We start from the raw sequence: 456,549 nt of genomic DNA on the forward strand, positions 1-456,549 counted from the left end.
ATCAAAAAAGCTACTAGCAATAAGCCAACCCCGAGTAGTGGCACAAACAGCGAGCGATCACCCAGGTCAAATAACTCCAGAGTGTAAGAACCGAAAGTTCTCGCTAAAAAGCTCTGCGCGATTACCATGGAAAAATACATCAAGAGAGCGTGAAAGGCAGTAGGAAGCGTTGAGCCATACGCTTTTTGCAAATACATGCCGATACCCCCGGCAGATGGATAGGTATTGGACATTTTGACGTAAGAGTAAGCGCTGAAAGAGACAATAACCGCGGCAGCCAAAAAGGCTAGGGGAAATAGAGGGCCGGTCATTTCCGCCATCTGTCCGGTTAACGCAAAGATACCTGCGCCAATCATTACCCCAGTGCCAAGTGCCACGGCACCGATTAGTGAGAGACTTCCTTCTTCGTACTGTGGCGTTCTATCCTGATCAGCCATGCAAACACTCCTGAGGATTAATCCCAAGACGTGCATGTACACCGCCTTGAGCCAATGTGGAATAAGTTCAAGACCAAGCGTGGTTGAGTTAGCTGAACGCAACCTGAATATGGGCCAGTCAGTTAACTGATCCATATCATGGTTTGGCGTAAGAGTGTGGGTCTTACCCCAACAACATCCGCAACGGCATCCACAGCCCCATAGCGATCATTACCAGGTTTTCGGTTAGCGACACAAACCCCAGGGGCACATTGCTGTTGCCGCCGACGCAGGCGCACTTAAGCTCACGCTTGTCGATATACACGGCTTTAAACACGGAGACCGCCCCCACCGTTCCGACAAATAGCGCCAGTGGTGCTGCCAGCCAAATTAGTGCTCCGGCCAGCATTAAAATGCCTGCAAGTGTCTCTGCGTAGGGGTAAAAATAGCTGTAGGGCACGTAGCGCTGGGCCAAAAGGTCGTAATTCAAAAACATACTGCTGAAACTTTCGACATCCTGCAGCTTTTGCAAGCCGAGCAGCACCATCGCCGTGGCAACGGCATACTCCGGCATGCGTGCAGTGAAAAGTGTGCCCTGGGTAGCCCAGCTAATCGCTAAGCCAATCAGCAGTGCAGTAGCAAAAATGGCAATTACCGGCCGGTAAGTGGTTTTTTTTGCGTTGGGCACGCTCATTCCCAGATGCTCACGCAGCTCTTCATAGCCACCGATGCGTTGGTCACCGATATACACCTGGGGCGTTGTGTCGACGTTTTCCTGTTGCTTAAACGCGTCGATCTCATCGCGGGACGTTAAGGTGTGGTCATCGACCTTAAAGCCTTTGCGCTTGAGTAGATCAACTGTCTTCAAACCAAACGGGCACATATGCTCGGCGGTTTTCATCCGGTAAACCCGTGCAGAGGTAGTGGGTGTTGACCTTGGCATTGAGTCTCCTTTGCTAAGAATATGGTATTTATTAAAAGAATAGAACCTTTGTGCTACACATAGGCAAGAGTAGCCTACTCATTTATTTTAAAACTAAAATAAAAATTAAAGATATATACTGTCAAAGGTGGAGTTAAAAAAGCCAGCCTAAAGGCTGGCCCTATATCTTAAATTAGCAACTAAATATTAATAGTCAACATGTAGCTCATAACTGTTATTATCATTTTCCTTAGTACCTCCCATTGAGCTACCTGTCACCTCAAGCTGGTATTTCCCAGGTTGTAGCTGACTAACAAGTTCGAAGTGCCCCCGTGGGCTAGAAGCTCCTGCTACTTGCTGTCCTGCCTCGTTATAGAGGACCGCTGAAATACGGTTGCCAGTGCTGGTAAAGCCTGGAAAGTGATCACTCGCTACTTTCAGCGTAGTCGCTTGTTCAATGTTAATATTGAAACGCTTGGATTGCCCCTGGGCAAGCAGCTGTGTAGAAGACACGCCTCTTTCGAGTAAGGGAAGATCCTGGATTGTATTCCCTAAGTTAGCTAATACAGGTGTTGAAAGAATGCTTGCTACTAATGTTCCAAAAATAATAGATTTAACTTTCATGTCAATTACTCCAGTGGTTGATCACATTGTTATAATAATCTTTGTTTCTGAAAAGGAACTGAATTTTATGATAAAAAATAATAAAAAACGCCACCATTGGGTGACGTTAAAAGTTACACACTTTTAGATAGTTAAAACATTATTTTAACACCAGCGACGACTCCAGTATCTTCTGTGTTGTCACCACTAGCCCGTGAAAGGTCGGCTGTATCGCCGTACTCTTTCTTCCAATAGGCACCGATGTAGGGGGCGAAACGGCGGGACATCTCGTAACCTAAACGCATGCCGACGCGCACCGAGTTAAGCCCTTCACCGACGCCAAATTCTTCCACTTCACTGGCGGCCACGGCGATTTCTGTGCGCGGCTGAAGGTAGAGCCGCTGTGTCAGGCGCAGATCGTATTCGCCTTCAAAACTGGCGGCCACGTCGCCATCTTCACTCACTTGCATGGCAACGTCGGTTTCAATGCCGTAGGGCATCACACCTTGCAGGCCGACAACCCCATAGATGCGTTCGGCGTGATCACCGGAGAACACACCACCTTGATAACCGATACCCCCCTGTAACTCCCAAAAATCTGCCACTAGGCGGCTATAGAGGAGTTCCAGAGATTCAAACTCAGCATCTTCGCCGTCGCCCTGGACATTTTCGCCTTCTGACTTGAGGTAGACGCGGTTAATATCACCGCCGTACCAGCCTTGAAAGTCCCATACCAAGGCGTCTTGGCCTTTATCGGGAACGGTGTATTCAAGCCGGTCGAACAGCCCCATGCCCATGTTGTGCTCTTCAGTGGGCGCTGGCCAGTTGTCTGGGGCCGCATAGCCATCATCGGCCTGAGCAGTAGCGGCGGCGGCCATACCGAGGGCGGCGCTGGCGAGGGTTACGTAGTACTTAGTTTTCATACTGCCTCCTTAAGAAACCTGAACAACGCGGAACATGCCGGCATCCATGTGATAGAGAAGGTGGCAGTGGAACGCCCAGCTGCCCTCGGCGTCCGCGGTGATCAGTGCAGACACACGCTCGCCAGGCTTCACGTTCAGGGTATGTTTGCGCGGTATCAATTCCCCCTGGCCGTTTTCTAGCTCCATCCACATGCCGTGGAGGTGAATGGGGTGCTCCATCATGGTGTCGTTAATGAGGATGAGGCGCAGCCGCTCATCTTTCACAAAATGAATGGGCCCGGTCACTTCGCTAAACTTCTTGCCGTCGAACGACCACATGTAGCGTTCCATGTTGCCGGTCAGGTGCAGCTCAAGCTCACGGCCTGGTTCACGGCGGTCAGGCCATGGCGTGAAGGCTTTTAAATCGCGGTAGACTAAAACGCGCCGTTCGTCAGGGTCGATACCGATGCCCGCTTGGTCGTAGCGGGAGCCGGGCTGTGCCTCACCGGCCACCAGCATGCCATTTGCGCCGATTTTCGCCTGCTCGCCCGCCATGCCGCCCATATTAGAGTGATCCATCCCCGCCATGTTCGAATGATCCATGCCTTGCATATTCGACATGCCTGAGTGGTCCATTCCCTCCATACCTGCATCGTCACCGCTCATTCCCGGCATGTTGGAGTGATCCATGCCTTCCATATTTGACATGCCAGAATGATCCATCCCGCCCATGCCGTGGGCGCCCATGGCTTCCATGCCGCGGTCAGCAATTTGGCGTCGTTCAGGGATGTCGGCCTGCATACCCTCACGCGGTGCCAAGGTAGCGCGGGCATAGCCGCTGCGATCCATAGATTCGGCGAAGATGGTGTATGCCCGGTTATCTTCGGGTGAAACCAGCACATCGTAGGTTTCAGCCACGCCAATACGGAACTCATCAACAGGAACGGGTTGCACCGGCTGGCCATCGGCGGCTACCACGGTCATTTTTAGGCCAGGAATGCGTACATCAAAGTACGACATCGCCGAGCCATTAATCACACGAAGTCGGATGCGCTCCCCGGCCTTGAACAGGGCATTCCAGTTTTCTTGAGGGGAGTGGCCGTTGAGCAGGTAGGTATAAGTGCTGCCGGTGACATCGGCGATGTCCCGCGAACTCATGCGCATTTGAGCCCACATGCCGCGCATTTCGGCGGTTTGTGCGAAACCCTTTTCGCGCACATCGGCGAAGAAGTCAGCAATCGTGCGCTCTTGGAAGTTGTAATAGCCTTCCATGGTCTTCAGATTACGAAACACCGACATGGGGTCTTCAAAGGTCCAGTCGGTGAGCAGTAACACATGCTCACGGTCGTAACGGATAGGCTCGCGCTCGGCGGCGTCGATAATCAGCGGCCCCGCATGGCCAAGCTGTTCCTGCATACCGGAGTGGCTGTGGTACCAGTAGGTACCGTTCTGACGAACAGGGAAGCGGTAGGTAAAGGTTTCACCAGGGGCGATACCTGCAAAGCTGACGCCTGGCACGCCATCCATTTCCGGCGGTAGGATGAGGCCATGCCAGTGAATTGAAGTAGACTCATCGAGCAGGTTTGTCACACGAAGTACCGCGTCTTGACCTTCTTTCAGACGAATCATCGGGCCTGGGCTAGTGCCATTGATGGTGATGGGCATCGCATTCTTACCATCAATCGGGTGTGATTCGCGGCGAATGGCCAGCGATACCTCGGGGCCTTCTTCAACGCCCTGCGCATAGACATTGGTGCGTCCCCAGGGGTTTGCCCAGGCAGGGGTCAATCCCATTGCCGCCGCGGAACCTAACCCTAAGGCAGCGCCGCCTTTTATGACCTGTCGGCGAGAAAGCGGGTGAGAAATGATGCTTGAGCGTGCCATGTGTAACTCCCATCAATGATGAATAGCACCATCTTGATGGAAGAAGCTGAATCAAAGCTGAATAGTGATTAATTAGTCACTTCAACCGCTAGAGGCAATGTAATCGTAACGCGCAAACCACCCAGTGGACTGCGTGCAAAATGCGAGTGCCCCGAGTAACGGGCGATTAACTGCGCAAGAATCGACAGGCCTAAGCCGTAGCCAGGACGGCGTTCATCCAGCCGTGTGCCACGCTCACCCAAACGCGAAAGATCCTCTTCTGCAACGCCGAGGCCGTCATCATCAATGTTGAGCGTGAGGGTGGTAGCGGAGACGGCAATATCGCAATTAACGCGCCTACTCGCCCATTTACCAGCGTTATCGAGCACGATACCTAATATTTCAGAAAAGTCGTGAGCCTCAATAGGCACTTGGTCTTTCTCGTGTACCGATAGGGTGAGGTTGAAGATACGCTCAGGGTAAAGGCTGCGGAACATCTCGGTGAGTCGTGAGCTATCACGCGTGACGTTGGCCATTCGCCCTGCGTTAGGGCCTGCAATCCGTGAACGACGCAGTTCCGCATCCAGCTGGGCATTAATATCCTCTACTCGGGCTAGTAGCTTTAGTCGCCTGCGTTCATCAATAGGCCGGTTGCCACGCAGTACTTGGGTAACCGCTGCCAACGGGGTTTTTAAAGCATGGGAAAGGTTGGCGAATGACTCCCGAGAGCGCTGTAGACGCAGGTCGATGTCGTCCATAAAGCGGTTAAGCTGAGCGACCAGAGAGTCCAACTCGGCTGGCGCGGTTAGCGAAAGGCGCTCTCTCTCGCCTGCCTGTAGTGCGGCCAACTGTCCACGAAGCTGCCATAGCGGGATCAGGCTGCGGTTGACAGCTAGCATGTTGAGCGTAATTAACATCACTAAAAGTCCTGCGGCAATCCCGCCTACCCACCAGTGTAGCGTCGCTAAGCCCGCTTCAACTTTGGAAAAATCCTCCCCCACCAGTAATACGCCGCTAGAACCCTGCCACTCAAAATGGCGGCGGTAGACCAGCAAATGCTGATCGTCATGTTTGACATCCAAAAGAGCATCGCCGTTTTCTTCCAGCAGAGGAGCCAGCTGTTGCTGCCATTGCGGGTTGGAGGCGCTCACCGAGCCGTTAAGGCGCATCACGTATAAATGATGAAAGACTTGATAGCTTTGGCTAACTGAGTCAAGCGCGGCAGGTACGGCGGCTTCCCCTTGCTCAAGCTGGGTGACGGCATGGTCGGCTTCGCGCTGAAGGCGCTCACCCAAAAAATCCCGAGCAAGATTCTGTAACCATATGCCGTGCAGTAGCCAAGTCGTCACCACCACTAAGAGCGCCACGCCTCCTAACCAGACGAGTAGTCGAAAACGTAAACTACGCCGATCAATGTGAAGCAAAGAAATACCCCTGGCCGCGGCGCGTTTGGATAATGGATTTACCCAGATAACGGCGAAGACGAGCGACATAAACTTCGACCAAGTTGGGCGCGGCGGCATCCTGCTCCAAAGCATAAAGCTGCTCTAGTAGCTGCTCTTTAGAGTGAATGCGATCCGGATGAAGCATTAAATAACGTAGTAGTCGAAACTCCGTCGCCGTGAGCGAACGCCACGCTTCGTCCTCTAGGCACACCCGTTGACCTGCGCCATCTAGCGACACGCCGTTAAGCGTGATCACCTGCGATAACTGACCGGATTGCCTGCGCAGTAGGGCCTTCAAGCGGGCCATGAGCTCAGCTTCATGGAAGGGTTTAGTCAGGTAGTCATCGGCCCCTGTTTCCAGGCCGACGACTTTATCTTCCCAGGTATCGCGGGCCGTCAGGATCAAAATAGGGGTATCGCGTTTTTGCCTGCGCCACTGGGCGAGCAGATCCAGCCCCGAGCCGTCGGGCAAGCCGACATCCAAGATAGCCAGTTCATAGTGCTCGGTTGCCATAAGCGACTTGGCCGCTTTCAATGAAGCGGCCAAATCAACTAGGTAACCGTTGTCCTTGAGACTCTCTGCCAAGCTTTCCGCAAGCAAGTCATCATCTTCGAGTAGCAACAGTTTCATCGGTATACGTCAGGTTAGAGTGTAAAATTGCCGTACATGCCGGATTCATAGTGGCCGGGGATGTTACAAGCATACTCTAGCTCGTTGGCATTATCAGGAACACTCCATAGTAGAGTCCCTGTCTCACCAGGCGCAATGGTGACGCCGGCCATGCTCATGTTGGCCATGTCGTGACCGCCGCCGTGTGCCATATTCGACATGTCATGGCCTCCACCATTGGCCATATCTAGCATCATTTGACGATGCTCTTCCTGGGCTTCTTTACTTCCAATTACAAATTCATGTTCTAAATGGCCGGTGTTGGTGATTTCAAATTTAACCACCTCTCCAGCCGCCATCTGTAGCTCTTCAGGGTCGAACCACATATCACCAGCCTCAAGGCTGATCGTACGGTCGACGTCAGCCTCGGTTAGACCACTGTCACCACCGCCGTGGCCGGGTGCAGCCAGCGCCACGCCCGTGATCAGGCTTAGTGAAAGGGCAAACAAAGACGTTGTTAGAGTGGTTTTTAGCATGGTCATTTACCTCAGAGGTTATTGTCACCCGTTCTTTATACGGTGTTAACCTGAAACGAGCCTGAACCCAAGGGGGAAAACATGATCTATAGCAACCTTCCGTTGTCCGCAAGGTCCCAAGGCTTGACCTTAGGGTAACCCCAGGGTTGTAAGCTTACAGCGATATTGCTTACTGCCTTGGTAGGAGACTTACCATGATGAACGCAGATTGTTTTGCTTTTATGAGCTCGATGGGCTGGTTTGCTTGGTTAATGCCGCTAACTTTTTTACTGTTGGTAGGGTTGGGGATCGCCTCGTTGGCCAAATATTTGTTTAGTCACACACCTCAAGGAGATTGCTCATGAAACGTTTTACCGCTACGGTACTATCTAGTGTTTTGCTCCTAGGAGCCGCCTCGGTTCAGGCTCAGGCCGCGTTGCCGGATGAAGCCACGCTTTACAAAAACCCCCAGTGTGGCTGCTGTGATGAGTATGCGCGCTATTTGGAGCAACTTGGCGTTAACGTCACTATTGTTGACGACGTCGAACTGGGTGATATCAAGCAGCAGGCGGGCGTTCCCTACGGTCTGGGATCGTGCCATACCATCGAAATAGGTGAATATTGGATCGAGGGCCATGTGCCGATGGAAGCCGTACAGGCGCTGTTTGAGCAACAGCCTGATGTAGATGGCATTGGCCTGGCAGGTATGCCCATCGGTACACCGGGTATGCCAGGACCTCAGGAAGCGCCCTATGACGTGTATTCCTTCACGGATCAGGAAGATAAGGCGTTTATGACGCTCTGAAATAAGCCGGGCCGATACAATGAATTCAAAACACCACTGGGAGTCGGTGTATCAACGCAAGTCTGCTGACCAAGTAAGCTGGTTTCGGCCTCATTTAGAGGCCTCCCTTGATTATATCCAATCAGCGGCTCCAGACCCACACACGGCGATTATTGATGTGGGTTGCGGTGAAGCAACGCTAGTAGATGATTTGCTAGCGCTTGGGTACGACGATATTACCGTTTTGGATATTTCGGAAAGCGCCATTGAAGCTGCACAGCGCCGTTTAGCTGACGTTTCCAGCCGCGTTAAATGGCGTGTTGGGGACATTACGCAAGCAAGGTTGCCTGGGCATTACTATGCCGTCTGGCATGACCGTGCGGTTTTTCACTTTTTGGTGGATCCAGTCTCTCGCGCGGCTTATTTACTGCAACTTCGCCATAGCCTTGTACCCGGTGGGCACGTGGTGATGGCAACCTTTGGGCCAGAGGGGCCAACACGCTGTAGTGGCTTGGACGTGGTGAGATACTCGGCCTCGCAGCTTAGCGAACAACTTGGCCCTTCGTTTGAATTATTGAGTGATCATCTTGAGGTACATGAGACGCCAACGGGCAGCCCTCAACAGTTCCTGTATACCCATTTCCGGCATAAAGATGGCAAGGGGGGAGAGGTTACTGAGTGTTCATCGTCAAGGCGTTGATATATCTTAAATGTAAGGCGGTAACGAGTGGCACCATACATAGCGACGAGACGTAAGGGCGGTACTCGTGCTTCTTTGCTTCTAATGTGTTGCGCTTATTTTGTTGTAAACGCTAAGCCCGAGACATTTCACCATTGCCAGCATTGGAGCGTTTACTAAAGTAAATTTTGAGTGGCTAATTTCCAAAAAATTATAGACCTATATCACTCCTATGAATCCACCCCACGAATCGCTTCGTGATGCATAGGAGCATTGCTAATGCCCCCACCTTGTCAGCGCTGTGCCGCTACCCGCCTGATCAATCTCGATACCGCTCAACGCATTGGTGTTGTCAGCGGGTGCGTAGTGGGTGGTGCGATAGGCGCCTTACGTGCGACGGCGGTGACCCAACCGCTTTTTCTGGCAACGGCGCGTTTTCCACTCGCTAAACTCCCAGCCGCCATGATCGGCGCGGTTACCGGTGGCCAGTCAGGTATCCGGGTAACGACGTCTCTATTCGCTCAGTGGCTGCCACCCGGTACCGGTACCCCTTGGCTATGCCTTGCCTGTGGGCACACCTTTCGACAGTCCTATCCCCCTTTGGCTGCGGCTCACTGAGTCGCGCCTGTTTGGTTTTTCCTTTTTCTCACCTAATAGCGCTGGCCTTTGTCAGCGCTTTTTTTATGTCTGGAGACTCACTCATGGCTCATCTCGTTGAACAAATGGCTTACGTTGGCACTACCCCTTGGCACGGCCTGGGGCAACAGCTATCCCGTCAACAACCGTTAGAGGTCTGGCAGCAACAGGCCGGTATGAACTGGCACATTGAAGAAGCGCCGGTGCGCTTTATCGCTGAAGGTGCCAGCCACCTGGGCAGCATTCACTCGTTCCCCGAGCAGAAAGTGCTCTACCGCTCGGATACCAAAGCACCGCTCTCGGTGGTATCGCAGCGTTATAAGGTGGTGCAGCCCGAAGAGATACTGGAGTTCTACCGCGATCTCACCGAGTACGCCGGTTATGAGCTGGAAACCGCTGGGGTGCTGAAAGGTGGGCGTAAGTTCTGGGCGTTGGCACGCAGTGGCTTAAGCACGTCGCTGAAAGGCCAGGATGAAGTTAACGACTACCTGCTGTTGGCTACATCATGCGATGGCACCTTGGCCACCATGGCGACGCCGACCACGGTGCGGGTGGTGTGTAACAACACGCTGCAGATTGCCGTGGATGGCACATCGCAAGCGGTGAAGGTTCCCCACCGGTCAGAGTTCGATCCCCGTGCGGTAAAAAGCCAGCTGGGTATTTCTGTTTCCCAATGGAACGACTTCATGTATCGCATGAAGGCCTTGGCGGAACGTAAGATTGATCACCGCGAGGCACAGCAGTATTTTCAGTCGGTACTCTGCGGTATCGATAAGCCGATAGACGACCCTTCCAAGCTGCCTAATTACCGGGCGCTCAACAAGGTACAGAAGCTTTACCACGGTGAAGGCCGCGGCTCCCACCTCGACACGGCCAAAGACACCGCCTGGGGACTTCTCAATGCCGTGACCGAGTACGTGGATCACGACAAGCGTGCGCGTAGTAACGATACCCGCCTGGATTCCGCGTGGTTTGGTCAAGGGGCGCAGCTGAAGCAAGATGCGCTACAAACGGCTCTTGCGCTGGTGAGCTGACATGCTGCTTCTAATCATTTTAGCGCTGATTTTCTTCGTTTTGGTTCTACCCCTCATTGGATAGCGCGATAAGCCCAGTCCCTAACAGGCTGGGCTTTTTGCTTTATACCTGGAGCACACACCATGGCCTCTCTTAGCCACGATTTAGATATTGCCTTAACCCAACTGACCGAACGACTGCTCACCCAGGAGCAAACCTATGCCGAAACCTACGTGATGGCTAAAGGACAGCTGTATCGCACCGAGCTGCACCTACGCCCTGTCCCTCCCAGTGAACTCCCTGCCGATTTTTAATAACTATTGAAGGAGCCTTCTCATGGCAACCAACACTAATGTGGTAAATCACGAGTCTGCATCATCTTCACTACAAGCGGTTCCTGCAGTACCTCCTAACCTTACGGAAAGCACTGCCATCATCCAGGTGATTGAGCGTGCCGCGCTCAACCCGGACGTCGATATCGATAAGATGGAGCGCTTACTACAGATGCAGGAGCGGGTGATGGACCGCCAGGCCATGATGGCCTACAGCGCGGCCATGGCAGCGATGCAGACCGAGCTTCCCAGCATTGAAGAGCGTGGGCAAACCAACAATGGCTGCTATGCCACCTTGGAGGATATCGTCGATACCTTGCGCCCCATCATGCAAAAACATGGCTTTGCAGTGAGCTTTCGTATTCAAACCCAGGAGCGCGGTATTCAAATCACCGGTGTACTGATGCATAAGGATGGCCACCGCGAAGAAACCAGCATGCTGCTCCCCGCCGATATCAGTGGTAACAAAAATGCCGTACAGGCGTTTGGCTCATCTACCAGCTATGGGAAGCGCTACGTACTCTGCGCACTACTCAATATCACTACACGGGGACAAGACGATAACGGCAAGAACAGTACCAAAGCTACTATCAAACTAGTGACACCCTTTCAGGCGGGACAGATCCAGCGGCTGATCAGTCAATGCCCTGCCACCACGCAGGAGTGGTTCAGCGGCAAATACGGGGCAGCCGTGCAAGTGCCCAAGGGTGACTTCGACAAGCTACGCGCCTCACTCTCCAAGCGGGCGGTTAAGTAACCGATTTTCTACCCCCTCTTGCAGGAGGCTTCTATGCAAGTACTTAACATGGAGCAAGGCACGCCCGAATGGCTGGCGGCGCGATTAGGGCGCGTCACCATGTCGGAACTCAAGACCTTATTGGTTAACGGCAAAGGCCCCGGTGGTCTGGGTACCGGAGCCATTACCTACATGCACCAGTTGATCGGCGAACGCATTACCGGTGAGCTCGCCGAGCCGTTCCAAGGGAATATGCACACCCGCCGTGGTCAAACGCTGGAAGGCGTTGCGCGTGCGCTCTATTGCAAGGCCACTGGCGAACCGCAACCACGTGAAGTAGGCATTATTCTCAACCACAACGTGGGGTACTCCCCCGATAGCTTAGTAGGCGCTAACGGCCTGCTGGAAATCAAAACCAAGCTACCTAAGTTCCAAATCGAGGTACTGCTGAATGGAGAAATACCTGATGAGCACGTGCCCCAGTGCCAGGGCGGGCTATGGGTCAGCGAGCGGGAATGGATCGACTTTGTGAGCTATTGGCCGGGTATGCCGTTGTTCATCAAGCGCACGTATCGCGACAACATCATGATCCGCACCATTGCTGAACGGGTCGAAGCTTTCCATGAAGAGATGGAGCGACGCATGAGCCAAGTGATGGCTGCGTGACGGAACCCTTACCTCAATATTAAACACGCTATCTAATGACGTAGATGCTGGGGCCACCACCCCGGCGTTTTTTATTTTTTGGAGGTCATCATGCCCCATAGCAAACTCAAAGCCGGTGAAGTGGCAGGCACTTATCACGTCACCTCCCCGGTCACCGAAACCGACATCATCACCATGGCCAAAGGCTTTGCAAGACGAAAGCTCGCCAGAGGCTGCAAGATCACCCAGCCCTCACAGGCTTTCGAGCACCTGCGGCTACTGCTCCAGGACTATGAGCACGAGGTATTCAGCGTCCTGTTTCTCGACACACAGCACCGCGTAATACGCTTTGAGGAAATGTTTCGGGGTACTATCGACACTGCCAGCGTCTACCCGCGTGAGGTGCTGAAGGCGGCGCTAGTCTACAACGCAGCTGCGGTGATACTGGTACACAACCACCCTAGCGGGGATCCTGAGCCCAGCGACTCAGATAGGCGAATCACTGAGCGCCTGAAGGAAGTCCTGGGGCTGATGGATATCAAGGTGATTGATCACGTAGTGGTGGGAAGCGATGGCTGTCAGTCATTTGCTGAGATGGGGTATCTGTAACTGATTAACTCTAAATATATAAATATAGCGCCGCTCTTAGGGAGCGGAACCCTTCCGTTGAGCTGTTTTTTTTTGGTTAATATTCATAGCCGACAAGAAGTCTTTTGCCTGCTTTGGGACACTCATCTTGAGCGCCGTATTTATCGCCATTGGTTTAATCGTTGATGGCATTCGCTTTCCGGTAGCCTGGCACCTGCTTTTAGCATCGATTCCAAAGCGTTGGCCAGTTGGCTTGGCGGAAGAAGGGCATGAGTTTCTAGTTCATCTAATATCCAAAGTACACCACGAACCTCTAGTTTGCTTTGTTGTCCTGATTTCCTGAGCGCGCCGTCATTGGTCAGCAGCGTCCAGCCTCTTTCTTTTGCAAGGAAGTAGCACGACACATCCGCGAGCGAGGAGTTACCTAATGTTTGGCGTAGCGTAAAAAGCGTTGCAACTTCTTCACCATTGAATGTCTCCACCACAAGGCCTAATCCCGTTAACTCTTGACCAGGGGGCTGTTTTAGCTCCCGCCACACAAAGTCGGTGGTTACGAACTGGTGAGGTAGGGCAAACACGGTTTCAAGCAGGCCACTGCGGTGTAGATCGATCCAGATATTAGTATCAGAGACAAGAATTTTCGCTGACATGCTCACTGTCACCTGCCTGTCCGTTTGCCATAATTTCCTCAATCTCGCCGAGGCTTACACTGAGTAACTCCGCTGCTCTTGAAGGAGTAACCAGTCCTTCAGCCAGCGCCCTGTAAACCAATTGCTTCAGGCGATAGGATTTTTCAGGCTCTTGTCGACCAGGTTCACTTTTTCGAAAACCCTTCATCGACCACAGGCGAAAAGTGTTCTGATATAAGCTCGAACTAACGATATCCAGGTCATATAACCGGCGCAAAGTGGCTTGAATAGAAATACCCCACTCCTCCTTGGCCAAAAGAAACTCTTGGAACAGCACCCGTTTGCGGTGCTCACCAAAGGTGACGCGCACTTGATTTGCAGGGAAGAGAAACGCCCCAGCAAAGCGGTGGCACCAGTTTTCTTCATCCCGAGTGCCATGAAGCGCCTCAGGCAATGACATAACCAAATGTCCCAGCTCATGGGCGAGATTAAAACGCTGACGTTCACCAGGACGCTCAGTATTACTGACAATAACGGCATCCGCGCCATCGTTGACGAGGGCGCAAAGCCCATCAAATTTCTCATGGGCCTGAAGGCTGACGACTTTAATGCCATTTTCTTCCAGGGTTTCAGTCAGATTGGCAATGGGGTTTAGCCCAAGCTGCCATTCTTCGCGCAGTTTATTAGCTGCCTGTTCAACCCCATCGATATTGGATACGGAAAAACGCTGATGCCATTTGGAAAATTCACTAGGTGATTGGTCGGTTTGGAACAGGCTCTCTGCCGCTAAATAGCGCTCAAGGTGCTCACGCACTTGTTCTTTGACGGCTTCTTGCTGGCGTTTTCCGAAGGCAGAGTGCTTACGGAAGTCTACTTTTCCCAGCTCCACGGCGTCGGAACGGAAAAAATACTCAGGGTTAACCCCAAGCGCGTCCGCCAGTTGGATCAAGCGAGTCGAATTGGGCGCGTCCTTGCCCTGTTCATATTTCGACAGAGCTTGCTTGGTTATGCCCCCCAGCAGATCAGCTACCTGCTGCAAGGTCATATTCTTGAGGACACGCGCACGATGTATACGATCATGCAGCATGACTTTCTACCTTGTTTTAAGGTGAGTTAAGTTGACAATATGGTGACTGGGTTGGCACCTGTCAACCGGATATGTAGATTTAGACATAGGAATACTACATGTAGTGGTTCTCTTCTTGGAACACTACTACAAGGGAGTCAGGGAAGATGACATGAAGGAAGGATTCCCAGCCAAGGTTGCCGCCTTGGATAGGAGGACGCAAAAGAGCAGGACTTAGCATGGCGGTCCTGTTCTCTTAGCGAGTTGCCATATTCGATAGCATGGCGAAGGTTAATCTTTGCCTGGCTAAAGGTCAACGCCGCGAAGTTTTTAAGGCCGTGATGGTAGATGGAGGTGATCTATGGGCGTTATTCACGACGACTACGAGATCATTTATCGGCCTTACATCCGTAAGAACGGGAAGATTATTCGGCCTAAAAACGGCAAGGTGTTCCCGATCAAGGTTCGTAAGAAGAAGTAAGCGATATGGAGGGGGCAATCCCCTCCATTTTCCGTTTACAAGATTCTTGGTTTTTCTGCACCGCAGAGGCCCCTTACTGGAGCGGGTTTTGCGCTAAGGGGTTGGCTATTTCCCTACTACTTCATCAATCGCCACGCGCACTTCCTTCGGATCACCCTTCTCAATAGTGGCCATCACAAAGACAGCCTTACCATCGGAAGCCTTTGCCCATTGTTGGCCGATAAGATTCTTCTCGCGTGAATCGCGGTTTTCCTCGGGTGTGCGATCTTTGCCCTTGTATTCCACGACAAGCAGACGGCCATCGTCGACCAGGGCGACAAAGTCTGGATAGAATTTATCGGTGGAGGTCGGCAGCGAGAACGAATTTGGGTGCTTGCTGACGTTACGCGTCCAGTATTTTACCCTCGGGTGCGAATCGATCATAAAAGCACACTGCTCTTCCTCGCCATTGACCTTTTTGGAATCAAAGACGGGCACGTCGTCAGGCCCCATGAAGTGTTTTTTGAACCGGTAAGCACCGCGATATTTCTGAATTCCCGCATACATCTCATCGAAGAAGGTAAAGCCTTGGTTAAAGGAAACCTCAATATGGGCATCAGGCCCGAACAGGTTGGCTTGGTAGACCTTCTCGCGTTCCGACTGGCGGAAGCCATGAATTTTTTCAGACAGCTTGCGAGCGAGAATAAATTTACAGCGCATCAGTTGCGACAAGCTTAGCTCGCGGTCACGTGTTAGGTAGGTCACGACGTCACTTAGCCAGGCCAGTAATTCAGCTTGGCTCAGCCACGGTGTCCGTATTTTGCGATCCAACCATTGCACGAGGCTGGTTGGCGTCCAGTCGTCAACTTCGACGTTCATGGTGAGCTGCTCAGCGGCATCGCCAGAGCCAATGGTGACGCGGTTGCCGTCCAAATCAATTTCAAACGTATTCGTGGTATCCACGATACTGAATTCGGACGCTTCCAGGCGAGCAGGGTGGTCAGCAAGCGACCACTCATGTTGCTCCATGAGAATGTCCGGGTCTCCAAATACCAGCTCTCCCTGCACGTAGGCCATTAAGCGGGGCAGCGTGAAGGTTTCTCCCTTCTGTGATGGCGGTATCTCGTGCTGGTATTTAGCGTGGTGCTCGTTGATGCTTTGTTGAAGCTGAGGCTTAAACGATTCAGGGGCATAGCTGATCAATGTGTCGGCTTCTTCGGGCTTGAGAAAGCCCTTTACTTCCACGTGGCTCTTGCCGCTCTCATCAAAAGTCACTTGTACTTTCGACGGCACCGCCGTGTTCATCTTGCTGGCTTCTTCCTGGCTGGCCTGAATGGCGACTTTCATCGTCGGAATGGGCCGAGGCTGTCGTCCAAACAACCCATCATTAAGGCCGAGCTGTTCGGCTTCGATATTGTCCTCTGCCTCGCTCTCCTCAAAGCCCATATCAATGAGCTTATCGCGAAGGCTGTGGGCCGCCTCAGAAAAATGCTTAGAGACCAGCTTAGCGTAGGATTTATTAAGCGCTTTCTCTTTACGTTTCTGAGCGTAAGGCATGCGAAGCACACGGCCCAGGAGCTGTTCGGCGTCGGTGGAGCTGCGAATATTAGCCACCGAGCAGAAAACATACGCGAAAGAGCAGTCCCAGCCTTCCTTGAGTGCTTCGATTGTGATGACGTACTCGATAGGGCAATCAGGCTTGAATAGGTTGATGCCGTCTAATTCGCGTTGCGCGCCAGTAGCCACGGCGATTTTACTTGGATCAATATTCTCATTGTCGATCAGGTGCTGCTTCAGCACCTCCACGGTGACTTCTTCGCCTTTTTTTTGTGCCTGAAAGAGCACGATAGGGCGAATATAAGCTTCTCGGTCGCGTTCAGCATGCTCTTGTAGCTCGGCGCGCTTCAAAATGGCCGAGTTAACCGCCCCTTGCCAGGTCTCAGCTTCATCCAGCACCACGGGCATTTTGATCATCTCTTCATCTTTCAGCTCCTGGGCAGTCACGGAGTGAAGTAGATTATTAAACCCCTTGGGCGTGGCGGTGAATTCGATGAGCGCGGTCGGGTTGATACGCTCATAAACTTCTTGGCTGAGCTTGGAGCCGGCCTTATGAGCTTCATCCATAATGACCAGCGGCTGGTGAAGATGCATCAGGTTAGCGAAGCTGAATTTGATATTGCCCTTCTCAGTGCGCTCTAGCTCTGGCGTTTGAGGCGGAACCGCTGAGAAGTGTGGCTCCATCTCCTCGTTATGCGCATAGACTTTGCGCCCATCGGTATTGCTTACGCGCAGCGTTTGTACCGTGCCGACGACCACACAGAGATTGGAGCGTAGGTCATGCGGTTTGATTTGAGTAAAATCGCCAATATCAAAGATTCGCACGCGCCCACCAAACGCCTCGTCCAGCGCTTTTCGGTAGGGGTGGCGGGGGTTCTTAAGAGCCTCAGCCGTTTGCGTACGAATGGTGTTTGTGGGCACAAGCCACAGCACCAAGGGGAAGTCCTTCTCTACCCAAGCATCTTTGGCTATGCCAATTGAGTGAGCGGCGAGAATCGTCTTACCGCCTCCGGTGGGTAAGCGTAGGCATAAATAGGGCGTATCAGGTAGCGTTTTTATCGGCGTGTATTTCGCAGGATAACCCCGAAGCCGTGCCGCTATTTCAGGCTTTTCGGTAATTTTTTTGTACGCCTCTTGCGGGCCAATCACCCGCGCCTCTTCCAGGTAGGTTTTCAGCGTATCAAGCGAGGCGTGTTGGTAATCCTTTAACTTCATGTGCGCGCCTTAACATCGTAAGGGGTTTGCTTGAACTCGATCTGCTCGGCGTCAAGCGTTGCTTCTGACAGCATGGTGCGCTCGCCATAAATGGTCATGGGGCCTTCAAAATCCCCCTGCGCAGCGCGAATCACGGCTAACGTCTTCCGAGTTAGTACGTTTCCATTGGCAGCAGCTTTGTCTCCAAGAATGCCGTTGTATAGGAGGGCATAACCATGGCCATTATGGCTGCCAAGAAACGGCGTTTGATCATTCTGCTTCGACCACGAGGTACTCGTCTCTGTAAACCAGATATGGGCTGCCAAGACTGGGAATTTGATGTCGGGCTGAATTTGGCCACCTTCCGTAAAAACGGGTGGGCCAAGCTTATAAAAACGGAAGCCACCGCCGCCTTGCCAATTCTGCGCTTCAGAAATGCCGCCTTGCTCACCATCAATGACTTGTTTGAGCCTGGGAACACAGTGTGTGACGGCGTGCTCGCCCATTTCGATGCCGATATATCCACGGCCCATTTTGTGCGCCACGGCAGCTGTTGTGGCTGATCCCAGAAAACTGTCAAGCACTAGATCCCCAGGATTGGTGGCGATCTGTAAAACGCGCTGAATTAGTCGCTCAGGCTTTGGTGTATCGAAAGCATTTGTATGTCCGAAAAGCACATTAATTTCTTTTTTGGCTTCTTGGTTGTTGCCGACCTCTTTATTGGTCCACCAACTCCAGGATTTAACTCCTTTGGCTTCTGAAAGGTAGTTTTTTATTCGTGGCCTAGCCTTGCCATTTTTTCCAAACCACATACGGCCTTCAGCAAGGAAGCGTTTAAAATTTTCTTCGATATTTCCCCAGCATCTGCCTTGCGGAGGAGTGTATTTCTCTCCTGCTGGGGTAGTGATTTCGTACATTTGGTTCGGTCGATACCCTTGCGCCGTAAAATCAGTTGATACCCATGGCCCATGGGGGTCATTGTCTGGGTTTTTATATGCTTTGGCTTGTTCGTCTGTGAGTTTGATTTCATTAAAATTATTGCGGGCGCGCTGGGAGCCATAGACTAAAATATGGTCATGCGCATCTCCCATGTGGATACGGCTGTCAGGCGACGTTCTCTTCTGCCACAGTGCATTCACAATAAAGTTTTTTCTGCCAAAAACCTCGTCTAGCATCACTTTCATGTAGTGAGCTTCATCATCATCAATGCTAACCCAAATCGACCCATCCTCAGCTAGCAGCTCACGCAATAGCTCCAAGCGAGGCCACATCATCGCTAGCCATTTGGAATGCTCCAGGTTGTCGTCGTAGTGCTCGAAAGCGGAGCCAGTATTGTAGGGTGGGTCGATATAGATGCACTTAACCTGCCCGGCGTAATAGGGCAGTAGTGCCTTGAGGGCGTCGAGGTTATCGCCCTGGATGAGCATGTTTCCTGAATTCTGGTCACCATAGCCAAGCTCGGGCGCTTCCTCCATCAAGCGATAGGGCACCTTTTCAGCGGCGCGCACGTCTTCGTCTCGGGTCAACCATCGCAGTATGGGCATGTACTCGTGTGTTCCTTAGCAGCGTGTGACTTGGGCTGGGCTTTTGGCCACATAATACCCTTTGTAGAGGGCAACTTCTAAAGCGGTCGGTTTGCCCTGGTTAGCAAGCAAGAATAAATGGCTGCGTGGATAACAGGAAAAAATGGGTCTATAATCTGCTTTACCGAATCGGCGCCTTGGAGGCAATCGTGAGCCAAAAAGAAACGAACAGAGAAGAACTATGCCGCTTTATCTGCCAGCAGCTATCTCGTCCTGATTTAAATCAGTTGCTTGAAAGCATCGAAGCAGCTTTTAAGAAGAGCGATACCTTTCTCAAAGAGACCTTCAAGCATGTACCACTGCCTGGCCCTGGGCCGCAGTTACATCATTACACGGTGCAAGAGGCGCTTCTAGGTTTGCAGGCTGGCGAAAGCTTTGAGGTGAGCAACTATCCTACTCAACCAGCAGGCGGTCACTTTGCGCTAATTCGTGCTGGTTCGTTACAAATTACTACGAGTGTCATGACGCAAGACAAGGCACAGCCCACTTCGGCTAAATACCGGCGCGAGTTCAGCGCTATTAACGAAAGGCTGGAAAATCAGCATCCTGACCTATTTCAGTCGTTGACCCCGCCCCTTGGTCCGAATGACGACTCGTTGCATGCTTTATTGCTGCCCTATACAGCTAAATGGACAGAAAGCGATCACAGCTCCACTTTGGGTGTAGTGTTGGCCGTTCCATTTAGTGATCCAAGCGCAGGGTTCCATTTGCGAATTAGCACTGATGAGCTTTTACAGTATTACGACGAAATAGATGGTATCGGCGATGTTGCTTATCCGAAGCTGCGTGCTAGCATGCGTCGCGATGAAGGTCGAGACCAAAACGAAGGCGGAAGCGAGTGACATGAGAACAGGGGTTGATGGATTTCAAGGCCAGCGGCTGAGCCAGTTGCGTATGGCCCAAAATTTGACCCTCGCGGAGCTGGGAGAGCAAATTGAACGCTCTTCCAGCACGATTTCGGCATGGGAAAAAGGTGCCCAGCTACCTGAGGCTGAGTCCTTTGATCGCCTTTGCCACGTGTTCAATGTTTCACGAATGTGGTTTCTCAAGCCAATACCGCTAGCTTTCCAGGGGGAACAGCGCCCTCATTTTTTCCGCTCTCAAGCATCTGCTCATAAACAGGCCCGTGAGCGGTCGCAGTTGTATTTAGCATGGCTTCAAGAGATTTCAGACTTCTTTCAGGATGCAATGGAGTGGCCTGAGATCAATGTGCCTATGCTTGATGCCGATGACTGCCGCCTGATCAGTGATGAAGAAATAGAAGATATCGCGCGCGAATGCCGCGAGGTTTGGAATCTCGGCACTGCCCCTATTCCGAATGTTATCCAAGTAATGGAAAATGCTGGGATCATTTGTACTCGTGCGACCCTGGGGCATGTCAAAATGGATGGCGTTTCCCATGTCTCCATTTTGGATGGTCGACCCTATGTGCTGATCGCTGAAGACAAAGCGAATGCGATTCGCAACCGCTTCGACGCAGCGCATGAACTTGGGCACCTAGTACTACACTCGAAAATTCCGGCTTCGCAATATGCGAAAAATGAGCTCTATAACCTTTTAGAAGGGCAGGCACACCGTTTTGCCAGCGCCTTCCTGATGCCTCCCGAGAGCTTTGCGCAGGAGGTTGTATGGCCAACGCTTGATAACTTGCTCTCGCTTAAATCTCGCTGGAAAGTTTCTGTGGCCTCAATGATCGTACGCTGTCGCGATCTATTACTGCTGACGGACCAGCTTGAATTAAGACTTTGGAAAGGACGCTCTGCACGTAAATGGACGAAGGGTGAGCCGGGCGATGATACCTTCGCTTTCGAGCAGCCCAAGCTCATGATGCGCGGCGCTCATTTGTTGGTAGATAACGGCATCTTCGAACGCACTGAGTTGGCGTATCAGATTGGGTTGCCGCCAGAAACCATTGAGATGCTTTGTAGCTTACGCCCTGGCTACCTGAGTGTTCAGCCAAATGCTGGCGAAAACGTGGTGCCTCTCAAGCTCAAGCACAGTGCCATAAGGTCTGGTCGAGCCACACGAGCAGATGTTCTTCCGTTTCAGAAATAGCATTATGCAAGTAAGCTTCCCTTTCTAAGTGTTGGGTCTCGCACCATGCTCGATGTCAAAGTCATCGATTTCATGAATGCAATGACGCTGGTTCACTTCTCATCCTTATCCCCTTGATGACAACCGGAATGGCGATGCATCAGGAAATGCATTCCAAGACAGAGTGCCAGGGGAAGCATCAGCCAGGCTCCAGTGCTTAGTGACTGACCGCGCCACATCAGAAAGATCATGGCCACTCCCATCATTACTAAGCAAGCAGTCATCATCCAGTGGTGAATGCGGTTCATTTTGAGCCTCCTTGAGGGTTGTTTGTGGCGAAGCGTCGCTTGAGTAGCAGCGAGTTGCCAATGACGGAGAGAGAGCTTGCCGTCATAGCGATGACACCGATCATGGGGTGCAGCAGGCCAATAGCGGCGATGGGAATGGCTGCGATGTTGTAGGCGCTGGCCCAGATAAGGTTCTGTACGATCTTGCCGTAGGTGGCGCGGGATAGGAGCATGGCATCGACCACGGCGGTCAGCTCGCCGCGCACCAGGGTCACGTCCGCTGCCTCAATGGCAACGTCTGCCCCGGCCCCGATGGCGATGCCCACGTTGGCTTGAGTAAGAGCAGGGGCGTCGTTAATACCGTCACCGACCATGGCCACGTGGTTACCGTGCTTCTCCTGTAGCGCGCGGATGGCCTCGACCTTGCCCTCTGGCAGTACGCCAGCCTGAACCTCATCGATGCCAACCTCGTCGGCTACGGCGCGGGCGGCCCGCTCGTTGTCACCAGTGATCATTACCACGTGTATGCCGAGCTGGTGCATGCCGCGAATAGCTTCGATCGACTCCTTTTTGAGGGTATCGGCGACCGCCACGATGCCTATGGCTTGGCCGTCGGCGGCAACGATGACAGCGGTACGTCCTTTACCTTCGAGTCCCTGCATGGCCTCATCAAGCGCTTCCAGACCTAGTATGCCCTCTTCCTCCAGGAGTAGGCGATTACCGATCAGTACGTGCGTCTCATCGACCTTGCCGGAGACGCCACGGGCACCGGTGGAACGAAACTCGCTGACATCACTGGGCTTGACGCCGCGCTCGCCGGCACCCTCCACGATGGCGCGAGCTATGGGATGTTCCGAGGCGTTTTCGACACTGGCTGCAAGCGTCAACAGCTTGGTTTCATCGACACCTTCGGCGGTAACCACTTCGGTCAGCTTCGGCTCGCCGCGGGTAATGGTTCCGGTCTTGTCGAGCACGATGACTTTGACGTCTTTGAAAGTCTGTATTGCCTCCCCGGAGCGGATCAGGATGCCGCGCTCGGCGCCGATCCCTGAACCCACCATCAGCGCCGTAGGGGTGGCCAGGCCCAAGGCGCAGGGGCAGGCGATGACCAGCACAGCCACAGCGGCGAGTATGGCCAGCACAGGGGTTGCGGCCTCGGGGTTCACCCAGGGTAGGAAGTTCGCGCCCCAGTCGAGGATCGGGCGCATGACGTCTGGAACCAGCAGCCACACAACCAGGCTGGCGAGGGCGATGAACAGCACTGCCGGTACGAAGCGGCCGGTCATGCGGTCGGCGAACTCCTGTATGGGTACCCGTGAGCCCTGGGCCTGGTCGATCAGACGTACCACCTGGGCGAGGAAGGTGTCACCGCCGACGCGAGTCGCCTTGACCCGCAGCCTCCCCTCCTTGTTGATAGTCGCGCCGATCACGCTGTCGCCGGAACTCTTGTAGACGGGTATAGACTCGCCGGTAGCGATGGACTCGTCGAGGTGGCTCTCGCCCTCGACGATTTCGCCGTCGGTGGGTATCTTGTCGCCGGGACGCACAATCATGATGTCGCCGAGAGCCAACTCCTTCACCGTTACCTCGACCTCCTCACCGTCGCGCTCTACCCGTGCCGTCTTGGCGCCCAGGGTCATCAGGCGGCGGATGGCCTGGGATGCACGCCCCTTGGCCAGTGCCTCCAAGTAGCGGCCCAACAGATGGAACGTCATGATGGTGGCGGCCATTTCGATGAACGATGTCATTGGAGTAATGAAGCCGACTAGACCGATCAGGTAGGGGGGCAGGCTACCCATTGAGATCAGCACGTCCATGTTGAAAGTGCCATTCTTTAACGACCGCCAGGTCGACTTATGGGTGGCAATACCGCCAAAAAGGAACACCACCGGAAACGCGAGTAGAGCGACAATGGCCAGATAGCCTGGGATCGGTTGCCAGAACATGTGCGGCATCATCAGCAGCATGATCAGGGTGGTGGGAACAGCAGCGATGATCAGGCGCTTGCGGGCCTGAGAGAGATAGGCTTCTTCAATTTCAGCATCTCCGTTGGTATCCTCCGCCTGGTCGGTCTGGACGGCCGCCACGTCGTATCCGGCGCCTTCCACGGCACTTTTGAGAGCATCGCCATCAGGGCCGTCGGCGGTGACGCTCACTGACACTCGATGGTTTGCAATATTGGTGTCAATCGACTCGATGCCTTCCAGGCGCTCGAGCGTCTTACGGACAATACCGGCGCAGTGATCCGAGCCCATGCCCGGTACGGTCAGGCGGATCTGCTGCTTGCCGGTACCGCCGCTGACGGCAGCCACATCGTAGCCAGCTCCCTCGACGGCTTTCTTTAGGGAGGTGCCATCGGGCCCACCCTCATCGAGAGTCACGCTGACATGATGGTTGGCGATATTGGTCTGGATCTCGTCTACGCCATCAAGGCGCTCAAGCGTCTTGCGTACGATCCCTGCACAGTGGTCGCTGCCCATGCCAGGGACCGTCAGAGTGACCGTGGTTGTTGGGTTTTTCTCTCTCTTGTCGTCTCTTTCTTGAGCATCTGCCATAGACTTTCTCCTTCATGCGCAGTCCCACCCACACGCTTATTAACTGCCGGAAGTCGCATGTCCCACGTTACTTGCCCGAAGTGAATAGGTATTTGATCAGTGCAGCGATGGCGAGTATTACCAGCACCAGGATGGCGATGTGCATGAGCCAGCCGACAGCTCCCATATGACTCATCATGAAGTTCATGTGCTCTGACATCATTATTAAGCGCCTCCAGAAAGCAAAAGTTAGTCGTCAGGTGGGCATTTTGTCAGGCGTTTCAGTGATGGGCGTCATGATCCTCGGGATCGACATCATTATCAGATGGTGTCTGCTCAAGTTGCTGGCGCTGCTCGTCGCTCATCAGGTCATGCATGGCATTTCGCATGCGCACCATCTCGGCCATCATTTCGCCGTGCAATTCGGCCATGCTCGCATGGCGTTCCTGCACGGCGGCTGGGTCGGGGCGATCCTGTTGCATCTCGGCCATCAGGTCATCGCGCAGGTTCATCATCCGACCCATGCGCTCGAACTGGGCGGGGCGGTGCTCCTGCATCAGCTCACGCATCTCGCTGCGTTGCTCATCGTCGAGCATTGACATCATGCCCATACCCTCGGCCATCATCGGGCAGGGCATCATGCCGCCACCCATCATTTCCCCCATCATGCCAGGCCCCATACCGCCTTGGCCGTCACCTATCGTTCCTCCCATCATGGAGCGTCCTTGGCCCGCTTGGTCACCCATCATCCCCTGGGCGAAAGCAACGCCTGTACCACTGGCTGAGAGGGCCAGGGTGAGTCCGAAGGCGAGAGTGAGTTTGCGAATATCCATGGTCGTTCTCCTTAGCGACAGGCCCATATTAGGCCCAGATGTCGAAGGCCTATATCAAAGGCCGATGCCTGAAGTATTGAGGATATGTGTAGCACCTAGGTCAATTCTCAATATGGCATTCAGGCATGCCTAAGGCATATCTGAACGTTAAATAAGGCAATTTATTGACCTGTATCAATTTTGGAGATTCGGCAACTTGCCAGCTGCACTTGGGTTGCGTGTATCTATGGAGCCATGAAATACTCTTATTATTCTCCACTCGACAGTGATTATTTCTTTCTCATGACTCGCCACTCATTTAAATGGTTGCTTTGTTTGCTGCTGGGCCTTGCCTTGGCGCAGCCAATGACGGTAGTGGCTATTGATCATCATGAAAATGAGCACTGTTTGTTCACTGAAACTGTTCCAATTAGTGAAGCGATCGAGAATACTGGATCGGATAGCAGCCACCATCACGATGACTCTCATACGTCCGAGTGCTGTATGCCTTGTGGCCAGTGTACGGCGAATCTAGCGCTACTTATCGAAGACGTAGCCTTCCCCGCTTCGACCTTGCCTCGTTACCTAGTCAACTGGTTACCAGCTCCACGCGTGCCTTTTGACCGGCCTCCTCGCGTTTAAAAATTCATCGATGAACATTCCGCTCGTTTGTGGCGGACCAAGATGATTTTTTTAATTTCGAGGAATATCCATGAAACGTCGCGAATTTCTTCGCTATACCACTCTGGGTGGTATAGCCCTCTCTGGGTCTGGCCTATTGGTCCACGCTTTGGCCGGACGACATACCGAGACGTTACCAACAGCTCTGTTAGATAACACTAGCATCCCTGCAGGACGACCCCTTCAACCACTGCCCCGGATTGCAAACTTGAGTGATCAGGTTGGACGCTTTCAAAGTGTGTTAACCCCAGCTGCCCATGCGGTGCCAGTGAGCGATGGGCTTGAGGCAAAGTTGTGGCTCTACAACGGCAAAGTGTTGCCATTGATTGAGGTGCGCGAGGGGGATGAGTTAGACATTACGCTGATAAACGAGCTTGAGCACGAAACTACGCTGCACTGGCATGGGGTGCCCGTGCCACAGACGGAAGATGGGGCTCCCTGGGAAGCCGTATTGCCAGGCAAGCCAAGACATTATCGTTATGTTCTTCATAAGGGGAGTGCAGGATTACACTGGTTCCATCCCCACCCACATGAGGGTACTGCGCGACAGGTAGCTCATGGTTTAGCAGGTGCATTATTGGTCAGACCTCGGCTTGACGACTTACCCATGGAGGTGAAGGAACACCTGCTAGTGGTCAGCGACCTGCGCCTGAATTTGGATGGCGAAGTGGCACCCCATACCAGCGAAGATTGGATGAATGGACGCGAGGGGGAGCTTCTGTTGGTCAACGGCCAACGCGAGCCACGCCTCGATGTTGCACCCGGCAGCACCTTACGGCTGCGACTGGTCAATGCCTGTGCTGGCCGGTACTTGCGTTTACGCCTGGACGAACATGAGCTTTCCCTGATTGGCACCGATGGTGGTTTGCTTGAGCGGCCACAGCCGCTCAGCGAACTGCTGCTCACTCCAGGTGAGCGGGCCGATCTGCTAGTACGCATCAGCGAGAAAGCAGAAAAGAGTTTTGAACTGGCGAGTCATCCCTATACACGTGGTTGGATGGGAGCTAAGCCCACACATCTGGACGAGATTGCTCCGCTATTATCGATTCATACCCTAAATACTGGCGTATACCCCGCCGTCGCGTTACCTGACCCCTTGTCCCATATCGAACCCCTGGGCGAACCAGTGGTGAGACGTCAAGTGGAACTGACCGAGGTGATGCCAGACCATGACAATCACGGTGCGGTGAATGGCGATCCGCATGCCGGCCACGGCGGCAGTGACAGCCATCACGGAACCCATGGGCCGGGGCATGGGGCGAGTCACGCTAGCGACGATGATAGAGCGGTTCGACCCAAGGTGGATTTTCTGATCAACGGCCGTGCCTTTGCCATGAACGACGTCCTGTTTGAGGGGCAGGTTGGCGAGGTAGAGGAGTGGGAAGTCTTCAATAACTCCCATATGGATCACCCCTTCCATGTGCATGGCACCCACTTTCAGGTGATCGCTACCCGCGATGCTGACAGGGAATGGCGAGACGCGCCCTGGCTGGCCTGGAAGGACACCGTCAACCTGGCTCCTTATCAGCGTCTCAGGCTGCGCATGGTGTTCCTCAAGCCCGGCGATTGGCTGTTCCACTGCCACATCATCGAACACGAAGAGCTAGGCATGATGGCAACGATCCGTGTGAGTTGAGCTTGCCTTGCCTTGCCTTGCCTTGCCTTGCCTTGCCTTGCCTTGTTTTGCTTTGGCGTTGCGCGTTGGCTTTGCGTGGTGCTTGTCCACCTGACGACTGATAAGGACGTGATGTCATGACCTATTATCGCTGGCCACTCGCCGTGGCCTTCCTGCTTACCTTGCTTTCAGGTTGCTCCCGAGAACCGAGTAGTATCAGTCTTGAGCAACTACGAGAGCAGACCCATATTCACGGCCTGGCCGTCGATCGAGCGGATAGCGAACGACTGTGGTTGGCCACCCACCATGGCTTTTATGCCGTTGGAAGTGATGGAATGGCCCGCCGGATCTCTGAGGAAACCCATGACTTCATGGGTTTTGCTCCTCACCCAGAAGAAGGCGAGACCTTTTTTGCCAGCGGCCACCCGGCCAGGGGGGGGGACCTCGGCGTGGTTAAGTCAAGGGATTCAGGCCGCAACTGGTCGCCATTAGCCACCGGCGTTGACGGCCCGGTAGATTTTCATCAGATGACAATCAGTGAGGCTACTCCCAACGTACTCTATGGAGCTAATGCTGGCCAGCTTCAAATCAGCCAGGATGGTGGTGCCAATTGGCAGATTCGCGCCAAGGCGCCGGCCGGGCTGATTGCCCTGGCCGCCTCGAGCCGTGATCCAGAGCAACTCTATGCCGCCACCCAGACCGGGCTATTGATGAGTCCTGACGGAGGCGAACGATGGCGACAAGTATACCCTGAGCGCCGCCCTACGAGCCTGGTGGTGGCCAGCCAAGGAGAGCTTTACGCCTTCATGATAGGTGTAGGCTTGCTGAGAGTTGAGGAGGGCAGCCGGGATTGGGAGGTAGTCAAGCGCGGCTGGGAAGAGCGCTATCTGATGCACCTGGCGCTGGATCCGCACGACCCACAGCGTTTGGCGGCGGTCGATGACCTCAACCAACTGCTGATCAGTACTAACGGTGGACGCGACTGGTCGCACCTCAAATAAATCGGGAGGTACCCCATGTTGCAATATCCCCAGATTGATCCAGTGGCCATCAGCCTCGGCCCGTTCGCGATTCACTGGTATGGCCTGATGTATGTGGTGGGCTTCGTCGCCGCCTGGTGGCTTGGGCGCCTTAGAGCTAATCGACTCAAGCTAACCCACGATGACATTAGCGACCTGATCTTTTACTCCGCTGTAGGCGTAGTGGTTGGTGGCCGGTTGGGCTATGTCCTGTTCTATGGAATAGAGCAGTTCCTGGCCAACCCCTTATGGCTGTTCAAAGTTTGGGAAGGCGGTATGAGCTTTCATGGTGGGCTGCTCGGGGTGCTGGCGGCGACGCTATGGTTTGCGCGAAAGCATCGGCTCGGCTTCTTTGCCCTAACCGACTTCATCGCACCACTGGTGCCGATCGGGCTTGGTGCAGGGCGAATCGGGAATTTCATCAATCACGAGCTGCCGGGGCGCGTCAGCAACCTGCCCTGGGCGATGCCGTTTCCCCACATGGGCCCAGAGCCACGCCACCCCTCTGCGCTTTATGAATTCGCCCTGGAAGGGGTGGTGCTGTTCGTGCTGCTGTGGTGGTTTTCCGCTGAGCCGCGGCGGCGAGGGCTAATCTCTGGTCTTTTTTTGCTGCTGTACGGCGTGTTTCGCTTCACGGTTGAATTCGTGAGGTTGCCGGATGAACACATCGGCTTCCTCGCGTTTGGCTGGGTCACCATGGGCATGCTGCTGACTGCCCCGATGATACTGGTTGGCATGGCGCTGATCACCTGGTCGCGCCAACAGCCGGTGGATAATCATAGCCAACCCGGTTCATACCTGTGCCGCCGAGAGAAGAAGACACAATGATACTAACGCTTAGGTACTCCAACACCATCACTGCCATGACTATTAAAACGGGGCTAGGGGCGTTGCTTATTGCTACGCAGCTGAGCACTTTACCTGTGCTTGCTGAAGAAACGGGGGAGTGGCCGCTGGGCCACTACAGGTTGCCTGAACACGGTGACCTGATTGGTGAGGCCTATACGGTAGTGGTAGGCAACGAGGCGGATACACTCCTCGATATCGCCCGCACCCATAACCTGGGCTACGAGGAAATCCGTCGAGCTAATCCGGATGTCAGCATTTGGGTGCCGGGCGTAGGAACAGAAGTGCTCGTGCCAGCCCAGCACATCCTGCCCGATGCTGATAGGACTGGTATTGTCATTAACATCGCCGAGTTGCGTCTCTATTATTATCCGGAGGTAGGCGAAGGTGAGGTGCCCCGAGTCGAGACTTATCCGATCGGCATTGGTCGAGACGGCTATGACACCCCACTGGGAATTACCACCACTACCATGCGGCTTGAGGATCCTGCCTGGTATCCGCCACGTTCCATGCGTGAAGAAGCGGCGGCGCGTGGCGAATCAGCACCCGCCGTGGTGCCGCCAGGTCCCGATAACCCACTCGGCAAGCATGCCATCCTACTCGATATACCTGGTTATCTAATTCACGGTACCAATGATCCAGACGGCATTGGCATGCGCGCTAGCCGTGGCTGCATACGCATGTTTCCGGAAGATATTAAAGCAATATTCGGTGCTGTGCCTTTAGGCACTCAGGTTAATATCGTCGATCAGCCCATCAAGGTCGGCTGGGACGATGGCACTGCGTTTGTGCAGGTATATCAGTTTCTTGAAGATCAGAATCACGGAATTCAATCACTGCTTGAGACGCAGCCGATGCTCAATCAGTACGTCGTGGATCAATCGGTAAGTTATTCACAACTCCAAGAACTGCTGGAGAGCGCCGACGGACAAGTAGTGCCCATCGAACCGCCAACTCAGGATGAGACTTTAGAAAAACAACCCTTGAGACTGCTTCATGAGGTGGGGCTTTGACGCGCTCATACGGAGGGTACGCTGAGAAAATCCAGCCAAGCTACCCAGATACCCGAATAAAGTCGATATTAATCAAACGTGAAATAGGGCTAGCCTTTCGATGGACTGGTGTATTGGTGTGAGAAAGAAATGAACCATCACGCTATAGCTAAAAATCCAGTGAAGTGAACTGACCCCAAAAAGTTGGACAGTAAAAAACTAAGCGGCCAAGGCCTGATGTCGGTAATGTACCGGACTCAGGCCTTTTAGTTTGGTCTTGATTCGCTCGTGGTTGTAGTAATGGATATGGTGGCAGATACCCGCCTGTAACAGCTCAATGTTGTCGAAGCGGTTCAAATAGAAATATTCAAACTTCAGCGTTCCAAAGAAGAGAGCTTGTTCTTGATATTTAAGTCGATAGACACCAGCACGCCTTCCGGCGTGGCGTTGTGCTTTTCACTCGCTTCGGTGGCCTTGTTCAACTCCGCGCCAATATTGTGCTTAAGGTTTTTGATAGCCCCCCAGCGAGCAACCGGCGGAATATAGAAGGTTTTGTCGTACTCGTCTTCATCATCAGCCAGCTCACGCGCCTGGGCTTCGCTTTTGCCCCTGCTGAGGTAATATTCAACCACCGACTCCTGAGCTTCTTCGAAAGCATCAGAAAGTCGCTTCAAGAACATCATGCCGAAGATGTAATCCTTGTACTTTGACGCATCCATATTGCCGCGCAGAATATCGGCGGCTTCCCATAAGCAGGATTCCAGCTGTTGCAGCGTAACGGTGTGGCTAATTGTTGGTTCCATGTATGGCGATAACCTTGGGCATGGCTGATACATAGCCCCCACAAAATAGTGAGTCGAGTTTAGCGGTGTGGAGGCATGTGGGCAAAGCGATGCTTAGCAACCTTGCTCAATGATCATGATGAGGTCTTCAGTTTCGGCTAGTTCCAAACATTCGTACTCCTAACCCATACTGTTTCGTTTCTGCTTTACAAAAATAAGAGGCACGGTAGAACGCTTTCTCAAAACTGTCCGCATCATTTCGATCAATCCAATAGTGCGGTTTCTTAGGCACATGAACCCACGGTTCCTGAGGGTTCCAAACAGCCCCTAGCGCGCTGTACCAAGCACGCGACACCCGGTTGACTAGATTCTCATTGGGAGAGCATGCCTTACCTAGCAAGTGATAAACATCTCGGTTGAGTAGGAAAAAGAAGTGGTAGTGCGGCTTGCCGTTGCAGCCTATCTCTCGGCACCAAACATAGCGCACCTTGGTAGCAGGCACCCAGCCACTCATACGCTTTTGTTGTCGGTCGTGTTTGATGATGGCTTTAAAGGAAGCAATAAACCGTTTAATCAATCGCTTGTGGTCTTCTAGCGTCATTCTGTCGCTTATTTCCGTAGGGATGCTCGGTTCAATTCGAAAGGCCATAACTCGTGGGTAGTCATTCAGTGCTTTGTGCATCGTATCGTAAAGGGCCTGAAGGTATTCACTGGCCATAGGAAGATATTTTTTTTGAATTCTTAGCCCGTTGAATATGGGGTTATAGAGTAAGTGCAGGTTAGCGTTTGATGAGTGTACTGGTAGCATTTTAGGCTCCTTGATAAGAATGATGGCCCATGGCTGCTGTGACATGAGCGGTTATGACAGGCACGACTAATCCTCCAGTGGTTGCTGGATTCAATACAGTGGTGGTATATCGGTTATTAGCCTTTCGGCGGCTACTTAGGTACGGGGCTTGAGGCCCCTCCCCTTACCCTTTGATTATGTTAATTTATATTAATAATAATTAAACAAGGGTCAGAAAGGTTGATGATAGATCGACGGATGCGGGTGGGCGCTGGGGTCAGCAGGGGATAGAGTGTAGACAAACAGCTCTTCAATTAAATTAGAAAAAGTTTATGTAGCTGGGGGTTAAACTTCTTCATTATCTCTGCGCTTGATGCAGTCATTAATCCACTCAGCAATCTCACTTTCAACCCAGGCAACAGCCCGACTGGTCTGCTTGACGGGTTTCGGGAACTTCCCAAGGCTGATGTACTTATAGATCGTCGATCTGGCCAGTCCCGTGCGTTCCATGACGTCTTTGATGCGGATCAGTTTCATGCTCATGACGAACTCCTGTTATTCGTTCATGACATGAGGAAGCTGAGTATTTTGTAATTGGAGAGTGGCTTTGGCGCCTGTTGGTTATGAGTCGGTAGGCTCTTGAGTGCCTGACGCTATTGCATCATCTGGCTCATCATTGATGGCTGAAAGGCAATCCTGATGATGCGTTTGCCAATAAGTTTTTAGATCCTCGCTGACATAGCTTCGGAATATAGTCGTTGTTGGCTCTTTATCAGCATCTTCGGAGCGCAGGCCATAGCTACGTAGCTGAAATGCGGGTAACGTCGTGCCGTTAGGTGAACTGGGGAAAACAGGAACGAGCATGTAGGTCATTGTTTCAAAATCTACTTGTTCATTAGGGTTGAAGGCACTTTGAAGCTGTTTGGCTAGGTGGTGTGACAGTGCATAAAACAGTAGCGTCAAGGGGTGATAAGAGATTTGCTCTGTGACTGGATCGTCTTCGGAAGGCCTATGATGCTTTGCATCGTCCAACGCCTTTGTATAGTCTTCTGTTTTTTCAGAATCGGGTTCTGATTCCTGCTCAGGTTCAGCTTCGATCACATACTTAGGGGTTATGCCTAGACGGCGAGCAGTCGCCACTATGACGTCATGGCATGGCTGTTCAGGCCCGAGAAAACCTTTTTTTAATTTATTCCAGGAGTAAGTTAGCAGACGACAAGTGTCGATATGAACGCTGGTAAGTAACCAGTTTGCATCCTCCTCATCGTAGTGTTTAAGAAGCTCTTCAATACCGCCCTCTAGATAACGCGTGTTTGGCAGCAGTGATAGCGCTTGTTCAAGAACCCTTTTTAGTTTGTAATATTTTTTTTGGTAGTTTTTGGCTTCGCGATAGGGGTCATTGTCTTGTTTTGATTCCTCCTTAGTATCGTCTGACACGATGCTCTCAGAATCCTTGATGGCATCGTACTCCTTCAACAATGCTTCGATTTGCAAGGTACATACCCCTGCAGTCATCACCGCATCCACTATCCCACCTAACAACTCTGTTCTTTTTATTTCACCTTTTCTTGATTCCGTTACCTCGGGTTTGGTGCTTGAGGGTGGAGACACAATTGTGTTGGGCGTTCTTGTGTGTTTTCCAAATGAATGGTGCGCTAAATCAAGAAAATAAATAGAGGTTTTGCGTTTTTTAGCTTGGTGTGAGTATCGCCCCGGCTCATGGTGCGCAATGACCCCTACATCGACCAGCTTCTTCAGTTGCCTATCTATGCGAGAGCGTGACATCCCCGTAAGAACGCGCATTTTTGATATTCCAAGGCTGGTTATGACACCTGGCGTATCAGCATGAGCTAGCAATACCATGAGTAGCCATCGGTTAGGTAAGGTCAACCTTGAGCGGCGTCGACGCCCATCTCTTACCAAATCCTTCGTTCTATTTTCAGCAGACAGTAGGGTCGTTTTTGTGAGTGTGGCTATTTCTTCTGCATGGTGCGTAGAAGACGATGGGCTCTTCTGTAGTGCCTTCACAAGCTTTGCTGACAAACGATAACGCGAAGCTGGCCTCCCTGGCCCTTTGATAGGTAGGCGCTCAATTTCAATGAACTGTTCTTGCCTGTCACCGTACTTATCAATGAGTACCTCCCAAGCTCGGCGACCTTGCGCATACGTTAGGCCTAGGCGAGTAAAGAGGGTTTGCAAAGGGCAGTCGATACTCTTTTCAAGACCAATAACTGATGCCCACTGCATCAGTAGCCAACGCGCTTCAGGCGTTAATCGAGCATCTCTGTAGGTCAGTATTGTTGCATTCATAGCAAGCAATATACGGCAGTTTATAGAAAATAAAAATCCGGTATTGCGGACTATATAAACAATTATTTATTACATTGTTATACTACGTTGTAACTTTACACTGTAATATGCTTTTGCTTTAGCGATGAAGCATGGTTTTTTACGAATTTTTGCTTCCACTTTTCTTTATAGGTTCTGCTGATGACACGACCGTTTGAATGGGTTGATGTGGGGGATCTTGAGCAATTTAATTGGATTGCAAATTACTTAGTGCGCAAATCAACGGCGGGATTACTACCTAGCGCGTTGACAACAACTCTCAACCAATACGGCGTGCAACAAACGGTTTACATGTTAGGGGACGTTCTAGACACTGCCGTTTTTCGGGAGCTAAGTCGCCGTATGCAAGCTAATTGGAATGTGCGCAAGCATCGCAAAAAGCATGGCAATCCCGTATCAATCCAAATGTCCAAAGAGGCTCAAAGGCAATTGAAAGCCTTGGCTAAAAAAAGCGGTCAATCTCAGGTGGAGACGCTTGGCCAAGTCATCAGCAATGCAGTACATGAGCAAAAGCAAGACACGGAAAAATATAAAAAAGAAAAAGAATCATTTTTGTTGAAGCTGGAAAAGCAAAAGAAGGAGGCTAATCAGATCAAGAGTGTTTTAAGTAAAGCTGTTGAGGACTTGCAAAAAGCCCTGTCTGAAGAAATAGATCACCGCTGCAGATATGAAGCGCTAGTAGGTAAATTGGACAACGCAGTGATTGATAGCGAAGCGATAAAGGCATACTGCGATTCAGTAACAAAGCGCGTTGCGGAAGTAGAGCTGGAGCTTGGTAAATTGCAATTAATGCGTATGAGGGTAGGACCTTCGCTAAATGAACGGATGCACAAATTTATTCTGTTTCATGGGGGGGACGGTTTGGGGAATAGAAGTGGCCATAGTCAGTGATGCAGAACAAAAGAGCGGAGGCTGCAATCGATACTTTCAGTATGGTCTTCGTTTTGGGTCTTCCCTAACGCTAGTTGGGTAGTGTATTGGGTAGTAATTGCATATTTTTTGTGTTTATTTTGTTTTAATATATTGATTTTAAATGGTTTTTTACTTTTATTCTATTTTAAGATTCAAAATATTGAGTGATATAACAATGCACACAAGTGTTTTCGTTGGTAGTTGTTGACGCGTATCACTATCAACTTAGTCAGCACCTAATAAAATATTGCCCCTGCTATCGTCAAACCAAACAAGAGAGAAGGGCAATGGTCAAAGCGAGCCTCGATAATAAAACGACAGCCACGCCATCTGAAGGGCAACCCTCATGGGTAGATGAATTTAGCGTTGTGAAGAAGACCCACGGTGCCCAAGAGGCGCAGGCCGTCGCCATTGCCGATATATTGGGGTTAAAAGGCCCGCTGCCTGAGCCTCATGAAGAAACGCTAAAAGCGGTTGCTGATATTATTGAAGGTGCGTCATTGGATGACGTAGCTGAGCTGAAAAAAGCACTGCTGCATTGGAAACAGTTCGAAAAAGGCCGCACGGTTTCAAAGGATGAAGCGTTAGTCGACGATTGGCGCTCTGCGCCGTACCCCTATAAGAATCGGCTGTCTCGTAAAACGTACGAAAAGCAGAAATACTACCTTCAAGTGGAATTGCTAAAGCTCCAAGCGTGGATTAAAAAAACGCGTCAGCGTGTCGTTATTATCTTTGAAGGTCGTGATGCTGCAGGAAAGGGCGGCACTATTAAGCGCTTTATGGAGCATTTAAACCCGCGTGGCTCCCGGGTCGTAGCGCTTGAAAAGCCGACAGAAACCGAGCAGGGGCAGTGGTACTTCCAGCGCTACATTAAACACTTGCCAACGCACGGTGAACTCGTTCTGTTTGACCGCTCCTGGTACAACCGGGCGGGCGTTGAGCGGGTCATGGGTTTTTGCACCGACCAGCAGCATCAGGACTTTTTACGTCAAGCGCCTGAACTTGAGCGCAACTTGGTGGGCAGCGGAGTGCACATCATCAAGTTCTGGTTTTCGGTCAGTCGTGAAGAGCAGCAGCGTCGTTTTAAAGAGCGTGAACTACATCCACTCAAACGTTGGAAGCTGAGCCCGATTGATTTGGCATCGCTGGAAAAATGGGATGAGTACACGGCAGCTAAAGAGACCATGTTTTTCCATACGGATCACTCCGAGTGTCCTTGGGTGGTCATCAAGTCAAACTGCAAAAAACGTGCGCGTCTCAATGCCATGCGCTACGTGTTAAATGCTTTCGATTATGAAGGTAAAGATATTAATAACATTGGGGCAACTGATCCCTTGGTAGTAGGTCGCGCTGAGTTTTCAAACAGCTAAAGCCCCGTGGGGGCCTCGGTTCATAGGTAGGCAGTGCAAGGCTAGCATCTAGTGCTACTGTTAACTTAGCACCCAACTAGCTTTGCCGCTGGTACTAGCAACACGCTAGACAATGGTGCTTCTACCTTGATCGAGGATGCCCTGCCATGCTGATGTTGCGCTACCTCTCTTTCGTTCTACTGCTCTGTATGCTGAGCATTCTGCCCCTCACCACCTACGCCAACACCGCTACCTGGCAAGCCCTCCAAGAAGGCGGCTTGGTGATTTTAATGCGTCATGCGCTGGCGCCAGGCATTGGCGACCCGCCTGCGTTTAAGCTTGAGGTGTGTGATACCCAGCGCAATTTATCAGCAGAGGGGCGCGCCCAGGCAACGTCGGTTGGGCAAGCGTTTCGTGATAGGCGGATACCTATTGAGGCGGTGTACTCATCGCGCTGGTGCCGTGCGCTGGAAACCGCTGAACGTTTAGCTTTAGGAGCGGTAGAGCCAACGCCATGGCTAGACTCATTTTTCCGTAATGTCAGCGAACGCGAGGCACGCACTCAGGCCATGCGCGCTGCCATTCTGGCGTGGCAAGGGCCGGGCAATCTGATGTTGGTCACCCACCAGGTCAATATCACCGCGCTGATTGGCGGTGTGGTGCCGTCCGGCGATATGGCCGTGGTGCGTCCAGAGGGGCAAGAGGTCGTTGTCGTAGGTACGCTGAGCCTTAGCCGAGAGTAAGGCTGCATCATCGTCTTCAATTTCTTTCATTAAATCGGGGCAAATTATTCGCTCCTCATCGCTATGCTGAGGTTTTACGCTGGGCGTATTGATAAGGAGAGCGTTATGTCATCAACCCATACTCAATCCGTTCGCCGTGTGGTCGCGCAGCATCCTGCCCATCGGGATGATATCGGTGATTTGGTCACCCGTCGGCCGCTGCCGGGACCGGGGTTGGATCAGCTTGATCCGTTTCTGTTTTTGAATCACCACGGCCCGCAGGTTTACCCGGCAAACAATCAGGGGCTTCCCTTTGGGCCGCATCCGCACCGTGGGTTTGAAACGGTGACGTTTATTTTGGACGGTTCGCTGGCCCATGCTGATAGCGCCAAGCACCAAAGCGTAATTCACGCAGGTGGCGTGCAGTGGATGACCGCAGGCAGCGGTATCGTGCATGCAGAGATATCGCCCCCTGAGTTTCTGCGCGAGGGCGGGCCGCTTGAAATCCTGCAGCTGTGGGTCAATCTGCCGTCACGCCTAAAAATGAGCGAGCCGCGCTATGTGGGCTTGCAGCAGGAGGGCATTCCCGCGGTTCCTCTGGCGGGCGGCGGTACGCTCAACCTTATTGCCGGGGAGTGGCAGGGGCAGTCAGGCCCTATCGAGTCGCTGACAGGCATATTTATGTCCACGCTTGCGCTGCCTGCGGGTACGCATGAGCAGCTGCCCGTGGCTCCTGGGCGGCAGGTGTTTCTATACGTGGTGAGTGGCAACGTGACGGTGGGCGGCGAGCCTGCTAAGGCGCACCATTTAATTGAGGTCGACCGTGACGGTGAAAGCCTAAGCATTGAGGCGGCGAGCGATGCGCGCCTGCTGTTTGGTCATGGCGAAGTAATCGATGAAGCGGTTTATTCCCACGGCCCCTTTGTGATGACCACCCGCGATGAGATCGTTCAGGCGGTGGAGGATTACCAGAACGGCAAGTTTGGTGGGCTGACGCTTTAAAGACCCGCTAATGATCTAAAGACTCGCGCTAGACCGGCTCGCCGCGATAGTAGTGCCATAAAAACAGCGACCCCACGCTGCGCCAGGGAGCCCAGTGCTCTACCATCTGGCGCGCCCGCTTCGGCGTGGGTTTGTTCTCCATGCCCTTCAAACGGCCTAGCGCTACCCTTAACGCGAGGTCGTCGGCGGGGAAAATATCGGGGCGCTGGAGCGAGAACATTAGGTAAATCTCCGCGCTCCAGCGGCCAAACCCACGCAGTTCGGTAATCGCGGCAATCGCCTCGTCATCGCTGAGGTGCGCTAAGCCATCGGCGCTAAAGGTGCCCGCAAGCTCCGCTTCTGCCAGCCCTTTGGCATACTCGATCTTGCGCCACGACAAGCCTGCATCCCGCAGCGCCTGGCCTTCCACCTCCATCACCGCCTTGGCGTGCAGTTCCGGCAGCAGTGTATTCACCCGGCCCATAATCGCCCGAGCGGCTTCGGTGGATATCTGCTGGCTGACGATGGTCGAGAAGAAGGTGGCAAAGCCTGGGTCGCGCTGGCGCGGGTCGGGTGCGCCGACTAAAGGGTAAGCACGCGCAATGTCGGTGTCGGCATTGGCCAGTGCCTGCATGGCGTGCTCGATGGTGCTGGAGGTCATAACCGGCTCACTTAATGAAAAGATAATCGTAACATCCTAGCAGTTGCCTCTTGGGTGCTGCCGCGTAAGTGTCCACGGGGATACCACTTTGCACGCTAACTTTTTTAGCGTCTCATATTTCTACTTTCGTCTAATCCTGCCATCATTTGTGGTTATCCAAGACCGTTTTATAAGCAGGCGCTTTATCCAGCGCTTGGGGAGAGAGGTATGCAAGAGTCGTCAACGGGGCTGGCGCGTAACCCGCGATTGGCAGAGTTTGTTCTGGCGCTGGGCGGGTTCGGCATTGGCACCAGCGAGTTCGTCATTATGGGGTTGATGAACCGCGTGGCGGAGGATTTAGCCGTGACGGTGCCCCAAGTAGGCTATGCGATTAGTAGCTACGCACTGGGCGTGGTGGTGGGTGCGCCGCTGATTTCCGCGCTTGCCGCGCGGGCGGTGATTTTCAACCTAGTTGTCCAAATAGCTGCCTCTAAGCAGCCTGTTTATTACGCTCGACTTCCTGAAGCTTGCCAGGGTTGAGCGCTACCGAACCGGGTGCCTCCCAGTTTCGGGTGCTCCCCGACCAACGCTGTGGATGCCGACGTTTAGCTCTTTCATAAACCGCTTTGCGATGTTCAAGGCGTTCTCGATCGACACCTTGATGCCGGTCAGCGGGCGTCACGTAGCGAATACCACTGTGCAGGTGTTGTTCGTTGTAAGCGTGTTCGAACGTCAGCATCCAGTCACGTACCGCGTTTAGCGATGCAAAGCCCTTTGTGGGCCACGCTGGGCAATATTTGACAGTGCGGAACAACGCTTCTGAGTAAGGGTTGTCATTGCTCACCCTCGGTCGGCTGTAAGACATCAACATCCCCAGCTCTGTTAACCTCGCTTTCAGCGTATAAGACGTCATCGGCGCACCGTTATCAGAGTGCAATACCGGAGGATGATGCCAGCAGCCTTCGCGCAATAGGGCACGCTCCAGCAAGTGTTTCGCTAACTCGCCTGATTCCGCCTCGTGGACTTCCCAGGCGATGATTTTGCGACTGTAGATATCCATAATCAGGTAAAGATACCAGTGCTGACCACGCACAACGGAAGAGCAGTAGCTGATGTCCCAGCACCAGACTTGATTGGGCCCAGTGGCCGTAAAGCTCGTCGGCTCTGGTACTGAGCGGCGTGGCTTCATTCGCCCTCGATGGTGCTGCTGTTGGTGCTTTTTCAGCACTCGATAAAATGACGACTCGGAGGCCAAGTAGACCCCTTGATCAGCCAGTGACGGCACGATTTGAGACGGCGGCAAGCTCTGATATTCAGGACGATTACAAGCGTTCAATATGGCTTGTTCCTCCTCGTGAGTCAGTTGATGCGGCTGCATGCCTTGTACTGCTTGCGGGCGCTGATCCTCAATCACAGCGCCACAGTCAGAGCGCCAACGTTTAAGCGTGCGCTCACTCAGGTCGATAATCGCCGCTGCTTGATAACGGGAAGCCCCTCCGGTAACCGCTTCATCAAACAACGCAATGAGCCTTGTACGTTCCTCAAGCGACGTCAGTCGTCCTCGCCGCTGTTCGGGTCTTCGCCGTACAAGGCGTCGAGCTTTTTTGAGAGCACCAGCAATGACGTGGTTTCCGCTAAGGCTCTGTCTTTGCGACGCACTTCCGCTTTGAGCTGCTTGATCGTTTTACGGTCTTCTTTACGCTGTTTTTGTGCCGTTTTTTGATGATGTTCTTGTTGCCCAGCGCCCTGAAGACAAGCGGCTTTCCACTGCTGGATTTGCTCGGGATACAGGCCTTTTTCGCGGCAGTAAGCACCCAGCTCTGTTTCTGACAGGGTGGCAGTTTCGATGACCACAGCGAGCTTGGCGTCAGGCGACCATTCGTTGTCGCTTTGGGTATAACCCGGCACAGGCACTCCTTTTTCTCGACACTGTTTTAACCAACTATACAGCGTCGCGTCAGAGATGCCTTCTTCCGTAGAGACTGACACCACACTGCGATTGTGGGGTGGTAGCAACTTTTTCAGTACAGCGGCTTTACGCTCTTTAGAATAACGTGGCACACGCGCTCCATGCCGCTCCCTCTGGATGTGATTTAGGCGATATCGCCAACCGGACAACTAGGCTGACAGAGGGGGCGGGTACCCAGGCGGGCGCTGCTGATTGCGCTGATGCTGGTGTTTGCCGTGGGCAATATTGCCAGCGCCATGGCACCGGGGTTTTGGTCGTTTGTGGGCCTGCGCTTTTTGGCGGGGCTGCCCCATGGGGCCTACTTTGGCATAGCGGCGTTGGTCGCGGCAGGAGCGGTGCCGATTGACCAGCGAGCGCGGGCTATTTCAAGGGTAATGATGGGGCTTACGGTAGCCATTTTGATTGGCGCGCCGTTGGGTACCTGGGCGGGTAACGCGTTTGGTTGGCAAATCGCTTTTGCCGGGGTGGGGGTCATTGCGCTGTTAACGGCGCTGCTTATTCGGTTATGTGTGCCGGTTCAGCCGTTTGATGTCCACGCCAGCCCGTTGAGAGAGCTGTCTGCACTGGTGAAGCAGCGGGTGCTGGTCACCATCGCAATTGCCTGTATTGGCTGCGGCGGTATGTTCTCGATCTTCAGCTATGTTATGCCTACATTGACCCAGCAGGCGGGCATGAGCGAAGCGTTAGGGCCACTGGTACTGGTGATTTTTGGACTGGGCTCTATCGCCGGTAACTTGGTGGGCGGGCGCATGGCGGATAAAAACCTAATGCGGGCCATTCCTACCATTTTAGTGTGGTGTGCCGTGGTGCAGGGGCTCTTCTACTTTGCCGCCAACGAGGTGTGGTCGGGGCTTTTGTTTGTGGGGTTAGTGGGGACCAGCATGGCGCTGGCGCCCTCGCTGCAAACCCGCCTGATGGATGTGGCCGAAGATGCCCAAACTATGGCGGCGTCTATGAACCATGCGGCCTTTAACGGGGCTAACGCGCTGGGCGCGTGGCTGGCGGGTTCGGCCATTAGCGCCGGGTTTAGCTGGTCAAGCACGGGGCTGGTGGGAACCGGTCTGGCGCTGTGTGGTTTGGTGATTTTTGCCGGGGGGCGCTGGCTTGAAAACCGCACTTACCCCGCAGAGCCTGCCGCTGTTCAGAGCTATAAATAAGCTGTGGCTAAAAAATTCGGTGGGGATTTAAAGTGGCAAAAAGCGCGCATCGTTCCTAGGGTGTAAGGGTGCAAACCATAAGGAGGTGACCCTATGCATACTCAAGTAATGAAGACGTCGCACGTACTAACCCCGCGCCTCATAACATTAAGTGCTATTGCCGCATTAACGCTGGTTTTGGCGGGCTGTGGTTCAACCACTGGCGAGCGCGCCACCAGCGGTGCCGGGGTAGGTGCAGCCGTTGGCGCCGGGGCTGCTGCAGTGACCGGTGGCAGCGTCACTCAAGGTGCCGTAATTGGCGGTGGCGTAGGTGCCGCCACCGGGGCCGCCACAGATGAAGAGGATATCAACCTCGAATAACCTGCTTGCCTAGCGGCAGAGCCTAAAGCCGCGCATGCCTAGATGAAAGTGGTCGGCATGTGCGGCGTTGTAGTCTGGCCCCAGGACGTTGCCGAAGGTATCGCAGGCGCCATCCCGCGCTGCCCGTAAAAAATCGCCCACGTTGCCTTCATCATCCCAATCGTTAATCAGCAAAACTTGCTGGCCGTTCTCGAGCTGAAACCCCACGACATCCAGCGCTTCAGCGGTGGCATGCTCACTGCGCCTACCCGTTTCACGACCATACACATTGCGACAGGCAAAGCTGCCCACATGGTTTACCTGAGCGACTCGGCTGCCCATAATCTTTTGTGCCGCAGGCTGCAGCGAATGGCGCTCATACATCACCCAGGCCAGGGCCAGCGGGCAACTGGCGACAAAGCTTTGGTTAAAACGCACGCTGCTGGAGTGCATACGTACCACGTTGCTGAGCGGGCAATTAGCCGTCGGCGTGTAATCGGCCAGCGGCGTGTAGCGAAGCTCGCGCTCAGATACCGTATCCAACGCCGCCAGGCAGGCCTTACGATTGTCATTTAAGCGTTTGAGTTTGAACTGGGTAACGGGGGTGATCGGGTCGTCGACATGTAACGGCGCCCAGGGTGCCCAGTGGCGGGGGATCTCGATAACCCCTTTATGTAGCGCTGTTCCAAGCGCAATTAAGCATAAAATTATTACCGTACTGCGCATGTTGATCTCCTTATCACTGCGCGCGAAACCCTACAGCCCACGCTATGGGTGTGCGATACTGCACGTTACTTTATGCATGTTTGTATATGGCAAGTGCGGGCAATAGTAGCGCTGCTAATAACGACAGGGGTTGGCGCGGTTAACTGTATAGCCTGTTTGGCCAATCGTTTTAGCCACGTTTTACACGCTTTTTTGCTAACTTTTTTGCTAATTAGGGAAGCGCTTCATGTCCCAGGGTACGCTTTTTATCGTGTCTGCCCCATCGGGTGCTGGCAAAACCAGCTTGGTTCGCGAGCTAATTGAGAGCCTGGATGGTATTCAGGTGTCGGTATCGCACACCACGCGCAGCAGGCGCGAAGGGGAGGTAGACGGCGTTAACTACCACTTTATATCGGTGCCCGAGTTTGAAGCAAAGATCGCAGATAGCGACTTTTTTGAGTATGCCAAGGTCTTTGATAATTACTACGGCACGTCGCGTCAAGCCGTACAAGCGCTGCTGGATGCGGGGCAAGATGTTATTTTGGAGATTGACTGGCAGGGTGCTCAGCAGGTCCGCCAACAGCTCTCTTCTGCAGTGTCAATTTTCATCCTGCCTCCGTCGCGCAGTGAGCTGGAACGGCGTCTTGCCAGCCGAGGCACCGATGAACACGCGATCATTGCCCGGCGTATGCGCGATGCGGTTAGCGAAATGTCGCATTATGATGAGTACGATTACTTAGTCATTAACGACGACTTCACCACCGCCCTGCAAGAATTGCAGTCGCTGGTGATCAGCCGCCGCTTAACACGGGCTGCGATGCAAAAGCGTCACGCACCGTTGCTCGACGCGCTCTTGTCACAGGCGCCTAGCGTCGAGTAATCTATCAGGTCCTATCACCACTCTTTTTTTCGCTGGCCGGCAACGTTATCTAACAACGCCGGCCTGGCGTCGTCATTACAGGAAGGCCCCCATGGCTCGCGTAACCGTTGAAGATTGTCTGGAAAATGTTGAAAACCGCTTCAAACTGGTGATGATCTCTACTCACCGCGCGCGTCAACTGGCGCGTGGCTCTCGCGATACACAGCTGGCGTGGGAAAATGATAAGCCCACCGTGGTGGCGCTGCGTGAGATTGCGGCGGGTCTGGTTGATCACACGATTCTTGACGAGCCAGTTGAAGCCCCCGTGCGCACGCGTCCTGCAATGACGCCTCATATCGACGACTAAGCTTAAAAACAGAGCCACTAGGGCTACGAACCGATTAGAGGCGCGGTAAATGTTCACCATTGATGACCTGGCCGACCGACTTGGCGGCTACTTACCCCCGGACGAGATCCAGCAGGTCAAGCGCGCCTTCTACTACGCCGAGCAGGCCCACGATGGTCAGCGTCGTCGCTCTGGCGAACCTTACGTTACCCATCCGCTCGCCGTCGCCAACATTCTCGCTAATATGCACATGGACCATCAGAGCCTGATGGCGGCCATGCTGCATGATGTCATTGAAGACACCGGCGTCTCAAAAAAAGCCCTGGCGACCCAGTTCGGCAAGCCCGTGGCAGAGCTAGTGGATGGTGTCTCTAAGCTGACCCAAATCACCTTTGAAGATAAAGCCGTCGCTCAGGCGGAGAATTTTCAAAAGATGGTGCTGGCGATGTCGCGGGATATTCGCGTCATTATCGTTAAACTAGCCGACCGGCTGCACAATATGCGCACCTTAGGCGCGCTGCGGCCCGATAAAAAGCGCCGTATTGCCCGCGAAACGCTGGAAATTTACGCGCGCATTGCCGGGCGTCTGGGCATCAATACCATCCGTATTGAGCTGGAAGACCTCTCGTTTCAAGCGATTCACCCTATGCGGGCCGAGCGTATTAAGCGCGCTGTGGCCAGTGCGCGGGGTAATCGTCGTAGTGCCATGCGGGAAATCCAGTCGTCACTACAGCAGAGCCTGGATGACGAGGCACTGCCGGGAACGGTTGTTGGTCGTCAGAAGCATTTACTGTCGATTTATAAAAAAATGCGCGACCAGCGTAAGCCGTTTGCAGAAATTATGGACGTGTTCGGGTTTCGCATCATTACCGAAGACGTGGCCAGCTGTTACCGCATTCTTGGCGTGGTGCATAATCTCTACAAGCCGGTACCAGGGCGCTTCAAAGACTATATCGCCATACCCAAAGCGAACGGCTACCAGAGCCTGCACACCACGCTGTTTGGCCAGCGAGGTATGCCGATTGAGGTGCAGATTCGCACCCGTGAGATGGAAGCCATGGCCAATAACGGGATTGCTGCCCACTGGCTCTATAAAGCGGGGCAAACTGATCACCCGATTGCCGAAGGTAGCCACGCCCGCGCTCGCGCCTGGGTGAAAGGGCTGCTGGAGATGCAGCGCCACGCGGGTGACTCGCTAGAGTTTATTGAACACGTCAAAAATGACCTGTTCCCTGATGATATCTACGTGTTTACCCCCAAAGGCGACATTATGGAGTTGCCTCAGGGTGCTACGGTGATCGACTTCGCTTACAGTGTGCATACTGATATTGGCAATAACTGCATTGCCTGCCGGATTGATCGCCACCTCGCGCCGCTTTCCACCCGGTTAGAAAGCGGCCAAACGCTGGAAATTATCACCGCCCCCGGGGCTAAGCCTAATCTAGCGTGGCTGAATTTTGTAACGACAGCTAAAGCGCGCTCGGCCATTCGTCACGCGCTTAAACACCAGCAGCAGGCTGAGGCCATTATGCTGGGCCGCCGATTGCTGAATAAGGCGCTGACGCCGTTTGAAACCAGTTTAGAAGAGCTGGATGAAGGTGTTTTCAGCCAAGCGTTTAAAGAACTGGATGTCACCTCGCTGGATTCGCTGCTGGAGTCGTTGGGGTTAGGTAACCGAATGGCCCACGTGGTGGCGCGGCGGTTAGCCGATGTCGCCCACGGCGACCGTCGCGACCGACCCCTGACGGAAGGCAACGATAAAGCCGTCGTGATTAGCGGCAGTGAAGGCATGGTGATCAACTTTGCCCGCTGTTGCCACCCGCTGCCCGGTGACCCGGTAGTGGGCCATCTCTCGGTAGGCAAGGGGCTAGTGGTGCATCGCAGCGAGTGTCGTAACCTCGCCGATTTGAAAAATGATCCTGAAAAGCTATTCGCGCTTGAGTGGTCTGAAACGATTGACGATGACTTCCCTGTTGCGCTGCGCATTGAAATTGAAAGCCGTCGTGGGCTGGTGGCCGAACTGGCCGGGCTGGTGACCGATGCGGATGCGAATATTGAGCGCATTGGCATTGAGGAGCGTGATGCACGCCTCTCTACGATTAATTTAACCCTATCGGTGAAAGGGCGCGTTCATCTCGCTCGTATTATCAAGCGTATCCGTAACTTGCCAAACGTAGGCAAAATTACCCGAATGGCGAATTAATAGCCCATACCTGCGTGCTGCCGGCAAAAGGCGGCAGCACGGGTGATGGGTAAAAATAATCATGTTTAAACCATTAAGGAGCACGATCACCCATGAGCAATAAAGCCGTTATCAATACCGAAAAAGCACCCGCTGCCATTGGCCCCTATTCACAGGCGATTAAAGCAGGCAATACGGTGTATATGTCGGGGCAGATCCCCCTCAATCCAGAGACAATGGAGATCGTTTCTGAGGATTTCGAAGCCCAGGCACGTCAGGTGTTCACCAACCTGCAAGCGGTGTGTGAAGAAGCGGCTGGTTCGCTGGGCGATATCGTTAAGCTTAATCTATACCTTGTTGATCTAGATAATTTTGCCATTGTAAACAAGGTGATGGAGGAGTTCTTCTCCCAGCCGTTCCCCGCCCGCGCAGCGGTAGGCGTGAAAGCGCTGCCCAAAGGTAGCCAAGTAGAAGCCGAGGCCGTGATGGTCATTGGTGACTAAACGTCACGGTTCAATGTGACGTTTAATAGGCAGGGATAAAAAAAGAGCGGGCTGTTTCAAACAGCCCGCTCTTTGCATTGTGGTGGCATTAACACGCTAAATAGCGCGTTTAGATGTTACGCCTTTTGCGCTTCTAAAAAGCCGCCCTCTTTAAGCACTTGGGCATAGCCCTCTTTGTAGCTTGGGTAGCGAAACTCATAGCCAGTCTCAAGAAGCCGGCTGTTATCGCAGCGCTTGCTGGTACGGCGGCGCAGCGGTGACTGCATGGTCTCAGACGATTCTACTTTCAACTGTTTGGCTAGCCACGCCATCACGTTGTGCATGGTAACCGGTTCGCAGTCGCTTCCCAGGTAGAGGTCGGAAAGAGGCTGGCCCTTCTCTTGGCAGCGAATTAAATGGGCCAAAATACCGGTGCAGTCGTCCCGGTGAATACGGTTGGAGTAAATCACCGGCGTTACCGGGGAGATACGGCCTTCTGCTACCTGATGAATCAGGCGATCTCGCCCTGGGCCGTAAATGCCCGAAAAGCGCACGACGGTACCGGGGAGCGAATGGTTGAGCAGCGCCTGTTCCGCTTCACACATCAGATTGCCGGAGAAGCTGGTGGATTCAGTGGGGCTGGCCTCGTTGACCACCTCGCCCTCTTGCTGGCCATACACGCTGGTCGACGAGACGAAGAAAATACGCTTTGGCGGCTTTTTGTGCTGTTCCAGCACGCTTAGGACGCGTTTAAGGCCATCGGGGTAAGCGCTTTGATAGGCGCTCTCTTCAAAGCGGTCGGCGCTGACGGTGTAAATCACGTAGTCAGCTTGAGGCAGTGCTTTCGCATCGGCGCCTTCAAGATTATTGAGATCCAGCGCTAGCGGCTCAATGCCACTACCCTGTAAGGCATCAGCGTGGCGGCGTAAACCAATGACGCGATGCCCCTCGCTGAGCAGCTCACGACCTAAGGTAATGCCGATATCGCCACAGCCGATAATCAATACAGTTAGCTTCACCTGGCTCACTCCTCTTGATAAATATTCCCTATCAGATACAAAGTCTCTATGAGATGTGACATCGTCAATAGGACTTGCTTGTCCTTGCCATCCCGCTAACTGTCACGATTATTAGTCACAAGCAGCAACGAGAGGATGCCCACTGGCACCGTTATGACTTTAACAGAACTTCGCTATATCGTAACCCTTGCTCAAGAGCGCCACTTTGGCCGGGCAGCAGAACGCTGCCATGTTTCCCAACCAACGCTCTCCGTGGCCGTGAAAAAGTTGGAAGAGGAGCTTGATAGCCCACTCTTCGAGCGCTCGAAATCTACTGTGCAAGTGACGCCGCTAGGCGAAAAAATTATTGCCCAGGCACAGCGGGTGCTAGAGCAGAGCAGCTTGATTTATGAAATGGCCAGCGCGGGGAAAGACCAGCTAGCGAATCCTCTGCGGATTGGCGCTATTTACACCATTGGGCCTTACCTGTTTCCGCACCTCGTACCTGCACTGGCCCACGCCGCGCCACAAATGCCGCTGTATATTGAAGAGGGGATGACCGGCACGCTGCGGGCCAAGCTGCGCAGTGGCGAGCTGGATGTGATTATCGTTGCGCTGCCGTTTACCGAAACCGACGTAGTCACCAAGCCGATCTATGATGAGCACTTTGAAGTACTGATGCCCGCTAACCACCGTTGGGTGGAGCGTGATGTCATTTACAAAGAGGACTTATTAGAAGAGCGGCTGCTGCTGCTGGGCGAGGGCCACTGCTTCCGCGATCAGATTTTAGAGGCCTGTCCGGCGATCACCCAGAAGCTTAACAGCCCTAATAATACGCTGATTGCAGAGGGCGGTTCACTGGAAACCATTCGGCATATGGTGGCGTCAAAGTTGGGGATCACGGTATTGCCACAGTCAGCACTCGGAACCGACCAATATGAAAACGCCATGCTGGTCAGTCGCCCGTTTGCTGACCCAGCACCCTCACGTACGGTTGCCATCGCTTGGCGGGCAAGCTTTCCAAGGCCGAAGGCCATTGACGCGCTTTCCCAAGCGATTAGCCAGTGCAGGCAGCCGGTGCATAAGGTGAATAGCGCCTCATGAGTGAGCTTTCCGCACCGGTGACGGCGTTGAAAGGCGTCGGCGAAGCGCTGGCGATCAAGCTCGCCCGACTCGGCATTGAGCGCGTCAGCGATCTGCTGTTTCACCTGCCGCTACGCTACCAGGATCGCACACGTCTCACCCCGATTGGCCAGCTGCGGGCGGGGTACGAAGCGGTGGTAGAAGGTGAGGTGACCGCCAATGACGTGGTGAAAGGGCGCCGGCGCAGTTTATTGGTTCGCTTGCGCGACGGTAGCGGCATCTTGAGCCTGCGCTTTTTCCATTTTTCGCCGGCGCAACAGCAGCAGCTTCGCCCTGGCGTGACCGTGCGGGCGTTTGGCGAAGCGCGTGCGGGAGCGACGGGGCTTGAGATCTATCACCCGGAGTACCGCCTCAGCGGCGGCAGTGAGACGCCGGTAGAGGAGTATTACACGCCGATTTACCCCACTACCGAAGGGCTTCACCAAACCCGCTTGCGCGCACTGACCCAGCAAGCGCTGCGTCTGTTAGAACAAGCCCCTGAAGCGTTACCTGAAGTGATTCCCGATACCTTGCGTCAGCGCTTCCAGCTGCCGGGGCTACACGCCAGCCTGCAGCTTTTACACCAGCCCCCACCGGATGTGGATTTAGAGCAGTTAGCTCACGGCCTTCACCCCGCTACGCGGCGGCTCGCCTTGGAAGAGCTGTTGGCCCACCAGCTTAGCCTGCGGGAAGTGCGTCTGCGCATTCAGGCGGATGGCGCGCCGGTTCTGCCGTCGGGACGTGGCCTGCAAACCCGCTTTTTAGCGCAGCTACCGTTTGCACTCACCGGTGCCCAGCAGCGCGTGCTGGAAGAGATTGCCCTCGATTTAGCGCGTCCCGCACCCATGCTGCGGCTGGTGCAAGGCGATGTCGGTTCAGGGAAAACGGTGGTAGCGGCAATGGCGGCGCTCTCAGCGCTGGCGGGCAACTGCCAAGCGGCGATGATGGCGCCCACGGAGATCCTGGCGGAGCAGCACTACCGCTCGTTTAAAGCCTGGTTTGAGCCGCTGGGCATTGAAGTGGCGTGGCTGGCGGGTAAGCTAAAAGGCAAGGCGCGGTTGGATGCTAAAGCCGCCATTGCCGATGGCCGAGCGCGAATGGTGGTGGGGACTCACGCACTGTTTCAAGATGACGTTCATTTCCAGTGCCTGGGGCTGGCGATTATCGACGAACAGCACCGTTTTGGCGTGCACCAGCGCCTCGCCTTGCGAGAAAAGGGCGAAGCCGGTGGGTTAACGCCCCACCAGCTGATCATGACGGCCACGCCGATTCCCCGCACGCTGGCCATGAGCGCCTATGCGGATCTCGATGTCTCGGTGATTGACGAATTGCCGCCGGGGCGCACGCCGGTAAAAACCGTGGTGGTCTCTGACGAGCGTCGTTCGGAAGTGGTGGAACGCATCCGTAATGCCTGTAGCGACGGCCGCCAAGCCTACTGGGTGTGTACGCTGATCGAAGAGTCCGAGGTGTTGCAGTGCCAAGCTGCTGAGGTGACGCGGGATGAGCTCACCCAGGCGCTGCCGGAGCTGGCCATTGGGCTGATTCACGGTCGCATGAAAGCAGCGGAAAAAGCCGACGTGATGGACGCTTTCAAAACCGGCGAGTTAGACCTCTTGGTCGCCACCACGGTGATCGAAGTAGGCGTGGATGTGCCCAATGCCAGCCTGATGATCATCGAAAACCCAGAGCGCTTGGGGCTTTCTCAGCTGCACCAACTGCGCGGTCGGGTCGGGCGGGGCAGCACTGAAAGCTTCTGTGTGCTGCTTTACCATCCGCCGCTCTCCAAAAGCTCTCGTGAGCGACTCGGCGTGATGCGGGAAACCACTGACGGCTTCCGCATTGCCGAAAAAGACCTGGAAATTCGTGGCCCTGGCGAAGTGCTGGGCACTCGCCAAACCGGCCTTGCCCAAATGAAGATCGCGGATTTAGAGCGCGATGCCGACCAGCTAGAGCGAGTCACCGCCCTGGCCCAGGCGCTTCAGGGCAATGCTGACGTCACCGCTGTGCTGATACGCCGTTGGCTGGGCGAGGCCGCAGGGCGCTATGGGCAGGTGTAGCAACGTATTGCTAAGCAGGGCTGTGCGTTGGCTCTACAGTAGGTGCGCTGGCTAAACGGCTAGAGGCATTGCCGAGAGGTGCCAGCTGTTGTGCGATTAAACGTAGTTGGCTCTGAATCGGCCGGTAAAGCGCCACTGCGTTCTCTTCTAGGGTAGCCGGCGGCTCTTCCAGTTGCGCTAATAGCTCTTTGGCGTGCTCATCGAGTGGCTCGATGGGTAAACGTTTGTGCAGCTGTTCTGCCAGCTGTTCTAAAAGGGCACTGATGCGCTTAGCGAGGGGCACCAGTTCGGCATCGTCTTCATCTTCTGCCAGCCGGTGGCGGTGGGCACCTAGCGCCGAGAGATGGCTTAACAGCGTATTAGAAAGCACTAAAAAACGCAGCCCGTTGTCAGCATCCTGCTTTCGATAGTGGCCCGGTTCGTGGAGCATATTGGTCAACAGCGTTGAGAGCGCTGCATCGGCATTGTGGGCATTACGGCGCGCGAGTCGATAGGCTAAGTCGTCCTGTTTGCCCTCTTCATACTGATGAATAATTTCGTCTAAATAGCGGCGGTGATTGTTTAGCACGTTAGCGGCTTCCCGGTAGAGCCTCCGGCCTTGCCAGTCGGGCAGAATAAAAAACACCGCGAGTCCTGCGATTAACGAGCCAATCAACGTATCAAACAGGCGCGGCCATATCAGATCAAATCCATCACCCACCTGATTAAAGCTGCACAGTATCAGCAGGGTGATGGAGGCTGTGGCAATGACGTAGTGTTTCTCACGGTTAGCAAAAAACGAGACGCCTGCGGCCACTGCAATCATGCTTTGCACCAAGGGATGAGGAAATAGGCTAATGGATACCCACCCCGCGACTAACCCTAATACTGTCCCGACAATTCGCTGCGATAGAAAGCGTCGCGTGGTGGCGAAGTTTGGGCGGCAAACAAACAGCGTGGTCAGCAAAATCCAGAACCCCTGTTCCGGGTCAAGCCACTGCAGTAGCCCGTAGCCGACGACTAAGGCCGTGGATAAACGCACCGCGTGCCGAAATGTCGGCGAGCCTAGGGTAAAATTCAGCCGCACCCGGCGCCAGGCTTCCAGTAGGCTGGAGGGCGAGCGGTCGAAGAGCGTGCTATCCCGTCGCGGGTCCACGTTATCGGGATTGTGGGCACTGGCAATCTGCGCCTCCAGCGTTGAGAGGTTATCGGCTAAGGCGTTGAGGGGGTGTATTAAAGGTCGCCACTCGGGCTTGCCGCGCTCGCTTAGGTTATCGATAGAGGCGCGTAGATCTGCCAGCGCTTGCTCGCTCTGCTCATGGCTGAAGGGGCGGTTAAGCAGCAGCGACTTTGCCAGCTGGCGGCAGGCACGGCCCTGTTGGTCTAAAAGACGCTGGCAGCGAAACAGCACGTCGTGGTGAAAAAACGCCTCGGTGAGCGCGCTGTAGGGGTAGTGGGTGGAGCTTGCCCGCTCGTGGATATCCTGGGCGATAAAGTAAATTTGCAGATAGCGGTTCAGCTTACGGCTGCCCCGTTGCCCCTCCAGGCGGCGAAAAATGATCTCTTTTGCCTGGTTTAGCGCATCCACCACTTGGCCGTTTTGTCGCGCCAGCGCCACGCGGCGGGCCTCTATATCCACGCCACGCACGGGTTCGAACAGCGCAGATTTGAGAATCAAAAACGCGCTTAGGGCTTTATATACCCGTGCCATGCTCTGTTTGACCGGCTGGCGGGAGAACAGCGCGCACCATACCACTGAAATCGCCCCGTACCATGCCGCGCCGGCTAACAGCAGCAGCTGACGCGTGGCGACGTCTTCATCCGCGCCGCCATGCTGCTCGATATTGATCATCGAGTAGATCGAGAGAATCAGCGTGCCAGAGGCTATAGTGGCGTAACGCTGACCAATCGCCCCGAGCATAATCAGTGTGAAGGTGGAAACCGCCAAGCCCACCGCAAACAGCCACGGCCACGGAAACAGCCACTGCACCACAAACGACGCTGAAGCAAAACATAACAGGGTGACCGCCAACGCCTGCAAACGGCCTTGCCAGCTGTCGTCGGTTTCGGAAAGCGCGCTTGCGATAATGCCTAAAAAGAGCGGAATGACGAGCGCCACATCCCCCGCTAGCCCGCTAAACAGCAGCGCCCCGCTAAAGGCGATAAACACCCGCAGGCTGTAGGCGAACTTATCCAGTGTCCAAAGACGCCGTAGAGGCGATGAAAGTGGCATAGAGTCTCTTTGCTGCGTCTCGTGTTAGACTTTAGTTTATATTCTGTTGTAGCGAGTGGCTAGGCGTTCCCTATAAAAGTGGCGGCGATGGGCAACCAACAAAAAGCCCCGCAGCGCGACGGGCTACGGGGCATTAGGCATCAGCGACTGGCCGAACAGGGTTACAAATATTTCAGTAGCTTTTGCAGCTTGTTCATATCGGCAGAATCGCCGACGAGGCGAACATCTCCTGCCACCATGCCGTCTAAAAATGCCTGCTGAGTAGGCTTCTTGAGAATGCGTAGTGCGGCATCTTGATCGCGAAAGCGTAGCTCAAGATCGAGATCCACGGGTAGGCCTTTGCCGGTGGTCACCCCGTGGGGCGTCATCCGGTAGTAGCGGGCAATGCTTAAATCTTCCGTGGCAATTCCCCAATCCAGACCGCGCATGCGTTCCAGCTGCTCTTTAAAGCGCGGCTTGCGGCGCAGGGCGCGTTTGAGCATAAAACTCAGCAGCCACAACGTCAGCTTAAGCTTCATTAGGAAACGGCGTCCTTGAGCGCTTTGCCTGGCTTAAAGGCCACATTTTTGCTGGCGGGAATTTGCAGCGGCGCGCCGGTTTGTGGGTTCTTTCCGGTACGAGCAGCGCGTTCACGCACGGTAAAGGTACCAAAACCGATCAGGGCAACATCTTCACCTTTAGCGACGCTGTTGGTGATCTCATCCAGAATGACGTTGAGGACTTGGCCCGCTTTGTCTTTGGAAAGATCGGCACCTTCAGCAATGGCAGCGGCGAGTTCAGGTTTACGCATAGAGGAAACTCCCTTGTAACAAAATCAAGCGTACGCTTGTGATGTGTAAAAACAGTATTGTTTAAAGCATTACCCGGCTGGTCTAGCTTCTTTAGACTAGTCGTGAATGCGGCGAAAATCAGCCTAGCAGCGCAGGGGCTGCTCTGGAAAGCTCCACTTTCCTTCTCACGCAGCCGCCTGTCAACGCAAAACCAATCAAACGTCCGTCTTTATCTTCGGCAAGCGCCGTAAAATCGTCGCCATCGCCCTCGATTCGCCAGCGCTCCGGAGGCTGAGCTGGAGGGTAAGCCACGACCGGCAGTAGCGGTGTTTTGACGATTACCGGCCAAGCGCCAAAGCTCACTGATGTTGGCGAGCCTACCAGCGTTGCAGCCAGGGCTTTCACGCTAGCCTGCAGCGGCTGTACATACATGGCGTTAACGCCGTCGATACAGGCCACATCGCCCAGCGCGAATACGTGTGGGCGGTTCGTGCGTAGCTGCCGGTCAACGTGAATGCCGCTGGAGCTAACGTTCAACCCTGCCGCTTCGGCAAGCTGAGTGCGGGGCGCCAAGCCGGTGGCTAACAGCGCAATATCCACCGTGTGGCGCTCGCCATTGTCCAGTTGCAGCGCCAGCGCGTTGTAGGCATCTGGAGACAGGGTTTCTAAGGTGCGCCCCAGCGCTAAGTGAATGCCCGCTGCTTGAAAAGCATCGGCCAGTGCAACACCTAACGGCTCGGGAAGCAGGCGCGGCAGCGGGGCGCTCTCAGGCGCAATGATAGTGACGTGATGCCCGCCCGCGCGGAGGTCATTGGCGAATTCACAGCCTACGAGGCCAGCGCCAATAATCGCGACGCGGGTAGGTTTTGTGAGCGTCCCGTGGAGGCGGCGATAGTCATCTAAGTCATTGACGGTAAAACAACGCTCAGCCAGCGCGTTAGGTATACGAAACGGCGTACGTGGAGCCGCGCCTGTGGCTAATACCACGTCGTCATAGCCAAGCGCTTGGCCGTTACTCAGCCGTATCGTTTGGTTATCCACATCCAGTTGTGTGACCTGGGTGTGGGTAACTACCTGGGCGTTTAGCTCATCGGCAAGCGCATGCGCGTTGCGCTGGGCGAGTTTATCGGGGCTTAAGCGCTTAGCAAAGCCGGTGGAGAGCAGCGGCTTGCTGTAGTCATCGCCGCTGTCAGCGCTAACTAGCGTGATAGTGCGCGTATCTCCCTGGCGGCGCAGCGCGCGGGCTAAGCCAACGCCCGCCATGCCGGTGCCAATAATCACCAGCGCTGCGTGGGGGGGAGCGGTACCTTGTTGAGACGATGGGGGCATGCAGTCACCAAAAGTCGGTGGAACAAAAGCCTGTGAGAGCACCATGTTACACTACCGCCCACTTTTTTGACTGCCTTGGAGAATCCGGTGAAGGCTCCAGTTTTACGGCAAACCCAGCCGTTTGTGCACTGGCTACCCGTTAATGCGCTGCGCCCTTCGATGAGTGCGCCCTGGCAGCACTGGGTGGCGTCTACTGACTCGTTAACGGCGCGTCTCACGGCGGCGGCAGGCGACAAGCCGTTTCGAGTGCGTTTAGTACGCCAAACCATTGGTTTGCCCCAGCGGGATGAGGCGCTGGCCTTGGGTATTGAACCACGCCGCTATGCATGGCTGAGGGAAGTCGCGCTCTGTGTGGACGATACACCTTGGGTCGTTGCCCGCTCGGTGGCACCGCTCACCCAACTGCAGGGGAAAGGCCTAGAGGGGCTTGGCGAGCGTTCGTTAGGCAGTTGGCTGTTTCGCCAGCCTGATTTAGTGCGCGGCCCTTTGTATGCCACTAAACACTGGCCCCGCTTTGCCCATCACCTCTGTGCGCCTACGGTGGCCGGCGTTTGGGGGCGGCGCTCGGTTTTTCAGCACAGCGGGCTTTCACTACTGGTTCAAGAGTATTTTTTATCCACTATGGCGGATGATCTTGGCCTGCCTTCGCGCTAGGCTAAGACGGCATCTTTTTTCGTGAGGTAAGCATGGATCGTTCTCTGTTGCGGCCAACGGGGTGGGCTCGGGTGGCGGATTTTTTACAGCTGATGCGCCTGGATAGGCCGATTGGCACCTGGCTATTGATGTGGCCAACCCTATGGGCGCTGTGGATTGCGGCAGAGGGGGTGCCTGGGCGCGATGTATTGCTGATCTTTATTGCTGGTGTTTACGTGATGCGCGCGGCGGGCTGCGTGGTAAACGATTACGCGGATCGCCATTTTGATGGCCATGTGAAGCGCACTAAGCACCGGCCGCTTGCCACCGGTCGCATCAGCGAAACCGAAGCGCAGCTGCTGTTCGTTGGGCTAGTAGCGGCTGCGTTTATTCTGGTGCTGCTTACCAACGGGTTTACCGTCTTGCTCTCTATTGGCGGCTTAGCACTGGCGTTTATTTACCCCTTTATGAAGCGCTACACCCACTTTCCCCAAGTGGTGCTAGGGGCGGCTTTCTCCTGGGCGATACCCATGGCGTTTGGCGCCGTGCTGGGGAGCGTGCCCCTTGAGGCGTGGTTGCTGTTTTTCGCCAACGTATTGTGGACCGTGGCCTACGATACCCAGTACGCCATGGTTGACCGCGACGATGACTTAAAAATCGGTATTAAATCAACAGCGGTGCTGTTCGGAGATGCTGATCGATTAATCATTGGCTTGCTACAACTCGCCACGCTGGCGCTGTTAGCCTGGGTCGGGCTACGCGTAGGGTTAGGCGGTTTTTTCTGGCTGGGGCTAGTCGCGATGGCAGCGACGTTTGCCCATCAGCAGCGGCTAATTGCGCACCGTGAGCGTGATGGCTGCTTCCAGGCATTTCTGAATAATTACTGGTCGGGGCTGCTTATTTTTGCCGGTATTGCCCTGAGCTGGTGGCCAATCACTGGCTAAATATGGTGCTTGTCATAAAATTGTCACCAAGTCATGGTGTTATCGTCACAGATATTTCATTGAACTGTTTTCTATGAGCTAGTTCCATTGCACACCGTGAGGCCTAGGAATGACCGCCAAGACCGTTTTGATTGTCGATGATGAGGCGCCGATTCGCGAAATGATCGCAGTGGCGCTGGAAATGGCTGACTATCACGTGCTTGAAGCGGATAACGCCCAAGATGCCCATGCAATGGTGGTCGACCATCAACCCGATCTGCTGCTACTGGATTGGATGATGCCCGGCACCAGCGGTATCGAGCTTGCAAGGCGGCTCAAACGCGAAGAAGCAACCGCTGAAATCCCGATTATTATGCTCACTGCCAAGGGGGAAGAGGATAATAAGATTCAAGGTCTTGAAGCGGGCGCTGACGACTACATCACCAAGCCGTTTTCACCGCGTGAGCTGGTGGCCCGCTTAAAAGCCGTACTGCGACGCACGACCCCCAGGGGTGTTGAAGACCCTATTGAAATTAACGGCCTGCTGCTCGACCCGGTGAGTCACCGAGTCAGTGCGCATGGTGAAGCGCTAGAAATGGGTCCCACCGAGTATCGCCTGTTGCAGTTTTTTATGACCCACCAAGAGCGCGCCTATACCCGCAGCCAGCTGCTTGATCAGGTTTGGGGTGGCAATGTGTACGTTGAAGAGCGCACCGTTGATGTACACATCCGCCGTTTGCGTAAAGCCCTGGGCGAAGCCCACCAAAACCTTATCCAAACAGTGCGAGGTACTGGGTATCGCTTCTCCGCACGGGTGTAACGCGTGCGACTCTGGGGGCGAGAACTGTGGCGAATTGCTTGGCTGGCGACTCTAGGGGTTTTGCTAGGCTGGGCGTTAGGCGCGCCCGGGCTGGGGCTGGCTACAGGGCTGGCGGTGTGTTTGTTTTATCACCTTCGCCAGCTGCGGGCGCTGTTTCAATGGCTAACGTTGCATCCCCAAGATGAGCCACCCTCGGCACGCGGTATGTGGGGCGAGCTATTTGATCGTCTCTACCGCTACCAAAAGAGCCAGCGTATTACGCAGGCACGCCTGCGGGCGACCCTTGCGCGTATTCAAGAATCCTCAGAAGCGATGCGTGACAGCGTTGTCATGCTGGACCGCCACGGTGACTTAGAGTGGTGGAATAGCGCCGCTGCAGAAATGCTGGGTCTACAAACCGCCCATGACCGTGGGCAACATATTACGAACTTGCTACGTGACCCGCGCTTTATCAGCTATTTCAATGCCAATGAGTATGGCGAACCCTTGACACTGACCTCGCCCATTGATGAGCGCCGAATTTTACAGTATCAAATTACCCTTTATGGCGACGATGAGCGGCTCGTCATGGCGCGAGACATTACCCGCCTGCATCGCCTGGAGCAGATGCGTCGCGACTTTGTCGCCAACGTCTCCCATGAGTTACGCACACCGCTAACCGTACTTTCCGGCTATTTGGAAACATACAGTGATTTAAGCGACCAGTTACCACCGCGCTTAGGCCGTGGAATTGGGCAAATGGAGGCGCAAACCAAACGCATGCAGAGCTTGGTCAATGATTTGCTGCTGCTCTCACGGTTAGAAATTGACCAAGGTGGAAAAGATCACCAGCCGTTTGCCGTTGGGCCGTTACTTGAGAGCATTCGTCAGGATGCCGTGGCGCTTTCCAGCCAGCAGCAAGGGGGGCATGCTGCAAGTAGCCTGCTGCATAATATCGACGTGCGCATTGAGGGAGAGGCGCAGCTAGTGGGCAGTGAGCAGGAAATTCGCAGCGCTATTTCTAATCTTGCGTTTAATGCTGTTCGCTACACACCGACAGGGAGTCAAATAACCCTAAGCTGGACCACACAAGAGAATGGATGCGCCTGCATCGCGGTGGAAGATAATGGTGAGGGGATTGACCCTGTCCATATCCCTCGGCTGACCGAACGTTTCTACCGGGTTGATAAAGGGCGCAGCACGGCGACTGGCGGCACTGGCTTGGGTCTAGCCATTGTTAAGCATGTGCTGCTACGCCATGACGCCCAGCTGCACATCGTCTCCCGGCCTGGTGAGGGCGCGAGGTTTCGCTGCGTATTTCCTGCCACTCGGGTCTTGGCCCGCTAATTCGACGGTGCTTGCCACGCTATTTACCCTCATCGTCTATTTGCTTTCACAGTCGCCCCGCCTTGATGAACAATTTTTGTATAAGTGTGTCAGTTTGACTGCTAAGAATGGTCAAACCCTGCGCATGTGTCATTTTTAGTCACTTTTGCGGTTTTAAGCGTGCTTTCCGAGCGGTCAAAAAGACATTATAAAAAATAATAAGTATTTGTATTTTATGATTTTATTATTTTTTTTGGCAAAGTGGCACAGGTGATGCAGTTATCTTGGTAAGGAAGATAACCGCTGGAACTGGTAAGCCTATATGGCACTCTTCCTTAAATTTAGCGGTATCAAACAGCGATCGAGGAGACGGAATATGATGTCCATGGAACTACTCAAGAAAGCTGGTATTTTAGGTGTATCTTTTGGCTTGATGGCTAGCCCGCTAGCATTCGCCGACACTACTGAAAATTCATCAATTGATCAGAACCAAGGCATTACAGCTGATGAGCAGCCATTAGATAATCATTCACAAGACAATGCGAATGCAGGCAACTACGACACTGAAGATCTAACGACCGATCACGGCACTCAAGGTCCAGACGTTGTTGATGAGCCTGATTCTGACGACATGAGCGGTGATGAAGAGTACACGCCAGAAGAGCTTGTTGAAGAAAATAGTGCGTCGTAATTGATAATTTTAATCAATAACATTGTTTTACAAAGTTGTAGATAACTCTTACGCTAAGGAATGAGCATATAAGGGGCAAGGATGTCCTAAGCAAGGATGCTCACTGGTTCAAGGAGTGAATCTAGCGACGATTAATACGTTAGTCAGGGTTAATTCCAAGGTTGGAGTCCCGCAAAAGGATAGGAAGCTAACGTCAGGTATCGCTCGAATTAAGAGTTATCAAGACCCCGCCACGGCGGGGTCTCGTTTTTGTGGGTATCTAAAAAGTGTGGATGGTTCAACTCTTACTTATCCAGCAGTGAGTGAGCCACGGTAGTGGTGGTCCCACATCAAAACGGCGCCTGCGACTGCGCCGGGAATTAAGAATAAGTTTGCCAAGGGAATCCAGGTGACAACGGTTACCCATCCGCCATAGGTCAGGCTTGGCCACCAGCGCTGCGAAAGCCGGTGGCGCATATCTCGAAACGTTATCTTATTGTTGTCCATTGGGTAATCCAAATAGGTGATGGCCATTATCCAGGCGGAAAAAAGTGCCCATAAGAGAGGCGACAGTAGGTTAAGCCCAGGAACCCAGCTCACGACGAACAGCGCTGCTGCGCGGGGCAGGATGTAGCCTAACTTCACCAGCTCGCGTCCCACGGCATCAATCGCCGTTTTTGCCAGCCCGCGGTCATCTAACGGTGCGCGGCCAGTGACTTGCTGCTCTACCTTGGCGGCCAAAAAGCCGTAAAACGGCGCAGCGATCAGGTGAGTGACGAGCGTGAAGGTGAAAAATACGACTAATAGCAGGCTGACGAAAAACAATGGCCAAATTAACCAAGATAACCACTCAAGCCAGCTAGGCACCATGGTCATTGCGCTATTTAGCCAGCCAGAAAAGCGGTTAACCACCCAGCTAAGCATACTGGCATACACCGCCAGATTGACCAGAAGAGGAAGGAAAATATAGCGCCGTAGACCCTTTTGATACACCAAATAGGTGCCTCGACGTAGTGCGGTTAATGCATTCAACCTGTTGACTCCTTAACAATGCGCCCAAACAGAGCATTTGGGCGTATTGCAGGAGGTATTTAGGGGGAGGTCAAGACTTTTTAAGCGCTTCCTGGTCGATGCTATCGAGGTCGGTATGGCGAATATCCAGCCCTTTAACAAGGTAGACGACATACTCGGCGAGGTTGTTGGCGTGGTCGCCTACGCGCTCTAGGGCACGTAGCACCCACATAATGCTAAGCACTGAGCTAATTGAGCGGGAATCTTCCATCATAAAGGTCATTAACGAACGCATGGCGCTACCGTACTCGTCATCAACAAGTTCGTCTTCACGCACGACCTGCATGGCAAGCTCGGTATCAAAGCGAGCAAAGGCTGTTAATGCATCGCGCAGCATCTTACGCACGTGTTCACTGATGTGGCGCACTTCTACCAGGCCGCGAACACTGCCATTGCTTTCACTTAATAGCATCGCGTTACGGGCAATTTTGCTGGCTTCATCGCCGATCCGTTCAAGGTCTGAGGTAGCGCGAATAACCGCCAGCACCAAGCGAAGATCAGAAGCTGCTGGTTGACGGCGTGCCAGTACGCGGGTGCATTCGTCATCTATTTGTAGCTGCAGGTCGTTGACCTGGCGGTCGTTATCACGCACTTTTTCGGCGAGATGACTGTCGCCTTCAAGCAGCGCATAAACCGCATCTTGCACCTGCTTCTCCACCAAACCGCCCATGGCCATCAGGTGGGTTTTTAGCTCTTCAAGTTCTTGGTTGAACTGACGAGAAATATGCTGGCTGTGGGTTTCGCTATTAATGTCCATTGCGCACTCCTGACGGGATGTCGTTGGGGCCTAGGTGATGCGGCCGGTGATGTAATTTTCAGTGCGTTGTAAACGCGGGTTAGTGAACACTTGGTCGGTTAAGCCGAACTCAACCAGTTCGCCGTGCTGCATAAACGCCGTGTAGTCGGAAACCCGCGCGGCCTGCTGCATATTATGAGTAACCAGCACCAAGGTAAGCTGCGATTTAAGATTACGGATCAGCTCTTCTACTTTAAGTGTTGAGATGGGGTCCAGCGCCGAGGCTGGCTCATCCAAGAGTAATACGTCGGGCTGTACGGCCAGCGTGCGGGCAATCACTAAACGCTGCTGCTGCCCGCCGGAGAGCTGCCACGCTGAGCGGTGCAGCTGGTCTTTCACCTCGTCCCATAGCGCGGCAGACGTCAACGCCCACTCAATAATGTCGTCCCGCTTACGCTTAGGTAAACGGCGCTGCAAACGCAGCCCAAAGGCGACATTTTCATAAATCGACATTGGAAACGGGTTAGGCGTTTGAAATACCATGCCCACTCGCCGCCTCAGCTCAGTGACGTTCATTTGAGGAGCATGAATATCCTGCCCTTCAAGCGAGATATGCCCGCTATGAGAAACGGATTCGTTGAGGTCATGGAGTCGATTAATTGCCCTGAGCAGGGTGGATTTGCCACAACCAGAGGGGCCGATAAACGCGGTCACACGATGGCGAGGCACGTCGAGCGTCAACTGTCGCAATGCAGGCTTCCCCGCATAGGCGAGGTTAAACTGGTTAATGCTTAGGCAGCACTGCTCAGGCGCAAACGTAGTCACTGGAGCGTGTGTTGCTTGGGCAGACGTTAAGGACGCTAGCATTCGTTTCCTCGTTGACGCCTTAAATAATGACGCAGAAATATGGCAGTTAGGTTAAGCACCAGCACAATCAGTACTAACAGTAACGCCGTGGCGTAAACCAGCGGGATGGCGGCTTGAACATCTTCCCCGTGAAACGCCGTATCAAATAAATGATAGCCAAGGTGCATAAACTTGCGCTCAAGGTGTAAATAGGGGAAATCACCATCCAGCGGCATTTGCGGCGCTAGTTTGGCAACGCCTACCAGCATTAAGGGGGCTACTTCCCCGGCGGCCCGGGCGATGGCTAATATCACCCCGGTGAGCATCGCCGGGGTAGCCATAGGCAGCACCACTCGGGTTAACATTTCCAGGCGTGTCGCACCGAGCGCCACGGCACCTTCGCGCTGGGCGTCGGGGATGCGCGCTAACCCCTCTTCCGTTGCCACAATCACCACCGGCAGAGTTAATAGCGCGAGGGTCAGAGAAGCCCATAACAGCCCGCCGGTGCCGAAGGTGGGCGAGGGTAATTCGTCACTAAAGAACCACTGATCAATAGAGCCGCCAATGCCGTAAACGAATACCCCAAGACCAAAGACCCCATACACAATAGACGGCACACCGGCCAGGTTGCGCACGCCAATGCGCACGAGGTGAGTAAGCCGATTTTGGTGAGCGATCTCATTGAGATAAATCGCCGCGAGCACGCCAAATGGGGTCACAATCACTGACATTAAAATCACCATCAGCACAGTGCCAAAAATAGCCGGCCACACGCCGCCGCCAGTGTTGGCAGCCCGCGGCCCTTCGCTTAAAAAGCGCCAAACATTTTGCCCCCAGGCAGTGGTTTTTTGCCCCCAGCTCATCGCGTTAGGGGCCTGAATATGACGAACACTGGCAAGCGGCTGGCGCAGCGTTTGGCCACCTGCGGTTATCAGCAGTAACTCGCTGCTGCTTCGCTGGCTCGCGGGTTGTGAAAGCGACGCAAGGATGTAGTCCTCAGCCGCCTGTCCAGTTAAGCGCTGGTCATCACTCTCTACGGCCACTAAACGGCCAATAAAATCGCCCCACGGGGTGCGCTCCAGGCGGATCAGATCGTTTGGCGTCGCTTGTTCGACGATCTCCTCAATATTTATCCAGCGCCAGTTAGCCCCGGTGATATCACTGTTGCCGGTGAAATAGAGCCGCTCCATGCCTGCGTTTAGCGGCAGTGGCGTTTCGCGTACTGGCTGGCCGATAACGGTTTCACCTGAGGAGAGCGTGACCTCCTCCAAGGCGGCGGGCCAGAAGTGGCCCAAGCCGCGTGTAGCAAGCAGGGTCAGCAGCGCCGCTAACATGAGTAGTGAAAGCGCCACGCAGGCGGCACATAACCATGGCCAAAGCCCATCGTTTAACCAGCTCACCGGCCGCTTACTCTGTTCGGAAAGTGGCGTCATTGCTTGCCTCCCAGCCGGTGGTAACGGCGGCGTAGGCGCTGGCGCACTGTTTCTGCCAGGGTATTCACTAAAAATGTAAAGATGAATAGCGCAAGCGCTGCCAAAATCAGCAGATGGTAGGTAAGCCCCCCGGGGGTTGCCTCGGGCAGTTCAATGGCAATGGCGGCGGAGAGCGAGCGCAATCCCTCAAAGGGACTGGCGCTAAACAGCGCCGTATTACCGCTCGCCATGAGTACGATCATGGTTTCACCCACGGCGCGGCCTGCGCCAATCATCACCGCTGAAAAAATGCCGGGACTCGCGGTGGGCAGCGCTACTTTCCAGAGCGCCTGCCATCGGCTTGCGCCCAGTGCTTGCGCGCCCTCCATCAGAGTCGGCGGGATGTCAGCGAGCGCATCTTCGGCTAGCGCATAAATACTTGGTATGACGGCAAACCCCATGGCGATACCGACGATAAGCGCGTTGCGTGTGGCGTAATCCATGCCGTAGCGCTGGTCGAGCAAGCGGCGTAGGTCGCCCCCTAACAGGTGCTGTTCCAGCAGTGGCGCGAGCCATAGCGCTACGGCGACCATGCTCACAAGCCATGGAATTAACCATAACCCTGCCCAGGAGTGCGGCAAACGCTGGCGCAGCCGAGCGGCGGCAACGTGCCACAAAGCGCCCGCTAATAGAGCGCTAAAGGGCAGCCATGCGATGAGCAGCAGAGCGCTCGCTAAGTGGCGCTCTACCCAGGGGGCTAGCACTAACCCCGCAATAAAGCCCACTACGACACCCGGCACGGCCTCCATAAGCTCTAATGCGGGTTTTAGCCGACTGCGCAATCGTACCGACATAAACAGCGCTGAGTAGATCGCGGCGCCCAACGCAATCGGTGTGGCAAACAGCATCGCGGCGAGCGCGGCTTTTAAGGTGCCCCATGCCAGCGGCGACAGTTTACTAAGCGCGAACGTATCGCCTAGCGCTAGCAGCGGCAGCGTTTCCCATAGTAGGAAAACGCCAATGGCGAGAATCGCCAATAGCACCCCAATGCCCCCGGCGGTGATGAGCCCGGTGGCAATACGGTCTTGAAGCTGGCGCAGCGGCAGATAAACACGGGGTAGCCGAGGAGGAGTCATGTCGACATCATAGAGCAGCGGGTGCCATCGCTAAAATAAACATGCATGGTGGAGTTTCCTTACCCTAAAACATTTTTATGACAGTTAAATGACAGTAGCTACCACGGCTGTTGGGCATTCAGATCCTCCGGCGGCAGCGGTACAAACCCCGAGGCGCGGACAATTGCCTGACCCTCTGGCGACATAATCAGCGCGATAAACGCCTGCTCAGCGGCGGGTAATGACTCCCCCGGCGGTAAATTAACGTAGAGATAAAGATCGCGAGAGAAGGGGTAATCGTCGCGCTGAATCGATGATTCAGTCGGTGCCAGCGTGTTGCCATGCTGGTCGGCAAGCGGGAGTGCCTTTACCATCGGGGTGAGGTGGTTGTAGCCCGCATAGCCCATGGCATTAGGTGACTCGCCCACGGCGGCAACCACGGCGGATGAGCCAGGGTGCTCGCTGATATCGACCCGGAACCGTCCGTTACACAGCGCTTGCTGTTGAAACAACCCATGGGTGCCTGAGGCAAGATTGCGCCCATGCAACGCAATGTGACCATAAGGCCATTGCGCGGTCTCAAGTAACGTTTCCCAACGCCTGATCGGGCGTGTGGCCCCACACGCGAGGCTGGTCGAAAAAATAGCATCGACCTGTTGGCGGGTTAACGCGTCAAGCGGGTTATGGCGATGCACCACCACCACCAGTGCATCCCGCGCTACGCGAAGCTCTAGGGGCGGGTAGCCATAGCGGTCGATAAACTGCTGGCGTTCAGTCGCAGACATTGGTCTGGACATGGGGCCAAGGCGCGTAGTGCCTGCGATCAGCGCCGTGGGCGCACTGGCCGAACCGCCCGCTTGAAACTGCAGGTTGATTTCAGGGTGGCGAGCGGTGAGCGCTTCTCCCCAGCGTAACACCAGCCCCGCCATGGTGTCAGACCCCACTGCCCCTAGCGTACCGCTGGTAAGGGTGGGCGCTGTAGGCTGCCCCCAGGCTATCTGGACGGCCATGAGGAGTGTTCCTAGCAATGCTAAGCGCAGGCGATATTTCTTCCCAAGACATAAAGCGTTACCCTTCAAACGTCTTTCCTCTTGTGATTAACTAATACCACTCTGTTGCGATGCAGCAACATCACAACAATAAACTTACAAAGCGACGACCTTATGACACCGTTGGATTCTGATTTGGATGACGTGCCTGCGCCCCAAGGGCAGCTCACGTTAAAGCTACTGGCTTCTCGACAAGATACCAATCTCTACGGCGATATTCCTGGTGGCTGGCTCGTTAATCTGATGGATCAAGCCGCAGAGCTTGCCGCAGGTCGTGAAGCCGGAGGGCGAAACGCAACCGTTGCCATTGAAGCGATGGATTTTTTAAGCCCGGTACGCGTCGGGTCGATGGTGAGTGTGTATACCCAAGTTCAGGACATTGGCCACAGCTCAATCAAAATTGATGTGGAGGTATGGGTGCGTCCGCCCCATGGCCGCCATATTGAAGAGCGTCAGAAAGTCACCGAAGCGCGCTTTGTGATGGTGGCGCTGGATGAAAACGGCCGGATTCGCGCAGTACACAGCTAAGCGTCCGCCGCTGCATATCGAAAAGGGCGCCGTGGCGCCCTTTATGCTTAAGAAGGCAATGCCCGCTTAAGGTGTCCTCGCTTGTTGAAAGCGACTACGTATTGAGCTCTGCGCGGCTTCTCAAGTAAGCGTATTCACCCACATCGCTAAACGGGCGCAGCACTTCCTGGAACGCTGAATACGACTCCCAAACACGGCGCGACTCCTCGTCGCCGTCTACCTGGCGCTGAATCGCTTCTTTGGAGGATTCATAAAGTGCAGCCATGACGTCCTCGGGGAAGGTGCGCAGCTGCACACCATGCTCGTCAACCAGTGTTTCCAGCGCTTGCGCGTTGCGATAGGCGAATTCGCTGATCATGGCAAGGTTAGAAGCGCGTGCCGCTTCGCGGATAACGTCCTGAAGATCTTCGGGTAGGGCGTTCCAGGCGTCCAGGTTAACGGTGCCTTCTAGTACGGCGGTCGGCTCGTTCCACACCGATGTGTAGTAGTAATCCGCCACTTGGTGCAGGCCAAACGCCATATCGTTATAAGGGCCTACCCAGTCGGCAGCGTCCAGTACGCCGGTTTGTAGCGAGGTAAAGATTTCTGAACCGGGCATGTTAACGGTAGTGACCCCAATGCCGTTCATTGCTTCGCCCGCCAGCCCCGGCAAACGCAGGCGTAGGCCCTGCATATCGGCCAGGGAGTTAATTTCTTTTTTAAACCAGCCCGCCATCTGGGTGCCTGTATTACCGACTGCAAAGGGCTTAAGGTTGTGGTTGGCGTAAATCTCATCCCACAGTTCTTGGCCGCCGCCGTGGTATAACCAGGCATTCATTTCAGTGGTATTCATGCCGAACGGCACAGCAGTGAAAAACTGCGAGGCAGCGACTTTTCCGCGCCAGTAATAAGCGGCGGAGTGGCCCATTTCAGCGGTGCCTGCAGCGACAGCATCAAACACTTCCAGCGCTGGCACAAGCTCACCCGCACCATGTACGCGGATACGCATACGGCCATTAGAGAGCTGTTCTACCCGACGGGCGAAGTCGTTCGCGCCGGTACCGAGTGCGGGAAAGTTTTTCGGCCAGGAGGTCACCATATCCCAGGTGTAGGTTTCGTTAGCGCTGGCGGTGGAAACAAACGGGGCGGCAGCGACACCGGCGGCACCAAGGCCGGCGGCTTTAAGAAAGTTGCGGCGTTGCATAATGAGCAAGACTCCGGAAATTATAGGATATTTTTGTCAACGTGCTAAAAGCACCGTGTCCGTTTGCCAGTATGCGCTAACCCCGTTTTAATCGGCAAGCCATTGCCCTCAACGACGGAAGGGGCGCTTGCGCTTAAAGCGGCGTTAGCTTCGCAAACCCCAGCACTAACCACTTAATGCCATTGCCTTCAAAGCTGACCTGCACCCGGGCGCGGGCGCCTTCGCCTTCGGCGTTTAAAATAATCCCTTCGCCGAATACTGGGTGTTCCACCCGTTGGCCGACGTGCAGGCTGGGCAGGTCACCGTCACTCTCAATGCTTTGTTGGGCAAAGGAGGGGCGGGAGGCGGTGACGGGGCGGGAAATATGCCCGCGCAGGCGTACTTCTTCCAGCAAGTGGGGGGGAAGTTCGCGTAAAAAGCGCGACGGGCGCGGAAACACCTCTTTGCCGTGCAGGCGGCGGGTTTCGGCGTGGGTGAGGTAGAGCTTTTGCATGGCACGGGTAACGCCCACGTAGCAGAGACGCCGCTCTTCTTCGAGTCTGCCAGGCTCTTCCAGCGACATCTTATGTGGGAACAGTCCCTCCTCCACGCCCGCGATAAACACCACCGGAAACTCCAGCCCTTTTGCCGAGTGCAGCGTCATGAGCTGAACGCTATCCTCAAACTCCTCCGCTTCGTGGTCGCCTGCGTTGAGTGCTGCTTCAGAAAGAAACGCTTCCAGCGCTGCCATACCTTCGCCCGCTTCCGGGGTTTCAAAGGCGTCGCCGTGGGTAAAGGCGCGAGCGGCGGTGACCAGCTCTTCTAAGTTTTCCACCCGCGCCTGGCCTTTCTCGCCACGCTCGCTTTTATGGTGCTCGATTAAGCCGGTGTGTGCGGTGACATGGTCGATAATTTCGTGCAGGGGCAGCCCGGCGGCATCGTTATCCAACTGCTCGATCAGGTTGGCGAAGGCTTGCACCGCATTGGCGGCACGGCCCTTTAACGTACCGTCGTTGATCGCATCATGGAGTGCCTGCCAAAGCGGCACGCTTTGCTCCCGGGCACGGTGGCGAACAATTTCCACTGTGCGGGTGCCGATGCCCCGGGTAGGTACGTTGATCACCCGCTCTAGGGAGGCATCGTCGTCGCGGTTGAGCAACAGACGTAAATACGCCAGGGCATTTTTGATCTCTAAGCGCTCGTAGAAGCGGTGGCCGCCGTAGATACGGTAGGGCATGCCTTGGCGTATTAGCGTCTCTTCTAGCAGCCGCGACTGGGCGTTAGAGCGATAAAGAATCGCCACGTCTCGGCGATTAAAACCGTCATCGACCTTCTCTTTGATGGTATCGACGATATAGCGAGCTTCTTCCAGGTCGTTAAACCCGGCATAGACGGAAATCGGTTCGCCCTCGACGCCATCGGTCCACAGGTTTTTACCTAGCCGCTCGCTGTTATGGCTAATCAGCGTATTAGCGGCTTCTAGAATTGCGCTGGTAGAGCGATAGTTCTGCTCTAGACGCACGGTGTGGGTGTTAGGGAACTCTTCTTCAAAGCGACGGATATTCTCCACTTTGGCACCGCGCCAGCCGTAGATGGACTGATCGTCATCACCGACGGCAGTCATCGGCGTTTTCATGCCGGTGAGTAGCTTCAGCCACGCATACTGTAGCGTGTTGGTGTCCTGAAACTCGTCCACTAGGACATGGCCAAAGCGTTCCTGGTAGTGCCGTAACAGCGCTGGGTTATCGCGCAGTAACTCCAGGCTTCTCAGCAGCAGTTCACCGAAATCCACCAGCCCGCCGCGCTCGCAGGTGAGCTGGTAGCGTTCGTAAAGTTCAACCATCTGGCCCAGGTACGCATCGCCGTCGACATTGACCTGGAAAGGGCGTAAGCCCTCTTCTTTGCAGCCAGAGATAAACCCCTGCACCTGGCGGGGCGGGAAGCGCTCATCGTCAATCGAGTAATCTTTGAGCAGCCGCTTGATTAGACGGAGCTGGTCGTCGGAATCAATAATTTGAAAGTGCTGAGGCAGGCGGGCGTCTTGCCAGTGGGTGCGCAGCAGCCGGTGCGCAATGGAGTGGAACGTGCCGACCCACACATGGCGCATGGAAATACCCAGCAGCGCCTCAAGGCGCGTGCGCATTTCCCGCGCCGCTTTATTGGTAAACGTGACCGCCAGCAGCGCGTAGGGCGAAAGCCCTTCGGCCTGCATCAGCCAGGCAATGCGATGAACCAGCACGCGGGTTTTACCGGAGCCAGCCCCAGCCAGTACCAGTAGGTTGCCCTGGGGGGCGCTAACCGCCTCCCGCTGGGCGGGGTTGAGCTGATCAAGAATCGCCGTGACGTCATCCATAGTAGCCGCTGCCGGTTCAAAAATGGGCAGCCAGTTTAGCACAGCCATGGAACTGGCTGTGCATACAGGACAAGTGCTTAGCTATCTTCGGGGTAGCGCAGGGTGTTTAGGCTCTTTTTAACCGCCTTCAACTGTTCGGCAAGTTTCGGCCCACGGGTTTTGGCAACGCCAACCGCTAATACGTCGATAAGCACGAGGTGGGCAATACGCGAGCTTAGCGGCGTATAGATCTCGGTGTCTTCATGAACGTCAATGTACAGCGGCAAGCTCACTTCACTGGCCAGCGGGGAGTCGCTGGGGCAGAGGCCAATGACCGTGGCGCCTGCATCGCGGGCTAAGCGCACGCTAGCCACCAGCGCTTTGGTGCGGCCCGTTTGGGAGATGGCCACGACCACGTCACCCTCTTTTAGGGTCACTGCGGACATATTTTGCATGTGCGGATCGGCATAGGCCGAGGTGGAGATCTGCAGGCGGAAGAATTTGTGTTGGGCATCGAAGGCCACCGCGCCAGAAGCTCCAAAGCCGTAGAACTCAACTCGGTTGGCCATGGCCAGAGCGTTAACGGCTTTACCTAGCGCGTCGTTATCAAGCCGGTCACGCACCGATAATAGTGTGCCCACAGTCGAGTCGAAGATGCTGTGTGAGAACTCCGCGACCGAGTCGCTATCATTCATGGAGAACTGGGCGAACTGGCTGCCGCTAGCCAGCATTTGCGCCAGCTGCAGTTTGAAGTCCTGGAAGCCATTGCAGCCCAATGCGCGGCAGAAACGCACCACGGTGGGTTCGCTCACTTTGGCTTCCGTGGCGAGATCCACAATTCGCATATGGATCACTTCGTCAGGATTGCGCAGCACAAACCGCGCGACCTTTTGTTCGGAGCGACGAAAGTGCTCCATGCGGCGTCTCATTTCATCGAACAGGGCGCGGCTCACAGTCAGCTCCTTGGGTGCTCAAAAACAAAGGATTACAGTACGACAAAATATATCTGTTTAAAACGTTCGTTTTTAATAGCGCTTCATCATTTGGCTCAGCGCTGCGGCAGACGATCCAAGATGGCATGCCTATGTCTGAGGCCAAGCCTAACCTAAAGGCGTTTAAATGCCGTTAAGGCATTTGAGCAGAATTCGTCATCATTTTGTCAAGTAGGTTATAGTAAGAAGTGAAGTGCCGCACTGCATCATTTAAAAAATCAGTCGTCACGGATGCAGGTGGACGTAGGCATATTCACCTGGAGGAACGTCGATTATGAGAAACGTCGAACGAATCACCTCGGTTAAAAACGAATTGCTCGACATTTTTATGAGCATGCAAGTCGATGAGCACGCCCAACAACAGCGTAGCTCTGCCCAACGCAGCCTAAGGGCGCGTCGGGGAATAGAATTACATCGGGAGTTCCAGCAGTTATCGCGGGATATCGCCCCCTTGCCAGAGTATGAGCAAGAGAGCGAATTGCACTAGCGTTTAAACGATACCGCCCCGCTATAAAGCAGGGCGGCTGTTTGCTTGGATAACGGATCTTGCCTTAGCGGCTTACATAAGACCCGTTACAAACACAATGATAACGCCAATCGGCGCTACATAGCGTGCGATGATGTTCCATAGGCTGACCCCGGTTGCAGAGAGGCCCAGCTCGGCTTCCACGCTTTCACGCTTCAAGCACCATGCCACAAATACAATCGCGCCTAGGCCCGTTAACGGCAGCAGAATTTTGCTGGTAAAGGTATCCAACAGGTCGAAAATATTCAGGCCAAAGAACAGTACCTCTGACCACACGTTAAACGACAGCAGCGCCGCGACACCCAATAACCATACGCCCGCACCGCTTGCTAAAGTCGCAGTGACACGCGTCATTGCTGTGCGCTCTTCCAGCATTTCTACCGTGGGTTCAAGTAAGGAAATGGCGGAGGTTAAAGCGGCAAAGGTGAGCAGTAGGAAGAACATCAGGCCTAAAATGGTGCCGCCTGCCATGTTACCAAATGCGAGCGGCAGCGTGACGAAGATCAAACCTGGACCTTCACCGGCGCTTAAGCCATTGGCGAACACAATTGGGAAGATGGCTAAACCGGCCAGCAGCGCGATGACGGTATCTAGAATGATCACCGTTCGCGCAGTGCTAATCAAGTTAACATCTTCTCCTAGGTACGAGCCGTAAGCCATCATGATGCCCATGCCCAGCGACAGCGTGAAAAACGCTTGGCCCATAGCGGCAAGTACTACGCCACCGTTTAGGGCGCTCCAATCAGGGCGGAACATAAAGGCCAGTGCTTCGCCAAAATAACCGCTAGCCACGCCGTAACCTACGAGTATCAGCATTAATATGATAAGCGCAGGCATTAACAAACGCGCAGCGCTCTCAAGCCCTTTGGTAACCCCGCGTGCCACGATACCAACCACCAGCACCATAAAGGCGGTATGCCAAAGCAGCAGTGTGACAGGGCTTCCCAGCATGCCGCCAAACAAGCCGCTAATACCGTCGGCATCTTGGCCGTTAAAGGTGCCAATGACCGAGCTGAGCGTATAGTTAAGCGACCAGCCACCAATCACACTGTAAAACGACAAAATCAAAAACGCGGCTAATACGCCGCTAACGCCAATCAGCGCCCAGGCTTTTGATTTTCCGTGGTTAGCCGCCAGCTCAGCCATGGTGTTAATCGGGTTTTTCTGGCCACGACGGCCAATCATCCACTCGGCGACAAGAATCGGCAGGCCCACCAGTGCAACACAGGCGAGGTAGACCAGTACGAACGCGGCGCCGCCGCTATCGCCGACCATGTAAGAGAAGCGCCAGATGTTCCCTAAACCGACTGCCGACCCTGCGGCTGCGAGCACAAAGGCCATCTTCGATGACCACTGCGCATGTGCAAGTTTTGCCATGTTTCACCTTCTATATAGGTTCAATTGTAATTAATAAGGTGCTGCTATCGTAAAATGCTAATTTTCAGAAAACTGAACGATAAGAAAAAGTTATTTTCCAGCGTTATTTTCCGAAAGAAGACGCAATTTATCCGATAGAAAGAGCGCATGCCAGTAAACACAGCTAAAAAGGCTGTTTAAAACAGTTGGCTCTGCTTATCGCCTGCAAACGCTGGCAGGGTGGGCAGCGGTGTTAGCGCCTGTAATTCTCTATAGAGGCTGCGTGCCATCTCAGGCGACTCTCGGTTATCAGCAGTATGCACAAATAAGAAAGGGGTTTTCCCCTGACTTATCCACAGGGCAAGGCGGGATTTCCACGGGCCGAAGTAGCGGCTATTAATGGCTTTGTCAATATGGCCAATGAAGCGAATAACCGGCTGCTGTGCCGTGGAAAGCACGTGTAATGGGACTTTCGGTTTTTCCTGTTGGGCATGGGCAAGCCCAGCATGGCCATTCGCCGGGGTGGAAAATACGGGGCGCACGTCAAGCATTACACGGTTCGCCGCATAAGTTATCAACAATTGATTAAGGGCTTTTTCAGCGACGCCTTTTTGAAAAAATGCTGGATGGCGCACTTCAACCGCACACGGCAAGTGAGCGGGCCACTGGGCGAGTAGCGCTTCAAGTTTACATAGCTCTTGAGGACCAAAATCCCTTGGCAGTTGCACCATAGTGGGGCCAAGGCGGTCATGCAGTGGCTCCAGCGCGGCTAAAAATGCCCAGGCTTCTTCCAAACGCGTTAGCCGTTGATCATGGGTGACGCTAGCCGGCAATTTAAAGCAAAAGCGAAAGTAAGGGGGGGCCTGACGAGCCCAAGCCGCAATTGTCTCAGGCTTGGGCGCACCGCTATAAAAGGTAGTGTTGCCCTCGACACTTGAAAAAACCGCCGCATAGTCACTTAAAAGCCCCGTTTTGGCGTGGCGCGGGTATAGGCTACCCAGCCAATCCTGGTTGGCCCACATGGGTAAGCCTAAATACAGCGGAAACGTCATATTAAAGGGCCTTTAAGGGTGTTCAATCCGTACCCAAGTCACTGAGTGGCAAGCGATAGGTGGTTAACTATGGAATAAATTGATCTGGATCAAGTGACAAATCAGGCTTAGTTACTACGCTTTATTTATAACTATTTTAATACACATCTACAGCGGTGTGTTTTCCCCTGTGGAGTTAGGCATGGCTAAAAAATCTCATTCCATACTCACCGAAGAAACGCCTGGGAAACGTCAGGAGCTGGGGCTGTTTCTATTTATCGTAGTGCTGTTATTTCCCATTTTGGCAGTAGCGGTGGTAGGGGGGTATGGCTTTTCAGTATGGATTTTTCAAATGTTTGCAGGCCCCCCAGGGCCTCCGCTATAGCAGCGTCTAAATGCTTCTATCTGATCACTTTAAAGGTGTTAACCACTGTTAAATAAAGTGGGTAATACTCTTTTAACTCAGGAATGCTCATGACGCGCACGGATAATAACAATCATCGGCGCAATCTTTTTCGTCGCTTGTCAGGGCGGGGCGATGTACGTCGACCGCCGTGGCACAGTGCTGATTTTCTCGACCGCTGTACGGGTTGCAATGCCTGTATCGATGCTTGCCCGGAAGGCATTTTGACCCGCGGTGGTGGCGGTTATCCCGAGCTTAGCGTTGCCCACGAGGGCTGCTCACTGTGCGGTGATTGCGCAACGGTATGCGAGCCACAAGCGATACAGCCCGCAGGGGGCGTTAGCGAAGCCTTTCCTTGGCAAGCCGAGGTTCAGCCGCACTGCTTAGCACTGGCTGGCATCCATTGCCAAAGCTGCCAGGACGCCTGTGAGTGGAATGCGATCCGCTTTCCGCTGCGACCCGGCGGCCGGCCGCCACAACCTGATATCAACGTAGAAAAGTGCACCGGCTGTGGTGCTTGCTATTCCGCCTGCCCTAACCAGGCAATCTCACTGATAACAAAAGATACCGCCTATGTCTGATCAACTGCTGCACATCATTAGCTTTATCGTTCATGCGCGGCCCGAGGCGCTGAAACAGACAGCGGAGTGGATTACCCAGCATAGCGCTGGGGAAGTGATGGGCGAAGACGCGGCTGGAAAGCTCGTGGTGGTCGCCGAGCACACTGACGAACAACAACTATTGGCTTTGATGGATCACGTACGCGAGCAGCCTGGGGTTATTGACGCCGCTTTTGTGTATCACGAAGTGGTTGATGCCCTGACAGCGGACGAGCCGCACGTATAGGAGGGGGAGCAATGAAACTCACACGTCGAGCGTTTGTAAAGGCGAATGCCGCAGCGGTGGCCGCTGCCACGGCAGGGATGACCATACCTGCTGGCGCCAGCAACCTGATCACCCAGGCGGATATGAACCGCTTGCAGTGGGATAAAGCCCCATGCCGCTTTTGCGGAACCGGCTGTAGCGTCATGGTTGGCACCTATGACGGCCAAATCGTGGCGACTCATGGTGATAACCAGTCTGAAGTAAACCGTGGCCTTAACTGTGTTAAGGGCTACTTTCTTTCCAAAATTCTCTACGGCGAGGACCGCTTAACTCAGCCGCTGCTGCGTAAGCGCAACGGCCAGTACGCTAAAGATGGCGATTTCGAGCCGGTCTCCTGGGACGAAGCGCTTGATCTCATGGCGGAAAAGTTTACCAGCGCCATTCGTGAACATGGACCCGAAAGCATCGCGCTGTTTGGCTCTGGCCAGTGGACTATTTGGGAAGGTTACGCGGCGAGTAAGCTATTTAAAGCGGGTCTGCGCTCGAACAATATCGACCCCAACGCTCGCCACTGTATGGCCTCGGCGGTATTTGGCTTTATGCGCAGCTTTGGCTCGGATGAGCCCATGGGTGTGTATGACGATATCGAGCATGCGGATGCCTTTGTGCTGTGGGGCTCTAACATGGCCGAGATGCACCCAGTGCTCTGGACTCGCGTGACTGATCGTCGTCTCTCCTTCCCGGACACCCAGGTGGCGGTGCTTTCTACCTTTGAGCACCGCAGCTTTGAATTGGCCGATATCCCCATGGTTATGTCGCCCAATGCGGATATCGTGATCCTCAACTACATCGCCAACCATATTATTCAAACCGACCGCGTCAATCGCTCATTCGTCGACCAGCATGTCAACTTCGCGCTCGGCACTGACGATATCGGCTATGGCCTGCGCGACGAGCACCCGCTACAGCAAGCCGCAGAAAACGCCAATAACGCTAATAGCTGGACGGATATGAGCTTCGAGGCGTTCGCGGACTATGTTGCGCCCTACACCCTAGAGCGGGCCGCGCGTGAATCGGGCGTTTCTGAAAGCCGCCTTGAAGCGCTAGCAGAGCTTTATGCCGACCCCGATAAAAAGGTGATGACGTTCTGGACCATGGGGGTCAATCAGCACACCCGTGGGGTGTGGATTAATAACCTGATTTACAACCTCCATTTGCTTACTGGCAAAATTTCGGAGCCGGGCAACAGTCCTTTCTCGCTTACTGGCCAGCCCTCTGCCTGTGGTACCGCGCGGGAAGTGGGCACCTTTGCTCACCGTCTACCTGCCGACCGCGTGGTTACCAATCCAGAACATCGCCGCGATGCGGAGAAAATTTGGAAACTGCCCGAAGGCACTATCCCTTCATGGGTAGGCTTTGATGCGGTGGCCCAAAGCCGTCGTCTTAAAGATGGCGACATCAAGGTTTACTGGACCCAGGTGACCAACAACATGCAGGCCGGGCCTAACGTCATGCAGGAGATTCTGCCTGGCTGGCGTAATCCCGAAGCCTTTGTGGTGGTCTCGGATATCTACCCCACCGTGTCAGCGCAGTCGGCGGATCTGATTTTGCCCGCAGCGTCCTGGGTGGAAAAAGAGGGCGCCTTTGGTAACTCCGAACGGCGCACCCAGTTTTTCCATCAGTTGGTCAATGCCCCCGGCGAGGCGCGCTCGGATTTATGGCAGACCGTGGCCCTCTCCCAGCGCATCCGCGTGGCTGATGTCTGGCCCGAGGAGTTGCTAGAAGCCGCCCCAGAGATGCGTGATAAAACCCTGTTTGATTTACTGTTTGCCAATGGTCAGGTCGACCAGTACCCCACCTCCGATATGGAAGAGGGTTACGCCAACGCCGAGGCAGACGATTTCGGCTTCTATATCCAAAAAGGGCTGTTTGAAGAGTACGCGCGCTTTGGCCGTGGCAAAGGCAAAGATTTAGACAGCTTCGACGCGTACCACGCCAGCCGGGGCAAGCGCTGGCCAGTGGTCGATGGCCAAGAGACCCTCTGGCGTTACAGAGAGGGGCTAGACCCGTATGTAGAGCCGGGCAGCGGCTGGCAGTTTTACGGCAAGCCGGATAATCGCGCCGTGATTTTTGCACTACCGGCCGAGCCACCCGCCGAGGCCCCTGACAATGACTTTCCTTATTGGCTCTGTACAGGGCGGGTTTTGGAGCACTGGCACACCGGCTCTATGACCCGTCGCGTGCCCGAGCTGCACCGGGCCGTGCCCGCTGCGCTGTTGTATATGCACCCGGAAGATGCCCGCGCCGAAGGCTTCAGGCGAGGAAGCGAGGTCAAGGTGGCTAGCCGCCGTGGTGATGTGAACTTGCGGGTAGAAACCCGCGGTCGGGTTAAGCCGCCCCGCGGCCTGGTGTACGCGCCCTTTTTTGACGCCTCGTATCTGATCAATAAAGTCACCCTGGACGCCACCGACCCGATTTCCAAGCAAACCGATTTTAAAAAGTGTGCGGTGCGCCTTGAACTCGTCAATCTGGCCTAAACAGGATAAGGAGAACAACAATGAAATGGCTTTTTCCTCTCTGTTTATTCGTTGCTCTGCTAGGCACAACGGTGGGTGCAGATGATACACGCGACGCGACCGCCCCCGATGGTTTGCGGCCTGGGGGAACCGTTAGTCAAACCTTACCCGCAGCACCCATCGCCGGTGAGCCGCGGGATAGCGGCCGAGAAGTGCGTAATTACCCAGAGCAGCCGCCGGTGATTCCCCACTCGATCCGTGATTATCAAGTCGATATGCGGGTTAATCAGTGCCTAAACTGCCATAGCCGGGAGCAGGCCGTCAGCGCGGGCGCGCCAATGGTGAGCATTACCCACTTTATGGATCGGCATAAGCAGGTGCTAGCCGCCGTATCACCTGATCGCTACTTCTGCACTCAGTGCCATGTGCCTAAAACTAACGCCGACCCGCTAGTTCCAAATCGCTTTAAGTCGGTGGAAGAGGTGATTAACGAGGCGCTACGTGAGCGCCAGGAGGGTGAGCAATGAAGCGCTTTTTCACCCGTTACTGGCGTATTTTAAGTCGCCCCAGCGTTCACTTTAGCCTGGGGTTTTTAACCCTGGGTGGGTTTATTGCCGGCATTATCTTTTGGGGCGGTTTTAATACCGCCATGGAAGCAACCAATACCGAGCAGTTTTGTATCTCCTGCCATGAGATGGAGCGCAACCCGATGCAGGAGCTCAAAACCACCATTCACTACTCTAACCGCTCTGGGGTGCGGGCGACGTGCTCAGACTGCCATGTTCCGCACGGCTGGACGCATAAAGTAGCGCGCAAGATGGAAGCCTCTAAAGAAGTTTGGGGCTGGGTATTTGGCTCTATCCGCACTGAAGAGCAGTTTGAGGCAAAGCGCCGCGAGCTTGCCGAACGCGAATGGTCGCGGCTTCAGGCCAATGACTCACTTGAATGCCGCAACTGCCACGAATTCGACTCGATGGATTTCACCTTGCAAGGCCCGCGTGCAGCGCGCGCTCACTCGACTAATCTCGCCACAGGTGAAGCAACCTGCATCGACTGTCACAAAGGCATTGCCCACGAACTACCGGATATGAGTCCTAGAATAGAGGCTGCTGTGGGAACGCCCGATATCGTGTCCTGGGCCGCGCATTTAGAGCTGGAGAGCGGTGCCTATGCCGAGCAGTAGCGTCGGCGTCGATTGAAAAGTCGCTGGCGCAATTGACGCGCTAGATGCTAGAACAAGCATCATCGTCAATTTATGCGCTAGCGCGCAGGGTGGAAGAGAGAATGAGTCAGGGAAAAGTATTGGTACTACATGGTCCCAACCTAAATTTGCTGGGCAGCCGACAGCCAGAGATTTACGGGTATGAGACGCTAGAAGATGTGAATAACCTCTTACGTGAGAAAGCGGTGCTGGCCGACTGGGACATCACCTGCTTTCAAAGTAATCATGAAGGCGCTTTGATTGATGCGATCCACGCTGCCCGGCTTGATGGCACCCAGGCGATTATTATTAACCCGGCGGCCTATACCCACACCTCGGTGGCGATTCTCGATGCGCTCAATGCCTTTGATGGCAAAGTGATTGAAGTGCACCTGTCGAATGTGCATAAACGCGAAGCCTTTCGACACCACTCCTACGTGTCGCTACGCGCCGATGGCGTGATTGCCGGGTTGGGCGTGCAAGGGTACCGGGCCGCGTTAGATGCAGTAATGGCTAGTTAATATGCGCGCGTATGTGCGCGACTTTGCTTTGCAGCACGGGTAGGTAAACATTCACCAGCGTGTCGAGGTCGACCCGAGCCGCGTTGGTGCTAATATTGATTGCCCCCATTAAGTGCTGCTTAGCGTCAAAAACAGGCACAGCGATTGAGCGAAGGCCTGAATCTAGCTCTTGGTCAGAAATCGCATAGCCTTGTTGACGCGCCTTTATTATCCGGTCACGCAGCTCTTTAACATCGGTCACGGTTTTCTCGGTGTAGCGCTCAAGTGAAATGGTCGTCAAAAAGTGATCAAGGTCTTCATCGCTTAGCTGCGCCAATAGGATGCGACCCATAGAGGTGTGTGCTGCTGGAAGCCGCGTGCCTACCGACAGCGTAATCGCCATCAAGCGATGTTTGGCTGCAGAGCGCGCCACGTAAATTACATCGCTCCCGTCTAGTACGCCCAGCGATGAAGACTCTCCCGTCTCGGCGGTTATTTCTTCCAAGTACTGTTGAATAACGCCTTGATAGTTATTGGCGGATAGAAACGCGTAGCCTAACTGCAGAACCCGAGGCGCTAACTCAAAGTAGCGTTGTTCCTTGCGCACATACCCCAGGGCATGCAACGTCAGTAAGAAGCGCCTCGCTTTTGCTCTATTCATGCCTGTGCGCGTCGCCACTTCGCTCAATGTCATGCGTGGGTGCTCAGCATCAAATGCCTGTATAACCTCCAAGCCGCTCGCTAAGGCCGTTACAAAGTCACGACTCTCTGTACTCAGCATCTCTTCTTGCATCTTCGCTATCCATTGTTTTGAAGCCACTCAACAAGAATAACGCAGAAATGTTCGCCATACGAACTTGTGAGATTGCGCTACAAGTTCCTGTGGGCTGTGTATTTACTACAATGCTACTAAAGTTGTGTTTTTTAAAGTGTTAGCAACAACGTAATCTCAAGGCATACACTACGAATACGTGTACGCGATGCGAACAATAATTAACTAACGCACAGGAAGATAACAATGAACAAACTCCTCAGCGCAACATGCCTGGCTGCTTGTAGCAGCGCGCTCGCTCTTGGCCTGACCGTCTCCTCTGCCAGCGCCAATGAGTGGCCGACAGACGATATCCGTTTAGTGGTGCCTTATGCCCCGGGTGGCACGACGGATGTTTTGTCGCGGCGTGTTGCTGACCTCCTCCAGCAAGAGCTTGATACGAATGTGGTGGTAGAGAACCGGCCCGGCGCGGGGTCTACCGTCGGCACCGGGCGCCTTGCGCGCGGTGGACGCGATGCGGACCACACCATTCTTATGGCGTCGCCGGGTCACACCATCGGTGCCGCCATCTACCCTGATCTTAGCTACGACCCGGTTGATGATTTCGTCTTTTTGCAAAACATGATCGACATCCCGAACGTGATGGTCGTGCCCGCCGACAGCCCCTATGAAAACGTTATTGAGTTCGTCGAAGCCGCAAAAGAACAAAATATGACGTTTAGTCACAGCGGCGTCGGCAGCTCTATTCACATGTCTGGCGAGCTATTTAAAACGCTGACAGAGACCAACATGACCGCGGTGCCTTTTGCAGGTAGCGGTGCGGCACTACCTGCGCTGTTAGGTGGTGATGTGGACGTGTCGTTTGAAAATATGCCAACAGTCCTTTCACACATCCGTTCGGGGGATTTACGTGCACTAGCGGTTACCTCGGCGGAACGCTCCGAGTACCTGCCTGATGTCCCGACACTTTCAGAGGTAGGCGAGCATAACCTTGACCAGTTTATTACCACGGCTTGGTTTGGACTGATTGCGCATAGCTCCTTCCCAGAAGAAGCACAAAGCGTCATGCAAGAAGCCTTAGCCAACGTGATGGAACGTGAGGAGTTTTTAGACTTCGCAGAGCAATTAGGGGCTGAGCCGGGCCAAGTGTCGGGTGACGCGTTCAAGCAGTTCATCGTTGAAGAAGTGGAGCGTTGGGACGGCGTCGCCCAGCAAGCTGGCATCAGCCAGTGAGCTAGGCAGTCTCTCACCAAGCACTGAGGCGAGGACATGCGTTCTCGCCTTTATTGTTTTCCCAGGAGAAGGCAGCGATGACACCCTCGGATTTTAAGCGCAGGGTAAAAGACCCAAGTGACGTAGTCGCGGGAGTTATCCTGCTGAGCTTCTCACTGGTACTGGTTTTTTATCTGGTGCCTAACTACATCAATGAACCGCCTATTCTGCAAAACCCTATGATGTCGCCGCGCTGGCTGCCGGGGATTGTTGGCTGGTTGATCCTGCTCTTTTCTATTCTGCTGATCCTGCAAGGCTTCCTGTTGGACAGAAGCAGCGAGGAGGATGAACGAAATATTGAGAAAGGGACGACCCGGCGTTTCATATTGATGGTGGCCGCCCTGGTCATATATGTCTCTCTATTTGAATCCATGGGGGCGGTATTTACCGGTATTTTGGCGACCCTGGTGCTTTTTGTGGCGCATCCTGTTCGCACCTGGTGGGTTTATAGTCTGGCCTTCGTTTTTCCTATCGCGGTGACATTTATCTTTGTAAAAGTGATGAATGTACCGCTTCCGATATCACCAATCGGTTTCTAATTGGCTACTTCATCTTCTGGGTGATCTATGGAACATTTTTCGGAAGTCATCGCGATATTTTTTAGTTTAGATAACTTTATAGCGATCGCGATGGGCGTGGTCATCGGGGTGGTGGTGGGGTCAATTCCGGGGTTGACCGCCACCATGGCGGTGGCACTGGCGCTGCCCTTCACGTTCTCCATGCAGCCGGTGGCCGCTATCCTGCTGTTGGTGGGTATTTATAAAGGTGGCATGTACGGTGGCTCAATCACGGCCATTTTAATCAGAACGCCCGGCTCACCCGCTTCCGCGTGCACCTTGTTGGATGGCTACCCTATGGCCCAGCAGGGGCATGCCAAAAAAGCACTCAAGGCCGCGCTCTACTCGTCGGTCATTGCCGACTTTATCTCCAATATCGCGCTGATCTTTTTTGCCGCCTATTTGGCAAAAATTGCGCTGAATTTCGGCGCGCCGGAGTTTTTTTGGCTGATCTGTTTTTCGCTCACCATCATTATTTCTTTGGCCAGCGGCTCAATGATCAAAGGCTTGATGGCAGCGCTGTTAGGTATTTTGCTTTCCCTAGTGGGGCTGGATGAAGTTTTTGGCTCCCAGCGGTTTACCTTTGGCAGCTATAACTTAATGGACAGCATCTCCTTTATTCCCTTGTTAATTGGCCTCTTTGCGATCCCAGAAATTATCGAGTTCTATCGCAAAAAGGCGCTTCCACATATCAAGGCGAAGGCGAGCGGTGCTGGTCTGGCATTTTCTGAATTGAAGCGCTGCTTGACGACTATTGTGCGGGGCAGTTTGATTGGCGTGATTATTGGGGCCATCCCCGGTACGGGCGCGACTGCCGCCGCGTTTATTTCCTATAGCGATGCGCGCAGGCGCTCCCCCAATAAGGCGAATTTCGGTAAGGGGGAGGTAGAGGGCGTTGCCGCTGCCGAGGCGGGAAATAACGGCGTTGCCGGGGCGACGATGATTCCCCTGCTATCGCTGGGTATTCCGGGGGATGTTATCACGGCGATTATTCTGGGGGCGTTTATGGTGCATGGGCTGACGCCCGGCCCGCTGATGTTCCAAGAAAATCTGCCGCTCATTTATGCCTTGTTCATGGGCATTATGTTTAGCTCCTTGGTATTGCTGCTGGTGGGCAATGTCGCTATTAAGTACTTCTCGTTAATTGCCGACATCCCTAAATCGATCCTTTTTCCCCTTGTGTTGATGTTCTGCGTTTATGGGGCGTATGCAGTTAATAATGACACCTTTGATGTGTGGCTCATGCTGGCCTTTGGCGTCGTTGGCTATATCTTCAACCGCGCCGCGATACCGGCAGCGCCCTTTTTGATCGGCTTTATCCTCGGGCCAATGTTTGAAGATAACCTGCGCCGTTCGCTATTAATCGGCCATAACGATCTGTCAATTTTCGTGCGTGGCCCCATTACCTGGGTCTTTATTGCGTTGACGGTGGGCTCCATTGCGTTAGCCCTTTATCGCTTTATTTCATCACGCCGTGAAGCACGCAACGCCGTCGGTAAATCGCAGTAAGTAAGGCTACCGGAGAATGGTGATGGCAGGACCGCTAACAGGGCTTCGAGTGTTGGATTTAAGCCGCGTCATGGCGGGTCCCTGGTGTACGCAAATACTGGCCGATATGGGCGCTGAGGTGATCAAAATTGAGCACCCAACCCTTGGTGACGATACGCGCCATTGGGGGCCTCCCTGGTTAAAAGATAAACAGGGCAAGGAGTCCCAAGAGTCGGCTTACTACCTTTCTGCTAATCGCGGCAAGCATTCGGTAACGGTGGATATTAGCCAGCCGGAGGGCCAAGGGCTGGTGCGTGAGCTAGCGGCTGAAAGCGATATTCTGGTGGAAAACTTTAAGAGCGGCGGCCTAGCCCGAAAAGGCCTCGATTACGCCACCTTAGAGGCGATTAACCCTGGGTTGATTTACTGCTCAATCACCGGGTTTGGCCAAACCGGGCCAATGGCAGCAATGGCAGGCTATGACTACCTGATCCAAGCCCAATCCGGGTTAATGAGTATTACCGGTGCCGCCGACGGTGAGCCGGGGGCTGGGCCGCAGCGTGTGGGCATGGCGGTCTCTGACCTAACCACGGGGATGAATGCCACCATCGCCATCCTGGGCGCTTTGCATCACCGACATAGCACCGGGGAGGGCCAATATATCGATATGGCGCTGCTGGATGTTCAGGTCAGCTGGTTAGCCAATCAAGCGCTTAATTACTTCTGCAGCGGCACACCGCCAACCCGCACCGGCGAGTACCACCCTAACTTAGTGCCTTACCAGCCGTTTCCTACGGCTGATGGCGAAAAAGTCATCATCGCCATTGGCAACGATGGGCAGTTCAAGCGCTTTTGTGAGGCGGTTGGGCGACCCGAGTTAGCCACCGACCCCCGCTTTAGTACCAATCCTGAGCGGGTGAAGCACCGCCTGGCGCTGATACCACTGATGGTTGAGATCACTCGGTCCCGCACCAGCCACGAATGGATAGCGATGCTGGGGGCGATTAGCGTTCCCTGCGGGCCGATTCAGAATATTGCCCAGGTTTTTGATGACCCACAGGTGCAAGCGCGAAACATGCAAATTGAGCTAGAAAGCGACACCGGTTCTGTGCCCGGTGTGGCTAACCCTATTAAATACTCCAAAACGCCGTTGGCGTATAACAAGCCACCGCCGCGACTGGGGGAAGATACCGACAGCGTGTTGCAGCGCCTATTGCACAAAGGCGCTGAGGAAATAAGCGCCTTGCGTCAAAAGGGCGTAGTAAAATAAGCCCTCTAACCGACCGTCACACCGCCGCAAACAAACAGCGTCTGGCCGGTCATAAAACCGCTACGCTCGTCGCAGAAAAAACTAACCGCCTGGGCCACATCTTCTGGCTGGCCCATACGCTGTAGCGGGATATTATCGATGATGCGGCGGGCACGTTCTGAATCAGGCGGGTTATTTTCCCAAAAGGCGCTGGTAGCGATGGGGCCGGGGGCAACGCAGTTGACCGTAATGCCGTGTTCAGCAAGCTCCAGCGCCCAGGTGCGGGCCATGGACTGCAGCGCGCCTTTCGTTGCGCTGTAAATAGTGCGCGCTTCCTTGCCGAGCACCACGCGGCTGGCATTCATCACAATGCGGCCCATGCCTTGTGCTTTCATGGTGGGTAAGAGGGCTTGTGTGCAGATCAGCGCCGAGCGTACGTTCAGGTGCATTAATGTATCGAAGTCTTCAAGCGTTGCCTCTTCGAGCAGGGCGGGGGCGACGATACCCACATTGTTGATCAGCCGGCTCACCGTATAACGCTCGGCGATTGCCTCCATTACCCGCTTAGTGGAATCCGCATCGGCAAGATCAACCTGATAGGCGTCTGCTTGCAAAGAGTCCGCTTCCGGCTTAACGATATCCACCACAATAACGCGATAGCCGTCCTGCTGAAGGCGTAAAGCAATGGCTTGGCCGATGTTTCTTGCGCCGCCGGTGACCACCGCACAGGCGTGTTGATTACTTTGGTTGTGTTCAGAATGTTGGCTCATTGTTATTGTCCTTCGCTGGCCTAAATCTGCGTTCATTAGAACGCTAATAATCCGAAAAGCGTCATCAGCCAGATCGTCAGGCTGAGTGTAAAGAAGGAGGCGACTGTCGCCACGAGCATGGCAGCGGCACTGACACCGCCTAAACCATAGCGCTGGCCGAACAGTGGGTAAATGCTGATCATCGGCGCGGCGGCAAAGAGCAGCGCCCCTGCCATATAAAGTGGCTCAATGCCGGGGACAAAAAAGAAAGCGATGAAAATGGCTAGCGGGTGTATGAGGAGCTTGCCAATGACGATCTGGCCCACATCCTGGGCCATGCCTTTTACCTGTAAGCCAAAGAGTGCACCGCCTATCACAAATAACGCCGCAGGGCCTGCGGCGTCGGCCAGTAAAGTGATCGCTTTATATACAGGGCCGGGTACGTTTAACCCTGTTATCGCCAGGGAAATCCCGATGAGCAGCCCGATAAGTATCGGGTTTTTGGCTAGGTTGAGTGCCGTTTGCTTTACGGTTTTGCCAAGGCTTGCCCCTTTTTGGTTCCCCATTTCAGCTAGAATCAGCGCGGCGGGAATAATAATCAGCGTTTCAATCACCATGTTGAGCGCTAAAAGCACCGCCGCTGGGGAGCCAATCACCATCGCTGCGACGGGGTAACCCACAAAACCACTGTTAGCGGCGGCCATGCCTAACGCTTGCATCGCGCTGATATTGAGCGGCTGACGCTGTCGCTTCAGGCACAGCAGCAGCCCACCACCGAAGACAGCGATAGAGCCTAAGCCATAAGCGATCAGGTAGTTCAGCTTAAAAATTTCTTCCAGAGGCTGCTGGGTCAATGCCCGAATGACCAGCGCGGGCAGGGCGCAGTACATCACAAAGATCCCCACCCCTTGCATCTGCTCGCGCATGATAATGCCGCTCCATCTTGCTACGTAACCTAAACCGATTAGTAGAAAGATAGGGGTGGTAATACTAAGAATAGCGAGCATCGCAGCCTCTTTAGCGCATGGCGACAAAATTTTTGTTCGTTAGACGAATAAGTGTACGCTATTTTTAGACTATCAGGTCATGCGCGGATTAGCGGGCGAAACGAGCTGTTGAATGTAGTGAGTACGCAGCGGTATCACGTGGGCGTCAATTTGTTCGGTGCCAATATGCCCAGTGGTAAAGAAGCGAAACGCATCCACTCCTTGGAAAACAAACAGGTCGACGCCTGAAAGCGTTTTAGCGCCCGCCTGGTGGGCGGCATTTAACAGCTCGGTATGGGCAGGAATGTAGACAGCATCAAACACCCAGTGCTGGGGGCCAAGTCCTGATGTGTCGATGGGGCAGCCGGGGTGGTTAATGTGGCCGATGGGCGTGCAGTTCACGACGCCCTGCCAGCTAGGCAACTCACGCTGAGCTTGCTCTGGCGTGATGCATTCTGCCGTTATGCCCATGGCGTTAAGGTCATGGCTGAGGCATTCCCCGCGAGCACTATCACGTTCAAGAATATAGACGCAGCTGGCGGCCAATTCGCCTAAGGCGCAGGCCACCGCACGGCCTACGCCGCCAGCACCGATCAACAGCACATCGCCCGCTGGCTGATCGCCAAATGAATGTCGGTAGGCGCTGATAAAGCCGGTGTAGTCGGTGTTTTCTGCGCGCAGGCCGCCCTCATCAAACAGCAGTGTGTTGGCGGTACCCACGCGGCGAACGCCTTCACCGCAAATATCGGCAAGCTTTGCGGCGTTCTCTTTAAAAGGGAAGGTGACGTTGGTGCCTCGGTAGCCCCTTTCGCGCAGCGCCTGTATAGCGCTTGGGAAATCGAAAGCTTCAATTCCCAAGCTATCGACTAAGTCATAGCGCACGGGCAGCCCTAACGACGCCCCCAGGCGTTCATGCAAATCGGGAGATTGCGACTTGGCGATGCCTTCCCCAACCAGTCCGAGTTTGATCATGCTTGGCTCTCTCCCTTACCGTGGTTTGGTGTTTGATCAGCGGTTTTGCCTATGCCTGCTTCTAAGCGCTGCTGCGCCGTGACCCGCACAAACGCATTCGGCGCGCCCAGCCCTTGGTAGCCATCGCGCTGTACCAGCTCAAAAAAGAACGCCTTTTGGCTAGGCTGGGTATACAGCTGGTGGAAGTCACCGCTGCTATCTTGGTCAAAGAGAATATGGTGCGCCTGCATCCACGCTTGGGTTTGGGCGGGTAGATCAAAGCGCGCGGCCAAGTCGCGATAGTAGTTACCGGGAATTGGCAGCACCGGCGTGCCTGCCTGGCTTAGTGCTGAGCTGGTCTCGCGCATAGAGTGAGTGCGCAGCGCAACGTGGTGAACCCCCGAGCCGCCGTACTGACGAACAAAACGATTGCTGGCGGTATCTGGCGAAGCGCTGGCGTTAAGCGCCAGACGGAAACGGCCGTTGTGGTTTTGTAGTACCTGGCTTTGGATTAATCCGCGGGGGTCGGCCACATCGAACGAAGGCGTTGGCGCTAGCTGGAAGATCGCCCGGTACTGCAGCATCAGCGAGAGGTAATCATGGTAGGAGAGCGCGACGCTGATATGGTCGATATCGCCCAGCGCCCCCTGGGGAATCGGCTGCACGTCCACGGGGAACTCCCTATCCCAGGTACGGCTTAGCTGCGAGTCATCAATAATATACGAGAGGCTGCCATCCACATTGCGCAGCGCGCTCATGCGGTGGGAAGCACCGACTTCTTCGGGTTCGACAATATCGTAGCCCAGTTTGTCGGCGCGCTTGAAGGCTTCATAGGCATTAGCGACACGTAGGCCAATGGCGGTAACCGCGGTGGCGTCGCGCCCTGGCGTGCGGCCGGTAAAACTCGCCTCGGTGTTAAGCACCAAGTTAACGTCGCCTGCTGCCCAGCGCTCAGCGCTCAGCGTATGGTGGCGCCCTACGCAGGCCATGCCGAGTGCGTTGAGCAGTTCGCGCAGCGATGCTAAATCGTCTGGCTCGACGGCAATCTCGAGAAAGGCGACCGACTCAATCGGTTGCTGCGCAGGTATACCGCTGTCGGCCTGCATGCTGCGCAGTAAATTATACGAGCGAAGGCCATCCCGAGCGGTTTGGTCGCTGTGGCCCATACGGAAGACATCGTTAAAAATTTCGTGGGAGAGCGGGCCGTCATAGCGGGTCTCTTCCAGCATGGCCATAAATTTATCCATCTGCAGTTCGCCCTGGCCAGGGAAGCAGCGGTAGTGACGGCTCCACGACAGGTGGTCCATGGAGAGACGCGGCGCATCGGCCGTTTGTACCAAAAAGATGCGGTCCCCCGGAATACGGCCAATGGTGCCCAGCTCCGTCTGACGAGAGAAGATATGGAAGGTGTCCAGTACCAGGCCGACATTGGGATGCGCGGCGCGGCGTACCACTTCCCAGCTGTCGCGGTAGTCGTGAATATGACGCCCCCAGGCCAGCGCTTCATAGGCCACGCGCAGATTGCGCCGCGCAGCGCGCTCGCCCAACTCATAAAAGTCATCGGCGGCGCGGCTTAAGCCCGGCAATGAATCGGGGTGGACGGTACTGCACGCCATCAGCAGGTCCGTGCCGAGCTCTTCCATCAGATCAAACTTGTGTTCGGCGCGGTCGAACGCCCGCTCTCGGGCGCGGCCTTGCAGCCCTTCAAAGTCACGAAACGGCTGAAGCGTGACCAGCTTAAGGCCGCGGGAGCGAATTAACTCTCCCGCTTCGCGAGGCGTTCCGCTAAACGCTGTTAAATCGTTTTCAAATAGCTCAAGCCCTTCAAAACCGGCATTGGCAATGGCATCTACCTTCTCTTCCAGCGAGCCGCTTAGGCAAACGGTAGCAATGGATGAATACATGGCATCATGCTCCTTTATAAATGATGAAGATCAGTAGCCAGCTAAGCGCGGCAGGAAGGTGACGAGCGCCGGTACGAAGGTAATCAGCAGTAGAATTAAGAACTGCACGGCCAGCATCGGCAGAATGCGGCGGATAATCGCCCCCATCCCCACACCGGAGACCGAATCCGCGACAAACAAGCACAGCCCCATCGGTGGCGTGATCAGCCCCATCATTAGATTGAAGATTACGAGAATGCCGAAATGCAGCGGGTCGATGCCTAGCGCCATGGCGATGGGGTGAAGAATCGGCACCAGCACCAAAATGGCCGCAATACCTTCTAAAAACAGCCCCACCACCAGCAGTAGCAGAATGACGGCAATCAGGAAGGTCCACTGGGTATCGATGCTCATCAATGCCCATTCGGTCAGCATGTTGGGCACGCGCTCGAACGTGAGCACCCAGTTGGCCGCAGCGACCGCGCCCATGATGACCATGATTACCGCGCTGTCGCGCATGGCGCGGGCGAAGATGCCGGGCAGGTTGACCAGTTTGATATTACGGTAAAGCACTACCCCTAAAATCAGCGCGTAGACTACGGCAAACGCTGCCGCTTCGGTGGGCGTAACGATACCGGCGAGAATCGCGCCGACGACAAATACTGGCATTAACGCGGGCAGCAGGCCGTGGAGGAGGGCATGGCGGCGAGACTGCTTTCTTGTCTGTGCCGCGCCCAAATCACCCGCGAAAAAGTAGACGTAAATGGAAAGCCCCAGTGCCAGCAGTAGTCCCGGCACAATCCCCGCCAAAAATAGCCCCGGCACTGACACGCCCGACACCGTCAGCGCGTAGATAATCACCGGGATACTCGGCGGAATAATCGGGCCAATCACGGAGGAGGCAGCGGTAAGCGCAGCGGCAAAATCGCGCGGGTAGCCCTCTTTTTCCATTGACGGAATAAATACCCGCCCAAGTGCTGAGGTATCGGCAATCGCTGAGCCGGAAAGGCCGGCAAAAATCACCGACGCCCAGATATTCACATGCGCCAGACCTGCTTTCATGCGGCCGACAATCGCAGTGGCCAGGTTAATAATGCGGTGGGTAATGCCCGCTTCATTCATCAGCTCGCCGGCTAAAATAAACAGCGGTATCGCCAGCAGTGGGAAAGATTCCATGCCGCCGAAAAACTGCTGCGACACAATACGGATGTGGTAAGGCAAGTCGCCGGTACTCATCAGCACCGTCAGCGTACCCAGAATGGCAAAGGCAAACGGCACGCCGAGCAATACCAGCGCTATCAGCAGCACAAAAATCATGATGAGGCCTCCTCGCCATGCTGCTCACTCAAACGCAGCGCGCCCATCACCAGGGCAGAGAGGCTGAGCAGGCCGCCACCCACAAGCATAGAGGCTTGAAAGAGCCACATGGGCATGCCGGTGCTTGACGAGGTGCGCCCGCCACGGGCAGAAATGAACTCAAGTGCTGACATCATCAAACCAATGCCTACTGCTAGTACCACCAAATCGATGACAACCGCCTGCCAGCGCAACCAGCGTAGGGGTAGCAGGCGGCGAATAAGGTCAAAGCCGATGTGCTTATCCTGTAAATATGCCCAAGACATGCCAAACATCAGACCGTAAATCATCAGGTAAATAGCGGTGTCTTCTCCCCAGGTAATGGAGCCGCCATAGGTGTAGCGCGCAAAGGCATTGCCTGCGACCAGCAGAAAAATCAGCATCATGGCAAGCCCGGCCAAGCTGCCATTGAACAGGATCAGGCCGCGGTGTAACTGGGCGAGAAGAGCAGACATAAGAGCACCTTCAATCGATAGTCAGGCACGCAAGGTCGCAAGTGGGCCATCGTTGGCCCACTCGCAAGCGTTTTGGTCAGGCAGGGTTATCATGAAAAGTTCTCATGAAGAGCTAGAAGCGTGCGGACGCCTCGTCGACTGCAGAAGAAAGACGGTCGATCCATGCAGCATCATCGCCCAGCTCATCGCGCAGATAGGCTTGCACCGGCGGTTGGGCCGCTTCACGGAAGGCGTCCATCTGTTCAGCATTGGGCTGAGTCACTTCCATGCCTGCTGCTTCTAACTTGGCAATACCCTCAGCCGAGTTGAACTGCTGAATAGCACGGCCAGTGGTACCAGCAACCACAGCGGCGCGCTTCACGGCGGCCTGCTCTTCCTCGGTGAGTGACTGGAATATCTCATCGTTGATCAGCAGGTGGTCAACCCCGTATACGTGGCGATCCAGCGTGAGGTAGTCCTGGAACTCGTAGAAGTTATTGCCGTAGATCACCGAGATAGGATTCTCTTGGCCATCTACTACGCCGGTAGCCAGCGCCGTAGGCACTTCACCCCAAGCGATACCCTGAGGCTCAGCCCCTAGGCCGCGCACCATTTCCAGGTAAAGCGGAATGGTTTGCACGCGGAATTTCAGGCCACGCATATCCTCCGGGGAGTGGATCGGGCGCACAGAGTTGGTGAAGTGGCGGAAACCCGTCTCGCCGTAAGCTAGGGTACGTAAGCCGGTTTGCTGCAAGCAGTGCTCAGCAAGCGAGGTACCAAACTCGCCGTCCATCACTTGCCACGCCACAGGCGCTGAAGGGAACGTGTAAGGGATATCGGTCACCGCAACCGCCGGGCAGAAATTGGCATAGGCACCGGAGACCATTGCAATGCTGATGATGCCATCCTGCGCGCCTTCGATCAGCTCGGTTTCACCACCCAGTGAGCCGGCGGGATATAGCTCTACGGTGAGATTGGTTTCGGCTTCTACTAGATTTTTAAACACCTGTCCGGCCGCACCTTTTTTCGAGGTGGTCCAGTCGTCTGGATCGACGTGCGCAAAGCGTAGTGTTTGGGCAGAGGCGGTCGTGGCTACAGCTAGCGTTGCCGCGGTAACGGCGAGTGTGAGAGTACGCTTAATCGACATTGTTGTTGTCCTCTTATCGGGCACTTTTCATGGGAGTGAGGGGTAAAAAGCCAATGGTGTAATTGGCTGTTTCGTCCTGTCCAAATCAACAATGTACGAAATGGTACGTTCAGTCAAGCTGTGGCATACTAGACAAAAGACGATCACGATAATAAAAGGTCAATCGATGGTAGCCACTTCTAAAACGTCCGCTTCCCCATCATCTGCGCGACGTCGCCGCAAAAACGACCCTGAATCTGTGCAGGCCGATATCCTCGCAGTGGCCACTCGGGAGTTCTCGGAAAAAGGGCTATCAGGCGCTCGGATCGATGAAATTGCCGAGAAAACCCGCGCATCTAAGCGGATGATTTATTATTACTTTAATGATAAAGAAACGCTCTATCTGCATACGCTGGAAGCCGCCTACAAGAAAGTGCGCCTTCAGGAGGCTGAGTTAAATCTTGATCACTTAGCACCGCTAGAGGCGCTAAGTCGGTTAGTGCGGTTTACCTTTTGCCACCACGCCAAAAACCCCGATTTTATCCGTCTTGTGATGATCGAAAATATTCATCATGGGCGCTTTTTGGCGCAGTCAGAGTTGATTCAATCGCTCAATGCCGGGGTGATTGATGTGCTGACCAATGTCTACCTTCGCGGTGTGGAAGAGAGCTGCTTTCGTGGTGGTCTAGATCCAAGAGAGTTGCACTGGCTGATTAGTGCGCTGTCGTTTTTTAATGTCTCCAACCAACACACCTTTTCACGCATTTTTGATTGGCAGCAGGCGGCGCCGGAAAATCAGCAGAAATTAGAAGACCACGTTACCGATATGGTGCTGCGCTACGTGCGCACTGACGAGGCTTTACCTTCTGAGTGAGCCCACGGCGGTAAGCTCTGTAGGGTTAGTGCTGAGCTATTTTTAGCGTATAGTTCGAATGGCGAACAACTGTGCGGTTTTTTGGTTGCCGTTGCCCCCTGCCTTTCTGAGCCCCGTTAAAAGGAGCCTGCTAGCCATGCTTTCTGCCTTTCTAAAGCACCCGTTTATGAGCCAGCCCGCACTAAACGCGTGTAATGAGGGCGCTATGCTCAACGCCATGTTGGCCTTCGAGTTGGCCCTGGCCGAGGTTCAGGAAGCCAGCGGGGCGGTGCCAAACGGTGCCAGCCAGCAAATGCGCGAGCAGCTCGAACATGCTTCTTTTAATGTCGCTGAGATTGCCGAAGGCATCGCCAGCGGCGGCAATGTAGCGATCCCCTTTGTCAAACAGAGCCGCGCGCTGCTGCCTGAAGCGCTTAAGGGCTACTGGCATCAAGGCGCAACGAGCCAAGATGTGGTCGACTCCGCGCTGATGCTGCTGCTTAAACCCCGCTTAGTGGCGATGGATAATTTGCTACGGCGCTGCCGTTCGGCAGCAGCAGCACTTATGGATACTCATGTCGACACGCCCATGGTGGGCCGCACCCTGATGCAACAGGCGCTGCCGATAACCTTTGGGGTGAAGGTGGCTCACTGGGCCATCGGCTTGGAGCAGAGCCGCCGCCGTTTGGGTGAGGTGGAACTGCCCGTTCAGTTTGGTGGCGCGGTGGGCGTGCACTCGGGTTGGGATACGCTCGGGCTTGAGTGGATGGACGCCTTGGCTGCGAGGCTAGGCTTGGTGGCGCCAGTGCTGCCCTGGCATACCGACCGCTACCCCATTCATGCCCTCGGCACGGCGTTAGATGCCGTTGCGGGGGCCGCTGAAAAAATCGCCCTGGATGTAGCGCTGCTGACACAAACCGAAGTCGGTGAAGTGGCGGAGCCCTCGGCACCCGGCATGGGGGAGTCCTCTTCTATGCCCCATAAGCGTAACCCGGTGCGCAGTGCGCTGATTCGCGGGGCAGCCCGGCAGGTGCATGGCCATACAAGCGTTTTGATCAATGCTGCCGCCCAGCCCCTTGAGCGCGGGTTGGGCGAATGGCACGCGGAATGGGCGCCGATGATGGAAAGCGCTCTGCTGGTAGAGGGAGCGCTTGAGCAAGTAGCCGCGCTGCTGGAGGGGCTTGAGGTCTACCCTGATCACATGCAGCGCAATCTTGCAGCTACTGGCGGCGGCATTATGGCCGAGCCGGTGGCACGGTTGCTTACCCCTGTACTGGGGCCAGATAAAGCGAAGGCCGTCAGTGCTGCCGCTGCAGAAACCTCACGCCGTGAAGTGAGACCCTATGCCGACGTTTTGGCTGAGCACCCTGATGTACTTGGCGTGGTAGGCGTCACGGCGTTGCGCGATGCATGCAATCCCGCTTTATACCTTGGTAGCAGCACTGCCCAGGTGGCGCGTGCCAAGAAATGGCTGGAAAGTGAATAAGTAGCTGAAAAAAATATCGTTAAAGCGCGCTACTCAGTTCCGGGGATAGGCCATCGTGGCACTCCATTAGCGGCTAGGCATTTGACCTCATTAGCGATTGGCAGTAACTTGTTCGCATTAAGAATATATGTTCGTTTTACGAACAAATGCTAACGACGTCGGCAACGACCAGCTAAGAGGCACCCATCATGGCCGAGTTTCTCAGCTTGCATGACGCGGTAGCGCGCTACGTCCAAGACGGCGCCACCGTTGCTATGGAAGGCTTTACCCACCTGATTCCCTTCGCCGCGGGTCACGAAGTGATCCGTCAGCAAAAGCGTGATCTGACGCTGATCCGCATGACCCCCGATATCATCTACGATCAGATGATCGGTGCGGGTTGCGCGAAAAAAGTTATCTTCTCCTGGGGCGGTAACCCTGGCGTAGGCTCACTGCACCGCCTGCGCGATGCGGTTGAGAAGGGCTGGCCGCAAAAAGTCGAGATTCTTGAGCATAGCCACGCGGCCATGGCCTGCGCTTTTGAAGCAGGCGCTGCGGGATTGCCCATGGCGGTTTTTCGCGGCTACATCGGCAGTGAGCTGCCCAGCGTTAACGATCAAATCAAATTTATCGAGTGCCCGTTTACCGGCGAGCGCTTAGCCGCTGTGCCCTCGGTGCGCCCGGACGTCTCGATCATCCACGCCCAGCGCGCAGATCGCCAAGGCAACGTGTTGGTAGAAGGTATTGTTGGTGTACAGAAAGAGGCGGTGCTGGCGGCCAAGCACAGTATCGTGACGGTGGAGGAGATCGTCGATGACCTCAACGCCCACCCTAACGCCTGTGTGATTCCCAGCTGGGCGATCAGCGCCATTGCGGTCGCCGAGAAAGGCGCGCTGCCTTCCTACACCCACGGCTACTACGGCCGCAGCAACCGATTCTATAAAGAGTGGGACGCCATCGCTCGCGACCGCGACACCTTCACCCAGTGGCTTGACGATAACGTCTTTAACGCTGTCCAAAATCATGCAGGGGAGAACAGCTAATGAGTTTCGAATATACCTCTTCTGAAATGATGTCGGTGACCGCTGCACGGGCACTGGAAAATGGCATGACCTGCTTTGTGGGTATTGGCCTGCCCTCGGAAGCCGCCAATCTGGCACGTCTGACCCACGCCCCGGATGTGGTGCTGATTTATGAGTCAGGCACGCTGCAAACCAAACCTGCGATTCTGCCGCTTTCCATCGGCGACGGTGAACTGTGTGAGTCGGCGCTGACCACCGTGGCGGTGCCGGAGATGTTCCGCTACTGGCTGCAGGGCGGCAAAATCAACGTCGGCTTTTTAGGCACCGCGCAAATCGACCGTTTTGCTAATTTGAATACCACGCTGATTGGTGATTACAAAGCGCCTAAAGTTCGCCTGCCGGGCGGCGGCGGCGCACCGGAAATCGCCACCAACGCCGGTGAAGTCTTTATCACCCTGAAGCACTCCAAGCGCGCCTTTGTAAAAGATGTCGACTTCGTCACCACGCTAGGCTTTGGCCGCGACGGCAAAGGGCGCGATAACGTGCCCAATATCGGCAAAGGCCCCACCCGGGTGATCACCGACCTGTGCGTGATGAAGCCCGATCCTGAGACCAAAGAACTGGTGGTGGTATCGCTGCACCCGGGCGTAACCCGCGAAGACGTCATTGACGCGACCGGTTGGGAAGTGCGCTTTGCCGAGCAGCTTGAAAGCACGCCTGAACCAAGTGCCAATGAGCTTGAAATTCTGCGTGAGCTAAAAGCGCGCACCGAGCGGGCCCACGCGGGCGCATAAGGATTCTGTTATGAGTGATGTTGTTATGAGAGACGTCTTTCTTTGTCATCCCCGCCGCACGGCGGTGGGTCGTTTCGGCGGCACCCTGGCCAGCGTTCGCCCGGACGATTTCGCCGCGAGCATCTTTAAAGCCGTACTGGCGGAAGCACCGGATCTCGACCCCGCGGCCATTGAAGAAGTGTTTATGGGCTGCGCCAACCAGGCCGGTGAAGATAACCGCAACGTAGCGCGTATGTCGTCGCTGCTGGCGGGCCTTCCCACCTCGGTGCCCGGCACCACCATGAACCGCCTGTGCGGTTCGGGTATGGATGCAGTCGGCACGGCGTTTCGCGCCATTAAAGCCGGTGAGATGGAACTGGCGCTGGCGGGCGGCGTGGAATCCATGTCCCGTGCGCCCTACGTAATGGGCAAGGCCGATAGCGCCTTTGCCCGCACACAAAAAATCGAAGACACCACCATTGGCTGGCGCTTGATCAACCCGCTAATGAAGAAAGCCTTTGGGGTCGACTCCATGCCGGAAACGGCAGAAAACGTCGCCGAGCAGTTCAGCATTTCCCGCGAAGACCAGGACGCCTTTGCGCTGCGCTCCCAGCAGAAAGCAGCGGCTGCCCAAAAGGCCGGGCGTTTTGCCCAAGAGATTACGGCGATTGAGATCCCGCGCCGCAAGCAGGAAGCGCTGATCTTTGATACCGATGAGCACCTGCGGGAAACCACCCTTGAGAAGCTGGCGGGTTTGCCCACGCCTTTCCGCGCAGGCGGTAGCGTAACCGCGGGCAACGCCTCGGGTGTCAACGACGGGGCGGCGGCGATGCTGGTGGCCAGCGAAGCGGCGGTTAAGCAGCATGGTCTTAAACCGATGGCGAAAGTCATCGGCATGGCTACGGCAGGCGTTGAGCCGCGCATTATGGGCTATGGCCCGGTACCGGCCGTGCAGAAGCTGCTTAAGCGTACCGGCATTTCCATGGATGATATCGACGTATTTGAGTTCAACGAAGCGTTTGCCGCCCAGGCGCTGGCCTGTATGCGCGACTTGGGCCTTAAAGACGATGACCCCCGCGTGAACCCCAACGGCGGCGCGATTGCGCTAGGCCACCCGCTAGGCATGTCCGGTGCGCGTCTGTTAATGACCGCCGCTCATGAGCTGCAAAACAGCGGCAAGCGCTACGCGCTATGTACCATGTGCGTGGGTGTGGGCCAAGGTATCGCCACGCTGATTGAGCGGGTTTAACGGAGGCTTTATGGCATTTTATAGCATCAATGGGCGCAGTGTGGCTTACCGCCTGCTCGGCGCAGAAGTGAACCCGCTGGTCGTACTGGCGCACCCGTTGGGGATGAGTCAGGCCGTATGGGATGACGTGATTCCCGCGCTGCTGCCCCGCTACCGGGTGCTGACCTGGGATCTTCCCGGCCACGGTGCCAGCCAGGCGGTTAGTGGGGAGCAAATCACCCCTGCTGATCTAGCGGCGGAGGCATTGGCGCTGGTCGAGCTTGCAGGCGCGCAGCGCTTTCATTTCGCCGGTACATCGATTGGCGGTGTGGTGGGCCAACAGCTTATAGCCGAGCATAGCGATCGCCTGCTCTCCGCTACGTTGACCAATACCGGCGCGGTGATCGGCAACCCGGATCTATGGAATACCCGTGCCGATCGCGTGCGCCATGAAGGCTTGATGGCGATGTCTCAAGAGATCGTGCCGCGCTGGTTTGCCCCAGCAGCCTTTGAGGAAAGCCCCGCGCTGAAAGCGGGCTGGTGTACACAGATGGGCCGAGGTGACGATGAGTCCTACGCTCAGCTGTGTGAAATGCTGGGCCGCGATACCTTCACGGGCAAATTAGCGGCGAAGAACGCCAAGGTACAGCTGTTTGGCGGTAGCGAAGATATGGCAACGCCGCCAGCGACCCTGGAAGCACTGGCTGCTGAACTGGACGGCGCACCGCTGGAGATTGTTGACGGCGTAGGGCACGTGCCTTCCGTGGAAGCCCCGGTGCTGTTCGCGCAAAAGCTTCTTGCGGTGTTGGCAACTGATTTAGGTGATGTGGCGAACCACGGCGTGGCTTACGCCACCGGCCTTGAGACCCGCAAACAGGTATTGGGAGAGGAGCATGTAGCGCGCTCCACCGCCAATGCCAACAGCCTGGATGCGCCTTTCCAGCAGATGATCACCCGCCTGGCCTGGGGCGAGCTGTGGAGCAACGACGACTTAACCCGCCGCGAGCGCAGCATGATCACCACCGGGATTCTCGCCGCCCTCGGCCGTGAAGAGCTAACACTGCACCTAAAAACCGCTCAACGGATTGGGCTGTCAGAAGCTGAGCTGCGCCAAGTGCTGATGCACGTAGCGATTTACGGCGGCGTTCCGGCAGCCAATCATGCCTTTGCCCTCGCCAAAGAGCTGGGCTGGGGCGAGTCGTTTCGCTAACCCTCGCGGCGGGTGTACTGACACGCTATCCTCATAACCTTAAGGTTATGAGGATTTTTTTATGCTGAACGCACGGATTAAGCTGCGTCATCTACAGGCGTTTCTTGAGGTGGCGCGCCTGCGCAGTTTTGCCCGCGCCGCTGAGCGGCTCTCCATCAGCCAACCGGGTATCTCTAAAACTATCCGCGAACTGGAAGATACGCTTGCCGTTTCACTGTTTGAGCGCACGCCGCTTGGCGTTTCCCTCAGCCAAGCAGGGCTTACGCTACTGCGCCATGCGGGTCCGGCAGTACGTGCCCTGGAAGAGGGCGTAGATGCCCTCCAGTCACAGCAAAAAGGTGCCGACTGGCTGCGTATTGGGGCACTTTCTACCGTGGAGAGCCAGTTAGTGCCTGAGGCGCTGCGGCGCTGGCAAGCCAATACCATGACCGAACGGGGCGCGCAGGTAGTGACGGGTACCAGCGCCTTTTTGCTTTCCCGCTTGCGCCGTGGGGAGCTGGATATCGTGGTCGGACGAATGACCGAGGCCCGAGAGATCAACGACCTGAGCTTTGAGCACCTCTACTACGAACGCCTCCAACTGGTCGTCCGCCATGATCATCCCCTCTTGGCGTTGCCAACGCTCACTGCCGAGAGCATCAGCAACTACCCTTGGGTTGTCCCGCCGCCGCAAACCACGCTGCGCCATCAAGTCGATAGTTTCTGTGTTCGCCACGCCATTGCAGTGCCCGCTCAGCGCATTGAGACGCTTTCACTGGCACTTGGCCAACGCTATGCGCTGAGCGGCGATGCTATTTGGATAGCGCCTGAAGAAGCAGTACGCATCGCAATAGACCGCGGTGAGCTGTGCGAACTGGCGCTGCCCTTGGAACTGCATGGCGGCTCCGTTGGGTTATGTAGCAATCGCTCACTGCTTCCCACGCTTGCCGCTGAGGCGTTTTGCGAAGCGTTGCGTGAAGTCGCGGCTGACGTAGTGGTAGGGCATCGGGATAAAAGCCATAACCCATAGGTTATGAAGGTGGGATAAGTTATCAATAGGCAGCTCGGGCGTTAAACAGGACACTCTTTCAATAAGGCACGACGTCGACCTGTTTCACTTAACGAGATATTCGTATGCAAAATGACAATAAACGCTTTGTACCCCGCGACCGCAACGGGCACCCACCTGCCTGCGCGCCGGGTTATAAAACCTCGGTAGCGCGCTCGCCCCAGCAGGCACTGGTGAGCATGCAACAACCCACGGCATCAGAGCTGACCGGCCCAGATTTCAGCCACCTGCGCATGGGCCCCCACGATAACGACCTGCTGCTGAACTTTCGCCAGGACCCAAGCCAGGGCGGGCTACCCCAGGGTGAGCGGATTATCATGTTTGGCCGGGTGGTCGATCAGTTCGGCAAGCCTATTCCACACACTCTGGTGGAAATGTGGCAGGCCAACGCGGGCGGGCGCTATCGCCATAAAAACGATAAGTATCTGGCACCACTAGACCCCAACTTCGGCGGCGTAGGGCGCTGTTTGACCGATGAGCAGGGCTTTTACCGTTTCCGTACTATCAAGCCCGGCCCCTACCCGTGGCCCAACGATATGAATAGCTGGCGGCCTGCGCATATTCACGTCTCGGTCACCGGCCCTTCGATCTCTACTCGTCTGATCACTCAGATGTATTTTGAGTGCGATCCGTTGATTCCCCTGTGCCCCATCGTGCACACGCTCAAAGATCCGCTTGCGGTTGAGACGATGATTGGGCGGCTTGATATGGCCCACAGCAAACCAATGGATTGCCTCGCCTATCGCTTTGACGTGGTGGTGCGCGGCGAGCTGCAGACCTATTTTGAAAACCAATAGCCGAAAACCAATAAGGGCAGGGGATACATCATGAATCAGCCTAACAGCCAGCCGACCAGCGACCTGATGCTGCGTGAAACCGCCTCGCAAACGGCCGGCCCCTATGTGCACATTGGCCTTGCCCTCGCTGCGGCTGGCAACCCGGTGCGGGATGAAGAGATCTGGAACCAGATGGCCAAGCCTGAAGCCGAGGGCGAGCATATTGAAGTCGTAGGGATCGTTATCGACGGCAACGGCGATCTAGTCCGCGATGCTTTCGTGGAAGCGTGGCAAGCCGATGCTAACGGCGACTACCAAGCCGATTACGACCTGAGCAAAGCGTTTAACAGCTTCGGCCGCACTGCCACCACCTTCGATCATGGCAGCGAGTGGTCGTTAACCACCATCAAGCCCGGCGCGGTGAAGCACTCCAGCGGTCAACCAATGGCGCCGCATATCAACCTGACGCTGTTCGCCCGCGGGGTGAATATTCACCTGCAAACGCGGCTCTATTTTGACGATGAAACCGATGCTAACGCCAAGTGCCCGGTGCTTTCCCGCATTGAGTCACCGGCCCGCCGCCAAACCTTGATCGCCAAACGAGAAGAAACTGATGGCAAGGTGCGTTATCGCTTTGATATCCGCCTGCAAGGGCAGGGCGAGACGGTGTTTTTTGATTTTTGACCAGGTTTTATACAATCTTTAACAACTGAAAAGCGCTGCGGAATTAACCCACAGCGCTTTTTTATTGCTTACACGCCATAAAAAGTTGTGAAGTGCTGAATATCTTCACGCTCAGTAATAAAGCCGTTTTCAGGTGCTTCAGTGTCTTCATAGCCCAGTGCTATACCGCAAAGTAGCAGAGCGTTTTTATCCAGTTTCAGCTCCTCTCGAATAATGGTGTGGTACCAAGCAAAGGCAGCCTGTGGGCAGGTATGCAGCCCCTGGCCACGTCCGGCCAACATCACACTTTGGATAAACATGCCGCAGTCCATAAAGCTGCCGGTTTCCAGGCGGCGATCCATGGTGATGAAAAGCCCCACGGGTGCATCGAAAAAGTGAAAATTCCGCCGCGCCTGAGCTTCGCGCTTAGCTTTATCGTCGCGTCCAATGCCCAGCGTTTCATAGAGCCCAAAGCCACAGCGACGGCGGCGTTCCAGATAGGGTTCTAACCAGTTTTGCGGGTAGTAGTGATACTCGGGGGGATCGCTTTGGCCTTGATCAACGGCATCTAAGAGCCGCTGGCATAGCTGGTCTTTAGCGCTACCCGCCACCACATGCACTTGCCAAGGCTGGATATTACTACCGCTGGGCGCTCGGCTCGCAACCTGCAAAATATGCATAATCGTTGCGCGGTCGATGGGGGTGTCGAGAAAGCGGCGCACCGATTTTCGGCTGGTGATGGCGGTATCTACATGCATGCGGGCACTCCCTAAAAGAGTCGCGCGGCGCTTTGACACTTGCATGCCGCGCGAATTGGAATGGCGTTATTGGGCGACCAAGTGACAGCGGCTTTCTTCCAGCGATTGGAAGGCTTCTTCACCCGGAATCGTGCGTAGTATTTCGTAAAGATCCCACTCGCTAGTGGAGGCCTCAGGCGTTTTCACTCTGGCTAGGTACATATCATGCACCATGCGACCATCGTCACGAATGTAGCCGTTCGTGGCGAACATGTCGTTAATGGGGGTGTTTTGCATCATGGCGCGAACGGTGGCTGAGTCGTCCGTGCCACTCGCTTCAACAGCATTTAAATAGTGCATAACACTGGAGTAAACGCCTGCCTGTACCATGGTTGGCATTCGGCCAGTGCGCTCATGATAGCGCTCTGCCCACTCACGTGAAGCCTCATTCAAATCCCAGTACCAACCTGTCGTTAGCTGCATACCTTGAGTGCTTTCTAAGCCCAGCGCGTGAATATCGTTTAAAAACACCATTAACCCTGCGAGTGATTGACCGGACTGCGCCAAGCCAAATTGCCCCGCTGTGCTGATAGCATTAACGGTGTCGGCCCCCGCATTCGCCAGCCCTACGATCTTAGCGCCTGAGCTTTGCGCTTGAAGGACATACGAGGAGAAGTCGCTGGTATTTAGCGGGTGGCGCACGCTACCCAATACTTCGCCTCCATGCGCTTCCACGACGGCGGTAACGTCACTTTCCAGCGAGTGACCGAAGGCGTAGTCAGCGGTAATCATGTACCAGCTATCACCCCCTTCTTCGAGTATCGCTTTAGCGGCACCATTAGACATGGCGTAAGTATCGTAGACCCACTGCACATGGTTGGGGGTGCAGTACTCATTGGTGATGCTCAGTGCAGCGGCACCCGCCACCATGGCAAGCTTATCGTTTTCAGCCAGAAGCTGCGTGGCAGCGATAGTCACCGACGAGGCCACCATGCCTGCGACCATATCGACATTACGTTGGTCAATCCATTCACGTACGGTATTGGCACCCACATCAGCGCTGTTTCGGTCATCACCACTAAACACCACTATCGGTGCGCCGTTAATCTCACCGCCGTAATCTTCGACCGCCATGTTAAGCGCTTCTAAGCCACCAGGGCCGGCCAAATCGCGGTAGGGCCCTGACATATCGGATAAATAGCCGATGCGAATTTCATTATCGCTGATGCTTGCCTGAGCGCTGCTGAACCCACTGGCAAACGCGATGCTTAACGCAATGACTAATGGTTGTTTCTTTAGAGCAAACATAGAACCCCCAACCCCGTGCAAGACGAGGCAAATTGTTGTTATCGGTATGGGTAGTAACGCTGGGTACGCTTTAAAAGCGCCATTTGTTAGGTTGGTTATCGTGTTTCGGTCGTTTCCTCCTTGGCGTTTAGCGCGGTATTTTCTAAATCGTGCTGAAGTTTATTGAGGTAGTGCAATAAGCTGACGGTCTCATCGAAGGAAAAACTGCCAAGCCCATCACGGTAAAACTCATGAATACGGGGCTGTAAACTCTCCCAAAAGGCGCGACCTTGGCTGGTCAGTAAAATAATCCGCGCGCGCTTGTCATCGGGATGAGGAATACGTTCAACATGGGCATCGCGCTCCAAACGCTTGAGCACGCCATCCAGGCTTTGACGGCTAACCACCAAATACTCGGTAAGCGCATTAAACGAAATACCCTCTTCAAAGCCTTTGCGTGACAGGGCCCCCAGCACTGCCCACTGTACGGTGGTCAGGCCCACTTCGCTTATCGTCTGCTTTTGCAGAATGTTGCTGACTTGAAAAAGCCTAAAAAATAGTCGGTTTGCTACGCTTTTGTCGTCTTCACTCGCCATCGGCATATCCTTGACTGGGTCGATAGAATCAGCGCCCAGACGATCAAGTGAGACAAGCAAGAAGCCAGCGTTCACGCAGAGACCGACTGACGCGCAATAATATTTTTCATAATCTGAGCCGTGCCATCACCAATCTGTAGCCCAAGTACATCGCGCATGCGCTGGGAAAACGGCAAATCTTCCCCCCAGCCCGTATGCCCGTGGGCCAGCATGCACTGTTTGATCACGTCAAAGGCTAACTTCGGTCCCCACCACTTGTTCATTGCCGCTTCAGCGGTATGAGGGCGCTGGTTGTCTTTTAGCCACAGCGCGTAATAACACTGCAGCCGCGCCGCCTGTACGTAGGTCTGGTATTCCGCCAGTGGATGGGTCAAGCCTTGGAAGGCGGCTAACGGCTGGCCAAAGGCTTCACGCTGGGTGAGCCACTGCCAGGTTTCATCCAGCGACTGCTGAGCGACGGCCAAACACTGCAAACCAATCAGCGCACGGCTATAGTCAAATCCCTGCATCACCTGCTTAAAGCCCTGTCCCTCGATGCCGAGCATGTGGTCGGTAGGCACGCGCACATTGTCGAAGAAAATAGAGCCGCGGCCAATGGCACGTTGACCTGAATCCTCAAAGCGACTGGTAGATATACCTTGGCTCTCCATTGGCACTAAAAACGCGCTGATGCCGTTGGCGCGCTGCTCTTGTGTGCCGGTACGAGCAAAGACCACCGCTACATCCGCCTGATCGGCCATGGAAATGGAGGTTTTTTCACCATTTAGCAGAAAGCTATCGCCGTCACGGGTCGCTTTGAGCTTAAGGTTGGCAGCATCTGAGCCGCCGTGCGGCTCGGTAAGCGCAATACAGCAGATCTTACGGCCAGCCGTAATGCCTGATAACCACTCTTGGGCCAATTCCGGCTGGGCGTGATGGGCGATGATTTGACCATTAAGAGAAGCGAGCAGGGGTAAATAGCCGACATTAAAGTCACCCCTGGCGATCTCCTCAACAATCACGCCAGTGGTAATGCAGTCCAGACCACTGCCACCGAACTCTTCGGGTAGCTCGCCGCCCAGGCAGCCCATCTGGCCTAACTCGGAGACGATCTCGCGCTCAATGTATGCCGCCTGCTCGCGCTGACGATAGCGAGGGGCTAATCGTTCGCTGGCAAACCGTGCAATGGTGTCGCGAATGGCTTCTTGCTGTTCAGTAAATGCAAAATTCATGACGCTTCACTCGCTCTCTTGAGACTAATTTTTGTAAAGGGGAGCAACGGTTATGACTGATGATTTATGGCTAATGATTGATAACTAATAATATTTGCGAAATTCGGGCTTACGCTTTTCCTTAAACGCGGCAACACCTTCCTGCGACTCCTGGGTGTTGTAGTAGAGGCTTAGGGCCTGCATACCGAGTGCACCAATGCCGGCGATATTTTCGCTGTCTGCATTGAAAGAGCGCTTGGCGATGGAGAGGGCGGTAGGACTTTTCTCAATAATTTCGTCACACCATTTACGCACTTCCTCGTCCAGCCGTTCAGGCGGCACCACCGCATTGAGCAGCCCCCAGTCGAGCGCTTGCTGAGCCGTATATTTTCGGCACAGGTACCAGATTTCACGGGCTCGTTTCTCGCCAATGACGCGGGCGAGATAAGCGGTGCCAAAGCCAGGGTCAACCGATCCCACTTTTGGCCCCACCTGACCGAAAATGGCCGTTTCTGACGCAATGCTTAGATCGCAGATCACGTGTAAAACGTGTCCACCGCCAATGGCAAACCCATTCACTCGTGCAATGACCGGTTTAGGCACTTGGCGGATGAGCGTTTGCAGCTCCTCTACGGGTAGGCCGATGATGCCACGGCCATCGTATTGGCCCTCATGTGCACCCTGGTCGCCCCCGGTACAGAATGCTTTGTCGCCCGCGCCGGTGAGCACAATGACGCCAATCGATTTATCCCAGCCGGCACGATTAAACGCATCCAGCAGTTCCATACAGGTTTGCCCACGGAAGGCGTTATAGCGCTCGGGGCGGTTAATAGTGATCGTCGCGACACCGTCGTCTACCTCATACAAGATGTCTTCGTAGTGAGTGGTATGGCTCATAATGCAACTCCTTGTTTTTGTAAGCGGCTTGGCGATGCAAGCAATTTGTCGCTGTAAGCGGATTGCGTTAACCCGCCATGGTCAGCCCGCCGGAGACGCTGATCACCTGCCCGGTAATGAAATTTGCTTCATCGCTCGCGAGCATCACGATGATCCCAGGATAATCTTCAGGCTGACCTATCCGGCGCATAGGCACGGCGTTGCGGAAGGCTTCCAATAGCTTTTCTGGGTCGCGGGAGGTATCGGCTACGCCTTTTAAAAGGGCGGTGTCGGTAGGGCCAGGGCAAACAACGTTGACCGTAATATTTTTGGTGGCCAGCTCCCGGGCGAGAGTTTTACTTAAACCGAGCAGCCCTGCCTTGCAGGCGGCATAAACGGCTTCACCGGAAGAGCCTACTCGGGCTGCATCCGAGGCAATGTTGACCACCTTGCCCCCGCCAGCCTCAACCATTCTTGGCAGTACGATGTGGTGCATATTGAGCGCGCCGGTCAGATTGACGGCAATCAGCGACTCCCACATCGCGGGGTCGGTTTTAAGAAAAGGCATAAAGCGGTCGAACCCCGCGTTATTAATCAAAACAGTTGGCGTGCCAAGCTCTGCTTCAATGCGAACAACGGTCGCTTCGATAGCGCGGTAATCGGTGATGTCAGCAGCGTAAGCACAAGCGTTACCGCCTGCTTTAATAATGCTTTCGACACTTACTTGGGCGGCTTGCTCATCACGATCAAGCACAGCGACCAGCGCGCCTTCCTGAGCAAAGCGTTGACACACTGCGCGGCCAATGCCGCCACCGCCGCCGGTCACTATTACGGTTTTTCCCGTTAAACCTTGCATATTGTTTTCCCATTACTGGCCATTTGAGGTGCATAACGACACATCAAGCGCGTGAATCGGTATTGATAAGCGCTTGGTCGCGAAGCTTAAATTTCTGAATTTTTCCAGAAGGCGTACGTGGCAACTCATCCAGCACTTCAAGAAACTCTGGATGGTATTGGCGCGTTACATGCCGCTCGGTAAGAAACTGCGTGATCTCTTCTAGGCTCAGGCTGGGGTAGCCCTCTTTAAGCACGACGTAAGCGACCAACCGCTCCCCTAAACGCTCATCTGGCCGCCCAACAAGAGCCAGTGCTTGGATAGCGGGATGCTGATAAAGGGTGTTTTCGATATCCACAATGGGGATATTCTCGCCACCTCGAATGACCACATCTTTAGAGCGGCCCGTGATACGCACATAGCCGTCTTCATTCAGGCGTGCCAAATCCCCCGTCGGGAACCAGCCTTCATCATCCACGCCATAAAGTTCAGGTTGTTTAAAGTACCCAACAAACAGGCTGGCGCCGCGTACCCAAAGACTGCCTTCTTGATTTGATGGCAAGGTGTTGCCCTCAATATCCGTCACCTTAAGTTCCATAAAGGGCAGGGGGACGCCATCGGTTTCGACTGAACACGAAGGCGCGTCATCCAAGCGGGTAGTGGTAACGGCGCCGTTCTCGGTCATACCCCAGGCGGAGATGATTTTAGTGGGCAAATTACGCGCCGCTTTTTCTACCAGCGGGCTAGGTATAGGGGCGCCTGCACAAAGAAAGAGTTTTAGTGATTGCAGGTCGGTTCCATGAGCAATCGCTTGCTCTGCAATATCTGCTAAAAAGGGAGTAGAGCCAAGCATCAAACTGGGTTGTTCAAAGCGTACGATTTTGACTGCTTCACTGGGTAACCAAGTGTCTTGAAGAACAGCCGTAGCCTGCAGGTAAATGGGCATCATTAAGCCGTAAAGAAAGCCTAATTGATGCGCCAGAGGCGAAGGCATTAAGGTGGTATCAGTAGTGTCCAGCGCTAAGCGTTCGGCAAGCGGGCAAATGTGGCTAAGCAGCGTATTTGAAGTGTGCATTACCCCTTTCGGCTTACCCGTAGTACCCGATGTGTAAAGCAACTGCACAACATCATCGCCAGATGGGCGGCGCTCCATAAACAGTGCGGCCGTATCGCGCGTCTTCTCCTCACCGTGGTTAAGAAGTCGTGCTTCAAAGCTGCACTCCCCTTCACCGCCAATTACCAGTACATGCGTTAGTGACGCCAATTCTGTCTTAAGAGTTGTTGCCATAGCAGCATGATCAAAGCCTCGAAATACCTTGGGTACCACTAGCAACTTACTTTCGGCTTGGGCGAGCATAAAGCGCAACTCATGCTCGCGAAAAATCGGCATGAGCGGGTTAAGTACCGCGCCAATTCGAACGCAAGCTAAGTGTAGCGCAGTCATTTGCCACCAATTAGGCAGTTGGCACGACACCACATCACCGACCTGAATGCCAAGCGAGACAAGCCCAACTGCTATTTGAGTGACCCGCTCATTGAGTTCGCGATAGCTAAGCTGTGTGCGCTCCCCTGAGGCCATGGTGTAGGTAACAATAGCTGGTTTGTCAGGTACTTGTGCTACCGCTTTGTCAAGATATTCTGTAATGAGCATGTCATTCCAAGCGACTGATTGCTTCATGCTATTACGGCGGTCTATCGTCATGTTAGTAGTAATAGACATTCCTTAAGCTCCAGAAAATACTATTAATTTTGTTTTTATAGGGACTAGGTAGAAGCTCTATCGTTTTTCTTTGTTCAAATAGAAAGTAGGTTAGCTTTAAAATTGTGTCAATCAGTTGTCATTTATTTTGGATGCTAACGTATCTCTTGTTGGAGTGAATTAGCATCACTCTCGTGGGCCGCTATTTAGCTTTGGGGATTTAAATTTGACGCTTAGAAGGAGGTGAACTATTTTGTTCGTAATACAAATTAATATTCGCAATACGAACAAAAAGGAAGTTTCCATGTCTCAGCCCTGTATTATTTGCGTCGCCATTACCGGCAGCCTGCCCCGCAAAGAGAACAATCCCGCCGTACCGATCACTGTGGAAGAGCAAATCGAAAGCACCCAGGCAGCGTTTGAAGCGGGCGCGACAATCGCCCACTGTCATGTGCGTAACGATGACCAAACGCCTTCCTCTGACCCAGAAAAATTTGGCCGCTTGATGGAAGGGCTCAAGAAGCACTGTCCTGGCATGATTATTCAGCTCTCTACCGGCGGGCGTTCCGGTGCAGGGGAAGCCCGGGGCGGCATGTTGTCGCTGAAGCCTGATATGGCCAGTCTCTCGGTGGGTTCAAATAACTTCCCTAACCGTGTTTATGAGAACCCACCGCAGCTGGTGGAGTGGCTCGCCGATGAGATGCTGACGTATAACGTGAAGCCTGAAATCGAAGCCTTTGATTTGTCGCACATCCATCAAGCGGTTGCGCTTTCTAAGCAGAGTAAATTGAAGGCCCCGCTTTACGTGCAGTTTGTGATGGGCGTGAAGAATTCCATGCCCGCGGATAAGCCCACCTTTGATTTCTATATCGAGACGCTCAAGCGCTTAGCGCCGGATGCCCAGTGGTGTGGCGCGGGCATCGGCGCCAATCAATACGTGCTTAACGAGTGGTCGATTGCCGCCGGTGGGCATACCCGCACTGGGCTTGAAGATAACGTGCGGCTGGACAGCAACACGCTGGCGCCCTCCAACGCGGCGTTGGTAGAGCGCACCGTGGCGCTGTGCGAAAAGTATGAGCGCCCGGTAGCCACTTGGCAGCAGGCGCGTGAAATGCTGGGGCTATAACAAACAGAATTGAAGAGCGGCGGCCCCATTAGCCAAAGCGATAGGCAGAAAGCTGTGTTTTGAGCACTTGCTCTGAGTAGATCTTGCGGCCGGTGTCTTGCCCCGCAGCACCGGCAGCAACCAGTAGAGGTATCAGGTGCTCTTCATCGCCGGGTGGGTGGCACTCATGCGCGTGGGGCGCTTGCGACCATTGGGAAAGGCTGGCATGGCGCGCAGCGGAGTTGGCCTCTACTGCGTCGGTCAGCCAGTGGTCGAAGGCTTGCGAAGGCGCGGTAAAGCGGGCGTCGCCATAGCCACGCATATTGTGAAAGCTCATCCCGCTGCCAATGATCAGCACACCTTCGTCACGTAGGGTAGCTAGCGCCTCGCCTGCGGCAAGGTGCGCGGCAGGGTCAAGGTCATCCCGTAGGGAAAGCTGCACTACCGGGATATCTGCCGCAGGGAACATCAGTTTCAGTGGAATAAATGTGCCGTGATCGAAGCCGCGCGCTGTATCGAGATGGCTGGGTAAGCCTGCCTCGGCAAGTAGTGCTGCGATTCGCTTGGCAAGCGCTGGCGCGCCGGGCGCGGGATAGCTGAGCGCGTAAGTATGATCGGGAAAACCGTGGTAATCATAGATAAGCTCGGGCGTTTCACCTGCGGTAATACTGAAGGAGGGTGTTTGCCAGTGGCCAGAGACCATCACAATGGCGCTAGGCCGGGTGGGCAATGAATCGGCTACGTTTTCCAGAAAGTGTGCCATGCCGTGCCAGGTATCTTGCGGGTTCCACTCCATAAAGAAGCAGGGGCCTGCGCCGTGGGGTACAAACAGCACCGGTTGGGCGGCAGGCGTTGACTCGGTCGTTAAGCACCCGGCAGTTAATGACTCAGCAGTTAATGACATCGCGAGACTCCTTTTTTGCTAAACGCTTATCGTTATGAGCAGTAGATAAATGCTGGCTCGATTGTCCGGCATGCGCGTATTTATCAAAGCCGCATGCTTTGGCTCTTCGATCACAGGGCGAGGCGTTTGCTTCTCGGTAAGGCTAAGCTAAATACGCCAAGGCACCTATAGCCATCGCTTCTATGCCGGTGCGCAGCGTTACGTCGTTGCCGGGGAAGTAATAGGGCGAATGCGGCATCTCCAGATGGCGCATTTTCTGTGCGACGCTCGCTCCTGGGGTTTCTGCCCAGCGCTCAGCGGGGGTCGCGCCGATAAACCAGTAAACGTAGGGGATATCTTCACCGCCAAACCCCCCCGTTTGCGCATTGCCCAAAAACGGGAAATCCTCGCTGCCGTTAAGGCGTGGCATGGCATACAGGTGGGTCTCGCCAAAGTACTCGGCGTGGGCGCTGCGAACATGTTCAACGGCCATGGGATCGTTGTGCAGAGCAATGGTTTCGTTAAGCACCTGGAACGCTGGTGGCTTGGGGGCACGGCCGGCGTCGCACTCAGCGCGAATAATCCGCTCAATCGACGCCACGACTTGGCGATGCAGCGTGTTGTCAAAACTGCGGATATTAATTTCAAGCTCGGCCGTGTGGGGAATGATATTGGCCTGGGTGCCCGCATGGAGTTTACCCACAGTGACCACGACAGTCTCCTCCGGCGGCACCTCGCGGGAGACAATGCTCTGTAGGCGGGTGACCACGTGAGCTGCAATCACCACCGGGTCGACCGTTTGCGCGGGCATGGAGCCGTGTCCCCCGGCCCCGTGAATAGTCACCGCCAAATTGGTGCAGGCGGCCATGGTGCTGTTGGCACGGTGGCCGATGGTGCCCGCTAGTGCCGGCATATTATGCTGGCCAAGAATAATGTCGGGGCGTGGAAAGCGCTCGTAAAGCCCATCCGCCAGCATGGCCTTGGCACCGCCAAAAATCTCTTCGGCGGGCTGGCAAATCAGCATCAAGGTGCCCGACCACTGCGCTGTTAGCCCCGCCATAACCGCTGCCGTACCCACAATGCAGCTACTGTGCAGGTCGTGACCGCAGGCGTGCATCAGCGGTACTTTGTTGCCATCTGCAGCGGTAGCGGTTTCGTTGCTGGCATAATCGAGCCCTGTCGCTTCTTTAATGGGCAGCGCATCCATGTCGCCGCGCAGCATCACCGTTGGCCCCTCGCCGTTTCGCAGCAGCGCGACCACGCCCGTACCGCCCACGTTGCGATTGACCTCATAGCCAAGGGCTTCCAGGGATTTAGCCAGCCGCGCACTGGTTTTGTACTCCTGAAAGGGTAGTTCGGGCATTTGGTGCAGCTGTTGGTAAAGCGCCTTCACCTCTGCAAAGGCGGCGTCAACCTGGGCACTCACGGCGCCCTTTACATTCATACGATCAGTCTGGGTAGTCATGGTGTTCTCCGTAGGCCACTTAGCGGTGGGTAGGCGTTGGCTTAGCAAGGACGGGTTTGACGAGCCACTGGCAGGCAGCCACCACACCGACATTAAGCAGCATTGCCCAGACCCCGGCGTGCCAGTTGAGCGGCGAACTCCAGACAAAGTCCATCATCAGGTAGGCAAGGCTGCCGACCAGCGCCCCGGCCATCACGCTGGCGCGCCTAAGCTGCGGCATAAACAGTGCGCCAATCACCATCGGGAACAGCTGCACAATAAGCCCGTAGGCACCCAGTAACAAAAGCACCAGCGAGGCGGGGTTCGCCAGGGCGCATAGGTAAGCAATCAACGATAGCCCTAACACGCTCCAGCGGGTCGCGCTGACCACGGCTTTCTCGCTGGCATCCTTCATTAGCGTGGGGCCCACCACGTCACGCACTAACACCACGGCGGCGGTGTGGGCCAAGTTGGCACCGGTCGACATGGCCGCGGCTAGCGCCCCAGAAAGCATTAAGCCAATCACCCAGGGCGAGAAGTTAGCCACGTCCATCACCATGCGAAGCAGTACCGTATCTGAGCGCTCTAAGGGCGTGTCAGCAAAGGCGAGAATGCCGGCAAAGCCGATGAACAGCAGTGGCACCAGCAGATAGGCATAAAGCGGATAGAAAACGCTGACTTTGCGCAGCGTTTTGCCACTGTCGGCGGAATAGAACTTCATAAACAGGTGCGGCCACATGGCGCCGCCAAAGGCGCTGACCAATACTGCGGTGCTGAAGTAGCCCCAGTTCATACCGGTAGCGCCGGGCATGGTGAGGTATTCGGGCATGGTTAGCTGGATTTGGCTAAACATCTCGCTGACGCCGCCGTAAAGGCGCTCGGAAATAGACAGCCCCAGGAACCACGCGATGGCGATCATCATGATGCCCTGGACGAGGTTGGTCCAACCGATGCCGTTAAGGCCGCTGCAAAAAACGTACGCAGCTACTACTAAAAAGGCTAGCAGCGCGCCGAGCCAGAAGGGAATCAGGCCGTCGGTGGCCGCCTGAAACAGCAGCCCGGCACCGGCGATTTGAATGGTCAGATAAGGCACTAGCGCCAATACACCGATCACCCCGGCCAGTAACCCCAGCGATTTGCTTTGGTAGTGGTCGGCAATCATATCGCCTTGGGTTAAGTAGCCGCGCTCGCGGCCCAGTTTGGCCACGCGGGGGCCCATGGCCCAAATGGTGATCGGCACCAGCGATAAATAGGCCAGAATATAGAAGCCGGGAGCGCCGTGCTGGTAGGCCCAGCCCGGCGCGCCAAGAAACGCAAAGGCTGAAAAAATCTCTGCCCCTAGAATGAAAAACAGGATGACGACGCCGACGTGTCGGCCACCGGCCACATAGCCTTCCAGGCTAGAGTTTTGCTGGCCTCGTGCGCGCAACCCCACCCACAGTACCAGGGCCAAATACGTCAGGGTGATGCCGACCACAATGACAGAATCAGTCATGGCGATTACCTCCGTGACGAACCACAAAGGCGACCCACATGCCGATAAAGAGAATCAGCATCCAGAGGATGTACCAAAAAAATAGAAAGGGCAGGCCGAGCACGGTGGGCTCAATATGGTTGGCGATTAACGCGCCGGGCCAGATCATCGCCAGGGTGCACAGCGTAAAGTGCAGCCCGGTTAGTAGGTGGTAGGTCTTGGTCATCAGGAGTCCTGCTCGCTTACGAGTCTTTTTATGGGTTGTTCACTCACTATGAAACAAGCGGGCAGATACCAGAAATATAGATTTTAGATGCTTGCCATATCATATTGGTATGGAAAAGCGCCCTCATAAAGCATGCCACGTGAGCCACTTTGAAAAACAACGCAAGCGAGTTAGCCCATGGAGTTTCGCCAGCTGGAGTACTTTATTGCCGTGGTGGAGACCGGCTCAATCTCGGCGGCCAGCCGTCGGGTGCACGTTGCCCAACCCGCGCTGACGCGTCAAATGCGGCTATTGGAAGACGATGTGGGCACGCAGCTGCTGGATCGCCACGCCCGAGGTATTCGCTTAACCGTGGCGGGTCGAGCACTTTACAGTGAAGCTACCCGGCTGTTGGACGAGCGGGCGGAGATCAAAGCGCGGTTATTAGCACTGGGCAGCGGACAAACCGGCAAGCTGAGCTTGGGGGTCACGGTTACCCATTTATGGCTACCGGAGGTTGCTAAGCTAATGGGCGGCTATCGCGGCCGTTATCCCCAGGTAGCCTTAGATGTTTTCCCGCTGCTTTCCGGCCCGCAATTAGAGAGGCTTCAGCAGGGCGGGCTTGATGCCGGTATTCTCTACTTGGATGAGCAGGCCCCCCAGGGTATTGAGGCGCGCTTACTGCAGCGCGACCACCTGCTACTGGCGGTGCCCGATACATCGTCGTGGGCGCACTCGCCGCCCACGTGTCTAGCGGCACTGGCCGATGCTGAGTTTGTGTGGGGGTATCGCAGTATCTCGCCGATTTATTACGACCGCGTGGTAGCGCATTTTGCCCGGCTGAAGTTTGAACCCCGAGTGGTGCAGTATGGCGCGGATAACCTCACCATTTTGAGTATGGTGGCGGCAGGCTTAGGGGTGGCGATTGTGCCTGCGGCAAGCCGCTGCCACCCAATGCCAGGCATCTGCTTTATCGAGCTAGAGGAGTTAACCACCTGCGCTATGCCGCTGTGGCTGGCGTGGCGCGGGGGTGAGGTGTCGCCCGTGCTGGATAATTTTATCCAGTTAGCGGAAGAGCAGTTTGGTTGAGGCGCTGCAGTAAATTTCCCCTAAGTGAGTCCGTATTAGTCTTTTGTCGCAACAGCGATGCTTAGCGTAATGGCGCCAAGAAATTGTGACGCTGCGGTCAATGGCTGACAGCAGCAGCGTCAAAGGCGGTGACGTTTCAAGGCCTCATCAGTCGCGATCATACTTATTTAGTGTTTTGCGGTGCAGCGTGTCGTTGCGCCGTTTTTGTGTCTGTTGCTACAGGAAACTCTGGTCTATTTTTTTAAATATTTGAAAAATAATAATTTATTGATATTTTTTAGAACTCATTAAGTGTTGTGTCAGGTCAATGAGTAACACGAATGCCGAGGCCTTCAATACTTTTAAAGTATGGAGAGGCACTTAAACAATATTGGTTTCAAGCATCGGCGGTCACCAAACTGCAGCCTAGTTACTTAATCGCTAGATGCTGGAGCCGCCATGTCAACCGTCATCCAACACATTGAGACGCTGCTGGTCGATCTGCCGACCATCCGCCCCCATAAGCTCTCAATGACCACTATGGCCTGCCAAACGATGGTGATCGTGCGCATGCGCCACTCCGATGGCATTGAAGGGGTCGGCGAAGGCACCACCATCGGTGGCTTGGCCTATGGCCCGGAAAGCCCCGAGAGCATTAAGCGCAATATTGATACCTACCTGGCCCCGCTGCTGCTGGGGCAGCCCTCTAGCAATATTCACCAGTTACGTTCCCTTCTTAATCGCCATGCCCGCGGCAACATGATTGCTAAATCGGCGTTGGAAACTGCGCTGCTGGATGCCCAAGGCAAACGCTTGGGGCTCAGCGTTGCCGAGCTGCTCGGCGGTGCGCGCCAACAGCACTTGCCGGTTTTATGGACGCTGGCCAGCGGCGATACCGCGAAAGATATCGACGAAGCGCTGCTGCGCTTAGAGCAGCGCCGTCACTGCGATTTCAAATTGAAAATCGGCGCTAACCCAGTCGAGCAGGATGTTCGCCATGTGGCGACCATTAAAGACGCATTGGGGGATCGTGCCAGCGTGCGTGTGGACGTTAACCAGGCGTGGGATGAATCCACTGCGGTACGCGGTATCCAGGCGCTGCAAGACGCTGGGATTGAGCTGATCGAGCAGCCGATACCCGCCCGTGAACACGCTGGCCTGATCCGCCTCGCCAACCGCTTTAACGTGCCGATGCTGGCTGACGAAGCCGTGCAGGATGCCCGCGACGGGCTTGACCTTGTGAGTGGCGGCTTTAGCGGTGCCTTTGCCCTGAAGATTGCGAAATCCGGCGGCGTGTACGGCGTGTTGGAGCTGGCCCACGTGGCTCAAGCGGCGGGCGTTGGCTTATACGGCGGCACCTTGCTGGAAGGCACTATCGGCACTGCGGCATCCCTCCACGCTTGGGCCACGCTGCCGGACATGGCATGGGGCACCGAGATGTTTGGCCCGCTGCTGCTCAAAGACGACATCGTCGTTAAGCCGCTCAACTACCACGCATTTGGCGTCGATCTGCCCACTGGACCAGGGCTGGGTATCACGCTGGATGAAGACAAGCTTGCGCACTATTCGCGTAACGATTAACGCGCCCAAGCGCTGAGTCAAAGAGCTAAGTCACGCAAGTACCGAGGAGGAGAACAGCATGCTGTATCACGTCGAAATGACCGTAAAGCTGCCAACCGATATGCCCGCTGAGCAAGCGGCAGAGATTAAAGCGACTGAAAAAGCCTATTCCCAAGACCTGCAGCGCCAAGGCAAATGGCGCCACCTGTGGCGGGTGGCAGGCAGCTATTCGAACGTCAGCATTTTTGATGTGGAAGACAACGCCGAGCTTCAAGCGTTAGTCAGCAATCTTCCGCTGTTTCCCTACATGGAGATCAGCGTTAAACCGCTGTGCCGCCACCCCTCGTCAGTGTGTGAAGACGATAGCTAAGCACGCACGCCACCTCCCATAAGTGCAACACCCCATAACAACATGAGGATATCACCATGACCGTGAAGATTTTTAACACGCCAGAAGTACAAGAGTTTCTAAACACCATCGCCGGTCTTGACCAAACCGGTGGCAACGACCGCGCCAAGCAGATCGTACACCGTCTAGTGTCTGATCTGTTTAAGCTGATCGACGATTTTGATGTGACCGAAGAGGAGTACTGGGCGGGCGTTAACCTGCTTAACGCGCTGGGTAGCCAGACCCAGTTTGGCCTGCTCTCGCCAGGGCTTGGCTTTGACCACTTTCTCGACATGCGCCAAGACGCTATTGACGCGGAAGCCAAGCGTACCGGTGGCACGCCGCGCACCATTGAAGGCCCGCTGTATGTGGCTGGCGCCCCGGAAGCCGAAGGCTTTGCGCGCATGGACGATGGCCAGGACAACGATGGCGACACCATGTGGCTAACGGGCCAAGTGCGCGACGTGAACGGCACGCCGATTGCCGGCGCCAAGGTGGAGATTTGGCACGCTAACTCCAAAGGCGGCTACTCCTTCTTTGACCAAACCCAGAGCGAGTACAACCTGCGCCGCACGATTTATGCGGACAGCGAAGGCCGCTACACCGCACGCAGCATTATCCCGTCTGGCTACGGCGTGCCGGAAGGTGCCCCCACCGATGTGGTGCTCAAGTCACTTGGCCGTCACGGCGAGCGTCCGGCGCATATTCACTACTTCGTCTCTGCACCGGGCCATCAGCACCTGACTACCCAGATCAATCTCGCCGGTGACCCCTACACCTATGACGATTTTGCATTTGCCACCCGTGAAGAGCTGGTGGTGCCGGCAAACAAAGTCGACGACCAAGACGCCATCGCCAAGCGCGAGCTAGACGGCCCGTTCTCCGAGGTGGTGTTCGACATCGAGCTGGCCAAAACCGAAGCCCCCGAGCTGCAAGTTCGCCATGCCCGTCCGCGTGCCAAAGAAGACGAGCATGACCTCGCCAGCCAACTGGCCGGTACCGCTAAGGTTTAAGCCTCACGCTTTGATGTCAGCGGGCCTGCCCCTAGGCCCGCCTTGCACGACCCACAATAACGAGGAGCGCGATCATGACCACGAAACTTGATCAACTCGAAAACCGCGTCCGCGGCGCTGTACAAGACGACCCTGACCAGGGCATCTTCCGCTGCCATCGCAGCATGTTCACCGACCCTGAATTTTTCGAACTTGAGCTAAAGCACATCTTCGAAGGCAACTGGCTGTTCTTGGCTCATGAAAGCCAAATCGCTGAGCCGGGCGACTACATGACCGTCACCATGGGTCGCCAGCCGGTGATTATCACCCGCGATAAGCAGGGCGAACTGCACGGCCTGATTAACGCCTGTGCCCACCGAGGCGCCACCCTGTGCCGCCGTAAGCGCGGTAACAAGGGCACCTTTACCTGCCCGTTCCACGGCTGGACCTTCAAAAACGACGGCAAGCTGCTGAAGGCCAAAAACGAGAAGAACGGTGCCTACCCAGACGCCTTCAAAGAGGACGGTTCCCACGATCTCAAGCGTCTGCCGCGTTTTGAAAACTACAAAGGCTTCCTGTTTGGCAGCTTAAGCGACGATGTTCAGCCGCTGGAGCAGCACCTAGGCGAAACCACCAAGATCATCGACAACATCGTTGACCAGGCCCCCGAAGGTCTTGAGATCCTGCGCGGTACCTCGTCGTACACCTACAACGGTAACTGGAAGCTGCAGGCCGAAAACGGCGCCGATGGCTACCACGTAAGCTCCGTGCACTGGAACTACGCCTCCACCATGGAGCGCCGCAACTACGACGCTGGCGGCACCAAAGCGGTAGACGCAGACGGCTGGTCGAAGAGCAAAGGCGGCTTCTACTCCTATGAAAACGGCCACATGATGCTGTGGACCCGGCTGCTTAACCCGGAAGTACGCCCGGTTTACCAGCAAAAAGAGTGGATCCAAGAGCAGCTGGGCGACGCCCGCGCCGACTCTATCGTCAACCAAACACGTAACCTCTGCCTCTACCCCAACGTCTACCTGATGGATCAGTTCTCCACGCAAATCCGCGTGCTGCGTCCCATCGACGTGAATAAAACTGAAGTGACGATTTACTGCTTCGCCCCTAAAGGCGAGTCGGCGGAAAACCGAGAAGTGCGTATCCGCCAGTACGAAGACTTCTTTAACGTCTCTGGTATGGGCACGCCTGACGATCTTGAAGAGTTCCGCGCCTGCCAAGAGGGCTACCACGGCGGATTAGCCGAGTGGAACGACCTCTCTCGCGGCGCCAAACAGTGGATCGAAGGTGCGGACGAAAATGCCCAGGCCATCGATATGAAGCCCCTGCTCAGCGGTGCCTCACCGGAAGACGAAGGCCTTTACGTGCTGCACCACAAGCACTGGGTCGACGAAATGCTGCGCGCGATTGACAAAGAGCGCAGCCAGTTCATCGCCACCGCATCCGCCTAAGCGCCGAGTGACCCGGGGAGAAACCACTATGAGCATCACCTATCACGACATTCAAGCCTTTCTGTACCGTGAAGCGCGCCTGCTGGACGACCGCCAGTGGGATGAGTGGCTTGAGTGCTACCGCAAAGACGCTGAGTTCTGGATGCCCGCTTGGGATGACGACGACCAGCTGACCCGTGACCCGCATAGCGAGATCTCGCTGATCTACTACCCCAACCGCGAAGGGTTAGAAGACCGCGTTTACCGCATCAAGACCGAGCGCAGCGGGGCGAGCACGCCAGAGCCGCGTACTACGCATCAAATCAGCAATCTCGAAGTGCTCGCTCAAGAGGGCGATAAGGTTGAGCTGCGCTTCAACTGGCACACGCTGAGCCACCGCTACAAAGTCACCGATCAGTTCTTTGGGGCCGCGTTTTACACCCTAGACGTGTCCGGTGACACACCGCTTATCACAAGAAAAGTCGTGCAACTCAATAACGACTATATCCATCAGGTCATTGACGTTTATCACGTGTGACCTGATAGGAGAGGAGAGTTAATCATGAGCTATACCATTGCCCTCAACTTTGAAGACGGCGTCACCCGTTTTATTGGCTGTAAAGCAGGCGAAACGGTGCTGGACGCCGCTTACCGGCAAAAGGTCAATCTACCCATGGACTGCTCTGACGGCGTATGTGGCACCTGCAAAGGCCACTGCGAGCAGGGCGAATTTGAGATGGGTGACGAATACCTGGAAGACGCGCTTTCTGATGAAGAAGCGGCAGAAGGCCAGATTCTTACCTGCCAAATGGTGCCCTCGTCGGACTGCGTTATCCAAGTGCCGGTCGCCTCTACGCTGTGTAAAACGCAGGTAGGTAAGGTTGAGGGCACGGTTGCTGCGGTCGAGCAGCTCTCCGAGGACAGCATTGAGCTTGCAGTGGCGTTAGATGAAGGCACTGAGATCACCTTCCTGCCCGGCCAGTACGTGCATATCGACGTGCCGGGCACCGAAGTGCATCGCTCCTACTCGTTTAGCTCCCTGCCGGGGGAAAAGCGTGCCACTTTCCTGATCCGCAATATCCCTAACGGGGTGATGAGTGGCTATCTCGGAGGGCGGGCAGCCGTGGGCGATCGCCTGACCCTAACCGGGCCACTGGGCAGCTTCTACCTCCGTGAGGTCACCCGTCCGGTGCTGATGCTGGCAGGCGGGACGGGGTTAGCGCCGTTTCTCTCCATGTTGGCGCAATTGGTCGAGAAGGGCTGCGACGCCCCGATCCACCTGATCTATGGCGTTAATAAAGACGATCATTTGGTCAAAGTGGACGCGCTGGAGGCCTTTGCAGCCAAACTGCCCAATTTCACCTATGCCACCGTAGTGGTGGACGAGGCCAGCGCTCACCCGCGTAAAGGGTATGTCACCCATCACATGGATGCGGGCGTGATGCACGACGGCGATGTGGACGTTTACCTGTGCGGCCCGCCGCCGATGGTGGATGCGGTACTCAAGCATTTTAATGCCGAAGGCATTAAGCCCCAAAGCTTCCACTACGAAAAATTCACCCCGAACCAGGTGGGAGAAAGCGCATGAGCAACTCAGCCGTTAACGGCCCGCATTTTCAAGACCGAGTGATGGTGATTACCGGTGCCGCTCAGGGGATTGGGCGACGCCTTGCCGAGCGTGCCGCTGCTGAAGGTGCCCACTTGGTGCTGGTTGACCGCGCCGACTATCTCCACGAGGTGGTCGCCGGGCTGCAGGCTGAAGGTAACAAAGTGATAGCGGTGCAGGCCGACCTCGAAACCTGGGCCGGTGCCGAGCAGGTGATGCAGGCGGCCAAGGAAGCCTTTGGCCGGGTCGATATTCTGATTAACAACGTGGGCGGGGCGATTAACTTCAAGCCGTTCACCGAGTTTACCGAGGCGCAAATTAGCGCCGAAATCCAGCGCTCGTTAATGCCTACGTTATGGTGCTGCCGCGCCGCGCTGCCCACCATGGTGGCGCAGGGCAGCGGTGTCATCGTCAATGTCTCTTCAGCGGCGACGCGGGGTATTCACCGGATTCCCTATTCGGCGGCCAAAGGCGGTGTAAATGCGCTGACGGCCTCGCTGGCCTTTGAGTTTGCCGAGCACGGTATCCGCGTGGTGGCCACGGCCCCGGGCGGCACCGAAGCGCCACCACGGCGTATCTCCCGGGGTACCCCGGAGCCGCAAAACGCGACCGAGCAGGCGTGGTTTCAAGCACATATCGACCAAACCAAACAGAGCTGCCTGATGAAGCGCTACGGCACGCTGGATGAAATGGTCGCGCCCATTTTGTTCCTGGCTTCTGATGAAGCGAGCTACATCACCGGCAGCGTTGTGCCTGTGGCAGGTGGTGACCTTGGCTAAACCTGCCTAACCACTGGCTGTGCAAACTCAATAACTAAACCGCCGTGTTCAGACCATTAAACGCTAACAATAACGTCAAATATAACGATCCTGGAGCACACCGTGAAACATATCGAGAAAGGCGTCAGCCTAAGGCATGCGCCCCGAGACTTCCTGCGCGACATCAACGTGGATAACGCCAGTACCGGCTTAGTGGCTGGCATCTTGGGCCTCAGCGTGGGCGTTGTGCACATCAGCGCAGGCACCGCCGCAGGCCTAGACTCTTCCTTCATTATGATTTGGGTGATCAGTTACCTAATGATTAACGGGCTGTTTGGGCTATTTATGCCCGCCTATTACCGTTTGCCGCTGCCCATGGCTAACTCGATTCCCGGCGCGCTGATGTTTGCGGCGGTGATTCCGGTGGTGGGCTTAGAAGCTGCCCTAGGTGCCAGCCTGATCGCAGGAGCCATCGCGCTGGTAGCGGGTTTGACGGGGGTGATGGGCATCGTCATGCGCCTGATCCCAATGCCGATTGTGATGGGCATGGTGGCGGGGATGCTGCTGAGCTTTGGCCTCAATATGGTGCGTCCGTTGGAAAGCGCGATTGTGCCCGCCTCTATTATGATCCTGGCGTTTTTCATCTCCGCACGCCTCTTCCGTAAAATTCCACCGCTAGTCGTCGCTATGTTGGCAGGCATCCTTTATCTGATAGCGACCGGTGTTGACCTGTCAGGCATTGAAGCAACGATCCGTTTCCCTGAGTTTATTGTTCCTCAGTTCACGCTCAGTGCCTTTCTAACCTACGGCCTGCCGCTGGCGATTATTCTAGTGGGAATGGAAACCCCCGCAGGCGTTGGCTTGGTCAAAGGCATGGGCTATAAAGAGGTGCCTGCCAATGCGATTACCGCGGTGGGTGGCTTTGGCACTATGGTGTCGGCGTTTTTCAATCTGCACAGCACCTGTATTGCTGCGCCGATGACCGGCATCTGCTCGTCGCCCGAGGCCGGCACCCACGACAAACGCTGGGTTGCTGCCGTAGTAGCGGGGGCGATCTTTATCGTGGCAGCGCCCTTTTACGGCTATGTGGTCAGCCTGTTGGAAGCCACGCCGCGCTACTTTATCGCCATTATCGCCGGGCTTGCGCTGATGCGGGTTATTACCTCGTCAATGTCGATTGCCTTTGCCGGTAAAAAACATGAAATAGGCGCGCTGTTCGCATTTTTGATTGCCGCCTCGGGCCTGCAAATCTTAGGTATCGGTGCCACGTTCTGGGCGCTAGTGCTGGGCGTTGTTGTCTCGGGGATCTTCGAGACCAAAGACTTTGAGTTTGTGTTTGCTCGTAATGCGCTTACGAAGAGCGGTTGAGATTAGTCAGCACTGCCGTTGTTAGACGATTGATGAGAGATTCTCCTTGGCCCGTACCGCTCACGTAGTACGGGTCTTTTTTCAGCGGCTTTAGACGGTGGTGCTCTCTTCTGAAAGAACGACTAAAGGTGCCTTTTTGGCTTATTACGTCTGTGTTGTTCGATACCTATGACTCACCCTTAACCCGCTGGGACGTTGTGTATGCGTATTCATAAGGATTGGTCGGTACCCGCCATTACCGCTGGTTTTGTGGCGGTGCTCGTCTCTTACTCCGGCCCACTGGCTATCTTTTTCCAGGCGGCACAGAGTGCTGACATTTCAAGTGCGATGATGACCTCCTGGGTCTGGGCGATTTCAATCGGTGCGGCTGTGTCGGGCATTGTGCTTAGCCTATGGTTGAAAGTGCCGGTGGTCACCGCGTGGTCAGCACCGGGCACTGCGTTGCTGGTCACCCTGTTCCCTGGGCTATCGCTAAATGAAGCGGTGGGGGCTTACTTGACCGCGGCGCTGATTATTTTTGTCATTGGTGTAACCGGGTCGTTTGACCGCATTATTCGTTTAATTCCGCCGGGCATTGCCAGCGCCATGATGGCGGGCATTCTGTTTCAGTTCGGTGTGGGCGTGTTCGTTGCATTAGAGAGTGTGCCTACGCTGGCGGTTGGTATGATCATCGCCTACCTCGTGTTTAAGCGGCTAACGCCCCGCTATAGCTTGGTGCTGCTACTGGCGACGGGCGTTGCATTGGCGGTGGGTTTGGAAGGTGCAAGCCTTGAGGGCGTTTCCTTACAGCTTGCTGAGCCGCAGTTTATTCGCCCTGAGTGGACATGGAATGCCACGCTAAGCTTAGCGATTCCCCTTGTGCTGGTCAGCCTGACAGGGCAGTTTTTACCGGGCATGGCCATACTGCGTACGGCAGGCTACACCACCCCGGCTAAGCCGATTATCACAGTGGCGAGTTTGACCTCGTTTATTACCGCCTTTTTTGGCGGTATTACCACGGTGATTGCGGCGATAACGGCGGCTATCTGCACCAGTAAAGAGGCCCACGAAGACCCGGAGAAACGCTATGTGGCGGGGGTAGCGAACGGGGTTTTCTACCTGATCGGCGGTGTTTTTGCGGGCACCATTGTGGCGCTGTTTACCTCATTACCGGCGGAGTTTATAGCGGTGCTGGCAGGACTTGCACTGATTGGCGCCATTACCAGTAATGTCAGCGCGTTTGCCGCTGAAAAGAGCCATCTTGAAGCCTCGGTGATGACCTTTATCGCGACGGCGTCAGGGGGCAGCTTTTTAGGGCTGGGCTCCGCCTTTTGGGGCGTGGTCGTGGGGGCGCTGGCCTATAATGTGCTGCACCGGCGCTTTCGTCATACAGGCTAGGGGTAACGCCCCGTGCGGCGGTTCTCGACCAGCACTTCTAAGATCGCATTGGCTTCTTGCATGATCGGCGAGGGTTTTTCACCGCGTCGGCGGCTGCAGATCACCGGGGTGGTCAGTGACTTATCCTCAAGCGAAACGAAGGTAATGCCTTCGCGCTGAACGCGTTTGACCTGCTCGGGTACCAGCGTAATCCCAATGCCGCAAGCCACGAGGCTTAATGCTGTTTGTAGCTCATTCGCTTCTTGCACAACGTCGACTTTTAGCCGCTGACGGCGAAAGATCCCCAGTATCATATCGGCCATGCTGGGGCGCGGCTTTGAGGGGAAAATAATCAGTGGGTAGTGCGCCAGCGCTTCGCAGTTGGGGGTGGTGCCCTCAAGGGGGTGGCCGAGGGGGAGGGCGGCGACCAAGGGCTCGTTAAACAGGATTTCCTGCTCTACTTCGGGGTCGTCGATGCGAAGCCGGCCAAAGCCGATATCGATTCTTCCTGCCTTCAGCGCTTGAATTTGTTGAATTGACGTCAGCTCAGCCAGCGAGAGTTCAAGGTTATCTCTTTGGCGCAAATCGCGCACCAGCGTGGGGAGCTGCCCATAAAACACCGACGGCACAAAGCCGATGCCAAACAGCGTGCGCTGGCTGCGTGCCATGCGTCTTGTCGCGTCAGTAGTGGCCTCTACTTTTTCTAAAATTTGTAGCGCATGCTGCTGAAAAAAGACCCCAGCGGGTGTCAGGCGTAAACCTCGGGAGCTACGCTCAAATAGCTCGGTGCCGACTTCCTGCTCTAGCTGTTTAATCTGGCGGGAAAGCGGCGGCTGCGACATGTGCAGTCGTTCAGCGGCGCAGGTGAGGTTAAGTTCTTCGGCGACAACACAAAAATACCTCAGGTGGCGTAGTTCCATGATACCTCCTAGGTATGAGCAGCTACTTAAACAATATTGGTTTTGTCGTGAGGTTACTTACAAGCTAACAGAGCGCAAAAGTAACCAGAATGTCTAGAGATCAGCGGGTAATTGACACCGTACAAGCGCTCAATCGTGGCTGCCGTCGCGCTATTTGATGCGTAACAGGGCGTTGGGCCAGCTAGGCGAAGGTCGTTAGCATTATATAACGTCCACTAACACTATCAGTATTTAAGCGTTTGAAAATTAGATATTTTCTACGACTTTAGTAATAACAACAGACACCATAGGAGTGATCCAATAATGTATAACCGTATCCTAGTGCCGATTGATGGCTCTGCTCATTCTCAGCACGCCCTACGTATCGCTTGTCAGCTCTTAGAGGGCAACGATTCAACACTTCACCTACTGCATGTGCCCGAAGCGCTGACCTATGCGGCGACATTGGTCTGGGGGCTTGGCGCTGTCAATGCGGAGGCCTCTAATGGTGAGCGCGAAGCGCTCGGTAAGCAGCTGTTAGAACAAGCGGCAAAATCAGCCGCAGAGTATGGCGCTCGGCATGTGGAGAATCAGTTGATACAAGGCGACCCGGTACGGGTGATATTAGCCACCGCTGAGGAGTGCCATGCAGATGCCATCGTCATGGGCAGTCGCGGGCTAAGTGATTTAGGCGGCGTGGTGATTGGCAGTGTGTCACACAAAGTGAGCCACCTCGCTAAGTGCCATGTGATTACCGCGAGCCAGTAGCTTTCGTGAGCAACAAAAAAGGGTGCCGGTTAGGCACCCTTTTCGGTGGTCGCTTTTTAACAGCGTTAAGCGCTTTTCTTAACAGCTTTGTTTGGCTCACTTTGCTTGCTGTCATTGGCATCGCTTGGCTGAGGCAGCGAAGGCAGTGACTTAGCCAGCATATCCACGCTATGACGGTAGTAGAGTTGGCTCTTGTTATGCTCACCCATGCTGGCGTAGAGGCGGGCAAGCTCAGCACATACTTCGCCATTGGGGCGCTGGCGCTGGCTGGCTTCAAAGTATTCTAGCGCTTTTTCCCACTGGCCAATACGCAGCGACAGGCGGCCGCAGGCCAACAGCAGTTCTGGGTCGTTGGGGCGCTCTTGCAGCCATTTCTCTGCTTTCACCAGCTGACGTGCGGCATCGACGTTAAGCAGGCCGTAACGTTTCACCAGGCGCGCATCCCAGTGATGATCCAGCGAGTGATTGAGCAGTCGCTCAGCGATAGGCTCTTCGTTCGACTGGAGCAGTGCTTCGGTATAGAGCACGATCAGCTCGGTATTCCCACGCAGGTAGTCCGGCATATCGGCCCATAGCCCGCGCACGCGCTCGATATTGGTGGGGTTCTTGGCTTCAAATACGATCAGCTCACGGTAAGCTTTGAACTCGAGCTGCTCACGCTCTTGCTGGGTAATCAGCTTTTGCGCGGCGAGACGTGGAATCAGGCGGCGTAGCCCTTCCCAATCGTTAACGCTGAGATGCACCTGTTTAAGCATCTTGAGCACTTGGGGGTGGTTGGACAGTTTCTTATCCAAACGATTAAGGATCGCTAGCGCATCTTCGGGCTGCTGACGGTCGATCATTAGCTGCGCTTGCATTAGGCCTATCGCGGTATCTGCACCTTCGGTTGTGAGCTGTGCTTGGTTCAAATGCTCCTGGGACTTCTCGTGATGGCCCTGATAGTGGGCGGCCAACGCCGCCGATAGGTAGTTCACCAGCGGCGTGCTGGAGTCGTTAGCGGCGTGTACTAGGGTTTTCTCCGCTTTCTTCCAGCGGCCTTCGGTGAGCGCCACCAAACCACGCACGGTGCGTTTCATGGCACGGCGATTACGGGCGCGGCTGTTCCAGGTACGGAAGCGGCCCATCGGACGAATAATCCCCGTCAGCAGGCGCAGCGTAAAGTGCAGCACGATAAACGCACCCAGCAGCAGGACTAAGCCGAACCAGAACGAGGTCTGTACTGAGGTTTCACCGACACGAATTAGCCAGTAGCCGGGCACCGCCATCATCAGGTGCCCAAATAGGGCACCTACGGCAAGGCCTGCGACAATAAGAAGGATGAGTTTTCTCATGCTTCACCTCCGCCTTGGCGGCGCGACTCAAAGCGGTTTTCAATGAAGTTCGCGAGTGCCTGCTGCGACGCGCTGATATCGGGTAGCTCTGGCGTTACCTCGGTTTGCTTTAGCTCTTCTAGGCGAGTCATGACGCTCTGTGTCTCTTCACGCTCGGTATCGTAGTAGCCGTTAAGCAGTTCCAAGGCTTTATCAAGGCTTGCTTCATAAAGTTCCTGCTCTTCTTTGAGTAGGGCGAGCTGCGACTGCTCAAGCACGAGGCGCAGGCTTTGGCGCAGGTAGGTCTCTTGCTCTGGAGTAATCAGCGTTTCCAGCGCTTCGTCGTGGTGACGAATGACAACCAGATCTTTTAGCTCTTCGCCAAAGCGTGCGAGCTGGCGCTGAAAGCTGCCGCTAGGCGGTTGTTCGATGCCCGACGTGACGGCACGCTCTTCCACTTCCTGGGAAAGACGTAGGCCAGCGATGCGTTCTTGCTGGGCGTTTAGCGCTAAATAAATACCGGTACGGTCAACACGGGGTACCGCATCAAGCGCGGCCAGCTCGTTGGCAATCTCACGACGCACCGCGGTCAGTGCGGGGTTATCGGCGTCCACCAGGCGGGCGTCAGCGGTACGCAGCAGCGCCGCTGCACCGTCAACATCGCCTTCCAGCTGTAGGCGCTGATTCGCTAAGCGCAGCAGGTAGGCGGCTTCGGCATGTAGCCAGTCGCGCTCGTCGGTTTCCTGCTCTTGGGAGAGCTGTGCCAGCACGTCATCCAGGGTGCTGTTCATTTCGCTACGATAGCTGTCTAGCTCGCTGCGCAGCTCGCTCAGGGTGCCTTCTAGCGCTTGGCTGCGCTCGGCTTCGCCACTTTCGATCCGCGACTCAAGTTCGCTAACAGCCTGCTGTGACGCGCTGCTTTGGGTCTGTTGGGTAAGTGCATCAATGCGCTGCTGCTGGCTATCCAGACGCTGCCAACCTTGCCAAGCAACGACGGCTAAGGCCACTGCCAGGATAATCACCAGCGCGATGGCGAGAACGCCACCTTTGCCGCTACCGTTGTTAACGTGACTGTTTCCGCCGCCATTGCCGCCGTTTCCGCTACCTGAGGCGCGACTCGCATGGCCTCCTCCGTTCGAGGCGGACTGGGTGGTGGTGCCTTTGGCGCTGCTGTTGGCGCTCGATGGACTGCTCACAGCCGCTTGCTTGGGGGCGGGTTCGTCTTTTTTAGTGCTGCTGGTGTGTGCTTCCGGTGCGGCACTGGTGGTGTCTTTTTTAGTATCGGCGGGTGGGTGGCCGCCTTTATTGCTATTGCGTCGCCGGGAACGGCTGTTCTTAGCGGCGTAAGAAGAGGATGCCGAGCTAGTGCTTGACCCCGTAGGCTCGCTATTGGAAGAGGCGGATACGGCGGTATCGCTCTGCGTCGCGCCCTCTTGGGATGCATCGGCAGGCGACTTGTGTACGCCTTCCTGATCGTTTAGTTGTTTGCTCATCTGTCGCTAGCCCTTATTAAGTTCCTTGATCGACATCGGCACCCTTTGGGTTGCAGGACCGATCCAACGCGGCTGCTAGTGCAGCCGGCGTTGCTCCCGACGCCACCTTGAGGTCACAAAAACCCAGTTTACCGGCCAGTGTAGCTAAACGGTGACTGGAAACGATTAGCGGTTGGTTCAACGCTGCTTGATCACACCATTTTGCCAGATGTTCAAGCAGTTCGCCGCTGGTAACGATTAACGCCCGGTAATCGCCATTTTTAAGATGTTGCTGCATAGCCGCCGAGGGCGGTTGATAAACCCGCCGATACACTTCTATGCGGGTAACGTGCGCGCCGCGTGCAGCCAATGTCTCAGTGAGGAGCGTGCGGCCGCCTTCACCTGCTACTAACAGCACCCGCTGATGGGGCAACGTTTTAAGCGAGGCCAGCGCCAGCAGCGCTTCACTGGTATCTTCACCGCGTGCCGGTGAGGGAATGTGGACGCGCACCCCCAGCAGGTTATGCAGGGTCTCAGCAGTGGCGCTGCCTACACTGTAGTAATCAATCCCTACGGGAAGCTGCGGCCAATAACGATCCAACGCGTCGCTTAAACAGTTGGCGGCGAAGGGGCTGACTACTACTATCTTATGGTACTGATCAATATCCAGCCAGATTCTGCGCTGTGCCGGTGTTTCCGGCAGCGCTTCAAGCTGCATAACATCAAGGGGTTCTACCCAGGCGCCTTGGGCACGCAGCGCGACGGCAAGCGCTTCACCGCGTTCTCCAGGACGACAAATCAGTACCGGCTGGGTCATACGTTGCGGCCGTAAACCTCGGCTAGAATATCGCCAGCGCCTTGGTCAAGCAGATCTTCCGCCACACGAATACCGAGTGCTTCCGGCTCATGAATGGAGCCACTGCCTTCAGCCCGCAGCACTTCGGTGCCTTCAGGGTTGCCGACTAAGCCGCGTAGCCAAATGGTTTCATTGGCTTTGTCGAGAACTGCATGGCCACCGATAGGCACTTGGCAGCCGCCTTCTAAGCGGGTGTTCATGGCCCGTTCGGCGCGCACGCGGGTGGCGGTGTCAGGGTCATCCAGAGGGGCCAGCAAACCGATCAGTTCCGGGTCGTGCAAACGGCACTCAATTCCCAGCGCTCCTTGACCACAGGCAGGTAGACAAATTTCAGGGGGTAAGGCTTGGGCGATACGTGCGTCAAGGCCTAAACGCTGCAGGCCAGAGGTGGCCAGGATAATGGCATCAAATTCGCCATCGTCGAGTTTGCCAAGGCGAGTTTGTACGTTGCCGCGCAGGTTTAGAATCTGCAGATCTGGTCGGGCCTCGCGCATTTGCAGGCCACGGCGCAGACTAGCGGTACCAATACGGGCGCCCTCCGGCAGCTCGTCGATGCTTTTATAGTGATTGGAAACAAAGGCATCGGTGGGGTCAGCGCCATCTAAAATCACCGAAAGGCCAAGACCCTCTGGGAAATGCATGGGCACATCTTTCATGGAGTGCACGGCGATATCTGCGCGGCCATCCAGCATGGCGTCTTCTAACTCTTTGACAAATAGCCCTTTACCGCCAATTTTCGAGAGCGGCGTGTCGAGGATTTTATCCCCTTTAGTAGAGAGCGGAACCAGCTCGACTTCCAAACCGCTGTGTGCTGCCATCAAACGGTCGCGGACATACTCGGCCTGCCACATGGCCAACTGGCTTTTACGCGTGGCAATGCGCAATTTAGTGATGGTTGACACGTTATTCTCCCTTGGCCGCTGACACGGCATGTCGAACTATGATAAGTCTCATGATAAAGCACCCAGCCGCACAGTAAAAATAACGGCTAAATTAAAACGTAGCGCTGAAACGCGTTTTACATTTTTAGGAAACACGATGCCCCTTGAAAAACCGCAAGGCCAGCTCGATCAATTTTTCCTGCTTTCTCAGGATCTGTTCTGCTGCATCGATGCTGCGGGGGTGTTGCTTAATATTAACCCTAGGTTTGAAACGCTGCTGGGCTACTCCACTGAAGAGCTGCTGGGCAGGCCTTGCGGCAAAGTGATCGACCCACGCGACCATCCTGTCATTGAGGCGGTGCTATCGCGCCTGCATCAAGGGGAAAGCATCAAAGCGTTTGATGTTCGCGCGTTAACCGCTTCAAGGCAACTGCTGTGGCTGGAAGTCACGGCGTCGGTGGGCGAACAGGTGATTTATGTCATCGCCCGGGATATCACTCGGCGTAAGTCGATAGAGAAGCAGATGCTGCGCCATCAGCGGCTGCTGGAAATTGCCGGTGAGTCGGCACTCATTGGTGGCTGGTACGTCGACGTGGTGAACAGCGTGCCGTTTTGGTCAGACGAGCTGTGTCAAATCCACGGCATGCCACCGGGGTTTAAACCCTCTGTGGAGGAGGCTTTCGCTTTCTATGCGCCGGGCTCTAGAGAGCAGCTGATGCGTGATTTTCAGGCGTGTAGCGATACCGGCATTAGTTTTGACGGCGAGTATGAGGTGATCACGCGCCAAGGGCGACGTCTGTGGGTGAGAGCCATTGGCCGAGCGGTGAGAGATGAGCATGGAGATATTTTTCAAGTTCAAGGCTCTACCCAAGATATTAGTCACCGCAAAGCCACTGAGCGTAAGCTTCAGCTGTTAGAGCGCAGCGTTGAGTCAAGTACGAATGGCGTGGTGATCGTTGATGCGTTGCGCGACGATCTCCCGATGGTTTACGTCAATGCCGCGTTTGAACACATTACAGGCTACTCTCGCCAGGAAGCCTTGGGTCTTAACTGCCGGTTCCTTCAAGGTGAAGAAACCGCGCCCGAGGCGCTCTCACAGCTGCGCCAAGGCCTAAAAGCCCAGCGTGACGTGCATGTGGTGATTCGCAACTACCGTCGCGATGGCGTGCCTTTCTGGAACGACCTGTATATCTCGCCGGTGCGTGATGACAGCGGTGCCGTCACCCATTTCATTGGCGTGCAGAATGACATTACCACGCATCGTGAGTATCAAGCACAGCTACGCCACAACGCTAGCCATGATGCGCTCACCGGGCTGCCCAATCGTCTATTGCTTAACCAGCGGTTGGCCCAAGGGTGTGTGTTAGCCAAGCGCTATCATCGCTACCTAGCGGTGCTGTTTGTCGACTTGGATGACTTTAAGCCAATTAATGACACGTTGGGCCACGAAGTGGGGGATTTTCTGCTGATTGAGGTGGCTAAACGGCTAGAGGAGGAGCTACGCCCCTGGGATACGGTAGCGCGTTTTGGGGGCGATGAGTTTATCGTGCTGCTACCAGACTTAGCCCACGAACAGGATGTCATGCAGGTCGTTGAGCGCCTGCTTGCGCGCATCTCGGCCCCCTATTGGTACCGAACAAGTCAGCTACGAATTTCTGCCAGCATCGGTATTGCCACGGATGATGGCACCATGAGTGAGCCACGCCAGCTCATTCAGCAGGCAGACCTCGCCATGTACAAAGCGAAGCGCCGAGGGCGCAACACCTTCCAGTGGTATACCGATGAGCTCAATCGTAAGGTCACCGAGCGGGTGAATTTGCGCCACGCGCTGCAACAGGCCATTGAGCAAAATCAATTTGAACTTCACTACCAGCCTCAGCTCGATTGCCTGGGGCGCGTAACCGGGGTGGAAGCGTTAATTCGCTGGAATCATCCTGAACGGGGCAGTATTCCCCCTGTGCAGTTTATTAGCCTTGCGGAAGACACCGGGCAAATTATGCCCATCAGCGAGTGGGTGCTGGCGACTGCATGCCGAGACGCCGTCGCGCTTAACGCGATGGGGCATGGCCCGATGACCATGGCCGTCAACGTGTCGCCGATGCAGTTTCAGCGGCCAGGTTTTTTGGCATCGATAGAAAAAGCGCTGCAAGAGAGCGGACTTGCGCCTGAACGATTGGAGTTAGAGCTCACCGAGGGCGTGCTGATGGATAGCACCGAGCACACCATTCAGGCACTGCATGCCCTGCGCAAAATGGGGGTGCACATAGCGTTGGATGACTTTGGCACGGGCTTCTCCAGCTTGAGCTATTTAAAACGCCTGCCGATTAACAAGCTCAAGGTCGACCGCTCCTTTGTACGTGACATCGTAAGCGATAGCCGCGATGCGGCCATTGTGGATGGCGTGGTGACAATGGCGAATAAGCTAGGCCTAGAGGTATTGATTGAAGGTATCGAAACCGCCGAGCAGCTCAATTACTTTAAAACGCTGCCGTATGCACATTTTCAAGGTTACTATTTCGCCCGACCCATGCCCCTTGTAGCGCTCTATACGTTTTTACGGCCACCGCTTGCCATCGGCAGTAACACAGACTCACCTACTTCTTGAGCGCCCATTACCTAAAACGGCATGCCGCTGAGGGCGGCGACTCTGGTACACTTTTGCGTAACGATTCCCTTAGTTTTGTCAGCAGGATAACTCTCCGATGAGCCAAGCTACGAACCAGTCTTGGGGCGGTCGCTTTAGCGAGCCCACCGATGCTTTTGTTGCACGCTTTACCGCGTCTGTAAATTTCGACCAGCGACTAGCGCGCCAGGATATCCGGGGCTCGATTGCCCACGCCACTATGCTGGCGCGGGTAGGCGTGCTTACCGAAGGCGAGCGCGACGCCATTATTAACGGCCTAACCGAGATTCAGGGCGAAATTGAGCGCGGTGAATTTCAGTGGTCGGTACCGCTGGAAGATGTGCACATGAACATCGAGGCGCGCTTAACCGACAAAATCGGCATTACCGGCAAGAAGCTGCACACCGGGCGCTCGCGCAACGACCAGGTGGCCACCGATATTCGCCTGTTTATGCGCGATGAAATCGACGTCATCGAAGCAGAGCTGACGCGCCTGCGCGAGGGCATGATTGAACTCGCCGACCGCGAAGCCGATACCATCATGCCCGGCTTCACTCACCTACAAACGGCTCAGCCGGTCACCTTTGGCCACCACCTGCTGGCGTGGCAGGAGATGTTGGCCCGTGACCACGAACGGCTGCTGGACTGCCGCAAGCGCGTAAACGTGCTGCCACTGGGCGCTGCCGCGCTGGCAGGCACTACCTACCCGATTGACCGCCACGTGACCGCTGAGCTGCTCGGTTTCGACCGCCCGTCAGAAAACTCGCTAGACGCTGTCTCAGATCGCGACTTCGCCATCGAATTCACCAGCTTCGCCAGCATTTTAATGATGCACCTGTCGCGCATGAGCGAAGAGCTGGTGCTGTGGACCAGCGCCCAGTTTGATTTTATCGACCTGCCTGACCGCTTCTGCACCGGCTCTTCCATCATGCCGCAGAAGAAAAATCCCGATGTGCCCGAGCTGGTGCGCGGTAAAACCGGTCGTGTTTATGGCCACCTGATGGCGCTGCTGACGCTGATGAAGTCCCAGCCACTGGCCTACAACAAGGACAACCAGGAAGACAAAGAGCCGCTGTTCGACGCCGTCGATACCGTGCGCGACTGCTTGAAAGCCTTTGCCGACATGGTGCCCGCCATCGAGCCGAAAAAAGAGAGCATGTACGAAGCGGCGCGGCGTGGCTTCTCCACCGCCACCGACTTGGCGGATTACCTGGTACGCAAAGGCGTGGCCTTCCGCGATGCCCACGAAATCGTTGGTTTGTCAGTGGCCTACGGCTTAAAGACTAAAAAAGACCTCTCAGAAATGACCCTGGAAGAGCTGCAGCAGTTCTCCAATATCATTGAGCAGGATGTGTTTGAAGTGCTGACCCTTGAAGGCTCGGTGGCGGCGCGAAACCACATTGGTGGCACCGCGCCTGACCAAGTGCGCGCTGCGGCAAGCCGTGCCCGCGAAGCGCTGGCAGCGCTCAAGGGTGGCGCATGAAGCGTCACACGTTTGCACTTAGCGCGGTGCTGCTAACGGCGCTGCTACTCGTCGGCTGTGGCCAGAAAGGGCCGCTCTATCTGCCTGACGATACCCACGATTCGGCCGCCGAGCAGGAGGGATAATGGATCACTTTAACTACCGTGACGGCGTGCTTTATGCCGAAGACGTCCCGCTAACGCAGCTAGCCGCTGAGCTGGGAACGCCGTGCTACGTCTATTCCAAAGCGACGCTAGAGCGTCACTTTCGCGCCTATACGGAAGCGCTGGGGGGGCATCCGCACCTGATCTGCTACGCAGTGAAGGCCAACTCCAACCTTGCTGTGCTGGGCTTGCTGGCCCGCCTGGGGGCAGGGTTCGATATCGTCTCGGTGGGCGAGTTGGAGCGTGTGCTGAAAGCGGGCGGCGACCCGGCCAAAGTAGTGTTTTCAGGGGTGGCGAAACAGCCCCACGAAATGGCGCGAGCGCTGGATGTTGGCATCAAGTGCTTTAACGTAGAGTCGCGCCCCGAGCTTGAGCGCCTTAACACGGTAGCGGGCGAGCTTGGCAAGGTGGCGTCCGTGTCGTTGCGGGTTAACCCCGATGTGGACGCAGGCACCCACCCCTATATCTCGACCGGCTTGAAAGACAACAAGTTTGGTATTCCAGTGGATGATGCGCTGGAGGTGTACCAGCTGGCGGCCAGCCTGCCCAACCTTCGCGTAACGGGCCTGGATTGTCACATCGGCTCGCAGCTCACCGAAACCGCGCCGTTCCTAGACGCGCTGGAGCGTCTGCTGGTGCTGATGGAGCGTCTGCGCGAACACGGTATTGAGATTGATCACCTGGATTTGGGTGGCGGTTTAGGCGTGCCTTACCGCGATGAGAAGCCGCCCCAGCCGTTTGATTACGCGAGCCAGCTCTTGGCGCGCCTCTCCCGCTGGGAAGGCGGCGAAAAGCTCACGCTGCTGTTCGAGCCGGGCCGCTCTATTGCGGCCAACGCCGGGCTGATGCTCACCCGGGTAGAGTTCTTGAAGCCCGGCGAGACTAAGAATTTTGCCATTGTCGACGCGGCCATGAACGACCTGATTCGTCCGGCGCTGTATCAGGCGTGGCAGGCGATTGTGCCGGTGGATACTCGCCAGCCTCGCGAGACATCCACCTACGACGTGGTGGGGCCGGTGTGTGAAACCGGCGACTTCCTGGGCAAAGAGCGCGAGCTTGCTATCGCTGAAGGCGATTTGCTGGCGGTGCGTTCTGCCGGGGCTTACGGGTTCGTAATGGCGTCGAACTACAACAGCCGCCCGCGCCCTCCTGAAGTCATGGTGGATGGCGATACTTACCACGTGGTGCGCGCTCGGGAAACCTTGGAAAGCCTGTGGGCCGGTGAGGCGCTGCTGCCGGAAGGGGCACACTGATGCTGCTTCACTTCACCAAAATGCACGGCCTGGGCAACGACTTCATGGTTGTTGACCTGGTTACACAGCGTGCGAGGCTGCTTGATGAGCAGATCCGCCAGCTGGCGGATCGCCGCTTTGGGATTGGCTTTGACCAGTTACTCGTTGTTGAGCCGCCCCGCGACCCAGAAATGGACTTTCGCTACCGGATCTATAACGCTGATGGTAGCGAAGTGGAAAACTGCGGCAATGGCGCGCGCTGTTTTGCCCGCTTTGTGCGTGACCAGCGCTTGACCCATAAGCATGAAATTCATGTGGAAACCGCCGGTGGCCCGCTGGTGCTCAACGTTCAGCACGACGGCATGGTGCGGGTAGACATGGGCAGGCCGCGGTTTAACCCGGCAACGCTGCCCTTTGAAGCGCCGGGTGACCAGCCGCTACATGAAGTTGAGGTCGACGGTGAAACGCTGCAGCTTGGTGTGGTTTCCATGGGCAACCCCCATGCGGTGCTGCAGGTGGCGGATGTCGATCGTGCGCCTGTGGAGCGGTTAGGGCCGCTGTTAGAGTCCCACCCCCGCTTTCCCAAGCGTGTGAACGTCGGGTTTATGCAGGTGCTGTCGCCCAGCGAAGTCCGCCTGCGGGTGTTTGAGCGTGGCAGTGGTGAAACCCTTGCTTGTGGTACTGGCGCCTGCGCCGCCGTGGCCAGTGGCATTCGCCAAGGGCTGTTAAAAAGTCCGGTCAGGGTGCACCTGCCGGGTGGCCAGCTCAGCATTGAGTGGCCTGACCCGGAAGCATCGCTCGTGATGGTCGGCCCTGCCACGCGGGTCTTTGATGGACGTGTAGCACTCATCTAATTCGAGGAGAACGGCGATGTCACAAGCCCCAGAGCCGCGCAAAACGCTCGATCCTGATCAAGTGGCATTTTGGCTGGCCCGTCACCCCGATTTTTTTGTCGGTCGGGAAGGGTTACTGCAGCAGCTCAAGGTGCCGCACCCCCATATAGAGGGCGCCGTATCGCTGCTTGAGCGGCTGGTTATTGACTTACGCAAGCGCGCCGAAGCATCGGAAGACCGCTTAGAACACCTGCTGGAAACTGCACGGCATAACGAGTCTCAATACCGCCGCTTACGAGAAACGCTGCTGGCACTGGTTGAAGCGCAAGACCGCGATGCATTGGCCCAAGCCCTGGCCACCCAGCTAAGCGAGCGTTTCGATACGCCTGCCATGGCGCTCTGGTGCCCATCGACATTAAGCGATAGTGAAGCAGCGCTGCCACAGCCGCCGCGGCATGTGTTGGATCAACACGCTAGCGCGCGTCTGGCAGCGCTGCTGGATGGCCGTACCAGCCGCTGTGCCAAGCTGAGCGTTAGCGACTGGAAGTGCCTGCTGCCTCATACCAAAGCGCCGCGCCGAGCAGGCTCTTGCGCTATTTCAAGGCTTTCAGCCGGGGAGCCCCTGGGGTATTTGCTGCTTGCCAGCCCTGATCCAGACAGCTACCGAGCCAGCATGGATACGCTGTTTACCGAGTATCTGGGTGATATCGTCGCGCGACTGTTGATGCGCCTGGAACCCCATGCCTAACACGCCGATTGCTGAGCAGGTCGACGGCTATTTAGCGGCGCTGGCGGCCCACGCAAGCCCGGCCACGGTAGCGGCTTATCGTCAGGACCTAGCCGCGCTTTGCCGCTTTACGCAGCAGCGTGGTATTACCGAGCCAAGCGCACTGGATGCGACTCTGCTCAGAGCGTTTTTAGGCGCGGAGCGAAGCCGTGGGCTAGCGTCCAGAAGCTTGGCGCGCAGGCGCGCTGCGCTCTCACGCTTTGCGGATTACCTCGTTAAGCAAGGTGAGCTTGCGGATAACCCCGTCAGCCTGCTGCGAACCCCGAAGCAACCAAGCCATCTGCCCAGGCCCGTGGATGTCGATGCGCTGGCGCGTTTTTTGGATACGCCTCACGATGGTTCGCCGCTGGCGATACGCGACCAAGCTATGCTGGAGCTGTTTTACTCCAGCGGGCTGCGTTTGGCGGAGCTGGCGGCGCTGGATCTTCCGCATTTGACCGCTAACCACGTACGGGTCATCGGCAAAGGCAGTAAGCCCCGCCAAGTGCCGGTGGGTCGGCGAGCCCATCAGGCTCTTACGGCGTGGCTTACCTGTCGCCGAGGGCTTGCTGTCGAGAGTGAAGTGGCGCTATTCGTGGGTCAGCGCGGTGCGCGCCTTGGGCACCGCGCTATCCAGAAGCGCTTGGCGCAGCTGTCGATGGTACGTGGCTTGCCTGAACACCTGCATCCGCACCGGCTGCGTCACTCGTTCGCCAGCCATTTACTAGAGTCGAGCCAGGATCTGCGTGCGGTGCAGGAGCTGCTGGGCCATGCCAACCTATCGACTACCCAGGTGTATACGCGGCTGGATTGGCAGCAACTGGCCGAAAGCTACGATGCCGCTCACCCGCGTGCTAAACGCCGCCCCGACGGGAGCTAATAACCATGTTGTCGCTAGACGCGATTACCTTTGATCTTGATGATACGCTTTGGGATAACCACGGCGTGATGCTAAAAACCGAAGAGGGGCACTATCGCTGGCTGTTAGAAGCGCTGGCGACGTGGCGTGACGTGCGCCAGGAGCCGCCGTTAGCGCTGAGTTATGAGCAGGGAGTGACAGACTATTTGCAGCGCCGCCAGCAGTGGGCCAGCCAGGTACCCGAGCGGCGTGGCGACTTTACGTGGCTGAGACTACGGGCACTAGAGGCTCAGTTGGAAGCCAGTGGCTTGCCGCGCAGTGCCGCGTTTATGTGGGCCGCTGCTGCGATGAATGAATTTCACCGCCTGCGGGTGCAGGTGACGCCGCATCCAGAGGCGGCAGGTTTGCTGGCAGCGCTTGCCGAGCGGTATCGGTTAGCGGCGATTACCAACGGCAATATTCACCTCAAGCGCCAGCCGTTAGCGGCTCACTTTCCTGTCGCGATTGCCGCCGGGGAGCTGTTGGCACCCAAGCCTGATCCTAAGCCCTTCCTCACCGCATTAGAGCGTTTGAATACCGTCCCGCAGCGCGCTATGCATGTGGGAGACTCCTGGCAGGAAGATGTGCTTCCCGCCCAGCAGCTAGGGATGCACGCCGCCTGGGTAGCCGAGCGCGGTGACCAAACACTGCCTACACGGGTTCACCGCATTGCGCATGTGAAAGAGCTGCCTGACCTGATTGAGTGGCTCGAAAAACGCGCTTAGGCACGCCTTTACTCATTTGTTTCTTCGGGCGTATACAGCCATTGGTCAAGCTTTTGGGAGAGCGTGTCTACACCGTCGCGCTTTAGCGACGAAAAGAGCTGAACCGACACCAGGTCTTCCCACTCTTTTAAGCGAGAGCGCACCTGTTGTAGGGCAGCGCTGGCCGGGCCTCGTTTCAGCTTATCGGCTTTTGTGAGCAGGATATGCACCGGCATCCCGCGCTGGTCGGCGTAATCAAGCATCATTTGATCGAATTCGGTCAGCGGGTGACGTACGTCCATTAGCAGTACAAGACCGCGCAGACTAAAGCGGCCGCGTAGGTAGTCGGAGAGGTGCCTTTGCCACTCAATTTTGACCGCTTCCGGGACTTTGGCATAGCCATAGCCGGGAAGGTCTACCAAACGGCGCGACTCATCGTTCATGACGGTGAAAAAGTTAATCAGCTGGGTACGCCCTGGCGTGCGTGAGGTGCGCGCTAGTGCATTTTGCTGAGTCAGCGCGTTAATGGCGCTGGATTTTCCGGCATTTGAGCGCCCAGCAAAGGCCACTTCCGCACCGGTATCGTCCGGGCAGAGCGCAAGGGTAGGTGCGCTGATCATAAAACGCGCTGTGGGGTAGTTCAGCCGAGGAACTGGGCTATTATGGGGGGTAGACATGGATTTAATCCTGAAAAACAAACCTATAAGACGGCCCGCTGGCTAACCTCACGGGGAGTAGCGAGCAGTACCGCGACGAATTACCCCAAAAGCAGACCGGGACTTGCATTCCCGCCGCTAGGGTGATTCGTTATAATGCAAGCGGTTTATAACTGCGACCTGGGGCGCTAGTGTACCATCGCGCTCTAGCCAGCAGCGACCAACACGACATGTTGTTCGTTTTGGCGGAGCTGACCCTGGTAAAGTGCTGAACCTGGGCAGCGCCCAGGATGCGTACCAGTCAATAATCAAACGGCATAGTGGACTAGCAATGAGAAAGTTACTGGCAAGCCTGGCAATTACCATGGGTGCCGTTGGCACCGCCCACGCGCAAACTGACTACCAAGCCGACGCTGACGCGGCGGCGGGTCGTGAATTGGCTCAGACCTGTGTGGCCTGTCACGGCCAGCAGGGCATTAGCGCGGTGGGTAGTTTCCCCAATCTGGCAGGGCAACAAATGTCCTACCTGGCTAAGCAGATCATGGACATTCGTGACGGCCACCGCGTTGTTGCGCAAATGGCCGGTCAAGTAGATAACTACTCTGATCAAGACGCTTGGGATGTCGCGGCTCATTTCGCCCGCCAAGATGCGAATCTCGGCCAGGCGAGCGACGAAGACGCAGAGCTTCTAGCGCGCGGTGAAGAGCTGTACCGGGCCGGCGACATGTCGAAAGGGTTGCCCGCGTGCAGCGCTTGTCATACCCCCACGGGCGCTGGCATCGGTAGCGCGGTGTATCCCGCGCTTTCAGGTCAGCACACCGAGTATACGGTGTCTACGCTGCAAGACTTTGCTTCTGGCGAGCGTGCCAACAGCCCGAACAACATCATGGGCGATATCGCTTCTAAAATGAGCGATCGCGATATGGAAGCCGTAGCGAATTATCTACTAGGCCTGAACTAGCCGTTGCCAACAAGGGTTCCTATCTCTCTGGTAATAAAAGAGATAGGGAACCTCTTGTCCTGCTCAACGGTCACAGCTTTCGCTTATCCTTGGAGAATTCTCGCTATGTTTAGAACGTTAATGGTCGCATTGGCCGGTTTGGGTCTTTCTGCTGCTGTCAGTGCCCAAGAGCTAGTCGAAGGCCAGCACTACACGTTACTTGCCAACCCTGTTGCGACAAACGTAGACGACGGGCAAATCGAAGTGACCGAGGCGTTCTGGTATGGGTGTCCGCACTGCTATCGCCTGCAAACGCCGGTAAGCGAGTGGTACGACTCGCTTGAGGATGATGTCAGCATCGTGCATATGCCTGCCACCATGGGAGGCGACTGGAATACCCACGCCACTGCTTTTTATGCCGCTAAGTCGCTGGGAATTGACGACGAGCTCCATGCAGATTTCTTTGATGCCATTCATGAAGATGGCCGTACGCTGACTGATGCTGATGATATTGCAGCATTTTTCGCGGATTACGGTGTCAGCGAAGAAGAAGCAAAGCAAGCGTTAACGGCCTTTAGCGTACGTAGTGACGTGAATAAGGCTAACAGCCGCATGCGCGAAATGCGCCTGATGGGTGTGCCTGCGCTGGTGGTAGATGGTCGCTATGTGGTGACCCCCAGCACGGCCGGAAGCCTGGATAATATGCCGCAAGTTGCCGATGCCTTAATTGAACGCGTACGCAGCGAGCGAACAGAATAACAGTGCTTGAGCAAGGCCATGTCGGCGGCTTATCAAATAGGCTCATCTCCAGTCACGGAAAATCGTTATTGGATCATGGCCATCTGAGGCTGCTGACGTTTAACCTGCAAGTGGGCATTCAGACGTCCGCCTATCACCACTATGTGACCCGTAGTTGGCAACACTTCCTGCCTCACCCCCAGCGTTTAAAGCGTTTAGCCATAATGGGTGAGGTGCTTAGTCAATTCGATGTGGTTGGGCTGCAGGAAGCTGATGGCGGAAGTTTTCGCTCTAACAGTGTTAACCAAGTGGAATTCCTCGCCAGCCAGGCGGGGTTTCCCCACTATTTTCAACAGCTAAACCGTAATTTGGGGCGTATTGCCCAGCATAGTAACGGGCTTCTTTCTCGCTTAGTGCCTAGTCGCATTGAAGAGCACCGTTTGCCAGGCGCAATGCCAGGGCGTGGTGCCATTCATGTGCGCTATGGTAATGGGCCTGACGCGCTGCATATTTTTGTGGCCCACTTAGCATTGAGCCATCGTGGCCGCGTCCGGCAGCTTAACTACTTAAGCGACATTATTGAGCCTCTTCGCCATGTTGTAGTGATGGGGGATTTGAATTGCACGCCTGAGCAGCTGCATGCCCATGAGCGTTTCAGTACGTCGCTACCACTCCATCCGGTCAAACCGCTTTTAAGCTACCCTTCGTGGCAGCCGCGCCGTGCGTTAGATCATATTCTGCTCTCGCAAACCCTCGAAGCTGCCGAAGTGCGCGTGCTGGACCATCTGTTTTCAGACCATCTACCGATCGCTGTGGATCTCCCGCTGCCCGTCGCTTGCCTAAACGCGTTAGCCGATGCAGAGAAAAAGCCGCGGCGCTAGCCAACAGGCGCTCAACCGCCGAATAAGCGCATTAATTGGCGCTTAGCATCGAATAGCGTGCTTATGGGGATGACGTCCGGCCTAGAATCAGCGATGATTCTGGGCCGTTTTATTAATGCAGGACAACCTCAATGCGTGCAAATGCCCAGGAGCCACGCTTATTGCGCTGGCTCGACTGCTTAACCGAAGGGGTGGGCCGGGCCATTGCCTGGCTGGTGATTGTCATGATGGTGATTCAGTTTGCCATTGTGGTCATGCGCTACTTTATCGGTATCAACAGTATCGTGATGCAAGAGTCGGTGATGTACATGCATGCCGCTGTTTTCATGCTGGGTGCGGCCTGGACACTTAAACGCGATGGTCATGTGCGGGTCGATATTTTTTATCGCCGGCTATCGGCGCGGGGGCGTGCCTGGATCGACTTGTTGGGAACACTCTGCCTACTGATCCCTGTGGCGCTATTTATCGCAATCAGCAGCTTTCGCTATGTGCAGAGCAGCTGGGCAGTACTGGAGCGCTCCCCTGATGGTGGTATTCCCGGCGTCTTTTTGTTGAAAACGCTGATTTTAGTCATGGTGGGGCTACTGCTGCTGCAGGCGGTTGCGCAGCTAATGCGCCAGACGCTGATTATTCGCGGCAAACTATCCAACGCCACTCACGAGCATGAGGAGATTCTCTAGTGCTGGCTCCTTTACTAGAATTTATGCCGCTAGTGCTGTTCGCTACCGTGTGCGCGGTGCTGATGCTGGGCTACCCGGTTGCTTTATCGTTGGCGGGGACCGCGCTGGCGTTTGCGGGTTTTGGTTTACTGCTTCAGACCTTGGGCGTCGCGGTGCCGTTTGAACCCCGGATGATGAACGCTATGCCTAACCGGCTTTACGGCATCATGACCAACCAAACGCTGCTGGCGGTGCCGCTGTTTGTGTTGATGGGGGTATTGCTCGAGAAGTCCCGGGTGGCGGAAACGCTGCTTGATGCCATGGCGATGGCCTTTGGTGCGTTGCGCGGCGGCCTGGGTATTGCGGTGGTGATTGTGGGTATGCTGTTGGCAGCCTCCACCGGAATTGTGGGCGCCACCGTGGTGACGATGGGGCTGCTATCGCTGCCCACTATGTTGAAGCGCGGTTATTCCCCCGCATTGGCGACGGGCACAATCTGTGCCACGGGAACGCTTGGTCAGATAATTCCGCCCTCGATTGCCCTCGTGCTGCTGGGTGATGTGCTTTCAACGGCTTATCAACAAGCGCAGCTTTCCATGGGCGTGTGGAGTCCTAAAACACTCTCTATTGGTGATCTGTTTATCGGGGCGCTGGTGCCTGGGCTGCTGCTGGTCATAACGTACATTGTTTATCTGTTGATAACGGCTTGGCTGAAACCTTCCACGGCTCCCGCGGCAGATCGCGCCGCACTCAAAGCTGAGTTAGGCCACACCGGCTCTATCTTGCCACTGTTATTAAAGGGGTTATTGCCTCCGGTACTGCTCATTGTCGCTGTGTTGGGCTCTATTTTAGGTGGGTTTGCGACACCCACAGAAGCGTCGGCTGTGGGTGCGTTTGGTGCACTGTGCTTGGCTGCCGCCAACCGCCGTTTGAATATCTCTATGTTAAAAGAGGTGCTGCACTCGACGGCCCAAGTCACCAGCATGGTGTTTCTCATCTTAATTGGTGCGGCGCTGTTCTCGCTGGTATTTCGCGCCTATGGCGGTGAGGAGCTCGTCACCGAGCTGTTTGAATCCATGCCTGGTGGGGTCGTGGGGGCCACGTTAGTGGTGATGCTCGTCATTTTCTTGTTGGGCTTTATTCTCGACTTTATTGAAATCACCTTTGTCGTGGTGCCTATTGTCGGGCCAGTACTGCTAGCGATGGGCATCGACCCCATTTGGCTAGGCATTATGATTGCGGTTAACTTACAAACCTCGTTTTTAACCCCCCCGTTTGGCTTTGCGCTGTTCTATTTGCGCGGCGTTACGCCGCAAAGCGTGCCTACCTCGGCCATTTATAAAGGGGTCATACCGTTTATCTTGCTGCAGTTAAGTATGCTGTTGGCGCTGGCCTTTTTCCCAGGGCTTGCCACCTGGCTGCCCTCCATTATGTAGAGGCGTCTATGACAACAATAGCCAATGTATTGACCATCGCAGGCTCTGACCCTTCCGGCGGTGCCGGTATCCAGACAGACCTCAAAACCTTTTCCGCACTAGGAACCTACGGCACCAGTGTTATTACGGCGATTACCGTACAAAACACCTGCGGGGTGGCTGCTGTTTACCCTGTTGCGCCCCAGGCTATTCGTGAACAGCTGGAACACTTGCTAGACGATGTTCATGTGGATGCAGTCAAAATTGGTATGGTGGCTAGTCGCGAGGTGGCCGAAGTCATCGCAGACGTGCTTAGCGCACGCCGCCCCCGCTGGATTGTGCTGGACCCGGTGATGGTGGCGAAAAGTGGCGATATCTTGGTGGATGATGCAGGCATTCGCGCGGTACGCGATATTCTCGTGCCGCTAGCCGACGTGATAACCCCTAATATTCCTGAGGCTGCGGTGCTACTGGGGAGTGCGTCGCCCACCACGCTCGATGAAATGGAAGCCATGCTGCCAGGGCTTGCTCAGCTAGGGACGCCCTATGTGGTATTAAAAGGCGGGCATTTACGTGGAGAAACCTGCCCAGATTTACTCGCCTCGCCTCAAGGCCACTCATGGCTACCGGCCTCACGTATTGCGACCAAAAACCTGCATGGTACCGGCTGCGCGCTCTCTTCAGCGATTGCCGCATGCTTGGCAAAGTTACCCCAAGATGCCTCTGCGGATACGCCAATAGAGGCCATCAGTGACGCCAAGCGGTGGCTACACGCCGCGTTAGAAGCGAGCGAGCGGTTAAGCGTCGGCCAAGGTCGTGGCCCGGTGCACCATTTCCATGCCTGGTGGTAATAGAGTGATAAGAGCCGATTGACGTGGCGCCGCAAAGTGAACCGAACCGTCAAGGATACCGATAAGCTAGCTTGCGGTATGCGCATTCCAGCACCATGCTGAAAGGTGCTTGTTTGTCTCACGACTGCGCCGACTGCTCGGCCAAGGAGCTGTGCTATGTCTCAGACTCTGCTGTTTGCCACGGATCTCTCCCAAGATAACCGCGCTGCGTTTGCCCGTGCACTGCGCCTCGCCTTTGCGCAAGGCGCCCAGCTCGACATTTTGCACGTGCTCGACCCCTACCTGCCGCGTCGGGTGCTGCATGAGGTGGAGCGCGCGGTGAGTGAAGACATTAGCGCGACGCTGACGGATCTGCGCGAAGATTATGCATTGGAAGCCCCCGCGCTAATGATTCAAACGTTGGTAGGATCTCCTCACGTGGAAATCGTCCGCGAGGCTCATGAGCGGCATGCCTCATTAATCGTTATGGGGATGCACCGTAAGCGCGGCCAGAAAGATTTACTTTCAGGTACTACCGTAATGCGGGTGCTGCGTAGTGCGCCGTGTCCGGTGGTGGTGGCCTCATACCTACCCACGCAGCCCTGGCAGCATATTTTGGTGCCCATCGATTTTTCGCTGGCGGCTCGTCAAACGCTAAAAGAGGCGTTGATTCGTTTTCCTGAAGCGAAACTAACCTTACTCCACGCCTGGAGCCTACCTGGCGAGCGGGAGCTAGGCTCCCAAGCGTACTATGCTCAGTGGCGCGATCATGAAGTAACGCGGTTACGTGAAGCGCTGGATAACGAGATCGAGAGCCTGATGCGCGAGCTTGAGGGCGTACCTGATATAGAACTCGTGCTGGAGCAGGGCCAACCCTGCAGCGTATTGCACGATTATATGAAGCGCCACACCCCTGACCTGGTGATGATAGGCAGTCGTGGTCAGCCTCACCACACTAGCCAGCTAACTGAGATGCTTCTCAGCGAGCCGCACTGCGATTTAATGCTGTGCCGAGCGTGGTAAGAGTGATACGGAACCTTTATGCGTTGAGTTTGTATGTATAGCTATGATGTTAGGTCAGCATGACACATCCTAGAACGACTCAACTCGGAGGTTTTGACTGTGCCCCTTACCATGCATAAGCGCAGCTTAGTTAGCGTCATACTGGTCGCAGGTATGGCTTTATTCGCATCAGCGGCCGTTGCGGATAGCGTCACCGAACGTGGTGAACGCTTTGAGCGAACTGTTGAGAAGGATGGCCAGCGCTATGCGCTGCTGGGCAGTGGTGTCTTTCGTTATATGATCTGGACGGCTTACGCAGGCGCCTACTATCAGCTTGAAGGTGAAACCGAGCCACAGCCACTTAGTGATGTGCCACGTCGTTTGGAGCTTGCATACTTCCATGCTATTGAGGCCGGCGATTTCGCCGAAGCGACCGAAGAGACCCTAAGAGATTCGTTAACGCTTTATGAATTCAATCAAATCCAGGAGCCCCTGGAGCGTTTAAATCAGCGCTATCGAGACGTTGTGCCTGGCGACCGGTATCTGCTGAGTTGGGACGGTGAGCAGCTGCGTCTGGAACTCAATGGAGAAACGCTTTTTGAAGACGATAGTGCAGAGTTTGCTAGCGCTATGTTCAGCATTTGGCTGGGTGAGCGCCCATTAGGTGAAGGATTTCGTGATGCGCTTCTAGGCCAAAACTAATTCTAGGCCAAAACTAAGTAGACCCGCATTCGTTAGGCCAGTTGTGTACAGCCACAATAGGTGGTTGCACGAGCGGCTGGCGCTTACACTTTGCCAACGATAGACAATAAGGCAAGGGGAACGCGTGAAAGCACTGATTCAACGAGTTAAAAAGGCGAGCGTGACAGTTGATGGCGAGATCGTTGGCAGCATTGATCACGGGTTATTAGCGTTGGTGGGGGTGGAGAAGCGCGATAGCGAAGCGGAGGCGAATAAACTGCTTCATAAATTGCTGCACTACCGCGTGTTCAGTGATGCTGAGGATAAGATGAACCACAACCTGCAGCAGGCGGAAGGTGGGCTGTTGTTGGTCTCCCAATTCACCCTAGTGGCCGATACCCGCAAAGGGCTACGTCCTAGCTTCTCAAGCGCTGCACCGCCTGACGATGGCGAACGGCTTTTTAACTACTTAGTAAACCAAGCCCGTATGGCCTGGCCCAAGGTAGCCACCGGCCAGTTCGGCGCTGACATGCAGGTAGCGCTGGTTAATGATGGGCCGGTTACCTTTCTACTGGAAAGCTAGGGGCTGAGCGCACGCTTATGTAGCTTCGCTAGCCAGTAGTTCTGCTTCCATGGCTTCAAGCGCTTCTTCGGCGGTGAGCCAGGTTTGCTCGGCCTCGTCTAAGCGCGCTTTGATGTCGGCCTGCTGGGCAAGCGCTTGGGTTAACTCAGCTTTGCGGGCGCTGTCGGTGTAGAGCGCTGGGTCGGCAAGCACTGCTTCGACCGCTTCCAGCGCCTGCTGGGCTTTCTCCATGGCCTTTTCAGCATGGTCGCGCTCTTTTTTCAACGGCCGCAGCTTTTCGCGCAGTTCCGCTGCGGCTTTACGGGCAGCTTTTCGATCGCCGCTGGGCTGCTGGCTTTGGCGCTCGCTCTTTTCACTGCGCGCATCGCGGCGGCCCTCTTCCAGACGTGCCTTTAGCCATACCCGGTAGTCGTCCAGATCCCCGTCAAAGGGTTCTACACGATGATCGGCCACCCGCCAGAACTCATCCACTGTGGCGCGTAGCAGGTGCCGGTCGTGGGAGACTAGAATCACCGTACCCTCAAAGCTCGCTAGCGCCTCGGTGAGCGCTTCGCGCATTTCTAAATCCAGGTGGTTAGTTGGTTCATCGAGCAGCAGCAGGTTGGGTTTCTGCCAGGCGACTAGCGCCAGTGCCAAACGCGCCTTTTCACCGCCGGAGTAAGTAGCCACTTCGCCAAAGGCGTCATCGCCTTTAAAGCCAAAGCCGCCTAGGAAATTGCGAATTTCTTGGTCGCTCGCTGTGGGAGAGAGTCGCTGAACATGCACAAAGGGCGTTGTGGTCACGTCCAGGCTTTCCAACTGGTGCTGAGCAAAATAGCCAATCGCCAGATGCTCACCGGGCACGCGTTTACCCTCTAGCAGCGCCAGCTCGCCGGTCAGCGACTTAATCAATGTCGACTTACCCGCTCCGTTGGGGCCTAACAAGCCGATACGGCTGCCGGGCAGCAGCGTGATGTTGACCTTCTCTAGCTGCGCGACATCGCCTGCTTCACTGCGATAGCCCAGGGTAGCTTGGTCAAGCACAAGCAACGGGTGCGAGGTTTTGTCGGCAGCAGGCAGGGTGAAGTGAAAAGGCGAATCCGTGTGGGCTACGGCGATATCTCCCATACGCTCCAGCATTTTCACACGGCTTTGCGCCTGCTTGGCTTTGGTTGCCTGGGCACGAAAGCGCGCTATAAAGCGCTCGATTTCTTCGCGGCGAGCCTGCTGTTTGGCGGCTTCTGCCTGCTGTAGCGCCAGCTTTTCAGCCCGCGTGCGCTCAAAGCGGGAGTAGTTGCCGCGGTAAAGCTCAAGGGTTTGATGATGCATGTGGACGATGTGATCACACACGGCATCCAGAAAGTCGCGGTCGTGAGAAATCAGCAGCAGCGTGCCTGGGTAGCGAGTCAGCCACTGCTCCAGCCAGAGCAGGGCGTCAAGATCCAGGTGGTTGGTCGGCTCATCAAGCAGCAGCAGATCGGAAGGCATAAACAGCGTGCGGGCTAAATTCACCCGCATACGCCAGCCACCGGAAAAATCTGACAGGGGCCGCTTAAGATCCGACTGCACAAAACCAAGCCCCACCAGCAGCTGCGCCGCCCGGGACTCAGCCGTGTAGCCATCCAGGGTTTCGATCAAACCATGTAACTCGGCTTCCCGGTGCGCATCGTCTGCGTTGCGAGCGGCCAAAAGGCTGGCTTCCGCTTGTCGCAACGCGTGATCACCGTCTAGCACGTACTCCACAATGGGGCGATCTAGCGCTTCAACCTCCTGGGCCATGTGGGCTATCCGCTGCCCACCGCTCATCTCCACATCGCCCTGGTCGGGGCCAAGCTCGCCTAGTAGGAGTTTGAATAAGCTCGACTTACCGGCGCCGTTTGCCCCGATAATACCTGCCTTAACGCCGTTATGCAGCGTGAGGTCAGCGTTATCGAGAAGTGCTTGTGTGCCGCGTTGCAGGGCGACTTGGCGCAGTGCGATCATGCATTCTCCCGAAATAAAGTGGGTAAACCAATGCACGATTCTAACCGATTACAGCGCTTACAGCAGGCTCCACTATGGGATTTTGCGTTAGCGCTTTATGCACAACCCGGTATTGAGGAGGCGAGTCTCTTACTGCAGGACACCGCAGGCGCTGATGTATGTGAGCTGCTGTTCCATGGCTGGCTTTATCAGCATGGTTTGCAGGCCAACCCTGCTGCGTTGGTAGCGATACGCAAATCACGCTTAGGCTGGCAGCAGAGCGTCACCGAGAGGTTGCGCCAACTGCGTCGTGATCTTAAGCCACAGGCCGTCAAGAGCGATTCTATCGCTAGCCTGCGTCAAACCATCCAGCAAGCGGAGCTTCAAGCCGAACGTGAAAACCTTCAACGCTGGCAAGAGTGGGCCTGGCAGGCCACACCAGATAATCAGCGGCTAATGAATAACGACATTAGCCCGCGAGAAGTCGCAAGATGGCTACGCGATATACTGTTTTTCTCGACATTAGACAAAAGTGGAGTGATGCCACTATCCGCTAAAAAAAGCGTATTCGCGTCTCTGCAGGTAGTTGCCTGCCAGCTTGACCGCTTGAGTTCATCACGCTAGCCTGAAATTAAGCTATTTTTGAATAATGCGGTACAGCCAAAGTAAAACAGAGTCTCAAGTAACCGTGATAAACGCTTTAAAAGCGCCGAAACCACATCGGTAATATGGGTTTTTTCTAAATTGTCTGTCGGTTATGAACTCTGTCGGTTACAAATAAGGTAACTGCGTTATTCAAAGATCAGATCCTGGCGCATTTGCATAGCGCGCTAACCACCGCAAGGGGAATTGTGCATGAAGGCAAGCAAATCTTTTTCGACTCGTTCAGTAACAACGAAGTTATTGACCACGGCGAGCGTCGGCGCATTGCTATTCGGCCTTAGCGCTGCAGCTCAGGCAGACAACTGGCGTTATGCGCACGAAGAGTATGAAGGCGACGTGCAAGACGTGTTTGCTCACGCGTTTAAGGACTATATTGAAGATAACTCTGACCACACCGTTCAAGTCTATCGCTTTGGTGAGCTTGGCGAGTCTGACGATATTATGGAACAGACTCAAAACGGTATTCTCCAATTCGTCAATCAGTCGCCAGGTTTTACGGGCTCCCTAATTCCAGAAGCGCAGATCTTCTTTATTCCTTACCTGCTGCCGACGGATGAAGAAACGGTTCTTACTTTCTTTGACGAAAGTAAGGCTATTAACGAAATGTTCCCAGAGCTTTATGCCGAGCAAGGCCTTGAGCTGCTGAAGATGTACCCTGAAGGTGAAATGGTCGTAACTACCGATGAGCCGATTAGCTCACCGGAAGATATGAATAATAAAAAGATTCGTACTATGACGAATCCACTGCTTTCAGAAACATATGATGCTTTTGGTGCAACACCAACACCGCTACCTTGGGGTGAGGTGTATGGTGGTCTGCAGACCGGCATTATTGATGGACAAGAAAACCCGATTTTCTGGATCGAGTCTGGCGGTCTATATGAAGTGTCTCCACACCTTACCTTCACGGGCCATGGTTGGTTTACTACCGCGATGATGGCTAACCAAGACTTCTATGAAGGCTTGTCTGATGAAGATAAAGAGCTGGTGCGGAATGCCTCTGATGCTGCTTACGACCACACGATTGAGCACATCAAAGGCTTGGCAGATGAAGCATTAGCAAAAATCCAAGAAGCGTCTGACGAAGTAACGGTTACGCGCCTGAACGAAGAGCAAATTCAGGCTTTCCGTGAGCGTGCTCCGCAGGTAGAAGAAGCCTTCTTAGGCATGACCGGTGAGCGTGGTGCTGAGCTTCTTGAGCAGTTTAAAGCGGATCTCGAAGCCGTAACCAACGAGTGATTAACTGTTTAGCACGCGTGCTTTAACAGAGAGTCACCGCGGGGGCAGCCAACGCTGCCCCTTTTTTATTTTCTTCTATTCAACTGACACTGATAGCCACTTCACAAAAAAAGCGCATTACTTTTCGTATAAGACAGAAAAATTTACGTACATCCAGCGTTGAAGCGAAAAGGGTTGTTAACCGTTACGCTACAAAATGAGTAAGGCCGGACACGCTCCGTTCGGTGGTCAGTTAAGGAAGAACGCTAGTTTGTCTTAAATAGCTAGTCGCCACGCTGCTTAAGAGGAGATCGGCCATGACCGAAGAAGAATCCGAAATGAATTACAGCTCTGGTTTGCCCGGCATACTGGGGGTGATCGACACTGCAATTAGCAAAATCGAGTCAGTGATACTGGCGATGGGGGTTTTGCTAATGGCGCTGAATACGGTCACCAACGTTGTTGCCCGCTTTGTGTTTGGCAACAGTATTATGTTCTCAGGTGAATTGAACCGTATTTTGATCATTATGATTACCTTTGCGGGGATTGGCTATGCCGCCCGCCACGGGCGTCATATTCGCATGTCAGCTATCTACGATGCTTTACCCGTCGGTGGTCGCAAGGTGCTGATGATAGGCATTTCGTTGTTTACCTCCCTCGTTATGTTTTTCCTGCTCTACTACTCCGTGGTTTACATTCTCGACCTACAAAGTAAAGGCCGTGTATTGCCGTCACTCGGCATACCCATCTGGATCATTTACGTTTGGGTACCTATGGGTTTCCTGATCACGGGCATTCAATACCTGTTAACGGCCATTAAAAATCTCACCTCTCGGGATGTATATCTCTCGACAGGGGTGGTCGATGGTTACAAAGATACCGAAACAGAAGTGTAAAGCAGGGCTTGCACCCTAGGGGAACGCTATGACGACGATAATGGTAGTCACCATGATTGCCCTGCTGCTGCTGGGCTTTCCTATGATGATCCCGCTAATTACAGCAGCGGTGATCGGCTTTTATATGATGTTTAACGGCTTCGGCCAAATGGATACGCTAATCCAGCAGATGATGGCGGGTATCCGACCTGCTTCACTGATTGCAGTGCCGATGTTTATTCTAGCGGCCGATATTATGACGCGTGGCCAGTCTGCTAATCGTCTTATCGACATGGTGATGTCGTTTATAGGCCACATAAAAGGCGGCTTGGCGGTCAGCACAGCAACGTCTTGTACGCTGTTTGGTGCGGTTTCTGGCTCTACTCAGGCAACCGTTGTCGCGGTAGGTTCACCGCTACGGCCTAAGATGTTGAAAGCGGGCTATTCTGATCCATTTACACTGGCGCTGATCATCAACGCGAGCGATATCGCCTTTTTGATTCCTCCAAGTATTGGCATGATCATTTACGGGGTTATTTCGGGCACCTCAATTGGTGAGCTGTTTATCGCGGGTATTGGGCCAGGGCTCCTCATCCTGTTTATGTTTTCCGTTTACTGCATTATTTATGCGGTGGTAAAAGATGTACCAACTGAACCCCGTGCCAGCTGGAGAGAGCGCGCTGTTGCCGTACAAAAAGCGCTATGGCCATTAGGTTTTCCCGTCATTATCGTAGGTGGTATTTACGGCGGCATTTTTAGTCCCACGGAAGCGGCAGCAGCCTGTGTGCTATATGCCGTCCTGCTTGAGTTTGTTGTGTTCCGCTCGCTCAAAATGAACGATATTTACGCGATTGCTAAATCCACCGGCTTAATTACCGCGGTAGTTTTCATCTTAGTCGCCGTGGGTAATGGGTTCTCCTGGATTATCTCGTTTGCGCAGATTCCACAAATGATCTTGGAAGCGGTAGGCGTAAACGAAGCTGGGCCTACGGGTGTACTCATTGCCATCTGCATCTCTTTCTTTGTCGCTTGTATGTTCGTTGACCCGATCGTGGTGATTCTAGTGCTGACACCTATTTTCGCGCCTGCGATTGCGGCAACCGGCCTAGATCCTGTTCTAGTGGGTATTTTGATTACGCTACAGGTGGCGATAGGCTCAGCAACACCGCCCTTTGGCTGCGATATCTTTACCGCCATTGCGATCTTTAAGCGTCCCTACTGGGAAGTTATCAAAGGCACTCCGCCGTTTATTTTCATACTGATTTTCGCGGCAGCGCTGCTGATTATGTTTCCGCAAATCGCACTGTTCTTGCGTGATGTTGCCTTCCGCTAAACCACCACAAGGATAACGCGCATGTTTAACCGCATTTTAGTGCCGGTGGATGGCTCAAAAGGGGCAATCAAGGCACTTGAAAAAGCTATCGGACTGCATATGTTGACCGGCGCTGAGCTTTATCTGCTGTGCGTATTTAAACACCACAGTCTGCTGGAAGCGTCGCTTTCCATGGTGCGGCCTAACAAACTGGATTTGCCCGATGATGCGCTTAAGGAGTACGCGACTGAAATCGCCGTACACGCAAAGTCTTACGCGATTGAGCTAGGTGCCGACAGCGCTAGGGTCAGGGCCTTTGTTAAGGGCGGGCGCCCGTCGCGCACGATTGTGCGTTTTGCCCGTAAGCGAGAGTGCGATCTTATTGTCATTGGCGCTCAGGGTACCAATGGCGAGAAGAATCTCTTGCTGGGCAGCGTCTCTCAGCGCGTGGCAGGGGCGGCACACTGTCCTACATTGGTGGTGTAATACGTTAAACCTCTACTCACTTCTGTGGTCTGATCATCACCCGCCGTTTCAGGTAATGCAGCCTGGGGCGGCGGGTGTTAGTCTTTAAGGCACTCAATTTTTGGCGTACCGCGCCTCTGAATAAGGTTTGTTCATGAAAGTATTGCTCTCTTCAACTGCTTTAACGAGTTTACTACTGGTGGCACCTTTCGCCGCGGCGGCTCCTGAAACCGACGAACAGCGCCTTGCTTATAGCTTAGGGGTTACCTTAGGCGAAAGCATGCAGGCCGATATTGAAGACCTTGATCTCGACGCCTTCACGGATGGCATGCGCGATGTGTTTGAGGGCAATGACTTAGCGCTTAATGAAGAAGAGATGATGGAGGCGCTGGTGGCGTTCCAGGCACAGTCGATGCAGGCTCGTGAACAGGAAGCCGCTGAAATCGCCCAGCTGAATCTGGAAGAGGGTGAAGCTTTCCTGGCTGAAAACGCCGAGCGTGATGAGGTGGAAGTAACGGATTCAGGCTTGCAGTACGAAGTGCTTGAGTCGGGTGACGGCACAACGCCGAGCGCTGAAGACACCGTTGAAGTGAATTACGAAGGCATGCTGCTCGATGGCACCGTATTCGATAGCTCTTTTGAGAGTGGCCAATCGGTGAGCTTCCAGGTCAACCAAGTTATCGAAGGCTGGCAGGAAGCGCTCCAACTGATGAGCGTTGGCGATAGCTGGATGCTGTATATCCCTGCCGAGCTTGCTTATGGTGAAGGTGGCCAAGGGCCTATTGGGCCGAATGAGATGCTGACGTTCCGCGTTGAGCTATTAGGCGTTGAGTAAATGATACGTTCCGCCGCTGCTACGTCGTGTTTTTTGGGCGCGCTGCTGCTGGTAAGCAGCGCCGCTGCTTTCGCCGAAGATGATGATGAGCCAGAGAACTTACCTGCACTCAGTGCCGCTAGCGGCCACGCGAGCGTAGTGGGCGTCTCGTCTGGCGGCTACATGGCCACGCAATTGGCAGTGGCTTGGCCAGAGCGCTTTAGTGGCGTCGGCGTATTAGCGGCGGGGCCTTGGGGCTGTGCCCAGGGGGCGCTCAGTTTGGCGCTTAATCAGTGTATGAACACCCGCCGTGGAGTGCCGTCTCTGGATACACTGGATCAGCGGCGCGAGCGTTACGAGTCGCTTGAGCAGGTGGGGGAGCGCGGTGCACTTGCTCAATTGCGTGCCTATATATGGCACGGTGATGAAGATGACACAGTTTCTCCAGAACTGGGGAGCTTGTTAGCCGAACAGTGGCAGCGCTGGCTGGCGTCTTCAGAGCAGGTGCGGTTTGTACGCAGCGAGAACACGGGGCATGGCTGGCCGATCACATTGCCCAAACAGTCAAATGCTAGCCCTCAGTCGCTTGGCGGCTGTCGCCAGGGTGGAGGCAGCCACGTGCTTGCCTGTGATGAAGACGTCGCAGACGAGATGCTGTCATGGCTCTACCCTGAGCGCTCCTCTTCGCCGAGCAGCGGTGCGTTAGTCGCGTTCGATCAGTCAGAGTTCGAGGAAAAAGGGCTGGCGGACACAGGCTACGTCTTTATACCGCAAGCGTGTGAAGCGGGCGGCTGCCCCGTGACAGTCGCGCTGCATGGCTGCCAAATGAGTGTTGATGCCATCGGCGATACTTTTGTTCGTCACAGTGGCCTGAATCGTTGGGCGGAAGAGAACGAGCAGGTGGTGTTATACCCTCAGGCTGAAAGCAGTATGGCGAACCCCCAAGGCTGCTGGGACTGGTGGGGGTTTGCTGAAAGCACCTGGCAGATCAATCCACTGCATGATACCCGCGATGGCACGCAAGTTAAGGCATTAATGGCCATGCTGGACAGGCTAGAAGGTGAGGTGACGGAGGAGAGCGCGCCAGTACAAGAGGAGTGACGCGGTATCAACGCTTATCCGTCCAGTTCGTTTTCCAATGCTGATAATAAGCCGTGGGGCGTGGGCGAGTAGAGCACTCGCTGCAAAATCTCGCCCTCACGGTTTACCAGGAAGAGCGAAGCGCTATGGTCGATGGTGTAACTCATCGCTGAATCAGGCGCTTCAGCTCGACGCCAAATAACCCCGTAGCGTGTCGCTACATCTTCCAGCTGGTCTTGGCTGCCCACCAATCCGATGAACGCATCACCAAAGAACTGCATATACTCTTTCATGCGTGGCAGTGTGTCGCGTTCGGGATCAACCGTTACCATTAGCGGCACCACGCGCTCACGCTGGGCGTCACTTAGTTGGGCCAGCGCTTGGCGCTTAACGGCTTGGTTCATTGGGCAAACGTCCGGGCAGTAGGTATAGCCAAACGAAACAATGGCAATGTCGTCTTCATTCAGTTGTGAGAGCGAGAAGTCACCTTCTTGAGTGGAGGGCATCTCAATGGCTCCGCCGACCGGTTCAGCGCTATCGCTCTCTAAGGTTGTTTGGTAGAGGCCGATCAGGCTAACCACCACCAGCGCGGCTAACAGGCCTAGGCCAAGCCATAAAGGTTTACGTTTTGTTCTAGCTGCCATGCTATTAACTCCGAATCACGTCAAAGTCGAACCAACTGCCCAGTTTGCCTTCTGGGGTATCCAGTATGACACGCGCACGCCAGGGCATAACGGCTTGCGTACAAATACCGACTTGCCCCTGACCATGAAAATGCCCCGGCGCCGCGGCGGTTAATCCAAAGCGGTGCACGCCCATATCCATGTCGCGACCAATGAAATCAACGCTAACATGGTGGGCATCAATCCCCTCTATATGGACCTCTAGCGGCAAAATTTCCAGTGCCTCAATACGCCCGTCGGTCTCCACGGTTAGCGTAATACGGCCTTTGTCGCCTAGCATGGCAGAGCAAGGGTGAGCGTGAAGATCACAGTTCGTGCTGGGTGAGAACCAGGTGACATCGCCATCGTCTCGCAGCCAATTGGCAAATACGTACCATGTGCAGGCGGCGAGCGCTAAGCCGGTCACAAGAATAAGCACTTTAAGCGCGGGAAAACCCGTAAAGTAAACAGGTTTAGACAATTTCTTCATGGCAGAATAATCGCTACGCAGGCCGTGAGGCGGGAGTTTGGCTCATGGTAACAGCAATCGTACGTTTATCGGCTGTGCTGGGATGTCGCACTTACTAAGGAACCACCATGGGGAGTATTACCGGTGCGCTAGGGCCGCTGTTTTTATTGATTCTTTTAGGGGCGGCCATTGGCTATGGGCGCTGGCCGAACAGCGCTTTTTGGCCGCAAATGGAGCGCTTAATCTACTTTATGCTGTTTCCGGCCATGTTGGTCAGCACACTGGCTACCGCAGATGTCAGCCAAGTGCCCGTAGTGCGGTTGGCGCTGGTGCTATTGGGCGCGATGGGGCTATTTGGGCTGGGGCTATGGTATTTTCGCGATTGGTTGAGGTTATCGCCCGCAGCGTTTACATCGGTGTTTCAAGGGGCCGTGCGCTTTAATACCTACGTGGGGGTGGCCGGTGCCGCTGCGCTGCATGGCAGTCTCGGCGCCACAACGGCAGCAGTGGCCGTCGCCATCATGGTGCCGGTGGTCAACGTGATGTGCGTTGCCAGTTTTGTCGCTGCAGGCACCCTGGGAAGCGCAGGTTTGGGTAAAAGCGCCATAGCGCTAGCGAAAAACCCGTTAATACTGGCCTGTTTGGCAGGTATCGCACTGAATCTGACGGGGGTAGGTCTGCCTGGTTGGAGCCAAGACACTATGGAGCTTCTAGGCGGTGCGGCATTGCCGTTAGGGCTCGTGGCGGTTGGCGTCGCACTGCGCCCATCGGCATTGCTAAGGGTTGACCGAGGGGTGGTGGCGACTAACAGCATTAAACTGCTCTTAATGCCGGCATTTGTGTTGTGCCTGGCCTGGGCGTTGGGATTGGATGCTGTCAGCCGCGATGTCGCGCTGCTATTTGCCGCGCTGCCGACGGCAACATCGGCCTATATCCTTGCCCGGCAGCTGGGCGGCGACGCCGAAATGATGGCTGCGATTATTACCGGGCAAACGCTGTTGGCTATGTTGACGTTGCCGCTGTGGCTGAGATTAGTGGTGTAGCTAAAAATAAATAAAAAGTATTCGCATTTAGGTTGACGAGTTAAATGAGAATGATTATATTGTGATGGTCAGCGTTTGATGAGACGTTGGCAGCCACGACAGCTGCTTGGTAAACATTATCACCAGTTTTCTGTCATGGTTTCTCCCTCTCATTGCTAGTCACGGTCTTTTGCCGCTCCCCTTGGAGCGGCTTTCTTTTTTTCGGGTATCCGGATTAACTGGTTGAAGGGGCCCTCAAGCCCTTCCAAACCCTTAATCCTCTCAGAAGGTTGATAGATCGACGCCGAAGTTCTTCTCTGGCTCGGGGAGCCCCATGCTGTAGGTCATAGTGGCCTTGCCTAGGAACGGGGATTCCTTGGTCTGCGGCGACTTCTTCTTATGCTTGGTGGTGTAGAGCATCCGGGCCCGCATCACCTCGAACGAATAACCCCGGCCATCGCGGTTCTTATCCTTGGCCAGCCGGTTGATCGACTCCGTGAAGGCGTTGGTGATCGGGATGTCAGTCTCGAAGTAGGTCAGCATCTCCTCACGCCAGCCGCTGACGGCGCTGACGAGATCCTTCCAGACCTCCTTCTGCCCCTGCGGGATATCGTCAATCCAGCGAGCCAGCGCCTTCTCGGCATCACGACGAGTGGTGCAGTCCCAGATGTGGTAGAACCGTTCCTTGTGTTCGTAGGCCGCAAGGAGCCGAGGGAAGGCCCCTGTCCATGTCTCCATGATGAGCCGCTCGCGATCTGAGACGTCGTGAGCACGCTTCAGCAGGATCTTCCGGTCACCCTTGAGAGTTCGGCGCTGGTTGGCCGTCAGCTCCTTCCTGAGTCCCTTGCGGACCTTATCCAGCGCCTCGTTGGCCATGCGCACGACGTGGAACTTATCGATCACGATACGGGCCTGTGGCAGCACCGCCTTGACGGCAGCCCGGTAGGGCTTCCACATGTCCATGCTGACGATCTCGACCTGGTGGCGGTCGGCCATGTTCATAAGGCGCCTCGTCACCGCATCCTGCTGGCGACCGGGCAACAGGTCCAACAGGGTGCGCTCCTCCAGGTTGGTCAGGATGCAGCGGTAGCGGCGGTTCAGGTACAGCTCGTCGATCCCTAGGCAGCGGGGGGTCTCGAAGTGGTGCCATGCCGCCAGGACCCCGGCCTTCTTCTTGAAAATCTCGCGGACGGTCTTCTCGTCGAGGCCCGTGGTATCGGCCACGTAGGCGTAGGGGTGGTTGAAAGACTCCTTCTCGACATGGCTGTGAAGCCTCCGCGTCATGCGGCGGTCATCCACCATTTCCGGCAGGGCGGGCCGGAACGTCTTCCCGCAAGCCCGGCAAGTATAGCGCCGGCGAACCACCCACAGGGTGACCCGCTTGCCATGGAGGGGAAGGTCTCGGTAAGCAACATCGCGCTTACCGAAACGGACAAACTCCCCCTCTACGCCACATTCCTCACAGGCTACTGGGCCAGGGGCTTCCAATCGGAAGTGGAGGTCGTGCTCTTCATCCTTAATATCAAGGATATGGTACTCAGGAAGGTGAAGGATGTTATCGGGCAGGCTGGTCATGCAAACTTTCCTTGTCGACATGGACAATCGATGATCGTGGTCTCTAACTGAGACACACTGCACCGCTTAGAGTAGGCATTCACTCAAGGTGGTAGAGGCGGCGCTGGACAGTGTCGAGTGCTGCCCCACTGTGCGGTGGAGCTGACTGGAAACCGCACCCAGGGAATTGTTGGTATACGGATTTAATGGTTGATGGGGCACTCTCTCCCACCAACCCGATAACACCCTCAGATGGTTGATCAGCCGCCCCCGAAGTTGAGCTCTTCAGTTAGGTCTGGCACTCTGGAGCCGCTGGTTTTCTTGCAGAACGGAGAGGCTTTCATAGTCGGATCCTTCTTTTTGTGCATAGTATTCGGACAGGTTCTAATCGACGACTTCCGGGTATCGCTGTTTCATTCGGTAGAGGCGATAAATGGTAATTGCATTGGTCAAGAGTACGAGAGCTTCAGCCAGCGTCCCACCCACCGAGCCAACCAGGATATGACTGAATGCCCATGCTAATGCTGCCAGACCCAGGAAGACGCGCATGGGGATACCTCGGAGCAGAAACATGCTCACCGTACCCAGCACCATCGCTACGATAGCGGGCAGGTCTGCCCAGCTTTGCCAGGTAAGAACGGATGCCACGCCACTTACCGCCAATATTATTGCCATTACCGCTTTACTGCCTGGGTAGCGGCGTGCAAGTGCAATGCGAGCAATCACCAGCAATGACAGCGCTGCAGCCGTCCAGCTCCCGAGAACCATGAACTGTAAAGCAAAAGCGACATTCGCGGAGAGCAGTAGCACGAATAGCCGATCATCCTGCTTGCTGGAAAAGGCCAGAACGCAGAGTACCAGCGACACTAGACCAAAAAACTGACCGGCCACCGTGCTATAATCTTCATACATAGAACTTCAGACTCTTTATCAGGTCAGCGGTAACTCAATCAACAACCTGGCGAACTTCTGCCGGTCTGTCTCTTCGAGTGCCTTCAGGGTCAGCGGTAACGTCCCCGCCGGTCCTGCGCCTTAGTTTACTCAGACAGGAATCACACCGAGCGCCACAGCTGCTTCAGGCGTCGTATCATCGCTCGAACCACCTGTCGTTTTGCCTGCCGCCGGTCCCTCTGCACCTGTTCAAGGTCAATGCCTCCCCGCGCATCCCGGTAACGTGGCGGAATGGCATCGTCCAGACGAATTGACCGTCTGCTGCCGCAAAAAGGATGCATATCCCCAGATTTGAACATGTCTTAAACCTCCTTGGTTCCGCCCACTGTCTCGTGGCGTCGGGGTTATCTCATCAGCACAGGGATATGCTAATATCTTACAGGACTGCAAAGCCATTCCATAAAGGTGCATACAAACTTTGCAAAAACGAAAAGAAAGTCAGACCAGCCAATCTCTCACGAGTACTGAGAAGACACGCAGTCACCTCGCATGGAATGACTTTGAAGTCATCCTGGCAATTGCAACCGCCGGCTCGCTGTCTGGCGCGGCACGTGCACTGAGCGTCAGCCATGCCACGGTGTTTCGGCGACTTGGTGATATTGAGCGGCGTCTGGGCGTCACCCTTTTCGAGAGGAGCCGTGCCGGCTACCGACCGACCCTGGCAGGAGAGGAACTCGCCGACACGGCCAGGATCATGGACGAGGCTGCCCTGGCCGCCGAGCGCAAAGTCGCCGGCCGCGACCTGGAGCCCAGCGGAGAAATCTGGGTCACGACAACAGACTCTCTACTGATGGGGCTGCTGGCACCGATGTTTACGCAATTCCGCCAGAGGTATTCGGGTATCGTGCTGGACGTTGCTGTCGCAAATCAGATGCTCAACCTGACTCGCCGGGAAGCCGATGTCGCCATCCGCCCTTCAAACCGCCCCCCTGAGAACCTCATCGGCCGACAGCTGGCCACCATCGGCCAGGCCGTTTACGGCCATCGTAGCCTTGGTCTGACCCCAGGTGCGTCCATTGAGACTCTCGCCAGCCAGCCTTGGATTGGGGCAGGACCACGACTACAGGATTCCGTCCTTGATCAGTGGATGGGGCACAACGAACTGAAGGCTACCAGTGTCTACCGAGTCGACACTTTGGTCAGCATACTCAGTGCCATTCGTTCATGTATGGGGCTGGCCGCCCTACCATGTTATCTGGCAGACGAAGACCCGGACATCATCCAGCTCACCGACCCCATCCCCGAACTGTGCTATGACCTGTGGCTACTGGTGCATCCGGATCTCCGGGGTGTGGTGAGGATTCATGCCTTGATGGATTTCCTAACAGAAGCCATCCGGGGACAGAGGCAGCGTTTGGCTGGGCGATTGTTAGGCCAGCCTCATGAATAAGCCGGATGACAGCCTTTCGCCTTGGATTCCGCCCCATCAACCAGACAATCCGAAGAGGTCATCGGCTAGTTCCACCTGCTGGCAGGAGGATATCAACCAGATATTCCGGATACCCCTTTTTTCTAGCGACTCTTTTTTTCTCGCTACCCTTCTCTTTGTTGATCACCGTTACGCTTATCGAACATCGCGAAAAACCTCGTACTTCTAGTGCGAGGATGGATAGCGAGGGGCGCGAGAGCGCCCCTAGTCCGGCCTCGATTGTTGCTCAATATACTGCTTGACCATGCTCAGGGGGGCGCCTCCGACACTTCCCGCAAAGTAGCTTGGACTCCACAGCGAGTTCTTCCGGTAGGCGGGCTGCACCAGTTCAGGGTGTAGTAACTTCATCCGCCGGCTGGATACCCCCTTCAAACTATTCACCAGCTTGGATACCGCCACTTTGGGTGGAAAGTTGACAAGCAAATGGACATGATCGGTTTCACCGTTGAACTCCTGTAGCTCCGCCTCGAAGTCCCGACACACTCGGTCGAAAAGCAATTCGAGGGAGTTGAGATGCGCGCCGGTGAACACCTTGCCCCGATACTTGGTGACAAAGACCAAATGGGCATGGAGTTTAAAAACGCAGTGTCTTCCTGTTCTAATAGCTTGTTTGGTTTCCATAGACCAAGTATATTCGAAGCCATGAAGCAGACCAAGACCCTCAAGGTTCGAGTGAAGGACAAACACGCCGCCGAGCTTAACCGCATGGCCCGCAGCGTGAATTTTGTTTGGAACTACCTCAACGAACTGTCTTCCCGAGCCATTCGGGAGAAAGGTCTGTTTCTGTCTGCCTACGACATGCACCCCTATACCAAGGGTGCTGGCAAGGACCTCGGCCTGCACAGCCAAACGCTGCAATGCATCGCTGCTGAATACGTTGCCCGCCGCAAGCAGTTCAAAAAGCCCCGCTTGAATTGGCGCAAGTCCGGCGGTGTACGCCGCTCACTTGGCTGGATTCCGGTCAATACCGGCGCGGCCAAGTGGAAGAACGGGCAGGTATTTCACAACGGCACCTACTTCAAGGTGTGGGATAGCTACGGCCTGTCGACATACAAGTTCCGTGCCGGCAGTTTCAACGAAGATAGCCGGGGCCGGTGGTATTTCAATGTTGCGGTCGAGGTGGACGTGCAGCCGACGCTTGGGCAGGGCGCCGTTGGCATCGACCTTGGGCTCAAGGATGTGGCCACCTGTAGCGATGGAGGAAGGCTGGAAAACAGCCGCTTCTACCGCCGCATGGAAGACCAGTTGGCGACAGCCCAACGTGCCCGCAACAAGCGGCGGGTAAAAGCTATTCACGCCAAGATCAAGAACCGTCGCCAGGACGCGCAGCACAAGTTTTCCCGGAAACTCGTCAACCAGTACGGCGAAATCGTCGTGGGCGATGTTTCCTCAACCAGGCTCGCGAAGACCAGGATGGCCAAAAGCGTCTACGACGCTGGCTGGTCACAACTGAAAACGATGCTGGAATATAAATGCGCTCACGCAGGCATCGTCTTCAAGGTCGTTCGCGAAACCAACACCACCCGCGCCTGTTCGTCGTGCGGCTCGCTTAGCGGGCCGCAGGGCGTCAACGGGTTGCGAGTAAGGGTCTGGGAGTGCGTGGAGTGTGGTGTACTCCACGACCGGGACGTGAATGCGGCCCGGAATATCCTCAGCCTCGGGGCAGGACGTTGCCCTCAAGAAGTTGGAATCCCCGTCCTTTAGGGCGGGGAGGACGTCAATTGTCACTGTTGGGCAGATAATGTCTTACGTCACGCTTAGCGTTAATCAGATGCTGAGCGCTAATTAAGAGTCTGGAGAAACCGTCATGCGCATTGCCGTCTTTAGCGCTAAACCCTACGATCAAACGTTTCTAACTCGCGCGAATGCTGGGAACCGACACGAATTAAGCTTTTTCGATGCGCGGCTGACCGACGACACGGCGCCGTTAGCGAAGGGGTTTGATGGAGTGTGCGCCTTTGTTAATGATCACTTGGATAGCGCTGTGCTTGAGCAGCTTCACGCTGGCGGCACGCGGCTAGTGGCGCTTCGCTCAGCGGGCTTTAACCACGTGGATTTAGCCGCCGCCGAGCGGCTTGGCATCACCGTGGCACGCGTGCCTGCTTATTCCCCCCATGCGGTGGCTGAGCACGCGGTAGCGCTGGTGATGAGCCTGAACAGGATGACGTTTCGCGCTTACAATCGGGTGCGCGAGGGCAACTTCGCGCTGGACGGCCTGTTGGGATTTGATCTGTTTGGTAAAACCGTGGGCGTGATTGGTACGGGACACATCGGACTGATTTTTGCCAATATCATGCATGGCTTTGGCTGTCGAGTGGTGGCCAGCGATCCGTTTCCGAATCCGAATGCCGAGTCGTTTATAGAGTATGTGCCGCTGGAATCGCTCTATGCGCAGGCGGATATCATTTCGCTGCACTGCCCGTTAACACCCGATACCGAGCACCTGATTAACGCTGATGCTATCGCCCAAATGAAACAGGGTGTGATGTTAATTAATACCGGCCGTGGGCGGGTGGTGGATACCCAGGCGGTGATCGCTGGCCTGAAGAGCGGCAAAATTGGCCGCTTAGGACTGGATGTGTACGAAGAGGAGGAGCAGCTGTTCTTCGAGGATCTATCCCACAAAGTGATAGATGATGATCAGTTCATGCGCTTAACGACCTTTCACAACGTGCTGATCACCGGGCATCAAGCATTTTTTACCGACGAGGCATTAACGAATATCGCCGAAACGACAGTGGCGAATATAGATGCTTTTGCCAGTGGCAGCGGCACGCTGCATCGCGTCGTTTACGATAAGCGAATGTAAACGACGCTTAGCGGCCTTTACTCGCTTTGGCTAAACATCGCGGCGGTAAATTAAATCCCACACGCCGTGGCCCAGTTTCTCGCCGCGTGCTTCAAACTTAGTGAGCGGGCGAAACGCTGGGCGCGGCACGTAAGGCGCGGTGTCGGCGCTGGCGGTGTTGGCGTAGCCGGGGGCGGCGTCCATCACTTCCGCCATCCACTCGGCGTAGGCTTCCCAGTCGGTGGCCATGTGGAACGTGCCGCCGGGCTTGAGGCGCGTGCGAATCAGCTCTACAAACGCAGGCTGCACAATGCGCCGCTTGTGGTGTTTCTTCTTCGGCCACGGGTCGGGGAAGAACAGTTGGAGAGTGGTCAGCGAGCCTTCGGGTAGGCACTGCTCTAACGCTGCCAGGGCATCTTCGCGGTAAACGCGCAGGTTGGTCAGGCCGCGTTTATCCACTTCGTCCAGCAGTTTGCCAACGCCGGGGGCGTGCACTTCGATGCCGATAAAGTCGGTATCTGGGTGGGTTTCGGCCTGCTCGATTAGCGAGTTACCCATGCCAAAGCCAATTTCCACCACGCGGGGGGCTTGGCGGCCAAACAGGGCGTCTAAATCCTGGCGGCCATCGGCAATGGTCAGCCCAAGGCGCGGCCACACCTCTTCCAAGCCGCGTTGCTGGGCGTGGGTCATGCGCCCCGCGCGAATCACATAGCTTTTGATGCCACGACGGTGCAGCGGCGCGTCGGCACTTTCGGGGCCAGTGGTGTTGCCCTCGGGCGCGGTGTCGTTCGTATCGGTCATGGTGTCTCTGTATCAGCCGTTAATTCGGCCTGCAAAAGGCGAGGAGGGATCGGCGCTTTGGCGGCGCGGCATACGGCCCGCTAAGAAGGCATCGCGGCCAGCTTCTACAGCTAGCTTCATGGCGTTGGCCATACGTAGCGGGTCGCGTGCGTGGGCAATGGCGGTGTTGAGCAGCACGCCGTCGCAGCCCAGCTCCATGGCCATGGCGGCATCTGAAGCGGTTCCGATCCCCGCATCGACCAGCACCGGCACGCTGCTCTGTTCAACAATCAGGCGAACGTTATGCGGGTTCTGGATGCCGTGGCCCGAGCCAATCAGCGAGCCGAGCGGCATGATAGCGCAGCAGCCCATGGCTTCCAGTTCCCGTGCCACAATTGGGTCATCGCTGGTGTACACCATCACATCAAACCCATCGGCCAGCAGCGTTTCGGCCGCTTTTAGGGTTTCGACCACATTGGGGTAGAGCGTGTGGTCGTCGCCGAGCACTTCCAGCTTGACCAGATTATGGCCGTCTAGTAGCTCGCGGGCCAAGCGGCAAGTGCGCACAGCGTCTTTGGCGTTGTAGCAGCCAGCCGTATTAGGCAGCAGGGTGTACTGCTTGGGCGAAATGACATCGAGTAGGTTCGGCGCGTCGGCGTCCTGACCAAGATTAGTACGGCGCACGGCGAAGGTGACAATTTCAGCACCGCTTTGGGCAATGGCAGCACCGGTTTCGGTAAAATCTTTGTACTTGCCGGTGCCCACAAGCAGGCGGGAGCTAAAGTCGCGTCCGGCGATGGTGAGCGGTGTATCGGTCAGTTGCGTCATAGCAAATCCTTGAAAAACACAAGCGTAAGGCAGCGCTAGCCGCCGCCAATGGCGTGAACAACTTCGACGTGGTCGCCATCCGCTAACGGAGTGGCGGCCAGCTGGCTTTTGGGCACAATCTGTTCATTAACTTCGACGGCGATACGGCGTCCGCTGAGGCCTAACTGTTCCACCAAGTCGGCGGCGGTTAGACGGGGAGCAATGGCGTAGGGTTCGCCGTTGAGCGTAAGCTGTATCGACTCATTGAGGGTAGACATAAACGGTGAACGTCCCATTATTGTGAGGCAAAACGTTTTCTATTGTAGCGGTTTAGCACCGTGCAAGGTATGCAGTGGCACGAATATCTGAACGCTTTTATAGGCCATTGTTGTTTATCAATATGACGCTAAGGAGCGAGGCGTGGAGCGAGTTGACAGGTTTTGGTGGTGTTTAGCGGCGCTCTCTGGCGCTGTGACGGTCATACTAGGGGCCTATGCGGCCCACGGGTTAGCAGCGCGAACCAGCGTGGCGATGGTGGATATTGTAGAAACCGGCGTACGTTATCAAGCTTGGCATACGCTAGCGATGTTGGCGGTATTGGCGTGGCGCAGCAGCTGCCCGCTGGCTGGGCAACACGTGGTGCTAACGCTTTGGGCGTTAGGAGGCTTTGCCTTTTCAGGCTCGCTCTACCTGATGGCCTTGGCAGGGTTAAGCCTGGGTGTCGTAACCCCCGCGGGTGGGCTGCTACTGGTGGCGGGTTGGCTGACGCTGGGAGGAGTGGCGTTTTTCAGCCGTTCTTAGCCAGCGTTTGCAATCGACATTTCACGTCAGCAGCATGCGCAGTGGCATCCACAGCCCCATGCCCATCATCACGAGGTTTTCGGTGAGGGATACAAACCCCAGCGGCACGTTGCTGTTACCGCCTACGCAGGCACACTTAAGCTCGCGCTTATCGATGTATACCGCTTTAAATACCGATACGGCCCCGACGGTACCGACGAACAGCGCCAGGGGCGCGGCGAACCAAATCAGCGTGCCTGCCAGCATCAAGAGACCCGCTAGCGTTTCAGCGTAGGGGTAAACGTAGCTGTAGGGTACGTGTCGCTGGGCAAGTAGGTCGTAGTTGAGAAACATGGTGCTGAAGCTTTCAACGTCTTGTAGCTTCTGCAGCCCCAGCAGCACCATCGCAGTGGCAACGAAATACTCCGGCATACGAGCAGTGAATAGCGTGCCTTGGGCCGCCCAGCTAATCGCAAAGCCAATCAGTAGCGCAGTCGCGAAAATTGCCAAGACGGGGCGGTAGGTGGTGGTATCAGCGTCGGGCACGCTCATCCCGAGGTGTTCGCGTAGTTCTTCATACCCGCCGATACGTTCATCGTCCAGGTAAACCTGGGGGGTGGTGTCGACGTTTTCCTGCGCTTTGAACGCATCGATCTCTTCCCGCGAGGTTAAAAGGTTGTCATCCACCTTGAAGCCTTTGCGATGGAGCAGGTCGACGGTTTTAAGGCCGAAAGGACACATGTGTTCCGGCGTTTTCATCCGATAAACGCGTGCAATGGGCTGAGTCGTTGATGCCATGAATAACCTCTTGGTCAGTTACGAACACAATGAACTATTCATCAGCGTAGAACCCGGTGCCGCCTTAAGGTCAAGTCGGTATAAAAAAGCGCAGCCCCCAGTGGTGGTTACCGAAGGGAGCTGCGCTGCGTATCTTGTCAGTTTTAACGGATCGGTTAGCGCGTATGTGATGCGATGAGTATCTGTTTGGCAGGCGCGCTTGGAGAGGCGGGTAGTGTAAAGCCACTGACTGCGCGCATGAGCGTATCGGCGGTGCTGGATAGCTCCTCTGCCATCTGGTGCGAGCTGTCAGCGGCCTCGCGGGATAGCTCTAACGCGTTGTAAATTTCATTAACGCTCTGCTCAAGCTCCTCAACCCCCTGGTGTTGCTGTTGTAACGCGCTGTCCATGTTCGTTAAACGCATGGCGACTTGCTCAAAGCTCTGGGTGAGTGACCGTGTGGTGTCTGCAATGGTTTTGGTTTGAGTGACACCCTGGGAGACCTGCTCGGTGGTTACCCCAATCGTTTGCCGAATCTTGGCGGCCGTGGTTTGAGTGTTTTTCGACAGCGTGCGGACTTCATTGGCAACAACAGCAAAGCCGCGACCGTGTTCCCCTGCGCGTGCTGCCTCGACCGAGGCATTTAGAGCAAGTAGGTTGGTCTGAAACGTAATGTTGTCAATTTCGCTAAGCATTTCATGAACATGCCCCGCATGCTGATGGATGAGGCGCATCATTTCACGCATCTCTTCGACCTGCTCGCCGCTCTGACGAGCGACCTGCTCAGCATGGTGGGCCAGCTCGCGAATGTGCCGAGACTCTTCCGCTGTTTCGCGGGTAGTGGCCGCTAGTTCAGCGGTGCCAGTGGAGATGCGTTCCGTTTGGCTGCTATTACGCGCTGTTTGCGTACGCAACTGCTCCTGGGCCGTAAAAAGGTGTTGGCTGTAATCGGTGACTTGGCTTGCTGCGGTTTGTGTCTTGCGTAAACTTTCAGCAACCTGGTCGCGCATATTGATGACGGCGGCTACCGCGGGTAACTGCTGTTCGGTATCGCTAAAGACCATGTCTAACTTGCCGCCGCCTGCGGCAACGGCAAAGCGGCTGACGTGCAAGCTTTCTTTCACCATTCTCTCCAGCACTTTGGCCAGGTAGCCCAAAATAATGACCTGGGCGACCACGGCCCCGCCATGCATCAGCAAGCAGTACAGTAGGTCTATGGCGCCATGGGTCGTTTCGCCGTGGGCCATACTTTGCATGTCGCCCATGCTGGTATAGAGCTGAACGACACCTTGATATTGAAGCCATGTAAACAGTACATGGTGAAGCGCAATGACCAGCCCACCAACGGCAATCACCCGCCAATCGCTGTAGAGAATCAATACTGATAGCAGGATGAAAATACTAAAGTGCGCTTCAATCATCCCGCCGCTTTGTTCGATGAGCGTTGCCGACCAGACCATCATTACCGCGGCTTTAACGAACCCGTTGGCAATGTGCCCAGTGAGCTTTTGCTGGAGGAGGTAAGTGAGTGGAAGCGTCACAACCCCGACCACGGTAACGAGCAACAGCGTATGAGTGAAAACGCCCACGACCAAACATAAGAGCGCTATAACACCTAACGGCCACCACATCAGCCTATCGGTGCGAGCAATATGGTGTGAAAAAGAAGCGTTGGTCATTCAGAGAGTTCCTTGCTGCCTGGTGAGGCGTAATCAATCGGTACCGCAATTATCGGCTTGGATGTCAATGCCTTTAATGAAAATGCATATAGCTAGAGAGAATATAAAGAAATAACGTTTATTACGATGCCAGGCGCACCAACGTTACGTAGAGGCAGGTAATGCATAGCTGGCAGTGACATGAACGACCGGCTTGGTCTCGTCGCTAGCGGAAAAAATCTGCACTTCACCTACCGCAAGGCGACGACCCAGCTTGATCAGCTTGGCGTGGGCGATGATGTCGTGATTGCCCGACGCCGCCCTCAGGAAATGGCAGTTTAAGTCGCTGGTGACCGCCATGGCTTCCGGGCCAATTTGTGCCAGAATCGCCACGTAAAGGGCCACGTCGGCAAAACCCATCATGGTGGGGCCAGAAACGCGTGGGCCAGGGCGAAGGTGCTCATTGCCAATCGTTAAGCGCATGGTGGCGCACATCTCACCGACGCTTTCTATCTTGCCCATGCGCTGAGGAAATACATCATCAAGGAAGCGTTCGATTTGTTCGGCGGTCATTACGGTCATTGTTATTTTCCTGTCATGGATTTCGTTAACGTCAACGTAAGCATGTTATTAAGCTAAACAAAAGCCCCTCAAGGTGCGAGACCGTGAGGGGCTTTTAGCGACTATTGTCTAGTCAGCGCGAAGCGTTTACTTCGCTTTATGCACCTGACGCCACGCGTGGAGTAGCGGTTCGGTGTAGCCAGAAGGCTGTTCGCGGCCTTTGAAGACGAGGTCTGAAGCCGCTTTAAAGGCGGTAGAACCTTCAAAATCGGCGCTCATGGCGGTGTAGGTGGGGTCGCCCGCGTTCTGCTCATCAACCACTTTCGCCATACGCTTGAGTGTCTCTTCCACCCGCGCTGCATCGACAATGCCGTGGTGTAGCCAGTTGGCAATGTGTTGGCTGGAAATACGCAGCGTGGCACGGTCTTCCATCAAGCCGACGTTATGGATATCCGGTACTTTCGAGCAGCCTACGCCGTGCTCTACCCAGCGAACGACATAACCCAGAATGCCCTGGCAGTTGTTGTCCAACTCCTGCTGAATCTCTTCATCCGACCAGCTGGGGTTTTCCGCTACCGGTACGGTGAGCAGGTCGTCGAGGTAGTCGGGCTCACCTTGGGCTTCTAATTCGCGCTGAACATCAGTGACGTTGACCTGATGGTAGTGCAGGGCGTGTAGTGCCGCAGCGGTAGGCGACGGCACCCATGCGGTGTTGGCACCGGCTTTCGGGTGACCAATTTTCTGCTCCAGCATGTTGTGCATCAGGTCCGGCATGGCCCACATGCCTTTGCCGATTTGGGCACGGCCGCGCAGGCCACAGGCCAAGCCGATCTGTACGTTGTTTTTCTCGTACGCAGAGATCCATGCAGCGCTCTTCATATCGCCCTTGCGAACCATCGGGCCGGCTTCCATGGCGGTGTGCATCTCGTCGCCGGTGCGGTCGAGGAAGCCGGTGTTGATGAACACAACGCGAGAGGTGGCTTCAGCAATACACGCTTTCAGGTTGACCGTGGTGCGGCGCTCTTCGTCCATGATGCCCATTTTCAGGGTGTCACGGCTCATGCCCAGAATGTCTTCCACACGGGAGAACAGCTCATTGGCAAAGGCCACTTCTTTCGGGCCGTGCATTTTCGGCTTAACGATATACACCGAGCCAGTGCGGGAGTTGCGTGCTTGGTCGGCATCTTTTTTCAGGTCGTGCAGGGCAATCAGCGAGGTGACCACGGCGTCCAGGATGCCTTCCGGCAGCTCATTGCCATTCTCGTCCAGCACCGCTGGGGTGGTCATCAGATGGCCAACGTTACGCACAAACAGCAGCGAACGACCGGGCAGCGTGACGCTGCCGCCATCGGTGGTTTTCCACGTGCGGTCATCGTTGAGCTTACGGACAAACGTTTTGCCGCCTTTATCGATGCTCTGCTCTAGATCGCCCTTCATCAGGCCGAGCCAGTTGCGGTAAACACCCACTTTATCTTCAGAATCGACGGCAGCAATGGAGTCTTCGCAGTCCATAATGGCTGTCAACGCCGCTTCTGCCACCACGTCTTTTACGTGGGCGGGGTCGGTTTTACCGATCGGATGGCTGGCGTCGATCTGAATTTCCAGGTGCAAGCCGTTGTTGGCCAGCAGGATCGCTTCTGGGGCAGCAGCGTCGCCGTTAAAGCCGATCAGTTTGCCAGAATCTTTCAAACCGGTTTCGCGACCGCCTTCCAGCGTGACCACTAAATGTTCGTCGCGAATAACGTACTTAATCGCATCCCGGTGCGAGCCGGTTGCTAGTGGCGCTGCGCGATCTAAGATACCGCGCGCGTAGGCGATCACCTTTGCGCCACGCTTGGGGTTAAAGCTGGTGCCTTTCTCAGCGCCGTCTTCTTCTGAAATCGCATCGGTGCCGTACAGCGCATCGTAAAGGCTGCCCCAGCGGGCGTTCGCCGCATTGAGCGCATAACGGGCGTTGCTCACTGGAACGACTAGCTGCGGGCCAGCTTGCACAGCGACTTCACGGTCAACATTGGCGGTGGTGGCCTTTACGCTGTTCGGGGCTTCCACCAAATAGCCGATTTCTTTCAAAAAGCGGCGGTAAGCAGGCATGTCGCTAACCGGGCCGGGGTTTTCACGATGCCAGGTATCGAGCTTCTCTTGCAGCGCATCACGCTTTTCGAGTAGTTGACGGTTTTTGGGGGTCAAATCATGAAACAAGGCATCGACACCGGCCCAAAAAGCGCTTTCGTCGACGCCAGTCCCCGGCAGCGCCTGCTCGTTGATGAAGCGGTCTAAGTCGGCTGCCACCTGTAAACGGTGACGCGTGATACGCTCACTCATGGGGTCTCTCCTGTGAAGGTGCCCGTGGGTTAAGGAAAGTTCCACGGTCAGGGTAAAGGTATATTTATGGAAAATACTTCCATATCTGAACGGACATGTAAACAGCCTACTCTTTAAAGCGGCAAAATGCTCGACCAAATGATGAGAATGGTAGCCTAGTTGCCTGACTCTCGGCCAATGGAAGATGGCATTCATGGAGCGACGTTGATGCATAATTTCCAACATCTGGAAGGCTTGTTTCGCCAAGCAGCAGGTAAGTCATCGCTCTCACGCTTACAGCCAGGCGACGCACTTACGGAAGCGGTCAATGACTATTTTTGTCATTACGGTTTAGAAGCGCTGCTTAATGACACTAGCGAAGTGCACGCCGGATTCATTGATACGGGCCGGTTTGCGCTGTGGTGCCAGGTATGGAGCCCGCCTGTACCCACCGGCACTGCGTTTGTTATTCATGGCTATTTTGATCACTTGGGGCTTTACCGGCATTTACTAAGCTGCCTGTTGGCGAAGGGGTGGCGGGTGGTGCTTTGGGATTTGCCGGGTCACGGGCTTTCTAGTGGCCCGCGGGCGGAAATTGAAGACTTTGACGATTATCAGCACTGCCTGATGCATTTGCAGGCTGCTTTGCAAATGCAGGGCATGGCGCCGAAGCCGTGGCTGGGGGTTGGGCAAAGCACCGGGGCGGCAATACTGGCCACCGATGCGCTTACCCGGCGCGAAGCATCAGGCTGGTCGGGTATTGTGCTCCTGGCACCGTTGGTGCGCCCCTGGCGCTGGAGCCAGTCCAGCTGGCTGCATCTCATTGCCAGCCCTTTTTTAAAAGAGCTGCCACGTAAGTACCGCCCTAACTCGACGGATGAGCAGTTTACGGCGTTTCTACGCGACCAAGACCCGCTGCAGCCGGAACGGTTAAGCGTTGCCTGGATTACCGCCATGCGCCGCTGGATGCCGCGATTGCTGGCGCTGGAACCCAACCCGTTGCCGACGCTTATTTTGCAGGGCGAGCAGGACCTCACCGTTGACTGGGAGTGGAACCTAACGGTACTGGAGGAGAAGTTTCCTAACGCTGAGGTTCATCGCCATCCCGATGCACGCCACCACCTCGTCAATGAGGCGGAGCCTATCCGCGATGTGCTGTTTGAAGCGCTGGATCATTTTGTCGAGCGCGTGCGTTAAGCCCCTTTCAGCATTCGGTCCAGCTGCCGATAGCCGATGGCTTCGATAAAGTGCGGTTGTGAGGGTTTAGGCTCGCCCTGGAGATCCGCTAGGGTAAGCGCGACGCGGAGCACGCGATGGTAGGCGCGGGCGGAGAGCTTGAGCTTTTCCAGCACGCCTGCCAGCCAGGCGCGTTCTTCGTCGTTGAGCGCGCAGGCGGCTTCCAGCGCTTTGCCGCTGAGTTGGCTGTTGAGCGCACCGCGCGCCATTTGCCGTTCGCGGGCGGCCATTACGCGCTCCCGCACGGCGCTTGATGGCTCGCCCTGGGTTTGGGCAGTGAGCTGCTCGGGCGGCAGCGCGGGGACTTCCACCTGTAGATCAATACGGTCGAGTAGCGGGCCAGAAAGCCGTGCTTGGTAGCGCTGAATTTGGCTGGCGCTGCACTGGCAGCGTTGGCGTGGGTCGCCTAAGTGCCCGCAGGGACAGGGGTTCATGGCGGCTACGAGCTGGAACTGAGCGGGGTATCGGCGCTCGTGACTAGCGCGGGCTAGATGTATGGTACCTGTTTCTAGGGGTTGCCTCAGCACTTCTAAGACGTTGCGGGAGAACTCCGGCAGCTCGTCTAAAAACAGCACGCCGTGGTGCGCTAGCGAAATTTCACCGGGTTTAGGTTTTGAGCCGCCGCCGACCAGCGCGGCGGCGCTGGCGCTGTGGTGGGGTTGGCGAAAAGGACGTTGGCCCCAGTCGGCTTCTAACGGCAGCCCGCATACGGAGCGGATCGCGGCAACTTCTAACGCATCCTCTTCTGAAAGCGGCGGCAGAATGCCGGGCAAACGGCTGGCCAGCATGGTTTTGCCGGTGCCTGGCGGCCCTGCCAGTATCAGGTTGTGGCCGCCAGCAGCAGCGACTTCTAGCGCGCGACGCGCTTGATGCTGGCCACGCACATCGGCTAAGTCTGCTACGGGCGCGGTGGACGTCACTGACGCTGAAAGCTGATGGGGCGTAATTTTTTCCTGGCCTAAAAGGTGAGCGACTACCTGCCAGAGCGAATCGGCAGGCAGAACGGGTAAATCGCCGGCCAGCGCCGCTTCATCGGCGCAGGCGCGAGGAATAATCAGCGCCTTGTTGGCACGCCGTGTGGCCAATGCAAAGGGCAGCACGCCGGGCACGGCGCGCAGTTTGCCATCCAGCGCTAATTCGCCAGCGCACTCCATGCCTTCTAACGCATCGACCGGAATTTGGCCCGAGGCAGCAAGAATGCCCAGGGCAATGGGAAGATCAAACCGACCGCCCTCTTTGGGCAGGTCGGCGGGGGCGAGGTTGAGGGTAATGCGCTTGGTGTTGGGGAAATCAAAGCCCGCGTTAATCAGTGCGCTGCGCACCCGCTCGCGGCTCTCTTTAACAGCGGTTTCCGGCAGCCCCACTAGCGTTAGCCCCGGTAACCCATTGGCTAAGTGAACCTCTACATGTACCGCCGGTGCCTCTAAGCCAACGCCTGCACGTGTGGCAACAATGGCTAATGTCATCGCGCTCCCTCGCTAAATTTGCTAACTCTAATTGTCCAGTTAACTTAGCGTATTTAGGTAGCGCTGGGTAGAGCCTTACATGCGTGCGAGCCGCCACATGAAGTAAGCACCGCCAATCAATGAGGCAATCAATCCTGCAGGGATCTCCTGTGGAAATAGCCACTGACGCCCAAGCCAATCGGCACTTGTCATGATGAGCGCCCCGATCAACGCGGCACTTAATAGGTGCGCGCGAGCATGTTGAAATCCCAACATTTTGGCAAGGTGCGGTGCGAGTAGCCCTACAAACGTGAGTGGGCCGACAACCAGCGTGGCGCTAGCGGTGAACAACGCGACAATGGCGAGTAGTGAGAGGCGGGCGCGGCGCAAGGGCAAGCCGATAGCAGTCGCCGCCTCGCCGCCAAGCGGCAGAATCGCCAGCCAGCGGCAAAAGAGTAAGGTTGAAGCGGTACCCAAGGCGGCCATAACGGTGATGCCGAGGGCGCCTGTCGGCGTCGCATAATACGTTGAGCCGGAAAGCCAGGCGAGCACCTGCTGGCCGCGGGGGTCACCACCGGCAAGGATATACGCGCGAACGGCGTCAAACAGCGCGGTGATAGCGACGCCGGTAAGCAGCAGGCGAGAAGGTGTAAACCCACTGCGGTAGTTGAATAGAATCAAAATCCCTAGCGTCACTAGTGCGCCGAATGTGCCAACGCCTAAGAGCATAATGGGGCTGGGTGAGGAGACGGTGTAGATGGCGACGATCAGTGCGATGGCACTGCCACCGCTGACACCCAGAACCTCAGGGCTTGCCATGGGATTGGAAGTCACGCGCTGCAGTAGTGTACCCGCGAGAGCGAGCAACACCCCGCTACTTGCGGCGGCCAGCAGGCGAGGCCAGCGCCATTGAAGTACGTGTAAGCTGTCTGCATCGACCCAAAACCAGCCCTTCGCGCCTTGGCCTAACAGCAGCGCAAGCAGCACGCTGAGTAGCGTTAGCCCGATGAGAATGCCGCTACGTCGGCCTATATGAGAGGCGACGTGTACCGGCAACCCACGCGCTGCGCTTGGGGTGTTCAGCGGTAAACGTGTTATGAGCCACAGCAATAGCGGTGCTCCTAGCGCCGCTGTGGCCGCCCCCGTAGGGATTAACGTCGGCAGCATGTTGGGAATCTGCTGTAAGGCTAAGTCTGTGCTGGCTAAGAGTAAGGCGCCTAACAGCATGGCGTATACAACGCGTTCGCCCAGGCGCCGGGCACCCGCGAGCCGGGCCAAGTTAGGAGCGGCTAAACCGATAAAGCCGATGATACCTACCACGCTCACAACGCAGGCCGTCATAAAAACCGCCACGCCGAGCCCAGCCAAGCGGAGCGCTTTAAGTGAAGCGCCAAGACTGCGCGCTGACGCATCATCCAAGGTGAGTAGCTGCAGCGGGCGCAGCAATAATAGCGCCGCAAAGGCACCGAGCAGCAGACGAGGCCACAGGAAGCTAAGGTCATGCCAACCATTTTGTGCCAGCGACCCAGCTCCCCAGATCAAAAGCCCCTTTAGCGCCTCTTGGTGAAACAGCAGCAGCACCATGCCTAAGGCGCCCACGTAGAGGTTCATTACTAGCCCCGCCAATACCACAACGGGAGGAGAGAGTTCGCTACGCCAAGCGAGAAGAAAAACCCCGCCCATGGCTGCGGCTCCGCCCGCAAGGGCGACCCATTCGCGCCCCCACGCTAACAGCCCAGGAGCGAATAGCGTGGCCACCATCAAGCCTAGGTTGGCGCCGCTGGCCACGCCGAGCGTGGTGGGAGAGGCCAGCGGGTTGCGCAGCACCTGCTGCATCAATACCCCGGCTAAACCCAGGCCAGCGCCTGCCAGCAGGGCCATCGCAAGCCGCGGCCAGAAGCTAAAGTGAATCACCGCCAGCGTTGGCGATAGCGGCGCGTCTAACGTCCAAAGTTGGCGAATCGCCTCGCTAAGCGCAACAGGTGAGAGCGCAGAAACGCTAAGCAGTGCGGTCAGCGCCGCTAACAACAGCGTCAAAACGCTGGGGTGATAGCGCGCTGGCAGGCTAGGCGTTAACGCATTAATTGTCATGCGCTGCCTCCAGTGCGGACACCAGCGTGCGTGCAAAGCGCTGTGCGGAAGGCAGCGCACCAAAACTCCACGTCGGCGGTAAGGTAATCACGCGTCCTTCGCGAACGCTGGGCAAGTGCTGCCACAGGCCGCTGTTGGCCAGCGCAGCTTCAACGCCAATGGGAAGCGGCTCAACGACTACCAGCTGGGCGTCTGGGTAGGCGGCTAACGCCTCGATACCGACCAGGGAAAAGCCCCAGGCGTTGGTGGGCGCTTGCCAGGCATTGGTCATGTCTAGCTGCTCTAAAACAGCGTGATAGAGGCCATTCTTTCCAAATACCCGCACATGACGCTCATCCATAAACTGCACTATTAATAAAGGGGCGGTGGTGGGAGCGCGGGCTTTCAGACGGTCGATCAGCGCTTGTGTTGAGGCAATAAGAGTCTCGGCTTGCCGCTCGCGGTTAACCCGCTTACCCAGCTTTCGTGTTAGCCCCTGCATCTCATGCCATGTATCGCTGTCTGCCTGGTAAAGCGTCAGCGGCTCAACGGGAGCGATGCGCGATAGGCGCGCGGTCAAATTGCTGAACATAGGCGAGATAAAAATGGCCTCAGGTGACAAGTCAGCGAGTAGCTCTAGGTTAGGCTGGGTGCGCAGTCCCAAGTCGGCCACTCTCTCTGAGATACGCGGTTCACCGACCCAGGCGTGGTAGGCGTCGATTTGCGCTACGCCGCTTAACGGCGCGTCCAGTGCGATCAGCGTTTCGGCAAGTGTCCAATCCAGCGTGGCCCACTGTGGCGATGCGCCACTGCTTAAGCCGCTGACGAGCATCAGACCCCAAAACAGCCATAAAGCCTGGAAGTGACGAAGCAGTCGTGTGCGCATCAAGCCACCACGGCAATCGGACGTTCAGACGTGGGGTGAGACACGATACGCATATCGATGCCGTAGATGGCGTGTAATGTGTCGCGCTGCATTAAGCGTGCTGGGGGGCCATCGGCTAAGAGGCGGCCGCTATGCAGTGCGACCAGGCGGTCGCAGTAGCGGGCGGCCATATTAATATCGTGCAGCACGATGATGACGCCTAAATCCAGCTCGTACGATAGCCGTTGAATAAGGGCTAATACCTCGACCTGATGGGCAATATCGAGCGCGGCGAGGGGCTCATCTAGTAGCAAAAACTGGCTTCCCTGGGCAAGTAACATGGCGAGCCAAATGCGCTGGCGTTCGCCACCGGAGAGCGTATCCACCAGACGGTCCACTAGTGCCTCGGTGTGCGTGAGTGCCAGCGCCCGCTCGACGGCCTCGCGGTCTTTCGCGGTGTGTCGGCCTAACAACCCATGCCATGGGTAGCGCCCCATCGCGACCAGTTCACGGCCGGTTAAGTGCTCAGTGGGGGGCAAGTGCTGAGGGAGATAGGCCACTTGGCGGGCGAATTCACGCTGACCCCAATCACTCAGGCGGCGCTTGGCAAAACGAATGTCGCCTTGTGAAGCGAGCTGCTGGCGAGCCAGCAGTTTTAGCAACGTGGATTTACCTGAACCGTTGTGGCCAATCAAGCCGCATACCTGGCCGGGTAAGAAGGTAGTGGTAGTGGCGTGCAGCAGCGCTTTATTGGCAACCTGAAAGCCTGCGGCGTTCACTTCAAACATGGTGCCTCTCCCGCCCATGGACTCAGCGATAGGTAAATACATCAGCAGGAGCGAATTCTAAACAAATATAAATATTTATCAAACTCATTATTGTTTGGGAATTATTATCGTTGAAGCTTTGCATGATAGTGATTACCATTTGCCTCTGTAAAATATCCCATAACGATACCTAAAGAGGCGTACGTCTCATGCTTGATCCTTTGCTCAAAGCTTCCCCATTACCCCCTCAGGCAACACCCCGTAAACCGCTGGTCAGCGCTATTCAGCATGCCCTGTTGATGTCAGCGGCTGGCTGTTTTGCCTTCGGTGCTTCGCCACTGTTCGCCCAGGAGGACACCGCCGCGCTAGACACAGTCACCGTTCAGGCTGAAGCCCTTTCGGTGGTTACTGAGGGCACAGAAAGTTACCGTACTCCCCTTACCAGCACTGCCACACGTCTTGATCTGACGCCCCGTGAAACACCCCAGTCCGTGTCGACAGTGACGCGTGCCCAACTAGATGACTTTCAGCTAGAAACCATCAATGACGCGCTCGAAAGCGTGCCTGGCGTAACGGTTGAGCGCTTGGAAACTGATCGTACTTACTACTCTGCGCGTGGCTTTGAGGTCTCTAACTTTCAAGTCGACGGCCTGCGTGTGCCGATGCCTTATAACAATGTTCATGGTGATATGGACACCGCGATTTACGACCGCATCGAAGTGGTGCGTGGGGCTACTGGGTTGATGTCTGGTTCAGGCAACCCGGCCGCGACGGTTAATTTTGTGCGCAAGCGTCCCACGGAAACGCCCCAAGCCTCTATCGCGGGCACGCTGGGGTCATGGGATCATCGCCGTTTGGACGTGGATGTTTCTGGGCCGATGGATAATGCCGGTCGTATTCGTGGGCGGCTTGTTGCGTCGGGGATGCAGAGTGACTCGTACCTGGATCGGCTCAGTCGAGAGCGAGGGCTGCTCTATGGCGTGGTAGAAGCCGATGTGACGGATAGCACTCAACTGGCCGTGGGGCATACCTGGCAGCAGAACAATTCTGACGGCAATATGTGGGGGTCACTGCCTAGCTACGATTCGGCGGGCAACCCGACTAACTATGCACGTAGTACATCTTCAGCGCCGGAATGGTCCTACTGGGACGTCGAAACTCATCGCAGTTTTGTTGAACTCACTCAGCAGCTCACCGATACGTGGTCGTTGAAAGGGACGGTGACGCACCTGGATATGCGCTCTGACACTCAGCTGTTCTATATTTATGGCGCGCCGGATGCGGCCAGTGGACAAATCGACAGTAGTCAATTGACCTTGAGCCAGTACGAGCGTCATCTAGAGCAGTGGGTAGCGGATCTGCATGCTAAAGGTAATGTGGAGGCGTTTGGACGTACGCATCAGCTTATGACGGGCATCGACTGGAGCCAGAGCCGCAACCAGCAGGAGTCGCGCTATCCCGCCACGTCCGCCTCGACATCGCTCCCTTGGCTTGATGAATGGGATGGTCGTTATCCTGAGCCTTCTAGCTGGGCGGCGACGCCTGCCTCCGTTGGCGATGCCACTATTAAAGAGCGCAGTATTTACGGGGCTGCTCAGCTGGATCTCGCCGACCGCTGGACGGGCGTTGCCGGTACTCGGGTAAGTTGGTTTGATACCACGGGGGAGCAGTACGGGACCTCTCAAGCGACCGAAGCGAATGGGGTGGTCACGCCTTACCTGGGGGTGATTTATGATGTGACCGATAACGCATCGCTCTACGCCAGCTATACCGAGATTTTCTCCCCGCAGACCGAAACGAACCGCAGCGGTGAGTACCTCGATCCTATCGATGGTAAGGCGCACGAAGTCGGTATTAAGGCAGATATGTTCAATGGCGGTGCCGATGCGTCGCTCGCCATGTTCCGTATCGAACAGGATAACGTGGCTCAGCCAGACGGCACGCTGCCTGATGGTACCTCCGTGTATGTGGGGGGTAACGGCATCACCAGTGAAGGCGTTGAGGCGACAATCGCAGGTGAGCTAGCCCCAGGCTGGCAAGCGAGCATCGGCTATACCTACCTTGAAGTGGAGGATGCTGACGGTAATGCCGCCAACACCTATATTCCCCGCAACATGGTGAGGGCTTCTACCAGTTATCGCCCAGCCAATATGGATCAGCTTAAAGTGGGCGCTCGGCTGCGCTGGCAGGATGCGATTGAACGCGAGCAGGACTTAGCTGAAGGTAAAACGCGCCAAGACGCCTATGCGCTGGTCGACTTAATGGCTAGCTACGACTTTAGCGAGCGGTTAACCGGCTCGCTGAACATTAATAACGTCACGGATGAGAAATACCACACCAGCCTCAAGTGGGATCAAAGCTTTTATGGCGCACCGCGGCATGTGATGGCCAATATTACCTGGCGTTATTAAACGCGCTGTTTGCTGCCCTCTTTACGTCCACGCCCGTGCACCGCGCGGGCTTTTTTTGTGTCGGCTTTTTCGTGGCGACGCTTGCAAGCAATCGGGCAGTTATCGCAATAGCCAAGCGCTGGAATACGATAGCGCAAGCAGCACAGGCGCCGCTTGCGTTTACCATCGGCGCCCACACTAACCGGTTGATAGAGCGGGTTTAGTTGGCCATCTGGGCGCTGGCGTTGAGTTAAAATGGCATGGGCTTCAGCCAGACGCTGCGGCTCGACGCTGGGGTGCGCGGCAAACACGTCGGTGAAGTAATCAAAGTAAGTGCCGGCATTATTCCAAAACACCCGAGGGGATACGCCGGAGAGTGAGGCCAGTGTCGCAATAACAGAGGTAAGGTGTGCGTCTATCAATAGGGAGAAAACGGCAAAAGGCTCGCTGGTTTGTGGCGCACTGCCCTCGTGGGCAAAATGCAGGCGTTCGGTACGGCGGCTGTCGGAGAGATGCAGTGCCACTTGATTAAGGGCTAAGGGAAGCTGGCGACTTAGCAGAAGATGCGCGGCCAGCGCTGGTGCAATCACGGCGCTGAAATGCCACCGCGACCACAGCGAGGCGCTGGCTTTTAGGTCGTCGCTGTTTAAATCAGCCGCACCAAAATGCAGCACATGCTGGCGTAGTTGTGCGGCGTCGGACAGCGCTTCGCCTGGTAATAGCGGCGTTGGGGGCCGTGGCCCGAAAGAGGGCGCAGTGAATGCGCTAAGGGCATCTTGATAGAGCCACTGCAGTGACGACATCGGCACTCCTTGAGCAACACAGGCAACGATTTGCCGTGCGCTACAGTAGCAGGAGAGGCACAGTTGTCAATGATTGTGATTATCATTTTCATCACAAGGCGGCGGTAAGCGTCTCAGCGCACTACCGCCGTGGTGAAGCGCTAGCAGTTACTCTTCGGAAGCGTTTGGCTTCTCAGCAGTGCTTGGTTGAACAGGCTTGGTCGTGTCAGTGTGCTCAGGTGTCGGCGGGGCCTCGGCTTCAAGCGGCGTGGTGTTGTTTGCCACAGAGGCTTCCACTGCTGCTTCAAGGCTAGCCACTTGACGCTCCAGGGCTTCAACGCGGGAGCGCGTGCGCTGCAATACATCCATCAAAATATCAAAGTCTTCCCGTGAGACTAGCTCCAGCCTGTCAAAGGCACCACGTACTACCTGCTGCACGCCTTTTTGAATATCTTCCGGGGCTTGAGACGCGTTCTGCAAACGATCCCCAATTTGCTGGGCTAAACGGCTGATGCGATCTTGAGGCGCCATTGCTCTCTCCTTAAATGACCACGCATAAATGGTTACTGCTTACCAATAAGGATACGCAACCCACCGTCGATGCGCATGTTTCGTTTGCAAATTAGCGTCTGGCCACTCTTGATCGACGCGATGCATCGAAATGAAGCGCCTCGCATTTATTAATGTTCATTTATGGTGCAAGTGACCAAGCAGCGGCGGCTGCTAAGTCTTCCTTGCCGCCGGGTGCGCTGCGTTTTTATAAAACAAACTGCTGACTTATAAGAAAAAAAGCGTGGGTGGCACGGTATGCGCATTAACGGGATAAGGCGTTAATTCGGGCGGCGTTGCCGCTACCTCATCCAGCAGGGGAGAACCGGGATGAAACTCATCACCGCTATCATCAAACCATTCAAACTTGACGACGTTCGTGAAGCGCTCGCCGATAACGGCGTTCAGGGCATCACGGTGACGGAAGTAAAAGGCTTCGGTCGTCAAAAGGGGCATACCGAGCTGTATCGTGGCGCGGAGTATGTTGTCGATTTCTTACCCAAAGTAAAAGTAGAAGTTGCTGTCGATGATGCGCGCCTTGAAAGCGTTCTAGATGCGATTTGTAGCGCGGCGAACAGCGGCAAAATCGGCGACGGCAAGGTGTTTGTAACGCCATTAGACGATGTGATCCGTATTCGTACCGGAGAGCGCGGCGCTGACGCTGTGTAAACAAGGCTCTCTGGTCTGTTTTTTACGTATAACTTCTCTTAAAGCAACGGGGAACACCTCATGAATGAGTTAGCTGATTTGAGCTATGCGCTCGATACGTTTTACTTCTTGATTTGCGGCGTGCTGGTCATGTGGATGGCTGCTGGCTTCTCAATGCTTGAAGCTGGTTTGGTGCGTTCGAAAAACACCGCCGAAATTCTGACCAAAAATATCGCGCTGTTTGCCATTGCCTGCACCATGTACCTGCTGGTGGGCTATTACATTATGTATTCCAGCAGCGCGGGGGGCTTCCTGCCCAATCTAGGCTTCTTAATTGGCGCTGAAAACAGCGTGGATGCGGTCACCGCAGGCGGCGACGATGCGCCTTACTACTCCATGCGTTCTGACTTTTTCTTCCAGGTCGTGTTTGTCGCCACTGCGATGTCGATTGTCTCGGGTGCGGTTGCCGAGCGTATGAAACTGTGGGCGTTCCTGGCCTTTGCGGTGGTGATGACCGCCTTTATCTATCCGGTGTCTGGTTACTGGACCTGGGGCGGCGGCTGGTTGTCTGAGGTCGGCTACTCTGATTACGCGGGTTCTGGCATTGTACACATGGCCGGTGCTGCCGCTGCTTTAGCCGGTGTACTGGTGCTTGGCCCACGTAAAGGTAAGTACGGTAAAGATGGTTCTATCCACGCGATTCCAGGCGCCAATATGCCGCTGGCAACGCTGGGTACCTTTATTCTGTGGATGGGCTGGTTTGGCTTCAACGGTGGTTCGGAGCTGAAAATGTCCGACATCAGCTCTGCTAACAACGTTGCCCAGGTATTTGTTAACACCAATGCGGCGGCGGCGGGTGGTGTGCTTGCTGCGCTGATTCTCGCCAAGCTGTGGTTCCGTAAAGCGGATCTCACCATGGCGCTTAACGGTGCCCTGGCCGGTCTGGTTGCGATTACCGCTGATCCGCTGTCGCCTTCTGCGCTTGGTGCGGCGGTTATTGGTGCAGTGGGCGGCTTGATTGTTGTCGTGGCTATCGTCTCGCTGGACAAGCTGAAGCTTGATGATCCGGTCGGTGCGATCTCGGTACACGGCGTGGTAGGCATCTGGGGCGTACTGGCGGTGCCGTTAACCAATGGCGATGCTTCTTTCGGCGCACAGCTGATCGGTATTGTGGGTATCTTTGGTTGGGTATTCATCGCAAGCATGGCGGTATGGCTGGTACTGAAAGCCATCATGGGGATTCGCGTTAGCGAAGAAGAAGAGTACGAAGGTGTCGATATCGCAGAGTGCGGTCTTGAAGCCTACCCCGAGTTTAGCGTGAAGAAATAAGCATCAGCATCCTTACGCTAGCCAGGCCTCCCCATGTGGGAGGCCTGTTTGCTTGAGGGCATTCTTTCCATCCATTGGCGTTGATTTTTTATTCTCTGCCGGTAGCGGTGTATGCTTAATAGCAACGGGTGATGGGCTTTAACACAGTGGCCCGCCAACCTTCGACAATAGGCCACCAAGCTAGAGGATGTCGCAATGAAATTGATCTCAGCCATTATCAAGCCGTTTAAGCTTGATGACGTACGCGAATCGCTCTCTGATATCGGCGTGCAGGGCATTACGGTAACGGAAGTAAAGGGCTTTGGCCGTCAGAAAGGGCACACAGAGCTATATCGCGGTGCAGAGTACGTAGTGGATTTTCTGCCCAAGGTGAAATTAGAAGTGGCGGTTGATGATGATATGGCCGAACAGGTCATTGACGCGATCACCCAGGTCGCCAATACCGGCAAAATTGGCGATGGTAAGATTTTTGTCATGCCGCTGGAGCAGGTGATTCGTATCCGTACCGGTGAAACCGGTAAAGACGCGGTTTAACCGCGACGGGTGCTCAGCCGCCTAAGATTATCAAAACGCCCCGCTAAACAGCTTGTTTAGCGGGGCGTTTCATTTCACGTAACGGCGCCTAGCACGACGATGACGGGGCGTTACTTTTCAACGAATGCACGCTCAATCACGTAATCGCCCGGCTCGCCCATCCGCGGGGAGATGTTCAGGCCCAGCTCGTCGAGCAGTGCGCTGGTGTCGTCGAGCATGGCAGGGCTTCCGCAAATCATTGCGCGGTCTTGGCGCGGATCAATCGGCGGAAGGCCGGTATCTTCAAACAGCTTGCCACTGCGGATATGGTCGGTTAGGCGACCCATGGTGTGGAACTCTTCACGGGTGACCGTGGGGTAGTACACCAGCTTCTCAGCGATCTCTTCGCCCAGATATTCGTGAGCAGGCAGCTCTTTGGTGATGAAGTCGGCGTAGGCCAATTCAGACACTTCACGCACGCCGTGAATCAGTACCACTTTCTCAAACCGCTCATACACTTCAGGGTCTTGGATCAGGCTCATAAATGGTGCAAGACCGGTGCCGGTGGAGAGCATGTAAAGGTTACGACCCGGCAGCAGGTCGTCGCATACCAGCGTGCCGGTGGGCTTGCGGCTGACCATGATCTGATCGCCCACTTTTAAGTGCTGTAGGCGTGAGGTGAGCGGGCCATCGGGCACTTTAATGCTGAAGAATTCCAGGTGGTCTTCGTAGTTGGGGCTGGCAATAGAGTAAGCGCGCATCAGCGGTTTGCCGTTGACTTCCAAACCGATCATCACAAACTGGCCGTTCTTAAAGCGCAGGCTGCGTTCGCGAGTGGTGCGAAAGCTAAACAGCGTATCGTTCCAGTGGTGAACGCTGAGAACTTCTTCCAGGGCAAACTTGCTCATGCTAACTCCTTCAGTGGACAAAGGGCCTAAGCCTTATCTGGCATATTCTAAAAAAGAATAAAATATAGCTAAATATGATGCTGCTAATTCTAAATAAAGGGTGGTATATCTGTTAAGCAAATTATCTTGATAACGCTTATCTTTAAAATAGATATAGCGTTTTTCGCCGATCACTCTACAGATAGGTTCTGGTCATGCACTACACCTTGCGCCAGCTAGAAGTCTTCGTGGCCGTCGCTCAGCACGAAAGTGTTTCCCATGCAGCGCGTGCCCTTGCGATGTCCCAATCGGCGACCAGTACGTCACTCGCGGAGCTGGAGCGCCAATTCGACTGCCAGCTTCTCGACCGTATGGGAAAGCGGTTGAAGCTTAATGCACTAGGCTTTCAACTACTGCCGAAAGCGGTAGCCTTGCTGGATAGAGCGGAAGAGGTAGAAGAGCTGCTGCGCGGCCAGCAGGGCGTGGGGTCGTTAGAGGTGGGCGCAACGCTGACCATTGGCAACTATCTCGCCACGCTGTTGATCAGCGATTTCATGCAGCGCTACCCCGGCAGCCGCGTGCGCCTAGCGGTGCGCAATACGCGTCATATCATCGAAGGCGTGCGCCAGCACTCGCTGGATTTGGGGCTGATTGAAGGGCAGTGCGATGATGAGATGATTATCAGCCAGCCCTGGGTGGAGGATGAACTGTGCGTGTTCTGCTCGCCGCGTCACCCGTTGGCGGGTCGCGAGCATCTGGAGCTTGATCAACTGTTGCGTGAAGACTGGATTATGCGCGAGGAAGGTTCTGGCACCCGCATGACCCTGGAACACGCGGCACGGCATCGGCGTAGTCGGTTTAACACACTGCTGGAGCTTGAACATACCGAAGGTATTAAGCGGGCGGTAGAGTCGGGCCTGGGGATTGGCTGCGTTTCCAGGCTAGCCCTGCGCGATGCTTTCCGGCGCGGCAGCTTAGTACCGCTGCCCACGCCGGAGTTAGACTTAAAGCGTCAGTTCACGTTTATTTGGCACCGCCACAAGTACCTCACCACCGGCGTGCGCGAGTTCCTGCGGCTGTGCCGTGAGATGACCGCCGGTGCCAAACGCAGCGATGATATCCCACTGCCGCCCATTCCTTAGCGAGCGTTCAGCGTGGGCGCAGGCAGAGTGTGCTGGCCTTGCGTATGGCGGCTTTCTTGTGCTTCAAGCGTAAAGCCACCCACCAGCGCATCGAGTCGGTTCGCCTGATCTTTTAGCTGTTCGGCGGCGGTGGTGGACTCTTCCACGAGCGCGGCGTTTTGCTGGGTCATCTGGTCTAGATCGGTGACGGCAATGCTAACCTGGCTAATGCCATCGTTTTGCTCGCGTGCAGCTGTGCTGATATCGCCCAGCATTTGGGTAACGCGCGCCACGCTTTGCGCCAGTTCATGCATCGCCGCCTCGGCATCACGGACCATCTGGGTGCCGCTTTCTACCTTGCCTGCCGAGGCATCGATACGTTGACGAATATCTTTGGCGGCGTCGCTGCTGCGCGAGGCCAGCTTGCGCACTTCATCGGCCACAACGGCAAAACCTCGACCATGTTCTCCAGCACGGGCAGCTTCTACGGAGGCATTCAGCGCCAGCAGGTTGGTCTGGAAAGCGATGCCATCAATAACGCTGACAATGCTCTGAATTTCATCTGAGTTGGTGCGAATCTCCGTCATCGTCGCGACCACTTGCTCAAATGCACTGTCAGTTCGGGAGGCTAACGCCGAGGCCGTTTGGGAAAGCCCGCTGGCTTCCTGCGAGGCGTGGGTGGTGTGACCAACGGTGCTGCTGATCTCTTCCATCGCTGAAGAGGTCTGTTGCAAGCTGGCGGCGGCCTGTTCGGTACGCCGAGAAAGATCGTGCCCTCCTTGGGTAATTTCATTGGCGGCATGGTTAACCGCTTCGCTGCTGCGCCGGACATCCAGCAAGATGGTTTGGATTTTCTCCGCGAAGGCGTTGAACTGCTCTGCCACGGCGGCGCTTTCATCGCGACCATGAACTGGCAAGCGTTGGGTGAGATCACCATGCCCTGTCGCGATCTCTTCCATGCGGTTGGCCAAGCGCTTAAGCGGGCGTGCGATACGTCCTCCAATCCACCATAGCGCGAGGATGCCAATAGCGGCGAGCAGAAGCCCCACGAGTGTCATACCCAGCGTGTTTTGCTGGCGCTGCTCACTGAGCACGTCTTGCAAGGCGTTGAGTTCGGCGAGCACGACGGATTCCGGCAGCTGCAAAACCAGCACCCACGGCTGCTCCGTATTGCCAATGCTGATCGGCTGGTAGCGCTGAAACATACCGTTAGTCATGTTGCTGACGAGACGGCCTTGTGCTGTGGCTTCGGAAATGCCCGCCAAGGCGGTGTCGCTCAGCGAATTGCTGGCGTGAAGGCCGAGCGCCTCTTCACCGTTGGTGTCCGCCACTAGGCCACCGCGACCTGCCACCAGCGCCATACGACCGGCGCCGTTATAAAGCGTCTGGTTAGCCTCGTTTAACAGGGTTTGAATAAAGTTCAGCGCCAGGTCGACCCCGGCAACGCCGCGAAATTCGCCATCCACTAAGATCGGCGCGTTAAACGAGGTCACCAATTGGGTCTCGCCGCCGTAATCGTACGCGGCAGGGTCGATCACACAGGGGGCAAGGGTCTCGCGTGGGCAGAGGTAGTACTCTCCTTCCCGCACGCCGCTAGCTAGACGCGTTTCGCTTTCTACGGTGTCACCTAGCGGTAAGACTTCGAGCGAGCCGTCCCCAGCGCGATACCACCAGGGCATAAAGCGGCCACTGCCGTCGTGGCCGTAGCGTTCGTCGCCTGCGTAGCGAGCGTCATCCCCAAAGGCGTTGGGCTCCCAGCCGATATAGGCATCTAACAGATCAGGGTTATCGGCGACGGTTTGGCGCACAAGGTTGGATAGCTGGCGACGGCTCAGATGGAGCGCACGAAATCCTTCCTCGTCTTCGATGCCCATCAACGCATTAGTGGAGGCGAGCTGTGACGCAAGGGTCATCGCTTTGTCGAGTTCTCGACGAATACGCTCACCCTCTGCTTCCGCAATGGCGTTTAAGCGGGCATCCAGGGCACTCTCCATAAGTTCACTGGTGTGGTCATCCACGGTTTGCTGGGTGTGAGCCGCGGCGACCACGTTATACACCACCATGGCGGCCACAATGGCTAGCAGGCAGGGGCCTGCTAGCGCTACAACGAAAGAGCGTAACGAGCGGAAATGCATAGGGAGGCGTTCCAGTTTCTGCAAGAGGCTAAAGCGCATTGAGTGCCATCTTTTCTTTTAGTCAGTAGCGCAAAGAGGCATGACAAGCGCGTGACATGGCCGCCTCCGCAGGCGAGAAGTCGGAGGCGGCATGAAGTGACGGTTAGAAACTCTCTGACGTGCGCGGTAAGCGATCCTGCGGCGCTTGCAGCGCAGGTGATGCCGCGTTAGAGAGTTTGAAGCTACTGATTGTGCCGGTCAGGTGATTGGCCTGCTCTTTTAGCTGTTCAGCAGCCGTGGTGGACTCCTCCACCATGGCGGCGTTTTCTTGGGTCATTCGGTCAAGTTCAGCCACCGCGATATTCACTTGATTAATGCCATCGCTCTGTTCGCTAGTGGCGGCATTGATCTCTTCCAGTACATCGGTCACACGGGTGATGTGGGCGACAATATCCTGCATCGTCGTTCCTGCATTCTGTACCAGCGACGTGCCGTTATTCACCTTGGTCTGCGAGTCTTCAATCAGCGTTTGTATGTCATGGGCGGCTTCGCTACTGCGCCCGGCTAGTTTGCGAACTTCGTCGGCCACCACGGCAAAGCCGCGGCCATGTTCGCCTGCACGGGCAGCCTCCACCGAAGCGTTAAGGGCCAGCAGGTTGGTTTGGAAGGCAATGCTGTTCATGAGCGTGACAATTTCACCAATCTTATTCGAGGCTTGAGAAATGTCCTCCATGGTAGTGACCACATTGGCCACCACTTGGCCGCCCTCTTTAGCAACGTTTGACGCTGCATGGGAGAGCTGATTGGCTTCTTGGGCAGATGCAGCGGTGTGCTGCACGGTGCTGGTAATCTGCTCAACCGACGCAGACGTTTGCTGCAGGCTAGAGGCGGCGTTATCGGTACGCCGAGATAAGTCCTGGCCGCCCATAGCAATTTCGTTAGCCGCATGATGAACCGCTTCACTGCTCGTGCGCACATCCAATAATACGGCTTCCATTTTGCCCACAAAACGGTTGAAAGCGCTGGCAATTTGCGAGACTTCATCGTTGCCTTCTTCCGGCAGGCGTTGGGTTAAATCACCTTCACCGGAGGCAATGTTATCCATCGCGTTACGCACCCCAAGCAAGCGGCGAAGCAGCAGCGAAAGCAGCATACTAAAGACCACCGCGGTAATAGCGGCGACAATCAATAAGGTGATTATCGATGTCGATGCAATCGCGCGTAGACCTGCAGTGGCTTCGTGTTGATCAAGTGCCACCACGAGCTGCCAATCGGTATTGCCGCCAATTGGGTGACCAAGGAGCAGCTTGCTGTCACTGCCTTCTAACGCTAGCGGTTGTGGTGTGGTGGCCGCTGAAAGTTGTTGCAGATAAGCAGGGGTTAACTCATGGCTTAAGACGCTGGCGGGCTCAAGGGTAAGTTCACTGTTGGGATGGGCGACGAGCGTACCGTCACCGGTTACCAGAAAGCCAAAGCTTGCAGGCGTGGGGGCGATGCCTTCCACAATGGCCACCATGTCGCTGATATTAACGTCTGCGCCTATCACCGCATGAAGCCGATTGTTTTGATAAAAGGGCCGAGCAAAAGTCACCACAAGGTCGCCGGTTTGGGCATCGACGTAGGGAGCGGTGACGATGGTGTCTCTGCGATTAACGGCCTCTTCATACCAGGGGCGCTCGCGGGGGTCGAATTCTGCGGGCGGTTCCCAGCCGTTGAAGAAAATCGTCTCACCGCTCTGGGCATAGCCTATATAAGTCGCCATAAAGTCGCCGGAGGTGGTGAGCTGACGTAGCGCCGCCCGAGGGTCGTCGCTCAACGCCGCCTCTTCCATGCCGGTTAACATGGTGCCTCGTGATGCAATCCACTCATAAAGAGCACTGCTATTGCCGCGAACAACGGCGTCTAGGTTGCGCGAAATCTGTTGAGCATTGTGGTGTTTAACCGTGGTGTAACTGGCAATGCCGTTAATTATCAGCGCAAGGATTATTGCTGTCAGAGCAGCAAGTAAGATTCGTACGCGAAGGGAGGAAAACATGGTCGCTCTCTTGAGGATGGCTGGATACCATCGCTCTATCGGCAAGAGCGACCACTACTTGAATAACGCCGGACAATTAACGTAAATCGCTGACCGCATTTTGAATGTCAGCTAGCGACGCTTTACTTAAATCTTTTGAGAGCGAGTGTATGACCAGCTTTTGGGTAGGGTTATCGAGCTTCTCACGCAGCAGCCCCAAAAATTTCGGGGGAGCGACCATGATGAGCTTTTCCATGCTGTTATCGACGCGTGCGCTATACAAGCGCTGTGCTACCTCTTTCGCAAACAGCTCGTTTTCATGCTGAGAGGCAGCGCCCTCTTCACCGGAGGAGCGTGACGTGGTGGACATCGACTCATGCACATCGGCACCGCGACGGTCAGTAATCAAATCACCTTCATGCAGCCGTCCTTCGGCGTGTACCAAACTCTCCTGTTCAACGAGGTTTAGCGCATCACGGGTGAAAATACGCGCGCGCGCGGCATCGGCTACCACAATATAGGTGGTCATCGTCATACGTCCTCCTTGTCGTTAGTTACCCTCTAACCATGGCAAGCGTTTGCCGTTTGGTCAAACACTTGCGGCGGTTATAACACCTTGCTGCGCAGCAGGCTGGTAATCGCTTCGCCAATCAGTACCAGCACGATAATCGCAATTAAAATGGTGGCAACGGTGGGCCAGGCAAAGGTATCAATAGCACCTTGCAGAATCACGCCAATACCGCCAGCGCCGACTAGCCCCAGCACGGTGGACTCACGAATGTTGATGTCCCAGCGCAGAATCACGATGGCAAAAAAGGCCGGCATTACCTGGGGCACAATAGCGTAGGCGACGACTTTAGCTTTGGAGGCACCGGTGGCTTCCATGGCTTCCACCGGGCGGCGGTCGATCTCTTCGATGGCTTCACCCATTAACTTGCCGATGAAGCCTATCGAACGAAACACAATCGCTAGAATCCCTGCTAATACGCCAGGGCCGAAAATGGCCACGAACAGTAGCGCCCATATAATCGTATTCACCGAGCGGCTGGAGACCAGAATAAAGCGCCCAAGCCACAGGCAAGCACGGTTGGGGGTGGTGTTCTGGGCGGCGATATACGCGACTGGCAGCGCCAGAAAAATAGTCAGGAACGTGGCTAACGTGGCGATATGCACCGTTTCGATCAAGGCATTGATAATATTGCTGAGTCCAGCGGCGCTGGGCGGCCACATGCGTGCACCCAGATTCGACATTTGGTTAGGGGCGTCCCATACCCAGGGCCAGAAAATATCAATGTCGCGGACTGCCCAAAACACCAGCATCAATGTACCCAGCATCACCGCGTAGCGGATGAGGCGTTCTTTGCGGTCGTAGCGATGCCAGACGCGGTCGGCTAATTGCTGTGCGTGATCTACCATATTTTTTTCCTCACCCAGCCGCTGATGCCTTCACTGAGCAAAATAACCGCAATAATGACCAGCAGGATCGCAAAGGCGAAGTCGTAATCGTAGCGGCCGAAGGCATTCATTAGCGTCCCACCGATACCGCCTGCGCCAACAATGCCCACCACCGCCGAGGCACGCAGATTACTATCCAGTTGGTACATCGATAGACCCACCTGGCGAGGCAATATTTGTGGGAAAACGGCGTAATAGAGTGTGGCGATGTAGCCCGCACCTGCTGCGCGCATGGCTTCTACTTGCCCCCAATCAATCTCTTCGATCTCTTCGGCGAGCAGCTTGCCGACAAAACCGATGGAGTAGAGAGTGAGCGTTAAAATGCCTGCCAGCGGGCCAAACCCAACGGCGGCCACGAATAAGATCGCCACAATAACGGGGTGAAAGCTGCGCGAAATAATAATCACCGCGCGACCAACCACGTAAATGGGCAGTGGTGCAATGTTACGAGCGGCCATTACCGCAAACGGGATCGATAGCAAAACGCCTAGCAGCGTGGCGAGAATGGCAATCTGGAAGCTCTCTTTAAAGCCTGTTAGCAGCAGTTCGTAACGCTCAAGGCTGGGTGGAAAGCCCCCGCTAAAGATGCGCGCTGCCCGCGGTAGGCCTTCCGAAATACGCGCCCAGTTAAACGGTAGAGAACCGAACGCCCACACCAGATAAATCGCTGCAATAATGAAAATGCCATAGCGAATAAACGGGTTGGCAATAAACGGCGGTTTTTTCCAGGTGCGCGGGGGCGTTGGGGAGTCAGACGGCGTCATGTCGTGGCTCCTCTTTATCGGCTTTAGGCTGCTCGGTAATCGCATCGTCCGGCGCTTCAATACCGCCATAGATGGCGTCAAGAGCGTCTTTGTTAAAGTCTGCGGGCGACCCATCAAAAATCATTTTACCGTGGCGCAGTCCGACAATACGTTCGGTATAGGTTTTTGCCTGGGCAACGTTGTGGATGTTGATCAATACTGGCAGCGACAGCTCACTGGCAAGGCTCTGCAGCAGGATCATGATCTGCTCGGAGGTGCGCGGGTCGAGCGATGCCGTTGGCTCGTCGGCCAGCAGCAAGTCAGGTTCTTGCATTAATGCTCGCACCACGCCGACACGCTGGCGTTCACCGCCGGAAAGCTCATCGGCACGCTTATTAGCGTAATGAGCAATGCCCACGCGCTCCATGAGGCTAAACGCGCGCTCTATATCGGCTTGAGGGTAGCGACGTGAGATGGCTTGGTAGAGGTTAACGTATCCAAGCCGCCCGGCGAGTACGTTTTCCATAACGGTGAGCCGATCCAGTAAGTTAAAGCCTTGAAACACCATGCCAATTTTGCGCCGGGCACGGCGTAACTCAGAGCCTTTCACATTAACCAGTTCGGCGCCGTTGAGTTTGATAGAGCCTGAAGTAGGTTCTACCAACCGATTGATACAGCGAAGCATGGTGCTTTTACCCGCACCGGATGCGCCGACAATAGAAACAACGCTGTTGTCCTCAACCTTAAGATCGAGGCCTTTCAGCACTGCCTCGCTGTGGCCATACCGCTTGACCAGATTCGTAATTTCCAGCATGTGATTGTTTCCATCGAAAGGCGAATCATTGCGCCGCCGGAGGCGGCGCAATCACTGTTACTCCAGGTTTTCGCGTGTATAGCTCACGTCATTAGCTGCCTGGATAGTGCGAATCACCTGCCAGTTATCTTTGTAATTGATCGGAATAAACTTCTCGACGCCTTCAAACTCTTCGCCAAGCTCGGTGCCAACGAAATCGAAGGTAAAGAAGGCTTCTTCGATTTTCTCTACAAGATCCGGGTGTAAGTTATGAGCATAGTTATAAGACGTCGTGGGGAATCGGTCTGATTCATAAATCAGGCGCACATCTTCCTCATCGTAAAGGCCGCGGGCCGCCATCCGCTCGACCACTTCAGAAGCCACCGGTGCTGCGTCGTAGTCGCGCGCAACGACGCCAAGCATCGATTGATCGTGGCTGCCGGAATACACCACGTCGTAATCCTCTTCAGGCGTGATGCCTAGTTCAGGCAGCAGGGCACGCGGGGCCAAGTTGCCGGAGTTAGACGTTGGTGAGGTGTGGGCGACCCGTTTTCCCTTTAGATCCTCCAAGCTCTCGATATCTGAATCTACGTGGGTAAATAGCTGCAGGGTGTAGCCGAACTGGCCATCATCGGACCCCATCAGGGCGAAGGGCACGGCACCTGCCAAGTTAACCGCAAAGGGGGTTGGGCCAGTTGAGAAGCCTGCAATGTGTAAGCGTCCGCTGCGCATGGCTTCTACCTGGGCCGCGTTAGATTGAACCGCAAAGAAGCGCACATCGCGCTCTGTGACGTCAGATAGATGATCAATAAAGGGCTGCCAAATATCCGAATAAATGGCAGGATCTTCGACAGGCGTGTAGGCAAAAATAAGCGTGTCGGGGTTGGCCCATTCGGACTCATCGCTTGGCCGGTCAGCGACCATGTCGCCATCTTCGTCACAAAAAATAGTGTCAAGATCACCGCGTTCGCACTCTGCGAAAGCATGGGTAGAGAGCAGGGCAAAGGGAAGCAGTGATGCAGCCGCGAGCATAGCAAGCGGGCGCTTGCAGAAACGTGATGTTTCCATGGTTAGCCTCTTATGTGCGTTATTTTTGTGTGGTGCTATCCACTATTGAATTTGATGCTTTCTTTTCTTCGGCGTGTGTTTCGCAAGTGGACATTTGTAGCGCTAGATGTTTATTTTTCGAAAACGATCTTCTTCAATCTAGGATTTGTGACAAAGATATGTCAAACACTTTCATCACCTCCTCCTACCATTGGCGTAACCGCTATCTTTTAATGCGCCATGGCCATAGCCAAGCGAATGAACAGCGGCTCATTATTAGCTCGCCTGAACGGGGGCTTAGCGGCTTTGGTTTGTCACTTACGGGTGAAGAGCAGTTATCGAGTGTCGTTGCGCAGTGGCACTGGCAGGCGCCGACGAAGGTAGTGCACTCGGATTTTCTGCGCACCACACAAACCGCCGAACGCGTCGCTACAGCGTTTGGTTTAACGCTTGAGAAAGAAAAACGGCTACGTGAGCGCTACTTTGGCGAGCTGGATGGTCAGGCTGACAGCCACTATCCAAGTGTATGGGCGCACGATGCCCAGAGCGCGAATCACCAGCAGTGGCAGGTAGAAGCGGTCAGCAGCGTCGCCGCGAGAATGTGCGCCGTGATTGAGTCGCTAGAGCAGCAGTGTGAAGGCGAGACGGTACTGGTCGTGAGTCATGGCGACCCACTACAAATACTGCTCACGGCGCTGGCCAATAAACCGCTGACGCAGCACCGAGAGCAGACTGCCCTGCAGCCGGCCAGCATTACTTTACTCGGGAGTTAATCGCTGGCTTGCGCCGGTGGAATCCAGGCAATCATATCCACTTCTACATCGGCGCCTCCGGCAAGGCCGGTGACGCCGATACAGGTGCGGGTAGGCAGTGGCTTCTCGAAGTAGCTGGCGTAGACACCATTCACCTCGTCAAAGTGGCCCATGTTGGTAATAAACACCCGTGACTGAACCACGTACTCAAAGCTGCTGCCGACTTCTTCCAGCACAATCGCTAAGTTTTGCATCACGCGGTGGGTTTGTTCGGTAAACGTCCCCAGCAGCATTTCGTTGGTTTCGGGTACGGTGGGCATTTGCCCGGTAATAAAGACCAAGTCGCCGACGCGGCAAGCGTGGGAGAAGGGCGCAATCGGCTGTGGGGCACGGTCGATAAATAGCTTTTCCATCTTACATTGTCTCTCTTATGTCGATGCGTTGGCGTTGTTAGCTATGTATGCAATACAAAAATGGGCCTGCAATGAGGCCCATTGTCTTACCCCTCGCTCTACTTAGTGTCCCAATTAGTGTCCCAAAATCTGGCTTAAGAAGAGCTGGGTGCGTTCTGATTGTGGGTTGTTGAAGAACGGCTCAGGGGCGTTCTCTTCAATGATTTGCCCCTGGTCCATAAAAATCACCCGGTCAGCCACGGTTTTGGCAAAGCCCATTTCGTGTGTCACGCAGAGCATCGTCATGCCTTCTTCGGCCAGTTCGACCATAACGTCCAGCACTTCTTTAATCATTTCCGGGTCAAGGGCCGAAGTGGGTTCATCGAACAGCATGACGTCAGGGTGCATGCACAGTGAGCGGGCAATGGCTACCCGTTGCTGCTGGCCGCCGGAAAGCTGGCCTGGGTACTTAAGCGCCTGCTCGGCAATGCGCACCCGCTCTAGGTACTGCATGGCCATCTCTTCTGCCTCGCGGCGCGGCTTTTTTTGCACCCACATGGGGGCGATGCAGCAGTTTTCCAGCACTGTTAAGTGAGGAAAGAGGTTGAAGTGCTGGAACACCATGCCCACGCTACGGCGGATTTGCTCGATACGCTTCACGTCTTGGGTCAGCGGCACGCCGCCCACCACGATATCGCCCTGTTGATGCTCTTCTAAGTGGTTGATGCAGCGAATCAAGGTTGACTTGCCTGAGCCTGACGGCCCGCAAATAACGATACGTTCGCCACGTTTTACTTCTAGGTCGATATCCCGCAGCACGTGGAAATCGCCGTACCATTTGTTAACGCCGCGCATTTCAACCATCAGGTCAGACGTGCGGGTATCAGAGAGGTTGGAAGCTGCTTGAGTCATGTCTTTATCCTGCTAAAAATCGTTAATAAAAGCGGCGTTAGCGCTTATGGCCGGTGTGCAGCTTGCGTTCTAAGTACTGGCTATAACGCGACATGCTGAAACAGAAGATCCAGAACATGAAGGCGGCAAACACATAGCCTTCCAGCGAAAAGCCCAGCCAGCGTGAGTCGGCCAGCGCCGCTTGCACGATCCCCAATAGGTCAAATAGCCCAATGATCATGACCAGGGTGGTGTCTTTAAACAGCGAAATGAAGGTATTCACGATGCCGGGAATCATCATTTTCAGTGCCTGGGGAAGCACTATTAGCCCCATGCGTTTCCAGTAGGTCATGCCCAGCGCCGCCGCTGCCTCTTCCTGGCCTTTCGGGATGGCCTGTAGACCACCACGGATCACCTCGGCCATGTAGGCACTTTGGAACAGCGTCAAACCGATCAGCGCACGTACTAGGCGGTCGACGCTCATGTCGGAAGGCAGGAACAGCGGCAGCATGACCGAGGCCATGAACAGCACGGTGATTAGCGGCACGCCGCGCCAAAATTCAATAAAGACCACGCAGAAGCTTTTCACGATGGGCATATTGGAGCGCCGTCCCAACGCCAGCACGATACCAATGGGTAGCGCGCCCACCATACCGACGGTAGCCAGTAGCAGCGTCAGCATTAAGCCGCCCCAGCGGTGGGTCGGTACGCGTGGCAGGTCGAAGTAACCACCGTGCAGCAGCACATAGGCAGCGATGGGGAAGCCGACTAAGGCAAAGACAGCGACCCAGCGCTTGAAGGGTAGGCGGGGTATTGCCAGCCAGGCGATCAGCGTAAAGAAGCCCGCAAAGACAATGTTGGCACGCCAGATTTCATCGCGGGGGTATAAGCCGTAGATAAACTGGGTAAAGCGGGCATTGATAAAGACCCAACAAGCACCTTCCCGTGAGCAGTCTTCCCGTGTGGTACCGATCCAGTCGGCATTTAGAAACGCCCACTGAACGGTGGGAACCACCAACAAATAGAGTATGTACAGCCCGATCAGCGTAAAGAGGGTATTGATGGGGCCATTGAACAGATTGGCACGGAGCCAGGCAACCGCTCCAACCGAACTGTTGGGGGCTGGCCGCTGCTCTATCATGGTTTGATTATGAATCATGTAAACATCCTCACCGTCGGCCTAGCGTTCAACTAGCGCCACTCGGGCGTTGAACCAGTTCATAAACATGGACACCAGCAGGCTGATGGTTAGGTAAACCGCCATGGTCATCGCAATGACCTCAATGGCTTGGCCGGTCTGGTTCAGCGTGGTACCGGCAAACACTGAGACAAGATCGGGATAGCCGATGGCGGTGGCCAGCGACGAGTTCTTGATCAGGTTCAGGTACTGGCTGGTCAGCGGCGGAATAATCACGCGCAGCGCTTGGGGAATCACCACTAAGCGGAGTACCAGATTACGCGGCAGGCTGAGCGCCTGGGCAGCTTCCGTTTGCCCGTGGGAAATCGCTTGAATGCCCGAGCGGACAATTTCAGCGATAAACGAAGCGGTATAAATCGATAGTGCCAACCAAAGGGCAAGGAACTCAGGGATGACCGTAATGCCGCCACGGAAATTAAAGCCGCGCAGTTCGGGCATTTCCCAGGTCACCGGCACGCCGGTGGCAACGAGGACTAACAGTGGTAAACCAAATATGAGTGCAAACGAGATCCAGTAAGCCGGTAGACGTTTACCGGTGGCTTCATGGCGACGCTTATTCCAGATAACCAGCGCAATGCTGGCAATAATGGCGATGAGGAACGTAACTGGGATTAAGCCAAAGCCAGACTCAAACAGTGGCTGAGGTAAATACAGGCCGCGCACGTTCAGAAAAATCGCTTCACCAAAGGCCATGCTATCCCGGGCGCTTGGCAACGTGCGCAGCACGGCAAAGTACCAGAAGAAAATTTGTAGCAGCAATGGAATATTGCGAAAGGTTTCGATATACGCCGCTGCCAGCTTAGCAAGCAGCCAGTTGGGCGATAGGCGGGCGATACCGACAATAAAGCCAATGATGGTCGCAGCTAATACCCCTAGACCACCCACCAACAGCGTATTGAGTAAGCCAACAAAAAAGGTGCGGCCATAGGTGCTTTGAGAGGAGTAGTCGATCAGACTCTGCACGATCCCAAAGCCAGCGGTGTTGCCTAAGAAACCAAACCCGGTGGTGATACCACGTGCGGATAAGTTGTCTTGGACATTACCGACAATGTAAAGCAGAAAAGCTGCCACAGCGGCAACCAGAATCAGCTGAAAGATAAGCGCACGTTTGGCGCGGTCTCGCCAAAACGGCGGCTTGTGGCCAGCGGGGCGAGTGTTAGGGCTTACAGACATGGAAGGCGTCTCCGCGATACGGACGGTCAATCAAATGGCCCGCCACTCCCCTAGACATTGCGACGTGAGCAGGGTGGCGGGCCGGGGTCAAACGAGACGCTTAGCGAATCGGCGGAGCGTACTGGAACCCACCTTGGTTCCACAGGGCGTTAACACCGCGCTCAATTTCAAGCGGAGAACCCATACCGACGTTGCGATCAAAGCTTTCGCCGTAGTTACCTACTTGGCTCAGGATGTTGTAAGCCCAGTCGGCTTCAAGACCCATGCCTTCACCGTAGTTGCCATCTTGGCCCAGCAGGCGAGCAACATCCGGGTTATCAGAGCTGAGCATCTCTTCAGCGTTTTCGCTGGTCACGCCGTACTCTTCACCGTTGATCATGGCAAACAGTGACCACTTCACGATGTTGAACCACAGGTCATCGCCCTGGCGTACGACCGGGCCTAGCGGCTCTTTAGAGATAACGTCGGGAAGAATCATAGCGCCCGCAGGGTCGTCGAGCTGAATGCGCAGTGCCGCTAGCTGGGAGGTATCGGAAGTGAGAACGTCACAGCGGCCAGCTTGGAAGCCGCCAACGGTTTGTTCAGAGGTATCGAAAACGATGGGGTCAAACTCCATGCCGTTGGCACGGAAGTAGTCCGCCAAGTTCAGCTCAGTCGTGGTGCCAGACTGAATACAAATAGCGGCGCCATCCAACTCAGAGGCACTGGAAATGCCTAAATCGCGGGAGACCATAAAGCCCTGGCCATCGTAGAAGTTAACGCCGGTGAAGTTCAGGCCCAGCGTTGTGTCACGGGTGGTGGTCCAGGTGGTGTTGCGTGACAGAACGTCAACTTCGCCAGACTGCAGGGCCGTGAAGCGCTCTACAGCGTTTAAGGAGATGTAATTCACCGCATTCGCATCGCCGAGAACGGCCGCTGCCACGGCACGGCATACGTCGACATCCAGCCCTTGCCAGTTACCTTCGTCGTCAGGGGCGGAAAAACCTGGCAGACCGTCGCTGACACCGCACTGTACGGCACCCCGCTCAATGGTATCTTCCAACGTATCCGCTTGGGCAGTGGCGACACCAGCCAACGAGATAGCACCTGCGGAGGCCAGCAGTACCAAGTGTTTCTTGTTCATCATGATTGTTCCCCTTCCTCGATTTAATGTCGTTATGCATGCAGATGCATGACACTAAAAGCTAGCAAGGAAGATGCCAAAAAGGATACGAGGCAAAATTCAGCGCTTTTCAACGCAAAAAGGGACTATTTCCTACCAAAGTTGTGATGCAAAAAAGTGCATTAGCAGCTACCGCACGCACTTTTTTGGTGCGCAGCCGCTAATGCATTGGTGATACCCTTGCTGTAACGCGTAAACGGGGCGAGTTAACGAATCGGCGGCGCGTACTGAATACCGCCATCATTCCATAGGGCGTTTAAGCCGCGGGCTATGTTGAAATCTGACGCGGTTCCTACGTTGCGGTCATAAATATCGGCATAGTTGCCCACCTGTTTGACGATTTGGTACGCCCAGTCGGCCTCAATGCCCATGGCATCGCCAAAATCACCGTCGCGTCCTAGCAGGCGCATTATGTCGGGGTTTTCTGAGCCGAGCTGCTCGTCTACGTTCGCTTGGCTAACACCTAGCTCTTCAGCGTTGAGCATGGCAAATAGCGACCATTTGACGATGTTAAACCACTGATCATCGCCTTGGCGTACGGCGGGGCCAAGCGGCTCTTTAGAGATGATTTCAGGCAGTACAACCGCCATGCTGGGGTCGGCAAGCTGCATGCGCTGAGCATAGAGCTGGGAGGCATCGGAGCTTAAGACGTCGCAGCGGCCTGCCTCAAATCCGGCAATAGACTGCTCGGGCGCATCAAATACCACGGCATCATAGGTCATGCCGTTAATGCGGAAGTAGTCAGAAAGGTTGAGTTCGCTGGTGGTGCCAGACTGGGTGCAGACGGCCGCGCCATCGAGCTCTTTAGCGCTCTGTACACCCAAGTCGCTGGCGACCATAAAGGCTTGGCCGTCGTAGTAACTCACGCCGGTGAAGTGCATCCCCTGGGTGGTGTCTCGGCTTGATGTCCAGGTGGTGGTGCGTGACAGCACGTCGACTTCGCCCGACTGCAGCGCGGTAAAGCGCTCCACCGAGTCGAGCGGTACGAAATCTACTTTTGTGGCGTCGCCCAGCACTGCAGCCGCGATAGCACGGCACACATCGGTGTCTAAGCCTCGGTACTGATCGTCGTCATCCAGCGAAGAAAAGCCAGGCTGTGCGGCATTAACCCCACAGCGCACGCTATCGCGTTGTTGAACAGTGTCCAGCGTGCTGGCTATGGCCATCGCAGGCACTAAAACACCGACTCCTACTCCCAACCAACGAACGGTTTTCATTTGTTATTCCTTAACGTGAAAGGGTAAAACAACCTCAGCACTGAATGCGTCAGCATAAAAAAGGCCGAGCAATGCTCGGCCTTGGCTATTCGCAGACGCGACGTTATGCGAAGGCTTTACGCATAAACGGCGGCAGCGATAGCGCACCACGGTGAGCATCACCTGTGTAGTACTGTAGCGGCATTTCATGCTCAGCGGCAGCTTGTTCACGGAAGCGTTCAACGCTGGTTGCTTTACCGGCTAAAGTGACGCTCCACCAGCCTGATGGATACACCGGTTGCGGGAAGGGCAGTGTGGCCACGCTATCAAAACCCGCTTCGCGCATATCGTTACGCAGCTCGCGAATAATAGAGCCGCTGTGGTAAAGCGGTGATTCGCTCTGCTGCACCATGACGCCGCCGCTTTTTAGAATGCGGTGGCAGCGCTTCAGAAAGTCGGTTTTGAACAGCCCTTCGGCGGGGCCGACCGGGTCGGTGGAGTCGATGATCAGCACGTCGATGCTCTCATCGGCAGCGTCGTCGACCCACTTCACGCCATCGGCAAATAGCAGCTCGGCACGCGGGTCGCCGTTGGCTTCCACCAACGAGGGGAAAAAGCGCTCGGAGGCCTTGGTCACTTCTTCATCGATATCGATTTGGGTGACTTTTTCAACGCCGGGGTGGCGCAGCACCTCTTTTAACGTGCCGCAGTCGCCGCCGCCAATAATGACCACGCGTTTGGGGTCTTGATGGGTGAACAGCGCCGGGTGGGCGATCATTTCGTGGTAAAGGAAATTGTCGCGGTCGGTCAGCATCACGCAACCATCGAGCACCATTAGATTGCCGTAGGTCTCCGTGGCATAGACTTCCAGGTGCTGGTAAGGGCTTTGCACATCCAGCAGCTTTTCGGTGACTTTCAGCGAGAAAGCGCTGCCGTGGCTATCAAACACTTCGGTAAACCACTGGTCGTCGCGTAAATCGCTCATTACTTTACTCCTGGGCGCGAATCGTTCGTTTGGGCCGGAATGCCTTTATGGTACTGCGGGCTTAAATCGTGCAACGCCTCCATAAACGCAGTGACGTGATCGGGGTTGGTGAACTGACTGATGCCGTGGCCCAGGTTAAATACGTGGCCAGGGCCGTGTCCGTAGCTCTCCAGCACGCGTGCCACTTCCGCACGGATGGCTGAAGGCCGGGCAAACAGCACGTTGGGGTCCAGGTTGCCCTGCAGGGCCACTTTATGGCCAACCCGTGCGCGTGCGTCGGAAAGCTCGGTTGACCAATCGATACCCAGCGCATCGGCGCCGGCACAAGCGATATGTTCGAGCCACTGGCCGCCGTTCTTAGTAAATAGAATCACCGGCACGTGACGTCCATCGTGCTCACGAATCAATCCAGAGACGATCTGCTCCATGTAGCGCAGCGAAAATTCCAGGTAGGCGGGGGTTGAGAGCGCACCGCCCCAGGTATCAAAAATCTGCACCGCTTGGGCGCCCGCGCGAATCTGCGCGTTCAGGTAGTCAGTGACCGACTGTGCCAGGGTATCCAGCAGCTGGTGCATGGTGTCTGGCGTGTCGTACAGCATGGTTTTTAAGTGGCGGAAATCTTTACTGGAACCGCCTTCCACCATATACGTGGCAAGCGTCCAGGGGCTGCCTGAAAAACCGATTAGCGGCATGCGGCCGTTCAGCTCACGGCGGATGGTCGAGACCGCACGCATGACATAATCAAGATCGCGCTCGGCGTTGGGCACCGTTAATGCCGCCACCTCGTCGGGAGTGCGTACGGTTTTTCTGAATTTGGGGCCTTCGCCGGTTTCGAAATAGAGCCCCAATCCCATCGCGTCTGGAATGGTGAGAATGTCGGAGAACAGAATGGCGGCATCCAGCGGATAACGCTCAAGGGGTTGCAGCGTTACTTCACAGGCGAGGTCATGGTTGCGGCACAGGTCCATAAAGCTGCCTGCATCAGCGCGGCTGGCGCGATACTCGGGCAGGTAACGGCCTGCTTGGCGCATCATCCACACTGGAGTGCGGTCAACGGGCTGGCGAGCCAGCGCGCGAAGAAAACGATCGTTTTGTAAAGGTGTGGTGGTCATAAACACTTGCTCTTAAGAAATTTGCCCGCATTGTAAGGGAGTCTTTGCACCTGAAGATAGGAATTGTACTTGAAGATAGGAGGCATGGCGGCGTCTGTGATGGCATTAATCGTGTCATCTTGGCGGCACGGTGAGGCCGCCGCCGCTTCCTGGTAAACTATGCGCCCACTTTGCCAACACTGGTGTGGTTAACTGGTTTGGTTAATCAGCGAGGTAACCTGTGACCATTCGCTTCATTGCTGCTTCTCGGCTGCCCACTCCTTGGGCGACATTCACCATGCATGGTTTCGAAGACGAGGCCACGGGTAAAGACCATATTGCGCTAACGCTGGGCGACGTGAGCGGCGGCGAACCGGTGCTTGGGCGCGTGCACTCCGAATGTTTAACCGGTGATGCACTGTTTTCCATGCGCTGCGACTGCGGCTACCAGTTGCAAGAGGCGCTTAAGCGGATTGCCGAAGAAGGTCGCGGCGTACTGTTTTACCTGCGCCAGGAAGGGCGTGGTATCGGGCTACTCAACAAAATTCGCGCCTATCATTTGCAAGACCAGGGTGCCGATACGGTAGAAGCCAACGAACAGTTGGGCTTTGGAGCAGACATGCGCCGCTACGATCTCTGCGTGCCGATGCTCAACCACCTGGGGGTCACTGCGTTAAAACTCATGACCAACAACCCGCGTAAAGTAGATGCGCTAACCCGTGACGGCGTAAAAGTGGTTGAGCGCCTGCCTATTACCACCGGCTTGAATCCTCACAACGAACAGTACCTCTCTACAAAAGCAGGGAAGCTCGGACACATGATGGTTTTGGACGACTTTACCCAGGCGAGTGACGTTGATATTGAGCGAAAAGAGTGATGTGGCTAGCACAAACGTCCTATAAACATATTGCTGTACACTTAAGATAAACGATATGTTTGAGGTAAGTTAAAAAATGTTACCTAGGTAAGCTTATGCAACATTTATCGGTGCTGCTCGTCGAAGACGATCCAGGTGATGCCGGTTTGATAAAATACACGCTGAAGTATGATCAAACGGATAACCAACTAGCGTGGGTCGAATCGTTTAGCGCGCTCGAACAGTTCTTTGCAGAGCAGCAAGCAAAGCCCGATGTCATCTTGTTAGACCTTAACCTACCTGACTCTACCGGTATTGAGACTGTTCACGCCTGTAAGCGCTTGAGCCGCAGTACGCCGATTGTTGTACTAACCGGCCATGACGACACTGAATTTGCGCTGCAAGCCTTAGAGGCAGGTGCTCAAGACTACCTGGCAAAAGGCAGTCTAGACGCTGACTCGCTAAGCCGCACGATGCGCTATGCGATTAGTCGTGCCAAGCTCGAAGAGCGCTTAATTCTTTCTGAAGAGCGCATGGCGGCAGCCATTGAAGGCGGCAAGCTAGGCGTTTGGGACTGGTTATTTGACCGCAACGAGTTCGTGTTTAGTGACCGCTGGTTGGCCACCGTAGGGTTTAAGTCTGACAGTCCGGATCTTCCTGGGAGTGCTGATGAGTGGCTTGAGCGCATACACCCTGAAGAGCGCCCCTCCTTTGAGCTAGCCGTTGAGCGGCACTTGTCGGGTGAGCTGCCTAATTACCAGTGCGAATTTCGTCTCCGCCACCGTGATGGCCACTGGGTGTGGCTGTTTGAATCCGGCCATATTATTGAGCGAGACGCTAATGGCAAGCCCATTCGCATGGTCGGCGTGCAGCAGGACATTAGCGAGCGCAAAGCCATGGAGGAGCGGCTCACCCATCTAGCCATGCGCGATGAGTTAACGGGGGCGCTAAACCGCCGTAGCTTCATGAATATTGCTGACCGTGAATATGGGCGGATTAAGCGCCAAAAGGACTACAGCGTTGGCATATTAATGCTGGATCTAGACAAATTTAAACAGGTTAACGATACCTATGGGCACGCTGCGGGAGACGAGGTGCTAAAACGTTTTTCTCACGTTGTGACCGAGCAATTAAGGGAAAACGATGTTTTCGCCCGGTTAGGGGGGGAAGAGTTTGCCGTCTTGCTTCCTCACACTGAACAAGAAGGCGTCAAAAAAGCGGCTGAAAAGCTGAGAGCTGCGGTTGAGGCGCAGAGCATAGACATTGAGGAAGCACAGGTGATTCAGGTGACGACAAGTATCGGCGTTACCATGATGCACCCAGACGATGAGCGGCCCGATGGGGGGCTGGCCAGGGCAGATAAGGCACTTTATGACGCTAAGCACAGCGGTCGTAATCGCTGCTGTGTGAATATATACAATGCTTAGCGTCTAAAGCGACAAGGATCAATGGTATGCGGTTGGCTACGTGTATAACGAAAATAACAACAAAGCATGGCTGGCTGGCTGCCCTCGCGTTAGCGCTACTATTGCTGCCAAGTATCACCCAGGCGTCTTTAACCATCGGTGTGTTTGCCTATCGTGATGCAAACGCGGTAGCGCAAGAGTTTGCGTCGGTGGCAGACGCCGTGAGAAGCGCATTTCCAGAGCGTGAGGTCGAGCTAAAAACGCTAAGCCTAGAGCAGTTAGAAGCGGCTATTGAGGCGGGAAGCCTAGATTTTGTACTCACCAATCCGCTGCACTTTTTAACCATACGCCATCAATACGATGTCAGTGGTGCGCTGGCAACGCTCTCGCGACCTTATGCAGGGCATCGGCTTAATGCATTGGGCGGTGTGATTGTTACCCGTAGCGATCGTGTGGCTACGCAGCAGCTTGAAAACCTTGAAGGCGTGGTCATCGGCATACCCGGTAAGCGTTTTCTAGGAGGCTACCTTACCCAAGCCTATGAGATTTATCAGCGTGGTTTTCGTCCAGAGAATTTTGCGGTTTATCGCGAGTTAGGTAGCCACGACGCCGTTATTCAAGCGCTGTTAGATAAAGAGATCGACGCGGGTTTTGTGAGGACCGGTACCCTCGAATTATGGCAGCAAGAGGGTAAAGCGGGTATTGAACAGATCAAGGTATTGAATGCTCAGCAGCATACTTACTTTCCTCTTGCGCACTCAACCCGCCTGTATCCCGAATGGTCGTTTGCCGCGCTGCCCCGCGTCTCTGAAGAAGATAAACGAACGGTGAGTAGAGCATTACTTAATATGCTTCCCGATGCGCCCCTAGGGTTTGTGGCCCCCATGGATTATTTGCGCCTTGAAGAGACGGCTAGGGCGTTACAGGTACCGCCTTATCACCCTGGCAGTGCCCCGTTGTTACTACGTTTGCAGCGTGAGCTTGGCAGTTGGCTGTGGGTATTCACCGTATTATTAAGTGGTTTAATTGTCTCTTTACTGCTGCTGGGCGTTCTGTATTGGCGGGGGCGTCAACACCTTGTCAAAATTAAGCAGCAGCGCCAGGCGCTGAATCATATTTTATGGGGGACGGCGGCAGGCACCTGGGAGTGGAATGTTCAAACAGGCGAAACGCGCTTTAACGAGCGCTGGGCAGAGATGGTGGGCTACCGCCTAGCTGAACTTCAGCCCACGACCATTGATACGTGGATGACGTTTTGCCACCCTGATGACCTAGCCCGCTCTAATGCTGCCCTTCAAGATCATTTTGAAGGGCGCTTAGATAGCTACAGCATAGAAGCGCGTATGCGTCATCGCGACGGTCACTGGATTTGGGTGCATGATCGTGGCCGCATTGTACAGCGCGATGATGCCGGAGAGCCGTTATGGATGGCAGGCACGCATACCGATATCACGTCTCGCAAAGAGGCGGAGGTAGAAGCCTTTGAGGTGACAGAACAGCTCAAAAAGTTGGCCACCCTGCTGCCGGGCACCATTTACCAGTATCATCTTGCGCCCAGCGGCCACGCCTGCTTCCCCTATGCTAGCTCAGGCATTGAGGCTATTTATGGCGTTACCGCTGAAGAGGCGGCACGTGACGTAACGCGCATCTTTAATGTGATTCACCCGGATGACCGGGAAGCCGTCGCAGAGAGTATTCGACAGTCAGCCGCGACCTTGACTATCTGGCATGCCAGCTACCGCGTTAACCATCCTGACGGCCAGCTGCTGTGGATAGATGGCATTGCCACGCCGGAGCGCCTTAGAGACGGCGGTACTATGTGGCATGGCTACCTGCGCGATATCACCGCGGCGCACTTACTACAGAAAGAGCGCGATGCGTATCGCGAGTCTTTAGAAAAATCCAACCAAGAGCTTGAGCATTTTGCGTATGCAGCGTCGCACGATTTGCGTCAGCCGCTGCGCATGGTGACCAGCTATGCGCAGCTGCTGCAGCGCCATTTGGGCGACACCCTAGATGATGATGGCCGCACCATGCTGCATTACATGAGTGACGGTGCCAAGCGTATGGATGCCATGCTGCTCTCGCTATTAGAGTACTCCCGGGTGGGCCGTAAAGGGCAGCCAATGCAGGCGATGTCGCTCAAGACATCTCTTGAGGAAGCGCTGCACTTTCTAAAGCCTAGTATTGTCGAGTCTCAGGCGCAGGTAACGGTTACTGGCCATTGGCCATACGTCGTCGCTAGCCCGGATGAAATGACCCGGCTTTTTCAGAACCTGATAGGTAATGCATTAAAATACCGTGCAACCGACCATCCAGTGGCGATTGACATTGCCGTCACCGAGCTCTCGGACCCGGCGTGCTGGAAAATCAGTGTCTGTGATAACGGTATTGGCATCGCCCCAGAGCAGATCGAGCGCTTATTCAAGGTGTTTCAACGCCTGCATACCCGTGAAAAATATGAAGGCACGGGCGTAGGACTAGCGGTTTGCCGCAAGATTATCGAGCGCTATGACGGACGCATTTGGATAGAGTCTGAGGGCGAGGGGAAAGGCAGCTGCTGCATTTTTACGCTACCCATAAGAAATGCCGCCCAAGGAGCTGATTAATGCGACGCGCACAGCGGCTTCTCTGCTACCTGCTGGTGTTACAGCTATTTGTGCCTATGTTCGCCTGGGCGATGCCAAGCTTCGATGAGTATTTTGAACGCCACTCAGCGCCCATGTGGATGATTGACACCACGAGCGGAGATATTGTGCGCGCCAACGCCGCTGCTTATGCGTTTTATGGCTACGATGACCTTGAACAGCGCAATATACGTCACATTAATCTGTTAACGCCGGCCCAGATAGAAGAGGAAATTGCGCGCGCGAGCGAAAACTCTTCCAACCATTTGTTCATGCGCCATCGACTTGCCAATGGCAACATCAAAGTCGTCGGTATTAATACCCAGCGGCACAATGTCGATGGCCGCGAGGTATTAATATCGTCCATCTATGATACCAGTGAGTTCGAAAGCTCTGCTGAGCGGCACTACATTAAAAGTGTGGAGCAGCAGGTCGACCTCCAGACAGCTGCATTAATGGCCGCCGAACGTAGAACGAGATGGATAAGTTTAATCGCTATTTCTGCGCAGGCGTTGCTTATCGCATTGCTGCTTTTTATGGTTTTTCGTCTACGCAAAGCAAAGAAAGATAATGAACAGTTAATTGATGCGCTTTCTCATCAGAATAGCGATTTGGAACGGCTAGGGCATGCAATGGCCCACCACTTTCAAGAGCCAAGCCGACGCTTAATTAGTTTTTCTCAGCAATTAAAGCGGGAGGTTGGCGATACCGCATCTCCAAGCACGGCCATGGCCGTTCACTACATAAGTACACAGTCTCAACGTTTAAGTGAACTCGTGTCAGACGTGCAACGCTATTTAAGTCTGGGTACCGTTCCGCCCGTATTCGAGCGGCTGGATACTCAGTCTATTTTGCAAGATGTATATCAGGCGGAACGCCTATTAACCCCCATGTGGTTAGAGAGCGAGTTAGATATTCCCACACCGCTGCCTAATGTTTATTTTGATAAGAAACAGCTAAGCCTTATTTTTAAAATATTACTGCACAATGCTTGGCAGTACCGCTGTAAAGAGAGGCCACTGCGAGTAGCTGTGAGTGGATTGAAGGTGGGTGACCGGGTGCGTTTTCGGGTAGAGGATAATGGCCAAGGTGTTGCACCTGAATATCGTGAGCAAATCTTCGATATGTTTTCACGTCTAGTGCCTAATAGTGAAGAGTACCCAGGCACAGGGATGGGGTTAGCGCTGGTTGCTAAAGCGCTGCGAGAAACCAACAGTCGTATTACCATCGAAGATGGCCCCCAAGGCGGTGCCTGTTTTATATTTGATTTGCCAGCGGCAGGGAGTGAAAAATGACGCGCGCGCACTTTAAAGTATTACTAGTGGAAGATGAGCCCGCCGATGTGCACCTCACTAAAATGGCCTTTAATGAAGGTAAACTACTGGTGGATGTGCATGACGTGGGAGATGGTGTTGAGGCGTTAGCATTTTTAAAGCAAGAAGCCCCTTATCAAAACGCCCCAAAGCCGGATCTTATTCTACTCGATCTTAATATGCCGCGTATGGATGGCAAAACGTTCCTGAAAAAATTCAAAACCTTGGAAAAGCTTCGTCAGATACCGGTGGTTGTATTAACCACATCGGAAGCCGAGTCCGACGTGATTGACTCTTACGATCTTGGCGCTTCGGGCTTTATTGTCAAACCTGTTGATATAGATCAATTTATTAACGCGATTCAGGCACTAGAAGAGTACTGGCTGACATTGGTACGAAGGCCTAGCTAATCGTCCAAAGACGGGCGCAGAATCCAAAATGCACACGCGCCACGATATATGCCATCTTTAAGGCTATTTTTTGTAGAATAGGCGGCATAACGTTTATTTAATTAGCACTATTGGGATTACCATCTTCGTGAGATTATCAAAAAATTAGCCGGCTACTAAATTCGCCTGTTGTGTTTACAGTGAGTGCTTCTTGGCGAGGTCTTCTAATTATTTGTAATGAGTCGTGATTTCTAGGAGTATTAGACGAATACTTACATTAAGATCATTGATGCTATCCAGCGAGTATGAGTGCTACTTGTAAAAGCGGGCTAAAGTATTAATTCTACTGATAAAAAATAAGCGTAGAGGCTACGATGAGCACGACTAAAAATGCCCACGACTCGACCATGCCGTCGGTGTTGGGTAAGCACGACAGTGCTGATGACATGATTCACCGCATCGGTTATGTAACACGTCTACTGCGTGACAGCATGAAAGAGCTGGGGTTGGATCAGCAGATCTCCCAAGCAGCGCAGGCAATTCCAGATGCTAATGATCGCCTTAGTTACGTGGCGGCGATGACGGAACAGGCTGCCGAGCGCGCCTTAAACGCGGTGGAACGCGCCCAGCCACTACAAGATGACCTGGAGAGTGCGGGCGATGCGCTCAACCAGCGTTGGCAGAAAGCCGCTGCTGCCTTGGCCAAAGTGGAAGGTGATGCGACGCTGATTGAAGATACCCAGCACTATCTAAGCCAGACGCTGCCGGATGCCACCGGTGCAACGCAAAAAGAGCTGCTGGAAATCATGATGGCGCAAGACTTCCAAGACCTCACTGGCCAAGTGATTAAAAAGATGATGGAAGTCATTAAGCTAATCGAAGAGCAGCTGGTGCAGGTGTTGGTGGATAATGTCCCTAATGTGGCCGATGGCGTTAAGGCTGAAGACAACCGCGACGAGCATGCCAAATTGAGAAATGGCCCGCAGGTCAATCAAAACAAGACCGATGTCGTCGCGGGGCAAGACCAGGTTGATGACCTTCTGGATGAGCTAGGCTTTTAACCGACACCTAGCCCGGTGGCTAGGCGCGGTTAGTCGCTGTACTAATGTTTACTCTCTTCTTTTGCTGCCTGCTCTTTTTCTATGGCACGAGCCATCGCCGGGCGTGCCGCATGGCGAGCATGGTAAGCCACTAATGGCTCGGGTAACCGGTGTTTCATGCTAGCTGCCCAGCTCAGCGTGTGGGTAAGAAATAGATCCGCTAGGGTAAACGTATCGCCGACAAGGGTTTCTTGGCCATCATAGCGGCGCTCAAGTGCATGCAGCGCGCGCTGGAACTCCCACGCGGCGGTGGGTAAAACGGCCGGTACGCGCCGTTCCTGAGGCAGCGCAAACTTATGCTTGGCCTGGAGCCACAGCGGTTGCTCAATTTCGGTAATGATAAAGCTCAGCCATTGATCGACCTGTGCCCGCTCGGCAGCGCTGTTTGGCAGCAGGTTGCCGTCTCCATACTGTTCTGCGAGGTATCGGCAGATAGACGCCGACTCGAACAGCGTTAGCTCACCATCTTCAATCACGGGCACCTTGCCGTCGGGGTGGCGGGCTAAGTGCTCAGCGGTTTGACCCTCGCCTTTATCCAATGCGACATGCTGGCAACGGTATGCCAGGCCAAGCTCTTCAAGTGTCCAGGTAACCCGCACCGAGCGAGAGTTCGGAAAGCTGTAGTTGGTTATCATGAAACGGCTCCTGTGATGTGCAGTAGAAAACCCACTTTAGGCACTGCCGTGCACGCTTGTTATTACCTACTGGCCTCGGGCGCTACGAATACGCTCGTAGGCATTGCCAATCTCGCTGGTGCGCGCTTGCGCCACTTCTCGCATGCTGTCGGGCAGGCCTTTGCCTGCCAGCTTATCAGGGTGGTTTTGGCTCATTAGGCGGCGGTAAGCTTTTTTGATCTCCGCATCGCTGGCGTCTTCACTGACCCCTAATACTTGATACGCATCTTTTAGCGCCTCTTCACTGGAGCCCTGCGAATTGGCGGCAGCGCCGTGCAGCATCGCTTCAATCTGCTGGACTTCAGCCTCGCTGCAGCCAACGCCGCGGGCGACGCGTAGAATCATTTCGTGCTCTGCGGAGTGGAGCACGCCATCAGCCGCAATGGCGGTAAGCTGCACCTGCAAAAAAACCTGACGCAGAATTGGCTGTCGCTGGGTAAGGCGATTCACCTTGGCAAGCTCGGCATCCAGATTGAAACCGTCGGCGCGACCGCGCTCAAACGCAGCGCGCGCTCTCGTGCGCTGCTCGCCTTGCAGGTGCATCTGGTCAAATAGCTTTTCGGCCACGCCCAGCTCGCCATCGGTGACCTTGCCATCAGCTTGGCATAGGCAACCCATCACCGAAAAAATGGATTCCAAAAAGCCCTCTTGGATTTGCATTCGCGCGATGTTTAACCGGCGTTTGATGCGTCGTCCCAGCCACCAGCCCAAAACACCCCCCACTAGCAGTCCCCAGGAGCCGCCGATGGCGAGGCCAATCAGGCCAAACAGAATAATCAGAAATAGCATGGCATTCTCAATGGTTTAAACGTCAATACGTTACGGCAGGCGGGCACGGATCGCGTTCTCGATGCCCGCAGCATCCAGCCCACAATCGCGTAACAGCTCGGCAGGGGTGCCGTGTTCAACAAAGGCGTCCGGCAGGCCTAAGTTCAGCACCTCCACTTGAACGCCCTCGGCGTGCAGGAGTTCATTGACCGCACTGCCTGCGCCGCCAGTCACCACGTTCTCTTCCAGGGTGACGAGCAGTTCGTGCTCATCGGCCGCATGTAGTACAGCCTCTCGGTCCAGCGGCTTAATCGAGCGCATATTAATGTAAGTCGCGTTGAGCTTATCAGCCACTTCGGCGGCGGCACTGTTGACGCTACCAAACGCCAATAGCGCAATGCGGACACCGTCACTTGTCGAGTGGCGGCGTACTTCGGCTTCGCCGATCGTGAGCGGCTCAAGATGCTCAGGGATGACCGTGCCGGGGCCGGTGCCGCGAGGGTAGCGTACCGCCGCAGGGCCAGGGTGATGGTAGGCAGCGCTAAGCATAGCGCGACACTCGGCTTCATCAGCAGGCGCCAGAATCACCATGCCCGGTACACAGCGTAAAAATGAGAGATCCATACTGCCATGATGGGTGGGGCCGTCTTCGCCTACCAGGCCCGCACGGTCGATGGCGAAGGTGACGTCTAGCTCCTGTACGGCTACATCGTGAATCAACTGGTCGTAGCCACGCTGTAAAAAGGTGGAGTAGATGGCGACGACGGGCTTCATCCCTTCGCAGGCCATGCCGGCCGCTAGGGTGACAGCGTGCTGCTCAGCAATAGCAACATCAAAGTAGCGTTCAGGGTAGGTCTGGGAGAAGCGAATTAAATCAGAGCCCTCGCGCATGGCGGGGGTAATGCCTATCAGCCGAGAATCAGCGGCGGCCATGTCACACAGCCAGTCGCCAAACACGTTGCAATACTTTTTTGGACTGCTTTTTGACGCGGCGGGTTTCTTCACTGGGGCTGTTTTAGCGGCGTCGCTGGGTTTTTCCAGCTTGGTGATGGCGTGGTAACCAATTTGATCGGCTTCGGCGGGTAAAAAGCCTTTGCCTTTCACCGTTTTGATATGCAGGAACTGCGGCCCATCTTCATTGCGTAGGTTGTGCAGCGTGCTGGTCAACGCTTCCAGATCATGGCCGTCGATCGGGCCTACGTAGTTAAAGCCCATCTCTTCAAACAGTGTGGCAGGGCTAACCATGCCTTTCATGTGCTCTTCGGTGCGTCGGGCAAGTTCAAGGGCGCCGGGCAGGTGGGAGAGCACCTTTTTGCTCTCTTCGCGCATTTTCAGATAGGGCTTGCTGGATAGGACGCGCGCTAGGTACGTCGCAATGCCGCCGACGTTTTCAGAGATCGACATCTCGTTATCGTTAAGCACTACCAGCAGGTTGGCATTAACGTGGCCGGCATGGGCCAGAGCTTCAAACGCCATGCCTGCGGTGAGCGCGCCGTCGCCAATAATGGCGCACACCCGGCGCGGGTCGCCTTTCGTTTGGGCCGCCAGCGCCATGCCGAGTGCTGCCGAAATTGATGTACTGGAGTGGCCAACGCCGAAGGTGTCGTATTCAGACTCTGCCCGGCGAGGAAAGGCAGCCAGGCCGCCGTGCTGGCGAATGCTGAGCATTGCGTCGCGGCGGCCAGTGAGAATCTTATGGGGATAAGCCTGGTGGCCTACGTCCCATACTAGGCGGTCTTTAGGGGTATGGAACGCGTGATGTAGCGCTACGCTAAGCTCCACTACGCCAAGGCCTGCGCCAAAATGGCCGCCAGAGACGCCCACGCTATACAGCAGGTAGGCGCGCAGCTCGTCTGCCAGCTGAGCAAGCTGCTGACTATTCATGGCGCGCAGGGCGGCAGGGTGCTCAAAGGAGTCGAGCAGCGGCGTCGTCGGGCGCTCGCGGGGTATCTCGTCGAACAGCTTCATAGGCGGCATGCTTTCATGAGTATGGAGTTAAAAACATCGTTAAGAACATGGTTAAGAGCATCGTTTAGTGGTCGCGCTCGATCATATAGTGCGCTAGGTCGGCCAGCGGTGCGGCACGCTCACCCAGTGGGGCGAGGGCGGAAATCGCCTCATCAATCAGCGCTTGTGCTTTGCGCTGCGCGCCTTCCAGCCCTAGTAGGCTAGGGTAAGTGGGCTTGGCGCGAGCGGCATCAGCGCCCGATATTTTGCCCAGCGTGGCGGTGTCGCCTGTCACGTCCAGTACATCATCGTGAATCTGGAAGGCTAGACCAATGGCGCGGGCGTAGCGAATGAGAGCACTTAAACGGGCATCGTGTTCGTCCACGGCAACTAGCCCGCCGAGGCGCACGGCGGCAACAATCAGCGCGCCGGTTTTATGGCGGTGCATATGCGCTAGCGCGTCGACATCGGGGTGACCGCCAACGGCGGCTAAATCTAGCGCTTGTCCTGCCACCATGCCTTCTCGCCCCGAAGCCACCGCCAGCGTAGTGACCATACTGCCAAGCCGGGGATGGGGTTGGCGAGCAAGCACTTCAAAGGCGAGCGCCTGGAGCGCATCACCGGCTAGAATGGCGGTGGCTTCATCGAAGGCTTTATGGACAGTCGGTTGGCCGCGGCGCAGGTCGTCGTCATCCATGGCGGGTAAATCGTCATGGATCAGCGAGTAAGCGTGAATTAGCTCAATAGCCGCCGCCGGGGCGTCCAGGGCCTCATCATCAGCGCCCAGGGCCTGCCCAGCGAGATACACCAGCAGTGGGCGCAGACGTTTACCACCTACCAGCAGGCCGTGGCGCATGGCGGCTTCTAGGCGTGGCTCAACCGCCGGTTGGGTGTCAAATAAGCCAGAAAGCGTTGCATCTACCCGGGCGTTGCTGGTTTGGCGCAGGGTGGTTAGCCGTGCTGCGTTGGCGGTTACCATGGTGGCGTCTCCTCGCGGTCGTCCCCATCGGTGTGGGCCGTGTCAGCAGGGGTGGCAGCAAAGGGGGCAACCGCTAAACGGCCATCGCGGTCTTCACTTAAAGCGCGCACCGTTAGCTCCGCGCTATCGAGCCGCTGTTGGGCATCACGGGTTAGCCGAACGCCTTGCTCAAACGCTGTTAGCGCATCTTCCAATGAGAGTTCGCCGGACTCCAGGCGTTCCACAAGGCGCTCTAACTGCGTGACCGTTGCGGCAAAATCTTGTGTGGGTGGTGTCTGTTCGCTCATTGGTTCATGCCTACTGTTTTTAACGGCGCCCTGAACGGGTGAAGGGCGGCAAGTGGGGCTGCGGTCGTGCGACTAAAAACAAGCGCACAGTATACACCGAGGCAAGGGGGTGGCGTCTGCCCTCAAGCGGACGGCCATTTTACAACGTGTGCCCGGTTCATCTTGAAAGCGATCACTTTTCATCATCTCAGCGCTCCGGCATGCGGTGCGGCTGTGCTACTATATGGGCCTTCCGTGAACCGATACACGGCGCTTGCCGCCGACCATAGAGGTTGATTCAGCCATGGCCAAAACGTCCCTGGACAAGAGCAAGATCAAGATCCTGCTGCTCGAGGGCGTCCACCAAAGCGCGGTGGACAATTTTCACAACGCAGGCTACGAGAACATCGAGCATCTGCCTACCTCGCTAGATGAAGAGGCGCTGATCGAGAAGATCCGCGACGTTCACTTCATCGGCATTCGCTCTCGTACTCAGTTAACCGAGCGCGTGTTTGAGGCAGCAGAGAAGCTGGTGAGCGTTGGCTGTTTCTGTATCGGTACCAACCAAGTTGACCTGGACGCAGCGCTTAAGCGCGGTATCGCCGTCTTTAATGCGCCTTACTCCAACACCCGTTCGGTGGCCGAGCTGGTGCTGGCAGAGTCGATTATGCTGCTGCGCGGTATTCCTGAGAAAAACGCCCGCGCCCATCAGGGTGGCTGGCTGAAATCCGCCAAAAACTCCCATGAAGCGCGGGGCAAAACCCTGGGTATCGTGGGCTATGGCAGTATCGGTGCTCAGCTGTCCGTGCTTGCGGAGTCACTGGGCTTTAATGTGATTTACTACGATGTCATCACCAAGCTGGGCATGGGTAACGCAAGCCAAGTACCCAGCCTTGAGCAGCTGCTTGAGCGTTCAGACGTGGTCAGTCTGCATGTACCCGACCTGCCCTCGACCCGCTGGATGATGGGCGAAAAAGAGATTGCGGCCATGAAAGATGGCGCGATCTTAATTAATGCGGCCCGTGGCAGCGTGGTGGAAATTGAGCCGCTTGCGGCAGCGATCAAGGCCGGCAAGCTCAACGGCGCCGCCATCGATGTTTTCCCGGTGGAGCCAAAAGGCAACGATGAAGAGTTCCAAAGCCCGCTGCGCGGCTTGGAAAACGTCATTCTGACGCCGCATATTGGTGGTTCCACCCTGGAAGCTCAGGAGAACATCGGTATTGAAGTGGCGGAGAAGCTGATCACGTATTCTGATAACGGCACCACGGTAACGTCGGTCAACTTCCCTGAAGTGGCGCTGCCCGCGCACCCGGACAAGCACCGTTTGCTGCATATTCACGATAACGTGCCGGGCGTACTTTCCCAGATCAACCGTGTGCTGTCTGAAAACGGCATCAACATCTCGGGTCAGTATCTGCAAACCAACGACAAGGTTGGCTACGTGGTGATCGATGTGGACAAGGCGTATGGCCCGAAGGCGCTTGAAGCCTTAAGAGAAGTCGAGCACACGCTGAAAATCCGTGCGCTCTACTCGGCGCACAATAGCTAAGTAGCGCTTCTCACCAAAACGGCCCCTTAAGGGGCCGTTTTGCTTTCTACCGTCCATCACGCAAGGTCAAACAGTAGCACTTCGCCCGCCTCTTTACAGGTCAGTGTTATGTCCTCTTCGGGGGTGAACGCTGCCGCATCGCCGGTGCTCAGCGTTTCGCCGTTAACCTCCACCGCGCCTTTTACCACGTGTAGCCATGCGTAACGGGTAGCGGGTGGCGCCACCTGATCCCCAGGGCTAAGTAAGCTCGCGTAGAGGTTAACGTCCTGATTAATGCTCACCGACCCCTCGCCTCCCGCCTGGGAAACCACTAAGCGCCACTGGCTCTGACGCTCAGCAGCGGGAAAGTGTTTCTGCTCATAGCTGGGCGTAATGCCGCGTTTGGCAGGTTGAATCCAAATCTGCAGAAAGTGCAGCCCATGTTGTTGGGAGTGGTTGAATTCGCTGTGCAGCACGCCGTTGCCGGCGGACATGCGTTGCACGTCGCCTGGGCGCATGACCTCGCCATTGCCCATATTGTCGCGATGCTCCATCTCTCCCTCCAGCACATAGGAGAGAATTTCCATATCGCGATGGGGGTGGGCGCCAAAACCGTTACCAGGCGTTACCCGGTCTTCGTTTATAACCCTCAGCGCACGAAATCCCATGTGGTTGGGGTCCATATAATTGGCGAATGAGAAGGTGTGGAAAGAGCGTAGCCAGCCGTGGTCGGCGTAGCCACGCTCATGAGAACGACGAATCTGCATAGCAGTGCTCCAAAAAGTGACTAACAGTGATGCTCACTATACGTTCGGCGCTGGGGGGCGTGGGGTGAAGGTTTCTATACGGTAACATCGAATAAATCGACGATTAGCGGTTAAGGGGGCGTCGCTTAGCGGTTTTACTGAACTTTTTGCTCACTTTTCGTTAAAATGTGCGCCTCTTTTCACCCGGTCCGCCCTTTGCGGGGGCGACTACCAGGAGTTTTATAATGACGGTCTCATCCTCTGTTTCCACCCCTGTCTCAAGCCCCGTGCCGCCCATCGTGGTGGCGGCGCTGTATAAATTTGTCACCCTGAACGATTTTGAAGCGCTGCGCGAGCCGCTGCGCCAAACCATGCTCGACAACGGCGTAAAAGGCACGTTGCTGCTCGCCAAAGAGGGCATTAACGGCACTGTTGCTGGCTCTCGCGAGGGTGTCGACGCCCTGCTGGCCTGGCTGACCGCCGACCCGCGCTTAAGCGATATTGACCATAAAGAGTCGTTCTGCGACGAGATGCCGTTCTACCGTACTAAAGTAAAGTTAAAAAAAGAGATCGTCACCTTAGGGGTGCCCGATGTTGACCCTAACGACACGGTAGGCACCTACGTTGAACCCGAAAACTGGAACGATGTGATCGCTGACCCAGAGGTGCTGGTCATTGATACGCGTAACGACTACGAAGTGGCGATTGGCAGCTTTGAGGGCGCGGTTGACCCCAAAACGACCACGTTCCGCGAATTTCCTGAGTACGTGCGCGAGCACTACAACCCGGAGCAGCACAAGAAAGTTGCCATGTTCTGCACCGGCGGCATCCGCTGCGAAAAAGCCTCTAGCTTTATGCTGAAAGAGGGCTTTGAAGAGGTGTATCACCTCAAAGGCGGTGTGCTGAACTACCTGGAAAAAGTGCCGGAAGAGCAGTCCTTGTGGCGCGGCGAGTGCTTTGTGTTTGATAACCGAGTGACGGTGCGCCACGACCTTAGCGAAGGCGAACACGAACAGTGCCATGCCTGCCGGATGCCGATCTCCCAGGAAGACATGCAGTCGTCGGCCTATGAGCCGGGCATTAGCTGCCCCCACTGCATCGACTCGCTGCCCGAGAAAACCCGCGCTGCAGCCCGAGAGCGTCAGCGCCAAATCGAATTAGCCAAAGCCCGCGGCGAACCGCACCCGCTGGGGTATAACCATCGTAAGGACGGTCGCAAGCTTGCAGGTAAGAGCGAACGCAGCGACGTGACCGAACACGTATAAACAGTATGGCCTCCTGCCTAGCAGGAGGCCACTTTGGTCGTACCCCGCCACGCCTTGCCTCAGTACGCGCTAGACTAGCAGCAACCCAACGTCTAGGAGCTTCCCATGTCGACCTCTCACACGGTAGCGCAGGCGACTGAAGACCTGCTACATCGCACAGACCACCAGGGTGTGATCACCTTAACGCTGAACCAGCCTGAGCGCTTTAATGCGCTCTCCGAGGCGATGCTAGAAGCGCTGCAAACGGCGCTAGAGGAGATTGCCCAGGATGAGCAGGTACGCTGCGTGGTGTTAGCCGCAAGCGGTAAAGCTTTTTGTGCGGGTCACGATTTAAAGCAGATGCGCGCCAACCCGGATAAAGCCTACTACCAAGTGCTGTTTGCCCGCTGTGGCGCGGTGATGCAAGCCATTGTTAATTTGCCCGTACCGGTGATTGCTAAAGTGCAGGGTATTGCAACGGCGGCGGGCTGTCAGCTGGTGGCCAGCTGTGATTTAGCGGTGGCGGCCAGCAGCGCGCGGTTTGCGGTGTCGGGCATTAACGTGGGGTTGTTTTGCTCCACGCCCGCCGTGGCGCTCTCGCGCAATGTTTCTCAAAAGCGGGCGATGGAAATGCTGCTGACTGGGGAGTTTATTAGCGCTGCCCAAGCAGCGGAGTGGGGGTTAATCAACCGCGTTGCGGAAGACGATGCCTTGGACAGCGCGGTGGATGCACTGACCGCCAGTATCTGTGCTAAAAGCGCGGTGGCGGTGCGCACCGGTAAAGCGATGTTTGCCCGTCAGCTAACGATGCCACTGGATGAAGCCTACGCCTTTGCAGGCGAAACCATGGCCTGCAATATGCTGGCAGACGATGTTAGTGAAGGCATTGATGCCTTTATTGCCAAGCGGCCACCCCAGTGGCGTCATCGGTAATACACCATCAACAGCATTGGTGGAATTTGTTTCCGTAAACGCGACAACGCCTAGTAGGCACGTTATCCTCACCCCCTTTTATGCAAAGACGCCTTTTAGGGGAGAACAAGGTGAGTGAAGTCAAGCGCAGGTCAGTCGGACGCCCGGCGGGAGCCACCAAAGCAAGCGGCGGGCACAGCCAATCGTTGGTACGAGGCCTCACGCTGCTTGAGTATCTATCCGCTAGCCCGCTCGGGTTAGCTCTTTCAGAGCTGGCGGACATGGCCGATCTTGCGCCGTCGACTACTCACCGTTTGCTCCAGGCGCTGCAGAGCCAAGGCTTTGTCACCCAGGAGAGTGACCAAGGGCTATGGCGCATTGATGTGAAAACCTTTCGCATCGGCAACAGCTTCTTGGAAGCGCGGGATGTCGTCGCCAAAAGCCGCCCCTTTTTACGCCGCTTAACCGCAGAAACCGGCGAAACCGCCAACCTGGGCATTCGCGATGGCGCAACGGCGGTGTTTCTTGCCCAGCATGAGTCACCGCAGATGATGCGCATGATTACGCGCTTGGGCTCACGCGCGCCACTGCATGCCTCAGGTGTGGGTAAAGCGCTGCTCGCCTGGATGAGTGAGGAAGAGCGCAGCGAGCTGCTTAAAGGCTACGAGCTTCATCGCGTCACTGAAAACACGCTCTACCAGGCGGATAGCTTACTCACCGAAATGGCCGCCATTCGTGCCCAAGGGTTTGCCTGCGACCGGGAAGAGCACGCCATTGGCCTGCACTGTGTGGCGGCCTGCATTTATGACGAGCATGCTACGCCACTGGCCGCTATTTCGGTGTCAGGCCCCGTGGCACGGATTCCTGAGGAGCGCCTGTTAGCGCTGGGCGCGCTGGTGCGCAAAATTGCCGATGAAATTACCCTTCAGCTCGGCGGCCATGTGCCCCGCAGTTAAGGCATAGCGCGCCATGTTTAGCCTGTTTTGGGTGGCACTTGCCAGCGCTACGCTGCTGCCCGGTGGCTCTGAGGTGTGGCTTGCCCGGTTATGGTGTTTGGGTGAGCCAGCGCTTGCGCTGTGGGTCGTCGCCACTGTGGGCAACACCCTTGGCAGTATGATTAACGTGGCGATGGGGCGCTATGCCCGACAGTTTCAGCATCGTCGCTGGTTCCCCGCGTCTCCCTCCAGCCTAGCGCGCGCCGAGCGCTGGTATCACCGCTTTGGTGAGTACAGCTTATTGATTTCCTGGGCGCCGATTATTGGCGATCCGTTAACGGTACTGGCGGGCGTTTTTAAACTGCCCTGGTGGCGCGCCTTGCTGTGGATCGTGCTCGCCAAAGGCGCGCGCTACGCGTTAGTACTTGCCTTGGCGCATCAGTGGCTCGCGCCGCTGTGCAGTTAAGGCTATGTCTTTAAGATCAAGCCGTTGACGAGTGGCCATTGCGCGTGCACGCGGGCTTGAGAATCCCATGTTACCCTAGGGTATCGTTATACAAGGTTTGCATCTCAGCACGGTGCGCTATGTTGGTAGGTAACAACGTTTGTATGTAGCAACGTTTTCTTAGAGCAAAGCTTTTATATAGCAAGGCTTGTTTGTGACGAAGTTTGTGTATAGCGAATCAACCGCCGCATGTTAAGCAATACTCACCCGAAGGGAGGTTAAGGTGACGCCACTACGTTTATTACCCTGGCTAAGCGTCTGGATGCTAGCGCTGTTTGCCCTATTCGCCACGCCGGCGCTGGCGCAGACGATGCTCACGGCAGAAGAACAAGAGGCCGCACAAACCGAGGAAGGAGCGCCGACCTACGCCGCGCTTGCTGACCTGCTTGAAGATGAGCAGGGGCGCCAAGCGCTTATTGAGCTGCTGCGCAACCAAGCCTCAACGCTGCCCGATGGGTTGGCTAACGAGCTGTCGCCGGAAGCGGCGGCTCAAGGCGGCGAAGTAGCCCCTGAAGAGGTGTCGCTGCCGCGTCAGCTGGCCGAGCTAACCAGCCGGGTGGTCGGTGATGTTGGCGGGCAGATAGAGCAGGCGATAGCGGTTGTGGGGGAGCTATTTGCTGGCCAAGGCGCGGGTACGTTCGACATGGCTATGTTTGTCAGCGCGGCGGTTAACCTAGGCATTGTGATTGTTGCGACCTTCGCAATGTTTATGCTGTTTCGTCGTTTGGCTAAACCCTTATTTACCAAGATAAGTGGATGGTCTCAGCTGGGTAGCGGTTTAACACCGGTGCTTAGGCTGGTGCTGTGTGTGGCCATTGCGGCGGTTGTTGATGTTTTGCTCGTTGCTTTTGCCTACGTGGGCGGCAACTTGGTGGCGACGTTTGCGGTGGGTGAAACTGGCGAACTCTCTACACGTGCCTCGCTCTTCTTAAATGCCTTCCTGGTGATTGAACTACTGAAAGCCGCCGTGCGGATGCTGTTCTCTTCACGCTATGAAGGGCTGCGCCTGCTGCCGATTTCTGCGCAAGAAGCGTCCTACTGGAACCGCTGGTTAGCGCGATTAATCGGCATGGTCGGGTATGGTTTAATGGTGGTTGTTCCGTTGGTGAACTACTACCTCGCGCCTGCCTTGGGGCAAGCAGTGGGCACGCTGATCATGCTGCTGGCCTTTATCTATGCCGTGGCGGTGGTACTGAAAAATCGTGTGCGCCTGCGCGATAACCTAAACGAAATGGGCAGTCGCTCAACCCTGATGGCAAGCCGTGTATCGCTACAGCTGTTTGCTCGCACTTGGCATCTCTTTGCGCTGATCTATTTCCTGATGGTGTTTGTCTTAACCCTGACGCGCCCTGGGGATGCGCTGCCGTTTGTGTTGTTTGCGACGCTGAAAACGTTAGTGGCCGTGGTCATTGGCCTGCTCGCCTCGGCATTTCTCACTCAGACGATTGGCCGTCGTATTCAGCTATCCGACGATCTGCGGCGCAAACTGCCGCTATTGGAAGTGCGTTTAAATAGCTACGTCCCCAACGCCTTGCGCATACTGCGTACGGTGATCGTGGTGGCTGTCATCATGGTGGTGCTGGATGCGTGGGGAGCGTTTGATTTAGCCGGCTGGTACGCGTCTGAGCGCGGTGCGAACCTCGTGGGTAAATTAGTTGGGGTCGCGATCATTTTGGTTGTCGCTTTTGGTGTTTGGCTGGGGCTGGCGAGCCTGATTGAGCATAAGCTCAACCCGGAAACAGGCCATGGTGAGCCCTCGGCGCGTGCTAAAACGCTGCTCAGCCTGTTCCGTAACGCCTTGGCCATTGCCATGGTCACGATTACCGGCATGATCGTGCTGTCCGAAATTGGCATTAATATCGGGCCACTCATTGCCGGTGCCGGTGTGCTAGGTTTGGCCATTGGTTTTGGCGCCCAGAAACTGGTGCAGGACGTGATTACCGGCATCTTTATTCAGGTAGAAAATGCCATGAACACGGGTGACGTTGTCACCGTCGGTGGCGTCACCGGTACGGCTGAGCGGTTAAGTATACGCTCGGTGGGTATTCGTGATTTATCAGGTACTTACCACATCGTGCCGTTTTCGAGCGTGGATACCGTGTCTAACTACATGCGTGAGTACGGCAACCACGTGGGTGAGTACGGGATTGGCTATAACGAGAGCATTGACGAGGCAATCGAGCAGCTGCAGCTGGCGTTTGAAGACCTGCAGGCCAGCGAAGAGCATGGTCATAAGCTGCTGGCTGAGCTGACCGTTGCGGGCGTTACCGCACTGGCAGATAGCTCCGTCAATATCCGTGTGGTGATCAAAACAACGCCGGGCGACCAGTGGGGTGTAGGGCGTGCTTATAACCGGTTGGTGAAGTTGCGTTTTGATGCGGCCGGTATCGAGATTCCGTTCCCGCATACCACGCTCTACTTTGGGGAAACCAAGGGCGGTAAAACGCCCCCTGCCAATGTGCGTGTATTGGACTCCACGGCGGAGCGTAAAAAGGTGGAAACCTCGCCTGTCGGTCAGCAAGGTGAGCCATCTTCAGGCGCGTCGGCTCAGGCCACCAATGAGCCTGATCATCTAAAACCGGATCATGATGATGTGGACGACGTGTAACGCGAAGCGCTGATCGATTAGCGCGTTAATACTGGGGCCGCCTTAGGGCTGCCCCAGTGCGTTGGGAGGGTTTCAAAGAAAACTAACCTGGGTAGTTTTCAGAATGACGCCCTTCTAAATTGATCGACTCTCCACCATCCACAAACAGTATTTGTCCGGCCACAAAGTCGTTGTCCAATAAGTAGTGCAGCGCTTGTACAAGGTGCGCGGGGCTGCCTTGATGATCCACCGGGATGCCGTCTATGCGCCACTGTATATAGTCGCTGGTGCGCTGAGAGGCGGGCAGCACGACGCCCGGGGCAATGCCGTTGATGCGTAGCCGTGGCGCAAACTCCAGCGCTGCCATGCGCGTCATATCGGCAAGGCTCTTCTTCGACAGTAAATAGGCGGCATAAGGGTATTGGTGGTAGGCCACTTTATTGTCAATGATGTTGACGACCTGCCCGCTCTCCACGGCTTCCGCAAAGTGCCGTGTGAGCAGCAACGGTGTGAACATATTGACCCTGAATTGCGTCTCCAGCATCGCTAGGTCGGTGCCTGCAATGGGCGCTGGTTCATACGCAGAGGCGCTATTTAACAGCAGGTTTAAGCCTGGGAAGTGCTGTTTGGCAGCAGCGACAAGGTCTTCCAGCGAATCGCTTAAGAAGTTGCACGGCACTATCTCACACGCTTGGCCTTTGTGGCGTATAGCTTGCGCCACCTCTTCGGCTTCTTCACGCGAGCTGTTGACGTGTAGGGCGATATCATAGCCTTTTTCGGCCAGGGCTTCGGCGAAGTGGCGCCCTAAGCGTGTCGCGCCGCCAGTAACCAGCGCTGCTGATGAACTCATATAAGGCTCCCTCATTGGATTAACGTTTCAGCGTATGACGCGTTCCTCATGACTCTCTGCGTGAGCGCAGCGTTTGTCAATATCTTGTACAGAGCTTGAACAAAATAGCAGGCAGACTACTCTTAGGGGTCGTTAGTCGGTTTGATCGCTACGCACGGGTTATGCCTCTGAGTCTTCGGTTTTGTAAGCAGTTAATAAGTCGCTTATATGCACTAACATTGGGATGCCGCTATGCCTTCGTCTTCATCGTTACCTACGACACCGTTCACTACGACGCCTGATTCAGCGCGACATGAGTGCTTAATCTCGTTAGGCAGCAACATTCAACCTGAGCATCATTACGCCCAAGCGCTGGCTATCTTAGAGCAGGAGTGTGAGCTGGTGGCGAACTCCCAGGCAATTCGCACCGCGCCTGTGGGCTATCAGCAGCAACCAGACTTCCTCAATGCAGCGTTATTGGTGCGCACGGCCTTCGATTACGCCGCGTTTCGTGCTTACTTGAAAGACGTTGAAGCACGCTTGGGACGGGTGCGTGGCCCGATTAAATCCGGCCCTAGAACCATGGATTTGGATATTGTGGCGTGGGATGGTGAGGTCGTTGATAACGGCTATTATCATCACGACTATGTGCGCGGCCCGGTTGATGAAGTGCTGGTCGCTACTGGGCGCACTATTGCTCCTTCGGCGAGCGCGCTATAAAGCGTTTTTTAATCGGCTCACTCTCACCTTTTTTGCGCCTTGGCCGATAATAGAGTGTCTGCCACAGCGTTAATCTACCGCTGATGGGGTAGCCCCTAGAGGAACGAGCGTGATCAGCCTTGCGACCAACCTAACGTCGCTACTGGTGCAAAATAATCTGCGCAGTAGTCAGCAGTCGATGCAAACCGCCATGCAGCGGTTATCGTCGGGGCTGCGCATTAATAGCGCCAAGGATGACCCTGCCGGTCAGGCGATTGCCAATCGCATGACGGCACAAATTAAAGGCATGAACCAGGCGATCCGCAACACCAATGACGGCATCTCTATGGTGCAAACCGCCGAAGGCACGCTTAACCAGATTAACGACAATCTGCAGCGCATTCGAGAGCTAAGCGTTCAGGCGGCCAACGGCACCAATGCACCCTCCGATCTGGCGTCTATCCAGGGGGAAATCGACCAGCGTTTGGAGGAGATTGAGCGCCTGGCAGGGCAAAGCAATTTCAACGGCATCGGGCTGTTGGGAAGCGATAAGACGCTCAATATCCAGGTGGGCGCCAATGCAGGCAATGTGATTGGCGTTCGCTTTGAAGCGATGAGCCTACAGGCATTAGGTTTGGCAGGCTTTAGCGTACTGAACGATAGCAGCGCCACTGACAATCCGCTCACTGCTATGGATGACGCACTTAAACGCGTTGACCGTCAGCGCAGCTACATGGGTGCAGTACAGAACCGTTTTGAGAGCGTTATCGAAGGGCTGAATACCAACATTATCAACACGTCTGCCGCGCGGTCGCGCATCCAGGATGCGGATTACGCACAGGAAGTCTCGAATCTGATCCGCGCACAAATTCTACAGCAGGCAGGTATCGCGATATTGGCTCAGGCCAACCAGCAGCCGCAGATGATTTTGCGACTGCTGGAAGGGCTTTAAGGAGCGCGGTAGGCAGAGGGGGGTGGGCGTTACTGGATGATGCCCTGTTCCCGCGCCATCGCATAGGCGGCTTGAGGGCCGTTCCACAGCGATGGCAGTAGAATCAACGACACGGGAATCGCCGTGATCACAATAAACTGCTGCAGAGCACCAATCTGTCCCGCGCCCATATACAGCAGCACCGCCGCCATTAGCGCCATCGCAATGCCCCAAAAGGCGCGGATGTAAGGGCTGGGGGCGTCATGTCCTGCACCGACAACGGCAATGGCGTAGCTCATCGAATCTCCCGTGGTGGCAACAAAAATGGTCGTTAATAACAAAATCGCTAGTGCCATCCAGGTGCCGCCGGGTAGCGCCTGGGCTACGGTAAGTGTTGCCACATCAAACTGGAAGTTATTCAACGCCTCGGTGAGGTCGATAACGTCGTTAAGCTGGTAATAGATACCCGAGCCGCCCAGCAGCGTAAACCACACGGTCGTTGCAATTGGCGCCAGCACCGCAACGGCTAGAATCATCTGGCGAATACTGCGACCCCGTGAGATCCGTGCTACAAAAATGGCCATTAACGGTGCATAGCCAATGAACCAGGCAAAGAAGAACACCGTCCACCACTGCATCCACCACGCCGGAGCGGTCTCAGCGGTCATGGTCGCCATGGTGAAGAACTCACTCGCGTAAGCACCCATGCTCGCGACGTAGGTGTTGACCAAGAACAGCGTGGGGCCAAAGATGAAAATGGCCGCACCAATCGCCAGCGCCAGCAGCACATTAAAACGGCTCAGCAGCTGGATGCCTTTGTGGACACCGCTCATCGATGAGAGCACGTAAACAGTTCCCAGCACGGCCAAAATAATTAGCTGACCGGTGTAGCCTTCGGGCAGGCCAAATAGCTCATGAAGGCCAAAACTGACTTGCGTCGCCAGAAAGCCAATCGGGCCGACCGTACCGGCGACAACCGCAATCACGCAGCACGCATCAACGACGCCGCCCAGAGGGCCGCGCATAAGGCGTTCACCTAAAACGGGGTAGAGCAGCGTACGCGGCTGAAGCGGTTGGCCTTTCACATAGTGAGCATGGGCCAGTACGACCGCTGTTAGCGAGCCGAGCACCGCCCATGCCATAAAGCCCCAGTGCATAAAAGACTGAGCCAGCGCGCCAGACACCGCTTCTGCGGTACCGGGTTCGGTGTCAAACGCCGGGGGTGTGACCACAAAATGGTAGACCGGCTCGCCAGCGGCGAAAAACACGCCGCCGCCTGCCAGTAGCGTGCACAGAATGATGGATAGCCACTTAAATGTGCTCATTTCTGGTGCATCAAGGTTGCCGATTTTAGCCGTTGATGCAGGGGAAATGGCCACGCCAATGGCAATAAAAAAGGTCAATAGCAGCAGTAGTTGGAAGTAGCTACCCAACACTCGGGCCGTCCAGGCAAAGCCAGTACTGATGGAGTTGGCGACAAGGTCGATATCGTAAAAAGAGAGCGCCAGAAACGCCACAATGAAGCCGATGCTGAGTGTCAGCACAAGGGGGTCGCCAAGGCTAAGCGCTTGGCGACCTTCGGCATTAGGAGGTTGGTTCATGTGAACACCTGTTAAGTTGGGTCAGGAGGTAGCGGTTTTGGCTGATCAATAAGTTGCGTTTTCCGACGTATCGCCGTTATACACATCGATGGTTAGCGCACCGCTTTTTAGGAGCAAAAAAAAGCGCCATTCAATGAATGGCGCGAGGACAGGAAACTGGGCGTAGTCTATCGTAAATATAGACCAAGGTCTAACATGTTTTGATCTGGGGTACGATGAGCGCCGACACTCCTTTGTGCATGGCCGCCGTAACGCGTCGTTGCGCAAATTGCTCTCGGCGTTTTTTCAGGGGCGTTTGACTACCAGCGAAACAGCAGCGAAGCACTGGTGGTGTGGTCAGTCCGTTCGCTGGCATCTTCCGGCGGTAGCGAGTTGTGCTTGATCTCATGGGAGAGCCGTAACGACAGTCGGGAATTCAAGCGGGTTGTCAGGGCAGTGAGTGTCCGTGAGGTGGTGTTTTGGTCGGTATACTCAACGGATATTTCTTGTTTAACATCAGAGTTTGTCGAAAACTCCCAGCGGTAATCAAGCGCGGAATAGGCCACGGCGAGCCGCTCGTTATTGGCGTCGCGTAGCCTGTCGTGGCGGTAACCAGGCCCCGCTTCAAGGGAGAGGTAGTGGCGCTCCCCCTCAATAATTTGGCGTCCGTAACCGCCAATAGCAGAGAGCTGCTGGTCGTAACCTGCAAAGCGGTCTTTTTCCCACCGAGCAAAGCCAAACAAATAGTGGGGGCCATGAAAGTCGTAGCGTTCTCGGCCCGCCACTAAATATTGCTCAGCGCTTGTGTTGCCCTCTTTACTGACGTTGCGCACTTCACCGCGCAGCGAGTGGGTTAGCTCGCCGGTAATCCATGTTAAGCGTGTTTTGCCAATGAGCGTGCGGCTATCGGTATTGCCTGACAGCTGATTAAACCCCAGCTCTGCGTCGCCACTGAACACCGGGGCGTCCTCTTTAGGCGGTGGCGGCGCATAAAACGGATAGGCGGCGGCACCCGTTGCCCAAAGGGCGCTGACGGTAAAAGCCATGGGGCGTAAAAGGTGTCGCACGTGACTCCTCCTTGAGCGTGAGAACAGTAAGTGGCGGCTATATAAGCAAAGTGAGGCGAAAGCGCAACTAACGCCGCTTGGCGCTGCGTGCCATAATGACGCTGTCGCGCATTGTGAGTTCCCTTATGACCGCCCCACGCCCCCGTACGCTGGCTGAATTACAGCGCTGGCGCCGCACCCGCGCTAAGCGCCGCTGGTATAAGCGTAGCTTTCGCCTGCAGGTCATGATGCTGGTGGGGCTTTTGCTAGCGGGCATGCTGCTGGCCCAGGGCACCTACCTCAATCATCGCAAAGCCGAGATTATTACCCACCAAATGGGCGAGCGGGCACTGGCCGTGGCCAAAACCGTGGCCGGGATGCCGCAGATTATAAACGCCTTTGCCACGCCTGACCCGGCTTTCATTATTCAGCCCCTTGCGGAGCGCGTGCGTCAGGAGACCGGCGCCCGCTACGTGGTGGTGGGCAATGCCCAGTCGATTCGCTACTCACACCCGGTGCCTGAGCGCATTGGTCAGCCCATGGTGGGCGGTGATAACGAACAGGCGCTGGTGTATGGGCAGTCATACGTCTCGGAAGCCACCGGAACGTTGGGAACCGCCATGCGGGGTAAAACGCCCATCTGGGATGAAGAAGGCAACATCATCGGGGTGGTGTCGGTAGGCTTTATGCTGGAACGGGTTGATATGGATGTAGCCCGTTATACCAGCTTGGGGTGGGCGCTGGTGGCGCTGATGATTGCCTTAGGGTTTGCAGGTGCGTACTGGCTATCGCAGCACCTGAAAAAAGTCATCCTTGGCTTGGAGCCGTATGAAATAGCCCGCTTGGCCATGGAAAAAGAGGCCATCTTGCAATCCATTCATGAAGGCATTTTGGCGGTTAACCGCGATGGCCAGATCACGTTGGTGAATCAGCAGGCGCGACGTTTTCTAGGGCTACCGGATGAACAGGTCTTACTCGGGAAGCCAATTCGAGAGGTCGTGCCTAATTCGCGCTTAATCGAAGTGTTAAAGCGCGGTGAGCAGGAGTTTGACCAAGAGATGTGGCTAGGTGACCATCCCGTGGTGGCCAACCGCGTGCCCATTGTGCACGAAGGGGAGATTGAAGGTGCCGTTGCCACGTTTCGTAGCCGCCGTGAAATTATTGATCTTTCCCAGGCACTGACCCAGGCAAGCCGCGATGTGGACATGCTGCGTGCCCAGGCCCACGAGTTTTCCAACAAGCTGTACACCATTTCCGGGCTTCTGCAGCTTAATCGCGTTGATGAGGCGCTAGCGCTGATCCACCAGGAAACCGAGCGTGCTCAAGCGCAAATGAGCTTTTTAATGCGTCACGTGGCCGACGCAGTGCTCAGCGGCATCTTGCTAGGTAAGTTGACGCGAGCACGAGAGCTAGGCGTCGCGCTGGAAATTGATGAGCAGAGCTCGCTCTCTTGCCCGCTGACGGTTACCGGGCAAGAGGTCATGATGAGCGTGGTGGGCAACTTATTAGATAACGCCTGCCATGCCGCACTGAATGGCCCCAACAGGGAGGCACCGAAAGTCCGCTTGTTCTTCACGGATTTGGGCGAACAGCTGTTGATTGAGGTAGAGGATAACGGCTCAGGTGTCCCTAGCGAGCATGCGGTATCGATTTTTCAAGATGGGTTTTCGACCAAAACCGGTAAGCATCGTGGCATTGGTTTAGCACTGGTCGCGCGGCTGTGCCATCAGCACGGCGGCGAGATCACCTTAGAAGAGAGCGAGTTAGGCGGTGCATGCTTTATTGCCGTGCTGGATCGCTCGCTGTGCCATCCAGTAGCCACAACGCCTTAAAATATAATAACGACGCCAGTAAGAGGAAACACGATGTCTGCGACGCAATACGGCATTTTGGTCGTCGAAGACGATTTTCGCATTGCCGATATCCATAAGGCTTTTATTGAGCAGAGCGACGGCTTTTACGTGGTGGGGCTGGCACGTAATGGTAACGAAGCCCAAGCGCTGATGGCCCAGCATGCCGATGCTGTTCAACTCATCTTATTAGATGCTTACTTGCCCGATGTGGAGGGCCTGGAGCTTTTATGGGCCATTCGCCGCGACTATGTGCATGTGGATATCGTCATGGTGACCGCCGCCCGTGAAGTAGAAACCATCAGCGAAGCGCTGCGCGGTGGCGTCTTTGATTATCTGATTAAGCCGATTGAAGCGACGCGTATGACACAAATGCTGACGCGCTTTCGACGCGAGCGAGAGGCATTGGCGAATCGCGCCGAGATGAGTCAAGACGAGCTGGATCAAGTGCTCGCTCGCTTACAGCCCGGTGAGACTCAGCGTCAAGCGGCGCGAACGCTACCTAAGGGCATTGACCGCTTGACCCTGCGCCGTGTGGTGGAAGCGTTGGCCGCCGAGCGCGACTCCCAAACGGCGATGCAGGTAGCGCAAGCGATGGGTGCCAGCCGTTCAACGGCGCGGCGCTATTTGGAGTTTTTAGTGGCTGAACAGGCGGTTAACGCCGAAATCGGCTATGGCGATGTTGGCCGCCCTGAGCGACGCTACCGGCTGCTGGCATCTTCCTCAACCTGGCTAGAGTCACTGTAAACGCGCTGTTATCAAGCGGTCGTGAACAAAATGAACAAAACGCACAAAAAGCACAGTTTGTTATTAATGGGCATAAGCTTGTTGGAGGTGGGGGCGGTCTTCTAACGTTCATGGCGTAACCACAATTGACGCGTGTTAATCACCGCGCATAACAACATAACTGACTGTGGAGAACGCCCATGAACTCGCTTTCCCTTAAGCGTGCCGCTGTATTTGCTTTTCCTTTAGCCGCTCTGGCCATGACGACCAGCGTCCAAGCCGGCGAGTGGACACCTAGCCGTTCGATCGAGTTTGTTGCGCCGGCCAACCCAGGCGGTGGCTGGGATACGCTAGTACGCACCATGTCCCGTGTTATTCAGCAAGAAGCGCTGGCTGATGAAAGCTTTGCCGCCATTAACGTGCCGGGCGGCGGCGGTGCGGTGGCTTGGGCCCAGGTAGCCCGTGATAACGGCAACCCGCATAAACTTTTCGCGACCAGTCCTCCGATGATCTTGGTACCGCTGGCAGGTGCTTCGCGTTACGACCACACCGATTTCACTCCGATTGCGCGCATCAATACCGACTATTCGATTATTTTGGTGGCGGCAGACTCCGAGTACCAAACCCTGGATGATCTTTTCACAGCGCTGAAAGAGAATCCCAGTTTGAGCGTAGGCGGCGGCAGTGCGCCGGGTTCCATGGACCACATCTCGGTGGCTGGCCTTGCTTCCGCGGCGGGTATGGATGCCTCCTCGGTTAACTACATCCCCTTCTCGGGCGGTGGCGACGCCATGACCAACCTCATGGGCGGCCACATCGAGGCAGTGATTGGCGGTGCCGGTGAAGCGGTAGGCCAGCTGGGCGAAGGTAGCCAGCTGCGCGCACTGGGCGTTTCGTCTGAAGCGCGCTTGGGTGGCGGCTTGGCGGAGGTGCCCACTTACCAAGAGCAGGGTTACGACTACACCTTCGATATTTGGCGTGGCGTCATGGGCGCCCCGGAAATGCCGGACGAGGCGGTTGAATACTACGAAACGCTCTTCGCCGAGATGCTCGAAACCAACGCTTGGCGCGAAGCAAGCGACCAGCTGGGCTGGATTGATGCCTACCAGGATAGCGATGCCTTCGCTGCTTTCCTGGATGAGCAGCAAGAGCAGTTCAGCAGCGTATTGACCGACCTGGGTCTGATGCGCCAGTAAGACGCGCTCGCCCCAGCCCCCGGTGGCCTCTCGCCACCGGGTCTTCCGTCTGATACCGCAAGGATCTTGCTATTCAGCAACGACACCTTCGGAGAGCTTTCCCATGACTCGATTCAATACCAACCAATGGCTAGCGCTTGTGTTGTCGTTAGTGGCAGCTGCCTATCTGGCTATGGCCTGGCAAATTCCCAACTTTCCGCTGCCCCGCCCAGTGGATTCTGACCTGTTTCCAAAGGTGTTAGGCGTCTCTTTGCTGTTGCTATCGGCGTGCCTGTTTTTTGAGCGCCCTGGCCCTATTGCGGGAGCCGATCAGATTGATCACGCCGAAACCGAAGGGCCGCTGCTGTTGACGCCTTGGGCGCGGGTAATCGTCACCGCGATCGCCATCGCGGCTTACGCGTTCTTACTCGTACCGCTAGGCTTTGTGCTGGCTTCGACGCTGCTATGTGTAGGCCTAACCGCTTACTACGGCTACCGCCGCCATGGGGTCAATCTGGCAACATCGCTTGGGGTGGTGCTGGCGCTGTATCTGACCATGACGCGGGTAATGGATGTTTACCTACCCACTGGCGTGCTGCCGTTTTAACCCAGCCGCGCTTGCCCCCTGTTCGCGGGTTTAAAAGAGAGACACACCCATGGATGCCTTTAACAATCTAATGTACGGCTTTGGCATCGCGCTTGAGCCTATCAATATCGCGTACGTCTTTGCCGGTGTGTTTGCTGGCACCATTATCGGCATGTTGCCCGGCCTTGGGCCAATCAGCGCGCTGGCGCTAATGATCCCGATTACCTTCGCGATGGAGCCCTCGTCAGGACTGATCCTGATGGCTGGGGTGTATTACGGCGCTATTTTCGGCGGCTCCACTTCGTCTATTTTGCTGAATGCCCCTGGCGTGGCGGGAACCGTCGCCACTTCGTTTGACGGCTACCCGATGGCTAAGCAGGGGCTGGCCGGTAAGGCGCTGGCGATTGCCGCTTACTCCTCCTTTGTGGGCGGTACTATCTCCGTTGTTTTTCTGATGTTGATTGCGCCGCTGCTCTCCAAGGTCGCGGTAAGCTTTGGCCCCGCTGAGTACTTTGCGCTGATGGTGCTGGGCTTAACCGCCGTTGTGTCACTCTCCGATAAGTCGCTCGTTAAAGGCTTAATCGCCGCCGTTATCGGAGTAATGATCTCGATCATCGGGATTGATATGCAAACCGGTACCGAACGCTTTACCTTTGGCTCTATTCACCTGCTCGACGGCGTCGATTTCCTAGTCGTCGCGTTGGGCATCTTCGCGTTAGCCGAAGTGTTCTACATGCTGCTGCGCGGAGGCGGTGGTAAAGAAGCGCCGCGTAATGCCATTGGCTCCTTGAGGTTGACCCGCAGTGAAGTGAAGCAGATTGCCGGGCCGGTTAGCCGCAGTTCAGTCTTAGGCTTCTTTACCGGTGTGCTGCCAGGGGCTGGCGCGACCATCGGTTCGTTTCTTGGCTATAGCATGGAAAAACGCATTGCTAAAGATGGCGATACGTTTGGTAAAGGCAACATTAAGGGCGTTGCCGCGCCGGAAGCGGCGAATAATGCGGCGTGTACCGGCTCGTTTGTACCGTTGTTAACCTTGGGTGTGCCGGGTTCGGGGACCACCGCCGTGCTGCTTGGCGCGCTGTTAGTAATGGGAGTAAACCCTGGCCCGATGATGCTTGAGCAGCGCCCGGATGTGTTCTGGGGCGTGGTCGCCAGTATGTATATCGGCAATATTTTCCTGCTGGTGCTTAACCTGCCGTTGATTCCGCTGATCGCCAAGATTCTCGATCTGCCCAAGCCGTTGCTGCTATCACTGATTTTGATCTTCTGCATGATCGGCGTTTACGGCATGAGTTTCAGCGTTTTCGACCTGTTGCTGCTGCTTGGCTTTGGTTTGGTGGGCCTAGGGATGCGCTTGTTCGGATTCCCCGCTGCGCCGCTGATTTTGGCGCTGATTTTAGGCAACATTATGGAAGAGTCCATGCGCCGTGCGCTGCAGATCTCTGGCGGTGATTGGACGACCTTTATCGACAAGCCGATTTCCCTGTCACTACTGGTGATTGCGGTACTGTCACTTGGGTTACCGCTGCTGAAGAAGCGCCGCAAGCGTCTAGCGGTTTAATTGCCGTTCGTTTGGTAGAGGCTCAGCGCCCTAGCCCTGCTAGGGCGCTTTTTTACGGTTTTCGGGTGAGAGTCATCGCGAGTGCTTTTTTGGTGCAGGGTGCTCTCTGGGTGCATTTAAGCCGTGCATGAACGATGTGCCAGCGCGCTACCTTAGTGCGTAAACGGCGGTCGGATAATTTTTAACATTATTCTAAGTGTTTGATATTTAAATTATTAAATTCTTTTGCTCCAGTGTGGCGCACCCCTTGCAGGTGTTGGTCACCACTTTCGTGGGCGTGCTAAAGCGCACTCATGCCGGAAGCAGCAAGGCGTAACGGCAGAGGGGTTAGCACGCAGCCAACATACCGAGCCCCACTCATAAGGGGCGCAAGGAGGTTCACGTGACCACACTGCAGCGCAAGACACACCCTCGCACCCTTGGCCGTTTTACCACTGCCTTAATTGCCGCCGCCGTTATGGGGGCCAGTGCTCAGGCCATCGCCCAAGAAGACGACCCGATCAAGGTTGGTATCCTTCACTCACTTTCCGGCACCATGGCAATCAGTGAGACCGTTCTCAAAGACACCGTCGAGATGCTTATTGAGCAACAAAATGAAGCGGGTGGCTTGCTGGGCCGCCAGCTTGAAGCGGTGGTGGTGGATCCCGCCTCTAACTGGCCGCTATTTGCCGAGCGTGCTCGGGAGCTACTGGCGCAAGAAGAGGTCGACGTGATCTTCGGCAACTGGACCTCTGTTTCCCGTAAGGCGGTACTGCCGGTGGTGGAAGAGCTTAACGGCCTGTTGTTCTACCCAGTGCAGTATGAAGGCGAAGAGTCCTCGGAAAACGTCTTCTACACCGGTGCCGCCCCCAACCAGCAGGCGATTCCTGCGGTTGAGTATCTGATTAATCAAGTCGGAATCGAGCGCTTTGCGCTGGTCGGCACCGATTATGTCTATCCGCGCACCACTAACCGCATCCTCGAAGCCTTCCTCAAAGATGAGCATGGCATCGCTGATGAAGACATCATGGTCAACTACACGCCGTTCGGCCACTCTGATTGGCAGAACATCGTGTCAGAAATCCGCCGCTTTGGTGAAGAGGGTAAACCCACGGCGGTCATCTCAACGATTAACGGCGATGCCAACGTACCGTTTTACACCGAGCTTTCTAACCAAGGCATTGATGCGGCGGATATTCCAGTCATCGCCTTCTCAGTGGGCGAGCAGGAACTCACCGGCATTGATACGGGCCCGCTAGTGGGTCACTTGGCAGCCTGGAACTACTTTATGAGCGTCGATACTGACGCAAACTACGACTTTATCGACGCCTGGATTGAGTACACCGGCGACGAAATGGCAGTCACCAACGATCCTATGGAAGCCCACTACATCGGCTTTAATATGTGGGCGGAAGCGGTGCGTAAAGCGGGCACTACCGACGTGGATGCAGTGAAAGACGCGATTATCGGTGTCACCGTACCGAATCTCTCCGGCGGCTATGCGGCCATGATGCCCAACCACCACATCACCAAGCCGGTGCTGATTGGTGAAGTTCAAGACAACGGCCAGTTCGATATCGTCTGGCAAACTCCTTCTACAGTGGCAGGCGATGCGTGGTCTGACTACCTGCCTGGCTCGCGTGATTTGATCGCCGACTGGCGTGCACCTATGCGCTGCGGCAACTTCAACGTGGTGAACGGCTCATGTGGTGGCAGCACCGCAGCAGAAGAAGCCGAAGCTGCTCTCGCTGAGTAAATGATGATCCCTCGCTGCTTGGCTGAACGCTGAGTGGTGGGGGAGCACGCTACCTCCCTTTTTTAGATTCCTGTTTCTAATATAACCAAAGGAAGAACCCCATGAGGCGTTTCCTTTCCTTAGGAGTACTGTGTCTAGGAGCACTGTGCCTGCTGTTGTTAAGCGTCACAGCCACCGCCCAGGCACAAACAAGCGCCGCCACCGTGGAGGCTGATGACGCAGCGGCACTTGAGCTACTCAAAGCGCTGGACGTGCGCTCCTATCCAGCCAAAGGCGAAGCGATTATCGCTATTTTGCAAAGCGATGATGAGCGCGCGCGTGATTGGCTACAGTCCTTGCTGGATGGGCGTTTGCAGCGCACGGACGACGGCCGCTTTGTGGTGGTGCTCGACAATCAAGGGCGCGACTGGCCAGTGGCGGATGCCTTAACCGGTGAACCGCTGGGAGAAATGTCTCGGCGTGATTTAGATCGTATCGGTATCAACAATGCGCTGCGTAATCAGTTACGTAGCGCTATTGCCGTGGTGGATCTGTATTCGCCCAACGTTGAGCGCCGTCGTACGTCAGCCAGCCGACTGCTGGGTGAGGTTGACGAATCACTGGCCGAATCGCTTGGTGAACTGATCGCTGAGGAAGAAGACGCTGAGGTAACGCGCAGGCTGACCCAGGCGCTGGCGATTTACCAAGTCGAAAGCGGCGAGCTGGAAGGCGTTGAAACGCTACGAGGCAGCTTGCATCCGCGGGTTCGCGTCGCGCTTAGCCGGGCAGCGAATGACGATGACCCCATTGTAGCCGATGCCGCTAATGAAGCGCTGATCAGTATTGAGCAGAATCTTAAAATTAATCGTGGCCTAGAAACGCTCTATTTTGGTTTGAGTCTCGGCTCGGTGTTGGTGTTGGCAGCGATTGGCCTGGCCATTACCTTTGGCGTGATGGGCGTTATCAATATGGCCCACGGCGAGCTGATCATGCTGGGCGCTTATACCACCTGGATGATGCAGCAACTGTTGCCCGGCCAGCCGGGGCTGGCGCTGGTCCTGTCGATCCCCGCGGGCTTTATGGTCGCCGCGCTAGCCGGTGTGGCGATTGAGCGTGGTGTTATCCAGTTCCTGAAGGGCCGCCCGCTGGAAACCCTGCTGGCCACATTCGGTGTTAGCCTGATTTTACAACAGCTGGTGCGAACGGTGATTTCACCGCAGAACCGCTCCGTTGTGACACCGGAGTGGATGAGCGGCTCGCTGGTGATTAACGATGCGCTGTCGTTAACGCTCAACCGCATGTACGTGCTTGGTTTTGCGCTGGTGGTGTTCGCTGCGCTGATGTTAATTATGCGCCGCACCCGCTTAGGGCTTGAAGTGCGTGCCGTCACGCAGAACCGCGCCATGGCGCGTTCTATGGGTATTCGCGCGACCCGGGTGGATATCATGACCTTTGCGCTGGGTTCTGGCGTGGCGGGCTTGGCGGGCGTGGCGCTGTCACAGCTCACTAACGTAGGCCCCAACCTGGGCCAGAACTACATCATCGACTCCTTCATGGTGGTGGTGTTTGGCGGCGTGGGTAACCTGTGGGGCACGCTGGTGGCGGGGCTTTCGCTGGGGATTATCAACCAAGTGTTGGAACCCTGGGCAGGCGCCGTGCTGGCCAAGATTATCGTGCTGGTCTTCATCATCTTGTTTATACAAAAACGCCCGCGTGGACTCTTCCCGCAGAAGGGCCGGGCTGCGGAGGGCTAAGCGATGTCATCGACGATCTCATTAACGACGCACTCATCTTCAAGCCAGTTTTGGCTCACCCGCCCGTTTGGCGAACGGGCCACGCAGATCTTTCTTGGCGTGCTGTTTGCTGCGCTGCTGCTAGTGACCGTGCTGCATCTTGCGGTGCCCCAAGGGCACCCACTGCATGTGAACGCTTACACCGTTAACCTGTTCGGTAAGTACTTAAGCTACGCGCTGCTCGCGGTGGCAGTGGACTTAGTGTGGGGCTACCTGGGTATTTTGAGCCTGGGCCACGGGGCGTTTTTCGCCATTGGCGGCTACGCCATGGGCATGTACCTGATGCGCCAAATCGGTGACCGGGGCACCTACGGCGACCCGGTGCTGCCGGATTTTATGGTGTTTCTCAGCTGGGACAGCCTGCCCTGGTACTGGCTCGGTTTCGATATGGCCTGGTTTGCGTTTGCCATGGTACTGATAGCGCCAGGGCTGCTGGCGCTAGTGTTTGGCTTTCTGGCGTTTCGCTCGCGGGTGACCGGGGTGTATCTGTCGATCATCACCCAAGCGCTCACCTTTGCCCTGATGCTGGCGTTCTTCCGTAATGAAATGGGCTTTGGCGGTAATAACGGCCTCACCGATTTTCGCGAGCTGCTTGGCTACAACCTGCGCAGTAACGACACCCGCTTAGGTCTATTTATTGCTACCGGCGTGGCGCTAGCGCTGGGCTACATTCTTTGCCGCGCGATTGTCACCAGCAAGCTAGGGCGGGTGTGCGTGGCCACCCGGGATGCCGAGGCCCGCACGCGTTTTATTGGCTACCGGGTCGAACGCTTCCAGCTATTTGTCTTCGTGGTTTCCGCCATGTTGGCGGGCTTGGCGGGCGCGCTGTATGTGCCTCAGGTGGGCATTATCAACCCCAGCGAGTTCTCGCCGATTTTCTCGATTGAGATTGTGCTGTGGGTCGCGCTGGGCGGCCGCGCCACGCTATATGGCGCGGTGATTGGGGCGATTTTGGTTAACTACGCCAAAACCGTGTTTACCGGCGTGATGCCTGATGCCTGGCTGTTTGCCCTGGGCGCGCTGTTTGTCTTGGTTACCGTGTTTCTACCTAAAGGCGTGGCGGGGCTGTTGCTCCACCTAAAACGCCGCAAACAATCCGATACCGTGCCGAAGGAGGCTACCGCATGAGCTTGTTGCAATCGCTAACCACGCGGGATCGGGTGTTTGACTTTATGGCGCCTCAGGCGTCACCGGTGGATGTGCGCCACGGCCCGATTCTGTATATGGAAGATGTTACGGTGAGCTTTGATGGCTTCAAGGCGATCAATAACTTAAACCTGACCATTGATGACGGTGAACTGCGCTGCATTATCGGCCCCAACGGGGCGGGTAAAACCACCATGATGGACATCATTACCGGCAAAACGCGCCCCAACCAAGGCAGCGTGTGGTTCGGCAGTCGCCATAATCTACTGCAAATGAATGAACCGGATATCGCCAGCTTGGGGATTGGTCGTAAATTCCAAAAGCCCACGGTATTTGAAGCGCTGAGCGTGTTTGAAAACCTGGAGCTGGCGATGGCCGCCGACAAGCGGATTCTGCCCACGCTGACCGCCCGCATGACCGGGGAGATCAAAGACCGCATTGATGAAGTATTGGAAACCATCGGCCTGACAGCGCTGCGCTACCAACCAGCAGGGATTCTTTCTCATGGTCAAAAGCAGTGGCTGGAAATTGGCATGCTGCTGATGCAGCGCCCGCGCCTGCTATTAGTGGATGAGCCGGTGGCCGGGATGACCGAGCAGGAGATGGAGCGTACCGCCGAGCTATTAACCGGCCTGGCTGGAAAACAGTCGGTGGTGGTGGTGGAGCACGACATGGGCTTTGTACGTTCTATTGCCCGTAAAGTGACCGTACTGCACCAGGGCAGCGTGCTGGCCGAAGGCAGCATGGATCAGGTCTCCAGCGACCCCAAGGTGGTTGAGGTGTATCTGGGCTCGGACGACGAGGAGGCTGCCTAATGCTGGCGATTGAAAAGCTCAACCAGTTCTACGGCGAAAGCCACACCTTGTGGGACTTAGACCTAGACGTGCCCGCCGGGCAGTGCACCTGCGTGATGGGCCGCAACGGCGTGGGTAAAACCACCTTGATGAAGTCCATTATGGGGGAAGTAGCCGTAAAAAGCGGCCAGCTGCGCTACCAGAGTAGTGACGGCGAGATAGAGCTGACCAAAAAAGCCGTGGAAGCACGTTCGCGGTTAGGGATTGGCTTTGTGCCCCAGGGGCGGCAGATCTTCCCGCTGCTCACCGTGGAAGAAAACCTGCGTACCGGCTTGGCAGCGCGTGGTGATGGTCTGAAAAAAATACCTGAGCGCATCTATGAGCTGTTTCCCGTGCTCAAAGAGATGAAGCATCGCCGGGGCGGTGACTTATCCGGCGGGCAACAGCAGCAGCTCGCCATTGGCCGCGCGCTGGTGATTGAACCGAAACTGCTGATTCTGGATGAGCCAGGGGAGGGCATTCAGCCCAATATTGTTGCCCAAATTGGCCAAGTCATTCGCCAACTGATTAAAGAGGATGGCCTCACGGTGCTGCTGGTCGAGCAGAAGCTACCCTTCGCCCGCAAATATGCCGACCGCTTCGTGATCATGGACCGTGGCCGTCCGGTGGCTAAAGGCGAGATCGCAGAGCTTTCCAACGAGCTGATAAAGCAGCATCTGACGGTTTAAGTTATCCACACCCGGGTTACAACCGCGGATCGGGTTGGAACGGCAGTTCTTCTGCGCTGGCAATGGCTTGCTCGAATAAGGGGTGGGCCGGGTTGAGCATGTAATTAAGCTCTCTCGGTACCACCACGCTGGGGAGTGCCAGTGCCAAACTCTGGCCGGAGGCGAGCCAGCCATCGCCTAAGTCGGCGGTTTCCGCAGGCGCTGGCGCTTCCTGCCAGTTTTCTGGTAAATCTTCCGTTCCAACGCTCAAAATACTCTCCGAGGGTAGTATCAGTCGAAGCAGTGCGTATGCGTTGAGCAGCCGATAGCTTTCCAGATGCACCATAATTTCCAGCAGCGCCAACGACTCGGAACTTGCCACATACACACAGGCGCTGCCTGGGCTATTCCAGCGCCCGCCATAAAGCCGTGCGCCCTCGCCATCAAACGCGCTCTCCTGAAACTTGCGCTTCACCAGCCGGTAAGCGGTGACCTCGCTCATACCGACACCCCGTGCTCCAGCCTGCCGATCAGGTTCAGTACCGTTTGGTACTCCGCCGAGGTAGCGCTCATTTCGACGGGGCGACGCCCGCCTAGCCCGGCATTAGGTTTGAGCAGCCAAGCACGGGCACCCTCCACGTCACCCTCGAACAGATCCAGCGCCGCCTTGAACAACTCGGCAAAGCGATACAGCCGGTCGCTTTCTGCCATCTTGAAGCGGCCCGATTTAGCGCGGCGGCTTAGCGTGGCAGAAGGGATATCCACATAGCGCGCCAGCGCCTTCTGCTCGATCCCCGACACCTTGGCAAGCTGAGGGTAGACGCGATACTCCACACCTTGATGCAGCAGTTCATGCAGCTTACGGCCCCGGGCAGGCAGGCCGATCTGCTGCCAGAAACCGGAGGCCACGGTTTTGGGCGGCTGATAATGCGTGAAATGGATATCCATTGCGGCACCCTCATTTGATAAATTAAGAAGGTATCAAATGATATACATCGCGCTTGTTGGTGCGTCAAGCGTAATAAGTGTTAAAACGCATTTATAAAAAAGGACATCGTTATAACCGCACTTAAATTATCAACACCCATTTTGCTCATCCACTTATTTCTAAAGAGAGCCGTGCTTATTATTAAAACCCTGCACTGGGTACGTGTTGGCAACATGGCTTTACGGTAACATGGCTTGCCTTAACAATCAGAGCCGGGTGGAGTATGCGTTACAAAGATAAAAATCAGCTCGCTAACGAGTGGCGAATGCTGCTGGAGAGTACGCCAATGGCGTTACGCCACGCGGTGGAAAGGCTGATCGAACAACACTGCGCCCGCTTTGCTGATCACTTTTACAGCGTCATGCTGGAAGACCCCCACGCCTCGCTATTTCTCTCCAACGACCAAGTGCATCAGCGCTTAAACCCCTCCATGCAGCGTTGGCTGAGCGCCATGTTTGCCGTGGAGCATGTCGACTTTGAAGCGCTGGTCGTGCATCAGGAGAAAGTGGGCCAGGTGCACGCGCGTATCGATATTCCCGTTAACTTGGTACTTAACGGCGCGCGACAGCTTAAGCAGGCAATCTATCAGCAGATTAACGCCTCTTTTGAAAGCCCGCTGTCGTCGGGTGCTGCGTCGGTCTATGTCTCTAACCATATTGATATGGCCATGGAGATTATGAGTCATGCCTACTCCGTTGCCAGCGACCGCAATGCACGCACGGAAGAGGCGTATAAGCTCTTCTCGCTGACCCAGAGCATTGGGGACGAACGCGAACGGCAGCGTTCAGCGCTGCTGGATTGGGAAAATACGCTGATGTTTGCCGTGGCCGCCCAGCAAGGCGTCGCCACCTTTCCTCGGCTGGCCAGCTCCGAATTTGGCCTATGGTACTTTCATAAAGCGTGTCATGCGTTTGAGGGCGCGCCGGAAATCAAGACCATTTCGCGGCATATTTATCACGTAGATGATGAGTGGTTAAGGGCGCTGGGCAGCGACGATATCCATTCACGGCTACAGGCGTTGAGCGATATTCGCAATGCGGCGCGCACTATCCTTATGCTGTTGGATGACGTGTTAGAGCGTGCGTCGGGATTAGAAGCGGGGCGCGATAGCTTAACCCGGCTGCTTAATCGGAAGTTCCTTTCCGTGGTGCTGAATCGGGAAGTTGAAATAGCACGCAATTCAGAAAAGCGCTTTGCACTATTAATGGTAGATATCGACCACTTCAAGTCGATCAATGACACTCATGGTCACGATGCGGGCGACAGCGTACTGCAGCAGGTGGCTAGCATTCTTGACCGCTCCACCCGTGGAGGCGATTACGTTTTTCGCATGGGCGGTGAAGAGTTTCTCATTGTGTTAGTGGATACCGACCTCGAAGGTAGCCGATTGTTTGCTGAGCGCTTGCGGCAAGCGGTGGCTAAAGAGTCGATGCTGGCAACGGCCGATACGCTGCTCAATGTGACCGTCAGTGTTGGGGTGACACTCCACGATGGCCACCCGGACTATTTGCGCTCGCTGCAGCGCGCCGACCAAGCCCTCTACCAAGCCAAGCGCGGCGGGCGAAATCAGGTAGTGACCGGCTAATCAGCTCTTTTAAGGAAAGCACTTAAGGAAAAGCACTATGTTGCGTACTGCACTGTTAACAACGCTGTTATTGACCAGCACAGCGCTGCTTGCCAACCAGCACGGCCAAGATGATGGCGCATCAAGCCATACGCTACCTATTGAGGCCGCCACGCCCTGGACGCGGGCAACGCCGCCAGGGGCCGGGGCGGGAGGAGGCTTTGTCACCCTGACCAACCGTAGTTCGACCGATGACCGCCTAGTGGGGGCCACCTCACCACTTACCGAGCGCGTTGAACTGCATACCATGGAGATGGATGGCGACGTGATGCGTATGTCTCACCTGCCGGATGGCATTGAGCTGCCCGCAGGCGATACGGTTACGCTGGCGCCGGGCGGCTTACACCTGATGTTTATGGAGCTGGGTTCCCCCATCGTTGAGGGAGAGCCTGTGCCTGTCACGCTTGAGTTTCAAAACGCTGAGAGCATTCACGTAGAGCTTGAGGTATTGGCACCGGGAGCATCGCCAGAGGGAGCTGAACACGCTCACTCGCATGCTGAACAGTCTGGGCACATGCACCACTAATCGTTACGTAATATCGTGGTGCAGGCGGCGTTCTGGTGCATTTTTATGGTGCAAAAATGCCGCAGGCATCGTGCTGGTTGCCCCATTAACTGCTTTTACGGTCGCATATTTAGGCCTTTCACCATTTTGGCGCACTCTTTGCATTAAATGGGGAAAGGCTTATCAAAAAGGATGCGACCGCTTCCCATGCTTCTGTGCGAATCCGTAACACCGCGCGCTGGCTCCGGCCACCGGTTCGACCAAGACCGCCACTGGGCGGCATCCCTGGCGCTGCGCTTCGCCCATCGCGACGGCATCACCCGGCTGACCCAAGCGCGTCACCAAGGGCCGCTGCGGGTTCAACGCCCGTTTTACCCTGAAGGCAGCACAGAAGCCTGCCATGTCTACGTGCTGCACCCGCCAGGTGGCTTGGTCAGTGGTGATGCGCTCACGATTCGCGCTGACATCGAGCGCGGTGCCCACGCGCTGCTCACCACGCCTGCGGCGAACAAGCTGTATAAAGCGGACAGCCAGGGCGTCGCCTGGAGCCAACACACTGAACTGAACGTGGAAGATGGTGGCATCCTCGAATGGCTACCCCAGGAAACGATCGCCTTTGATGGCTCCAAGGGCACTCAGCGAACGCACATTGCGTTGCATGGCAGCGCCCGTTGCCTGGGCTGGGAAATCATGGCTCTAGGCCGTCCCGCCAGTGAACTTCCTTATGTAACAGGCCGCATTGAGCAGCACTTTCGCCTAACCCTGGATGGCAAGCCGCTGTGGCTGGAACGCCAGCCGCTAGACCCACTGCATCCGCGTTTTGCGGGGCGCTGGGGGCAGGGCGGCGCCACGGTGCAAGCCACGCTGTGGGCGGTGGGTTTAGAAGATGCCGGTGGGACGATTGATGAACTACGCGAGGCGCTGCCGGATAACCCGCGTTGGGCCGTCACCGTTCGTCATGGCGTACTGCTGCTGCGCTACCTTGGAAACTCTCGTAATGAAGCCTGGGCGCTATGTGAGCAGGCCTGGCATTTACTGCGCCCGCGCTGGATTGCGCGTGAGGCCCATACACCGCGCATTTGGTTAACCTAATTCGATGCACTGCCGGAGATTCGACCCATGGAGCTGACCCCACGAGACAAAGATAAGCTGCTGCTGTTTTCTGCCGCCCAGCTTGCCGAGCGCCGCAAAGCTCGCGGCCTAAAACTCAACTACCCCGAAGCCGTCGCGCTAATCAGCTTCGAAATTATCGAAGGCGCCCGTGACGGTAGAAGCGTCGCCGATCTAATGAGCTACGGCCGCGAGATTCTCACCCGTGACGACGTGATGAACGGCGTGGCGGAAATGGTGGATGAAGTGCAGGTGGAGGCTACGTTCCCTGATGGAACCAAGCTGGTCACCGTACACACCCCCATCACTTAAAACGGGCGGCGCTCAATCCGTGTTAAATCCTGGCGCTGACAAATTGAAAAAGGGGAGAACCATCATGATTCCCGGTGAGTATCAGTTAAAAGACGGTGATATTGAGCTATGCGTGGGCCGCGAGCGGATTAGCGTCGAAGTGGCCAATACCGGCGACCGCCCCATTCAGATTGGCTCCCACTACCACTTTGCCGAAGCCAACCCTGCGCTGGTATTTGATCGCAGTAAAGCGTGTGGTTTTCGTTTAGATGTCGCAGCGGGCACCGCGATTCGCTTTGAGCCTGGCCAGACCCGCGAGGTCACACTGATTCCGTTTGTCGGCAAGCGCGAAATCTACGGCTTCCGTGGCGATGTGATGGGTGCGCTCGATGGAGATAAACAATGAAACCGGTTAACAAAATCAGTCGGCAAGCCTACGCCGACATGTACGGCCCCACGGTGGGCGACCGCGTGCGCCTGGGGGATACCGAGCTATGGATCGAAGTGGAGAAAGACGCCACCCACTACGGCGACGAGGTGAAGTTCGGCGGCGGCAAGGTGATTCGCGACGGCATGGGGCAAAGCCAACGCAATGACGCTACGGTCATGGATACGGTGATTACTAATGCACTGATTTTAGACTGGTGGGGCATCGTTAAAGCCGATGTCGGCCTGCAGGGCGGGCGCATTGCCGCCATTGGCAAGGCAGGCAACCCCGACGTACAGCCCGATGTAGAGATTGTGATTGGCCCTGGCACTGAAGTTATCTCAGGCGAAGGCAAGATTCTCACCGCTGGCGGTATCGACGCGCATATCCACTTTATCTGCCCCCAACAGGTGGAAGAAGCGCTCATGAGCGGCGTCACCACCATGCTGGGCGGCGGCACTGGCCCGGCGACGGGCTCCAACGCCACCACCTGTACCCCCGGCGCTTGGCACATTGGCAAGATGCTCCAGGCGGTAGATGACCTGCCGATGAACATTGGCCTGCTCGGCAAAGGCAACGCCAGCCTGCCTGAAGCATTGGAAGCGCAGCTAGAAGCCGGTGCAATGGGGCTGAAGCTTCACGAAGACTGGGGCACCACGCCTGCGTCTATCGATAATTGCTTAAGCGTTGCCGAACGATACGATGTACAGATCGCCATCCACACCGATACGCTCAACGAATCCGGCTTTGTGGAAGACACCCTGGCGGCGTTCAAAGAGCGCGGTATTCACACCTATCACACCGAAGGGGCTGGGGGCGGTCACGCACCGGATATCCTCACCGCCTGCTCAAAAGAGTACGTGCTGCCATCTTCTACCAACCCGACGCGGCCTTATACGGTGAACACCATCGACGAGCATCTAGATATGTTGATGGTCTGCCACCACCTGGACCCTAATATTCCCGAAGACGTGGCCTTTGCCGATTCGCGTATTCGCCGCGAAACCATCGCCGCCGAGGATATCCTCCACGACCTGGGCGTGATCTCGATGATCGCCTCCGACTCCCAGGCCATGGGCCGCGTGGGCGAAGTAGTCTGCCGCACCTGGCAAACCGCCCACAAAATGAAAGTGCAGCGTGGCCTGCTGCCGGAAGATGAAGCGTTAGGGGCTGATAACCTGCGTGCCAAGCGCTATATCGCCAAATACACCATTAACCCTGCCATTACCCACGGCATTGCCCATGAGGTAGGTTCTATCGAAGTGGGTAAGCTGGCTGATTTAGTGCTCTGGAAACCGGCGTTTTTTGGCGTAAAGCCCTCGCTGATTTTAAAGGGTGGCATGATTGCGGCAGCGCCCATGGGCGACCCCAATGCCTCTATTCCCACGCCGCAGCCAGTGCATTACCGCCACATGTTTGGTGCCTTTGGGCGGGCCACCAGCCAGATCCGGCTCAATTTTGTTAGCCAGGCCGCGATTGATGCGGGAATTAAGGATCGCCTGGGCCTGCATAGCACCTTAGCAGCCTGTAAAAACGTACGGGGCGTGCGCAAAAAAGATATGAAGCTCAACGACGCCTGCCCAGAGCTGACGGTTGACCCACAAACCTACGAAGTGCGCTGCGACGGCGAACTGCTCACCTGTGAGCCCGCCACCGAGCTGCCGCTAGCGCAGCGGTATCACTTGTTTTGATTGAGTTATTGTCCGGGGCGCCGGGGGTAGGCCTACGAGAGGGCGCTGTAAATACGTCCCTGTAAGCTACTTTTGCCATCCATGGTAAAAGACCCTCTCTACGGCCTACCCCCGGCTCAGCCTTCATGGATCGAGAAAGGATAAGAGCATGCTTAAATTAATTGAGCGCTTAGGGCCGATAGACGAAAGCGCCGCCAGCGACACGCTGACACTGCCCTTCGAGCTACGCATTCGAGGCCGTTTGAAAGCCGAAAGTGACAGCGGCCAGCCGCTGGGGCTGTTTCTGGATCGCGGTCCCGTGCTGCGCGATGGCGAAGGCTTAAAAGCTGAAAGTGGCGAGGTAGTGCGCATACGTGCCGCTATTGAGCCTGTGGTGACTGCGCGAGTAAGCACAGGCTTACCCCTGGCGAGGCTTGCTTACCACCTTGGCAACCGCCATGTGCAGCTGGCGCTGGGCGAAGACGAAAAGGGCGGCTGGGTGCGCTTCCCCCCCGACCATGTGCTAGAAGAACTGGCGGAATTGCTGGGAGCTGAGCTTGAGCATCACAACGCCACCTTCGACCCAGAGCCGGGGGCCTATAACCAAGTAGGTGGCGGCGGGCATTCTCACGGACATTCTCATGGACACTCCCACGACCATGAGCACCCACATGATCATTCACACGCTCATGAGCACCACCATGCCCACTGAGCAGCCATCAGACCTCGCCCTGTTAGGGCTGATGCAGCTGGTCAGCCCCGCACTGCCCATCGGTGCCTTTGCGTTTTCCCAAGGGTTGGAAAGTGCCTTTGAGCTGGGCTGGGTCAGCGATGAGCAAAGTCTGGCGGTGTGGCTTTCTGGCGTGCTGGAAGACGGCCTAACCCGCTGTGAGCTGCCGCTGATTGCACGCTTATACTCCGCCTTTGAGCAACAGGACAGTGCCGTCGTTGCGCAATGGGATGAGTGGCTGGCCGCCACCCGAGAAACCGCTGAACTGGCCGCCGAGGATAGCCGCTTGGGCGCTTCGCTCAAGCGCTTGCTGGGCAGCCTGGACTTATTGCCACATGAGACCTTACTGCCGGCTCATGCCGGCTACGTCACCCTATTTAGCTATGCCGCCCACATGCGCGGCGTATCCAAGCGTCAGGCGCTTTTAGGGTTTGGCTGGGCGTGGCTGGAAAACCAGCTGGCGGTGGCCTGCAAAGCACTGCCCCTGGGCCACACCGCCGCCCAACGCGTGATTGAACAGCTGCGCGGGGAGCTGGTGGCCGCCGTCGACCAGGCGTTGTTGCTCGACGATGATGGCCTTGGCCCCGTATTGCCCGGCGTGGCGCTGGCAAGTGCGCTGCATGAAACGCAATATTCACGCTTGTTTAGAAGCTAAACGCTTAGCTATTTTAAAAGCTTATCTATTAGGAGAGAACAATGACGCACTGTTTACGCGTAGGCGTGGGTGGCCCGGTGGGTTCCGGTAAAACCGCACTGCTCAAGCAGCTCTGTTCAGCGCTAAGGGATTACTACGACATCGCCGTCGTGACCAATGATATTTATACCCGCGAAGATGCCGATTTTTTGCTCAAACACGATGCCCTGCCTGCCGACCGCATACTCGGCGTGGAAACCGGCGGCTGCCCGCACACGGCGATTCGTGAAGATGCCTCGATGAACCTAGCAGCGATTGATGAGCTGCACGCCCGCCATCCAAAACTTGAGCTAGTGTTGGTGGAGTCCGGTGGTGACAACCTGTCGGCCACTTTCAGCCCCGAGCTTTCCGATCTCACGCTGTACGTGATCGACGTTTCCGCAGGCGATAAGATCCCCCGTAAAGGCGGGCCAGGCATTACCAAATCAGACCTACTGATTATCAACAAAATTGATATTGCCGAGCAGGTGCACGCGTCTCTTGAGGTGATGGAGCGCGACTCGAAGAAAATGCGTGGCGAGCGTCCCTTTGTGTTTACCAACCTCTACGATGGCGTTGGGCTTGAAGAGATCATCCGCTTTATTCTCGATAAAGGGATGTTAGATGAGAGGCGCCCACAGGCTGAAAAAGCTATCGGCTGAGGTAATAAATCCCGCTCTTACTTTACCCGTGTAATGGGCTGTCGGCTTGGGTCGGCATACCAGGGCAGATCCAGGCGGGTATTTCTTTCCAGCTCAGCAATGACTTGGGCGCCCAGCAGTAAAATGACGGCGCCCACTTCCAGGCTAATCAGCAAAATCACCAGCGTTGCCAGCGAGCCGTAAACGGCGTTGACGAACGACAGGTTGGCGAAATAGTAGACCAGCAGTAGCCGTACGCCTTCCCACAGCAGTGCCGCAACGAATCCACCCACTACCGCACGACGTAAAGCAATGCGCACGACGGGCAGCACTTTATAGATAGCGCTGAATAACAAGAACACCCCAACAAAACTGGCCAGGTTTAGCACGGGGCCTGAAAACCCCGCGAGCGGCAGTTCTCTATCGAAAAACATCAGCACCAATGCATTGAGCGAGCTGGCCAGGGTGACCACTAGTGTCAGCGCCATCAACCCGGCGCCCAACACCACCATGAAAGCGTAGGGCAGCATCACGGAAACCCAGACGCTGCGTTTAACATGGGGCGTCTCCGGCGCATGAAAAATGATCGCAAGAGCATCTTCCAGCATGCGAAAAGCAAAGGAGCTAAACAGCAGCAGAATAGGGAAGCTCAAAATGCCAATGACATCCCGGGAAGCCAGCAAGCTACGCACGGCTTCCAACAGCACTTCGGCGTGAGCAGGGGCCATATGGCGCGCCTGTACCGTTAGCACATTTAGAAGGTGCTGTTCATCAACCACCTGGGTGAGGAGCACCACGAGGAGAGCAAACAGCGGCACAATGGAGAGCAGAATATTATAGCCCACGCCTCCTGCCAGCAGGATGCCGTGGTTTTTAAAGAAGTTGCGTATTACGCGCCAGGCAAAACGGGCCAGCCGAGGGAGCAGTAAAAAGAGCGTACTAATGATGACGCGGGTTCGAACCATGGCGTGCTGTTCTCCTTGTACGTGAGCCCCTACTGCCATGATACGCCGATGGAAGTAGCAAATAACAAGGAGGGTGAGGAATTACAGCACCAGGAGGCACGGCGATTGAATAACAGCGGAAATAAAAACTGCCCTGACCGGGCGGTTGCGGTTAGAGCAGCGGAAGAGTGTGGCTAGCAGCTTGCTAAAACGGGCCGTCCTTGGCCACCACCTGAACACAATGAACCGATAGGATATTGATAACCTTAACCTATGTTATCAACAGCCGGGTTGATGGGATAATTAACTGTTCAATAAGTAAAAAAGTACCGTGAGTGGTTAAAGTTGACACACATTAAGCCGATATTTATAAGCATAATTCTATTAAAATTCTCATTGGACCAATAACATCATGGCTACTGCTCCCCACACAACCGTAAGACGAGCCTCCGGGCTGCAAGCAAAAGTGCTTGCGCTGGTGTTGCTACCCCTGCTTTTAGTGACCGTTGCCCTGGTAGTCTTTGATGCGTATAGCCGCACCCAAGACACCCGTAACACCCTTGCCGAGCAGCGTGAACTGCTCATTAACGAGCGCCGCGATGCGGTGCGTGATGTGGTGCAAATGGCCACCACCGCCGCTGCGCCTATTTACGAGCAGGCCGGTGCTAATGATGAGGAAGCAAAACAGCAGGTAGCAGAGTTGGTGCGCGCCATGCGCTTTGACGACAACAACTACATTTTTATCTACGACTATGAGGGTAACAATATCGTCACGGCCCCCGCCCCAGAGCGGGAAGGTACCAATATGATTGATGTGCAAACCCCTGACGGTAAGTACCTTATTCGCGACATTATTCAGTTTGCACAGGGTGGTGGTGGTTTCTACAGCTACTTATGGGAATACCCCGGTACCCGCGAGATTGAACCGAAGCACTCATATGTCGATAATTTTGAAAAATGGGGTTGGTTAATTGGCGCCGGGGTATATGTCACCGATGTAGACGATACTGTTGCTGGGCTTGAAGCGGCTGCCCGTACTAATTTACGCCAGTCCATTATCTATGCCGCGCTACTAGGGGCTGCTCTGTTCGCGATTGTCGCGCTCCTCTCTTACGGTTTTGTTCGCCGCACGGTTGGGCCGATCAAGCGCACAACCAGCGCTATGCAAGATATTGCACAAGGCCGTGGTGACCTCACCCAGCGCTTAGCGGTAGAGAGCAACGATGAAGTAGGGAGTCTGGCGATTCAGTTCAACGCCTTTGTGGAGCGCATGCAGGAAACCCTGCTGGATGTGCGTCGCAGCACCATGAGCGTGTACCAATCGGCGGGGGAGATCTCCCACAGCTCCGAGGAACTGGCCACCCGCACTGAGCAGGCGGCGGCCAACTTGCAAGAAACCTCGGCGTCTATGGAGGAGATCACCTCGACGGTGAACCACAGCGCGGATAACGCCCAGCAGGCCAATAAGCTGGTGCAATCCACGTCAGAGGTGGCCCACCAGGGTGAAGAGGCGATGGGCCAGGTTGAGCGCACCATGAGCGATATTAACGACTCGGCCACGCGCATCAGCGAAATTATTAGCATGATTGATGCCATTGCCTTCCAGACTAACATTCTGGCGCTTAACGCCTCGGTAGAAGCGGCGCGGGCCGGTGAGCATGGCCGTGGTTTTGCCGTGGTGGCTCAAGAGGTGCGGGTGCTGGCTAGCCGCTCCAGCGATGCTTCTAAAGAGATTCGCGGGCTGATCGACAACTCGGTGCAGCACACTCATGCTGGTGCCGAACTGGTGCGTAATGCAGGCGCGACGATGCGTGAAATCGTTGAAAGCGTCTCTAAAGTCACCGACGTTATTGGTGAGATTAGCGCCGGAGCCAAAGAGCAAAGCAGCGGTATCGGTCAGATCAACACTGCTGTGGCAGAAATGGACACCATGACTCAGCAGAACGCTGCCATGGTGCAGGAGTCCACTACCGCCGCTGCCGACATGCGTCGCCACGCCGAACACCTGAACGAGCTGATCAACTCCTTCGTGTTAGGCGAGGATGAATCCCTGCAGCGCCAAGCACTGCCTGCCAAAGGCACGGCCAGTGCGAATGCGGGATTAAAGCGCCCAGCGCTCTCTTCCAAGTCAGCGCCCGCCCAGCACGCCGATGATAAGTGGGAAGAGTTCTAGGCAGAGGGTAGTTAGCGAACCGTTAGCGAATACAAAAGGGGCTTGCCGATTGGCAAGCCCCTTTTTTCGTACGTGCTTTTTAGCTCAGTGGTTCTGCTTAATTACCCGACCAGCCCAACAAAATCGGCACGTACACCACCAGCAGCAGCACACCAATTAGCCCCAGTAGGTAAGGGATAATTGCCCGCGTGATGCGCTCAAGCGGCAGCTGTGTGACCGACGAGGCGACGTAGAGGTTAATTGCCACCGGTGGGGTAATCATACCAATGGAAAGCCCCACCACGATGATCAGCCCAAAGTGGATCGGGTCGATGCCCAGCTGCAGCACCAGCGGCAGCAGTACCGGGGTGAGAATGATCAAGGCGCTAGCGGTTTCGATAAACACCCCGGTCAGCAGAATCACCGCCACCACCAGCAGCATAATCACGTAGGGGTTAGTGGAGAGCGACAGCACAGATTGGGCGATGGCGCCGGGCACTTGCCAGCTAGACAGTGTCCAGCTCAGCACTGCCGACATGGCAATCACCAGCATAATCACCGCCGTGGTCATCGCCGAGCGAATCAGCAGCTTATATACCTGGGCCAGGGTTAAATCCCGGTACACAAACAGCGATACCAACAGCGCGTAGTTGACTGCCACTACGGCGGCTTCCGAAGGCGTGAAAATGCCCGAAAAGATACCGCCCAGAATAATAACCGGCGTCATCAGACCCCAGCTGGCGGCTTTAAACGTACGCCAGATAGTCAGTAGCGAGAGCGGCGTACCTTTGGGGTATTGGCGCTTATACGCTTGCGTGATTGCAATGGCCATGAGACCCAAACCCATGGCCAGCCCGGGTAAAAAGCCGTTCAAAAACAGCTTGGACACCGACTGCTGGGCAATCACTGCGTAGATAATCATCGGCACCGAAGGGGGAATCACCACGCCGATGGTGCCGCTGGCGGCGATTAAGCTGGCCGCTGACGCCGGGTCGTAGCCTTTGCGCTTAAGCTCCGGCACCAGGCTTGAACCCACTGCAGCAGTCGTCGCCGCGCCGGAGCCAGAAATCGCCGCGAAGAACATGCCCGCCATCACCGAGACCACCGAAAGCCCGCCGCGCATAAAGCCTACCAGCGAATCGGCAAAGCTCACCAGTCGCTCGCTGACCCTGCCCTGGGCCATTAAATCTCCCGCTAGAATAAACATCGGGATCGCGACCAGGGCAAAGGAGTTAATGCCTTGAAACATCTGCTGGGTCACGACCATTAGCGGCACGCCAGACTGATGCAAGGCATACAGTGTGCTGGCGCCAATCGCAAAGGCGATCGGCACGCCCAGCAGCATAAACAGGAAAAACAGCCCAAACAGCACCAGCGTCATAGCGATTTCTCCTCGGCGGCGGCTGTCGGTTCACCGTTGATCAGCACTTCAATCATGTCCACCAAGGCGTACCACGCCATGATAGCGGCTGAAATCGGAATCACTGCATACACGTAGGTCATCGAGAGACGCAAAGAAGCGGATTTCTGAAAGCTTTGCACCTGCATATAGCGGTAGCCAATCATGACCAACATCACCATAAAGGCCAGTACCACCGCGAGCGCTGCCAAGCGCGCTAGCTTGCGTAGCGGCAGTGGGAGTGCGTCCACGGCGAACGTTACTGCGATATGTCGCCCACGCTGAAAGGCCAGCGTACCGGCTAAAAACGTAATCCACACTAGCAGAAAGCGTGCGACCTCTTCGGTCCAGCCCACGGCGTTAAAAAAAACGCGCGAAACAATCTGTAGCGTGATTACGCCAATTAAAGCTGCCATGCCCGCAAACACCACGGGCTGGATGATCACATCCAGCCCGCGTTCAATGCGTCGCAGCAGCGTCAAAAGAGGCTGTGCAAACACCATCACTGATTTAGCGCCTCCTGAATGCGCGGTAGGTAGTCGCCAAACTGCTGGCCGTATTTCTCGTACACCGGCGCCACAGCGGCTTGGAAGGCTTCAATATCTGGCGACGCGTTGATTTCCATGCCTGATTCACCAAGGTCAGCCAGCTGTTCGGCTTCCATAATAGCATTCTGCTCCCTGGCATAGGCGGATGCTTGCTGGGCGGCGTCTAGCACAATGGGCTGGAGCGCTTCCTGCAGGCCGTTCCAGGCGGGTAGGCTCATGATAAACGTTGCTGGCGCATAAATATGCCGCGTCATGGTGAGGTGATCCTGGGTTTCCGCAAGGTTAAACGCATGAATGGCGTTCACCGGGTTCTCCTGGCCATCAATGGTGCCCTGCTGCAGGGCGGTCAGCGCTTCTGTCCAGGCCATGGGCACGGCGTTGGCACCCAGTTCGCGGAACGTATCAACATAAACCTCGTTTTCGATGACGCGCAGCCTCAGGCCTTGAAGGTCTTCCGGCGCGTTAATCGCGTTTTGGCTGTTGGTGATATTACGAAAGCCGCGTTCAGCGTAGGCCAGCCCTTTCAGGTTAACGTCCTGTAACTGTCCCAATATTTCCTGGCCAATCTCGCCATCTAGCACAGAGTAGGCGGCTTCGGCGCTGGGAAAGAGAAACGGCAGCTCAAAAACAGAGAACGTATCAACGAAGTTCGCCACTGGCCCGTTGGTAATCACGCCCATATCCACGGTGCCGATTTGCATGCCTTCTAACAGGGTGCGCTCATCGCCCAGGGAGGCGTTCGGGTAAATCTCAATGGTGACTGCGCCATCGGTCTGTTCACTAATAATCTGCTGAAACCGCTCAGCGGCAATATGATACGTGTCTTCCGTATTCACCACATGGGCTAAGCGCAGCGTGGTGGGGGCTATCTCATCAGCGTGGCCAGCGAAGGGGAAACCGAGCAAGCCAGCACACATAATGGGCAGCGTGAATTGTTTTAGTTGGCGAGTTGCTTTTGTCACAGCGTTAACGTTAAAGCGGGCGAGGTTGTTCACATGATCTCCTGGACGTTGGCAGTTCTTATTATAAATAGAGAGGCGTGGTTGTTTATCTTCTTAGTGTTCATCTATATCACACTCGCCCTAGGCGACAAATTACTTATTTTTATTCCATTATTCGTGATGCTAATCCGAAAAATCTTTATAGATCTTGGGCTTGAGTGATTTTGCGGTTAGCGCTAGCCTGCAAGCGGCGCCTCTTGATTGCGCACTCTTGGATGACGTATTTAACGGTGTTTAAAAAAGCTAAGTGCATCGACCAATGGTGTAGTCAGCTAAAACAGGAATAAGAAATGGATAAGTTGCTGAATGACCTTTTAGCTATTGTTGGCCCGGCGGGAGTATTGGTGGGCGATGATGTCTCACAGCGAAGCGTTGACTGGTTTACCGGCGCACCGTGTCAGGCTAAGGCAATCATCAGGCCGCGCAGCACAGAGCAGCTGAGCCGCGTGATGGCCGCGTGTTATCAGGCCGACCAGCCCGTGGTGACCCACGGCGGTATGACCGGCATTGTGCATGGCGGTGTGGCTAACCCGGATGAGCTTGTCGTTTCGCTGGAGTTAATGAACCATATCGAAGAGATCGACGCAGTTGGCTCCACGATCGATGTTCAGGCGGGGGTAACCTTGCAGCGTGTACAGGAAGCGGCAGAAGAGATCGGCATGCAGTTTCCCCTTGATCTGGGGGCAAGAGGTTCCTGCACCATTGGCGGCAACATCGCCACCAATGCCGGGGGCATACGGGTAATACGCTACGGGATGATGCGCCAGCAGGTGCTCGGGTTAGAGGCGGTGCTAAGCGATGGGACCGTGGTGAGCTCGTTAAATAAAATGCTGAAAAACAATGCGGGTTACGATTTAAAACAGCTGTTTATTGGTAGCGAAGGTACGCTGGGAATCGTTACCCGCGCGGTGCTGCGTTTACAGCCGCACATGCCCAGCGAGCAAACGGCGCTGGTGGCGGTGCCCTCGTTTGATGCGCTAACCCAGCTATTGAAACTGGCTTCCCGCGAGCTAGCCAACAGCCTCAGCGCTTTTGAAGCCCTGTGGAATAATCACTACCGGCTGATGACCACCCAGAGCGGTAAGCATGCGCCCGTGTTAGCGGACGACTCACCGTTCTACGCCATTATTGAAACCCTGGGCCTTGATGAGGCCCAAGATGCCGAGCACTTTTCGCTCGTGTTGCAACAAGCGCTAGAAGCCGGCTTGATCACCGACGCTGTGTTGGCAAGTTCCCATGCCCAGCGCCACGCGATTTGGGCCATCCGAGAAGATATCGAAGTGCTGGTGCACGCGCTTAAGCCGATGTTCTCCTATGATGTCAGCCTGCCGATTCCCAACATGGCAGCCTATGTGGAGGGCTTGGAAAGTCGCCTTAAAGCGCAGTGGCCGGACGCCAGCAAGCTGGTGGTGTTTGGCCACTTAGGGGATGGCAACTTACACATTATGATCACGGTACGCGACGATAGCCCAGAGAGCCGCCGCCAGGTTGAGCAGTTGGTCTATTCGCCGTTAAAAGCGTTTGGGGGGTCTATTTCTGCTGAACACGGCATTGGGCTTGAGAAAAAAGCGTACCTTTCGGTGTCACGCACCCCTGCAGAGATCGCCTTAATGCAGCGCCTTAAGGCCGCACTAGACCCTAAAGGACTGCTAAACCCCGGTAAGGTGATCACGCTGGAATAAGCCGTCACGATATCTGCGATGCCAACGTTTAGGGAGTCGGTGCCATCAGCTCCCTAATCAGCGACTTCAACCAGTGTATGCCCGCATCGTGCTCTTTTCGCTCATCCCAGCAGAGGCACACTTTAAAGGGCGCAACATCCAGCGGCAGGGCGTAAAACCTCAGCGAGTTATCACGACAAATCACGTTGGCAGCGCTCTCGGTGACCACGCAGAGCAGCTGAGTCGCCGTCAATATCTCCTGCAGCGGCGTAATATAGGGCGTCTTGGCGACGACTTTGCGCTCCAGCCCCAGCTTTCGCAGCTTCTCATTAATTAACAGAGGGCTGTCTTCCCGATGGGAAAGCGCAACCTGCGGCGCGTTCAAAAACGCCTCCAGCGTGATGGTATGACCCTCCCCGTAGACACTGGCATCGCCCACGCAGCCGATTACATCGTCAAACAGGTATTCGTGAGACGAGGTGAGCGGCAGCGCCTCAAACTGCACCATGGCAAGATCGATATCATGGGTTTGTATCGCGTGTTGCGCCTCTTTGGCACTGGCAATGCGTGTCGAGAGCATGTTGAAGCACACGTCGGGGGCGTGGGTTAAGCAGTGCTGAATCAGCTTAGGCTGCAGCTGCTGGCTGACATAGTCGACCAAGCTGACGCGAAACTCGCGCTGCGAGGTGGCAGGTGAAAACTCGCTGTTGTTATAAACCGCCTGATCAAAATAGAACAACCCTTTTGCCACGGCGGTATTCATTTGCCGCGCCAGGGGCGTTGGCTGCATGCCATCCACCGTCTTGATAAAGAGCGGGTCATCCATCATAAAGCGAAGCTTCTTCAGCGAATGGCTAACGGCGGGTTGGCTCAGGCAGAGTGTTTCTGCGGTCAGCGTTAAGCTGCGTTTCCAATACAGTGTGTGAAACACCAATAATAAATTAAGATTTATCTTATTCAGTCTCATTGCCAACTTTATAGGGGAAGTTTCGTTCATCACGTTTATCTCATGTTGGCAAAGGGCTGTTTGCGCATCGTGTGCATGTTACGCAAACAGCCGGCGGTTATTTTATTAACATCCCATCAGTTGGTGGTTGGCTGTGTTAGTAAAAAGACCGCTTATTTTAGCGCCTCCTGAATACGCGACAGGTAGTCACCGAACTGCTCGCCGTACTTCTCGTATACCGGGGCGACGGCGGCTTGGAAAGCCTCCATATCCGGCGAGTCGTTAATTTCCATGCCCGCATCGCGCAGGGCTTGCAACTGCTCGGCTTCCATTTCGGCGTTCATCTGGCGCTCATGCTCGGCGGCTTCCTGGGCGGCTGCCAGCAGTACCTCCTGCGCGTGCTCTGGCAGTTGGCTCCATGCGGGCATGCCCATCACAAAAATTGCTGGGGCGTAGGTGTGGCGGGAGAGCGTCATATAGCTCTGCGTTTCATCCAGGTTGAACGAGTGGATCACGTTCACCGGGTTTTCCTGACCATCGATAGTGCCCTGCTGCATGGCGGTGAGCGCTTCGGTCCACGCCATGGGAATCGCGTTGGCGCCCAGCTCACGGAAGGTATCGGTGTACACCGGGTTCTCCATCACGCGAATGCGCAGGCCATCCAGGTCTTCCGGCGAATTTACCGCTCGCTCGCTGTTGGTCAGGTTGCGGAACCCGCGTTCGGCGTAGGCCAAGCCTTTCAGGTTTACCTCAGAAAGCTTATCCAAAAGCTCCTGGCCGATGGGGCCATCCAGCACGCTGTAGGCAGCTTCCGGGGAGGGGAACAGGAACGGCAGCTCAAACACCGCCATCTCTTCGACAAAGTTAGCCACCGGCCCGTTGGTAATCACGCCCATATCCACGGTGCCGATCTGCATGCCTTCCAGTAGCGTGCGCTCATCGCCTAGTGAGGCGTTGGGGTAGATCTCGATATCGACTTTGCCATCGGTGCGCGCTTCCACCAGTTCTTCAAATTTAGTGGCCGCAATATGGAAGCCATCCTGTTCATTAACCACGTGGGCCAAGCGTAGTGTTACCGGGTCCATATCGGCAAACTCGTTCGCGTTCGCGGTGCTCACCAGCGCCAGTGAGATGCCCAGTGCCAGCGTGTTACGTGCAAATGTTTTCATTATAAGAGTTTCCTGGTTTCACTAAGAGGGACGTGCACTTAAAGCATGCACCAGGCAGGCGAAAACGGTCAATCGACACAGCTGAACGCCGCTTCCTCGCTGGACACAGCGTGCCCACACGGGTAAGATGCGCACCCAAAGCGCCCGTAGCTCAGTTGGATAGAGTGTCGGCCTCCGAAGCCGAAGGTCGCAGGTTCGATTCCTGCCGGGCGCGCCAAACATATCAAGGGCTTACGTTAACGCGTAGGCCCTTTTGTTTTGTGGTAATGATGATCGTAGCTACACTAGTAACCACAAAAGGCAATCCCAAACCATTTTTAATCGGCGCTATCCGGTGATGCCGTGTGCCGTTAAGGCTTCGCAGTGGGTCAGGCGTTGTACTTCTCCACAGGTGTTGCGTTTTGTTGCCCCTACCGTTGCGTTGTTGGTCATTTTAGCGTGGCCGTAATGGCGTTATACACTGATTCAGTTAAACAGTTTTCGTGCCCGCTCTCTTGTCAATGCACGTTATAACTAGACTTTTCTTGAGGGAGCGACGTCACCCCATCTTCAGTAGCACCCGGGTTTAGAGTCAGAAGTTACTTTATCGTGTTTTACCGCCAGTTGCTCGGCAGAGGCTGAAGGGTGCAGCCCACCAAGACTCTTCTCCGGGCTTGCCGCTGGCATGGTGCTTGTCGGCATAGCCTGTGGCTTTGATCTGCTCTACTGCTTTGCCATCGTGAAGCCACCAATACGTATAGCATTGTCATTTATTGTTGCCCGATACATTTCCAGCAACCATCATGTATGAAACTGAGGTTTCAGGATAAATAATGCCCCCGACAGCCAAAGAACGTTCTTTTCTAACTCGTGTGCGTAGCGCTCTCCCCACTCTCCATCCTGCCGAACGTCGGCTGGGTGAGTTTGTTTGTGACTTCCCGGGTGAATTAGCCAGCTACGATGCCCAGGAGCTTGCTAAGTTTGCCAACGTCTCTAAAGCGACTGTGTCACGTTTTGTGCGGCGGCTGGGCTACGAAAGCTATGAGGCCGCTCGAAAACATGTACGAGAAGAGCAAAGCACCGGCTCTAGGTTATTTCTTCCTTCATCTGACAGCCGTATTGAAGAGCAATCGCTCACCAGCAATTTGGAGCTGGGTAAAGCCAATCTAGACCGAACATTCGCCACGATCACCCAGGCAGAAATCGACAGCGTCGCTCAAACGATCCTCAGCGCTCGTAAAACGTGGGTCATCGGCTTTCGCGCCAGCCACCCTTTTGCAGACTACCTGCGTTGGCAATTAACCCAAGTGATCGAACACGTCATCAGCTTGCCCGGTGGTGGCGAAACATTGGGCGAGCAATTGGTCAATTTCACCCCAGATGATTGTGTGATTCTATTTGGCCTGCGCCGCCGCGTGGCGCTGACTGAACAACTGCTTGCGCATGCCAAAGAGTGCGGTACTAAGCTGCTTTATATTACCGATGAAGGAGTGGACGCAGAACCTAGTGCCACTTGGCACTTCCGCTGCCATACCCTCGCCACTGGGCCATTATTTAACCACACTGCCGTAATGGCGCTGTGCCATTTGCTTGTGATGCGCACCATTGAATTATCAGGCGATGCCTCCCGGTCTCGACTGCGCCGCATTGAAACTCTGAATGATCGCTTTGAAGAGCTTTAACGTTACGGAAAAGGTGCTCACAAGCACCTAGATAGCGCATAGCACTCCCTTCTTGCACTCTCTGTGTGCACATTCGTAACACCTTCACATACTTTTTTATGCACAGTACATCAGGTAGTTAATTGATTTTAATATGAAACCATAGTTTCTTGAATTTAGTGGCATGAAATATGGATCTACTTTTATAGCATGGCACGACATACAGCCATCCAAATTCATCAGTGCTACACCGCAGCCAAGCCATAAGACCGCCCAATAGGAAACTAATCATGTTAAAACGCACCGCACTCATTGCCGCCATTTCAACCGCCTTATTACTACCTGTCGCCCATGCAGAAACACTTTCGCTGAGAGTGCTAGGACAGCCTGCAGGCTCTGGGTTGATCGCGCAAAATAAAGAGCAGCCTTTCTTTGAAGCGCTTGCCGAACATAGCGGCCTGGATGTGTCTGTTCAGTATATTCCAGTTGATGTTGCCGGCATCCCCGACACGGATGGCCTGCGCGTACTGAACTCAGGGCTATTCGACATTGTTTCGTTGCGCGGGCCACAGGTGAGTCGTGACGAACCATCCATCCTGGGTCTCGATTTGATTGGCCTCAATACCAGCTTTGAAGCCGGACGTAATAACGTAGAAGCATTTTACGATTATGTAGATTCGCGCCTACAGGAGCGCTTTAACGCCAAACTTTTAGGCGTCTGGCCTGCAGGCCCCCAGGTAATTTTCTGCAGTGAAGACATCACCGGTCTAGACGATCTACGCGGCTTACGAGTGCGTGTGGGCGACCAAAGCGCAGCTAACTTTATTGGCGAACTTGGCGCGACCGGCATCTCCATGCCCTTTGGCGATGTGCAACAAGCGCTTTCCCGCGGTGTTGTAGACTGTGCGATTACTGGCCCTGCCTCTGCTAACTCCGGTGGCTGGCCTGAAGCAGCAAGCACGGTGCTGCCCATTGCACTGCAACTCGCCATCAATGGCTATGCCATCAACATGAACACCTGGAATCGCTTATCTGCTGAGCAACAGACCCAGCTTGAAGAGGCTATCGCCAAGCTAAGCGACGATGTTTGGCAATATTCTGAAGAGCTGTATGAAGACGCTATGCGCTGCAACGCGGGCGAATCACCCTGTGAGTTTGGAACCTCATACTCACTTAGCGAAGTACCTGTATCAGACGCTGATTTAGCAACCGTCACGGCGGCTGTCGAAGAAGTCTCGCTACCTCTCTGGGCTCGACAGTGCAACGCAGTAGCTGCTGATTGCGAAGCCGCTTGGCGTGACACCGTTGGCGCTCAGTTAGGCCTATAAGGTAATAGGAGAGGAATATGACCACTTACTCTCGCATTCTTGGGGTCATTTTTGGCAGTATGATGTTATTGCTTGCGCTATTGATCACCCTCGAAACTCTCATCCGTAAGTTCTTCTCGCTGTCACTAGGCGGTGTCGATGAACTGGGTGGCTACGCCATAGCCATTGCTGCACCGCTAGCATTCTGTGTTGCGATGGTTGAGCAATCGCATATTCGCATTAACTTGTTGCACATGCGCCTCCCCACTGCCACTCAGGCGGTTCTCAATGCACTGGCAGCCCTTTCACTAGGGCTGTTGGCAGCATTTTTACTCTATTTCACCGTGCAGACCGTGCTGGATACCCAGCTGTATCGCTCCATTGCGCAAACGCCTTGGGCGACGCCACTGATCTATCCTCAGTCCGTTTGGTTAATCGCCATGACAGCCTTTAGCGTGGCGGCGGCATTGCTCTCAGTTAAAGCGCTATTACTGCTCTTAAAACGTGACTGGAAAACGCTAAACCGCCAATTCGGCCCAAGCTCAGCAACCGATGAGTTAGAGGCAGAACTGGCCGACCTTGAACAGCGTGAAGGAGGTAAGCTATGAGCATCCCCTTGATTATAGGCGCATTTTTAGCCATGCTCGCGCTGATGCTGCTAAGCTTGCCAGTTGCTGTTTCCATTTTGTTTGTGGGGGTGCTGGGCGGCTATTTTATGTATGGCATGCCCCTTGTGGACATGATGGGCGGCGTCGTTTGGAGTAGTTTAAATAGCCCCTCCATGCTTGCGATACCCTTGTTTATGCTGCTTGGAGAGTTGTTACTGCGAGGTGGTATCGCGGACCGCATGTATGCCGCATTGGCCGTTTGGTTTAACAAACTTCCTGGCGGCTTACTGCATACCAACATTGCCACTTGCACACTTTTCTCGGCGACCTCTGGTTCATCCGTGGCGACCGCTGCCACCGTGGGCACCATTGCACTTCCTGCGTTGCATCAATACCGCTACCCAATACGCCCTTCACTCGGCTCTTTAGCCGCTGGCGGCACGCTCGGCATTCTGATTCCCCCTAGCATTAACCTGCTGGTATATGGGCAATTGGCCAATACCTCAGTTAGCCAGCTGTTTGCGGCAGGTCTAGTCCCAGGGGTGACTCTGGCACTGCTGTTCTCCGTATACTTGTTTATTGCCCACGGCAAGGCAGGCAACGCATCACTGGTAGAAGTTGACGTTTCGCTACAAGAGAAACTCTCACTTTCCAAGCACCTTATTCCTCCGGTGGTCATTTTTGGCGTGGTGATGGGAAGTATCTATGGCGGCCTAGCGACCCCTACAGAGTCAGCCGCCATTGGTGTGGTCATCGCGTTAGGGTTTATCATTGGCGGCGGCAAAATGAGTATTGATCTACTCATTCACTGCTCTCTCCAAGCAGCTAAAACCTCGGGCATGGTGATCATCGTGCTGATGTGTGCGCTGCTACTTAATGTCACCATCTCGATGTTGGGCGTTACCCAAGCGCTGACTCAATGGGTTGCATCTTTTGGGCTTAGCGCTGTCGGCCTGTTGCTCGTACTGCTGGTGTTCTACGTGATCCTTGGCACCTTTATGGATGCCATGTCGATGCTGGTGCTCACCGTACCCATTACCGTACCGATGGTGATGGCTGTGGGCATTGACCCTATCTGGTTTGGCATTTTTATCGTCTTAATGTGCGAGATTGCTCTTATTACACCCCCCGTCGGCATGAACCTCTTTGTGGTTCAAGGCGTTCGTAAAGATGGCGGCAGCTTTAATGACGTTATCTGGGGATCAATGCCCTTTGTTGCCATTATGGCGCTGTTTACGCTCGCTATTATGATATGGCCCAGCATCGTCATGTGGCTTCCTGACCTACTGGCGGGGCGCTAATGAACACTCAAACAACCTCGCCAGAAAACACAGCGCGTATATTAATTATTAACCCCAATACGAACGGCAATGTCACCCACAGTATCCGCCAACTAATCTCCAGCATCACCCCCGCGGGCACCATCACGAAAGTGACCAGCCCAGCTCACGGACCCTACGCTATCGAAAGCGAACAGCACAAAAAGGAGGCGACCCAGCACGTGCTGACATTGATTGAACAGCACAATACGGAGAGTTTTGATGGATACATCATGGCCTGCTTTGATGATATTGCTATTTCAGAAGCACGAGCGATCACCCAAGCCCCAGTCATCAGTTTGGCAGAAGCGGGCATGCGTTCCGCAGCGGCCAGCGGGAATCTGTTTACCGTAATCACGACGTTTGAAGAGGCCGTGCCCACCATTAAGAAGCTTAGCACCGCCTATGGGTTGAGCAAACGCTGCCATGTGGTTGCCACAGGCATTGGTGTTTCTGACACTGCCGCGCAAACTAAGCAAGCCGAAGCTCGGCTACACGAGGCGATTCAAGAGGCAATCCGACTAAAATCCACCGCCGTTGTATTGGGCTCAGGCGCATTTGCAGGGCGTGCAACGGCACTGCAAAAACGATACGGCATTAAAATTAGCGATGGTTTCGCTGAAGCGTTAGATTACACGCTTAACAATCTACAACTCCAAAAGCGCGCCTAATATTGGTTGCCCGCGACACTAGCGGGCATTCTTAAGCACTCTATGCCAGGCAACTTCAAGGCAGGGCGTCTAATGTTAATACCCATACTCATTTCCAGCAGATTGAACTTCCTCCCTGTTCCAGCACGCGAGCAGTACCTATTGCATCCTCTAGCAAGAGTGGACAGCGATTTCTATCTGACTTAGCCGCAGAAACTGAGTGCAACACCTGAGCATTCCGCTAAGGTGTTTCCCATGTCATACATTGAACTTAGCCTTGAAGAACGTGCCAGTATACAAGTGAGTCAAGCCCACAGGATGAGACTAAGGCATATCGCTCGACTCCTGGAGCGAGACGGATTTTTTCTTCGGCCTCATCACTTTCATCGGTATTAAGCCATATATAATAAATTAAATTAGGATTTTTTAGTTAATAAGCTTAGGGCAAGCTGTGCCCGATACATACATTCCTTTGTTGGTCTTCAAATACTGGTATGGCGTCAAGGTTATCAAAAGCACCTGTTAAGCAGTTGCCTGTTTTGCTATCAAATACTGCGCCATGGGCACTGCATAGTAAACGGTTTTTGTCTGATGAAATGATACTGTTTGAGCGGTAGTTCAGCGGTAAATGCTGGTGGGGGCAGGCATTAACGTAGCAATAAATATCACCATCTATGCGCGTTACAATGACAGGGAAGGGTTCATCATTACTTATGATTTCTAAGCAGCGTGTAGTGCCTTCTTCTATATGGTTAGAAGGGCAAACAGTAGCCCCCGCTTGGGGGGCATTCGCATAGTTACGCCAAGCGTCGTACACAGTGGCTCCTTTTTGGCATCGCTAATATTGTTATTCAGCGTTACTGCTATTCAGCAGCACCTTGCAATACGCCTCGGTTGATTTGATCCTCTTCGATGGATTCGAAGAGTGCTTTAAAATTGCCTTCTCCAAAACCGTCATCGCCTTTACGCTGAATAAACTCGAAGAAGATCGGGCCAATCACCGTTTTTGAGAAAATTTGTAGCAAAATTCGGGTTTCGCCACCGCCCACCACGCCTTCGCCATCAATCAAAATGCCGCGGTTACGCAGTTTATCAAGAGGCTCCTGGTGGTCTTTGACGCGCTCAAGCGATTTTTCGTAATAAATGCTCGGCGGGCCAGGCATAAATTCAAGTCCCTCCGTCGCAATTAAGTCAGTGCCGGTATAGATATCGTCGGTTGCAATGGCGATATGCTGAATGCCTTCGCCATTATATTCGCGTAAGTACTCTTCAATTTGGCTGTGATCGTCGGCACTCTCGTTAATGGGAATACGGATTTTGCCATCGGGAGAGGTTAAAGCGCGGCTTGTTAGGCCAGTGACTTTACCAGTGATATCGAAGTAGCGTATTTCGCGGAAGTTAAAGGTGTCATGGTAAAACTTATACCATGTGTCCATATTGCCGCGAATAACGTTATGAGTGAGGTGGTCAAGATAGTAAAAGCCAAAGCCTTTAGGCTTAGGATCTTCCTCATCTAGCCACTCAAACTCATTTGAGTAACAGCTGCCTTTCTCACCATACGTATCAATAAAGTAAAGCAGCGAGCCGCCAATGCCAATAACTGCCGGTGCATCAATGGATTTACTGCCGGTGAACTCTTCAGCCCCTAAATCAACGGCACGTTTCAGCGCATGCTGAGCATCAACAACACGCCAAGCCATGGCCGGTGCACAAGGGCCGTGCGCCTCAATAAACGCTGATGCATGGGAATCAGGCTCACTATTAAGCAGATAGTTAATATCACCCTGACGGTAAACGGTAATCGATTTGTCACGGTGTTTAGCGACAGGAACGAAACCCATTTGCCTAAATAGGCTGTCTAGTTTTTCGGGCTCTGGGTGGGCGAACTCAACAAATTCAAAGCCATCCGTACCCGCTGGGTTGGCATCGCTTATGGTGACTTTAGGGGCGTCATGAGGAAAAGGACCCATCGCTGTTTCTCCTATTATTGTCTTGTAGATTAACAAGCTCAGTATAGGGAAGAGACGGTGCAATTAGGTTGCAAACTCACTTAAGATGCCGCCAAATAGCGCACAACTTGTGCGTAGCAGGAGGTTTTTGTGCACGGAATTTCTTTGGATCGTTACGATCTTGCAATTTTATCAGCGTTGCAAAAAAATTCAGCCCTTACCAACGCAGAACTGGGTGAGCGCGTCAGCCTTTCCTCTTCTCAATGTTCCCGACGCAAAGCGCGCTTAGAAGCTGAAGGGGTAATTAAGGGGTATTCGGCTAGGCTTGATGCCAACAGTCTTGGATTTGGCTTACGTGCGATCACTCGGGTTAATCTCAAAGCACATGGTGAAAGCATGGATGATGATTTTGTCGCGTTACTGACAAAGCATGCCATGGTGCGTGAGGCTTACTCTGTGTCGGGAGATGCAGACTATGTATTGCACGTTATTGCCAAAGATCTCACCGAGTTTTCAGACTTTATTCATCACCATTTATTGCCTCATCCTAATGTCACCCAGGTTCGTTCTGAAATCATACTGCGCAGTATGAAAGAGGAGCAGGGGCTGCCGGTGAGTGGTAGCTAGGTGCTTTCCGACATCGTCAATTTTAGGCAAGCCTCTAAGTAACTGATTTTTACGCCGTGAGAGTTCTATGCGTCTTAAATTTTACTGTCAGAATCGCATCGGTATTCTTCGCGATATAGTGGCCCAGTTTGCCGATTACCGAATTAATGTCGCCCGGGGCGAGGTTGGCGGGGAGCAGGGCAATACCATCTATTTACATGTCCCGAAGTTGCTTAATGCGCAGTTGAGTACGCTTAAGCCGGTGCTGGAAGCTATCCCTGGGGTGTTTGGCGTTAAGCGCGCGAGCTTGATGCCCAGCGAGCGCCGCCATTTGGAATTAGATGCGCTACTGTCTTCGCTTTCTGATCCTGTTATGTCGATAGATATGCAGGGGCGGATTGTGGCGGCCAACCGCATCGCTGTGCAGGTATTGGGAGTGCGTGTTCAAGAAGTTCCAGGACTCTCGCTGGATCGTTACCTTGACGAAGTCGATCTTCCCGAGGTGATTCGCCGCAATAACTCACGCATCAATGGGCTACGGATCAAGCTGAAAGGCGACACCTATCTTGCCGATATTGCGCCACTGCACACCGAAGACACCAAGGTAGATTCATTAGCCGGGGCGGTGGTGACGTTGCACCGTGCCGACCGTATTGGTGCACGGATTTATCAGGTACAACGCCAGGAACTGCGTGGCTTTGAAGCTATCTTTCAGTCGAGTTCGCGATTGGAAGAGGTGATCAACGAGGCGCGACGTATGGCACCGCTAGATGCACCGCTGCTGATTGTAGGGGAAACGGGCACTGGTAAAGAGCTGGTGGCTCGTGCCTGTCATTTAGCAAGCCCCCGCGGGCAAGCGCCGTTTGTGGTGCTTAACTGTGCCGGGCTTCCCGAATCAATGGCTGAGACAGAGCTTTTCGGTTATGCACCCGGTGCCTTTGAAGGCGCTCGGCTAGAAGGAAAGCTTGGCCTTCTGGAGCTTAATGAAGGTGGCACCGTCTTTCTGGATGAAGTCGGGGAAATGAGCCCGCGCCTGCAGACAAAATTGTTGCGTTTTCTTCAGGATGGCGGTTTTCGGCGTGTAGGTAGCGACGAAGAAACCTTTCTGGATGTCCGAGTGATCTGTGCCACGCAACAGAACCTGCCACAACTGTGCAACGAAGGGCTGTTTCGGCTGGACCTTTATCATCGGCTCAATGTGCTTTCGCTGCAGATGCCTCCGTTACGCGAGTGCTTGGACGGCATTGAAGAGTTAGCGGCCTATGTGCTTGATCGTGCAGCACGTCAGATAGGCTGCCCTTTGCCTGAGCTTTCGCCTGCGGCGTTGGAAAAAATCACCCGCTACGACTGGCCGGGAAATGTGCGTCAGTTGGAAAATGTACTGTTCCAAGCGGTGTCGCTATGTGAAGAGAAAGCCATTCAGCCGGTGCATTTGCGTCTACCTCAAAGTGACGTATCGCCTGAGCTGGCGGGCATACCCCTAGAGGGAAGCTTGAGCGGCATGTTAGGAGCAGTAGAGAAAAATATCTTAAGTACGCTGTATCAGCAGTACCCCTCCAGCCGTCAGCTAGGCAAGCGGTTGGGGGTTTCCCATACCACCATTGCCAATAAACTCAGGCGTTATGGCATTGGTGCTCAAGACGACACCTGAGGCGGTACTTGAAACAACGCATAAGAAAATTTTTAACAATTCCTTTTGGCAGGAAAATTAGCTGTCACGATTTATTTACAGATCGTCAGGAAAGTACCACCACGGGACCCTATTCTTCGGCATTTTCTTCTAGCTGTAACGTTTGGTTTACAGTTAAGCCCTGCTTACGTGAGTAGCGCCTCACTTAATTTGATTTCACCCCATTCCTGCTCTCTGGCTATGCCCATAGACTCTTTATTGATAGCTCTTTATGACTAATTGACCGCAGTTGGTTGGCTTTTATAGGCCGCTAGTCGCTCTTAAGTAGCTGTTTTAGCTGTCCATAATTAATAGCCTAAAAACAATATAAATTGATAAGGTTTCCCCAATGACAACGACAAATACGCCTCCCAAAACGCTGTGGCTGGGCCGCTGGGGGTTTGTACTCGCAGCCACTGGTTCTGCCGTGGGCCTGGGTAATATCTGGAAGTTTCCTTACATCACCGGCGAGTTTGGCGGTGGCGCTTTTGTGCTGGTCTATCTGGCCTGCATATTGGCGGTAGGTGTGCCTATCATGATGGCTGAAATTAGTTTTGGCCGCCGTGGCAGGGGCAGCCCGATTGATGCTATCCGCCGAGTGGTACACGAGTCGGGACGTGGCAGTTTCTGGTCAATCTTCGGTTGGATGGCCATGCTGTGTGGTTTCATGATTCTGTCGTTCTACGTTGTTGTTGCTGGCTGGTCATTTTCCTATCTATGGAAAATGCTAAGCGGCGGACTGGCGGGCAACAGCGTCGATGACATGGCGGCAATTTTCGCCGCTAATAATGCCAACCCTTTCACGCTAGGCGCTTGGAGTACGCTGGTGACGGTGTTGACCATGCTCATCGTGGGCAAGGGCGTACAAGCAGGCATTGAAAAGAGTGTCAGCTGGATGATGCCGGGCATGGTTATCATGCTGGGCATACTGATTGGCTACGGTGCTTTCTCTGGTGGCTTTGCTGATGCTTGGTCGTTTCTGTTTTCTTTCAATACTGAAGGGCTAAGCAGTGAAGGACTCTTAGCGGCGCTGGGTCATGCCTTCTTTACCTTGTCGCTGGCCTCCGGTGCGATACTGACGTACGGCTCTTACCTGCCAGAAGGTCACTCTATTGCGCGCACGACGTTCAGTGTGGCCATTGCTGATACCGTTGTCGCGCTGATGGCTGGCTTGGCTATCTTCCCGATTATTTTCGCTAACGGAATGAATCCCGGCCAAGGGCCAGGGTTGATCTTTATGAGCTTGCCCTTGGCTTTCCAGGCAATGCCGTTTGGTACGCTGTTTGGTGTGTTGTTCTTTGTAATGCTGTCGATGGCTGCGCTTACGTCGTCAATTTCGATGATCGAAGCGACCGTGGCTTGGCTCGTTGCAAGCAAAGGGATGACGCGTAAACGGGCATCCTGGGGTGTGGGCATTGTGCTCTGGCTGGTGAGCACCTTGGCAATGCTGTCGTTCAATATGGGTGCGGATTGGACGGTGGCAGGCCGTAACTTCTTCGACTGGTTGGATTACCTGACCTCTCGCTGGATGATGCCGCTAGGCGGTTTGGGTATGGCGCTGATGGCAGGCTTCCTGCTGCGCAATGAAATTTTCAGGCAAGAGCTTGGCCTTACCCGCACTCAGCATATGCTGTGGCTGTTTATGGTGCGTTATGTCAGTCCGTTAGGCATCGTGCTAATTTTCATTGATGCGCTGGGCCTCGCGACCCTCCAGGTCGGTACTCAGTGGCCATGGTTGTTGGCACTGCTAGTGCTAATTACTGTGGTGGGAGAACTGGCTAGCCCACGACTGCGTCACCAAGCTTCCTGAAACCATTGCTGAAAAGGCTAAGGTAAAAAAAGCGCTCTCATCAGCCGATGGGAGCGCTTTGCGTTAGCGTGCTGCTAAGGCGTCAAAGGCGTTTGCATTGGGGCATAGGTGACGGCACTCCTCTAGCTCGGCATGGGCTCGCATTGCTTTCCAGCAATCGCCAACGACGGCACAGGCGTTGCAGGTATCACGCAGTGCAACATAGTCAGCATGATTAGCTAGGCCGCTCTCTTCCAGGCTTTTCACCTGAAGACCAAAGCGCTGCATCATTACGGGCATCAAGGTGCTGGCTGGGCTGAAATGCGCAGGCTGGTCGGTTGCCAGCTGCCTTGCTAGTTCTCGCTCGAAGTGAGGTTCTAGCGGTCTTTCTAAATCATTGATAAGCGCATCATAGCTAGCGCCTGCTTGCTGTTTTACGTTGCGGGCGAGCGTTGCGGTTGACGTTGCATAGCAGCGCTCAGTTAGGCGTTCCCACCAAGAGGTGGTCTCTGTTTTTTTAGCAGTAGCCATGATGATTCTCCCTCCGGTGTTGTTGACGATAACGCCAGTATCAACCGCTAAGCGCAGAATTATCTTGACGCGGATCAATTTGGTTTCAAGTGAAACAAATATAGAGGCGGTATTGCTTGTCGTTAAGCGGCGATGACAGGGTTAATAACGCGCTACCCTGAAGCTTTACAAAGCGCGACCAAGCCAGCCTTTGACGCGATACCTAGTTTGGCATAGGCACGCTTGCGGTAGGTTTCTGTGGTTGAAAAAGCGATGTCGAGTTTGGCCGCCGCTGTTTTGAGTGTGTGGCCACGCAGCAAATAGAGACACAGCTGACGCTCGCGATCAGTTAACGGGGCCAGCGCAGCGGCTTCGCGAGCACTAAGCTGTTCGGGTCTGGCGGGGGCGTTGCTGTAATGGCGGCGAAGTAAACTGGTCAACAGCGGCGCTATGCTATTCAAGCAATCCAGGTTAGCTGGGGTGAAGGGGCCTCTCTGTGGGCCGCGATAGAGATTGAGATAATAAGCCCCTTCTTTTGCAGCAATGTTGAGCGATACTTTGTCGATCAGGTCTGGAAACGCAAATAAGTGACTACGATATGCTGGTGACATCGCTTCCACCTGCATGGTGGTCAACGCGTCGCTAGAGCTCGGTTCTTGCTGGACTGCCAATTGGCTTAGTTGCAGGTAATTAGGGTCTTGTCGGAACAGGCCGCTCACGTAGAGGCGGGCTAAACGATCAGCCACTCGCGGAAGCTGATGATTAGAAGCCAGCAAACAGTCGATGTCGCCGTTCGTTGAACAGCCAAAAATCATACATTGCTCAATACCCACGGCTTGATGCAGTAACGCAAGCAGTTGGCTTTCGAAGTGGTCTCTTTCCACTGCCTCGATGCAGGCCGCAACGCTTGGCAGCAGATTTCCCCATTCGGTTAGCTGGGTGTTAGCCGTTTCGTTCACGTGTTTCCCGCCATCTCCTGATGAGTTAAAGCCGATAGGCCGTTATGTCCCGTTTTTTACGGGACAACCCCCTTAAAACCTTCAGTGTAGGCTATCGCTATACGGCCTATATACCTTTTCGTACAACACCCATTTTAAAAATAATAGCCACAGGAGAGTGTCATGCGACCAGCAGGCAGGGGTGAACTTGACTCGCTGTATTTCGATTATCCGCATTTCCCCTTTGTATGTCCCGGTGAATTAAAAGGTGAGAAAAAACAGCACCGGGTTGCCATTGTGGGGGCAGGCCCGGTGGGCGTTGCCGCCGCGTTGGAGCTCGCGCGTCAAGGTGTTGCGTCAGTACTGCTTGATAATAAAGTGACCTTGAATGATGGCTCCAGAGCCATCTGTCTCTCCCGCCATAGCTTGGAAATACTTCAGCAATTAGGTGTTGAGCAGCGCTTTATTAACAAAGCGCTTGGCTGGACATGTGGGCGCTCCTATTTCCATGATCAGGAAGTCTATCGCTTTGAGATGCCGCATTCAGAGCACGAGCGCTTTCTGCCAATGTACAACCTACAGCAGCAGTATATTGAGCAGTTTCTGGCCGACAAAGCGATGGAAAGCCCGTTAATCGAAATGCGCTGGCAGCAGGCCGTTAGCGATGCTACACAAAGTGATACCGGCATAACGCTGCGCGTTTCCACTCCGAAGGGGGAGTATCAGCTGGAGGCTGATTATCTGCTGGCGGCGGATGGTGGGCGCAGTAGCGTGCGCAAGTCGTTTAATCTGCCGCTGCACGGTGAGTCCTATGAAGGGCGCTATGTGATTGCTGATGTACGCATGGCGTCTGACTTTCCGACCGAGCGCAGGGCGTTTTTCAGCCCTTCCGTAATGCCTGAATCTACTCTGCTGGTGCATAAACAGCCTGATGGTATTTGGCGTATCGACTATCAACTGTTGCCAAATGAAGATCCCGAGCAGGCCGTTACCGAGAGCGCTATTCGTGAACGCGTTGGCATGATCATCGAGATGCTAGGCGAAGAGGATGAGTGGCAGCTTGAGTGGTGGAGCCTTTACAAAGCCTACACGCTGGCCCTGGACGATTATCGCCATGGCCGTGTGCTGTTTATTGGCGACAGTGCCCATTTAGTGCCCATTTTTGGGGTGCGTGGGCTGAATAATGGTCTGGCCGATGCGGTTAACGCTGCCTGGAAACTAGCCTGGGTACTGAACGACAAGGCTTCCGAGAAGCTATTAGATAGCTATAGTCCAGAACGACGCGGTGCCACACTAGAAGTCTTCGCGAATGCCGGTAAGAGCACCCGCTTTATGACCCCGCCCAGTCAAGGGTATCGATTGATGCGGGATGCCGCATTATCGTTGGCGCTACGTAACGACTACGCAAGCCTTTTTGCCGACCCTCGGCAAGTCACGCCTTACACCTATGCTGAAAGTCCGGTGACGGCAGAGGATGACACCCGTTTTAGCGCAGGTCCAATACCTGGCGCACCGCTAATCAATCGCCGATTAGGCGACAACAGCTTCTTGCTCGATCACTTGGGAACGGGGTTTAACCTGCTGGTGTTTAGTGAAGATGGTAGCTTCACGCCTGAGCTACAGGCCGCTTTAGCTGACCTTCAGAAACACTACAGTGGTTTGGTTGTGTTGGTAATTGCTCGCCATGCCAGCTCAGCGCCTTTCACCACCTTGATTGATCACCAGGGCGCCTGCTTTGATGGTTATGACGCCAGTTCTGGAAGCGCTTACTTAGTGCGGCCTGACCGTCATATCACCGCCCGCTGGAAAGTCCTGGAAGCGATTTCCCTTAACCGCGCCTTCAAGACAGCACTGGGAGAATAATGCGCATGACCGCGATATCGACACCCACCGTCTCTTCACAAGCCGCTTTACCGTTTGCCGACCTTGAACAGGTCTATGAACAGTTGGCTGTCACGCTGGATTCGGTACCTGAGGCACAGCACACGCTCTTGCTTGCCCAGCTGGCCCTGGCTCTTGCCCACCGAATTCCCGATATCGGTCAGGTAATGGAAGCGATTAATGAGGCGCGCGAGGGCATCCAAATGGATGAGGAGGGCAGTTAAAAGCAGGTGAATAGGGAGAGCGAAGAGGGGAAAGCACTTCCCCTCTGTCGTCTAGAGCGGCTCAGTTAGTGACTAACAACACTCGCTTCAATACTTTCTTCAGCTGCCGCATGGGATAACTGTTCATGAAAGAAGGCAAGTGCTGCTGGCGCGTCAACATTGCGGTTCTTTACTGACTCACTCCAGTCATTCTGCAAGTTGCTAGCAACGCCACGTAGGTAATTAATGTCTTGTTCCGATGCTTGGGTAAAGGTTGCGCCATTTTCTTCACCAAACTCAACGCCGCGCTGGTCGGAAACATCCATCATATAGCCAAACAAGCGTGAAAGCCGCTCGCCCGATACGCTTTCAATCGCCGCGCGGTCTTCGTCCGAGACTTGCTCCCAGAACATCGGGTTCATCACAATCGCAAAGCTGCCGCGGTAGAAACCGCCGTCTACGGTCAGGGTATGCGGGGCTACTTCAACCACGCGGAAGCTGCGTAAGCTTTCAAGCGTTAGCATCGCACCGTCAACAACACCTTGAGAGGCCGCTTCGTAGGTACCTGTGGGCGGAATGGAGACACCGGTTACCGACATTGCCTCGGCTAAGCCACTCATTACACCGCCGCCAACACGCAGTCGTTTGCCAGCAAGCTCATCAATTGAGCTTACTTGATCACGGGTAAATATTTGGCCTGGGCCATGCACGCCCATCGCCACCACATCAACGCCACGATGCTCATTGGCTTGCTGCAAATACTCTTGATGGGTATGCCAATATGCAGCAGAAGCATCTTCTGAAGAGAACTCCTCGAACGTGGGAAATTCAGGCAGTTGCGTTGCTAGAAAACGTCCCGCCATGTGGGCGTGAAAAATCCAGCTGGCATCCGCAATACCATCAGCAACGATCTCCATTTGTGCAGGAGGTGGCCCCATATCGTGCACCACTTCTACTGTCACACGGTCATCAGTGGCTTCTTCAATCCACGCCTTCCAGGTTGGCCAAACAATCGTATTCACACCGTGATTAGGCCCGCCCCAGGTGCTAACGGTGATGGTTGCCTGGGCAAAAGAAGACATGCTGAACGCCATACTTGAAAAAGCAATGGCGCCCATGAGTAAGCGAGTGGGTTGTTTCATGCTGAAACTCCAAAACGACGTTATTAACGTCTATGTTGTTATTGGTAACGCCTGACGCCGAGCATGTGGCGTCTTCTCGGGAGGCGTAAATCACATCGCTTACCTTGCCTTTAGATAGTTTCAGTGGCAACTAATTTTAAACAGTATAGTTTTATACTTAAGTCTTGTTTTTAGACTCTGGGTATTACCTATAAAGCTATCTGTGCTTGGCCGTCATGAATTCGCTCGTTTAGCTTTAGCGAATCGGGATAGCAGTCTCTTCTTTGATATTACGCAGCACGAAATTAGAGCTGACCTGGGAAATACCGTTCAAGGTGAAGAGTTTTTCATTTAGAAAGCGGTCGTAAGCCGCCATGTCTTCGATCACTACGCGCAGCACGAAATCGGCGTTGCCGGTGGTGGCATAGCACTGCAGCACTTCGGGATACTGCAAGATGCGCTGCTCAAACTCAACGGTATTGTCGATGTGGTGGCGAACCAGCGTCACCATGACCAATGCTGATAGTGGCTGGCCCACTAGGCTGGGCTCCACCAACGCAGCAAAACGGCGGATAACGCCACTCTCTTCCAATGCTTTTACCCGTCGCCAGCAGGCGGCGGGGGAAAGACCTATCTGTTCCGCGAGCTCATTATTGGTAATGCGTCCTTGCTGCTGTAGCAGGGTAAGAATGCGCTGATCATGCCTGTCTAAGGTGATTTCTTTGGTCGTTTCTTTCATAGAGCTATTTCATTTATTTGTGGTTTGTTGAATATCATTGCGTCAAAAATAAAAAAATGAAAGTAATGATTAATAATCAGGTTTTTGAAGAGTGAATTAGCAAGCACCTTTAGTGCGCTCTTGGCTAGACTCAAGCGTATTACAACCATAACTCTTCAACCGTACTGGTGAATGACCATGACCACCCCCTCAATGGCTGAGCAGACGGGCTCTATTACCCAACCGCTCGATATTGCACTTGATGACTATCAACTGGCCGACCGCTACAGCCGTGGTGAAGGCCGTATTTTTCTCACCGGCACCCAGGCGTTGGTACGTATCGCCTTACGCCAAGCGGAGCTTGATCGCCGCGATGACCGCCACACGGCAGGGCTTATCAGCGGCTACCGTGGCTCGCCTTTGGGCGGTGTGGACCAAGAGATCTGGCGGGCAACAGCCGCCATGGAAGCGCATCACATCGATTTCGTGCCTGCCATCAACGAAGATTTGGCTGCCACCATGATGCTCGGTTGCCAGCAGGTAGAGACGGATCCTGAGCGACAGGTCGATGGTGTCTTCGGCATGTGGTACGGCAAAGGGCCTGGGGTTGATCGCGCGGGCGACGCATTAAAGCACGGCAATGCTTACGGCAGTTCGCCGACTGGCGGCGTGCTGGTGGTCGCGGGTGATGACCATGGGTGTGTGTCGTCCTCCATGCCACACCAGTCGGATGTCGCCTTTATGGCGTGGTTTATGCCGGTGGTGAGCCCTGCGTCTTTGGCGGAGTATGAACGCTTTGGGCTATGGGGTTATGCACTGTCACGCTTCTCGGGTTGTTGGGTGGGGTTCAAAGCCGTGTCTGAAACCGTAGAGAGTGGTGCTTCAGTCGAGGTGCCTCCCTTGCCTGACTATATAACGCCGGAATTCGATACGCCGGAAGGCGGGCTGCACTATCGCTGGCCTGACCTGCCGGGGCCGCAGCTAGAGACCCGCATTGAGCACAAGCTGGCCGCCGTGCAGGCATTTGCTACGGCCAACCCGATTGATCAGTATTTATTTCGCCAAGAACAGGCGACCTTTGGGCTGGTGACAACGGGCAAGGGACACCTGGACTTGCTTGAGGCGCTGCGTTTGTTGGGGCTGGATGAAGCGAAGCTGCGTGAGTTAGGGGTAGAAATATACAAAGTCGGGATGGTGTGGCCGCTCCATCGTCCCGGCATTCTTGAGTTTATTCATGGCAAGCGTGAGGTGCTGGTCATTGAAGAGAAGCGCGGCATTATTGAAAGCCAGCTGAAAGAGTACATGTCGGAGCCCGATCACCCCGGTGAGGTCATCGTGACCGGCAAGCAGGATGAAACTGGCAAGCCGCTGATTCCTTATGTGGGAGAGCTAAGCCCGCGTCTCTTGGCAGGCTTCGTGGCAGAACGCCTAGCGCGTTTTTTCGAGATTGATTTTAGCGACAAGCTGGCAACGGTGGATGCGTGCCAAGCGGGCGTTAAGGAGCTCGGCGGTGTACGTCGCATGCCCTATTTCTGCTCCGGTTGCCCACACAACAGCTCGACCAAGGTGCCGGAAGGCAGTAAAGCCCTGGCGGGGATTGGTTGCCACTTTATGGCCTCGTGGATGGACCGCAGTACTGAATCGTTAATTCAGATGGGTGGCGAAGGCGTTAACTGGGTGGGCAAGAGCCGCTTTACGGGTAACGGTCATATTTTCCAGAACTTGGGCGAAGGCACCTGGTTTCACTCGGGCTCCATGGCAGTGCGCCAGGCCGTAGCTGCCAACGTTAATATTACCTATAAAATTCTGTTCAACGACGCGGTTGCCATGACGGGCGGCCAACCTGTGGACGGGCAAATCAACGTGCCCATGATTGCCCGACAATCTCTGGATGAAGGTGTTCGCCGGGTGATGGTGGTCAGTGACGAGCCGGAGAAGTACCGGGGGCATGAAAAGGAGTTTCCTAAGCAGGTAACCTTCCACGGGCGCGAAGAGATGGACACGCTACAGCGTGAACTGCGCGAAATTCCTGGCTGCACCGTGTTGATTTATGACCAGGCATGCGCGGCTGAAAAACGCCGTCGGCGCAAGCGTGGATTGATGGAAGACCCTGCCCGCCGCGTGTTTATCAACCACCATGTCTGTGAGGGCTGTGGTGATTGCTCCGTACAGTCCAACTGTTTATCGGTGGTGCCTCGCGAGACCGAACTAGGTCGCAAGCGCAAAATCGATCAGTCGTCCTGCAACAAGGATATGTCCTGCGTCAGCGGTTTTTGCCCCAGTTTTGTCACTGTTGAAGGTGGCGGGCTGCGTAAAGGGCAAGGTGTCACGGCAGATAATGCCTTTTGGAAACGTATATCGCATTTGCCTAACCCCTCCATTGCCCCTTTGGCAGCCCCTTATGACTTGCTGGTGGGTGGCGTTGGCGGCACGGGTGTGGTGACGGTCGGGCAGCTGATCACCATGGCAGCACACCTGGAAGGCAAGGGCAGCAGCGTGCTCGACTTTATGGGCTTTGCGCAAAAAGGCGGGGCGGTACTTAGCTATGTTCGCTTAGCTGCACAGCCCAACGAGCTGAATCAGGTGCGCATCGAAGCCGGTCAGGCCGATGCGATGATCGCTTGTGACATGGTGGTGGCTAGCTCCCAGAAAGCGCTGAACGTGCTGCAGCCGACCACGCGCATTGTGGCGAATTTAGCTGAGCTAGCCACGGCGGATTACGTTCTTTATCGCGATGCGGATATGCAGCCCAGCAAACGCCTTAACATGCTACGTGACGCGGTAGGCGAGGAGCGCTTTGCCTCGCTGGATGCCAATCGCCTGGCGGAACAGCTGCTAGGCGATACGGTGTTTTCCAATATGATGATGCTAGGGTTTGCTTGGCAGCAGGGACTGGTGCCGCTTTCTGAACCTGCGCTGCAGCGCGCCTTGGAGCTAAACGGCGTCGCCGTAGAAAAGAATCGTCAGGCATTTGCCTGGGGCCGCTTGGCAGCGGTAGAACCCGACTACCTCCAGCAGCACCTGGACACGATGCCGCTATCCGCGAATGCCACGCTGGACGAGGTGGTGGCGCGTAATAGTCGCCACCTGGAGCGCTATCAGAACCGTGCCTGGGCTGAGCGTTACGTTACTCAGGTGACCAAAGTGCGTGAAGCAGAAATAGCGCTAAAAGGCGGCCAGGCATTGAGTGAAGCTGTCGCCCATCAGCTCTATCGTTTGATGGCGTATAAAGATGAGTATGAAGTGGCGCGGCTTTATACCCAGAGCGATTTTCTGGATGAGGTCAAAGCGACGTTCTCGGGTGATTACCGGCTAACCTTCCATTTGGCACCGCCGCTACTGGGGGGGCGTAAAGATGCGCAAGGGCGTCCGGTGAAGCGTCGTTTCGGCCCCTGGGTACTGAAGGCAATGGGCGCTCTGGCAAAGATGCGCGGTTTGCGCAACACGGCGCTTGACCCTTTCCGCTTCAGCGCTGATCGTAAGCTCGACCGCGCCTTATTGGCGGACTACGAACAGCTTCTTGATGAGTTAGTGGCGCGTCTTGATGGCACGAATCACGCCACGGTCTTAGCGCTTGCTAAGCTGCCGGAAGAGATTCGTGGTTTCGGACCAGTCCGTGAAACTGCCGCTGAGAAAGCCAACGAGCGCCGCGAGACGTTGTTGAAGGAACTACGTGAAGGTCGCTCGAAGACCATCGCTGTCGAAGCCGCTTGAGGCAACTCAATAGAGGTAAAAAAGGCCACGCAATGCGTGGCCTTTGGCTTGGTAGCGATAAAGTTGATTCAACTAAGTTTCTTTTCGGCGGCGTACCAGTAGCCAGTGGCTTATCAAAGCGAGCAGCCCCATCAGCCCGATCGTCAATGCCATGGTGCGCGAGCTGCCGTCGTGGAATTGCCCGACTAATCCACCTACTATAGCGGCAATCGTCATCTGCAAGAAACCAAATAAAGAAGACGCCGCGCCTGCACACTGAGGGTTGGGTGCCAGCGCACCGGCCATTGTTTGCGGCATGAGAATACCTACCCCCAGCATAAACACCATATGCGGTCCCACTACCGCCCACGGGTGATGAACGCCCATGGCAGCTAAGCCCGCCATAACGACGCCTCCCGTTGCACAAACCACCGTTCCTAAAGTGATAAGGCGGTCACGCCCCAGGCGGTGGCTATACCGGCCGCTGACCAGTGTGCCGACGAAGAAACCCGCGACAATCAGCGTGAACAGCACGCCATACAACGTAGGGGCGACGCCCATGTACTCGATGAGCACAAACGATGAGCCAGAAAGGTACGCGAACAGCCCGGAAAAAGCGGCCGCGTTCACTAAGGTGTAGCCAAGAAAGGCACGTTGGCTCAGCAGCAGGCGAAAGTTTGCCAGTATGGTCGTTGGGTGAATCGACTGCCGCTGCTCTATCGCCAGGGGTTCGGGCAGCATGAAAATGAGCACCGCCAGCATCACTGCCGCGTAGAGCGCCAGCACCACGAAGACTGATTCCCAGCCAAAAAACAGCAGTAACCCAGCGCCCACCACAGGCGCTAAGGCCGGGGCGAGCGCCATGGTGCTGGCCATATACGACAAGATACGCCCGGCTTCGATGGGGCCATGAATATCGCGCACCGCTGCGCGTGCTAGCACGGGGCCAGCTGCCCCACCAAAGGCCTGCAAAAAGCGGCCTACTAATAACCATTCGACATTCGGTGCCCAGGCGCAGAGTAGACTTGCCGCAAGAAACAGTGATAATCCTGCGATCATCACCGGCCGGCGTCCAAAGCGATCAGAGATCGGGCCACACAGCAATTGGGCCAGGGCGAATCCAGCCATATAAAGGCTAAGGGTGAGCTGTATTCGGTCTGGGCCAGTGTTTAGTGCTTCTGCCATGGCGGGCATGGCGGGTAAGTACATATCCGTCGCCAGTGGGCCGAGCGCAGTCACCGCAGCTAGGGCCACGACGGTGGCGGTAGAGGGCAGCTTTAGCACCCTTTCACTCCTTATGGTTAGACACGAGACGGGCGCCTTCCCGATGGAAAGGCGCCCGCTTATAGTTAGCGTGCTCAGTATAACCTAGTTGGCGTCAGGCTGCGCTTCTGGGGCGGCTTTTGCAAAGGCTGGCAGTGACCGACAGTGGGCAGCGATACGCTGGATTGTCGGATACGCTGACATATCGCATTCAAAGCGTTCTGCGTTATACACCTGGGGAATCAAGCAGATATCCGCAAGCGTTGGTGTGTCGCCATGGCAAAAGTCACCGCTATTCATGTCAGTTGAGAGCGTTGTCTCCAATGCTGTGAAGCCCTCGGTAATCCAGTGGCGATACCAGGCTAGCTTCGCCGCTTCATCCACCTCTAGCTCCCTGACGAGATACTTGAGCACCCGCAGGTTGTTGAGTGGGTGAATCTCGCAAGCCACCGACTGAGCAAGCGCACGAACTCTTGCGCGCGCTAACGCGTCAGCCGGCAGCAGTGCAGGCTCTGGGTGCGCCTCATCGAGATACTCACAGATTGCCAGCGACTGGTTAACCACGGTGCTATCGTCGAGCACTAGGCTAGGCACCATCCCCTGAGGGTTGCGCGCCAGCTGTTCGCCACCACGCTGCTCGCCTTTCACCAGATTAACCGGGATTTGGTCATAGTCCAGGCCTTTCAGGTTCAAGGCGATGCGCACCCGGTAAGCAGCCGACGAGCGGAAATAGCCGTAAAGCGTCGTCATGTTGCCTTTTCCTTATGTTGTCTTTCTGGTCTTGCTTATTTGGGCTGGTACTTCACGACTTGCTGATCGATGGTACCAAAGATGTTGTTGCCATCGCGGTCGAGCATCTCGATGCGCACTCGGTCGCCAAAACGCATAAAAGGGGTTTTTACTTGGCCGTGGAGAATCTGCTCAACCATGCGTACTTCGGCCAAACAGCTATAGCCTACGCCGCCGTCAGCCACTGGCTTTCCAGGACCGCCATCAGGGTCTGGGTTGGAAACAGTGCCCGAACCAATCACAGCGCCTGCGCCGAGAAAGCGAGTTTTCGCCGCATGGGCAACCAGCTGTGGGAAGCTGAAAATCATATCTGGCCCAGCTTCTGGCTCGCCAAACTTCTCATCATTTAGGTGCACGGTCAGCGGCAGGTGTACTTTTCCTTCTTGCCAAGCATCGCCCAGCTCATCCGGGGTCACCGCAATGGGCGAAAAAGAAGAGGCGGGCTTGGCTTGGAAAAAGCCGAAGCCCTTTGCGAGCTCACCTGGAATCAGGCCACGCAGGCTCACATCGTTAACCAGCATCACCAGCTTAATGTGCTTGGCGGCTTCCTCAGGGGTGACGGCCATCGGTACGTCATCGGTAATGACGGCGATTTCGCCCTCAAAATCAATACCATGCTCTTCGCTCACCGCTTCGATATCTTCGGTAGGTGCCAGGAAGCAGTCGCCACCACCCTGGTACATGAGCGGATCAGTCCAAAAGGTTTCGGGCATCTCGGCATTACGTGCCTGGCGTACCAGTTGGACATGGTTTAGATAGGCGGAGCCATCAGCCCACTGGTAGGCGCGCGGTAACGGGGAGTGCAGGGCACTCTGGTCAAGCGCAAAAGCACCTTCAGCGTCGCCACTGTTTAGTTGCGCATAGCGTGCTTCAAGCTGCGGGCTAACGGCTTCCCAGCTTTCAAGAGCCGACTGAAGTGTGGGCGCAATATCAGCAGCGCTTACCGCGCGGGAAAGGTCGCGAGAAACAATGATGAGTTCTCCGTCGCGGCCCTTATTAAGTGTTGCAAGTTTCATGGTTATTCAATCCTTGTCGTCAGGGTGGGGCAGGCAAACCCCACTCGTCATAATAGTGTTCGGGCTTGATAGTGTTAGGGCTTGTTTGGGTCGAAGTGCGAACGCAGCGTCGACCAAACATCCACATAGTCACGTTGGCGGAAGTCCGCCTCTAGTGCCGCAGGGGTCGGATGGAATAAGTAGCGGCTTTCAAACATGAAGGCCAGCGTGTCCCCTAGGAACTGAGGCTTCAGCTCAGCGTTGGAAGCTTTTTCAAAGGTTTCAGCATCCGGGCCATGGGGCGACATTGAGTTGTGCAGGCTGGCACCGCCTGGGGTGAAGCCTTCCGCTTTTGCATCGTACTCACCGTGGATAAGCCCCATAAACTCGCTCATCAGGTTACGGTGGAACCAAGGCGGCCTAAAGGTGTTCTCGGCTACCATCCAGCGCGGTGGGAAGATAACAAAATCCAGATTCGCCGTTCCCGGCGTATCGGAAGGTGACGTCAATACGGTAAAAATTGACGGGTCCGGATGGTCGAAGCTCACCGTATTGATGGTGTTAAAATTAGCGAGATTATATTTGTACGGTGCGCAGTTGCCGTGCCACGCCACCACATCTAACGGCGAATGGTTGAGTTTAGTTTCCCAGAAACGACCAGAGAACTTTGCGACTAAGCGGTAGTCACCCTCTAGATATTCATAAGCCGCGACTGGGCTTTGGAAGTCACGCGGGTTTGCCAAACCATTCGCCCCAATGGGGCCGAGACCGGGTAGCTCTAACGGGCTGCCGTAGTTCTCGCAAATATACCCGCGTGCTGCGTCGACACCCTGCGCTTTACGCACTTGGAATTTCACGCCGCGGGGAATAACAGCAATTTCACCGTTATCAATCTCAAGTTCACCAAACTCGGTGCGCAGACGAATAGCACCCAACTGCGGAACGAAGAGCAGTTCGCCATCTGCGTTGTAGAAAAAACGCTCGGTCATGTCTTCATTGAACGTATAAACATGTACGCCCACGCCAGCTTGGGTGCCTGCATCTCCGTTGACCGCAATGGTGAATAAACCATCAATAAAGTCAGTCGGTGCATCCGGTATTGCAACGGGGTCCCAACGCATTTGGTTAGGGTCGGCTGCTGGGCGCTCTAATGGGGCGGTGTGTACGTTGTTATTTTCTAGTGGCTGGTAAGCACTTTGAACCACCGAAGGGCGAATGCGGTAAAGCCAGCTACGGAAGTTCTGATGACGCGGTGCTGTAAATGCGGAGCCAGTAAGCTGTTCTGCATATAAACCGTAAGCGCACTTTTGCGGTGAGTTTTGCCCAATCGGTAGTGCCCCTGGCAGCGCTTCGGTTGAAAAGTGGTTATGAAAGCCGTTTTGATACTTTAATTGTTCAGTCATTGTTAATTCCTGCTTTATTTGAACGTTATTTTAATAAACCTGCCTTTTTATAAACCTAAGGCGCGGCTATTGATCGCCATCACCCACCGCATAGGACATCGCTTCTTCCAGCACCGCCTGGTCGCCGATGTGGTTAGCCAGTAGCAAAATCAAGCGCGCATTGATGCGTTCGCTGTCGGCTTCGCTGCGGTCGCGGTGTAGAGCGGTGAGTGCCGCGTAAAAAGCATCCGGGTCAGTAAAGTTGGGATTTAATTCAAGCCTTGGCATGGCAACGCTCCTGAAAGGTAGTGTCAGCGGTACCCGCAAGATAAACGCCCAGCGCGCGGTCTAATGCGTCTTCAACCTGGTGGGCAGTGACGGCGTGCCAGCGAGCAGTAACGTGCTGGTCAGGACGGATAAGGTATCCAGCCCCTGCTTTCAGGCCGTATCGCTGGGTGACGAGTTCTTCAACATCGTCCACCACGGTGGTGCGTGGTAGCGTGCTAAGCACCTGCGGCGTGGAGCCAACGATCACTAGGCTGATATCGGGGCGACGCTCTAGCAGAGTATCCAGGTCGTTCAACAAAGTAGCAGCGTATTGTTCATCAACGCGGCCATCGAGTAGCAGTGTAAACCCATTGCCAAACTGGTTGAGCAGCCAAGCGCTCTCTTCGCCTATTTGAATAGGAGCGTCTTTAATGGGACTGCCAGGGCGCAGCTCGCTTGGGCCACCGTCCACATCGGGCGTATTGAGCGGTGAGTGGTCATAGCGACACGGCATAGAGAGGCGGCCGCTGTTGACCAGGCTGCGTGCAAAGGGGTGTTTCTCGGCTAGTTCCAGCGTCACATCGCGGAACACGTGGCTGATGTGGCTCTTTGGGGTAATAAAGTCGGTGGCGCGGGTAGAGTTAAGAAGGTTTTCTGCCGCGCCGTGCTGGCGCTCAGTGTTATAGGTGGTCAAAAGCGATGCTGGCGCTTGCTGTTTGAGCACTCGAGCAAGCTTCCAAGCCAGGTTATCCACGCCTTGCAGAGCGCCGTTGGCACCCCGGGCACCGAAGGGGGAAACCTGATGAGCCGCGTCGCCCATAAATATCACGCTGTTGTGAATAAAGTTATCCATCTTTCGGCAGCGGAAGGTGTAGACGCTGGCCCACTCAAGCTCGAACTCCACGTCTGGTCCAAGCATGGCTTGTACCCGTGGGCGAATGTTCTCTTCTTTTTTCTCTTCTTCCGGGTCAGCGTCCCAGCCCAGCTGGAAGTCGATACGCCACACATTATCGGGTTCTTTGTGCAGCAACACCGATTGATTGGGGTGGAAGGGTGGGTCAAACCAAAACCAGCGCTCTGTAGGGAAGTCTGCCTTCATCACCACATCGGCAATCAAGAAGCGGTCTTGGAATACCTGGCCTTTGCACTCAAGGCCCAACATGTCGCGGATTCGGCTGTTAGCGCCATCCGAAACAAGAAGATAGTCACAGGTCAGCTGATAATCACCATCTTGAGTGGCGACTTTAATGGCGGTACGTTCTGGCTGAGCATCAACCTTGATAACGTCGTGTTTCCAGCGCAGGTCAATTTGTTCAGCAAAGTCGTGAGTTCGATTGACCAAAAACTCTTCAAAGTAATACTGCTGTAAATTAATAAAGGCCGGAATACGATGGCCGTCCTCGGGTAGCAGGTTGAAGTCGTAGACTTCGCGGTCTTGGAAGAAGACGCGACCGTGCTGCCAAGTGACGCCTTTTTCAAGCATCGGCTCGACGCAGCCCAGGCGGTCTACAATTTCCAGTGAACGCTTGGCAAAGCACAGCGCCCGGGAGCCCACGCTAACGGTGTTGTTGTCGTCAAGGACAATGGAGTGAATGCCCTGCTTAGCTAAATCAATAGCGGCGGCAAGGCCGCTGGGCCCGGCACCGACAATTACCACCGGGCAATGGCGCATTTCTTGTGCATCGAGTTCAGGCGGGCGTCGGTAAGGATAGACAGGATTTTTATAGGTAGTTGGCATCTATTGCTCCCCTGCAGCGTCAGGTGCAAGGCACCCGACGCTGGGCGTGATCAGTGGGTGTCACTCATTAAGGCACTTACTGATTTTCGACAGCATCCTGCAGCGAATGCCACATCGCGGTATCGCGTTCTGCCGTCCAAATGCGGGGGTCTGGGTATTCGCCGCCGGCTTCGTCATAGCAGCGAGTAATATCGAAAGGCACGCAGTGATCGAAGATGACCCAGTGGCCATACTTCGGCTTCAGTAATGCGTACGTTTCTGCGTAGCACTCGGAGAGCGATTTGCCCGCTGCCTTGCCGGCTTTGACGCTGCCGTACATATCGTTCAAGAAGTCGCGGGTGCCTTGAATGGCTTCCTGGCACTGTTCGGCAGTTTGCAGCGCATCGCCGCGACCGGGCACCAGCTTTTGAGGCTGCATGGCTTGCAGGCGGTCAAGCGTGGCCGGCCAGTACTCGTGGTAAGCGTCACCGGTATAAGGAGTGGCACCATACTCAACGAGGTCACCGGCAAACATGATTTTTTCTTTCGGTAACCAGACGATGGTGTCGCCCTTGGTGTGACCACGGCCCAAGTGGATGATCTGTACCTCGCGCTCACCCATGAAGACGGTTAGTTTTTCCTGGAAGACGATGGTTGGCCAAGTCAAACCAGGGACCGAATCGACGCCTTTAAACAGGCGCGGGAAGCGACCAACTTCTGATTCATAGTCTTGCTGGCCACGCTCTACAATCAGATCGTAGGTGTTCTGGCTGGCGTAGATATTCTCAGCATCGTACGCCGAAGCGCCAAGAACACGCACCGCGTGGTAGTGGCTCATGACCACATGTTTAATCGGCAGGTCAGTCACCTCGCGGATACGGCGGATGACATCCTGAGCCATGATGGGCGTTGCCTGGGTGTCGATAACCATTACGCTGTCATCGCCAATCACGATGCCGGTGTTGGGGTCGCCTTCAGCCGTGTAAGCGTAGAGCCCTTCTGCCAGCTTGGTGAAACTGATCTGTTTCTCTTCGGTATCGGCATGGGATGCGAATTTCTTGCTCATGGTATCTCCGGTGCTATCAGGGTGATTCAGATCGTTGTATGTCAGGAGGATAGTTTCTTATGAAACTAAATGTCCAGCATGCTGTAAGATCGTTAGGTTGTGTGCTGCAAGTTATTCGCAATAAATCTCAAATAAACAGCAATTTATTGCAAAATAAGACCTAGGTCTAATAAACAAAATCTTTAAATTAGTTGCAAGAGAGATCATATGGCGGCAGTGTTTCATTTAGTATTAGTTTTATAGAGGCTTGCTAATTTAACGATAAATAATGTCAGTGGCGTTTTTAGATGTGTTTGCCGTTATTTCGCCACTATTTCCGTCATTATGTCGCCAGGGGATCTTTCGAAAGGTGGGCTTAGTGTGTAATAGGTGCGTTGCTGGTGCTCATATTCCCAGCTATCGTGCTGTATTTTTGTTACTCCCCACCGATAAATGACGGCTCTAGGAGAAACACCATGACGATGGATAAAGCGGGCAGCGAGTCATCCTCTCAATCTTCGGCCAGGGCAGAGTTAGACCTTAATCAGTTTCTACCCTATCAACTGAATCGCTTAGCAGATCGGATCAGCCAAGCGCTTGAGGCACTTTATGCTGAGTCTTATCAGCTCAATATCGCGCAATGGCGCGTGCTTGCGTGGCTCAGCCACTGCGATGATCTAACGGCAAAGAAGGTCTGTGCCTATACCAATATGGATAAGGCGCGCGTGTCTCGGGCTATTCAGTCGCTAGAAGAGCGTGGGCTAATCAACCGTACGCCCTCACAGCAGGATCAGCGGTTACATGACTTACAACTAACGACAGCCGGACAAGCGTTACTCAATAAGCTAGTGCCCGAAGCCCAGGCGTGGGAAGCCGAACTAGTGTCGACCCTGAGCGTTGGTGAATACCGTGACCTACTTAATACAATGCGTAAGCTTGAACGGCAGTTAGAGAGGATCGGCTAAAGCACATATGCACAGCTCTCTTGGTTTTCTATGCCAGTTATCACGCTGTTTTCGATTGTGGCGTGTCGCTTATGGGCTTTTGGAAATAAATTGTGTAACAAAAAAGGTGAGTTAGAAAAGTGATCGATAGCCACAATGATGAATTGCTAAAAGGCGAATTGATTTTAGGTAAGTATTTGTAATTTAAAATAATAATTTATCACTATACTTAAGTATCATCATCTATTAGTCGATGGGTCGTTGCGCGATCCACGTTTCTGCAGGCATTGTGATAAGTAACGTGATTCGAGTATTTTTTTTATTATAAAAATAAGGTATCACGTTTTGCGCTCCCAGTTCGCGACGACCAGAGGAAAGACAAATGAACAAAACAACAAACCTGATGATTGGTGCTATCGCCGCCGCAACGCTAAGCACCTCTGCCTTAGCACAAACAACCATCACCGTGAGTACCTGGGCTGGCCCTAATCACGGCATCAACACCATCGTATGGCCAACGTGGAAAGCGTGGATTGAAGAAGCCACGGAAGGACGCGTAACGGTAGACGTGATACATGATATGGGGCCTCCCGTTTCCCAAATGGAAATGGTCGCTGATGGTATTGCTGATGCAACTTGGGTTTTCCACGGCTATAACACAGGCCGCTTTCAGCTAACCAAACTTCCAGAATTCCCCACCTTTCAAGAGTTTTCATCAGAAAATGCCTCCAGCGCTTACTGGCGCACTCACCAAGAATATTTGGCAGCCGCTGGCGAACACCGCGGCGTTGATGTAGTGGCTGCGGGTGTTCATGGTCCAGGCTGGATCTTCAGCAGCGAGCAGTACGACACCTTAGAAGACATGAAAGGCAAGCGAATTCGTGTGGGCGGCGGCGTAATGGGCGATCTCTCCAATGCCCTGGAGCTGACCGGCGTTGCACTACCGCCTACAGGCGTTTACGAAGCAGGCTCACAAGGTGTTATCGACGGTGCCATGCTGGTGCCTGAAGGGCTGCGCAGTTTCCGTGTCGCGGAGATTTTCCCCTACACCCTCAAAGTGGATGGTGGTTTCTATCGCGGTAGTTTCACTATCGTCGTTAATCCGATGATCTGGGATGAGATGTCGTCTGAGGACCGTGAAGCCGTCGAATCTGTCTCTGGTGAGCGTTTGTCACGCCTGTTCGGCTACATGATGGATGTCTCTGATGTGCGCGGTGTCGACTTTGCCGAAGAGCTTGGTCATACCTTTACTGAACTCGGTGACGAAGACCTTAATACCCTAAAAAGTATGAGCGACAGCATGATTGCTGAGTGGGCTGAGTCTGCTTCAGAAAACCGCAACGTGGACGCGATGGCCGCTATCGAATTTTATCGCGAGCAGCTTATCGCAGCAGCGGAAGAAGAGAGCGTCAGCAGCTTAGTACCTGCTGAATTAGTACCAGACGCAAACTAAGTTCCCACTAGCGCTGGACGGAGAGCGACCATGCAAACCCAAATGGCACGTGCGACGCGCGTTAGTCGGGTTCTGCAGATGATGTTAGAGGGGGTGGCAGGCGCTACCCTCTTTGGCATGATGCTGCTGACCACTGCTGACGTAGGCGGCCGCTACTTTTTTAATTCCCCGATTCTTGGTGCTGTTGAATTAACCCAGCTGATGCTAGCGGCGTTGGTGTTCCTATCGCTACCGGTCGTTTGTTGGCGTCAGGAGCATGTCAGTGTTGACCTGCTTGATGCTGTTTTTCCAGCAAGGCTTGTCTGGATACGTGAAGTGATCGTCAACCTGATCGTGACTGCTGCTCTCTGGGTGATGGCACAGCGGGTATGGTCGCTGGCAGAACGCGCGTTTTCTTGGGGAGATGTGACTGAGTTTCTTCGTATACCCCATGGCTATCTGATCGGTTTGATCGCCATCATGCTGGCGCTCTCAGCATTGCTGACCCTCATGCGAGCCGTTTTCTATTTGCTCGAAGGGCTGAAGGTAATTGAAAAAGGTGGCCCATTGAGCAAAGGAGAGCCCCATGACTGAAGCGCTGTACGGTTTCGCTGTTCTATTGATATTAGTGTTTTTGCGGGTGCCTCTGGCGTTTGCAATGGGTATCGTTGGCTTTGCCGGGTTCTATCTACTCACCGGTAACTGGAATGCGGCTGAGGCAATGGCGGCACGCCGGGTGGTAGATACCGCCATGGACTATGGCTTATCTGTTATTCCGTTGTTCATTTTAATGGGCAACTTTGTGTCTCATGCAGGATTATCCGATGCCTTGTTTCGAGCATCGAATGGCTTTCTAGGGCATCGTAAGGGCGGCCAGGCGATGGCGACGATCGTTGCTTGTGGCGGGTTTAGTGCAATCTGCGGATCGAGCTTAGCAACGTGCGCCACCATGGGCCGGGTTGCTATGCCGCAAATGCGCAAATATGGCTATAAAGATTCGCTGGCTGCCGCTTCCATTGCGGCGGGCGGTACGCTGGGTATCTTGATACCGCCAAGCGTCATGCTGGTGATTTACGGCATCCTAACCGAAACAAGTATTCGTGAGCTGTTCGCGGCTGGCTTTATCCCCGGTATTCTTGGCATTTTTCTCTACATTGGCGCTATCAAATGGGTACTTTGGCGCGACCCGAGCGCTGGCCCAGCGGCTGAAAGAGTGCCATGGGCAGAGCGGATCAAGGCGCTAAAAAGCGTAGGCAGTACGCTAGCGCTGTTTGTACTCGTGATTGGCGGTATTTACCTGGGCGTATTTACACCCACAGAAGCCGCCGGTATAGGGGCGATGGGCGCTTTCTTAATCGCGCTAATGCGCCGGGCGCTGACCCCTCAAGTGTTGATGAATGTATTGATGGACACCGTGCGCACGACAGCGATGCTGTTTGCAGTGGTGCTAACGGCGCTGATTTTCGCCAACTTTATCAACCGTGCAGGGCTGCCTGATGACTTGCTGGCACTGGTTAATGGTCTGAATGTGGCGCCTTTTGTGGTCATTCTGGTGATTATCGCGATCTATGTCGTACTGGGCTGTGTGTTTGAAAGTATGTCGATGCTGCTGCTAACAGTGCCGGTATTTTTCCCGGTAGTGGCGGGGCTGGGTTATGACTTGGTGTGGTTCGGCATACTGGTGGTTATCGTCATCGAGATCAGCCTGATAACGCCCCCTGTTGGTATGAACGTGTTTGTACTGCGAGCCGTATTGCCGGACGTATCCACAGGCACGATCTTCCGTGGCGTCACTCCTTTCTGGGTCGCGGGTACCATACGTGCGTTGTTGGTGCTTACCTTCCCCGCCATCGTGCTGTTCCTACCACGACTGCTTTATTAAAGCGGTTTTATTAACTTTTCGTACGACACAAAAAATGACAGGGTGTAGGCCCTGTCATTTTTTTTGCCTTGCTTTCGTGACTGGCTATAGAGGCTGAGGCGTTATTGGCGCTTTGCGACCAGGGTTAAGATGTCGTAGCTAGCAACCAGCTCATCATGTTGATTGGTCACCGCCACATCCCACATCACCACGCCTTGCGGGTGCCCGTCAGGAGACGCTCGGCCCTGATCAATCTTGCGCTTACAAGTGAGGCGGGCGCGGATAGTATCGCCAACCAGCACTGGCGTAATAAAGCGCAGCGTATCCAGGCCGTAGTTTGCTAGTACCGGGCCTTCGCCTGGGTAAACGAACAGACCCGCAGCTGCTGACAGCACAAAGTAACCGTGGGCAATGCGTTGGCCAAACTGCGTCTCTTTAGCGGCAATGTCGTCAAAGTGCATGTAGAAGTGGTCGCCGGAAAGGCAGCCAAAATTGACGATGTCGGCTTCAGTGACGGTGCGGCGATGGGTTAGCAGTGACTCGCCCACCTGCAGGTCATCGAAATGGCGACGGAACGGGTGAACGTCAGTTTCGAGCACCTTCGCGCCACGCACATACTCTCCGGTGACTGCTGCAACCATGGTTGGAGACCCCTGGATAGCAGTGCGCTGTAGATAGTGGTGTACCGCACGAATGCCACCAAGCTCTTCGCCACCACCTGCGCGGCCTGGGCCTCCATGCTTGAGCATCGGTAGCGGAGAGCCGTGGCCAGTCGATTCTTTGGCTGCCTGGGCATCGAGGATCTGTAGGCGGCCGTGCTGGGCGGCTAACACAGGAATCATTTCGGCAGCGATGGCGGGAGTTTTGGTGGTTAGCGTAGTCACCAGGCTGCCCTTGCCCTTGGCGGCAATTGCCAGTGCTTCGTCGATACCGTTGTAAGGCATTAGCGTCGCGACCGGGCCAAAGGCTTCAATGTCGTGTGCGCCGCCGTCGTTCAACGGATTGCGGTTGATGAGCAGGTGAGGAGAAATAAACGCGCCGTTTTCCACACCCTTGCCGACAGCCTTGAAGTTGCCGTCTCTGCCGAAAACGCACTCACTGGTTTCCAACAGCTGTTCGATAGCCTCGTTCACATCACGCAGCTGGTCGCCGGAGGAGAGTGCACCCATGCGCACGCCTTCTTCATGAGGGTCGCCCACTACGATGCTTGAGAGGCGTTCTTTAATCATGCCTGCCAATGTATCCAGATGCTCAGCGGGAACCAGTACCCGACGGATCGCCGTACATTTTTGGCCTGCTTTAGCGGTCATTTCCTTGACCACTTCTTTGGCAAAAATCGCGAACTCTTCATCTTCTGGGCTGATATCGGGTGCCATGATCGCGCTGTTGAGCGAGTCGGCCTCGGCGTTGAACGGAATGCTCTTGGCCATAATGTTGGGGTGGCTTTTTAGCATTAAGGCGGTGTTTGCTGAGCCGGTAAAGGTGACAAAGTCCTGCTCTTCAAGGTGATCCAATAAGTCACCGGCTCCGCCGACCACCAGCTGCAGTGCGCCTTCTGGCAGCAGGCCAGAATCGTTGATCACGCGCACCGCAGCTTCGGTTAGGTAGCTCGTCGCGGTGGCTGGCTTGAAGATACATGGCATGCCCGCCAAAAAGGCGGGGGCGAATTTCTCTAGCATGCCCCAGATAGGAAAGTTGAAGGCATTAATATGCACCGAGACGCCGCGACGGGGCACCAGAATGTGGGTGCCATTAAAATGGTTCTCTTTACCTAATTGCGTCACAGGGCCTTCATGGGCCACGTTACCAGAAGGCAGTTCTTTGCGGCCCGTAGAGGCGTAGGTAAACAGCGTGCCGAAACCGCCGTCAATGTCGATCCAAGAGTCGGCCTTGGTGCAGCCGGTGTGATGAGAGATAGCATACAGCTCACGCTTACGCTCTTGGATATAGGCGGCCAGCGCCTTAAGAATGGCAGCGCGCTGTTGGAAATCGAGCGCTAAGATATTTTTTACGCCGGTGTGGCGGGCGTACGCCACCGCTTCGCGGAAATCGATCGCTTCTTGGTGAGTATGTGCAACGGTGGTGCCGTTGATGGCACTGATCAGCGCTTTAGACTCGGTGCTGCCAAACCACTGGCCGGCAATGTAACTCTGTAAAACTGGCATTGAGCGTTCTCCCGAAAATGTTGTTGGAATCAGGCATTGGTATCAGGATCAACAAAGCCGACTTGATCGTCGGCTTTGGAAGTCGATGGTGACGGGGTTACACCTCGTCAAAGTCGAGCACCACCTTGTCACTGATCGGATAGCACTGGCAGGACAGCACGTAACCGGCATCTATTTCGTAGTCTTCCAAGGCGTAATTGGCGTCCATTTCCACCTCACCTTCGATGACTCTAGACTTACAGGTAGAGCACACGCCCGCCTTGCACGAGAACGGCAGGTCGGCGCCGTGCTCGTTGCCCGCGTCAAGAATGTTCTGGGTATTGCGGGGCAGCTTATATTCGATCGTGCGGCCGTCGATGATCACCTGGATAAGAGATGAGTCGGCTTCCGTCTGATTCGCTTGCGCTGCTTGGCGGCGTTTGGCACCTGCAGTCGGCAGGCTTGCAGTGAACAGTTCAAAATGAACGTTGTTCTTGGGCAGCCCATGGTTAATCAGAACGTCGCGGACGGTCTCGGTCATTTCTTGTGGGCCACACAGGAAAGCCGCGTCGAGTTTGGGTACCTCTACCCAGCGGTCAAACAATGCATTGCACTTGTCGGCAGTGATGCGACCGTTGTAAAGATCAATTTCCTGCTGCTCGCGACTGAACACGTAAATAATATTGAGGCGCTCTAGGTAGCGATCCTTAAGGTCTTGCAAGCGATCACGAAACAGCGTTCCCGTGGTGGAGCGGTTGCCATAAACCACGGTAAAGCGGCTTTTCGGCTCGCTTTCCAGCGTGGTAGAGACAATCGACATAATGGGCGTGACGCCGCTGCCAGCGGTCACCGCCAGGTAGTGTCCTTCACGGCTGGGGTCGAGAGGGACAAAGAACTTGCCTTGAGGCGGCATAACATCCAGGCGGTCGCCAGGCTTTAGCTGCTGGTTGGCAAAGGTTGAGAAACTGCCACCGGGCACCAATTTAACGGCAACTCTCAGCTCATGCTCGTGAACGCCGGTGCAAATGGAGTAAGAGCGGCGGACATCTTCACCGTCGATATCGTGGCGTAGCGTTAGGTACTGCCCTTGGGTGAAGCGAAAGGCGTCCTGCAGGTCGTCGGGAATGTCGAAGGCAATGGAAACGGCATCATGGGTTTCCTTGCGTACATCCTTGACGGTCAAGGCGTGAAATCGGCTCATGGCAAATGGTCTCGTCAATCGTAATGCGCTGTATTTGTCGTTGAAGTTACAGGCACTTGAAATAATCGAAAGGCTCCAGGCAATCGCGACAGCGGTAGAGCGCCTTGCAAGCCGTAGAACCGAATTCGCTGACGCGTTCGGTCGCTTCGCTGCCACACAATGGGCAGGGCACTACCGGGTCAGACTGGCCGGTCAAACTGCGCTTGCTGGCACTTCCCACCGGCGGAGCGATGCCGTAAGCGCGGAGTTTTTCGCGACCGGCGTCGGTCAGCCAGTCGGTGGTCCAGGCGGGTGAAAGTCGGCGTTGGATGAGCGGATTTGAGTAGCCCGAGGCCACCAGCGCTTCAACAATATGCTGCTCGATCACTTCAGTGGCGGGGCAGCCAGAGTAGGTGGGTGTCACGCTGACCACCAGCTGCCCATCCTGCCAATCGATATCGCGCACAATGCCCAGTTCAACCACGCTGACGACCGGAACTTCAGGATCCGGCACTTCTTGTAAAACGGCCAGCACAGCATCAACATCACCGCTTTCACCGGCTGGCGGCAGCCCGCTACGGTCGCTGCCGATCAAGTCTCTGGAAGGCCAGTCATCGGTAGACAATCTACCGGTAGACGGCGATGGAGAGTTACCAGACGGTAGCATCAGGATACGTCCTCGGCAGATACTGCATTTCCGCCAATAAAAAGCCTAAGTGCTCAGTGTGATGACCGACTTTACCGCCGGTATACATCCACGCATCGTAGGAGGGGCGCACCAACGTGGCTTCTTTTAGCACCTCCTCTACGGTTGCTTTCCAACGGCTAACCAGGGTTTCCGGGTCGGGCGCGATGCCAGCTTCCAACATGGCCTGATCAATCTCGTCGAACTGCACTAGCTCGCCGGTGAACTGCCATAGATTGTCTAGGGCGCGCTGCATGCGTGCGTGGCTCTCTTCAGTACCATCGCCGAGGCGAATCACCCATTCAGAGGAACGACGCAGGTGATAGGTGGCTTCTTTAAGTGACTTAGCAGCCACTTCAGCAATGCGCGGGTCACTGGCTTCGGCCAAACCATCCAGTAGATGAACGTGCCATGCATCGAACAGGAACTGTCGTCCCATGGTATCGGCGAAGTCGCCGTTGGGCTGTTCAACTATCAAAAGGTTGCGAAAGTCCTGGGCATCGCGGCGAAAAGCTAGCTGGTCGGCATCAATGTTGGCCTGACTGTCATCGCCTTCGGCAACCATTTGTTCAGCTGCATAGCCCAGCCAGTTGCGTGCCTGACCGAACAGATCAAGCCCCACATTCATTAACGCCATTTCTTCTTCTAGCGCCGGGGCCTTACCGCATAGCTGGGCGTGGCGCTGACCCAGCACTAAAGCCGTGTCGCCAAGGCGCAGTAGGTAATCGGTCAATGGTGTTTGTGTTTTTTGAGCCGTATTTTTCTTAGCCGTGTTTCTTTGAGCAACGTTCTGCATGACAGCCTCCCTCCTTACATGTGGCCGACTTCTTTCGGCAGTTTGTAGAAGGATGCGTGGCGATAGACCTTGTCGTTAGACGGGTCAAATAGCGGCTCTTTCTCATCGGGGGAAGACGCTGTGATTTCGCTGGCCGGAACCACCCAGATGCTTACCCCTTCATTACGGCGGGTGTAAAGCTCTCGGGCATTTTCGATCGCCATGCTACGGTCGGCGGCATGTACGCTGCCAACGTGCTTGTGATTAAGGCCATGTTTGCTGCGTATAAAAACTTCGAATAGGGGCCAGTCAGCCATGAGAGAAACCTCAAGTGGTCAGAGGAGCCCCGTAACTCGGAGCTCTCTATTGTTTTAAATGGCAGGTTTTAAAAACCAGGCTTAAAAACAGCGGTGGGTATCAAGCGGCTCTGTGCTGACGCTTGGCGGCATGAGCCACGGCGGCTTCACGTACCCATGCACCGTTATCAATAGCGCTGCGGCGTGCTTCGATACGCTCGCGGTTGCAAGGGCCATTGCCCTTAACCACATCAAAGAACTCCTGCCAGTCGATTTCACCGAACTCGTAGTGGCCAGTCTCTTCGTTATATTTGAGATCCGGGTCGGGTGCGGTGCAGCCAAGCAACTCAAGCTGCGGTACGGTCTGGTCGAGGAAGCGCTGGCGCAGCTCATCATTGCTGTGGCGTTTGATCTTCCAGGCCATCGACTGGGCACTGTTAGGGGAGTGCTCATCGGATGGGCCGAACATCATCAGTGCAGGCCACCAGAAGCGATTAATCGAGTCTTGGACCATGGCTTTCTGGTCATCAGTGCCTTCCTGCATCATGGTCAGCAAAATCTGATAACCCTGACGCTGGTGGAAGCTCTCTTCTTTACACACGCGAATCATCGCGCGCGCGTAAGGGCCATACGAGGTGCGCTGTAGCGGTACCTGATTAACGATGGCTGCGCCATCAACTAACCAGCCGACAGTGCCCATGTCTGCCCAGTTGAGCGTTGGGTAGTTAAAGATGCTGGAGTACTTGGCGCGACCGTCGTGGAGCTTGTCGATCTCTTCGTCGCGGTCCGCACCCAGGGTTTCCATGGCGCTATAAAGATACAGACCGTGGCCTGCCTCATCTTGGATTTTAGCCATCAACTGTAGCTTACGCTTAAGCGTCGGTGCGCGCGTCAGCCAGTTACCTTCTGGAAGCATACCGACGATCTCGGAGTGAGCATGTTGAGAGATTTGACGGATCAGTGTCTTGCGATAGGCATCTGGCATCCAGTTTTTGGGCTCTATCTTAATCTCATCATTGATGCGCTCTTGGAACTGGCGTTCCTCAGGGCCCATCTCGTCAAGTGTCTTAAGTTTGCTAGTACCGGTTTCAACGAGCTGCGCGTACATAGAGACCTCCGCGGCGTCGGGCTATCAGGGGGTTTGGCTTACTTGTTTAAAGTATAGTGACACGAAATAATTTATCAACAAGTATTTTTGTGTGTCACTTTAAGACTTTTTGATAACGGGTGAGGCCAAGATGCTTGGTCTATAAAGGAAAAATGGCTAAAAATAAGTGATTCTGAATATGTGATTTTTTCTGTTCTAAATTGACTATTTATGCATAAAAAGCCCTTGCAGTAAGGCCTGCAAGGGCGTCGGCTTTCAGATTTAAGGTAAGCTGCTATTGAACGCTTTTGGCGGAATCAGCGAAGATCTTTAACGCGGCGGGCTTTGCCCAGCGAACGCATCACGCTCTCTACCTGACACACTTCAACCTGGGTGCTGATGCCAATGTATGTCTTGATGGCATGCTGAAGCTGGTTCGCGGCTTGCTCACAAGCGACGGGGTCTCGGGCGATGTCATGATGGCTTGCCTCGACACGCACCAGCACCATATCCATATTGCCTTGGCGGCTGACTTCAATCTCGTAGTGGGGCGAAAGCGCTGCCAGCTTGAGCAACTGCTCTTCGATCTGGGTGGGGAACACATTCACGCCGCGAATGATCAGCATGTCATCGCTGCGGCCAGTGATCTTGTCGATGCGGCGCATGGGGCGCGCGGTGCCCGGCAGTAAGCGGGTCAAGTCACGGGTGCGGTAACGAATCACCGGCAGGCCTTCTTTGGTCAGCGTGGTGAACACCAGCTCACCGTATTCGCCGTCGGGTAGCACCTCCCCACTGACTGGGTCGATGATCTCGGGGTAGAAATGGTCTTCCCAGATGGTCGGGCCATCTTTGGTTTCCAGACACTCCATGCCCACGCCAGGGCCCATTACCTCAGAGAGACCATAGATATCGAGGGCGTCGATGCCCAAGCGCTGCTCTAGGGCCGTGCGCATGCTGTCGGTCCAGGGTTCGGCACCGAAAATGCCCGTGCGCAGAGGCAGCGTGCGCGGGTCAATGCCTTGGCGCTCCATCTCATCTGCGATGTTGAGCATATAAGACGGCGTGACCATGATGATGTCTGGCTGGAAATCACGGATCAGCTGAGCCTGTTTCTCCGTCTGGCCACCCGACATGGGGATGACCGCGCAGCCCAGGCGCTCGGCACCGTAGTGCGCGCCTAGGCCACCGGTGAACAAGCCGTAGCCATACGCCACATGTACCTTGTCGTTGCGGCTGCCGCCAGCGGCGCGGATCGAGCGCGCCACCACATCGGACCACACATCAATATCCTTCTGGGTGTAGCCCACCACCGTTGGTTGCCCCGTGGTGCCGCTAGAAGCATGGATACGAACGATTTCGCTCATTGGCGTGGCCAGCATGCCGAACGGATAGTTGTCGCGCAAATCAGCCTTGGTGGTGAAGGGCAGCTTAGCGAGATCCGCCAGCGTTTTGATATCGTCGGGATGTACGCCAGCCTTGTCAAAAGACTGGCGATAGAATGGCACATTGTCGTAAGCGTGCTTTAGGCTCCACTTCAGGCGCTTGACCTGAGTGGCGCGCAGCTCGTCGACGCTGGCGGTTTCCAAGGGGTCGAGCGTCGCAGTGTCGATACGCGTAGCGGGCTGATTCATCAGGAGTCTCCGGTCAAGCAAATTATTATTGGGCTAACGTTTTATGAGCAAGCCATGGTCAGGTTAATGATTTGATTAGTGGTTTGAATAATGGACTTATAAGCGCTCGATGATCAGAGCAATGCCCTGCCCGACACCGATACACATGGTGCATAGTGCAAAGCGTCCTTGCCGACGTTCGAGCTCATGCAGTGCCGTGGTGACCAACCGAGCGCCGCTCATACCCAGCGGGTGTCCGAGTGCAATGGCGCCCCCATTGGGATTAACATGTTCGGCATCATCGCTAAGGCCCAGGTCGCGCATGACTGCCAAGGCCTGAGCGGCGAAGGCTTCGTTAAGTTCGATAACGTCCATTTGGTCAAGGGTAAGCCCAGTCTGGGCGAGTACTTTACGGGTAGCGGGAGAGGGGCCAAACCCCATAATGCGCGGCTCCACCCCGGCGGTGGCCATGCCTACCACACGAGCGCGAGCCTTGAGTCCGAAACGTTCAGCCTGCTCGGCAGATGCCATCAGTAGCGCACAGGCACCATCGTTAACCCCAGAAGCATTTCCCGCGGTGACACTGCCGCCTTCGCGGAAGGGCGTGGGAAGCTTGGCGAGCTGCTCTGCGGTCGTATTGGCACGCGGGTGCTCATCGGTATCCACCACCAGCGGGTCTTGTTTGCGGCGGGGTATTTCGACAGGAATGATCTCTTCAGCAAGGCGGCCAGCCTCGATAGCGACGGCGGTACGCTGCTGGCTGCGCAGGGCGAAGGCGTCCTGGTCTTCCCGGGAAATGCCAAATTGTTCAGCCACGTTTTCAGCGGTTTCGGGCATTGAGTCCACGCCAAACTGAGCTTTCATGGCGCGATTGATAAAGCGCCAGCCGATGGTGGTGTCGAAAATATCGGCTTGGCGTGAGAAGGCTTGTTCGGCCTTACCCATCACAAAAGGCGCGCGAGACATTGATTCCACCCCACCGGCGATCATTAGTCCTGCTTCGCCGGTCTTGATGGTGCGGGCGGCGTTGCCGATCGCATCCATGCCAGAGCCACAAAGACGGTTAATCGTCGTGCCGGGCACCTCGACTGGGAGCCCAGCAAGCAGTGCAGACATACGCGCCACGTTGCGGTTGTCTTCGCCCGCCTGGTTGGCGCAGCCGTAAAAGATGTCGTCAATCAGCGACCAGTCGACGCCTGGATTGCGTTCCATCAGGGTACGCATGGGAATGGCCCCTAGATCATCGGCACGCATGCTCGAAAGCGCGCCGCCGTAGCGACCTATTGGGGTGCGAATGGCATCAATAATCAGCGCGTCTTTCATGGGTTATCTCCAGCAGCAGTATTTTCTGCGTCAGTGTCTTCCAAGCGGCGTACGCTGCCGCGAATTTTGTAGGAACGCCCGCGGAACAAGGCAACGGTATCGCCGTGCTGATTGCGCAACGTGATGTCATAAATGCCTGTGCGCCCACGGCGGCTGCGCTCTTCGGCGGTGGCCGTGATCTCGTCGCCTAGCTGGCCTGGGCCGAGGTAGTCGATACTGCAGCCTGAGGCCACTGTGGCCTCATCGTAGCTATTGCAGGCAAACGCAAAGGCGGAATCAGCCAGGGCAAACAGAAACCCACCATGGCAATTGCCATGACCCTGCACCATATCCTGGCGTACGGTCATGGTCAGTTCGGCAAAGCCGGGGGCCACACGGGTAATGCGCATGCCCAACCCCTGGCTGGCATGGTCGCGGGAAAACATCGCCTCGGCACAGGCTTCCGCCAGTTGCTGTGGGGATAGTTGGGAATCACTCATGAAAGCTTTCCTCGCTCAGGGCGTTGCGACGCAGCAGAAACGAGCTGCGATAGCGCTCTTCGCCGTAGCTCTGCTGTAGGTGCGTAAGGGTGCGGTGAACGAAGGGCAGGCCCAGCGAGTCCGCCCAGGCCAAGGGGCCGCGGGGATAGTTGACGCCGGCCTGCATGGCCAGGTCGCCATCCTGGGCGCTGCAAACACCTTGCAGTACGGCATCGGCAGCTTCATTGGCGAGCATGGTTACGGTGCGCAATACCACCAACCCCGGCGTGTCGGTTAGCCAGGCCACGTCCATTTCCATGTGCTGGAAGAAAGCGGTGGCCAGTTGTCGCGCTTCGGGCGATACCGTGTGACTGGCAGCAAGTGCGATGGCGCTGGCGTTGCGGTAGTCCAGGCACAGGTCGAACAGGACCAGGGCATCAATCCCTTCATTGGCCGCGCGCTCGGCGGCGCATCGCCCGTCGCTAAGGGCCAGCGCAAAATCACCCAGATACAAGCGAGTCGTGCCGTCTGGTAGCAGTGATTCACGACGAACGACGTCGAGTCCAGCTTCCTGGGCGCGCTCTAACAGCGGCGCGATCACGCCAGGGTCGCCCTGTACGACAAGTGCGGGTAGTTCCGCGTTTGCTGGTGCCGCAAACTTAGGTTGTGGCTTCGCAGCGTTTTCACCCGCGTAGTCAAAAAAGCCTTGGCCGGACTTACGCCCCAGGCGTCCGGCTTCCACCAGCGCTTGCTGTACTAAGGAAGGCTCGAAACGGGTATCGCCGTAGTAGGCATCGAACACCGAGCGGGTCACGGCGTAGTTAACGTCATGACCGATTAGGTCCATCAGCTCGAAAGGCCCCATGCGAAACCCACCCGCCTGACGCAGCAGTGCATCGATGGTAGCGGCATCGCTGGCACCTTCCTGCAGCAGACGCAGCCCTTCGGCATAGAATGGCCGTGCCACGCGGTTAACGATGAATCCAGGGGTGGAGCTGGCGTGCACTGCGACTTTGCCCCAGGCGCTGGCAGTGGTGTAAAGGGTGTCGGCAACGTCGGTGGTGGTGGCTAGGCCAGACACCACTTCCACCAGTTTCATGACCGGTGCAGGGTTAAAGAAGTGCAGCCCCGCCATGCGCTCAGGACGCTCAAGATTCGCAGCAATAGAAGTGATCGATAGTGACGAAGTGTTGCTGGCGAGCAGGGTGTCCGGCGAACACAATGCTTCTAACTGGGCGAACACCTGACGTTTGACCTCAAGGTTTTCGACAATAGCTTCGATAACCAAATGACTGTCGGCCAAGGCATCGATAGCATCGGCAGGTTGCAGGCGAGCAATAATGTTATCCACATCCCCTTGGATCATCTTGCCCTTGGCAACGCGCTTTTCCAGCTGACGACGAATGTTATCAATGCCCGCTCTGGCAGCACCCGGTTGATTGTCATGCAGAATAACCGTGTGGCCAGCCTGGGCGGCAACCTGAGCAATGCCGGCACCCATGGCACCTGCGCCAATCACACCAATAACGGCAGACGTTGGAAGGGCTGACATATCACTCTCCCTTGAAGGTGGGGCGACGTTTCTCGATAAAAGCGCTAACGCCTTCGCGGTAATCTTCTGTACGCCCGGCAAGGCGCTGCAGGTCGCGTTCCAGGTCGAGCTGTTCGTTGAAGCTGTTATCGCTGCTGGCGTGCAGGGCACGTTTGATCAGTGCCAAGCCGCGCGTCGGTTGATTGGCCAAGTGGCGAGCCATGTTCATGGCTTCTTCTTGAAGCGCTTCATCGTCGACGCAGCGCCAGATCATGCCCCACTGTTCGGCCGTCTCGGCGGGCAGCTTGTCGCCAAGCATTGCCAAGCCCTTGGCCCGCGCCATGCCCACTAAGTTAAGCAGCGTCCAGGTGCCACCAGAGTCTGGGATCAAGCCGATCTTGCAGAAAGCCTGGATAAAGCTTGCTGAACGAGCAGCCAATACGATGTCGCAGGCCAGAGCGATGTTGGCACCGGCACCTGCGGCCACACCGTTCACCGCACAAATGGTCGGGAAAGGCATGTCTTTAAGAGCGCGCAACATAGGGTTGTAGCGTTTTTCAAGCGACTCGCCGAGGTCGGGGGCTTGCTCGCCGGGCGCGACGCTACGATCGGAAAGATCCTGGCCGGCACAGAAGCCTCGACCGTTGCCGGTCAGTAACAACGCGCGAACACTTGAGTCCTGGCGCACGGCCTTAAGCGCTTTGCGCATTTCAGCATGCATTTCGGTATTGAAGCTGTTCAGGCTGTCGGGGCGGTTCAGCGTGATACAGGCAACGCCGTCTTCCACGGTGTAAAGCAGGGGCGCTTGGCTCATGGGTAATATCCTTGTGTCAGTGCCCTTGAAAAATGGCAGGTCGTTTTTCTTGGAAGGCGCGAATGCCCTCTTCGCGGTCTGCAGTGCCCGCCAGCAAGGTGAACGCATGGCGTTCAAAGCGCAGGCCGGTAGCTAGATCGGTATCCATTGCCTTGTGTAACGATTCACGTGCCAAGCGCACGGCCAGCGGTGCCTTGGCGGCAATGCGCGTTGCAATGACCATGGCACGCTCAAGTGTTAATTCGGGCTGGGTAATCTCGCTAATCAGGCCAGCTTCAAGGGCGCGGCGAGCAGAAATTGGCTCGCCAGTTAGCACCATTTGGGTGGCCAGTGACTTACCCACCGCTCTAAGCAAACGTTGGGTGCCGCCAGCGCCGGGCATGATGCCCAGGTTAATTTCCGGTTGGCCGAACAGGGCGTTTTCACCAGCAATAATAATGTCGGCGTGCATGGCCAGCTCGCAGCCACCGCCCAAGGCGTAGCCATTAACAGCAGCAATGATCGGTTTGCGAAAACGCGTAATGGTGGCCCAGTGGTGCTGGCGAGGATCTTCCAGCATGCCGACTAGGTCGCGCTCTGCCATTTCATTAATATCCGCACCGGCGGCAAACGCTTTCGTACTGCCGGTAATCACCACGGCGCGCACTTTCTCATCACTATCAGCGCTGCGCAGCGTGTTGGCGAGCTCGCCAAGTAGCTGGGTATTAAGTGCATTCAATGCGTCCGGACGATTCAGCGTGATGCATAAAACGCCTTCCAGAGGCGGGGTTGTTTTTAGAGTAGTGAGCATTTTTACCTCAGTTCGGCCTGTGGCGCACAGGATGAATATTTACCGAGTATAGATTTATTTTGATACACATCAATATTGATTAATTGTTATTAGTGTGTCGCTTATTGGTGTTTTTGAGTATTTATTCTCTGTTAACAATGGTTTACATGTATTTATAACGAGTGAATGATAGTTATTAGACCATGGTATGAAAGGTGGAGAATTGGCCTTAAAAGTGACCTTTATCCCTTATATATCGAGTTTTTTGATCGTGGTGGGCTAATTGTTGAGCAAGCGGTGTTAGGGAAAGCGTTTGATGTTTTGTTACGGGAAAGATAGTCTTCTTGTATATAACGTATCAAAAAAATAAGTGAGTGCAGGAGCGCCCCATGACGCAATTAGCGCAGCAGATGTTCGATTCTCATCGCCAGACCCTAGAGCAGGCCGTCAAAGCAATTGCCAGCCGTACTTTCTGGACGCCTTATCCAGAAAGCATGCGCAAATACTCCGAAGACGCTGTTAAAGAGGCCCCTGCCAACTTCGAGGCACTGCGCAATCAGCCTTTTATGCTGAAAGCGGTGGGTAGCACTCAGCGAGTAGGCGGGGAAGTATCACCTTATGGCTTTGAACTTGGCATTACTTATGACCAGCCAAACCCCGACGAACTTATAGCGGCCATGCAAGTGGCAATGCGTGATTGGCGAGAGGCTGGGGCTGAAGCACGTACGGGGGTATGTTTAGAAATCCTGTCGCGCCTTAATGCCATGAGCCCGGAGATCGCCCAGGCGGTCATGCACACTAGCGGCCAAGGGCCGTTGATGGCGTTTCAGGCGGGCGGGCCGCATGCCCAAGATCGTGGTCTTGAAGCCGTGGCCCATGCTTGGCAATCAATGGCGCAGATTCCTACTGCTGCGCAGTGGGTTAAGCCTCAGGGCAAACATGACCCTATTGTCATGGATAAGCGTTTCCACATTGTGCCGCGCGGCATCTCGCTGGTGGTGGCCTGTTCAACGTTCCCCACTTGGAATACTTACCCTGGGCTGTTTGCCAGCTTGGCAACCGGTAACCCGGTGATGCTTAAACCGCACCCCGGCGCTATTCTGCCAGTAGCGATGACCACCCGCGTTGCACAGGAAGTGTTAGAAGAAGCAGGCTTTGACCCCTGTCTGGTGAGTTTGGTGCCCGACACAGCGGATGCGCCGTTAACCAAAACGTTGGCGCTTGATCCTGCGGTCAAGTTGATCGACTTCACTGGTTCTAATGCCTTCGGTGACTGGTTGATAGAGCATGCCACCCAGGCCCAGGTGTTTGCCGAGAAAGCCGGTATCAACACGGTGATTATCGACAGCCTGGATAATCTTAAGGCGGTCACCGCGAACCTTGCCTTCTCGCTGAGCCTTTATTCTGGACAGATGTGTACGACCCCCCAGGCGATTTATGTGCCTAAGAGCGGCATTGAAACATCAGATGGCCATTTAAGCTTTGACGACGTGGCGGCAGCGCTTGCCAAAGCCGTCCAAGTGTTCTTGGGTGACAGCGACCGTGCCTGCACGGTGCTGGGTACTCTCCAGTCGCTGGACACACAAGCTCGGATTGATGAGTGCCGTGGTTTGGGCGAAATAGTCCTGGATAGCGAGCCACGAAAACACGCCCAATACCCTGACGCCCGTATTCACACGCCGCTTATCCTCAAGGTGGATGCAGCGCAAAAGGCTGCCTATAGTGAGGAGCGCTTTGGCCCGATAAGCTTTATCGTCGCGACCGACAGCACTGCGCATAGCATTGAGCTGGCGCGTGAGGTGATTCGTGAAAAAGGCGCGATAACCTTCGGTGCCTATACCACTGATGAGGCCGTGGCCGATCAGTTTGAGCAGTTGGCTATTGAGTCGACGACACCGCTTTCACTGAACCTAGATGGGGGGATATTCGTCAACCAGTCTGCGGCGTTCAGTGACTTTCACGCCACGGGGGGGAATCCGGCCGCGAATGCTTCTTTATGTAATCAGGCGTTTGTTTCCAGCCGCTTCGTTGTGGTTCAAAACCGCCGCCATAGCCCCTCTAACTAACGGAGCACGTGATGCCTTACTATCGACTTGAAGGGGTGACGCCGGTGGTGCATCCGACCGCGTATGTCCACCCAACCGCAGTGTTAATCGGCGATGTGATTGTGGGCCCTGGCTGTTATGTTGGCCCTGGCGCGGTGATGCGCGGTGACTTCGGACGCCTAGTGCTTGAAGAAGGCGCGAACCTTCAGGACACTTGCGTGATGCATGGTTTTCCGGGATGCGTCACGAAGGTGGAGAAAGATGGTCATATCGGCCACGGTGCAGTTTTACATGGCTGCGTGATTGGGCGTGATGCCATGGTGGGTATGAACGCCGTGGTGATGGACGGTGCGCATATAGCGGAGCGTTCTATCGTTGCGGCGGCCGCGTTCGTCAAAGCGGGGTTTGAGTGTGAGCCGCAGTCTTTAGTGATGGGAGCGCCCGCAAAGGTGAAGCGCCCCCTGGGCGACGAAGAGTTTGCTTGGAAGCAGCAGGGTACCCAGGAGTATCAGCGCTTAGTGACCCGTTGCCGAGACAGCTTGGAGCCCTGTGAGCCGCTGGCAGAAATCGATGCTGATCGTCCTGCGCTGCTAGCCGGTGACACCCAGCCCAAGCAGCAGACTTTAGATAAGAAGTAGAGCCTATATCAGAAATAGAGCTTATATAGACAGCAAGTCTTGGATCAGTCGTCACACTTATTAACGCTATACGGTGTGACGACTGATAGAGCGCTTTAGCTAGCGCTCACTCCAACCCGCCAAAGCGCTGGTAGAAGCTAGGGCCGGGGGCTGGTAATGGGCCTTCGGCAGTTTCTAGGTGCCTGTCTAGCCAGCGCTCTGCGCGTTCGTATAGTAACCGATAGAGGTTGCGGCAGAGCTGATGGGCGTAGCGACCTTCCCACGCCGTGGGGAGCAGTTCATCAGGTAGCAGGGGATCACGCAACTGAACCTTACGATACTCATGAATCAGCAAAGTGCGGGCAATAAAGCACTCTTCCTGTCCTAAATGGTTCTCTGCGTTGAGTGCATTCCACAGTGGGCGAAACTTAACCAGGAACCGCTGATACAGCTCGGCGAGTTCATCGAGGTTCCAGCTATCTCTGACCTGCAGGCGCAGCGGCTTACTGGTCATGGGCTCCATGGTCTGTGTCTGCATCACTATTGTGTCGTCTGCCGCATCAAGCTCCTGCAAGGCCGCCATGGTCTCTGCGCATGACATCGTGGGATGTGCCAGCACGCCCTGAGCAAAACTACCAAAGCCGAGCCACTCAAGTTCATCACGGATCTGTTGGCGTCGATCTGCAGGCAGCTGTGTCAGCAGCGCCAATGTCCACTGGCCCGACCAGGGAGGCTGGGCGCCGTGATAGACGCGCTTGAAAGCTTGTTCAAAACGACGCCGCCCAGGGCCACTTAATCGGTAATAGCTGCGACGCCCCACCTTCTCGCCGCGCAGCCAGGTTTCATGAGTTAGCCGGTAAACAGAGGTGCGTACCAACCGCTCGTTGATACCGATGGGGTCCACGAGTTTTGACAGACTGCCCAACCACACAGTACCGCCCCGGGGAACGATAGAGTCGCCATAGACAGTAATGATCAGTGAGCCGGCGCGAATTGGCCGACGCTTCTGGAAGTCATCAATAAGCGTAGCAACGCAGTCTGTAGCTGACGACATGGTGAACGTTGATTCCCTTTGAAGTGTAAAGTGGTCGCAAAAACGACAGAAAATATAGCTTTTATAGAAGATTATCGTATCACGTCTTATTGTGGTTTGGTTCGAGGCTGTGTATCTGGTTACTCAACGCGTAAGGTGCAAACTGCGTATCAGCGACTCCCTGGAACTCCTCCAAAAAAGGTGGACAAGCTAATAAACGGCGGCGTACCTGGGGCTATAGGTACCGGCTTACCTCGCACCCGGACTTCTGGGTAATATCGTTTTGTTGAGTTCATAAATCCACCCTCACAAGATATGGAGTCTCCGGTAAAGCCGGGGCGGCTTACATCGCTGCGGCTGACATTTTCTGAATGACGTTTAGCTCATCAGGGGTTAAGTGCATCCAAACCGCTGACACCAGAATTAATTGAAAGCGCTGATGTGCTAAAAGCCGAGCAGTTCGTGCCAACTCAGTTTGTGAAAAGCTCAGTCATGTGCCTAAGCCACTGGGAGTGACTCATCGCTCCCCCAGTCTGCCCAAGAGCCGTCGTAAAGCGATAGCTGATGGTAGCCCGCCAGTTCAGCGGCTAGCAGAATAATGCAGGCGGTGATGCCTGAGCCACAGGAAAACACCAGTTGGGGTTCACTGCTGGAGTGAAGGGGCGTAGCAAACGTTCTAAAGATTGTCTTCAGTTCGCTAACTGGTTTAAAGCAATGTCCCTCTAGCACCTCGGTAAACGGCAGGTTATGAGAATGGGGGATATGACCACTGCGCACCCCAGGGCGGGGTTCAGGCACCTGTGCCAGAAAACGTGAACGTGATCGGGCATCAACAATGGTGACTTGGCTGTCGTCTAGGTGTTGCAGCACGTAGGCTGAGTTTCGCACCCGGCGCTGATTAAGGTTGGCGACGAAGTGGCTGGGCGTGGCTGGAGTTTCCGCGATGGTAGAAACAACGTCCCGCTTTTCGGCTCGCCACTGTGGTAGCCCTCCATCCAGAACAAAAACGTGCTTAACGCCCATTGACCGGAAAATCCACCAGGCCCGCGGCGCCGAATAGATACCTTGGTTATCGTAGAGCACGACCAAGCTTTCGGTCGTAATGCCTAACCGTTGAGCTTCCTTAGTGACTTGTTCCTCTGTTGGAAAGGTGTGGGTCTGAGAAGATTCGGTGTCGCAAAGCACATCTTCGAGATCGATCCGGTGGCTACCTGGTATCCACATCGGGCGATCATAGACGATAGGCTCTTTACCAATCACCGTCGCCATGCTCGCATCGATCAGCACTAACCGTTCGTTGTCTAGGTTGTCTTGCAGCCATTGGGTCGTCACAAGGGGGGATGGCATGGAGTTCTCCGATGAAGGGCTGACAGCCTATGTTACTCAAACGCTTAGTTGGTTTTGAATAACAACAGACAGCGTGATCAAGCCTTGGAAATTCAGATAGTGGATAGCTGACCGAATCGTAATACTACTTTAATTTTAATAGCCTACAGGAAATAGCTCAAAGGGCGTGCAGAATGCGCGGGATGATTAAATGTGACTGCGTGGGAGCATCACCAATAGGGGCGGGTTGAGTTAATGCCAACAATAGACACCCTCACAGCTGTATCATGCCATGCAACTAGACGCTGCTTAATTAATTTCTAAAGTTATGAAAATTTAGGTCGTTAAGAATTAATGGCCATCTCGCATGTGGCGCAACGCTATAGCGTGTTGGTGCTAGCGACCTCGGATCAGACGAGCGATCCCGCTACTGGGTTCATCTGAGGCGTGGTGGTAACTCTAATTTAAGAAATAATCATGACGTGCGCCGAAAGGCCGTGTTTAAGCATGGAGAAAAACGATGAAATGGATGTATTGGCTATCGCTACTCTTGATAGCCGTGTGCCCGCCTGTGTTAGCCAATCCTGCCCCTTTTGGCATGCCAATCGGTGAATTAAGCATTCAGGAGGCGGAGGCACAGCTCTCTCTCCGGCCTGCGGGTACCAATGAGTATAGTGGGGGAAGAATGTTTACGGCTCCGGTCGCGCAGTTCTCCTTCGAAGGACTTCAGGAGATGACGCTGGTTTTTGATCAAGACGAACAGCTGGTCGCGGTATTAGCCACGCTCAATAAACAGCGCTTTGATGCCCTTTTTAACGGGCTATCAGAGCGTTACCGCCTATTCTCCAGTCAGCGCCCCTTCGTGGGCAATAAAATGGCGAACTTTGAAGCGGGGAATACCGAAATTCATCTTGATTCGCCGCACCTGAGCTTTCAGATGACATTAAGCTATCTCGAAAAAGGGTTTTTGAGCAGCTTTCGTGAAAAAAGCTCAAACGCTGAGCGTCGTCAGCAGCAGCATGAAATGAATCAGCTTTAAAAGAAAAGAGAAACAGAGCATGAACATAAAAAGCAGGAAATGGGTACGCATACTTTTACTTACTTTGGCACCTTTTGTGCTTTCTGGCTGTTTAAGCAGTCTGCCAGAGATTCCTGGTGTTGGCGTTGGAGCAAAAACGCAAGAAGCAGAGAGTAGCCAAACCGGCATGGAGGGCAACTTGGATATGGGGCTGGCGGCTCTGTTCCAGGAAAACTATATCGAAGCCCACAGCCTGCTAACACCAGTGGCGGAAGCAGGAAATGCTGAAGCGCAATATCACTTAGGGATCATGTTCCAATTTGGGCAAGGCGTGGCGCAAGACTACCGCCAGGCGGCTGAATGGTATCGGCGTGCCGCGGAGCAAGGCAACCTTTTGGCTCAAACCGATCTAGGATCTCTTTACAGTGAAGATTGGCCTGGGCTCGCCCGTAATGACAGTCTAGCCGCTGAATGGACGCAACGTGCAGCGGAGCAAGGTAATCGCATCGCACAGTACAACCTCGGTTTGTTCTATGCCAATGGCCGTGGTGTACAGCAAAACGATACGCTGGCGTTAGAGTGGTACCGTCGTGCGGCAGAGCAGGGAGACCCCAGTGCCCAGCTTAACTTAGGGGCTATGTATGCAAGAGGCCAAGGGGTACCGCAGAACTATGTGCTAGCCGCAGAGTGGTACACGCTGGCTGCTAATCAAGGTAATGATATTGCACAAAAAAACCTCGGCCTGATGTATCTGAGTGGTGATGGCGTACCAAAGAGTGAAGCTCTCGCCTATACCTGGCTCCGCCGATCAGCGGACCAAGGGAATATGACAAGTCTGTTTGAGGTAGGGTTGGCGCATTATTATGGGCGTGGGGTCGATCAAGATAAAGCTACAGCGGCAGAGTGGTTTAAGCGTGCAGCTACACAGGGCAGCGATGGCGCCCAATATAACTTAGGGCTTATGTACACCAATGGTGACGGTGTGCTTCAAGATTACGCTCAGGCAGCGCGCTTCTATCGGTTGGCGGCTGAGCAGGGCAATACCGATGCCCTTAATAATCTGGGGGTTTCGTATAGGGAAGGTAAGGGGGTTCCCCAGAATAGTGTGTTGGCCTACGCGTTGTATAATTTGGCGGCAGCAAGGGGAAATGAATTAGCTGCAGGTAATCGTCGCCAATTGTTGTCTCATATGACGCCTGCTCAGGTGCAGGAAGGACAGCGTTTAGCAGCGAGCTGGCGTGAGGGTCAGCCCCTGCCAAGACACACACGGCTTTAAGAGTCTTTGTTAACCGACCGGCCCTTTGGGGCCGGTTTTTGTCAAGCTTAAACAGAGACTTGTGATGAGCAGCTGTGCGCTACAGCGCCTCCACCTCAAATGCCACAATTTGGCGCTGAACGCTTGAGAACTCTATGCCTACCAAGTTTATGGCTTGCCGCTGGCACGGTGCTTGTCGGCATAGCCTTTGGCTTTGAATTGCTCTAGCGCTTTACTCTAGGGCAGCTGTTCTACCACTTTGGACTCAAACAAATAAACATGGCCGTTAAAGTCGACGCCCATATCCACTTTGCCGTGGTGGCTGGCGTCTTCCACCGGCACGTTCACACCCAGCGCGGAGAAGTGGCTGTAAAAGACGCTCGCATAGACCTGTGAGACATTATGGCCTGCGTATTGGGCGATGGGCATGTTTTTGAGATCGTTGCGGTACCCGTCGTGGGGGGAAACCGGCATAAAGCGTTTTAAGGTGGTTTTTCAGGCCAGCAAGGTCGTGTTCAAGCAGTACGTTAAACATCGACAGTTGATAGGTCTGGGCTTCACTGTCCCGAATGCCCAGCACGGGGAGTAGAAACTCGTTCAGGCTGCTTTCTACTTCCCAATTAGGAAAACCGAGCGAGTAAAACCGGTAGCCGATCATGGGCGCTTGTACGTCTTGCATCGTAATGTAACTCATCTGGAATAGCAGTGCCTCGGCGGCGACATCATCCATATCGAAGCGTCCTAACATTTGCTACTTCGCTTGAAGCATACTAAATGGCGGCGTAAATACCCCGCGCTGTTTTAGCAGCGCCACTAAAAACGCTTAGCCATGCTATTTTGGGTGTTGTTCATTAACATGCTACGCCCGCATACCAGGCAACCTGTTATATCCCCACAGGATTTTGAGTTTTATTAACTGGTGAGATTTGCCATGCACACAACACGCATCGCCATCGTGGGCGCTGGACTGGCGGGGCTGTATGCCGCTTATTTGCTGGAACAGCGGGGCGTAACCGATTACGTGGTGCTGGAAGCGCGGGAGCGAGTGGGTGGGCGTATTGCGTCGCTGTTGCCTGATGAGGCCTGTGCTTCTGAGGCGTTTGATCTGGGGCCTTCGTGGTTTTGGCCGGGGTTTCAGCACGCGCTGGGGGCGCTGGTGGAATCGCTAGGGCTTGCGTCGTTTGCCCAGCATGAAACCGGCGATATGGTGGTGGAGCGCTCTCACCAGATGCCGCCTGTGCGTATGCAGGGGTTTGTGAATCAGCCGCCTTCGATGCGGCTGGAAGGCGGCATGCAGGCGTTGATTGATGCGTTGCGCGATCGTGTTGAATCTTCGCGACTTTACACGGGGCAGGCGGTTCAAACTATGACGCTCAACGCCAATGCCAGCGTGGTTCTGGCGTGCGCTAGTGGGCAGCGTTTTACCGCACAGCACGTGTTGCTGGCGGTGCCGCCCCGGTTGGCGGCACAGGCGATAACGTGTTCACCGCCGCTGCCAGAATGCCTTACCCACCAGTGGGCCAATACCGCGACCTGGATGGCTCCCCACGGTAAATACGTGGCGCTGTATGCCACGCCTTTTTGGCGAGAAGAGCAGCTTTCGGGAGAGGCGCGTAGCTTGATCGGCCCGCTGGGTGAAATTCATGATGCGTCTCACCCGGGTGGCTACGGAGCGCTGTTTGGCTTTTTTAGCTTACCTGCTGGTGCGCGAGCGCAGATTGACGATGAGACGCTGCGCCAGCACTGTCGCGCGCAGCTCGCCAGGCTGTTTGGTCCTGAGGCGGCTAACCCAACGCGGGATGTGATTAAAGACTGGGCACAGGAATCGTTCACCGCTACCCACGCCGACCAACAGCCCAGCGAGCATCATGGCATGGCACCGCCTGCTCGCGCTGCCGATGGGCCTTGGCAGCCTTGCTTAACCGGCATTGGCAGCGAGTGGAGCGAGCAGTATGCCGGTTATTTGGCAGGTGCCATTGAAGCCGCCGAGCGCGGCGTGGCGGAGGTGTTAGCGAAGTAGGGCGCTTGTGCCCAAGTGTTAATCCAGCAGCGATTCGCCGGAGCGCGTGAGCAGCGCTTTTAGGCTGGGGGATTCAAACCGGCGCTGAATGGTAATGGCGTAGAACTCCTCCCATACGCCGGGCAGCGCGCCGTAATCTTTTAGCGTGCCGTTGTGCAGCTCGTCGCGCACCACCACGGGTGGCATAACGGCAATGTGCTGAGTGTCCCGCGCCAGTAGGCGCATCATCGCCATGTCGTCTACTTCGGCGGCAATTTTGGGCGTTAGCCGGTAGTGGCTGCACAGCTGGTCAAAGGCGTGGCGCGTGGCGTTTTCAACCCCGGGCAGAATTAAGGCGTGGCCGCTTAAGCCTTTGGGGAAAGCGGGGGGCGGCGAGAGGTGGGGCGCTGCAATCAAGCTCACCGGCTGGCGCGCTAACCGCTGGGAGCGCCAGGGGTGTTCACTATCACCGCGCACGGGCTGATTCGAGAGCACCACGTCTAGCTTGTGGGCAGAAAGCCGCCTTAGCAGATCATCCATGCCACCGCTTTGCAGTATCAAATCCAGGTCGTCTCGGCCCAACAGCGGCCGCACAAACCCCTCCTGAAAGTTGCGCGATAGCGTGGCCACCGCCCCTACGCGCACCACCTCGCGGTGGGCGTGGCCGCCCTCAGCAAACAGCGCGCTCAGCTCTTCGCCTTGGGTGAAGATGGTCTCGGCGTAATCAAACGCCAGCCTGCCCGCTTCGGAAAGGTGCAGCTGCCGACCTTCGCGGATGAACAGCGCTTGGCCCAAACGCTCCTCTAGCTGGCGGATTTGCTGGGAAAGCGACGACTGTGACACGTGCAGCGCTTTCGCCGTGCGGGTCAGGTGGCCCGATTTCGCCACTTGCCAAAAATAGTAAAGGTGGTGGTAGTTGAGCTTCATAGCGGCGGAACCTCAGGCAGCGTATTGGCTATACGTTCTGTTTTAAAGAACGATTTATCAAAAATAAACTATTTTTTATATAGTAATGAGCGCGGCATAGTCGTTTTCACACGACAAAGGGGAAGGGCTATGCCAAATTTCGTCGACATAACGGTGCTATCACTGCTAGCGCTGTGGTTATTGGTCCCGGTTTCGCTGTTAGTGGTGGCGGGCGTCAGCGCACGGGCGAGCACGCCCGCATCGCTCCAGCGCGCTTGGAAAATAGGCCGCTGGTTAACGGCAAGCGCATTGGTTGCAAGCTTAGCAGTGGGTGGGCTGCTGGTACTGGATGCGCTGGGTGTACCCACCGGCCTGCCCGAAGCCGCTCAGCCGCTGGGCTTGTATCCAGATGGCTTGGCTGTGTGGATGGCGCTACTCATCAGCTTGTTAGGCACGGTGCTGCTGCGCTTTGCAGAAGGCTACCTAAAGGGCGACCGTGGCGAGCGTCGGTTTTTACCCTGGTGTTTAGTGGTGCTGGCAAGCGTGATGCTGCTGGTCTTTACCCACCACTTGGTCGTAATGCTGATTGCCTGGGTGGGCGTGAGCGTGGCGCTGCACCACTTGCTAACGCTCTACCCTGAGCGTGTTGAAGCCCAGCGGGCGGCTTGGCAAAAATTTGTGGTCAGCCGCATAGGCGATGCGGCGCTAATCGTGGCGGTAGCGCTTCTGTACGCCCACTTCGGTACCTTTCAGTTACCTGAGCTGTTTGCCGCCGCTGCGGCAACTTCTGGCGGCTGGCAGGTGGAAGCCGCCTCGGTGGCGCTGGCCATCGCGGCGCTGTGTAAATGTGCCCAGGTGCCGATGCATGGCTGGTTGATTAAAGTGATGGAAGCCCCCACGCCGGTCTCCGCGCTGCTGCATGCGGGGGTGATTAACCTGGGGGGCTTTGTGTGGCTGCGCTTGTTCCCGGTGTTTGATGGTCTAACGCTGGGCCACTACCTGCTGATTGCTGTAGGTGGTTTTACCGCGCTGGTTGCGGTGATGACCATGTTGACTCAAACGTCCGTCAAGCATGCCCTGGCCTGGTCTACCTGCGCGCAAATGGGTTTTATGCTGTTTGAAATTGGCGTAGGGGCGTACACCCTGGCGCTGGCCCACCTGCTGGCGCACTCGCTGTATAAAGCGCACTCCTTCTTGGCGTCTGGCCGTACCGTGCGCGCCGCCCGCTGTGAGCGCTTGCCGCTTGCACCGCTGCGTCAGCGGCTTTCCCTCGCGCTGCCTGCGGCCACCGTCGCGGCGGTGGTACTGATGATGTGGCCCTCTCTGGTTAGTCATAACCCGCTGTTGGGCGCTCTGCTCAGCTTGGCGGTGGGCAGCACGCTGCTGGGCATGCCGGTGGGCACCGCCAAACCTAAGCGTTTAGCGCTGGTAGGCATGGCGCTGGCGCTAGTGCCGCTGTATGCCTTGCTGCATAGCGTGCTGGCACCGGCACTGCCCAGTGCGTACACACCCTTAACACTCACGGCAGGCCTGCTGGGCGCACTCATACTGGCCAATCTGGTGCTGGCCGCTGGGGCCGTCACGCTATTTCCCCAGGCCGCTTGGGTAGCCCGCTGGCGGGTTCACTTTAGCCAAGGGCTTTATCTGTCTCTGCCGTTCCAGCGTTTAGTAGATGCGGTAGCCCCCATTCGTGCTTGGTCGCGTCCTTCATCGCTTGCCCCGGGTTTAAAAGGAGAGTGGTCATGAGTCAGCCCGTTGCCGTGGACACATCACTAGAGCAGTACCGCGATGCTTTGAGCCGCGCGACCGACGCCATTGCCCCGGTGTGGCCGCTAGACCAGTGGATTGCGGTCAACCCCTGGTGGGGTCAAAGGCATCAGCCCATTGAGCAAGTGAGCCAAGCGCTCAGCCGCCGGGCAGGGCAGCCGATGACCATGCCCGCTGAGTTTTATCGCAACGCCTGGGAATCAGGCCGGATTATCCCGCAAGACCTGCAGCAGGCGCTTAGCCAGGGCGGCTACGCCTATACCCAGCAGAGCCTAGTGAGCTATTTAGCAACACCGCCCAAGCCGGTAACGCCACTACGTAGCGCTTGGGATACTTTGGCAGGGCATGATGGGTTTGAGCCGCTGGCGGAGAGCTGTGCGAGCTACTTCGATCACCATCAGCAGCGCTGGGCAAGCCAAGCGGGTGATTCGCTGTATCATTTTTGGAAGTGTGCAGCACAGCATGATTTGCGCTGGCCTAAGGCGCAGCGTCAGGCGTTACAAGCGCTTCCTGACGAGCCCCAGGCGGCTATTGAAGAGATTGCAGCAGATTGGGCGCTCACCCCGGAAGCATTTGAAATGCTGGCCCATACGCTGCTGCTACGGGTGAACGGCTGGGCCTCTTGGTGCCAGGGGATTGGCTGGCACACCGTCCACCAAAAGCCGGTCGCCGGTATTACTCAGCTGGCTGCCATGGTGCTGGCGTGGGAGTGGTTAGCGGTTCATCAGTTGGATGTGAACCAGAGACGTGACTGGGTTGCCCAGTGGTCTTCGCAGGAAGCTGCCACTGCAACCAATGAAGCGCTGTGGTGCTGGCAGCACGCCTATGAGCTGGGCTACCAACGTGCACTAGCCAACACCCTTGCCACGCCGAGTGCCGAGCCTGTCTCCACTCCAAAAGTGCAGGCTGCGTTCTGTATTGATGTGCGTTCTGAGCGGTTTCGTCGCCATTTAGAGCAGGCCGCGCCTACCGTGGCCACGCTAGGGGTGGCGGGATTCTTCGCTATGCCGGTGGCGGATGCCGCGACTGGCCCTGAACGCGCCCAGCCACGGGTACCGGGGCTGTTAAAACCGACGTATCGGGTGGGCTCATTGCAGCCCCAGCAGCGGGGGATTCAGCGCTACCAAAAAGAGAGCCAGCGCCAAAGCGTGCGCCACGCAAAGTACGCGCCGCTTTCAACCTTCACTCTAGTGGAGACGACCGGCATTGCCTGGGGCTGGAAACTGATTAAAGACAGCCTGCGTAAGCAGGCAACCGTGCCCCAGTGCGAGGCCCCCGCTGGGCTTTTTCACACCTACGACGGCGAACCCATTACGCGCCACGAAAAGATCGCGCTGGCGAAAAACTTGCTAACCCTACTGGGAAACCCAGCCGTGTCGCTATTGGTGCTGGTGGGCCACGATTCGCAAAGCGAAAATAACCCCCACCACGCCGGGCTAACCTGCGGCGCCTGTGGCGGGCAGGGTGGCGGCATGAATGCGCGGGTGGCCGCGGCGCTGCTGAACGACCCGGAGGTTCAGCAGGCTGTTCGACAGGCGGGCATCGCCTTGCCCAGTCCCTTTCATGTGCTGGCAGCCACACACTGCACGCTCACCGATCGCGTGCATGTGTACCGTGAGGAATCAATGCCCGAAGTGCTAGAAGACGCGCTCGCCGAGTTTGACAGCGGGGTACGCGTAGCGGGCGAAGCCACTCGTCTAGAGCGAGCGCCAGCATTGGGTGTGGATGACACCGACCACATTGAACGCCTGAAAACCCTGGCCATGCGCGGTGCCGACTGGTCGCAACCCCGGCCTGAGTGGGGGCTGGTGAATAACGCGGCGCTTATTTTAGCGCCACGGGCGCGCACCCAAGGGAAGGTGCTGGATGGACGCACGTTTTTGCACGACTACCACCCCGAGCAAGACTCGGATGGCAGCGTGTTGGAGGGGTTAATGATGGCACCGATGCTGGTGGCCAGCTGGATCAACCTACAGTACTACGCGTCTACCGTGGTGCCAGGGCTGTACGGTGCTGGCAATAAGCTGCTGCATTCGGTGGTGGGGGGCCATGTGGGCGTTATTGAGGGGAGTTCGCCTCAGCTGCGTATTGGTCTGCCGGAGCAGTCGCTGCGCGATGGCGAGAAGCTCCATCATGAACCGCTGCGCTTAACGGTGGTGATCGACGCGCCCAAAGCGCGCATTGAGGCGATTATTGAGCGCCAGCCGGTGGTCGCGGATTTAATCAACCACCGCTGGCTGTGGCTCACCCGGATGGGAGAAGGGGGCCTAGAGCGCTATTCTCTGGAAGGCTGGGAGCCAGTCATCGTGCCTTACCAGTAAGAGCAAATAGAATATCGTCTATCAGGAGTGAAAAACTGGGTGCAGATCCCGTTCACCGTTATCTGTGCCTGTAACGACAATGGCAATGGCAAGGACAGGCGAGTCCATTTAAACCTAATTGAGTTGCGGATAGCGTATAACTTCTAGAGGATACGCTCTGAGCTGGCTAGTTAAACAGCGTCACCGCGTAAACGGTAGCGCATGGATGTTAACAATAATTTCTTAAATGCAGGCGGCATGCGATATACGTACACAGCAAGAGTGAACACTACCTTATGCACTGCGATGTGGTGGCTCTATGTCTCGTGAGGGGAGTGCTTACGTTAGCTGCCATGTTTGTAGTTTGCGCCGCACCTGCTTACCCGGGGCGCTATCTCGGCAAGCGTTAGAAACGTTTGATCAGCTTGTAGAGCGCCCTATGCCTTACCCAGATAACCACGTTATCACGCCTCAAGGCGCGCCGTTTGAGGCCTTGTATATGGTTAGAGGCGGCGCGGTAAAACAGATTCAAACAAGCGGGCCAAGTCATAAACCGACTGTTGTAGATATTTATTGGCCCGGTGATGTTGTCGGCCTGGAATGGCTAGGCACTACCTATCAAGACGACGCCCTTATCGCAGGGAGTCGTTCGTTTGTGTGCAAAATCCCCTATGGGCTTCTTACTGTCTTCAGTCTTAAGCAGCAAAGCGTCCAGAAAAAACTGCTTCAAAAAACATCGCACCATCTTCGGCAGCGCAAACTGCGCCCCTCATTGATGCAAAACGCCACGGCGTGCTCAAAAATCAGCACCTTTTTATTAACGGTTGCCAAACAAAAACACCAGCAGCATTACGACCACACCCATTTCACTCTACCGTTAATGCAAGCAGAACTTGCAAGCTATCTGAACCTTGCACCTGAAACCGTCAGTAGACAGCTCAAAGCGCTACGCCAAGCCAATATAATCGATCTACAACAGCGTCACGTCACTATTAAAGATGTGGGTCAACTGGCGAGATGGGCGGAGTAGTTTTGAGGCTTTAATAGCATCAAAGTGATGGTGCTTATCCTCCAAGGTATTGAGCTAATCTATGACTAACGGTGTAGTAAATTATTTATAGGCCTAGCTTTTTATTCTTATTTTTTAGTGTTACCCTCACTATTATTAACTATATTTTTGACTGTTATAATTAACTTAGTGCAATACAAAATATCGGTATCTTCATTGTCAACCCTGAGAACTACCGGTTACCTTGCGGATGATAGCGGCACTGACGCTATATTCTTCCGATGTAAGAGCCGTCCATCATGTAATGAATTCAGTATCCTGTCATGCAGAGTCAAACTGACTGCTTACAGAGCATAAGTTGCGACATTTAATGTCGCACTAGTATTAGTGATGGAGCATCACTCGGCTCATTAGTCAGGGCAGCGAAGTGCTAAATGGTGTGTTTTTAAATAGTACGATTGATATTTTCAGAATTATGACAGCCTTGATAAAGGCGATAACCAGTCATCTTCTCTACGGACACCGTGTGATTCACTAGTAAAAGAATAATTAAGATGGTTTTGAGAGGCTTGGAAGAGCTAAAAAATTTGGCATGACGCCAAATGCGTGGTCGTAGTGCCCGCGCAACAAAAAAGTGGCAGAAGCTGCTATTAAGAATATGGATTAAAAGGGAACTGTGTAATGAAAATGCTTAAGATGACGGCTGCTATTGCTACTGTATCGTTGATGACTGGGTGCGCCACGATTGTGGGCGACAAGGAGCAAAGCATCACGATCAACAGCAGTCCGAGCAACGCAGATGTGTTGATTACGGATGAGCGCAGTGTACAAGTGCATGCGGGCAATACACCAACGACAGTGCAACTGCGTAAAGCTGATGGCAGCTATTTCGGCGGTAAAACTTACACCGTTGAGATTGCCAAAGAGGGTTATGAAAGCCGTACGATGATGATTAACTCCAGCCCCAATGGCTGGTATATCGGTGGCAACTTAATTTTTGGTGGTTTTATTGGTTGGCTAATTGTCGATCCCCTTACTGGTGCAATGTACAACCTTACGCCTGATACCCTTAACGCGTCACTGGGAGAAAGTGTTGCCACCACGTCAGATGGCGACTCTGAAATTACGTTGGTGCTGATTGAAGACGTGCCCACGCACATGCTGGATGAAATGCAGTACCTCGGTAAAATCTAATCGAAGCAAGCATCGCCTGCGGGCGATGCTTTTATGTCGTTAGGAGAGTTAACTTCATGCTGCGCCATTTATTTGCATTTCGTGCGTTGATAGTAGGTTTCATTGTTTTTGCATTAGCAGGATGCGGATCAGTCGGAGTTCAACCCGTCTCAATGGGGCATGCTAAAGCAGCCAACTGCGCACTTGATGAATACGTAAGTGAAGACGATATTGAGCAACCTTATGAAGTCGCTTGCATGATCTCGTCGAAGACTGGCACGACGCTTGGGCACGATAAAAGTGCTTCTGCAGCGATCAACAACGCCCGTGGAGAAGCTTGCGCCTGTGGCGCGGACGGTATTGTTGTAGAGTCTACAGAAGAAGAAGGCATGACACTGTTTACCTGGGGGCAAGGGAAAGCTCAGTTAAAAGCAGTGCGCTACTTGGATTAAACAAAAAGTGCCGCTCTTTGAGCATCGTCAACGGGCGGCAGAGATACACGCAGACAATCGAGCATCTCACGGTTGCACGTTGACTCTTGCAACAAGCGCGACCTAGCGTGGTGGTAACAATATCCTTAAGGGCTGCGCCATTGCCACTTCAAGTAACGGCATGTTTTCCATTTTTTGCATAAAAAAATTTCCTGATTTAATGCGAGCACTTTTTATGATTTTTCGGGAAAAGAGGGCCTAAGAGTGTTAGAACGCACCGCTTGCCACGCCCTGTATAAGCCAAGCGATGCGTTACGTCAGATAAATTCGCTGCAAAAAACTGCGGGCATGTTTTCTAGCGGCTCGGGTCGGGCCAACAGAAAGCCTTGAACATAAGCGCAGTGCCGCGTGACGAGAAACGCCAGCTGATCTCTGGTTTCCACACCCTCTGCTACCACATGCAGTTTTAGTGCCTTGGCAAGCGCTATCACCGCCTCCGTGATGGCGGCATCCTCTGCTCCCATGGGCAAGTCGCGAATGAAGGCGCGATCAAGCTTGAGCGTATTAACCGGAAAGCGTTTGAGATAGCTAAGCGACGAGTAGCCCGTCCCAAAGTCGTCGATGGCAAGTTGTACACCGAGATCACGCAGCGCGCGCATGGTGTGGATGGCTGCCTCAACATCATCCATCACCATGCCTTCGGTAATTTCCAGCTCCACTTTCTCGGGTGGGATGCCACTCTCTTCAATCGCGACACGCACGGCATCAATCAACCCTGGCTGGCTGAATTGACGGGCGGAAAGGTTAATCGCGATACCCGGTACCCAGCCAATATGTTCGCTCAGTGCCATGGTATCCCGGCATGCGCGGCGTAATACCCAGGCACCTAACGGCACAATTAGGTTCGTTTCTTCAACAAGCGGAATGAATTCGCCAGGGGGCACCATGCCCCCGTCGCGGGGCCAGCGAATCAGCGCTTCCATGCTGGTGAAGCGGTTGGTGGTGAGATCCAGCTTGGGCTGATAGTGCAGGGTAAAAGCGCCCTCCGCCACCGCGCGACGCAAGTCGCTTTCTAGGCGCGTGCGTTCGGCACTGTTCTGGTTCATGGTGTCGGAGAAGAAGCGGAACTCGCCGCCTCCATACGCTTTAGCCGCGAGCAAAGCGGTCTCTGCCACACGTATCAGCTCATCAATGTTATGCGCGTTATCAGGGTAAATGCTGATGCCGATACTGGCCTGTAGCACCACCTCCTCCGCTGCTTCGTTATGACGTTGCACGATGAAAGGCTCATCCATCGCCTCCATAATACGCGTTGCCACGAGCGTGGCATGCTCCGGCCTTTTGAGATTGTTTAGGATAACGGCAAAGTCGTCACCCCCCACGCGGGAAACAATATCCGGGTGGCGTTCACGACGGCTCTTTTGGCGGGCGACTAAGTCGGTTCGGCGCACCGCAATGGCTAAGCGTTCCGCTATTTCCACCAGCAGTTGGTCACCGGCGGGATAGCCAAACGTATCATTAACCTGCTTGAAGCGGTTGATATTGATGAGCATGACGCCGACACAGGATTGTTGACGTCGTGATACTTCAAACTCGTGCTGTAAACGATGGCGAAACAGAGAGCGGTTGGGCAGAGCGGTGAGCGCGTCGTAATATTGAAGCCTCTCAATCTCTTTTTCAGACGCTTTTTGCTCAGAGAGATCATGAAACACCGCCACGAAGTTGGTGGTCTTGCCGTCGGCATCCACCAGGCGGTCGATACTCATCAACTTTGGAAAGGCGGCGCCATCTTCATGGCGGTCCCATATTTCACCTTCCCAGTGCAGTTCCTTGTTCAAGGCCTCCCACATGGCGCGGTAGAACTCGGGGCCATGCCGACCCGACTTGGAGATTGACGGCTTTTTGCCGATGACGTTCTTAAGCTTGAAGCCCGTCATTTGCTCATAGGCGGGATTGACATAAAGAATGCGATTATCGGCATCCGTGATGGCAACGGCGTGGGTGACGCGCTCAATGACTCTGTTGACCAGCTTGAGCCGATCGATCGTTTGCTGGTGGCTTTCGACTTCCTTTTCTAACTGCGCGGTACGTTCACGCACCCGCTGTTCAAGCACTTCGTTGGTGCTTTTAAGCGTCTGCTCTTTGTGTTTGTGTTGGCTGAAATCTTGAAAGAAAGCAGCAAAACGAAGCTCGTTATTTTCATTGAAGGTGCTCACCGATATCAGCATGGGCACTTTTTGGCCGGCGCGGTCAATGCCCTCAACTTCCCTGGTGGCACCCACCATGTAGCGCGAGTCATTGTCGAAGTAGGACGCTACATGTTCTAGATGTCGGCAGCGTTCAGGGTTGGGTATTAAAACGGTGATGGGGTTGCCCACCAGGGTGCCCGGCGCGTAACGGAACATCATTTCCGCCGCCTGATTGGCCTGCAAAATGAGACCGCGCTGATCAGACACGATGATGCCGTGCACTGCCGTGGCTAGCAGCTCAGCGTTATAAGCGTTTTCAACTCCTGAACATGTGTCGTCCATGCTGTCTTCTCATCAGTTTTTGTTCGCGTTACATGCAATGTTGCCAGGTGGTTATGACGCTTAGCCTGACGCCAGGGAATCACGAAACGCCTTTTTTTCACAGTTTAAAACGCAGCTTACGCTTTTTCTGACTATCCCAGTCTACTGAATTTAACTTATCACTCCATTTGTTTTCGGGGATTGATCGGTGTCACACGTCAAAGCGCCAACGCCGCTCTGGCACCAGATGCTATGGCAACAATAGAGGCTGTCTATTCGCCATATATAACAAAATGAGCTATCGTTATTCCCGTGATCGGTTCAACCACAGGAGTTCAGCATGTCTAACGATACGATGCAGCCCGTTATGCCCCAGATTAACCGTCCGGCACCCGATTTCACCGCGAAAACCACCCACGGCGAAAAGTCGCTGAGCGACTATCGTGGCAAGTGGTTGGTACTTTTTGCCCACCCCTCCGACTTTACCCCGGTATGCACCACAGAATTTTCGGCCTTTGCGAACTACGCTGATCAGTTCAAGGCGGTGAATACCGAGCTGCTGGGCCTGTCGATCGACAGTATCCACTCTCACATTGCCTGGACCCGCAGCATCAAGGAGAACTTTGGGGTTGAGATTACCTTCCCCATCATTGCGGATTTGAGCATGAAGGTAGCCAACGCCTACGGCATGATTCAGCCAGGGGCGAGTGATACGGCCGCTGTCCGCGCGACCTTTGTGATTGACCCTGAAGGCGTGCTGCGGGCGATGCTGTACTACCCCATGAGCAACGGCCGCTCTGTTGAGGAAGTTCTTCGCTTGGTGAGGTCGTTACAAACCAGCGATGAGCATGGGGTGGCAACCCCCGAGGCCTGGCTGCCGGGTCAGCCGGTGATCGTGCCGCCTCCCCACACCTCGCAAGACGCAGAGGCACGCCAATCAGAAGGGTATGAGTACACCGACTGGTACTTCTGCAAAAAGGTGATTTAACACCTGCGAACAGCGACGTGATGGCTGGCTGCGGTCAGTCATCGCGCTATTTTTTCAGTCTGTTTTTCAGCTAACGGCCAGGAGCGTTTTATATGAACACCTTCGCACACTCTGAGCATACGGCAGCGGGCACGCCTGATGTGGCCGGCTTTTTTGATCCACGTACCTTTAGTGTCCAGTACGTGGTCAGCGACCCTGCGACGAAGCAGTGCGCGATTATTGATCCTGTCTTAGATTTTGATGAGAAATCTGGGGCCACAGCCACGCATCATGCCGATGAGCTGCTTGCCTATATCGCTAAAGAAGGCCTGTCGGTCGAGTGGATTCTCGACACTCATCCCCATGCCGACCACTTTTCAGCGGCGCAGTATTTGAAAGAAAAAACCGGCGCGCCCACTGCGATTGGCGAGCACGTCACCAAAGTACAGGCGCTGTGGAAAGAGATTTACCACTGGCCCGAGATGCCCACCGATGGACGCCAGTGGGACACGCTGTTTGCTGAAGGCGATACCTTCACCATTGGCGAGCTAAAAGCCCGCGTAATGCACTCTCCAGGTCATACGCTGGCGTCTATAACCTATGTGATTGGCGACGCGGCGTTTGTCCACGACACGCTCTTTCAGCCCGATTTTGGCACTGCGCGGGCCGATTTCCCCGGTGGCGATGCCCACGTGCTGTGGAACTCTATCCAGCAAATTCTGGCGCTTCCAGATGCCACCCGCGTGTTTACCGGGCACGACTATATGCCCGATGGGCGAGAGCCGCAGTGGGAAAGCACGGTTGCTGAACAGCGCGATGGCAACCCCCACTTAGCAGGCGTTAGTGAAGCGGCGTACATCGCCTTACGCCGTAAGCGCGATAGCGAGCTACCCATGCCGAAGCTGATCCTGCACTCTCTACAGGTGAATGCCCGGGGGGGCCGCTTGCCGGAGCCCGAAGCGAACGGCAAGCGTTATCTAAAAATCCCGCTGGATGCGCTAGAGGGCGCTGCCTGGGACTAGCGTTCTAATAGTAACGCTTTGATATTCGCCCCCTAAATGAGGAAAAGACCATGCAAACGCAACCGTTAGAAATGGGCATTGAAATCACCTCATCACTCAGTGTCGAGGATTTAGAGGACGTTAAAGCCAAAGGCTTTAAAGCGGTTATCTGTAACTGTAAAGCGGGGGAGAGTGACGCCTTTCCCAACGAAGCTGTTTACCGCCATAAAGCCGACGCACTAGGGCTTCAGTGGGTGCATATCCCGGTAGCGCCCGGTGAGTATGGCCCTGCAGACGTTGCGGCGTTTGCCGAGGCGATGCAAGGGCTGCCGCGCCCCATCCTAGCGTTTTGTCGTTCAGGCAAACGCGCCACGCACCTGTGGGCTTACGCCAAGCGCCATACGGAGCAGTGCGATCTAGCCGAGCTGTTTTCTGCGGCGAAAGCCGCGGGGTTTGATTTAGAAGAGCACCGGCAGGGGTTAGAAAACGTTATTAGCCAAAAATAAAGTGAGTGCGCATGATGAGCCTTGAACGCTGGATCCCTATCGTCGGCTGGGTGCGTCGCTACCAACGAGCGCAGTTCTCTCGGGATGCGTTGGCCGCCGTCATCGTGACGCTTATGCTGGTGCCGCAAGCGCTGGCCTATGCGCTGTTGGCCGGGCTGCCCCCGGAAATGGGGCTATATGCCAGCATGCTGCCGCTGGTGCTTTATGCCGTGTTTGGCACCAGTGCCAGCTTAGCGGTGGGGCCGGTCGCGGTGGCGGCACTGATGACGGCCTCTGCGCTAAGCACGTTTGCCACGCCTGGCAGCCCTGAGTACATCGGGGCCGCGCTGGTGCTAGCAGCCCTTTCAGGGCTGATTTTGATCGCCATGGGCGTGCTTCGGCTGGGCTTTTTAGTCAACTTTTTAAGCCACCCGGTGATTTCTGGCTTTATTACCGCCTCGGGCATTTTAATTGCCATTAGCCAGCTCAAGCACATTGTCGGCGTTGAGGCGTCTGGCCATAACGTGATTGAGCTGCTCAGCGCGCTGCTGTCCCAGTGGCAGCAGGTGAACCTCACCACGTTGGCGATTGGCGCGGGCGTTTGGGGGTATTTATGGCTCTGCCGCCAACGGCTGGCGGGCTGGCTGATGGCGCTGGGCGTGTCGGCCAGCACATCAAGTATCGTGGTAAAAGCCGCGCCCATCTCTGCCGTCATTATCACCACGCTGCTGGCGTGGGGGCTTAACCTCGCGCAGGCTGGCGTTGACGTGGTGGGCTTCGTGCCCAGCGGGCTACCGGCGATTGCCCTGCCTAGCCTTGACCAATCGCTATGGCTGGGGTTGCTCCCAGCGGCACTGCTGATCAGCTTGGTGGGCTTTGTGGAGTCGGTGTCCGTGGCGCAAACGCTGGCGGCCAAACGTCGCCAGCGTATTGACCCAAATCAAGAGCTGATTGCCCTAGGCATGGCAAACCTCGGGGCGGGCATCAGCAGCGGCTCGCCGGTGTCGGGTGGCTTTTCGCGTTCAGTGGTGAACTTTGAAGCTGGCGCCGCCACGCCGTTGGCAGGCGCCTTCACGGCGTTGGGGATTGTGCTCGCCACGATGTTACTCACCGATTTGCTGGCGTTTCTTCCCACCGCCACGCTGGCCGCAACGATTATCGTCGCGGTGAGCACGCTGATTGATCTGCCGGCGGTCAAGCGCACCTGGCAGTACTCTCGTAGCGATGGATTGGCGATGATCGCAACGCTGCTGCTGACACTGCTGCATAGCGTGGAAATGGGCATTGTCAGCGGCGTTGTGCTCTCGCTAGGGCTGCACCTCTACCGCACCAGCCAGCCCCACAGCGCGGTAGTAGGCCGGGTGCCGGGCACCGAGCACTTTCGTAATGTGAAGCGTCATCAGGTCGAGACCGATGAGCAGGTCGCCATGCTGCGCATTGATGAAAGCCTCTACTTCGCCAACGCCCGCTACCTGGAAGACACCGTCATGGCCCTGGCCGCCCGCTCTCCGTCGCTAAAGCACATGGTGCTGACCTGCCAAGCGGTCAATATTATCGATGCATCGGCCCTAGAGAGCTTAGAGGCGATTAACGCAAGGCTAAAGGATGCGGGCGTGATGCTGCACTTGGCTGAAGTTAAAGGGCCGGTGATGGACCGCCTAAAAGACACTGAGCTTTACCACGAACTCACCGGCAAGATGTTTTTCACCACCTTTGAAGCGTGGCAGGCGTTGGTGCATCCCGATCAAGTGCCAATGGCAGCCGAGTGCCAGCACGCACGCTGAGCAGAGTGATTGAACACAAGGAAGAGGAAGCACGTTATGCAACAGCAGCACACCAACATCGCCATTATTGGCGCGGGCAGCGCAGGGCTTAGCGCATGGCACGCCGCACGCAAGCACACGGACGACGTGGTGTTAATTGAAGAAGGGCCGTATGGCACCACCTGTGCCCGGGTGGGCTGCATGCCCTCTAAGTTACTCATTGCCGCCGCGAATGCCTCCCATAGCGCGCGCAACGCCGCTATGTTTGGTGTCACCATTAACGAAGTGGCGGTTGACGGGCATGCGGTAATGGCGCGGGTGAAAGGGGAGCGCGACCGCTTTGTTGATAACGTGCTCTCCTCGATGAAGTCGATTCCCGAGTCCCATCGCCTGCAGGGGCACGCGCGGTTTATCGACCCCCACACGCTGGCCATTGGCGACCATACCCAGCTGACAGCCAACGCCATTATTATAGCCACCGGCTCGCGGCCCACGTGGCCGGGCTTGCTGGAGGGGGCAGGCGACCGCTTAATCATCAATGATGATGTGTTTGATTGGGAGACGCTGCCAGCCTCTGTGGCGGTGGTGGGGCCTGGGGTGATTGGTATGGAGCTAGGGCAGGCGCTGAGTCGATTAGGCGTGCGCACACGCACCTTTGGGGTTGGCGGCGCGGTTGGCCCTTTTCAGTCTGAAAAACTACGTCATCTCGCTGATGAGACGTTTAACCGCGAACTCTACCTAGACCCGGATGCCACCATTGAGCAGGTTGAGCAGCAGGGCGATGGCGTCGCCATTACCTTCTACGAGCGGGAAAGCGGGCAAAAAATCACGGAGCTATTTGACTACGTGCTAGCGGCAACCGGGCGTCAGCCGAACGTCGACCGGCTGGCTATCGAGAACGCCGGCGTGGCGCTCGATAAGCATGGCGTTCCTCGGTTTAACCGTTTCACCACGCAGTGTTCAGCCCAGGACAACACGCCGAGCCATATCTTCATCGCGGGCGATGCCAACCAGTCCGTTCCGCTACTCCATGAAGCGATTACCGAAGGAAAAATTGCTGGACGCAACGCCGCCCGCTTAGACGATGTGCAAGTGGGCCAACGCAATGTGCCCCTCGCGGTGGTGTTTACCGAGCCGCAAATGGCCATTGTCGGGGAGAGCCGTGCAGCGCTGGAGGCGCGCTACGGCGGGTGTGACTGTATTGCCGAAGGCGGCGTGTCGTTTGACGACCAAGGCAGGGCGCGCGTAATGGGTGAAAACCATGGCTATTTAGCGCTTTACGCAGAGCACGGCAGCGGGCTCTTTTTAGGGGCTGAAATGCTGGGGCCACGCGCAGAACACATTGCCCACCTGCTGGCCTGGGCCTTAGAGCAAAAGCTAACTGTTAGCCAAATGCTGGCCATGCCCTTTTATCATCCCGTGGTGGAAGAGGGTGTAAGGTCGGGGCTGCGCGACTTGCAGGCCAACCTTAAACAAGGGCCCAGCATTACCGAGCGCTGTATGGAGTGTGGCCCGGGCGACTGATAAAAACGGGATTCGCCCTTTTTCATACCGCTCGCCCTCTTTCGTATATAGAAAGAGGGCGAGCACGTTGCGCATAGAGTGTAGAGCCCACCTACACTTAGTCTTGCTTGGCGAAGCTATCGAATGCCTCAAGCGCTTGGGCGGCGTAGGTAAACGCAGGCCCACCTCCCATGTACATACACACGCCCAGCATCTCCATCACTTCCTCGCGGGTCGCGCCTAGCTCCGCCGCCGCTTTAGCGTGGAACGCAATGCACCCGTCGCAGCGCACGCTAATACCAATCGCCAGCGCCATCAGCTCTTTGTGTTTGTGTGAAAGGGCGCCCTCTTTATTCGCCCCTTTCGCCATCTGGGTAAACCCCTTGGCAACATCGGGGATGTTTTTGCCAATATCCTGCATCAGTGCCGAAAGGTCTTGGGTGGTTTTTTGCCAATCTTTATGCATCGCTGCCTCCTAGCTGCGTTGTCGTCAATGTTCCGTGCTAAGCACGCATTTTACGTGCGAGCCAAAGCCCGCACGCAAGTCGTATGGCCGCTGATATGGCCTGCGCTGTGCAGGTTAGTGATAGCCTTCGCCCACTTTAACCTTGCCGCGAAACACCCAGTAGGTCCACGCGGTGTAGGCCAACACAATGGGAATCACAAACAGGAAGCCGATCAGTAAGAACAGCTGCGACTCCGGTGCGGACGAGGCATCCCAAATCGTGTAGTTAGGCGGCACAATCACCGGCCACTTGCTGGCAATCAGCCCCAGGTAGGTAAATAGGAAGATCCCCAGCGCCATGACAAAAGGCAGACCCTCATCTTGGCGCTTCACCGAACGGTACACCATGCCTGAGCAGAGTAAGGCGAGCAGCGGGAAGACCCAAATAAGCCGGAGCTGATCCATCCAGCGGCTATACACTTCAGGGCTAACCAGCGGTGTCCAGATGCTCACAATCGCGAACACGGCCAATACCGCGAGCAGCAGTTTCGGCGTGATCGCGTAGGCCCACTGCTGCACGTGCCCCTCTGATTTCATAATCAGCCACGTGGCGCCAAGTAGCGCATAACCGGCCATTAACCCTAACCCGGTCAGCACGGTGAACGGCGTTAACCAGTCGAGCGCGCCGCCCACATAGCGAAAGTCCTCAACGGCAAAGCCTTGGATATAGGCACCCACCACGGCGCCCTGGGCAAAGGCGGCAACGGCAGAGCCTAAGAAGAACGCACGGTTCCACCAGCGGCGGTTTTTGTGCGATTTAAAGCGAAATTCAAACGAGATACCGCGGAAAATTAGCCCGGCCAGCATCAAAAAGACGCCGATATACAGGGCCGGCAAGAACACCGAATAGACCAGCGGAAAGGCGCCTAAAAGCCCTGCACCGCCGAGTACCAGCCAGGTTTCATTGCCATCCCAGACGGGCGCGACCGAGTTCATCATCACATCCCGCGACTCCTCGTCAGGCGCCAAGGGATACAGAATCCCCAAGCCCAAATCGAAGCCATCCATAATCACGTACATGATGACGCCAAAGCCGATAATGACGGCCCAAATCAAGGCTAAGTCGATACTCATGATGCGTTCGCTCCTGCGCTGTTGTCGCTAAAGTCGTCATCCAGTGGCGTATGTGCCGCCGAAAGCGGGCGCTTGGGACGCTCAACTTCACCGTCAATCTCGACGGGGTTATCCAGCATGCCGTTACGCACCACGCGGGTGAGGTAGTACACCCCCACCACAAAAACGACGCTATACACCGCGATATAGCCAATTAGCGTGAACAGCGCCATACCGCCGGTGAGCGACGGCGTTAAACCCTGCGCGTGGGTCATCACGCCATATACCAGCCACGGGGCGCGGCCTGCTTCTGTCACAATCCAGCCCGAGAGCACGGCAAGAAAGGGCGTGATAATCATGGCGACTAAGGCGTTGAGAAACAGCGGGCTGGTAAACACCCGCCCTTTGCGACGCATGAATAGCCCCACCAGCGCGACGCCGATCATCAAAAAGCCAAGGCCCACCATCACACGGAACGACCAGAATACGATGGCAACGGGTGGTTGCTCGTCGGGCGCCACCTCGGAAATACCGGGGATCACCCCATCAGCGCTATGTTTAAGAATGATGCTGGCCATGCTTGGGATGCCCAGCTCGAAACGGTTGGTCTGGTTTTCCTGATCCGGCAGCGCAAAGAGCAGCAGCGGTACATTCGCGCGGGTTTCCCAGTTACCTTCCATAGCGGCGACTTTCGTCGGCTGGTGCTCCAGCGTATTCAAACCGTGAAAATCACCAATTACCGCCTGCGCGGGTGCCAGAAATAGCAGCAGCCATAAACACATGGAGAGCGCTTTTTTGTTGGCTTCCACGTCGCGGTTGCGTAACAAAAACCACGCGCTAACGCCCGCCACTACAAACCCACCGGTAAGGAACGACGCCATGCCCATATGCGCGAAGCGGTACCAGAACGACGGGTTGAAAATGGCTTCAAGCCAGGAGGTAATATGGAAGCGCCCATCAATCAGCTCATAACCCGCCGGTGTTTGCATCCAGCTGTTAGCGGAAAGAATCCAAAACGACGAGATGAACGTGCCAATCGCCACCATGATAGCGGCAAACAGGTGAATCCCCTGGGGCACCTTATTGCGGCCAAATAACAGCACGCCCAAGAAAGCCGCTTCAAGGAAGAACGCCGTGACGACCTCGTAGCTGAGCACCGGGCCAAGGAAATTCGAGGTGGCGTACGAAAAGTTGCTCCAGTTCGTTCCAAACTGGAACGACATCACAATGCCGGACACCACGCCCATGCCGAACACCACGGCAAATACCTTGGTCCAGAACTGGGCTAGCCGGTCCCAGGCGTGGTTGGCCGTTTTATAGAACAGGCCATGTAACACTGCGATATACGACGCCAGGCCAATCGTGAACACGGGGAAAATAGCGTGGAAAGACACCACAAACGCAAACTGCAGGCGGGATAACACCAGCGGATCGAGCTCCATCATAACCTCCAAGAGCATGACGCAATATAAGAGACAGACGGTCGATTCACGCTTGCTAGACAGACCGCATTTCTCTTATATTTCATTTTGAAATATGCTTATTACATATCCAATAATACAAGAGGCGAGCTGGTAACGACATACGAAAGTAGCGGTTTGGCGATGGCGTATTGTCGCATCGTTTGATGCCAACGTAAGCCAATGCGCTTGCTCGCATCAGCTTACGCCTCCCGTTGAAGGCTAATCAAAAAGCTCAAGGGCTGCAGGATGATAAGGGCGATGACAAACGTGGCAATGGCCGCGCCCACGAGCGCTATCCAATCAAAGACGGTGGCCACATAGCCAAGCGTCGAATGTGTCAGCCAAGGCACCCAGAGTAGCGCCGTTACCCCAATCAATAACGCGCACAGCGTAGCGAAGCGGCTATGGTGACGAGTGACCTGATAGCCACGTAGATAAGCGAACAGGTGCACGCTGATGATAATAAAAACACCGCCTATCAGCTGCCACATAAAGGGCGCTAAGGCGTACATCAAGATGGTTAGCATTCCGCCAATGGACATTGCAGTTCTCCTTAAGCCTGGCCTTCAAGTACCGCGTAGTAAGCGGGCTGCAGCATGCGGTCTTTCATCACCCACGCCGCCCAGGACTCTTCGGTTGGATCAATAAACGGGAACGACGGCATAAACGCGAAATTATCGGCGTAGCCAAACTCCACCAGCATGGCCTTGCCAATACCGGTAATCATGGGGCACGAGGTGTAGCCCGTATGCCGGGCAGGGGGCGTTTTGCCCTGCATCACGGCCAGCAGGTTCTCTTCCACCACCGGCGCTTGGGCTTTCACGCTGGCAGCGGTTTTATTGATGGGCGCACCAATCACATCGCCAATGCCAAACACCTCGGGGTAACGGTTGTGCTGCAGCGTGTGGATATCGACATCCAGCCACTCGCCCCTAAACGGGCCGTCTTGGGCGATCAGCGCGCTCTGTTTGACAAACTCGTGAGCGCTCATCGGCGGGACGACGTGGATAAAGTCGTAGTCGGCAATCACGGTGGGCTGGTCATCCCGCCTGAACTCCGCTTCGCGCAGCTGATGGTGAGAGGTAAATTCGCTTTCAGGCCCTACAAAGGTGAACTCAGCCTGTTTGGCGTGCGGATCAATGGCGGAAAGCCGATAGTGGTGCCGCCGATTAAAGCCTTGATCATCAAAGCGCTGCTTCACAAACGCATCGACCCACGGCTGCGAAAACAGGCCCGCCCCCGGCGCCATGTAGTCCACTTCAAAGGCCTCGCGCTGTCCGGTGGCCTCTAACCGGCTTAATGTGGTGAAGGTCATCTTTAGCGGCGCACCGGCGCACTTCACCGGGGTGGGGGCGGCGGTAAAAATACCTTTGCCTTGGCCGCTGTTTAACCAGGTTTGAATGGCCTGGTGAGTGCGTGTGGCGCCCTCAATGCTGGCGTACACGCTGCCAATGCCATGCTGGCCAACCAGCTCTGGCGACATGCCGTCAATTAAGTGGTAATTCAGCTGAATGCCGGTCGCCACAATTAAGAAGTCGTACTCACGGGTTTCACCCCCCGCCAGCGTGATGCGCTTGTTATCAGCATCAATGCTGGCCGTGTGGTCACGCACCCACTCAACGCCACGGGGCATAAACTGCGCGTTAGGGCGCATGGTTTTCGCCGCGTTCCACACGCCGGACGCCACCAGCGTCCAGCCCGGCTGGTAGTGGTGCGTCTCGCGCGGCTCCACCAGCGTAATGGTGCCGCCCTGAAGCCGCTGGGCGAGCCGGTTTGCCATCGCCAACCCCGCTGCACCGCCACCCAGAATCACGATGCGTGCCTGCGTTCGCAGCGTATTCGCCGACAACCCGCTAAGCGGTAGCAGGCTAGCGGCGCCCAATCCCGCGCCGGTTTTTAATAACGTTCTGCGCGTCACGTGCTGTGTCAATACGGGTGGCGTTTGCATGGGTGCTCCTTCAGTGAACGCTAACATATATTATTTAGATATAATGTTATTCCATTATGTATTTTATGCGCAAAAACGCCATAGGCATTTTGTCCTATTCGGTGGAATGGAAATGGACGTAAAACGCTGCCTCATCTGTCGATGAACGCAGTGAAGCAACCTCGGGGTTGGACGCTGCCTTGTCTGTCATTGCGTATAGGGACTCCTCCCCGGTTGCAAGCGCCGATGTCTGAAAAACATAAGCCGATGCGTGCGTATAGTCGGTCTCTCGATGGGGAGGCTATCCCCTGACCCTGATGAACGTCGCGCACCTTCTCTCCTCAACGAACGCTAGGCTTTTTCAGCCATCGCAATGAGCAGGTTTTGAGAGGGTCGGTCTGACCTGTTTTTCATCTATCGTTGCTCGGCAACAAGGTAGCCGCCTGTCGGCTCTTAAGCTCTGATGGCACTAGTATTTAACTCGCCATCAGAGCGGATCTTTCATTAAGCTCTTTACAATAGGATTGACCACTGTGCAGAACCGCCCAGGCGGTTCGCACGGTCTTGTTCGCTAACGCGACCGCCGCTTTGTTTTTGCCAACGCGAGCGACCAGGGCGCGCAGCCAACGGCTTTTACCATCCTGTTTGTCACCTACACGGTTGATGACCGAGTGTGCGCCGCGTATCAGAGCCGCTTTCAGTGAGACCTGCCCTGTTCGGCCAATGCCCCTGATACTCGCAGTACCACCACTGCTGTGTTGCTTCGGCGTTAGCCCCAAATAGGCTGACGCTTGGCGCCCTTTCTTGAAGGCTTCGCCGTTACCAAGTGCGCTATAAAGCTGTGTAGCAACCACGGGTCCCACGCCCTCAATCGCCAGCAGTTGGTGACAAGGCATCATAGCGCGACTCATCTGCTCCACCCGCTTATCCAATGACTGGATACGCTCGTTGAGCCGCTCCAGCTCCGCCATTTGCTCCGCAATTAAGTCACGCATCAGCGTCGAGAGTTCGTTGTCGGCATCTTCTAACACGCGCCAAACACGTTGTTTTAATGCTTTCTGACCACGACCGCTGATAATCCCGTACTCCTGCAACAGGCCATGCACTTGATTGATCACTTGGGTGCGCTGATGAATGTACCTTTCCCGGATGCGGTGCAGGCTCTGAATATCCTGCTGCTCGACGCTTTTGAGTGGTACGAAGCGCATGTCTGGGCGCAATCCAGCCTCTACGATGGCGAGCGCGTCATTCGCATCGGTCTTATGCCCTTTGCGAAAAGGCGTCACAAACTGGGGCGAAATAAGGGCAACGGTATGACCAAGAGCCTGCAGTTGTCGTGCCCAATAGTGGGATCCGCCGCACGCTTCCATGAACACCCGACAGGCCGGTTGGCGACGCATAAAATCCAAGACCTGATGCCGTTTAAGCTCTTTATTGACCTGAACACGCGGGTGGCGAGTGTCGACCACACACACTTGAAAAACACGTTTTGCCAGATCAATACCAATCGTCTTATGCTTGTTCATGACTCTTCCCCTCCGCATTGATGTGGTTTAACTATCAATGTAGCTCTCTGAAGCTTCGAGAGGGGAGGAGTCCCTTTCATTGAACGCAGTGAAGCAATCTCGGGTTTTGAAGCGGCCTCACACCCTATAATGAAAAACCTACAACCCCTGTTACCAAGTTTTACAACTTTTTTTACGATTGCCCCTAAAGGTTCTCCGCATCAGGCCGTTATCTATAACAACGGCGCACACAGTGGCCGAAAAGCGGGCCTTCAAGGCCAGTGTTAACGCAAGGAGAATCACACCATGTCAGTGATCAATACCAACATTACCTCCATGATTGGCCAGTCCAACCTGTCCAAATCACAAAACGCGCTGCAGACCTCTATGGAGCGTCTGAGCTCTGGCCTGCGCATCAACAGCGCTAAAGATGATGCGGCGGGTCAAGCCATCGCCAACCGATTCACGTCTCAAATTACTGGTTTGGGCCAAGCGCAGCGTAACGCTAATGATGGTATTTCCATCGCGCAAACCGCTGAAGGTGGTTTGAACCAAGTAAACGATAACTTGCAGCGCGTGCGGGAACTGACTGTCCAAGCTCAGAATGGTACCAACAGCGCTTCCGACTTGGATTCTATCCAAGACGAAATCAACCAGCGCATGGCGGAAATTGACCGTATTTCTGCTGAAACTGATTTCAACGGCACTAAGGTACTCTCTAGCGATAATGGTCTGAGCATTCAAGTAGGCGCTGATGATGGCCAAACAATTTCAGTAAATTTACAACAAATTACTGCAAGTACCCTTGGCTTGAACGGATTCAATGTTAACGGTAGTGGTGAGTCGGATAATGCCACTGCAACAGTTACCAATATCCAAGCAAATGGTGGTACAGAAGCGCTTGCTAGTGGTGGTGGTGAATGGGGTGTTGTAACCAATCATGATGCTGCTAAGTTCGAAGACCTGCTTAGCAACATGCAAGATGGTAATACAGTCGCAGTAAGTGGCGCTACAACGACCGCTACTTATACTTTTAACGCGGATTCTGGTAATTTTTCGTTCAATAATAATGTTACTGCTTCTGGTGGCGGTACTGAAGCCGCTGATTTTGCACAGTCCCAAAACTTTACTCCTGCTAACGGCACCAAAACGGGTACCTATGAAGTTGCTGGTGGCGATACTGCGACTTTTGAAATTACCTCCACTGGAGCAGTTACCCTCAATGGTGAAGCTGCTTATATCACTGCGACTGGTGAGCTAACTAACAACAGTGGTGCTGGCGCTCAAGCTGCTACTATTGAAAACCTTGTGGCAACAACGGCTTCTGATGGTAATACGCTTAACATCGACGGTACCGAATACGTCGGCCAAGGTGATGGAACTATCACTTTCAGTGATACTGCTAGTACCGCTCAAGTTGAAGCGGCTTTGACACAAGCAACTGCTGATTCAACCGTAACTCTGGGTGACGGTTTTGCTGAGCGTGCAGTCAATATCACCGCTGGCGGAACCACTTCAGACGATACATATGTTGATGGCAACGATGCATTGACGACTGTTGCAGGCTTCCGTACTGAATACAATGTTAATGATGAAACTGGCGAAGTAACAGTAGCAGGTACCTATACGCTAGCCGATACAGATGGTTCTAACACCATGGCAGGTACTAAGTACGAGCAGGAAGTGGGTGCGACCGTATATGTAAGCGGTGGGCAGCTGACTACCGATGAGACGACTGCTGGTGATGCAACCGAAAATCCGCTGTCTACTCTGGACGATGCGCTCGCCATGGTTGATAGCCTGCGTTCCGAGCTGGGTGCGGTACAGAACCGTTTTGAGTCTGCCATTACTAACCTGCAGACTAATGAAACTAACCTTTCTGCTGCACGCTCACGCATCGAAGATGCTGACTACGCAACGGAAGTAGCCAATATGACTCGCGCGCAGATTCTGCAACAGGCCGGTACGTCTGTATTGGCACAGGCTAACCAGCTGCCGCAGAACGTTCTTTCTCTGTTGGGTTAATCTAAGGCTTAGACTGGATAGAGTTCACGCTTTATCCCTAAGTAATACAATGAACCGGCCTCCTTTAGGGCCGGTTTTTTTCATTTTCAGCCTAATACCTTTCGCGTAGCATCAAGCTGAAAGGCATCAGCCTGAAAACACATGGGATAGGTTTGGAATGGCTAAAAAAACACCTGCTTCGGCGGCGCAAAAACGTAAGCCTCGCATACTCTGGGCTAATGCCTTTTGCTTATTAGATACCTCTAGCGGCGCCAGCATGACAGTGCGGCAAATGCTCAAGCAGTTAGTAAAAGCAGGTTATGAGGTTGAAATACTGGGTGCGACGGTGTTTGACCATCCTCAAGGCGCTCAGCTATTTCAATCAATGGCACTGACATTGCAAGCCGATGGCCACATGGTTGAAGTTGAAGATGGGTCGCTTACTCACCAGCTGATTGTAAGTAAAAGTACCTATCGGGCGAACATTAGCGCAACGGTAGAAGATAACTGGCACCGCCAATACATTTACCTGCTAGATAGCTTTAAACCAGACATTGTTTGGTTTTACGGTGGGCAGCCGCTAGAGCTGCTAATTGCCGATGAAGCACGGGCGCGCGACATCCCTACCGCCTTTTATCTGGCCAACGGCAACTATAAATCGCCCCGCTGGTGCCGGGATGTTGATCTAGTGCTGTGCGATAGCCAAGCAACCGCGCGCATGTACCGTGAAACGGTGGGTTTTGTAGCCACACCGTTGGGTAAGTTTATCGATTCACAGCAGTTTGTAGCCGAACACCACCAACCTAAGCGACTGCTGTTTGTAAACCCCTCGTTTGAAAAAGGTGCAAGCATTGTTGTTCAGCTGGCGCTACAGCTAGAACACACCCGGCCGGACATTGAAATTGAGGTGGTAGAAGCCCGCGCTGACTGGCAACAGGTGCTAAATACGGTTACACGCCAATTGGGAGAAGAGCGGAGCAGTTTGCCCAATGTGTTTGTTACGCCCAATACCAGCGATATGCGCGAGCCATACAGCCGAACTCGGGTGCTGCTAGCCCCCAGCCTCTGGTGGGAAAGTTCAGGCCGCGTGCTGGCAGAAGCCATGCTCAATGGCATTCCCGCCATTATCACCAACCGTGGCGGTATGCCGGAAATGATTGACGATGCGGGCATCAAGCTTGATTTCCCCGAAGCCTGCTATGAACAGCCCTACCAACACCTGCTCAGCAATGAAGAACTTACCCCCCTGGTAGAAGCCGTTACCGCCTTTTACGATGATGAAGCGCACTACCAAACCTATGCAGAACGAGCAGCACGAGTAGGGCGTGAAAAGCATCATCTCAGCGTAAGCACCAAGCGTTTAACGCAAGCTCTAGCGCCGCTGGTCGCTCAAAAGGCAGGAAATAAGGATTTTCTTGTACCACAGCGCAAGCAACACAAACACCGCTTAGCAGGCACCGCCGCCAAGCCCAAGTTCTCATCTGAGGCTTATGTAGCACCGCCCCAAGCAGTGCAGCAAAAAGTAATAGCGCCGGCTGCGCCTAAGCCAACGCTGGATTTTGACTGGCAACTAAGCAGCAAAGTGGTGGTGTTGGATAATCGCGCCAAGCTGATTCAAACAGGCGCGGCAGATAAGCTGATCACGACTAACGCGTTTACGGTGTTAGCCTTTGACCCCGCGAGTGAAGTCGCCAATGCCAGCGCTTATGAAGGCCATGAACATATCCAGCTTTTTCAACATGCGCTGCTAGGGGATGGTCAACCCGCGGAGTTGAACGCCTGCCTAGAGGCAACACTCACAAGCACGCTTACCCTTCTGCCTGAAAGTGCGCTGCCAGAACACCGCCGCCAAGGCGCTAAGGTGCTAACCCAACTGCCCATCAACACCATTGCGCTGGATAGCATTGAAGGCCTACCAAGCTTAGATTGGCTGATTCTTGATGACCTTAGTGATGCCTCCGCTATCTTGGCTAACGGTGAAAAAGCATTAAAAGACACGCTGTTAATTCAAGCCCGCGTAGCCTTCCAGCCCACCCACGAAAAACAGCCAAACCTGGCAGAACTACAGCACTGGGCCACCCGCAACGGGTTTCGGTTTTATCGGTTTAACGATATTCAACACCACAGCCATATCCCAAGCACTTTAAAAACCCACGAACGCCCTGCAACCGAGCAAGAAAGTGCCGATGTATTGTTCCTTCCTAGCCAAGAACGCATGGCCGCGCTAAGCGAAGAGCAAAAGCTAAAGCTGGCTTTTGTGTTGAGTACAGTGTTTGAAGCGAAGGATATGGCGTATGAGCTATTGAATGAGGTTGATGAAAAGCAAGCCTTAAAATATCTTCTGGCAACCGGTGTCGTCACTCCTCCTGACAGAAAAGTGGAAATAAGCGGTAATGAAAATGTTGGCCCGTTAGATCCACAAGATCTCGAAGGGGTGAATCTTCATGTGATGGTTACAGAAAAGTTTATCGCACCCTATATCGACTTTATCTCAGAACACATACCTAAAGCAAAAAACCATTATGTTATAACGGGAGAGCAATCTTTTTCTTATGGATTGACAAATAAGCATGGTATCGAATTTATAAATTCAATAGAAGGGTTCTCTCGTCTAGAAGATTATATGCTTTATGCTGAGAAAGTTATTTTCCATGGGTTATGGTCAGAAAATGCGTATTCTATACTAAATAAAAAAGCTGAACTTTACTCAAAGTCTTATTGGATTCCTTGGGGGGGGGATTTTTATTTCCCTGAACGCCACTCAAAAATTAAAAAAGAAGTGATTAAGAATATTGGGAATATTGTTTCTTTTGTGGAACCTGATGTTGAGTATATTAGAAAACGTTATGGTGCTAAGGGGTGTCATCATAAAGCATTAACTTATCCTGTTTCTTTGTTTAGTGAATTATATGCTACACCATATAAAAAAGAAGATAATATTAATGTGATAGTTGGCAACTCTGCATTTGAAACCAATAATCATTTTGATGTTTTCAAAAAAATTGAAAAAATAGCAAGTCAGCCTGTGAATGTTTATGTACCTTTATCATATGGTCCATATGATTATGCAAAAACTGTAACTGATTTTGGCTATAAAATTTTTAATGAAAATTTTTTCCCAATTACTCATTTTATGGATAGGAAAGAGTACGAGGAGTTTCTTTATAGTATTGACTTGGCATTTTATGGTTATGACCGACAACAGGCGCTTGGTAATATTAATTTATTGTTAAGCATGGGTAAGAAAATATATATGAAAAAAGATTCACCTAACTGGAACCACTATAAAGCTCTTGGTTTTCGAATATACGATATAGACCTGTTTAGTTATAAGGATATTTTTAATATTGATTTTGAAGAAAATAACGTGAGTTTAGCAAGGAAGTGCTTCAGCAGTGATGAATTTAAAAGAAACTGGCAAGATATTTTGTTATAGAAAATGCAAGAATTTTTAAATTTTATTGGGCTTTATTGAATAAATATAATGTGTACATAGTGTTTTCTGCGTCAGGTGTGTAAAGCCAGATGTTCATTGTAATTTATACCATCTGGTTATTTTTTGACGTGGTACTTATGTTTATTTCTTTAGGCACTTCATGTGCTATGTTAGTTGTTAAAGTATATTCTGAGGATTGCCGCGGTGAGGTAGTCCCCCTCTGTCAGCCTAGTTGTCCGGTTGGCGATATCGCCTAAATCACATCCAGAGGGAGCGGCATGGAGCGCGTGTGCCACGTTATTCTAAAGAGCGTAAAGCCGCTGTACTGAAAAAGTTGCTACCACCCCACAATCGCAGTGTGGTGTCAGTCTCTACGGAAGAAGGCATCTCTGACGCGACGCTGTATAGTTGGTTAAAACAGTGTCGAGAAAAAGGAGTGCCTGTGCCGGGTTATACCCAAAGCGACAACGAATGGTCGCCTGACGCCAAGCTCGCTGTGGTCATCGAAACTGCCACCCTGTCAGAAACAGAGCTGGGTGCTTACTGCCGCGAAAAAGGCCTGTATCCCGAGCAAATCCAGCAGTGGAAAGCCGCTTGTCTTCAGGGCGCTGGGCAACAAGAACATCATCAAAAAACGGCACAAAAACAGCGTAAAGAAGACCGTAAAACGATCAAGCAGCTCAAAGCGGAAGTGCGTCGCAAAGACAGAGCCTTAGCGGAAACCACGTCATTGCTGGTGCTCTCAAAAAAGCTCGACGCCTTGTACGGCGAAGACCCGAACAGCGGCGAGGACGACTGACGTCGCTTGAGGAACGTACAAGGCTCATTGCGTTGTTTGATGAAGCGGTTACCGGAGGGGCTTCCCGTTATCAAGCAGCGGCGATTATCGACCTGAGTGAGCGCACGCTTAAACGTTGGCGCTCTGACTGTGGCGCTGTGATTGAGGATCAGCGCCCGCAAGCAGTACAAGGCATGCAGCCGCATCAACTGACTCACGAGGAGGAACAAGCCATATTGAACGCTTGTAATCGTCCTGAATATCAGAGCTTGCCGCCGTCTCAAATCGTGCCGTCACTGGCTGATCAAGGGGTCTACTTGGCCTCCGAGTCGTCATTTTATCGAGTGCTGAAAAAGCACCAACAGCAGCACCATCGAGGGCGAATGAAGCCACGCCGCTCAGTACCAGAGCCGACGAGCTTTACGGCCACTGGGCCCAATCAAGTCTGGTGCTGGGACATCAGCTACTGCTCTTCCGTTGTGCGTGGTCAGCACTGGTATCTTTACCTGATTATGGATATCTACAGTCGCAAAATCATCGCCTGGGAAGTCCACGAGGCGGAATCAGGCGAGTTAGCGAAACACTTGCTGGAGCGTGCCCTATTGCGCGAAGGCTGCTGGCATCATCCTCCGGTATTGCACTCTGATAACGGTGCGCCGATGACGTCTTATACGCTGAAAGCGAGGTTAACAGAGCTGGGGATGTTGATGTCTTACAGCCGACCGAGGGTGAGCAATGACAACCCTTACTCAGAAGCGTTGTTCCGCACTGTCAAATATTGCCCAGCGTGGCCCACAAAGGGCTTTGCATCGCTAAACGCGGTACGTGACTGGATGCTGACGTTCGAACACGCTTACAACGAACAACACCTGCACAGTGGTATTCGCTACGTGACGCCCGCTGACCGGCATCAAGGTGTCGATCGAGAACGCCTTGAACATCGCAAAGCGGTTTATGAAAGAGCTAAACGTCGGCATCCACAGCGTTGGTCGGGGAGCACCCGAAACTGGGAGGCACCCGGTTCGGTAGCGCTCAACCCTGGCAAGCTTCAGGAAGTCGAGCGTAATAAACAGGCTGCTTAGAGGCAGCTATTTGGACAACTAGGTTGAAAATCACCGTAGTCGCCTGTCCAATAGAAAAGATCAACGTTTTTTATGCCTTTAAAAAATAAGGCCTAAATATTTCAGTTTTTTAATATGCAACGAGTAGTTTTTTTTCTAGTTTTTTTAAACATTGCTTTCTTTCTTTGATTCGTTTTGCTGGTTGACCCGCGTAAATGCCGAATGCCTCACATTTAGTAGTCACAAGGCTAAGCGCCCCAATCGCCACACCTTCTTCAAGTGTTACTCCCGGTAGTACAATACTCCCAGAGCCAATAATAACATGCTTGCCGATATTCACCTCTTTAGAAGTAACGTTTTTAAATTGATCGGGCACCATAGGGTTAGTTAGAAACTCTCCTGAATAATCATCATTGCTGCTATAAATAGAAACTCTAGATGATATTCCACAAAAGTCATCTACTATTATTTTACCTGCACCAATAAGTGAGACGTAAGCCGCTATGTGAATATAATTTTTAATCTCAATTCCATCTTCCCCCGCTGATAAAATGCAGAAGTCATCAATTCTAACATTGCTTCCTATTTTTATTTTAGAGGGATTGTAGATTGAAGCCTTATCAGATATTAAAACGTTGTTGCCAAACTCTTTTAATCCAAGAGCGTTTAGTTCGTTATGGTTAAGGTATGCCACTATAGGTATCTCTTTGTTTTAGATAGAACATATTTCACGTCGCATCCTGAATAAATAGGCATGCATACTATGCGGCTGGCAATGTCTTTAGAAATAGGCTGTATAGGTTTTTTTCCAAAACTTTCCACCGACTCAAGTGAAGGATAAAAATACCGTCTTGTCAGCACGCCATGCTCTTTTAATAGCTCTATTATCCGCACGGCCTGTTCTTCGCTTTCAAATACTATCGGAAAATAGGCGTAGTTGTAATCCAGCTCTTTTGGTTTAGCTTGTAGTTGCAGGTTCTGGCTCAGTGCTTGCTCGTAGCGGTGCCATACGGCGGCACGGGCTTTCAAGTTTTCTTCCATTTCATCCAGCACACAAAGCCCCATCGCTGCCTGCAACTCATTCATCTTGGCGTTGATGCCTAGTTCTTCAATCGTTTCCGGCCCGGTGATGCCGAAGTTGATCATTTTCTTGGCGCGCTCTAGGTCTTCCTTACGTTTGAATACAATCGCGCCACCTTCGCCTGTATGGAAGAGCTTGGTGGCGTGAAAGCTAAGCGTGGCGGCATCGCCGTGTTTGAGCAGGCTTTCACCTTTGTAGTTCACACCAAAGGCATGAGAGGCATCATAGATGACTTTCAGGTGGTGCTTTTGTGCGATGGAACCGATGGCTTCTACATCGCAGGCGTTGCCAAATACGTGTACGGGCACGATGGCGCGAGTGTTCGGGGTTATCGCTGGTTCGATGTTGGCTGGGTTCAAGCACCAGGTGTTGGGGTCAATATCTGCAAATACGGGAATTACGCCTTCCCACTTTAACGAACTGGCGGTTGCCACAAACGTAAATGGCGTGGTGATGGCCTCAGTAGGTTCATCACGGCCACTAATGCCCAATGCCCGGTAGGCAATTTGCAAGGCTAGGGTGCCGTTAGCGACAAGCAGTAGGTTTTCTACCCCGAGATACGCCTCTAAGCGCTTGGTCAGCTCTTGTACTAATTCACCATTATTGGTGAGCCAGGCGCGCTCATAAATGCCATCTATGTAGCGGTTGAGTTTTTCACGGTTAGGCAGGTAAGGCTTGGTAACAGGAATCATTGGGTGCCTTTTTATTTAGCGAAATAGTGCGGCATCGGCTGACTATAAATCGTTGGCTAGTTGCTGCAAATAAGCACCATAACCGCTTTTTCCTAACGGCTTGCTTAGCCTGACCAATGTTTCTTGGCTTAACCAGCCTTGGTTGAAGGCAATTTCTTCAAGGCAGGCAATTTTGTAGCCCTGGCGTTTCTCTATCGTTTCTACAAACTGGGCGGCTTCTAGCAAGCTTTCGTGGGTGCCGGTATCTAGCCACGCAAAGCCGCGACCCAAAAGTTCCACGTGTAAATCGCCGCGATCCAAATAGACTTGGTTGATGCTGGTGATTTCTAGCTCGCCTCGTGAAGAGGGTTGTACCATTTTTGCGATATTAATTACGTCATTATCGTAAAAATACAGGCCGGTAACGGCATAGTTTGAGCGCGGTTTTAGAGGCTTTTCTTCGATTGATAGGGCGCGTTTATCTGCGTCAAACTCTACTACGCCAAAACGCTCAGGATCTTTGACTTGGTAGCCAAATACGGTGGCACCCTTGCCTTCTTCTGCCCTGGTAACAGCTTCTTTGAGTTTGGGCGTAAAACCTTGGCCATAAAAAATGTTATCGCCCAGCACTAGGCACACGTTATCGGTGCCGATGAAAGGCTCCCCAATTAGGAATGCCTGTGCTAAACCTTCAGGCTTGGGCTGTACCGCATACTGCAAATGGATACCAAAGCGACTGCCATCACCCAATAATCGCTGAAAGCTTGCTTGATCGTCGGGCGTGGTAATTATCAATATCTCCCGAATGCCCGCCAGCATTAGCACTGAAAGCGGGTAGTAGATCATGGGTTTGTCGTAGATGGGCAGCAGCTGCTTGGAGACACCCATGGTGATGGGATAAAGCCGAGAGCCACTGCCGCCTGCAAGGATAATACCTTTCATAACTGCCCTTCGCGATGCGTTGTCATATCGTTATCGGCATCTGCGGTTGCTTCTTTAAATGGCGAGTGCTTATCCATACCAAGTGCCCATACAACAGTTTTGTGTAACCCGCTGCTGAAGCTTTCCGAAGGTTTCCATCCAAGTTCATGCGTGATTTTGCTGTTATCGATAGCGTAGCGTTGGTCGTGCCCAGGGCGGTCTGTTACGTAGCTGATTTGTTCTGAATAGGAGCCACCAGCGCGGGGTGCTATCTCATCAAGTAATCTACATATCTCATGCACAACATCAATGTTGCTGTGTTCGTTGTTGCCGCCAATGTTGTAAGTGTTCCCTATGCGCCCTTGGGTCAGTACTTGATGCAGAGCGCGGGCATGGTCGTCAACATACAGCCAGTCTCGTCGTTGTTGCCCATCGCCATAAATGGGCAAGCTTTCTCCCGCCAGCGCGCGGTTAATCATCAGCGGGATCAGTTTTTCTTGATGCTGCCATGGCCCGTAGTTATTTGAGCAATTTGTAATCAGGGTGGGTAGGCCATAGGTGCGGTGCCAAGCTCTGACTAGATGGTCTGAGCTCGCTTTGCTGGCTGAGTAAGGCGAACTTGGGGCATAAGGCGTTGTTTCAGTAAACGCTGGGTCGTTAGGCGCTAAATCACCATACACCTCATCCGTCGAGATATGGTGAAAGCGAAACCGCCCCCGCTTGCTGCTCGCTAATGTTTGCCAGTAATGGCGGCTTGCTTCTAACAGTGTGTAGGTGCCGACAATATTCGTTTCAATAAAATCAGCTGGGCCGCTGATAGAGCGGTCTACATGGCTTTCAGCGGCTAGGTGCATAACCGCATCAGGCTGGTATTGAGCAAACAGTTCGTTGAGCGCAGCTTGGTCGCAGATGTCTATTGACGCCAAGTGGTGGCGCTCGTTAGTTAGCGCCCCGCCCAGCGCACTGAGGTTGGCAGCGTAGGTCAGTTTGTCAATGTTGATCACGCGCCAGCCGGTGTTTTCCATCAAGTAGCGCACAACGGCACTGCCAATGAAGCCTGCGCCGCCCGTTACAAACAATGTGGCCATGTGGTTTAGGTGCCCTGGTACTTAAACGTTGTTACAACAGCATAAAAGCCATTCAAGACTGATGAGTTTGCCATAAGTATTTTTAGTTAATCGCAAGAAAAGCGAGCTTGAAGGGCAGTACATCAAAACGGCAATACCAGGGTGTGATGATTAACACGATGAACTTTCACCTGAAGTTCAAGCTTGGGTATCCATTGTCTGTCTGAGCCAGGATGCTGTTGAAGTCACTATTATTGAAAACGCGCAACATCTCTATCAATGGGTTTAGGCACTGCAATCCTAAGAAGCACTATGACCACCGATGGTGAGCGACAATGCATTGGCATAGGATTAAAAAAAGTTGCCGGATTAAACTGCAACGTGAGCGTACGATCAGGGAGCATGAGATTGCTTCGTCGTTGTTGTGCCATTCTTAAGCAGGCGTGATGCATCAGTGCGACAATATCGGCCAGTGCAACCTCTGCGATTAGCGGCGGAACAGCCCAGGGTAGTGCGGCCCAATGCAAATGTAGAGGGCAAGCCGGATATTATTCTGTTTAGAATGGGTCGCCAGGAAGCCAAATGCTGCTGAGAAGCTGGGTTAATTACCCTTTAGATGCGTGCTATGGCTGGTAAGCTGAGAATACCTACATCTGCTTGCACCGCTAGGAGTACCGTGAAGTCTCACGCCACCACTATCTCAGCTGTTTCTGTAGTGAACGAGCTAATTCCCAAACTCGATGCTGTGGAACATCAGGTTGAGCAGACGATTAGCGCCATGCTTGAAACAAGCCAGCTGCCGAGGCAAATAGAGCGTTATACGAAGCTACAGGCCGAGTTTCAGCTGGAACTCACCATGATTCGTATGAATTTGGAACATTTGCTAAAACGTTATAGCCAAGAGCTAGCGGCTGTGGTGAATGACCCGCGCCAGGATGTGCTGCTTACGTTAGATGCGTATGAAGCCACCGCCATTGAAAACGCAAAACAGCTGTATCGTCGGGTGCAGGCACTACAAACCCAAGGGGTAACATGACGCCTGACGACCACCAGCGCGTGATTGACGAGCTTCAAACGCTCATCGAAGAAACACAACAAACGTTAACCCGTTTTGAAGCCACAGGCATGGATGAAGAGCTGGCAGCGGATTACGAAAAGCTGCTGACAATATTAGATAACGCCATTAAACAGCAACGCGAGCATACCAAGGCGCTGCTGTTAGTATGAGATTGCTTCGTCGCTACACTCCTCGCAACGACATATTCAGGTCATGGGGCTTGGGTAGCAATAATCAATCCACTGCGTGTTAGGCGTTTGCCTCTGGTGCTATAACGACTCTACTTCAAACGCTACGATTTGGCGTTTAACGCTTGAAAACTCTACGCCGACCAAATGAATCGGCTTGCCGCTGGCGCGGTGCTTGTCGGCATAGCCTTTGGCTTTGATCTGCTCAAGCGCTTTGCCTTCTGGTAGCTGCTCTACCACTTTGAATTCGAATAGGTAGATGTGGCCATTAAAATCGACGCTCATATCCACTTTGCCCTGGTGGCTGGCATCTTCCACCGTCACGTTCACGCCCAGCGCGGCGAAGTGGCTGTAAAAGACGCTCGCGTAGTGGCCTTCATATTGGGCGATAGGGTTGTTGCGGTACCAGTCGTGGGGTAAACCGGCATAAAGCGCTTTAAGGTGAGTTTCTAGGCCTGTCAGATCATGTTTCAGAAGCACGTTAAAAAGCGCCAATTGATAGGTTTGTGCTTCACTGTTCTGAATGCCCAGCACGGGCAGTAGAAATTCGTTCAGGCTACTTTCTACTTCTCGGTTAGGAAAGCCGAGCGAGTAAAGCCGGTAGCCGGTCATGGGCTCTTGCACGTCTTGAATCGTAATGTAACCCGTCTGGAACAGCAGCGCCTCAGTGGCGATGTCATCCACATCAAAGCGGCCTAGCAACTGCGCCTTTGCTTGGAGCGTATTAAGTTGTGGTGTAAACACTCCGCGTTGCTTTAACAGGTCAATTAAAAAGGTGGGCGTGGCGCTCTCAAACCAGTAAGGCCCAAATTCGCGTTTTTGTAACAGCAGCAATACGTCAAACGGGTTATAGACACTAGGAACGTCTTGCCCGCCCCAGCGGTAGCCGTTGTACCAGCGGCGGATCTCTTCACGGTCAAGCCCCGGTAGTTCTGGCGCAAATACCGTATCCACATCGTGATTGGTATAGCCGCAAATGGCCGCGTAAGGGGCGTCTAACGTAATGTCGTTGAGGTTATTGAGCCCTGAAAACAGACTGACTTTGCTGAACTTGGAAACGCCGGTCAGCAGCACAAAGTGCAGGTGGGGGTCGGCATCTTTAAGCACGCTATAGAGGTTTTTTAGCCCCTCGCGCAGTTCACGCGCCCTATTGCCGTCGAGGATATTGTCCAGGGTGGGTTTGTCATACTCATCGATTAGCACTACCACACGCTGGCCATAGTGCGAGTGGGCTTGGCGAATAAGCTGCTCAAACTCACCGGCGATATCGGTATCGTAGGTGAGCGTTAGCCCTAGGCGCTCGCGCTCCGTATGTAACTGGTCGCGGATACGGACATCCAGCTCCTGGCGATTCTGCATCACACCACTGCCAAAACTTAAGCGCACCACAGGGTAGCGCCGCTGCCAGTCCCACTTATCGTGAATATATAATCCGTCAAATAGCGCTTCGCGGCCTTCAAACAGGCAGGCTAGGGTATCTAGCAGCAGGCTTTTGCCAAACCGCCGTGGGCGCGAAAGGAAGTAGTACTTGTTCTGATTGACCAGCGTCTCAATGAACCGCGTTTTATCGACGTAGTAGTAGCCGCCTTCGCGGATATCTGAAAAAGTTTGTATCCCGATGGGCAGCTTACGACGATGAGCAGATGGCATGCTGGCCTCCAATAATGAAACCGGTCGAACCCTGAACAGTCTAGCATGCCGAAGAGTGGTGTAGGCCGTACTTAGAGCGCACATGAATGATGGGTTTAGATAGCACGTAAGTGCTGATTAAAGAAGTTCAAGCCATGCTTTGAGTGAATAGGGCCAGCCAGACACTTGGTGTATGCTGTTTAGCTGATATATCTCACTATTAAGCTCGGCAAGCGTGGCATGCTAGGGCGCGTTTTATCATCAACCGAAGGGAATCGGCGGTGGATACCATGGCATTAACACTCGTCATTGCGGGCAACGCGAAGGTGTAACGCCGCTTGATGTTGCGTTGCTGGGTGGTTTATTCGGTCTCTATGAGGATGGGAACTTCCACTCTGCTAATGCCCCCCAGTCGCCATGCTTCAATGGAACGGCTGCCCTCTGGTACCTGCACAGAACCCCACGCCACCCGAAACGTGGTGGCGTACACCGCGCCGTCTCCCATCACAATGCTGGCGTTAATGTGGTATCGCCGCTTTTGCTCTTGCATCTGTGCATCATCAAGATCGGATTGTATGTCAATATTTTCGATACCGTGCTCGTTACATGCGCGATGAAAGGCGGCAAACTTTTCATCGTAATAGGGGTCGGGTTCGATCTTGCGTTGATGTAAAGAAAGGTGCCGCGCTTTATCGCCATCGCAGATGGCTTGAATAGCGGCTGCCACCATGCCGGTGGCTGTCTCGCTGTGGGCGACATTGGCGAGTGCAGAGAACGATAGCAGCAACGAGAAAACCGTCGCGATGAACGAAACGGCTACAGCAGCAGTCGGTTTGACCATGTCTATTTCCCTTGGTGTCACTCTTGTTTTAAACAACGTAGGCTTTTCAAACTTTTTTAAAACCTAGACGTTTCAAACATAGGCGCCATTGGCGCATCACGCCAAAGGGGGAATCAACGTGTGTGGTCGTTCGGCATCAACAAACAGGGCGCGGTGAGTCACCGCGCCCTTCGTCAATGTGTTGCTTCAAAGTGCCGTTTCAATGTGCTTGTTCAACCAGCGGCTATACGTAAAAGTCCAAATCCTCTTGGGCTTTCAGCAGATCCCGCATTTTGATGGGGTCATCACCGAAGAAGAAGACGAGCCCCCAATGCGTGCCGAAGGCTGAGCGGTCGGGCACCGTCTCCTCGGTGGGCGCCACCAGTTCATGCGACTCGAAATAGGGGTGGTCGACACACTCTGGGGGCATTACCAGTTTGCTGACCACACGGCGGCGTGGGTACACACCGAAGCAACCCGCGTAGCCTTTCGCATCCACGACTTCTTTGGGGAAGAAGGCGGCGACTTCCTCTTTGGTGCTTTTCGGGTCGAACACCAGCATAGAGGCTTGGTAGGCGTTGAAGCCGTAGGCTTTTTCAATCAGCTCAAACGCTTTGAAGCCCGGCGGGCGGTAGGCAACTTCGCCAAAGTACATCTCACCATCGGCGGTCACGAAGTACTCGGGGTGAATCAAGCCAAACTGGATATCGAACGTTTTAATCAGCAGTTCGATCTGTTTGGTGATGGCGTTGCGCCAGCTTTCGAGTTCTGCCGTCGCAGGGACGAATACCGAATAGCCCAGCGTGACATATTCCGAAATATTCAGGAACTGGATTTTGCCGTCGTGTATCCAGGCTTCAACGGCAAACTCCCAGCCGCTTAGATGGCTTTCCATCAACAGCGGATACTCTTCATCCGGAATATTGTCGATTTCCTCTAACGTGCGAATCATCCGGTGGCCAAGACAGCCGGCTTTATCGAAGGCTTTGACGTGAATCGGGTCGTCCGGGTCGCCGTCGAGCTTGAGCAGCGTCTGGTTAACGCGTTTCATAAAGCGAACGATGTCTTCTTTTTCGTGCGCTTCTTCAAAGATCCCGACGCGGATGCCGCCGAGCTGGGCACGGCGTTTCATCAACGCTTTATCGCGGAAAAGAATTGACTGCCCGTACATGCGGGGGCTGTCCATAAGGACAGAGTTGATCGCGCCAGACCATTCCACGGTTTCTTCAAATAGCGGGATGGCAACGTCAACGCCTTCGGCTTTCAGCCGCTCGGCGATTTCCATGGAACGATCGTTCAGTCGCACAAAATTCCAAGAAATATAGGGAATATTGTTGGCGGTACAGAAATCTTCGGCCCACTCTGGGGCCACAACGACATAGCGGCGGTCAAATTTTTGCGCCGCTTTAATCGCATTCACGCTCCAGCCAAGCAGGGCAATATAGCCTTTGTTGGGGTCTTTAGGGGTCTCGGTGCCTTTCACCGAGTCCAGGTCAGGGTCGCGCCACGCCGCGACGGCTTCGGGTAACTGTTTTTCTGATGTTATCGACATTCAGTGTTCTCCTTTGCTGGTTAACCCAGGCTGACAGCACCGCATCAAGGCGCATCAGGTGAACTAAGCCGCAATCAGTCATGTTTTGAAGAAGGGGCGGGAAGGGGGTCGAAAAGCCTGCGCTGGGCGGTGTTATAAGATCCTTCTCAGTTCAATGTTATTGCTAACATAACTACTTAACATAGACGAGTTCGCTATCATTGGCAATTCAACGCAAACGCCTATTGTAAAGTTGGCACGCTTGTTGCGCAGGAGATAAAACATGTCTAATGGCTAATATTTTTGTGTTTTATTTATTTACGTTAATAAAAGTGTTTTATCGATGGCGATAAACTCGCTGGCCTCATTCATTAGTGTGGCAGCGGTAAACTGAGGAACGCCATACACCTCAACTTTTTTATGATAGTGCGTACGAATTTTTTTGACGAGAAGATCAAAGTCGCCGTCTCCTGACACCAGTACAATAACATCGGCTTGGTCGGCGTGCTCCATGGCATCTAGCGCAATGCCCACATCCCAGTCCCCTTTGGCTGAACCGTCTGAACGTTGTATCAATGGCTTCAGTTTTACATTAAAGCCAATTGTCCTGAGTATATTTTGAAACTCCCGCTGCTTTTTGTCTCCTTTGTCAATGGCATAGCAAAAAGCATTCACAACATCTCTATTAGCGGTGGCTTGAGCCCAGAATTTATTGTAATCAAAGTTTTTTCCGTACGCTTCACGCACGGTGTAGTACACATTTTGAATATCAATAAATATGGCAACTTTTGTCATTCATAGACCTTTCTTTAAATGATTAGTATCGCTTTATATTAGCATTGAGCGTATCGGGTCGATAACTATGAGACTACCACGTTGCTGGTTCTTGCCCTTCATTATCGCGCTATAAACGCGGGCCACCGCTGAGCCGTAGGTAGGGGGTAAGGTTCAAAACGTTAAATGCTGTACAACTAATGGTAGATCTTGTACCAGTTTTTGGTTTTTAATGCTTCAATAGGTTTATCTAGACACCCCCTTATCGCTTCACGATAAAAGGCGCTAACAACGATGACTTCCACCAATTCCCCCGCTGGGCTTCAGGCGTCGACATCGCCAGCCCTTTTCCCCCGTACCGTGATGCTGGCAGGTAACGATTCTGAAACGACCCGCAGGGAGATAGAGGCTTGTTTTACCGCGACATTTGACCGTTACGAGTCGCTGTTTACTACCCTGGTGAGTGAGGAGGCGTATGTTCGCAAGTCTATCCCGCTTAGGCATCCGCTGATTTTCTACCTCGGGCATACCGCGACGTTTTTTATCAACAAGCTGGTGCTGGCGAAGCTTCTGCCAGCGCGCATCGACCCGAATATGGAGTCTATTTTCGCGGTTGGCGTCGATGAGATGAGCTGGGATGACCTGAATGATGACCACTATGAGTGGCCGTCGGTCAGTGAGGTGATGGCGTATCGCGGCAAGGTTCGCGCAGCGGTGCTTTCATTGATCCGTGAGTTACCGCTGTCGCTGCCCGTCGATTGGCAGAGCCCGTTCTGGCCCATCGTGATGGGTATCGAGCACGAGCGGATTCATCTTGAAACCTCGTCGGTGTTGATTCGTCAGCAGCTGCTTGAGCTTGTGACACCGCAACCTGAGTGGGCGCCTATCCGCACAACCGGTGAGCCGCCGGAAAACAGCCTGATCACAGTGCCGAGAGGGGACGTGACGTTAGGTAAATCCTTTGACGATCCTTTCTACGGCTGGGACAACGAGTACGGCCATCACCACAGCGACGTTGAAGAGTTTAAGGCCAGCCAGTTTCTGGTCAGCAACAGTGAGTTTCTTGAGTTTGTTGAGGCCGGTGGCTATTTGACCGACACGTTCTGGTCAGAAGAGGGGTTGGGCTGGCGCAACTTTGCCAAGGCAACGCACCCGACGTTTTGGGTGTGGAAAAACGAGTGGTTTTTGCGCTTGATGACCGAAGAGGTCGAAATGCCTTGGGACTGGCCGGTAGAGGTCAACTTCCACGAGGCCAAAGCGTTCTGTAACTGGAAAAGCGAACAAACCGGCCAGCCGGTGCGTATGCCAACAGAAGACGAGTGGCATCGTTTAGCGGAGGAAGCGGGCGTCACCGAGCTTGAGAGCGACACGCCTGCTAACGCGAATTTGCACCTGGATTATGGTGCGTCTTCGTGCCCGGTCACCCGCTTCCAACACGGCCAGTGGTTTGATGTGGTGGGCAACGTTTGGCAGTGGGTGGAAACCCCGACCTATCCGTTCCCAGGCTTTGACGTGCATCCGCTATACGATGACTTCACCACGCCGACGTTCGATAACCAGCATAACCTGATCAAGGGCGGTTCCTGGATCTCCTGTGGTAACGAAACCAGGCTCAGCGCCCGCTATGCGTTTCGTCGTCACTTCTTTCAGCACGCGGGTTTCCGCTATGTGGTGTCGGATGCCGAAGTCAAAATGCCCAGCGCCTATTACGAAAGCGATGCCCGCATGGCGGAGTACGCGGAATTCCATTACGGCGATGAGTGGTTTGGCGTTGCCAACTTCCCGCAGGCATTGGCCAACCGGGCGCTGGCAAGCGTGGCGGGCAGGCAGAAGAAACGCGCTCTGGATCTGGGCTGTGCCAGCGGGCGTTCCAGCTTTGAGCTAGCCCGTGAGTTTGAGCACGTTGACGGGGTGGACTTCTCGGCCAACTTTATTCGCCAGGGCGTGGAAATGGCTGAGCAGAAAGTGCTGCGCTATACCCGGGTAGAAGAGGGCGAGTTGGTCAGCTACCAAGAGCGCACCTTGGCGAGTTTGGGGCTGGAAGACGCGGCGAACCGTGTGAGCTTCCACCAGGGCGATGCCTGCAACCTCAAACCGCAGTTCAGCCAGTATGACCTAGTGCTGGCCGCCAACCTGATCGACAGGCTCTATAAACCTGCACAGTTTTTGCAGACCATCCACGAGCGCATCAACGCTGGCGGTATTCTGATGATTGCCTCGCCCTATACCTGGCTGGAAGAGTACACGCCGAAGGAGGAGTGGATTGGTGGCTTCAAGCGAGACGGGGAGAATGTCACCACCCTGGACGGCTTGAAGGCGCTGTTGGATCCTCACTTTCAGATGATCAGCGAGCCTGAGAAGGTGCCCTTTGTGATCCGCGAGACCATGCATAAATATCAGCACAGCCTCTCGGAAGTCACCCTGTGGGAGCGGCGCTCCTAAAGCACCTGGTGGGCTTTTAGCCCACCAGACCCGCAATGGCCCGGTTAATCGACGCGTGTTCGGTTAGCCGGGCAAATAAGTCTTCGTCAGCCTCGCCGCTGATCAACCCCAGCAACACTCCTAACACCGCTCCCCGGTGAACGTTGTCACCGCCAACTTCCGCATTCATCTGCAAGGCTTTTAATGGCGCTTTGTGGTGTTTGCAGGCCAAGTAGAGCACCGCAGGCCAAGCGTCGGTGATATAACAGGCGGTGGATAAAACGCTGCCTACCACCTCACGTTCGCTGTATTGGCTTTCCACCAATTTTGTCAGGTCGCGCTTTGATAGGCCGCGGGTGGCCTTAAGCAGAGTGTCTTCTACCGCATCGTCATCGTCTCTAAACAACAGGCTGTCGATCAGTTCGACATAGGCGTCGCACACGTCCGCCAGAAAAGCGTCCGGGTGGGTCAGGGCCAGGTGCTGGCGGCACAGCTTGCGGGTATCTGCAAGTGACGTTCCTTTTAGACGTTCGCTAATCGCAATTGGCGCAATGGTCACCAAGCCACCGATGGAGGGCGTGTCGTGGGTCACGGCGCCACACTGTTTGGGCGGCAGCCCCTTTTCAAGATTGGCGAAAAAACCCCGGTGGTAGGATTCGGCGTAGGTATCCGGGTGGGCGGGTGTCTCCGCCGTCATGAGCTGGATATAAGCCTTCAAGAAAGCATCGCTATCATAATGTTGATCTGGCCCTGCCAGGGTGCGCATTAGGGTCAGCGCGCAGTGAGCGTTGAGCGTGTTATCACCGGGCTGCATGCCCTGGTGGTAGTGCACATTGGGTCGATTCCAGTAGGCCTGCTTGCCTTTCAGAATGACGCCGCCGACAACTTCAGGCTGTTGGCTGCCCGCCCGCTTGCGGCCGCCGCCGCTGGTGGAGTGCATCGACATAATCGATGAAGGGTGAAACGCAGGCGGCGCCTCAAACGTGTTGATCCCTTCAGGAAACGCGCGGTCGATATCTTGAACGTTGTAGAACCAATGCACGGGCATGGCCAGTGCATCGCCAATAAACAGGGTTTTAAGCGCGGCGGTCGCTCTTGCGGGCACGGTGTGGGTCATGGTCGTCACTACTCTTGGAAATCGTTTGCGGTGAACGTCACGCTGAGCGGGAAGTCTTCCGTTGGCCAACGTCCTGTTTGCACGGTTTCACCGCCCTGGCTTTGGACTACATAACTTTGCTGGCCGTGATGGCGAAGTGACGCGGCGAGCTGGGTGATGGCGACGGCATCGTTGCCGCTCAACAAACCGATTGGTGTGCCTGGTGCCATCCAAAAGCGGGCATCTTCTGCGCTCGCTATTGGCTGTGGTGGTTCGGGCAGCGCGATACGCTGATACCAGTCACTCACTGCTTCGGTGGTGCCAATCACTAACAGCGGTGGCTGGGCTTCATCCTGCAGGTTAACCGGCGTGGTCAGCGCTTCGGCGTCTCTGCCTAACACCTGACGTGCCAACGGGAAGAGAGCGTCATCCAGTGCCAGCACCCGCGTGGTTGGGTCAAGCATCAGCTGGCGCAGAATGGCAGGCGTTGGGCCAGGGTGGCGCAGCAGGTCGGCACCTGGATCTACCTCAAGTGATAGGGGGCGAGATGCCAGGTGCAGCTCGAAGGTTTGCTGTGCGTCGTGCATCGGTTGGCGCACGTTAACCGGCCCCTCTTCGGTGGTGACCACCAGCGGAACCTCCATTGGCCAGGGCGCGTGTTGGCCGCGTTGGATCAGCATGCCGCTGATCCGGTAACCATCTTCGTAGGCTTGGGTTTTTATGGGCTCTACGTGCAGCGTGGGGCGGCCCGGCTGGGAGATCCACGGCATGATAAAAGCGTCTTGTGGTTCGCCGGAGGCCATGCTGAAAGCATCAATGAGCGCCTGCCAGTCAGCGGTACGGTGCATCCACTGATCGGCAAAATGACGGAGACCAAGGTCAAACGCCTCGTCGCCAATGCGCTGGCGCAGCATGTGGAAGAGCATCGCGCCGTGCTGGTAGCCAATCAGGCGGCCAGCGGGGTCGGGGCTACCGCGAAAATCCATTAAGGCGGTTTCCTGGCGGCTGGGCAGGGCGGCAAGGTCAGCGAGCCAGCGGCGCCGCATATCGTCATCCTCACCGCGCTGCTCAGCAAGCGCGTAATCAGCAAGGTAAGTGGTCAGCGCCTCGGCCCAGTTGCCGCTTGGATAATCGACCCGCACGCCCGCTCCCCACCAGGCGTGCATCAACTCGTGTGGCAACGAGGTGTGAGGAATAAAGGGCAAGGGGATAACGCGCTCGCCCAGCAGCGTAAAACCAGGAAAGGCGAGGCCGACAGGCGCGGGAGACGCCGCAATGGAGAAGCTTGTATAGGGCAGCGGCCCCAGACTGGCTTGAAAGCGCGCCAACTGTTCGGCAGCGTGCTGCAAGTACGTCTCGCCAAAGGCGCCATCCAACGCCTCGGGAAAGAGCGTGCGCAGCTGTACGCCTTCAACCTCACGCTGGCGCAGCCGCCAGGGGCCGGTCGCAATCTCTACCTCACGGGTGTTCGGGTGGTAGAAGCGCGCCACATAGGGGGCGCTATCGGCGTGCTGCTCGTCTACCAGCGAGCCGGTGGCAACGGCGAGTTGCCCATCCGGCACGCTGACGGTTAGCCATAGGGGCGCAGCTGAATCGCTAAGATGTGGGTACCAGCCAGCGCGGGTGGGTAGCAAACTGCCTTCGGCAGCTACTTGGTGGCGGCTGCCGTTACTTGCCTGTGGTAGCGTACCCTCCCAGCGAAGCGTGATGGGCGTGGTGCTGCCTGCTGCATCGGCATCCAGCGGTAGATGCCAGCGCCCATCCGCCTCTTGAACCACCGTCAGTTCGTCATCGCCACGCGTTGCCGAGGTGACTGTTAAGCCTTCCAGCAAGCGAAAGCGGCGTTCTGTTGCGAGGGGTTGGTGTAGCTCACCTTGCAGCGACCGCGTCGTTGGGTCGAACTGAATCAACAGGGTGCGGTCAGCAGAGCGCTCCTGCGGCGTCCCCCAGGCAAAACTCATTGCCAACAGCCATAGCAGCGTGCTCAGGCAACTTATGCGCAGCAGCGGGCGGCAGTAACGGAGAAAATGCAGCATCAGGCACCCCGCAGGCAGAAGTTAATTCGTTACATTACATTGGGCGTTGATAGATATAAAGAGTGTATAAGAAATGCTCTGAATGGCGAGGCCACGCCACGCATGCGAAACTATGCATGGCAGCCCAGGCGGTCAGGCAACGCCTGATAATCACAGGGGCTAATTACAAGGGGCTAATTACAAGGGCTATGCAATGAAGTCACTCCAGCAATATCTTGGCCGTATAGCCGCCGCGCTGCTGTTGGTTACCCTTATTAGCGGGTGCCGCGGGCAAGAGTCCGTGGAGGTGCCACTGACGATCCTGGCGAATAACCCTGCGGCCTTCGATGATAAGCACATCATCACCCAGGGTGTCGTCCGGCACTTTAACGACCCTCTCCATTACTGGATTGAGGACGAAGGCCTCAATCGCGTTGAGATATTTCCCCACGAGCAAATAGCGCCGCATTTAGGTGACGCTGTGACGGTAGAGGGCCAGTTTCACTTCTCATCAGATGAAGGGCGGCGGCTAACCCTCACGCGGGTCGAGCAGCTGCAACGTGCGCGGTAACGAGAGAGTAAAGGTAGTGCCTGCTTCAGCGTGGCTCTCGACCTGTATTTCGCCTTCATGCCAATGGGCAATCGATTGGACGATCGCTAGCCCGAGCCCGCCTGATTCTGCCAAGCCGGTTCGTGATGGGTCGCAGCGGTAGAAGCGTTCGAAAACCCGCGGCAAGTCATCAGGTGAGATAGCCACGCCGTGGTTATGAATGCGCAGCTCGAACCGCTCTCCACTCTCCTGCGTACGGATGTGAATCGGTGTGTTTGAGCGGCCGTGGCGCAGTGCGTTGGCGATCAAGTTGGCTAGCGCTGTGCGTAGAAGGTCGCGGTTTGCGACCACGGTTCCCGTGGCCTGATTGACGAGCGTACGGCCGTCATCCTCCGCCATGCCTTCAAAGTAATCACAGAGCTGTGTCACTAACAGGCCCACATCGACTTCCTCAGAGGCAATATCTTTGGAGGGCGTTTCGGTGCGTGCCAGAAACAGGATGCTGTCGATCATTTTCGCCAAGCGCTCGTACTCTTCGATGTTAGACGCCAGCACCTGCTGATACTCAGGCACGCTTCTCTCCCGCCGCAAGGCATGCTGCGTTTGTCCCAGCAGGTTGGTTAATGGCGTCCGCAGCTCATGGGCCATGTCGGCGGAGTAGCGGGAGAGCTGCGAAAAACCGTCCTCTAGACGATCCAGCATCCGGTTTAGCCCCTGGCTGAGGTGGCTGATCTCTTGGGCTTCGCCGGTGACATCTAAGCGTCGGTCTAACTGGCGGATAGTGATGCGATTAGCCTGCTCAACCAAGCGCCGTAACGGTTGAAGCCCATGCCGACTCACGCCCCAGCCGAGCAAAAAGGCGAGAAGGGCACCGGCTACTAGCGCAAACCACAGCATTAATCGGTAAGCCCCCAGCATCTGGTTGCGCTCATCAAGTAGCTTTCCGGCGATCAGCGTTAAAGGTCGGCCATCCTGCTCAAAGGTATGCCATGCCAGTCTCGCCGGTATCGGCCCCACCGTCTCTACCAAACGAACCGTGTTGGCCATCGGGAGGTTAGGTACGGGCAAATCGCTCGGGTTGACTTCAATAAGTACCTGGCCGGTGGCGTCGAGTATCCACAGCAGGCTGTCTTGGTTGCCAAACATGTTGGCATAGAGATGAGAGCGTTGGTGGAGCATGTCTACGCTTTCGCCGTTGTGGAGTAGCGCTTCTAAACGCTCCAGCCGCCCTTGCAGCATCTGGTCATCACGCCAGGCTATTTCACGGGTTAAGGAGTGATAAAGGTAGGTGCCAAGGCTGCCCAACAGCAGCACGCTGACCAGGGCAAACAGCAATGAAAGACGAGCAGCTAGAGAGTTGAGGGGCAGCATTAGGCGCGATCCTCAAGCACGTAGCCAATGCCGCGCTCGGTGTGTATGAGCTTTTGCGTGAAGGGGTCGTCTACCTTGGCGCGCAGCCGCCGGATGGCGACTTCTACAACGTTGGTGTCGCTGTCGAAATTCATCTGCCACACCAGGGAGGCAATGTAGGTGCGCGACAGTACCTCGCCTTCCCGATCCAGCAACAGTTCTAGAAGCGCAAACTCTTTGTTGGTGAGCGGGATGCGCTCGCCTTGACGCGTTACCCGCCGACGCAGCACGTCCATTTCCAAATCCGCTACGCGAAAGTGCTCTCGCTCGCGGGGCGGGCTGCGGCGTAATAACGTCCGCACCCGTGCCAGCAGCTCCACAAAAGAGAACGGCTTAACCAGGTAGTCGTCGGCACCGAGTTCCAGCCCCTTCACGCGATCTTCCACCGCGTCTCTGGCGGTGAGAAAGAGTACCGGCACCTGGCTACGGCGGCGGATCAGCTGTAGCAACTGCCAACCATCCAGGCCCGGCAGCATGACATCCAGAACCACCAGGTCGAATTCGCTTTCGTTAATCAGGTGCTGGGCATCAAACCCATCCCGAGCGACCTCGACACTGTACCCCGACTCCCCCAGCCCTTTGCATAAATAGTCGGCGGTCTTGTGTTCATCTTCTACTACCAGGATACGCATGCCGTCACCCCGCTAAATCGGAACAGAGTAGCCGGATCCGTCAGTCTTTCACATTACAAATCTGTAATGCTGCCGTCAGGTGATTGACGAGGTCGAGGTGTCAGTATGGCCCCATCAATCAATAAGGAGGTTTCCATGACATTACGACTCGCCCGCTTGCCGATGCTCGGCGCCGTTTTACTCGCCGGTAGCGCACTTGCCGATATTGGCCCGGTTCAACAGCAGAACCTTTCGCTGGAGCTGGCGAATCGCCTAGTGAGCGCCACCCTTGAGGCGTGCCATGCCGACGGGCGAACGGCCGTTGTGGCAGCCGTCGACCGTGGTGGAAACCTGGTGGCGCTGCAGCGCGATGACAATATTGGCCCCCATAACACCGTCGCTGCGCAACGTAAGGCGTTTACCTCACTGTCGACAGGCACCCCCAGCCGTGAACTGGCCGAGCGTGCCCGCCAAGACCCTGAGTCGGAAAACCTCAATACGTTAGATGAATTACTGCTGTTAGGTGGCGGCGTTCCGTTGAGGTCTGGCGGCGATCTAATTGGCGCGCTCGGCGTGGCCGGGGCGGGTGGTTCTGCCATTGATGAAGGCTGTGCCATCACGGCAATTGAGCGCGTCTTACCGCAATAAAACATCGGCTGTTTTAAGCCACCGATTGTTGATTCAACCAATCTTATTTTCGCCTTTATGGCATCACTCTTATAGGTATTTTTTTATGAAAACCTTATCTGCACTGGTTACCGGTATCGTCTTCAGCGGCGTTGCGGCCATGGTACAGGCAGGCGATAACCCGCTTAGCGTTCATGTTCTTAACATTCAGAGTGGTTTGCCATCGCCTGGCGTTGAAGTGGAACTTGAGCGCCGTACCGATGCTGGCTGGGAATCCTTAGCGACGGCCACCACGGATGAGGCAGGCCGTGTTTCTGCCCTTTATCCGGCTGATGAAGATTTCCTGGCGGGTGTCTACCGCGTGACCTTCGAAACCGGCGACTGGTTTGAAGAGCGCGAGATAGCCACGTTCTTCCCGGATGTTCCTGTGCCTTTCCTAGTGGAAGACACCGAACAGCACTACCACATTCCGCTGCTGTTAAGCCCTTATGGCTATTCCACTTACCGCGGCAACTGATTCCGCTGCGTAGCCTTATTAGCGTCTATCCCGGTTAACATTTTATAAGTTTGAGGTTATACATCATGAAAGTTTTCAATATCGCAGCCGCTATTGCGTTAGCCCTCTTCTCTAGCATAGCGCTCGCTGAAAGAGGTTCTGGTGAGGGTAATAAAATTGCCTATCCTGACTCGTCGTTACAGCAGCAAGTTAGCGATGCCGAGCACTTCACACCGGCTGAGCTACAGACGCGGAATCCGTAATAAAGTATGCAGTGCTAATATGCTTAAATAAAACAGGGCGGGCCAGCAATGGTTCGCCCTGTTGGTGTGATTAAAGAAAAACGTACAGTATCGTCGTTATGCTATGTATCAGGTTTTAGTATTGCCGCCATTGTTTACTGCGTCGTTTTACGTGCTAATCACCCCGAGCAAGATCATCACACCTGGTATCCAGCCGGTAAAGATGGCGCAAAAAATGGTATAGGTCGCGACAGGGCGTTGAATGGGCTTCGCCAGCGCTAGCAGATAAAAGAAGCTGAGCCATAAAAGCGACCATGCAAACCAATTCACGGTATTCCACAGCTTGAAACTGGTCGCGTAGCTGGAGATGGAGTGCACGCCAATCACTGCGGCGGTAATGCTGACAAAGAGGCAGAACCAGCCTAGCCCTCTTCCATCAGATTTTAGCCACTGATTGGCACCTACCCATAGGTACGTAATTGAAAACAGCAGTGTAAAAGCCCCTGCACTAATCTCAATCGTGTTGCTGGGGTCTTTGAAGATTAAGTGCGTGGCGATAATAAAGCTGAGCAACCCTACCAGTACGTTGATGATGGAGACTTCGTGGTTGCTTATTTTTCCCAGGAGCCAAATACCATTTATAAACAAAACAGCACCCACATATAGCAATGTAAGACCCAGGATCATGCTGACTTGCTCCAGATGTTTAGTTTTAACGAAGCCACGTGATCGCTCACGTGGCTCTATCGGTGTGCTGTTAGCACGTCGTTGATGAGGTTGGTTAATGAGATTGGTGAGAGGGTATGGCTAGCGGCGTTGCTGAGAGCAGCGCTGTTTTTTCACTCAGCTTAAACCGGGCGACGATAGAGGTGAGGCGTTCGGCCTCGTGCTGCAGATCGACGGCCGCCGTGCTGGCCTGTTCGACCATCGCCGCATTTTGCTGCGTGGTTTGCTCCATATCGTTAGCGGCGATATTCACTTCTCGAATACCCGCGCGTTGCTCTTCGGTGGCGACCGATATCTCGTCCATTAATGTGGTGACCTGCGTGACGGACGCCATGATTTGTGCCATGGTTTCACCCGCTTTATCCGCTTGTTGCGTGCCTGCTTCTACCATATCTACCGATGTTTCAATCAGTTTACGAATATCTGTTGAGGCGCTCGCACTGCGGGTCGCTAGCTGACGTACTTCGCTGGCGACGACGGCAAAACCGCGACCATGCTCACCGGCGCGAGCCGCTTCGACGGACGCATTGAGCGCCAGAATATTGGTCTGGAAAGCAATCGAGTCAATCAGCTTGATGATGTCGGTGATTTTCTGCGAGCTTTCGCGGATGTTGTGCATGTGGCTGATGACCTCATTGACCACGCTACCGCCTTGCTCCGCGCTATGGGCGGCATCACGAGCCACTTGCCGTGCTTGAGTGGTGTTTTCGCTATTGCGCTCCATCGTCGAGGTCATCTCTTCGATGCTGGAAGCGGTTTCGGTTAACGACGCAGACTGACGTTCAGTGCGTGCGGCAAGGTCTTGGTTACTTTTGGCGATTTCCTGGGCGCTGGTAAAGACTTCGCTACTGCTTTCCCGAACGGTCGTCACGGTACCTAGCAAGCTTTGCTGCATGTGACGCAGCGCAGCGAAAAGGACGCCGATCTCATTACGACCGCGCGTTTCCACGTCTCGTGAAAGATCACCTTCCGCCATGCTTTGAAAATGATCGGTGATGCGGTGCATGGGGCGTATTAAATTAGCTCCCACGCCCCAGTAAACAATCACGGTCACCATCAGCGCGATGATGAAGACGGTAATAATCGTTATCGTGGAAAGGCTAATGACGAAGTCAAAGTTAGCCAACCGTTCGTTACCCTCTTCTTCTACCCGATGAAAAAAGCCGATGGCATCTTGATAGAATGCGGTATACGCCTGATAGGCAGCATCACGCTGTTCGCGGTACGCCGCCGTATCGCCCTGCTGTAGCGCGGCGACTTGCGGAAAAAGGTGTTCATCCAGCAGCGTATCGAAGCTTGCCGCGATCGGGGCAATGACCGCCTGATGGGAAGGGTTCGCGGGAAGCGCAAGATAGCTCGAAAACACCTCATGGGCCGTATTGAGTGAGCTCTGCAGTTCCGTCGCGCGCTGCTGGCGCTCTTCAGGACTAAGCACAGTTTGTGGCTCAACTAGTTCTTCATAGAGGCGTGCCATACCCAGGCGTGCGCTCTGCAGCGTAGAGTTCGTGCGGTTAAGGGTAGCCTGCTGGTTAACATTGACATTCGTGAGCTGCTCAAGGCTTTGTTGGCTGTGATTAACGGCATAAAGTCCCGTGCCGCTGAGCACAAGCAGCATTAGTAAGAAGGAGAGTAGCACCAGCGTCCAACTCATCCTTAACGTCATATTGTCTAGTAAACGCATCGGTATTCCTAAGTTTAGCCGGAGGAGTGAAGCCATAAACGCAAAATAGAACGGCCGACGAGTGCAGCAGTTCTATTTCATACGTTCTATTTCGTACGTTCTATTTCGTACGTTCCATTTCACAAGCGTTAAAGCAGGCCCATGAAAGGAGGCAGTGAGTCATTAAGCGGTTGTGAGCTTTCACAACCGCTTACCCTTTGGGGGGCCTTAATCGGCACTGCCACCGTTGGGAGCGAGCTTCTGGCTCAGCTTGCTACTCTCTGCTTTCGCCGCTTCTGCATCCGCTTTGGCAATGGCCTCCCGCTCCTTGACCTCGTCTGAAAGAGACTTATTGGGCAATACGATGTTGAGCGTAAACGCCGTAATGGCCGCGACGACAATAGGGGCGCCGCCAATGAGGTCTCTGATGACGGCCGGGAATTGCTCGATAGCGGCGGGAACAGCAGAGATACCCAGGCTTAGTGCCAGAGAGAGGCCCACGATGGTCATGTTGCGCGCGGACATTTCATCTTTCACCAGGAGCTGAATGCCGGTCATGGTAATCATGCCAAAAACCGTAATCGTTGCGCCGCCCAGCACGGGGAAGGGAATCGTCGTGATGATGGCCCCGAACTTCGGGCTAAGGCCGGCCAATATCATGAAAATGCCGGTGAGTGCCAAAACGTAACGGCTAATCACCTTGGTCATTGCTACAATCCCCACGTTTTGGCTAAACGTAGAGGTGGGTAGCGCGCCAAAGAAAGCGCTGACGGTGGTGGTTAGACCATTACCCAGTAAGCCGCCGGTTAACTCTTTGGTTTTAAGCTCGCGGTTCATGCCAGCGACAGACGTTGCTGACAAGTCGCCGATGGTTTGGACGGAGTTAATAATGCAGATAACCACCATCGAGGCGATAGCAGCGGTGTGAAACTCCATCTCGAAAGGCATGACTTTGGGGACAGCGACCCAAGAGGCGTTGGCGACATTCTCAAAGCTGACCATACCCAGGGAGAGCGAGAGCAAATAGCCCACCACGATACCCACGATGATGGCAGAAAGCTTCACCACGCCTTTACCGAACTGAGCAGCGATCAATACGGTAAGTAACGTGACTATTGCTACGAACCAGTTGGAAAGGTCGCCAAAGTTGGGGGCGTTCACGTTGCCACTGCCTGCCATATAGCGGATAGCAATATCGTAGAGTGATAGGCCGATAACCAATACCACGGTGCCGGCAACAACGGGCGGGAAGAGGTGACGAATGTACTGGATAAAATAACCCACCACGACCATCGTCATGCCGCCAATGAGCTGGGCGCCAAGAATCCCTTCAATCCCATACTGGGCGCCGACGGCGACCAGGGTTGGCACATAAGCAAACCCGACACCGAAAATGGCCGGCAAGCGGGCACCAAATTTCCACACACCGAAAAGGTGAAAAACGGTACAAACCCCAGAAGCCAGTACGGCAATCTGAATCAGTAGCAGCCGTTCGTCTATGCTCGCACCCACGACGCCCGCCACGATGATGGGGGGTGTGATAACACCGGCAATCATCGCCAGCAGGTGCTGAAGCGATAGGGGAAGGGCCTTTAGGAAAGGTGGCTTTCCATTAAAATCAAACAGTGAGGTATTGCGCTGAGGCGGTTGCTGTTGCTGTTCGGAAGAGGATGAGGCTTCATTCATAGCGGCTTCTCCTTTGTTTTTGTATTCAATAGCGATGAGCTACTGTGCTTATTGTTGACCGGTACTGTACACAAAAAATTATTCATCGATAAACACTTTTTGCAGAATATATGTGTATTTTTTGCTGGCCAAATAATGTCGACACTAATTTGTAGGGGGCCTTCATTTTAGTGTTGGGTCGGCCTACACGGCTCAGAACAACGCGTTTTACGCAGATTGCCACTGACTGATTTAGCCGTTGCGAAATGGTTACGCGCCGCCGGATGAGGTGGAGAGGCGCGATAAAGTCCCGATTTAGTGGGGAAAAATAAAATGTATACAAAAAATCTTTGAAATGTTGCGAGTAATTATATAAAAATGTTGTCAGTATGTTCTGGGATACTAAGCTTCTTTTATCCCCACTGCGCTTTAGCTACTACGCTTTAGCCACTCTGCTTTAGACACCCTGCCGCCCACAGCGGCTTCGTTAGACAGCCTCAGGAGAAACTGATGGGACGCCTTACGACACACGTACTAGATACCGCTCAGGGACAGCCTGGAGAAGGTATCAAAATCGAGGTTTACCGTTTAGGAGGAGGGCTTCGCCAGCTTCTTAAGACCGTTGAGACGAATGATGATGGCCGTTGTGATTCGCCAATACTAGAAGGTAGCGAGTTAGAAATCGGTGAGTATGAGCTGGTGTTTTATGCTGGCGACTATTTAAAGCGCCAAGGTATCGAGCTGAAAGCCCCTAGCTTTCTGGATGTTATCCCGCTGCGCTTTGGGGTGAATGATGCATCGCAGCACTATCATGTACCGCTGCTGCTTTCGCCCTTTGCTTACTCGACTTATCGCGGTAGCTAAACGCAGTTCACCCCGTTAATCCCCTAACAATGCTTATAAAGCCGCCCTAAAACAATCATACGAGGCGAGGAAACCCCCATGCAGGCCTACCTAGTTGAATTTGGAAACTTTATGCTGCGCTGGCTACACGTCATCGCGGCGATCGCCTGGATAGGCGAGTCTATCTACTTTGTAATGCTGGATAACGGTCTTAGGAAGCCCAAGGCCGCCGAGGATCGCGAGAAAGGCGTGTTTGGTGAGATGTGGGCCGTACATGGTGGTGGTTTCTACCATAACCAAAAGTACGCCACGGCGCCGGCCAAGCTGCCGGATGACTTGCACTGGTCGTTCTGGAAAGCGTACACCACCTGGCTCTCCGGTTTTGCTCTTTTCATTATTCTGTACATGGTCAATCCCAGTTTCTACTTGGTAAACCCCAATAGTAACTGGGAGTGGGCAGCGAACTTAGCTGGCTGGGAAGCAAACCTACTGGCACTGGCATTTTTGCTAGGGGGCTGGGTGGTTTATAACGAGATGTGTAAGCGCATCAGCCCAAATATGGAGCGTGATGGGCTATTGAGTGTCGGTGTGGCGATTATGATGGTCGTGGTCGCCTACTTGAGCACCCAGATGTTCTCAGGGCGCGCGGCTTTCCTGCTGACCGGTGCGGTCATGGCCACGGCAATGTCGGCCAACGTATTCTTCTGGATTATTCCTGGCCAGCGCCGCATGGTAAAAGCCATGAAAGCGGGCGAAGCGCCGAACCCGTTAGATGGTAAGCGTGGTAAGCAGCGCTCTGTCCATAACACCTACTTCACCCTGCCTGTCGTATTGCTGATGATCAGCAATCACTACTCCTTTGCTTACACTCATGAGTATGCTTGGGTGCTGATGACGCTGTTCATCTTTGCCGGTGCGTTGATTCGTCAGTACTTTGTTCTGATGCACCAGGGCAAAATACAGCCCGCTTATCCGGCGGTGGGTGTCGCGCTGATCCTGGTGGCGTTCTGGGTAGCGATGCCCTCTCAAAGTGCTTCTTCTAATGCGCAGGTAGCCGATGGCTCGCCAGATATTACCGAAGTAACGGCACTGATTAATCAGCACTGTGTGGCTTGTCATGCGCAGTCACCGACTCAGCCTGGTTTCTCAGCGCCGCCTGCTGGGGTGGTGCTAGATAGCGTAGAGCAAATCCTGCTCCAAAAAGAGAAGACGCAGCAAGTGGTGCAGAGTGGCTATATGCCGCTGGGTAACATGACCAACATGACGGACGAAGAGCGGGCGGTGATTCAAGCCTGGTCGGAGTAGCCATTTGGTGTAATGTGTTGCTGTAGCGACGCCCACAGCCTGCCGTATGGCGGGCTGTGGGCTTTTTTGTGGGCTTTTTACGAGCTGCTTTTACGATTGTGCTCGGTGCAATGAAAGTCATTCCTAAATACGTATACAATAGTGGGCAGATTAGGCATACAAGGTGTATCTATCGTGGAACAAGAAGTGAGTTTCAGTGGCATAAAGAAGCCGAATTCTAAACGATTGGGCAAAAACGGAGATGGTGCTGAGCGCCATGAGGTTATCTACCAGGCGATCAGTGATGCGATTATAAAGCAGCAGCTCCACCCGGGCGCCAGGCTGCGCGAAGATGCTTTAACGGAAGTATTTAATGTCAGCCGAACGGGGATACGCAAAATTTTGCAGCGTTTGGCGATGGAGCAGCTGGTGACGATTACCCCGCGGCGCGGAGCGAGCGTGACGCGGCCCACGGCCGCAGAAGCGCGCGATGTGTTTGCAGCACGCAAAATGGTGGAGTGCGGTTTGATGTCTGAGACAGCGCTGCATATCACGCCGCAAGATGTGCTTGAGCTGCGCGACATGGCCAAGCGAGAACATAAGGCACTGAGAGCGGGTGAGCAGAGTACCGCGATCAAACTATCAGCCGCCTTTCATGAGCGCCTGGCGCAGCTGTCGGGTAATGCCACTTTGGCCGCCTTCGTTAGCCAGCTCTGTTCACGCTCCTCTTTAATTCTTGCGGTTTACGGAAGTGCGGGGCACCTGGGTTGTGAATCTCATGATCATGATGACCTCATCGACTATTTAGCCGCGGGCGAGGGTGAAAAAGCCAAAGCGTTTATGCTGCATCATTTAAATGAAATCGAGTCATCGCTCTCTTTTCTAGAGGAAGAGGCGTTTGCCCCCGACCTACACCAAATATTTGGCATAACGTCTTAAGAAAATGAGCGCAGCGGCAGTGAATAATACCGGCGGTAAAGGAGGTTCTGCTAAGCACTTGCGCTAAATATGAGTACAGTTTATCTTGTTGTTGTATACAAAAATATTGGTAGTGTTCGGGTTTCTTACCGGCATACTGTCTTCAACAAGGGACTTACATCATGTATTCGCCTGATTACCCTCGTGATCTGGTCGGCTACGGCCGCAATCCTCCTCATGCTAACTGGCCCGGCAAGGCGAAAATTGCCGTTCAATTTGTGCTGAATTATGAAGAGGGGGGCGAGAACTCAGTACTGCACGGTGATGCGGGTTCTGAGCAGTTCCTTTCCGAAATACTAGGCGCTCCTGCCTTCCCAGATCGTCACCTGAGCATGGAGTCGATCTATGAGTACGGTTCGCGCAGCGGCGTGTGGCGTATTCTGCGTGAGTTTGAGCGACGCGGCCTGCCCCTGACGATTTTTGGTGTGGCCATGGCGCTGGAGCGTCACCCTGAGGTTGCCCATGCGTTCAAAGAGCTGGGCCACGAGATTGCTTGCCATGGCTACCGCTGGATTAACTATCAAGAAGTGCCAGAAGCGGTAGAGCGCGAGCACATGCAGCGTGCCATTGAAGTGTTCCAGAACCTTTACGGTGAAAAACCGCTGGGCTGGTATACCGGCCGTGATAGCCCCAATACGCGTCGCTTAGTACTCGATCAAGGCGGTTTCCTGTATGACAGCGACTATTACGGTGATGATCTGCCGTTTTGGACGCGGGAGCAGGATAGCCGAGGCGAGACCCATACGCATCTGGTGGTGCCGTACACGCTGGACTCCAACGATATGCGCTTCGCCTCTCCACAAGGTTTTAATACCGCAGACCACTTCTTTACGTATCTACGTGACGCCTTTGATGTCTTATATGCCGAAGGGGATGAGGCGCCAAAAATGCTCTCTATTGGCCTGCACTGCCGTTTGATTGGCCGCCCCGGGCGTTTTCGCGCGTTGCAGCGTTTTCTTGACCACATTGAAGCGCACGATCGTGTCTGGGTGACCCGGCGCGTGGATATTGCGCGCCATTGGGCCGAGCACCATCCTGCCCGTTTTGAAGCCCGTTCTGAAGAGAGCCAGTGAGTCATGAAGGGCAAGGATGAGCAGCAGCGGCTGATTCCGGCGCTTGAGCGGGGGCTGATGATTTTGATGGAGTTAAACCGTCATCATCGTGAGATGAGTTTTGGCGAAATCGTCAAGCGCGTCGGTTTTCCTCAGTCAACAACCTACCGAACGGTGCAAACGCTAGAGCACATGGGGTTTTTACGCCATCACCCGGTCACTGGGCTGTATTCACTGGGCGTCAATGTGCTGCGTTTAGGCTTTGAGTACGTGGCCTCGCTGGATGTTGTGCAAGTGGGGCAACCGGTCATAGAAGCGCTGTGTGAAACCACGGGCTGTTCCAGTCATATTGCCATTCGAGACGGCCGTGACGCTGTTTATGTGGCGCGGGTAGGGGCAACCAACGCAACCGTACGCCGGGTTAGCGTCGGCACGCGGCTACCGCTGCACCGCACGGGTTTAGGGCGGATGCTGCTGGCCGAGCTGTCCTATGAGGAGTTTGAGGCGCTGTATCCTTCCGGCGAGCTGTTAGATAACAAGCCTGGCACGCCAGCCAATCGCGATGCTTTGTGGGAGTTGGTTCAGGAGGATCGCCGTCGAGGCTATGTTATCGCCGACTCGTATTTTCATTTTGGTATCTCTTCGATCGTCTATCCACTCTATAACCAAGAGGGAGCGATGGAAGGGGTTGTTAGCATTATGGTGCCGGTGCACGAAATTCCTCAAGACACCCACCGCTGGCTCCAGGAACGGGTAGCGGACGCCGCGGCGAATATTTCAAGCATGCTGGGCCACGGCTAAGCCGGTTGAGTGGTGCCTTACCCATATCCAACGATAAAAGGAAAGAGAATGACCAAGCGCAACTACTACGCTCCGCAAGGCGGGCATCCGGCACAAACGCAGCTGCTGTCGGACCGCGCCGTCTTTACCGAAGCCTACGCAGTGATTCCTAAAGGGGTGATGCGTGACATCGTCACCAGTAATCTGCCGTTTTGGGAAAACACGCGGCTGTGGGTGTTGTCACGGCCACTGTCGGGGTTTGCCGAAACGTTTTCCCAATACATTATGGAAGTTTCCCCCGGCGGTGGCAGTGAGAAGCCAGAGCCCGACCCCGCAGCGGAAGGCGTGCTGTTCATCGTGGAAGGCGAGCTAACGCTTACCCTGAAAGGCGAGAAGCATGTGATGCAGCCCGGCGGTTATGCCTTTTTACCCCCGGGTACCCGCTGGGAAGCGCATAACACGTCTGACGCGCCGGTGCGCTTTCACTGGGTGCGCAAAGCCTATGAGCAGGTAGACGGCATCGACGTGCCAGAGCCCTTCGTGACCAATGAGAACGATATCGAGCCAACGGCGATGCCGGGCACCGATGAGAAGTGGGTCACTACGCGCTTTGTCGACCCTGCCGACATTCGCCATGACATGCATGTCAATATTGTGACTTTCCAGCCGGGCGCAGTCATCCCGTTTGATGAAACGCACGTCATGGAGCATGGTCTTTATGTCTTAGAAGGTAAGGCGGTTTATCACCTAAACCAGAACTGGGTAGAGGTTGAGGCGGGCGACTTTATGTGGCTGCGTGCCTTCTGCCCACAGGCGTGCTACGCCGGTGGCCCAGGGCCGTTCCGCTATTTACTTTATAAAGACGTTAATCGCCACATGAAGCTAGGCGGTGTTGGCCCGCGCTAAGGCATCAAATGGCCAAGCGGTTAATAAAAAATTTAGGAGCCAGCCATGCTGGAATTGAGAGCACAGCCTTTAACACCCGAAGCCTTTGCGCCCTTTGGAGACGTAATTGATACCCGCACGGCAGACTACTTTCCTATCAATGCCGGGCGCACGCGGCGTTATCACGACCTAGCGCGGGTAGAAACCCTAGGGGAAGATGCCCGGCCGCTGATCAATATTTTTGTCAGCCAGCCGGTTGAGGTGCCTCTAGCGCTAGACTTTCTTGAATGCCATCCGCTCGGCAGCCAAGCCTTTATGCCGCTGTATGAAGAGCGCTTTATCGTGGTAGTGGCGCCCAAGGGCGAAACGATTGATAGCCAAGATGTGCGCGCGTTTGTGACCGATGGTCATCAAGGCGTTAACTACCACGCCGGTACTTGGCATGCGATTCAATCGGTACTCGAGCGAGAAGGGCGCTTTCTGGTGGTAGACCGCGGCGGGGAAGGGAGCAACTGCCTGGAATATCCGCTGGCCATCAAGGTAGAGATCGAATAAGCCCTTGGTTTCTGTAGACCGCGTTTGTAAGCCGCGTATGTAGCGGCACTTATCAATGCAAATTGTATACGGACTGGTAGCGACGCTGCCGGTCCTTTCGGCGTGCCTGACGGTCTCGGCTGGCCGCCTTCCTCTTCTTTATTTCTATTTCCCTGCTAACGAATCCCTCTAAATTTTTGATTTAGTGCCGGTTTAATCCGGAGTCGATAATTATATGGAAATATTTTCCATGAATTATTGACAGTGATTCGTTGGGCGCATACTTTGGATACAAGAATAAATACTAAAATGAATACAAAAAATGTTTACAAAAACAGTATTCGATTGTTGAGGAGAAGTTGTAATGGCTAAAATGACAGCTGCAGAAGCCGCCATTCACGTCCTGAAAAAAGAAGGCGTTGATGTCGCCTTTGGTGTTCCGGGCGCCGCGATCAATCCCTTTTATGCCGCTATGCGTAAAGTAGGTGGCGTTGACCACGTGCTGGCTCGGCACGTAGAAGGCGCGTCGCACATGGCTGAAGGGTATACCCGCACCATCGCAGGCAATATTGGGGTATGTATCGGTACGTCTGGCCCTGCGGGCACCGACATGATTACCGGTCTCTATTCCGCCAGCGCCGACTCCATCCCGATTTTATGCATCACGGGTCAAGCACCTCGTGCCAAGATGCATAAAGAAGATTTCCAGGCCGTCGACATTCAGGCAATTGCCGGTCCCGTGACCAAATGGGCCGTGACGGTGATGGAGCCTGCCCAAGTGCCGCGGGCGTTCCAAAAAGCCTTCCAACTGATGCGCTCCAGCCGCCCGGGCCCGGTGCTTATTGATCTGCCGATTGACGTTCAGATGAGCGAAATCGAGTTCGATCCAGACACCTACGAATCGCTTCCGGCCTACAAGCCGTCAGCGTCGCGTGCCCAGATTGAAAAAGCGCTGACGATGCTCAACGAAGCCGAAAAACCGCTGTTGGTAGCGGGTGGCGGCATTATCAATGCGGATGCCTCCGAGCAGCTGGTGGAGTTTGCTGAGCTGACTGGCGTGCCGGTTATTCCGACGCTGATGGGCTGGGGCACGATTCCCGATGACCATCCGTTGATGGCGGGTATGGTGGGTCTTCAGACCTCTCACCGCTATGGCAACGCCACCATGCTCGCCTCTGATTTCGTGATGGGGATCGGCAACCGCTGGGCTAACCGCCACACCGGCAATGTTGAAACGTATACCAAAGACAGAAAGTTTGTACACGTTGATATTGAGCCGACCCAAATAGGGCGCATCTTTGGGCCTGATTACGGCATCGTGTCAGACGCCAAGCTGGCGCTTGAGCTGTTCCTGGAAGTCGCTCGCGAAATGAAAGCCGCCGGTAAGCTTAAAAACCGCAGCGCATGGGCTGAAGAGTGCCAAGAGCGTAAACGTACGCTGCTGCGTAAAACCCACTTCGATAACGTGCCGGTGAAGCCCCAGCGTGTTTACGAAGAGATGAACAAAGTATTCGGCAAAAACGCACGCTACATCAGCACGATCGGGCTGTCGCAAATTGCCGGTGCTCAGTTCCTGCACGTCTACAAGCCGCGCCACTGGATCAACTGTGGTCAGGCTGGCCCGTTAGGCTGGACAGTACCCGCCGCGCTAGGGGTTTGCCGCGCAGACCCTACGGCTGAAGTGGTGGGTCTTTCTGGTGATTATGACTTCCAGTTCATGATCGAAGAGCTGGCGGTAGGCGCACAGTTTAATCTGCCCTATATCCATGTGCTGGTGAATAACTCCTACCTTGGCTTGATTCGCCAAGCCCAGCGCGGTTTCGACATGGATTACTGCGTTCAGCTGTCGTTTAAGAACATCAACTATACCGATGAAGAAGCGGCGCTCGCTGAGTACGGCGTCGACCATGTGTCGGTTGTTGAAGGGCTGGGCTGTAAAGCACTGCGTGTGTTCAAGCCTGAGGATATTGCCCCCACGCTTGAGAAAGCCCGTGAGCTGATGCGTGAACACCGCGTGCCAGTAGTTGTAGAGATCATCCTTGAGCGTGTGACCAACATCTCAATGGGTACGGATCTTGATGGGGTTAATGAGTTTGAAGAGCTGGCTGAAAACGTTGCCGATGCACCGAGCTCTATTGCTAGCTTGACCTAAAGGATGCCCTGGCTGCGACCTGTTCAACGCCAGGGTATTAAGGGTTTGTCGCCCCTCCCGTTCGCTAGTCCTACATAACAAGTAAGGAGACCTGCATGTCCAAGTTTGCTGCAAATCTCAGCATGTTGTTCACCGAAGTGGACTTCCTCGATCGTTTTAAAGCCGCTGCCGACGCTGGCTTCAAGGGTGTCGAATACCTTTTTCCCTATGATTACCCGGCAGCGGACATCAAACAGCGCCTGGACGCCAATGGCCTGAGCCAAGTGCTGTTCAACCTACCTGCCGGTGACTGGGGCGCCGGTGAGCGCGGTATTGCCTGCCATCCCGACCGTGTTGACGAGTTCCGTGCAGGCGTCGATAAAGCCATTGAGTACGCGAAGGTGCTGGGCAACACCCAAGTGAACTGCTTAGTCGGTATTAAGCCGGACGGTGTTAGCGACGCAAAAGCACATGAGACGGTGATTGAAAACCTGCGCTTTGCCGCTGAAAAGCTTAAAGCGGCGGGCATCCTGCTGATCGCTGAGCCGATTAACACCCGTGATATTCCGGGGTTTTTCCTCAACCGCACGGAGCAGGCGCTGGCCCTGTTCGATGAAGTGGGCAGCGACAACCTGAAGCTGCAATACGACATCTACCACATGCAAATCATGGAAGGGGATCTAGCGCCCACCATCGAAAAGCATTTTGCGCGTATTGCCCACGTGCAGTTAGCGGATAACCCAGGGCGTCATGAGCCGGGTACCGGCGAAATCAATTATCCCTTCCTTTTTGCGCACCTTGAGCGCCTGGGTTACGACGGCTGGATTGGCTGCGAATACAAGCCCAAAGCGGGAACGACGCAAGGGCTGGGCTGGTTGGATAGCGCACGTTAAGGCCAACTGCATCTATAGATTCCGAGCGGGTTAACGGCAAGCGGGTGAACACTGCCCCGTGTTTGCTGAACCCACGCTTGGTGAATTAATTGGAAGGAGCAACATTATGAGCAAGATCGGTTTTATTGGTTTAGGCATTATGGGTCGCCCGATGGCTGGCCACCTGCTCGACGCGGGCCACTCCTTGGTGACCGTGAAGCGCGGTACGCTGGATGCAGGCCTTGCTGAAAAAGGCATGCAAGAAGTAGCCAGCCCCAAAGAGGTTGCCCAAGCCGTTGACGTGATTATCACTATGGTGCCAGACACCTCTGACGTTGAAACCGTGCTGTTCGGTGAAGACGGCGTCATTGAAGGTCTCAAGCCGGGCACTTTAGTGATCGACATGAGCTCCATCGCGCCCATGCAAACTCAGGCATTTGCCAAGCGTATTACCGACGCGGGCGGTGAGTATGTAGATGCCCCAGTATCCGGTGGTGAAGGTGGTGCCATTAATGCCGCGCTCACTATCATGGTCGGCGCGACTGACGAAGGCTTTAAGCGAGCGACACCGCTGCTTGAAGTGGTGGGTAAAACGATCACCCATATTGGCGGTCACGGTGCAGGCCAGACCTGTAAAGTCGCCAACCAGATCGTGGTGGCTCTGACCATCGAAGCCGTTGCCGAAGGGTTGCTATTCGCTTCTAAAGCCGGTGCTGATGTGGAGAAAGTGCGTGAATCGCTGCTGGGCGGCCTTGCTCAGTCGAAGATTCTTGATGTCCATGGCGAGCGCATGATCAAGCGTACCTTTGATCCGGGCTTCCGCATCCGTCTGCATCAAAAAGACCTTAACCTCGCACTGGAAGGCGCTCGTAGCTTGAACCTGTCACTGCCAGGTACCGCTAATGCGCAGCAGCTATTCCAAGCGTGCGCTGCTAACGGTGGCGCGGACTGGGATCACGCGGGCATTCTACGTGCGCTGGAGAAACTGGCAGATCACGAGGTGGGCGCGTAACCCTTAATCGGCGTTAGTGAGTAATGGTGGGTCGTGGTTCCTGGCCCACCGCTGTAGTTGCATGTGAGACATTGGTTTTTACCCGGTGGCAGTTCCCCCGTTTTGCCATTTTGCTGCCACCGGCTTTTTCCCCCTTATTTTTCTTCTTTGCCCTGGCTCTTGCCTGAGGAGTCTGCCGATGAATGCCCCTTTTCGCTTAGCCCCTTTTACCAGTGAAGAAGACTCACGCCAGTGGCTAATGCGCTTAGCCGAAAAGGCGATCGCTGCGGTTCACCCCGACAGCTTGCTACCCGACCAACTACCTGAAAAGCCGACGGGTCGCACCGTGGTTGTAGGGGCTGGTAAAGCCGCCGCAGCGATGGCGCGCGCGTTGGAGCTGGCATGGGAAGCGCAGTCCTCTGGCGAGTCAACTGACTTAGAAGGGTTGGTGGTTACCCGCTATCAGCACGGTGCCGCCTGCCAACACATTGAAGTACTCGAAGCGTCTCACCCAATGCCTGATGCGCTGGGTGAGCAGGCCGCAAAACGTATGTTGGAAGCGGTTAAAGACCTGGGTGAAGATGACCTGGTCATTGCGTTGATTTCCGGTGGTGGCTCTGCGCTTATGTCGCTTCCCGCCGATGGCATTAGCCTGAAAGATAAGCAAGCTCTGAACAAAACGCTGCTGCGTTGCGGGGCGACGATTCGTGAAATCAATACGGTGCGTCGTCATCTCTCCGCGATTAAGGGCGGTCGTTTAGCGGCCTGCGCGCACCCCGCTCGCGTGGTGACGTACCTTATTTCGGATGTGCCGGGTGATGAGGCGTCGTTAATCGCCTCCGGCCCTACGCTGCCGGATAACACCACGCCGCGTGATGCGCTAACAATTCTTGAGCGCCACCAGATCGAGGTGCCCGACAACGTGCGTCAGCACCTGCTGGCCGACCACAGCGCACCACAGCTCAATAGCCCTGAGTTTGCCCGCGACCAGCACATCATCCTCGCTCGCGCCTGCGATGCGTTAGATGCTGCAAAGCGCAGTGCTGAAGCCAGCGTTGGTGAAACCAGTATTGGCGAAAGTGGTATCGATATCAGAGTGCTAGGCGACGACTTAGAGGGCGAGGCGCGCGATTTAGGCACTGCCCAGGCGCGCATGGCGTTCAAACTGCAGGACGAAATCACCCGCCCCCTGTTGGTGCTCTCCGGTGGCGAGACCAGCGTTACCGTGAAAGGTGATGGGCGGGGTGGGCGTAATGTTGAGTATCTACTGGGGCTTTTCGATGGCCTCAAAGGCGCAGAGGGCATTTACGCCCTGGCCATCGACACCGACGGCATTGACGGGTCGGAGGATAACGCGGGTGCGTTAATTGGCCCTGAGTGCTGGAAGCGCGCCGAGTCTTTGCAGCTGTCAGCGCGAGACTACCTGTCTCGCAATGATGCCTATAGCTTTTTTGATGCGCTTGACGACCTAATCGTGACCGGGCCAACCCGTACGAACGTCAATGATTTTCGCGCCATCCTTATTCTTCCGAGGCAGCCATGAAACCTACCGCGTATACCCCTATTCGCCGCACAAAAATTGTCGCCACGTTAGGCCCCGCCAGCGACCGTCAAGGCGTGCTGGAAGCAATGCTGCGAGCTGGCGTGGATGTTGTTCGGCTCAATTTTTCCCATGGGTCGGCGGATGATCATCGTCGTCGTCTAAGCGAAGTGCGTGAGATTGCGCAGCGTTTAGGTAGAAGCGTCGCTGCGCTGGCCGATTTGCAAGGCCCAAAAATTCGCATCGCGCGCTTCAAAGAGGGCGCCGTGGTGCTGGAAGAAGGGCAGTCCTTCGTACTTGATATGCTGATGGAGAGCGACGCCGGAGATGTAAACCGCGTGGGCTGCGACTATAAAACGCTGGCGGATGATGTCAGCGTCGGTGATCGCCTGTTATTAGACGATGGCCGTCTGGTGCTCGAAGTTAGTGCCATTCAGGGTAAAGAAGTCCACACCCGTGTGATTGTTGGCGGCAGGCTCTCCAATAATAAAGGTATAAACAAACAGGGCGGTGGATTATCGGCAGCTGCGCTCACCGACAAGGATAAACAAGACCTTAAAACCGCTGTAGAGATTGGGGTGGACTACTTGGCGGTCTCTTTCCCACGCAGTGCTGCAGATATGCATGAAGCGCGTGAACTGCTCGGTGAGGCGGGTAAGGAAATTGGCCTTATCGCTAAGGTTGAGCGTGCCGAAGCGGTGGCGGACGAGGCCACCCTAGACGGCATTATCAGCGCGTCCGAAGCCGTAATGGTGGCGCGGGGCGATTTGGGCGTAGAGATCGGCGATGCACAGCTGATAGGCGTGCAAAAACGCTTAATTAAGCGCGCACGCAGCCTCAACCGCGCTGTGATCACCGCTACCCAAATGATGGAGACCATGATCAGTTCGCCGCTGCCCACTCGGGCTGAGGTGTTTGATGTGGCCAATGCGGTATTGGATGGCACCGATGCGGTAATGCTCTCCGCTGAAACGGCTGCGGGTGATTTTCCTGTTGAAACCATCGAAGCCATGAACCGGGTATGCCTGGGAGCCGAGCGCGAGCGTAGTGCTCAAGAGTCTGGCCATCGCATTCACCAGGGTTTCTCAAAAATCGACGAAACCGTGGCGCTCTCTGCCATGTATGCCGCCAATCACTTGCAAGGCGTGGCTGCCATTGCCTGTATGACGTCGAGTGGTTTCACGGCGCTGATTGCTTCGCGTATCCACTCGGGATTACCCATCGTTGGCCTGGCGCATAGTGAGATTGCCCAGCGTCGCATGGCGCTATATCGCGGCGTCGTCTCACTCGCGTTTGATACCAGCGAGATGAAAGCAGAAGAACTTAATGATCGGGCGCTGGAAGTGCTGGTGGCACACGGAATCGCGGCCCCGGATGACCACGTCATTCTTACCCGTGGTGATCACATGAATGCTCATGGTGGCACGAATACTCTGAAAATTTTGGATGTGAAAGCTAAGCATCAGCGCGGCTAAGCGACGCGTTTTTAGGAAGCTAAAACAGTGTGCTGTTATAGTGGCCGAGGTAACAATGCGAATGTTGAGTGAGGACCACCTGGAGAAAGGCAACATGAGCCTCGGCTGGCACAAACAACCTTTAAACACTTCCAAAAGAGGTGGGTATAACGATCAAACGATCGTTGAGCACATCCGTAACGCGGTCCTAATGCAGCGACTACCGCCGAATACTAAATTGCCAGAAATTACCCTGGGTGAAGTGTTTGGCGTTAGCCGTTCAGTCGTGCGTAAGGCGCTCACGCGGCTTGCGGCAGAGCACGTTATCAATCAGCGCCCTAATCAAGTCGCGCGCGTTCGCGCCCCTACCGTTGAAGAGACCCGCGAGACGTTTTCAGCGCGTCGGTTAATTGAGGGTGAGATAGTGGCACTGCTGGCGGGGAAGCTTGGTACCGACACCTTGATGGCACTGAATGCGCAAGTGGACGATGAAAAGCAGGCCTATGCCAGAAAAGACGAGCCAGCGCGCATCGAACACTCGCTAACCATTCACCATCTGCTGGCTGAGCATGCCTCCAACCGCATTCTTGGCACCATGCTCACCGACCTGATTTTACGCACCTCAATCGTGATCGCTTTATATAAGCGGCCCACGTTGGCTTCGTGCTACTTGGAAGGCGACCATGCAACGCTAATGGTGCATTTGGCTAACGGTGATGCCGAAGGGGCCAGGCAGTGCGTGCATGAACACTTGCACAGTTTAGAAGCCCTGCTGGATCTTTCTCCACGAGGGGCGGAGAGCGATTTAAAGGCTATTTTGGGTGGCAAATTAGCGCGAGCTTAACCCTTGCGATTTTGCCACGCGTTAGCGACCTATCATGAACGATTCTCCAGATTTGACGTTAGGCGTATTGGCGCGTTGCGCTAATCGTTCACTGTATTCAACGATATAACAACAAGTAAGGCTCGCAATGCTCAACATTGTTAACGTATCAGCACTAGAAGTATTAGATTCTCGCGGTAACCCGACGGTAATGGCGCAAGTGAGCCTGGAAAATGGCATCGTCGGACAGGCCTTTGCCCCTAGCGGCGCTTCTACCGGTTCAGGTGAGGCGCTGGAGTTGCGCGATGGCGATAAGGCACGCTACCTGGGCAAAGGCGTGCTCAAAGCCGTCGAGGCGATTAACGGCCCGATCCGTGATTGTCTACTAGGCGCAAATGCCGGCGATCAGCGCGGCCTAGATGATGCCATGGTAGCGTTGGATGGTACGGCTAATAAAGCGAAACTGGGCGCTAACGCGATACTAGCGGTCTCACTGGCCGCCGCCAAAGCCGCCGCGAAAGCAAAGAAAATGCCGCTTTATGCGCATATTGCTGAGCTTTATGGCCAGCCGGGGCAGTTTATGATGCCCGTGCCGATGATGAATATCTTGAATGGCGGCGAACATGCCGACAACAATGTGGATATTCAGGAGTTTATGGTACAGCCGGTGGGGGCGAAGAGCTTCCGCGAAGGCCTGCGCATGGGCGCGGAGATATTCCACACGTTGAAGCGCGTGCTTTCCTCCCGCGGTTTATCGACCTCTGTCGGTGACGAGGGTGGTTTTGCGCCAAACCTTGCTTCTAACGCCGACGCCCTGGCCGTCATAAAACAGGCCGTAGAAGAGGCCGGTTACGCGCTAGGCCGTGATGTAACCCTGGCACTGGACTGCGCTTCCAGCGAGTTCTACAAAGGTGGCCAGTACGTGTTGGCTGGGGAAGGGAAGTCGTATGATGCCGCTGGTTTTATCGACTATCTTGCCCGCCTATGCGATGACTTCCCAATCGTCTCGATTGAGGATGGAATGGATGAGTCGGATTGGCCGGCTTGGAAAGCCCTGACAGATAAACTAGGCGACCGTGTTCAGCTGGTGGGTGATGATCTGTTCGTGACGAACACCAAACTGCTCCAACACGGTATTGATGAGCAAATTGGTAACTCGATCTTGATCAAGTTCAATCAGATCGGCTCGCTGAGTGAAACCCTGGACGCCATTCGTATGGCTCAGGACGCGGGCTTTACCGCCGTGATTTCACACCGCTCTGGAGAAACCGAAGACACCACCATAGCCGACCTGGCAGTGGGCACCTGCGCAGGGCAAATTAAAACCGGCTCGCTCTGCCGTTCCGATCGAGTGGCCAAATACAATCGTTTACTTGCGATCGAGGCGGAGCTGGGTGACAGCGTGAACTATCCAGGCATCAACGCGATTAAATGCCAGTAATGTAATGTTGAGCGTTGCGTTGTTTAAATGCTAAGGCTTAAACACTAACGGCGCCTATAGGCGCCGTTAGTGTGTGGGTGTGTTATGAACTCAACACCGGTTATAACAACAGCCGCCGAATGTCAGTCAATACATCCGCCAGGAAAGCGGTAAAGCGCGCCGCATCCGCACCGTTAATCGCCCGGTGATCGTAGGAGAGCGAGAGCGGCATCATCAAACGCGGCTGGAAGGCGCTACCATCCCACACCGGTTTCATTTGCGCTTTCGATACGCCCAAAATCGCCACTTCCGGCGCATTAACAATCGGCGTAAATGCCGTGCCACCAATCGAGCCCAGGCTCGAAATCGTGAAGCAGCCGCCGGTCATCTCGTCACGCTTGAGCTTCTTGGTTTGCGCTTTCTTGCCCAGCTCCGCCATCTCCTTGGCAATCTCAATCAAGGATTTTTGGTCGGCGTTGCGCACTACCGGCACCATCAGGCCCTCCGGCGTATCCACCGCGATACCGATATGCACGTAGTTTTTCCAGACCAGCGTATCGCCATCGCCTTTCAGGCTGACGTTAAACTGGGGGAACTTACGCAGCGCAAAGGCACACGCTTTGACCATAAACGGCAGCGGCGTGAGTTTTGCGCCCTGCGCTTCCGCTTCGGCCTTCATGGCTTTGCGGAAGGCTTCAAGCTCGGTGATATCCGCTTCGTCGAACTGGGTCACGTGGGGGACGTTGAGCCAGCTGCGGTGCAGGTTGGTCGCGCCCATCTTGAGCAGGCGGCCCATGGGCTTCTCTTCCACGTCGCCAAACTGGCTGAAGTCGACCTCGGGAATCGCAGGAATACCCGCCCCGCCCGTTGCTGCCGGCGCGGCTGCTGACGCGCTGCCTTGGTTAGCAATCGCTTGCTTGACGTACGCCTGCACGTCCTCTTTCAGCACGCGGTCCTTCGGGCCACTGGGCGTCACTAAGGCAAGGTCAACGCTTAACTCGCGGGCCAGCATGCGCACCGCCGGGCCTGCATGAACCAGCTTGCCATCACGTGGCTTATGCGCTGCCATTTGGGCTTCAGGGCTGGGCGTTCCAGTGGGCGTTGCTTCTTTCTTTTCCTCTGCAGCAGGTGCGGCTTCAGGCTCACTGGCCGCAGCCGGCGCGTCTGCTTGGGCAGGCACTTCGTCTTCGTCACCACCGTCGCCCGCGATCTCCATCTGGCCGATGACGTCGCCTTCCGACACCGTGTCGCCCTCTTTGACGGTCAGCGCCACGATCTTGCCGCTATGGGGGCTGGGCACGTCCATGGAGGCTTTGTCCGACTCTAGCGTGATCAGGGTGTCTTCGGCTTCGACCTCATCGCCTTCGCCTACGGCCACCTCGATGATCTCGACGCTGTCCGAGCCGCCAAGATCGGGCACTGTGATATCTACCGTCTGCTTACCACCGGCGGACTTTTTAGCCGCAGGCTTCTGCTCTTGCGGTTGCTCTTTAGACTGTTCTTGAGAAGGCTCTTTGGGTGTTGCTTGCTTGGCTGGAGCCTCTTCAGGCTGGCTGTCAGACGAGCTCTCTTGCTGCTCGTCGCCGCCACCCTCGACTTCCAGCTCAACGATGTCGTCGCCTTCGGAGACGCTGTCGCCTTCTTTGACCAGCACTTTGAGCACCTTGCCGCCTTTCGGGGCGGGGACGTCCATGCTGGCTTTGTCGGATTCCAGGGTGATTAGGGTGTCTTCCGCTTCAATGACGTCGCCTTCTGACACCGCAATCTCGATGATTTCGACATCGGTATCGCCACCGATGTCGGGAACTTTGATAATTTCGCTACTCAAGGTCGCGCTCCTTCCAAATCGGATCGAGCCGGCGGGCACCTGCCCGCCGGGCAGCGTTTAGCTGGTCAGCGGGTTGGGCTTGTTGGCATCGATGCCGTACTTCTTCAGCGCCTCGCCGACGTGCTTGCGGTCAAGCTCGCCCCGGTCGGCCAGCGCTTTCAGCGCGGCCACGGTGACGAAGTAGCGGTCGACTTCGAAGAAGTAACGCAGCTTCTCACGGGTGTCGGAGCGGCCAAAGCCGTCGGTGCCGAGCACGGTGTAGTCATTCGGTACCCAGGCACGCACCTGATCCGCGTAGAGTTTCATGTAGTCGGTGGAAGCAATCACCGGCCCATCGCGGCCTTCCAGGCATTTCGTGACGTGGGGCTTGTTGGCCTCGGCGTCCGGGTTTAAGAAGCCTTCACGCTCGAGCAGCAGCGCTTCGCGGCGCAGCTCGTTAAAGCTGGTGACGCTCCAGATGTCGGCGCCAATGCCCCAGTCGTTGGCCAGAAGCTCGGCAGCGGCTTCGACTTCGCGCAGGATGGTGCCGGAGCCCATCAGCTGCACGCGGCCGTTGTCGCCCTTCGTTTCGTTGAGCAGGTACATGCCTTTGATGATGTCGTCCGCGGGCACCGTCTCCAGGGCGGGCTGCTCGTAGTTTTCGTTCATGACGGTGAGGTAGTAGAAGCAGTTCTCTTTGTCGGTGAACATGCGCTTCAGACCGTCTTGAATAATCACCGCGACTTCGTGGGCGTAGGTCGGGTCGTAGCTGCGGCAGTTGGGGATGGTGGAGGCCTGAATCAGGCTGTGGCCATCCTGGTGCTGCAGGCCTTCGCCGTTGAGCGTGGTGCGCCCGGCGGTGCCGCCGACCATAAAGCCGCGGGCTTGCAGGTCACCGGCGGCCCAGGCTAAGTCACCAATCCGCTGGAAGCCGAACATCGAGTAGTAAATGTAGAACGGCAGCAGGGTGACGTTGTTGTTGCTGTAGGACGTCGCCGCGGCAATCCACGCGGACATGGCGCCGGCTTCACTGATCCCCTCTTCGAGAATCTGGCCTTTCTGATCCTCGCGGTAGAACATGATCTGGCCTTTATCGACCGGCTCATACTTCTGCCCTTCGGAGGTGTAGATGCCGAGCTGGCGGAACATGCCCTCCATGCCGAAGGTACGCGCTTCGTCGGGGATAATCGGGACGACGTGCTTACCGAGTTTCTTATCCTTCACCAGGCCGTTGAGCACGCGCACAAACGCCATGGTGGTGGAGACTTCACGGCCTTTGGAGCCGCCCATTTGCGAGGCAAAGGTTTTGTCTTCGAGGCTGGGGATCTCTAGCGCCTCAAAGTCGCTGCGCCGGCTCGGCAGGTAGCCGTTTAAGCGCTCGCGCTGCAGGTGCATGTACTTAAGCTCGGGGGAGTCCTCTTCCGGCTTGTAGTAGGGCACCTCTTTGAGCTGTTCGTCGGTGAGCGGAATGCCGAAGCGGTCGCGGAATTTACGCAGCGCTTCGTACTCCATGCTCTTGACCTGGTGGGACTCGTTGGCGGCTTCGCCGTCGCCGCTGCCCATGCCGTAGCCTTTGACGGTGTGCGCCAGGATGACCGTGGGCTTGCCGTTGGTTTGGTTAACGGCTTCGTGGTAGGCCGCGTAGACCTTGAACGGGTCGTGGCCGCCGCGGTTGAGCTTCCAGATATCCTCGTCGGAGAGGTCTTTGACCATCTCTTCGGTTTCGGGGTACTTACCGAAGAAGTGCTCGCGGGTGTAGGAGCCGCCGTTGGCCTTGTAGTTCTGGTACTCGCCGTCGACCGCTTCGTCCATGCGCTTTTGCAGGACGCCCTTCTTGTCTTTCTCGAACAGCGGGTCCCAATGACGGCCCCAGACCACCTTGATGACGTTCCAACCGGCGCCGCGGAACACGCCTTCGAACTCGTCCATGACACGGGAGTTGCCGCGTACCGGGCCGTCCAGGCGCTGCAGGTTGCAGTTGATCACGAAGATCAGGTTGTCGAGGTTCTCACGACCGGCCAGGGAAATCGCGCCCAGGGATTCCGGCTCGTCGCACTCGCCGTCGCCCATAAAGCACCAGATCTTACGGTCGTGCATGTCTTTGAGCTCACGGTGATGCAGGTACTTCATCACGTGGGCTTGATAGATCGCCTGAATCGGGCCCAGGCCCATGGAGACGGTGGGGAACTGCCAGTAATCCGGCATCAGCCACGGGTGCGGGTAGGACGAGAGACCATCGCCGTCGACTTCGCGACGGAAGCGGTCCATCTGGTCTTCGGACAGGCGGCCTTCCAAATAAGAGCGCGCGTAGATACCCGGCGCGACGTGGCCCTGGATGTAGATCAGGTCGCCTTCAAAGTCGCCCTTGGGGGCGCGGAAGAAGTGGTTAAAGCCCACGTCATACAGCGTGGCGGACGACATGAAGCTGGCAATGTGACCACCGAGCCCTGGGTTCGCGCGGTTGTTGCGAATCACCTGGGCGATGGCGTTGTAGCGAATCAAGGAGCGAATGCGACGCTCCATAAACAGATCGCCGGGCATGGGGGCTTCGCGGTGAACCGGAATGGTATTACGGTGCGGGGTTGTCACCGAGAAGGGTACCTTCATCCCATCCCGACGCAGGCGATCCGCCAGGCGGGTCATCAGGTAACGGGCACGATCTTCGCCCTCACGATCCAGTACCGATTCCAGGGAGTCCAGCCACTCCGTGGTTTCGACCGTATCGAGATCTTCTCTTGTCTCCAGACTCATAGAGGTCTCTCCGAATGACGATAAAAGGTAAGCCTCACAGCCTGAAGGGTGAGCACCGTTCAGGCTGCGGGAAAAGCAGCCATGCTAAGCGCGTGAGCAGACAATTGTTGCGGTAACGAATATCTAAACAATTACGCGACTGTCTCAGCACGCATGTGCAGGCGAAAGCGAGCTATTTGGATGATTTGCTCAATAGCGGTCTGTCGTTCGGTTGCTGCATCGTTTTCAAGACGCGTTTCGAACGCAGCGAGAATGGCGTGGCGATCAAGTCCTTTAACGGCAATCACGAAGGGAAAGCCAAACTTATCTTGGTAAGCCTGATTCATCTGCTGGAAGCGTGCAAATTCCTCGGCAGAGCACTGATCTAGCCCGGCACCTGCCTGTTCACGGGTGGAGTCCTGCGTTAACTCGCCGGCCAAGGCGGCTTTTCCTGCAAGGTCAGGGTGAGCGCGAATAACCGCAATTTGTTCGTTGATATCTGCGCTCTGAAGCACTGCTCCCATGGTGTCAGCCAATACATCGGCATCATCATGCTGAGTGGTAAAGCCCTGTTTCCAAGCTGTTTCTGCTACCCATGGCGAGTGTTCAAAGATATCGCCGTAGTGGGTAAGAAATGCTTCTAAGCCAAGATTGCTCGGACGGGCGGCATTTAAAATGTGCGGCATTGTATTCTCCATTTGTATATTTTTGTCTGAGTTATTGTATACAAGAAATATAGTGAAATGTACTCTAAGAATTGCCGTTATCGCAAAAAAACGGTAATTCACGCCAGCAGCTGAAAGCCGGCGTTAAAAAAATGCGTTTAAAAACAAAATTAAACAAAAGGGGTTTTCGCATGTTGAAGAAAAACCGAGCCGTGGTTAAGAACGTGTCGGTGGCTACGCTTCTTGGCTGTCTGTCGGTCAGTGCCCATGCGGCGACGTGGAGCGATACGTTTGTGGGGTATCGCTATGGAACACAGTTTACCGAGCCGAATAACCCTGAAAATGTGGAGAAACATATTCTCCAATTCACGCATGTCAGCGGTTATTCACTGGGGCAAAATTTTTTCAATCTGGATGTCTTGCAGTCCAGCAGCGCGGACCCCGCCAATAATAGTGATTCAGGGGCAACAGAAGCGTACTTGGCTTATCGTCATCAGTTGCATGCTGGGGGGGTATTTGATGAGCCGCTCGCTTTTGGGCCAGTGCGGGATATGGCGCTGACGTTTGGGTTTGACCTAAACACCAAGAACACCGGCTTTGCGCCGCGTAAGCGCCAGCTGTTGGTGGGGCCAACGTTTAAGTTTGACGTGCCACGCGGCTTTGTAGATCTAAGCCTGTTTTACAGTCGTGAATGGAATCACTGTGGTCTGCCGCCCTGTGGTTTGCCGGAAAATCAGAACAGCCTCTCCTTTGATCCTTATTACCAGATCAATTTGGCTTGGGGATTGCCGTTTGAAGCCGCCGAGTTACCGCTCAAATTCCAAGGCTTCTATAACTATAACGGTGCAAAAGGCGATGACTACTTTGGCGTTTCGACCAAGCCTGAGCAGTTAATGCGCACCTCGCTGATGCTGGACGCAGGACAGCTCGCTTGGGGGACGGAAAACTCGCTATGGGTAGGCGTTGGCTATGAGTATTGGCGCAATAAATTTGGCAACCACGACAAGCCGGGTGTGGATACCGATGCTATGACCTTTAATCTAGAGTGGCACTTCTGATCATTCAGCAAAACGCTGAACGTTAGGGGTATCACGTCGCTGGGGGCCTAGGCCCCCAGCGTTACGTTTAAGCAGTATCTTTTCAGTCTCAGGCGGCTAAACGATCAACACGCCTGCGTAATATGATCGACAAAGCGCCTTACCTTGGCGAGTTCTCCTAGGTGTTCGGGATACACCAGGTAATAAGCGCTCTCACTGAGCCGTTTATGCGGCCAAGCAAGTGTCAGCCGCTCGGCGGCGAGTTCTTCATCAACGATAAAGTGTGGCACTAATGCCACGCCGCCACCGGCCATGGCAGTACGTACCAGCATAGCGAATGTCTCAAAACGCGTGCCGTGATAGCTGCGGTCAGTGACGATTTTTTGGCTAGCGAACCACTGGTGCCACGCATCGGGGCGGCTGGAAAGGTGGAGTAGCGGCAGCTGCGCCAGGTCTTCCGCCGCGTGAATGGGGTGCTTAGCTAGCAGCCCAGGCGCGGCGACCGCCACCATCGCTTCATCAAACAATTTATGGCAGGCAAGGCTAGGCCAGCTGCCGTGACCGTAGAAAAACGCGATGTCGATATCTTGCTGCTCAAGATCAAAGTCGGTCACTCGGTCATGAAACTCCAAGCTAATGCCAGGGTTCGCGGATAAAAAAGCGGGCAGCTTATCAGCCAGCCAGCGGCTGCCGAAGCTTGGCAAGGTGGCAATTTTAAGCACCTCGCTATTGCCGCTAAACGTCATAATGGTGTGGGCCGACATCTCAATTTGGGTCAATACTTTACGAACGTCGCTTAAAAAGATGGCGCCTTCTGGGGTGAGCACTAGGCTGCGCCGTACGCGACGGAACAGCTTGTGCTGCAGCAGGGTTTCAAGATGCGCCACCTGCTTACTTACGGCACTTTGTGTGAGGTTCAGTTCATCGGCTGCGCGAGTGAAGCTCATATGTCGTGCCGCCGCTTCAAAGCACTGCATTGCCGCCGTTGAGGGAAGGTTACGAGATGCCAAACAAACGCTCCTGCTGATTAATGCAATGCGCTTTACTGCTCCACGTGCTGGCGAAGAGAGGAGCAGTAAAGAGCAGTGCTCATATCGCAACATTTGAGTATACATTCCTGTTAGGCATGCATTCGGCTATTTTTTTCGTTTGTGAACCGTCACGTGAACTTGTTTTGATACGTGTATTAAACATACGTTGAGAGTCCTATCATGAAACAAGCCCCCTTTCTGTCTACCGATGCTGTTCGCGACCGTTTCTCTAAGGCGATGTCGGCCATGTATCAGGCCGAAGTGCCGCAGTACGGCACGCTGCTGGAACTCGTCGAGCGCGTTAATCAAGACACCCTGAGTCAACAGCCTGAACTTCATCGCCGCCTGGAAGCACAGGGTGAATTGGCGCGCTTGAGCGTAGAGCGCCACGGGGCGATTCGCGTGGGAACGGCTGCCGAGCTTTCCATGCTGCGGCGTTTGTTTGCCGTGATGGGCATGTATCCGGTGGGTTATTACGATCTTTCTGAAGCGGGCGTGCCGGTTCACTCAACCGCTTTTCGGCCCATCGACGATGACGCGCTGGCGATGAACCCTTTCCGTATTTTTACCTCGCTACTGCGTTTAGAACTGATTGAAAGCGAGGCGCTGCGCCAGCGTTCAGAAGAAATTCTGGCTCAGCGCGATATTTTTACCCCAGGGGCGCGCGAGCTAATTGAGCGCCATGAAAGCCAGGGCGGGCTCACCAGCGAAGAGGCCGACCAGTTCGTCCAGGAAGCCCTGGAAACCTTCCGCTGGCACCAGAATGCCACGGTGGATCTGGAAACGTACCAAGCACTCCACGATGAACACCGCCTGATTGCCGATGTGGTGTGCTTTAAAGGGCCACATATTAACCACCTCACGCCACGCACTTTGGATATCGACGACGTACAGCGCCGCATGCCGGAGAAGGGCATGAACCCCAAAGCCGTTATTGAAGGGCCGCCGCGTCGTGAGTGCCCCATTTTGCTGCGCCAAACCAGCTTTAAAGCGTTGGAAGAATCGATTCGTTTTGCCGGTGACGCGCAAGGCACCCATACCGCTCGTTTTGGTGAAATTGAGCAGCGCGGCGTGGCGCTAACGCCGAAAGGCCGCGCGCTTTATGACCAGCTGTTAAATGAGGGCCGCAAGCAAGCGGCAGGGTTAGATAACGACGCGCATCAAGCGGTGATGAACAATGTCTTTGCCAAGTTCCCTGATAACGATGAGGCCATGCGTCGTGAGGCGTTAGCGTACTTTCACTATCATCTGACCGAGAAGGGACAGGCCGCGAGCGACATTGGCAAAGCCAATATTGAGACGTTAATCGCCCAGGGCTTGGTGGAAGCGCAGCCGATCACCTATGAAGATTTTCTGCCGGTGAGCGCGGCAGGGATTTTCCAGTCAAACCTGGGCGGTGCAGAGAGCGAAGCCTATGCTGGCAATGCTAATCGCGATGCCTTTGAAGCGGCGCTGGGCGCCCAGGTGACCGATGAGCTAGCGCTCTATGCTGAACGGGAAAATGCCTCTAAAGCGAAGGTGTTGGCACGTTTAAAAACTAATGCGTAGTTGGTAATTAACGTACAGCATAAGGATGTGCTGTGTTTATTGTTTTAATTCATGGGTGAATGTCTAAGAATTACTATAATTATCTAGCGTATAAAAACATTTATTTATTTGCTGTTGACGCGACTGATATAGAAGCGCAGACTGCATGCAGTTGGTTAGCAAGTCGAACGTTGTCAGCAGTATCGAAGCATTTTAGCGTTGAGCCTGGTGAAAGTTTCTTGTTCTACCCTCTGTAACTCGGGTATTTCCCCGGCATTAATTTCGCTAAATCGAGGATTTCGATCATGGCAACTGGTACCGTAAAGTGGTTTAACGACACTAAAGGCTTCGGCTTCATTTCTCCTGAAGATAACGGCGACGATCTGTTCGCACACTTCTCCGAAATTCAAGCAGACGGCTTCAAATCCCTGCAAGACGGTCAAAAGGTTTCTTTTGACGTTACCCAGGGCCAAAAAGGCCTTCAGGCTTCTAATATCAAAGTTGTGGAATAAACCCGCAACGCGTTATTAGCAACCGATAAGATCGGTAAGCTTAAAAACCCCGCCAAGTGCGGGGTTTTTGCATTTCTGTACGTTTGTTTTAAGACGTGTTGTCGTTAATTATTTTCTTTATTCCATGAAAGGTTTAAACGAAGGCAGTGGCGGGTAATTAGCGGAGCCTAATTAAAAGAGTGTTATATGAGATAGCGCTTTTCCTCGCTGTCGCTTAATGGCTGCCCGTTCTCGCTAAATACTCTATCTGCATTGCCTATCTTCATTGCCCATCTCCACTATTACTACGACACTTATTTACGTGGGTTGTTGTGTTTGCCATACATGGTTGTGGAGTCCCGTATGAAGACCTTGTCGAGTATCGGATTTGCTCTTTTTGGGGCAGCGCTGATCGCGATTAGCTATGGGCTTGCGCGCTTTGCGTTTGGTTTATATGTGCCGGCTATTAGCGCGGATTTGGCGCTTTCATCCTACTTAGTGGGGGTCATCGGCGCCTTACCATTTATTAGTTTCGTGCTGGCCACGCTAGTGGCTCCGTTTGCTGCAGACCGTTTTGGCGCGCGTAACCTGACAGTGCTTTCGGGGCTGATTGGGGCAACTGGGTTAGGGGTGATTAGTCAGTCAACCAGTGCCTGGATGCTCGGCACGGGAGTGTTTATCTGCGGTATTTGTACAGGCCTGATGATGCCGGGGCTGACTGCTGCTATGCAGGCGTTGGTGAGCCGAACCATGCATGGCCGAGTCAGTTCGATTATGAATGCGGGCACCAGCGTGGGCATTATTGTGGCCGTGCCGACGGTTGTCTTTTTGGCGGACGCGTGGCGCTTTACCTACTCAAGCTTTGCCGTGTTAGCGGGCGTGGGGGTTGTGTCCGCGTGGTACTTTATTCCCTCAGTATCCCGGGTGGTGCCAGCGAACGCGGCGCCACCGCCGCCGATCACGCGACTGCAATGGTCACGACTTATTCGGCTTTCACTATTTGCCTTTGCTATGGGCTTTGTCTCTTCGCCATACTGGCTTTTCGCCCCCGATTTGGCCGTTACGCTGGGCGCCTTGCCGGCTAATCAAACCGGGTGGCTTTGGTTTGCTGTGGGGGTTGCGGGGTTGGGTGGCGCTGTGGTGAGTGATCTGGCTGATCGCAATAACCCACCGATTACGCAAGCGCTCATGCTGATGATGCTCTCTTCCAGCTTAGTGTTACTAGCAGCGAGCCCAAGCCAGTTAGCGTTGGCGATGTTTTCAGCGATGGTGTTTGGCCTTGCCTATATGAGCTTAACGGGGCTGTATCTCATGACCGGCATTAGGCTATTGCCGGGGCGTCTTTCCATGGGGCCGGTGTTGCCTTTCATGGCCTGCGCGCTGGGGCAAGCAGTAGGGTCGCCCGTGGTGGGACTACTGGTCGACAGCACTGGTTACGCCTATGCGTTCTCGATATTTGCAGTCGTGGGTATCGTGATAGCGATTATATCGCCTGCTTACCCGGGCCATATTGATTACTGGGCCGACCTGGTGGAGGAATCAACGGAAGAGGAACCACCGCAAGAGGAGCCGCTGGCTGCTGAAGAGACGGGGCTTCAGGCTGCTTACGACCACCAGCTGCTTGACGAAAATGGCGACCCCCTTGAGGAGCCGGATGCTAAAGAGGCCAGCGTGCCCTAACGTGCGCCTGCGTAACGCTATTCAGTAGTAAACGCGGCCGCTCTAACGAGGTCACGGTTTTGTCGTCGTTTTCCGCCAGGGCTTGCCCTCACAGGTCGCGTAGTTTGCGCAGTTGGCTAGGCAGCCACGGCAGGGCAGCCGCAGTGGCGTGGGTGAAGGCGTTGGTTTTATGGGAGCTGTCATCGTTATCTGGCCTCTATGGCAGGCGAGTTTGAGGAGGTAGCAAGATCCACGATGAGCACCATTACCTACCTGGGCAGCAACACCGTACGTCACTTTAGCACTCCTTGATTGCGCAACCCAGCCGTGGCGAACGTTTGCACTTAGACAATCGTTGGCTGCATGCCACCCTGTGGCCTGCTATGGTCAAAACCGATTCTTATCACCGAGCCTGTCACCTTATGAGCCACACCCCCAACCGCCGTGTTTTGCTTCGGCTATTAGGGCTTTTGCGCCCTTATCGCTTGCGTCTTGCCTTGGCCGGTTTAGCGCTACTGTTTGCCTCGGGCAGCGTGCTGTTGCTAGGCAATGGACTGCGCCTGGTGATCGACAATGGGTTTATGGCCGCGGACACACGGGCGCTGGCGAAGACGCTGGGGCTAATGCTAGGCGTGGTGGCGCTGTTGGCGATGGCATCAGCGCTGCGCTACTACCAAGTAACCTGGATTGGAGAGCGCTTGGCGGCCGATCTACGCCAGCGTGTTTTTGATCATCTGCTTAGCCTGGAGCCGAGCTTTTTCGAGAGTGCCAGCGATGGACGAGCGGCGGGAGAAATTGCTTCGCGGCTGACCGCAGACACCAGCGTGCTGCAAAGCCTGTTTGGCTCATCCATCTCGCTGGCGTTGCGTAATCTCGTCATGCTGGTGGGGGCGGTGGCGCTTATGCTGGTGACCCAGCCGTGGCTGTCGGCAATGGTGCTTGTGGGGATACCCGCTACGCTGCTGCCTATTGTGTGGTATGGCCGCCGCGTACGGCGGCTTTCGCGCACCAGCCAAGACCGCGTGGCGGAGCTTGGGCGCTATGCTGAAGAGGCGCTTAGCGGCCTCCAAACCCTTCAAGCGTTTAACCACGAGGCCGTTGATAAACGCCGCTATGGTCAGCGTGTTGAGCAGGCATTTGGTAGCGCGGTGTCGCGCACGCAGCAGCGCGCTTGGCTAACCGGCGTTGCAATGTTGGTGGTATTCAGCGGCGTTGGCTTAATGCTCTGGCAAGGCGGTCAAGCGGTGTTGGCGGGAACAATGAGCGCTGGTGAGCTATCGGCCTTTATATTTTACGCGCTGCTGGCGGCGGGGGCGGTAGCCACCTTGGCAGAAGTGGCCGGTGATGTGCAGCGCGCCGCTGGCGCTGCCGAGCGACTCTTAGAGCTACTTGATACCCAGCCCGCTATCCAATCCCCTGCCAACGCGGTGGCTTTGCCGCAACCCACGCATGGTGAAATCACCCTAGAAAACATTCGCTTCACGTACCCCGGGCGGGAAACACCGGCTCTTAGCGGTTTTGACCTGAGCATTCAGGCAGGAGAGCGCGTGGCCGTTGTCGGGCCTTCGGGAGCGGGAAAAAGCACCCTGTTGGGGTTACTGCTTCGCTTTTACGACCCTGACCAGGGGCGTGTGACGCTGGATGGCCTTGATATCTGCACGCTAGACATTGCTGAATTGCGCGGCGCTATGGGATTAGTCGCTCAAGAGCCGGTGCTATTTAGTGGCTCGGTGGCTGACAACCTTCGCTACGGCTGCCCGGAAGCGAGCAACGAACAGCTGCGTGCGGCGGCAGTGGATGCCAGCGCCATCGATTTCATCGATGCACTACCTCAAGGGTTTGATACGCCTCTTGGCCCGGGCGGCGTACAGCTTTCCGGTGGGCAGCGCCAGCGGCTCGCCATTGCCCGCGCGCTGCTTAAAAATCCGGCCGTGCTGCTGCTTGATGAAGCGACCAGTGCATTGGATGCGGAGAGCGAGCGCCTTGTACAGCAGGCGCTAGACCGATTAATGCAGGGGCGCACCAGTATCGTGATAGCGCATCGGCTAGCCACGGTGATTAACGCGGATCGCCTGCTGGTGCTGAAAGAGGGGCGGCTTGTGGCGTCGGGCACCCATGCGGAGCTAATCACCACTAGCCCGCTTTATCGTCATCTGGCGGCGCTGCAGTTTAGCGGATAAGTCCCAGGAACTGAGCCGGTTTCACCCCTTGCGTAGCAGATGGCCTGGGGCAGGAGCGCCCCTTTTGTTGCTGGTTATCAACGAAGTGCGCCGCTAGCACGATGAGCGTTTTACCGGTGCTTTTTGACGGTGTACATCGCGCTGTCTGCATGCCTGAGCAGCGTATCCGCATCGTCCCCATCGGTGGGATAGCACGCCACACCGATACTGCAAGACGGCATGCTGATACCACCGAATTCTGCGTCCAATGGCTCGGCCAAGACGGTAAGAATCTGCTCTATTTTGCTTGTCACGGCGTCCATCGATTGAATGTCCGTCAGCAACATCGTGAATTCATCGCCGCCCATCCGCGCGACGGTATCCGTTTCACGTAGGCAGCTTTCGAGTCGTCGCGCCACCGTACAGAGAACCCCATCCCCTATGGCATGCCCATAGGTATCGTTGATCGCTTTGAAGTCATTCACATCCAGGAAAAGTACCGCGAGGCTATTCTGGTGGCGCCGGGCTGTGCTCAAGCCGGAGACTAACCGATCATAAAAGAGCGACCGGTTGATTAGCTTCGTTAATGGGTCGTGATGCGCGAGAAAACGCAACTCATCTTCGGCTTGCACCAGGGCTGTGACATCCCGGGCAACGCCAATACGCACTTCCTCATCTGCATACCAGCGAGCAGACCATAAAATGTGCACCGTACTGCCATCCTTGCGGAGGTAGCGGTTGCGGAAATCAACGTGAGGCTGGCCGCTCATGACGCGCTCGATGGACGCTTGGGTGAGCGCGAGGTCATCAGGATGCATGTAACGGGTAATGACAGTGCCGGTCAGCTCCTCGGCACGGTAACCCAGCAGCGACTCACAGGCATCACTCACAAAGAGGATCCGATGGTCGCCATTGACCACAAAGACCGTGTCCAGCATTAGGTGAACCAGCTTGGGATAGAGTGCTTGCAGGTCAACGGGCATAGGCTGATCCGATTAATGTGGTTCACTGGCAGGCAGGACGCCAAAGAGCGATCGTAACCTATGGCCCGATGCCTAATACGTTGACCAGATAACGTAAGCCTTTTAACTGGTTAAGCACTAGCCCCATCATGAACCTAATGTCACTTCAAAGCAGCAGAGATTTAAGAGAGTGCTAAGAGCTGTCCCAAGGTTTCCATACCCCGCTCGCTGCGTTGCGTCCACGGGTGGCCATAGCTTAAGCGCACGCAGTGTCGGAACTGCTGAGTGGCAGAAAAAATGGGGCCTGGCGCTAAGCTAACACCATGGTCGAGCGCTAGGTTAAATAAGCGCAGCGAATCAACTTTTTCAGGAAACTCTACCCACAAAAAGTAGCCGCCAGCAGGGCGAGTGATACGCGTTTGGGTGGGGAAGTAACGGTCTGCGGCTGCCAGCATGCTGCCTTGTTGGGCTTCTAGCGCGTGGCGGAGCTTGCGTAAGTGGCGGTCATAGCCGCCGTGCTGTAAATAGTCGGCAATGGCTGCCTGCGCGGGAATAGAAGGTGAAATCGTCGTCATTAATTTCAGCCGTGAAATAGCTTTGGCGTAGCGTCCCCCGGCTACCCAGCCAACGCGATAGCCGGGCGCTAAGCACTTCGAGAACGAACTGCAGTGAATAACGAGCCCCTCATCATCAAACGCTTTTACTGGGGTAGGCGGCGTGCTGCCAAAGGTCAGCTCGGCATACACATCATCCTCTAGCATGGGGACTTGGTGCCGCTTTAATAGTTGATAAAGAATCTGTTTTCGCTCATTGCTTAGGCTGGCGCCGAGCGGGTTTTGCAGATGGCTCATAAACCAGCAGGCCTTGATAGGTAGCGACGCCAATTGCTCTGCTAACACATCAAGGTCGATCCCCTCGCGTGGATGTACTGGAATCTCGACTGCACGCAGCTTTAGCCGCTCCAGTACTTGCAGGCTGGCATAAAACGCCGGGGACTCCACTGCCACTAGGTCACCTGGCTGGGTTACGCATTGCAGGGCTAAATTGAGCGCTTCCATCGCGCCATTGGTAATCACTAGCTCTTCCATGGGTAGCTGAATTCCCCCCAGCATGTAGCGCAGAGCGATTTGTCGGCACAGATCGATATGCCCGGTGGTCATGTCGGCCACTACCTGTTGGTGCGAAAGTGCTCGTAGCCCTCGTGTCATGCTGGTGCTCAGCCGCGAAAGTGGAAAAAGCTCAGGGCTTGGGAAGGCCGATCCAAAGGGCACCGTTCGATCATCCTGCAGTGAGTCGAGCACCGAGAACACTAGCTCACTGACTTCTACTTCAGCGGGGTCGGTGGGCTGCAACGTCACACGTGGCTCGCCCAGCAAGCGCCGAGCATGTTCACGCACAAAATAGCCTGAGCGTGCTCGTGCTGTGATGAGGCCGCGGTTTTCGAGTAGGTAGTACGCCTGAAACACCGTAGATGGGCTGATTCCATGGTGACGACTGGCCTGGCGAACCGACGGAATTCGCTCCCCAGGACCAAGCACGCCCTGACGAATCAGCGTGGCTATCTCATCGGCAAATTGTTCGTAACGTTTCATGGGATAAACAGGCTCAAATTCATCAATAAAAAGCATATCAGATGATGCGTTTATCGACTGATACGTCGCAACTGATACGCACTATTTCTCTAAAACTGAGCCTATTTGCTAGTCGGCATAGTGGGGATAGTAGTGGTTAATAATCGGCGACGCCCCTCGACCGTATGACCTCTATTCCCTCTTTTCTGGATATCGGTATGACGCAACGTATTCCATTGCAAAACCTAACCACTGAGGCAGCGGTTGAACACCACTCGCCTTCATCTAATGATTACAGTCACCAGCCTTCTAGTAACAATCCGTCCCATAATAAGCCACCCAAGCTTGGGCATATTTATGTGCGAGAAATTGGTGGTTTTTTTCAGCGCATCCGGCGCTGCTCAAACTGGTTGTTAATGGCGCTCTATTTTGGCTTGCCATGGGTTAATTGGGGGGACCGGCCGCTGGTGTGGTTTGATCTTTCTGCTCAAGAGTTCCATCTGTTTGCGGCGACGTTTTATCCACAAGACTTTATCTTGCTCACCTGGATCTTGGTGCTGTGCGCGTTTGGCCTGTTTTTGATCACGGTGGTGGCGGGGCGCGTGTGGTGTGGCTACACCTGCCCGCAAAGTGTTTGGACGTTCCTGTTTATCTGGTTTGAGCATCGTTTGGAGGGGCCGCGCCACCGTCGCATTCGTCGTGATAACGCATCACGTACCTTTGATACGCTATGGCGCAAGACCGTTAAACATACGGCGTGGTTGCTGATTGCCCTGGCCACGGGGATCGCTTTCGTCGGCTACTTTACGCCGATCAGGGAATTGGTCGTGGACTTTGTCAGCCTGAAAGCGCACCCCTGGGCGCTATTTTGGATCGGCTTCTTCACGGTTTTTACGTACCTAAATGCGGGTTGGCTACGCCACCAAGTATGCCTCCATATGTGTCCTTACTCGCGTTTTCAATCGGCAATGTTCGACGCTAATACACTGATTGTGTCTTATGACGCGGCACGTGGTGAGCCGCGTCGCCATCATCACCCAAAAGGTGCGCACGCTTCCCGTGTTGGCGACTGCATCGACTGCGAGCTGTGCGTTCAGGTATGTCCGACCGGTATCGATATTCGTGACGGGCTTCAGTACGAGTGCATAGGCTGCGCCGCGTGTATTGATGCCTGTGACAGCGTTATGGCACGCATTAATAAACCGCTTGGACTCGTGCGATATACCACGGAGCGTGCATTGGAGGGGAAAGACACTCGTTTCTGGCGCCCTCAACTGATCGCCTATGCTGTGGCGCTGCTCTCTATGGTGGTGCTACTGGTCAGTTTTTTGACAACGCGAGTGCCCCTCGATGTCGACATTGTGCGCGACCGGCAAACGCTGTTCGAAAGCACGGCAGAGGGCCGCATCATTAATTACTATAATGTGACGCTGCGTAATCAAGATCATCAGTCACATCGCTATGCGCTATCTGTATCGGGATTGCCGGGTCTGCGCTTGCAGGGGATGGAGAGCGTTGAGGTGGGCTCGAACGAAACACGCAGCGTACGTCTAGCGCTGACAGCAGAGGCGGCTGACTTGATGCAGCTTAGCCATCCTGTCGAGCTACGTTTCATCGCTTTAGATAATCCGTCGATAATGAGTGTCAACGACACCCGCTTTTTAGGGCCATCGAAGTAGGTGCTATTCTCTATAGTTAAACGTTGGGCTGGTCTCAAGAGAGCGCCCCTTCCCACACTTCACAGCGGTCGCGCCCGTTATTCTTGGCTTTGTACAGCGCCGTATCGGCCAGACGCAGGAGCCTTTTGGGGTTCGTGGTGTGGGCGGGGTAAGTGGCAATCCCGCAGGAGAGGGTAATACGTCCGAGCGGCTGATGCTGGTAGCTTAGCGTTTGGCGACGCAGCGCTGCCAGCAGCTTCTCGGCCCTCGCTTCGGCGTCTTCCGTGCCGGAGCCCGGTAGCAGCGCAACGAACTCCTCACCGCCTAACCGACACACGACATCCGTTCCTCGAAAATGCTGCTTCAACATCGTTGCGACCTCGATCAGCGCGGCATCGCCCGCCTCGTGGCCAAAGTTATCGTTCACTTTTTTAAAGTGGTCGATATCGATCATGAGCAAAGAGAGCGGGCTTCCTTTGCGCTCCGCCAGGGCCAATTCTTGATGAAGCAGTGTATCGAAGTGGCGACGGTTATAGAGCCCGGTTAGCGCGTCCTGCAAGGAGAGTCCTTTGAGTTGTTGAACCAGGGTATCCAGCTCTGCCGTGCGTGCCGTGACCTGCGCCTCCAGCGTCAGATTCGCCTCGGCAAGCTGACGCTGCGTATGGCGGTAGTGCCACAGCGAAATGGCGACGATGGCCAGAGAGAAGCCCAGCGCGCCATAGCTCAAAGGAACGTTGCGTCGTGGAATCAACTCGTGCGCCACCAGCATATCCAGTAGCAGAAGCGGCGCAAACAGCAAGAAACTGACGACGAACAGCCGTTGCTCAACATTCAAGCGACGCACCCGTAACAGCGCCAGCATTAGCATGCTGGGCAGCGTGATTAACAGCAGCACATCAAACACGGGAAAGGTCAGCGCCAAGCTGACCGCTCCCAGCGCCACCAATCCAATCGATACCACCAAGTAAGCTAAGTGAAGCTGCCACAAACGGGCCATCCAGCGTTTTGGAGCGCCATCCAACCAATGGCTCAGCAACAGGCCCATGGCAATGGGAAGCGTGAAGTAGCTAGCGGCCCTGAGAATGTCCCAAGTGAGTGGTGCATCTGCCAGCAGTTGCCGAACGGGGGTTTCCGCCAGCAGCATCAGCCCTGACGAAAAAGCAAACAGCGCAATAGCGAAGAATCCCCGGCGCTGTGGCCCAATCATGGCGAAAATAGTCGCCAAAAAGGCCAGCAGGAGGCTAAAGGCGCTCACCACTAAATCTTTCACCGACGCCTGAAGCATGCCTTGAAGCGCGTCAATGCGGTCCGTGATCTCCACATCGCCCCACAGCCCGATGCTGGTGTAATCCGAATAAATACGCAGTGCAAGCTGTTTGCCCGCAAAGTTATCGGGTAACGCCACTAAATGCCATGGCCAGCCGATAAAGCGTGGGTCAGCCATATCGCCATGTGCGTAAATAAGTGTGCCATCCAGGTAGATCTCGCCTACCAGATTAATACTGGTAATGTGCAGAACGGGGTCGCGCCATTCACCCTCTGGCAGCACCGTTTTGAACCAAACGGCCTGCTGCCCGTGGCGCCCAGGCGGGTTGGAAGGAAAGGAAATAGAGCTCCAAAGCTCACTGGCTTCTAATGGGGCATCTCCCCAGCGATACTCCCAGTCAGTTAGCGGCATGGGCGGACTGGCGAAAGCGCCCGGCTGGGCAAGCAGCAGCAAGGTAGCCGTTAGTAGGACTAAGCAGTGGCGCAACATGGTGTAAATGATCCCCATCCACGATTCCCCAACCAGCATGCTGCCAGCTCACCATAGTGTTTTATTACAATAAACTTTATACGCATTCAGCGCGTTGATAACACGTTGGATGCGTTTAAAGCACTGGTGCATGCCTGGAGTGAAGCGTTATCCAGCCGCACCGAGCTGTATACATGCGGCTGTCGGCCAGTCAGTATTTTTATACTAGGTGGGCAAGGGATGCGCGTTTTAGTCCAAAAGTACTGCCCTTTCTACTGATAAAAAAAGGGTGGGCCACTAGGCCCACCCTGCGTACATTCCAGCCATAAACAAGTGGCTGATTACTTTGAATTTCTAATGGGTAACTCAGAAGTACGGTACGTGCTCGCGTCGGTTTGGTGTTGTGCGGATGAGTCGGGGTAAGCGATTTTGTTGTCTTCACCCGAGCCACGCTCGGCAAGGGCAGCACCTGAGAATAAAATTAGGGCGGCGGCTGCTACTGTATTGATTAACTTCATAACTTTTAACCTCACGTTAAATAAAGCGTCTCTAAATTTGCGATGACGATTCATCGCTGCATGGACGACAAGCAATATTGTAAGCAGGCTAACATGGTTATAAAATTGATTTAAAATGCCTGAATATTTCTATTTTTTAGAAAGGTTTCGTGATCATAGCTTCTCTCAATGTGCTTAAGATCGCTGCTGGCATTGTTCATTGCACTCTGTACGTTTCAGAGACGTTCCCTACATCCCCCATATCTTTGTTGAGATGCGGCTCTATTCTTTAAACAGCCTCTGCGGAGGCACAAGTGCCTGCATCGGGTATGACCCCGACTAAACGATGTTGGCCTTCGGAGTGGCGCTTGTTTAGGATCAAAGGTGATTCTTCATCAACCAGCGAGCTGAACCCATGAAGCCAGAAACCATTGCCCTCCATCACGGCTATGCGCCGGATTCACAAAACGCCGTTGCCGTGCCGATCCACCAGACCACGTCTTTCTCTTTTGATAACGCGCAGCATGCGGCGGATCTGTTTGATTTAAAGGTGGAAGGGAATATCTATTCGCGCATTATGAACCCTACCTGCGCGGTGCTGGAGCAGCGAGTCGCGGCACTTGAAGGCGGGTTGGCAGGCCTGGCGGTGGCTTCTGGTATGGCGGCGATCACCTATGCCATTCAAACCATTGCCGAAGCAGGCGATAACATTGTCTCGATCAGCGAGTTGTATGGTGGCACCTATAACCTGTTTGCCCACACGCTGCCGCGCCAAGGTATCCAGGTGCGCTTTGCCGATAAAGATGACGTTGATGGCCTTGAAGCCTTGATTGATGAGCGCACTAAAGCGGTTTTCTGCGAGAGCATCGGTAACCCATCCGGTGGGGTGGTGGATCTTAAAAAGCTGGCTGACGCCGCCCATCGCCATGGCGTGCCGGTGATTGTTGATAACACCACTGCCACTCCGTTTTTATGCCGACCTATTGAGCACGGGGCGGATATCGTCGTCCACTCGGCGACGAAATACATCGGGGGTCATGGCACGACGGTAGGGGGTGTGATTGTCGATTCAGGTAAGTTCCCCTGGGCGGAAAATGCCAGCCGTTTCCCGCTGCTCAACGAGCCGGATATCTCCTATCACGGCGTAAGCTATACCCGCGATGTGGGTGAGGCCGCCTTTATTGCCCGTGCCCGTGTGGTGCCGCTGCGTAATATGGGGGCAGCGCTTTCTGCGCAAGCCGCTTGGAACTTGCTGCAGGGGTTAGAAACACTGTCGCTGCGCATCGAGCGCATTTGTGCCAACGCCTTAGCGGTCGCCAAGCATCTGGAGAATCACCCTCAGGTAGAGTGGGTGCACTACGCCGGGCTTGAAAGCCACCCCGATCACGCGCTGGCTCAGCAGTATATGCAGGGCCAAGCGTCGGGCATCTTAAGCTTTGGCATTAAAGGTGGGCAGGCAGCAGGCGAGCGCTTCTACGATGCGCTCTCATTGATACTACGTTTGGTGAATATCGGCGATGCCAAAAGCTGCTCTTCTATTCCCGCCTCCACCACGCACCGCCAGTTAAACGAGCAGGAGCTAAAGGCCGCTGGCGTCACGCCGGATATGGTGCGCCTCTCGATTGGCATTGAACATATTGACGACTTGCTGGCAGATATTGACCAGGCACTCGCCGCCTCTCAAGGGTAGGGCGAAGGCTTTTTTAAGCCGTCATTGGCCGCCGGGCTTTAGCTCAAAACGCCAAGGCACGGCGGCCTTTGTGAAACAAACTGCGTTATGCGCTTTTAGAGGCGGCTAGGGTATATAAGAACTCAAGCCCTAGCGTGGCCGCGGCAAGCGATGTGATATCACCGTGGTCGTAAGCAGGGTTCACTTCCACTAGGTCCATGCCTACTAAATCCATGCCCACCATGCCGCGCACCACTTTCAGCATTAGATCGGTTGACATGCCGCCGCAGACCGGCGTGCCGGTGCCCGGTGCATAAGCGGGGTCTAAGCCGTCGATGTCCAAACTTACGTAGGCGGGGTGGTGGCCCACGCGGGCGCGTATGCGCTCCAGCACTGCACTCGCGCCGTGTTCATTGACCCAGTCGGCATCGAGCACCTCGTAAGGATGATTGTGACGGTCGTAGCTGGTGCGAATGCCAATCTGCAGTGAGTGCTCAGGCACTACCAGCCCCTCCTTAAGGGCGTGGTGGAAAATGGTGCCGTGGTCAAAGCGGGTACCCTGCTCATAAGTGTCGGTATGGGCATCAAAATGGATCAGTGCCAGCGGTCCATGTTCCCGAGCGTGGGCGCGTAGCAGCGGGAGGCTGATGTAGTGATCGCCGCCTAGCGTGAGCATTTTTTTGCCCGCTTTCAGCCAGCGCATCGCATGCGTCTCAAGGTTATCCACCAGGCTTTCCGGTTCGCCGTAGGCATAGTCCAGGTTGCCCGCGTCACATACCCGCAGCCGCTCTTCCAGGGCGAAGTCCCACGGCCAACGTTTGCCCTCCCAAATTAGATTGGCAGTGCTTTGACGAATCGCGTTTGGCCCCATGCGGGTCCCTGAGCGTCCCGAACACGCCAAGTCAAAAGGCACACCGCTCACCACTACCTCGGCATCACTGGCTTTTGGGTCAGTGGCTTTAGGCACGCCCATAAACGTAGAGATAACGTCACCAAACAGGCTTGGCATGATCTGTGATGGGGTCAACGAGCGTTTACTCCTTAGATGTACAGTAGAAAGCAGTGGGGGATAGGCCCTACAGAAGCGCGACGATAAGGAATTTTTAGCGATGAATGAAATGAATGTTTAGAATGAAATCATTCACTGTATAGATAATGATAGAGATAGTGAGGCACCATGCGTTCGCTTCGTCATTTTGATTTGAATCTGCTGCTGGTATTTGAAGCGCTTATGCGCGAGCGCCATGTAACGCGGGCGGCAGAAAAGCTGCATTTAAGCCAGCCAGCGCTTAGCCACGCCCTAAAACGGCTGCGGGATGCATTGGACGACCCACTGTTAGTGCGTACGGGCAATGGGCTGCAGCCAACCCCAAGAGCGCTGGCACTGTTGCCGGTGGTACAGCAAGCCTTGGCATTGCTGCAAGCAGGCTTGGCGCCACCAGAAATGTTCACGCCTGCAACCAGCACGCGGCGCTTTATCCTCGCCACGACCGATTACTTTGAAGAGGTCATGTATCCGACATTTCTTAGCCAATTGCTGGCTTACGCGCCGGGGATCAGCTTTTCGATAGAGTTAATTACGCCTGATGTGCTTAACGATGCGTTAGAGCAGCGCCAGGTAGATATGGTGGTAGGGCTAGATAGCCAGAACGGGCTGCCCACTGGCGTCATCCAAACGCCGTGGATGGAGGAGGCATTGGTCTGCTTAGCCGCTGCGAACAATGATGGTGTGGGTGAGGCGCTGAGCATTGAGGCGTTTGCGCGTCAGCTCCACGTAGAGTTAGCGGATATCAGCGGCTTATTGCCCAGCAATATTGAGCATTGTTTAGCGCAGCATGGGTTAAGCCGTCGCGTTATTTCGAAAAATCTAAATTACATTGCGGCAGCGCGAGTCGTGGCACTCACCGATGCGATCATGACGCTGCCACGGCAAATGGCTGAGCGATTTATCACGATGCTGCCCGTGCGCATCGTCGCGCCACCTAAAGAACTGCCGGCGCTTAACATGGTGCTGATTCAACACGGGCTGTATGCCAATGACCCTGCGCTCGTATGGTTGACGCATGAGCTTACTGCGTTTGCAAAGCGCTTTAGCCAATGAATAGCGCTTTGCCGTGCCCATGAAGTGCTACGCTATCATCTATAGGCAACGGAGTTGCCGGTGGTGAATAAAGCCATTAACGTAGAAAAAGATAAGCTGATTATACAGTTATTTATGTTTGTAAATGATGCTCTGTACAGCCCACTTAATCCACAAAGCAACCATAGTGAAATCTTCTAACCCACTTGCCGAGAATCACCAAGCAGAGTTGGTGTTGAGGCTTTCAAGCTGGGTTGATGCAGGCAATAGGTTGCAGCTATGAATTCGGTCAGAAAATGCAAATGGTAGCTATCGGTAATGTGCTTTAAAACAGTCTTATGTATGTGACGCGTCTTCTTGCTTGCAAACGGTGTAAGTAAATAGTTTCAGAGACGCGCGCCATTTGTTTCCTTGGCTTCTTAGCTAAGGCACGTCGCAGTAAGGGGAGAGAGCTATGAGCGGTAAATGTCCTGTTATGCATGGTGGTAACACGTCGACCGGCACGTCCAACAAAGATTGGTGGCCGGAAGGCTTGAACCTGGATATTTTGCATCAGCAAGATCGCAAATCAGACCCGATGGACCCGGATTACAACTACCGCGAAGAAGTGCGTAAGCTCGATTTTGACGCGCTCAAGCAAGATGTCCACGCGCTGATGACCGATAGCCAAGAGTGGTGGCCCGCTGACTGGGGGCACTACGGCGGCTTGATGATCCGCATGGCGTGGCACGCCGCTGGCACCTATCGCATTTCTGATGGCCGTGGGGGCGGTGGTACCGGCGCCCAGCGCTTTGCGCCGCTCAACTCTTGGCCGGACAACGTCAGCCTGGATAAAGCGCGTCGTCTGCTGTGGCCAATCAAGAAAAAGTACGGCAACAAAATCAGCTGGGCAGACCTGATGATTCTGGCCGGTACCGTTGCTTATGAGTCCATGGGCTTACCTGCTTACGGTTTCTCTTTCGGCCGCGCCGATATTTGGGAGCCCGAGAAAGACATCTACTGGGGTGACGAGAAAGAGTGGCTGGCGCCTTCTGACGAGCGCTACGGCGACGTGAACCAGCCAGAGACCATGGAAAACCCGCTGGCGGCTGTCCAGATGGGCCTTATCTATGTGAACCCGGAAGGTGTTAACGGCCAGCCTGACCCGCTGAAAACCGCACAGCAGGTGCGTGAAACCTTCGCCCGTATGGCGATGAACGACGAAGAGACCGCAGCCCTCACCGCTGGCGGCCACACCGTCGGTAAATGTCACGGCAATGGCGATGCCTCGGCGCTAGCCGCTGAGCCGGAAGCCTCTGACGTTGAGAACCAGGGCTTTGGCTGGGGCAACCCTAACATGCAGGGTAAGGCGAGCAACGCCGTGACCTCAGGCATCGAAGGCGCGTGGACGACCAACCCGACTCAGTTCGATATGGGCTATTTCGACCTGCTGTTTGGCTACGAGTGGGAGCTGAGAAAGAGTCCCGCCGGTGCCCACCAGTGGGAGCCGATTGATATCAAAGAAGAAGATAAGCCGGTCGACGCCAGCGACCCCTCTATCCGCCACAATCCGATCATGACCGATGCGGATATGGCGATGAAGATGGATCCGACCTATCGCGCCATCTGCGAAAAATTCATGGCGGACCCGGAATACTTCAAATTAACCTTCGCCAAGGCGTGGTTTAAGCTGACGCACCGTGACCTGGGCCCGAAAGCGCGCTACATCGGCCCGGAAGTCCCGGCGGAAGACCTGATTTGGCAAGACCCGGTCCCGGCAGGTAGCACCGACTACTGCGAAGAAGTCGTCAAACAGAAAATCGCGGCAAGCGGCCTGAGCATCAGCGATATGGTCTCCACCGCTTGGGACAGCGCCCGTACCTACCGTGGCTCTGACATGCGTGGTGGTGCTAACGGTGCCCGCATTCGCTTAGCCCCGCAGAACGAGTGGCAGGGCAACGAGCCGGAGCGTTTGGCCAAAGTGCTCAGCGTTTATGAGCAGATTTCTGCCGACACCGGTGCCAGCGTGGCTGATGTAATCGTTCTGGCCGGTAGCGTCGGTATCGAGAAAGCTGCTAAAGCTGCGGGTTATGAAGTGCGCGTGCCCTTCCTGAAAGGCCGTGGCGATGCGACTGCCGAGATGACCGATGGCGACTCCTTTGCGCCGCTAGAGCCGCTGGCCGATGGCTTCCGCAACTGGCAGAAGAAAGAGTACGTGGTGAAGCCGGAAGAGATGTTGCTGGATCGTGCGCAGCTGATGGGCTTAACCGGCCCGGAAATGACCGTGCTGCTGGGTGGTATGCGCGTACTGGACACCAACTACGCTGGCACCAAACACGGCGTATTCACTGATCGTGAAGGCCAACTGACCAACGACTTCTTTGTGAACCTGACCGATATGGGTAACACCTGGAAGCCGGTAGGAAGCAACGCTTACGAAATCCGCGATCGCAAAACCGGCGCTGTTAAGTGGACCGCCTCGCGCGTGGATCTAGTGTTTGGCTCCAACTCACTGCTGCGCTCTTACGCAGAAGTGTATGGCCAGGACGATAACGGCGAGAAGTTCGTTAAAGACTTCGTCGCCGCCTGGACCAAAGTGATGAACGCCGACCGTTTCGACGTCGCGTCGTAACATGTACTAACCGCATAGAAACGCAAAGCCCGCATCTCACGATGCGGGCTTTTTTTATGGCGACGAGGTTATCGGGGAAAGATCATCGGCTATGCCCAGACGCTGAGCTGCTTATGATACGCCGCCTGCGCCTGCGTCGCACTGATGGGCTGCAAACGCACTTTGGTGCCCGGCAAGCACTGGGCGAGGCGGGCGCAGGCCATGGGGGTTAAAGCACCCAGGCGGGGGTAGCCGCCGATGGTTTGGCGATCGTTCATCAGAATGATCGGCTGGCCATCGGGGGGAATCTGCACGGCGCCTAAAGGAATGCCTTCAGAGACGATGCCGCCTAGTCGGCTGTTCAGCGCTTTGCCAGTGAGTCGAATACCCATTCGGTCGGCGCGTTGATCCACGGTCCAGGGCTGGTTGAAAGCATCAAACAGGCTGCGCCCGGCAAAGTGCGAGGCCTGAGAGCCTAGCACCATGTCCAGCACGGTCTCTCCTGCATCCGGCAGGAGAAGTTGGGCGCCTTGTGGCAGCTGACGCGGCGTGGCGCTGCTGCCTTTCCAGGTGAGCTGGTCGCCGGTTTTAAGCGGTGTGCCATCTTCGTGCAGGCCGCCGATTTGCTCTCTCGCCGTGCAGGCGTAGCTGCCCAATACGTGGGGGGCACCGAGCCCGCCAGGAAAAGCGAGGTACGCACGCAGGCCTTTTTTTGGCTGGCGAAAGACCAGCGTTTGGCCTGCTTGCATCATAAAGCTGTCGTTGGGCGCAAGCGGTTGGCCCTCCAGCGTAGCGGCAAGGTCGGCCCCGGTCAGGGCAAGACGCACGTTGTTATTGGCCACCAGCGTTAAGTTGCCGCCCATGACGATTTCCAGTGCGGGGCTCTCAAGCGGGTTGCCCAGCAGCCAGTTGGCCCAGCGGAAAGCGATCCAGTCGGCGGCACCGCCTTGAGTCACGCCTAAGTGCCCAACGCCGAAGCGGCCCGCGTCTTGGATCAATGCCAGCGGCCCGGCTTGCTTAACGGTCAACATAGGTTGGCTCATGACCGCTCCTCCAGCGGGGTGGTATCGCCCTCGGCTGCTTCAAACTCGGATTTTGAGATCGCCTTGAAACGTACCTTATCGCCCGGGCGCAGCAGCGGTTCACCACGTTTGGCGTGCTCGAAAAGCGGTACCGCCGTTCTGCCAAGAATGTTCCAGCCGCCGGGGGAGAGCAGGGGGTAGATGGCCGTTTGTCGGTCGGCAATGCCCACACTTCCGGCCGAGACGCGGCGGCGGGGCGTTTTTAAACGCGGCGTGGCAATGGCTTCATCCACCAGGCCCATAAAACCGTAGCCAGGGGCAAAGCCCAGAGCAAACACGCAGTAGTCGTGACTACAGTGGCGCTCAATCAACGCCTCGACGCTGAGGCCGGCGCGTTTAGCAACAATCGGCAGTTCGGGGCCAACGCTCTCGTCGTACCACACGGGGATTTCGTGGAGCTGGCCCTGCTGGGAGTCGGCAGGCGTTAGGTTGTGCAGCGCGCTGCGTACCAGCGTCGAGGCCTGGGCAAAGGAGAGCTTTTGGCAGTCGTAGTGCACCAGCAGAGTGGTATACGACGGGATCAGGTCGATGAGCGCGTGATCAAAGGCGCGCCGCAGCGCCTCGTCGGCGGCTATGATCCACGCCATATTGCTTTCATCAATGGCGTCGAACAGACGCACCGTCAAGGCGTCCATGGCTGCCGTTTCTATGCGCAGTTTCACGCGGACTCCAGCGCCGTAAAGGCCTCACGAATGGCGTGTACGGCGGCCACGGATTCGGGGTTATCGCCATGTACACACAGCGTGTCGCAGGGCAACTGCAGGGCGCTGCCATCGCGGGCGGTCAGCGCTTCACCTTTAGCGAGTGCCACGGCTTGGGCGACAATGGTTGCTTGATCGTGATGCACGGCCCCCGGCATGCGGCGTGAGGCTAAGTGGCCAGTGGCCTCATAAGCGCGATCAGCGAAGGTTTCAAACCACAGCGTGATGCCCATTTTTTCGGCTAACTGGCGGTGCGGCGCTGGGTTGGCGGTGGCCATCACCATCAGCGGCAGGCGGGAGTCGTACGCCTTCACGGCACGCATGGCACCTTCCAATAACTCAAGATTGGCGGCCATGTCGTTATACATCGCCCCGTGGGGTTTGACATAGCTCAGCGCGGTGCCTTCCGCTTGGCAAATGCCGGCCAGTGCGCCGATCTGGTAGAGCATCATGTCTTCTACTTCGGCAGGCGAGCAGGCCATGGAGCGACGGCCAAAGCCCATTAAATCGGGGTAGCCGGGGTGCGCACCGATTTTTACGCCGTGCTGAACAGCAAGCTTCACTGTCTTGCGCATCACATGGGGGTCGGAGGCATGATAACCGCAGGCAATGTTGGCGCAATCGACATAAGGCATTACATCGGCATCCAAACCAATCGACCAGTTGCCGAAACTTTCACCCATATCACAGTTGAGCAGCGGGATGGCCATATTGTCTCCTAGCCTGTTTTGGATTTATTAGAACAACGTGTTTAAGAGCAGCGTGCTGTTAATAAACGGTCTTGGCAAAGAATGCTTATTTTAATAACGGAGTGCTAATGTTTAAAAGACTTTTGGAATCTCGGTTACCGGCGTTTTTTTGATGGCCTGCTGTAAATAATTAGCTTGGTTACCAGTGCAGTGCCTTAAAACTAATATATGAACCTATCTTGTTAAGTTCCAATCGTTTTTAGCGATACTTAGTATCGGCGCTTCCTATCATGCTGTTATTTATTGGGAAAATAGTTGACGCTAGGCAGGAATACGATTATCAAATAAATAAAGCGACTCGATAAAAGATTATAAAAAAACGCTCACGTCAGCCCTTGAATATCAGTAGTGCTAATAATAATCAGCAGACAGTGAGTCATTTAGAGGAGTGAAACATGCAAACGTCGGCCATGGGGCAGTTCGTCACGATACCGCTAGGCGCAATGGGTAACCCTATTATGCTGGCCCTAAAATTGCATTACATAGTAGTGCGACCATTTTACCCAGTGACACATTGCGATCGTAAGCGGCACTACGTGCGATATAACCTGCGTTGTATAGGAGTCTCCACCGATGTTACTGCAACCGTTGGTTAGGCCGTATGCTTGATTTCAAGGAGCTAGACGCTTTTGTATGGGCGGTAAAGCTTGGCTCTTTTCGCAAGGCAGCGGTACGCCTACACATCACGCAGCCCTCTGTTTCAGAGCGTATTTCACGCTTGGAGAGTAGCGTAGGTGAGCTGTTGCTTGAGCGCTCGGCGCGCCCGATCCAGCCAACGATGCGTGGCCGCGAATTCTTTCTGCATGCTGAGCGCATACTGCATCAGCGGGATGAGGCGCTGAAGATGTTTGATAGTGCCGAGACGTTTTCTGCCCCCCTTCGGCTTGGCACCATTGAAACCATTGCACATAGCTGGTTTCCCGCGTTCATTCAGCAACTTACTAAACGTTTTCCAGAACTTATTATTGAACTAACCGTTGATTACTCGCCGGCTCTTAATGAGCGGCTTATGCGCAACGAGCTGGATATCCTGCTGGCAATGAACGGGTATCTGGCCCCAGAGCAAATTGAGTGCGTTACGCTAAATCCCTATGAAATGGGCATGTTTGTTTCGCCGCGTCATGCGGCGTTGCTAAACGAACACCCCACTGCCTGGTGCCATTCGTTGCCGTTCATTTCCTTTGGCCGACAGGCACGCCCTTATGAAGAGCTAGTCCGTTACCTTGCTGACCTAGGCGTCCAGCAGCCTCGTATCCATAGCGTTAGCACGTTGATGACCATTGCACGGATGACGATGGAGGGGCTGGGTATTGGTGCGCTTCCAGTCGCTACCGTGTTAGATGAGTGGCGACGGGGGGATCTGTACCGTTTAGCACTACCCGTGCCATTGCCACCTATGAACTATGATGTGATATGGCGCAGTGCCAATCATCTTCGTTTTTGTCGCAGCGTGGGCCGAATCGCCCAAGAGTGTGCCGTTAACTATGCGGGAGAGCGGCGCGAGGAGATGGCACATACATGTTTTACCGGGCGTTGGGTTCAACCCAGCGCAACCCTTGAAGCAACACCTCCGTTAACTTGAACTTCCATTAATATGAATAAGAGGACGTCCCATGCATAAACGTATAACAACGCCACTACTGCTCGTGACCGCATGCAGCCTTGCCGCTGCGGTGACCGCCCATGCGGCTGAGTGGACCATGGCAACGCCTTATGGCGATGCCAGCTTCCATACCCAAAATAATAAACAGTTTGCAGAGGATGTGGCTGAGGCCACAAATGGTGACTTAACCATTACGGTGCACAGCGGCGGTTCTCTGGTCTCCCATGGTGAAATTAAACCGTCGGTACGCCGGGGCACGATTGATGCTGGCGAAGTGTTCCTGTCGATTCTTTCCAATGATGACCCGATTTTTGAAGTCGACACGCTGCCGGGGGTTGCCGGTAGTTATGAAGATGCCTATGCCTTGTGGGAAGCCACGAAGCCGATGATTACTGAGCTATTTGCCTATGAAGGCATGGTTCCTCTATATGCGGTAGCGTGGCCAGCGCAGGGGATTTACACCTCTGCACCGTTAACGGACCCCGATCAGTTTGATGGCCTGCGGGTGCGCGCACCGAATATTAATACCCAGCGCTTCGTTGATAATTTAGGTGGCAGCCCTACCGAAACCGAAGAGTCTGATATTCCTACTGCGTTTAGCACCGGACGCGTGGACGCTATGATTACCTCCAGTTCTACCGGTAACTCCATGGCGGCCTGGGACTATGTGACCGACTACACCGATGCCAACTTGTGGCTGCCTAAGAACATTGTGTTTATGAGTCAGCGCAGCTTTGATCGTTTAGATGAAACTACCCAAGATGCCCTGATGGAAGCCGCGGCGCGTGCCGAAGAGCGTGGTTGGCAAATGAGTCGCGAGAATAATGAGGCTAGCCTGGAAGCACTGAAAGAGAACGGTATTTCGGTTTCTCAGCCGAATGAAGCAATTTCTGCTGCCCTGCAAGCGGCAGGCGATGAGCTATTTGCTGACTGGGAATCCCGTGCTGATGACGATGCAAAACAAGCCTTAGAGAGCTATCGCGAACAGCGTGATAACTGAGTCTTAGTAGCTGAGCCTTAGTAGCTAAGACTTAGTCACTAAGCTTAGCAACGGGACTTAATCGCTAGTTTTAATAACTAGTCTTAATAACTAATGCTGGCTTTAAGGGCGGCTGCGTTTGCCGCCCTTCCCACCCACGCGCTTAATGAGACTGCGAACATGACGTTTAAATTCGACAAACTCTACCGCCTCGGTGCCTGGGGTGCAGCCGCGTGTATGGTGGCTATTTGTGCGCTTATCGCACTGCAGGTCACGTTTCGATTAGTCGACGCGTTGCTTGTTTTGATTGGCTTTAGCCGACTCGGCGTGAGCATCACCGGCGTGTCTGAGATGGCGTCTTATCTGTTAGTCGGCGCCACGTTTCTTGGGCTTGCCTACACCTTTGTTCACCATGCGCATATTCGGGTAACGCTGCTTATCTCGCGTCTACCTTCTGTCGTACGCGTCTGGTTTGAGGTGTTTGGGTTGCTTATTGCGGTAGTGATTAGCCTTTTACTGGCCTATGGCTTAGTTGGGCTGGCAAGAGAAAGCCTTCAATATAACGATGTATCGTCAGGCTTTTTATCGATTCCTCTATGGATACCTCAATCGGTACTGGTCGTTGGGGTAGGGCTCTTGGCACTGGCACTTCTGGAAGCACTGTGGATAGCGCTGCGTATCGCTATCCACGACCCTGCGAGCTTTCGTGAAGCAACCGCCATCGACGACAACGAAGCGCATTAAGACGCTACCCAGGAGACACCCTCGTGCTATTACTCAGTTTGGCTACCATCTTTACTCTTGTGGTTCTATTAGGCAGTGGCGTCTGGATTGCCTTTGCACTGATTGGCACTGCTTGGGTCGCCCTTCAGTTTTTTAGTCCTTTCGACCCCGGCCCTATTCTTGCCTCAGACTTTTGGGGAGCAAGTTATGGCTGGGATTTAACGGCCTTGCCGATGTTTATTTGGATGGGTGAGATTCTGTTTCGCTCTGGCCTTGCCGACAATATGTTTCGTGGCTTGTCGCCCTGGTTAAATCGCCTGCCGGGACGTTTGCTCCACACTAATATTATTGGCAGCGGCATGTTTGCAGCGGTGTGCGGTTCATCAGCGGCCACCTGCGCAACGGTGGGTAAAATGACCCTGCCGGAACTTGAACGTCGCGGCTACGACAGCAATATGGCGATTGGTACATTGGCTAGCGCTTCAACGCTGGGCTTGTTGATACCGCCTTCCATTGTGCTGATTGTTTATGGCGTAGTGACTGAGCAGTCTATTACCCGACTATTTATGGCAGGTATTGGTCCTGGGCTGATGATCTTGGCCATGTTTATGACCTATTTGGTGCTGTGGGCACTGCTGAAAGGTAACCGGGACGGGCTAACCGGCGCTGATGAGTCGGGTATGAGCTTTGTTGAGAAGCTGCGCAATACCTGGTCGCTGGTGCCCATTCTGCTGCTGATTGGCGGTATTATTGTATCGATTTATGGAGGCTTGGCATCGCCCACAGAAGCGGCGGCGGTGGGCGTCGTGCTGTCGATGGTCATTGCGCATTTTAATGGTCACTTCAATCGAGATATCTTTACCAGCTCGCTATTTGCCGCCGTGCGTACCGCATGCATGATCGCTTTTATTATTGCGGGGGCGTCATTTCTGACCTCTGCAATGGGCTTTACGCAGGTGCCCATGCAGCTAGCTCGCACGATTGGTGAAATGGGACTATCCCCCACGATGCTGTTAGTGGCCTTAACGGTGCTGCTGCTGATAATGGGCTGCTTTTTGGATGGTATTTCACTGATTTTGCTTGTCACGGCCATTATTATGCCGGTGGTGAGTGCGGCTGGGTTTGATCTGATCTGGTTTGGTATCTATCTAGTGATTGTGGTTGAGATGTCGCAAATCACGCCGCCCGTGGGGTTTAACCTGTTTGTCATCCAGGGGTTAACCGGCAAAGATATACTGACCATTACCAAAGCCACGCTGCCGTTCTTCCTGCTGATGATGCTGGCGATTGCCTTGATGCACCTCTTCCCCGAGATCGCGCTCTATCTACCCCAGGCAATGAATCGCTAGTGGTTAGTGGCGCTCACTTCTCTCCATAGATCGCTATGCCGCCGCGGCCAGAGCGTTTGATGAAGTACATGCTCTTGTCGGCGGCATCGATTAGTTCGCGTTCATTACCAAAACCGCCATCGCACAAGCAGGCCACACCAATAGACACCGACACGTAAATCGGTTTTTGGTCAACGTTTGCCATTGGCTGTTCTTGGAGGTGTTGGGTAATGCGCTGGGAAAACAGCTTGGCCGTTTGGGCCGTTTCGTCGGGTAAGATAATGAGGAACTCTTCACCGCCGTAGCGGCCGGCTAAATCGCCCGCGCGGATCAGTGAGGAGAGGGTATACCCAAAACGCTCAAGCACTTGGTCGCCGGTGCGGTGACCATAACGATCGTTAAGCGCCTTGAAGTGATCAAGGTCGATAAACACCACTGACAGGGTGCGATCGTTTTCCTGGCAAAATGCAAAGCGCTCGCGTAATTGCTCTTCTAACCAAGCGCGATTGGCCAGTTGGGTTAACGGGTCAAGGCGACTCTGTTTCTCAAGCGCTGCATAGTGCTGGTGTAAGTTTTCTAATCGCTGGTTTTGTTCGTCAAGCCGAGCGCTGAGCGTTAGCGTGTGCTGAAAAAGAAGCTGCTGGGCTTCAATGAGTAACGCGTGGCTATCCATCTCAATGGGGTGGGTAAGCTGCAGCGTGTCAGCCAGTATGGCGAGGTCTTCCTGCAAGTGATGCAGCAAGTTATCTAGTGCCAATGCCGGGGTGTTTTCCACCGCTGTGAGCTGACGCAGTAGCGTCGCAAAGGCGCTAACGGGCTCCACTGCAAGCCAGGCATCGGCAATGGGCCCAGATAAACGCACGCAGAGCGTTGCCAGGTGGTCGGTTAGCAAGCCATCGTGGCTTTGGTAAATTTCATCAACGAGGGTAGTAGGCATGCCCCATTTAGCGGCCAGCCAAGCGCCTACCAGGGTGTGGTCGCAACCAAAGTGTTGCCGTTCAGCGCGGGCTATTTGCTGATGAGGGGTGCCGCTATTAGCGTAGAGCTTTTCCACTTCCTGTGGGTACGCTGCCTGTAGCGCTAAGATGCCAATATCTTGTAACAGCGCTGCGGTAAACGCGCTGCCCCTGAAGGCGGGGCAAAGCTGCTGGGCCAGGCGGCTTGCCACAATAGCCGAGGTGATGGCGCGCTGCCAGATGCGAACTTGGGGTGCGTTCTCCTGGGTGTGGCGCAGTAGGCTAAAGCTCAGAACAGTGGCTAGAGTGGCATCCAGCCCTAGACGTTGGGTGGCTTCGAGGCTGGTTTTAACCGGTTGGGCAGAACGCATGAAGTGCACGCTATTAGCCACCGAGATAAGCCGTGTGGTTAATGCCGTGTCGAACTCAACCGCCTGCCCATAATCATGCAGAGTGGCGGCCGGTGTGCGGGCAAGCTCTACTATTTTTAACGCGACTGCCGGAAGCGTGGGCAGGTGTGAACACTGTAAAAGTGATTTGCTCACAAAAAGAGGAAGCTCTTCAGTGAGCGCCACATAGCGTGTTTTATCCACCGCTGAAAGGCTTTTCATATATTCTCCCGTTGCACTCATCAGCGCGGTGGTTGGCACCAAGGTAAGTTCTTTACGTTTTATCATATACCTATGGCGAGCACTCGTCCTCATTTGTGAACATGGTAACGTCGTAGAATTGCCGTTTACCCTTAGCTATTTGCTGTGCTTTATTATTGGGGCCATGCCGATTGCTTCGCGGGTTCAACATATTACATATTGCTTAGCGGCTTCAAATAACAAGGCGAGTGCGACATGCACAAACGTAATGACGCGGCGGATACGTTTCGCCTGTTAGCGGAGGGGTTATCGCTAAGCGGTACGCCTAATTTTTTTAAGACACTGGTGGAGCAGCTCGCTCACTTGCTGTACGTCGATCATGTGTTGATTGCAGCGGTTACGAGCGGGGAGCTAGCGGAAACCTTAGCGGTTTGGTCTGCAGGGCAGCTGCAAGAAAACTTCACCTACCCGTTGGAGGGAACGCCCTGTGAAACCGTCGTGGGGCGGGAAGCCTGCCTATATCCCTGCGATGTGCAAGCGCGCTTTCCTCAAGATGAGCTGCTGGGGCAGCTGGGCGCAGAGAGCTATATGGGAGTGCCGCTATTTGCACCAGACGGTGCGGCGATCGGGTTGCTTGCTCTCTTACACAGCCAACCGCTGCGCATTGAGGGGATGGAAAGTGACATTATTCGCATCGCCGCGGCCCAGGCGGGATCAGAGCTAGGGCGCCGTCAAGCAGAAGATGCCTTGCGGGGCAGTGAGTTAATGTCTCGGGAGAGCGAAAGGCGCTTAAATACGCTGCTGAACCATTTGCCAGGCATGGCGTATCGCTGCCTAAACGACCCTGATTGGACTATTCAGCTGGTCAGCCAGGGAGCCGAAGCGCTGATCGGTTACCGGCCCGATGAGCTAGAGGGCAGCCGCGTGGTCAGTTTTGCGTCTCTCGTTCACCCCGACGATAAACCGCAACTTGAGCAGGAAGTAAACGCATCGATTCGCCAGCGTCGCCCGTATCAATATGTTTATCGCAATCGCCATCGCAGCGGTGAGTATCGCTGGGTGTGGGAGCAGGGCCAGGCGGTGTTTGATGATAATGGTGCCGTTGTCTACCTAGAAGGCTTTATTACCGATGTTACCGACCAGCAAGCGTCCCAGCGCGTGCAAAGCGCGGTTGTTCAGGTGGCTTCTACGGTCACGTCTCGGGCGGGCGATGGTTACTTTCAACAGTTGATTACCACACTGGTGGAGCTGTTAGAAGCAGATGCAGGGTTTATTGCGCAGCTCAACCATCCTATTGATGTGGGGGGTAACGCTACAGCGGCCATAGAAGCGCAGCTTAGGCAGGCAACAATGACTACTGTTAGTCTGACAGCGTCGCATACAGCGCTAGATAATTTGACGTTTATGCTGTCAGGAACGCCAGCCGCGCGAGTTGTCGCAGAGCAAGAAAGCGTAGAGCATCATGTCGATACGTTCACCTTCCCCGGCGTACCGCTACACGCTCAAGCCTGGATAGGTCGTCGCCTTGATAATGCCCGTGGTGAAGCGATCGGCGTCATGATGGTGTTCTACCGCAAACCCTTAGCAACCAACGCGTTTGCGACATCCGTATTGCAGATACTTTCCACAGGCGCGGCTGCCGAATTAGAGCGTCGTCGCGACCACCGGCACATGCATCGTCTTGCCTATACCGATAGCATCACGGGGTTACCTAACCGCATTCGTTTTATGGAGCTGCTGGCTAGGTTCAGCGAAGAAGCGGTGCGTTTAGAGCACTCCCTTTCGCTACTGCTGGTCGATATTCGCCGTTTTAAAGAGATAAATGATTTGCATGGGCACCATGTGGGCGACCAGCTGCTTGCGACGGTCGCTGGGCGAATACAGAACCAAGAACTCGCCCAACGCGGCGTTGCGCGGCTTTCGGGAGACGAGTTTGCTTTACTGCTACCGCAAGCTGATGAGTCGCGGTTACTGGAAATCGTCAGAGAGTTAGGCGCTGTGATTAAGCAGCCTATTACGCTTGATCATCGCGTGTTTACGTTGGATGTGAGTATCGGCTTTGCCCGCTATCCCGATCATGTGACGGACGCGGACGAGTTGTTTAACGCTGCTAGCATCGCCCTGCACCATGCTAAAAGGGGGGAGACAACGTACTGCCCCTATACCCAGGCCATGCGCCATGCCCTAGAGCGACGGCAATGGATGACGGAGCGTCTACACCTGGCGATTTTAGAACGCCGGTTAGAACTCTATTTTCAGCCCCAAGTTGACCTCGCCAGCCACACGTTAACAGGTGCCGAGGCGCTATGCCGCTGGTTTGACCCTGAGTGGGGGTGGGTAAGCCCAGGCGAGTTTATTCCTCTGGCTGAGGAGCGCGGGTTAATACGCATGCTGGGTGACTGGGTGCTGGAAGAGGCCGCCCGCCAGCTATCTCAATGGCAGGCGAGCGATACGCCACTACCTGGGAGGTTATCGATCAATATCTCCGCTCAGCAGTTTGCCGACCCCCAATTGACGACACGTGTGGGGGCGTTAACCGCTAGCGTGGTGCCAAGTGCCATCGCCCTTGAGCTGACGGAAAGCGATTTTATGCGTGACCCGGATCAGGCCGTCATTATTACGCAAGCGATGAAGCAAGCCGGCTATGCGCTGTTTATTGATGATTTTGGTACCGGCTACTCATCGCTTGCCTACTTACGCCGGTTTGCTGCCGATGCGCTAAAAATCGACATCTCCTTCGTTCGTGACATGCTTGATAACCATCACGACCGTACTATTGTACAAACCATTATTGCCATGGCCGACGCCCTAGGAATGAAAACCTTGGCCGAGGGGGTTGAAAGCGTCGCCCAAGCCGAGTTATTAGCACAAATGGGCTGTAACCAAGCCCAAGGTTACTGGTTTGGCCGCCCACTTCCAGCAACAGAGTTTGCTGCGACGTGGTTAACGTCGTCAGCCTCTTGAACAGCAATCAGAAACGGTAACCTTCATTTTCAGTATTAACGTCATCGTCCTGTCATCATCGTTGGCATACCCTACGCGCCGCCGAACCCGCGAAAAAAGGAGTGCCCCATGCGCCTCGCTCTGTTTGACCTTGATGACACTCTCCTGGATGGAGACTGCAGCGACCGCTGGAATTTATGGATGATCGAGCAGGGCTGGATCCGTGACGCTGAGACCTTTATGGCGCGTGCCGAGCAGATGCAACAGGCGTATCACGCCGGTAAGTTAAAGCTTGAAGAATACCTAGCGATGACCCTGGCACCGCTGCGGGGGCGTCGCGTCAACGATGTGCAGCAAGAAGTAGAGCGCTTTGTCGACACTCATCTACAGCCGCGTATTTTTGATCACGCTTGGCGCTGCCTGGACGCGCATCGTCAGTCAGGCGACACCTTGGTGCTCATTTCGGCGTCATCGCATCACTTGGTGGCGCCGATTGCGACAATGTTAGGGATTGAGCATGTGTTGGCAGTAGAGCTCAGTGTCGAACACGCAGGGAGTCGGGCAAGCTATACCGGCCAGAGTAGAGGCGTGCTCTCTTATCGAAGCGGCAAAGTCGTGCGCTTCCAGCAGTGGCTAACCGAGCAAAACATCACCCCTAGCCACACGACCTTCTACTCGGATTCCCGTAACGATATCCCGCTGCTGCAATATGTTGATTGCCCGGTAGCGGTGAATCCTGACCCCGTGCTGGCGGAGGTCGCTAGTGTCGAAGGGTGGCGGCGATTAGACTGGCGAGTGGCATCGTCGACCGACGCTTCATCGGCCAATGATCTATCTGGAAAATCGGCGCATGCCTGATGCTTACTATTTACAGTTAACAGAACAGCTTCGCTATTTAATTACTCAGCACGCGACTCAGTGGGAAGGTAAACTGCCCGCCGAACGAGCGTTGGCAGAGCGTTTTTCGACGACCCGCGTGACGTTGCGCCAAGCCTTGGCGCAGCTTGAAGGGGAGGGGCTTATTCACCGCAGTAATCGGCGAGGCTGGTTTATTTCACCGGCTCGGCTAGTGTATGACCCTACCCGGGACGCAGGCTTTAACGATTATGTGCGTGCTCAGGGGCGCCAGCCACGCACTGCGGTTCTAAAGCTTGAAACCTGCCCACATTTAGCGGCGGCCCGTGCCCTGGAGCTGCCCGATGACCAGCCGTTCCATCATATTCGCCGTCGCCGTTACGTGGATGATCGCGCTGTACTGGTGGAGTCGCTTTGGGTAGTGCCAGAGCGAGCGCCAGAGTTGCTCGACATCTACAGCGGACAATCACTGTGGGGGCTATTAAGAGAACGCTGGGGGCACCACTTAGCCAATCGCTCGATCCGCATGGTGTCTGAGGCACTTTCGCCACTCGATGCCGAAGAGTTACTCGTTGCCCCAGGCGCTGCAGGGCTCAATATTTGCCGCGCTATTTTCGACGATCAGCAGCGGCCCATTGAGTTTGATGAAGAGCACTGGCTGCATGATTCCCTTTGCATCAGCGTTGATCTGGCTGGGCAGCAGTAACCTTAAGGCGAGCATAGCGGCTGCCTAATACCGTCCATTCAAGCGTACATCACAACTTAAAAAAACGGTCAAGCAAGCGTCATCGCACTGTCATTTAACCACGGCAAACTCCTGGTCTATACCAAAACGCTAGGAGCCTACCATGTCGACACTTCACCGGTTGTTTCAACCCACTCAAATAGCCACAGCTTTGCTTGCAACGGCGGCCGTTGCCTTCACCTCTATGGCGAGCGCCACTGAGCTAACGGTGTACACCGCCGTTGAATCAGATGACCTGCAAAAATATGCCGAACGCTTCAATGCTGCCCACCCCGATATCACCATTAACTGGGTGCGCGACTCGACGGGCGTGATTACTGCGCGCCTGCTGGCGGAAAAAGACAACCCCCGGGCAGACGTTATCTGGGGCTTAGCAGCCACTAGTCTGCTGGTGCTTGAAGAAGAGGGCATGCTGGAACGCTACGCCCCCACTGGCGTAGAGAATCTCGATCCAAAATTCGTTGATGCTGCTTACCGTAACGGTGAAGACCCCGCGTGGGTGGGCATGGATGCCTGGGTAGCCGCCATTTGCTACAACACCATTGAAGGCGAGCGACAGGGTGTACCCATGCCGACCTCCTGGGAAGACCTGACCCAGCCTGAGTTTGAGGGGCATGTAATCATGCCTAACCCTAATTCCTCCGGTACCGGCTATCTGGATGTAGCCAGTTGGATGCAGCTGTGGGGCGAAGAGCAGGGCTGGGACTATATGGATCGTCTGCATAACAACATTTCCCGTTACACCCACTCTGGCTCTGCTCCTTGCAGCCTAGCGGCCACCGGTGAAGCAGCAGTCGGTGTGTCGTTTGCCTTCCGGGGTGCACGGTTAAAATCTCAAGGCGCACCAATTGAAGTGATCTTCCCAGAAGAGGGGCTTGGCTGGGATATGGAAGCTGCCGCCATCGTTGCAGGTACCGCCAAACAGGAAGCTGCACAAACGCTGATGGATTGGGCCGTTTCCCGCGAGGCTAACGAACTCTATAACGAAGGCTACGCCGTGGTGGCCTATCCCGGTGTGGCACAGCCGATTGAAAACTATCCCGCTGACATTGCCGATCGCATGATTGATGCTGACTTCCAGTGGGCCGCCATCAATCGCGAGCGCGTACTGGCTGAGTGGCAGCGCCGCTACGACGGTAAGACAGAACAGTAAGCAGAGATCAGTTCCCCGGTCTAGGCCGGGGCTTGGAGATGTTATGCAATCTATTATGACCTCGCTGCTGGCCGCCGATTCGCCCACAGCGGTTCCCCCAACGATGCCCTATCTGCGTATCGAATCGGTCACTAAACGCTTTGGAAGCTTTACTGCGCTGGACAACATTGCGCTACAGGTTCAGGAGGGCGAGTTTGTCTGCTTTTTAGGGCCTTCTGGCTGCGGAAAAACGACCTTACTGCGCACTATTGCAGGCCTGGCTCAGCAAACAGCGGGCACGTTGATTCAGCGTGGTAAGGATATTTCCACGCTGCCCCCGCAGGCGCGGGATTTTGGCATTGTGTTCCAATCTTATGCACTGTTTCCCAATCTAACGGTGTTCGATAACGTTGCCTACGGGCTACGCAACCGCCGCAGTGATCGGGCGACAATTGATGCCCGCGTGGCGGAGTTACTTGCACTGGTTGATCTTAGCGGTAGCGAGCATAAATATCCTGCTGCGCTTTCTGGCGGGCAGCAGCAGCGGGTTGCGCTAGCGCGAGCGCTGGCGACCGAACCGGGCCTGTTACTGCTGGATGAACCCCTCTCAGCGCTTGATGCGAGAGTGCGCGGCCATTTGCGCTATCAGATCAAAGCGCTACAGGCGCGTCTTGGCGTCACCACCATTATGGTCACCCACGATCAAGAAGAAGCACTCACCATGGCGGACCGTATCGTGGTAATGAACCACGGGGTGATCGAACAAGTGGGCACGCCTGCCGAGATTTACCATCAGCCCGCCAGCGCTTTTGTGGCGTCATTTATTGGCACCATGAACTTTCTAGAGGTGACCGCCCAGGCGAATAATCATGCGTTGCTAGGCACTATTTCCTGCCCTTGCCTGCCGCACGCTTACACGCAAGGCCAAGCAGCTCAACTGGCCATTCGCCCTGAAGCGGTCGCGCTTAGTGCCAGCACCACCGGGCTGAGCGGTGAGGTGATGGGTATTGAGTTTTTAGGGGCGTTTCAGCGGGTGTCGCTGCAATTTAACGGTACAGAGCAACGGTTGCTGGCTGATGTTCCCAGTCGTGATAGCGCCGCACTGGGGTTACGGCTAGGGCAAAACCTGGGTATCCATTTGCCTGCCGATGCTGCCCGTTTATATCCGGCAGGGAGCAACCCGTCATGAGGGCAAGTACGTTTTCAGGCTCTGCCTCAAAGCCTTCGCTGGAGGCGTTGATACGCCTGCTCGTGCTGTTAGCGGGCGTGGCGCTTTTAGTGATTGGCCTGTTGTTTCCGCTATTGGCGATGTTGTTGAAAAGCCTGCAAGACCGCAGCGGCGACTTTATTGGGCTAGCCAACTTTGTGCAGTACTTTCAAACGCCAGCACTGGTGAACTCAATTGCCAATTCGCTGCGCGTGGCGTTCACCACCACGGTGGTCGTCGCTGGGCTGGCCTTTTTATGCGCCTACGGCATTACCCGTACCTGCATGCCGGGCAAGCGGCTCTTTCGCATGTTGGCAATTTTGCCCATTTTGGCACCTTCACTGCTGCCCGCCATTAGCTTGGTTTATTTGTTTGGCAACCAGGGGTTTTTGCGCGACGTGCTGGCAGGCCATTCGATTTATGGGCCGATCGGCATTGTGATGGGCATGAGTTTTTGGATTTTTCCCCATGCGCTAATGCTGCTAACCACGGCGCTGACTAACAGCGATGCACGCCTCTATGAAGCAGCCGAAGCGTTGGGCACACCGAAGTGGCGTACGTTTTTGACGATTACGCTGCCAGGGGTACGTTACGGGCTGATTTCATGTCTGTTCGTTGTCTTTACGCTGGCCATTACCGACTTTGGTGTGCCGAAAATTATTGGCGGCCAATTCAGTGTGCTCGCCACCGATGTATATCGCCAAGTGGTGGGGCAGCAGAACTTCCAAATGGGCGCGGTGGTTAGCGTTATTTTGCTAATGCCTGCGGTGCTATCGTTTGCCGTTGACCGCTGGATACAAAAGCGTCAGGTGGCTCAGCTTTCGGCGCGGGCAGTGCCATGGCAACCCACGCCTAGCCCGCTGCGAGACTGGACGTTTGCGCTGCTGTGTTATTCGGTCGCGGGCATTATTCTGCTGGTCATTGGTACCGCGGTGTATGCCTCACTCATCCAGTTTTGGCCCTACAACCTGTCGTTCACGCTGCAGCATTACTCCTTTCAAGGCTTAGCCGGCGGTGGCTGGGGGGCGTGGTTTAACTCCCTCAAACTGGCCTTTAGCGTCGCGTTAGTGGGGACACTGGTGATTTTCTTTAATGCGTGGCTGATTGAAAAGAGCGAAGGCTATCGCCCGCTGCGCCAGGGCCTGCATTTTATGGCCATGCTACCCATGGCGGTGCCAGGCATGGTGCTAGGTCTGGCGTATATCTTCTTTTTCAACCAGGCAGGGAATCCTCTTAACTGGCTTTACGGCACCATGGCGATTCTGGTGCTCAACACGCTTGTGCACTTTTATACGGTGTGTCACCTCACCTCTGTCACCGCGCTGAAACAGCTCGATCCAGAGTTTGAAGCCGTGGGGGCCTCGTTAAAAGTACCGTTCTGGACCACGTTTAGCCGTGTGACATTGCCGGTATCGCTGCCTGCCGTACTGGATATTTCGGTCTACCTATTTGTCAATGCGATGACGACAGTGTCTGCGGTAGTGTTCCTCTATAACAGTGACACGCGGCTGGCTTCAGTGGCGGTGCTACACCTGGACGAGGCGGGCTATTTTGCCAGCGCCGCGGCCATGGCAGTGCTGATTTTCCTGACCTCGCTGGTGGTTAAACTGCTCCACGCTGCGCTTACCCACGTTCTCTTAAACAACGCTCAGCGTTGGCGTCAGGCGGGCTAAATAGCCCGCTACGCCAGCGGCTAACATGTGCTTCTAATCTGGTATAGACCAAAAAATGAGTGATTTAAAAGTGCCTTACCTCTTAACCCCAGGGCCACTAACCACCTCCCACGCGACCAAAGCAGCCATGTTGCGTGACTGGGGCTCCTGGGATGATGAGTTTAACCGTGTGACTGCCGATGTGCGTGCGCAACTGCTGGCTATGGCCGAGGCGACAAGCGACACCTATGCCTGCGTGCCGATGCAAGGCAGCGGCACGTTCGCCGTTGAAAGTGCGCTGGCCTGCGCAACCGACCCCAATGGCAAGGTGCTGGTGTTAATGAACGGCGCTTACGGCAAGCGGGCTGCTCAACTGCTCGATATGATGGGCCGCCGTTATGTGACGCTGGATAAAGGTGACTACTTACCGCCGCAACTCGACGAAGTGGCGGCGCTTCTACAGCAAGATGCTGACATTACCGCAGTGTTTCTAGTTCACTGCGAAACCAGCTCCGGCATTTTGAACCCGCTTGACGCTATCGCTGAAGTGGTACGCACTCACGGGAAAACGCTGATCGTGGACGCCATGAGTTCGTTTGGGGGCATACCGATCAGTCTGGCAAAAACGCCTATTGATGTGCTGATTTCATCAGCCAATAAGTGCATCGAAGGCGTACCGGGCTTTGGTTTTGTGATCATTCGCCAGACGCTACTGGCTGCTGGTAAGGGGCGTGCCCATTCGCTGAGCTTGGATTTACACGCCCAGTGGGACTACATGGAGCGCACTGGCCAGTGGCGCTTTACCCCGCCCACGCATACGGTGGTGGCCTTTCAAGCGGCGCTTGCCCAACACCGGGAAGAGGGCGGCGTGCCGGGGCGCTGCGCACGTTATACCCACACGCGTGATGCGCTGGTAAGAGGCATGCGGGCGTTAGGCTTCCGCACGCTTTTAGACGATGAATGGCTATCACCCATCATCACCACTTTTTTGAGCCCTACCGACCCTGCGTTTGAATTTAAGACCTTCTACGCAGCGCTGAAGGCGCGTGGCTTTTTGATCTACCCCGGCAAATTAACCGACGTCGAAAGTTTTCGTATTGGCTGCATTGGCCAATTGGATGCGGCGGTGATTGAGCAGTTACTCAGCGTTATTCAAGACGCCCTAACGGGTATGGGTGTTTCTCTCTTCACTGAATCAAGGAGTGCCTGATGCACTATCAATCTCCTCAATGTCTGCAGGCGGTGATTTGTGACTGGGCGGGTACGCTGGTCGATTTTGGCTCCTTCGCCCCGACCCAGATATTTGTCGAAGCCTTTGCCGAACTGGGTGTGGCGATCAGCCTAGAAGAAGCACGCGGCCCGATGGGCATGGGCAAATGGGAGCATATTCGCACGCTGTGTGATCAGCCTGAGATAGCTGAGCGCTTTCACCAAGTAGTGAGCCACCTGCCGACTGATGCCGATGTGACGGCGCTTTATGAGCGCTTTATGCCGCTGCAGATTGCCAAAATTGCCGATCACTCGGCTGTGATACCGGGAGCGCTGGATACGCTTACTTGGTTGCGAGCGCAGGGGCTAAAGATCGGTTCGTGCTCTGGCTATCCGGCCGTGGTGATGGAAAAAGTAGTGGCGCTAGCCGCTGATAACGGCTTAACGGTAGATCATGTGGTGGCCACTGACGAGGTGCCCAATGGCCGCCCGTATCCCGCCCAGGCGCTGGCTAATGTGATTGCCTTAGGCATCAGCGATGTCGCTGCCTGTATCAAGGTGGACGATACCGCCCCCGGCCTACTTGAAGGGCGTCGTGCCGGCATGTGGACGGTCGCGCTCACCTGTTCAGGCAATGCGCTAGGGCTAAGTTATAACCAGTATCATGCGCTGAGCGATAGCGAACGCCGTGCAGCCCATGAGCGAGTGACCGACCAGTTTGCCCCCTCAAAACCGCACTACAGTATTGCCACCATCGCCGAACTTCCAAGCGTTGTAGATGCCATTAATGCCCGCTTACAGCGAGGAGAGCGGCCTTGAGTCCAGCCGCTCTGGCGTTAGTGCTATTTTCGGTGTGTATGCATGCAGGGTGGAACGTATTGGGTAAGCGGAATGCACCGTCGCTGGCTTTTTTTGCCTTGGCATATGGGTCGGGCGGTGCATTGTTGCTGCCGCTGATGTGGCTTGGGCCATCGTTGGCGGCGCTGCCCGAGGCATTTTGGGGCTGGCTAGCGCTCTCAGGGCTGTGCCAAATGCTCTATATGGGGGGCTTAGCCTGGGCTTATGCGCGTGGGGAGGTCAGCGTTCTTTATCCCATCGCACGGGCGCTGCCTGTGGTGCTGGTGCCGCTCGTATCCATTGCGCTGCTCGGTAACCGCGCGCTGAATGTGGGGGATGGAATCGGCATGGCCTTGGTGGTGGCAGGGGCGCTCTGCTTGCCGCTAAGCCATCCAGAAGGGCGCAGGCTATCGACCTATTTAACACCCGCTATGGGGTTTGCACTGTTGGCGGCCGCAGGCACCGTGGGTTATTCGCTGATCGATAAGCAGGCACTGGCGTTGATGCAGGTAGCCGGCCACAGCAGTTTAACCGCAGGCGCGGTGTTTATGGTGCTACAGGCCGTGATGACGTTGACCTGGGCGGTACCGCTGCTTGCGCTGCTACCGGCAGAGCGCCGTCGGTTGCCCGCTATCCGCCAGCAAGGGCTAGTGATGCTGGTCGTCACTGGCCTGATGATGACCTGCACGTATGGCCTGGTACTTATGGCTCTGGCGCTAACCGACGAGGTGAGTTACATCGTGGCGCTACGCCAGCTCTCCATTCCGGTGGGCGTTTTAATGGGCGTGCTTTGGCTAAAAGAACCCGCCTCTAAAGCAAAAGCGCTAGGCACGCTGATTATGCTGAGCGGGCTGTTGCTGGTGGCACTTTAAGCAGGTGCTAGCCAACCGCTTGCCAGACCAAGTTGATCCCCACCAAGAACATGGCCAAGATCACCAGGCGGTAAAATAGCGCTTCGTTGACGCGGCTTTGCAGCCATAGCCCGTTGCGCACGCCCATCCAGGCGACCGGCACCAACAGCAGCGACGCCCAAGCGCTGGTGACGTTGACTTCACCAAGCCACATATACGGGCCTAGCTTGATAACATTCACTACCGCATAAATGACCGTGCAGGTGGCAATAAAGGCCTCTTTGGTTAGCTTTCGTGGCATCAAGTAAATGTTAAGCGGCGGTGCGCCTGCATGGGCAATAAAGCTGGTAAACCCACAAACGCTGGCGGCAGGCAGCGCCCAGCGGGTGGAAATCGGCTTTTTCGCGACTGGCTTCAGCAACATATACGCCGCAAACACCACAGAGATAATGCCCAGCACCAATCGAACGCCCTCTTCGCTGAGGCTGCCAAACAGCAGTGTGCCAACGGTCACGCCAATTACTAACCCCGGCACAAACCGCCACACTTCGGCGTTTGCCTGCTTTCCCCACCATGCTTTTAGCGCAAAGACATCCATGACGAGCAAGAGGGGCAGTAACAAGCCTGCCGCTTGGGTCGGGCTAATCGCCAGCGCCATCAGGGGTACCGAAAGCGTGCCAAAACCGCCTGCAAAGCCGCCTTTTGAAACGCCGGTCAGGTAAACAGAAAAGACAATTAACACCCACGCGATAAGGGAGTAATCGGGAAGCATGGAACATCCTTGGTGAACAGTCGTTAAAAACGCCTAACGTAAAAAACCCCGCATTCGCGGGGCTGAAAAGCATCGTGCCGATAAGTTGAGCGGGATAAATGTTAGCAGGCAAATAGAGGGATGTCTCACCTGCTGCGGTTATAAGGGGGGATCACAAAATAATCACGGTCGCGAGGCCCAAGAACGACAAAAAGCCGACCACATCCGTGACGGTAGTTAAAATGACGGCGCCTGATAATGCGGGGTCTATCTGCAGCCTTTTCAATACTAAGGGAATCAGCACGCCCGATAAGTTGGCAATGCTCATATTTAAAAAGATGGCTAACGTAATGACTAGCGTAATCAGCGGATCGCTAAACCACAGGTAGGAAATACCCCCGACAACCAGCGCCCACACTAAGCCGTTAATCATCCCTACCCACAGCTCTTTGTTATAGAGCCACTGTTTGTTGTTACCAGCGAGTTGGCCGAGCGCTAAACCACGTATGACGACGGTCAGGGTTTGACTGCCCGCGATCCCGCCCATACTCGCCACCACCGGCATCAGGATGGCGAGCGCTACAATTTGATCCAGCACCTCTTCAAACTGCCCAATCACGAAGGCGGCTAGAAAAGCGGTGAGCAGATTAATGCCCAGCCAAACGCCACGGCTCTTTGCGCTTCGCAGAATAGGGGTGAAGACTTCCTCCTCATCGCTGACGCCCGACATGTGCTTTAACGTCATGTCCGCATCATCTTGGGTGATCTCTAACACGTCGGAGGCGTTTAACTGACCGACTAACAGCCCGTCGTTATCACAAACCGGCACAAAGGGCAGCTCTTTAGAGCGGAGTAGCGCAGCGGCATCGCCCACCTTCATTTGATCATTGAGTGTGAAGGGAGCATCCATATGCTCATCAACGGTGCTCTCCTGCGGCTGTTTGATGAGATCAATGAGCGATAGGGTCCCCAGTAGCCGCTTATCCTTGTCAGTAATCATAATCTGTTGCGATTCATCGTCGAGCAGGCGATGAATGCGGATATAGCGTTGCACCGCTTCTAGCGATACGCCCTGCTTTACATTGACCGTCTCAGGGTCCATGTAACGACCGACGACATCTTCTTCGTAAGCATGAAGAATTTCTACATGAGCGCGGATTTCCTGATCCAGGCTGGCGTAGACGGTCGTTTTGATGTCGTCGTCGGCGACATCGAGAACCTCGGCCACTTCCTGAGCATCCAGACCCTTAACGATTTGCTCTACATCGCTGGCGGAAAGGTCTTCGATGAAGTCGGCACGAATATCTTCATCCACTTCGGCGAGTACTTCACCGAGCACATCGTCAGGGATGTAGTCCCACAGGAGGTCACGAGTTTTGGCCGGAAAAGACTCAAGCGTGCGCGCAATCGCTAAGATATCGAGCTCAGTAAACAGCTCGCTCAGGGCGATGGTGTCTTCTTCGTCTAGAAGCTTCTGCAGATAGAGCAGCTGCTCCTCGGTATTGGTATATTTTTCCTCATCGCGCATAGAGTCCATCCTTAGGGGGAATTAATTTTGAACACAACCACTAGAAAGCGCTTGATGGCTCACGATGAATTTTATCGATAGGCAGGGTTGAAAGCCATGACGGCGTTGAAGACCAGCATGGCGTTGGACAATGTTACAGCGTTGGAGGATTGCGTTGTTAGTGGCGTGTTTCAAATGCCACGCGTACGCCGTATGCCATACGCTGTTGGGCACCCACTGGTGGGGTATCGTTGCCAATCATTTCGTCCACAGCGTCTGCCCAGGTGAGGATGCCGTGGGTAAAGCCAAGCGGGGCGAGCGCACGACTGACCCATTGGGTGCCGCTAAAGCGTTTGGTTTCACCCGTTGCATCGACCAGCAAGCTAACCGAATCATTGTGGTGCAGCCGCACGATATACCAGCCCATGTCGAGTCCCAGCAGTTCCACCTCGGGCAGTGGTGCTGAGGTTTGTGAGCGTTGTGACAGTTCTTCCAGGGTCAAACGAGGGGGGAGCGTAGACGACATGGCATCACCTCAATAGACAATAAACTTATATCTCAAAGTCTAAAGTTTGTGGTGGTGTTGTACAGCTTTTTGTAGCACTACTTACGTCACATTATGTTGCTAGCCTGCTGTAATGGTCGGCTAATCAATGATTCAGCGCTAGCCACGTATGGTTAGCGCGGTGTGATGTCGGGTGGCTTAGCGCCGTAATATCCGCATGATAGATAGCCGCTATGCGCTTAGGGTCAAGCACCTGAGCAGGCGTACCCTGTGCAACACGCTGCCCTTGATCGAGTAGCCATACTTGGTCGGCGTAGGTGCTGGCCAGATTGAGGTCGTGAAGCACGCAGACAATTGCCATAAAGTGTCGTTCTGCCCAGGTGCGTAGTTGACGCATTAAGCGCTGCTGCTGGCCGATATCAAGCGCGCTGGTGGGTTCATCCAGCAGTAAAAGCCCGCCATCTTGGGCGGTAGGGGAGCGCCGTGAAAGTAACTGACAGGCACCCCGTGCAATCATTACCCGCTGGCGTTCGCCGCCGGATAGCGAAAGCACGCTGCGCTGGGCAAAGTGCGATAAGTCTAAATCATGCAGTAGTTCCGCAATCAGTGAACTGCTGGGGTTGCTGCCTAAACTCACCAGCTCACCGGTTTGCCAATCAAAGCCGGGTAATTCTTGTTGGGCTACCAGCGCCCGGCGGTCGGCAAGCGCGCTGATTGGCCACTCGCTCAGACGTTTGCCATCCAGGTGTAGAGCGCCCTGCTCACAGGGGCGAAACCCCGACAGCATGCTGAGCAAGGTGCTCTTGCCTGCGCCGTTGGGCCCAACAATGGCGAGCAGTTCACCTGGGCGAAGGGTGCCGTCCAACGGCGCGATAGTGGGCGAGGTGGTGAAGCCCGCTTGATGTAAGGTCAGCATGCTCGATTCCGACGCATTAGAAGGTAAAGAAAATAGGGGCCGCCCAACAGGCTGGTTAACAGCCCGACGGGGATTTCGGCGGGGGCGCCAAGGGTGCGTGCCAGAGTGTCCGCAACGACGAGCAGTAGTGCACCGCCTAGCATAGACGCGGGTAGCAGCAGGCGGTGCCCAGGCCCGAGCCAAAGCCGCAGGCAGTGGGGGACCAGCAAGCCAAGAAAACCAATCACACCGGTCAGTGCGACGCACAGCCCTACACCCAGCGAGGTAGCAACGACCACGCGGCGTTTTAAGCGCGTTGCATCCAAGCCTGCTGCATGGGCGGTAGATTCGCCTAGCTGAAGTAGGTCAAGCTCACGAGCGCTGCGTATTAACAGCCATAGGGCAAACGCAATAAGGACAAGGGCTAAGGCCGTGGTGCGCCATAGAGCGTTGGTGAGCGTGCCCATCCCCCATAAGCTGAGCTGGCGAAGCTGCTCATCACTGGCCATAAATGCCAGTATCCCGCCTCCAGCACCCGCTAACGTGTTGATGGCTAAGCCCGCGAGTAGCAGCGACATCACGGCGGCACTGCCACCCCCCTGGCGCTTGGCAATGCCAAACACCACCAAGCAGACGCAAAGTGCACCGAGAAAGCCCGCCGCAAACTGGCCGTACAGGCTACCGGCAGCGCTGCCCTGAAAAAGCACGATCCAAAGCGCCACGAACAGCCCCGCACCGCTGGCGAGGCCTAGCAGTGTTGGATCAGCCAATGGGTTCCGAAATAGCCCCTGCATGGCGGCTCCGCTACCCGCCAGCATTGCGCCAACGGCCACGCCTAGCAGTAAGCGAGGTAAACGCAGTTGCCACCACACCTGCGCGCTGAGCTCATTAGCGCTGCCATTGATGAGCGCCCAGGGCGACACGCCTAGCGCCCCTGACGCAGCGCCCCAGCCAAGGGCAATGATTAACGCTAGGGTAAGGCCACCTAACACACGCACAGTTCGGCTAAGCGGAAGTAAGGGGCGATAACGAGTATAGGGCGCGCTGGTAATCATCGGCTAGCCTGCTCTTTGCCAAGCAGCGCCTCAATGCTCTGGCGCAGAGTAAATAGCTGCTCAGGCGTGCGGGGGCCAAAGCTTAGCAGCGCCTGATCATCAATCACAATAAGCCGCTGTTCGCGTCCTGCGGGCGTTAAGCGCATCCCCGGTAACTGCCATAGCGCGTGCTCGCCGCTCAACGCCGCCAACCCCCGTTGGGACATAATCACCAGCGTGGGGGCTTCTTTTGCCAGCGCCTCGGCTGCCACGCTTTGATACCCCCTCATTTCGCCAAACGCATTATTCAGGCCAACGGCCGTTAAGGCTGTGTGGGCGGCGGTGTCGTTGCCAGCAACTCGCGGTGTTAGGCCACTGTGGTGAAGAATAAACATCGCTCGGGTGTCAGGCAGTGGGGGAAGGGCTGCTAAGCGTTCAAGGGTGGCGGTGAGTGAGGCGGCCAGCACGTCACCCTGTGGCTGGCGCTGCGTATGCTGAGCCACCGTGCGGACTTTCTCGGCAATCGAGGACAGGTCAGCCGGTGCCTCAATCACATCAACGGTTACACCCACGGCCTCTAACTGTTCTAGCACCTCCTTTGGCCCGGCGTGCCCCGCTGCCAGCACCCGGTCTGGCGCCACTGAGAGCACGCTTTCAGCAGAGAGCTGGCGCAGGTAGCCTACCGAAGGCAGAGCGGCCATTTCTGGGGGATGAAGCACCGTATCGTCGCGGGCAACGACCTCGATATCCGCATCAAGGGCGGCAACGGTATCAGCGATATCGCCGCCCAAAATGACCCAGCGCTCGTTGGCTAGCGCAACCCCGGTAGTTAACCAGCCAATCAGTAATGTAGTAAGCGAGTGGCGTGCGAAGCGTGTTGCGTTCATGCCACGGCCTCTTGGCTGTCGATTTCATTCAGCAACTGTCGCCACTCTCGACGCTCATTGCTGCCTTCCTGGCGCTCAGCGTAAATTTGCAGCACCAAAGAACCCTCTGCATCAAAGGCCTCCACGCTGGTAACGCCGCCGTCGCGATTAGGTTTGCTAACCTGCCACACTTGCTCAATGGCGGTGTCATTCAGGTGCAGGGTGAACTGCTCGCCAAACAGGTTTAGCCAGCCGCGGGCGCGCTGGGGCGCAGGCACGATGCCAGTGCGAATTTGCACGCAGCCGGGGCTTGCCACAAACAGCATCAAGGGCAGCGCGCGCTGATTTGCGTTGGTTAACAACTGTTCCAATGCTCCGACAGGAAGCACACGTGTATAGCGGCCTTCCATCAGCTGGTTGGCTTCAAGGCGCTCTAGGTGATGGCGCTGCAGCAGCGTAAAGAATTGATGTACATCGCGCATCGCCGCCCACTCGCTAGCGAGCGTGGGCGCTTCCGGGAGGGCGCGCTTTAAGCGGGGAGCGCACTGGGTAAACGCGGGAGTGTCCATGGTGCCTAGGGCGGCTAGCGCTCCCCAGTGGCGAGGTAGCGGATTTTCCAGCGCAAAGCTTTTATGAATGGCGCAGCCATGTTGGTTGAAAACTTGCAGGCTCCAGCGCCACTGTGTTTGTTCATTCTCCGTTGGCATGGGGTCACTGATAGGGTTATGGATAGGGTTATGGATAGGGTTATGGATAGGGTCGCGGATCAGGCAAGCCCAGTGCCAATGGGAAAACAGCAGCCGTAAATCTAGGCCGCTTGGGTCAAGCAGCAAGCCGGTGTGCGACCCACCATTTAGTTCTGGGTAATCACCGGTTTGCTCCAGTACGGCTAATCGGGAGCGAGTGAGTGCTTTGACACGGCCTAATAGAGGAAGATGCGCTGCAAGGTCTTTCGGCGCGAGGGGCAGGGTCCACACGTCACGGCCTAAGCGCGCGGCCTGAAGTTCGCCTTCACTGATGGATAAGCGTTCGGCAATATCAATGGCGGGCAGGCGAGGCTGCGCTGCGCGCGCAGCGTCGAAGGCTTCAAGAATAGCGATCTGCTGAGAATTAATCATATGACACCTCTAAGCTTAACGATTGCAGGGCGTTACCACTGCCAGTTGAGGGTGGCGAACAGGCTGCGCCCGTCACCCAGGCTGCCATCAGGCCGATACCACACGTTGTCGCCCAGGTTGGCGAGGCGCAGTGCAGTATCAATCGCAGGGGTGATTTGCCAGGCAAGGTGTACGTCGTGCAGGCCATAGCCGGGCAGGTGTTCATCGTCGCCCTGCTTATCAAAGGATTGGGCAAAACGACCCTGCCAGCCGACCCGCACCGTGCTGTTATAAAGCGCAACCTCACCGCCCAGCGTCATTTCCAGGGGTGTTTGGCTGCCGAGGGCCTCGCCGCTATCGCGGTCTTTGCCGGATACTTCTGATAGACCGGCAAAGCTGGTGAGCATTGGGAAGGCGCTCGGCTGCCAAGTAAGACGTGCGTCATAGCCCCACAGCTGGGCCCGCTGCACGTTTACGGCCTGAGTCGTGCCTGCCATGATATCGACCTGAGTATCGATGAAGTCGTCGGCACGGGTGTCGAAGTAGCTGGCGCGCATTTGCCAATCGCCTTGGTGCCACACCACTCCGCTTTCCCAGGTGCGGCTGGTTTCAGGCGATAGGTTAGGGTTCGGTATCCAGTAGTTGTCGGGCGTACAGAAAGATGGCCCTGCACAGAACCCGGCAAAGTGACGCTCGTTAGCGTAAAGCTCGGAAAGGCTGGGCGCGCGGAAGGCTTCGGCGTAGCCTGTGAAGAGCATTAAGGCGTCGTCAGGTCGCCAGGCAAGGCGGAAGCGCGGCGACACTTGGTCGTGTACGCTATCAGCATCGTTTTGACCGCTAGCGTCATAGCGGTCGTAGCGAGCGCCTATGCCAACGTCAACCTGCCCCACGCCGCCCTCAGCCACATAGCGGCCAGCCGTAAGCGTGGTGTCGAGATAGGCTGACTGGGTATCGATATCAGCCTTGGGGAAACCATTCGCTTCACCGTCAGGCCGTTGGCGGGCTTGCTCTAACTCCGCGCCGAACACCAGCGTTTGTGAAAGCCAGCCATGGTCGATGCGGTGATAGCCGTCGCTCTGCAGGCCGACTCGCTCCAGGGTACGGCTTGCCTGTGGCTCGTCGATATCCTGTTGACTAAACGTCAGCTGTGAGGTGATATCGGTGTCACCGCTCGGCTGCCAGCGGTGGCCTAGCTGGACGTTGTTGCTCTCAACATCGCGATCGCGTAATGGGTTGCTAGCGCTGGTTGATAGCTGCTGCGGATTAGCGGGTTGGGTGGCGCGCTCATCATAATGCTGCCAACTAATAAACACCCGCTGGTCGTCGCTTGGCTCCCAGCCGCCTTTGAGCAGTAGGCTATTAAGCGTTGCCTCCTCTTCGGCGCTATCGCCACCAGCGCGGCGAATATCGCCGGATTCGCTGCGGCCCACAGAAAATAGCCCGTCCACTGGCCCGTTAGCCGTGTCACGGCGACCAAACGCCGTCAGGCTGCCACGTAGTTCGTCGCTGGCAGTTGCTCCGCCAAGGGAAAGACGTACCCCGCTATTTTCACCGGGGGCTAACAGGTCGCTGGCCTCCACGCTGGTAAAGCTGACCACACCGCCCATGGCGTTGCTGCCGTAGAGGCTAGACAGCGCTCCACGGGCAACCTGCACTTCTTGAATCAGCGCTGGGTCGAGGAAGAAATTACCCACATGACCCGTGGAAATATCCTGGCGGACGCCGTCTAGGCGCACCAGCACACCATTTCTTCCGAAGCCACGCATACTCAGCGTTTGGCCGTTACGGCGGCCTTGGCCAGCCACATGCAAGCCAGGCTGGCGGCTCAGTACGTCTTCAACGCGGCTCGCGGTGGCAAGCGTGGCATCTTGGCGGTCGATGATGTCGATCATCAGCGGTGCGCGGGAAAGATCCGTCGGTGCGCGTGTGCCTGTTACCGTCACGGGGGCTAAGTCCGTGTTATTAGCGTAGGCGGGCAGTAGAGGAAGTAAGCTAAGGCAAAGGCCTAACGTGTGCGTGGGTTTCATGGGCCAGACAGTTCCAACAGAAAGTGATGGAGAATGTTGCTGGCTGGGTGCGATGGGCTACCTGGCTGGCTAAAGGGGTAATAGGTAAGCGATTATTGCATAAGGCTTATGCTGTTAAGATCAGCTTGCCGCTTTTCGTACGGCGCAGCACATAGCGCCTCTGCTCATGATAAATTACCAGCTGACCGTCTTGATCAAGTAGCGCCTGACTGCTCACCTCGCGGGGTGCGCTAGGCGAGCCTTGCGAAGCGGTGAATTGTTTCCGGGGCTGCATGAGAGCATGTTTCCTATGTTAATGATAAGCGTTATCGTTAATCTAGCAGATTCGCCTACTTCTCTCAACCACTATGTATGGGTTCGTTAACAGTGCCCTCACCGTGGACAGGCAGTTGCGTGTCGACAAAAGGGTATAAAGCGGCCCCATAAAAAAAGGGGCACGAGGCCCCTTCTGCTTTAGTGCTGCCGGATGCTTAACCCATCTAAGGTAAAGCGACAGAGGTCGCTTGGGAGCTGTCTACCGCATCCGCCAGCATTTCGGCGGTGATGGCAGAAAGCGTCCAGCCCAGATGGCCGTGGCCGGTGTTGTAGAACACCGTCGGTAGTTTGCCGGGGCCGACTTTGGGCAGCATGTTGGGCATCATCGGGCGCAGGCCTGCCCAAGGCACTACCCGCTGGGTGCTAACACCCGGGAAGCACTCTTCTACCCAGCGAATGAGCGGCTGAATGCGGTCGTTACGAATGTCGCGGTTTGCGCCGTTAAATTCAGCGGTACCGGCGATGCGGAAGCGGTCGTCACCCAGGCGGCTGGTCACCAGCTTGGTTTCGTCATCCAGCAGGCTGACGGTGGGCGCTGCCTGCTGCGAGGCCTCATCATCCAACTGTACGGTGATGGAGTAGCCTTTTACCGGGTAAATGTTCACCCGGTCGCCTAGCTTGGCGGCAATGGCGCGGCTGCCTATGCCTGCGCATACCACAACGCTGTCAAAGCTTTGGCGGATGGTTTCATCATCCACAGCCGCCGTCACCCAGGCGCTATTTTCATCCGCCCCTAGGTCGGTGATCTGGTGACCGTAATTAAGCGTTACGCCGCGCTTTGCCGCCGCTTGGGCGAGGCCGTTGGTGTACTTATGGATGTCGCCCGTGGCGTCGCTCTCAGTGAAAAAGCCGCCGTAGTAGCTGCCCGCCAACGTAGGTTCAATAGCGCGCATCTCCTCTGGCGTCACGGCACGGCGCTCAAGCCCGCCTTTGCTAAGCAGTTGCGATACCTTGGCGGCGTGGTCGTAGCCCGCTTTATCACGGTAAATATGCAGAATGCCTTTCTGCTTCACATCGAAATCAATCTGCTCATCTTTTGCCCACTGAAAAAGGTGCTCGCGGGCAGCAATCGCGAGGCGGGTCGTTTCGGTAGTGTTATCGGCATAGCGAGGAATAGAGGCGATAAATTCAGCAAACCAGCTTAACTTATGCCAGCTCGGGCGAGGGTTGACCAGCAGCGGCGCGTCGTTTTTCAACATCCAACGCATGCCTTTAATCACTGTTGGCCAGTGGTTCCACACTTCCGCGTTCGAAGCCGATAGTTGCCCGCCGTTAGCAAAGGAGGTTTCCATCGCCGCGTAGCGGTGTTTTTCAAAAACGGTGACATCAAAGCCGCGTTTGGCGAGGGCGTAGGCGCTGGTAATACCGGTAATGCCACCGCCAATAACTGCAATGCGTTGCATGAGCTTCTCCACAGATTGTATGAGCGTCGGGCGATACCCCCAGCAGCGTGTTGGCTAGGCGTACCCCTTCCGTCATGGAACCTGAGAGATTCACGCATCAAGTGAAGCGCTTGCTCCTTCGGTGGGCTGAGTGACGCAGTCATCAACCGCTCTTCGGAACGTACTGGTAACGATGTTTGCTGTCGCGGTCCGTTGGCCTGAGAGTTTCCGGGGTCGTTGCTCCTTCGGCGCTGGTGTCGGGCACCAGACTCTCCCGCGATAGCAGAGTTAGACGTTTTAACGCGTTAAAGGTTTCATGGGAATAAGGCTAACGTCGTAGAGAGTGGGCAGCATTGCTTTGCCAGAGGGGGTATTTTGGTCGAAAATGCCCCAACCCTTATAGCGATGGACGAGACGCATGCAGGCAAACGGATTTTTTAGTGAAGCAGGACAAGTCATTGGTGATCTCATTCGCGCGGTCGTCGAGTTTTTACTGGCGATATTTACCAATTTCTTCGGCGCGCTTGAGGACTTTGTTGATGGGCTGAGCCGATCCCTGGGTGTCAACGCCTCATTTTTCAGTATTCTCGTGCTACTGATTGGGCTGTGGCTGTTGTGGCGCGGTGTCCGTGCGCTGTTGCGAGGCTCCTTGCTGGGCGCCATTGTGCGTATTGTGCTGGCGCTGATTATCCTGTCGTGGCTGATGGTGTAGCTACTCGGCCGCCTAGCCACGCTTGGGCAATGCCGCTGGCAAGCACAAGCGAGCACCCGGCCAGTTGAATCGACGTGAGTGCTTCACCAAACAGGCTCCAGCCAAAGATCACCACGGCCACCGGCTCGCAGTAGGCTAACGTACCGTATAGGGCGGTAGGCAGGCGGTTAATGGCCATCACCGCGCACAGCAGCGCTAAAAATCCTGGGACGAAGCCCGCCGCCAATAGCCACGGCCACTGCCAGGTAGCGGCGGTTAGGCCGTCGGGTTGCCATAGGGCAAACGGAAGGATCGCCAGCGCCCCCACCAACAGTTGCCAAAAGGCGCAAGTGCGGTCATCTAAGTGGCTGGGTAAGCGGCGGTTGGTAAGTATAAAGCCGCTGTAGGCTAGCATGGCGGCGAGGCCAAACCCCATCCCAATCACGTCTTGGCGGTCTTCTAGGTTAAGGCGGAACTCCTGCATCATGGCAAACCCAAACAGTGCCAAGCCGATTAACCCCACTTGTTGCGGCGTCAGGCGTTCGGCAAACAGCGTATGCGCTACCACAGCGGCAAAAATCGGCGCGAGATACACCATCAAAATAGCGTTAGCCATTTGGGTGTAGTTCATGGCCTGTACGTAAAATAGGATAAATGCGGCTAAGAACAGCCCGCTAAGCACTACGTGGCGCCCAGGCAGCGTTTTAAGCGTGGCATGACGTTTCGTCAGCATTAAGTAAATAAGTAAAAATACAGCCCCTAGGCCCAGGCGATAAAAGGTAATGCTTTCGGCACTTAGTTCGGTAATACGTGAGATTACGCCAATGGTCGCCATGCCCACGGCGGCGACAACGGCAAGCACTAAGCTCGACGGAGCGATAAGGGGAGAGGTGGCATTAGGCATGGGCGGTTTTATCATCCGTGACGTGTGTGTGAAAACATTTCATTAGCGCTTGATGTATTGTCATTTGCTTATTTGGTGCATTTTGACATCATTCGTACTCTTTTTGTGCAGAGAGAGTGCAATGAAAACCTATCTTGGCAAGATGCGAGGAGAGCCAACGCAGCGCCCGCGCGTCGGCTGGCAAGATGCCTGCTGGTCGTGGCTGGGCGCTTTTACAGGCATGGCTGTTATATGCTGGTTAAGTTCTGCTTGGCTCTCGCAGCAGTTATTGATCGTGGGCTCCTTTGGGGCAACATCGGTGTTGATTTATGCAGCACCTGAAAGCCCGTTCGCCCAGCCAAGTCATGTGCTATTTGGCAGTGTCTTGTCAGCGTTTATTGGGGTGGGTTGCTACCAGCTGTTAGGCGCGACGCCTATCTCAATGGCACTAGCGGTATCGCTTTCCATACTGGTTATGCAACTGACTCACACCGTGCACCCGCCTGGGGCTGCTGCCGCGCTGATCGCGGTCGCCGGTGGGGCGAGTGTTCACAAGCTGGGTTGGTGGTATCCGCTAATCCCCATTGGCGCAGGGTGCATCGTAATGCTGGTAGTGGCGATTTTGGTGAACAATTTAGCGCGCCATCGTCGTTACCCGCGCTATTGGTAACGATATAGCTGCTCTTCAATAGCGAAAACGTGCGCATCTTCTGTTTCTAACTCGCGTAACGCTTGGGCTAAATTCAGTAAATAGGCTTTATTCGAGCCGCTCGGGCCGTGTGCGTGGGCAATTTGATAGGCGATGTCCTTCAGCGGCGCATCGCCTAAAAAGGCGGGGTTGTCTGCAGTCGCTAAGTAAATTAGCCCCTCGGTTTGAGTCCTACCTTCCGGCCTCTTTTCACGTTCTCCTTGAAACGTGAGTGGCACTTTTTCTCGCAAATAGCCGTTTTTCTCACGCACATCCAGCGGTGCTAGCACGTCCGGCGTAATGCGGTACGCCATGCCATGGCATAAGGCTCCTTGGTCGCGAATGAGCGTTGCGACCCGGCCCGGTGCTTCCAGCGTACCACGGTGGTCGTGGGAGCCTTGCCAAAAACGCCGCGCCCAGCCGGTGATATAGGCGGGTCTGCGTTCCAAATACTCGAAATCGGCCTTCCAGATTAGCGAGCCATAACCAAAAAGCCAGATATCGGTATGGCCGTCGAAGAAGTTTCTTTGCTGGTTTAACGCAGTGGTATCAAGCAACATAAGCGATCTACATTTGTGACCAAAGTGGCTGCACGCGCATGGCGTTAACGGTGGTTCATCATCCGGGTTATACAATTGATTTACCAGCCAATCACCCCTTTCCGATGGAAAAATTTCGGGTGCTTAGACAGCTACTAGGTGAGCAGTCGTTAGCGTGCCCCATTGCGTGGCTGACGCCTGAGCCTGCACCCATCAATACCCTTGCCCGGGTGCACTCCCGTGATTATCTGACTGCTTTTTTGCAGGGCCGTTTAGAGCGTGCTGCCGAGCGGCGCAGTGGGTTTGCATGGTCGGAGGAGCTGGTGGAGCGTGTGCGGCTAGAAACCGGCGGCACGCTGCTCACCCTTGAAGCGGCACTGGCCACTGGGCTTGCCTGCAATTCGGCAGGCGGCACGCATCACGCTCATGCAGATGCCGCCAGCGGTTATTGCCTGATTAATGATCTTGCCGTGGCTGCTGCCCATGCCCTGGCGCTGGGCTGGGTAGAGCGGGTGTTGATCGTGGACTGTGATGTTCATCAAGGCGATGGCACCGCGCGACTGTTTGCCAACGAGCCCGGTGTGTTCACCTTTTCCATGCATGCGGCGCGCAATTTCCCCGCCCGCAAAGCAAAAAGCGACCTGGATATCGCCCTGCCTAACGGCATGGATGACGGTGGCTACCTCACGGAACTTGCTTCGTGGCTGCCGGGGATATTAGCCGCCTACCAGCCAGATGTGGTGCTGTACGACGCGGGCGTCGATGTCCACCAAGATGATCGTCTGGGCTATTTAGCGTTAAGCAATCAGGGGCTGTATGCCCGCGACTATTATGTGCTTCGCTGCTGCCGCGATGCTGACACTCCCGTGGCGGCGGTGATTGGCGGCGGCTACGACCGAGATATTCTCGCCCTGGCAGGCCGCCATGCCCAGTTGCATCGCGCGGCAGCGGATGTGTTGACGATGAACGCTTGAATTCAGCTGTAATAGGAAACCTAATGCGCGCTATTTTTCTTGTCGATAACGGCTCCAAACGGCCTCAGGCCACCCATAACTTACGTCGGGTGGCGGCAGCGTTGAGTGAGCAGCTAGGGGAAACCGTTCACGCGGCCTCGCTGCTGCACTCCAATAAGATTCCTGCTGAAGAGGTCGACGGCATTCCCGCCATCACCCTAGGCCCGGCAGCCGAACGCAGCGCCGAGGCGGGGGCTACTGAAATTATCGTGCTGCCGTTTTTCTTCGGGCCTAGCAAAGCGCTCACCGGCTATCTGCCGGAGCGTATGGCTGCGCTACAGGCACGTTTTCCTAACGTGACGGTGCGGGTGGCTCAGCCGCTGGTGGATGAGCTGGGGAATAACGACCTGCGCTTGGTGCAGCTGTTGGCCGATAACGTACGTGCGCAACTACCTGCAAAAGGCGCGGCGAAGGTCGCACTGGTAGATCACGGCAGCCCGATTCCTGACGTGACGGCTGTACGTAACCGCTTAGCGGGGCAACTAAGCGTGCTACTGGCCGATGAGGTGAGCTGTGTGGCGGCAGCGTCCATGGAGCGCCGAAAGGGTGACGAGTACCGCTTTAACGAGCCGCTGTTGGAGCATTTGCTGGATACCCCCGAGTTCAGCAGCGGGGACGTGGTGCTGGCGATGCTGTTTCTCTCGCCTGGTCGGCATGCGGGCGAAGGCGGCGATATCGCCGAAATTTGCGCCGCCGCTGAGCAGCGCCACCCCCGTTTGCGTGTGACGACCACCGCACTGGTTGGCGAGCATGCGGGCATCGTCGAGATACTGCACGCGCGACTGCAACAAGCGCTTGATGGTGAACGCTTTCTACTCGAACTCCCTGTGCTACATCACGATGCTAGGGAGGCGGAAGGTGTAACGCCGCCCAAAGGCGCGTAGAATCGCGGGCCTTTGAACGCGCAATTACACTGTTAACCAGGGCTCACATCTTGATCGCAACCGCCAATATCACCATGCAGTTTGGGGCTAAGCCCCTGTTTGAAAATGTTTCCGTCAAATTTAATAACGGCAATCGCTACGGTTTGATTGGCGCCAATGGTTGCGGTAAATCCACCTTTATGAAAATTCTCGGTGGCGAGCTTGAACCCTCTTCCGGGCAGGTGATGCTGGATAGCAGCACCCGGCTGGGTAAACTGCGCCAGGATCAGTTCGCCTACGAGAACGAGCGGGTGATTGACACCGTGATCATGGGCAACGCCGAGCTGTGGAAAGTGGCCGCCGAGCGCGAGCGTATCTATTCGCTGCCCGAAATGAGCGAAGAAGACGGCATGGCCGTGGCTGACTTGGAAGTACGCTTTGCCGAGCTTGACGGCTACACCGCTGAGTCTCGCGCCGGAGAGCTGTTGTTGGGGCTAGGTATTCCCATTGAACAGCATACCGGCCCGATGAGTGAAGTGGCCCCCGGCTGGAAGCTGCGGGTGCTACTGGCCCAGGCGCTGTTTTCTGATCCAGACGTGCTGCTGCTTGACGAGCCCACCAACCACCTGGATATCAATACGATTCGCTGGCTGGAAGACATCCTCAAAGCGCGCAGTAGCACCATGGTGATTATTTCCCACGATCGCCACTTCCTGAACAGCGTGTGTACGCACATGGCGGATCTGGATTACGGCGAAATTACCCTGTTCCCCGGCAACTACGATGACTACATGACAGCCGCCACTGCGGCTCGCGAGCGTCAGCATTCGGATAACGCCAAAAAGAAAGCGCAAATTGCCGAACTTCAGCAGTTCGTCAGCCGCTTCTCGGCCAATGCGTCCAAAGCCAAACAGGCCACTTCACGGGCGCGCCAGATCGATAAAATCAAGCTGGAAGATATCAAGCCTTCGAGCCGGGTTAGCCCGTTTATCCGCTTTGAGCAGAATAAAAAGATTCATCGCAATGCCGTGAATGTAGATGCCATTACCAAAGGCTACGATGATGAGAAACCGCTTTTTGAGCGTTTCTCGATGACGGTGGAAGCGGGTGAGCGTATTGCGATTATCGGCCCCAACGGCATTGGCAAAACCACCCTGCTGAAAACCCTAGCGGGCGATTTGCACCCCGATGCCGGTGAGGTGAAGTGGACCGATGCCGCTGAAGTTGGCATGTTTGGCCAAGACCACACCGATGACTTTCCGGTTGATGCCACGCTCTTTGAGTGGATGAGCCAATGGACTAAAGGCGGCGAGCAAATAGTGCGCGGTGCACTGGGGCGGATGCTGTTCTCCAGCGATGACATTGGTAAATCGGTGAAGGTGATTTCCGGCGGCGAGCAGGGGCGCATGCTGTTTGGCAAGTTAACGCTCACCAACCCCAACGTGCTGCTAATGGATGAGCCAACCAACCATTTGGATATGGAATCGATTGAGGCGCTGAACTTAGCGTTAGAGAACTACCCTGGCACGCTGATGTTCGTTAGCCACGATCGAGAGTTTGTCTCAAGCCTGGCCACCCGCATTATCGATATGCAACCGGACGGCATTGTTGATTTCAGCGGTAGCTACGATGACTATCTGCGTAGCCAAGGCGTCGTATAAGTTAGCCAATGATTTGGGCGTAAGTCGACTCGCTGGCTGGTTTCCGGTCAGCGTCTAACATGTCACCGCTGAACGTCTCGTTCATCTCTTTGGCGAGCTCTACATAAACGTGCATCTGCTGATTGCGGCGTTTACGTAGCGGCGGCTTCACCAGCAGGCTAACGCCACGAATTGGCTCATGGCTCTCTCCACGGAGTAAGTCGGGCATCTCGCCAGGCGGAAAGGCGTTGGCGACGGTGATCGGGTTAGACGCCTGCTGCCCATCAATCAAAAACACTTTTTTGATGGCGTCAAAGCGGGCGTTCTTGCTCCGTAACCACTCGGTTAAGCGCTCATCGGTCGTGTCATCAGGCTGAGAAAAAATGACAAACAGCGAGTGCTGCGTTACTTTTTTGGTCTGTTTTGGCGTTGGCGGTGTTTCCGGTGCCTGCGCTGGCTCGATCGGTGATGGTTTTAGCGCCATAGGGGCTGCCGCCGCTGCTTTCTCTTTTGCACGACGACGTCTTGGTAAAACGATATATACGAAAATGGCTGTTGCCAGCATGCCTAAAATCAGCGAGGCAAATGCAAGTAAAACAGGAAGAGACGTGTCGTTCATTCGTTTGAACCCTATTGGTTGGCGCCTAGGCCTTATTGAGTCTTAAAATGGATGTGTTAAGCGCTAACGCAAGCGCTACCCAGAGCCAATAAGGCACCATCAACCCTGCGGCTAGTGCGCTTACGTTAACAAACAATCCTATTGTTAGCGTAATTAAACCCAGCAGTAGAACAATATCGACCAACGCTGCATCAATTTGCTTACGGCCAAAGAATAACCACGACCATGCCGCATTAGCCACCAGTTGCAGGCCATACACAATAAAGCCCGCCGTACGAAGCGGCGACGCATCGGCCATGTAAACCCGCCAAGCGGCGATCGCCATCAATAGATATAGAATGCCCCAAGCGATGGGAAAGGCCAAATCTGGCGGTGTCCAGCGGGGTTTACGTAGCTCGCGGTACCAGTTATCGGGGCGAAAGCGTGCACCGGTGGTGGCTGTAATGCCTACCAGCAGCAACGATATCAATAATGCTAACAGCGAACTTAGCATGCTTCATCCTAATGTTAAAACGAAAGAATCAACAGCCTAGCAGCGTTTTAATGCTTTTTGTCATAAATGGGATGGAATAAAAAAAGCACCACCGAAGTGATGCTTATCTTTGTAACTCTTAGCGCTTTAATCGTCGTTTAATTGATACGATCGTAGCCGTTATTCATAAAAGGGTAGTCGGTGTAGCCTTTTTCGTCACCACCATAGAAGGTTTCAGGGTTTGGCTGAGTCAGTGGTGCGTTAACCCGAAAGCGTTCAGCTAAGTCAGGGTTGGCGATATAGGGGCGACCAAAGGCCACGGCATCGGTGGTGTTTTCACCAATGCGTGCTTCAGCGTGCTCAGCGTCGTAGTTGCCGCAGTAAATCAGGCTGCCGTTAAAGCGTTCACGCATTTGCTTACGAAAGCCATCAGGGAAAGTGATATCGCCACCGGCCCAGTTGGGTTCGTTCAGGTGCAGGTAGGCAAGGCCACGCTTGGAGAGTTGCTCTGCCATGTAGAAGGCCATGGCTTCCGGCTCGTCGTCGGTTAAGCCAAAGAGTTCAATAAACGGTGTCATACGAATGCCAACGCGGTCGGCACCGAAAACCTCAACCACTGCATCGACGACTTCTAGCGGGAAACGGGCGCGATTTTCCAGCGAGCCACCATACTGGTCGGTACGCTTATTGGTGCCGGTGGCTAAAAACTGGTTCAGCAGGTAGGCGTTAGCCGCGTGGACTTCCACCATGTCAAAGCCTGCGCGTTTGGCACGAATGGCGGCTTGGCGGTAGTCATCGACAAGGCCGGGGATCTCATCGGTTTCCAGCGCTCGGGGCGTGCTGGTGGGGTGCTGGCCTGCGGTGCCATCTTCAAACTCGACAAAGCACTGGGCGCCTTCGCCTTTCAGCGCGCTAGGCGCGACCGGCTGTTGTCCATCAGGTTGCACCATCTCATGGGATACACGGCCCACGTGCCACAGCTGAAGCGCAATTCGGCCACCCTTGGCATGCACGGCATTCACCACACCTTTCCAGCCCGCTTCCTGCTCATCGGTCCAGATGCCAGGGGTATAGACGTAGCCACGGGCAGTGGGGGAGATATTAGTGGCTTCGCTGATAATCAGCCCCGCCCCTGTGCGCTGGCCGTAATAGGCTTCTTGCATTGTGCCCGGCACGCTGTCGGGTGTGCGTGAGCGGGTGAGCGGCGCCATGATCACGCGGTTTGGGATCGATAAACTGCCAAGCTGGAGAGGGGAAAACAGCGTTTCATACGCCATAGGGCAAACTCCTTTTACATCGTGTTTTGTATGAGCATGGTGCAAAGTTAATTAGAGTAGACCAGTTTACTACAAAATACTAAGGGCTGTCATGAGCGTAATGGAGAACACCGCTTAGCAGGGCATGCTAGTTGCATTTTCAGTTTGCAAAATTTCTAGATAAATAGCCTGTTTGATTGATGCGTATCAATTAGGTGGATTTAGCTAACAGACAATGAAGCGTAAAATAGTGCTTTGCATATACATACCACCTGCCATGCGCTTAAGCGCCGAGAGCTACTATGTTGAGAATGACAATCAAAAAACGCCTGACATTAATGGTTATCGTAATGCTAGTGCTGATGTTGATCATTGGTGCGTTGGGCTTTAGCGGGATGGTCTCTTCTAACCGCGCAGTGGATACTATCTACCAAGAGAATCTGCGTGATACGCAGCGCATTGCTCAGCTCAATGAACACTCTAAAGATATGATTATGGAGCTGTCGCTCGCGGGTCAGCACGACCCGATGCTGGCTGTCAGCGCGCTTCACGACCACTCCGTACAGATGCACATGGACAATATTGTCCAAAATATCTCGCAGATCGACACTATCTGGCATGCCTTCTCTGCCAACGAGATGTCTGCCGAAGTAGAGTCATTATCAGCGCGTTTTCGCGAAAGTTATCAGCAGCTGTTAGTGACGGTAGCCCCCACGATGCCACTCTACTCATTGGGTAACTACGACGAAGCCAATGAGATGGCGTTTACTCAGGCGTTGCCAGCATACCGCCAGATGAATGCCGTCTTACATGAGTTGATTGAGCAAGAAGAGCGTGAAGCGCAGGCGGGTTATGAAAACGCTGTGGCTCGGGCGGGCTTAATGAGGAACTTAATGTTGGGTGCATTAATGGTCGCCGTTGTGCTGGCGGGCATACTTAGCTGGCTGCTTATTCAGCGCATCCTGCAGCCGCTTGCCCAAGCCCGCCAACATTTCCATGCTATGGCCGAAGGTGACCTGACTCAGACAATTCGTCACTCCCAGCGTGATGAAATTGGCGATATGCTCAGTGAGCTAGGGGATATGCAGGGCAAACTGCAGGGGTTGATTGGCAGTATCCAGGCGTCAGCGGGTGCCATTTCTAGCGCTTCAGGGCAAATTTCTGCAGGCAATATCGACCTTTCCCAGCGTACCGAGCAGCAGGCTTCAAGCCTTCAGGAAACCGCTGCCAGTATGGAGCAGGTGGCCGCGACGGTAAAAAATAATACTCAGCATACCGGCGAAGCCAATGCGCTTGCCCATACGGCCAGCCGTTCGGCGAGCTACGGCGGCGAAAAAGTCAAAGAAGCTGTCAATAAAATGGATGAACTCAACAGCAGTTCGGAAAAAATTAGCGGTATCGTCTCGCTAATCGACGGTATTGCGTTCCAAACCAATATTCTTGCTTTAAATGCGTCGGTTGAAGCCGCTCGTGCGGGGGAGCAAGGGCGCGGTTTTGCCGTGGTAGCGCAAGAAGTTAGGAGCTTGGCGCAGCGTAGTGCCGATGCAGCTAAACAGATTCAGACCCTGATTGCCGAGAACAACCAAGTGGTTGAACAGGGAAGTGGTCTGGTGAAAGCCGTTGGCGACTCTATGTCACAAATCGTAGTGAACATTGGCAAAGTGTCGGATCTTATGGAAGATGTTAGCCGTGCCTCCGACGAGCAGACATCCGCCATTGATCAAATGAGCATTGCGATTAACCAGATGGATGATGTCACTCAGCAAAACGCATCACTGGTTGAGCAAACCGCGACGGCATCGGCCTCGCTGGAAGAGCAGGCCAGTGACCTGGCTAGCGCGGTTGCCTTCTTCAAAGTGGTTGAGGGTCAGCCGTCTCTCTCTGCTCCACAGAACCTTGCTTCTCCGCAAGAAAAGCACGCGCGCTTTGCCGCCACGCCTTCGCCCACTCAGAATAAGCCCGTAAGAAAAGCCAAGGCCACCGTCGATGAGTGGGAAGAGTTCTAGCACGTTGCCGCTAGCGCCGTTGCCATGGCCAGCGGCGCTTAACGGGCGTATCGATTTGTCCTATAGCGCTGGTTAGCGGAAGCATAATAGCGCTGAGCTGGCGGTGACAGGCGGCGCTACTCATCACGCCGGGGCACTGCTTAAGAAGCAATTCGCACTGCTGGGAGGCGATAAAGAGCTGCTCGACGATCTCAGGCGTGAACAGTGGCTTGGCCTGCTGGCAGCAGCGGGTTAGCTCTCGGGAAAGCATGGAAAGCATGCTGGTATCTAGCCAGCAGGGCAGCGGATCTTCCAGCCGTCCGGCAATCGAGTGCTGAACGGCTTCAAACGATGTGCGTAAAAACAGCAGGGTTTGACGAAGCTGGCGCTGTTCACTGGTCATGTGACGTCCCTTTACCTCAACGGCTCTTTTTAACCAAGATGATGGTTAAAAAGGAGATTGTTTCTCATTTGCATCTGTAGGGAAGATAGCTTTCCTCAATCTCGGTGTCAATCTCAGGCTATGAGCGCATAGGCGTATCGCTTGCCTGATAAAGTTGCCAATCGTTGTTGGTAAGCGGCTTGGCACCCTGTTCTGTCACCACGACCGTATCGCTCAAGCCAACGCCCCACTGGCCAGGTACCCGCAGGCAGAGCGGTAGATGAAACACCATATTGGTTTCAAAGGTGCGCGCCTGGCCTTTGGCAATGTAGCCCGTCCCCTCTACCCAGCTTGGCGGGAACTGAGCGCCCACGGCGTAGCCAAACACCCCAGAGAAAAATAGCTGGTCGCGGGTTGGAGCTAGCAGGCCATCCGCCGCCTTCGCGGCATCATCAAAGCTGTTGCCTGGCTTCATATGACTGCACAGTGACTCGAATAGCGAGCGGCACAGGTCGCGGGTAGCGGTTAACTCGGTATTAGGCTTTCCTGTTACCGCTGTGCGCATCATTGGGGCGGTATAGCGTTGGTAAGCGGCCCCGAATTCTAAAAATACCGGTTCATTGGGCTGTATGACGCGGCGCTTATGGTTAACGTGAATCACGCCGATGCGTTGCCCGCTGGTCACGATAGGCTGCAAACTCATGAACTCGCTGCCGTTCTCTAGCAGCGCTTTAGCGCCGATGGCGGCAATATCGTTATCAGTCATGCCAGGGCGAATAGCGGCTATCGCAGCCTCTAAACCTGCCGCAGTGATTCGTGCACTTTCGCTGAGCATCTCAAGTTCGGCGCTACTTTTAACAATACGAATCGTATCGAGCAGGTCACCTGCTTCACAGAAGCGCTCTTTACCCACTGAGCGGGCCAGCGCGTCCATCACGCCCACTCGCAAACCGCTGCTCCAGCCATCGATGCCAATGTGCTTGCAAGGGATTAACAGGTCGGCCAGCGGCGTGATGATTTCATCTAGATTTTCCCATCGGTAACCAATGATTTCATCAACACGGGCAGTGACCACTGCCGCCCCTGTTTCAATAGATGCCACCTGCAACACCAACTGTGTAGGTGTGCACACTAAGCAGGCGTGTACCGATACCTCAAAGGTGTGATAGCCGGTTAAGTAGTTTATGTCGGCAGGGTCGGTGAGCAGTAGAGCATCCAGCCCGCGATGTGTCATTGCGTGGCGCACTTTGTTGAGGCGCGTTTGGTATTCGGCAGGCGCAAAGGGCAATTCACTTTGGGCGAGCGTCTCGGCAAGGGCGGTACGGTAGTGTTGATAGTCCATAGCGGTCTCCGGTGGGGCTATGGTGAGTATAGGCAGCTGCTAGCGTTACGCCGCGGCCATTATCAACGCAAGCAATAGCAGTTAGTTGTGCCTCAATCGTGCTCTGTAATAAGACGTAGATAGTTCGCACAAAATCTCGCCCTCAATAGGGGAGATGCATCAAACGTGTGGTGGCTATTTCCAGTGGAATGGTCATGTGCTTTATATTCGCGTGTTGCTTTTTTAATAACATTTATTTTATGTGAAAAGGTGTTATTCGCCTCTGCAAGCCCATTGGCTCCTGTTGCTTGCGCATTTGTACATCGGTCTATATGATCAGATTGGTTAAAATAATCAACAAAAGGAAGGTGGCAAATGCAACCTCAAGCGTCTTCTGGTCATGTGGCGTCTTACTACGCGGCATCGTCAAACTCCACGTCTCAAAGGCCCATGCTGGAGGGAGATGTTGAGTGTGATGTCTGCGTCGTCGGGGCTGGGTTTACGGGTATCTCTGCAGCACTACATTTGGCGGAGCGTGGTCATCGAGTAGTGGTGCTGGAAAGCGTGGCGATTGGCTTTGGGGCGTCCGGGCGCAACGGTGGGCAGATTGTTAATAGCTATAGCCGTGATATGGATGTTATCGAGAAACAAAACGGCGCTGAAACCGCTCGGGCACTGGGTGCGATGGCATTTGAGGGTAACCAGATTATCCGTCAGCGCATTGAAAAGTATCAGATCGACTGCGACCTAAAAGAAGGCAATTTGTTTGCCGCTTGTAACAAGAAGCAGTGGGAAGGCTTAAAGGAGCAAAAAGCCTTATGGGAGCGCTACGGCCATCAGAAACTTGAGCTGCTGGAAGGTGAAGAGGTCAAACGAGAAATAGGCAGCGATCGTTATGTGGGGGCGTTGGTGGATCACTCTGGTGGGCATCTGCATCCTCTCAATTTGGTGCTGGGGCAGGCAGCGGCATTGGAGTCGTTAGGTGGCAAGATTTTTGAGCACTCCCCCGTGACACGTGTAGAGCACGGTGAGCCGGTGACACTGCATACCCCCAAGGGACGCGTGATCGCTCAACGGGTTGTTATGGCTGGCAATGCCTATTTGCAAGGGTTGTTACCCAAGCTGGAAAGTAAAGCGATGCCGTGCGGCACCCAGATCATTACCACTGAGCCGTTGTCTGCAGAGTTAGCTGCACGATTGCTACCTAACGATAAAGCGGTAGAGGATTGTAATTATCTCTTGGATTACTATCGCCTGACCGCCGATAACCGCTTGTTGTATGGCGGCGGGGTGAACTATGGCGGCCAGGAGTCCGCTAGTATTGAGGCAGCTATTCGACCGAAAATGCTGGCTACCTTCCCAGAGCTTGGCGATGTCCGCGTCGATTACGCCTGGAGCGGTAACTTTTTACTGACACTCAACCGCCTGCCGCAGTTTGGCCGCATTAATAGCAACGTTTACTACGCTCAAGGGTACTCCGGCCACGGGGTAACGTGTTCTCATTTGGCTGGCAAGTTAGTGGCAGAAACGATTAGCGGTGAAGAGACGCGTTTTGAAGCTTTTGCCCAGATTTCCCACCTGCCAATGCCCGGCGGACGGTTGTTACGTGTTCCACTTTCCGCAATGGGAGCGTGGTTCTACGCCATGCGTGACCGGCTGGCTATTTAGCGCCGATTAGTTTGATGATTGCTTGGAAGCGGGCTGGCGAATACGTTCGTCGGCCCGTTTTTATTTGCCACGGATGCTCACGGATAACACGGCATAAAAAGCTAGTAGAAGGACGGGGGTAGCAGCATAAGACAGGCAGAAGAAATAAGAGAGACGCCGAGCAGCGCCTCTCTCTGTTCTATTGGTGGTTTATCAGCTTATACGTGTCGCAGGTACCAGTCATACTCCATGGCGCTAACTTCTCGCATGGTTTCGGCGCGCTCTGCTTGGCGGTTGGCAATGAACACTTCAATAAAGTCTTCGCCAAGTTGCTCGCCAAGTACACGGTTGTTGTTCAATAGGTGCAGCGCTTGGGTCCAGCTGTTAGTTAGCTGAGGTGCGATTTGGTCATAGGCGTTGCCGACGATTGGCTCAGCGGGTGCAATCTGTTGAGTTAGGCCATGGTGAATAGAGGCCAGCACGGTGGCCAGTAACAGGTAGGGGTTAACATCGGCACCCGCCACTCGGTGCTCTATGCGCCGCGCTTCTTTCGGCCCGGCGGGGACGCGTATTGCCACAGAGCGGTTGTCGTATCCCCAGGTAGGTGCCATGGGCACATAGAGTCCTTCCTGAAAACGGCGGAACGAATTGAGGTTGGGAGCCAGCAGTGCCATAGAGTCTGGCATCAGCTCCAACAGTCCTCCTACGGCGTGTTGCAGTGCGGCGCTCTCCAGCGGGTCGTCGCCGTTTTCGGCAAAGATATTATGTCCGTTGCTATCTACCAAGCTGACGTGAACATGGGTGCCGCTACCGGCTTCTAGGCCGTAAGGCTTGGCCATAAAGGTAGCTTCAAAGCCGTGCTTTAATGCAACCCCCTTGATCAGTCGCTTGAGCAGTACCGAGTGGTCGCAGGCGCTTAACGCATCATCTGTGTGAATCAGATTGGCTTCAAACTGGCCGGGTGCGCACTCTTTCAATACCGTATCCAGCGGCAAGCCTTGCGCCTGGGCGGCACTCTGCAAGTCATTGATAAATTCAGCGTACTCGTCTAGCTCCAGCACCGAATACAGCTGACTTTGAGTGGCGCGCTCACCGCTGCAAGGCGATTGCGGTGGCTGAATCAAGTTTTCTTCGTCGCGTAAACGATCAACCAGATAAAACTCTAGTTCAAGGGCGACAACGGGGGTTAAGCCTCGGTCGGAGAACTGTTCAAGAATGCGCCGCAGAATCTGGCGAGGGTCGGCAAAAAATGGCGAGCCATCCATCTCCTCCATGGTCATCAATAGCTGGCCATACTGGCTGTTATTCATCCAGGTGACCGGGTTGAGCGTGCCGGGAATGGCGCGACATACGCGGTCGCCGTCGCCGCTGGAAAGCCCCAGGCCGGTCTCTTCAACGGTGTTGCCATTGATGTCCAACGCAAATACCGAAGCAGGCAAATAGATGCCTTTTTCAAACACTTTGCCAAGGTTATCGCTAGGGATGCGTTTACCACGAATGACGCCGTTAAGATCACTGATTAACAGGTCAATGCTGGTGATCTCTGGGTGGTTGTCAAGAAAGTCCGCGGCTACGTTTTGAGCGTCTGTGTTATTGGCAGAGGACATACGTTGTACCTTATTTTTATGCCGTTTTAGTTGTGTTTCTGCTAACAGTATCCTTGCTTCGCTAGCCGTTCGTGTCAAATATTTAATAACAAAAATAGTGGTGCTTTTTTGGGGAGATAATGCTTCTATTTTTTAATTTCTTTATTATCAATTGGTTAATGCGTATTTTTATAAAAATTCTATTTTGCTATTGGAAAATAAAACAAGCCACGCTATGTTGAGGTGACTGTTGAATAAAACATAACAACTGACAAAGTGGTTTGATTATGCAAGCAACGCATTCCCCACGCCCACTGGTGGGTGTTATCGCCTGCTGCCGAGAAGTGGAAGGCCATCCTGCGCAGATAGTGACCGATAAATTCCTGCAGGCGCTTTACCACTACGGTATCACGCCGGTGATTCTTCCTGTGTTAGCCGCCGATACGTTGACGCCCGAGCAGCGTGTGGAGCAGGCCATTGCTCTGTTGGGCAGCCTGGATGGTTTGCTGCTAACCGGCAGTTATACCAACGTCACTCCTGACCGATATGGTGCTGAACGCGCCCCAGAGAATACTCGTGCAGACGCACAGCGCGATGAAGCGGCACTTTGCTGGGTGCACGAGGCGTTACGTCAGGCGTTACCTCTGTTTGGCATTTGTCGCGGTTTTCAGGAAATGAATGTCGCCTTTGGAGGCACCCTTCATCAGGCAGTTCAAACGCTGCCAGGCATGCTCGATCATCGTGAGCCGCCTGCTGACGACATGGCGGGCCATTATGCACCCTCTCATACGGTAAAGATTCGCCCGGATGGTGCCCTGGCGGCGCTCTATAGCAGTGATCATGCTGAGGTGAATTCACTTCACCAGCAGGGGATAGATCAGTTAGCACCAGCGCTGGATGCAGAAGCCTGGGCGCCTGATGGATTAGTTGAAGCGATTTCGGTGCGTAATGCGGCTGCGTTCGCCTTGGCTGTGCAGTGGCATCCGGAGTGGCGCCCTAAAGAACATCCTTTCTATGACGCACTGTTTCAGGGGTTTGCGGCGGCCTGCCGTCAGCATCGTACCCAACGCGCCGCCCAGCTTGCTGCTAGCTGAACGCTTGTTGCAACGACTTGAATAGGAACTGACCTATGCAGACCCAGGACTATCAGGCGTTGGATCGCCAGCATCACCTTCATCCATTTACTGACTTTAAATCACTTGGCGAAGAGGGGAGCCGCATCATCACCCACGCCGATGGGGTATACATTTACGACAGCCAGGGCAATCGTATTCTTGATGGCATGGCGGGTCTTTGGTGCGTCAATCTCGGTTACGGGCGTCAGGAGTTGGTTGATGCCGCCACCGAGCAGATGCAGCAGCTGCCGTATTACAACAACTTCTTTAAAACCACACACCCACCGGCAGTGAAGCTGGCCGCCAAGCTGAGTGAGCTGGCACCCGAACATATCAATCATGTGTTCTTCACGGGGTCTGGATCTGAAGCCAACGATACCGTACTGCGCATGGTACGACGCTATTGGGCGATTAAAGGCAAGCCGGAAAAGCAGTGGGTCATCTCGCGTGAAAATGGTTATCACGGCTCTACTGTCGCGGGCATGAGCCTGGGTGGTATGGCACCGATGCATGATCAAGGCGGGCCGTGTGTGCCGGGGATTAGCCATATTTGCCAGCCTTACTGGTTTGGTGAAGGGCGCGATATGAGCCAGGAAGCCTTTGGCAAGCAGTGTGCCCAAGCGTTGGAAGCGCAAATTCTGGCGTTGGGTGAAGATAAAGTAGCGGCTTTTATCGCTGAGCCGGTGCAGGGCGCAGGTGGTGCGATTATTCCACCGGAAAGCTATTGGCCCGCGGTGAAAGAAGTGTTGGCTAAGTACGACATTTTGTTGGTTGCCGATGAGGTCATTTGCGGTTTCGGGCGTTTGGGCGAGTGGTTTGGCAGTACGCACTATGGGTTGAAACCTGACCTGATGCCGATTGCCAAGGGGCTGTCGTCGGGCTATCTGCCCATTGGCGCGGTGCTGGTGGGA

417 protein-coding genes, 1 tRNA gene, 6 pseudogenes and 2 riboswitches (2 of these 426 only partly in view) are annotated in these 456,549 nt (G+C 55.0%); of the genes and pseudogenes, 224 read left to right on the top strand and 200 right to left on the bottom strand.

Annotation, left to right across the window (positions count from 1 at the left end; all coding sequences use genetic code 11):
• From LOS15_RS14250 to LOS15_RS14285, 8 genes are all read right to left on the bottom strand, one after another.
• On the bottom strand, nt 1–437 hold the 5' portion of the coding sequence (locus tag LOS15_RS14250; RefSeq protein ID WP_083007763.1) for an APC family permease. It extends 901 nt beyond the left edge of the window; only the first 437 of its 1,338 coding nucleotides appear in the window; the start codon lies at nt 435–437; its stop codon lies beyond the left edge, outside the window.
• Between the two features lie 163 nt (nt 438–600).
• Nucleotides 601–1,359, bottom strand: a complete 759-nt coding sequence (locus LOS15_RS14255; RefSeq protein WP_083007762.1) for a glutaredoxin — start codon at nt 1,357–1,359, stop codon at nt 601–603.
• Between the two features lie 186 nt (nt 1,360–1,545).
• Entirely contained in the window at nt 1,546–1,962 is a 417-nt protein-coding gene (locus LOS15_RS14260; RefSeq protein ID WP_083007761.1) for a hypothetical protein, read from the bottom strand.
• Between the two features lie 131 nt (nt 1,963–2,093).
• Nucleotides 2,094–2,864 carry a copper resistance protein B gene (locus LOS15_RS14265; RefSeq protein WP_083007760.1) on the bottom strand — a complete coding sequence of 257 codons (771 nt, stop codon included), beginning with the start codon at nt 2,862–2,864 and terminating at the stop codon, nt 2,094–2,096.
• A 9-nt stretch (nt 2,865–2,873) separates the two neighbouring features.
• Nucleotides 2,874–4,727: a copper resistance system multicopper oxidase gene (locus tag LOS15_RS14270; protein ID WP_263066618.1), complete on the bottom strand. Its 1,854-nt coding sequence runs from the start codon at nt 4,725–4,727 to the stop codon at nt 2,874–2,876.
• A 68-nt stretch (nt 4,728–4,795) separates the two neighbouring features.
• A complete protein-coding gene (locus LOS15_RS14275) occupies nt 4,796–6,130 on the bottom strand; it encodes an ATP-binding protein (RefSeq protein WP_083007758.1) in 1,335 nt (444 codons plus the stop codon).
• Nucleotides 6,117–6,782 (bottom strand): response regulator transcription factor, encoded by a 666-nt coding sequence (locus LOS15_RS14280; RefSeq protein WP_083007757.1) that lies wholly within the window; start codon nt 6,780–6,782, stop codon nt 6,117–6,119. Before LOS15_RS14280 ends, LOS15_RS14275 begins: the two co-directional genes overlap by 14 nt.
• A gap of 14 nt (nt 6,783–6,796) precedes the next feature.
• Entirely contained in the window at nt 6,797–7,297 is a 501-nt protein-coding gene (locus LOS15_RS14285) for a plastocyanin/azurin family copper-binding protein (RefSeq protein WP_083007756.1), read from the bottom strand.
• Between the two features lie 194 nt (nt 7,298–7,491).
• On the opposite strand from LOS15_RS14285, the gene LOS15_RS14290 reads away from it, so the two are divergent.
• The 9 genes from LOS15_RS14290 to radC all read left to right on the top strand — a co-directional run bounded on the left by LOS15_RS14290 (nt 7,492) and on the right by radC (nt 12,711).
• On the top strand, nt 7,492–7,641 hold the full coding sequence (locus LOS15_RS14290; protein WP_263066619.1) for a hypothetical protein: 150 nt from the start codon (nt 7,492–7,494) through the stop codon (nt 7,639–7,641).
• The gene (locus LOS15_RS14295) at nt 7,638–8,081 is read left to right on the top strand and encodes a DUF411 domain-containing protein (protein ID WP_083007755.1); all 444 of its coding nucleotides are present in this window, start codon (nt 7,638–7,640) and stop codon (nt 8,079–8,081) included. The genes LOS15_RS14290 and LOS15_RS14295 overlap by 4 nt, the downstream gene beginning before the upstream one ends.
• A gap of 19 nt (nt 8,082–8,100) precedes the next feature.
• Nucleotides 8,101–8,760: a class I SAM-dependent methyltransferase gene (locus tag LOS15_RS14300; protein WP_083007754.1), complete on the top strand. Its 660-nt coding sequence runs from the start codon at nt 8,101–8,103 to the stop codon at nt 8,758–8,760.
• A gap of 258 nt (nt 8,761–9,018) precedes the next feature.
• Entirely contained in the window at nt 9,019–9,357 is a 339-nt protein-coding gene (locus tag LOS15_RS14305; protein WP_083007753.1) for a hypothetical protein, read from the top strand.
• 83 nt (nt 9,358–9,440) lie between these two features.
• Complete coding sequence (locus tag LOS15_RS14310) at nt 9,441–10,409, top strand: DUF932 domain-containing protein (RefSeq protein WP_083007752.1); 969 nt, start codon at nt 9,441–9,443, stop codon at nt 10,407–10,409.
• 123 nt (nt 10,410–10,532) lie between these two features.
• A complete protein-coding gene (locus LOS15_RS14315) occupies nt 10,533–10,703 on the top strand; it encodes a hypothetical protein (RefSeq protein ID WP_156886241.1) in 171 nt (56 codons plus the stop codon).
• A gap of 22 nt (nt 10,704–10,725) precedes the next feature.
• The gene (locus tag LOS15_RS14320) at nt 10,726–11,478 is read left to right on the top strand and encodes an ERF family protein (protein WP_083007751.1); all 753 of its coding nucleotides are present in this window, start codon (nt 10,726–10,728) and stop codon (nt 11,476–11,478) included.
• Nucleotides 11,479–11,511: 33 nt separating this feature from the next.
• On the top strand, nt 11,512–12,123 hold the full coding sequence (locus LOS15_RS14325; RefSeq protein WP_083007750.1) for a lambda exonuclease family protein: 612 nt from the start codon (nt 11,512–11,514) through the stop codon (nt 12,121–12,123).
• A 90-nt stretch (nt 12,124–12,213) separates the two neighbouring features.
• On the top strand, nt 12,214–12,711 hold the full coding sequence (radC, locus tag LOS15_RS14330; RefSeq protein ID WP_083007749.1) for a RadC family protein: 498 nt from the start codon (nt 12,214–12,216) through the stop codon (nt 12,709–12,711).
• Between the two features lie 140 nt (nt 12,712–12,851).
• Here radC and LOS15_RS14335 read toward each other — a convergent pair whose 3' ends face one another.
• The 5 genes from LOS15_RS14335 to LOS15_RS14355 form a co-directional block, all read right to left on the bottom strand.
• A complete protein-coding gene (locus LOS15_RS14335; RefSeq protein WP_083007748.1) occupies nt 12,852–13,340 on the bottom strand; it encodes a hypothetical protein in 489 nt (162 codons plus the stop codon).
• Nucleotides 13,315–14,406, bottom strand: a complete 1,092-nt coding sequence (locus tag LOS15_RS14340) for a helix-turn-helix domain-containing protein (RefSeq protein WP_083007747.1) — start codon at nt 14,404–14,406, stop codon at nt 13,315–13,317. The genes LOS15_RS14335 and LOS15_RS14340 overlap by 26 nt, the downstream gene beginning before the upstream one ends.
• A gap of 94 nt (nt 14,407–14,500) precedes the next feature.
• The gene (locus tag LOS15_RS14345; RefSeq protein WP_263066623.1) at nt 14,501–14,626 is read right to left on the bottom strand and encodes a hypothetical protein; all 126 of its coding nucleotides are present in this window, start codon (nt 14,624–14,626) and stop codon (nt 14,501–14,503) included.
• 345 nt (nt 14,627–14,971) lie between these two features.
• Entirely contained in the window at nt 14,972–17,617 is a 2,646-nt protein-coding gene (locus LOS15_RS14350) for a DEAD/DEAH box helicase (RefSeq protein WP_083007746.1), read from the bottom strand.
• Nucleotides 17,614–19,140, bottom strand: a complete 1,527-nt coding sequence (locus LOS15_RS14355; RefSeq protein ID WP_083007745.1) for a site-specific DNA-methyltransferase — start codon at nt 19,138–19,140, stop codon at nt 17,614–17,616. Before LOS15_RS14355 ends, LOS15_RS14350 begins: the two co-directional genes overlap by 4 nt.
• Before the next feature lie 188 nt (nt 19,141–19,328).
• Here LOS15_RS14355 and LOS15_RS14360 point away from each other — a divergent pair, with 188 nt between their 5' ends.
• Together LOS15_RS14360 and LOS15_RS14365 are read left to right on the top strand one after the other, a co-directional pair.
• Nucleotides 19,329–20,021 (top strand): hypothetical protein, encoded by a 693-nt coding sequence (locus tag LOS15_RS14360; RefSeq protein WP_083007744.1) that lies wholly within the window; start codon nt 19,329–19,331, stop codon nt 20,019–20,021.
• 1 nt (nt 20,022) lies between these two features.
• Entirely contained in the window at nt 20,023–21,234 is a 1,212-nt protein-coding gene (locus LOS15_RS14365) for a helix-turn-helix domain-containing protein (RefSeq protein WP_198036745.1), read from the top strand.
• A 92-nt stretch (nt 21,235–21,326) separates the two neighbouring features.
• Here the strand turns inward: LOS15_RS14365 and LOS15_RS14370 are convergent, their stop codons facing one another.
• The 4 genes from LOS15_RS14370 to LOS15_RS14385 all read right to left on the bottom strand — a co-directional run bounded on the left by LOS15_RS14370 (nt 21,327) and on the right by LOS15_RS14385 (nt 24,867).
• Nucleotides 21,327–21,521, bottom strand: a complete 195-nt coding sequence (locus LOS15_RS14370; RefSeq protein WP_083007742.1) for a DUF2933 domain-containing protein — start codon at nt 21,519–21,521, stop codon at nt 21,327–21,329.
• Nucleotides 21,518–24,055: a heavy metal translocating P-type ATPase gene (locus LOS15_RS14375; protein WP_083007741.1), complete on the bottom strand. Its 2,538-nt coding sequence runs from the start codon at nt 24,053–24,055 to the stop codon at nt 21,518–21,520. The genes LOS15_RS14370 and LOS15_RS14375 overlap by 4 nt, the downstream gene beginning before the upstream one ends.
• Before the next feature lie 67 nt (nt 24,056–24,122).
• Nucleotides 24,123–24,257, bottom strand: a complete 135-nt coding sequence (locus LOS15_RS14380) for a hypothetical protein (RefSeq protein ID WP_263066625.1) — start codon at nt 24,255–24,257, stop codon at nt 24,123–24,125.
• A gap of 58 nt (nt 24,258–24,315) precedes the next feature.
• Nucleotides 24,316–24,867, bottom strand: coding sequence for a Spy/CpxP family protein refolding chaperone (locus LOS15_RS14385; RefSeq protein WP_083007740.1), 552 nt, complete (start codon nt 24,865–24,867; stop codon nt 24,316–24,318).
• Between the two features lie 868 nt (nt 24,868–25,735).
• Between LOS15_RS14385 and LOS15_RS14390 the strand changes: the two genes are divergently transcribed.
• From LOS15_RS14390 to LOS15_RS14405, 4 genes are all read left to right on the top strand, one after another.
• Complete coding sequence (locus LOS15_RS14390; protein ID WP_263066629.1) at nt 25,736–27,163, top strand: multicopper oxidase family protein; 1,428 nt, start codon at nt 25,736–25,738, stop codon at nt 27,161–27,163.
• Nucleotides 27,164–27,279: 116 nt separating this feature from the next.
• A complete protein-coding gene (locus tag LOS15_RS14395) occupies nt 27,280–28,143 on the top strand; it encodes a F510_1955 family glycosylhydrolase (protein ID WP_083007737.1) in 864 nt (287 codons plus the stop codon).
• A gap of 15 nt (nt 28,144–28,158) precedes the next feature.
• Nucleotides 28,159–28,989 (top strand): prolipoprotein diacylglyceryl transferase, encoded by an 831-nt coding sequence (gene lgt / locus LOS15_RS14400; RefSeq protein ID WP_083007736.1) that lies wholly within the window; start codon nt 28,159–28,161, stop codon nt 28,987–28,989.
• Nucleotides 28,986–30,020: a L,D-transpeptidase family protein gene (locus LOS15_RS14405; protein ID WP_083007735.1), complete on the top strand. Its 1,035-nt coding sequence runs from the start codon at nt 28,986–28,988 to the stop codon at nt 30,018–30,020. The genes lgt and LOS15_RS14405 overlap by 4 nt, the downstream gene beginning before the upstream one ends.
• A gap of 198 nt (nt 30,021–30,218) precedes the next feature.
• Here LOS15_RS14405 and LOS15_RS14410 read toward each other — a convergent pair.
• The 5 genes and pseudogenes from LOS15_RS14410 to LOS15_RS14430 form a co-directional block, all read right to left on the bottom strand.
• Nucleotides 30,219–30,389, bottom strand: a pseudogene (locus LOS15_RS14410) (IS3 family transposase); the annotation flags it as partial.
• On the bottom strand, nt 30,374–30,835 hold the full coding sequence (locus tag LOS15_RS14415; RefSeq protein WP_317629611.1) for a type I restriction-modification system subunit M N-terminal domain-containing protein: 462 nt from the start codon (nt 30,833–30,835) through the stop codon (nt 30,374–30,376). The pseudogene LOS15_RS14410 and the gene LOS15_RS14415, both read right to left, overlap by 16 nt.
• 94 nt (nt 30,836–30,929) lie before the next feature.
• Nucleotides 30,930–31,589, bottom strand: coding sequence for an inovirus Gp2 family protein (locus LOS15_RS14420; protein ID WP_198036743.1), 660 nt, complete (start codon nt 31,587–31,589; stop codon nt 30,930–30,932).
• 324 nt (nt 31,590–31,913) lie between these two features.
• Nucleotides 31,914–32,111 (bottom strand): helix-turn-helix transcriptional regulator, encoded by a 198-nt coding sequence (locus tag LOS15_RS14425; protein ID WP_198036742.1) that lies wholly within the window; start codon nt 32,109–32,111, stop codon nt 31,914–31,916.
• Nucleotides 32,112–32,189: 78 nt separating this feature from the next.
• Complete coding sequence (locus tag LOS15_RS14430; protein WP_156886240.1) at nt 32,190–33,878, bottom strand: hypothetical protein; 1,689 nt, start codon at nt 33,876–33,878, stop codon at nt 32,190–32,192.
• 180 nt (nt 33,879–34,058) lie between these two features.
• Between LOS15_RS14430 and LOS15_RS14435 the strand changes: the two genes are divergently transcribed.
• The 4 genes from LOS15_RS14435 to LOS15_RS14450 all read left to right on the top strand — a co-directional run bounded on the left by LOS15_RS14435 (nt 34,059) and on the right by LOS15_RS14450 (nt 37,902).
• On the top strand, nt 34,059–34,808 hold the full coding sequence (locus tag LOS15_RS14435) for a hypothetical protein (RefSeq protein WP_083007731.1): 750 nt from the start codon (nt 34,059–34,061) through the stop codon (nt 34,806–34,808).
• Nucleotides 34,809–35,116: 308 nt separating this feature from the next.
• Nucleotides 35,117–36,199, top strand: a complete 1,083-nt coding sequence (gene ppk2, locus LOS15_RS14440; RefSeq protein WP_263066631.1) for a polyphosphate kinase 2 — start codon at nt 35,117–35,119, stop codon at nt 36,197–36,199.
• Between the two features lie 146 nt (nt 36,200–36,345).
• A complete protein-coding gene (locus LOS15_RS14445) occupies nt 36,346–36,921 on the top strand; it encodes a histidine phosphatase family protein (RefSeq protein ID WP_263066632.1) in 576 nt (191 codons plus the stop codon).
• A 105-nt stretch (nt 36,922–37,026) separates the two neighbouring features.
• Nucleotides 37,027–37,902 carry a pirin family protein gene (locus tag LOS15_RS14450; RefSeq protein ID WP_263066633.1) on the top strand — a complete coding sequence of 292 codons (876 nt, stop codon included), beginning with the start codon at nt 37,027–37,029 and terminating at the stop codon, nt 37,900–37,902.
• Nucleotides 37,903–37,930: 28 nt separating this feature from the next.
• Here the strand turns inward: LOS15_RS14450 and LOS15_RS14455 are convergent, their stop codons facing one another.
• Nucleotides 37,931–38,542, bottom strand: coding sequence for a DNA-3-methyladenine glycosylase family protein (locus LOS15_RS14455; protein WP_263066634.1), 612 nt, complete (start codon nt 38,540–38,542; stop codon nt 37,931–37,933).
• 207 nt (nt 38,543–38,749) lie between these two features.
• Here LOS15_RS14455 and LOS15_RS14460 point away from each other — a divergent pair.
• Nucleotides 38,750–38,974, top strand: a pseudogene (locus LOS15_RS14460) (MFS transporter); the annotation flags it as partial.
• Nucleotides 38,975–39,011: 37 nt separating this feature from the next.
• Here the strand turns inward: LOS15_RS14460 and LOS15_RS14465 are convergent.
• A pseudogene (locus LOS15_RS14465) lies at nt 39,012–40,582 on the bottom strand (IS3 family transposase).
• Nucleotides 40,583–40,657: 75 nt separating this feature from the next.
• Here LOS15_RS14465 and LOS15_RS14470 point away from each other — a divergent pair.
• Nucleotides 40,658–41,647 (top strand): annotated as a pseudogene (locus tag LOS15_RS14470) (MFS transporter); the annotation flags it as partial.
• A 93-nt stretch (nt 41,648–41,740) separates the two neighbouring features.
• Nucleotides 41,741–42,007 carry a hypothetical protein gene (locus tag LOS15_RS14475; protein ID WP_263066635.1) on the top strand — a complete coding sequence of 89 codons (267 nt, stop codon included), beginning with the start codon at nt 41,741–41,743 and terminating at the stop codon, nt 42,005–42,007.
• A gap of 9 nt (nt 42,008–42,016) precedes the next feature.
• On the opposite strand, the gene LOS15_RS14480 is transcribed toward LOS15_RS14475, so the two are convergent.
• Entirely contained in the window at nt 42,017–42,712 is a 696-nt protein-coding gene (locus LOS15_RS14480; protein WP_263066636.1) for an extensin family protein, read from the bottom strand.
• Between the two features lie 226 nt (nt 42,713–42,938).
• On the opposite strand from LOS15_RS14480, the gene gmk reads away from it, so the two are divergent.
• The 4 genes from gmk (at nt 42,939) to LOS15_RS14500 (ending at nt 46,581) form a co-directional block, all read left to right on the top strand.
• Nucleotides 42,939–43,571, top strand: coding sequence for a guanylate kinase (gene gmk / locus LOS15_RS14485; protein WP_263066637.1), 633 nt, complete (start codon nt 42,939–42,941; stop codon nt 43,569–43,571).
• 91 nt (nt 43,572–43,662) lie between these two features.
• Nucleotides 43,663–43,917 carry a DNA-directed RNA polymerase subunit omega gene (rpoZ, locus tag LOS15_RS14490; RefSeq protein WP_263066638.1) on the top strand — a complete coding sequence of 85 codons (255 nt, stop codon included), beginning with the start codon at nt 43,663–43,665 and terminating at the stop codon, nt 43,915–43,917.
• A gap of 49 nt (nt 43,918–43,966) precedes the next feature.
• The gene (locus LOS15_RS14495) at nt 43,967–46,099 is read left to right on the top strand and encodes a RelA/SpoT family protein (RefSeq protein WP_263066640.1); all 2,133 of its coding nucleotides are present in this window, start codon (nt 43,967–43,969) and stop codon (nt 46,097–46,099) included.
• Nucleotides 46,100–46,191: 92 nt separating this feature from the next.
• On the top strand, nt 46,192–46,581 hold the full coding sequence (locus LOS15_RS14500; RefSeq protein WP_009098185.1) for a RidA family protein: 390 nt from the start codon (nt 46,192–46,194) through the stop codon (nt 46,579–46,581).
• Between the two features lie 116 nt (nt 46,582–46,697).
• On the opposite strand, the gene LOS15_RS14505 is transcribed toward LOS15_RS14500, so the two are convergent.
• The gene (locus LOS15_RS14505) at nt 46,698–47,579 is read right to left on the bottom strand and encodes an SDR family oxidoreductase (protein WP_263066641.1); all 882 of its coding nucleotides are present in this window, start codon (nt 47,577–47,579) and stop codon (nt 46,698–46,700) included.
• A gap of 153 nt (nt 47,580–47,732) precedes the next feature.
• Between LOS15_RS14505 and LOS15_RS14510 the strand changes: the two genes are divergently transcribed.
• Together LOS15_RS14510 and recG are read left to right on the top strand one after the other, a co-directional pair.
• Entirely contained in the window at nt 47,733–48,662 is a 930-nt protein-coding gene (locus LOS15_RS14510) for a hydrogen peroxide-inducible genes activator (RefSeq protein WP_263066642.1), read from the top strand.
• A complete protein-coding gene (gene recG, locus LOS15_RS14515; RefSeq protein ID WP_263066643.1) occupies nt 48,659–50,737 on the top strand; it encodes an ATP-dependent DNA helicase RecG in 2,079 nt (692 codons plus the stop codon). Before LOS15_RS14510 ends, recG begins: the two co-directional genes overlap by 4 nt.
• A gap of 10 nt (nt 50,738–50,747) precedes the next feature.
• Here the strand turns inward: recG and yccS are convergent, their stop codons facing one another.
• The 4 genes from yccS to LOS15_RS14535 all read right to left on the bottom strand — a co-directional run bounded on the left by yccS (nt 50,748) and on the right by LOS15_RS14535 (nt 55,048).
• Entirely contained in the window at nt 50,748–52,949 is a 2,202-nt protein-coding gene (gene yccS / locus LOS15_RS14520) for a YccS family putative transporter (RefSeq protein ID WP_263066644.1), read from the bottom strand.
• A gap of 161 nt (nt 52,950–53,110) precedes the next feature.
• A complete protein-coding gene (locus tag LOS15_RS14525; RefSeq protein ID WP_263066645.1) occupies nt 53,111–53,467 on the bottom strand; it encodes a hypothetical protein in 357 nt (118 codons plus the stop codon).
• Complete coding sequence (locus LOS15_RS14530; RefSeq protein ID WP_009098191.1) at nt 53,467–53,739, bottom strand: HU family DNA-binding protein; 273 nt, start codon at nt 53,737–53,739, stop codon at nt 53,467–53,469. The genes LOS15_RS14525 and LOS15_RS14530 overlap by 1 nt, the downstream gene beginning before the upstream one ends.
• A gap of 118 nt (nt 53,740–53,857) precedes the next feature.
• On the bottom strand, nt 53,858–55,048 hold the full coding sequence (locus LOS15_RS14535) for an NAD(P)/FAD-dependent oxidoreductase (protein WP_263066647.1): 1,191 nt from the start codon (nt 55,046–55,048) through the stop codon (nt 53,858–53,860).
• Nucleotides 55,049–55,135: 87 nt separating this feature from the next.
• Between LOS15_RS14535 and LOS15_RS14540 the strand changes: the two genes are divergently transcribed.
• The 5 genes from LOS15_RS14540 to LOS15_RS14560 all read left to right on the top strand — a co-directional run bounded on the left by LOS15_RS14540 (nt 55,136) and on the right by LOS15_RS14560 (nt 59,420).
• Nucleotides 55,136–55,702, top strand: coding sequence for a chorismate--pyruvate lyase family protein (locus LOS15_RS14540; RefSeq protein ID WP_263066648.1), 567 nt, complete (start codon nt 55,136–55,138; stop codon nt 55,700–55,702).
• A 32-nt stretch (nt 55,703–55,734) separates the two neighbouring features.
• Entirely contained in the window at nt 55,735–56,625 is an 891-nt protein-coding gene (gene ubiA, locus LOS15_RS14545) for a 4-hydroxybenzoate octaprenyltransferase (RefSeq protein ID WP_263066649.1), read from the top strand.
• Between the two features lie 109 nt (nt 56,626–56,734).
• Complete coding sequence (gene phoB, locus LOS15_RS14550) at nt 56,735–57,424, top strand: phosphate regulon transcriptional regulator PhoB (RefSeq protein WP_263066650.1); 690 nt, start codon at nt 56,735–56,737, stop codon at nt 57,422–57,424.
• A 3-nt stretch (nt 57,425–57,427) separates the two neighbouring features.
• On the top strand, nt 57,428–58,750 hold the full coding sequence (gene phoR / locus LOS15_RS14555; RefSeq protein ID WP_263066651.1) for a phosphate regulon sensor histidine kinase PhoR: 1,323 nt from the start codon (nt 57,428–57,430) through the stop codon (nt 58,748–58,750).
• A 355-nt stretch (nt 58,751–59,105) separates the two neighbouring features.
• Nucleotides 59,106–59,420: a hypothetical protein gene (locus LOS15_RS14560; protein ID WP_263066652.1), complete on the top strand. Its 315-nt coding sequence runs from the start codon at nt 59,106–59,108 to the stop codon at nt 59,418–59,420.
• A gap of 288 nt (nt 59,421–59,708) precedes the next feature.
• Here the strand turns inward: LOS15_RS14560 and cysZ are convergent, their stop codons facing one another.
• The 6 genes from cysZ to LOS15_RS14590 form a co-directional block, all read right to left on the bottom strand.
• Nucleotides 59,709–60,431, bottom strand: a complete 723-nt coding sequence (gene cysZ / locus LOS15_RS14565) for a sulfate transporter CysZ (RefSeq protein WP_263066653.1) — start codon at nt 60,429–60,431, stop codon at nt 59,709–59,711.
• Nucleotides 60,432–60,501: 70 nt separating this feature from the next.
• A complete protein-coding gene (gene phoU / locus LOS15_RS14570; protein WP_263066654.1) occupies nt 60,502–61,227 on the bottom strand; it encodes a phosphate signaling complex protein PhoU in 726 nt (241 codons plus the stop codon).
• A gap of 30 nt (nt 61,228–61,257) precedes the next feature.
• The gene (gene pstB / locus LOS15_RS14575; protein WP_263066656.1) at nt 61,258–62,073 is read right to left on the bottom strand and encodes a phosphate ABC transporter ATP-binding protein PstB; all 816 of its coding nucleotides are present in this window, start codon (nt 62,071–62,073) and stop codon (nt 61,258–61,260) included.
• Nucleotides 62,067–63,485, bottom strand: coding sequence for a phosphate ABC transporter permease PstA (pstA, locus tag LOS15_RS14580; protein ID WP_263066657.1), 1,419 nt, complete (start codon nt 63,483–63,485; stop codon nt 62,067–62,069). The genes pstB and pstA overlap by 7 nt, the downstream gene beginning before the upstream one ends.
• Nucleotides 63,482–64,600 carry an ABC transporter permease subunit gene (locus LOS15_RS14585; RefSeq protein ID WP_263066658.1) on the bottom strand — a complete coding sequence of 373 codons (1,119 nt, stop codon included), beginning with the start codon at nt 64,598–64,600 and terminating at the stop codon, nt 63,482–63,484. Before LOS15_RS14585 ends, pstA begins: the two co-directional genes overlap by 4 nt.
• 98 nt (nt 64,601–64,698) lie before the next feature.
• Nucleotides 64,699–65,589: a PstS family phosphate ABC transporter substrate-binding protein gene (locus LOS15_RS14590; protein WP_263066659.1), complete on the bottom strand. Its 891-nt coding sequence runs from the start codon at nt 65,587–65,589 to the stop codon at nt 64,699–64,701.
• Nucleotides 65,590–65,742: 153 nt separating this feature from the next.
• Between LOS15_RS14590 and LOS15_RS14595 the strand changes: the two genes are divergently transcribed.
• A complete protein-coding gene (locus LOS15_RS14595) occupies nt 65,743–66,156 on the top strand; it encodes an acyl-CoA thioesterase (protein ID WP_263066662.1) in 414 nt (137 codons plus the stop codon).
• Nucleotides 66,157–66,250: 94 nt separating this feature from the next.
• Here the strand turns inward: LOS15_RS14595 and LOS15_RS14600 are convergent, their stop codons facing one another.
• From LOS15_RS14600 to hexR, 3 genes are all read right to left on the bottom strand, one after another.
• Nucleotides 66,251–67,339 carry a TRAP transporter substrate-binding protein gene (locus LOS15_RS14600; protein ID WP_263066664.1) on the bottom strand — a complete coding sequence of 363 codons (1,089 nt, stop codon included), beginning with the start codon at nt 67,337–67,339 and terminating at the stop codon, nt 66,251–66,253.
• A gap of 133 nt (nt 67,340–67,472) precedes the next feature.
• Nucleotides 67,473–69,671, bottom strand: coding sequence for a DNA helicase II (gene uvrD, locus LOS15_RS14605; protein ID WP_263069741.1), 2,199 nt, complete (start codon nt 69,669–69,671; stop codon nt 67,473–67,475).
• Between the two features lie 77 nt (nt 69,672–69,748).
• Nucleotides 69,749–70,603: a transcriptional regulator HexR gene (gene hexR, locus LOS15_RS14610; RefSeq protein ID WP_263066666.1), complete on the bottom strand. Its 855-nt coding sequence runs from the start codon at nt 70,601–70,603 to the stop codon at nt 69,749–69,751.
• 313 nt (nt 70,604–70,916) lie between these two features.
• Between hexR and LOS15_RS14615 the strand changes: the two genes are divergently transcribed.
• Nucleotides 70,917–71,129 (top strand): PA3496 family putative envelope integrity protein, encoded by a 213-nt coding sequence (locus LOS15_RS14615; protein ID WP_263066668.1) that lies wholly within the window; start codon nt 70,917–70,919, stop codon nt 71,127–71,129.
• A 72-nt stretch (nt 71,130–71,201) separates the two neighbouring features.
• Here LOS15_RS14615 and LOS15_RS14620 read toward each other — a convergent pair whose 3' ends face one another.
• On the bottom strand, nt 71,202–72,545 hold the full coding sequence (locus LOS15_RS14620; protein ID WP_263066669.1) for a sodium-dependent transporter: 1,344 nt from the start codon (nt 72,543–72,545) through the stop codon (nt 71,202–71,204).
• A 176-nt stretch (nt 72,546–72,721) separates the two neighbouring features.
• A complete protein-coding gene (locus tag LOS15_RS14625; RefSeq protein WP_263066670.1) occupies nt 72,722–73,576 on the bottom strand; it encodes a DUF72 domain-containing protein in 855 nt (284 codons plus the stop codon).
• Between the two features lie 181 nt (nt 73,577–73,757).
• On the opposite strand from LOS15_RS14625, the gene LOS15_RS14630 reads away from it, so the two are divergent.
• The 7 genes from LOS15_RS14630 (at nt 73,758) to aroQ (ending at nt 79,021) form a co-directional block, all read left to right on the top strand.
• Nucleotides 73,758–73,940 carry a periplasmic nitrate reductase, NapE protein gene (locus LOS15_RS14630; protein WP_263066672.1) on the top strand — a complete coding sequence of 61 codons (183 nt, stop codon included), beginning with the start codon at nt 73,758–73,760 and terminating at the stop codon, nt 73,938–73,940.
• A gap of 89 nt (nt 73,941–74,029) precedes the next feature.
• Nucleotides 74,030–74,539 (top strand): ferredoxin-type protein NapF, encoded by a 510-nt coding sequence (locus LOS15_RS14635; protein WP_263066673.1) that lies wholly within the window; start codon nt 74,030–74,032, stop codon nt 74,537–74,539.
• Nucleotides 74,532–74,804, top strand: a complete 273-nt coding sequence (locus LOS15_RS14640; protein WP_263066674.1) for a chaperone NapD — start codon at nt 74,532–74,534, stop codon at nt 74,802–74,804. Before LOS15_RS14635 ends, LOS15_RS14640 begins: the two co-directional genes overlap by 8 nt.
• An 11-nt stretch (nt 74,805–74,815) precedes the next feature.
• Nucleotides 74,816–77,320, top strand: a complete 2,505-nt coding sequence (gene napA / locus LOS15_RS14645) for a nitrate reductase catalytic subunit NapA (protein ID WP_263066675.1) — start codon at nt 74,816–74,818, stop codon at nt 77,318–77,320.
• A 20-nt stretch (nt 77,321–77,340) separates the two neighbouring features.
• A complete protein-coding gene (locus LOS15_RS14650) occupies nt 77,341–77,826 on the top strand; it encodes a nitrate reductase cytochrome c-type subunit (protein WP_263066677.1) in 486 nt (161 codons plus the stop codon).
• Nucleotides 77,823–78,482 (top strand): NapC/NirT family cytochrome c, encoded by a 660-nt coding sequence (locus LOS15_RS14655; RefSeq protein ID WP_263066678.1) that lies wholly within the window; start codon nt 77,823–77,825, stop codon nt 78,480–78,482. Before LOS15_RS14650 ends, LOS15_RS14655 begins: the two co-directional genes overlap by 4 nt.
• Nucleotides 78,483–78,583: 101 nt before the next feature.
• Nucleotides 78,584–79,021, top strand: a complete 438-nt coding sequence (gene aroQ / locus LOS15_RS14660; protein ID WP_263066679.1) for a type II 3-dehydroquinate dehydratase — start codon at nt 78,584–78,586, stop codon at nt 79,019–79,021.
• On the opposite strand, the gene LOS15_RS14665 is transcribed toward aroQ, so the two are convergent.
• On the bottom strand, nt 79,014–79,793 hold the full coding sequence (locus tag LOS15_RS14665) for an IclR family transcriptional regulator C-terminal domain-containing protein (RefSeq protein ID WP_263066680.1): 780 nt from the start codon (nt 79,791–79,793) through the stop codon (nt 79,014–79,016). The genes aroQ and LOS15_RS14665 overlap by 8 nt on opposite strands.
• A 225-nt stretch (nt 79,794–80,018) precedes the next feature.
• Here LOS15_RS14665 and LOS15_RS14670 point away from each other — a divergent pair, with 225 nt between their 5' ends.
• The 4 genes from LOS15_RS14670 (at nt 80,019) to LOS15_RS14685 (ending at nt 84,359) form a co-directional block, all read left to right on the top strand.
• The gene (locus LOS15_RS14670; protein ID WP_263066681.1) at nt 80,019–81,005 is read left to right on the top strand and encodes a Bug family tripartite tricarboxylate transporter substrate binding protein; all 987 of its coding nucleotides are present in this window, start codon (nt 80,019–80,021) and stop codon (nt 81,003–81,005) included.
• A gap of 77 nt (nt 81,006–81,082) precedes the next feature.
• Nucleotides 81,083–81,583, top strand: coding sequence for a tripartite tricarboxylate transporter TctB family protein (locus LOS15_RS14675; protein ID WP_263066682.1), 501 nt, complete (start codon nt 81,083–81,085; stop codon nt 81,581–81,583).
• Between the two features lie 27 nt (nt 81,584–81,610).
• Nucleotides 81,611–83,110, top strand: a complete 1,500-nt coding sequence (locus LOS15_RS14680; protein ID WP_263066684.1) for a tripartite tricarboxylate transporter permease — start codon at nt 81,611–81,613, stop codon at nt 83,108–83,110.
• Between the two features lie 22 nt (nt 83,111–83,132).
• Complete coding sequence (locus LOS15_RS14685) at nt 83,133–84,359, top strand: CaiB/BaiF CoA transferase family protein (protein WP_263066686.1); 1,227 nt, start codon at nt 83,133–83,135, stop codon at nt 84,357–84,359.
• Between the two features lie 5 nt (nt 84,360–84,364).
• On the opposite strand, the gene LOS15_RS14690 is transcribed toward LOS15_RS14685, so the two are convergent.
• The 7 genes from LOS15_RS14690 to LOS15_RS14720 form a co-directional block, all read right to left on the bottom strand.
• Entirely contained in the window at nt 84,365–85,108 is a 744-nt protein-coding gene (locus tag LOS15_RS14690; protein WP_263066687.1) for an SDR family NAD(P)-dependent oxidoreductase, read from the bottom strand.
• 35 nt (nt 85,109–85,143) lie between these two features.
• Nucleotides 85,144–86,094 (bottom strand): AEC family transporter, encoded by a 951-nt coding sequence (locus tag LOS15_RS14695; protein ID WP_263066688.1) that lies wholly within the window; start codon nt 86,092–86,094, stop codon nt 85,144–85,146.
• 72 nt (nt 86,095–86,166) lie between these two features.
• Nucleotides 86,167–87,045, bottom strand: coding sequence for a shikimate dehydrogenase family protein (locus LOS15_RS14700; protein WP_263066689.1), 879 nt, complete (start codon nt 87,043–87,045; stop codon nt 86,167–86,169).
• Complete coding sequence (locus LOS15_RS14705; RefSeq protein WP_263066690.1) at nt 87,042–88,928, bottom strand: bifunctional sugar phosphate isomerase/epimerase/4-hydroxyphenylpyruvate dioxygenase family protein; 1,887 nt, start codon at nt 88,926–88,928, stop codon at nt 87,042–87,044. Before LOS15_RS14705 ends, LOS15_RS14700 begins: the two co-directional genes overlap by 4 nt.
• 30 nt (nt 88,929–88,958) lie before the next feature.
• Entirely contained in the window at nt 88,959–90,224 is a 1,266-nt protein-coding gene (locus LOS15_RS14710; RefSeq protein ID WP_263066691.1) for a TRAP transporter large permease, read from the bottom strand.
• Nucleotides 90,221–90,718 (bottom strand): TRAP transporter small permease, encoded by a 498-nt coding sequence (locus LOS15_RS14715; protein ID WP_263066692.1) that lies wholly within the window; start codon nt 90,716–90,718, stop codon nt 90,221–90,223. Before LOS15_RS14715 ends, LOS15_RS14710 begins: the two co-directional genes overlap by 4 nt.
• Nucleotides 90,719–90,830: 112 nt before the next feature.
• The gene (locus LOS15_RS14720) at nt 90,831–91,844 is read right to left on the bottom strand and encodes a DctP family TRAP transporter solute-binding subunit (RefSeq protein WP_263066693.1); all 1,014 of its coding nucleotides are present in this window, start codon (nt 91,842–91,844) and stop codon (nt 90,831–90,833) included.
• A 166-nt stretch (nt 91,845–92,010) separates the two neighbouring features.
• Here LOS15_RS14720 and LOS15_RS14725 point away from each other — a divergent pair, with 166 nt between their 5' ends.
• The 9 genes from LOS15_RS14725 to pcaG all read left to right on the top strand — a co-directional run bounded on the left by LOS15_RS14725 (nt 92,011) and on the right by pcaG (nt 100,882).
• Nucleotides 92,011–92,697: a TetR/AcrR family transcriptional regulator gene (locus LOS15_RS14725; protein ID WP_263066694.1), complete on the top strand. Its 687-nt coding sequence runs from the start codon at nt 92,011–92,013 to the stop codon at nt 92,695–92,697.
• A 136-nt stretch (nt 92,698–92,833) separates the two neighbouring features.
• On the top strand, nt 92,834–94,162 hold the full coding sequence (locus tag LOS15_RS14730; RefSeq protein ID WP_263066695.1) for an adenylosuccinate lyase family protein: 1,329 nt from the start codon (nt 92,834–92,836) through the stop codon (nt 94,160–94,162).
• A 188-nt stretch (nt 94,163–94,350) separates the two neighbouring features.
• On the top strand, nt 94,351–95,184 hold the full coding sequence (locus LOS15_RS14735) for a CoA transferase subunit A (protein ID WP_263066696.1): 834 nt from the start codon (nt 94,351–94,353) through the stop codon (nt 95,182–95,184).
• Entirely contained in the window at nt 95,184–95,957 is a 774-nt protein-coding gene (locus LOS15_RS14740) for a CoA-transferase subunit beta (RefSeq protein ID WP_263066697.1), read from the top strand. Before LOS15_RS14735 ends, LOS15_RS14740 begins: the two co-directional genes overlap by 1 nt.
• Nucleotides 95,958–95,982: 25 nt before the next feature.
• Nucleotides 95,983–97,185, top strand: coding sequence for a 3-oxoadipyl-CoA thiolase (gene pcaF, locus LOS15_RS14745; protein WP_263069743.1), 1,203 nt, complete (start codon nt 95,983–95,985; stop codon nt 97,183–97,185).
• 10 nt (nt 97,186–97,195) lie between these two features.
• Nucleotides 97,196–98,374 carry an alpha/beta fold hydrolase gene (locus LOS15_RS14750; RefSeq protein ID WP_263066698.1) on the top strand — a complete coding sequence of 393 codons (1,179 nt, stop codon included), beginning with the start codon at nt 97,196–97,198 and terminating at the stop codon, nt 98,372–98,374.
• A gap of 61 nt (nt 98,375–98,435) precedes the next feature.
• On the top strand, nt 98,436–99,383 hold the full coding sequence (gene pcaQ / locus LOS15_RS14755) for a pca operon transcription factor PcaQ (RefSeq protein WP_263066699.1): 948 nt from the start codon (nt 98,436–98,438) through the stop codon (nt 99,381–99,383).
• 104 nt (nt 99,384–99,487) lie between these two features.
• Nucleotides 99,488–100,219, top strand: coding sequence for a protocatechuate 3,4-dioxygenase subunit beta (gene pcaH / locus LOS15_RS14760; protein ID WP_263066700.1), 732 nt, complete (start codon nt 99,488–99,490; stop codon nt 100,217–100,219).
• A 30-nt stretch (nt 100,220–100,249) separates the two neighbouring features.
• Nucleotides 100,250–100,882 (top strand): protocatechuate 3,4-dioxygenase subunit alpha, encoded by a 633-nt coding sequence (gene pcaG / locus LOS15_RS14765; protein ID WP_263066701.1) that lies wholly within the window; start codon nt 100,250–100,252, stop codon nt 100,880–100,882.
• A 68-nt stretch (nt 100,883–100,950) separates the two neighbouring features.
• Here pcaG and LOS15_RS14770 read toward each other — a convergent pair whose 3' ends face one another.
• The 7 genes from LOS15_RS14770 to LOS15_RS14800 all read right to left on the bottom strand — a co-directional run bounded on the left by LOS15_RS14770 (nt 100,951) and on the right by LOS15_RS14800 (nt 108,102).
• Complete coding sequence (locus tag LOS15_RS14770) at nt 100,951–101,619, bottom strand: nitroreductase (protein ID WP_263066702.1); 669 nt, start codon at nt 101,617–101,619, stop codon at nt 100,951–100,953.
• A 66-nt stretch (nt 101,620–101,685) separates the two neighbouring features.
• A complete protein-coding gene (locus LOS15_RS14775) occupies nt 101,686–102,906 on the bottom strand; it encodes an ABC transporter substrate-binding protein (RefSeq protein WP_263066703.1) in 1,221 nt (406 codons plus the stop codon).
• Nucleotides 102,907–103,001: 95 nt separating this feature from the next.
• Nucleotides 103,002–103,481 carry a MarR family winged helix-turn-helix transcriptional regulator gene (locus LOS15_RS14780; RefSeq protein ID WP_263066704.1) on the bottom strand — a complete coding sequence of 160 codons (480 nt, stop codon included), beginning with the start codon at nt 103,479–103,481 and terminating at the stop codon, nt 103,002–103,004.
• 71 nt (nt 103,482–103,552) lie between these two features.
• The gene (gene aliB / locus LOS15_RS14785; RefSeq protein ID WP_263066705.1) at nt 103,553–104,692 is read right to left on the bottom strand and encodes a cyclohexanecarboxyl-CoA dehydrogenase; all 1,140 of its coding nucleotides are present in this window, start codon (nt 104,690–104,692) and stop codon (nt 103,553–103,555) included.
• Nucleotides 104,693–104,776: 84 nt separating this feature from the next.
• On the bottom strand, nt 104,777–105,568 hold the full coding sequence (locus tag LOS15_RS14790; RefSeq protein ID WP_263066706.1) for an enoyl-CoA hydratase-related protein: 792 nt from the start codon (nt 105,566–105,568) through the stop codon (nt 104,777–104,779).
• A gap of 67 nt (nt 105,569–105,635) precedes the next feature.
• Nucleotides 105,636–106,403 carry an SDR family NAD(P)-dependent oxidoreductase gene (locus LOS15_RS14795; protein ID WP_263066707.1) on the bottom strand — a complete coding sequence of 256 codons (768 nt, stop codon included), beginning with the start codon at nt 106,401–106,403 and terminating at the stop codon, nt 105,636–105,638.
• Nucleotides 106,404–106,446: 43 nt separating this feature from the next.
• Nucleotides 106,447–108,102, bottom strand: coding sequence for an AMP-binding protein (locus LOS15_RS14800; RefSeq protein ID WP_263066708.1), 1,656 nt, complete (start codon nt 108,100–108,102; stop codon nt 106,447–106,449).
• Between the two features lie 283 nt (nt 108,103–108,385).
• On the opposite strand from LOS15_RS14800, the gene LOS15_RS14805 reads away from it, so the two are divergent.
• Nucleotides 108,386–109,207: a 3-keto-5-aminohexanoate cleavage protein gene (locus LOS15_RS14805; protein WP_263066709.1), complete on the top strand. Its 822-nt coding sequence runs from the start codon at nt 108,386–108,388 to the stop codon at nt 109,205–109,207.
• 28 nt (nt 109,208–109,235) lie between these two features.
• On the opposite strand, the gene LOS15_RS14810 is transcribed toward LOS15_RS14805, so the two are convergent.
• The 4 genes from LOS15_RS14810 to LOS15_RS14825 all read right to left on the bottom strand — a co-directional run bounded on the left by LOS15_RS14810 (nt 109,236) and on the right by LOS15_RS14825 (nt 113,213).
• Nucleotides 109,236–110,090 carry a DODA-type extradiol aromatic ring-opening family dioxygenase gene (locus LOS15_RS14810; protein ID WP_263066711.1) on the bottom strand — a complete coding sequence of 285 codons (855 nt, stop codon included), beginning with the start codon at nt 110,088–110,090 and terminating at the stop codon, nt 109,236–109,238.
• Between the two features lie 142 nt (nt 110,091–110,232).
• A complete protein-coding gene (locus tag LOS15_RS14815; RefSeq protein WP_263066712.1) occupies nt 110,233–111,534 on the bottom strand; it encodes an amidohydrolase in 1,302 nt (433 codons plus the stop codon).
• A 19-nt stretch (nt 111,535–111,553) separates the two neighbouring features.
• Entirely contained in the window at nt 111,554–113,008 is a 1,455-nt protein-coding gene (locus tag LOS15_RS14820; protein WP_263066714.1) for a sodium:solute symporter, read from the bottom strand.
• The gene (locus LOS15_RS14825) at nt 113,001–113,213 is read right to left on the bottom strand and encodes a DUF3311 domain-containing protein (protein ID WP_263066716.1); all 213 of its coding nucleotides are present in this window, start codon (nt 113,211–113,213) and stop codon (nt 113,001–113,003) included. The genes LOS15_RS14820 and LOS15_RS14825 overlap by 8 nt, the downstream gene beginning before the upstream one ends.
• A gap of 177 nt (nt 113,214–113,390) precedes the next feature.
• Between LOS15_RS14825 and LOS15_RS14830 the strand changes: the two genes are divergently transcribed.
• From LOS15_RS14830 to LOS15_RS14875, 10 genes are all read left to right on the top strand, one after another.
• Nucleotides 113,391–114,281 carry a LysR family transcriptional regulator gene (locus tag LOS15_RS14830; RefSeq protein WP_263066717.1) on the top strand — a complete coding sequence of 297 codons (891 nt, stop codon included), beginning with the start codon at nt 113,391–113,393 and terminating at the stop codon, nt 114,279–114,281.
• Between the two features lie 438 nt (nt 114,282–114,719).
• Entirely contained in the window at nt 114,720–115,841 is a 1,122-nt protein-coding gene (locus LOS15_RS14835; RefSeq protein ID WP_263066718.1) for a muconate/chloromuconate family cycloisomerase, read from the top strand.
• A gap of 58 nt (nt 115,842–115,899) precedes the next feature.
• Nucleotides 115,900–116,190: a muconolactone Delta-isomerase gene (catC, locus tag LOS15_RS14840; protein WP_263066720.1), complete on the top strand. Its 291-nt coding sequence runs from the start codon at nt 115,900–115,902 to the stop codon at nt 116,188–116,190.
• 56 nt (nt 116,191–116,246) lie between these two features.
• Nucleotides 116,247–117,221: a catechol 1,2-dioxygenase gene (gene catA / locus LOS15_RS14845; protein WP_263066721.1), complete on the top strand. Its 975-nt coding sequence runs from the start codon at nt 116,247–116,249 to the stop codon at nt 117,219–117,221.
• Nucleotides 117,222–117,295: 74 nt separating this feature from the next.
• The gene (locus tag LOS15_RS14850) at nt 117,296–118,663 is read left to right on the top strand and encodes a Rieske 2Fe-2S domain-containing protein (protein ID WP_263066722.1); all 1,368 of its coding nucleotides are present in this window, start codon (nt 117,296–117,298) and stop codon (nt 118,661–118,663) included.
• Nucleotides 118,664–118,691: 28 nt separating this feature from the next.
• Nucleotides 118,692–119,180 (top strand): benzoate 1,2-dioxygenase small subunit, encoded by a 489-nt coding sequence (benB, locus tag LOS15_RS14855; protein WP_263066723.1) that lies wholly within the window; start codon nt 118,692–118,694, stop codon nt 119,178–119,180.
• A 24-nt stretch (nt 119,181–119,204) separates the two neighbouring features.
• Nucleotides 119,205–120,230 carry a benzoate 1,2-dioxygenase electron transfer component BenC gene (gene benC / locus LOS15_RS14860; RefSeq protein ID WP_317629612.1) on the top strand — a complete coding sequence of 342 codons (1,026 nt, stop codon included), beginning with the start codon at nt 119,205–119,207 and terminating at the stop codon, nt 120,228–120,230.
• Nucleotides 120,227–121,027 carry a benzoate diol dehydrogenase BenD gene (gene benD, locus LOS15_RS14865; RefSeq protein ID WP_263066724.1) on the top strand — a complete coding sequence of 267 codons (801 nt, stop codon included), beginning with the start codon at nt 120,227–120,229 and terminating at the stop codon, nt 121,025–121,027. Before benC ends, benD begins: the two co-directional genes overlap by 4 nt.
• A gap of 102 nt (nt 121,028–121,129) precedes the next feature.
• Nucleotides 121,130–122,374: a benzoate/H(+) symporter BenE family transporter gene (locus LOS15_RS14870; protein ID WP_263066726.1), complete on the top strand. Its 1,245-nt coding sequence runs from the start codon at nt 121,130–121,132 to the stop codon at nt 122,372–122,374.
• Nucleotides 122,375–122,575: 201 nt separating this feature from the next.
• Nucleotides 122,576–123,751: a benzoate/H(+) symporter BenE family transporter gene (locus tag LOS15_RS14875; protein WP_263066727.1), complete on the top strand. Its 1,176-nt coding sequence runs from the start codon at nt 122,576–122,578 to the stop codon at nt 123,749–123,751.
• Here LOS15_RS14875 and LOS15_RS14880 read toward each other — a convergent pair.
• A complete protein-coding gene (locus LOS15_RS14880) occupies nt 123,748–124,650 on the bottom strand; it encodes a LysR family transcriptional regulator (protein WP_263066729.1) in 903 nt (300 codons plus the stop codon). The two genes, LOS15_RS14875 and LOS15_RS14880, sit on opposite strands and share 4 nt — an antisense overlap.
• Nucleotides 124,651–124,953: 303 nt before the next feature.
• Here LOS15_RS14880 and LOS15_RS14885 point away from each other — a divergent pair, with 303 nt between their 5' ends.
• Nucleotides 124,954–125,397 (top strand): universal stress protein, encoded by a 444-nt coding sequence (locus LOS15_RS14885; RefSeq protein ID WP_263066731.1) that lies wholly within the window; start codon nt 124,954–124,956, stop codon nt 125,395–125,397.
• Nucleotides 125,398–125,462: 65 nt separating this feature from the next.
• Here LOS15_RS14885 and LOS15_RS14890 read toward each other — a convergent pair whose 3' ends face one another.
• The 4 genes from LOS15_RS14890 to hemC are packed head-to-tail and all read right to left on the bottom strand — an operon-like array spanning nt 125,463 to nt 129,937.
• Entirely contained in the window at nt 125,463–126,728 is a 1,266-nt protein-coding gene (locus LOS15_RS14890; protein ID WP_263066732.1) for a heme biosynthesis HemY N-terminal domain-containing protein, read from the bottom strand.
• Nucleotides 126,725–128,200: a uroporphyrinogen-III C-methyltransferase gene (locus tag LOS15_RS14895; RefSeq protein WP_263066733.1), complete on the bottom strand. Its 1,476-nt coding sequence runs from the start codon at nt 128,198–128,200 to the stop codon at nt 126,725–126,727. The genes LOS15_RS14890 and LOS15_RS14895 overlap by 4 nt, the downstream gene beginning before the upstream one ends.
• A gap of 16 nt (nt 128,201–128,216) precedes the next feature.
• A complete protein-coding gene (locus LOS15_RS14900; RefSeq protein WP_263066734.1) occupies nt 128,217–128,996 on the bottom strand; it encodes a uroporphyrinogen-III synthase in 780 nt (259 codons plus the stop codon).
• Nucleotides 128,993–129,937 (bottom strand): hydroxymethylbilane synthase, encoded by a 945-nt coding sequence (hemC, locus tag LOS15_RS14905; protein WP_263066735.1) that lies wholly within the window; start codon nt 129,935–129,937, stop codon nt 128,993–128,995. Before hemC ends, LOS15_RS14900 begins: the two co-directional genes overlap by 4 nt.
• Before the next feature lie 136 nt (nt 129,938–130,073).
• On the opposite strand from hemC, the gene LOS15_RS14910 reads away from it, so the two are divergent.
• The 8 genes from LOS15_RS14910 to LOS15_RS14945 all read left to right on the top strand — a co-directional run bounded on the left by LOS15_RS14910 (nt 130,074) and on the right by LOS15_RS14945 (nt 138,619).
• Complete coding sequence (locus tag LOS15_RS14910) at nt 130,074–132,521, top strand: EAL domain-containing protein (protein WP_263066736.1); 2,448 nt, start codon at nt 130,074–130,076, stop codon at nt 132,519–132,521.
• 97 nt (nt 132,522–132,618) lie between these two features.
• Nucleotides 132,619–134,022 (top strand): argininosuccinate lyase, encoded by a 1,404-nt coding sequence (gene argH, locus LOS15_RS14915; protein ID WP_263066737.1) that lies wholly within the window; start codon nt 132,619–132,621, stop codon nt 134,020–134,022.
• Complete coding sequence (lptM, locus tag LOS15_RS14920) at nt 134,019–134,147, top strand: LPS translocon maturation chaperone LptM (protein WP_263066738.1); 129 nt, start codon at nt 134,019–134,021, stop codon at nt 134,145–134,147. Before argH ends, lptM begins: the two co-directional genes overlap by 4 nt.
• Nucleotides 134,147–135,418, top strand: a complete 1,272-nt coding sequence (lysA, locus tag LOS15_RS14925; RefSeq protein ID WP_263066739.1) for a diaminopimelate decarboxylase — start codon at nt 134,147–134,149, stop codon at nt 135,416–135,418. Before lptM ends, lysA begins: the two co-directional genes overlap by 1 nt.
• Nucleotides 135,418–136,251 (top strand): diaminopimelate epimerase, encoded by an 834-nt coding sequence (dapF, locus tag LOS15_RS14930; RefSeq protein WP_263066741.1) that lies wholly within the window; start codon nt 135,418–135,420, stop codon nt 136,249–136,251. Before lysA ends, dapF begins: the two co-directional genes overlap by 1 nt.
• A gap of 16 nt (nt 136,252–136,267) precedes the next feature.
• A complete protein-coding gene (locus tag LOS15_RS14935) occupies nt 136,268–136,978 on the top strand; it encodes a DUF484 family protein (protein WP_263066743.1) in 711 nt (236 codons plus the stop codon).
• Nucleotides 136,971–137,876, top strand: a complete 906-nt coding sequence (locus tag LOS15_RS14940; protein WP_263066744.1) for a tyrosine recombinase XerC — start codon at nt 136,971–136,973, stop codon at nt 137,874–137,876. Before LOS15_RS14935 ends, LOS15_RS14940 begins: the two co-directional genes overlap by 8 nt.
• A gap of 5 nt (nt 137,877–137,881) precedes the next feature.
• A complete protein-coding gene (locus tag LOS15_RS14945; protein WP_263066745.1) occupies nt 137,882–138,619 on the top strand; it encodes an HAD family hydrolase in 738 nt (245 codons plus the stop codon).
• Between the two features lie 8 nt (nt 138,620–138,627).
• Here LOS15_RS14945 and yihA read toward each other — a convergent pair whose 3' ends face one another.
• Nucleotides 138,628–139,275: a ribosome biogenesis GTP-binding protein YihA/YsxC gene (gene yihA / locus LOS15_RS14950; protein WP_263066746.1), complete on the bottom strand. Its 648-nt coding sequence runs from the start codon at nt 139,273–139,275 to the stop codon at nt 138,628–138,630.
• Between the two features lie 310 nt (nt 139,276–139,585).
• Between yihA and LOS15_RS14955 the strand changes: the two genes are divergently transcribed.
• From LOS15_RS14955 to dtd, 9 genes are all read left to right on the top strand, one after another.
• Nucleotides 139,586–140,215 carry a c-type cytochrome gene (locus LOS15_RS14955; RefSeq protein ID WP_263066747.1) on the top strand — a complete coding sequence of 210 codons (630 nt, stop codon included), beginning with the start codon at nt 139,586–139,588 and terminating at the stop codon, nt 140,213–140,215.
• Nucleotides 140,216–140,320: 105 nt separating this feature from the next.
• Nucleotides 140,321–140,953 (top strand): thiol:disulfide interchange protein DsbA/DsbL, encoded by a 633-nt coding sequence (locus LOS15_RS14960; protein WP_263066748.1) that lies wholly within the window; start codon nt 140,321–140,323, stop codon nt 140,951–140,953.
• 44 nt (nt 140,954–140,997) lie between these two features.
• Nucleotides 140,998–141,813, top strand: coding sequence for an endonuclease/exonuclease/phosphatase family protein (locus tag LOS15_RS14965; RefSeq protein ID WP_411537766.1), 816 nt, complete (start codon nt 140,998–141,000; stop codon nt 141,811–141,813).
• A 131-nt stretch (nt 141,814–141,944) separates the two neighbouring features.
• Nucleotides 141,945–142,493: a TRAP transporter small permease subunit gene (locus LOS15_RS14970; RefSeq protein WP_263066750.1), complete on the top strand. Its 549-nt coding sequence runs from the start codon at nt 141,945–141,947 to the stop codon at nt 142,491–142,493.
• Nucleotides 142,493–143,908 carry a TRAP transporter large permease subunit gene (locus tag LOS15_RS14975; RefSeq protein ID WP_263066751.1) on the top strand — a complete coding sequence of 472 codons (1,416 nt, stop codon included), beginning with the start codon at nt 142,493–142,495 and terminating at the stop codon, nt 143,906–143,908. The genes LOS15_RS14970 and LOS15_RS14975 overlap by 1 nt, the downstream gene beginning before the upstream one ends.
• An 8-nt stretch (nt 143,909–143,916) precedes the next feature.
• A complete protein-coding gene (thiD, locus tag LOS15_RS14980) occupies nt 143,917–144,738 on the top strand; it encodes a bifunctional hydroxymethylpyrimidine kinase/phosphomethylpyrimidine kinase (protein ID WP_263066752.1) in 822 nt (273 codons plus the stop codon).
• A gap of 156 nt (nt 144,739–144,894) precedes the next feature.
• Nucleotides 144,895–145,740, top strand: coding sequence for a universal stress protein (locus tag LOS15_RS14985; RefSeq protein WP_263066754.1), 846 nt, complete (start codon nt 144,895–144,897; stop codon nt 145,738–145,740).
• 153 nt (nt 145,741–145,893) lie between these two features.
• Nucleotides 145,894–146,421 carry a chalcone isomerase family protein gene (locus LOS15_RS14990; protein ID WP_263066755.1) on the top strand — a complete coding sequence of 176 codons (528 nt, stop codon included), beginning with the start codon at nt 145,894–145,896 and terminating at the stop codon, nt 146,419–146,421.
• 124 nt (nt 146,422–146,545) lie between these two features.
• On the top strand, nt 146,546–146,983 hold the full coding sequence (gene dtd, locus LOS15_RS14995) for a D-aminoacyl-tRNA deacylase (RefSeq protein ID WP_263066756.1): 438 nt from the start codon (nt 146,546–146,548) through the stop codon (nt 146,981–146,983).
• Between the two features lie 15 nt (nt 146,984–146,998).
• On the opposite strand, the gene LOS15_RS15000 is transcribed toward dtd, so the two are convergent.
• Nucleotides 146,999–148,945 carry an ATP-binding cassette domain-containing protein gene (locus LOS15_RS15000; RefSeq protein ID WP_263066757.1) on the bottom strand — a complete coding sequence of 649 codons (1,947 nt, stop codon included), beginning with the start codon at nt 148,943–148,945 and terminating at the stop codon, nt 146,999–147,001.
• 30 nt (nt 148,946–148,975) lie between these two features.
• On the opposite strand from LOS15_RS15000, the gene LOS15_RS15005 reads away from it, so the two are divergent.
• The 7 genes from LOS15_RS15005 to LOS15_RS15035 all read left to right on the top strand — a co-directional run bounded on the left by LOS15_RS15005 (nt 148,976) and on the right by LOS15_RS15035 (nt 155,372).
• Nucleotides 148,976–149,548 (top strand): TIGR02444 family protein, encoded by a 573-nt coding sequence (locus LOS15_RS15005; RefSeq protein WP_263066759.1) that lies wholly within the window; start codon nt 148,976–148,978, stop codon nt 149,546–149,548.
• Nucleotides 149,549–149,779: 231 nt separating this feature from the next.
• Nucleotides 149,780–150,826, top strand: a complete 1,047-nt coding sequence (gene dctP / locus LOS15_RS15010; RefSeq protein WP_263066760.1) for a TRAP transporter substrate-binding protein DctP — start codon at nt 149,780–149,782, stop codon at nt 150,824–150,826.
• A 296-nt stretch (nt 150,827–151,122) separates the two neighbouring features.
• A complete protein-coding gene (locus tag LOS15_RS15015; protein WP_263066762.1) occupies nt 151,123–151,701 on the top strand; it encodes a TRAP transporter small permease in 579 nt (192 codons plus the stop codon).
• 28 nt (nt 151,702–151,729) lie between these two features.
• Nucleotides 151,730–153,013, top strand: a complete 1,284-nt coding sequence (locus tag LOS15_RS15020; RefSeq protein ID WP_263066763.1) for a TRAP transporter large permease — start codon at nt 151,730–151,732, stop codon at nt 153,011–153,013.
• Nucleotides 153,014–153,034: 21 nt separating this feature from the next.
• On the top strand, nt 153,035–153,478 hold the full coding sequence (locus LOS15_RS15025; protein ID WP_263066764.1) for a universal stress protein: 444 nt from the start codon (nt 153,035–153,037) through the stop codon (nt 153,476–153,478).
• A gap of 133 nt (nt 153,479–153,611) precedes the next feature.
• Nucleotides 153,612–154,292, top strand: coding sequence for an FKBP-type peptidyl-prolyl cis-trans isomerase (locus tag LOS15_RS15030; RefSeq protein ID WP_263066765.1), 681 nt, complete (start codon nt 153,612–153,614; stop codon nt 154,290–154,292).
• Nucleotides 154,293–155,372: a PHB depolymerase family esterase gene (locus LOS15_RS15035; protein WP_263066767.1), complete on the top strand. Its 1,080-nt coding sequence runs from the start codon at nt 154,293–154,295 to the stop codon at nt 155,370–155,372.
• Between the two features lie 14 nt (nt 155,373–155,386).
• On the opposite strand, the gene LOS15_RS15040 is transcribed toward LOS15_RS15035, so the two are convergent.
• Entirely contained in the window at nt 155,387–155,995 is a 609-nt protein-coding gene (locus LOS15_RS15040; protein ID WP_263066769.1) for an SCO family protein, read from the bottom strand.
• 4 nt (nt 155,996–155,999) lie between these two features.
• Nucleotides 156,000–156,503: a hypothetical protein gene (locus tag LOS15_RS15045; protein ID WP_263066771.1), complete on the bottom strand. Its 504-nt coding sequence runs from the start codon at nt 156,501–156,503 to the stop codon at nt 156,000–156,002.
• A gap of 107 nt (nt 156,504–156,610) precedes the next feature.
• Between LOS15_RS15045 and LOS15_RS15050 the strand changes: the two genes are divergently transcribed.
• The gene (locus tag LOS15_RS15050; RefSeq protein ID WP_263066772.1) at nt 156,611–157,525 is read left to right on the top strand and encodes an AEC family transporter; all 915 of its coding nucleotides are present in this window, start codon (nt 156,611–156,613) and stop codon (nt 157,523–157,525) included.
• 261 nt (nt 157,526–157,786) lie between these two features.
• Here LOS15_RS15050 and LOS15_RS15055 read toward each other — a convergent pair whose 3' ends face one another.
• Nucleotides 157,787–159,079, bottom strand: a complete 1,293-nt coding sequence (locus LOS15_RS15055; RefSeq protein ID WP_263066774.1) for an ISL3 family transposase — start codon at nt 159,077–159,079, stop codon at nt 157,787–157,789.
• Between the two features lie 363 nt (nt 159,080–159,442).
• Entirely contained in the window at nt 159,443–159,970 is a 528-nt protein-coding gene (locus LOS15_RS15060) for a YgjV family protein (protein ID WP_206853104.1), read from the bottom strand.
• A 457-nt stretch (nt 159,971–160,427) separates the two neighbouring features.
• Here LOS15_RS15060 and LOS15_RS15065 point away from each other — a divergent pair, with 457 nt between their 5' ends.
• Entirely contained in the window at nt 160,428–161,399 is a 972-nt protein-coding gene (locus LOS15_RS15065; RefSeq protein ID WP_263066777.1) for a LysR family transcriptional regulator, read from the top strand.
• Between the two features lie 243 nt (nt 161,400–161,642).
• Here the strand turns inward: LOS15_RS15065 and tnpA are convergent, their stop codons facing one another.
• A complete protein-coding gene (gene tnpA / locus LOS15_RS15070; protein WP_084812773.1) occupies nt 161,643–162,059 on the bottom strand; it encodes an IS200/IS605 family transposase in 417 nt (138 codons plus the stop codon).
• Between tnpA and LOS15_RS15075 the strand changes: the two genes are divergently transcribed.
• Complete coding sequence (locus tag LOS15_RS15075) at nt 161,952–163,142, top strand: RNA-guided endonuclease InsQ/TnpB family protein (RefSeq protein ID WP_263066779.1); 1,191 nt, start codon at nt 161,952–161,954, stop codon at nt 163,140–163,142. The genes tnpA and LOS15_RS15075 overlap by 108 nt on opposite strands.
• Before the next feature lie 103 nt (nt 163,143–163,245).
• Entirely contained in the window at nt 163,246–164,247 is a 1,002-nt protein-coding gene (locus LOS15_RS15080; RefSeq protein WP_263066780.1) for a 2-hydroxyacid dehydrogenase, read from the top strand.
• A gap of 30 nt (nt 164,248–164,277) precedes the next feature.
• On the opposite strand, the gene trmB is transcribed toward LOS15_RS15080, so the two are convergent.
• Genes trmB through thiS form a run of 3 tightly spaced genes read right to left on the bottom strand, consistent with a single transcriptional unit; the run spans nt 164,278 to nt 166,091 of the window.
• Nucleotides 164,278–165,027 (bottom strand): tRNA (guanosine(46)-N7)-methyltransferase TrmB, encoded by a 750-nt coding sequence (trmB, locus tag LOS15_RS15085; protein WP_263066782.1) that lies wholly within the window; start codon nt 165,025–165,027, stop codon nt 164,278–164,280.
• A gap of 12 nt (nt 165,028–165,039) precedes the next feature.
• Nucleotides 165,040–165,834, bottom strand: a complete 795-nt coding sequence (locus tag LOS15_RS15090) for a thiazole synthase (RefSeq protein ID WP_263066784.1) — start codon at nt 165,832–165,834, stop codon at nt 165,040–165,042.
• 35 nt (nt 165,835–165,869) lie between these two features.
• Nucleotides 165,870–166,091, bottom strand: coding sequence for a sulfur carrier protein ThiS (gene thiS / locus LOS15_RS15095; RefSeq protein WP_263066786.1), 222 nt, complete (start codon nt 166,089–166,091; stop codon nt 165,870–165,872).
• 142 nt (nt 166,092–166,233) lie between these two features.
• Between thiS and LOS15_RS15100 the strand changes: the two genes are divergently transcribed.
• Nucleotides 166,234–166,614 carry a DUF423 domain-containing protein gene (locus LOS15_RS15100; protein ID WP_263066787.1) on the top strand — a complete coding sequence of 127 codons (381 nt, stop codon included), beginning with the start codon at nt 166,234–166,236 and terminating at the stop codon, nt 166,612–166,614.
• A gap of 21 nt (nt 166,615–166,635) precedes the next feature.
• On the opposite strand, the gene LOS15_RS15105 is transcribed toward LOS15_RS15100, so the two are convergent.
• The 4 genes from LOS15_RS15105 to LOS15_RS15120 form a co-directional block, all read right to left on the bottom strand.
• Nucleotides 166,636–167,391: a glutaredoxin gene (locus LOS15_RS15105; protein ID WP_263066788.1), complete on the bottom strand. Its 756-nt coding sequence runs from the start codon at nt 167,389–167,391 to the stop codon at nt 166,636–166,638.
• Between the two features lie 155 nt (nt 167,392–167,546).
• Nucleotides 167,547–169,049: a methyl-accepting chemotaxis protein gene (locus tag LOS15_RS15110; protein WP_263066789.1), complete on the bottom strand. Its 1,503-nt coding sequence runs from the start codon at nt 169,047–169,049 to the stop codon at nt 167,547–167,549.
• Between the two features lie 144 nt (nt 169,050–169,193).
• Nucleotides 169,194–169,610 (bottom strand): PaaI family thioesterase, encoded by a 417-nt coding sequence (locus tag LOS15_RS15115; protein WP_263066791.1) that lies wholly within the window; start codon nt 169,608–169,610, stop codon nt 169,194–169,196.
• Nucleotides 169,611–169,736: 126 nt separating this feature from the next.
• On the bottom strand, nt 169,737–171,911 hold the full coding sequence (locus LOS15_RS15120) for a malate synthase G (RefSeq protein WP_263066793.1): 2,175 nt from the start codon (nt 171,909–171,911) through the stop codon (nt 169,737–169,739).
• A 207-nt stretch (nt 171,912–172,118) separates the two neighbouring features.
• On the opposite strand from LOS15_RS15120, the gene LOS15_RS15125 reads away from it, so the two are divergent.
• Nucleotides 172,119–173,087, top strand: a complete 969-nt coding sequence (locus LOS15_RS15125) for an alpha/beta hydrolase (RefSeq protein ID WP_263066795.1) — start codon at nt 172,119–172,121, stop codon at nt 173,085–173,087.
• On the opposite strand, the gene LOS15_RS15130 is transcribed toward LOS15_RS15125, so the two are convergent.
• The 4 genes from LOS15_RS15130 to LOS15_RS15145 form a co-directional block, all read right to left on the bottom strand.
• The gene (locus tag LOS15_RS15130) at nt 173,084–174,592 is read right to left on the bottom strand and encodes a YifB family Mg chelatase-like AAA ATPase (protein ID WP_263066796.1); all 1,509 of its coding nucleotides are present in this window, start codon (nt 174,590–174,592) and stop codon (nt 173,084–173,086) included. The genes LOS15_RS15125 and LOS15_RS15130 overlap by 4 nt on opposite strands.
• A gap of 75 nt (nt 174,593–174,667) precedes the next feature.
• Nucleotides 174,668–176,662: a Fe(3+)-hydroxamate ABC transporter permease FhuB gene (gene fhuB / locus LOS15_RS15135; RefSeq protein ID WP_263066797.1), complete on the bottom strand. Its 1,995-nt coding sequence runs from the start codon at nt 176,660–176,662 to the stop codon at nt 174,668–174,670.
• Complete coding sequence (locus LOS15_RS15140; RefSeq protein ID WP_411537132.1) at nt 176,652–177,527, bottom strand: ABC transporter substrate-binding protein; 876 nt, start codon at nt 177,525–177,527, stop codon at nt 176,652–176,654. The genes fhuB and LOS15_RS15140 overlap by 11 nt, the downstream gene beginning before the upstream one ends.
• Entirely contained in the window at nt 177,527–178,294 is a 768-nt protein-coding gene (locus LOS15_RS15145; RefSeq protein WP_263066798.1) for an ATP-binding cassette domain-containing protein, read from the bottom strand. Before LOS15_RS15145 ends, LOS15_RS15140 begins: the two co-directional genes overlap by 1 nt.
• Nucleotides 178,295–178,482: 188 nt before the next feature.
• On the opposite strand from LOS15_RS15145, the gene LOS15_RS15150 reads away from it, so the two are divergent.
• Nucleotides 178,483–180,684, top strand: coding sequence for a TonB-dependent siderophore receptor (locus LOS15_RS15150; protein ID WP_263066799.1), 2,202 nt, complete (start codon nt 178,483–178,485; stop codon nt 180,682–180,684).
• On the opposite strand, the gene fhuF is transcribed toward LOS15_RS15150, so the two are convergent.
• Nucleotides 180,681–181,466 carry a siderophore-iron reductase FhuF gene (fhuF, locus tag LOS15_RS15155; protein WP_263066801.1) on the bottom strand — a complete coding sequence of 262 codons (786 nt, stop codon included), beginning with the start codon at nt 181,464–181,466 and terminating at the stop codon, nt 180,681–180,683. The two genes, LOS15_RS15150 and fhuF, sit on opposite strands and share 4 nt — an antisense overlap.
• A gap of 147 nt (nt 181,467–181,613) precedes the next feature.
• Entirely contained in the window at nt 181,614–181,976 is a 363-nt protein-coding gene (locus LOS15_RS15160) for an accessory factor UbiK family protein (protein ID WP_263066802.1), read from the bottom strand.
• A 348-nt stretch (nt 181,977–182,324) separates the two neighbouring features.
• On the opposite strand from LOS15_RS15160, the gene LOS15_RS15165 reads away from it, so the two are divergent.
• From LOS15_RS15165 to glnK, 3 genes are all read left to right on the top strand, one after another.
• Nucleotides 182,325–182,663: a P-II family nitrogen regulator gene (locus LOS15_RS15165; RefSeq protein ID WP_263066804.1), complete on the top strand. Its 339-nt coding sequence runs from the start codon at nt 182,325–182,327 to the stop codon at nt 182,661–182,663.
• A gap of 60 nt (nt 182,664–182,723) precedes the next feature.
• Nucleotides 182,724–183,971: an ammonium transporter gene (locus LOS15_RS15170; RefSeq protein ID WP_263066806.1), complete on the top strand. Its 1,248-nt coding sequence runs from the start codon at nt 182,724–182,726 to the stop codon at nt 183,969–183,971.
• A 195-nt stretch (nt 183,972–184,166) separates the two neighbouring features.
• Nucleotides 184,167–184,505, top strand: a complete 339-nt coding sequence (gene glnK / locus LOS15_RS15175) for a P-II family nitrogen regulator (protein WP_009098335.1) — start codon at nt 184,167–184,169, stop codon at nt 184,503–184,505.
• A gap of 110 nt (nt 184,506–184,615) precedes the next feature.
• Here the strand turns inward: glnK and LOS15_RS15180 are convergent, their stop codons facing one another.
• On the bottom strand, nt 184,616–185,392 hold the full coding sequence (locus tag LOS15_RS15180; RefSeq protein ID WP_263066811.1) for a ferredoxin--NADP reductase: 777 nt from the start codon (nt 185,390–185,392) through the stop codon (nt 184,616–184,618).
• A gap of 194 nt (nt 185,393–185,586) precedes the next feature.
• Here LOS15_RS15180 and LOS15_RS15185 point away from each other — a divergent pair, with 194 nt between their 5' ends.
• A complete protein-coding gene (locus tag LOS15_RS15185) occupies nt 185,587–186,513 on the top strand; it encodes a LysR family transcriptional regulator (RefSeq protein ID WP_263066813.1) in 927 nt (308 codons plus the stop codon).
• On the opposite strand, the gene LOS15_RS15190 is transcribed toward LOS15_RS15185, so the two are convergent.
• The 7 genes from LOS15_RS15190 to phnD form a co-directional block, all read right to left on the bottom strand.
• Nucleotides 186,510–188,627 carry a methyl-accepting chemotaxis protein gene (locus tag LOS15_RS15190; protein WP_263066815.1) on the bottom strand — a complete coding sequence of 706 codons (2,118 nt, stop codon included), beginning with the start codon at nt 188,625–188,627 and terminating at the stop codon, nt 186,510–186,512. The genes LOS15_RS15185 and LOS15_RS15190 overlap by 4 nt on opposite strands.
• Before the next feature lie 142 nt (nt 188,628–188,769).
• Nucleotides 188,770–190,641 carry a methyl-accepting chemotaxis protein gene (locus LOS15_RS15195; protein WP_263066816.1) on the bottom strand — a complete coding sequence of 624 codons (1,872 nt, stop codon included), beginning with the start codon at nt 190,639–190,641 and terminating at the stop codon, nt 188,770–188,772.
• A 76-nt stretch (nt 190,642–190,717) separates the two neighbouring features.
• A complete protein-coding gene (locus tag LOS15_RS15200) occupies nt 190,718–191,149 on the bottom strand; it encodes a host attachment protein (RefSeq protein ID WP_263069749.1) in 432 nt (143 codons plus the stop codon).
• 77 nt (nt 191,150–191,226) lie between these two features.
• On the bottom strand, nt 191,227–192,036 hold the full coding sequence (gene phnE / locus LOS15_RS15205; RefSeq protein ID WP_263066817.1) for a phosphonate ABC transporter, permease protein PhnE: 810 nt from the start codon (nt 192,034–192,036) through the stop codon (nt 191,227–191,229).
• Nucleotides 192,030–192,839 carry a phosphonate ABC transporter, permease protein PhnE gene (phnE, locus tag LOS15_RS15210; protein ID WP_263066819.1) on the bottom strand — a complete coding sequence of 270 codons (810 nt, stop codon included), beginning with the start codon at nt 192,837–192,839 and terminating at the stop codon, nt 192,030–192,032. Before phnE (LOS15_RS15210) ends, phnE (LOS15_RS15205) begins: the two co-directional genes overlap by 7 nt.
• Nucleotides 192,826–193,632, bottom strand: coding sequence for a phosphonate ABC transporter ATP-binding protein (gene phnC / locus LOS15_RS15215; protein WP_263066820.1), 807 nt, complete (start codon nt 193,630–193,632; stop codon nt 192,826–192,828). Before phnC ends, phnE (LOS15_RS15210) begins: the two co-directional genes overlap by 14 nt.
• Before the next feature lie 57 nt (nt 193,633–193,689).
• On the bottom strand, nt 193,690–194,679 hold the full coding sequence (gene phnD, locus LOS15_RS15220; protein WP_263066822.1) for a phosphate/phosphite/phosphonate ABC transporter substrate-binding protein: 990 nt from the start codon (nt 194,677–194,679) through the stop codon (nt 193,690–193,692).
• A gap of 158 nt (nt 194,680–194,837) precedes the next feature.
• Between phnD and LOS15_RS15225 the strand changes: the two genes are divergently transcribed.
• Nucleotides 194,838–195,431 (top strand): histidine phosphatase family protein, encoded by a 594-nt coding sequence (locus LOS15_RS15225; protein ID WP_263066824.1) that lies wholly within the window; start codon nt 194,838–194,840, stop codon nt 195,429–195,431.
• Here LOS15_RS15225 and LOS15_RS15230 read toward each other — a convergent pair.
• The 8 genes from LOS15_RS15230 to hemE form a co-directional block, all read right to left on the bottom strand.
• On the bottom strand, nt 195,428–195,823 hold the full coding sequence (locus LOS15_RS15230) for a RidA family protein (RefSeq protein ID WP_263066825.1): 396 nt from the start codon (nt 195,821–195,823) through the stop codon (nt 195,428–195,430). The two genes, LOS15_RS15225 and LOS15_RS15230, sit on opposite strands and share 4 nt — an antisense overlap.
• Before the next feature lie 114 nt (nt 195,824–195,937).
• Nucleotides 195,938–196,666 carry an amino acid ABC transporter ATP-binding protein gene (locus tag LOS15_RS15235; protein WP_263069750.1) on the bottom strand — a complete coding sequence of 243 codons (729 nt, stop codon included), beginning with the start codon at nt 196,664–196,666 and terminating at the stop codon, nt 195,938–195,940.
• An 85-nt stretch (nt 196,667–196,751) separates the two neighbouring features.
• Nucleotides 196,752–197,852, bottom strand: coding sequence for an amino acid ABC transporter permease (locus LOS15_RS15240; RefSeq protein WP_263066826.1), 1,101 nt, complete (start codon nt 197,850–197,852; stop codon nt 196,752–196,754).
• A 21-nt stretch (nt 197,853–197,873) separates the two neighbouring features.
• Complete coding sequence (locus tag LOS15_RS15245; RefSeq protein ID WP_263066827.1) at nt 197,874–199,064, bottom strand: amino acid ABC transporter permease; 1,191 nt, start codon at nt 199,062–199,064, stop codon at nt 197,874–197,876.
• 100 nt (nt 199,065–199,164) lie between these two features.
• Nucleotides 199,165–200,190, bottom strand: coding sequence for an amino acid ABC transporter substrate-binding protein (locus LOS15_RS15250; RefSeq protein ID WP_263066828.1), 1,026 nt, complete (start codon nt 200,188–200,190; stop codon nt 199,165–199,167).
• Nucleotides 200,191–200,432: 242 nt separating this feature from the next.
• Nucleotides 200,433–201,443: an amino acid ABC transporter substrate-binding protein gene (locus tag LOS15_RS15255; RefSeq protein WP_263066829.1), complete on the bottom strand. Its 1,011-nt coding sequence runs from the start codon at nt 201,441–201,443 to the stop codon at nt 200,433–200,435.
• A gap of 103 nt (nt 201,444–201,546) precedes the next feature.
• Nucleotides 201,547–202,407, bottom strand: coding sequence for a polyamine aminopropyltransferase (gene speE / locus LOS15_RS15260; RefSeq protein WP_263066830.1), 861 nt, complete (start codon nt 202,405–202,407; stop codon nt 201,547–201,549).
• A complete protein-coding gene (gene hemE / locus LOS15_RS15265) occupies nt 202,407–203,519 on the bottom strand; it encodes a uroporphyrinogen decarboxylase (protein ID WP_263066831.1) in 1,113 nt (370 codons plus the stop codon). Before hemE ends, speE begins: the two co-directional genes overlap by 1 nt.
• A gap of 277 nt (nt 203,520–203,796) precedes the next feature.
• On the opposite strand from hemE, the gene ribA reads away from it, so the two are divergent.
• The 6 genes from ribA to cheZ all read left to right on the top strand — a co-directional run bounded on the left by ribA (nt 203,797) and on the right by cheZ (nt 211,150).
• On the top strand, nt 203,797–204,375 hold the full coding sequence (gene ribA, locus LOS15_RS15270; protein ID WP_411537769.1) for a GTP cyclohydrolase II: 579 nt from the start codon (nt 203,797–203,799) through the stop codon (nt 204,373–204,375).
• 95 nt (nt 204,376–204,470) lie between these two features.
• Nucleotides 204,471–205,781 carry a diguanylate cyclase gene (locus LOS15_RS15275; protein WP_263066833.1) on the top strand — a complete coding sequence of 437 codons (1,311 nt, stop codon included), beginning with the start codon at nt 204,471–204,473 and terminating at the stop codon, nt 205,779–205,781.
• Nucleotides 205,782–205,807: 26 nt separating this feature from the next.
• A complete protein-coding gene (locus tag LOS15_RS15280) occupies nt 205,808–208,369 on the top strand; it encodes a PAS domain-containing protein (protein ID WP_263066834.1) in 2,562 nt (853 codons plus the stop codon).
• Complete coding sequence (locus LOS15_RS15285; RefSeq protein WP_263066835.1) at nt 208,369–209,682, top strand: sensor histidine kinase; 1,314 nt, start codon at nt 208,369–208,371, stop codon at nt 209,680–209,682. Before LOS15_RS15280 ends, LOS15_RS15285 begins: the two co-directional genes overlap by 1 nt.
• Nucleotides 209,679–210,110, top strand: a complete 432-nt coding sequence (locus LOS15_RS15290; protein ID WP_263066837.1) for a response regulator — start codon at nt 209,679–209,681, stop codon at nt 210,108–210,110. The genes LOS15_RS15285 and LOS15_RS15290 overlap by 4 nt, the downstream gene beginning before the upstream one ends.
• A gap of 353 nt (nt 210,111–210,463) precedes the next feature.
• Nucleotides 210,464–211,150, top strand: a complete 687-nt coding sequence (cheZ, locus tag LOS15_RS15295; protein ID WP_263066838.1) for a protein phosphatase CheZ — start codon at nt 210,464–210,466, stop codon at nt 211,148–211,150.
• Nucleotides 211,151–211,191: 41 nt separating this feature from the next.
• On the opposite strand, the gene LOS15_RS15300 is transcribed toward cheZ, so the two are convergent.
• The 5 genes from LOS15_RS15300 to xseB all read right to left on the bottom strand — a co-directional run bounded on the left by LOS15_RS15300 (nt 211,192) and on the right by xseB (nt 215,844).
• Nucleotides 211,192–211,824 (bottom strand): glutathione S-transferase family protein, encoded by a 633-nt coding sequence (locus tag LOS15_RS15300; RefSeq protein WP_263066840.1) that lies wholly within the window; start codon nt 211,822–211,824, stop codon nt 211,192–211,194.
• 66 nt (nt 211,825–211,890) lie between these two features.
• Nucleotides 211,891–212,652: a co-chaperone DjlA gene (gene djlA / locus LOS15_RS15305; RefSeq protein WP_263066842.1), complete on the bottom strand. Its 762-nt coding sequence runs from the start codon at nt 212,650–212,652 to the stop codon at nt 211,891–211,893.
• 30 nt (nt 212,653–212,682) lie between these two features.
• Nucleotides 212,683–214,599: a 1-deoxy-D-xylulose-5-phosphate synthase gene (dxs, locus tag LOS15_RS15310; protein ID WP_263066844.1), complete on the bottom strand. Its 1,917-nt coding sequence runs from the start codon at nt 214,597–214,599 to the stop codon at nt 212,683–212,685.
• Between the two features lie 64 nt (nt 214,600–214,663).
• Nucleotides 214,664–215,557, bottom strand: a complete 894-nt coding sequence (gene ispA, locus LOS15_RS15315; RefSeq protein WP_263066846.1) for a (2E,6E)-farnesyl diphosphate synthase — start codon at nt 215,555–215,557, stop codon at nt 214,664–214,666.
• A complete protein-coding gene (gene xseB, locus LOS15_RS15320) occupies nt 215,551–215,844 on the bottom strand; it encodes an exodeoxyribonuclease VII small subunit (RefSeq protein WP_263066849.1) in 294 nt (97 codons plus the stop codon). Before xseB ends, ispA begins: the two co-directional genes overlap by 7 nt.
• Nucleotides 215,845–216,127: 283 nt before the next feature.
• Here xseB and serA point away from each other — a divergent pair, with 283 nt between their 5' ends.
• Complete coding sequence (gene serA, locus LOS15_RS15325; protein WP_263066851.1) at nt 216,128–217,372, top strand: phosphoglycerate dehydrogenase; 1,245 nt, start codon at nt 216,128–216,130, stop codon at nt 217,370–217,372.
• A gap of 56 nt (nt 217,373–217,428) precedes the next feature.
• Here the strand turns inward: serA and LOS15_RS15330 are convergent, their stop codons facing one another.
• Nucleotides 217,429–218,118, bottom strand: a complete 690-nt coding sequence (locus tag LOS15_RS15330; RefSeq protein WP_263066852.1) for a pirin family protein — start codon at nt 218,116–218,118, stop codon at nt 217,429–217,431.
• Between the two features lie 224 nt (nt 218,119–218,342).
• On the opposite strand from LOS15_RS15330, the gene LOS15_RS15335 reads away from it, so the two are divergent.
• From LOS15_RS15335 to ybiO, 5 genes are all read left to right on the top strand, one after another.
• A complete protein-coding gene (locus LOS15_RS15335; protein ID WP_263066854.1) occupies nt 218,343–219,362 on the top strand; it encodes a rhodanese-related sulfurtransferase in 1,020 nt (339 codons plus the stop codon).
• A 105-nt stretch (nt 219,363–219,467) separates the two neighbouring features.
• Nucleotides 219,468–220,274 carry an enoyl-CoA hydratase gene (locus LOS15_RS15340; RefSeq protein ID WP_263066856.1) on the top strand — a complete coding sequence of 269 codons (807 nt, stop codon included), beginning with the start codon at nt 219,468–219,470 and terminating at the stop codon, nt 220,272–220,274.
• 110 nt (nt 220,275–220,384) lie between these two features.
• The gene (locus LOS15_RS15345; protein ID WP_263066858.1) at nt 220,385–221,209 is read left to right on the top strand and encodes an IclR family transcriptional regulator C-terminal domain-containing protein; all 825 of its coding nucleotides are present in this window, start codon (nt 220,385–220,387) and stop codon (nt 221,207–221,209) included.
• A gap of 13 nt (nt 221,210–221,222) precedes the next feature.
• On the top strand, nt 221,223–221,654 hold the full coding sequence (locus tag LOS15_RS15350; RefSeq protein ID WP_263066860.1) for a YqaA family protein: 432 nt from the start codon (nt 221,223–221,225) through the stop codon (nt 221,652–221,654).
• A 262-nt stretch (nt 221,655–221,916) separates the two neighbouring features.
• Nucleotides 221,917–224,301, top strand: coding sequence for a mechanosensitive channel protein (gene ybiO / locus LOS15_RS15355; protein ID WP_263066862.1), 2,385 nt, complete (start codon nt 221,917–221,919; stop codon nt 224,299–224,301).
• An 82-nt stretch (nt 224,302–224,383) separates the two neighbouring features.
• Here the strand turns inward: ybiO and LOS15_RS15360 are convergent, their stop codons facing one another.
• Nucleotides 224,384–225,130: an SDR family NAD(P)-dependent oxidoreductase gene (locus LOS15_RS15360; protein WP_263066864.1), complete on the bottom strand. Its 747-nt coding sequence runs from the start codon at nt 225,128–225,130 to the stop codon at nt 224,384–224,386.
• Between the two features lie 231 nt (nt 225,131–225,361).
• On the opposite strand from LOS15_RS15360, the gene folK reads away from it, so the two are divergent.
• Together folK and LOS15_RS15370 are read left to right on the top strand one after the other, a co-directional pair.
• The gene (gene folK / locus LOS15_RS15365) at nt 225,362–225,829 is read left to right on the top strand and encodes a 2-amino-4-hydroxy-6-hydroxymethyldihydropteridine diphosphokinase (protein WP_263066866.1); all 468 of its coding nucleotides are present in this window, start codon (nt 225,362–225,364) and stop codon (nt 225,827–225,829) included.
• A 109-nt stretch (nt 225,830–225,938) separates the two neighbouring features.
• Nucleotides 225,939–226,760 carry a flagellin gene (locus LOS15_RS15370; RefSeq protein WP_263066868.1) on the top strand — a complete coding sequence of 274 codons (822 nt, stop codon included), beginning with the start codon at nt 225,939–225,941 and terminating at the stop codon, nt 226,758–226,760.
• A gap of 29 nt (nt 226,761–226,789) precedes the next feature.
• Here LOS15_RS15370 and LOS15_RS15375 read toward each other — a convergent pair whose 3' ends face one another.
• Both LOS15_RS15375 and LOS15_RS15380 read right to left on the bottom strand, forming a co-directional pair.
• The gene (locus tag LOS15_RS15375; protein ID WP_263066869.1) at nt 226,790–228,340 is read right to left on the bottom strand and encodes a BCCT family transporter; all 1,551 of its coding nucleotides are present in this window, start codon (nt 228,338–228,340) and stop codon (nt 226,790–226,792) included.
• A gap of 299 nt (nt 228,341–228,639) precedes the next feature.
• The gene (locus LOS15_RS15380) at nt 228,640–229,365 is read right to left on the bottom strand and encodes a YdiY family protein (protein ID WP_263069752.1); all 726 of its coding nucleotides are present in this window, start codon (nt 229,363–229,365) and stop codon (nt 228,640–228,642) included.
• A 146-nt stretch (nt 229,366–229,511) separates the two neighbouring features.
• On the opposite strand from LOS15_RS15380, the gene LOS15_RS15385 reads away from it, so the two are divergent.
• From LOS15_RS15385 to urtE, 10 genes are all read left to right on the top strand, one after another.
• Nucleotides 229,512–231,197: a sensor histidine kinase gene (locus tag LOS15_RS15385; protein ID WP_263066870.1), complete on the top strand. Its 1,686-nt coding sequence runs from the start codon at nt 229,512–229,514 to the stop codon at nt 231,195–231,197.
• Nucleotides 231,198–231,230: 33 nt separating this feature from the next.
• Complete coding sequence (locus LOS15_RS15390; RefSeq protein WP_263066872.1) at nt 231,231–231,962, top strand: response regulator; 732 nt, start codon at nt 231,231–231,233, stop codon at nt 231,960–231,962.
• A gap of 179 nt (nt 231,963–232,141) precedes the next feature.
• Nucleotides 232,142–233,137: a Bug family tripartite tricarboxylate transporter substrate binding protein gene (locus LOS15_RS15395; RefSeq protein ID WP_263066874.1), complete on the top strand. Its 996-nt coding sequence runs from the start codon at nt 232,142–232,144 to the stop codon at nt 233,135–233,137.
• Nucleotides 233,138–233,240: 103 nt separating this feature from the next.
• A complete protein-coding gene (locus tag LOS15_RS15400) occupies nt 233,241–233,723 on the top strand; it encodes a tripartite tricarboxylate transporter TctB family protein (protein ID WP_263066876.1) in 483 nt (160 codons plus the stop codon).
• Between the two features lie 49 nt (nt 233,724–233,772).
• A complete protein-coding gene (locus LOS15_RS15405; protein WP_263066878.1) occupies nt 233,773–235,263 on the top strand; it encodes a tripartite tricarboxylate transporter permease in 1,491 nt (496 codons plus the stop codon).
• 382 nt (nt 235,264–235,645) lie between these two features.
• The gene (gene urtA / locus LOS15_RS15410; protein ID WP_263066880.1) at nt 235,646–236,998 is read left to right on the top strand and encodes an urea ABC transporter substrate-binding protein; all 1,353 of its coding nucleotides are present in this window, start codon (nt 235,646–235,648) and stop codon (nt 236,996–236,998) included.
• A 101-nt stretch (nt 236,999–237,099) separates the two neighbouring features.
• Nucleotides 237,100–238,731, top strand: a complete 1,632-nt coding sequence (gene urtB, locus LOS15_RS15415) for an urea ABC transporter permease subunit UrtB (protein WP_263066881.1) — start codon at nt 237,100–237,102, stop codon at nt 238,729–238,731.
• A gap of 3 nt (nt 238,732–238,734) precedes the next feature.
• Nucleotides 238,735–239,898, top strand: coding sequence for an urea ABC transporter permease subunit UrtC (gene urtC, locus LOS15_RS15420; RefSeq protein ID WP_263066882.1), 1,164 nt, complete (start codon nt 238,735–238,737; stop codon nt 239,896–239,898).
• Nucleotides 239,895–240,731: an urea ABC transporter ATP-binding protein UrtD gene (gene urtD, locus LOS15_RS15425; RefSeq protein WP_263066884.1), complete on the top strand. Its 837-nt coding sequence runs from the start codon at nt 239,895–239,897 to the stop codon at nt 240,729–240,731. The genes urtC and urtD overlap by 4 nt, the downstream gene beginning before the upstream one ends.
• Complete coding sequence (gene urtE, locus LOS15_RS15430; protein WP_263066885.1) at nt 240,731–241,438, top strand: urea ABC transporter ATP-binding subunit UrtE; 708 nt, start codon at nt 240,731–240,733, stop codon at nt 241,436–241,438. Before urtD ends, urtE begins: the two co-directional genes overlap by 1 nt.
• Nucleotides 241,439–241,454: 16 nt before the next feature.
• Here the strand turns inward: urtE and LOS15_RS15435 are convergent, their stop codons facing one another.
• On the bottom strand, nt 241,455–241,919 hold the full coding sequence (locus LOS15_RS15435) for an RES family NAD+ phosphorylase (protein WP_263066887.1): 465 nt from the start codon (nt 241,917–241,919) through the stop codon (nt 241,455–241,457).
• Nucleotides 241,916–242,365, bottom strand: a complete 450-nt coding sequence (locus LOS15_RS15440; RefSeq protein ID WP_263066889.1) for an antitoxin Xre/MbcA/ParS toxin-binding domain-containing protein — start codon at nt 242,363–242,365, stop codon at nt 241,916–241,918. The genes LOS15_RS15435 and LOS15_RS15440 overlap by 4 nt, the downstream gene beginning before the upstream one ends.
• 263 nt (nt 242,366–242,628) lie before the next feature.
• Between LOS15_RS15440 and LOS15_RS15445 the strand changes: the two genes are divergently transcribed.
• The 9 genes from LOS15_RS15445 to ureG all read left to right on the top strand — a co-directional run bounded on the left by LOS15_RS15445 (nt 242,629) and on the right by ureG (nt 250,097).
• Nucleotides 242,629–243,990 carry a diguanylate cyclase gene (locus LOS15_RS15445; protein ID WP_263066891.1) on the top strand — a complete coding sequence of 454 codons (1,362 nt, stop codon included), beginning with the start codon at nt 242,629–242,631 and terminating at the stop codon, nt 243,988–243,990.
• 37 nt (nt 243,991–244,027) lie between these two features.
• Nucleotides 244,028–244,555: a copper chaperone PCu(A)C gene (locus LOS15_RS15450; RefSeq protein WP_263066893.1), complete on the top strand. Its 528-nt coding sequence runs from the start codon at nt 244,028–244,030 to the stop codon at nt 244,553–244,555.
• A 186-nt stretch (nt 244,556–244,741) separates the two neighbouring features.
• A complete protein-coding gene (locus LOS15_RS15455; RefSeq protein WP_263069753.1) occupies nt 244,742–245,626 on the top strand; it encodes an urease accessory protein UreD in 885 nt (294 codons plus the stop codon).
• Between the two features lie 27 nt (nt 245,627–245,653).
• Entirely contained in the window at nt 245,654–245,956 is a 303-nt protein-coding gene (locus LOS15_RS15460) for an urease subunit gamma (RefSeq protein ID WP_263066895.1), read from the top strand.
• Nucleotides 245,957–246,020: 64 nt separating this feature from the next.
• The gene (locus LOS15_RS15465; protein ID WP_263066896.1) at nt 246,021–246,341 is read left to right on the top strand and encodes an urease subunit beta; all 321 of its coding nucleotides are present in this window, start codon (nt 246,021–246,023) and stop codon (nt 246,339–246,341) included.
• On the top strand, nt 246,338–248,053 hold the full coding sequence (gene ureC, locus LOS15_RS15470) for an urease subunit alpha (protein WP_263066898.1): 1,716 nt from the start codon (nt 246,338–246,340) through the stop codon (nt 248,051–248,053). Before LOS15_RS15465 ends, ureC begins: the two co-directional genes overlap by 4 nt.
• A 148-nt stretch (nt 248,054–248,201) precedes the next feature.
• Nucleotides 248,202–248,744, top strand: a complete 543-nt coding sequence (ureE, locus tag LOS15_RS15475) for an urease accessory protein UreE (RefSeq protein WP_263066900.1) — start codon at nt 248,202–248,204, stop codon at nt 248,742–248,744.
• Nucleotides 248,734–249,417, top strand: a complete 684-nt coding sequence (locus tag LOS15_RS15480) for an urease accessory protein UreF (protein WP_263069754.1) — start codon at nt 248,734–248,736, stop codon at nt 249,415–249,417. Before ureE ends, LOS15_RS15480 begins: the two co-directional genes overlap by 11 nt.
• Nucleotides 249,418–249,458: 41 nt before the next feature.
• On the top strand, nt 249,459–250,097 hold the full coding sequence (ureG, locus tag LOS15_RS15485) for an urease accessory protein UreG (RefSeq protein ID WP_263066901.1): 639 nt from the start codon (nt 249,459–249,461) through the stop codon (nt 250,095–250,097).
• A 17-nt stretch (nt 250,098–250,114) separates the two neighbouring features.
• Here ureG and LOS15_RS15490 read toward each other — a convergent pair whose 3' ends face one another.
• The gene (locus LOS15_RS15490; RefSeq protein ID WP_263066902.1) at nt 250,115–251,041 is read right to left on the bottom strand and encodes a YihY/virulence factor BrkB family protein; all 927 of its coding nucleotides are present in this window, start codon (nt 251,039–251,041) and stop codon (nt 250,115–250,117) included.
• Nucleotides 251,042–251,432: 391 nt separating this feature from the next.
• Here LOS15_RS15490 and LOS15_RS15495 point away from each other — a divergent pair, with 391 nt between their 5' ends.
• Nucleotides 251,433–253,193 carry a methyl-accepting chemotaxis protein gene (locus LOS15_RS15495; RefSeq protein ID WP_263066903.1) on the top strand — a complete coding sequence of 587 codons (1,761 nt, stop codon included), beginning with the start codon at nt 251,433–251,435 and terminating at the stop codon, nt 253,191–253,193.
• Between the two features lie 97 nt (nt 253,194–253,290).
• On the opposite strand, the gene LOS15_RS15500 is transcribed toward LOS15_RS15495, so the two are convergent.
• The 3 genes from LOS15_RS15500 to LOS15_RS15510 are packed head-to-tail and all read right to left on the bottom strand — an operon-like array spanning nt 253,291 to nt 256,114.
• Entirely contained in the window at nt 253,291–254,553 is a 1,263-nt protein-coding gene (locus LOS15_RS15500; RefSeq protein WP_263066904.1) for a TRAP transporter large permease, read from the bottom strand.
• A complete protein-coding gene (locus LOS15_RS15505; protein ID WP_263069756.1) occupies nt 254,550–255,074 on the bottom strand; it encodes a TRAP transporter small permease in 525 nt (174 codons plus the stop codon). Before LOS15_RS15505 ends, LOS15_RS15500 begins: the two co-directional genes overlap by 4 nt.
• Nucleotides 255,074–256,114, bottom strand: a complete 1,041-nt coding sequence (locus LOS15_RS15510) for a TRAP transporter substrate-binding protein (RefSeq protein ID WP_263066906.1) — start codon at nt 256,112–256,114, stop codon at nt 255,074–255,076. Before LOS15_RS15510 ends, LOS15_RS15505 begins: the two co-directional genes overlap by 1 nt.
• 296 nt (nt 256,115–256,410) lie before the next feature.
• Here LOS15_RS15510 and LOS15_RS15515 point away from each other — a divergent pair, with 296 nt between their 5' ends.
• Nucleotides 256,411–257,802, top strand: a complete 1,392-nt coding sequence (locus LOS15_RS15515) for an FAD-binding oxidoreductase (RefSeq protein WP_263066908.1) — start codon at nt 256,411–256,413, stop codon at nt 257,800–257,802.
• 28 nt (nt 257,803–257,830) lie between these two features.
• On the opposite strand, the gene LOS15_RS15520 is transcribed toward LOS15_RS15515, so the two are convergent.
• Together LOS15_RS15520 and LOS15_RS15525 are read right to left on the bottom strand one after the other, a co-directional pair.
• Complete coding sequence (locus LOS15_RS15520; RefSeq protein ID WP_263066910.1) at nt 257,831–258,748, bottom strand: LysR family transcriptional regulator; 918 nt, start codon at nt 258,746–258,748, stop codon at nt 257,831–257,833.
• Nucleotides 258,749–258,900: 152 nt separating this feature from the next.
• Nucleotides 258,901–259,896, bottom strand: coding sequence for a TRAP transporter substrate-binding protein (locus LOS15_RS15525; protein WP_263066912.1), 996 nt, complete (start codon nt 259,894–259,896; stop codon nt 258,901–258,903).
• A 140-nt stretch (nt 259,897–260,036) separates the two neighbouring features.
• Here LOS15_RS15525 and LOS15_RS15530 point away from each other — a divergent pair.
• The 6 genes from LOS15_RS15530 to LOS15_RS15555 all read left to right on the top strand — a co-directional run bounded on the left by LOS15_RS15530 (nt 260,037) and on the right by LOS15_RS15555 (nt 265,441).
• Nucleotides 260,037–260,113, top strand: a tRNA-Arg gene (locus LOS15_RS15530).
• A 595-nt stretch (nt 260,114–260,708) separates the two neighbouring features.
• Nucleotides 260,709–261,557, top strand: a complete 849-nt coding sequence (locus LOS15_RS15535) for a MurR/RpiR family transcriptional regulator (RefSeq protein ID WP_263066914.1) — start codon at nt 260,709–260,711, stop codon at nt 261,555–261,557.
• Between the two features lie 269 nt (nt 261,558–261,826).
• Nucleotides 261,827–262,864, top strand: a complete 1,038-nt coding sequence (locus LOS15_RS15540; protein WP_263066916.1) for a TRAP transporter substrate-binding protein — start codon at nt 261,827–261,829, stop codon at nt 262,862–262,864.
• 17 nt (nt 262,865–262,881) lie between these two features.
• Complete coding sequence (locus LOS15_RS15545) at nt 262,882–263,451, top strand: TRAP transporter small permease (protein WP_263066917.1); 570 nt, start codon at nt 262,882–262,884, stop codon at nt 263,449–263,451.
• Nucleotides 263,448–264,752 carry a TRAP transporter large permease gene (locus LOS15_RS15550; RefSeq protein ID WP_263066919.1) on the top strand — a complete coding sequence of 435 codons (1,305 nt, stop codon included), beginning with the start codon at nt 263,448–263,450 and terminating at the stop codon, nt 264,750–264,752. The genes LOS15_RS15545 and LOS15_RS15550 overlap by 4 nt, the downstream gene beginning before the upstream one ends.
• On the top strand, nt 264,752–265,441 hold the full coding sequence (locus tag LOS15_RS15555; protein ID WP_263066921.1) for an aspartate/glutamate racemase family protein: 690 nt from the start codon (nt 264,752–264,754) through the stop codon (nt 265,439–265,441). The genes LOS15_RS15550 and LOS15_RS15555 overlap by 1 nt, the downstream gene beginning before the upstream one ends.
• 418 nt (nt 265,442–265,859) lie before the next feature.
• Here the strand turns inward: LOS15_RS15555 and LOS15_RS15560 are convergent, their stop codons facing one another.
• On the bottom strand, nt 265,860–266,237 hold the full coding sequence (locus LOS15_RS15560) for a Rieske (2Fe-2S) protein (RefSeq protein ID WP_263066922.1): 378 nt from the start codon (nt 266,235–266,237) through the stop codon (nt 265,860–265,862).
• 46 nt (nt 266,238–266,283) lie between these two features.
• Nucleotides 266,284–267,390: a 4-hydroxyphenylpyruvate dioxygenase gene (hppD, locus tag LOS15_RS15565; RefSeq protein WP_263066924.1), complete on the bottom strand. Its 1,107-nt coding sequence runs from the start codon at nt 267,388–267,390 to the stop codon at nt 266,284–266,286.
• Nucleotides 267,391–267,519: 129 nt separating this feature from the next.
• Between hppD and LOS15_RS15570 the strand changes: the two genes are divergently transcribed.
• The 3 genes from LOS15_RS15570 (at nt 267,520) to LOS15_RS15580 (ending at nt 271,454) form a co-directional block, all read left to right on the top strand.
• On the top strand, nt 267,520–267,996 hold the full coding sequence (locus LOS15_RS15570; protein WP_263066926.1) for an Lrp/AsnC family transcriptional regulator: 477 nt from the start codon (nt 267,520–267,522) through the stop codon (nt 267,994–267,996).
• Between the two features lie 67 nt (nt 267,997–268,063).
• On the top strand, nt 268,064–269,626 hold the full coding sequence (locus LOS15_RS15575) for a sigma-54-dependent transcriptional regulator (RefSeq protein WP_263066928.1): 1,563 nt from the start codon (nt 268,064–268,066) through the stop codon (nt 269,624–269,626).
• Between the two features lie 367 nt (nt 269,627–269,993).
• The gene (locus LOS15_RS15580; protein WP_263066929.1) at nt 269,994–271,454 is read left to right on the top strand and encodes a sodium-dependent transporter; all 1,461 of its coding nucleotides are present in this window, start codon (nt 269,994–269,996) and stop codon (nt 271,452–271,454) included.
• A gap of 63 nt (nt 271,455–271,517) precedes the next feature.
• On the opposite strand, the gene LOS15_RS15585 is transcribed toward LOS15_RS15580, so the two are convergent.
• Nucleotides 271,518–271,964, bottom strand: a complete 447-nt coding sequence (locus tag LOS15_RS15585) for a DUF6455 family protein (protein ID WP_263066930.1) — start codon at nt 271,962–271,964, stop codon at nt 271,518–271,520.
• A gap of 152 nt (nt 271,965–272,116) precedes the next feature.
• Nucleotides 272,117–272,902, bottom strand: coding sequence for a helix-turn-helix transcriptional regulator (locus LOS15_RS15590; protein ID WP_263066931.1), 786 nt, complete (start codon nt 272,900–272,902; stop codon nt 272,117–272,119).
• A gap of 162 nt (nt 272,903–273,064) precedes the next feature.
• On the opposite strand from LOS15_RS15590, the gene LOS15_RS15595 reads away from it, so the two are divergent.
• Entirely contained in the window at nt 273,065–274,744 is a 1,680-nt protein-coding gene (locus LOS15_RS15595) for an FAD-dependent monooxygenase (RefSeq protein WP_263066932.1), read from the top strand.
• A 5-nt stretch (nt 274,745–274,749) separates the two neighbouring features.
• A complete protein-coding gene (locus LOS15_RS15600) occupies nt 274,750–274,986 on the top strand; it encodes a hypothetical protein (RefSeq protein ID WP_263066934.1) in 237 nt (78 codons plus the stop codon).
• 65 nt (nt 274,987–275,051) lie between these two features.
• On the opposite strand, the gene LOS15_RS15605 is transcribed toward LOS15_RS15600, so the two are convergent.
• Together LOS15_RS15605 and LOS15_RS15610 are read right to left on the bottom strand one after the other, a co-directional pair.
• The gene (locus LOS15_RS15605) at nt 275,052–276,107 is read right to left on the bottom strand and encodes a TRAP transporter substrate-binding protein (protein ID WP_263066936.1); all 1,056 of its coding nucleotides are present in this window, start codon (nt 276,105–276,107) and stop codon (nt 275,052–275,054) included.
• A gap of 235 nt (nt 276,108–276,342) precedes the next feature.
• Nucleotides 276,343–276,825: an Lrp/AsnC family transcriptional regulator gene (locus LOS15_RS15610; protein WP_263066937.1), complete on the bottom strand. Its 483-nt coding sequence runs from the start codon at nt 276,823–276,825 to the stop codon at nt 276,343–276,345.
• A gap of 177 nt (nt 276,826–277,002) precedes the next feature.
• Here LOS15_RS15610 and LOS15_RS15615 point away from each other — a divergent pair, with 177 nt between their 5' ends.
• Complete coding sequence (locus tag LOS15_RS15615; protein ID WP_263066938.1) at nt 277,003–280,518, top strand: indolepyruvate ferredoxin oxidoreductase family protein; 3,516 nt, start codon at nt 277,003–277,005, stop codon at nt 280,516–280,518.
• A 72-nt stretch (nt 280,519–280,590) separates the two neighbouring features.
• Here LOS15_RS15615 and LOS15_RS15620 read toward each other — a convergent pair whose 3' ends face one another.
• The 7 genes from LOS15_RS15620 to LOS15_RS15650 form a co-directional block, all read right to left on the bottom strand.
• Complete coding sequence (locus LOS15_RS15620) at nt 280,591–281,781, bottom strand: multidrug effflux MFS transporter (protein ID WP_263066939.1); 1,191 nt, start codon at nt 281,779–281,781, stop codon at nt 280,591–280,593.
• A gap of 84 nt (nt 281,782–281,865) precedes the next feature.
• Nucleotides 281,866–282,510, bottom strand: a complete 645-nt coding sequence (maiA, locus tag LOS15_RS15625; protein WP_263066940.1) for a maleylacetoacetate isomerase — start codon at nt 282,508–282,510, stop codon at nt 281,866–281,868.
• Between the two features lie 35 nt (nt 282,511–282,545).
• Nucleotides 282,546–283,565 (bottom strand): fumarylacetoacetate hydrolase family protein, encoded by a 1,020-nt coding sequence (locus tag LOS15_RS15630; RefSeq protein ID WP_263066941.1) that lies wholly within the window; start codon nt 283,563–283,565, stop codon nt 282,546–282,548.
• A gap of 74 nt (nt 283,566–283,639) precedes the next feature.
• Complete coding sequence (gene hmgA, locus LOS15_RS15635) at nt 283,640–284,947, bottom strand: homogentisate 1,2-dioxygenase (RefSeq protein ID WP_263066942.1); 1,308 nt, start codon at nt 284,945–284,947, stop codon at nt 283,640–283,642.
• Between the two features lie 66 nt (nt 284,948–285,013).
• Nucleotides 285,014–285,214: a DUF2783 domain-containing protein gene (locus LOS15_RS15640; protein ID WP_263066943.1), complete on the bottom strand. Its 201-nt coding sequence runs from the start codon at nt 285,212–285,214 to the stop codon at nt 285,014–285,016.
• Nucleotides 285,201–286,931 carry an FAD-dependent oxidoreductase gene (locus tag LOS15_RS15645; protein WP_263066944.1) on the bottom strand — a complete coding sequence of 577 codons (1,731 nt, stop codon included), beginning with the start codon at nt 286,929–286,931 and terminating at the stop codon, nt 285,201–285,203. The genes LOS15_RS15640 and LOS15_RS15645 overlap by 14 nt, the downstream gene beginning before the upstream one ends.
• A gap of 76 nt (nt 286,932–287,007) precedes the next feature.
• Nucleotides 287,008–287,976: an MBL fold metallo-hydrolase gene (locus LOS15_RS15650; RefSeq protein WP_263066945.1), complete on the bottom strand. Its 969-nt coding sequence runs from the start codon at nt 287,974–287,976 to the stop codon at nt 287,008–287,010.
• Nucleotides 287,977–288,431: 455 nt separating this feature from the next.
• Here LOS15_RS15650 and LOS15_RS15655 point away from each other — a divergent pair, with 455 nt between their 5' ends.
• The 4 genes from LOS15_RS15655 to LOS15_RS15670 all read left to right on the top strand — a co-directional run bounded on the left by LOS15_RS15655 (nt 288,432) and on the right by LOS15_RS15670 (nt 292,213).
• Complete coding sequence (locus LOS15_RS15655) at nt 288,432–288,920, top strand: MarR family winged helix-turn-helix transcriptional regulator (RefSeq protein WP_263066946.1); 489 nt, start codon at nt 288,432–288,434, stop codon at nt 288,918–288,920.
• A gap of 361 nt (nt 288,921–289,281) precedes the next feature.
• A complete protein-coding gene (locus LOS15_RS15660; RefSeq protein WP_263066947.1) occupies nt 289,282–290,352 on the top strand; it encodes a TRAP transporter substrate-binding protein in 1,071 nt (356 codons plus the stop codon).
• A gap of 30 nt (nt 290,353–290,382) precedes the next feature.
• Nucleotides 290,383–290,925, top strand: coding sequence for a TRAP transporter small permease (locus LOS15_RS15665; protein WP_263066948.1), 543 nt, complete (start codon nt 290,383–290,385; stop codon nt 290,923–290,925).
• Complete coding sequence (locus LOS15_RS15670) at nt 290,918–292,213, top strand: TRAP transporter large permease (protein ID WP_263066949.1); 1,296 nt, start codon at nt 290,918–290,920, stop codon at nt 292,211–292,213. The genes LOS15_RS15665 and LOS15_RS15670 overlap by 8 nt, the downstream gene beginning before the upstream one ends.
• Nucleotides 292,214–292,314: 101 nt before the next feature.
• Here the strand turns inward: LOS15_RS15670 and paaZ are convergent, their stop codons facing one another.
• The 12 genes from paaZ to paaF form a co-directional block, all read right to left on the bottom strand.
• Complete coding sequence (gene paaZ, locus LOS15_RS15675; protein ID WP_263066950.1) at nt 292,315–294,357, bottom strand: phenylacetic acid degradation bifunctional protein PaaZ; 2,043 nt, start codon at nt 294,355–294,357, stop codon at nt 292,315–292,317.
• A 97-nt stretch (nt 294,358–294,454) separates the two neighbouring features.
• Nucleotides 294,455–295,537: a 1,2-phenylacetyl-CoA epoxidase subunit PaaE gene (gene paaE, locus LOS15_RS15680; protein ID WP_263066951.1), complete on the bottom strand. Its 1,083-nt coding sequence runs from the start codon at nt 295,535–295,537 to the stop codon at nt 294,455–294,457.
• 46 nt (nt 295,538–295,583) lie between these two features.
• A complete protein-coding gene (gene paaD, locus LOS15_RS15685; protein WP_263066952.1) occupies nt 295,584–296,183 on the bottom strand; it encodes a 1,2-phenylacetyl-CoA epoxidase subunit PaaD in 600 nt (199 codons plus the stop codon).
• Entirely contained in the window at nt 296,167–296,997 is an 831-nt protein-coding gene (gene paaC / locus LOS15_RS15690; RefSeq protein WP_263066953.1) for a 1,2-phenylacetyl-CoA epoxidase subunit PaaC, read from the bottom strand. Before paaC ends, paaD begins: the two co-directional genes overlap by 17 nt.
• 14 nt (nt 296,998–297,011) lie before the next feature.
• Entirely contained in the window at nt 297,012–297,293 is a 282-nt protein-coding gene (gene paaB / locus LOS15_RS15695) for a 1,2-phenylacetyl-CoA epoxidase subunit PaaB (protein WP_009723077.1), read from the bottom strand.
• Nucleotides 297,294–297,393: 100 nt separating this feature from the next.
• Nucleotides 297,394–298,380 carry a 1,2-phenylacetyl-CoA epoxidase subunit PaaA gene (gene paaA / locus LOS15_RS15700; protein WP_263066954.1) on the bottom strand — a complete coding sequence of 329 codons (987 nt, stop codon included), beginning with the start codon at nt 298,378–298,380 and terminating at the stop codon, nt 297,394–297,396.
• A gap of 296 nt (nt 298,381–298,676) precedes the next feature.
• Nucleotides 298,677–299,990 carry a phenylacetate--CoA ligase PaaK gene (gene paaK / locus LOS15_RS15705; protein WP_263066955.1) on the bottom strand — a complete coding sequence of 438 codons (1,314 nt, stop codon included), beginning with the start codon at nt 299,988–299,990 and terminating at the stop codon, nt 298,677–298,679.
• A gap of 96 nt (nt 299,991–300,086) precedes the next feature.
• The gene (gene pcaF / locus LOS15_RS15710; RefSeq protein ID WP_263066956.1) at nt 300,087–301,292 is read right to left on the bottom strand and encodes a 3-oxoadipyl-CoA thiolase; all 1,206 of its coding nucleotides are present in this window, start codon (nt 301,290–301,292) and stop codon (nt 300,087–300,089) included.
• Nucleotides 301,289–301,771, bottom strand: coding sequence for a hydroxyphenylacetyl-CoA thioesterase PaaI (paaI, locus tag LOS15_RS15715; protein ID WP_263066957.1), 483 nt, complete (start codon nt 301,769–301,771; stop codon nt 301,289–301,291). Before paaI ends, pcaF (LOS15_RS15710) begins: the two co-directional genes overlap by 4 nt.
• Complete coding sequence (paaH, locus tag LOS15_RS15720) at nt 301,764–303,302, bottom strand: 3-hydroxyacyl-CoA dehydrogenase PaaH (protein WP_263066959.1); 1,539 nt, start codon at nt 303,300–303,302, stop codon at nt 301,764–301,766. The genes paaI and paaH overlap by 8 nt, the downstream gene beginning before the upstream one ends.
• 1 nt (nt 303,303) lies before the next feature.
• On the bottom strand, nt 303,304–304,095 hold the full coding sequence (paaG, locus tag LOS15_RS15725; RefSeq protein WP_263066960.1) for a 2-(1,2-epoxy-1,2-dihydrophenyl)acetyl-CoA isomerase PaaG: 792 nt from the start codon (nt 304,093–304,095) through the stop codon (nt 303,304–303,306).
• Between the two features lie 16 nt (nt 304,096–304,111).
• Nucleotides 304,112–304,885: a 2,3-dehydroadipyl-CoA hydratase PaaF gene (paaF, locus tag LOS15_RS15730; protein WP_263066962.1), complete on the bottom strand. Its 774-nt coding sequence runs from the start codon at nt 304,883–304,885 to the stop codon at nt 304,112–304,114.
• Between the two features lie 368 nt (nt 304,886–305,253).
• Between paaF and paaN the strand changes: the two genes are divergently transcribed.
• Both paaN and paaY read left to right on the top strand, forming a co-directional pair.
• Nucleotides 305,254–306,930, top strand: a complete 1,677-nt coding sequence (paaN, locus tag LOS15_RS15735) for a phenylacetic acid degradation protein PaaN (protein ID WP_263066964.1) — start codon at nt 305,254–305,256, stop codon at nt 306,928–306,930.
• Nucleotides 306,931–306,941: 11 nt separating this feature from the next.
• Nucleotides 306,942–307,547, top strand: coding sequence for a phenylacetic acid degradation protein PaaY (gene paaY, locus LOS15_RS15740; protein ID WP_263066966.1), 606 nt, complete (start codon nt 306,942–306,944; stop codon nt 307,545–307,547).
• A 106-nt stretch (nt 307,548–307,653) separates the two neighbouring features.
• Here paaY and paaX read toward each other — a convergent pair whose 3' ends face one another.
• Nucleotides 307,654–308,580, bottom strand: a complete 927-nt coding sequence (paaX, locus tag LOS15_RS15745; RefSeq protein ID WP_263066968.1) for a phenylacetic acid degradation operon negative regulatory protein PaaX — start codon at nt 308,578–308,580, stop codon at nt 307,654–307,656.
• Between the two features lie 477 nt (nt 308,581–309,057).
• Nucleotides 309,058–309,906 carry a sulfurtransferase gene (locus LOS15_RS15750; protein ID WP_263066970.1) on the bottom strand — a complete coding sequence of 283 codons (849 nt, stop codon included), beginning with the start codon at nt 309,904–309,906 and terminating at the stop codon, nt 309,058–309,060.
• A 499-nt stretch (nt 309,907–310,405) separates the two neighbouring features.
• On the opposite strand from LOS15_RS15750, the gene LOS15_RS15755 reads away from it, so the two are divergent.
• Together LOS15_RS15755 and LOS15_RS15760 are read left to right on the top strand one after the other, a co-directional pair.
• A complete protein-coding gene (locus tag LOS15_RS15755) occupies nt 310,406–310,924 on the top strand; it encodes a hypothetical protein (protein WP_263066971.1) in 519 nt (172 codons plus the stop codon).
• A gap of 19 nt (nt 310,925–310,943) precedes the next feature.
• On the top strand, nt 310,944–312,179 hold the full coding sequence (locus LOS15_RS15760; RefSeq protein WP_263066972.1) for a tetratricopeptide repeat protein: 1,236 nt from the start codon (nt 310,944–310,946) through the stop codon (nt 312,177–312,179).
• Nucleotides 312,180–312,395: 216 nt separating this feature from the next.
• Here the strand turns inward: LOS15_RS15760 and LOS15_RS15765 are convergent, their stop codons facing one another.
• Nucleotides 312,396–312,587, bottom strand: coding sequence for a PD-(D/E)XK nuclease domain-containing protein (locus tag LOS15_RS15765; RefSeq protein ID WP_263066974.1), 192 nt, complete (start codon nt 312,585–312,587; stop codon nt 312,396–312,398).
• On the bottom strand, nt 312,559–312,888 hold the full coding sequence (locus LOS15_RS15770) for a hypothetical protein (protein ID WP_263066976.1): 330 nt from the start codon (nt 312,886–312,888) through the stop codon (nt 312,559–312,561). The genes LOS15_RS15765 and LOS15_RS15770 overlap by 29 nt, the downstream gene beginning before the upstream one ends.
• Nucleotides 312,889–313,089: 201 nt before the next feature.
• Between LOS15_RS15770 and LOS15_RS15775 the strand changes: the two genes are divergently transcribed.
• Complete coding sequence (locus tag LOS15_RS15775) at nt 313,090–314,178, top strand: flavin monoamine oxidase family protein (RefSeq protein ID WP_263066977.1); 1,089 nt, start codon at nt 313,090–313,092, stop codon at nt 314,176–314,178.
• Between the two features lie 18 nt (nt 314,179–314,196).
• Here the strand turns inward: LOS15_RS15775 and LOS15_RS15780 are convergent, their stop codons facing one another.
• Nucleotides 314,197–315,084 (bottom strand): LysR family transcriptional regulator, encoded by an 888-nt coding sequence (locus LOS15_RS15780; RefSeq protein ID WP_263066978.1) that lies wholly within the window; start codon nt 315,082–315,084, stop codon nt 314,197–314,199.
• Nucleotides 315,085–315,213: 129 nt separating this feature from the next.
• On the opposite strand from LOS15_RS15780, the gene LOS15_RS15785 reads away from it, so the two are divergent.
• The 5 genes from LOS15_RS15785 to LOS15_RS15805 all read left to right on the top strand — a co-directional run bounded on the left by LOS15_RS15785 (nt 315,214) and on the right by LOS15_RS15805 (nt 321,764).
• The gene (locus LOS15_RS15785) at nt 315,214–316,809 is read left to right on the top strand and encodes an NADH-quinone oxidoreductase subunit L (protein WP_263066979.1); all 1,596 of its coding nucleotides are present in this window, start codon (nt 315,214–315,216) and stop codon (nt 316,807–316,809) included.
• The gene (locus tag LOS15_RS15790; RefSeq protein WP_263066980.1) at nt 316,806–319,151 is read left to right on the top strand and encodes a DUF2309 domain-containing protein; all 2,346 of its coding nucleotides are present in this window, start codon (nt 316,806–316,808) and stop codon (nt 319,149–319,151) included. Before LOS15_RS15785 ends, LOS15_RS15790 begins: the two co-directional genes overlap by 4 nt.
• A gap of 418 nt (nt 319,152–319,569) precedes the next feature.
• Nucleotides 319,570–320,160: a Crp/Fnr family transcriptional regulator gene (locus LOS15_RS15795; protein ID WP_263066982.1), complete on the top strand. Its 591-nt coding sequence runs from the start codon at nt 319,570–319,572 to the stop codon at nt 320,158–320,160.
• Nucleotides 320,161–320,820: 660 nt separating this feature from the next.
• Nucleotides 320,821–321,333 (top strand): hypothetical protein, encoded by a 513-nt coding sequence (locus LOS15_RS15800; RefSeq protein ID WP_263066984.1) that lies wholly within the window; start codon nt 320,821–320,823, stop codon nt 321,331–321,333.
• A 56-nt stretch (nt 321,334–321,389) separates the two neighbouring features.
• A complete protein-coding gene (locus LOS15_RS15805) occupies nt 321,390–321,764 on the top strand; it encodes a hypothetical protein (protein ID WP_263066985.1) in 375 nt (124 codons plus the stop codon).
• A 296-nt stretch (nt 321,765–322,060) separates the two neighbouring features.
• Here LOS15_RS15805 and LOS15_RS15810 read toward each other — a convergent pair whose 3' ends face one another.
• Nucleotides 322,061–324,274 carry a bifunctional diguanylate cyclase/phosphodiesterase gene (locus LOS15_RS15810; RefSeq protein ID WP_263066987.1) on the bottom strand — a complete coding sequence of 738 codons (2,214 nt, stop codon included), beginning with the start codon at nt 324,272–324,274 and terminating at the stop codon, nt 322,061–322,063.
• Between the two features lie 319 nt (nt 324,275–324,593).
• Here LOS15_RS15810 and LOS15_RS15815 point away from each other — a divergent pair, with 319 nt between their 5' ends.
• From LOS15_RS15815 to LOS15_RS15835, 5 genes are all read left to right on the top strand, one after another.
• A complete protein-coding gene (locus LOS15_RS15815; RefSeq protein ID WP_263066988.1) occupies nt 324,594–325,241 on the top strand; it encodes a peroxiredoxin in 648 nt (215 codons plus the stop codon).
• A 92-nt stretch (nt 325,242–325,333) separates the two neighbouring features.
• Nucleotides 325,334–326,242, top strand: a complete 909-nt coding sequence (locus LOS15_RS15820) for an MBL fold metallo-hydrolase (protein WP_263066990.1) — start codon at nt 325,334–325,336, stop codon at nt 326,240–326,242.
• 50 nt (nt 326,243–326,292) lie between these two features.
• Complete coding sequence (locus LOS15_RS15825; protein ID WP_263066992.1) at nt 326,293–326,727, top strand: TIGR01244 family sulfur transferase; 435 nt, start codon at nt 326,293–326,295, stop codon at nt 326,725–326,727.
• 14 nt (nt 326,728–326,741) lie between these two features.
• Nucleotides 326,742–328,490 carry a SulP family inorganic anion transporter gene (locus LOS15_RS15830; RefSeq protein WP_263069757.1) on the top strand — a complete coding sequence of 583 codons (1,749 nt, stop codon included), beginning with the start codon at nt 326,742–326,744 and terminating at the stop codon, nt 328,488–328,490.
• Nucleotides 328,491–328,526: 36 nt separating this feature from the next.
• Nucleotides 328,527–329,993, top strand: coding sequence for a dihydrolipoyl dehydrogenase (locus tag LOS15_RS15835; RefSeq protein ID WP_263066994.1), 1,467 nt, complete (start codon nt 328,527–328,529; stop codon nt 329,991–329,993).
• Nucleotides 329,994–330,090: 97 nt separating this feature from the next.
• Here LOS15_RS15835 and LOS15_RS15840 read toward each other — a convergent pair whose 3' ends face one another.
• From LOS15_RS15840 to LOS15_RS15865, 6 genes are all read right to left on the bottom strand, one after another.
• The gene (locus LOS15_RS15840) at nt 330,091–330,438 is read right to left on the bottom strand and encodes a carboxymuconolactone decarboxylase family protein (RefSeq protein WP_263066995.1); all 348 of its coding nucleotides are present in this window, start codon (nt 330,436–330,438) and stop codon (nt 330,091–330,093) included.
• 114 nt (nt 330,439–330,552) lie between these two features.
• Nucleotides 330,553–331,551 carry a cytochrome d ubiquinol oxidase subunit II gene (gene cydB / locus LOS15_RS15845; protein ID WP_263066996.1) on the bottom strand — a complete coding sequence of 333 codons (999 nt, stop codon included), beginning with the start codon at nt 331,549–331,551 and terminating at the stop codon, nt 330,553–330,555.
• A complete protein-coding gene (locus LOS15_RS15850; RefSeq protein WP_263069759.1) occupies nt 331,548–332,972 on the bottom strand; it encodes a cytochrome ubiquinol oxidase subunit I in 1,425 nt (474 codons plus the stop codon). The genes cydB and LOS15_RS15850 overlap by 4 nt, the downstream gene beginning before the upstream one ends.
• 221 nt (nt 332,973–333,193) lie before the next feature.
• Entirely contained in the window at nt 333,194–333,535 is a 342-nt protein-coding gene (locus LOS15_RS15855) for a hypothetical protein (RefSeq protein ID WP_263066997.1), read from the bottom strand.
• Nucleotides 333,536–333,546: 11 nt separating this feature from the next.
• Complete coding sequence (locus LOS15_RS15860) at nt 333,547–334,941, bottom strand: NAD(P)/FAD-dependent oxidoreductase (RefSeq protein ID WP_263066999.1); 1,395 nt, start codon at nt 334,939–334,941, stop codon at nt 333,547–333,549.
• A gap of 455 nt (nt 334,942–335,396) precedes the next feature.
• Nucleotides 335,397–336,446: an IS110 family transposase gene (locus LOS15_RS15865; RefSeq protein WP_263067001.1), complete on the bottom strand. Its 1,050-nt coding sequence runs from the start codon at nt 336,444–336,446 to the stop codon at nt 335,397–335,399.
• A gap of 285 nt (nt 336,447–336,731) precedes the next feature.
• On the opposite strand from LOS15_RS15865, the gene LOS15_RS15870 reads away from it, so the two are divergent.
• From LOS15_RS15870 to LOS15_RS15880, 3 genes and pseudogenes are all read left to right on the top strand, one after another.
• Nucleotides 336,732–338,450, top strand: coding sequence for a flagellin (locus tag LOS15_RS15870; RefSeq protein ID WP_263067003.1), 1,719 nt, complete (start codon nt 336,732–336,734; stop codon nt 338,448–338,450).
• 157 nt (nt 338,451–338,607) lie between these two features.
• Nucleotides 338,608–341,865, top strand: coding sequence for a TDP-N-acetylfucosamine:lipid II N-acetylfucosaminyltransferase (locus LOS15_RS15875; RefSeq protein ID WP_263067004.1), 3,258 nt, complete (start codon nt 338,608–338,610; stop codon nt 341,863–341,865).
• Between the two features lie 289 nt (nt 341,866–342,154).
• Nucleotides 342,155–343,725, top strand: a pseudogene (locus LOS15_RS15880) (IS3 family transposase).
• 109 nt (nt 343,726–343,834) lie between these two features.
• Here the strand turns inward: LOS15_RS15880 and LOS15_RS15885 are convergent.
• The 4 genes from LOS15_RS15885 to rfbB are packed head-to-tail and all read right to left on the bottom strand — an operon-like array spanning nt 343,835 to nt 347,465.
• A complete protein-coding gene (locus LOS15_RS15885; RefSeq protein ID WP_263067005.1) occupies nt 343,835–344,398 on the bottom strand; it encodes an acyltransferase in 564 nt (187 codons plus the stop codon).
• Nucleotides 344,398–345,477: a DegT/DnrJ/EryC1/StrS family aminotransferase gene (locus LOS15_RS15890; RefSeq protein ID WP_263067007.1), complete on the bottom strand. Its 1,080-nt coding sequence runs from the start codon at nt 345,475–345,477 to the stop codon at nt 344,398–344,400. Before LOS15_RS15890 ends, LOS15_RS15885 begins: the two co-directional genes overlap by 1 nt.
• A gap of 42 nt (nt 345,478–345,519) precedes the next feature.
• Entirely contained in the window at nt 345,520–346,398 is an 879-nt protein-coding gene (gene rfbA, locus LOS15_RS15895) for a glucose-1-phosphate thymidylyltransferase RfbA (RefSeq protein WP_263067008.1), read from the bottom strand.
• A complete protein-coding gene (gene rfbB, locus LOS15_RS15900) occupies nt 346,395–347,465 on the bottom strand; it encodes a dTDP-glucose 4,6-dehydratase (RefSeq protein WP_263067009.1) in 1,071 nt (356 codons plus the stop codon). The genes rfbA and rfbB overlap by 4 nt, the downstream gene beginning before the upstream one ends.
• A 655-nt stretch (nt 347,466–348,120) precedes the next feature.
• Here rfbB and LOS15_RS15905 point away from each other — a divergent pair.
• Together LOS15_RS15905 and LOS15_RS15910 are read left to right on the top strand one after the other, a co-directional pair.
• Nucleotides 348,121–348,480, top strand: a complete 360-nt coding sequence (locus LOS15_RS15905; RefSeq protein ID WP_263067011.1) for a hypothetical protein — start codon at nt 348,121–348,123, stop codon at nt 348,478–348,480.
• On the top strand, nt 348,477–348,671 hold the full coding sequence (locus LOS15_RS15910) for a hypothetical protein (protein ID WP_263067012.1): 195 nt from the start codon (nt 348,477–348,479) through the stop codon (nt 348,669–348,671). Before LOS15_RS15905 ends, LOS15_RS15910 begins: the two co-directional genes overlap by 4 nt.
• A gap of 99 nt (nt 348,672–348,770) precedes the next feature.
• Here LOS15_RS15910 and LOS15_RS15915 read toward each other — a convergent pair whose 3' ends face one another.
• From LOS15_RS15915 to LOS15_RS15930, 4 genes are all read right to left on the bottom strand, one after another.
• Entirely contained in the window at nt 348,771–350,339 is a 1,569-nt protein-coding gene (locus LOS15_RS15915) for an ATP-binding protein (protein ID WP_263067014.1), read from the bottom strand.
• 340 nt (nt 350,340–350,679) lie between these two features.
• On the bottom strand, nt 350,680–351,159 hold the full coding sequence (locus tag LOS15_RS15920) for a hypothetical protein (RefSeq protein WP_263067015.1): 480 nt from the start codon (nt 351,157–351,159) through the stop codon (nt 350,680–350,682).
• Between the two features lie 223 nt (nt 351,160–351,382).
• Nucleotides 351,383–352,690 (bottom strand): acetyl-CoA carboxylase biotin carboxylase subunit family protein, encoded by a 1,308-nt coding sequence (locus LOS15_RS15925; protein WP_263067016.1) that lies wholly within the window; start codon nt 352,688–352,690, stop codon nt 351,383–351,385.
• 297 nt (nt 352,691–352,987) lie between these two features.
• Nucleotides 352,988–353,464 (bottom strand): NYN domain-containing protein, encoded by a 477-nt coding sequence (locus tag LOS15_RS15930; RefSeq protein WP_263067017.1) that lies wholly within the window; start codon nt 353,462–353,464, stop codon nt 352,988–352,990.
• Nucleotides 353,465–353,737: 273 nt separating this feature from the next.
• Between LOS15_RS15930 and ovoA the strand changes: the two genes are divergently transcribed.
• A complete protein-coding gene (gene ovoA, locus LOS15_RS15935) occupies nt 353,738–355,885 on the top strand; it encodes a 5-histidylcysteine sulfoxide synthase (protein ID WP_263067018.1) in 2,148 nt (715 codons plus the stop codon).
• A gap of 16 nt (nt 355,886–355,901) precedes the next feature.
• On the opposite strand, the gene LOS15_RS15940 is transcribed toward ovoA, so the two are convergent.
• Nucleotides 355,902–356,981: an ADP-ribosylglycohydrolase family protein gene (locus tag LOS15_RS15940; RefSeq protein WP_263067019.1), complete on the bottom strand. Its 1,080-nt coding sequence runs from the start codon at nt 356,979–356,981 to the stop codon at nt 355,902–355,904.
• An 8-nt stretch (nt 356,982–356,989) separates the two neighbouring features.
• The gene (locus tag LOS15_RS15945; protein ID WP_263067020.1) at nt 356,990–358,996 is read right to left on the bottom strand and encodes a M1 family metallopeptidase; all 2,007 of its coding nucleotides are present in this window, start codon (nt 358,994–358,996) and stop codon (nt 356,990–356,992) included.
• Between the two features lie 193 nt (nt 358,997–359,189).
• Between LOS15_RS15945 and LOS15_RS15950 the strand changes: the two genes are divergently transcribed.
• Complete coding sequence (locus LOS15_RS15950; protein ID WP_263067021.1) at nt 359,190–359,546, top strand: hypothetical protein; 357 nt, start codon at nt 359,190–359,192, stop codon at nt 359,544–359,546.
• On the opposite strand, the gene LOS15_RS15955 is transcribed toward LOS15_RS15950, so the two are convergent.
• Nucleotides 359,505–360,896, bottom strand: a complete 1,392-nt coding sequence (locus tag LOS15_RS15955; protein ID WP_263067022.1) for a heavy metal sensor histidine kinase — start codon at nt 360,894–360,896, stop codon at nt 359,505–359,507. The genes LOS15_RS15950 and LOS15_RS15955 overlap by 42 nt on opposite strands.
• Entirely contained in the window at nt 360,896–361,567 is a 672-nt protein-coding gene (locus LOS15_RS15960) for a heavy metal response regulator transcription factor (RefSeq protein WP_263067023.1), read from the bottom strand. The genes LOS15_RS15955 and LOS15_RS15960 overlap by 1 nt, the downstream gene beginning before the upstream one ends.
• 135 nt (nt 361,568–361,702) lie before the next feature.
• Here LOS15_RS15960 and LOS15_RS15965 point away from each other — a divergent pair, with 135 nt between their 5' ends.
• The 3 genes from LOS15_RS15965 (at nt 361,703) to LOS15_RS15975 (ending at nt 362,932) form a co-directional block, all read left to right on the top strand.
• A complete protein-coding gene (locus LOS15_RS15965; RefSeq protein ID WP_263067025.1) occupies nt 361,703–362,194 on the top strand; it encodes a GlcG/HbpS family heme-binding protein in 492 nt (163 codons plus the stop codon).
• An 85-nt stretch (nt 362,195–362,279) separates the two neighbouring features.
• Nucleotides 362,280–362,690 carry a hydroxyisourate hydrolase gene (gene uraH, locus LOS15_RS15970; protein ID WP_263067027.1) on the top strand — a complete coding sequence of 137 codons (411 nt, stop codon included), beginning with the start codon at nt 362,280–362,282 and terminating at the stop codon, nt 362,688–362,690.
• Nucleotides 362,691–362,755: 65 nt separating this feature from the next.
• Nucleotides 362,756–362,932 carry a hypothetical protein gene (locus tag LOS15_RS15975; protein ID WP_263067029.1) on the top strand — a complete coding sequence of 59 codons (177 nt, stop codon included), beginning with the start codon at nt 362,756–362,758 and terminating at the stop codon, nt 362,930–362,932.
• A gap of 147 nt (nt 362,933–363,079) precedes the next feature.
• Here LOS15_RS15975 and LOS15_RS15980 read toward each other — a convergent pair whose 3' ends face one another.
• The 3 genes from LOS15_RS15980 to LOS15_RS15990 all read right to left on the bottom strand — a co-directional run bounded on the left by LOS15_RS15980 (nt 363,080) and on the right by LOS15_RS15990 (nt 366,983).
• Nucleotides 363,080–363,598 carry an AmiS/UreI family transporter gene (locus tag LOS15_RS15980; RefSeq protein WP_263067030.1) on the bottom strand — a complete coding sequence of 173 codons (519 nt, stop codon included), beginning with the start codon at nt 363,596–363,598 and terminating at the stop codon, nt 363,080–363,082.
• A gap of 94 nt (nt 363,599–363,692) precedes the next feature.
• Nucleotides 363,693–365,318, bottom strand: a complete 1,626-nt coding sequence (locus LOS15_RS15985) for a methyl-accepting chemotaxis protein (protein WP_263067031.1) — start codon at nt 365,316–365,318, stop codon at nt 363,693–363,695.
• Between the two features lie 207 nt (nt 365,319–365,525).
• Nucleotides 365,526–366,983, bottom strand: a complete 1,458-nt coding sequence (locus LOS15_RS15990; protein ID WP_263067032.1) for a uracil-xanthine permease family protein — start codon at nt 366,981–366,983, stop codon at nt 365,526–365,528.
• Between the two features lie 489 nt (nt 366,984–367,472).
• Between LOS15_RS15990 and uraH (LOS15_RS15995) the strand changes: the two genes are divergently transcribed.
• From uraH (LOS15_RS15995) to eno, 14 genes are all read left to right on the top strand, one after another.
• Complete coding sequence (gene uraH, locus LOS15_RS15995; RefSeq protein ID WP_263067033.1) at nt 367,473–367,826, top strand: hydroxyisourate hydrolase; 354 nt, start codon at nt 367,473–367,475, stop codon at nt 367,824–367,826.
• Between the two features lie 78 nt (nt 367,827–367,904).
• Nucleotides 367,905–369,110: a urate hydroxylase PuuD gene (locus LOS15_RS16000; RefSeq protein ID WP_263067034.1), complete on the top strand. Its 1,206-nt coding sequence runs from the start codon at nt 367,905–367,907 to the stop codon at nt 369,108–369,110.
• Between the two features lie 201 nt (nt 369,111–369,311).
• Nucleotides 369,312–370,028 carry a GntR family transcriptional regulator gene (locus tag LOS15_RS16005; RefSeq protein WP_263069761.1) on the top strand — a complete coding sequence of 239 codons (717 nt, stop codon included), beginning with the start codon at nt 369,312–369,314 and terminating at the stop codon, nt 370,026–370,028.
• 161 nt (nt 370,029–370,189) lie between these two features.
• Nucleotides 370,190–371,140, top strand: coding sequence for an allantoinase PuuE (gene puuE / locus LOS15_RS16010; protein ID WP_263067036.1), 951 nt, complete (start codon nt 370,190–370,192; stop codon nt 371,138–371,140).
• 3 nt (nt 371,141–371,143) lie between these two features.
• Entirely contained in the window at nt 371,144–371,920 is a 777-nt protein-coding gene (locus tag LOS15_RS16015; protein WP_263067037.1) for an IclR family transcriptional regulator, read from the top strand.
• 48 nt (nt 371,921–371,968) lie between these two features.
• The gene (locus LOS15_RS16020; protein WP_263067039.1) at nt 371,969–372,805 is read left to right on the top strand and encodes a bifunctional allantoicase/(S)-ureidoglycine aminohydrolase; all 837 of its coding nucleotides are present in this window, start codon (nt 371,969–371,971) and stop codon (nt 372,803–372,805) included.
• Nucleotides 372,806–372,850: 45 nt separating this feature from the next.
• A complete protein-coding gene (locus tag LOS15_RS16025) occupies nt 372,851–373,339 on the top strand; it encodes an ureidoglycolate lyase (RefSeq protein WP_263067041.1) in 489 nt (162 codons plus the stop codon).
• 343 nt (nt 373,340–373,682) lie between these two features.
• A complete protein-coding gene (gene gcl, locus LOS15_RS16030; protein WP_263067043.1) occupies nt 373,683–375,470 on the top strand; it encodes a glyoxylate carboligase in 1,788 nt (595 codons plus the stop codon).
• Nucleotides 375,471–375,565: 95 nt separating this feature from the next.
• Nucleotides 375,566–376,342: a hydroxypyruvate isomerase gene (gene hyi / locus LOS15_RS16035; protein ID WP_263067044.1), complete on the top strand. Its 777-nt coding sequence runs from the start codon at nt 375,566–375,568 to the stop codon at nt 376,340–376,342.
• 106 nt (nt 376,343–376,448) lie between these two features.
• Complete coding sequence (locus LOS15_RS16040; protein ID WP_263067045.1) at nt 376,449–377,333, top strand: 2-hydroxy-3-oxopropionate reductase; 885 nt, start codon at nt 376,449–376,451, stop codon at nt 377,331–377,333.
• Between the two features lie 178 nt (nt 377,334–377,511).
• A complete protein-coding gene (locus LOS15_RS16045) occupies nt 377,512–378,855 on the top strand; it encodes a glycerate kinase (RefSeq protein WP_263067046.1) in 1,344 nt (447 codons plus the stop codon).
• Nucleotides 378,852–380,327 (top strand): pyruvate kinase, encoded by a 1,476-nt coding sequence (gene pyk, locus LOS15_RS16050; protein WP_263067047.1) that lies wholly within the window; start codon nt 378,852–378,854, stop codon nt 380,325–380,327. The genes LOS15_RS16045 and pyk overlap by 4 nt, the downstream gene beginning before the upstream one ends.
• Before the next feature lie 94 nt (nt 380,328–380,421).
• Nucleotides 380,422–381,150, top strand: a complete 729-nt coding sequence (locus tag LOS15_RS16055; RefSeq protein WP_263069762.1) for a GntR family transcriptional regulator — start codon at nt 380,422–380,424, stop codon at nt 381,148–381,150.
• A gap of 127 nt (nt 381,151–381,277) precedes the next feature.
• Nucleotides 381,278–382,570 carry a phosphopyruvate hydratase gene (eno, locus tag LOS15_RS16060; RefSeq protein ID WP_263067048.1) on the top strand — a complete coding sequence of 431 codons (1,293 nt, stop codon included), beginning with the start codon at nt 381,278–381,280 and terminating at the stop codon, nt 382,568–382,570.
• Between the two features lie 100 nt (nt 382,571–382,670).
• On the opposite strand, the gene aceF is transcribed toward eno, so the two are convergent.
• The 3 genes from aceF to uraD form a co-directional block, all read right to left on the bottom strand.
• Entirely contained in the window at nt 382,671–384,377 is a 1,707-nt protein-coding gene (gene aceF / locus LOS15_RS16065) for a dihydrolipoyllysine-residue acetyltransferase (protein ID WP_263067049.1), read from the bottom strand.
• A 57-nt stretch (nt 384,378–384,434) separates the two neighbouring features.
• Entirely contained in the window at nt 384,435–387,107 is a 2,673-nt protein-coding gene (gene aceE / locus LOS15_RS16070; RefSeq protein WP_263066115.1) for a pyruvate dehydrogenase (acetyl-transferring), homodimeric type, read from the bottom strand.
• 131 nt (nt 387,108–387,238) lie between these two features.
• On the bottom strand, nt 387,239–387,772 hold the full coding sequence (uraD, locus tag LOS15_RS16075; protein ID WP_263067050.1) for a 2-oxo-4-hydroxy-4-carboxy-5-ureidoimidazoline decarboxylase: 534 nt from the start codon (nt 387,770–387,772) through the stop codon (nt 387,239–387,241).
• A 170-nt stretch (nt 387,773–387,942) separates the two neighbouring features.
• Here uraD and LOS15_RS16080 point away from each other — a divergent pair, with 170 nt between their 5' ends.
• Nucleotides 387,943–388,809, top strand: a complete 867-nt coding sequence (locus tag LOS15_RS16080; RefSeq protein WP_263067051.1) for a hypothetical protein — start codon at nt 387,943–387,945, stop codon at nt 388,807–388,809.
• A 104-nt stretch (nt 388,810–388,913) separates the two neighbouring features.
• Here the strand turns inward: LOS15_RS16080 and LOS15_RS16085 are convergent, their stop codons facing one another.
• Nucleotides 388,914–389,798, bottom strand: a complete 885-nt coding sequence (locus tag LOS15_RS16085) for a LysR substrate-binding domain-containing protein (protein WP_263067052.1) — start codon at nt 389,796–389,798, stop codon at nt 388,914–388,916.
• Between the two features lie 201 nt (nt 389,799–389,999).
• On the opposite strand from LOS15_RS16085, the gene LOS15_RS16090 reads away from it, so the two are divergent.
• The 4 genes from LOS15_RS16090 to LOS15_RS16105 all read left to right on the top strand — a co-directional run bounded on the left by LOS15_RS16090 (nt 390,000) and on the right by LOS15_RS16105 (nt 395,676).
• Nucleotides 390,000–391,367 (top strand): VOC family protein, encoded by a 1,368-nt coding sequence (locus tag LOS15_RS16090; protein WP_263067053.1) that lies wholly within the window; start codon nt 390,000–390,002, stop codon nt 391,365–391,367.
• 284 nt (nt 391,368–391,651) lie between these two features.
• Nucleotides 391,652–391,858, top strand: coding sequence for a cold-shock protein (locus LOS15_RS16095; RefSeq protein WP_263067054.1), 207 nt, complete (start codon nt 391,652–391,654; stop codon nt 391,856–391,858).
• 342 nt (nt 391,859–392,200) lie between these two features.
• A complete protein-coding gene (locus tag LOS15_RS16100; protein WP_263067055.1) occupies nt 392,201–393,517 on the top strand; it encodes an MFS transporter in 1,317 nt (438 codons plus the stop codon).
• A gap of 401 nt (nt 393,518–393,918) precedes the next feature.
• Entirely contained in the window at nt 393,919–395,676 is a 1,758-nt protein-coding gene (locus tag LOS15_RS16105; RefSeq protein WP_263067056.1) for an ABC transporter transmembrane domain-containing protein, read from the top strand.
• A gap of 110 nt (nt 395,677–395,786) precedes the next feature.
• On the opposite strand, the gene LOS15_RS16110 is transcribed toward LOS15_RS16105, so the two are convergent.
• Together LOS15_RS16110 and mapR are read right to left on the bottom strand one after the other, a co-directional pair.
• Complete coding sequence (locus LOS15_RS16110) at nt 395,787–396,638, bottom strand: sensor domain-containing diguanylate cyclase (RefSeq protein ID WP_263067057.1); 852 nt, start codon at nt 396,636–396,638, stop codon at nt 395,787–395,789.
• 161 nt (nt 396,639–396,799) lie between these two features.
• Nucleotides 396,800–398,209, bottom strand: a complete 1,410-nt coding sequence (gene mapR / locus LOS15_RS16115; RefSeq protein WP_263067058.1) for a GntR family transcriptional regulator MpaR — start codon at nt 398,207–398,209, stop codon at nt 396,800–396,802.
• Between the two features lie 197 nt (nt 398,210–398,406).
• On the opposite strand from mapR, the gene ccoG reads away from it, so the two are divergent.
• Nucleotides 398,407–399,867 carry a cytochrome c oxidase accessory protein CcoG gene (gene ccoG, locus LOS15_RS16120; protein ID WP_263067059.1) on the top strand — a complete coding sequence of 487 codons (1,461 nt, stop codon included), beginning with the start codon at nt 398,407–398,409 and terminating at the stop codon, nt 399,865–399,867.
• 34 nt (nt 399,868–399,901) lie between these two features.
• On the opposite strand, the gene LOS15_RS16125 is transcribed toward ccoG, so the two are convergent.
• Nucleotides 399,902–401,641, bottom strand: a complete 1,740-nt coding sequence (locus LOS15_RS16125) for a diguanylate cyclase (RefSeq protein WP_263067061.1) — start codon at nt 401,639–401,641, stop codon at nt 399,902–399,904.
• Between the two features lie 852 nt (nt 401,642–402,493).
• Here LOS15_RS16125 and LOS15_RS16130 point away from each other — a divergent pair.
• A complete protein-coding gene (locus LOS15_RS16130; protein ID WP_263067062.1) occupies nt 402,494–403,768 on the top strand; it encodes an O-acetylhomoserine aminocarboxypropyltransferase/cysteine synthase family protein in 1,275 nt (424 codons plus the stop codon).
• Between the two features lie 85 nt (nt 403,769–403,853).
• Here LOS15_RS16130 and speB read toward each other — a convergent pair whose 3' ends face one another.
• Entirely contained in the window at nt 403,854–404,756 is a 903-nt protein-coding gene (gene speB / locus LOS15_RS16135; RefSeq protein WP_263069763.1) for an agmatinase, read from the bottom strand.
• 168 nt (nt 404,757–404,924) lie between these two features.
• Here speB and LOS15_RS16140 point away from each other — a divergent pair, with 168 nt between their 5' ends.
• Together LOS15_RS16140 and katG are read left to right on the top strand one after the other, a co-directional pair.
• A complete protein-coding gene (locus tag LOS15_RS16140) occupies nt 404,925–405,848 on the top strand; it encodes a LysR family transcriptional regulator (protein WP_263067063.1) in 924 nt (307 codons plus the stop codon).
• Between the two features lie 433 nt (nt 405,849–406,281).
• On the top strand, nt 406,282–408,438 hold the full coding sequence (gene katG, locus LOS15_RS16145) for a catalase/peroxidase HPI (protein ID WP_263067064.1): 2,157 nt from the start codon (nt 406,282–406,284) through the stop codon (nt 408,436–408,438).
• Between the two features lie 89 nt (nt 408,439–408,527).
• On the opposite strand, the gene LOS15_RS16150 is transcribed toward katG, so the two are convergent.
• The 3 genes from LOS15_RS16150 to LOS15_RS16160 are packed head-to-tail and all read right to left on the bottom strand — an operon-like array spanning nt 408,528 to nt 410,910.
• The gene (locus tag LOS15_RS16150) at nt 408,528–409,460 is read right to left on the bottom strand and encodes a biotin-dependent carboxyltransferase family protein (protein WP_263067066.1); all 933 of its coding nucleotides are present in this window, start codon (nt 409,458–409,460) and stop codon (nt 408,528–408,530) included.
• The gene (gene pxpB, locus LOS15_RS16155; protein WP_263067067.1) at nt 409,457–410,161 is read right to left on the bottom strand and encodes a 5-oxoprolinase subunit PxpB; all 705 of its coding nucleotides are present in this window, start codon (nt 410,159–410,161) and stop codon (nt 409,457–409,459) included. The genes LOS15_RS16150 and pxpB overlap by 4 nt, the downstream gene beginning before the upstream one ends.
• Nucleotides 410,158–410,910: a 5-oxoprolinase subunit PxpA gene (locus LOS15_RS16160; protein ID WP_263067068.1), complete on the bottom strand. Its 753-nt coding sequence runs from the start codon at nt 410,908–410,910 to the stop codon at nt 410,158–410,160. The genes pxpB and LOS15_RS16160 overlap by 4 nt, the downstream gene beginning before the upstream one ends.
• A gap of 640 nt (nt 410,911–411,550) precedes the next feature.
• On the opposite strand from LOS15_RS16160, the gene LOS15_RS16165 reads away from it, so the two are divergent.
• The 4 genes from LOS15_RS16165 (at nt 411,551) to LOS15_RS16180 (ending at nt 415,603) form a co-directional block, all read left to right on the top strand.
• Nucleotides 411,551–412,531: a LysR family transcriptional regulator gene (locus LOS15_RS16165; protein ID WP_263067069.1), complete on the top strand. Its 981-nt coding sequence runs from the start codon at nt 411,551–411,553 to the stop codon at nt 412,529–412,531.
• A 31-nt stretch (nt 412,532–412,562) separates the two neighbouring features.
• The gene (locus tag LOS15_RS16170; RefSeq protein ID WP_263067070.1) at nt 412,563–413,552 is read left to right on the top strand and encodes a TRAP transporter substrate-binding protein; all 990 of its coding nucleotides are present in this window, start codon (nt 412,563–412,565) and stop codon (nt 413,550–413,552) included.
• 159 nt (nt 413,553–413,711) lie between these two features.
• Nucleotides 413,712–414,275 (top strand): TRAP transporter small permease, encoded by a 564-nt coding sequence (locus LOS15_RS16175; RefSeq protein ID WP_263067071.1) that lies wholly within the window; start codon nt 413,712–413,714, stop codon nt 414,273–414,275.
• Nucleotides 414,276–414,298: 23 nt separating this feature from the next.
• A complete protein-coding gene (locus LOS15_RS16180; RefSeq protein ID WP_263067072.1) occupies nt 414,299–415,603 on the top strand; it encodes a TRAP transporter large permease in 1,305 nt (434 codons plus the stop codon).
• Nucleotides 415,604–415,616: 13 nt separating this feature from the next.
• Here LOS15_RS16180 and LOS15_RS16185 read toward each other — a convergent pair whose 3' ends face one another.
• On the bottom strand, nt 415,617–417,149 hold the full coding sequence (locus LOS15_RS16185) for a diguanylate cyclase (protein WP_263067073.1): 1,533 nt from the start codon (nt 417,147–417,149) through the stop codon (nt 415,617–415,619).
• 234 nt (nt 417,150–417,383) lie between these two features.
• Here LOS15_RS16185 and LOS15_RS16190 point away from each other — a divergent pair, with 234 nt between their 5' ends.
• The 9 genes from LOS15_RS16190 to LOS15_RS16230 all read left to right on the top strand — a co-directional run bounded on the left by LOS15_RS16190 (nt 417,384) and on the right by LOS15_RS16230 (nt 428,580).
• Entirely contained in the window at nt 417,384–420,092 is a 2,709-nt protein-coding gene (locus LOS15_RS16190; RefSeq protein WP_263067074.1) for an EAL domain-containing protein, read from the top strand.
• Nucleotides 420,093–420,200: 108 nt separating this feature from the next.
• On the top strand, nt 420,201–420,929 hold the full coding sequence (locus LOS15_RS16195; protein WP_263067075.1) for an HAD family hydrolase: 729 nt from the start codon (nt 420,201–420,203) through the stop codon (nt 420,927–420,929).
• Nucleotides 420,922–421,632 carry a GntR family transcriptional regulator gene (locus LOS15_RS16200; protein WP_263067076.1) on the top strand — a complete coding sequence of 237 codons (711 nt, stop codon included), beginning with the start codon at nt 420,922–420,924 and terminating at the stop codon, nt 421,630–421,632. The genes LOS15_RS16195 and LOS15_RS16200 overlap by 8 nt, the downstream gene beginning before the upstream one ends.
• A 142-nt stretch (nt 421,633–421,774) precedes the next feature.
• Nucleotides 421,775–422,824, top strand: a complete 1,050-nt coding sequence (locus LOS15_RS16205) for a putative 2-aminoethylphosphonate ABC transporter substrate-binding protein (RefSeq protein ID WP_263067077.1) — start codon at nt 421,775–421,777, stop codon at nt 422,822–422,824.
• Nucleotides 422,825–422,867: 43 nt separating this feature from the next.
• On the top strand, nt 422,868–423,992 hold the full coding sequence (locus LOS15_RS16210; RefSeq protein WP_263067078.1) for a putative 2-aminoethylphosphonate ABC transporter ATP-binding protein: 1,125 nt from the start codon (nt 422,868–422,870) through the stop codon (nt 423,990–423,992).
• On the top strand, nt 423,989–425,683 hold the full coding sequence (locus LOS15_RS16215) for a putative 2-aminoethylphosphonate ABC transporter permease subunit (protein ID WP_263067080.1): 1,695 nt from the start codon (nt 423,989–423,991) through the stop codon (nt 425,681–425,683). The genes LOS15_RS16210 and LOS15_RS16215 overlap by 4 nt, the downstream gene beginning before the upstream one ends.
• Before the next feature lie 55 nt (nt 425,684–425,738).
• Complete coding sequence (locus LOS15_RS16220; protein WP_263067081.1) at nt 425,739–426,872, top strand: 2-aminoethylphosphonate--pyruvate transaminase; 1,134 nt, start codon at nt 425,739–425,741, stop codon at nt 426,870–426,872.
• Nucleotides 426,872–427,690, top strand: a complete 819-nt coding sequence (gene phnX, locus LOS15_RS16225) for a phosphonoacetaldehyde hydrolase (protein ID WP_263067082.1) — start codon at nt 426,872–426,874, stop codon at nt 427,688–427,690. The genes LOS15_RS16220 and phnX overlap by 1 nt, the downstream gene beginning before the upstream one ends.
• A complete protein-coding gene (locus LOS15_RS16230) occupies nt 427,687–428,580 on the top strand; it encodes an EamA family transporter (RefSeq protein WP_263067083.1) in 894 nt (297 codons plus the stop codon). Before phnX ends, LOS15_RS16230 begins: the two co-directional genes overlap by 4 nt.
• Nucleotides 428,581–428,587: 7 nt before the next feature.
• On the opposite strand, the gene LOS15_RS16235 is transcribed toward LOS15_RS16230, so the two are convergent.
• The 10 genes and pseudogenes from LOS15_RS16235 to LOS15_RS16280 all read right to left on the bottom strand — a co-directional run bounded on the left by LOS15_RS16235 (nt 428,588) and on the right by LOS15_RS16280 (nt 438,959).
• Nucleotides 428,588–429,331, bottom strand: coding sequence for a sulfite exporter TauE/SafE family protein (locus LOS15_RS16235; protein ID WP_263067084.1), 744 nt, complete (start codon nt 429,329–429,331; stop codon nt 428,588–428,590).
• Nucleotides 429,332–429,482: 151 nt separating this feature from the next.
• Nucleotides 429,483–430,838 carry a magnesium transporter gene (gene mgtE, locus LOS15_RS16240; RefSeq protein WP_263067085.1) on the bottom strand — a complete coding sequence of 452 codons (1,356 nt, stop codon included), beginning with the start codon at nt 430,836–430,838 and terminating at the stop codon, nt 429,483–429,485.
• 157 nt (nt 430,839–430,995) lie between these two features.
• Nucleotides 430,996–431,343: a DUF6482 family protein gene (locus LOS15_RS16245; RefSeq protein WP_263067087.1), complete on the bottom strand. Its 348-nt coding sequence runs from the start codon at nt 431,341–431,343 to the stop codon at nt 430,996–430,998.
• A gap of 124 nt (nt 431,344–431,467) precedes the next feature.
• Nucleotides 431,468–432,178 (bottom strand): annotated as a pseudogene (locus LOS15_RS16250) (ATP-binding cassette domain-containing protein); the annotation flags it as partial.
• A gap of 53 nt (nt 432,179–432,231) precedes the next feature.
• Nucleotides 432,232–433,272 (bottom strand): FecCD family ABC transporter permease, encoded by a 1,041-nt coding sequence (locus LOS15_RS16255; RefSeq protein ID WP_263067090.1) that lies wholly within the window; start codon nt 433,270–433,272, stop codon nt 432,232–432,234.
• On the bottom strand, nt 433,269–434,138 hold the full coding sequence (locus LOS15_RS16260; protein WP_263067091.1) for a hemin ABC transporter substrate-binding protein: 870 nt from the start codon (nt 434,136–434,138) through the stop codon (nt 433,269–433,271). The genes LOS15_RS16255 and LOS15_RS16260 overlap by 4 nt, the downstream gene beginning before the upstream one ends.
• Complete coding sequence (locus LOS15_RS16265) at nt 434,135–435,235, bottom strand: ChuX/HutX family heme-like substrate-binding protein (protein WP_263067093.1); 1,101 nt, start codon at nt 435,233–435,235, stop codon at nt 434,135–434,137. Before LOS15_RS16265 ends, LOS15_RS16260 begins: the two co-directional genes overlap by 4 nt.
• Nucleotides 435,236–435,267: 32 nt before the next feature.
• Nucleotides 435,268–437,241 (bottom strand): TonB-dependent receptor domain-containing protein, encoded by a 1,974-nt coding sequence (locus tag LOS15_RS16270; RefSeq protein WP_263067095.1) that lies wholly within the window; start codon nt 437,239–437,241, stop codon nt 435,268–435,270.
• Between the two features lie 106 nt (nt 437,242–437,347).
• On the bottom strand, nt 437,348–437,515 hold the full coding sequence (gene hemP / locus LOS15_RS16275; RefSeq protein WP_263067097.1) for a hemin uptake protein HemP: 168 nt from the start codon (nt 437,513–437,515) through the stop codon (nt 437,348–437,350).
• A gap of 205 nt (nt 437,516–437,720) precedes the next feature.
• A complete protein-coding gene (locus LOS15_RS16280; protein ID WP_263067099.1) occupies nt 437,721–438,959 on the bottom strand; it encodes a D-amino acid dehydrogenase in 1,239 nt (412 codons plus the stop codon).
• A 59-nt stretch (nt 438,960–439,018) separates the two neighbouring features.
• Nucleotides 439,019–439,126, bottom strand: a riboswitch (glycine riboswitch).
• An 8-nt stretch (nt 439,127–439,134) separates the two neighbouring features.
• A riboswitch (glycine riboswitch) is annotated at nt 439,135–439,225 on the bottom strand.
• Nucleotides 439,226–439,356: 131 nt separating this feature from the next.
• On the opposite strand from LOS15_RS16280, the gene LOS15_RS16285 reads away from it, so the two are divergent.
• Complete coding sequence (locus tag LOS15_RS16285) at nt 439,357–439,650, top strand: hypothetical protein (protein ID WP_263067101.1); 294 nt, start codon at nt 439,357–439,359, stop codon at nt 439,648–439,650.
• On the opposite strand, the gene LOS15_RS16290 is transcribed toward LOS15_RS16285, so the two are convergent.
• Nucleotides 439,625–440,533, bottom strand: coding sequence for a DMT family transporter (locus LOS15_RS16290; RefSeq protein WP_263067102.1), 909 nt, complete (start codon nt 440,531–440,533; stop codon nt 439,625–439,627). The two genes, LOS15_RS16285 and LOS15_RS16290, sit on opposite strands and share 26 nt — an antisense overlap.
• A gap of 121 nt (nt 440,534–440,654) precedes the next feature.
• On the opposite strand from LOS15_RS16290, the gene LOS15_RS16295 reads away from it, so the two are divergent.
• Complete coding sequence (locus LOS15_RS16295; protein ID WP_263067103.1) at nt 440,655–441,182, top strand: HPP family protein; 528 nt, start codon at nt 440,655–440,657, stop codon at nt 441,180–441,182.
• Here the strand turns inward: LOS15_RS16295 and LOS15_RS16300 are convergent.
• Nucleotides 441,173–441,760 (bottom strand): gamma-glutamylcyclotransferase, encoded by a 588-nt coding sequence (locus tag LOS15_RS16300; RefSeq protein ID WP_263067104.1) that lies wholly within the window; start codon nt 441,758–441,760, stop codon nt 441,173–441,175. The genes LOS15_RS16295 and LOS15_RS16300 overlap by 10 nt on opposite strands.
• A 38-nt stretch (nt 441,761–441,798) precedes the next feature.
• On the opposite strand from LOS15_RS16300, the gene LOS15_RS16305 reads away from it, so the two are divergent.
• The 3 genes from LOS15_RS16305 to LOS15_RS16315 are packed head-to-tail and all read left to right on the top strand — an operon-like array spanning nt 441,799 to nt 445,276.
• Nucleotides 441,799–442,713 (top strand): histone deacetylase, encoded by a 915-nt coding sequence (locus LOS15_RS16305; RefSeq protein WP_263067105.1) that lies wholly within the window; start codon nt 441,799–441,801, stop codon nt 442,711–442,713.
• 23 nt (nt 442,714–442,736) lie between these two features.
• Nucleotides 442,737–443,636 (top strand): sirohydrochlorin chelatase, encoded by a 900-nt coding sequence (locus LOS15_RS16310; protein WP_263067106.1) that lies wholly within the window; start codon nt 442,737–442,739, stop codon nt 443,634–443,636.
• A gap of 50 nt (nt 443,637–443,686) precedes the next feature.
• A complete protein-coding gene (locus tag LOS15_RS16315; RefSeq protein WP_263067107.1) occupies nt 443,687–445,276 on the top strand; it encodes an ABC-F family ATPase in 1,590 nt (529 codons plus the stop codon).
• Nucleotide 445,277: 1 nt separating this feature from the next.
• Here the strand turns inward: LOS15_RS16315 and LOS15_RS16320 are convergent, their stop codons facing one another.
• From LOS15_RS16320 to LOS15_RS16330, 3 genes are all read right to left on the bottom strand, one after another.
• Complete coding sequence (locus tag LOS15_RS16320; RefSeq protein WP_263067108.1) at nt 445,278–445,874, bottom strand: cell division protein ZipA C-terminal FtsZ-binding domain-containing protein; 597 nt, start codon at nt 445,872–445,874, stop codon at nt 445,278–445,280.
• 25 nt (nt 445,875–445,899) lie between these two features.
• On the bottom strand, nt 445,900–446,367 hold the full coding sequence (locus LOS15_RS16325) for a TspO/MBR family protein (RefSeq protein ID WP_263067109.1): 468 nt from the start codon (nt 446,365–446,367) through the stop codon (nt 445,900–445,902).
• Between the two features lie 137 nt (nt 446,368–446,504).
• Nucleotides 446,505–447,623: an alkene reductase gene (locus LOS15_RS16330; protein WP_263067110.1), complete on the bottom strand. Its 1,119-nt coding sequence runs from the start codon at nt 447,621–447,623 to the stop codon at nt 446,505–446,507.
• A 281-nt stretch (nt 447,624–447,904) separates the two neighbouring features.
• On the opposite strand from LOS15_RS16330, the gene LOS15_RS16335 reads away from it, so the two are divergent.
• Entirely contained in the window at nt 447,905–449,608 is a 1,704-nt protein-coding gene (locus LOS15_RS16335; RefSeq protein ID WP_263067111.1) for a methyl-accepting chemotaxis protein, read from the top strand.
• Nucleotides 449,609–449,618: 10 nt separating this feature from the next.
• On the opposite strand, the gene LOS15_RS16340 is transcribed toward LOS15_RS16335, so the two are convergent.
• Together LOS15_RS16340 and LOS15_RS16345 are read right to left on the bottom strand one after the other, a co-directional pair.
• Nucleotides 449,619–449,990: a hypothetical protein gene (locus LOS15_RS16340; protein WP_263067112.1), complete on the bottom strand. Its 372-nt coding sequence runs from the start codon at nt 449,988–449,990 to the stop codon at nt 449,619–449,621.
• A 118-nt stretch (nt 449,991–450,108) separates the two neighbouring features.
• Nucleotides 450,109–451,311: a M24 family metallopeptidase gene (locus tag LOS15_RS16345; protein WP_263067113.1), complete on the bottom strand. Its 1,203-nt coding sequence runs from the start codon at nt 451,309–451,311 to the stop codon at nt 450,109–450,111.
• A gap of 354 nt (nt 451,312–451,665) precedes the next feature.
• Between LOS15_RS16345 and LOS15_RS16350 the strand changes: the two genes are divergently transcribed.
• On the top strand, nt 451,666–452,958 hold the full coding sequence (locus tag LOS15_RS16350; protein WP_263067114.1) for an NAD(P)/FAD-dependent oxidoreductase: 1,293 nt from the start codon (nt 451,666–451,668) through the stop codon (nt 452,956–452,958).
• Nucleotides 452,959–453,155: 197 nt separating this feature from the next.
• Here LOS15_RS16350 and LOS15_RS16355 read toward each other — a convergent pair whose 3' ends face one another.
• A complete protein-coding gene (locus LOS15_RS16355; RefSeq protein WP_263067115.1) occupies nt 453,156–454,544 on the bottom strand; it encodes a glutamine synthetase family protein in 1,389 nt (462 codons plus the stop codon).
• A 266-nt stretch (nt 454,545–454,810) separates the two neighbouring features.
• On the opposite strand from LOS15_RS16355, the gene LOS15_RS16360 reads away from it, so the two are divergent.
• Nucleotides 454,811–455,617, top strand: a complete 807-nt coding sequence (locus LOS15_RS16360) for a gamma-glutamyl-gamma-aminobutyrate hydrolase family protein (protein ID WP_263067116.1) — start codon at nt 454,811–454,813, stop codon at nt 455,615–455,617.
• 35 nt (nt 455,618–455,652) lie between these two features.
• Nucleotides 455,653–456,549: the 5' portion of an aspartate aminotransferase family protein gene (locus LOS15_RS16365; protein ID WP_263067117.1), read on the top strand. 480 nt of this gene lie beyond the right edge of the window; the window shows 897 of its 1,377 coding nt (coding positions 1–897); its start codon is at nt 455,653–455,655; its stop codon lies off the right edge, out of view.

The sequence above is a fragment of the Halomonas sp. 7T genome (assembly GCF_025643255.1).
Taxonomy (GTDB): Bacteria; Pseudomonadota; Gammaproteobacteria; order Pseudomonadales; family Halomonadaceae; genus Vreelandella.

What these genes read in the sequence shown, in the direction of transcription:
- LOS15_RS14615 (WP_263066668.1), top strand. Translation starts at nt 70,917, where the DNA reads ATGAGAAACGTCGAACGAATCACCTCGGTTAAAAACGAATTGCTCGAC.
- LOS15_RS15600 (WP_263066934.1), top strand. Translation starts at nt 274,750, where the DNA reads ATGACCGCGATATCGACACCCACCGTCTCTTCACAAGCCGCTTTACCG.
- LOS15_RS14900 (WP_263066734.1), bottom strand. Translation starts at nt 128,996, where the DNA reads ATGACCCAGCCGGTACTGATTTGTCGTCCTGGAGAACGCGGTGAAGCG.
- fhuB (WP_263066797.1), bottom strand. Translation starts at nt 176,662, where the DNA reads ATGACAATTAATGCGTTAACGCCTAGCCTGCCAGCGCGCTATCACCCC.
- LOS15_RS15865 (WP_263067001.1), bottom strand. Translation starts at nt 336,446, where the DNA reads ATGAACAAGCATAAGACGATTGGTATTGATCTGGCAAAACGTGTTTTT.
- LOS15_RS14305 (WP_083007753.1), top strand. Translation starts at nt 9,019, where the DNA reads ATGCCCCCACCTTGTCAGCGCTGTGCCGCTACCCGCCTGATCAATCTC.
- pyk (WP_263067047.1), top strand. Translation starts at nt 378,852, where the DNA reads ATGAAACCTACCGCGTATACCCCTATTCGCCGCACAAAAATTGTCGCC.
- paaE (WP_263066951.1), bottom strand. Translation starts at nt 295,537, where the DNA reads ATGAGCCGATTTCACGCCTTGACCGTCAAGGATGTACGCAAGGAAACC.
- LOS15_RS14620 (WP_263066669.1), bottom strand. Translation starts at nt 72,545, where the DNA reads ATGGCAAAACTTGCACATGCGCAGTGGTCATCGAAGATGGCCTTTGTG.
- lptM (WP_263066738.1), top strand. Translation starts at nt 134,019, where the DNA reads ATGAAGCGTCACACGTTTGCACTTAGCGCGGTGCTGCTAACGGCGCTG.
- LOS15_RS15040 (WP_263066769.1), bottom strand. Translation starts at nt 155,995, where the DNA reads ATGGCAGCTAGAACAAAACGTAAACCTTTATGGCTTGGCCTAGGCCTG.
- LOS15_RS14345 (WP_263066623.1), bottom strand. Translation starts at nt 14,626, where the DNA reads ATGCTAAGTCCTGCTCTTTTGCGTCCTCCTATCCAAGGCGGCAACCTT.
- LOS15_RS16165 (WP_263067069.1), top strand. Translation starts at nt 411,551, where the DNA reads ATGCTTGATTTCAAGGAGCTAGACGCTTTTGTATGGGCGGTAAAGCTT.
- LOS15_RS15940 (WP_263067019.1), bottom strand. Translation starts at nt 356,981, where the DNA reads ATGACCCACACCGTGCCCGCAAGAGCGACCGCCGCGCTTAAAACCCTG.
- LOS15_RS15835 (WP_263066994.1), top strand. Translation starts at nt 328,527, where the DNA reads ATGCAACAGCAGCACACCAACATCGCCATTATTGGCGCGGGCAGCGCA.
- LOS15_RS15850 (WP_263069759.1), bottom strand. Translation starts at nt 332,972, where the DNA reads ATGGAGCTCGATCCGCTGGTGTTATCCCGCCTGCAGTTTGCGTTTGTG.
- LOS15_RS16280 (WP_263067099.1), bottom strand. Translation starts at nt 438,959, where the DNA reads ATGCAACGCATTGCAGTTATTGGCGGTGGCATTACCGGTATTACCAGC.
- lysA (WP_263066739.1), top strand. Translation starts at nt 134,147, where the DNA reads ATGGATCACTTTAACTACCGTGACGGCGTGCTTTATGCCGAAGACGTC.
- LOS15_RS15555 (WP_263066921.1), top strand. Translation starts at nt 264,752, where the DNA reads ATGAACACTCAAACAACCTCGCCAGAAAACACAGCGCGTATATTAATT.
- hemE (WP_263066831.1), bottom strand. Translation starts at nt 203,519, where the DNA reads ATGACCACCACACCTTTACAAAACGATCGTTTTCTTCGCGCGCTGGCT.
- hmgA (WP_263066942.1), bottom strand. Translation starts at nt 284,947, where the DNA reads ATGACTGAACAATTAAAGTATCAAAACGGCTTTCATAACCACTTTTCA.
- LOS15_RS15840 (WP_263066995.1), bottom strand. Translation starts at nt 330,438, where the DNA reads ATGCATAAAGATTGGCAAAAAACCACCCAAGACCTTTCGGCACTGATG.
- LOS15_RS15650 (WP_263066945.1), bottom strand. Translation starts at nt 287,976, where the DNA reads ATGAGCAAGAAATTCGCATCCCATGCCGATACCGAAGAGAAACAGATC.
- LOS15_RS15520 (WP_263066910.1), bottom strand. Translation starts at nt 258,748, where the DNA reads ATGAGACTGAATAAGATAAATCTTAATTTATTATTGGTGTTTCACACA.
- LOS15_RS14365 (WP_198036745.1), top strand. Translation starts at nt 20,023, where the DNA reads ATGAGAACAGGGGTTGATGGATTTCAAGGCCAGCGGCTGAGCCAGTTG.
- LOS15_RS15820 (WP_263066990.1), top strand. Translation starts at nt 325,334, where the DNA reads ATGAACACCTTCGCACACTCTGAGCATACGGCAGCGGGCACGCCTGAT.
- LOS15_RS15665 (WP_263066948.1), top strand. Translation starts at nt 290,383, where the DNA reads ATGCAAACCCAAATGGCACGTGCGACGCGCGTTAGTCGGGTTCTGCAG.
- LOS15_RS14650 (WP_263066677.1), top strand. Translation starts at nt 77,341, where the DNA reads ATGAAATGGCTTTTTCCTCTCTGTTTATTCGTTGCTCTGCTAGGCACA.
- LOS15_RS16110 (WP_263067057.1), bottom strand. Translation starts at nt 396,638, where the DNA reads ATGCCCGTTGACCTGCAAGCACTCTATCCCAAGCTGGTTCACCTAATG.
- LOS15_RS14585 (WP_263066658.1), bottom strand. Translation starts at nt 64,600, where the DNA reads ATGACTCCTCCTCGGCTACCCCGTGTTTATCTGCCGCTGCGCCAGCTT.
- LOS15_RS16215 (WP_263067080.1), top strand. Translation starts at nt 423,989, where the DNA reads ATGAGGGCAAGTACGTTTTCAGGCTCTGCCTCAAAGCCTTCGCTGGAG.
- LOS15_RS15015 (WP_263066762.1), top strand. Translation starts at nt 151,123, where the DNA reads ATGACCGAAGAAGAATCCGAAATGAATTACAGCTCTGGTTTGCCCGGC.
- LOS15_RS14420 (WP_198036743.1), bottom strand. Translation starts at nt 31,589, where the DNA reads ATGCTACCAGTACACTCATCAAACGCTAACCTGCACTTACTCTATAAC.
- pstA (WP_263066657.1), bottom strand. Translation starts at nt 63,485, where the DNA reads ATGACGCCACTTTCCGAACAGAGTAAGCGGCCGGTGAGCTGGTTAAAC.
- paaG (WP_263066960.1), bottom strand. Translation starts at nt 304,095, where the DNA reads ATGAGCCAAGCGCCCCTGCTTTACACCGTGGAAGACGGCGTTGCCTGT.
- LOS15_RS15330 (WP_263066852.1), bottom strand. Translation starts at nt 218,118, where the DNA reads ATGCAGATTCGTCGTTCTCATGAGCGTGGCTACGCCGACCACGGCTGG.
- LOS15_RS14715 (WP_263066692.1), bottom strand. Translation starts at nt 90,718, where the DNA reads ATGTCTGCTCTTCTCGCCCAGTTACACCGCGGCCTGATCCTGTTCAAT.
- djlA (WP_263066842.1), bottom strand. Translation starts at nt 212,652, where the DNA reads ATGCTATTTCTGATTATTCTGTTTGGCCTGATTGGCCTCGCCATCGGC.
- LOS15_RS14805 (WP_263066709.1), top strand. Translation starts at nt 108,386, where the DNA reads ATGTCTCAGCCCTGTATTATTTGCGTCGCCATTACCGGCAGCCTGCCC.
- LOS15_RS14380 (WP_263066625.1), bottom strand. Translation starts at nt 24,257, where the DNA reads ATGATGTCAGAGCACATGAACTTCATGATGAGTCATATGGGAGCTGTC.
- LOS15_RS15390 (WP_263066872.1), top strand. Translation starts at nt 231,231, where the DNA reads ATGTCTGCGACGCAATACGGCATTTTGGTCGTCGAAGACGATTTTCGC.
- LOS15_RS14385 (WP_083007740.1), bottom strand. Translation starts at nt 24,867, where the DNA reads ATGGATATTCGCAAACTCACTCTCGCCTTCGGACTCACCCTGGCCCTC.
- paaB (WP_009723077.1), bottom strand. Translation starts at nt 297,293, where the DNA reads ATGGCTGACTGGCCCCTATTCGAAGTTTTTATACGCAGCAAACATGGC.
- LOS15_RS16210 (WP_263067078.1), top strand. Translation starts at nt 422,868, where the DNA reads ATGCAATCTATTATGACCTCGCTGCTGGCCGCCGATTCGCCCACAGCG.
- benD (WP_263066724.1), top strand. Translation starts at nt 120,227, where the DNA reads ATGAGCAACTCAGCCGTTAACGGCCCGCATTTTCAAGACCGAGTGATG.
- katG (WP_263067064.1), top strand. Translation starts at nt 406,282, where the DNA reads ATGAGCGGTAAATGTCCTGTTATGCATGGTGGTAACACGTCGACCGGC.
- LOS15_RS14810 (WP_263066711.1), bottom strand. Translation starts at nt 110,090, where the DNA reads ATGTCATTAACTGCTGAGTCATTAACTGCCGGGTGCTTAACGACCGAG.
- LOS15_RS14290 (WP_263066619.1), top strand. Translation starts at nt 7,492, where the DNA reads ATGATGAACGCAGATTGTTTTGCTTTTATGAGCTCGATGGGCTGGTTT.
- LOS15_RS15185 (WP_263066813.1), top strand. Translation starts at nt 185,587, where the DNA reads ATGCACTACACCTTGCGCCAGCTAGAAGTCTTCGTGGCCGTCGCTCAG.
- LOS15_RS14780 (WP_263066704.1), bottom strand. Translation starts at nt 103,481, where the DNA reads ATGGCGAGTGAAGACGACAAAAGCGTAGCAAACCGACTATTTTTTAGG.
- LOS15_RS15945 (WP_263067020.1), bottom strand. Translation starts at nt 358,996, where the DNA reads ATGCTGCATTTTCTCCGTTACTGCCGCCCGCTGCTGCGCATAAGTTGC.
- LOS15_RS14625 (WP_263066670.1), bottom strand. Translation starts at nt 73,576, where the DNA reads ATGACGTTTCCGCTGTATTTAGGCTTACCCATGTGGGCCAACCAGGAT.
- LOS15_RS15230 (WP_263066825.1), bottom strand. Translation starts at nt 195,823, where the DNA reads ATGGAAAAGCTATTTATCGACCGTGCCCCACAGCCGATTGCGCCCTTC.
- LOS15_RS14510 (WP_263066642.1), top strand. Translation starts at nt 47,733, where the DNA reads ATGACTTTAACAGAACTTCGCTATATCGTAACCCTTGCTCAAGAGCGC.
- lgt (WP_083007736.1), top strand. Translation starts at nt 28,159, where the DNA reads ATGTTGCAATATCCCCAGATTGATCCAGTGGCCATCAGCCTCGGCCCG.
- LOS15_RS14815 (WP_263066712.1), bottom strand. Translation starts at nt 111,534, where the DNA reads ATGACTACCCAGACTGATCGTATGAATGTAAAGGGCGCCGTGAGTGCC.
- LOS15_RS15145 (WP_263066798.1), bottom strand. Translation starts at nt 178,294, where the DNA reads ATGTTTGAAGTGAACGCCGCAGGCTTTCAGGTTGCCAATAAAGCGCTG.
- paaY (WP_263066966.1), top strand. Translation starts at nt 306,942, where the DNA reads ATGCCTTACTATCGACTTGAAGGGGTGACGCCGGTGGTGCATCCGACC.
- LOS15_RS16260 (WP_263067091.1), bottom strand. Translation starts at nt 434,138, where the DNA reads ATGAACGCAACACGCTTCGCACGCCACTCGCTTACTACATTACTGATT.
- LOS15_RS14255 (WP_083007762.1), bottom strand. Translation starts at nt 1,359, where the DNA reads ATGCCAAGGTCAACACCCACTACCTCTGCACGGGTTTACCGGATGAAA.
- ureG (WP_263066901.1), top strand. Translation starts at nt 249,459, where the DNA reads ATGACGCACTGTTTACGCGTAGGCGTGGGTGGCCCGGTGGGTTCCGGT.
- LOS15_RS15200 (WP_263069749.1), bottom strand. Translation starts at nt 191,149, where the DNA reads ATGACCACCTATATTGTGGTAGCCGATGCCGCGCGCGCGCGTATTTTC.
- LOS15_RS15245 (WP_263066827.1), bottom strand. Translation starts at nt 199,064, where the DNA reads ATGTCTGTAAGCCCTAACACTCGCCCCGCTGGCCACAAGCCGCCGTTT.
- rfbA (WP_263067008.1), bottom strand. Translation starts at nt 346,398, where the DNA reads ATGAAAGGTATTATCCTTGCAGGCGGCAGTGGCTCTCGGCTTTATCCC.
- LOS15_RS14415 (WP_317629611.1), bottom strand. Translation starts at nt 30,835, where the DNA reads ATGTATCAGCCATGCCCAAGGTTATCGCCATACATGGAACCAACAATT.
- LOS15_RS15240 (WP_263066826.1), bottom strand. Translation starts at nt 197,852, where the DNA reads ATGATTCATAATCAAACCATGATAGAGCAGCGGCCAGCCCCCAACAGT.
- LOS15_RS14835 (WP_263066718.1), top strand. Translation starts at nt 114,720, where the DNA reads ATGTCAACCGTCATCCAACACATTGAGACGCTGCTGGTCGATCTGCCG.
- LOS15_RS15890 (WP_263067007.1), bottom strand. Translation starts at nt 345,477, where the DNA reads ATGATTCCTGTTACCAAGCCTTACCTGCCTAACCGTGAAAAACTCAAC.
- phnE (WP_263066819.1), bottom strand. Translation starts at nt 192,839, where the DNA reads ATGACGCCGTCTGACTCCCCAACGCCCCCGCGCACCTGGAAAAAACCG.
- LOS15_RS15150 (WP_263066799.1), top strand. Translation starts at nt 178,483, where the DNA reads ATGCTTGATCCTTTGCTCAAAGCTTCCCCATTACCCCCTCAGGCAACA.
- LOS15_RS14880 (WP_263066729.1), bottom strand. Translation starts at nt 124,650, where the DNA reads ATGGAACTACGCCACCTGAGGTATTTTTGTGTTGTCGCCGAAGAACTT.
- LOS15_RS14990 (WP_263066755.1), top strand. Translation starts at nt 145,894, where the DNA reads ATGGCTTTATTCGCATCAGCGGCCGTTGCGGATAGCGTCACCGAACGT.
- LOS15_RS15985 (WP_263067031.1), bottom strand. Translation starts at nt 365,318, where the DNA reads ATGCGTTTACTAGACAATATGACGTTAAGGATGAGTTGGACGCTGGTG.
- LOS15_RS16170 (WP_263067070.1), top strand. Translation starts at nt 412,563, where the DNA reads ATGCATAAACGTATAACAACGCCACTACTGCTCGTGACCGCATGCAGC.
- hyi (WP_263067044.1), top strand. Translation starts at nt 375,566, where the DNA reads ATGTCCAAGTTTGCTGCAAATCTCAGCATGTTGTTCACCGAAGTGGAC.
- paaF (WP_263066962.1), bottom strand. Translation starts at nt 304,885, where the DNA reads ATGCTCACTACTCTAAAAACAACCCCGCCTCTGGAAGGCGTTTTATGC.
- urtC (WP_263066882.1), top strand. Translation starts at nt 238,735, where the DNA reads ATGTCATCGACGATCTCATTAACGACGCACTCATCTTCAAGCCAGTTT.
- LOS15_RS15105 (WP_263066788.1), bottom strand. Translation starts at nt 167,391, where the DNA reads ATGGCATCAACGACTCAGCCCATTGCACGCGTTTATCGGATGAAAACG.
- LOS15_RS14480 (WP_263066636.1), bottom strand. Translation starts at nt 42,712, where the DNA reads ATGCGCAGTACGGTAATAATTTTATGCTTAATTGCGCTTGGAACAGCG.
- LOS15_RS15975 (WP_263067029.1), top strand. Translation starts at nt 362,756, where the DNA reads ATGAAAGTTTTCAATATCGCAGCCGCTATTGCGTTAGCCCTCTTCTCT.
- LOS15_RS15020 (WP_263066763.1), top strand. Translation starts at nt 151,730, where the DNA reads ATGACGACGATAATGGTAGTCACCATGATTGCCCTGCTGCTGCTGGGC.
- LOS15_RS14685 (WP_263066686.1), top strand. Translation starts at nt 83,133, where the DNA reads ATGGCAGGACCGCTAACAGGGCTTCGAGTGTTGGATTTAAGCCGCGTC.
- LOS15_RS16340 (WP_263067112.1), bottom strand. Translation starts at nt 449,990, where the DNA reads ATGACCAGTGAACAGCGCCAGCTTCGTCAAACCCTGCTGTTTTTACGC.
- LOS15_RS15670 (WP_263066949.1), top strand. Translation starts at nt 290,918, where the DNA reads ATGACTGAAGCGCTGTACGGTTTCGCTGTTCTATTGATATTAGTGTTT.
- LOS15_RS16300 (WP_263067104.1), bottom strand. Translation starts at nt 441,760, where the DNA reads ATGTTGCTTGATACCACTGCGTTAAACCAGCAAAGAAACTTCTTCGAC.
- LOS15_RS15795 (WP_263066982.1), top strand. Translation starts at nt 319,570, where the DNA reads ATGCCTTACCCAGATAACCACGTTATCACGCCTCAAGGCGCGCCGTTT.
- LOS15_RS14850 (WP_263066722.1), top strand. Translation starts at nt 117,296, where the DNA reads ATGACCACGAAACTTGATCAACTCGAAAACCGCGTCCGCGGCGCTGTA.
- LOS15_RS14355 (WP_083007745.1), bottom strand. Translation starts at nt 19,140, where the DNA reads ATGCCCATACTGCGATGGTTGACCCGAGACGAAGACGTGCGCGCCGCT.
- LOS15_RS15805 (WP_263066985.1), top strand. Translation starts at nt 321,390, where the DNA reads ATGCTGCGCCATTTATTTGCATTTCGTGCGTTGATAGTAGGTTTCATT.
- phoB (WP_263066650.1), top strand. Translation starts at nt 56,735, where the DNA reads ATGACCGCCAAGACCGTTTTGATTGTCGATGATGAGGCGCCGATTCGC.
- LOS15_RS15505 (WP_263069756.1), bottom strand. Translation starts at nt 255,074, where the DNA reads ATGGTGTTTGCACAGCCTCTTTTGACGCTGCTGCGACGCATTGAACGC.
- LOS15_RS15645 (WP_263066944.1), bottom strand. Translation starts at nt 286,931, where the DNA reads ATGCCAACTACCTATAAAAATCCTGTCTATCCTTACCGACGCCCGCCT.
- LOS15_RS15800 (WP_263066984.1), top strand. Translation starts at nt 320,821, where the DNA reads ATGAAAATGCTTAAGATGACGGCTGCTATTGCTACTGTATCGTTGATG.
- LOS15_RS15515 (WP_263066908.1), top strand. Translation starts at nt 256,411, where the DNA reads ATGGATAAGTTGCTGAATGACCTTTTAGCTATTGTTGGCCCGGCGGGA.
- aliB (WP_263066705.1), bottom strand. Translation starts at nt 104,692, where the DNA reads ATGAATTTTGCATTTACTGAACAGCAAGAAGCCATTCGCGACACCATT.
- pcaQ (WP_263066699.1), top strand. Translation starts at nt 98,436, where the DNA reads ATGCTGAACGCACGGATTAAGCTGCGTCATCTACAGGCGTTTCTTGAG.
- ribA (WP_411537769.1), top strand. Translation starts at nt 203,797, where the DNA reads ATGCATGGTTTCGAAGACGAGGCCACGGGTAAAGACCATATTGCGCTA.
- LOS15_RS14700 (WP_263066689.1), bottom strand. Translation starts at nt 87,045, where the DNA reads ATGATCAAACTCGGACTGGTTGGGGAAGGCATCGCCAAGTCGCAATCT.
- LOS15_RS16190 (WP_263067074.1), top strand. Translation starts at nt 417,384, where the DNA reads ATGCACAAACGTAATGACGCGGCGGATACGTTTCGCCTGTTAGCGGAG.
- puuE (WP_263067036.1), top strand. Translation starts at nt 370,190, where the DNA reads ATGTATTCGCCTGATTACCCTCGTGATCTGGTCGGCTACGGCCGCAAT.
- LOS15_RS14910 (WP_263066736.1), top strand. Translation starts at nt 130,074, where the DNA reads ATGCCCCTTGAAAAACCGCAAGGCCAGCTCGATCAATTTTTCCTGCTT.
- LOS15_RS14960 (WP_263066748.1), top strand. Translation starts at nt 140,321, where the DNA reads ATGTTTAGAACGTTAATGGTCGCATTGGCCGGTTTGGGTCTTTCTGCT.
- pcaF (WP_263069743.1), top strand. Translation starts at nt 95,983, where the DNA reads ATGAGAGACGTCTTTCTTTGTCATCCCCGCCGCACGGCGGTGGGTCGT.
- LOS15_RS15990 (WP_263067032.1), bottom strand. Translation starts at nt 366,983, where the DNA reads ATGAATGAAGCCTCATCCTCTTCCGAACAGCAACAGCAACCGCCTCAG.
- LOS15_RS15755 (WP_263066971.1), top strand. Translation starts at nt 310,406, where the DNA reads ATGAAATGGATGTATTGGCTATCGCTACTCTTGATAGCCGTGTGCCCG.
- LOS15_RS14495 (WP_263066640.1), top strand. Translation starts at nt 43,967, where the DNA reads ATGTTCACCATTGATGACCTGGCCGACCGACTTGGCGGCTACTTACCC.
- LOS15_RS15595 (WP_263066932.1), top strand. Translation starts at nt 273,065, where the DNA reads ATGCGACCAGCAGGCAGGGGTGAACTTGACTCGCTGTATTTCGATTAT.
- LOS15_RS14795 (WP_263066707.1), bottom strand. Translation starts at nt 106,403, where the DNA reads ATGCAAGGTTTAACGGGAAAAACCGTAATAGTGACCGGCGGCGGTGGC.
- catC (WP_263066720.1), top strand. Translation starts at nt 115,900, where the DNA reads ATGCTGTATCACGTCGAAATGACCGTAAAGCTGCCAACCGATATGCCC.
- LOS15_RS15925 (WP_263067016.1), bottom strand. Translation starts at nt 352,690, where the DNA reads ATGTCGATAACATCAGAAAAACAGTTACCCGAAGCCGTCGCGGCGTGG.
- LOS15_RS16000 (WP_263067034.1), top strand. Translation starts at nt 367,905, where the DNA reads ATGCAGGCCTACCTAGTTGAATTTGGAAACTTTATGCTGCGCTGGCTA.
- LOS15_RS14890 (WP_263066732.1), bottom strand. Translation starts at nt 126,728, where the DNA reads ATGAGAAAACTCATCCTTCTTATTGTCGCAGGCCTTGCCGTAGGTGCC.
- LOS15_RS15060 (WP_206853104.1), bottom strand. Translation starts at nt 159,970, where the DNA reads ATGTATGAAGATTATAGCACGGTGGCCGGTCAGTTTTTTGGTCTAGTG.
- LOS15_RS15005 (WP_263066759.1), top strand. Translation starts at nt 148,976, where the DNA reads ATGCACGATTCTAACCGATTACAGCGCTTACAGCAGGCTCCACTATGG.
- LOS15_RS15465 (WP_263066896.1), top strand. Translation starts at nt 246,021, where the DNA reads ATGATTCCCGGTGAGTATCAGTTAAAAGACGGTGATATTGAGCTATGC.
- urtB (WP_263066881.1), top strand. Translation starts at nt 237,100, where the DNA reads ATGAGGCGTTTCCTTTCCTTAGGAGTACTGTGTCTAGGAGCACTGTGC.
- LOS15_RS14735 (WP_263066696.1), top strand. Translation starts at nt 94,351, where the DNA reads ATGGCCGAGTTTCTCAGCTTGCATGACGCGGTAGCGCGCTACGTCCAA.
- paaH (WP_263066959.1), bottom strand. Translation starts at nt 303,302, where the DNA reads ATGTCAGCCCTTCCAACGTCTGCCGTTATTGGTGTGATTGGCGCAGGT.
- LOS15_RS15055 (WP_263066774.1), bottom strand. Translation starts at nt 159,079, where the DNA reads ATGACCAGCCTGCCCGATAACATCCTTCACCTTCCTGAGTACCATATC.
- LOS15_RS16320 (WP_263067108.1), bottom strand. Translation starts at nt 445,874, where the DNA reads ATGAACGACACGTCTCTTCCTGTTTTACTTGCATTTGCCTCGCTGATT.
- LOS15_RS15640 (WP_263066943.1), bottom strand. Translation starts at nt 285,214, where the DNA reads ATGCCAAGGCTTGAATTAAATCCCAACTTTACTGACCCGGATGCTTTT.
- LOS15_RS15385 (WP_263066870.1), top strand. Translation starts at nt 229,512, where the DNA reads ATGACCGCCCCACGCCCCCGTACGCTGGCTGAATTACAGCGCTGGCGC.
- LOS15_RS14725 (WP_263066694.1), top strand. Translation starts at nt 92,011, where the DNA reads ATGGTAGCCACTTCTAAAACGTCCGCTTCCCCATCATCTGCGCGACGT.
- LOS15_RS14985 (WP_263066754.1), top strand. Translation starts at nt 144,895, where the DNA reads ATGTCTCAGACTCTGCTGTTTGCCACGGATCTCTCCCAAGATAACCGC.
- LOS15_RS15550 (WP_263066919.1), top strand. Translation starts at nt 263,448, where the DNA reads ATGAGCATCCCCTTGATTATAGGCGCATTTTTAGCCATGCTCGCGCTG.
- LOS15_RS16290 (WP_263067102.1), bottom strand. Translation starts at nt 440,533, where the DNA reads ATGCCTAATGCCACCTCTCCCCTTATCGCTCCGTCGAGCTTAGTGCTT.
- eno (WP_263067048.1), top strand. Translation starts at nt 381,278, where the DNA reads ATGCTCAACATTGTTAACGTATCAGCACTAGAAGTATTAGATTCTCGC.
- LOS15_RS14770 (WP_263066702.1), bottom strand. Translation starts at nt 101,619, where the DNA reads ATGCATGTAGATACCGCCATCACCAGCCGAAAATCGGTGCGCCGCTTT.
- LOS15_RS15955 (WP_263067022.1), bottom strand. Translation starts at nt 360,896, where the DNA reads ATGCTGCCCCTCAACTCTCTAGCTGCTCGTCTTTCATTGCTGTTTGCC.
- LOS15_RS16350 (WP_263067114.1), top strand. Translation starts at nt 451,666, where the DNA reads ATGCAACCTCAAGCGTCTTCTGGTCATGTGGCGTCTTACTACGCGGCA.
- LOS15_RS15180 (WP_263066811.1), bottom strand. Translation starts at nt 185,392, where the DNA reads ATGAGCAAGTTTGCCCTGGAAGAAGTTCTCAGCGTTCACCACTGGAAC.
- LOS15_RS15340 (WP_263066856.1), top strand. Translation starts at nt 219,468, where the DNA reads ATGTCGACCTCTCACACGGTAGCGCAGGCGACTGAAGACCTGCTACAT.
- LOS15_RS15855 (WP_263066997.1), bottom strand. Translation starts at nt 333,535, where the DNA reads ATGTCCATTGGCGGAATGCTAACCATCTTGATGTACGCCTTAGCGCCC.
- LOS15_RS16305 (WP_263067105.1), top strand. Translation starts at nt 441,799, where the DNA reads ATGGCGTTAACGGTGGTTCATCATCCGGGTTATACAATTGATTTACCA.
- LOS15_RS16080 (WP_263067051.1), top strand. Translation starts at nt 387,943, where the DNA reads ATGTTGAAGAAAAACCGAGCCGTGGTTAAGAACGTGTCGGTGGCTACG.
- phnX (WP_263067082.1), top strand. Translation starts at nt 426,872, where the DNA reads ATGCACTATCAATCTCCTCAATGTCTGCAGGCGGTGATTTGTGACTGG.
- LOS15_RS14535 (WP_263066647.1), bottom strand. Translation starts at nt 55,048, where the DNA reads ATGCCCCCATCGTCTCAACAAGGTACCGCTCCCCCCCACGCAGCGCTG.
- LOS15_RS16095 (WP_263067054.1), top strand. Translation starts at nt 391,652, where the DNA reads ATGGCAACTGGTACCGTAAAGTGGTTTAACGACACTAAAGGCTTCGGC.
- LOS15_RS15775 (WP_263066977.1), top strand. Translation starts at nt 313,090, where the DNA reads ATGCACACAACACGCATCGCCATCGTGGGCGCTGGACTGGCGGGGCTG.
- LOS15_RS16125 (WP_263067061.1), bottom strand. Translation starts at nt 401,641, where the DNA reads ATGCTGGTTGGGGAATCGTGGATGGGGATCATTTACACCATGTTGCGC.
- LOS15_RS15920 (WP_263067015.1), bottom strand. Translation starts at nt 351,159, where the DNA reads ATGGTCAAACCGACTGCTGCTGTAGCCGTTTCGTTCATCGCGACGGTT.
- paaC (WP_263066953.1), bottom strand. Translation starts at nt 296,997, where the DNA reads ATGCAGAACGTTGCTCAAAGAAACACGGCTAAGAAAAATACGGCTCAA.
- tnpA (WP_084812773.1), bottom strand. Translation starts at nt 162,059, where the DNA reads ATGGAAACCAAACAAGCTATTAGAACAGGAAGACACTGCGTTTTTAAA.
- hemP (WP_263067097.1), bottom strand. Translation starts at nt 437,515, where the DNA reads ATGCAGCCCCGGAAACAATTCACCGCTTCGCAAGGCTCGCCTAGCGCA.
- LOS15_RS14560 (WP_263066652.1), top strand. Translation starts at nt 59,106, where the DNA reads ATGATGTCCATGGAACTACTCAAGAAAGCTGGTATTTTAGGTGTATCT.
- LOS15_RS14935 (WP_263066743.1), top strand. Translation starts at nt 136,268, where the DNA reads ATGTCACAAGCCCCAGAGCCGCGCAAAACGCTCGATCCTGATCAAGTG.
- LOS15_RS14895 (WP_263066733.1), bottom strand. Translation starts at nt 128,200, where the DNA reads ATGAGCAAACAACTAAACGATCAGGAAGGCGTACACAAGTCGCCTGCC.
- LOS15_RS15130 (WP_263066796.1), bottom strand. Translation starts at nt 174,592, where the DNA reads ATGACATTAGCCATTGTTGCCACACGTGCAGGCGTTGGCTTAGAGGCA.
- phnD (WP_263066822.1), bottom strand. Translation starts at nt 194,679, where the DNA reads ATGGAAACATCACGTTTCTGCAAGCGCCCGCTTGCTATGCTCGCGGCT.
- LOS15_RS15930 (WP_263067017.1), bottom strand. Translation starts at nt 353,464, where the DNA reads ATGACAAAAGTTGCCATATTTATTGATATTCAAAATGTGTACTACACC.
- LOS15_RS15285 (WP_263066835.1), top strand. Translation starts at nt 208,369, where the DNA reads ATGCGACGCGCACAGCGGCTTCTCTGCTACCTGCTGGTGTTACAGCTA.
- rfbB (WP_263067009.1), bottom strand. Translation starts at nt 347,465, where the DNA reads ATGGCCACATTGTTTGTAACGGGCGGCGCAGGCTTCATTGGCAGTGCC.
- LOS15_RS14320 (WP_083007751.1), top strand. Translation starts at nt 10,726, where the DNA reads ATGGCAACCAACACTAATGTGGTAAATCACGAGTCTGCATCATCTTCA.
- LOS15_RS14680 (WP_263066684.1), top strand. Translation starts at nt 81,611, where the DNA reads ATGGAACATTTTTCGGAAGTCATCGCGATATTTTTTAGTTTAGATAAC.
- uraH (WP_263067033.1), top strand. Translation starts at nt 367,473, where the DNA reads ATGGGACGCCTTACGACACACGTACTAGATACCGCTCAGGGACAGCCT.
- LOS15_RS15660 (WP_263066947.1), top strand. Translation starts at nt 289,282, where the DNA reads ATGAACAAAACAACAAACCTGATGATTGGTGCTATCGCCGCCGCAACG.
- LOS15_RS14340 (WP_083007747.1), bottom strand. Translation starts at nt 14,406, where the DNA reads ATGCTGCATGATCGTATACATCGTGCGCGTGTCCTCAAGAATATGACC.
- speB (WP_263069763.1), bottom strand. Translation starts at nt 404,756, where the DNA reads ATGCCAAGCCTGTTTGGTGACGTTATCTCTACGTTTATGGGCGTGCCT.
- argH (WP_263066737.1), top strand. Translation starts at nt 132,619, where the DNA reads ATGAGCCAAGCTACGAACCAGTCTTGGGGCGGTCGCTTTAGCGAGCCC.
- LOS15_RS14630 (WP_263066672.1), top strand. Translation starts at nt 73,758, where the DNA reads ATGGCTAAAAAATCTCATTCCATACTCACCGAAGAAACGCCTGGGAAA.
- LOS15_RS15250 (WP_263066828.1), bottom strand. Translation starts at nt 200,190, where the DNA reads ATGATGAACAAGAAACACTTGGTACTGCTGGCCTCCGCAGGTGCTATC.
- LOS15_RS14280 (WP_083007757.1), bottom strand. Translation starts at nt 6,782, where the DNA reads ATGAAACTGTTGCTACTCGAAGATGATGACTTGCTTGCGGAAAGCTTG.
- LOS15_RS14670 (WP_263066681.1), top strand. Translation starts at nt 80,019, where the DNA reads ATGAACAAACTCCTCAGCGCAACATGCCTGGCTGCTTGTAGCAGCGCG.
- LOS15_RS16360 (WP_263067116.1), top strand. Translation starts at nt 454,811, where the DNA reads ATGCAAGCAACGCATTCCCCACGCCCACTGGTGGGTGTTATCGCCTGC.
- aroQ (WP_263066679.1), top strand. Translation starts at nt 78,584, where the DNA reads ATGAGTCAGGGAAAAGTATTGGTACTACATGGTCCCAACCTAAATTTG.
- LOS15_RS15120 (WP_263066793.1), bottom strand. Translation starts at nt 171,911, where the DNA reads ATGAGTGAGCGTATCACGCGTCACCGTTTACAGGTGGCAGCCGACTTA.
- pcaF (WP_263066956.1), bottom strand. Translation starts at nt 301,292, where the DNA reads ATGAAAGACGCGCTGATTATTGATGCCATTCGCACCCCAATAGGTCGC.
- LOS15_RS14350 (WP_083007746.1), bottom strand. Translation starts at nt 17,617, where the DNA reads ATGAAGTTAAAGGATTACCAACACGCCTCGCTTGATACGCTGAAAACC.
- LOS15_RS14825 (WP_263066716.1), bottom strand. Translation starts at nt 113,213, where the DNA reads ATGACCAAGACCTACCACCTACTAACCGGGCTGCACTTTACGCTGTGC.
- LOS15_RS14955 (WP_263066747.1), top strand. Translation starts at nt 139,586, where the DNA reads ATGAGAAAGTTACTGGCAAGCCTGGCAATTACCATGGGTGCCGTTGGC.
- LOS15_RS15455 (WP_263069753.1), top strand. Translation starts at nt 244,742, where the DNA reads ATGCTTCTGTGCGAATCCGTAACACCGCGCGCTGGCTCCGGCCACCGG.
- pcaH (WP_263066700.1), top strand. Translation starts at nt 99,488, where the DNA reads ATGCAAAATGACAATAAACGCTTTGTACCCCGCGACCGCAACGGGCAC.
- speE (WP_263066830.1), bottom strand. Translation starts at nt 202,407, where the DNA reads ATGAGCGATTTACGCGACGACCAGTGGTTTACCGAAGTGTTTGATAGC.
- LOS15_RS16055 (WP_263069762.1), top strand. Translation starts at nt 380,422, where the DNA reads ATGAGCCTCGGCTGGCACAAACAACCTTTAAACACTTCCAAAAGAGGT.
- cheZ (WP_263066838.1), top strand. Translation starts at nt 210,464, where the DNA reads ATGAGCACGACTAAAAATGCCCACGACTCGACCATGCCGTCGGTGTTG.
- mapR (WP_263067058.1), bottom strand. Translation starts at nt 398,209, where the DNA reads ATGAAACGTTACGAACAATTTGCCGATGAGATAGCCACGCTGATTCGT.
- LOS15_RS15580 (WP_263066929.1), top strand. Translation starts at nt 269,994, where the DNA reads ATGACAACGACAAATACGCCTCCCAAAACGCTGTGGCTGGGCCGCTGG.
- LOS15_RS15810 (WP_263066987.1), bottom strand. Translation starts at nt 324,274, where the DNA reads ATGGACGACACATGTTCAGGAGTTGAAAACGCTTATAACGCTGAGCTG.
- LOS15_RS15585 (WP_263066930.1), bottom strand. Translation starts at nt 271,964, where the DNA reads ATGGCTACTGCTAAAAAAACAGAGACCACCTCTTGGTGGGAACGCCTA.
- LOS15_RS14500 (WP_009098185.1), top strand. Translation starts at nt 46,192, where the DNA reads ATGAGCAATAAAGCCGTTATCAATACCGAAAAAGCACCCGCTGCCATT.
- LOS15_RS14525 (WP_263066645.1), bottom strand. Translation starts at nt 53,467, where the DNA reads ATGAAGCTTAAGCTGACGTTGTGGCTGCTGAGTTTTATGCTCAAACGC.
- LOS15_RS15125 (WP_263066795.1), top strand. Translation starts at nt 172,119, where the DNA reads ATGCATAATTTCCAACATCTGGAAGGCTTGTTTCGCCAAGCAGCAGGT.
- LOS15_RS15450 (WP_263066893.1), top strand. Translation starts at nt 244,028, where the DNA reads ATGTTGCGTACTGCACTGTTAACAACGCTGTTATTGACCAGCACAGCG.
- LOS15_RS16235 (WP_263067084.1), bottom strand. Translation starts at nt 429,331, where the DNA reads ATGCTTCCCGATTACTCCCTTATCGCGTGGGTGTTAATTGTCTTTTCT.
- LOS15_RS15785 (WP_263066979.1), top strand. Translation starts at nt 315,214, where the DNA reads ATGCCAAATTTCGTCGACATAACGGTGCTATCACTGCTAGCGCTGTGG.
- paaN (WP_263066964.1), top strand. Translation starts at nt 305,254, where the DNA reads ATGACGCAATTAGCGCAGCAGATGTTCGATTCTCATCGCCAGACCCTA.
- LOS15_RS15480 (WP_263069754.1), top strand. Translation starts at nt 248,734, where the DNA reads ATGCCCACTGAGCAGCCATCAGACCTCGCCCTGTTAGGGCTGATGCAG.
- LOS15_RS15375 (WP_263066869.1), bottom strand. Translation starts at nt 228,340, where the DNA reads ATGAACCAACCTCCTAATGCCGAAGGTCGCCAAGCGCTTAGCCTTGGC.
- LOS15_RS14675 (WP_263066682.1), top strand. Translation starts at nt 81,083, where the DNA reads ATGACACCCTCGGATTTTAAGCGCAGGGTAAAAGACCCAAGTGACGTA.
- folK (WP_263066866.1), top strand. Translation starts at nt 225,362, where the DNA reads ATGCCTTCGTCTTCATCGTTACCTACGACACCGTTCACTACGACGCCT.
- LOS15_RS15790 (WP_263066980.1), top strand. Translation starts at nt 316,806, where the DNA reads ATGAGTCAGCCCGTTGCCGTGGACACATCACTAGAGCAGTACCGCGAT.
- LOS15_RS14775 (WP_263066703.1), bottom strand. Translation starts at nt 102,906, where the DNA reads ATGTTTGCTCTAAAGAAACAACCATTAGTCATTGCGTTAAGCATCGCG.
- ccoG (WP_263067059.1), top strand. Translation starts at nt 398,407, where the DNA reads ATGACGCAACGTATTCCATTGCAAAACCTAACCACTGAGGCAGCGGTT.
- LOS15_RS16355 (WP_263067115.1), bottom strand. Translation starts at nt 454,544, where the DNA reads ATGTCCTCTGCCAATAACACAGACGCTCAAAACGTAGCCGCGGACTTT.
- rpoZ (WP_263066638.1), top strand. Translation starts at nt 43,663, where the DNA reads ATGGCTCGCGTAACCGTTGAAGATTGTCTGGAAAATGTTGAAAACCGC.
- LOS15_RS16330 (WP_263067110.1), bottom strand. Translation starts at nt 447,623, where the DNA reads ATGGCGTATGAAACGCTGTTTTCCCCTCTCCAGCTTGGCAGTTTATCG.
- LOS15_RS16020 (WP_263067039.1), top strand. Translation starts at nt 371,969, where the DNA reads ATGACCAAGCGCAACTACTACGCTCCGCAAGGCGGGCATCCGGCACAA.
- maiA (WP_263066940.1), bottom strand. Translation starts at nt 282,510, where the DNA reads ATGACGACGCTTTACGGCTATTTCCGCTCGTCGGCTGCTTACCGGGTG.
- LOS15_RS15045 (WP_263066771.1), bottom strand. Translation starts at nt 156,503, where the DNA reads ATGAAGAAATTGTCTAAACCTGTTTACTTTACGGGTTTTCCCGCGCTT.
- LOS15_RS14450 (WP_263066633.1), top strand. Translation starts at nt 37,027, where the DNA reads ATGTCATCAACCCATACTCAATCCGTTCGCCGTGTGGTCGCGCAGCAT.
- LOS15_RS15190 (WP_263066815.1), bottom strand. Translation starts at nt 188,627, where the DNA reads ATGCATTTCCGCTCGTTACGCTCTTTCGTTGTAGCGCTAGCAGGCCCC.
- LOS15_RS15255 (WP_263066829.1), bottom strand. Translation starts at nt 201,443, where the DNA reads ATGAAAACCGTTCGTTGGTTGGGAGTAGGAGTCGGTGTTTTAGTGCCT.
- napA (WP_263066675.1), top strand. Translation starts at nt 74,816, where the DNA reads ATGAAACTCACACGTCGAGCGTTTGTAAAGGCGAATGCCGCAGCGGTG.
- LOS15_RS15335 (WP_263066854.1), top strand. Translation starts at nt 218,343, where the DNA reads ATGACGGTCTCATCCTCTGTTTCCACCCCTGTCTCAAGCCCCGTGCCG.
- LOS15_RS14335 (WP_083007748.1), bottom strand. Translation starts at nt 13,340, where the DNA reads ATGTCAGCGAAAATTCTTGTCTCTGATACTAATATCTGGATCGATCTA.
- LOS15_RS14405 (WP_083007735.1), top strand. Translation starts at nt 28,986, where the DNA reads ATGATACTAACGCTTAGGTACTCCAACACCATCACTGCCATGACTATT.
- LOS15_RS14690 (WP_263066687.1), bottom strand. Translation starts at nt 85,108, where the DNA reads ATGAGCCAACATTCTGAACACAACCAAAGTAATCAACACGCCTGTGCG.
- LOS15_RS15195 (WP_263066816.1), bottom strand. Translation starts at nt 190,641, where the DNA reads ATGTTTTCCTCCCTTCGCGTACGAATCTTACTTGCTGCTCTGACAGCA.
- LOS15_RS16130 (WP_263067062.1), top strand. Translation starts at nt 402,494, where the DNA reads ATGAAGCCAGAAACCATTGCCCTCCATCACGGCTATGCGCCGGATTCA.
- LOS15_RS16175 (WP_263067071.1), top strand. Translation starts at nt 413,712, where the DNA reads ATGACGTTTAAATTCGACAAACTCTACCGCCTCGGTGCCTGGGGTGCA.
- LOS15_RS16105 (WP_263067056.1), top strand. Translation starts at nt 393,919, where the DNA reads ATGAGCCACACCCCCAACCGCCGTGTTTTGCTTCGGCTATTAGGGCTT.
- xseB (WP_263066849.1), bottom strand. Translation starts at nt 215,844, where the DNA reads ATGAGCGAACAGACACCACCCACACAAGATTTTGCCGCAACGGTCACG.
- LOS15_RS16245 (WP_263067087.1), bottom strand. Translation starts at nt 431,343, where the DNA reads ATGTCGTCTACGCTCCCCCCTCGTTTGACCCTGGAAGAACTGTCACAA.
- uraH (WP_263067027.1), top strand. Translation starts at nt 362,280, where the DNA reads ATGAAAACCTTATCTGCACTGGTTACCGGTATCGTCTTCAGCGGCGTT.
- thiD (WP_263066752.1), top strand. Translation starts at nt 143,917, where the DNA reads ATGACAACAATAGCCAATGTATTGACCATCGCAGGCTCTGACCCTTCC.
- LOS15_RS14260 (WP_083007761.1), bottom strand. Translation starts at nt 1,962, where the DNA reads ATGAAAGTTAAATCTATTATTTTTGGAACATTAGTAGCAAGCATTCTT.
- LOS15_RS14600 (WP_263066664.1), bottom strand. Translation starts at nt 67,339, where the DNA reads ATGCAACGCCGCAACTTTCTTAAAGCCGCCGGCCTTGGTGCCGCCGGT.
- LOS15_RS15115 (WP_263066791.1), bottom strand. Translation starts at nt 169,610, where the DNA reads ATGACCGTAATGACCGCCGAACAAATCGAACGCTTCCTTGATGATGTA.
- uvrD (WP_263069741.1), bottom strand. Translation starts at nt 69,671, where the DNA reads ATGGATGACGTCACGGCGATTCTTGATCAGCTCAACCCCGCCCAGCGG.
- LOS15_RS15405 (WP_263066878.1), top strand. Translation starts at nt 233,773, where the DNA reads ATGGATGCCTTTAACAATCTAATGTACGGCTTTGGCATCGCGCTTGAG.
- LOS15_RS14270 (WP_263066618.1), bottom strand. Translation starts at nt 4,727, where the DNA reads ATGGCACGCTCAAGCATCATTTCTCACCCGCTTTCTCGCCGACAGGTC.
- LOS15_RS14940 (WP_263066744.1), top strand. Translation starts at nt 136,971, where the DNA reads ATGCCTAACACGCCGATTGCTGAGCAGGTCGACGGCTATTTAGCGGCG.
- LOS15_RS15225 (WP_263066824.1), top strand. Translation starts at nt 194,838, where the DNA reads ATGTCAAACACTTTCATCACCTCCTCCTACCATTGGCGTAACCGCTAT.
- LOS15_RS15460 (WP_263066895.1), top strand. Translation starts at nt 245,654, where the DNA reads ATGGAGCTGACCCCACGAGACAAAGATAAGCTGCTGCTGTTTTCTGCC.
- LOS15_RS15825 (WP_263066992.1), top strand. Translation starts at nt 326,293, where the DNA reads ATGCAAACGCAACCGTTAGAAATGGGCATTGAAATCACCTCATCACTC.
- phnC (WP_263066820.1), bottom strand. Translation starts at nt 193,632, where the DNA reads ATGCTGGAAATTACGAATCTGGTCAAGCGGTATGGCCACAGCGAGGCA.
- LOS15_RS15360 (WP_263066864.1), bottom strand. Translation starts at nt 225,130, where the DNA reads ATGAGTTCATCAGCAGCGCTGGTTACTGGCGGCGCGACACGCTTAGGG.
- ureC (WP_263066898.1), top strand. Translation starts at nt 246,338, where the DNA reads ATGAAACCGGTTAACAAAATCAGTCGGCAAGCCTACGCCGACATGTAC.
- uraD (WP_263067050.1), bottom strand. Translation starts at nt 387,772, where the DNA reads ATGCCGCACATTTTAAATGCCGCCCGTCCGAGCAATCTTGGCTTAGAA.
- yihA (WP_263066746.1), bottom strand. Translation starts at nt 139,275, where the DNA reads ATGTCTACCCCCCATAATAGCCCAGTTCCTCGGCTGAACTACCCCACA.
- LOS15_RS16140 (WP_263067063.1), top strand. Translation starts at nt 404,925, where the DNA reads ATGCGTTCGCTTCGTCATTTTGATTTGAATCTGCTGCTGGTATTTGAA.
- trmB (WP_263066782.1), bottom strand. Translation starts at nt 165,027, where the DNA reads ATGACCGATACGAACGACACCGCGCCCGAGGGCAACACCACTGGCCCC.
- LOS15_RS14455 (WP_263066634.1), bottom strand. Translation starts at nt 38,542, where the DNA reads ATGACCTCCAGCACCATCGAGCACGCCATGCAGGCACTGGCCAATGCC.
- LOS15_RS15140 (WP_411537132.1), bottom strand. Translation starts at nt 177,527, where the DNA reads ATGCGCACACGACTGCTTCGTCACTTCCAGGCTTTATGGCTGTTTTGG.
- LOS15_RS15605 (WP_263066936.1), bottom strand. Translation starts at nt 276,107, where the DNA reads ATGAAACAACCCACTCGCTTACTCATGGGCGCCATTGCTTTTTCAAGT.
- LOS15_RS14315 (WP_156886241.1), top strand. Translation starts at nt 10,533, where the DNA reads ATGGCCTCTCTTAGCCACGATTTAGATATTGCCTTAACCCAACTGACC.
- dxs (WP_263066844.1), bottom strand. Translation starts at nt 214,599, where the DNA reads ATGAAGCTGTTCGACGAGATACCCCGCGAGCGCCCGACGACGCCGCTG.
- mgtE (WP_263067085.1), bottom strand. Translation starts at nt 430,838, where the DNA reads ATGCGCGATGAGGAAAAATATACCAATACCGAGGAGCAGCTGCTCTAT.
- benB (WP_263066723.1), top strand. Translation starts at nt 118,692, where the DNA reads ATGAGCATCACCTATCACGACATTCAAGCCTTTCTGTACCGTGAAGCG.
- aceE (WP_263066115.1), bottom strand. Translation starts at nt 387,107, where the DNA reads ATGAGTCTGGAGACAAGAGAAGATCTCGATACGGTCGAAACCACGGAG.
- urtD (WP_263066884.1), top strand. Translation starts at nt 239,895, where the DNA reads ATGAGCTTGTTGCAATCGCTAACCACGCGGGATCGGGTGTTTGACTTT.
- radC (WP_083007749.1), top strand. Translation starts at nt 12,214, where the DNA reads ATGCCCCATAGCAAACTCAAAGCCGGTGAAGTGGCAGGCACTTATCAC.
- LOS15_RS15235 (WP_263069750.1), bottom strand. Translation starts at nt 196,666, where the DNA reads ATGGTTGAAATGCGCGGCGTTAACAAATGGTACGGCGATTTCCACGTG.
- paaA (WP_263066954.1), bottom strand. Translation starts at nt 298,380, where the DNA reads ATGTACGCGCAGCTCGTTGAAACCGGTACTAGCAAACTTAAGACACTT.
- LOS15_RS15080 (WP_263066780.1), top strand. Translation starts at nt 163,246, where the DNA reads ATGCGCATTGCCGTCTTTAGCGCTAAACCCTACGATCAAACGTTTCTA.
- LOS15_RS15290 (WP_263066837.1), top strand. Translation starts at nt 209,679, where the DNA reads ATGACGCGCGCGCACTTTAAAGTATTACTAGTGGAAGATGAGCCCGCC.
- LOS15_RS15380 (WP_263069752.1), bottom strand. Translation starts at nt 229,365, where the DNA reads ATGGCTTTTACCGTCAGCGCCCTTTGGGCAACGGGTGCCGCCGCCTAT.
- LOS15_RS15830 (WP_263069757.1), top strand. Translation starts at nt 326,742, where the DNA reads ATGAGCCTTGAACGCTGGATCCCTATCGTCGGCTGGGTGCGTCGCTAC.
- LOS15_RS15910 (WP_263067012.1), top strand. Translation starts at nt 348,477, where the DNA reads ATGACGCCTGACGACCACCAGCGCGTGATTGACGAGCTTCAAACGCTC.
- paaX (WP_263066968.1), bottom strand. Translation starts at nt 308,580, where the DNA reads ATGTCGTCAGCTACAGACTGCGTTGCTACGCTTATTGATGACTTCCAG.
- LOS15_RS15535 (WP_263066914.1), top strand. Translation starts at nt 260,709, where the DNA reads ATGCCCCCGACAGCCAAAGAACGTTCTTTTCTAACTCGTGTGCGTAGC.
- LOS15_RS15915 (WP_263067014.1), bottom strand. Translation starts at nt 350,339, where the DNA reads ATGCCATCTGCTCATCGTCGTAAGCTGCCCATCGGGATACAAACTTTT.
- LOS15_RS14665 (WP_263066680.1), bottom strand. Translation starts at nt 79,793, where the DNA reads ATGCAAGAAGAGATGCTGAGTACAGAGAGTCGTGACTTTGTAACGGCC.
- phnE (WP_263066817.1), bottom strand. Translation starts at nt 192,036, where the DNA reads ATGGTAGATCACGCACAGCAATTAGCCGACCGCGTCTGGCATCGCTAC.
- LOS15_RS16220 (WP_263067081.1), top strand. Translation starts at nt 425,739, where the DNA reads ATGAGTGATTTAAAAGTGCCTTACCTCTTAACCCCAGGGCCACTAACC.
- LOS15_RS16345 (WP_263067113.1), bottom strand. Translation starts at nt 451,311, where the DNA reads ATGGACTATCAACACTACCGTACCGCCCTTGCCGAGACGCTCGCCCAA.
- LOS15_RS15815 (WP_263066988.1), top strand. Translation starts at nt 324,594, where the DNA reads ATGTCTAACGATACGATGCAGCCCGTTATGCCCCAGATTAACCGTCCG.
- ppk2 (WP_263066631.1), top strand. Translation starts at nt 35,117, where the DNA reads ATGGTCAAAGCGAGCCTCGATAATAAAACGACAGCCACGCCATCTGAA.
- LOS15_RS14800 (WP_263066708.1), bottom strand. Translation starts at nt 108,102, where the DNA reads ATGTCTATTACTACTAACATGACGATAGACCGCCGTAATAGCATGAAG.
- LOS15_RS16195 (WP_263067075.1), top strand. Translation starts at nt 420,201, where the DNA reads ATGCGCCTCGCTCTGTTTGACCTTGATGACACTCTCCTGGATGGAGAC.
- LOS15_RS14885 (WP_263066731.1), top strand. Translation starts at nt 124,954, where the DNA reads ATGTATAACCGTATCCTAGTGCCGATTGATGGCTCTGCTCATTCTCAG.
- LOS15_RS15025 (WP_263066764.1), top strand. Translation starts at nt 153,035, where the DNA reads ATGTTTAACCGCATTTTAGTGCCGGTGGATGGCTCAAAAGGGGCAATC.
- LOS15_RS14710 (WP_263066691.1), bottom strand. Translation starts at nt 90,224, where the DNA reads ATGATTTTTGTGCTGCTGATAGCGCTGGTATTGCTCGGCGTGCCGTTT.
- LOS15_RS15615 (WP_263066938.1), top strand. Translation starts at nt 277,003, where the DNA reads ATGACCACCCCCTCAATGGCTGAGCAGACGGGCTCTATTACCCAACCG.
- LOS15_RS16295 (WP_263067103.1), top strand. Translation starts at nt 440,655, where the DNA reads ATGAAAACCTATCTTGGCAAGATGCGAGGAGAGCCAACGCAGCGCCCG.
- catA (WP_263066721.1), top strand. Translation starts at nt 116,247, where the DNA reads ATGACCGTGAAGATTTTTAACACGCCAGAAGTACAAGAGTTTCTAAAC.
- gmk (WP_263066637.1), top strand. Translation starts at nt 42,939, where the DNA reads ATGTCCCAGGGTACGCTTTTTATCGTGTCTGCCCCATCGGGTGCTGGC.
- LOS15_RS14655 (WP_263066678.1), top strand. Translation starts at nt 77,823, where the DNA reads ATGAAGCGCTTTTTCACCCGTTACTGGCGTATTTTAAGTCGCCCCAGC.
- LOS15_RS15630 (WP_263066941.1), bottom strand. Translation starts at nt 283,565, where the DNA reads ATGAAACTTGCAACACTTAATAAGGGCCGCGACGGAGAACTCATCATT.
- thiS (WP_263066786.1), bottom strand. Translation starts at nt 166,091, where the DNA reads ATGTCTACCCTCAATGAGTCGATACAGCTTACGCTCAACGGCGAACCC.
- ureE (WP_263066900.1), top strand. Translation starts at nt 248,202, where the DNA reads ATGCTTAAATTAATTGAGCGCTTAGGGCCGATAGACGAAAGCGCCGCC.
- LOS15_RS14750 (WP_263066698.1), top strand. Translation starts at nt 97,196, where the DNA reads ATGGCATTTTATAGCATCAATGGGCGCAGTGTGGCTTACCGCCTGCTC.
- ovoA (WP_263067018.1), top strand. Translation starts at nt 353,738, where the DNA reads ATGACTTCCACCAATTCCCCCGCTGGGCTTCAGGCGTCGACATCGCCA.
- LOS15_RS15545 (WP_263066917.1), top strand. Translation starts at nt 262,882, where the DNA reads ATGACCACTTACTCTCGCATTCTTGGGGTCATTTTTGGCAGTATGATG.
- LOS15_RS14295 (WP_083007755.1), top strand. Translation starts at nt 7,638, where the DNA reads ATGAAACGTTTTACCGCTACGGTACTATCTAGTGTTTTGCTCCTAGGA.
- LOS15_RS15500 (WP_263066904.1), bottom strand. Translation starts at nt 254,553, where the DNA reads ATGACGCTGGTGCTGTTTGGGCTGTTTTTCCTGTTTATGCTGCTGGGC.
- LOS15_RS15075 (WP_263066779.1), top strand. Translation starts at nt 161,952, where the DNA reads ATGCGCGCCGGTGAACACCTTGCCCCGATACTTGGTGACAAAGACCAA.
- LOS15_RS16100 (WP_263067055.1), top strand. Translation starts at nt 392,201, where the DNA reads ATGAAGACCTTGTCGAGTATCGGATTTGCTCTTTTTGGGGCAGCGCTG.
- LOS15_RS15765 (WP_263066974.1), bottom strand. Translation starts at nt 312,587, where the DNA reads ATGCCCATCGCCCAATACGCAGGCCATAATGTCTCACAGGTCTATGCG.
- pcaG (WP_263066701.1), top strand. Translation starts at nt 100,250, where the DNA reads ATGAATCAGCCTAACAGCCAGCCGACCAGCGACCTGATGCTGCGTGAA.
- LOS15_RS15170 (WP_263066806.1), top strand. Translation starts at nt 182,724, where the DNA reads ATGAATGAGTTAGCTGATTTGAGCTATGCGCTCGATACGTTTTACTTC.
- LOS15_RS15090 (WP_263066784.1), bottom strand. Translation starts at nt 165,834, where the DNA reads ATGACGCAACTGACCGATACACCGCTCACCATCGCCGGACGCGACTTT.
- yccS (WP_263066644.1), bottom strand. Translation starts at nt 52,949, where the DNA reads ATGCCACTTTCATCGCCTCTACGGCGTCTTTGGACACTGGATAAGTTC.
- LOS15_RS15960 (WP_263067023.1), bottom strand. Translation starts at nt 361,567, where the DNA reads ATGCGTATCCTGGTAGTAGAAGATGAACACAAGACCGCCGACTATTTA.
- serA (WP_263066851.1), top strand. Translation starts at nt 216,128, where the DNA reads ATGGCCAAAACGTCCCTGGACAAGAGCAAGATCAAGATCCTGCTGCTC.
- LOS15_RS14590 (WP_263066659.1), bottom strand. Translation starts at nt 65,589, where the DNA reads ATGGCCGTCCAGATAGCCTGGGGGCAGCCTACAGCGCCCACCCTTACC.
- LOS15_RS15760 (WP_263066972.1), top strand. Translation starts at nt 310,944, where the DNA reads ATGAACATAAAAAGCAGGAAATGGGTACGCATACTTTTACTTACTTTG.
- hppD (WP_263066924.1), bottom strand. Translation starts at nt 267,390, where the DNA reads ATGGGTCCTTTTCCTCATGACGCCCCTAAAGTCACCATAAGCGATGCC.
- LOS15_RS14740 (WP_263066697.1), top strand. Translation starts at nt 95,184, where the DNA reads ATGAGTTTCGAATATACCTCTTCTGAAATGATGTCGGTGACCGCTGCA.
- paaD (WP_263066952.1), bottom strand. Translation starts at nt 296,183, where the DNA reads ATGCTACCGTCTGGTAACTCTCCATCGCCGTCTACCGGTAGATTGTCT.
- LOS15_RS14395 (WP_083007737.1), top strand. Translation starts at nt 27,280, where the DNA reads ATGACCTATTATCGCTGGCCACTCGCCGTGGCCTTCCTGCTTACCTTG.
- LOS15_RS15490 (WP_263066902.1), bottom strand. Translation starts at nt 251,041, where the DNA reads ATGGTTCGAACCCGCGTCATCATTAGTACGCTCTTTTTACTGCTCCCT.
- LOS15_RS15400 (WP_263066876.1), top strand. Translation starts at nt 233,241, where the DNA reads ATGACTCGATTCAATACCAACCAATGGCTAGCGCTTGTGTTGTCGTTA.
- dapF (WP_263066741.1), top strand. Translation starts at nt 135,418, where the DNA reads ATGCTGCTTCACTTCACCAAAATGCACGGCCTGGGCAACGACTTCATG.
- LOS15_RS16015 (WP_263067037.1), top strand. Translation starts at nt 371,144, where the DNA reads ATGAAGGGCAAGGATGAGCAGCAGCGGCTGATTCCGGCGCTTGAGCGG.
- LOS15_RS14370 (WP_083007742.1), bottom strand. Translation starts at nt 21,521, where the DNA reads ATGAACCGCATTCACCACTGGATGATGACTGCTTGCTTAGTAATGATG.
- LOS15_RS16310 (WP_263067106.1), top strand. Translation starts at nt 442,737, where the DNA reads ATGCGCGCTATTTTTCTTGTCGATAACGGCTCCAAACGGCCTCAGGCC.
- LOS15_RS15655 (WP_263066946.1), top strand. Translation starts at nt 288,432, where the DNA reads ATGACGATGGATAAAGCGGGCAGCGAGTCATCCTCTCAATCTTCGGCC.
- urtE (WP_263066885.1), top strand. Translation starts at nt 240,731, where the DNA reads ATGCTGGCGATTGAAAAGCTCAACCAGTTCTACGGCGAAAGCCACACC.
- LOS15_RS15980 (WP_263067030.1), bottom strand. Translation starts at nt 363,598, where the DNA reads ATGATCCTGGGTCTTACATTGCTATATGTGGGTGCTGTTTTGTTTATA.
- LOS15_RS14830 (WP_263066717.1), top strand. Translation starts at nt 113,391, where the DNA reads ATGGAGTTTCGCCAGCTGGAGTACTTTATTGCCGTGGTGGAGACCGGC.
- LOS15_RS16025 (WP_263067041.1), top strand. Translation starts at nt 372,851, where the DNA reads ATGCTGGAATTGAGAGCACAGCCTTTAACACCCGAAGCCTTTGCGCCC.
- LOS15_RS15275 (WP_263066833.1), top strand. Translation starts at nt 204,471, where the DNA reads ATGCAACATTTATCGGTGCTGCTCGTCGAAGACGATCCAGGTGATGCC.
- LOS15_RS15870 (WP_263067003.1), top strand. Translation starts at nt 336,732, where the DNA reads ATGTCAGTGATCAATACCAACATTACCTCCATGATTGGCCAGTCCAAC.
- LOS15_RS16160 (WP_263067068.1), bottom strand. Translation starts at nt 410,910, where the DNA reads ATGGCCATCCCGCTGCTCAACTGTGATATGGGTGAAAGTTTCGGCAAC.
- LOS15_RS14310 (WP_083007752.1), top strand. Translation starts at nt 9,441, where the DNA reads ATGGCTCATCTCGTTGAACAAATGGCTTACGTTGGCACTACCCCTTGG.
- LOS15_RS16185 (WP_263067073.1), bottom strand. Translation starts at nt 417,149, where the DNA reads ATGAAAAGCCTTTCAGCGGTGGATAAAACACGCTATGTGGCGCTCACT.
- LOS15_RS14945 (WP_263066745.1), top strand. Translation starts at nt 137,882, where the DNA reads ATGTTGTCGCTAGACGCGATTACCTTTGATCTTGATGATACGCTTTGG.
- paaI (WP_263066957.1), bottom strand. Translation starts at nt 301,771, where the DNA reads ATGAGTGATTCCCAACTATCCCCACAGCAACTGGCGGAAGCCTGTGCC.
- LOS15_RS15110 (WP_263066789.1), bottom strand. Translation starts at nt 169,049, where the DNA reads ATGACCAACGCTTCTTTTTCACACCATATTGCTCGCACCGATAGGCTG.
- fhuF (WP_263066801.1), bottom strand. Translation starts at nt 181,466, where the DNA reads ATGTCGTCACTGCAGTGGCTCTATCAAGATGCCCTTAGCGCATTCACT.
- LOS15_RS15440 (WP_263066889.1), bottom strand. Translation starts at nt 242,365, where the DNA reads ATGGATATCCATTTCACGCATTATCAGCCGCCCAAAACCGTGGCCTCC.
- LOS15_RS15050 (WP_263066772.1), top strand. Translation starts at nt 156,611, where the DNA reads ATGGGGAGTATTACCGGTGCGCTAGGGCCGCTGTTTTTATTGATTCTT.
- LOS15_RS16205 (WP_263067077.1), top strand. Translation starts at nt 421,775, where the DNA reads ATGTCGACACTTCACCGGTTGTTTCAACCCACTCAAATAGCCACAGCT.
- gcl (WP_263067043.1), top strand. Translation starts at nt 373,683, where the DNA reads ATGGCTAAAATGACAGCTGCAGAAGCCGCCATTCACGTCCTGAAAAAA.
- LOS15_RS14790 (WP_263066706.1), bottom strand. Translation starts at nt 105,568, where the DNA reads ATGAGCCATACCACTCACTACGAAGACATCTTGTATGAGGTAGACGAC.
- LOS15_RS16255 (WP_263067090.1), bottom strand. Translation starts at nt 433,272, where the DNA reads ATGATTACCAGCGCGCCCTATACTCGTTATCGCCCCTTACTTCCGCTT.
- LOS15_RS14265 (WP_083007760.1), bottom strand. Translation starts at nt 2,864, where the DNA reads ATGAAAACTAAGTACTACGTAACCCTCGCCAGCGCCGCCCTCGGTATG.
- LOS15_RS16090 (WP_263067053.1), top strand. Translation starts at nt 390,000, where the DNA reads ATGAAACAAGCCCCCTTTCTGTCTACCGATGCTGTTCGCGACCGTTTC.
- LOS15_RS15000 (WP_263066757.1), bottom strand. Translation starts at nt 148,945, where the DNA reads ATGATCGCACTGCGCCAAGTCGCCCTGCAACGCGGCACACAAGCACTT.
- phoU (WP_263066654.1), bottom strand. Translation starts at nt 61,227, where the DNA reads ATGGACATTAATAGCGAAACCCACAGCCAGCATATTTCTCGTCAGTTC.
- LOS15_RS15435 (WP_263066887.1), bottom strand. Translation starts at nt 241,919, where the DNA reads ATGAGCGAGGTCACCGCTTACCGGCTGGTGAAGCGCAAGTTTCAGGAG.
- LOS15_RS15610 (WP_263066937.1), bottom strand. Translation starts at nt 276,825, where the DNA reads ATGAAAGAAACGACCAAAGAAATCACCTTAGACAGGCATGATCAGCGC.
- LOS15_RS15395 (WP_263066874.1), top strand. Translation starts at nt 232,142, where the DNA reads ATGAACTCGCTTTCCCTTAAGCGTGCCGCTGTATTTGCTTTTCCTTTA.
- cydB (WP_263066996.1), bottom strand. Translation starts at nt 331,551, where the DNA reads ATGAGTATCGACTTAGCCTTGATTTGGGCCGTCATTATCGGCTTTGGC.
- LOS15_RS16325 (WP_263067109.1), bottom strand. Translation starts at nt 446,367, where the DNA reads ATGCTAAGTTCGCTGTTAGCATTATTGATATCGTTGCTGCTGGTAGGC.
- LOS15_RS14445 (WP_263066632.1), top strand. Translation starts at nt 36,346, where the DNA reads ATGCTGATGTTGCGCTACCTCTCTTTCGTTCTACTGCTCTGTATGCTG.
- LOS15_RS14435 (WP_083007731.1), top strand. Translation starts at nt 34,059, where the DNA reads ATGACACGACCGTTTGAATGGGTTGATGTGGGGGATCTTGAGCAATTT.
- dctP (WP_263066760.1), top strand. Translation starts at nt 149,780, where the DNA reads ATGAAGGCAAGCAAATCTTTTTCGACTCGTTCAGTAACAACGAAGTTA.
- LOS15_RS14375 (WP_083007741.1), bottom strand. Translation starts at nt 24,055, where the DNA reads ATGGCAGATGCTCAAGAAAGAGACGACAAGAGAGAGAAAAACCCAACA.
- LOS15_RS15495 (WP_263066903.1), top strand. Translation starts at nt 251,433, where the DNA reads ATGGCTACTGCTCCCCACACAACCGTAAGACGAGCCTCCGGGCTGCAA.
- paaZ (WP_263066950.1), bottom strand. Translation starts at nt 294,357, where the DNA reads ATGCCAGTTTTACAGAGTTACATTGCCGGCCAGTGGTTTGGCAGCACC.
- LOS15_RS16265 (WP_263067093.1), bottom strand. Translation starts at nt 435,235, where the DNA reads ATGATTAATTCTCAGCAGATCGCTATTCTTGAAGCCTTCGACGCTGCG.
- LOS15_RS14720 (WP_263066693.1), bottom strand. Translation starts at nt 91,844, where the DNA reads ATGTCGATTAAGCGTACTCTCACACTCGCCGTTACCGCGGCAACGCTA.
- LOS15_RS16335 (WP_263067111.1), top strand. Translation starts at nt 447,905, where the DNA reads ATGTTGAGAATGACAATCAAAAAACGCCTGACATTAATGGTTATCGTA.
- LOS15_RS15965 (WP_263067025.1), top strand. Translation starts at nt 361,703, where the DNA reads ATGACATTACGACTCGCCCGCTTGCCGATGCTCGGCGCCGTTTTACTC.
- LOS15_RS14970 (WP_263066750.1), top strand. Translation starts at nt 141,945, where the DNA reads ATGCGTGCAAATGCCCAGGAGCCACGCTTATTGCGCTGGCTCGACTGC.
- LOS15_RS14325 (WP_083007750.1), top strand. Translation starts at nt 11,512, where the DNA reads ATGCAAGTACTTAACATGGAGCAAGGCACGCCCGAATGGCTGGCGGCG.
- benC (WP_317629612.1), top strand. Translation starts at nt 119,205, where the DNA reads ATGAGCTATACCATTGCCCTCAACTTTGAAGACGGCGTCACCCGTTTT.
- LOS15_RS14875 (WP_263066727.1), top strand. Translation starts at nt 122,576, where the DNA reads ATGCGTATTCATAAGGATTGGTCGGTACCCGCCATTACCGCTGGTTTT.
- LOS15_RS14695 (WP_263066688.1), bottom strand. Translation starts at nt 86,094, where the DNA reads ATGCTCGCTATTCTTAGTATTACCACCCCTATCTTTCTACTAATCGGT.
- LOS15_RS14475 (WP_263066635.1), top strand. Translation starts at nt 41,741, where the DNA reads ATGCATACTCAAGTAATGAAGACGTCGCACGTACTAACCCCGCGCCTC.
- LOS15_RS15280 (WP_263066834.1), top strand. Translation starts at nt 205,808, where the DNA reads ATGCGGTTGGCTACGTGTATAACGAAAATAACAACAAAGCATGGCTGG.
- LOS15_RS14530 (WP_009098191.1), bottom strand. Translation starts at nt 53,739, where the DNA reads ATGCGTAAACCTGAACTCGCCGCTGCCATTGCTGAAGGTGCCGATCTT.
- LOS15_RS15445 (WP_263066891.1), top strand. Translation starts at nt 242,629, where the DNA reads ATGCGTTACAAAGATAAAAATCAGCTCGCTAACGAGTGGCGAATGCTG.
- glnK (WP_009098335.1), top strand. Translation starts at nt 184,167, where the DNA reads ATGAAATTGATCTCAGCCATTATCAAGCCGTTTAAGCTTGATGACGTA.
- LOS15_RS15035 (WP_263066767.1), top strand. Translation starts at nt 154,293, where the DNA reads ATGATACGTTCCGCCGCTGCTACGTCGTGTTTTTTGGGCGCGCTGCTG.
- LOS15_RS15950 (WP_263067021.1), top strand. Translation starts at nt 359,190, where the DNA reads ATGAAGTCACTCCAGCAATATCTTGGCCGTATAGCCGCCGCGCTGCTG.
- LOS15_RS16285 (WP_263067101.1), top strand. Translation starts at nt 439,357, where the DNA reads ATGCAGGCAAACGGATTTTTTAGTGAAGCAGGACAAGTCATTGGTGAT.
- LOS15_RS15780 (WP_263066978.1), bottom strand. Translation starts at nt 315,084, where the DNA reads ATGAAGCTCAACTACCACCACCTTTACTATTTTTGGCAAGTGGCGAAA.
- LOS15_RS16270 (WP_263067095.1), bottom strand. Translation starts at nt 437,241, where the DNA reads ATGAAACCCACGCACACGTTAGGCCTTTGCCTTAGCTTACTTCCTCTA.
- paaK (WP_263066955.1), bottom strand. Translation starts at nt 299,990, where the DNA reads ATGAATCAGCCCGCTACGCGTATCGACACTGCGACGCTCGACCCCTTG.
- LOS15_RS15575 (WP_263066928.1), top strand. Translation starts at nt 268,064, where the DNA reads ATGCGTCTTAAATTTTACTGTCAGAATCGCATCGGTATTCTTCGCGAT.
- LOS15_RS15875 (WP_263067004.1), top strand. Translation starts at nt 338,608, where the DNA reads ATGGCTAAAAAAACACCTGCTTCGGCGGCGCAAAAACGTAAGCCTCGC.
- LOS15_RS14300 (WP_083007754.1), top strand. Translation starts at nt 8,101, where the DNA reads ATGAATTCAAAACACCACTGGGAGTCGGTGTATCAACGCAAGTCTGCT.
- LOS15_RS14285 (WP_083007756.1), bottom strand. Translation starts at nt 7,297, where the DNA reads ATGCTAAAAACCACTCTAACAACGTCTTTGTTTGCCCTTTCACTAAGC.
- recG (WP_263066643.1), top strand. Translation starts at nt 48,659, where the DNA reads ATGAGTGAGCTTTCCGCACCGGTGACGGCGTTGAAAGGCGTCGGCGAA.
- LOS15_RS15770 (WP_263066976.1), bottom strand. Translation starts at nt 312,888, where the DNA reads ATGGATGATGTCGCCGCCGAGGCACTGCTATTCCAGATGAGTTACATT.
- LOS15_RS15160 (WP_263066802.1), bottom strand. Translation starts at nt 181,976, where the DNA reads ATGGCGCCTCAAGATCGCATCAGCCGTTTAGCCCAGCAAATTGGGGAT.
- LOS15_RS14640 (WP_263066674.1), top strand. Translation starts at nt 74,532, where the DNA reads ATGTCTGATCAACTGCTGCACATCATTAGCTTTATCGTTCATGCGCGG.
- LOS15_RS14595 (WP_263066662.1), top strand. Translation starts at nt 65,743, where the DNA reads ATGACACCGTTGGATTCTGATTTGGATGACGTGCCTGCGCCCCAAGGG.
- LOS15_RS14430 (WP_156886240.1), bottom strand. Translation starts at nt 33,878, where the DNA reads ATGAATGCAACAATACTGACCTACAGAGATGCTCGATTAACGCCTGAA.
- LOS15_RS15350 (WP_263066860.1), top strand. Translation starts at nt 221,223, where the DNA reads ATGTTTAGCCTGTTTTGGGTGGCACTTGCCAGCGCTACGCTGCTGCCC.
- LOS15_RS15860 (WP_263066999.1), bottom strand. Translation starts at nt 334,941, where the DNA reads ATGCAAACGCCACCCGTATTGACACAGCACGTGACGCGCAGAACGTTA.
- LOS15_RS15540 (WP_263066916.1), top strand. Translation starts at nt 261,827, where the DNA reads ATGTTAAAACGCACCGCACTCATTGCCGCCATTTCAACCGCCTTATTA.
- LOS15_RS16045 (WP_263067046.1), top strand. Translation starts at nt 377,512, where the DNA reads ATGAATGCCCCTTTTCGCTTAGCCCCTTTTACCAGTGAAGAAGACTCA.
- ispA (WP_263066846.1), bottom strand. Translation starts at nt 215,557, where the DNA reads ATGGTAACCGCCAACGCAGCACGGCTAACCACCCTGCGCCAAACCAGC.
- LOS15_RS14425 (WP_198036742.1), bottom strand. Translation starts at nt 32,111, where the DNA reads ATGAGCATGAAACTGATCCGCATCAAAGACGTCATGGAACGCACGGGA.
- LOS15_RS15030 (WP_263066765.1), top strand. Translation starts at nt 153,612, where the DNA reads ATGAAAGTATTGCTCTCTTCAACTGCTTTAACGAGTTTACTACTGGTG.
- LOS15_RS15300 (WP_263066840.1), bottom strand. Translation starts at nt 211,824, where the DNA reads ATGATAACCAACTACAGCTTTCCGAACTCTCGCTCGGTGCGGGTTACC.
- LOS15_RS16150 (WP_263067066.1), bottom strand. Translation starts at nt 409,460, where the DNA reads ATGAGCCAACCTATGTTGACCGTTAAGCAAGCCGGGCCGCTGGCATTG.
- LOS15_RS14705 (WP_263066690.1), bottom strand. Translation starts at nt 88,928, where the DNA reads ATGTATTCATCCATTGCTACCGTTTGCCTAAGCGGCTCGCTGGAAGAG.
- LOS15_RS15750 (WP_263066970.1), bottom strand. Translation starts at nt 309,906, where the DNA reads ATGCCATCCCCCCTTGTGACGACCCAATGGCTGCAAGACAACCTAGAC.
- LOS15_RS14820 (WP_263066714.1), bottom strand. Translation starts at nt 113,008, where the DNA reads ATGACTGATTCTGTCATTGTGGTCGGCATCACCCTGACGTATTTGGCC.
- LOS15_RS14635 (WP_263066673.1), top strand. Translation starts at nt 74,030, where the DNA reads ATGACGCGCACGGATAATAACAATCATCGGCGCAATCTTTTTCGTCGC.
- LOS15_RS14730 (WP_263066695.1), top strand. Translation starts at nt 92,834, where the DNA reads ATGCTTTCTGCCTTTCTAAAGCACCCGTTTATGAGCCAGCCCGCACTA.
- LOS15_RS15525 (WP_263066912.1), bottom strand. Translation starts at nt 259,896, where the DNA reads ATGAAAACATTTGCACGTAACACGCTGGCACTGGGCATCTCACTGGCG.
- LOS15_RS16200 (WP_263067076.1), top strand. Translation starts at nt 420,922, where the DNA reads ATGCCTGATGCTTACTATTTACAGTTAACAGAACAGCTTCGCTATTTA.
- LOS15_RS15165 (WP_263066804.1), top strand. Translation starts at nt 182,325, where the DNA reads ATGAAACTCATCACCGCTATCATCAAACCATTCAAACTTGACGACGTT.
- pstB (WP_263066656.1), bottom strand. Translation starts at nt 62,073, where the DNA reads ATGCTAGCGTCCTTAACGTCTGCCCAAGCAACACACGCTCCAGTGACT.
- LOS15_RS16040 (WP_263067045.1), top strand. Translation starts at nt 376,449, where the DNA reads ATGAGCAAGATCGGTTTTATTGGTTTAGGCATTATGGGTCGCCCGATG.
- ubiA (WP_263066649.1), top strand. Translation starts at nt 55,735, where the DNA reads ATGGATCGTTCTCTGTTGCGGCCAACGGGGTGGGCTCGGGTGGCGGAT.